Source organism: Salegentibacter chungangensis, from assembly GCF_042678405.1.
Lineage (GTDB): Bacteria > Bacteroidota > Bacteroidia > Flavobacteriales > Flavobacteriaceae > Salegentibacter_A > Salegentibacter_A chungangensis.
This window is the reverse complement of sequence record NZ_JBHTLI010000001.1, coordinates 1-461,373: the sequence shown is the minus strand read 5'-3', so window position 1 is coordinate 461,373 and position 461,373 is coordinate 1. Positions and strand designations below refer to the sequence as shown.

The 461,373-nt window shown below is 42.5% G+C and carries 406 protein-coding genes, 6 tRNA genes and 1 pseudogene (1 of these 413 only partly in view); 240 read left to right on the top strand and 173 right to left on the bottom strand.

From position 1 onward, the window contains the following. Both ACFQ3Q_RS02065 and ACFQ3Q_RS02060 read left to right on the top strand, forming a co-directional pair. On the top strand, positions 1–147 hold the 3' end of the coding sequence (locus ACFQ3Q_RS02065; protein WP_380742427.1) for a head GIN domain-containing protein. Its footprint begins 528 nt before the window's first position; only the last 147 of its 675 coding nucleotides appear in the window; its start codon lies off the left edge, out of view; the stop codon is at positions 145–147. A 31-nt stretch (positions 148–178) separates the two neighbouring features. Then, positions 179–907: a LysE family translocator gene (locus ACFQ3Q_RS02060; RefSeq protein ID WP_380742425.1), complete on the top strand. Its 729-nt coding sequence runs from the start codon at positions 179–181 to the stop codon at positions 905–907. Positions 908–969: 62 nt separating this feature from the next. Here ACFQ3Q_RS02060 and ACFQ3Q_RS02055 read toward each other — a convergent pair. Further along, positions 970–1,040 (bottom strand) — tRNA-Cys (locus tag ACFQ3Q_RS02055). Positions 1,041–1,091: 51 nt separating this feature from the next. After that, a complete protein-coding gene (folB, locus tag ACFQ3Q_RS02050; protein WP_380742423.1) occupies positions 1,092–1,448 on the bottom strand; it encodes a dihydroneopterin aldolase in 357 nt (118 codons plus the stop codon). Between the two features lie 156 nt (positions 1,449–1,604). On the opposite strand from folB, the gene ACFQ3Q_RS02045 reads away from it, so the two are divergent. The 4 genes from ACFQ3Q_RS02045 to ACFQ3Q_RS02030 all read left to right on the top strand — a co-directional run bounded on the left by ACFQ3Q_RS02045 (position 1,605) and on the right by ACFQ3Q_RS02030 (position 4,385). Beyond that, positions 1,605–3,284 (top strand): glutamine--tRNA ligase/YqeY domain fusion protein, encoded by a 1,680-nt coding sequence (locus ACFQ3Q_RS02045; RefSeq protein WP_380742422.1) that lies wholly within the window; start codon positions 1,605–1,607, stop codon positions 3,282–3,284. Between the two features lie 130 nt (positions 3,285–3,414). Further along, the gene (locus ACFQ3Q_RS02040; RefSeq protein ID WP_380742420.1) at positions 3,415–3,789 is read left to right on the top strand and encodes a YtxH domain-containing protein; all 375 of its coding nucleotides are present in this window, start codon (positions 3,415–3,417) and stop codon (positions 3,787–3,789) included. Between the two features lie 8 nt (positions 3,790–3,797). Continuing rightward, a complete protein-coding gene (locus tag ACFQ3Q_RS02035; RefSeq protein WP_380742418.1) occupies positions 3,798–4,148 on the top strand; it encodes a phage holin family protein in 351 nt (116 codons plus the stop codon). Between the two features lie 3 nt (positions 4,149–4,151). Further along, complete coding sequence (locus ACFQ3Q_RS02030) at positions 4,152–4,385, top strand: DUF6327 family protein (protein WP_380742416.1); 234 nt, start codon at positions 4,152–4,154, stop codon at positions 4,383–4,385. 80 nt (positions 4,386–4,465) lie between these two features. Here ACFQ3Q_RS02030 and gltX read toward each other — a convergent pair whose 3' ends face one another. Beyond that, positions 4,466–5,983 (bottom strand): glutamate--tRNA ligase, encoded by a 1,518-nt coding sequence (gene gltX / locus ACFQ3Q_RS02025; protein WP_380742415.1) that lies wholly within the window; start codon positions 5,981–5,983, stop codon positions 4,466–4,468. A 191-nt stretch (positions 5,984–6,174) separates the two neighbouring features. On the opposite strand from gltX, the gene ACFQ3Q_RS02020 reads away from it, so the two are divergent. The 5 genes from ACFQ3Q_RS02020 (at position 6,175) to ACFQ3Q_RS02000 (ending at position 13,450) form a co-directional block, all read left to right on the top strand. Then, on the top strand, positions 6,175–9,417 hold the full coding sequence (locus ACFQ3Q_RS02020) for a DUF4175 family protein (RefSeq protein WP_380742413.1): 3,243 nt from the start codon (positions 6,175–6,177) through the stop codon (positions 9,415–9,417). Further along, positions 9,410–9,829 (top strand): rRNA maturation RNase YbeY, encoded by a 420-nt coding sequence (gene ybeY, locus ACFQ3Q_RS02015; RefSeq protein WP_380745574.1) that lies wholly within the window; start codon positions 9,410–9,412, stop codon positions 9,827–9,829. The genes ACFQ3Q_RS02020 and ybeY overlap by 8 nt, the downstream gene beginning before the upstream one ends. Positions 9,830–9,848: 19 nt before the next feature. Next, on the top strand, positions 9,849–11,720 hold the full coding sequence (gene mnmG / locus ACFQ3Q_RS02010) for a tRNA uridine-5-carboxymethylaminomethyl(34) synthesis enzyme MnmG (protein ID WP_380742411.1): 1,872 nt from the start codon (positions 9,849–9,851) through the stop codon (positions 11,718–11,720). Between the two features lie 102 nt (positions 11,721–11,822). After that, complete coding sequence (locus ACFQ3Q_RS02005; RefSeq protein WP_380742409.1) at positions 11,823–12,653, top strand: class I SAM-dependent methyltransferase; 831 nt, start codon at positions 11,823–11,825, stop codon at positions 12,651–12,653. A 284-nt stretch (positions 12,654–12,937) separates the two neighbouring features. After that, positions 12,938–13,450, top strand: a complete 513-nt coding sequence (locus ACFQ3Q_RS02000) for an OmpH family outer membrane protein (RefSeq protein ID WP_380742407.1) — start codon at positions 12,938–12,940, stop codon at positions 13,448–13,450. 77 nt (positions 13,451–13,527) lie between these two features. Here ACFQ3Q_RS02000 and ACFQ3Q_RS01995 read toward each other — a convergent pair whose 3' ends face one another. Together ACFQ3Q_RS01995 and ACFQ3Q_RS01990 are read right to left on the bottom strand one after the other, a co-directional pair. Beyond that, positions 13,528–13,923, bottom strand: a complete 396-nt coding sequence (locus tag ACFQ3Q_RS01995) for a DoxX family protein (RefSeq protein ID WP_380742405.1) — start codon at positions 13,921–13,923, stop codon at positions 13,528–13,530. Positions 13,924–13,925: 2 nt separating this feature from the next. Beyond that, on the bottom strand, positions 13,926–15,080 hold the full coding sequence (locus ACFQ3Q_RS01990; RefSeq protein WP_380742403.1) for a DNA polymerase III subunit: 1,155 nt from the start codon (positions 15,078–15,080) through the stop codon (positions 13,926–13,928). Between the two features lie 69 nt (positions 15,081–15,149). On the opposite strand from ACFQ3Q_RS01990, the gene ACFQ3Q_RS01985 reads away from it, so the two are divergent. Genes ACFQ3Q_RS01985 through ACFQ3Q_RS01975 form a run of 3 tightly spaced genes read left to right on the top strand, consistent with a single transcriptional unit; the run spans position 15,150 to position 18,973 of the window. After that, on the top strand, positions 15,150–16,334 hold the full coding sequence (locus ACFQ3Q_RS01985; RefSeq protein WP_380742401.1) for a phosphoglycerate kinase: 1,185 nt from the start codon (positions 15,150–15,152) through the stop codon (positions 16,332–16,334). Between the two features lie 53 nt (positions 16,335–16,387). Then, entirely contained in the window at positions 16,388–17,971 is a 1,584-nt protein-coding gene (locus tag ACFQ3Q_RS01980) for a LysM peptidoglycan-binding domain-containing protein (RefSeq protein ID WP_380742399.1), read from the top strand. Between the two features lie 24 nt (positions 17,972–17,995). Beyond that, positions 17,996–18,973 carry a DUF4837 family protein gene (locus ACFQ3Q_RS01975; protein WP_380742398.1) on the top strand — a complete coding sequence of 326 codons (978 nt, stop codon included), beginning with the start codon at positions 17,996–17,998 and terminating at the stop codon, positions 18,971–18,973. 62 nt (positions 18,974–19,035) lie between these two features. On the opposite strand, the gene tatA is transcribed toward ACFQ3Q_RS01975, so the two are convergent. After that, positions 19,036–19,251, bottom strand: coding sequence for a twin-arginine translocase TatA/TatE family subunit (tatA, locus tag ACFQ3Q_RS01970; RefSeq protein WP_380742396.1), 216 nt, complete (start codon positions 19,249–19,251; stop codon positions 19,036–19,038). A gap of 237 nt (positions 19,252–19,488) precedes the next feature. Between tatA and ACFQ3Q_RS01965 the strand changes: the two genes are divergently transcribed. The 7 genes from ACFQ3Q_RS01965 to ACFQ3Q_RS01935 are packed head-to-tail and all read left to right on the top strand — an operon-like array spanning position 19,489 to position 26,780. Then, on the top strand, positions 19,489–20,361 hold the full coding sequence (locus ACFQ3Q_RS01965; RefSeq protein ID WP_380742394.1) for a M23 family metallopeptidase: 873 nt from the start codon (positions 19,489–19,491) through the stop codon (positions 20,359–20,361). Between the two features lie 3 nt (positions 20,362–20,364). Further along, positions 20,365–21,864 carry a GH3 auxin-responsive promoter family protein gene (locus tag ACFQ3Q_RS01960; RefSeq protein WP_380742392.1) on the top strand — a complete coding sequence of 500 codons (1,500 nt, stop codon included), beginning with the start codon at positions 20,365–20,367 and terminating at the stop codon, positions 21,862–21,864. Between the two features lie 8 nt (positions 21,865–21,872). Then, a complete protein-coding gene (locus tag ACFQ3Q_RS01955) occupies positions 21,873–23,561 on the top strand; it encodes a DUF6909 family protein (RefSeq protein WP_380742391.1) in 1,689 nt (562 codons plus the stop codon). Positions 23,562–23,567: 6 nt separating this feature from the next. Then, positions 23,568–24,113, top strand: a complete 546-nt coding sequence (gene rfbC, locus ACFQ3Q_RS01950; protein WP_380742389.1) for a dTDP-4-dehydrorhamnose 3,5-epimerase — start codon at positions 23,568–23,570, stop codon at positions 24,111–24,113. Then, the gene (rfbD, locus tag ACFQ3Q_RS01945) at positions 24,110–24,967 is read left to right on the top strand and encodes a dTDP-4-dehydrorhamnose reductase (RefSeq protein WP_380742387.1); all 858 of its coding nucleotides are present in this window, start codon (positions 24,110–24,112) and stop codon (positions 24,965–24,967) included. The genes rfbC and rfbD overlap by 4 nt, the downstream gene beginning before the upstream one ends. A 37-nt stretch (positions 24,968–25,004) precedes the next feature. Then, positions 25,005–25,994, top strand: coding sequence for a UDP-glucuronic acid decarboxylase family protein (locus tag ACFQ3Q_RS01940; RefSeq protein ID WP_380742385.1), 990 nt, complete (start codon positions 25,005–25,007; stop codon positions 25,992–25,994). A gap of 9 nt (positions 25,995–26,003) precedes the next feature. After that, positions 26,004–26,780, top strand: a complete 777-nt coding sequence (locus ACFQ3Q_RS01935) for a glycosyltransferase family 2 protein (RefSeq protein WP_380742383.1) — start codon at positions 26,004–26,006, stop codon at positions 26,778–26,780. Here the strand turns inward: ACFQ3Q_RS01935 and ACFQ3Q_RS01930 are convergent. Beyond that, complete coding sequence (locus ACFQ3Q_RS01930; RefSeq protein WP_380742381.1) at positions 26,775–28,082, bottom strand: phenylacetate--CoA ligase family protein; 1,308 nt, start codon at positions 28,080–28,082, stop codon at positions 26,775–26,777. The two genes, ACFQ3Q_RS01935 and ACFQ3Q_RS01930, sit on opposite strands and share 6 nt — an antisense overlap. A gap of 85 nt (positions 28,083–28,167) precedes the next feature. Between ACFQ3Q_RS01930 and purD the strand changes: the two genes are divergently transcribed. Further along, the gene (gene purD / locus ACFQ3Q_RS01925; protein WP_380742379.1) at positions 28,168–29,442 is read left to right on the top strand and encodes a phosphoribosylamine--glycine ligase; all 1,275 of its coding nucleotides are present in this window, start codon (positions 28,168–28,170) and stop codon (positions 29,440–29,442) included. On the opposite strand, the gene ACFQ3Q_RS01920 is transcribed toward purD, so the two are convergent. After that, on the bottom strand, positions 29,434–29,664 hold the full coding sequence (locus ACFQ3Q_RS01920; protein ID WP_380742377.1) for a DUF6341 family protein: 231 nt from the start codon (positions 29,662–29,664) through the stop codon (positions 29,434–29,436). The genes purD and ACFQ3Q_RS01920 overlap by 9 nt on opposite strands. A 47-nt stretch (positions 29,665–29,711) precedes the next feature. Between ACFQ3Q_RS01920 and ACFQ3Q_RS01915 the strand changes: the two genes are divergently transcribed. The 5 genes from ACFQ3Q_RS01915 to ACFQ3Q_RS01895 are packed head-to-tail and all read left to right on the top strand — an operon-like array spanning position 29,712 to position 33,994. Continuing rightward, positions 29,712–30,635 carry a DUF6427 family protein gene (locus tag ACFQ3Q_RS01915; RefSeq protein WP_380742376.1) on the top strand — a complete coding sequence of 308 codons (924 nt, stop codon included), beginning with the start codon at positions 29,712–29,714 and terminating at the stop codon, positions 30,633–30,635. Between the two features lie 47 nt (positions 30,636–30,682). Continuing rightward, positions 30,683–31,327 (top strand): hypothetical protein, encoded by a 645-nt coding sequence (locus ACFQ3Q_RS01910; RefSeq protein WP_380742374.1) that lies wholly within the window; start codon positions 30,683–30,685, stop codon positions 31,325–31,327. Next, on the top strand, positions 31,324–32,322 hold the full coding sequence (locus ACFQ3Q_RS01905) for a DNA adenine methylase (protein WP_380742372.1): 999 nt from the start codon (positions 31,324–31,326) through the stop codon (positions 32,320–32,322). Before ACFQ3Q_RS01910 ends, ACFQ3Q_RS01905 begins: the two co-directional genes overlap by 4 nt. A 4-nt stretch (positions 32,323–32,326) precedes the next feature. Further along, a complete protein-coding gene (locus ACFQ3Q_RS01900) occupies positions 32,327–32,935 on the top strand; it encodes a DUF4254 domain-containing protein (RefSeq protein WP_380742370.1) in 609 nt (202 codons plus the stop codon). Between the two features lie 18 nt (positions 32,936–32,953). Further along, complete coding sequence (locus ACFQ3Q_RS01895; protein ID WP_380742368.1) at positions 32,954–33,994, top strand: glycosyltransferase family 9 protein; 1,041 nt, start codon at positions 32,954–32,956, stop codon at positions 33,992–33,994. A gap of 77 nt (positions 33,995–34,071) precedes the next feature. Here the strand turns inward: ACFQ3Q_RS01895 and ACFQ3Q_RS01890 are convergent, their stop codons facing one another. Next, positions 34,072–35,118 carry a 2Fe-2S iron-sulfur cluster-binding protein gene (locus ACFQ3Q_RS01890; RefSeq protein ID WP_380742366.1) on the bottom strand — a complete coding sequence of 349 codons (1,047 nt, stop codon included), beginning with the start codon at positions 35,116–35,118 and terminating at the stop codon, positions 34,072–34,074. Positions 35,119–35,213: 95 nt separating this feature from the next. On the opposite strand from ACFQ3Q_RS01890, the gene ACFQ3Q_RS01885 reads away from it, so the two are divergent. The 18 genes from ACFQ3Q_RS01885 (at position 35,214) to ACFQ3Q_RS01800 (ending at position 52,924) form a co-directional block, all read left to right on the top strand. Then, positions 35,214–36,698: a DUF5687 family protein gene (locus ACFQ3Q_RS01885; RefSeq protein WP_380742364.1), complete on the top strand. Its 1,485-nt coding sequence runs from the start codon at positions 35,214–35,216 to the stop codon at positions 36,696–36,698. A gap of 15 nt (positions 36,699–36,713) precedes the next feature. After that, the gene (locus ACFQ3Q_RS01880; protein WP_380742363.1) at positions 36,714–37,427 is read left to right on the top strand and encodes an ABC transporter ATP-binding protein; all 714 of its coding nucleotides are present in this window, start codon (positions 36,714–36,716) and stop codon (positions 37,425–37,427) included. A 115-nt stretch (positions 37,428–37,542) separates the two neighbouring features. Beyond that, a complete protein-coding gene (gene porW / locus ACFQ3Q_RS01875) occupies positions 37,543–40,068 on the top strand; it encodes a type IX secretion system periplasmic lipoprotein PorW/SprE (protein ID WP_380742362.1) in 2,526 nt (841 codons plus the stop codon). Positions 40,069–40,120: 52 nt separating this feature from the next. Beyond that, positions 40,121–40,339 (top strand): AtpZ/AtpI family protein, encoded by a 219-nt coding sequence (locus tag ACFQ3Q_RS01870; protein WP_380742360.1) that lies wholly within the window; start codon positions 40,121–40,123, stop codon positions 40,337–40,339. Then, complete coding sequence (locus ACFQ3Q_RS01865) at positions 40,340–40,720, top strand: hypothetical protein (RefSeq protein WP_380742358.1); 381 nt, start codon at positions 40,340–40,342, stop codon at positions 40,718–40,720. A gap of 135 nt (positions 40,721–40,855) precedes the next feature. Next, positions 40,856–41,944: a F0F1 ATP synthase subunit A gene (gene atpB, locus ACFQ3Q_RS01860; RefSeq protein WP_380742356.1), complete on the top strand. Its 1,089-nt coding sequence runs from the start codon at positions 40,856–40,858 to the stop codon at positions 41,942–41,944. A gap of 23 nt (positions 41,945–41,967) precedes the next feature. After that, entirely contained in the window at positions 41,968–42,189 is a 222-nt protein-coding gene (gene atpE / locus ACFQ3Q_RS01855; RefSeq protein WP_011711113.1) for an ATP synthase F0 subunit C, read from the top strand. A gap of 85 nt (positions 42,190–42,274) precedes the next feature. Then, positions 42,275–42,769, top strand: a complete 495-nt coding sequence (locus ACFQ3Q_RS01850; RefSeq protein WP_380742354.1) for a F0F1 ATP synthase subunit B — start codon at positions 42,275–42,277, stop codon at positions 42,767–42,769. A 7-nt stretch (positions 42,770–42,776) separates the two neighbouring features. After that, positions 42,777–43,331 (top strand): ATP synthase F1 subunit delta, encoded by a 555-nt coding sequence (gene atpH, locus ACFQ3Q_RS01845; RefSeq protein WP_380742352.1) that lies wholly within the window; start codon positions 42,777–42,779, stop codon positions 43,329–43,331. A gap of 45 nt (positions 43,332–43,376) precedes the next feature. Continuing rightward, positions 43,377–44,957 (top strand): F0F1 ATP synthase subunit alpha, encoded by a 1,581-nt coding sequence (gene atpA, locus ACFQ3Q_RS01840; protein WP_380742351.1) that lies wholly within the window; start codon positions 43,377–43,379, stop codon positions 44,955–44,957. A 70-nt stretch (positions 44,958–45,027) separates the two neighbouring features. Further along, positions 45,028–45,888, top strand: a complete 861-nt coding sequence (atpG, locus tag ACFQ3Q_RS01835) for an ATP synthase F1 subunit gamma (RefSeq protein ID WP_380742349.1) — start codon at positions 45,028–45,030, stop codon at positions 45,886–45,888. Between the two features lie 124 nt (positions 45,889–46,012). Further along, the gene (locus tag ACFQ3Q_RS01830) at positions 46,013–46,456 is read left to right on the top strand and encodes a hypothetical protein (protein ID WP_380742347.1); all 444 of its coding nucleotides are present in this window, start codon (positions 46,013–46,015) and stop codon (positions 46,454–46,456) included. A 57-nt stretch (positions 46,457–46,513) separates the two neighbouring features. Beyond that, a complete protein-coding gene (locus tag ACFQ3Q_RS01825; RefSeq protein ID WP_380742345.1) occupies positions 46,514–47,965 on the top strand; it encodes a lipopolysaccharide biosynthesis protein in 1,452 nt (483 codons plus the stop codon). Further along, positions 47,962–48,396 carry a dUTP diphosphatase gene (gene dut, locus ACFQ3Q_RS01820; RefSeq protein WP_380742343.1) on the top strand — a complete coding sequence of 145 codons (435 nt, stop codon included), beginning with the start codon at positions 47,962–47,964 and terminating at the stop codon, positions 48,394–48,396. Before ACFQ3Q_RS01825 ends, dut begins: the two co-directional genes overlap by 4 nt. Positions 48,397–48,506: 110 nt before the next feature. Further along, the gene (locus tag ACFQ3Q_RS01815) at positions 48,507–49,517 is read left to right on the top strand and encodes a sugar phosphate nucleotidyltransferase (RefSeq protein WP_380742341.1); all 1,011 of its coding nucleotides are present in this window, start codon (positions 48,507–48,509) and stop codon (positions 49,515–49,517) included. Positions 49,518–49,553: 36 nt separating this feature from the next. Further along, positions 49,554–50,930 carry a tetratricopeptide repeat protein gene (locus ACFQ3Q_RS01810; protein ID WP_380742340.1) on the top strand — a complete coding sequence of 459 codons (1,377 nt, stop codon included), beginning with the start codon at positions 49,554–49,556 and terminating at the stop codon, positions 50,928–50,930. Next, on the top strand, positions 50,931–51,701 hold the full coding sequence (locus ACFQ3Q_RS01805; RefSeq protein WP_380742338.1) for a DUF4292 domain-containing protein: 771 nt from the start codon (positions 50,931–50,933) through the stop codon (positions 51,699–51,701). After that, positions 51,698–52,924: a murein hydrolase activator EnvC family protein gene (locus ACFQ3Q_RS01800; protein WP_380742336.1), complete on the top strand. Its 1,227-nt coding sequence runs from the start codon at positions 51,698–51,700 to the stop codon at positions 52,922–52,924. Before ACFQ3Q_RS01805 ends, ACFQ3Q_RS01800 begins: the two co-directional genes overlap by 4 nt. A 6-nt stretch (positions 52,925–52,930) precedes the next feature. On the opposite strand, the gene ACFQ3Q_RS01795 is transcribed toward ACFQ3Q_RS01800, so the two are convergent. Both ACFQ3Q_RS01795 and ACFQ3Q_RS01790 read right to left on the bottom strand, forming a co-directional pair. Next, complete coding sequence (locus tag ACFQ3Q_RS01795) at positions 52,931–53,443, bottom strand: acyl-CoA thioesterase (RefSeq protein ID WP_380742334.1); 513 nt, start codon at positions 53,441–53,443, stop codon at positions 52,931–52,933. A 56-nt stretch (positions 53,444–53,499) separates the two neighbouring features. Continuing rightward, the gene (locus tag ACFQ3Q_RS01790; protein WP_380742332.1) at positions 53,500–54,432 is read right to left on the bottom strand and encodes an HU domain-containing protein; all 933 of its coding nucleotides are present in this window, start codon (positions 54,430–54,432) and stop codon (positions 53,500–53,502) included. A gap of 98 nt (positions 54,433–54,530) precedes the next feature. Here ACFQ3Q_RS01790 and dprA point away from each other — a divergent pair, with 98 nt between their 5' ends. Further along, positions 54,531–55,631: a DNA-processing protein DprA gene (gene dprA / locus ACFQ3Q_RS01785; protein ID WP_380742330.1), complete on the top strand. Its 1,101-nt coding sequence runs from the start codon at positions 54,531–54,533 to the stop codon at positions 55,629–55,631. Here dprA and trpS read toward each other — a convergent pair. After that, positions 55,628–56,596 carry a tryptophan--tRNA ligase gene (trpS, locus tag ACFQ3Q_RS01780; protein WP_380742328.1) on the bottom strand — a complete coding sequence of 323 codons (969 nt, stop codon included), beginning with the start codon at positions 56,594–56,596 and terminating at the stop codon, positions 55,628–55,630. The two genes, dprA and trpS, sit on opposite strands and share 4 nt — an antisense overlap. A 75-nt stretch (positions 56,597–56,671) precedes the next feature. Between trpS and ACFQ3Q_RS01775 the strand changes: the two genes are divergently transcribed. Continuing rightward, on the top strand, positions 56,672–57,415 hold the full coding sequence (locus tag ACFQ3Q_RS01775; RefSeq protein WP_380742327.1) for a lysophospholipid acyltransferase family protein: 744 nt from the start codon (positions 56,672–56,674) through the stop codon (positions 57,413–57,415). On the opposite strand, the gene ACFQ3Q_RS01770 is transcribed toward ACFQ3Q_RS01775, so the two are convergent. The 4 genes from ACFQ3Q_RS01770 to recA form a co-directional block, all read right to left on the bottom strand. Beyond that, on the bottom strand, positions 57,412–58,866 hold the full coding sequence (locus ACFQ3Q_RS01770) for a hypothetical protein (RefSeq protein ID WP_380742325.1): 1,455 nt from the start codon (positions 58,864–58,866) through the stop codon (positions 57,412–57,414). The two genes, ACFQ3Q_RS01775 and ACFQ3Q_RS01770, sit on opposite strands and share 4 nt — an antisense overlap. Further along, the gene (locus ACFQ3Q_RS01765) at positions 58,863–59,408 is read right to left on the bottom strand and encodes an RNA polymerase sigma factor (protein WP_380742323.1); all 546 of its coding nucleotides are present in this window, start codon (positions 59,406–59,408) and stop codon (positions 58,863–58,865) included. Before ACFQ3Q_RS01765 ends, ACFQ3Q_RS01770 begins: the two co-directional genes overlap by 4 nt. Before the next feature lie 17 nt (positions 59,409–59,425). Then, complete coding sequence (locus ACFQ3Q_RS01760) at positions 59,426–59,896, bottom strand: hypothetical protein (protein WP_380742321.1); 471 nt, start codon at positions 59,894–59,896, stop codon at positions 59,426–59,428. A 111-nt stretch (positions 59,897–60,007) separates the two neighbouring features. After that, complete coding sequence (recA, locus tag ACFQ3Q_RS01755) at positions 60,008–61,015, bottom strand: recombinase RecA (protein WP_380742319.1); 1,008 nt, start codon at positions 61,013–61,015, stop codon at positions 60,008–60,010. A gap of 240 nt (positions 61,016–61,255) precedes the next feature. On the opposite strand from recA, the gene trhO reads away from it, so the two are divergent. The 7 genes from trhO to ACFQ3Q_RS01720 all read left to right on the top strand — a co-directional run bounded on the left by trhO (position 61,256) and on the right by ACFQ3Q_RS01720 (position 71,249). Continuing rightward, a complete protein-coding gene (gene trhO / locus ACFQ3Q_RS01750; RefSeq protein WP_380742318.1) occupies positions 61,256–62,287 on the top strand; it encodes an oxygen-dependent tRNA uridine(34) hydroxylase TrhO in 1,032 nt (343 codons plus the stop codon). Between the two features lie 119 nt (positions 62,288–62,406). Beyond that, positions 62,407–63,576 carry a PSP1 domain-containing protein gene (locus tag ACFQ3Q_RS01745; protein WP_380742316.1) on the top strand — a complete coding sequence of 390 codons (1,170 nt, stop codon included), beginning with the start codon at positions 62,407–62,409 and terminating at the stop codon, positions 63,574–63,576. Continuing rightward, positions 63,569–64,063 (top strand): gliding motility lipoprotein GldH, encoded by a 495-nt coding sequence (locus tag ACFQ3Q_RS01740; protein ID WP_380742314.1) that lies wholly within the window; start codon positions 63,569–63,571, stop codon positions 64,061–64,063. The genes ACFQ3Q_RS01745 and ACFQ3Q_RS01740 overlap by 8 nt, the downstream gene beginning before the upstream one ends. A gap of 7 nt (positions 64,064–64,070) precedes the next feature. Next, positions 64,071–66,380 (top strand): penicillin-binding protein 1A, encoded by a 2,310-nt coding sequence (locus tag ACFQ3Q_RS01735; RefSeq protein ID WP_380742312.1) that lies wholly within the window; start codon positions 64,071–64,073, stop codon positions 66,378–66,380. A gap of 108 nt (positions 66,381–66,488) precedes the next feature. Further along, a complete protein-coding gene (locus ACFQ3Q_RS01730) occupies positions 66,489–67,190 on the top strand; it encodes a CoA transferase subunit A (RefSeq protein WP_380742310.1) in 702 nt (233 codons plus the stop codon). A 2-nt stretch (positions 67,191–67,192) separates the two neighbouring features. After that, entirely contained in the window at positions 67,193–67,852 is a 660-nt protein-coding gene (locus ACFQ3Q_RS01725) for a CoA transferase subunit B (RefSeq protein ID WP_380742309.1), read from the top strand. A gap of 190 nt (positions 67,853–68,042) precedes the next feature. Further along, positions 68,043–71,249, top strand: coding sequence for a M4 family metallopeptidase (locus tag ACFQ3Q_RS01720; RefSeq protein ID WP_380742307.1), 3,207 nt, complete (start codon positions 68,043–68,045; stop codon positions 71,247–71,249). A gap of 52 nt (positions 71,250–71,301) precedes the next feature. Here ACFQ3Q_RS01720 and ACFQ3Q_RS01715 read toward each other — a convergent pair whose 3' ends face one another. From ACFQ3Q_RS01715 to hemA, 12 genes are all read right to left on the bottom strand, one after another. Beyond that, positions 71,302–71,667: a DUF6616 family protein gene (locus ACFQ3Q_RS01715; protein ID WP_380742305.1), complete on the bottom strand. Its 366-nt coding sequence runs from the start codon at positions 71,665–71,667 to the stop codon at positions 71,302–71,304. 138 nt (positions 71,668–71,805) lie between these two features. Then, complete coding sequence (locus ACFQ3Q_RS01710; protein WP_380742303.1) at positions 71,806–72,525, bottom strand: 3'-5' exonuclease; 720 nt, start codon at positions 72,523–72,525, stop codon at positions 71,806–71,808. Next, entirely contained in the window at positions 72,515–73,666 is a 1,152-nt protein-coding gene (locus ACFQ3Q_RS01705; protein ID WP_380742301.1) for a serine hydrolase domain-containing protein, read from the bottom strand. The genes ACFQ3Q_RS01710 and ACFQ3Q_RS01705 overlap by 11 nt, the downstream gene beginning before the upstream one ends. A 37-nt stretch (positions 73,667–73,703) precedes the next feature. Beyond that, positions 73,704–74,183: a methylated-DNA--[protein]-cysteine S-methyltransferase gene (locus ACFQ3Q_RS01700; RefSeq protein WP_380742299.1), complete on the bottom strand. Its 480-nt coding sequence runs from the start codon at positions 74,181–74,183 to the stop codon at positions 73,704–73,706. Beyond that, entirely contained in the window at positions 74,122–75,255 is a 1,134-nt protein-coding gene (locus tag ACFQ3Q_RS01695) for a CNNM domain-containing protein (RefSeq protein WP_380742297.1), read from the bottom strand. The genes ACFQ3Q_RS01700 and ACFQ3Q_RS01695 overlap by 62 nt, the downstream gene beginning before the upstream one ends. Before the next feature lie 140 nt (positions 75,256–75,395). After that, positions 75,396–75,881 carry a hypothetical protein gene (locus ACFQ3Q_RS01690; RefSeq protein ID WP_380742295.1) on the bottom strand — a complete coding sequence of 162 codons (486 nt, stop codon included), beginning with the start codon at positions 75,879–75,881 and terminating at the stop codon, positions 75,396–75,398. A 503-nt stretch (positions 75,882–76,384) separates the two neighbouring features. Next, positions 76,385–77,368 (bottom strand): porphobilinogen synthase, encoded by a 984-nt coding sequence (gene hemB, locus ACFQ3Q_RS01685; RefSeq protein WP_380742293.1) that lies wholly within the window; start codon positions 77,366–77,368, stop codon positions 76,385–76,387. A 33-nt stretch (positions 77,369–77,401) separates the two neighbouring features. Beyond that, positions 77,402–78,304, bottom strand: coding sequence for an oxygen-dependent coproporphyrinogen oxidase (hemF, locus tag ACFQ3Q_RS01680; RefSeq protein ID WP_380745572.1), 903 nt, complete (start codon positions 78,302–78,304; stop codon positions 77,402–77,404). 3 nt (positions 78,305–78,307) lie between these two features. Beyond that, positions 78,308–79,336: a uroporphyrinogen decarboxylase gene (gene hemE / locus ACFQ3Q_RS01675; protein ID WP_380742291.1), complete on the bottom strand. Its 1,029-nt coding sequence runs from the start codon at positions 79,334–79,336 to the stop codon at positions 78,308–78,310. A gap of 42 nt (positions 79,337–79,378) precedes the next feature. After that, positions 79,379–80,044 carry a uroporphyrinogen-III synthase gene (locus ACFQ3Q_RS01670; RefSeq protein ID WP_380742289.1) on the bottom strand — a complete coding sequence of 222 codons (666 nt, stop codon included), beginning with the start codon at positions 80,042–80,044 and terminating at the stop codon, positions 79,379–79,381. 4 nt (positions 80,045–80,048) lie between these two features. Beyond that, complete coding sequence (gene hemC, locus ACFQ3Q_RS01665) at positions 80,049–80,963, bottom strand: hydroxymethylbilane synthase (protein ID WP_380742287.1); 915 nt, start codon at positions 80,961–80,963, stop codon at positions 80,049–80,051. Further along, a complete protein-coding gene (gene hemA, locus ACFQ3Q_RS01660; protein ID WP_380742284.1) occupies positions 80,960–82,216 on the bottom strand; it encodes a glutamyl-tRNA reductase in 1,257 nt (418 codons plus the stop codon). Before hemA ends, hemC begins: the two co-directional genes overlap by 4 nt. Before the next feature lie 200 nt (positions 82,217–82,416). Here hemA and ACFQ3Q_RS01655 point away from each other — a divergent pair, with 200 nt between their 5' ends. The 8 genes from ACFQ3Q_RS01655 to ACFQ3Q_RS01620 all read left to right on the top strand — a co-directional run bounded on the left by ACFQ3Q_RS01655 (position 82,417) and on the right by ACFQ3Q_RS01620 (position 90,563). Continuing rightward, on the top strand, positions 82,417–83,316 hold the full coding sequence (locus tag ACFQ3Q_RS01655; protein ID WP_380742282.1) for an AraC family transcriptional regulator: 900 nt from the start codon (positions 82,417–82,419) through the stop codon (positions 83,314–83,316). A gap of 2 nt (positions 83,317–83,318) precedes the next feature. Beyond that, complete coding sequence (locus ACFQ3Q_RS01650; protein WP_380742280.1) at positions 83,319–84,050, top strand: ThuA domain-containing protein; 732 nt, start codon at positions 83,319–83,321, stop codon at positions 84,048–84,050. Positions 84,051–84,143: 93 nt separating this feature from the next. After that, positions 84,144–85,178 (top strand): ferrochelatase, encoded by a 1,035-nt coding sequence (gene hemH / locus ACFQ3Q_RS01645; RefSeq protein ID WP_380742278.1) that lies wholly within the window; start codon positions 84,144–84,146, stop codon positions 85,176–85,178. After that, on the top strand, positions 85,178–86,533 hold the full coding sequence (locus ACFQ3Q_RS01640) for an MATE family efflux transporter (protein ID WP_380742276.1): 1,356 nt from the start codon (positions 85,178–85,180) through the stop codon (positions 86,531–86,533). Before hemH ends, ACFQ3Q_RS01640 begins: the two co-directional genes overlap by 1 nt. A 60-nt stretch (positions 86,534–86,593) precedes the next feature. After that, positions 86,594–87,142, top strand: coding sequence for a CopD family protein (locus tag ACFQ3Q_RS01635; protein WP_380742274.1), 549 nt, complete (start codon positions 86,594–86,596; stop codon positions 87,140–87,142). A 32-nt stretch (positions 87,143–87,174) separates the two neighbouring features. Further along, entirely contained in the window at positions 87,175–88,632 is a 1,458-nt protein-coding gene (locus tag ACFQ3Q_RS01630) for a sensor histidine kinase (RefSeq protein ID WP_380742273.1), read from the top strand. Positions 88,633–88,635: 3 nt separating this feature from the next. Then, positions 88,636–89,418, top strand: a complete 783-nt coding sequence (locus ACFQ3Q_RS01625; RefSeq protein WP_380742271.1) for an enoyl-CoA hydratase/isomerase family protein — start codon at positions 88,636–88,638, stop codon at positions 89,416–89,418. Positions 89,419–89,486: 68 nt separating this feature from the next. Beyond that, on the top strand, positions 89,487–90,563 hold the full coding sequence (locus ACFQ3Q_RS01620; RefSeq protein ID WP_380745570.1) for a PA0069 family radical SAM protein: 1,077 nt from the start codon (positions 89,487–89,489) through the stop codon (positions 90,561–90,563). Here the strand turns inward: ACFQ3Q_RS01620 and ACFQ3Q_RS01615 are convergent. The 3 genes from ACFQ3Q_RS01615 to ACFQ3Q_RS01605 all read right to left on the bottom strand — a co-directional run bounded on the left by ACFQ3Q_RS01615 (position 90,560) and on the right by ACFQ3Q_RS01605 (position 92,520). Then, positions 90,560–91,213, bottom strand: coding sequence for an HD domain-containing protein (locus tag ACFQ3Q_RS01615; protein WP_380742268.1), 654 nt, complete (start codon positions 91,211–91,213; stop codon positions 90,560–90,562). The genes ACFQ3Q_RS01620 and ACFQ3Q_RS01615 overlap by 4 nt on opposite strands. 29 nt (positions 91,214–91,242) lie before the next feature. After that, positions 91,243–91,974, bottom strand: a complete 732-nt coding sequence (locus tag ACFQ3Q_RS01610) for a lysophospholipid acyltransferase family protein (protein ID WP_380742266.1) — start codon at positions 91,972–91,974, stop codon at positions 91,243–91,245. Positions 91,975–92,109: 135 nt separating this feature from the next. After that, a complete protein-coding gene (locus ACFQ3Q_RS01605; RefSeq protein WP_380742264.1) occupies positions 92,110–92,520 on the bottom strand; it encodes a BrxA/BrxB family bacilliredoxin in 411 nt (136 codons plus the stop codon). Positions 92,521–92,703: 183 nt separating this feature from the next. Between ACFQ3Q_RS01605 and ACFQ3Q_RS01600 the strand changes: the two genes are divergently transcribed. Next, a complete protein-coding gene (locus ACFQ3Q_RS01600) occupies positions 92,704–93,438 on the top strand; it encodes a TerB family tellurite resistance protein (RefSeq protein ID WP_380742262.1) in 735 nt (244 codons plus the stop codon). A 12-nt stretch (positions 93,439–93,450) separates the two neighbouring features. On the opposite strand, the gene ACFQ3Q_RS01595 is transcribed toward ACFQ3Q_RS01600, so the two are convergent. Beyond that, positions 93,451–95,739: a TonB-dependent receptor gene (locus tag ACFQ3Q_RS01595; protein ID WP_380742260.1), complete on the bottom strand. Its 2,289-nt coding sequence runs from the start codon at positions 95,737–95,739 to the stop codon at positions 93,451–93,453. 100 nt (positions 95,740–95,839) lie between these two features. Here ACFQ3Q_RS01595 and ACFQ3Q_RS01590 point away from each other — a divergent pair, with 100 nt between their 5' ends. After that, positions 95,840–96,496: a metal-dependent transcriptional regulator gene (locus ACFQ3Q_RS01590; RefSeq protein ID WP_380742259.1), complete on the top strand. Its 657-nt coding sequence runs from the start codon at positions 95,840–95,842 to the stop codon at positions 96,494–96,496. A 2-nt stretch (positions 96,497–96,498) separates the two neighbouring features. Beyond that, positions 96,499–97,323 (top strand): ZIP family metal transporter, encoded by an 825-nt coding sequence (locus ACFQ3Q_RS01585; protein WP_380742257.1) that lies wholly within the window; start codon positions 96,499–96,501, stop codon positions 97,321–97,323. Between the two features lie 20 nt (positions 97,324–97,343). Here ACFQ3Q_RS01585 and ACFQ3Q_RS01580 read toward each other — a convergent pair whose 3' ends face one another. From ACFQ3Q_RS01580 to ACFQ3Q_RS01565, 4 genes are all read right to left on the bottom strand, one after another. Beyond that, positions 97,344–97,490: a hypothetical protein gene (locus tag ACFQ3Q_RS01580; protein ID WP_380742255.1), complete on the bottom strand. Its 147-nt coding sequence runs from the start codon at positions 97,488–97,490 to the stop codon at positions 97,344–97,346. Positions 97,491–97,520: 30 nt separating this feature from the next. Beyond that, complete coding sequence (gene feoB, locus ACFQ3Q_RS01575) at positions 97,521–99,623, bottom strand: ferrous iron transport protein B (protein WP_380742253.1); 2,103 nt, start codon at positions 99,621–99,623, stop codon at positions 97,521–97,523. 1 nt (position 99,624) lies between these two features. Further along, entirely contained in the window at positions 99,625–99,855 is a 231-nt protein-coding gene (locus ACFQ3Q_RS01570; RefSeq protein WP_380742251.1) for a FeoA family protein, read from the bottom strand. Between the two features lie 79 nt (positions 99,856–99,934). Next, positions 99,935–100,609 (bottom strand): SCO family protein, encoded by a 675-nt coding sequence (locus tag ACFQ3Q_RS01565; protein ID WP_380742249.1) that lies wholly within the window; start codon positions 100,607–100,609, stop codon positions 99,935–99,937. A 154-nt stretch (positions 100,610–100,763) separates the two neighbouring features. On the opposite strand from ACFQ3Q_RS01565, the gene rseP reads away from it, so the two are divergent. Then, positions 100,764–102,080, top strand: coding sequence for an RIP metalloprotease RseP (gene rseP / locus ACFQ3Q_RS01560; RefSeq protein ID WP_380742247.1), 1,317 nt, complete (start codon positions 100,764–100,766; stop codon positions 102,078–102,080). Between the two features lie 234 nt (positions 102,081–102,314). Further along, entirely contained in the window at positions 102,315–104,660 is a 2,346-nt protein-coding gene (locus tag ACFQ3Q_RS01555) for a fibronectin type III domain-containing protein (protein ID WP_380742245.1), read from the top strand. 107 nt (positions 104,661–104,767) lie between these two features. Here the strand turns inward: ACFQ3Q_RS01555 and ACFQ3Q_RS01550 are convergent. After that, positions 104,768–104,841, bottom strand: a tRNA-Asn gene (locus ACFQ3Q_RS01550). A gap of 51 nt (positions 104,842–104,892) precedes the next feature. Then, positions 104,893–104,966, bottom strand: a tRNA-Asn gene (locus tag ACFQ3Q_RS01545). Between the two features lie 240 nt (positions 104,967–105,206). Here ACFQ3Q_RS01545 and ACFQ3Q_RS01540 point away from each other — a divergent pair. From ACFQ3Q_RS01540 to pncA, 3 genes are read left to right on the top strand one after another with little or no spacing between them, the layout of a single operon-like run. Then, complete coding sequence (locus ACFQ3Q_RS01540) at positions 105,207–105,740, top strand: macro domain-containing protein (RefSeq protein WP_380742243.1); 534 nt, start codon at positions 105,207–105,209, stop codon at positions 105,738–105,740. A gap of 7 nt (positions 105,741–105,747) precedes the next feature. Beyond that, entirely contained in the window at positions 105,748–107,151 is a 1,404-nt protein-coding gene (locus tag ACFQ3Q_RS01535) for a nicotinate phosphoribosyltransferase (RefSeq protein ID WP_380742241.1), read from the top strand. Positions 107,152–107,155: 4 nt separating this feature from the next. Then, positions 107,156–107,773, top strand: coding sequence for a bifunctional nicotinamidase/pyrazinamidase (gene pncA, locus ACFQ3Q_RS01530; protein WP_380742239.1), 618 nt, complete (start codon positions 107,156–107,158; stop codon positions 107,771–107,773). Here the strand turns inward: pncA and ACFQ3Q_RS01525 are convergent. Continuing rightward, positions 107,763–108,539, bottom strand: coding sequence for a THC0290_0291 family protein (locus ACFQ3Q_RS01525; protein ID WP_380742238.1), 777 nt, complete (start codon positions 108,537–108,539; stop codon positions 107,763–107,765). The genes pncA and ACFQ3Q_RS01525 overlap by 11 nt on opposite strands. A gap of 206 nt (positions 108,540–108,745) precedes the next feature. Between ACFQ3Q_RS01525 and gdhA the strand changes: the two genes are divergently transcribed. From gdhA to ACFQ3Q_RS01490, 7 genes are all read left to right on the top strand, one after another. Continuing rightward, positions 108,746–110,089: an NADP-specific glutamate dehydrogenase gene (gene gdhA, locus ACFQ3Q_RS01520; protein WP_380742236.1), complete on the top strand. Its 1,344-nt coding sequence runs from the start codon at positions 108,746–108,748 to the stop codon at positions 110,087–110,089. A gap of 81 nt (positions 110,090–110,170) precedes the next feature. Beyond that, complete coding sequence (gene recO / locus ACFQ3Q_RS01515; protein ID WP_380742234.1) at positions 110,171–110,890, top strand: DNA repair protein RecO; 720 nt, start codon at positions 110,171–110,173, stop codon at positions 110,888–110,890. Then, entirely contained in the window at positions 110,891–113,293 is a 2,403-nt protein-coding gene (locus ACFQ3Q_RS01510; protein WP_380742232.1) for a TonB-dependent receptor plug domain-containing protein, read from the top strand. Positions 113,294–113,496: 203 nt separating this feature from the next. After that, positions 113,497–116,901 (top strand): isoleucine--tRNA ligase, encoded by a 3,405-nt coding sequence (gene ileS, locus ACFQ3Q_RS01505; RefSeq protein ID WP_380742230.1) that lies wholly within the window; start codon positions 113,497–113,499, stop codon positions 116,899–116,901. 4 nt (positions 116,902–116,905) lie between these two features. Next, a complete protein-coding gene (locus tag ACFQ3Q_RS01500) occupies positions 116,906–117,289 on the top strand; it encodes a TraR/DksA family transcriptional regulator (RefSeq protein WP_380742228.1) in 384 nt (127 codons plus the stop codon). A 78-nt stretch (positions 117,290–117,367) separates the two neighbouring features. Continuing rightward, positions 117,368–117,991: a DUF4097 family beta strand repeat-containing protein gene (locus tag ACFQ3Q_RS01495; RefSeq protein ID WP_380742226.1), complete on the top strand. Its 624-nt coding sequence runs from the start codon at positions 117,368–117,370 to the stop codon at positions 117,989–117,991. Between the two features lie 42 nt (positions 117,992–118,033). Continuing rightward, positions 118,034–118,654, top strand: coding sequence for a lipoprotein signal peptidase (locus tag ACFQ3Q_RS01490; RefSeq protein ID WP_380742225.1), 621 nt, complete (start codon positions 118,034–118,036; stop codon positions 118,652–118,654). Here ACFQ3Q_RS01490 and ACFQ3Q_RS01485 read toward each other — a convergent pair. From ACFQ3Q_RS01485 to ACFQ3Q_RS01460, 6 genes are read right to left on the bottom strand one after another with little or no spacing between them, the layout of a single operon-like run. Continuing rightward, on the bottom strand, positions 118,651–119,064 hold the full coding sequence (locus tag ACFQ3Q_RS01485; protein WP_380742223.1) for a response regulator: 414 nt from the start codon (positions 119,062–119,064) through the stop codon (positions 118,651–118,653). The genes ACFQ3Q_RS01490 and ACFQ3Q_RS01485 overlap by 4 nt on opposite strands. A 7-nt stretch (positions 119,065–119,071) precedes the next feature. Then, the gene (locus tag ACFQ3Q_RS01480; RefSeq protein WP_380742221.1) at positions 119,072–120,523 is read right to left on the bottom strand and encodes a PAS domain-containing sensor histidine kinase; all 1,452 of its coding nucleotides are present in this window, start codon (positions 120,521–120,523) and stop codon (positions 119,072–119,074) included. Positions 120,524–120,580: 57 nt separating this feature from the next. Beyond that, complete coding sequence (locus tag ACFQ3Q_RS01475) at positions 120,581–121,150, bottom strand: 5-formyltetrahydrofolate cyclo-ligase (protein WP_380742219.1); 570 nt, start codon at positions 121,148–121,150, stop codon at positions 120,581–120,583. After that, positions 121,128–122,126: a succinylglutamate desuccinylase/aspartoacylase family protein gene (locus ACFQ3Q_RS01470; RefSeq protein WP_380742218.1), complete on the bottom strand. Its 999-nt coding sequence runs from the start codon at positions 122,124–122,126 to the stop codon at positions 121,128–121,130. Before ACFQ3Q_RS01470 ends, ACFQ3Q_RS01475 begins: the two co-directional genes overlap by 23 nt. Positions 122,127–122,129: 3 nt before the next feature. Further along, a complete protein-coding gene (rimK, locus tag ACFQ3Q_RS01465; protein ID WP_380742216.1) occupies positions 122,130–123,002 on the bottom strand; it encodes a 30S ribosomal protein S6--L-glutamate ligase in 873 nt (290 codons plus the stop codon). After that, positions 122,974–123,423, bottom strand: coding sequence for an ATP-dependent zinc protease family protein (locus tag ACFQ3Q_RS01460; protein ID WP_380742215.1), 450 nt, complete (start codon positions 123,421–123,423; stop codon positions 122,974–122,976). The genes rimK and ACFQ3Q_RS01460 overlap by 29 nt, the downstream gene beginning before the upstream one ends. 178 nt (positions 123,424–123,601) lie before the next feature. On the opposite strand from ACFQ3Q_RS01460, the gene uvrC reads away from it, so the two are divergent. The 12 genes from uvrC (at position 123,602) to ACFQ3Q_RS01400 (ending at position 141,854) form a co-directional block, all read left to right on the top strand. Beyond that, entirely contained in the window at positions 123,602–125,398 is a 1,797-nt protein-coding gene (gene uvrC / locus ACFQ3Q_RS01455; protein ID WP_380742213.1) for an excinuclease ABC subunit UvrC, read from the top strand. Beyond that, entirely contained in the window at positions 125,399–127,627 is a 2,229-nt protein-coding gene (locus tag ACFQ3Q_RS01450; RefSeq protein ID WP_380742211.1) for a patatin-like phospholipase family protein, read from the top strand. Between the two features lie 125 nt (positions 127,628–127,752). After that, complete coding sequence (locus ACFQ3Q_RS01445) at positions 127,753–128,910, top strand: homogentisate 1,2-dioxygenase (RefSeq protein WP_380742209.1); 1,158 nt, start codon at positions 127,753–127,755, stop codon at positions 128,908–128,910. Positions 128,911–129,055: 145 nt separating this feature from the next. Then, positions 129,056–130,198 carry a 4-hydroxyphenylpyruvate dioxygenase gene (hppD, locus tag ACFQ3Q_RS01440; RefSeq protein ID WP_380742207.1) on the top strand — a complete coding sequence of 381 codons (1,143 nt, stop codon included), beginning with the start codon at positions 129,056–129,058 and terminating at the stop codon, positions 130,196–130,198. Between the two features lie 320 nt (positions 130,199–130,518). Continuing rightward, entirely contained in the window at positions 130,519–131,295 is a 777-nt protein-coding gene (locus tag ACFQ3Q_RS01435) for a DUF3108 domain-containing protein (protein ID WP_380742205.1), read from the top strand. A gap of 7 nt (positions 131,296–131,302) precedes the next feature. Then, positions 131,303–132,268, top strand: a complete 966-nt coding sequence (locus tag ACFQ3Q_RS01430) for a tryptophan 2,3-dioxygenase family protein (RefSeq protein WP_380742203.1) — start codon at positions 131,303–131,305, stop codon at positions 132,266–132,268. 2 nt (positions 132,269–132,270) lie between these two features. Continuing rightward, on the top strand, positions 132,271–133,503 hold the full coding sequence (locus ACFQ3Q_RS01425) for a M23 family metallopeptidase (RefSeq protein WP_380742202.1): 1,233 nt from the start codon (positions 132,271–132,273) through the stop codon (positions 133,501–133,503). Continuing rightward, positions 133,504–135,135 (top strand): glucose-6-phosphate isomerase, encoded by a 1,632-nt coding sequence (gene pgi / locus ACFQ3Q_RS01420; protein ID WP_380742200.1) that lies wholly within the window; start codon positions 133,504–133,506, stop codon positions 135,133–135,135. 191 nt (positions 135,136–135,326) lie between these two features. After that, complete coding sequence (locus ACFQ3Q_RS01415; protein WP_380742198.1) at positions 135,327–137,885, top strand: TonB-dependent receptor; 2,559 nt, start codon at positions 135,327–135,329, stop codon at positions 137,883–137,885. A 10-nt stretch (positions 137,886–137,895) separates the two neighbouring features. Beyond that, positions 137,896–139,614, top strand: coding sequence for a hypothetical protein (locus tag ACFQ3Q_RS01410; protein ID WP_380742196.1), 1,719 nt, complete (start codon positions 137,896–137,898; stop codon positions 139,612–139,614). A gap of 109 nt (positions 139,615–139,723) precedes the next feature. After that, positions 139,724–141,349, top strand: a complete 1,626-nt coding sequence (locus ACFQ3Q_RS01405) for an Ig-like domain-containing protein (protein WP_380742194.1) — start codon at positions 139,724–139,726, stop codon at positions 141,347–141,349. 67 nt (positions 141,350–141,416) lie between these two features. Continuing rightward, entirely contained in the window at positions 141,417–141,854 is a 438-nt protein-coding gene (locus ACFQ3Q_RS01400) for a hypothetical protein (RefSeq protein ID WP_380742192.1), read from the top strand. Positions 141,855–141,922: 68 nt separating this feature from the next. Here the strand turns inward: ACFQ3Q_RS01400 and ACFQ3Q_RS01395 are convergent, their stop codons facing one another. Next, complete coding sequence (locus ACFQ3Q_RS01395) at positions 141,923–142,990, bottom strand: endonuclease/exonuclease/phosphatase family protein (protein WP_380742190.1); 1,068 nt, start codon at positions 142,988–142,990, stop codon at positions 141,923–141,925. Positions 142,991–143,095: 105 nt separating this feature from the next. Here ACFQ3Q_RS01395 and ACFQ3Q_RS01390 point away from each other — a divergent pair, with 105 nt between their 5' ends. The 3 genes from ACFQ3Q_RS01390 to ACFQ3Q_RS01380 are packed head-to-tail and all read left to right on the top strand — an operon-like array spanning position 143,096 to position 147,781. Then, the gene (locus ACFQ3Q_RS01390) at positions 143,096–145,912 is read left to right on the top strand and encodes a carboxypeptidase regulatory-like domain-containing protein (RefSeq protein WP_380742189.1); all 2,817 of its coding nucleotides are present in this window, start codon (positions 143,096–143,098) and stop codon (positions 145,910–145,912) included. Between the two features lie 26 nt (positions 145,913–145,938). Continuing rightward, on the top strand, positions 145,939–147,318 hold the full coding sequence (locus tag ACFQ3Q_RS01385; protein ID WP_380742187.1) for a DUF5689 domain-containing protein: 1,380 nt from the start codon (positions 145,939–145,941) through the stop codon (positions 147,316–147,318). 58 nt (positions 147,319–147,376) lie between these two features. Next, positions 147,377–147,781 (top strand): hypothetical protein, encoded by a 405-nt coding sequence (locus ACFQ3Q_RS01380; RefSeq protein WP_380742185.1) that lies wholly within the window; start codon positions 147,377–147,379, stop codon positions 147,779–147,781. Positions 147,782–147,797: 16 nt separating this feature from the next. Here the strand turns inward: ACFQ3Q_RS01380 and ACFQ3Q_RS01375 are convergent, their stop codons facing one another. The 13 genes from ACFQ3Q_RS01375 to ACFQ3Q_RS01315 all read right to left on the bottom strand — a co-directional run bounded on the left by ACFQ3Q_RS01375 (position 147,798) and on the right by ACFQ3Q_RS01315 (position 158,415). Beyond that, a complete protein-coding gene (locus ACFQ3Q_RS01375) occupies positions 147,798–148,520 on the bottom strand; it encodes a hypothetical protein (RefSeq protein ID WP_380742184.1) in 723 nt (240 codons plus the stop codon). Between the two features lie 118 nt (positions 148,521–148,638). Beyond that, positions 148,639–149,859: a GTPase HflX gene (gene hflX / locus ACFQ3Q_RS01370; RefSeq protein ID WP_380742182.1), complete on the bottom strand. Its 1,221-nt coding sequence runs from the start codon at positions 149,857–149,859 to the stop codon at positions 148,639–148,641. A 125-nt stretch (positions 149,860–149,984) separates the two neighbouring features. Next, a complete protein-coding gene (locus ACFQ3Q_RS01365; RefSeq protein WP_380742180.1) occupies positions 149,985–150,881 on the bottom strand; it encodes a DUF3078 domain-containing protein in 897 nt (298 codons plus the stop codon). 63 nt (positions 150,882–150,944) lie between these two features. Beyond that, the gene (locus tag ACFQ3Q_RS01360) at positions 150,945–151,457 is read right to left on the bottom strand and encodes a DUF2480 family protein (protein WP_380742178.1); all 513 of its coding nucleotides are present in this window, start codon (positions 151,455–151,457) and stop codon (positions 150,945–150,947) included. 32 nt (positions 151,458–151,489) lie between these two features. Further along, on the bottom strand, positions 151,490–151,813 hold the full coding sequence (locus ACFQ3Q_RS01355; protein ID WP_380742176.1) for a DUF59 domain-containing protein: 324 nt from the start codon (positions 151,811–151,813) through the stop codon (positions 151,490–151,492). Position 151,814: 1 nt separating this feature from the next. Next, complete coding sequence (locus ACFQ3Q_RS01350) at positions 151,815–152,240, bottom strand: SufE family protein (protein ID WP_380742174.1); 426 nt, start codon at positions 152,238–152,240, stop codon at positions 151,815–151,817. Then, entirely contained in the window at positions 152,233–152,709 is a 477-nt protein-coding gene (locus tag ACFQ3Q_RS01345) for an META domain-containing protein (protein ID WP_380742173.1), read from the bottom strand. The genes ACFQ3Q_RS01350 and ACFQ3Q_RS01345 overlap by 8 nt, the downstream gene beginning before the upstream one ends. Before the next feature lie 11 nt (positions 152,710–152,720). Beyond that, positions 152,721–153,959: an aminotransferase class V-fold PLP-dependent enzyme gene (locus tag ACFQ3Q_RS01340; RefSeq protein ID WP_380742171.1), complete on the bottom strand. Its 1,239-nt coding sequence runs from the start codon at positions 153,957–153,959 to the stop codon at positions 152,721–152,723. A 57-nt stretch (positions 153,960–154,016) separates the two neighbouring features. Next, positions 154,017–155,330, bottom strand: a complete 1,314-nt coding sequence (gene sufD / locus ACFQ3Q_RS01335; protein WP_380742169.1) for a Fe-S cluster assembly protein SufD — start codon at positions 155,328–155,330, stop codon at positions 154,017–154,019. A 58-nt stretch (positions 155,331–155,388) separates the two neighbouring features. Further along, a complete protein-coding gene (gene sufC / locus ACFQ3Q_RS01330; RefSeq protein ID WP_380742167.1) occupies positions 155,389–156,141 on the bottom strand; it encodes a Fe-S cluster assembly ATPase SufC in 753 nt (250 codons plus the stop codon). Positions 156,142–156,176: 35 nt separating this feature from the next. Then, positions 156,177–156,566 carry a hypothetical protein gene (locus tag ACFQ3Q_RS01325; protein ID WP_380742165.1) on the bottom strand — a complete coding sequence of 130 codons (390 nt, stop codon included), beginning with the start codon at positions 156,564–156,566 and terminating at the stop codon, positions 156,177–156,179. A gap of 12 nt (positions 156,567–156,578) precedes the next feature. Beyond that, complete coding sequence (gene sufB, locus ACFQ3Q_RS01320) at positions 156,579–158,024, bottom strand: Fe-S cluster assembly protein SufB (protein ID WP_380742163.1); 1,446 nt, start codon at positions 158,022–158,024, stop codon at positions 156,579–156,581. 61 nt (positions 158,025–158,085) lie between these two features. Beyond that, positions 158,086–158,415, bottom strand: coding sequence for a HesB/IscA family protein (locus tag ACFQ3Q_RS01315; RefSeq protein WP_380742161.1), 330 nt, complete (start codon positions 158,413–158,415; stop codon positions 158,086–158,088). 304 nt (positions 158,416–158,719) lie between these two features. Here ACFQ3Q_RS01315 and thiL point away from each other — a divergent pair, with 304 nt between their 5' ends. Next, on the top strand, positions 158,720–159,784 hold the full coding sequence (gene thiL, locus ACFQ3Q_RS01310; protein ID WP_380742159.1) for a thiamine-phosphate kinase: 1,065 nt from the start codon (positions 158,720–158,722) through the stop codon (positions 159,782–159,784). Here thiL and ACFQ3Q_RS01305 read toward each other — a convergent pair. From ACFQ3Q_RS01305 to ACFQ3Q_RS01285, 5 genes are all read right to left on the bottom strand, one after another. Next, positions 159,781–160,032 (bottom strand): hypothetical protein, encoded by a 252-nt coding sequence (locus ACFQ3Q_RS01305; RefSeq protein WP_380742157.1) that lies wholly within the window; start codon positions 160,030–160,032, stop codon positions 159,781–159,783. The genes thiL and ACFQ3Q_RS01305 overlap by 4 nt on opposite strands. A gap of 73 nt (positions 160,033–160,105) precedes the next feature. Beyond that, a complete protein-coding gene (locus tag ACFQ3Q_RS01300) occupies positions 160,106–160,876 on the bottom strand; it encodes an alpha/beta fold hydrolase (protein ID WP_380742156.1) in 771 nt (256 codons plus the stop codon). A gap of 94 nt (positions 160,877–160,970) precedes the next feature. Further along, on the bottom strand, positions 160,971–162,263 hold the full coding sequence (locus ACFQ3Q_RS01295; protein WP_380742154.1) for an aminopeptidase P N-terminal domain-containing protein: 1,293 nt from the start codon (positions 162,261–162,263) through the stop codon (positions 160,971–160,973). Between the two features lie 160 nt (positions 162,264–162,423). Continuing rightward, the gene (locus ACFQ3Q_RS01290) at positions 162,424–162,714 is read right to left on the bottom strand and encodes a chaperone modulator CbpM (protein ID WP_380742152.1); all 291 of its coding nucleotides are present in this window, start codon (positions 162,712–162,714) and stop codon (positions 162,424–162,426) included. Further along, the gene (locus ACFQ3Q_RS01285) at positions 162,711–163,643 is read right to left on the bottom strand and encodes a DnaJ C-terminal domain-containing protein (RefSeq protein WP_380742150.1); all 933 of its coding nucleotides are present in this window, start codon (positions 163,641–163,643) and stop codon (positions 162,711–162,713) included. Before ACFQ3Q_RS01285 ends, ACFQ3Q_RS01290 begins: the two co-directional genes overlap by 4 nt. Before the next feature lie 268 nt (positions 163,644–163,911). Here ACFQ3Q_RS01285 and ACFQ3Q_RS01280 point away from each other — a divergent pair, with 268 nt between their 5' ends. From ACFQ3Q_RS01280 to ACFQ3Q_RS01255, 6 genes are all read left to right on the top strand, one after another. Then, entirely contained in the window at positions 163,912–164,574 is a 663-nt protein-coding gene (locus tag ACFQ3Q_RS01280) for a succinate dehydrogenase cytochrome b subunit (protein WP_380742148.1), read from the top strand. Positions 164,575–164,586: 12 nt separating this feature from the next. Beyond that, the gene (locus tag ACFQ3Q_RS01275; protein ID WP_380742146.1) at positions 164,587–166,590 is read left to right on the top strand and encodes a fumarate reductase/succinate dehydrogenase flavoprotein subunit; all 2,004 of its coding nucleotides are present in this window, start codon (positions 164,587–164,589) and stop codon (positions 166,588–166,590) included. 65 nt (positions 166,591–166,655) lie between these two features. After that, a complete protein-coding gene (locus ACFQ3Q_RS01270) occupies positions 166,656–167,402 on the top strand; it encodes a succinate dehydrogenase/fumarate reductase iron-sulfur subunit (RefSeq protein WP_380742145.1) in 747 nt (248 codons plus the stop codon). Positions 167,403–167,482: 80 nt separating this feature from the next. Further along, the gene (locus ACFQ3Q_RS01265) at positions 167,483–168,646 is read left to right on the top strand and encodes a methionine aminotransferase (RefSeq protein WP_380742143.1); all 1,164 of its coding nucleotides are present in this window, start codon (positions 167,483–167,485) and stop codon (positions 168,644–168,646) included. Positions 168,647–168,700: 54 nt separating this feature from the next. Continuing rightward, a complete protein-coding gene (gene pdeM / locus ACFQ3Q_RS01260) occupies positions 168,701–169,333 on the top strand; it encodes a ligase-associated DNA damage response endonuclease PdeM (protein ID WP_380742142.1) in 633 nt (210 codons plus the stop codon). 10 nt (positions 169,334–169,343) lie between these two features. Further along, positions 169,344–170,141 carry a tryptophan-rich sensory protein gene (locus tag ACFQ3Q_RS01255; protein WP_380742140.1) on the top strand — a complete coding sequence of 266 codons (798 nt, stop codon included), beginning with the start codon at positions 169,344–169,346 and terminating at the stop codon, positions 170,139–170,141. On the opposite strand, the gene ACFQ3Q_RS01250 is transcribed toward ACFQ3Q_RS01255, so the two are convergent. Next, positions 170,138–171,493, bottom strand: a complete 1,356-nt coding sequence (locus ACFQ3Q_RS01250; RefSeq protein WP_380742138.1) for a dihydrolipoyl dehydrogenase family protein — start codon at positions 171,491–171,493, stop codon at positions 170,138–170,140. The genes ACFQ3Q_RS01255 and ACFQ3Q_RS01250 overlap by 4 nt on opposite strands. Before the next feature lie 145 nt (positions 171,494–171,638). On the opposite strand from ACFQ3Q_RS01250, the gene mfd reads away from it, so the two are divergent. Beyond that, complete coding sequence (gene mfd / locus ACFQ3Q_RS01245; protein WP_380742136.1) at positions 171,639–175,034, top strand: transcription-repair coupling factor; 3,396 nt, start codon at positions 171,639–171,641, stop codon at positions 175,032–175,034. 98 nt (positions 175,035–175,132) lie between these two features. Continuing rightward, positions 175,133–175,669, top strand: a complete 537-nt coding sequence (locus ACFQ3Q_RS01240; RefSeq protein WP_380742135.1) for an outer membrane beta-barrel protein — start codon at positions 175,133–175,135, stop codon at positions 175,667–175,669. 99 nt (positions 175,670–175,768) lie between these two features. Here the strand turns inward: ACFQ3Q_RS01240 and ACFQ3Q_RS01235 are convergent, their stop codons facing one another. Both ACFQ3Q_RS01235 and ACFQ3Q_RS01230 read right to left on the bottom strand, forming a co-directional pair. Then, positions 175,769–176,578: an SDR family NAD(P)-dependent oxidoreductase gene (locus ACFQ3Q_RS01235; protein ID WP_380742133.1), complete on the bottom strand. Its 810-nt coding sequence runs from the start codon at positions 176,576–176,578 to the stop codon at positions 175,769–175,771. Positions 176,579–176,669: 91 nt separating this feature from the next. Then, entirely contained in the window at positions 176,670–178,958 is a 2,289-nt protein-coding gene (locus ACFQ3Q_RS01230; RefSeq protein ID WP_380742132.1) for a M20/M25/M40 family metallo-hydrolase, read from the bottom strand. Positions 178,959–179,086: 128 nt separating this feature from the next. On the opposite strand from ACFQ3Q_RS01230, the gene ACFQ3Q_RS01225 reads away from it, so the two are divergent. Next, positions 179,087–179,554 carry a CBS domain-containing protein gene (locus ACFQ3Q_RS01225; protein ID WP_380742130.1) on the top strand — a complete coding sequence of 156 codons (468 nt, stop codon included), beginning with the start codon at positions 179,087–179,089 and terminating at the stop codon, positions 179,552–179,554. Here the strand turns inward: ACFQ3Q_RS01225 and ACFQ3Q_RS01220 are convergent. The 3 genes from ACFQ3Q_RS01220 to ACFQ3Q_RS01210 are packed head-to-tail and all read right to left on the bottom strand — an operon-like array spanning position 179,551 to position 180,782. Then, the gene (locus tag ACFQ3Q_RS01220; RefSeq protein ID WP_380742128.1) at positions 179,551–179,898 is read right to left on the bottom strand and encodes a hypothetical protein; all 348 of its coding nucleotides are present in this window, start codon (positions 179,896–179,898) and stop codon (positions 179,551–179,553) included. The genes ACFQ3Q_RS01225 and ACFQ3Q_RS01220 overlap by 4 nt on opposite strands. A 42-nt stretch (positions 179,899–179,940) precedes the next feature. Beyond that, entirely contained in the window at positions 179,941–180,258 is a 318-nt protein-coding gene (locus tag ACFQ3Q_RS01215) for an antibiotic biosynthesis monooxygenase family protein (RefSeq protein WP_380742126.1), read from the bottom strand. A 2-nt stretch (positions 180,259–180,260) separates the two neighbouring features. Then, positions 180,261–180,782, bottom strand: coding sequence for a hypothetical protein (locus ACFQ3Q_RS01210; RefSeq protein ID WP_380742124.1), 522 nt, complete (start codon positions 180,780–180,782; stop codon positions 180,261–180,263). A 208-nt stretch (positions 180,783–180,990) separates the two neighbouring features. Between ACFQ3Q_RS01210 and ACFQ3Q_RS01205 the strand changes: the two genes are divergently transcribed. Further along, positions 180,991–181,326 (top strand): single-stranded DNA-binding protein, encoded by a 336-nt coding sequence (locus ACFQ3Q_RS01205; protein WP_380742122.1) that lies wholly within the window; start codon positions 180,991–180,993, stop codon positions 181,324–181,326. Between the two features lie 65 nt (positions 181,327–181,391). Here the strand turns inward: ACFQ3Q_RS01205 and ACFQ3Q_RS01200 are convergent, their stop codons facing one another. The 4 genes from ACFQ3Q_RS01200 to metG all read right to left on the bottom strand — a co-directional run bounded on the left by ACFQ3Q_RS01200 (position 181,392) and on the right by metG (position 188,053). Then, on the bottom strand, positions 181,392–182,030 hold the full coding sequence (locus ACFQ3Q_RS01200) for a hypothetical protein (protein WP_380742120.1): 639 nt from the start codon (positions 182,028–182,030) through the stop codon (positions 181,392–181,394). Positions 182,031–182,115: 85 nt separating this feature from the next. Next, on the bottom strand, positions 182,116–184,896 hold the full coding sequence (locus ACFQ3Q_RS01195) for a M16 family metallopeptidase (protein ID WP_380742119.1): 2,781 nt from the start codon (positions 184,894–184,896) through the stop codon (positions 182,116–182,118). A 120-nt stretch (positions 184,897–185,016) separates the two neighbouring features. Continuing rightward, positions 185,017–185,919 carry a histone deacetylase family protein gene (locus ACFQ3Q_RS01190; protein ID WP_380742117.1) on the bottom strand — a complete coding sequence of 301 codons (903 nt, stop codon included), beginning with the start codon at positions 185,917–185,919 and terminating at the stop codon, positions 185,017–185,019. 46 nt (positions 185,920–185,965) lie between these two features. After that, complete coding sequence (metG, locus tag ACFQ3Q_RS01185; RefSeq protein WP_380742115.1) at positions 185,966–188,053, bottom strand: methionine--tRNA ligase; 2,088 nt, start codon at positions 188,051–188,053, stop codon at positions 185,966–185,968. A gap of 147 nt (positions 188,054–188,200) precedes the next feature. Here metG and ACFQ3Q_RS01180 point away from each other — a divergent pair, with 147 nt between their 5' ends. Next, the gene (locus ACFQ3Q_RS01180; protein WP_380742113.1) at positions 188,201–188,776 is read left to right on the top strand and encodes a hypothetical protein; all 576 of its coding nucleotides are present in this window, start codon (positions 188,201–188,203) and stop codon (positions 188,774–188,776) included. 36 nt (positions 188,777–188,812) lie between these two features. Continuing rightward, positions 188,813–189,172, top strand: a complete 360-nt coding sequence (locus tag ACFQ3Q_RS01175) for a YraN family protein (protein ID WP_380742111.1) — start codon at positions 188,813–188,815, stop codon at positions 189,170–189,172. A gap of 56 nt (positions 189,173–189,228) precedes the next feature. Here ACFQ3Q_RS01175 and ACFQ3Q_RS01170 read toward each other — a convergent pair whose 3' ends face one another. The 3 genes from ACFQ3Q_RS01170 to ACFQ3Q_RS01160 form a co-directional block, all read right to left on the bottom strand. Continuing rightward, positions 189,229–191,295 carry a M13 family metallopeptidase gene (locus tag ACFQ3Q_RS01170; protein WP_380742109.1) on the bottom strand — a complete coding sequence of 689 codons (2,067 nt, stop codon included), beginning with the start codon at positions 191,293–191,295 and terminating at the stop codon, positions 189,229–189,231. Between the two features lie 168 nt (positions 191,296–191,463). Continuing rightward, positions 191,464–191,985, bottom strand: a complete 522-nt coding sequence (locus ACFQ3Q_RS01165; RefSeq protein WP_380742108.1) for a nuclear transport factor 2 family protein — start codon at positions 191,983–191,985, stop codon at positions 191,464–191,466. 42 nt (positions 191,986–192,027) lie between these two features. Next, the gene (locus tag ACFQ3Q_RS01160) at positions 192,028–192,630 is read right to left on the bottom strand and encodes a hypothetical protein (RefSeq protein ID WP_380742106.1); all 603 of its coding nucleotides are present in this window, start codon (positions 192,628–192,630) and stop codon (positions 192,028–192,030) included. A gap of 152 nt (positions 192,631–192,782) precedes the next feature. Here ACFQ3Q_RS01160 and ACFQ3Q_RS01155 point away from each other — a divergent pair, with 152 nt between their 5' ends. Continuing rightward, positions 192,783–193,733, top strand: coding sequence for an NAD-dependent epimerase/dehydratase family protein (locus ACFQ3Q_RS01155; RefSeq protein ID WP_380742104.1), 951 nt, complete (start codon positions 192,783–192,785; stop codon positions 193,731–193,733). Between the two features lie 78 nt (positions 193,734–193,811). Here ACFQ3Q_RS01155 and ACFQ3Q_RS01150 read toward each other — a convergent pair whose 3' ends face one another. The 4 genes from ACFQ3Q_RS01150 to aspS all read right to left on the bottom strand — a co-directional run bounded on the left by ACFQ3Q_RS01150 (position 193,812) and on the right by aspS (position 197,929). Next, positions 193,812–194,006 (bottom strand): cold-shock protein, encoded by a 195-nt coding sequence (locus ACFQ3Q_RS01150; protein WP_380742102.1) that lies wholly within the window; start codon positions 194,004–194,006, stop codon positions 193,812–193,814. 90 nt (positions 194,007–194,096) lie between these two features. Then, entirely contained in the window at positions 194,097–194,336 is a 240-nt protein-coding gene (locus tag ACFQ3Q_RS01145; RefSeq protein ID WP_380742101.1) for a hypothetical protein, read from the bottom strand. A 2-nt stretch (positions 194,337–194,338) separates the two neighbouring features. Continuing rightward, positions 194,339–196,129, bottom strand: a complete 1,791-nt coding sequence (locus ACFQ3Q_RS01140; protein ID WP_380742099.1) for a chloride channel protein — start codon at positions 196,127–196,129, stop codon at positions 194,339–194,341. A gap of 51 nt (positions 196,130–196,180) precedes the next feature. After that, positions 196,181–197,929 (bottom strand): aspartate--tRNA ligase, encoded by a 1,749-nt coding sequence (gene aspS, locus ACFQ3Q_RS01135; protein WP_380742097.1) that lies wholly within the window; start codon positions 197,927–197,929, stop codon positions 196,181–196,183. Between the two features lie 228 nt (positions 197,930–198,157). Between aspS and ACFQ3Q_RS01130 the strand changes: the two genes are divergently transcribed. Beyond that, on the top strand, positions 198,158–198,523 hold the full coding sequence (locus ACFQ3Q_RS01130; RefSeq protein ID WP_380742096.1) for a toxin-antitoxin system YwqK family antitoxin: 366 nt from the start codon (positions 198,158–198,160) through the stop codon (positions 198,521–198,523). Between the two features lie 62 nt (positions 198,524–198,585). On the opposite strand, the gene ACFQ3Q_RS01125 is transcribed toward ACFQ3Q_RS01130, so the two are convergent. From ACFQ3Q_RS01125 to ACFQ3Q_RS01110, 4 genes are read right to left on the bottom strand one after another with little or no spacing between them, the layout of a single operon-like run. Continuing rightward, positions 198,586–202,062 (bottom strand): efflux RND transporter permease subunit, encoded by a 3,477-nt coding sequence (locus tag ACFQ3Q_RS01125; protein WP_380742094.1) that lies wholly within the window; start codon positions 202,060–202,062, stop codon positions 198,586–198,588. Positions 202,063–202,067: 5 nt separating this feature from the next. Further along, the gene (locus ACFQ3Q_RS01120; RefSeq protein ID WP_380742092.1) at positions 202,068–203,231 is read right to left on the bottom strand and encodes an efflux RND transporter periplasmic adaptor subunit; all 1,164 of its coding nucleotides are present in this window, start codon (positions 203,229–203,231) and stop codon (positions 202,068–202,070) included. 22 nt (positions 203,232–203,253) lie between these two features. Further along, positions 203,254–204,627 (bottom strand): TolC family protein, encoded by a 1,374-nt coding sequence (locus ACFQ3Q_RS01115; protein ID WP_380745568.1) that lies wholly within the window; start codon positions 204,625–204,627, stop codon positions 203,254–203,256. Further along, complete coding sequence (locus tag ACFQ3Q_RS01110) at positions 204,608–205,225, bottom strand: TetR/AcrR family transcriptional regulator (protein ID WP_380742090.1); 618 nt, start codon at positions 205,223–205,225, stop codon at positions 204,608–204,610. The genes ACFQ3Q_RS01115 and ACFQ3Q_RS01110 overlap by 20 nt, the downstream gene beginning before the upstream one ends. 141 nt (positions 205,226–205,366) lie before the next feature. Here ACFQ3Q_RS01110 and ACFQ3Q_RS01105 point away from each other — a divergent pair, with 141 nt between their 5' ends. From ACFQ3Q_RS01105 to odhB, 3 genes are all read left to right on the top strand, one after another. Further along, positions 205,367–206,341: a polyprenyl synthetase family protein gene (locus ACFQ3Q_RS01105; RefSeq protein WP_380742088.1), complete on the top strand. Its 975-nt coding sequence runs from the start codon at positions 205,367–205,369 to the stop codon at positions 206,339–206,341. A 225-nt stretch (positions 206,342–206,566) separates the two neighbouring features. Then, positions 206,567–209,341 (top strand): 2-oxoglutarate dehydrogenase E1 component, encoded by a 2,775-nt coding sequence (locus tag ACFQ3Q_RS01100; protein ID WP_380742086.1) that lies wholly within the window; start codon positions 206,567–206,569, stop codon positions 209,339–209,341. Positions 209,342–209,389: 48 nt separating this feature from the next. Continuing rightward, complete coding sequence (odhB, locus tag ACFQ3Q_RS01095; RefSeq protein WP_380742084.1) at positions 209,390–210,646, top strand: 2-oxoglutarate dehydrogenase complex dihydrolipoyllysine-residue succinyltransferase; 1,257 nt, start codon at positions 209,390–209,392, stop codon at positions 210,644–210,646. A 256-nt stretch (positions 210,647–210,902) separates the two neighbouring features. On the opposite strand, the gene ACFQ3Q_RS01090 is transcribed toward odhB, so the two are convergent. Then, the gene (locus ACFQ3Q_RS01090; protein WP_380742082.1) at positions 210,903–211,340 is read right to left on the bottom strand and encodes an aspartyl protease family protein; all 438 of its coding nucleotides are present in this window, start codon (positions 211,338–211,340) and stop codon (positions 210,903–210,905) included. 52 nt (positions 211,341–211,392) lie between these two features. Here ACFQ3Q_RS01090 and ACFQ3Q_RS01085 point away from each other — a divergent pair, with 52 nt between their 5' ends. The 9 genes from ACFQ3Q_RS01085 (at position 211,393) to ACFQ3Q_RS01045 (ending at position 217,802) form a co-directional block, all read left to right on the top strand. Then, complete coding sequence (locus tag ACFQ3Q_RS01085; RefSeq protein ID WP_380742080.1) at positions 211,393–212,160, top strand: TatD family hydrolase; 768 nt, start codon at positions 211,393–211,395, stop codon at positions 212,158–212,160. A 50-nt stretch (positions 212,161–212,210) separates the two neighbouring features. Further along, complete coding sequence (locus ACFQ3Q_RS01080) at positions 212,211–213,353, top strand: 1-acyl-sn-glycerol-3-phosphate acyltransferase (protein WP_380742078.1); 1,143 nt, start codon at positions 212,211–212,213, stop codon at positions 213,351–213,353. After that, positions 213,337–214,365 carry an asparaginase gene (locus ACFQ3Q_RS01075; protein WP_380742076.1) on the top strand — a complete coding sequence of 343 codons (1,029 nt, stop codon included), beginning with the start codon at positions 213,337–213,339 and terminating at the stop codon, positions 214,363–214,365. The genes ACFQ3Q_RS01080 and ACFQ3Q_RS01075 overlap by 17 nt, the downstream gene beginning before the upstream one ends. A gap of 68 nt (positions 214,366–214,433) precedes the next feature. Continuing rightward, positions 214,434–214,521, top strand: a tRNA-Ser gene (locus ACFQ3Q_RS01070). A gap of 78 nt (positions 214,522–214,599) precedes the next feature. Continuing rightward, positions 214,600–215,403, top strand: a complete 804-nt coding sequence (locus ACFQ3Q_RS01065) for a MotA/TolQ/ExbB proton channel family protein (protein ID WP_380742074.1) — start codon at positions 214,600–214,602, stop codon at positions 215,401–215,403. 14 nt (positions 215,404–215,417) lie between these two features. Beyond that, complete coding sequence (locus ACFQ3Q_RS01060) at positions 215,418–215,855, top strand: hypothetical protein (RefSeq protein WP_380742072.1); 438 nt, start codon at positions 215,418–215,420, stop codon at positions 215,853–215,855. Positions 215,856–215,857: 2 nt separating this feature from the next. Continuing rightward, complete coding sequence (locus ACFQ3Q_RS01055; protein WP_380742070.1) at positions 215,858–216,466, top strand: ExbD/TolR family protein; 609 nt, start codon at positions 215,858–215,860, stop codon at positions 216,464–216,466. Between the two features lie 36 nt (positions 216,467–216,502). After that, on the top strand, positions 216,503–216,982 hold the full coding sequence (locus ACFQ3Q_RS01050; RefSeq protein WP_380742068.1) for an ExbD/TolR family protein: 480 nt from the start codon (positions 216,503–216,505) through the stop codon (positions 216,980–216,982). Positions 216,983–217,073: 91 nt separating this feature from the next. Further along, positions 217,074–217,802, top strand: a complete 729-nt coding sequence (locus ACFQ3Q_RS01045; RefSeq protein ID WP_380742066.1) for a porin family protein — start codon at positions 217,074–217,076, stop codon at positions 217,800–217,802. Here ACFQ3Q_RS01045 and ACFQ3Q_RS01040 read toward each other — a convergent pair. From ACFQ3Q_RS01040 to pyrH, 8 genes are all read right to left on the bottom strand, one after another. Then, positions 217,797–218,402 (bottom strand): hypothetical protein, encoded by a 606-nt coding sequence (locus ACFQ3Q_RS01040; RefSeq protein WP_380742064.1) that lies wholly within the window; start codon positions 218,400–218,402, stop codon positions 217,797–217,799. The two genes, ACFQ3Q_RS01045 and ACFQ3Q_RS01040, sit on opposite strands and share 6 nt — an antisense overlap. Next, a complete protein-coding gene (rpoN, locus tag ACFQ3Q_RS01035) occupies positions 218,402–219,868 on the bottom strand; it encodes an RNA polymerase factor sigma-54 (RefSeq protein ID WP_380742062.1) in 1,467 nt (488 codons plus the stop codon). Before rpoN ends, ACFQ3Q_RS01040 begins: the two co-directional genes overlap by 1 nt. 83 nt (positions 219,869–219,951) lie before the next feature. Further along, positions 219,952–220,824 carry an RluA family pseudouridine synthase gene (locus ACFQ3Q_RS01030; RefSeq protein WP_380742061.1) on the bottom strand — a complete coding sequence of 291 codons (873 nt, stop codon included), beginning with the start codon at positions 220,822–220,824 and terminating at the stop codon, positions 219,952–219,954. After that, the gene (asnS, locus tag ACFQ3Q_RS01025; protein ID WP_380742059.1) at positions 220,825–222,267 is read right to left on the bottom strand and encodes an asparagine--tRNA ligase; all 1,443 of its coding nucleotides are present in this window, start codon (positions 222,265–222,267) and stop codon (positions 220,825–220,827) included. Between the two features lie 71 nt (positions 222,268–222,338). Beyond that, positions 222,339–224,765 (bottom strand): efflux RND transporter permease subunit, encoded by a 2,427-nt coding sequence (locus ACFQ3Q_RS01020; RefSeq protein WP_380742057.1) that lies wholly within the window; start codon positions 224,763–224,765, stop codon positions 222,339–222,341. A 78-nt stretch (positions 224,766–224,843) separates the two neighbouring features. Further along, on the bottom strand, positions 224,844–227,306 hold the full coding sequence (locus ACFQ3Q_RS01015; protein ID WP_380742055.1) for a DUF5686 and carboxypeptidase-like regulatory domain-containing protein: 2,463 nt from the start codon (positions 227,304–227,306) through the stop codon (positions 224,844–224,846). 142 nt (positions 227,307–227,448) lie between these two features. Further along, on the bottom strand, positions 227,449–228,003 hold the full coding sequence (gene frr, locus ACFQ3Q_RS01010; RefSeq protein WP_380742053.1) for a ribosome recycling factor: 555 nt from the start codon (positions 228,001–228,003) through the stop codon (positions 227,449–227,451). A gap of 36 nt (positions 228,004–228,039) precedes the next feature. Then, complete coding sequence (gene pyrH, locus ACFQ3Q_RS01005) at positions 228,040–228,747, bottom strand: UMP kinase (protein WP_380742051.1); 708 nt, start codon at positions 228,745–228,747, stop codon at positions 228,040–228,042. Between the two features lie 208 nt (positions 228,748–228,955). Between pyrH and ACFQ3Q_RS01000 the strand changes: the two genes are divergently transcribed. Then, positions 228,956–229,642, top strand: a complete 687-nt coding sequence (locus ACFQ3Q_RS01000; protein WP_380742049.1) for a zinc metallopeptidase — start codon at positions 228,956–228,958, stop codon at positions 229,640–229,642. 55 nt (positions 229,643–229,697) lie between these two features. On the opposite strand, the gene ACFQ3Q_RS00995 is transcribed toward ACFQ3Q_RS01000, so the two are convergent. The 4 genes from ACFQ3Q_RS00995 to ACFQ3Q_RS00980 all read right to left on the bottom strand — a co-directional run bounded on the left by ACFQ3Q_RS00995 (position 229,698) and on the right by ACFQ3Q_RS00980 (position 232,557). Then, positions 229,698–230,225, bottom strand: coding sequence for a ferritin (locus ACFQ3Q_RS00995; protein WP_380742047.1), 528 nt, complete (start codon positions 230,223–230,225; stop codon positions 229,698–229,700). A 91-nt stretch (positions 230,226–230,316) separates the two neighbouring features. Next, on the bottom strand, positions 230,317–230,631 hold the full coding sequence (locus tag ACFQ3Q_RS00990; RefSeq protein WP_380742045.1) for a hypothetical protein: 315 nt from the start codon (positions 230,629–230,631) through the stop codon (positions 230,317–230,319). A 41-nt stretch (positions 230,632–230,672) separates the two neighbouring features. After that, positions 230,673–231,143 (bottom strand): Lrp/AsnC family transcriptional regulator, encoded by a 471-nt coding sequence (locus ACFQ3Q_RS00985; RefSeq protein ID WP_380742043.1) that lies wholly within the window; start codon positions 231,141–231,143, stop codon positions 230,673–230,675. 40 nt (positions 231,144–231,183) lie between these two features. Continuing rightward, positions 231,184–232,557, bottom strand: coding sequence for a saccharopine dehydrogenase family protein (locus ACFQ3Q_RS00980; protein ID WP_380742041.1), 1,374 nt, complete (start codon positions 232,555–232,557; stop codon positions 231,184–231,186). Between the two features lie 66 nt (positions 232,558–232,623). On the opposite strand from ACFQ3Q_RS00980, the gene ACFQ3Q_RS00975 reads away from it, so the two are divergent. Together ACFQ3Q_RS00975 and pckA are read left to right on the top strand one after the other, a co-directional pair. Continuing rightward, the gene (locus ACFQ3Q_RS00975) at positions 232,624–233,013 is read left to right on the top strand and encodes a DUF423 domain-containing protein (protein ID WP_380742040.1); all 390 of its coding nucleotides are present in this window, start codon (positions 232,624–232,626) and stop codon (positions 233,011–233,013) included. Between the two features lie 77 nt (positions 233,014–233,090). Next, positions 233,091–234,689: a phosphoenolpyruvate carboxykinase (ATP) gene (gene pckA, locus ACFQ3Q_RS00970; protein WP_380742038.1), complete on the top strand. Its 1,599-nt coding sequence runs from the start codon at positions 233,091–233,093 to the stop codon at positions 234,687–234,689. 83 nt (positions 234,690–234,772) lie between these two features. Here pckA and ACFQ3Q_RS00965 read toward each other — a convergent pair whose 3' ends face one another. Beyond that, a complete protein-coding gene (locus ACFQ3Q_RS00965; RefSeq protein WP_380742036.1) occupies positions 234,773–235,519 on the bottom strand; it encodes a uroporphyrinogen-III synthase in 747 nt (248 codons plus the stop codon). A gap of 25 nt (positions 235,520–235,544) precedes the next feature. Next, positions 235,545–236,201 carry a DUF4271 domain-containing protein gene (locus ACFQ3Q_RS00960; RefSeq protein ID WP_380742035.1) on the bottom strand — a complete coding sequence of 219 codons (657 nt, stop codon included), beginning with the start codon at positions 236,199–236,201 and terminating at the stop codon, positions 235,545–235,547. Positions 236,202–236,305: 104 nt separating this feature from the next. Between ACFQ3Q_RS00960 and ACFQ3Q_RS00955 the strand changes: the two genes are divergently transcribed. From ACFQ3Q_RS00955 to ACFQ3Q_RS00945, 3 genes are read left to right on the top strand one after another with little or no spacing between them, the layout of a single operon-like run. Further along, positions 236,306–237,037, top strand: a complete 732-nt coding sequence (locus tag ACFQ3Q_RS00955) for a polyprenol monophosphomannose synthase (RefSeq protein WP_380742033.1) — start codon at positions 236,306–236,308, stop codon at positions 237,035–237,037. Next, a complete protein-coding gene (locus ACFQ3Q_RS00950) occupies positions 237,037–238,380 on the top strand; it encodes a dihydroorotase (protein ID WP_380742031.1) in 1,344 nt (447 codons plus the stop codon). The genes ACFQ3Q_RS00955 and ACFQ3Q_RS00950 overlap by 1 nt, the downstream gene beginning before the upstream one ends. 1 nt (position 238,381) lies before the next feature. After that, positions 238,382–238,879 (top strand): DUF4296 domain-containing protein, encoded by a 498-nt coding sequence (locus ACFQ3Q_RS00945; RefSeq protein ID WP_380742029.1) that lies wholly within the window; start codon positions 238,382–238,384, stop codon positions 238,877–238,879. Positions 238,880–238,885: 6 nt separating this feature from the next. On the opposite strand, the gene ACFQ3Q_RS00940 is transcribed toward ACFQ3Q_RS00945, so the two are convergent. Next, positions 238,886–239,884 carry an NAD-dependent epimerase/dehydratase family protein gene (locus ACFQ3Q_RS00940; protein ID WP_380742027.1) on the bottom strand — a complete coding sequence of 333 codons (999 nt, stop codon included), beginning with the start codon at positions 239,882–239,884 and terminating at the stop codon, positions 238,886–238,888. An 81-nt stretch (positions 239,885–239,965) separates the two neighbouring features. Between ACFQ3Q_RS00940 and tyrS the strand changes: the two genes are divergently transcribed. After that, positions 239,966–241,261 (top strand): tyrosine--tRNA ligase, encoded by a 1,296-nt coding sequence (gene tyrS, locus ACFQ3Q_RS00935; protein WP_380742026.1) that lies wholly within the window; start codon positions 239,966–239,968, stop codon positions 241,259–241,261. Positions 241,262–241,541: 280 nt separating this feature from the next. Here the strand turns inward: tyrS and ACFQ3Q_RS00930 are convergent, their stop codons facing one another. From ACFQ3Q_RS00930 to ACFQ3Q_RS00915, 4 genes are all read right to left on the bottom strand, one after another. After that, positions 241,542–242,519 (bottom strand): LuxE/PaaK family acyltransferase, encoded by a 978-nt coding sequence (locus ACFQ3Q_RS00930; protein ID WP_380742024.1) that lies wholly within the window; start codon positions 242,517–242,519, stop codon positions 241,542–241,544. 70 nt (positions 242,520–242,589) lie between these two features. Next, entirely contained in the window at positions 242,590–242,928 is a 339-nt protein-coding gene (locus ACFQ3Q_RS00925) for a T9SS type A sorting domain-containing protein (protein ID WP_380742022.1), read from the bottom strand. A 155-nt stretch (positions 242,929–243,083) separates the two neighbouring features. Continuing rightward, on the bottom strand, positions 243,084–245,033 hold the full coding sequence (locus ACFQ3Q_RS00920; protein WP_380742020.1) for a hypothetical protein: 1,950 nt from the start codon (positions 245,031–245,033) through the stop codon (positions 243,084–243,086). 68 nt (positions 245,034–245,101) lie between these two features. Further along, positions 245,102–247,891, bottom strand: coding sequence for a TonB-dependent receptor (locus tag ACFQ3Q_RS00915; protein WP_380742019.1), 2,790 nt, complete (start codon positions 247,889–247,891; stop codon positions 245,102–245,104). A gap of 176 nt (positions 247,892–248,067) precedes the next feature. On the opposite strand from ACFQ3Q_RS00915, the gene ACFQ3Q_RS00910 reads away from it, so the two are divergent. Together ACFQ3Q_RS00910 and ACFQ3Q_RS00905 are read left to right on the top strand one after the other, a co-directional pair. Beyond that, positions 248,068–248,751, top strand: a complete 684-nt coding sequence (locus tag ACFQ3Q_RS00910; protein WP_380742017.1) for a response regulator transcription factor — start codon at positions 248,068–248,070, stop codon at positions 248,749–248,751. 89 nt (positions 248,752–248,840) lie between these two features. Then, positions 248,841–249,836: a sensor histidine kinase gene (locus ACFQ3Q_RS00905; RefSeq protein ID WP_380745566.1), complete on the top strand. Its 996-nt coding sequence runs from the start codon at positions 248,841–248,843 to the stop codon at positions 249,834–249,836. Here ACFQ3Q_RS00905 and ACFQ3Q_RS00900 read toward each other — a convergent pair. Continuing rightward, complete coding sequence (locus ACFQ3Q_RS00900; protein ID WP_380742015.1) at positions 249,768–250,826, bottom strand: glycosyltransferase; 1,059 nt, start codon at positions 250,824–250,826, stop codon at positions 249,768–249,770. The genes ACFQ3Q_RS00905 and ACFQ3Q_RS00900 overlap by 69 nt on opposite strands. A gap of 68 nt (positions 250,827–250,894) precedes the next feature. Between ACFQ3Q_RS00900 and trmB the strand changes: the two genes are divergently transcribed. The 7 genes from trmB (at position 250,895) to ACFQ3Q_RS00865 (ending at position 255,524) form a co-directional block, all read left to right on the top strand. Next, a complete protein-coding gene (trmB, locus tag ACFQ3Q_RS00895) occupies positions 250,895–251,569 on the top strand; it encodes a tRNA (guanosine(46)-N7)-methyltransferase TrmB (RefSeq protein WP_380742014.1) in 675 nt (224 codons plus the stop codon). 4 nt (positions 251,570–251,573) lie between these two features. After that, positions 251,574–252,194 (top strand): LysE family translocator, encoded by a 621-nt coding sequence (locus ACFQ3Q_RS00890; protein ID WP_380742011.1) that lies wholly within the window; start codon positions 251,574–251,576, stop codon positions 252,192–252,194. Further along, positions 252,191–252,526 carry an MGMT family protein gene (locus ACFQ3Q_RS00885; RefSeq protein ID WP_380742009.1) on the top strand — a complete coding sequence of 112 codons (336 nt, stop codon included), beginning with the start codon at positions 252,191–252,193 and terminating at the stop codon, positions 252,524–252,526. Before ACFQ3Q_RS00890 ends, ACFQ3Q_RS00885 begins: the two co-directional genes overlap by 4 nt. 136 nt (positions 252,527–252,662) lie before the next feature. Next, positions 252,663–253,799 carry an Mrp/NBP35 family ATP-binding protein gene (locus ACFQ3Q_RS00880; protein WP_380742007.1) on the top strand — a complete coding sequence of 379 codons (1,137 nt, stop codon included), beginning with the start codon at positions 252,663–252,665 and terminating at the stop codon, positions 253,797–253,799. Further along, complete coding sequence (locus tag ACFQ3Q_RS00875) at positions 253,800–254,042, top strand: NifU family protein (protein ID WP_380742005.1); 243 nt, start codon at positions 253,800–253,802, stop codon at positions 254,040–254,042. It abuts the gene before it with no gap. Positions 254,043–254,075: 33 nt separating this feature from the next. After that, positions 254,076–255,137, top strand: coding sequence for an NAD(P)/FAD-dependent oxidoreductase (locus tag ACFQ3Q_RS00870; protein WP_380742003.1), 1,062 nt, complete (start codon positions 254,076–254,078; stop codon positions 255,135–255,137). Between the two features lie 51 nt (positions 255,138–255,188). Then, entirely contained in the window at positions 255,189–255,524 is a 336-nt protein-coding gene (locus ACFQ3Q_RS00865; protein ID WP_380742001.1) for a 2Fe-2S iron-sulfur cluster-binding protein, read from the top strand. Positions 255,525–255,588: 64 nt separating this feature from the next. Here the strand turns inward: ACFQ3Q_RS00865 and ACFQ3Q_RS00860 are convergent, their stop codons facing one another. From ACFQ3Q_RS00860 to rplM, 7 genes are all read right to left on the bottom strand, one after another. Next, entirely contained in the window at positions 255,589–256,365 is a 777-nt protein-coding gene (locus tag ACFQ3Q_RS00860; RefSeq protein ID WP_380742000.1) for a DUF3050 domain-containing protein, read from the bottom strand. A 312-nt stretch (positions 256,366–256,677) separates the two neighbouring features. Beyond that, positions 256,678–257,853: an acyl-CoA dehydrogenase family protein gene (locus ACFQ3Q_RS00855; RefSeq protein ID WP_380741998.1), complete on the bottom strand. Its 1,176-nt coding sequence runs from the start codon at positions 257,851–257,853 to the stop codon at positions 256,678–256,680. Between the two features lie 57 nt (positions 257,854–257,910). Further along, positions 257,911–258,633, bottom strand: coding sequence for a tRNA1(Val) (adenine(37)-N6)-methyltransferase (locus tag ACFQ3Q_RS00850; protein ID WP_380741997.1), 723 nt, complete (start codon positions 258,631–258,633; stop codon positions 257,911–257,913). A 62-nt stretch (positions 258,634–258,695) separates the two neighbouring features. Then, positions 258,696–259,523 (bottom strand): translation elongation factor Ts, encoded by an 828-nt coding sequence (tsf, locus tag ACFQ3Q_RS00845; RefSeq protein ID WP_380741995.1) that lies wholly within the window; start codon positions 259,521–259,523, stop codon positions 258,696–258,698. 87 nt (positions 259,524–259,610) lie between these two features. After that, entirely contained in the window at positions 259,611–260,501 is an 891-nt protein-coding gene (gene rpsB / locus ACFQ3Q_RS00840) for a 30S ribosomal protein S2 (protein ID WP_380741993.1), read from the bottom strand. Positions 260,502–260,682: 181 nt separating this feature from the next. Beyond that, on the bottom strand, positions 260,683–261,069 hold the full coding sequence (gene rpsI, locus ACFQ3Q_RS00835; protein WP_380741992.1) for a 30S ribosomal protein S9: 387 nt from the start codon (positions 261,067–261,069) through the stop codon (positions 260,683–260,685). Continuing rightward, positions 261,069–261,524 carry a 50S ribosomal protein L13 gene (gene rplM, locus ACFQ3Q_RS00830; protein ID WP_380741990.1) on the bottom strand — a complete coding sequence of 152 codons (456 nt, stop codon included), beginning with the start codon at positions 261,522–261,524 and terminating at the stop codon, positions 261,069–261,071. The genes rpsI and rplM overlap by 1 nt, the downstream gene beginning before the upstream one ends. A 359-nt stretch (positions 261,525–261,883) precedes the next feature. On the opposite strand from rplM, the gene ACFQ3Q_RS00825 reads away from it, so the two are divergent. Further along, complete coding sequence (locus tag ACFQ3Q_RS00825; RefSeq protein WP_380741988.1) at positions 261,884–262,462, top strand: DUF5004 domain-containing protein; 579 nt, start codon at positions 261,884–261,886, stop codon at positions 262,460–262,462. Positions 262,463–262,630: 168 nt separating this feature from the next. After that, positions 262,631–265,285, top strand: coding sequence for a DUF5916 domain-containing protein (locus tag ACFQ3Q_RS00820; protein ID WP_380741986.1), 2,655 nt, complete (start codon positions 262,631–262,633; stop codon positions 265,283–265,285). 77 nt (positions 265,286–265,362) lie between these two features. Here the strand turns inward: ACFQ3Q_RS00820 and polA are convergent, their stop codons facing one another. The 3 genes from polA to ACFQ3Q_RS00805 all read right to left on the bottom strand — a co-directional run bounded on the left by polA (position 265,363) and on the right by ACFQ3Q_RS00805 (position 270,597). Then, entirely contained in the window at positions 265,363–268,194 is a 2,832-nt protein-coding gene (gene polA, locus ACFQ3Q_RS00815) for a DNA polymerase I (RefSeq protein WP_380741984.1), read from the bottom strand. A gap of 100 nt (positions 268,195–268,294) precedes the next feature. Then, positions 268,295–269,605: a sugar MFS transporter gene (locus tag ACFQ3Q_RS00810; protein ID WP_380741982.1), complete on the bottom strand. Its 1,311-nt coding sequence runs from the start codon at positions 269,603–269,605 to the stop codon at positions 268,295–268,297. 17 nt (positions 269,606–269,622) lie between these two features. Then, a complete protein-coding gene (locus ACFQ3Q_RS00805) occupies positions 269,623–270,597 on the bottom strand; it encodes an isoaspartyl peptidase/L-asparaginase (RefSeq protein WP_380741980.1) in 975 nt (324 codons plus the stop codon). A 223-nt stretch (positions 270,598–270,820) separates the two neighbouring features. Between ACFQ3Q_RS00805 and ACFQ3Q_RS00800 the strand changes: the two genes are divergently transcribed. After that, positions 270,821–272,047, top strand: a complete 1,227-nt coding sequence (locus ACFQ3Q_RS00800; protein ID WP_380741979.1) for a metallophosphoesterase — start codon at positions 270,821–270,823, stop codon at positions 272,045–272,047. 76 nt (positions 272,048–272,123) lie between these two features. Next, entirely contained in the window at positions 272,124–272,420 is a 297-nt protein-coding gene (locus ACFQ3Q_RS00795; protein ID WP_380741977.1) for a thioredoxin family protein, read from the top strand. Here the strand turns inward: ACFQ3Q_RS00795 and ACFQ3Q_RS00790 are convergent. Further along, the gene (locus ACFQ3Q_RS00790) at positions 272,417–273,043 is read right to left on the bottom strand and encodes a polysaccharide deacetylase family protein (protein WP_380741975.1); all 627 of its coding nucleotides are present in this window, start codon (positions 273,041–273,043) and stop codon (positions 272,417–272,419) included. The genes ACFQ3Q_RS00795 and ACFQ3Q_RS00790 overlap by 4 nt on opposite strands. Positions 273,044–273,132: 89 nt before the next feature. Then, on the bottom strand, positions 273,133–276,450 hold the full coding sequence (locus ACFQ3Q_RS00785; RefSeq protein WP_380741973.1) for a glycosyltransferase family 117 protein: 3,318 nt from the start codon (positions 276,448–276,450) through the stop codon (positions 273,133–273,135). Between the two features lie 235 nt (positions 276,451–276,685). On the opposite strand from ACFQ3Q_RS00785, the gene ACFQ3Q_RS00780 reads away from it, so the two are divergent. From ACFQ3Q_RS00780 to ACFQ3Q_RS00765, 4 genes are all read left to right on the top strand, one after another. Then, a tRNA-Gln gene (locus ACFQ3Q_RS00780) sits at positions 276,686–276,758 on the top strand. A gap of 220 nt (positions 276,759–276,978) precedes the next feature. Beyond that, on the top strand, positions 276,979–278,229 hold the full coding sequence (locus tag ACFQ3Q_RS00775; RefSeq protein ID WP_380741971.1) for a PAS domain-containing sensor histidine kinase: 1,251 nt from the start codon (positions 276,979–276,981) through the stop codon (positions 278,227–278,229). After that, positions 278,226–279,269, top strand: a complete 1,044-nt coding sequence (locus ACFQ3Q_RS00770) for a response regulator (protein WP_380741969.1) — start codon at positions 278,226–278,228, stop codon at positions 279,267–279,269. The genes ACFQ3Q_RS00775 and ACFQ3Q_RS00770 overlap by 4 nt, the downstream gene beginning before the upstream one ends. 92 nt (positions 279,270–279,361) lie before the next feature. After that, positions 279,362–280,171 carry a universal stress protein gene (locus ACFQ3Q_RS00765; RefSeq protein WP_380741967.1) on the top strand — a complete coding sequence of 270 codons (810 nt, stop codon included), beginning with the start codon at positions 279,362–279,364 and terminating at the stop codon, positions 280,169–280,171. An 11-nt stretch (positions 280,172–280,182) separates the two neighbouring features. Here ACFQ3Q_RS00765 and ACFQ3Q_RS00760 read toward each other — a convergent pair whose 3' ends face one another. The 7 genes from ACFQ3Q_RS00760 to ACFQ3Q_RS00730 all read right to left on the bottom strand — a co-directional run bounded on the left by ACFQ3Q_RS00760 (position 280,183) and on the right by ACFQ3Q_RS00730 (position 285,210). After that, positions 280,183–280,572 carry a group III truncated hemoglobin gene (locus ACFQ3Q_RS00760; RefSeq protein ID WP_380741965.1) on the bottom strand — a complete coding sequence of 130 codons (390 nt, stop codon included), beginning with the start codon at positions 280,570–280,572 and terminating at the stop codon, positions 280,183–280,185. Between the two features lie 4 nt (positions 280,573–280,576). Then, a complete protein-coding gene (locus tag ACFQ3Q_RS00755; RefSeq protein ID WP_380741963.1) occupies positions 280,577–280,858 on the bottom strand; it encodes a hypothetical protein in 282 nt (93 codons plus the stop codon). Positions 280,859–280,947: 89 nt separating this feature from the next. Next, positions 280,948–281,247, bottom strand: coding sequence for a thioredoxin (gene trxA, locus ACFQ3Q_RS00750; RefSeq protein ID WP_380741961.1), 300 nt, complete (start codon positions 281,245–281,247; stop codon positions 280,948–280,950). A gap of 134 nt (positions 281,248–281,381) precedes the next feature. After that, positions 281,382–282,665, bottom strand: a complete 1,284-nt coding sequence (locus ACFQ3Q_RS00745) for an acetyl-CoA hydrolase/transferase family protein (RefSeq protein WP_380741959.1) — start codon at positions 282,663–282,665, stop codon at positions 281,382–281,384. Positions 282,666–282,670: 5 nt separating this feature from the next. Then, positions 282,671–283,246, bottom strand: a complete 576-nt coding sequence (locus ACFQ3Q_RS00740) for a YceI family protein (protein WP_380741957.1) — start codon at positions 283,244–283,246, stop codon at positions 282,671–282,673. A 71-nt stretch (positions 283,247–283,317) separates the two neighbouring features. Beyond that, positions 283,318–284,595, bottom strand: a complete 1,278-nt coding sequence (locus tag ACFQ3Q_RS00735) for a hypothetical protein (protein ID WP_380741955.1) — start codon at positions 284,593–284,595, stop codon at positions 283,318–283,320. Between the two features lie 24 nt (positions 284,596–284,619). Next, positions 284,620–285,210: a YceI family protein gene (locus ACFQ3Q_RS00730; RefSeq protein WP_380741953.1), complete on the bottom strand. Its 591-nt coding sequence runs from the start codon at positions 285,208–285,210 to the stop codon at positions 284,620–284,622. 364 nt (positions 285,211–285,574) lie between these two features. Here ACFQ3Q_RS00730 and ACFQ3Q_RS00725 point away from each other — a divergent pair, with 364 nt between their 5' ends. From ACFQ3Q_RS00725 to ACFQ3Q_RS00655, 15 genes and pseudogenes are all read left to right on the top strand, one after another. Continuing rightward, complete coding sequence (locus ACFQ3Q_RS00725; RefSeq protein WP_380741951.1) at positions 285,575–286,048, top strand: UpxY family transcription antiterminator; 474 nt, start codon at positions 285,575–285,577, stop codon at positions 286,046–286,048. A 162-nt stretch (positions 286,049–286,210) separates the two neighbouring features. Then, positions 286,211–288,181 carry a sensor histidine kinase gene (locus ACFQ3Q_RS00720; protein ID WP_380741949.1) on the top strand — a complete coding sequence of 657 codons (1,971 nt, stop codon included), beginning with the start codon at positions 286,211–286,213 and terminating at the stop codon, positions 288,179–288,181. Then, positions 288,178–288,558 carry a response regulator gene (locus ACFQ3Q_RS00715; protein WP_380741947.1) on the top strand — a complete coding sequence of 127 codons (381 nt, stop codon included), beginning with the start codon at positions 288,178–288,180 and terminating at the stop codon, positions 288,556–288,558. Before ACFQ3Q_RS00720 ends, ACFQ3Q_RS00715 begins: the two co-directional genes overlap by 4 nt. A 498-nt stretch (positions 288,559–289,056) precedes the next feature. After that, positions 289,057–289,167 (top strand): annotated as a pseudogene (locus ACFQ3Q_RS00710) (sugar phosphate nucleotidyltransferase); the annotation flags it as partial. A 59-nt stretch (positions 289,168–289,226) separates the two neighbouring features. Continuing rightward, entirely contained in the window at positions 289,227–290,567 is a 1,341-nt protein-coding gene (locus ACFQ3Q_RS00705) for a nucleotide sugar dehydrogenase (protein ID WP_380741945.1), read from the top strand. Further along, complete coding sequence (locus ACFQ3Q_RS00700) at positions 290,567–291,559, top strand: SDR family oxidoreductase (RefSeq protein WP_380741943.1); 993 nt, start codon at positions 290,567–290,569, stop codon at positions 291,557–291,559. Before ACFQ3Q_RS00705 ends, ACFQ3Q_RS00700 begins: the two co-directional genes overlap by 1 nt. Positions 291,560–291,568: 9 nt before the next feature. Next, positions 291,569–293,011, top strand: a complete 1,443-nt coding sequence (locus tag ACFQ3Q_RS00695; protein WP_380741941.1) for a lipopolysaccharide biosynthesis protein — start codon at positions 291,569–291,571, stop codon at positions 293,009–293,011. A 3-nt stretch (positions 293,012–293,014) separates the two neighbouring features. Continuing rightward, positions 293,015–293,530 carry an acyltransferase gene (locus ACFQ3Q_RS00690; protein WP_380741939.1) on the top strand — a complete coding sequence of 172 codons (516 nt, stop codon included), beginning with the start codon at positions 293,015–293,017 and terminating at the stop codon, positions 293,528–293,530. A 1-nt stretch (position 293,531) separates the two neighbouring features. Further along, a complete protein-coding gene (locus tag ACFQ3Q_RS00685; RefSeq protein WP_380741938.1) occupies positions 293,532–294,629 on the top strand; it encodes a glycosyltransferase in 1,098 nt (365 codons plus the stop codon). Beyond that, the gene (locus ACFQ3Q_RS00680; RefSeq protein ID WP_380741936.1) at positions 294,626–295,615 is read left to right on the top strand and encodes an EpsG family protein; all 990 of its coding nucleotides are present in this window, start codon (positions 294,626–294,628) and stop codon (positions 295,613–295,615) included. Before ACFQ3Q_RS00685 ends, ACFQ3Q_RS00680 begins: the two co-directional genes overlap by 4 nt. A 7-nt stretch (positions 295,616–295,622) precedes the next feature. Then, entirely contained in the window at positions 295,623–296,729 is a 1,107-nt protein-coding gene (locus ACFQ3Q_RS00675) for a glycosyltransferase family 4 protein (protein WP_380741934.1), read from the top strand. An 83-nt stretch (positions 296,730–296,812) separates the two neighbouring features. Continuing rightward, positions 296,813–298,000: a glycosyltransferase family 4 protein gene (locus ACFQ3Q_RS00670; RefSeq protein WP_380741932.1), complete on the top strand. Its 1,188-nt coding sequence runs from the start codon at positions 296,813–296,815 to the stop codon at positions 297,998–298,000. A gap of 121 nt (positions 298,001–298,121) precedes the next feature. Then, positions 298,122–298,901, top strand: a complete 780-nt coding sequence (locus ACFQ3Q_RS00665; protein ID WP_380741931.1) for a polysaccharide biosynthesis/export family protein — start codon at positions 298,122–298,124, stop codon at positions 298,899–298,901. A gap of 1 nt (position 298,902) precedes the next feature. Next, a complete protein-coding gene (locus ACFQ3Q_RS00660; RefSeq protein WP_380741929.1) occupies positions 298,903–301,305 on the top strand; it encodes a GumC family protein in 2,403 nt (800 codons plus the stop codon). Positions 301,306–301,324: 19 nt separating this feature from the next. Then, on the top strand, positions 301,325–302,695 hold the full coding sequence (locus ACFQ3Q_RS00655; RefSeq protein ID WP_380741927.1) for a capsule assembly Wzi family protein: 1,371 nt from the start codon (positions 301,325–301,327) through the stop codon (positions 302,693–302,695). A gap of 88 nt (positions 302,696–302,783) precedes the next feature. On the opposite strand, the gene ACFQ3Q_RS00650 is transcribed toward ACFQ3Q_RS00655, so the two are convergent. From ACFQ3Q_RS00650 to ACFQ3Q_RS00640, 3 genes are all read right to left on the bottom strand, one after another. Beyond that, a complete protein-coding gene (locus ACFQ3Q_RS00650; protein WP_380741925.1) occupies positions 302,784–303,119 on the bottom strand; it encodes a hypothetical protein in 336 nt (111 codons plus the stop codon). Positions 303,120–303,300: 181 nt separating this feature from the next. Then, positions 303,301–303,927: a metallophosphatase domain-containing protein gene (locus ACFQ3Q_RS00645; protein ID WP_380741923.1), complete on the bottom strand. Its 627-nt coding sequence runs from the start codon at positions 303,925–303,927 to the stop codon at positions 303,301–303,303. Positions 303,928–304,041: 114 nt separating this feature from the next. Further along, entirely contained in the window at positions 304,042–304,260 is a 219-nt protein-coding gene (locus ACFQ3Q_RS00640; protein WP_380741921.1) for a hypothetical protein, read from the bottom strand. A 185-nt stretch (positions 304,261–304,445) separates the two neighbouring features. On the opposite strand from ACFQ3Q_RS00640, the gene ACFQ3Q_RS00635 reads away from it, so the two are divergent. After that, entirely contained in the window at positions 304,446–305,963 is a 1,518-nt protein-coding gene (locus tag ACFQ3Q_RS00635) for a hypothetical protein (protein WP_380741919.1), read from the top strand. Here ACFQ3Q_RS00635 and ACFQ3Q_RS00630 read toward each other — a convergent pair. Then, positions 305,960–306,790, bottom strand: a complete 831-nt coding sequence (locus ACFQ3Q_RS00630) for a universal stress protein (RefSeq protein WP_380741917.1) — start codon at positions 306,788–306,790, stop codon at positions 305,960–305,962. The two genes, ACFQ3Q_RS00635 and ACFQ3Q_RS00630, sit on opposite strands and share 4 nt — an antisense overlap. A 166-nt stretch (positions 306,791–306,956) precedes the next feature. Between ACFQ3Q_RS00630 and rimP the strand changes: the two genes are divergently transcribed. From rimP to infB, 3 genes are read left to right on the top strand one after another with little or no spacing between them, the layout of a single operon-like run. Further along, positions 306,957–307,418 carry a ribosome assembly cofactor RimP gene (rimP, locus tag ACFQ3Q_RS00625; RefSeq protein ID WP_380741915.1) on the top strand — a complete coding sequence of 154 codons (462 nt, stop codon included), beginning with the start codon at positions 306,957–306,959 and terminating at the stop codon, positions 307,416–307,418. 12 nt (positions 307,419–307,430) lie between these two features. After that, complete coding sequence (gene nusA, locus ACFQ3Q_RS00620) at positions 307,431–308,663, top strand: transcription termination factor NusA (RefSeq protein ID WP_380741913.1); 1,233 nt, start codon at positions 307,431–307,433, stop codon at positions 308,661–308,663. 51 nt (positions 308,664–308,714) lie between these two features. Then, a complete protein-coding gene (gene infB / locus ACFQ3Q_RS00615; protein ID WP_380741912.1) occupies positions 308,715–311,480 on the top strand; it encodes a translation initiation factor IF-2 in 2,766 nt (921 codons plus the stop codon). A gap of 67 nt (positions 311,481–311,547) precedes the next feature. On the opposite strand, the gene ACFQ3Q_RS00610 is transcribed toward infB, so the two are convergent. Then, complete coding sequence (locus tag ACFQ3Q_RS00610; protein ID WP_380741910.1) at positions 311,548–311,937, bottom strand: SPOR domain-containing protein; 390 nt, start codon at positions 311,935–311,937, stop codon at positions 311,548–311,550. A 223-nt stretch (positions 311,938–312,160) separates the two neighbouring features. On the opposite strand from ACFQ3Q_RS00610, the gene ACFQ3Q_RS00605 reads away from it, so the two are divergent. The 35 genes from ACFQ3Q_RS00605 (at position 312,161) to tsaB (ending at position 356,733) form a co-directional block, all read left to right on the top strand. Next, a complete protein-coding gene (locus tag ACFQ3Q_RS00605) occupies positions 312,161–313,513 on the top strand; it encodes a c-type cytochrome (protein ID WP_380741907.1) in 1,353 nt (450 codons plus the stop codon). Positions 313,514–313,566: 53 nt separating this feature from the next. Then, positions 313,567–316,653, top strand: coding sequence for a TAT-variant-translocated molybdopterin oxidoreductase (locus ACFQ3Q_RS00600; RefSeq protein ID WP_380741904.1), 3,087 nt, complete (start codon positions 313,567–313,569; stop codon positions 316,651–316,653). Positions 316,654–316,688: 35 nt separating this feature from the next. Beyond that, the gene (nrfD, locus tag ACFQ3Q_RS00595) at positions 316,689–318,449 is read left to right on the top strand and encodes an NrfD/PsrC family molybdoenzyme membrane anchor subunit (protein ID WP_380741902.1); all 1,761 of its coding nucleotides are present in this window, start codon (positions 316,689–316,691) and stop codon (positions 318,447–318,449) included. 5 nt (positions 318,450–318,454) lie between these two features. Further along, positions 318,455–318,979, top strand: a complete 525-nt coding sequence (locus ACFQ3Q_RS00590; protein ID WP_380741899.1) for a DUF3341 domain-containing protein — start codon at positions 318,455–318,457, stop codon at positions 318,977–318,979. 7 nt (positions 318,980–318,986) lie between these two features. Next, positions 318,987–319,664 (top strand): c-type cytochrome, encoded by a 678-nt coding sequence (locus tag ACFQ3Q_RS00585; RefSeq protein WP_380741897.1) that lies wholly within the window; start codon positions 318,987–318,989, stop codon positions 319,662–319,664. 27 nt (positions 319,665–319,691) lie between these two features. Further along, positions 319,692–321,053, top strand: coding sequence for a quinol:cytochrome C oxidoreductase (locus tag ACFQ3Q_RS00580; protein WP_380741895.1), 1,362 nt, complete (start codon positions 319,692–319,694; stop codon positions 321,051–321,053). Positions 321,054–321,086: 33 nt separating this feature from the next. After that, positions 321,087–322,151 carry a cytochrome c oxidase subunit II gene (locus tag ACFQ3Q_RS00575; RefSeq protein ID WP_380741893.1) on the top strand — a complete coding sequence of 355 codons (1,065 nt, stop codon included), beginning with the start codon at positions 321,087–321,089 and terminating at the stop codon, positions 322,149–322,151. A 35-nt stretch (positions 322,152–322,186) separates the two neighbouring features. After that, a complete protein-coding gene (locus tag ACFQ3Q_RS00570) occupies positions 322,187–324,007 on the top strand; it encodes a cytochrome c oxidase subunit I (RefSeq protein ID WP_380741891.1) in 1,821 nt (606 codons plus the stop codon). A 109-nt stretch (positions 324,008–324,116) separates the two neighbouring features. Further along, a complete protein-coding gene (ruvB, locus tag ACFQ3Q_RS00565) occupies positions 324,117–325,139 on the top strand; it encodes a Holliday junction branch migration DNA helicase RuvB (protein ID WP_380741889.1) in 1,023 nt (340 codons plus the stop codon). Between the two features lie 11 nt (positions 325,140–325,150). Further along, positions 325,151–326,479, top strand: coding sequence for a cytochrome P450 (locus tag ACFQ3Q_RS00560; protein ID WP_380741888.1), 1,329 nt, complete (start codon positions 325,151–325,153; stop codon positions 326,477–326,479). 173 nt (positions 326,480–326,652) lie between these two features. Further along, positions 326,653–327,771: a nickel-binding protein gene (locus tag ACFQ3Q_RS00555; protein WP_380741886.1), complete on the top strand. Its 1,119-nt coding sequence runs from the start codon at positions 326,653–326,655 to the stop codon at positions 327,769–327,771. A gap of 115 nt (positions 327,772–327,886) precedes the next feature. Then, a complete protein-coding gene (locus ACFQ3Q_RS00550) occupies positions 327,887–328,441 on the top strand; it encodes a hypothetical protein (RefSeq protein WP_380741884.1) in 555 nt (184 codons plus the stop codon). A 44-nt stretch (positions 328,442–328,485) separates the two neighbouring features. Further along, positions 328,486–329,409 carry a tRNA epoxyqueuosine(34) reductase QueG gene (gene queG, locus ACFQ3Q_RS00545; protein WP_380741882.1) on the top strand — a complete coding sequence of 308 codons (924 nt, stop codon included), beginning with the start codon at positions 328,486–328,488 and terminating at the stop codon, positions 329,407–329,409. Between the two features lie 166 nt (positions 329,410–329,575). Next, positions 329,576–331,870 (top strand): NADP-dependent malic enzyme, encoded by a 2,295-nt coding sequence (locus ACFQ3Q_RS00540; protein ID WP_380741880.1) that lies wholly within the window; start codon positions 329,576–329,578, stop codon positions 331,868–331,870. A 78-nt stretch (positions 331,871–331,948) separates the two neighbouring features. Further along, the gene (gene ruvA, locus ACFQ3Q_RS00535; protein WP_380741878.1) at positions 331,949–332,530 is read left to right on the top strand and encodes a Holliday junction branch migration protein RuvA; all 582 of its coding nucleotides are present in this window, start codon (positions 331,949–331,951) and stop codon (positions 332,528–332,530) included. Between the two features lie 5 nt (positions 332,531–332,535). Further along, positions 332,536–339,687, top strand: coding sequence for a T9SS outer membrane translocon Sov/SprA (sov, locus tag ACFQ3Q_RS00530; RefSeq protein WP_449329137.1), 7,152 nt, complete (start codon positions 332,536–332,538; stop codon positions 339,685–339,687). A gap of 62 nt (positions 339,688–339,749) precedes the next feature. Further along, positions 339,750–340,130, top strand: a complete 381-nt coding sequence (gene gcvH, locus ACFQ3Q_RS00525) for a glycine cleavage system protein GcvH (protein WP_380741877.1) — start codon at positions 339,750–339,752, stop codon at positions 340,128–340,130. Further along, positions 340,120–340,524: a VanZ family protein gene (locus ACFQ3Q_RS00520; RefSeq protein ID WP_380741875.1), complete on the top strand. Its 405-nt coding sequence runs from the start codon at positions 340,120–340,122 to the stop codon at positions 340,522–340,524. Before gcvH ends, ACFQ3Q_RS00520 begins: the two co-directional genes overlap by 11 nt. A gap of 44 nt (positions 340,525–340,568) precedes the next feature. Then, positions 340,569–341,291, top strand: a complete 723-nt coding sequence (locus tag ACFQ3Q_RS00515) for an energy transducer TonB (protein ID WP_380741873.1) — start codon at positions 340,569–340,571, stop codon at positions 341,289–341,291. 125 nt (positions 341,292–341,416) lie between these two features. Continuing rightward, positions 341,417–343,534 carry a gliding motility protein RemB gene (locus ACFQ3Q_RS00510; RefSeq protein WP_380741871.1) on the top strand — a complete coding sequence of 706 codons (2,118 nt, stop codon included), beginning with the start codon at positions 341,417–341,419 and terminating at the stop codon, positions 343,532–343,534. Between the two features lie 92 nt (positions 343,535–343,626). After that, positions 343,627–344,529: a heme o synthase gene (gene cyoE, locus ACFQ3Q_RS00505; RefSeq protein ID WP_380741870.1), complete on the top strand. Its 903-nt coding sequence runs from the start codon at positions 343,627–343,629 to the stop codon at positions 344,527–344,529. Continuing rightward, a complete protein-coding gene (locus tag ACFQ3Q_RS00500) occupies positions 344,520–345,101 on the top strand; it encodes a cytochrome c oxidase subunit 3 (RefSeq protein WP_380741868.1) in 582 nt (193 codons plus the stop codon). Before cyoE ends, ACFQ3Q_RS00500 begins: the two co-directional genes overlap by 10 nt. Positions 345,102–345,148: 47 nt before the next feature. After that, on the top strand, positions 345,149–346,129 hold the full coding sequence (locus tag ACFQ3Q_RS00495; protein WP_380741867.1) for a cytochrome c oxidase subunit 3: 981 nt from the start codon (positions 345,149–345,151) through the stop codon (positions 346,127–346,129). Between the two features lie 20 nt (positions 346,130–346,149). Beyond that, complete coding sequence (locus ACFQ3Q_RS00490) at positions 346,150–346,512, top strand: cytochrome C oxidase subunit IV family protein (RefSeq protein ID WP_380741865.1); 363 nt, start codon at positions 346,150–346,152, stop codon at positions 346,510–346,512. Positions 346,513–346,588: 76 nt separating this feature from the next. Then, positions 346,589–347,233 carry a hypothetical protein gene (locus ACFQ3Q_RS00485; RefSeq protein ID WP_380741863.1) on the top strand — a complete coding sequence of 215 codons (645 nt, stop codon included), beginning with the start codon at positions 346,589–346,591 and terminating at the stop codon, positions 347,231–347,233. Between the two features lie 4 nt (positions 347,234–347,237). Next, positions 347,238–347,978, top strand: coding sequence for an SCO family protein (locus ACFQ3Q_RS00480; protein WP_380741862.1), 741 nt, complete (start codon positions 347,238–347,240; stop codon positions 347,976–347,978). Next, positions 347,975–348,514, top strand: a complete 540-nt coding sequence (locus ACFQ3Q_RS00475; protein WP_380741860.1) for a DUF420 domain-containing protein — start codon at positions 347,975–347,977, stop codon at positions 348,512–348,514. Before ACFQ3Q_RS00480 ends, ACFQ3Q_RS00475 begins: the two co-directional genes overlap by 4 nt. 53 nt (positions 348,515–348,567) lie before the next feature. Then, positions 348,568–348,792: a hypothetical protein gene (locus ACFQ3Q_RS00470; protein WP_380741858.1), complete on the top strand. Its 225-nt coding sequence runs from the start codon at positions 348,568–348,570 to the stop codon at positions 348,790–348,792. Positions 348,793–348,932: 140 nt separating this feature from the next. Further along, positions 348,933–349,634 carry an ABC transporter ATP-binding protein gene (locus ACFQ3Q_RS00465; RefSeq protein WP_380741856.1) on the top strand — a complete coding sequence of 234 codons (702 nt, stop codon included), beginning with the start codon at positions 348,933–348,935 and terminating at the stop codon, positions 349,632–349,634. Beyond that, a complete protein-coding gene (locus tag ACFQ3Q_RS00460; protein ID WP_380741854.1) occupies positions 349,627–350,871 on the top strand; it encodes an ABC transporter permease in 1,245 nt (414 codons plus the stop codon). Before ACFQ3Q_RS00465 ends, ACFQ3Q_RS00460 begins: the two co-directional genes overlap by 8 nt. A gap of 1 nt (position 350,872) precedes the next feature. Continuing rightward, positions 350,873–352,135: an ABC transporter permease gene (locus ACFQ3Q_RS00455; RefSeq protein WP_380741852.1), complete on the top strand. Its 1,263-nt coding sequence runs from the start codon at positions 350,873–350,875 to the stop codon at positions 352,133–352,135. Positions 352,136–352,164: 29 nt separating this feature from the next. Next, positions 352,165–353,283 (top strand): efflux RND transporter periplasmic adaptor subunit, encoded by a 1,119-nt coding sequence (locus ACFQ3Q_RS00450; protein ID WP_380741850.1) that lies wholly within the window; start codon positions 352,165–352,167, stop codon positions 353,281–353,283. 62 nt (positions 353,284–353,345) lie between these two features. Then, on the top strand, positions 353,346–354,782 hold the full coding sequence (locus ACFQ3Q_RS00445; protein WP_380741848.1) for a TolC family protein: 1,437 nt from the start codon (positions 353,346–353,348) through the stop codon (positions 354,780–354,782). Between the two features lie 3 nt (positions 354,783–354,785). After that, positions 354,786–356,060 carry an efflux RND transporter periplasmic adaptor subunit gene (locus ACFQ3Q_RS00440; protein WP_380741847.1) on the top strand — a complete coding sequence of 425 codons (1,275 nt, stop codon included), beginning with the start codon at positions 354,786–354,788 and terminating at the stop codon, positions 356,058–356,060. 10 nt (positions 356,061–356,070) lie between these two features. Beyond that, positions 356,071–356,733, top strand: coding sequence for a tRNA (adenosine(37)-N6)-threonylcarbamoyltransferase complex dimerization subunit type 1 TsaB (tsaB, locus tag ACFQ3Q_RS00435; RefSeq protein WP_380741845.1), 663 nt, complete (start codon positions 356,071–356,073; stop codon positions 356,731–356,733). 6 nt (positions 356,734–356,739) lie between these two features. Here tsaB and ACFQ3Q_RS00430 read toward each other — a convergent pair whose 3' ends face one another. The 3 genes from ACFQ3Q_RS00430 to ACFQ3Q_RS00420 form a co-directional block, all read right to left on the bottom strand. Beyond that, complete coding sequence (locus tag ACFQ3Q_RS00430; protein ID WP_380741844.1) at positions 356,740–357,606, bottom strand: mechanosensitive ion channel family protein; 867 nt, start codon at positions 357,604–357,606, stop codon at positions 356,740–356,742. 73 nt (positions 357,607–357,679) lie between these two features. After that, a complete protein-coding gene (locus ACFQ3Q_RS00425; RefSeq protein ID WP_380741842.1) occupies positions 357,680–359,725 on the bottom strand; it encodes a thioredoxin domain-containing protein in 2,046 nt (681 codons plus the stop codon). A gap of 67 nt (positions 359,726–359,792) precedes the next feature. Then, positions 359,793–359,993, bottom strand: a complete 201-nt coding sequence (locus tag ACFQ3Q_RS00420; RefSeq protein ID WP_380741840.1) for a dodecin family protein — start codon at positions 359,991–359,993, stop codon at positions 359,793–359,795. 186 nt (positions 359,994–360,179) lie between these two features. On the opposite strand from ACFQ3Q_RS00420, the gene ACFQ3Q_RS00415 reads away from it, so the two are divergent. Beyond that, complete coding sequence (locus tag ACFQ3Q_RS00415) at positions 360,180–362,444, top strand: inorganic phosphate transporter (RefSeq protein WP_380741838.1); 2,265 nt, start codon at positions 360,180–360,182, stop codon at positions 362,442–362,444. Between the two features lie 23 nt (positions 362,445–362,467). Here the strand turns inward: ACFQ3Q_RS00415 and ACFQ3Q_RS00410 are convergent, their stop codons facing one another. Further along, the gene (locus ACFQ3Q_RS00410) at positions 362,468–363,391 is read right to left on the bottom strand and encodes a NifU family protein (RefSeq protein WP_380741836.1); all 924 of its coding nucleotides are present in this window, start codon (positions 363,389–363,391) and stop codon (positions 362,468–362,470) included. Between the two features lie 61 nt (positions 363,392–363,452). On the opposite strand from ACFQ3Q_RS00410, the gene ACFQ3Q_RS00405 reads away from it, so the two are divergent. Beyond that, entirely contained in the window at positions 363,453–364,511 is a 1,059-nt protein-coding gene (locus ACFQ3Q_RS00405) for a PorP/SprF family type IX secretion system membrane protein (protein WP_380741834.1), read from the top strand. Here the strand turns inward: ACFQ3Q_RS00405 and murI are convergent. From murI to ACFQ3Q_RS00365, 8 genes are all read right to left on the bottom strand, one after another. Continuing rightward, positions 364,508–365,299, bottom strand: coding sequence for a glutamate racemase (gene murI / locus ACFQ3Q_RS00400; RefSeq protein ID WP_380741832.1), 792 nt, complete (start codon positions 365,297–365,299; stop codon positions 364,508–364,510). The genes ACFQ3Q_RS00405 and murI overlap by 4 nt on opposite strands. A 67-nt stretch (positions 365,300–365,366) precedes the next feature. Further along, a complete protein-coding gene (locus ACFQ3Q_RS00395; RefSeq protein WP_380741830.1) occupies positions 365,367–365,876 on the bottom strand; it encodes an OmpH family outer membrane protein in 510 nt (169 codons plus the stop codon). Between the two features lie 39 nt (positions 365,877–365,915). Beyond that, on the bottom strand, positions 365,916–366,722 hold the full coding sequence (locus ACFQ3Q_RS00390) for an OmpH family outer membrane protein (RefSeq protein ID WP_380741828.1): 807 nt from the start codon (positions 366,720–366,722) through the stop codon (positions 365,916–365,918). A gap of 30 nt (positions 366,723–366,752) precedes the next feature. Continuing rightward, the gene (locus ACFQ3Q_RS00385) at positions 366,753–369,383 is read right to left on the bottom strand and encodes a BamA/OMP85 family outer membrane protein (RefSeq protein ID WP_380741826.1); all 2,631 of its coding nucleotides are present in this window, start codon (positions 369,381–369,383) and stop codon (positions 366,753–366,755) included. A gap of 7 nt (positions 369,384–369,390) precedes the next feature. Then, entirely contained in the window at positions 369,391–370,131 is a 741-nt protein-coding gene (locus tag ACFQ3Q_RS00380; RefSeq protein ID WP_380741824.1) for an isoprenyl transferase, read from the bottom strand. A gap of 1 nt (position 370,132) precedes the next feature. Continuing rightward, positions 370,133–370,834, bottom strand: a complete 702-nt coding sequence (gene porG / locus ACFQ3Q_RS00375; protein ID WP_380741822.1) for a type IX secretion system protein PorG — start codon at positions 370,832–370,834, stop codon at positions 370,133–370,135. A 100-nt stretch (positions 370,835–370,934) separates the two neighbouring features. Next, positions 370,935–371,819, bottom strand: a complete 885-nt coding sequence (locus tag ACFQ3Q_RS00370) for an NAD kinase (RefSeq protein WP_380741821.1) — start codon at positions 371,817–371,819, stop codon at positions 370,935–370,937. Positions 371,820–371,822: 3 nt separating this feature from the next. After that, positions 371,823–372,479: an acetoin utilization protein acuB gene (locus ACFQ3Q_RS00365; RefSeq protein ID WP_380741819.1), complete on the bottom strand. Its 657-nt coding sequence runs from the start codon at positions 372,477–372,479 to the stop codon at positions 371,823–371,825. 89 nt (positions 372,480–372,568) lie between these two features. Here ACFQ3Q_RS00365 and ACFQ3Q_RS00360 point away from each other — a divergent pair, with 89 nt between their 5' ends. The 8 genes from ACFQ3Q_RS00360 to clpX all read left to right on the top strand — a co-directional run bounded on the left by ACFQ3Q_RS00360 (position 372,569) and on the right by clpX (position 380,910). Then, a complete protein-coding gene (locus ACFQ3Q_RS00360; RefSeq protein WP_380741817.1) occupies positions 372,569–373,282 on the top strand; it encodes a pyridoxine 5'-phosphate synthase in 714 nt (237 codons plus the stop codon). After that, entirely contained in the window at positions 373,283–374,044 is a 762-nt protein-coding gene (locus ACFQ3Q_RS00355) for an alpha/beta fold hydrolase (protein ID WP_380741815.1), read from the top strand. A gap of 121 nt (positions 374,045–374,165) precedes the next feature. Further along, positions 374,166–375,419, top strand: a complete 1,254-nt coding sequence (locus tag ACFQ3Q_RS00350) for an OmpP1/FadL family transporter (protein WP_380741813.1) — start codon at positions 374,166–374,168, stop codon at positions 375,417–375,419. 11 nt (positions 375,420–375,430) lie between these two features. Further along, complete coding sequence (locus ACFQ3Q_RS00345) at positions 375,431–376,993, top strand: G-D-S-L family lipolytic protein (RefSeq protein ID WP_380741811.1); 1,563 nt, start codon at positions 375,431–375,433, stop codon at positions 376,991–376,993. Positions 376,994–377,079: 86 nt separating this feature from the next. Further along, positions 377,080–377,421: a phage holin family protein gene (locus ACFQ3Q_RS00340; protein WP_380741810.1), complete on the top strand. Its 342-nt coding sequence runs from the start codon at positions 377,080–377,082 to the stop codon at positions 377,419–377,421. Positions 377,422–377,507: 86 nt separating this feature from the next. After that, complete coding sequence (gene tig / locus ACFQ3Q_RS00335; protein WP_380741808.1) at positions 377,508–378,830, top strand: trigger factor; 1,323 nt, start codon at positions 377,508–377,510, stop codon at positions 378,828–378,830. Between the two features lie 110 nt (positions 378,831–378,940). After that, positions 378,941–379,618 carry an ATP-dependent Clp endopeptidase proteolytic subunit ClpP gene (clpP, locus tag ACFQ3Q_RS00330; RefSeq protein ID WP_380741806.1) on the top strand — a complete coding sequence of 226 codons (678 nt, stop codon included), beginning with the start codon at positions 378,941–378,943 and terminating at the stop codon, positions 379,616–379,618. 59 nt (positions 379,619–379,677) lie between these two features. Further along, positions 379,678–380,910 carry an ATP-dependent Clp protease ATP-binding subunit ClpX gene (gene clpX / locus ACFQ3Q_RS00325; RefSeq protein ID WP_380741805.1) on the top strand — a complete coding sequence of 411 codons (1,233 nt, stop codon included), beginning with the start codon at positions 379,678–379,680 and terminating at the stop codon, positions 380,908–380,910. 74 nt (positions 380,911–380,984) lie between these two features. Here the strand turns inward: clpX and ACFQ3Q_RS00320 are convergent, their stop codons facing one another. From ACFQ3Q_RS00320 to ACFQ3Q_RS00305, 4 genes are all read right to left on the bottom strand, one after another. Next, the gene (locus tag ACFQ3Q_RS00320) at positions 380,985–382,346 is read right to left on the bottom strand and encodes a spondin domain-containing protein (protein ID WP_380741803.1); all 1,362 of its coding nucleotides are present in this window, start codon (positions 382,344–382,346) and stop codon (positions 380,985–380,987) included. Positions 382,347–382,601: 255 nt separating this feature from the next. Next, positions 382,602–383,039, bottom strand: coding sequence for a nucleoside deaminase (locus ACFQ3Q_RS00315; RefSeq protein WP_380741801.1), 438 nt, complete (start codon positions 383,037–383,039; stop codon positions 382,602–382,604). 61 nt (positions 383,040–383,100) lie between these two features. Next, positions 383,101–383,868 (bottom strand): LytR/AlgR family response regulator transcription factor, encoded by a 768-nt coding sequence (locus tag ACFQ3Q_RS00310; protein ID WP_380741799.1) that lies wholly within the window; start codon positions 383,866–383,868, stop codon positions 383,101–383,103. Continuing rightward, positions 383,849–385,030, bottom strand: coding sequence for a sensor histidine kinase (locus ACFQ3Q_RS00305; RefSeq protein WP_380741797.1), 1,182 nt, complete (start codon positions 385,028–385,030; stop codon positions 383,849–383,851). Before ACFQ3Q_RS00305 ends, ACFQ3Q_RS00310 begins: the two co-directional genes overlap by 20 nt. A gap of 257 nt (positions 385,031–385,287) precedes the next feature. On the opposite strand from ACFQ3Q_RS00305, the gene ACFQ3Q_RS00300 reads away from it, so the two are divergent. Together ACFQ3Q_RS00300 and ACFQ3Q_RS00295 are read left to right on the top strand one after the other, a co-directional pair. Beyond that, positions 385,288–387,660 (top strand): TonB-dependent receptor domain-containing protein, encoded by a 2,373-nt coding sequence (locus tag ACFQ3Q_RS00300; protein ID WP_380741795.1) that lies wholly within the window; start codon positions 385,288–385,290, stop codon positions 387,658–387,660. Positions 387,661–387,960: 300 nt separating this feature from the next. Beyond that, positions 387,961–388,110, top strand: a complete 150-nt coding sequence (locus ACFQ3Q_RS00295) for a hypothetical protein (RefSeq protein ID WP_380741793.1) — start codon at positions 387,961–387,963, stop codon at positions 388,108–388,110. A 198-nt stretch (positions 388,111–388,308) separates the two neighbouring features. Here ACFQ3Q_RS00295 and ACFQ3Q_RS00290 read toward each other — a convergent pair whose 3' ends face one another. Both ACFQ3Q_RS00290 and ACFQ3Q_RS00285 read right to left on the bottom strand, forming a co-directional pair. Beyond that, entirely contained in the window at positions 388,309–388,701 is a 393-nt protein-coding gene (locus tag ACFQ3Q_RS00290) for a GIY-YIG nuclease family protein (RefSeq protein ID WP_380741791.1), read from the bottom strand. A 48-nt stretch (positions 388,702–388,749) separates the two neighbouring features. Next, a tRNA-Phe gene (locus tag ACFQ3Q_RS00285) sits at positions 388,750–388,822 on the bottom strand. Between the two features lie 104 nt (positions 388,823–388,926). On the opposite strand from ACFQ3Q_RS00285, the gene ACFQ3Q_RS00280 reads away from it, so the two are divergent. The 7 genes from ACFQ3Q_RS00280 to ACFQ3Q_RS00250 all read left to right on the top strand — a co-directional run bounded on the left by ACFQ3Q_RS00280 (position 388,927) and on the right by ACFQ3Q_RS00250 (position 396,553). Next, positions 388,927–389,658, top strand: coding sequence for a type III pantothenate kinase (locus ACFQ3Q_RS00280; RefSeq protein ID WP_380741789.1), 732 nt, complete (start codon positions 388,927–388,929; stop codon positions 389,656–389,658). After that, entirely contained in the window at positions 389,655–390,896 is a 1,242-nt protein-coding gene (locus ACFQ3Q_RS00275) for a hypothetical protein (protein ID WP_380741787.1), read from the top strand. The genes ACFQ3Q_RS00280 and ACFQ3Q_RS00275 overlap by 4 nt, the downstream gene beginning before the upstream one ends. Before the next feature lie 19 nt (positions 390,897–390,915). Next, positions 390,916–392,289: a tetratricopeptide repeat protein gene (locus tag ACFQ3Q_RS00270; RefSeq protein ID WP_380741785.1), complete on the top strand. Its 1,374-nt coding sequence runs from the start codon at positions 390,916–390,918 to the stop codon at positions 392,287–392,289. Beyond that, positions 392,250–392,861 carry an LPS export ABC transporter periplasmic protein LptC gene (gene lptC, locus ACFQ3Q_RS00265; protein ID WP_380741784.1) on the top strand — a complete coding sequence of 204 codons (612 nt, stop codon included), beginning with the start codon at positions 392,250–392,252 and terminating at the stop codon, positions 392,859–392,861. Before ACFQ3Q_RS00270 ends, lptC begins: the two co-directional genes overlap by 40 nt. Next, positions 392,854–393,045 carry a hypothetical protein gene (locus tag ACFQ3Q_RS00260; protein ID WP_380741782.1) on the top strand — a complete coding sequence of 64 codons (192 nt, stop codon included), beginning with the start codon at positions 392,854–392,856 and terminating at the stop codon, positions 393,043–393,045. Before lptC ends, ACFQ3Q_RS00260 begins: the two co-directional genes overlap by 8 nt. A 5-nt stretch (positions 393,046–393,050) precedes the next feature. After that, complete coding sequence (locus ACFQ3Q_RS00255; RefSeq protein WP_380741780.1) at positions 393,051–394,340, top strand: hemolysin family protein; 1,290 nt, start codon at positions 393,051–393,053, stop codon at positions 394,338–394,340. Between the two features lie 95 nt (positions 394,341–394,435). Then, positions 394,436–396,553, top strand: a complete 2,118-nt coding sequence (locus ACFQ3Q_RS00250; protein WP_380741778.1) for a peptidylprolyl isomerase — start codon at positions 394,436–394,438, stop codon at positions 396,551–396,553. A 57-nt stretch (positions 396,554–396,610) separates the two neighbouring features. Here the strand turns inward: ACFQ3Q_RS00250 and ACFQ3Q_RS00245 are convergent, their stop codons facing one another. Then, positions 396,611–397,522 (bottom strand): GYDIA family GHMP kinase, encoded by a 912-nt coding sequence (locus ACFQ3Q_RS00245; RefSeq protein ID WP_380741777.1) that lies wholly within the window; start codon positions 397,520–397,522, stop codon positions 396,611–396,613. Next, complete coding sequence (locus tag ACFQ3Q_RS00240) at positions 397,519–398,838, bottom strand: hydroxymethylglutaryl-CoA reductase, degradative (RefSeq protein ID WP_380741775.1); 1,320 nt, start codon at positions 398,836–398,838, stop codon at positions 397,519–397,521. Before ACFQ3Q_RS00240 ends, ACFQ3Q_RS00245 begins: the two co-directional genes overlap by 4 nt. A 203-nt stretch (positions 398,839–399,041) precedes the next feature. Here ACFQ3Q_RS00240 and ACFQ3Q_RS00235 point away from each other — a divergent pair, with 203 nt between their 5' ends. From ACFQ3Q_RS00235 to ACFQ3Q_RS00220, 4 genes are all read left to right on the top strand, one after another. Next, positions 399,042–401,246, top strand: coding sequence for a S9 family peptidase (locus ACFQ3Q_RS00235; RefSeq protein ID WP_380741773.1), 2,205 nt, complete (start codon positions 399,042–399,044; stop codon positions 401,244–401,246). Positions 401,247–401,289: 43 nt separating this feature from the next. Continuing rightward, a complete protein-coding gene (locus ACFQ3Q_RS00230) occupies positions 401,290–402,861 on the top strand; it encodes a peptide MFS transporter (RefSeq protein ID WP_380741771.1) in 1,572 nt (523 codons plus the stop codon). Between the two features lie 5 nt (positions 402,862–402,866). Next, a complete protein-coding gene (locus ACFQ3Q_RS00225; RefSeq protein ID WP_380741769.1) occupies positions 402,867–404,651 on the top strand; it encodes a peptide MFS transporter in 1,785 nt (594 codons plus the stop codon). Between the two features lie 102 nt (positions 404,652–404,753). Further along, entirely contained in the window at positions 404,754–405,296 is a 543-nt protein-coding gene (locus ACFQ3Q_RS00220; RefSeq protein ID WP_380741767.1) for a thioredoxin family protein, read from the top strand. A gap of 19 nt (positions 405,297–405,315) precedes the next feature. On the opposite strand, the gene ACFQ3Q_RS00215 is transcribed toward ACFQ3Q_RS00220, so the two are convergent. Genes ACFQ3Q_RS00215 through surE form a run of 5 tightly spaced genes read right to left on the bottom strand, consistent with a single transcriptional unit; the run spans position 405,316 to position 410,128 of the window. Beyond that, positions 405,316–407,379, bottom strand: coding sequence for a ComEC/Rec2 family competence protein (locus ACFQ3Q_RS00215; protein WP_380741765.1), 2,064 nt, complete (start codon positions 407,377–407,379; stop codon positions 405,316–405,318). Positions 407,380–407,414: 35 nt separating this feature from the next. After that, positions 407,415–407,948, bottom strand: coding sequence for a C40 family peptidase (locus ACFQ3Q_RS00210; RefSeq protein WP_380741763.1), 534 nt, complete (start codon positions 407,946–407,948; stop codon positions 407,415–407,417). A 7-nt stretch (positions 407,949–407,955) separates the two neighbouring features. Continuing rightward, complete coding sequence (gene lpxB, locus ACFQ3Q_RS00205; RefSeq protein WP_380741761.1) at positions 407,956–409,071, bottom strand: lipid-A-disaccharide synthase; 1,116 nt, start codon at positions 409,069–409,071, stop codon at positions 407,956–407,958. Then, positions 409,072–409,353 carry a hypothetical protein gene (locus ACFQ3Q_RS00200; protein ID WP_380741760.1) on the bottom strand — a complete coding sequence of 94 codons (282 nt, stop codon included), beginning with the start codon at positions 409,351–409,353 and terminating at the stop codon, positions 409,072–409,074. Further along, positions 409,346–410,128 carry a 5'/3'-nucleotidase SurE gene (gene surE, locus ACFQ3Q_RS00195; RefSeq protein ID WP_380741758.1) on the bottom strand — a complete coding sequence of 261 codons (783 nt, stop codon included), beginning with the start codon at positions 410,126–410,128 and terminating at the stop codon, positions 409,346–409,348. The genes ACFQ3Q_RS00200 and surE overlap by 8 nt, the downstream gene beginning before the upstream one ends. Before the next feature lie 149 nt (positions 410,129–410,277). On the opposite strand from surE, the gene ACFQ3Q_RS00190 reads away from it, so the two are divergent. After that, positions 410,278–412,413 carry a carboxy terminal-processing peptidase gene (locus ACFQ3Q_RS00190; protein ID WP_380741756.1) on the top strand — a complete coding sequence of 712 codons (2,136 nt, stop codon included), beginning with the start codon at positions 410,278–410,280 and terminating at the stop codon, positions 412,411–412,413. A 173-nt stretch (positions 412,414–412,586) separates the two neighbouring features. Here the strand turns inward: ACFQ3Q_RS00190 and rodA are convergent, their stop codons facing one another. Genes rodA through purH form a run of 6 tightly spaced genes read right to left on the bottom strand, consistent with a single transcriptional unit; the run spans position 412,587 to position 419,629 of the window. Beyond that, entirely contained in the window at positions 412,587–413,834 is a 1,248-nt protein-coding gene (gene rodA, locus ACFQ3Q_RS00185; RefSeq protein WP_380741754.1) for a rod shape-determining protein RodA, read from the bottom strand. Next, on the bottom strand, positions 413,835–415,697 hold the full coding sequence (gene mrdA, locus ACFQ3Q_RS00180; protein WP_380741752.1) for a penicillin-binding protein 2: 1,863 nt from the start codon (positions 415,695–415,697) through the stop codon (positions 413,835–413,837). Next, entirely contained in the window at positions 415,694–416,200 is a 507-nt protein-coding gene (locus ACFQ3Q_RS00175; RefSeq protein ID WP_380741751.1) for a rod shape-determining protein MreD, read from the bottom strand. Before ACFQ3Q_RS00175 ends, mrdA begins: the two co-directional genes overlap by 4 nt. Beyond that, positions 416,193–417,014 carry a rod shape-determining protein MreC gene (gene mreC / locus ACFQ3Q_RS00170; protein WP_380741749.1) on the bottom strand — a complete coding sequence of 274 codons (822 nt, stop codon included), beginning with the start codon at positions 417,012–417,014 and terminating at the stop codon, positions 416,193–416,195. Before mreC ends, ACFQ3Q_RS00175 begins: the two co-directional genes overlap by 8 nt. 14 nt (positions 417,015–417,028) lie before the next feature. Beyond that, positions 417,029–418,057 carry a rod shape-determining protein gene (locus ACFQ3Q_RS00165; RefSeq protein ID WP_380741747.1) on the bottom strand — a complete coding sequence of 343 codons (1,029 nt, stop codon included), beginning with the start codon at positions 418,055–418,057 and terminating at the stop codon, positions 417,029–417,031. A gap of 39 nt (positions 418,058–418,096) precedes the next feature. Continuing rightward, positions 418,097–419,629, bottom strand: a complete 1,533-nt coding sequence (gene purH, locus ACFQ3Q_RS00160) for a bifunctional phosphoribosylaminoimidazolecarboxamide formyltransferase/IMP cyclohydrolase (protein WP_380741745.1) — start codon at positions 419,627–419,629, stop codon at positions 418,097–418,099. Positions 419,630–419,769: 140 nt separating this feature from the next. Between purH and ACFQ3Q_RS00155 the strand changes: the two genes are divergently transcribed. Then, the gene (locus ACFQ3Q_RS00155; protein WP_380741744.1) at positions 419,770–421,023 is read left to right on the top strand and encodes an ABC transporter permease; all 1,254 of its coding nucleotides are present in this window, start codon (positions 419,770–419,772) and stop codon (positions 421,021–421,023) included. Between the two features lie 72 nt (positions 421,024–421,095). Here the strand turns inward: ACFQ3Q_RS00155 and ACFQ3Q_RS00150 are convergent, their stop codons facing one another. After that, positions 421,096–421,554, bottom strand: coding sequence for a GAF domain-containing protein (locus ACFQ3Q_RS00150; RefSeq protein WP_380741742.1), 459 nt, complete (start codon positions 421,552–421,554; stop codon positions 421,096–421,098). An 86-nt stretch (positions 421,555–421,640) separates the two neighbouring features. Between ACFQ3Q_RS00150 and xrtF the strand changes: the two genes are divergently transcribed. Then, positions 421,641–422,189: an exosortase family protein XrtF gene (xrtF, locus tag ACFQ3Q_RS00145; protein WP_380741740.1), complete on the top strand. Its 549-nt coding sequence runs from the start codon at positions 421,641–421,643 to the stop codon at positions 422,187–422,189. Then, positions 422,186–422,626, top strand: a complete 441-nt coding sequence (locus ACFQ3Q_RS00140; protein WP_380741738.1) for an exosortase F system-associated membrane protein — start codon at positions 422,186–422,188, stop codon at positions 422,624–422,626. Before xrtF ends, ACFQ3Q_RS00140 begins: the two co-directional genes overlap by 4 nt. Here the strand turns inward: ACFQ3Q_RS00140 and ACFQ3Q_RS00135 are convergent. The 6 genes from ACFQ3Q_RS00135 to ACFQ3Q_RS00110 form a co-directional block, all read right to left on the bottom strand. After that, positions 422,623–423,570: an NmrA/HSCARG family protein gene (locus ACFQ3Q_RS00135; RefSeq protein ID WP_380741736.1), complete on the bottom strand. Its 948-nt coding sequence runs from the start codon at positions 423,568–423,570 to the stop codon at positions 422,623–422,625. The two genes, ACFQ3Q_RS00140 and ACFQ3Q_RS00135, sit on opposite strands and share 4 nt — an antisense overlap. Before the next feature lie 173 nt (positions 423,571–423,743). Further along, on the bottom strand, positions 423,744–424,184 hold the full coding sequence (locus tag ACFQ3Q_RS00130; protein WP_380741734.1) for a hypothetical protein: 441 nt from the start codon (positions 424,182–424,184) through the stop codon (positions 423,744–423,746). Positions 424,185–424,494: 310 nt separating this feature from the next. Next, positions 424,495–426,624, bottom strand: coding sequence for a copper-translocating P-type ATPase (locus tag ACFQ3Q_RS00125; protein ID WP_380741732.1), 2,130 nt, complete (start codon positions 426,622–426,624; stop codon positions 424,495–424,497). A 69-nt stretch (positions 426,625–426,693) separates the two neighbouring features. Further along, positions 426,694–427,311: a class I SAM-dependent methyltransferase gene (locus ACFQ3Q_RS00120; protein ID WP_380741730.1), complete on the bottom strand. Its 618-nt coding sequence runs from the start codon at positions 427,309–427,311 to the stop codon at positions 426,694–426,696. Position 427,312: 1 nt separating this feature from the next. Beyond that, positions 427,313–427,819 carry a hypothetical protein gene (locus ACFQ3Q_RS00115; protein WP_380741728.1) on the bottom strand — a complete coding sequence of 169 codons (507 nt, stop codon included), beginning with the start codon at positions 427,817–427,819 and terminating at the stop codon, positions 427,313–427,315. Positions 427,820–427,951: 132 nt separating this feature from the next. Further along, positions 427,952–428,167, bottom strand: a complete 216-nt coding sequence (locus ACFQ3Q_RS00110; RefSeq protein ID WP_380741726.1) for an SHOCT domain-containing protein — start codon at positions 428,165–428,167, stop codon at positions 427,952–427,954. A gap of 570 nt (positions 428,168–428,737) precedes the next feature. On the opposite strand from ACFQ3Q_RS00110, the gene ACFQ3Q_RS00105 reads away from it, so the two are divergent. The 9 genes from ACFQ3Q_RS00105 (at position 428,738) to ACFQ3Q_RS00065 (ending at position 441,731) form a co-directional block, all read left to right on the top strand. Beyond that, the gene (locus ACFQ3Q_RS00105) at positions 428,738–429,142 is read left to right on the top strand and encodes an HYC_CC_PP family protein (protein WP_380741724.1); all 405 of its coding nucleotides are present in this window, start codon (positions 428,738–428,740) and stop codon (positions 429,140–429,142) included. Between the two features lie 100 nt (positions 429,143–429,242). Further along, positions 429,243–433,001, top strand: a complete 3,759-nt coding sequence (locus ACFQ3Q_RS00100; protein WP_380741722.1) for an efflux RND transporter permease subunit — start codon at positions 429,243–429,245, stop codon at positions 432,999–433,001. Then, complete coding sequence (locus ACFQ3Q_RS00095) at positions 432,998–434,239, top strand: TolC family protein (protein WP_380741721.1); 1,242 nt, start codon at positions 432,998–433,000, stop codon at positions 434,237–434,239. The genes ACFQ3Q_RS00100 and ACFQ3Q_RS00095 overlap by 4 nt, the downstream gene beginning before the upstream one ends. A gap of 8 nt (positions 434,240–434,247) precedes the next feature. Next, entirely contained in the window at positions 434,248–435,957 is a 1,710-nt protein-coding gene (locus ACFQ3Q_RS00090) for an efflux RND transporter periplasmic adaptor subunit (protein ID WP_380741719.1), read from the top strand. 65 nt (positions 435,958–436,022) lie between these two features. Then, positions 436,023–436,610 carry a DUF3347 domain-containing protein gene (locus ACFQ3Q_RS00085; RefSeq protein WP_380741717.1) on the top strand — a complete coding sequence of 196 codons (588 nt, stop codon included), beginning with the start codon at positions 436,023–436,025 and terminating at the stop codon, positions 436,608–436,610. A gap of 104 nt (positions 436,611–436,714) precedes the next feature. Then, the gene (locus tag ACFQ3Q_RS00080; protein ID WP_380741715.1) at positions 436,715–437,233 is read left to right on the top strand and encodes a helix-turn-helix domain-containing protein; all 519 of its coding nucleotides are present in this window, start codon (positions 436,715–436,717) and stop codon (positions 437,231–437,233) included. Positions 437,234–437,345: 112 nt separating this feature from the next. After that, complete coding sequence (locus ACFQ3Q_RS00075; RefSeq protein ID WP_380741713.1) at positions 437,346–437,666, top strand: four-helix bundle copper-binding protein; 321 nt, start codon at positions 437,346–437,348, stop codon at positions 437,664–437,666. Between the two features lie 60 nt (positions 437,667–437,726). Continuing rightward, the gene (locus ACFQ3Q_RS00070) at positions 437,727–440,453 is read left to right on the top strand and encodes a heavy metal translocating P-type ATPase (RefSeq protein ID WP_380741712.1); all 2,727 of its coding nucleotides are present in this window, start codon (positions 437,727–437,729) and stop codon (positions 440,451–440,453) included. Between the two features lie 54 nt (positions 440,454–440,507). After that, positions 440,508–441,731: a permease gene (locus tag ACFQ3Q_RS00065; protein ID WP_380741710.1), complete on the top strand. Its 1,224-nt coding sequence runs from the start codon at positions 440,508–440,510 to the stop codon at positions 441,729–441,731. A gap of 53 nt (positions 441,732–441,784) precedes the next feature. Here the strand turns inward: ACFQ3Q_RS00065 and ACFQ3Q_RS00060 are convergent, their stop codons facing one another. Both ACFQ3Q_RS00060 and lysS read right to left on the bottom strand, forming a co-directional pair. Next, complete coding sequence (locus ACFQ3Q_RS00060; RefSeq protein ID WP_380741708.1) at positions 441,785–442,237, bottom strand: hypothetical protein; 453 nt, start codon at positions 442,235–442,237, stop codon at positions 441,785–441,787. Positions 442,238–442,733: 496 nt separating this feature from the next. Beyond that, positions 442,734–444,422 carry a lysine--tRNA ligase gene (lysS, locus tag ACFQ3Q_RS00055; RefSeq protein ID WP_380741706.1) on the bottom strand — a complete coding sequence of 563 codons (1,689 nt, stop codon included), beginning with the start codon at positions 444,420–444,422 and terminating at the stop codon, positions 442,734–442,736. 134 nt (positions 444,423–444,556) lie between these two features. Between lysS and ACFQ3Q_RS00050 the strand changes: the two genes are divergently transcribed. Both ACFQ3Q_RS00050 and lipB read left to right on the top strand, forming a co-directional pair. Continuing rightward, the gene (locus ACFQ3Q_RS00050) at positions 444,557–444,715 is read left to right on the top strand and encodes a YqaE/Pmp3 family membrane protein (protein ID WP_380741704.1); all 159 of its coding nucleotides are present in this window, start codon (positions 444,557–444,559) and stop codon (positions 444,713–444,715) included. A 5-nt stretch (positions 444,716–444,720) separates the two neighbouring features. Continuing rightward, on the top strand, positions 444,721–445,419 hold the full coding sequence (gene lipB / locus ACFQ3Q_RS00045) for a lipoyl(octanoyl) transferase LipB (protein ID WP_380741702.1): 699 nt from the start codon (positions 444,721–444,723) through the stop codon (positions 445,417–445,419). Positions 445,420–445,424: 5 nt separating this feature from the next. Here lipB and ACFQ3Q_RS00040 read toward each other — a convergent pair whose 3' ends face one another. From ACFQ3Q_RS00040 to ACFQ3Q_RS00030, 3 genes are all read right to left on the bottom strand, one after another. After that, positions 445,425–445,841, bottom strand: a complete 417-nt coding sequence (locus tag ACFQ3Q_RS00040; RefSeq protein WP_380741700.1) for a hypothetical protein — start codon at positions 445,839–445,841, stop codon at positions 445,425–445,427. Between the two features lie 111 nt (positions 445,842–445,952). Next, a complete protein-coding gene (locus ACFQ3Q_RS00035) occupies positions 445,953–448,406 on the bottom strand; it encodes a hypothetical protein (protein ID WP_380741698.1) in 2,454 nt (817 codons plus the stop codon). 25 nt (positions 448,407–448,431) lie between these two features. Further along, positions 448,432–449,028: a ribonuclease HII gene (locus ACFQ3Q_RS00030; RefSeq protein ID WP_380741696.1), complete on the bottom strand. Its 597-nt coding sequence runs from the start codon at positions 449,026–449,028 to the stop codon at positions 448,432–448,434. A gap of 167 nt (positions 449,029–449,195) precedes the next feature. Between ACFQ3Q_RS00030 and ACFQ3Q_RS00025 the strand changes: the two genes are divergently transcribed. The 5 genes from ACFQ3Q_RS00025 (at position 449,196) to ACFQ3Q_RS00005 (ending at position 460,744) form a co-directional block, all read left to right on the top strand. Beyond that, positions 449,196–452,327 (top strand): SusC/RagA family TonB-linked outer membrane protein, encoded by a 3,132-nt coding sequence (locus ACFQ3Q_RS00025; RefSeq protein WP_380741694.1) that lies wholly within the window; start codon positions 449,196–449,198, stop codon positions 452,325–452,327. A gap of 11 nt (positions 452,328–452,338) precedes the next feature. Continuing rightward, positions 452,339–453,781 (top strand): RagB/SusD family nutrient uptake outer membrane protein, encoded by a 1,443-nt coding sequence (locus ACFQ3Q_RS00020; protein ID WP_380741692.1) that lies wholly within the window; start codon positions 452,339–452,341, stop codon positions 453,779–453,781. Positions 453,782–454,073: 292 nt separating this feature from the next. Then, a complete protein-coding gene (locus tag ACFQ3Q_RS00015) occupies positions 454,074–457,262 on the top strand; it encodes a SusC/RagA family TonB-linked outer membrane protein (protein ID WP_380741690.1) in 3,189 nt (1,062 codons plus the stop codon). 5 nt (positions 457,263–457,267) lie between these two features. Further along, a complete protein-coding gene (locus tag ACFQ3Q_RS00010) occupies positions 457,268–458,725 on the top strand; it encodes a RagB/SusD family nutrient uptake outer membrane protein (protein ID WP_380741688.1) in 1,458 nt (485 codons plus the stop codon). A 117-nt stretch (positions 458,726–458,842) separates the two neighbouring features. After that, a complete protein-coding gene (locus tag ACFQ3Q_RS00005; RefSeq protein ID WP_380741686.1) occupies positions 458,843–460,744 on the top strand; it encodes a putative porin in 1,902 nt (633 codons plus the stop codon). Positions 460,745–461,373: the final 629 nt, after the last annotated feature.

Below are 461,373 nucleotides of genomic sequence, written 5' to 3'. Positions count from 1 at the left end.
ATAAGCGCCGGGGGTGTTGCAGATATTACAGCTAAAAAGGCCGTTAATGCGAAGGTTAGGGCTGGCGGTACTGTGAATGTCTACGGAAATCCTGAAGTGATAGATAAGAATACCCTCTTTGGAGGTAACATAAATCGGAAAAACTAAAAACTTTACTTTTGTAAAAGATTACAATGGTATGTTAGAAGACGTATTGGCTGCATTACCCTTAGGAATATTCCTGGCCTTTTTACTGGGTCCGGTATTTTTTGTGTTGCTGGAAACTGCTGCTATAAAAGGATTTAGAGCAGCTTTTTCTTTTGATTTAGGGGTTATTGCTGCAGATATAGTTTTCCTGTGTATTGCATATTTGAGTACCACCAAACTGCTCTCCAGAATAAAGGACGATCCCGCGCTATTTATCTTTGGAGGGGTTATTCTGGCCACCTATGGGGTTATGAGCTTTATACAGACCAAAAAAGTGTTTCAGCCGGAGGATGAGACCCCGGAGATAAGAAAGCTCAGCAAAAGCGATTATTTGGGACTTGCGGTCAAAGGTTTTCTTATCAACTTCATCAATATCGGCGTTCTGGGTTTCTGGTTGGGAGTGGTGATCGTATTTGCTCCAAAAATGGAAATGGAATATGATCGAATTCTTGTTTTTTTCAGTTCGGTCCTGGGAACGTATTTGGTAATTGATGTTTTCAAGATCCTTCTTGCAAAGAAGCTTAACCGTAAACTTACTCCCAACCGTATTTATTTTATGAAAAAAGGGATTAGCGTAATGCTGGTCTTTTTTGGCGGAGTACTGGTTAGCCAGGGCTTATTTCCGAAACAGGTGGATAATCTAAAGGATCAGATTGAAACCATCACTCCGGGAGATTCTTTGGAGGAAAGTTTTTCCTTAAAGCAGTTCGAGAAGAAATAATCTGAAGTTAAAGAAGAGATCAAAATAAAAAAAGCTCCCTGAAATTCAGGAAGCTTTTTTTGAGGCATCGAGCGGATTCGAACCGCTGTACAAGGTTTTGCAGACCTCTGCCTAGCCACTCGGCCACGATGCCGTTTTGTTCGGAGGGCAAATGTAATAAAATTTTAAGTTCTAAAACCAAAAACTAACGGGATTTACTACGGCTTACCGTAACCATAGCCACATTTCCGCCAATTGGGGGATTTATCTTTGAAACATCTACTTTCACTTTTTGTACCAAAATGATCTCTTCCAACACACGGTTTATGATCCTTTCAGCCACATTTTCAAGCAATTTTGAGCGAATCGCCATTTCTTCCTTTACGATCTTGTTCAAATGTACGTAATCTACAGTATCGCTAAGGGAGTCGGTTTTAGCCGAATTTGAAAGATCTCCCTTTACCTTTAAATCTACGCGGTAATCACTGCCAATCTTGCCTTCTTCGACCAGGCAACCGTGATAAGCGAATACTTTTATGTTCTTTAATTTGATACTTCCCACCTCAATTTTTTGGTAAAGATATAACTGCCGCCAACTTTAGTCAATTATTTATAGAATTTATTCTGAAGCCATTTCAAAATAATAACTTCTTAAGTCCCTAAGGATGCTTGAAGCGTTCTAATTTTTGATAACTTTGCGCTTTATTTAATTTCAATTATGGCTGAAGCAAAGAAGTCGCTTAATTTTATTGAGCAGATCATAGAAGAAGATTTGAAGACCACGCATAAAAGGGAGGAGTTGAAATTCCGTTTTCCTCCTGAACCTAATGGATATTTGCATATAGGTCACGCCTCTTCCATTTGTTTGAATTTTGGACTGGGTGAAAAGTATAATGCCCCGGTGAATCTGAGGTTTGATGATACCAACCCAATGAAGGAGGAGCAGGAATATGTAGATGCTATTAAGACCGATGTGCTCTGGCTGGGATTTAAATGGGCTAAGGAATGCTATGCTTCAGATTATTTTCAGCAATTGTATGATTGGGCGGTGGAAATGATAAAGAACGGAGATGCATATGTAGACAGCCAGACTTCAGATGAGATTGCCGAGCAAAAGGGAACTCCAACGCAACCGGGTACCGAGAGTCCTTATAGAAACAGAAGCGTTGAGGAAAACCTGGATCTTTTTGAGAAGATGAAGAATGGGGATACGCCGGAAAAAGGCCACGTTTTAAGGGCTAAGATCGATATGGCATCTTCAAATATGCTGATGCGCGATCCTGTGATGTATCGTTGTCTTCATAAAGAACATCATCGTACCAAAGGAGATTGGAAAATTTACCCGATGTATGACTGGGCGCACGGAGAAAGCGATTTTATAGAGCGGGTTTCGCATTCGTTTTGTACGCTGGAATTTCTTCCGCACAGGGAACTTTATAACTGGTTCGTAAACAAAGTAAGCAAGCCGGGAGAATTTACTCCTAAACAACGGGAGTTTGCCAGAAGAAATTTAAGTCATACCGTGGTAAGTAAGCGAAAACTTGCGCACTTGGTGGAAAAAGGGGTCGTAGAATCCTGGGACGATCCAAGGATGCCTACCATTTCGGGACTAAGAAGAAGAGGTTATACCCCGCAGGCTATAAAGAACTTTGCCGATTCTATTGGAGTTGGGAAAAGGGAAAATATGATAGATGTTGCGCATCTGGAATTTTGCGCCAGGGAAGATCTGAATAAAACCGCACCTAGGGTTATGGGAGTTTTAGATCCTGTAAAGCTGGTGATCACCAATTACGATGAAGGTAAAGAAGAGTGGCTACACGCTGAAAATAATCCTGAAGATGAGTCAGCAGGATCCAGAGAAATTCCATTCTCGAGAGAACTTTATATTGAAAGGGAAGATTTTAAAGAAAGTGCTAACCGTAAATTCTTTAGGTTAACCCTTGGGAAAGAAGTTAGGTTAAAGAACGCTTACATTATCAAAGGGGAGGATGTTGTGAAGGACGCTGAAGGTAATATCACCGAAATTCACTGTACTTACGATCCTAAGAGTAAGAGCGGAAGCGGTACTGAAGAATCCCTAAGAAAAGTAAAGGGGACCCTGCATTGGGTATCCATTAAACACGCTTTGGAGGCTGAGATCAGGCTTTACGACAGGTTGTTCTATGAAGAGGCTCCAGACGGACATAAGGATAAGGATTTTATGGAATTTATTAATCCTGAGTCGCTTAAAGTGATCACCGGATATCTGGAACCTAGCCTGAAGGACGCTACGGTGTTGGAAAAATACCAATTTCAGCGTATAGGATATTTTTGTGTAGATAAGCGATCTTCGGAAGAAAAACTGGTGATGAACAAGACTGTTGGCTTACGTGACTCCTGGGCTAAGAAGAAAAAGTAATTTTATACCCGAAGTTGTTTTAAGAATATTTTAGTAAAGTATTTTAACATATTAACCGCTTGTTAACAAGGCGGCTATAAGCCATCATGTATCTTTGAGAGAAGTATTAACTAAAAACAACTAACGAATTATGGCAAATACAGGAAGTACACTTTTAGCATTGGTAACCGGAGCCGCGATCGGAGCCGGAATTGGAATGCTTTATGCACCTGAGAGCGGAGACAAAACCCGTAAGAGAATTAAGGACGATGCAAGAAAAGCTCAGGACAGACTAAATAAACGCTATCACGAAACAAGTTCTAATCTTAGTGATAAAGCCAAAAAGGCTCGTTTAGATTTTGAAGAGCGTTTAGAGGAAACCCTTTCTTCTGCAAGCCATAAAGCTGATGATATCCTAGCAGCAATGGAAACCAAGCTCGAGGAATTAAGAAAACAAAACGCAAAATTGCAGAGGGACGCTAAGGAAGAGCAGGGAAAAACAAAAGCTAACAAAGCAGTAGTTTAAATTTATCTATGGCATTTGAAAAACTATCCAACAGTATACATGAACTAAACGAGAATATTCAGGCATTTGCACATAGCAATTCTGAATATTACAAACTTGAATTCTTCAAGCAATCGATGAAGGGAGTAACTTCTCTCGTCAGGTTCATGGTGTTGAGCAGCGTGATTTCTCTTGCCTTTATATTTATTTCTTTCGCCGTGGCAATTGCCATTGGTGAGGCTATTGGTGTGCCAAGTGCCGGATACTTTATTGTAGGCGGATTTTATCTTTTGCTTTTTGTGATCATTCTGGTATTTGCCAGAAAACCAATAGAAAAATTCCTTCTTGTAAAATTCTCAAGAGTCTTCTTTAACGAATAACCTATGAAACAATACAGTTCTTTTGAAGAGATAGACAGGGACCTGAAAATTCTTAAACTTCAGACCCAGATCGATAAAGAGGAGATCAAGCTTACCTTTGAGCAAACTAAAGATAGTTTGTCGCCTGTTTCTATGATAGGAAGCATCTTTGGAAGCGTTTTACAAAAAGCATTGGTTTTAAAAGCCGTAGCCAAGATTTTTGGTGTGAAGAGGGTAGTTACCTCCTCTAAACACTAAAAACCTCTTATACAGTACTAAAAAAGCCTTTGAAGATCACTTCAAAGGCTTTTTCTTTTGGATTTATTTCTTCAGAACTTTTAGCCTAAAGTTTCCATCGCCTTTTTTATACGTCTAAGCGTTTCCTCTTTTCCTATACTTTCAGCAATGATGAAAAGATCGGCTCCCTGTAATGCTCCTACAAGTGAAATTCTGAAAGGTTGCATTACTTTACCAAATCCTATCTCTTTAGATTTTATCCAGCCCTTTACCTTATCGGAAAGCTTATCTGCTGTAAAGTCATCTTCGGCTTTAAGAACTTCCATTAATTCTTCCATCAGCTCATTGGTATCCACTTTCCAGGCTTTCTTTGCATTTTTAGGATCATAAGAAGTAGGAGAGATGAAGAAGTAATATCCCTGATCCCAAATATCGGCAACAAAGACCGCACGCTCTTTAATGAGACCGACTACTTTTTCCACAAACTCATCGTCTGCAGAGATCTCTTTGTCTTTAAGTACTTTTTGGAATTTTTCGGTCAGCACCTTGTTATCTGCCTCATTGAGGTAATGCTGCTGGAACCATTTGGTTTTTTCAGGATCGAATTTGGCCCCGCCTTTATGAACCCTGGAAATTTCAAAGGCCTCGACCAATTCATCAAGTTTAAAGAATTCCTGTTCTGTACCGGGATTCCAACCTAAGAAGGCCAGCATATTGGTCACCGCTTCAGGGAAGTAACCATCTTCACGATAGCCCGCGGAAACTTCTCCGCTTTTTGGATCTTTCCACTCCAGAGGAAATACAGGGAATCCTAATTTGTCTCCGTCCCTTTTACTTAATTTTCCTTTCCCCTGAGGTTTAAGAATAAGCGGTAAATGGGCAAACTTAGGCGCTTCCCATCCAAATGCCCTGTAAAGCATCACGTGCAGTGCCAGGGAAGGTAACCACTCTTCACCGCGAATCACATGAGTGATCTGCATCAGGTGGTCATCTACAATATTTGCAAGGTGATATGTTGGCATTCCGTCGCTTTTGAACAGCACCTTATCATCAAGAATACTGGTATCGATCTCCATTTCACCGCGAATTTCATCCTTGATATGAAGGAGTTCACTTTCAGGAGATTTGAAGCGGATCACATAAGCCTCCTCATTGTCAAGTTTCTTTTGTACCTCTTCTTCAGACAGGGCAAGCGAGTTATCCAGCTTCTGCCTGTTATGCCAGTTATAGATAAAGGTTTTTCCTTTTTCTTCGTGTTCTTTTCGATGTTTATCAAGGTCTTCAGCAGTATCGAAAGCATAGTAGGCCTGGCCGGTCTCAATGAGCTTATTTGCAAATTCCTTATACAGATGCTTTCTTTCGCTCTGGCGGTAAGGACCGTAATTCCCTTCTTTTCCCGGACCTTCATCAAATGGAATTCCGCACCAGTTGAGGGATTCAATTATATAATCTTCGGCTCCTTCCACATACCTGTTCTGATCGGTATCTTCAATGCGAAGCACAAAATCTCCATCATGTTTCTTTGCAAATAAATAGTTGTATAAAGCCGTTCTCACCCCGCCAATATGCAAGGGTCCCGTTGGACTTGGTGCAAATCTTACACGTACTTTAGCTGACATATTCTCACTTTTTACGGGCAAAGATACAACCTTATTAATCCAATCCTAAATTGTGCTTTTTTAATACTGCTTAAATAGGTAAATTCAGACAAAAAGTGCGGCTATCGCCGGGTTTTATAAAACTTATGGATAGCCGGTAATAATGTAAATTTTATTTATTGTATTTTTAAGTGGAAACAGGGGCAGGAAGAATGGGAAATTACAGGATTATAGAAAAAAAACTTCAGGAGTTTATCCAAAAATACAACAGGAACAAGTTGCTAAAAGGATTAATTCTGTTCGCTGCTATTGGCTTGCTCTATTTTATCCTGGTTGTTTCGCTTGAATATTTTCTCTGGCTGAACCGGTTGGGGAGAAGTATCTTATTCTTTCTTTTTATTGGAGTGGAACTGGTTCTTTTTACTTTTTTTATCATAATTCCACTCACAAAACTTTTCAGATTTTCAAAAGGAATTAATGAAGAAGAAGCCTCCCGGATAATCGGGAAACATTTTCCGGAGGTGAATGATAAATTACTGAACCTGCTTCAGCTGAAAAAGGATGCCAGGAAATCTGATCTTCTGCTTGCGGGCATCGAACAAAAATCAGCAGAACTGGAACCTGTTCCTTTTGCTTCGGCAATCGATTTCAAATCGAGTCTCAAATACCTGAAATTTGCCGTTTTTCCGGTGCTTATAATCATCGTGTTTGTCTTTACGGGAAATTCGGTGATATTTAGGGACGGGGTAGACAGGGTAGTGCATTATAATAAGACCTATGAACCGCCGGCTCCTTTCAGGTTTACGATCCAGAATGATAAACTCCGGGTAAGGGAGAATGAGAACTTCAAATTACTGGTAAGGACTGAAGGGGAACTTATCCCCGAGACTGCCTCCATTCATTTCAATGGGCAGACTTATTTCCTGAAGTCTGTTTCTCCGGGGTTGTTTGAATACGACTTTAAAAGACTGAAGAATAAGACCGAATTTCAACTCTCTGCCAATGGGATCAATTCAGGTATTAAGGAAATTGATGTTATTGCGGTACCCAAGCTTCTCAGTTTTGAGATCGATGCCGATTATCCTGCTTACACCGGAAAACAGGATGAAAAGCTTAACGGCAATGGAAACTTCAGCGTACCCGAAGGAAGCCTTATTACCTGGAAATTCAATACCCGGTCTACAAAAAGTATTAAGATCGCCACAAGAGATACTACGGTGACCCTGGAAAATGACTTCAGATTTGAAAAGAGGCTTTTCTCTGATTATAATTATGAGGTTAGCACTGCCAACGAATTTATACAGGATTATGAAAATATTGAATATTTAATAGAAGTTGTAAAGGACCGGTATCCATCAATCGACCTGGAAATGAAAACAGATAGCATCGATAATTCTACCAGGTATTTTAAAGGGCAGGTTTCGGATGACTATGGGCTTAGGAAACTTGAACTGGTTTATTATCCGGTGGGGGAAAAGGATAGTTTAAGGCTGAGCGAAATTCCGGTTTCGGGAAAAACCTTCGGAGAGTTTTTATATACATTTCCCGGGGGTCTTCAGCTAAAGGCAGGCACTAATTATGAATATTATTTCCGGGTATTTGATAATGATGCGGTGAATGGCAGCAAAGCTTCTAAATCATCAGTTTTTTCTTACAGAGAGAAATCGGCTGAGGAACTTCGTGAAGAGAATCTGCAACAGCAAAGAGACAATATTGGTAAACTGGGAGAGAGTATAGAAGATTATGAAGATGCTGAAGAGGAGCTGGATGAGATCTACAGGCTTCAAAAGGAAAAGGAAGAGCTGAGCTATAATGAGCGTAAAAAACTGGAAGATTTCATCGAAAGGCAAAAGCGGCAGATGGAAATGATGAAGAATTATTCTGAAAAGCTGAAGGAGAGTTTTGAAAAAGAAAAGGAAGCTGAAGAACAAAATAAACTTGAAGAAAACCTGAAAGACAGGCTCGAAAAAAATGAAGAAAGACTTCAGGAAAATGAAAAACTTCTGGAAGAACTTATGGAATTCTCAGATAAGATTAATCGGGAAGAACTGGGTAAAAAGCTGGAAGAATTATCTAAAAACAATAAGACCGATAAACGCAATCTGGAGCAACTTCTTGAACTTACCAAGAAATATTACATAGAAGAGAAACGTCAAAAACTATCCGGCGATCTTCAGAAACTGGCAAAGGAACAGGAAGACCTTTCAGAAGAAGAGGAGAAAAATTCTCCGGAAGAACAGGAACGATTAAATAAGGAGTTTGAGGAATTTCAGGAGGAAATGGATAAGCTGGAAGAAGATAATGAAAGGCTTAAAAAACCCGTGGATCTTGACCGGGATAAAATAGAGGAGGAGAGTATTAAAAAGGATCAGCAACAAGCCCGGGAAAAGCTCGAAGAATCTAAGCCCGGTGAAGCTTCTCCAAAACAAAAAGAAGCTGCCAAAAAGATGCGCAAGATGGCCGGGAAAATGAAGCAGCAACAGTCGATGCAGGGAGGTGAACAATTGAAAGCTGATATCGAAAGCCTAAGACAGATCCTTGAAAACCTGGTAACTTTTTCTTTTGAACAGGAAGAGCTACTGGAGAATTTTAAAAGACTTGATCAGGACAATCCGGTTTATGCAAAAAAACTAAAGCAGCAGAGTGTGCTGAGGGAGCATTTCAGGCATATTGATGATAGTTTGTATAGCCTTGCCTTAAAAAATCCGATGATCAATGAACAGATTACCGAGAATCTTACCAATATTGAATTTGATATTGAAAAATCTTTGGAACGTCTATCTGAAAACCTTGTGCCGCAGGGTACGGCCAGTCAGCAATATGTGGTGACGGGCGCCAATAATCTCGCATACTTGCTAAGTAATATTCTGTCTTCCTTGCAACAAATGGCTAATCCTCAATTAGGCCAGGGAAAAGGCCAGGAGGAATTTCAATTAAGTGATATAATAAAAAAGCAGGAATCCCTGGAAGAAGAAATGAAAGAAGGTATGCAAAAGCAAAAGCAGGGCCAGGGGCAGGGAGAGGAAAGTCCAGAATCTGAAGAGGAGAAGGGAAGGATTTTTGAAATGTATCAAAAACAGCAGGAAATACGCAGGGAATTGGATGAACTTATGAAGAAGGAAGGAAAGGACGGGAATACGGATGCCTTGGAGAAGGCTATGGAGAGGCTTGAAGAGGAACTGTTGGAAAAAGGGATTAATGAAGAGAGCCTGAAAAGGGCTTCTCAACTTAAGCATCAGCTATTAAAGCTGGAAGAGGCGAGGATCAGGCAAGGCGAAGACACTAAAAGACGTTCGAATACAGCTGAAGATGAATACAGTAATCCTGTTAATAATCAAAATATTAGGGCTAAAGAATATTTCAATTCAACTGAAATATTAAACAGACAAATATTACCTTTGCGCCAAAATTACAAAACTAAAGTACGGCGTTATTTTGAACGAGGGAATAATTAATTTTTATTATGAGAATGATTTCAGGCTGGAAGCTGAAAAGCAATTCTCAGACTGGATCAAAAAAGTGATCATTTCGGAAGGTAAGAACCTGGAAGAAGTGAGTTATATTTTTTGTGACGATGAGTACTTGCATCAGATCAACCTTAAGTATCTCGATCACGATACGTATACCGATATAATTAGTTTTGATGATTGTGTGGGGGACACCCTGCAGGGGGATATTTTTATAAGTACCGAACGGGTGCTTGAAAATTCCAAACAATATGAGGTGTCTTTTGAAGAAGAATTAAAACGGGTTATGATCCACGGTGTTCTTCATTTTTGCGGATATAAGGATAAATCTGAAAGTGAAGCCGCTTTGATGCGACAAAAAGAAAACGAGAAAATCGAAATGTTCCACGTGGAACATTAATAGAAAAAGCAGAGATTTTATGTTTGAAAAGGAGTATGATGTTATTGTAGTAGGTGCCGGTCACGCAGGAAGTGAAGCCGCTGCAGCTGCAGCAAATATGGGTTGTAAAACTTTACTGGTTACGATGAATTTGCAGAATATCGCGCAGATGAGCTGTAACCCTGCTATGGGTGGTATAGCAAAAGGGCAGATCCTTAGAGAGATCGACGCCCTTGGTGGTTATAGCGGGCTCGTTAGTGATACCAGTGCGATCCAGTTCAAAATGCTCAATAAATCTAAAGGCCCTGCAATGTGGAGTCCAAGAGTGCAGAGTGACCGAATGCGATTTTCTGAAGACTGGAGGATACGTTTGGAACAAACTCCAAATCTCGATTTTTACCAGGAAATGGTTGCAGGCCTTATCATAGAAAATGACCAGGTGAAAGGAGTGAAAACTTCACTTGGGTTAGAGATAAAAGCCAAAACCGTGATCTGTACCAATGGTACTTTTTTGAACGGGTTAATTCATATTGGGGATAAACAATTTGGAGGAGGTAGAGCAGGAGAAAGAGCCGCTACCGGAATCACAAAGGATCTTATCGATGTAGGTTTTGAAGCGGGGAGAATGAAGACGGGAACACCTCCAAGAGTTGATGGTCGTTCCCTGGATTATTCAAAAATGATAGAACAACCCGGAGATGATGTTCCGGGAAAATTTTCATTTTCTGATGAGACAAAACCGCTTAGCAAACAGCGCTCCTGTTATATGACCTACACCTCAAACGAGGTTCACGAAATATTAAAAGAAGGCTTCGACAGGTCTCCTATGTTTAATGGCAGGATTAAAAGTATTGGCCCAAGATACTGTCCTTCTATAGAAGATAAGATCAACCGTTTTGCAGATAAGGACAGACACCAGTTGTTTGTGGAACCCGAAGGATGGAATACCGTAGAAGTTTATGTAAACGGGTTTTCTACTTCCCTCCCGGAAGATGTTCAGTTTAATGCCTTGCGTTCAGTTGCAGGTTTTGAAAATGTGAAATTCTTCCGACCGGGTTATGCTATAGAGTATGATTATTTCCCGCCAACCCAGCTTAAACATACACTTGAAACAAAACTTGTGGAAGGTTTATATTTTGCCGGACAGATAAACGGAACTACCGGGTATGAAGAAGCCGGTTGCCAGGGATTAATGGCCGGTATAAATGCCGCCCTCAAAATTCAGGAAAAGGAAGAATTTATCCTGAAAAGGAATGAAGCTTATATTGGTGTTCTTATAGATGACCTGATTACAAAAGGAACCGAAGAGCCATACCGAATGTTTACTTCGAGAGCGGAATACAGAACTTTATTAAGACAGGACAATGCCGATTTCAGGTTAACGGAAAGATCTTATAAGATGGGTCTGGCTTCCGAAGACCGTATGAGAAAAATGGAAGAGAAGAAGGCGAAATCTCTTGACTTTGTAAATTTCCTTAAGGAAAAAAGTGTAACGCCTGAATATTCAAACCCTGTTCTGGAAGAAAATAATTCTTCCAAAATGAAACAAAGCGATAAGATATTCAAGGTCTTTTCAAGACCGAATATTGAGATGGAAGATATCAGAAAATTTCCCGGGGTAGAGGAGTACATTCAGGAAAACGACCTCAATACAGAAATGCTTGAACAAACCGAAATTCAGGTTAAGTATTCCGGTTATATAGAAAAGGAAAAGAACAATGCCGATAAGTTAAACCGACTGGAGGATGTAAAAATTCCACAGGGATTTGATTATTCCAATATTAAATCGATGTCTTACGAGGCCAGGGAAAAGCTAAATAAGGTGCAGCCCACAAGTGTGTCTCAGGCTTCACGAATCAGCGGAGTGAGCCCTAATGATATTTCGGTTCTTTTAGTTTATATGGGAAGATAAAAACGAGATGTTCCACGTGGAACTATTTTGTAATTTATACTTTTTGCTATCTTACTTTTGTAATTATTTTAATTAAATCTCTCGGAGAAAATTTTCGGTTTAATGGAGAAAAAAGTGTTTCTAAAATGTAAAGATCATTTGATAAGCGATCAGGTTTTTGAACTTGTACAAAGAACGGATCTTGATATTTTAGAAACCAGACCCGTTCCTGAAAATCTTGAGGATTATTATAAAAGTGAGGACTATATTTCTCATACCGATGCCACCGATAATTTAAAGGATAAGGTTTATCGGATCGTAAAAAATTATATGCTCGGTAAAAAACTTGCCTGGATATCTCAATTCAATACCGAAGGAAAAATTTTGGATATCGGGGCAGGTACAGGAGATTTTTTGGACCGGGCAAAAATGAGTGGTTGGGAAGTAGAAGGAGTAGAACCAAATCCTGATGCCCGGAGTTTAGCTTTGAGCAAAGGAGTGATCCTTAAAAAGCATGTTTCGGAGATCACCTCTCATAATTTTGATGTGATCACGATGTGGCATGTTTTGGAACATATTCCCGATATAGAATCTTATATTGAAAACCTGAAGAGTCTTTTAAATGAAAACGGGATCGCTGTGATCGCCGTTCCGAATTTTAAAAGTCACGATGCAGAATTTTATGGAGAATTCTGGGCGGCCTATGATGTGCCGAGACACCTTTGGCATTTTTCCCCAAACGGAATAAAGGAGATCTTCAGAAATCACGGTTTCGAACTTTTAAAAACCCGCCCCTTGAAATTCGATTCATTTTATGTGAGCCTTCTTTCCGAAAAATACAAAAGCGGGAAGATGAATTTTCCAAAAGCATTTTACCGCGGCTTTGTTTCAAATTTAAAGGCTGCAACCTCCGGGGAGTACTCCTCCCTTGTTTATTTCTTCAAAAAGGCTTAAAAACTCCAAATAAGGCGATTTAAGCCACTTTTATGTCTCTAATGGTGTTATTCTGCTTTGGGATTTTAAAAACGCCTGTATACGGCTTTAATCTTACGAGTTTTTATAATAAAATTCTATTCGCTTCTTTTTTAGCATCAATTTACGTTATACTTAAATTTGAGATATAAATTTCTTCGATTAAAGATTTATAATTTTTTCACCTAAGACTTATTTCAGTTTCATTTTCCGCTATCCAAAAGTTTATACTTTATTACATTTGCTTGAAACAAATAATCCAAATGATGAAAAAAATTTTAGCAGTTGGTGTTCTTTTAGTTGCTCTAACTTCTTGCACCCAACAAAAAACAGCCTACGTAGATACTACCAAATTGATCCAGGAGTATAAAGAGATGAAAGATGTTGAAGCTAAATTCAACACTAAATCTGATTCTGTAAGACAACAACTTGATTCTGCAGCCAAGGCTTTCCAACAGGAGGTTCAGGCATACCAGGAAGAAAGAGGTTCTATGAGCCAGTCTCAGCGCCAGGAAAAAGAGCAGGAGCTTATGCAAAAACAGCAAATGCTGCAGCAGCAACAGCAAATGAAAGGCGGGCAGCTAAGAAAGGAAAGCGATGCGGTTATCGATTCTATCGTTACAAAGGTGAAAGATTATGTTAAGGATTATGGAAAAGATAAGGGGTACACTTACATATTTGGATCTAACGAATCTGCAAACATCATGTATGCGGAAGAAGGTTTGGATATAACCGAAGAGATCCTGAACAATCTTAATGAAGAGTACGAAAAGGAATAATCTTTAAATAAGATTCCATCATAAAAAAAGCTTCAGTTTTGACTGAAGCTTTTTTTATTAAAAATGTTTTTAATCATTTACGAAAGCAGGTAAACTCCAATTATGGCAATCGTAAAGTATCCTGTGAGCGTAAAAGCACCTGGATAATCCTTAGCTACTCTTTGCCCGAATAATAGCATTAAGAGCGTTAGAGCAGCTAATACGCAGGCGTAAAGACCTAACTGGGTAGCTCCGAAAGCAATGATCCAGATGATTCCTCCCAGGGCAAGTATCCCGGTAATGATCTCAAGGATCATCACGATGCCTACCATTAAAGGTACCTGGCCTTTAAGAAAGGTTCCTGAAAAGTGATCTTTCAGCCAGCCGGTATTTCCTTCCCAGTCAGTGGCCTTGTCTATTCCCGATTGTAAAAAGGTGATCAGGACAAATCCTAGAATTAGTATTTCTGTAATGTAAGTGGTAATGTTTTCCATAATTAAGCTGCTTTTTTATGCAGAAAGCGGGTTAGTTTAATTGATAAATCGGTTAGTATAATCTTAGCGTTTCCATTTCGTTGAATATGGTAAATGGCATCTTCAAGGGCCTTTGTGATCTCCATAATATTACCTCCGTGCACAAAGGGCGCAAACTTTTCCAGTTTAAAGCCTTTGGTCTTTGGTGAGAGATAGACCAGTTCTTCTGCTTTGTAATTCATCACCATTGCCTGTCTGAAAAAGTCAAGACAATATAAAAGAAAACTTTTCTGACTTTCCCTTCCCAGATCGGCAATTTCTTCGCTCCACGCAATAAGCTCGAGCACGGTGCCTTTGTTTCCTTTGGCCTTAAAGGCACTTCTTACCCATTGCACAAACCATTGTTCATACTGCTCATCTCCTGTATTTTTTTGTGATAGGTGTACAGCCCTGGTGTAACTGCCATTTGCCTGATGTGCAATACTAAGAGCATCCTGCTGGCCGCAATATTGGTTCTTCACCAGGGCATCAGCAATATCGGCTTCGGCAAGAGGAGGGAAGTGAAGTCTCTGGCAACGCGATTTTATGGTTTGGATGATCTGTTCTTCATCTTCGGCTACAAGAAGGAAAAGCGTATTGTTAGGCGGCTCCTCAATGAGCTTAAGCAATTTGTTGGCGGCCTCCATATTCATCTTTTCAGCCATCCATATCAGCATTACCTTGTATCCGCCTTCATAAGCCTTCAGGGATAAGGACTTCACGATATCCTGTGCTTCATCTACCCCAATCTTTCCCTGTTTATTCTCAATGCCAAGCCGCTGGTACCAGTCATAAAGACTTCCGTAGGGGTTGGTCTTAATGAATTTGCGCCATTCCTCCAGGAAATGAGAGGAAACAGGGTGCTTCTTCACCTTGTCATTGGCCGCTACCGGGAAGGCAAAATGCAGGTCGGGGTGTGAAAGATTCCCGAATTTCATATTACAGGCCTCATTACCTGTATTGTTCTCGCTATTATTATTCTTACAAAGTATGTATTGGGCATAGGCGATCGCCATAGGAAGCGTACCGCTGCCGCTGTTCCCAACAAATAACTGGGCGTGCGGAATACGGTTTCGGTCTGCCGTAGTTGTCAGGTGATTTTTAATGTGCGGTAAACCTATAATATCTGAAAAAAGCATAAGCAAATATAAAACTTCTATGCACTTTTATATCTTCGGAAAAAATTATATTTGTAATAAAGCAGACTTATGAAAACTATAGACGATTACAATTTTAAGGGGAAAAGAGCATTGATAAGGGTTGACTTTAATGTGCCGTTGGATGAAAACCTGAAGGTGACCGATGCCAACCGGATTGAAGCAGCCAAGCCAAGCATCCTGAAGATTCTTGAAGACGGAGGAAGTGTGGTGCTGATGTCACACCTGGGAAGACCTGAAGGACAGGAGGCTAAATTCTCTCTTAGAAATATTGTAAGCAAGGTTTCTGAAGTGATAGGCGTAGAGCCAAAGTTTGTGGAAGACTGCGTTGGAGAAGAGGTGAAGAAAGCAGCAGATAATCTGCAACCGGGAGAGATCCTTTTACTGGAGAACCTTCGTTATCATAAGGAAGAAAAAGCCGGAGACGAGGAATTTGCAAAACAACTCTCTGAACTTGGAGATATTTATGTGAACGACGCCTTCGGAACCGCACACCGTGCCCACGCTTCGACTACCGTTGTTGCAAAATTCTTTAAAGATAAATGTTTCGGATATCTTCTGGCTAAGGAAATTAAAAGTCTGGATAAGGTCCTTCACAGCAAAGAGAAGCCGGTTACCGCGATTTTGGGCGGAGCGAAGGTTTCTTCAAAGATCACCGTAATTGAAAATATCCTAGATAAAATAGACCACCTTATTATTGGTGGCGGAATGACCTATACCTTTATTAAAGCCAAAGGCGGAAAAATAGGGAATTCTCTTGTTGAAGAGGACAAGCAGGAACTTGCCCTTGAGATCCTTGAAAAAGCGAAAGAAAAAGGCGTACAGGTACATTTACCTGTAGATTCTGTGATTGCCGACAGCTTTTCAGAGCAGGCTAGTACACAGATAGAACAGGTAGACAATATCCCTGACGGCTGGATGGGACTTGATGTAGGCCCGGAAACCCTTAAAAATTTTGCCGATGTGATCTCTAAATCCAGGATCATCCTCTGGAATGGACCGGTAGGAGTTTTTGAAATGGAAACTTTTGCAAAAGGAACCATTGAGATCGGTAATTTTATTGCCAATGCAACCAAAAACGGAGCATTCTCTCTTGTTGGAGGGGGTGATTCTGTTGCTGCCGTTAAGAAATTCGGTTTTGAAGACAAGGTGAGCTATGTTTCTACCGGGGGCGGAGCAATGCTTGAAATGCTGGAAGGAAAATCACTTCCGGGAATCGAGGCCATTGGCCAATAAGAGGTACGAAATTTGTTATAATTTCGTTTTTAATAAAAAAGGATGAATGAGGTATGGTGAAGCCTAAATTATTATTGCTCTTATTGTTTGTTGGTGCTAATCTAATTGCCCAGGAAAAAGACCGGGACAAAGAGGTTAAAAAAGCGAATTTCAGGGTACAGATCTTTCATAAAACCGGGAACAAGGATATTATTCTTGAAAAACCAGACCCGGAGTTTCAGAATAAATTGCCGATATCGGCCGTGATCAGGGACTCTTCTAAGGTAGCACTTGAAGATCTGCCTAAAGCCGCACGTATAGACAGCCTTTGGAGTGCGGCACTTACAAATTCTGATCTGTATGAGACAATGCACGCCAGTGTGATGGATCAGGATTATTCTGAAGTTGTTTATAAGGAATTACCAACAGATACCTTGAAAGCCCGGCTGGCAAAGCTTAATGCCCGGACGCCTTTCAATATAGAATACAATCCTATTCTGGAAAGTGTTATCAAATCTTATCTGAAACGGAATAAGAAGGCTATGGAGCGCCTAATGGCGCTTAGCGATTATTATTTCCCGATGTTTGAACAACAACTGGACAGGTATGATATTCCGCTGGAGATAAAATATCTTGCTATAGTGGAATCTGCCCTGAACCCGAGGGCGAAGTCCTGGGTTGGAGCGACGGGTCTCTGGCAGTTTATGTATACCACAGGAAAAGCCCACGGACTGGACATAAGCTCTTACGTAGATGAGCGTATGGACCCTACAATGTCTACCGAAGCTGCAGCCAAATACCTGGCCAACCTGTACGGAATTTTTGGGGACTGGGATCTTGTGCTGGCTTCCTATAATTCAGGGCCGGGAAATGTTTCCAAAGCTATACGAAGAAGCGGCGGAAGTAATAATTACTGGCATTTAAGAAGGTATTTACCCCGTGAGACCGCAGGCTATGTTCCGGCTTTCCTGGCCACGCTTTATATCTTTGAGTATGCTGAAGAGCACGGCTTTCAGCCAAATCGTCCCGAGGTCGCCTATTTTGAGACCGATACCATTAAGGTAAAGGAAATGATCACCTTCGATCAGGTTACCAAGGTGACCGGGGTGGATAAGGAAATGCTTCAGTTTTTAAATCCAAGCTATAAACTTAATGTCATTCCGTATGTAGATGATGAGGATTACGTTTTAAGGCTTCCACGGGAGGCTTCAGGCGTATTTGTGAACAATGAAAAAGCGATCTATAAGTACGCTTCAGAAGAGATAAAAGAGGAGAAAGATAAACTTCCTAATTATGTAGAGGCTGAAGACAGGATTAGATATCGCGTAAGAAGAGGGGACTATTTAGGAAAGATCGCAGAAAAATATGGGGTAGGTATAAGCAGCATTAAACGATGGAACAACCTTAGAAGCAATAATCTTCGCATTGGCCAGTATCTCACCATATACCCCCGAAAACCGGTGGTTTCAGGCGGGAGTACGGCATCCAAATCTCATAATAAGAGTACTCCGAAAGTGTATACCGTGAAAAAAGGAGATTCGCTTTGGAGTATTTCTAAGAAGTTTCCGGGAGTTACGGTACAGAATTTGAGGGCTTGGAATAATGTGAACAGTAACCACTTAAAGCCGGGAATGAAGCTTAAGCTTTCCAAAGGCTAAAAAAACCTAACCAAATTTTACAATATGAAAAAATATTTAGTCCTCGTTTTCAGTATTTTGCTATTTGTTTCCTGTAAGGAGAGCTCAGAGAAAAATGAAAGGGTCCTTACCGATTCCTCCGGAAATATTAATCAACTCACGGTGGTCATAGAGAATAGTTTATGGGAAGGAGAAGTAGGAGAGACCATTAGGACTAATCTTGCAGCTGCGGTAGACGGACTTCCCCAGGAAGAGCCTTTGTTTTCCCTAAGCCAGATCCCACCCCAAACCTTTTCCGGTTTTGTTAGAAAGAACAGATTGTTCTTAAAGATTGAAGAAGGGGACACTAATGAATTCAGAGTGTTGAATGAGGTCTATGCCAGGCCTCAAAAAGGAGTTGTGATAAGAGGTAAGAACGAGGAAGCACTTATTGAGCAAATCAATAAGCAGTCAGACAGTATTATTTCTATTTACAAGGAAACCGAACTAAAAGAAAAGCAAAGACGTATCGCCAAAGGACTTAAAGACGATAAAAAGCTGAAGGAAAACTTCGGTTTGTCGCTCAAGTTTCCAACGGCCTATCGTTATGCTAAAGAAGCGAAGAATTTTTCCTGGATAAGAAAGGAGATTCCTAAGGGAAATATGGAGATTCTTATTTATGAAGTTCCTTTAAGTACCATAGAGAAAGACACCAATGTTATAGGGAATATCATCAAGATGAGAGACTCTATAGGTAAGGCCCATATTCCCGGGCCTGTGGAAGGCAGTTATATGATCACTGAAGAGGCCTATGCCCCTTATTTGTTTGAAACTGAAATAGACGGGAAATTCGCTTATGAGACCAGGGGAACCTGGGAGGTGAAGAATGCTTTTATGGCGGGCCCTTTTGTGAACTACGCTGTTAAAGATGAAAAGAACGACAGGTACCTTATCCTGGAAGGTTTTGTATTCTCTCCTTCAAGGGGAAAACGGGATAATATCTTTGAACTCGATGCAATACTGCAATCGGCAGACATCAAATAGGAAATAAAAAAAAACCAGCCGAAAGGCTGGTTTTTTTTATTGTCTTTAGTAATTCAGGATTACTATTTCTTTTTATCTGAGATCCCTTCGTTAGAGTCATCGGGACTCGGATTGCTCTTGTCGTCATCTTTCGAGGCATCTTTAAATTCCTTGATTCCACTTCCAAGACCTCTCATCAATTCAGGAATTTTACGACCACCAAATAACAGTAATATAACAATTACGATTAAAATTATCTGTGGTGCGCCTATAGCCAATGGTAAAATAAATGCGTTCATAATAGAATTATTTAATACTGCAAACTTAACAAGAATTCAGCAATAAATCCTTTATCCAAAATAAAAATGGATAAATTTAACTTACTAAGCGACTGTTTTAAAAGCCTCTTGGATAGTTTCAGAGGGCTTAAGGGCCCTCTCGGAAAGCCCGGACTTTAAATTCATTTTTCAGGATGGAGTGATATTTGATATAAATCCCCGGAATATTTTCCGTTATCTTTGTACAAGCGTTTAATTATGGCAGAAAGAGAAAAAAATAAGAAGAAATTCACCAAAAAGCTCCTTCATAAGTACCGGATGGTAATCCTTAACGAGGATACCTTCGAGGAGCGGTTTTCATTTAAATTAACGCGTTTAAATGTATTTGTGGCGGTTGGTTTAAGTATGATCATACTTATTGCCGGAACCACTTTTCTTATCGCCTTTACGCCCTTAAAGGAATATATTCCGGGTTATTCTTCCGCAGAACTAAAGCAAAAAGCGACCAATCTGGCTTATACCACAGATTCCTTACAGCAGGTTATAAAACTGAATGAGCAATATCTTAGCTCCATTAAGAGTGCTCTTTCCGGAGAATTGGAAACCGATGTTTTAAACCGGGATTCGATGGTAATCTCTTCTTATGAAAGCCCGGACTTTGATGAGGAAATCACTACCGTTAAAGCAGACTCTATTTTAAGGGCTGAAGTGGCTCAGGAGGATAAGTACAACATCCTTCCATCGGCTACAGATCATATAGACTTTTCTTTGTTTCCGCCGGTAAAGGGTAGTATTTCAGAGGGCTATAGTGCTAAGAATAAGCATTATGCCGTAGATATTGTGGTTCCTAAAAATGCACCGGTAAAATCGGTTGCAGACGGGCGGGTGATATTTTCTGAATGGACCGCCGAGACCGGTTATGTGATCATCATAAAACATCCGTATGGCCTGCTTTCCGTATATAAGCACAATGCATCTCTAACCAAGCAACAGGGAGATGTGGTAAGTGCAGGGGAAGTTATTGCCAGTGCGGGATCAACAGGGGAGTACACCACCGGACCGCACCTGCATTTTGAGCTTTGGAATGAAGCGACACCGGTAGATCCGGTAGATTATATTGATTTTGATTAAACTATGTCTGTAAAAGCAATTGCCGCAAAGATTTTTGCAAAATATATTCGCCGAAAAATAGATAAATGGGCTTCACACCCTGAAGCTACCCAGGAGAAGGTCTTTCGGGAGCTTATCTCCAAAGGGAGCAATACCCAGTTTGGAAAAGATCACGATTTCGGGAATATTAAAACCCACGCAGATTTCGTGAAAAATGTCCCCGTAAGAGATTATGAGGAATTAAGGTCTTATGTAGATAAGATGGTCGCCGGGGAGCCGGATGTGCTTTGGCCGGGTAAACCATTGTACTATGCCAAGACCTCAGGAACCACCAGCGGGGCTAAATATATTCCGTTAACCAAAGATTCTATGCCTACTCACATCAAGGCAGCCAGGAACGCGATCTTGTGTTATATAGAAGAAACCGGGAATGCCGAATTTGTTGACGGGAAGATGATCTTTTTGCAGGGAAGCCCGGAACTCCAGGAGAAGAACGGGGTGAAACTGGGCCGATTATCTGGGATTGTGGCCCATTACGTCCCGGGTTATTTGCAGAGGAACCGAATGCCGAGCTGGGAAACCAACTGCATTGAAGATTGGGAAACCAAGGTCGAAGCCATCGTGGAAGAGACCAAAGATGAGAATATGACCGTGATTAGCGGGATCCCGTCCTGGGTACAGATGTATTTTGAAAGACTTAAGCAGAAGACCGGAAAGGATATTGGAGACCTTTTTAAGAACTTTCAGTTATTCATTTACGGCGGAGTGAATTATGAGCCGTACCGATCAAAATTTGAGAATCTCATAGGCCGAAAGGTGGACAGTATAGAGCTTTACCCGGCTTCAGAAGGCTTTTTTGCCTTTCAGGATAAACAGAAAGAAAAGGGGATGTTGCTGCAGCTGGATTCCGGAATGTTCTACGAATTCATCAAGGCAGATGAATTCTTCGATGATAATCCAAAAAGGTTTACGATCGGGGAGGTCGAGAAAGGTGTGAATTACGTTATGCTGGTCTCTACCACCGCAGGTCTTTGGGCTTACAATATTGGAGATACGGTGCAGTTCACCTCGTTAAAGCCTTACAGACTTATGGTCTCAGGCCGGATCAAGCATTATATTTCGGCTTTCGGGGAGCACGTGATCGCCAAAGAAGTGGAACAGGCAATGCAGGAGGCGACCGAAAAAACAGGTGCCCGGATCAGCGAGTTTACCGTTGCACCTAACATTACCCCCGGGGGTGATGAACTGCCTTATCACGAATGGTTTGTGGAGTTCGAAAAAGAGCCTGAGGATATGAATATTTTCAGGGATAGCCTGGATGAATCTATGCAGAAGCAAAATTCTTACTATTTTGACCTTATAGACGGGAAGATCCTTCAGAAGCTTAAGGTCACAAAGATTCCTGAGAACGGATTTCAGCAGTATATGAAATCTATTGGTAAATTAGGAGGACAAAATAAATTGCCCAGGCTTTCCAACGACAGAAATATCGCGGAAAAGCTTGAAAATCTGATTAAAAACTAAATCAAAATATGCCCAATTTAAAATTATACGGACGCACGCGTGCACAGGAAAGCACTAATGCTATAGAGCGTATGTACATTACGATGCGCCACCTGTTCAATCGTGGTTTCTATAAGCCTATGGGAGTGTCCGGAGAGACGCTTCGCGAGGCCTTGCTCACCCTGAGGCCTGAAATATATGGTTCTGTAGCCGACGATAAAGCCGAGTTAAGCGGACTGCTGTATGTTATAGACCGCTTGCCAATTGGTATTGAAGAGTGCCAGTATATAAACCTTACCAGCGACGAGGGCTACGGGAACTCACACTTTAAACCTATTGTTCCGCCAAAACGACGCAGGAACTGTTACCGTATAGATGAAGAACAGATGAATATCGAGATCACAAGGGGTCGCTCTGAGATCTATGATATCCTTACTCACCTTACCTTTCTGTTCATCGAGTCTCACAAGGTTATGCGCAGAGTGGTGATAGATGAAGAAGGCAATGTTACCAGGGACTGGGAAAAACTTGAAAAGGCGGTATTGCAGAACGGCGACCTGAGCCAGGCCGAAAGGGAAGTGGCTTTAACGCATACGGCAAATATACTCGGAAGGACCTTTCACGAGGTTTCTACCATTTATTCCAAGTTCTCCATTCCAGAGAATAGGGAGCGTTTTCTGCATATTATTTACTGGCTGGGAAAACTTGCGATTAATGAGACCATCAATAACCAAAAGAGGATCATCACCTTTAGCCCAGTGCTGAGGGAAAGACTGGGTCACCACATTCACGGGGAGATCTGGGCCGATAATATTAAACAATACCTGGTTGAGAATAACCTGATGCATCGTCCTGTTCACATTATCAGCGCCAATATGCACAGTGTGATGAACACGCTTTACACTCCTTTTGCGCTCAAAACCGAGCTTAAGAAAAAAGAACCTTTAAAGCTGTACGAGGAACTGAGCAATAATGCCAACGGGGAGTTAAGGAATAAAATAAAAAAGGCGGCAATTAGTAAAGGAATGAAGTTTCTGGAGGATAAAAGCGGAACCAACATAGACGTTCAGGTTTTTGACACCTCAAAGATGGAAGGCAGCTTTAAAAATGCGGACTTTAGTAAGAAGAATGATGATGAAAAGCCTGTGATCATAGTTATGGATTATGCTTTTGGAGAACAGGCCTATGAAACTATGGATGAACTTCTGAAACCTTATAATTTTGAGGATAATGAGATTCATATGAATGTGAAGTCTGTTTCCATAATGGGGAAAGCAGGGATTCTTGAAGGCGGAAAAGGAGATATTATGGTGCCTTCAGCCCATTTATTCGAAGGGACGGCAGATAACTATCCATTCAATAACGAACTCACTAAAAAGGATTTTGAAGGCAACGGAATTAAGGTTCTTGACGGGGCAATGATCACGGTTTTGGGAACCTCTCTTCAGAATAAAGACCTGTTACAGTTCTTCTATGACTCTACCTGGAATGTAAGCGGTCTGGAGATGGAAGGAGTGCATTACCAGAAAGCCATCCAGGCGGCCTCTAAACTAAGGGGTAATATAAGCTCTGAGGTGAAGGTGAGGTATGCCTATTACGCTTCAGATAACCCTTTGGAGACAGGAAGCACCCTGGCGTCAGGTGGTTTGGGTACCACGGGAGTGAAGCCTACCTACCTGATCACTGAAAAAATCCTTGAGCAAATCTTTAATTCTTAGCCTTTCATGCAAATTGAAAAAACTCCTTTAAAAGATTGTTTTATTATCAAACCTCAGGTTTTCAGGGATAACCGGGGAATTTTTCTGGAGAGCTATCATAAGAAAAAGTTTAACCGGTTAACCGGCCTGGATACCGAGTTTGTACAGGATAATCAGTCGGTTTCATCTTATGGGGTGCTTAGAGGAATGCATTTTCAAAAAGGAGAATTTGCCCAGTCTAAGCTGGTGAGGGTGATACACGGAAAGGTTCTGGACGTAGTGATAGACCTCAGGCCCGATTCACCAACTTTTAAAAAACATTTTAAGGTTGTGCTGGATGATGAGAACCTGCAGCAGCTTTATGTGCCTAAGGGTTTTGCTCACGGCTTTCTGACTCTTTCCGAGACTTCGGTGTTTGCCTATAAATGCGACCAGTATTATTATCCCGGTTCTGAACAGGGAATCATTTACAACGATCCTGAGCTGAACATCGACTGGGATTTTCCGGAAGATAAATTGATTTTATCTGAAAAAGACAGGGTACAACCTGGTTTTAAAGAATTATTTGAATGAAAACAGTCTTGGTGACAGGCGGTAAGGGCCAGTTAGCCCAATGTTTTGAAAAACTGTCGAAACATTATCCTGATCTCGATTTATTAATAATGTCTTCAGAAGAAGTGGACATTACAAATAAGTCGGCGTTACGCCAGTTGTTCGAAGCAAAGAAGATCGATTTTTGTATTAATTGTGCCGCATATACAAATGTGGAAAAGGCAGAAGAGGAGAAGGAAAAAGCCTTTCTCGTAAATGCCAAGGCCGCAAGGAATCTCGCGGCATTATGTAAGGTTAACGATATTGTATTAATTCACTTTTCTACAGATTATGTCTTCGACGGAAATTCGAATACCCCTTATTCTGAAGAAGATCAGACCAATCCCATTAATATATACGGTTCCTCCAAATTAAAAGGCGAAGAATATATCAAGCAGGAATGCAATAATTATTTCATTTTCAGGACCTCCTGGTTGTATTCGGAATTCGGGCATAATTTCTTCAATACCATTTTGAGAAAGGCTGAAGAAAGGACCGATCTGAAGATCACGACTTCTCAAACGGGAACTCCTACCAATGCCAACGATCTGGCTGAAATGGTTCTGGATATCATAGATGAAGACGATACAGATTTTGGTTTATATCATTACAGTAATGAGGGGGAGGCCACCTGGTACGACTTCGCCTTAGCGATTCTTGAGCTTTCCGGGAAACGGGACCAGGTGAGTTTAACTAAAAGCAATGCCTATAAAACTGTAGCCGAAAGACCGGTGTACAGTGTTCTGAATAAAAAGAAATTTAAAAACACTTTCCAGCTGGAGGTACCTCACTGGAAAGACAGTCTGAAGGAGCTCATAGATTCTCTGGATTCTTAAAATTTGATTACTTTTCGGCTGGAAACACTTCATATAAATGGCAAAACGAATTCTTATTACGGGAGCGGCGGGTTTTTTAGCCTCCCATTTGTGCGACAGGTTCATTAAAGAAGGTTATGAGGTGATAGGAATGGATAATCTTATTACCGGGAACCTGAAAAACATAGAACACCTGTTCAAACTCCCTAATTTCGAGTTTTATCATCACGATGTCACCACCTTTGTGCACGTACCGGGGAAACTTGACTATATTCTGCATTTTGCCTCGCCTGCAAGCCCCATAGATTACCTTAAGATCCCTATCCAGACCCTTAAGGTTGGCTCTCTGGGAACTTTACACCTCCTGGGACTGGCCAAAGAAAAGAAAGCAAGGATCCTGATTGCATCAACTTCAGAGGTTTACGGAGATCCGCAAGTGCACCCTCAAAATGAGGAATATTACGGGAATGTGAGTTCTACTGGCCCTCGCGGGGTTTATGATGAAGCCAAACGCTTTCAGGAATCTCTCACGATGGCTTATCACCGTTTTCACGGGCTTGAGACCCGAATCGCAAGGATCTTTAATACTTACGGTCCAAGGATGAGATTAAATGACGGCCGGGTGATACCTGCCTTTATAGGCCAGGCGTTACGCGGGGAAGACCTTACGGTTTTTGGTGACGGAAACCAGACCCGGTCCTTTTGTTATGTGGACGATCAGGTTGAAGGGATTTACAGGTTACTGTTAAGCGATTATTCGGAACCCGTGAATATTGGAAATCCCGAAGAGATCACGATAAAAGATTTTGCTGAAGAGATCATAAAACTTACCGGGACCAATCAGAAGATCGTTTATAAGGAACTGCCTAAAGATGATCCTATGCAGCGGCAGCCGGATATTACCCGCGCAAAGCAAGTGCTGGGCTGGGAGCCGAAGATATCACGAAGTGAGGGAATGAAGATCACTTATGATTATTTTAAAAACCTTAGCAAAGAAGAGCTTAAAAAGAGTGAGCACAAGGATTTTTCAAAACACATCAGACGTTAAAATAATCCGATGAATAAAAACCCGGCACTGGTATCCGTTATTATGCCGGCCTTCAACAGCGCCGGTTATATTAGTGGATCTGTGCGTTCTGTTCTGGAACAAACTTACAGCGATCTGGAACTTATAATTGTTGATGATGCTTCTACCGATGCTACCCTTGCCACAATCCAGGGACTTGCCGCTGAGGATTCCAGGCTAAGGATCATTCGTAATAAAAGCAATGAAGGCGCCGGGATATCCCGTAACAAAGGAATAGAGGCTGCCAGAGGCGCTTTTATAGCCTTTCTGGATGATGATGACCTGTGGAAGCCTGAAAAGCTAGAGAAACAGCTTAAATTTATGCAGGAGAGCCAGGTTAAGGTTTGTTTTTCTAGTTATGAACTGATCTCAGAAAAAGGAGAAAAACTAAACCGGCAGGTGGAGGCGCTTCCTTTTCTTACGTACAATAAGCTGCTAAAATCCAATTATGTTGGTAATCTTACCGGAATATACAATGCCGGGGAACTTGGTAAGATATATGCACCGGAGATCAGAAAGAGGCAGGATTGGGGCTTATGGCTTGAAGCTGTAAAAAAAGCCGGAGAGGCCAGGAGCATTAAGGAGCCTTTAGCCCTCTACCGGGTAAGAAGGAATTCCATTTCGGGGAACAAAATTGAAATGCTGAGGTACAATTTCAATATATATCACAAAGTGCTGGGTTTCGGTTTTTTTAAAAGCATCAGGTGTATGCTTATGTTCCTGAAAGAGCATTTTTTTGTAAAAAAAAGAATGGAAAAGGCCTTATAGGTGCGAGGTGAACTGCTTCAGCTTACCGCTTTTACTTCGGCGTAAAACCTCAGATCTTTTAAAATTCACCTTCAGGTTTTTCCCCACATAGGTTTCTATGGCGTGCAGGATCTTTTTGATCTGTAATTCAGAAAAATCTTCCTTGCTTACATATTCAATTTTGAAGGCATCGGTAGCTGTCTGGGTGATCACAAATTCCTTGATTTCCCCGTTGTCCTCAATGATGGTTTTGGTCACATAATAAAATGTAAGTCCGGGCACCACTTTGCCATCCGGTAATTTAGCGATATCACTGGTTCTTCCAATCAGTTTCTTAAGGATAGGCTGCTTGAGGCTTCCATTTTCCGAAAGCACTCCCGAGTCACCAATATCGTAACGAATCATTGGATGCGCCTTGTTGTAAAGCGAGGTAATTACCACTCTGCCTTCGGTTCCTTTAGGAACCGTTTTCCCGTTTTTATCCAGAATTTCGATGAAGAGGTCTTCAGAATTCACGATCCATTCGCTGTTCCTGTTCTCAAAAGCGATGAGACCTACCTCACTCGCCCCGTATTCGTTTATCACCGGTACCCCCAGGCTTTCCTCCATTAGTTTCTTATCCTCTTCAAAAAGCCTTTCAGAAGTAACGATGCACAGCTTTAGGCTGGGACAAAGGTCTTTTAGCCTGATGTCATGCTCCTGCAGATATTTTGCGAAAAGCAGGATGGCACTGGTGTAGCCGTTTATATAGTCAAAATCCTTTTTCCTGAAACGCTTTAGAAAGCCTTTCATTTTATCCTCGCTAAGGTCGAAGATATTGAAACGCCTCCTCAGGCTTATCCGGTCCTTAAGCTTCTCCTGAATATTTCCATAGAGATCCAGTGGAATTCCATAAAACCTGGCCTGTAGTGAGGTGTTGAGGTCGATACCATACCAGTTATAGCGGTTGTTGAAGCCGGCCCAGCTGAGCGCGTGTGAAAAACGGTCCTTGGCAAATATAAAAGGCTGGCCGCTGCTGCCGGATGTCTTTCCCAGGTAGGCCTTTCTTTTGCTGAAGCCGTTGCTAAGGCGCTTTTGAAGTGGTTGCTGAAGGTCGGATTTTTGCATTACCGGCACGTCTTCCCAGTTCTTGAAACCCTCTTGCTGGAAGAATTGCCTGTAAAAAGGATTGTTCTTTAAATGATAGTTTACAATATCGGTCCGCCTTTGAACGATATATTCCTGGTATTTCTCTTCAGGGATCTCCCTGATCTCCTCTAAAAGCTTTTGGGCCCGGTTGATAGGGAAATTGTTCAATTGCAATGAAAGTTTAAACCAGTCCAAAGGCAAATAGGCTTTTTTGTACGAAATTATTGGTGCTTCAATTTACAAACATTTATTTTTGGCACAATAATAAAATATACTCCAGATGAAAATTTTAATTCTAGGCTCCGGCGGACGTGAACATACTTTTGCATATAAGGTGGCTCAAAGCCCGAAATGTGATAAACTATATGTGGCTCCGGGTAACGCGGGAACAGCTGATATTGCTGAAAATGTCGATTTGAAAGTGACCGATTTCGAGTCTATTAAAAACTTTGTTCTGGAGAATGAGATCGGGATGCTTATCGTTGGACCTGAAGACCCTTTAGTGCAGGGGATCACCGATTTTTTTGCCGAGGATAATGCCTTAAAGCAGGTAAAAGTGATAGGTCCTTCTAAAAAAGGTGCCTTGTTGGAGGGAAGTAAGGAAAGAGCCAAGGAGTTTATGGCGATGCATAAAATTCCCACCGCGGCTTATGAAAGTTTCACTGAAGAAAGTCTGGATGCAGGAAAGCAGTTTCTGGAAACTCTTAAACCTCCATATGTACTTAAGGCTGATGGTCTTGCAGCCGGGAAAGGAGTTTTAATCCTTGAAGATCTGGACGAGGCTAAACAGGAGCTGGAAAATATGCTGGCAGGAAAGAAGTTCGGGAATGCAAGCGCCAAGGTGGTGATAGAAGAATTTCTGGACGGAATTGAGCTTAGCGTATTTGTACTTACAGACGGAGAGAATTACAAGATACTTCCAACGGCGAAAGATTATAAGAGAATAGGGGAAGGAGATACCGGCCTTAACACCGGCGGGATGGGAGCCATTTCTCCTGTTCCGTTTGCAGATAAGGAGTTTATGACCAAGATCGAGGAACGCATAGTAAAACCAACTGTAGATGGTCTAAGGAAAGAAGAAATTGGTTATAAAGGCTTTATTTTTATCGGTTTGATAAAGGTTGGAAATGAGCCTTATGTGATAGAGTATAATGTTAGGATGGGAGATCCTGAGACCGAGGTGGTACTGCCAAGAATAAAATCTGACCTTGTAGATCTTCTGGATAAGACCTGGAATTCTCAACTTGATAAGACCGGTCTTGAAATTGACGAAAGATCGGCTGCTACGGTAATGCTGGTTTCCGGAGGATATCCTGAGGCTTATGAAAAAGGAAAGGAGATAAGCGGCATCGATAAAATAGATGATTCGATCGTGTTTCACGCCGGCACCAAAAATGAAGGAGGTAAGGTAGTCACCAGCGGAGGCCGTGTGATCGCGGTAACTTCCTTTGGTGAGGATTACAATAAGGCACTAAAAAAATCTTATCAAAATGCTGGGAAATTACATTTTGATAAGATGTATTATAGAAAAGATTTAGGATTTGATCTATCCTAAAAATGAATGTGCTGAAGGATCGCGGTCTTCTTCGTTGTTATCGTTGAATTTCTTAAGCTGCTTCATCCAGTAAAAGAAAGCAACAAAACCTACCAACAAGAATAACCAGTTCATAAAGTTGGCTGCGAACCAGGATTCCAGTTCAAGTGCGCGCAGGGCGTCAAAAGGATAAAATAATATTTCCTCAAATAACCAGGCAATCCCTTCAAAAAAATCTTTCATCGTATAACTTTGTTATATTTAACACTACAAAAATATAAAAAACGGCAATGCTAACAAGCTTTTTTAGCAAATCAAAACCCGTTAATGTCGTTACGGTGGTCGGTTTAATGGCCACCTTTTTTCTGATGGCAAACTTCAAAGACTGGTTTGGGAGCTTTGAGATTGGGGAGTTCTTCGAAAAACTAAGCGTATTATTTGCTTTTATTCTGAGTGTTATGGTGCTCAATTTTATTGCTAAAAAGAACGAACTTACCCGAAGAAGTGCCTATAAAATATTGCTTTTTGCCATTTTTTCAACCTCATTCTTTGCGCTTTTACGGGATACTCAGGTAATAGTTGCCAATCTCTGTGTTCTTTTTGCACTTAGAAGAATTATTAGCCTTAAATCTCAAAAAGTAGTTCGGAAAAAGATCTTTGATGCCACTTTCTGGATCTGCATAGGCTCCCTGTTCTATTTCTGGACCATTCTGTTTTTGATCATTGTCTTTGGTGGAATTATGATCTATGCAGCCAGGCTTAAGAACTGGCTCATCCCGCCAGTGGCTTTTTTATGTGTGGCCATACTTACGGCCACATTTCATCTGCTGGTTTATGAAGATATTTATACCCTTTCAGAATGGTTTCAGGCAAGCGAATTTAATTTTGATGCCTACAGAACCCCAAGAGTGCTAATCCCGCTAAGCATAATTCTGAGCTTTATGTTGTGGACGTTCATACATTACCTGGGGATTATTCAAAGGGCCAGTGTTACGGCAAGACCCTTACTTAACTTGATCATTTTCATTCTTTTCACGGGCGTGGCTGTAGCCCTTTTCGCTCCAACAAAAGACGGCAGTGAATTAATTTTCTTCTTCGTGCCTCTAAGCATCATAGGTTCGAGTTATTTTGATAGTGACCGGGATAAGATTTTCAGAGAAGTAATGCTGGCAATTCTTATCTTAATGCCGCTTTGTATGCCGCTGCTTTTTTAAGCCGAAAGCAATATGGATAAAACCGGCCAATTCCGGCCTTTATTTGGATGAACTACAATGATCTTTTGGAGGCTGAAATTCAGCTGAAGCAACGCTGGAGTTGCAAGTACCAATGGTTTAGGAAACAAAATGATTTCTGGGACCGGCAATCTTCCTTTATTTATTCTGTGACTACATGGGATGAACTTAATGAAAGGATCGCTTTGCAGGTTGCCACTGAAGGGGTTAACGAAAAGGAATTTTTTCAGTATTGCATAAACCGCTGGTATAATTTCAGGAGTGCCAAAGCCGTGGAAAATATATTTACTTCGGTTGAAAACGTGAAGGCCTGGAAGAACCCGAAGAGCAGAACAATAGATTTTAGCCTGCACGGGATAAATTTTGATCTTAAGACCAGTGTTTTTCCTGCTGCTTTTAGTCCCGGATTTGAATTCTCGAGAAATTATCCGGAAAAACTTATCGAGTGGCTGTATAAAAACCAAAGCAGCCAGGGTCGGAAGCATTTCGAAAACCGCCTATTCCTTATTGTTTACGATAAAAACGGGGAGCACTGGAAATTAAAGGCCGAAATTTCATGGCTTAAGCAAATCATTGAAAAATATGTTACTACTTTTGAAGCTTCAAGCCTGAAAAGTTTCTGTTTTCAACCCGGAAAGCAAACTCTTTCAGATATCATCTGGGCGATAAAATGAATTATATAGGTTCTAAACATAAACTTGGAGAATTTATAAAGACCACGGTAGAAGATGTGGTTTCTTCCAGTCTTTCCGGGATGGTTTTCTGCGATCTTTTTGCAGGAACCGGCACCGTTGGCCGAAGGTTCAAGACATCGGTGAAGTCTGTTATCGCTAACGATGTCGAGTTTTACAGCTACGTTTTGCTAAAGAATTACATCGAAAATCACAGGGAACTGGATTACAGGAATCACCTGGACGAACTCAACGCTATCCCGGGAAATCCGGGTTTCATATTTGAGGAATATAGTGAAGGGGGCAGGGCCGATCGCCTGTATTTTTCGGCTAAAAATGGTCAGAAGATCGATGCTGCCCGTCAGCAGATCGAAGTCTGGAAATCCTCAGAGGAAATAGGGGAGGAGCTCTATTACTTTTTGCTGGCATCCCTGCTGGAAAGCGCCGATAAGATCGCGAACACAGCTTCGGTTTATGCAGCTTTTCTGAAAAAAATAAAGAATACTGCACAAAAGGAATTCGAGATAAAACCTGCTGTTTTCGAAAAGTCCGCAGCATCTCACAAAGTTTATCATAAGGATGCCAATTGCCTTATAAAGGAGGTGGAAGGTGATATTCTTTATCTTGACCCTCCCTATAACGCACGGCAGTACGGAGCAAACTACCATTTGCTGAATACTATTGCAAAATATGATACCTTTGCACCGCGAGGCAAAACCGGGCTTCGGGAGTATTATCGTTCGGCCTATTGTAAAACGGCCGAGGTGCACCGGTCTTTCGAGGAATTACTGAAAAATGCGAATTTTAAATACGTGTTTTTCAGCTATAATAATGAAGGACTGATGGCTGCCGCTGATATTCGGAAAATTATGAGTCGTTACGGAAAGTACGACCTGGTTATGAAGGAATATCAGCGTTTTAAAGCCGATAAAACTGAAAACCGGAACCATATTGCTTCACAAACCACAGAATATTTACACATTTTAGAAAAAAAATAATTTTATGTTTTCAGATAAAGCGAATAAGATCTTTCAGGAGGTAATTGCCAAATACCACGAAAAAGACAGTGTAGATCAGCCTTTTGAAAATCCTTATGACAAGAACAGCGAACTAATCGAGCACCTTTTATACCGCAAATGCTGGATAGACACCGTACAGTGGCACTACGAAGACATTATTCGGGATACCAATATAGACCCTGTTGCGGCCTTAAAGCTGAAACGCCAGATAGATGCTTCCAACCAGGACCGTACCGATATGGTGGAGTATATAGACAGCTATTTTCTTGATAAATACAAGAATGTAAAGCCAAAGGAGAATGCCACCATTAATTCTGAAAGTCCTGCCTGGGCTATAGACCGCTTATCCATACTTGCCCTTAAGATCTATCATATGAACGAGGAGGTACAGCGCGAAGATGCTTCCCAGGAGCACAAGATGAAATGTCAGGCGAAACTGGATGTGCTTTTGGAGCAGCGTGTGGACCTTTCTACTGCTATCAATCAGTTGCTTGAAGATATAGAGACCGGAGATAAGTATATGAAGGTGTACAAGCAGATGAAGATGTATAATGACGAGGAGCTTAATCCGGTACTTAGAAACACCAAATAAGACCAAAAGACCCTGATAATGCCAGATCCAGCAGCACATATTCTTGTAATTCGCCTTTCAGCGATGGGAGATGTGGCTATGACGGTCCCTGTACTTCGGAAGTTAACCGAAACTTATCCGAAATTAAAGGTTACGATGCTCACCCGCGGTTTCTTTGCACCAATGTTTAAAGACATTCCTAATGTTTCGGTTTATGAAGCCGATATTAAGGGAGTCCATAACGGCGTTACGGGGCTTGGCCGGCTTGCCAAAGAACTTAGGGATGAAGGGGTGGACATTGTTGCCGACTTACATAATGTACTGCGAAGTAATGTGCTGAAATCTGTGTTTTATCTCTTCGGAATACCGGTAGAACAGATCAATAAGGGGCGAAGTGAGAAAAAAGCCCTTACCAGAAGTGATAATAAGGTTTTTGAACAACTGAAGTCTACGCATCAGCGTTACGCCGATGTTTTCGGGGCGCTGGGATATCCTGTTAATCTTGAGACGGTAAAATTCCCTGAGAAACAAAAGCTTTCTCAAAAGACCAGGGAAATTGTGGGAAATTCACCGGCAAAGTGGATAGGAGTGGCACCTTTCGCTCAGCATAGCTCTAAAGCTTACCCGCCAGACCTGGTAGAGAAGGTTTTAAGTAAGCTAAATGAAAATCCGAAAATCAAAGTCCTTTTATTCGGAGGAGGGAAAATTGAAAAAGCGCAGCTGGAGGCCTGGGAAAAGAAGTTTCCAAATGCTGTTTGTATTGCGGGAAAACTCAGTTTTGAAGAGGAGCTTGCCCTTATCTCCAATCTGGATGCAATGCTGTCTATGGACAGTGGAAATGCCCATTTAGCGGCAATGTATGGAATTCCTGTAATTAGCCTCTGGGGGGTAACGCATCCTTATGCCGGTTTCAGGGCTTTCAGGCAGCCAATGGAAAATTGCCTGTTACCTGATCTTGAGATGTACCCTAAGATCCCAACTTCGGTGTATGGAGATAGGTTCCCGGAAGGATATGAAGAAGCAATCCGGACAATTCCGCCTGAAAAAGTGGTGAAAAAGCTGGAAGAAGTGGTACTTTAAAGAGGTTCCTGATATCAAATTAAAATAAAAATCCCCGTTCAAACCTGACGGGGATTTTCTTTTATAGGAACCTGAGCTTATACATCGTCATAATCTACCTTCAGGCTTGGTGTGGTAGGATGTGCCTGGCAGGTAAGAACCAATCCTTCAGCGATCTCCTCGGCGGTAAGGATCTGATTTTTGCTCATTTCTGCTTTACCTTCAGTAATTCTGGCGATACAGCTGCTGCAAATCCCGCCCTGGCAGGAATAAGGAACATCAAGATCGTGCTCCAGGGCTGCATCCAGAACGGTTTCAGACTGATCCATAGTGAATTTGGTCTCTTCATCATCAACCATAATCGTAAGTTCAGTGCGCCCATCAAGATCGGCTTTAACCTCTCCCGTATCTTCGGTAGTGAAGAGTTCGAAAAATATCCTCTCTTTTTCTACGCCGTTCTCTTTAAGAACTTCAGAAACGTGGTTGATCATAGGCTCAGGACCACAAAGGTAGAATGCATCAAAAGGATGATCCTTGAACTTGTTCTTAAGCACAAAATTCACGGTGCTGGTCTCAATTCTTCCGAAGTGAGCATTGTCTTCTCTGGTACGGCTGTAAACGAACTCCACAAATAGCCTGCTGGCATATTCGGCCTGCAGATGCAGCAATTCCTTGAAAAATATGGTGTCTTCGGGAGACTTATTACCATAAGTCAGCACGAAACGACTGTGAGGTTCGTTCTCCAGAACGGTTTTGATAATGGAAAGCACCGGGGTGATCCCGCTACCGGCAACAAAAGCGGCATAATTCTTAGGTTTATCTCCCGGCTTCAGGATGAACTTCCCTTCCGGCGGATGTACCTCCAGCACATCGCCTGCCTTTAGCCTGTTGTTGGCGATCACCGAAAATCTTCCTCCTTCAACCTCTTTAACGGTTACCTTGAACTCCCCGGTACCCGGAGCCGAACATAAAGAGTAGGCCCGACGAATCTCTTCGCCCCCAATCTTTACCTTTATAGTTATATATTGCCCGGCTTCAAAGCGGAATTCCTCTTTTAGATCTTCAGGAATTTCGAATGATATACTTACTGCCTGCGAGGTTTCACGTATGACTTCTTTTACTCTTAGCGGATAAAATTTACTCATCAAAAATATATTTGGGTGCAAAAATACAAAGTATGTTGCTTTTAAAATGTAACAAAAGTCTAAATTTCGGTACTTGTAGATAAACAATCATCTGAATGATCGAATACTTATTATCTCTGGAATGGAAAGCTTTTAAGAGATCGGCCAGTTTCGGAAAAAGTTTAGGCCTTAAGATTTTTCTGATTTTTCTGGGGCTCTATTTTGCCCTGGTCTCTCTCTCCCTGGGGTTCGGGCTTTACCCGATATTACAGGAATTTTTCCCTGGGGAAGATCCGCTGCAACTGGTAAACCGGTTTCTTCTGGCTTGGTTCTTACTGGAGCTTACTTTCAGATTCCTGCTTCAAACCCTGCCGGTTATAGATATTAAACCCCTGCTCACACTGCCCATAAAAAAACGCAAAGTGGTGAATTTTGTGCTGAATAAATCTTTATTCTCATTTTATAACCTGCTTCCATTACTGATAATTATTCCTTTTGGGGCTTATGTTATTTATAAGGGGGATTATGGCCCGCTGAATATCCTTTCCTGGATGCTTAGTGTTTTCGCCCTCAGCCTGTGTGTGAATTTCCTGAATTTTATCATCAAGAAAAGATTCACCGAAAACCTGAAAGCCCTGGTCCCATTGGTAATTCTTGTAGCAGCCTTCGGATTATTGGAGTATTTGAAGGTATTTGAAATTAGTTATTATTTTGGAGCCACTCTGGATTACCTGGTGTCTCATCCTTATCTTGCCGGTGTGCCCCTCGTTTTTGTGGCAATTCTTTACAAATGGAATCAGCTTAACCTGGAGCAGAACTTTTACCTGGATTCCGGCTTGAAACAGAAGAAAAAGGACATAGACACGCGTGATTTTATGTGGACGCGCAGGTTTGGAAGTATAGCTCCTTTTCTTCAGCAGGACCTGAAACTCATCTGGCGTAATAAAAGACCAAAGACAACCATCTATTTATCCCTCGTATTGCTGGGGTACGGGCTTCTGTTTTATCCAAATGATTCCTTGGTTGAAATGCCTGCATTCTACATTTTTGTTGGGGTATTTATGACCGGTATCTTTATGATCAATTTCGGGCAGTTTATTCCTTCCTGGGATGCTTCCTATTACCCGCTTATTATGTCGCAAAATATCCCGATGAAACAATACCTGGCATCCAAAGCGGGACTCATTAGTTTCAGTGTGGTGATCCTGGCCATTTTAACCACGCCTTATGTTTATTATGGCTGGAACATTCTTTTGCTGAATCTGGTGTGCGCTCTGTATAATATTGGGGTCAATGTGCCGGTGCTGTTGTTCGCAGGTTCTTTTAACAGAAAAAAGATCGATCTTGATAAGTCTCCTTTTATGAACTATCAGGGTACCGGTGCCGCGCAGTGGCTGGTGGCCATTCCGTTAATGGTTATTCCCGTGCTTATTTTCTGGGGAATGTATAAATTTACCGGGTACCAGGGCGGGATGTTGCTTTTGGCAGGACTCGGTCTTAAAGGACTGTTGTTAAGGGGAAATATCCTGAATTTCCTGGCAGGGCGTTACAAGAAAAATAAATACGCAATGCTGCAGGGGTTTAGTCAGAGTGGAGAATAATTTAGAATCGAAAAAATGATTACAGCGACCAATATTACTAAAGTATATAACGGGAATAAAGTGCTCGACATAGATCACCTGGAGATTCCAAAAGGTCAGAATTTTGGCCTGGTAGGGAATAACGGAGCCGGAAAAACCACTTTCTTTAGTCTGCTTCTGGATCTTATTCGTCCCACTACCGGGAGTATTTTCAATAACGAGGTTACCGTTAGTGAAAGCGAAGAGTGGAAGAGTTTTACTTCTTCTTTTATAGATGAAAGTTTCCTGATAGGTTATCTTACTCCCGAAGAGTATTTTTACTTCATTGGAGAATTACGGAACAGCAATAAAGCCGATGTAGATGCCCTTCTTACCAATTTTGAAGATTTCTTTAATGGGGAGATAATAGGCCGTAGAAAATATTTAAGGGACCTGTCAAAAGGGAATCAGAAGAAAGTGGGAATCGTAGCTGCATTGATAGGGAATCCTGAAGTGGTTATCTTAGATGAGCCTTTTGCGAATCTGGACCCTACCACGCAGATAAGACTTAAAAAGATCATAAGGGAAATTTCTGAAACCACTGAAACCACGATCCTTATTTCCAGCCACGACCTTATTCATGTCACCGAGGTTTGTGAGCGTATAGTGGTACTCGATAAAGGGCATATGGTTAAAGATATCAGGACTTCGGAAGCCACCCTTCAGGAGCTTGAATCTTATTTTTCTGGTCAGGCAATTCAGGCGGAATAGCTTATTTTGCATATAAAAGCGTGACCCGCAGCTTTGTGTTTCTAAAAAGAAGCTTATTTTTACATACTAAACGGCTTCTTTTTAAGTTATACATTCTATTAATAACCGGTTGATTTTGAATAGTTTTACTCGCTTTTTTATCCTGTTGATTTTTGCGGGCAGTATTTTTGGCTGTTCCCGGAAAAAGAACACCTTCATAAACCGTAACTGGCACGCCGTAACTACGGAATATAACACCCTTTATAACGGGCATCTTGCCCTGGCGCAGGGTCGGGAAGAATTAAATCAGAATTACGCCGATAATTATTGGGATCTTCTTCCAATAGAGCGGATGAGTATAGACGAGCAGGTTACCCTGCCCGATAGTATCAGAAATCAAAATTTTGGGAAAGCCGAAGAAAAGGCCGTAAAGGCTATTCAAAGACACTCGATGCTGATAGGAGGCAAGGAGCGCAATCCGCAAATTGATGAGGCTTACCTGCTTTTGGGAAAAGCCCGGTATTTCGATCAGAGATTTATTCCCGCGCTGGATGCCTTCAATTATATCCTTCATAAATATCCCGCCAGCAATAATATCAATAAAGCGCAAATATGGCGCGAAAAGACCTATATCAGGCTGGATAATAACAAGCTGGCCAAAAAGAACCTAAAACGGATCATTGATCTCGAAGACCTGGAAGATCAGGATCTTGCCGATGCCAATGCTGCATTATCTCAGGCTTACATCAATCTTGAGCAAATAGACAGCGCGACCGTAGCCTTGCAGGTTGCTGCGGAATCCACCGAAAAAAGCGAGGAAAAAGGCCGTTACTATTTCATTTTAGGACAGCTTTATAATCGTTTGCAGCAACCGGATAAAGCCAATACCGCTTTTGATGAGGTGATTGCGCTCAATCGAAAATCGCCAAGGATTTATATGATAAATGCCTATGTGCAGAAAGCAAGGAATTTTGAGTACGGCGCCGGTAACAATTACCAGTTAAGAGAGTTGCTTACAGAGCTTGAGGAAGACCGTGAGAACAGGCCATTCCTGGATAAAATATATTTTCAGATCGGGGAATATTACAGCAGGCTGGATTCTACAAAAACTGCCATAGAGTACTATAATAAATCCTTGCGGGCTCCTTCCAGTGATATTTACCTGAAATCGATAAATTACGAGATCCTGGCTGATATCTATTTCGACAGGGCCGATTACAGGACCGCTAGCAAGTATTACGACAGCACCCTGGTTAATATGTCACCCAGACTTAGAGAGTTCAGGACGATCAAAAAGAAGCGGAACAATCTTGAAGATGTTATCTTTTACCGTGGGATCGCCGATAAGAATGACAGTATCCTGAATCTTGCGGAAATGTCGGAAGAAGATCAGATCGCCTATTTTACTGGGTATACCGAAAAGCTTAAGGCCGATTTTGAAGCTGAAATTGAAGATGGAGAAAGAAAGATGGCTATTGCTGCCAACTCTCAGAAAGCCATTCCCGACCTTGACGGAGCCGGAGGGCCTTCTAACAGTTTTTATTTCTATAACCCTACCAGGGTGAGCAATGGGGCGAGAGAGTTCTTTATTACCTGGGGGAGAAGACAGCTGGCCGATAACTGGCGATGGAAAGACCGGTCTTCCGGAGTTAAAACACAGGCCGGAGAGGAAAGTGAAATTAGCCTGAACCTGGATGAGGATCCGCGATTTGACCCTATGAGCTATGTAAGCCTTGTACCTACAGATAAGACGGAACTTGATAGTATCAATAACGAAAGGAACTATGCATATTACCAACTTGGTCTTATCTATAAAGAGAAGTTTGGGGAATACGAAATGGCAACCCAAAGGCTGGAAGACCTTCTGGAATATGCGCCGGAAGAAAGGCTTATCCTGCCGGCCAGGTACAATCTGTATGAGATCTATAGGCATACCGGTCAAAACAGCAAGGCAAGTGCTATGGAGCAGGTGATTTTGAATGAATATCCCGATTCCCGTTATGCCGCATATATCAGGAACCCACAAGAGGCTATAGCCGATGAGGATTCTCCGGAAAAGAAATATGATGCGGTTTTTGAAAAATTTGAGAAGGGAGAATACCGGGAAGTTGTTGAAGAGAGCGATAAATTCATCTCTAATTATACAGGAGACGAGATCGTGCCTAAATTTGAGCTTTTAAAAGCTATGGCAACCGGTCGCCTAATGGGAATAGAGGCCTATAAATCGGCTTTGAATTATGTCGCGCTTACTTACCCTCAAAGTCCTGAAGGAAAAAGAGCACAGCAGATCTATAATCAGGCGATCCCTCAGTTGTCGAATATGCAATTCAATACAGACAGTCTGCAGACCAATTATAAGTTGGTATACCGGTTTAAGGCAGAGGAAGCAGAGCCGAGGACTGCCCTGAAAACCAAGATTGAAAAAGCGATCGGGGAGCTTGAATATGAGAAACTTTCGGTCTCTGAAGATGTATACTCTCCGGAAGAACAATTTATCGTAATTCACGGACTAAAGGATAAAGCTTCAGCACTGGGTTTTGCCGAATTACTTGCCATTAATGATAACTATAAGGTTAAGGCGGAACCTGTGGTGATCTCTACAGAGAACTACAGGATTATTCAAATTCAAAAGAATTTAGACCGCTATTTAAGCAGTCTCTAATTAGAACTTATCTTTGCACTGAATTTATAAATTCTTCCAAGCTTAATTTTAAATGAAAAACGAGAACAGGAATAAGTATATGGGCCTCATTAATATTGCCTTTCAGATGGGGATCATTATTGCTGCAGGTGTTTTCTTGGGAATTTGGCTGGATGAAAAATTTCCTAACAAATACTCCGCATTCACCATAGGGGTGTCGCTTTTAGGCGTTTTTATAGCCCTTTATCAGGTCTACAGAAGCATTAGCGAAATGAGCAAAGACGACGATTAAATGAAAAAAGATTTAGTTCCCTTTTTAAAAAAATTCCTGCCTTATTCCATCATTCTGTTTTTTACCCAGTGGTTGCTGGTAAACTATTTTTTTGAGGAAGAACTGTATTACAACACGATTTCGGTATATGCATTCCACATAATCTCCACCCTGCTTATCTACATAGCTTTGGTTTGGGTGCATAAGAACTTCAAAGACAAGACAGGTTTTGCCTTTATGGGAGGCGGACTTTTAAAAATGATGGCCGCCGTCGTCTTCCTCTTACCGATGCTGCTAAGCGAAGCCCCCGGTTTTAACGATATTATCGCCTTTTTTATACCTTATTTTTTATTTCTTATTTTCGAAACCTTTTATGCGGTAAAGCTTATAAACGCTCAATAACTGATTGTATATCAGTAAAATCGTTAAATGTTTTCTGAAATGTAAAAAATCCTTTAGCGGGCTTTCAGATAAAAATTAAAAGTATACCTTTGCACGGAAATTTAGAGCCCATAATTTTTTAAGTAGACAGGTACTATGACAGCACATAAATCTTTAATGATTAGAGTGTCCTTAACACTAGCCTTTGCCTTACTTCCGTTTTTCACTTTTGCGAAAGATAAAGATGCGGCAGGAGAATCTGAAAAGGAATTTAACGCCACAGAAATGATCATGCACCATATTGGTGATGCTCACGGCTGGCATTTTTTTGGTGAAGGAGAGAACTCTTTCACTTTGCCGCTTCCTGTGATCTTGTATACAGATAATGGGCTGGTGACTTTTATGTCCAGTGAATTCCATCACGATACCGAAGGGCATCACATAGTTGAAAAAGACGGGATGCGCTTTGTGAATCTTCACGAGGAGATTTACCGGCTAAATGCCGGTGCTGAGGCTGTTGAATTTGATGAAGAGCACAATGCACTGAATGCAGAGAAGCCTTTGGATATTTCTATTACCAAGAACGTAGCGGCTATGTTTATAACCGTGATTTTGATGCTGGTTTTCTTTAATAGTCTGGCAAAGCATCATAAAAAGAACGAGCACGCACCAAAAGGCTTTAATAATGTTCTGGAGACACTAGTCCTTTTTGTAAGGGATGAGATCGCTATTCCTCAAATTGGGAAGAAAAAATATATGAAGTTTATGCCTTTTCTGTTAACGGTATTCTTCTTCATTTGGATCACTAACCTTCTGGGCTTGTTGCCGGGAGCTGCTAACGTTACCGGTAATATAGCGGTTACCGTTTCATTGGGACTTTTCACCTTGGCGTTAATAATTGTGAACGGAAACAAGGATTACTGGAAACACGTTTTCTGGATGCCGGGAATCCCGACCTTTGTCAAGCCTATACTGGCCATTGTTGAGGTGATGGGAGTTATAATTAAACCTGCGGCACTTATGATACGTTTGTTTGCGAATATCACGGCAGGGCACATTATTATCCTGAGTTTAATTGGATTGATATTTATATTAGAAAATGCGGGAGTTGCAGGGATCTCTGTACCCTTCGCACTATTTATAACAGTATTGGAATTGCTGGTAGCATTCCTTCAAGCGTTTATTTTTACGATTCTGTCGGCCCTGTTTATCGGGATGGCAGTTGAGGAACATGAACATCATTAATTTTAATTTTTAATTTTTTTACTATGGAATTATTGTATGTAGGTCTTGCAGCTTTAGGAGCTGGACTAGCGGTTTTAGGAGCCGGAGTAGGTGTAGGTAAAATTGGTGGTTCTGCTATGGACGCCATTGCACGTCAGCCTGAGGCTTCTGGAAAGATCCAGACAGCTATGATTATTGCTGCCGCACTTGTAGAAGGTGTTGCTCTTTTTGGAGTAGTAGCTTCTTTACTAGGTGTGTTAAGGTAATTAATTTCAAAAACCCATTCGTAACGGTTGGTTGCGAATGGGCTTTTTTAAGATGATGTTTAAACTATTTTTTATATAACTGATTATGGATTTAATAACTCCTGATTTTGGATTGTTTTTCTGGCAAACTATAGTTTTCCTTGTGTTGATTTTCATTATGGCGAAATTCGCCTGGAAACCAATTCTTGGAGCTGTAAATAAAAGAGAAGAATCTATCAACAATGCCCTGGCCTCTGCTGAAGAAGCCAGAAAAGAAATGCAGAACCTTAAGTCAGACAATGAGCAGCTTATGAAAGAGGCTCGTGCTGAGAGAGATGCTATTCTTAAAGAAGCAAGAGAGCTTAAGGAGAAAGTAATGGCTGATGCTACTGAGGAAGCTCAGGAGAAAGCCAATAAGATTGTTGCTCAGGCAAAAGAAAATATAGAGCAGGAGAAGCGTGCAGCTATGGCCGAGATCAAGAACCAGGTGGCAAACCTGTCTATTGAGATTGCCGAGAAAGTGGTTCGTAAGGAATTATCAAACAAAGAGAAACACCACCAGATGATCGATGAGAGACTTGGTGAAGTTACTTTAAACTAAGATTGATATGAAAGGAACAAGGGCAGCACAACGTTACGCGAAAGCTGTATTTAATTTGGCTAAAGAGAAGAACGCGGCCGACGCGGTAAAGGAAGATATGGATTCTATCCTTAAAACCGTGGAAGGCAGTGATGATCTTGCTAATATGATTGGTAGTCCTGTTGTAAAACCTTCGTTGAAAAAGAAGGTGCTTACTGCGGTTTTCAAGGACGCTAACCCTATCACGCTGGGAGCCTTTAATATCTTGCTGGATAACGGGCGTATCAATATTCTTGAGCTTGTAGCCAAGCAATATTTGCTGCGTTATAATTCAGCCAACCAGACTCAGGATGCGGTTGTGACTACTGTTGTGCCTTTAACCGATGAACTGGAAGAAAAGATTCAGAAGAAAATAATAGAATTAACCGGTAACGGAGCTACTGTCAAGAATGTGATAGATGAGGACATTATCGGCGGATTCGTTTTAAGGGTTGGAGACATACAGTATGATGCTAGTATTTCTAACAGCCTGAATAATCTCAAAAGAGAATTTAAAAACAACACATACGTTTCAAAAATTTAATAAAAACCGTCGCGTGAACCGCGCGTCATTTTATACTAAATAATTATGGCAGAAGTAAATCCTGCTGAAGTATCAGCAATTTTAAAAGAACAATTATCAGGTTTTGAAGCCAAGGCCTCTTTAGACGAAGTAGGTACCGTACTTACCGTAGGTGATGGTATTGCTAACGTTTATGGTCTTGCCAATGCTCAATATGGAGAATTGGTTCAGTTTGAAAGCGGTCTTGAAGGAATTGTATTGAACCTTGAAGAAGACAACGTTGGGGTTGTATTATTAGGACCTTCTAAAGAGATCAAGGAAGGTGCTGTGGTAAAAAGAACCAAACGTATTGCTTCTATCAATGTTGGAGAAGGAATTGTAGGCCGTGTGGTTGATACTTTAGGAAACCCGATTGATGGTAAAGGTGCTATTGAAGGTGAAACTTTCGAAATGCCACTTGAGCGTAAAGCTCCTGGGGTAATTTTCCGTGAGCCTGTAACAGAGCCTTTACAAACCGGAATTAAGTCTATAGATGCTATGGTACCGGTAGGTAGAGGACAGCGTGAGCTTGTTATTGGTGACCGCCAGACAGGTAAGACCACTGTATGTATCGATACCATCCTGAACCAGAAGGAATTTTACGATGCCGGGGAGCCAGTACACTGTATCTATGTTGCCATTGGGCAAAAAGCCTCTACAGTTGCAGGTATCGCCAAAGTACTTGAAGATAAAGGTGCTTTAGCATATACTACTATCGTTGCCGCTAACGCATCAGATCCTGCTCCTATGCAGGTATATGCTCCATTCGCAGGTGCTGCGATCGGAGAATATTTCAGAGATACGGGACGTCCTGCATTGATCGTTTATGATGATCTTTCCAAGCAGGCGGTAGCATACCGTGAGGTATCTCTTTTATTACGTCGTCCACCGGGACGTGAGGCATATCCTGGAGACGTTTTCTTCCTTCACTCAAGATTGCTTGAGCGTTCAGCTAAGGTGATCAACGATAATGATATTGCGAAGGAAATGAACGACCTTCCTGATTCCCTTAAGGATAAGGTAAAGGGTGGCGGTTCTTTAACAGCCCTTCCTATTATCGAAACTCAGGCTGGTGACGTTTCTGCGTATATTCCAACCAACGTAATTTCGATTACCGATGGTCAGATCTTCTTAACTTCAGACCTGTTTAACTCTGGGGTGCGTCCTGCGATTAACGTTGGTATTTCCGTATCACGTGTGGGAGGTTCAGCACAGATCAAGTCTATGAAGAAGGTAGCAGGTACGCTTAAACTTGACCAGGCTCAGTTCCGTGAACTGGAAGCTTTCGCCAAGTTCGGTTCAGACCTTGATGCTGCTACAATGAGCGTGATCGAGAAAGGTAAGCGTAACGTGGAGATCCTTAAGCAGGGACAAAACGATCCTTACCCGGTAGAAGACCAGATCGCGATCATCTTCGCCGGATCCAAGAACCTGTTAAGAGATGTGCCAGTTGAGAAAGTAAGGGAATTTGAAAGAGATTACCTTGAGTATCTTAACGCCAAGCACAGAGACGTGCTTGATACCCTGAAAGCCGGGAAGCTAACCGACGAGGTTACCGATACCCTTGCATCTGTTGCAAAAGAGCTTTCAGCTAAGTATAAATCATAATATAGATTTTGAAACAGAGTGACCGGCAATCCGGTGACTCTGTTCTCAATACTAAGTACTTTTATAAATAATGGCAAACTTAAAAGAATTACGTAGCAGGATTACTTCGGTTTCTTCAACCATGCAGATCACCAGTGCCATGAAGATGGTATCGGCTGCAAAGTTGAGCAAAGCCCAGGATGCTATTACCGCAATGCGTCCTTATTCCGAAAAGTTGACCCAGTTGTTACAGGATTTAAGTGCTAGCCTTAGTGATGATGCCAGCAGTAAATATGCCGAAGAAAGAGAAGTGGAGAAGGTGCTTATGGTAGCTATCTCTTCTAACAGAGGTCTGGCAGGTGCATTTAACACCAATATCATCAAAGGGGTTAAGAACAAGGTTCAGAAGGATTTTCAGAATGAGAAAGTTGACCTATATTCCATTGGAAAAAAGGCTAACGATATTCTGAAAAGGGACTTTGACGTTTATGAGAACAATAACGAGATCTATGATGATCTTAGTTTCGAGAACGTAGCTGAAATTGCTGAAGAACTGATGCAGTTGTTCCTTGAGGAGAAGTATGACAAGATCGTCCTGGTTTATAACCAGTTCAAGAATGCTGCCACGCAAATAGTGACGACCGAACAGTTTTTGCCAATCGAGCAGTTTGACAACGAAGAGAATAAGCAACTGGATTATATCTACGAGCCATCAAAGATCGAAATCGTTAAGGAACTTATTCCTAAGTCTCTTAAAATGCAGCTTTACAAAGCCCTTCGTGATTCCTTCGCTTCAGAGCACGGGGCACGTATGACGGCTATGCACAAAGCAACAGAGAACGCCACAGAGCTTAGAGACTCGCTTAAATTGTCTTACAACAAAGCTCGTCAGGCTTCTATTACCAATGAGATCCTTGAAATCGTTGGTGGTGCTGAAGCATTAAATGGATAATTATTAGAACACATAATATTCTGTCACCGGCAGGATTTAAAAGAAAAGACCCGTACTAAGCCTACGGGTTTTTTATTTGGCATGTGTTTTGATTTTGTACCTTTAAACAAGAAAGATCAAACTTATGAAGTACGTTTATTTTCTATTCAGCAGTATGATGCTCTTAGGCCTTGTAACAGGCTGCGGCAGCAATAAAGAACTTCAGGAACGCGCTCCCGCACAGTTCCAGGAGGTATATTTCTCTACCGATGATTCCGGGGTGAATCTCTACATACCTGTGGCTGTGATTCAGGATAATCGCGTGAAACTGGAAAGCGTATATTTTAAAGGGATGAAATCTGATCTTGCTCAGGATGAAGAGCAGCCTAACCTTTATGTGGCCAATTTTGGAGTGCCTCAGGGGGATTTTGTGATGAGTGACGACCCGAAAGAGGAATATGGGAATAAAGCGCCTCAGAAGCCGGAAAAAAGCCCTTTTGAGATCGATAAGGATGAAGCGATCCTGGTTTTTACTCAGGCCGGTAAAACAAAGTATTATAAGTTGACAGGAATTACAGAAAAGAATTAAATTTATAGCATTACGGCTCCCGAAATCTTCGGGAGCTTTTATTAAGCCCCTGGCCTGTTGAGTACACTGCAAAAACTTTTTAAGCAAACTTTTATTTACGGACTGGCAACTGTGTTGCCCCGAATGCTTAGCTTCTTGCTGGTCCCGCTTTACACCCAAGTGCTCCCCAAGGAGGAATATGGAGAGATCTCTGTGATCTTTGCCTATTTCGTGCTTTTTAATGTGATCCTGGCCTACGGGATGGAAACCGCCTTTTTCAGGTTTTACAATAAGAAAGAGAATTCTGAAGAGGTGCTGAGTACTGCCGGATGGTCCCTGGTCACCTCCTCCTTACTGTTTTTTGCCGGGGCATTTCTGGCCCAGTCCTGGATTGCAGGCATAACCGGGATTCCCCTGGAATATATAAAACTGGTCATCTGGATACTGCTTCTGGATGCTTTGGTCATTATTCCCTTTGCCTGGCTAAGGGCTACAGAACGTCCTGTGAAATATGCCATCATTAAGATCCTGAATGTGGCGATCAACCTTGGGCTGAATGTCTTTTTCCTTTTGTTGCTTAAGGACTGGTCTAAGGAATTCAGATTTCTGCAACCGCTTTACGTTCCCGGTTTTGAGATCAATTATGTGTTTATTGCCAATCTTATTGCCAGTGGAGTTACCCTGATGCTGATGTTCCCTTTCTACCTGAGGATAAAGGCGATTTTCAATACCGATCTCTGGAAATCTATGATGAGATATGCCCTGCCTGTACTTGTTGCGGGGATTGCATTTTCCATCAACGAAGTCTTTGACAGGATAATGCTGGATTACCTTTTACCCCAATCTATAGCTAAAGCTGAAATTGGGGCCTACGCCGCCTGTTATAAACTGGCACTTTTTATGACCCTTTTTGCCACTGCTTTCAGACTCGGGATAGAACCGTTTTTCTTTAGTCACGCGGGAGCAAAGAATGCAAGAGAGACGTATGCACTTATCACCAAGTATTTTGTGGTCTTTGGCTGCCTGATCCTGGTTGGGGTGATCGTTTTTATAGACCTGCTTAAAGTGATTCTCATTCAGAACGAAACTTACTGGGACGCGATGCATATAGTTCCTATAATACTTATCGCCAATCTTTTTCTGGGAATCTATCACAACCTTTCGGTGTGGTATAAGATCACCGACAGGACCAAAATGGGAGGATATATATCTGTGGTTGGTGCCGGGATAACCATTATCCTGAATATTGTGCTGATTCCGATGATAAGCTATATGGGTTCGGCAATTGCAACCCTTGCCGCATACGGGAGTATGATGCTGCTGTCCTATTTGATAGGCAGAAAATACTATCCCATACCTTATAACGTTAAAAAAATAAGCTTTTACCTGCTATTGTCCCTCGGGATTTCTTTAATTTCCTTCGTATTTTTCAGGGGAAATTATATTGCAGGAGTCTTTTTTATAGGACTGTTCCTGTTGGTAATATATTTTAATGAACAAAAAGAAATCAAACAAATTCTGAAACAATGACCATAAAAATAATCAACAAGTCAGAGCATAATCTGCCACACTATGCAACCGAAGCTTCCGCCGGGATGGACCTTCGGGCCAGTATTGAAGAGCCTGTTACCCTGAAACCACTGGAAAGAACTATTGTGAAAACAGGTTTATTCATTGAGCTTCCCGTAGGCTATGAAGCCCAGGTAAGACCTCGCAGCGGCCTCGCGGCCAAGAAAGGAATAACGGTTTTGAATGCTCCTGGCACGATAGATGCCGATTATCGTGGTGAGATAGGTGTTATACTCGTGAACCTTTCCAATGAAGAATTTACCGTGGAGAATGGAGAGCGTGTAGCGCAGTTGGTTATTGCCAGACACGAGCACATCAGCTGGGAAGAAGTGGATGTGCTGGAAGAGACCGTTCGTGGAGCGGGAGGTTTCGGGAGCACCGGAACAAATTAAATTTTTGACCAAGAGGTCAATCGTGCGGAAAATTAATTATTAAATAAAGAGATCTGTCAGGAGAAAACAAATAGGCTCCCTGTGATCTCGCAAAATCAAAAACAAGTTAAATGAAGATTATTGTACCAATGGCGGGCCGCGGATCAAGGCTTCGTCCTCATACCTTAACAGTTCCAAAACCTTTAATTCCTATTGCCGGGAAACCAATAGTTCACCGTTTGGTTGAAGATATAGCTAAGGTCCTTGACGAAAAGATAGATGAAGTGGCCTTTGTTATAGGAGAAGATTTTGGCGAACAGGTGGAAAAAGACCTGAAAGGGATCGCCGAGAGTTTAGGTGCTAAAGGAACAATTTATTACCAGGATAAAGCCCTGGGGACCGGTCATGCGATTATGTGTGCCAAGGACTCCCTTAGCGGCCCGGCGGTGATCGCTTATGCCGATACACTTTTTAAAGCTGATTTCACCCTTGATAAAGAAGCTGACGGGGTGATATGGGTAAAACAGGTAGAAAACCCAAGTGCTTACGGAGTGGTTAAGCTGAATGAGAAGCGCCAGATCACAGATCTTGTGGAGAAGCCTAAGGATTTTGTTTCAGACCTTGCGGTTATCGGGATCTACTACTTTAAGGATGTTGCGGTGCTTAAGAATGAACTTCAGGAAGTGCTTGATAAGAACCTGCTTCGTGGCGGCGAATACCAGATAAATGACGGGATCGAAGCAATGAAGAGCAAAGGAATGAAGTTCGTTCCCGGGAAGGTTGATGAATGGATGGACTGCGGAAATAAAAACGTAACCGTTGAGACAAACGGAAGAATGCTTAACTTTCTGCATAAGGACGGCGAGAAGCTGATCTCCGATTCTGTGAAGATCAAGGATTCTGAAATTACCGAACCTTGCTTCATTGGAGAAGACGTAGAATTGATCAATGCCAAGATAGGTCCTAACGTATCTGTTGGAAACGGCACAAAAATTGAGAATTCAACTATAAAGAACAGCCTGATTCAGAATGAATCGGTTATAAAGAATGCAAAACTGGATAATGCTATGATCGGGAACCACGCGAAGTTTGACGGGGAGTTTACCCAGATCAGTATCGGCGATTATTCGGTTTTGGAATAAAAGTTCGGGAACTGAAGTTTCTCAAATCATCTTAAAATGAAAAAAACTTTCATTATAGCAATCGCTCTTTCGGGATGCTCCTGGCTCTCTCCAGGCATTTTTGCCCAGGAGAAAGAAGCGATCTCGAAGGAAGTGAATCAGGATGATTTGGGAAACGTCACCGACGCATTTCAGGAGAATTTCTTTGAAGCCCTTAAACAGAAAGGGATCGAGAATTATGAAAAGGCTATCACGGCCCTTGAAACCTGTAGGAAACTCGAGCCTGAAAATGCCGTGGTTTACTTTGAACTGGGCAAAAATTATAAGGCCCTTGAGAACTACGATCTGGCAGTCGATAATTTTGAAAAGGCCCGAAAGCTGGATCCAAAAAGAGAGGTTATACTCACCGAGCTTTTTAAAACGCATCGGGAAGCAGGAGATTTTCCTAAGGCAATTACCATTATTGAAGAGCTCATTAATCTTGACAGCAGCTATACCGAGGATCTCGCAAATTTATATATGCTAAGTGAGCAGTATGACAAGGCCTTGAAAGTACTGGACGAGCTTGATAAAAAGGAGGGAAATAGCAGCTACCGGAATACAATGCGCCGGCAAATTTATGCGCGCACAAATAATACCGATGCTCAAATTGAGCGGCTGGAAGAGGATATCAGCAGAGATCCCGAAAATGAGCAAAACTACCTGAACCTTATTTACATCTATAGCGAGCAGAGAAATGAAGAAGAGGCTTTTAAAGCCGCAAAGGAGCTGCTGGAAATAAACCCCGGCTCACAACTGGTACACCTTGCGCTTTATAAATTTTACCTGAACAATAAACAGCCAAAAGAAGCGGTTAATTCTATGATGATCGTTTTTGAAAGCGAAGAGATTGATACCGATTCGAAATACAGGGTTTTGAATGACTTTTTACTTTTTGTCAATGATCATCCGGAATTTCAGGAAGACCTGATGAAGGTGAGCCGTAAACTTTCGGAGTGGGAGAATGCTCCCAGGCTTTATGAGCAGTTAGGCCAGTATTACATTAAAAGCGATAAGAAGGAAGACGCTTTAAAATATTTTGAACTGGGGCTGGAAGAAAATCCCGGGAATTTCGACCTGTTAAAGAACAGCCTCTTGTTGCAGCTTGAATTCGGGAAGTATGAAGCCGCTGCAAAATTGAGTGCCAGCGCCCTGGAGATATTTCCGGCGCAGCCTATGGTATACCTTTTGAGAGGTGTAGCATTAAATAAGCTTCAGCAGTATAAGGAAGCTGAAGAAATACTTACATTTGGCCTGGATTATCTGATTGACGACAAGAAGATCGAATTGGATTTCTATACTCAGCTGGCCATAAGTTACCAGGGCCTTCAGAATGAAGAGAAGGCAAAAGAATTTCAGCAGAAAGCTGAAAACCTTATAAAAGAATTGAATTAGATGATGAAGAAAATAATTGGTTTAGTTTTTATTGCTGTAATGCTGGTTTCCTGTGGAAGCAGCCGCTCTGGTAGGAAAATTGCCACCAAAGATGCGGAAGCTGCCAATGTGATCAAGCAGCATTATAATAATGAAATTCAGTTTAAAACACTTACAGGTAAACTGAGAGCGGTTTATCAGGATGCCGAAAAAACCCAGTCTGTGAACCTTAGTTTCAGAATGGAGAAAGATAAGGCCATCTGGATGAGCGCCTCTGTGCTGGGATTTCCTGTGGCCAAGGCCTATATCACCCCAGAAAAGGTGAGTTATTACGAAAAAATAAGCAAGACCTATTTTGACGGGGATTTCAGCCTGATTAGCGAAATGCTCGGAACTCCGCTTGATTTCCAGAAACTGCAGAACCTGCTCATCGGCCAGGCGGTCTATGACCTGCGCACCGAAAGATATCAGCTTTCAAATTCCGCTAAAGGATACCAGTTCCTTCCTTCCAGCCAGGGAGAGGTTAAAAAGATGTTCCTGCTTAACCCGGGAACCTATAAGGCTTCAGCCCAGCAACTGGCACAGGAAAATGAAAACCGCAGTGTGACCATTACCTATTCAGATTACCAGAAGGTTTCAGGAAAATTATTTCCGGAGGAGATCAAGATCATTGCCAATGAGGGAGGAAAAAGCACCAATATAGAACTCACCTACAGATCGGTTGAACTTGATGAAGATGTACATTTTCCGTTTGAAATTCCGTCAGGATATGATGAAATTAGCGCTAAATGATTAAAAAGAATTATCTAAGCTTACTATTCGTTACCAGCCTTATCTGCCTGAGCAGCTTTTCGGCCTTTGCCCAGAATACCAACAGGGAAGAGCTTGAGCAAAAACGCCTGGAACTGCAACGAGAGATCCGAAGGATCAATGACCTGAGAAGCAGTAACAAAAAAAGGGAACAGTCGGTACTTACTCAGGTTGAAGATCTTCAGCAACAAATCAGGAGTACCGAGAACCTGATCAAGGTGACCAATCAACAGGCGAATTTGCTTACCCGCCAGATATCTTCGAACACCAACCAGATAAAAAGACTCCGGAATGAGCTGGAAACCCTTAAAGAGGACTATGCCAGGATGATTGAGAAGTCTTATAAGAGCAAATCTCAGCAAAGCCGTGTAATGTTCCTTCTTTCTTCTGAAAGCTTCTTACAAGCCTATAAAAGGATGCAGTATATGAAGCAATATACCAATTACCGGAAGCAGCAGGGGGAGGAAATTAAAAACCGGACCGTGAAGTTGCAGGAACTCAATGCCGACCTGGCCGAACAAAAGGAAGCGAAAGAAAAACTGATCGCCGAAAACCGGAAGACCAGGGCCGAACTGGAAGAGAACAAAAAGGATCAGGAGGTGTTAATGTCTACTATCAGGAAAAAAGAAAATCAGTTTGCTGCCCAGATCAGACAAAAACAAAAAGAGATAAACGCCATAGACAAGCAAATAGACGAAATGATCCGGGCTTCCATTGCCAAGGCTAATGAGGCTAGCGGATCTTCTTCGAGGGACGTTTTTGAACTCACCCCCGAAGCGAAGGCTCTTGCGGCAGATTTCGTTAAAAATAAGGGAAGATTACCCTGGCCGGTAAGATCGGGTGTGGTTACGATGCGTTTTGGGAAACAGCCTCACCCAATTGTAAGAACTGCAACTATCAACAATAATGGGGTGCGTATAGACACCGATAAAGGCGGAAAAGCCCGTGCGGTATTCGAAGGGATTGTTAGTGAAGTGCAGGCCGTTAAAGGGGCCAATATGGCGGTAATGTTACGCCACGGAGACTATATAACCATTTACAATAACCTTTCTGATGTATTTGTCAAAAAAGGAGATGTAGTAAGCACCGAACAGGAAATAGGAGAGGTGGCAACCAGCAGAACCACGGGCAAAACCACGTTGCACTTCCTGTTGTTCAAGAACACCCAGAAGATGAATCCGGCTGACTGGATCTATAAAATGTAAATTGAATTACTGCTCGAACAAAGCTTTAAGCTCTGTTGCGTCTTTTGGCGCCATTTTACCAGCAAGCACAAGACTTAACTGTTTACGTCTTAAGGCAGCGGCATATCGCTCTTTTTCGAGATCGGTTTCCGGCGCTAATGGAGGTACGTTAACAGGAGCCCCTGTTTCATCTACTGCAACAAAGGTATAAATAGCCTCGTTCGCTTTCGTTCTGTTTCCGCTCTCCCGGTCTTCCACCCAAACATCAATAAAGATCTCCATAGAAGATTTAAAAGCTCTGGAAACGGCGGCTTCAACGGTCACCACGCTTCCCAAAGGCACAGCTTTATTAAAGGCAACGTGATTTACAGATGCCGTAACCACAATGCGGCGGCTATGACGGCGGGCGGCAATACTTGCGGCCCTGTCCATACGGGCGAGTAATTCGCCTCCAAAAAGATTATTTAATGGATTGGTCTCGCTGGGTAATACGAGATCTGTTAAAGTAGTTCGGGACTCTTTTGGAGATTTAGCTTCCATTCTGCAATTTTCGGCAAAAGTAAGGTGCTTCAGCCTATTTAAGGCTTAAAGAATTATTAAAGTTCCTGTACAAGTAACCAGGCCCCGCTGTTGGAACTTTTAACCTCTCTCAGCATTTGCAGGGCTTCGCTTCGGGTTTGAAGACTGGCGTATACTACCTGGTGAAGGCCGTACTTATTAGCACCGATGTGTCTTGCTTTGTAGCCTTCTTCTTTGAGCTCATCTACTTTTTTAAGAGCGTTCTCTTCAACTCTGAATGCTCCGGCCACAATATGATAATTTCCCGATTGCTTTTCAACCTTAAAGGTTACGGCAGGCAGCGGATTGTCTATAACAAAAGTTGCCTGTTGTATCTGTTCCTGCAACTGGCTTTCAGCTTCCTGTTGCTCTGCGATATTGTGTTTGGTCACCTGGCTGCTGTAAATATTGAGCCCGGCAAAACCTGACACTCCAAGAGCGATAAGCCCTATGGCTGCATACTTAAGGTAAGAGCGTGACCTTCTTCTTTCAGGAGTGAAAAGAATTGGGGTCTTTTCTTCAAGCTCTTCTACCTGTTTCTTGTACACCTCGCGCTGAACCATCTCTGCCTGGAAACCTGACAGACCAAAAGAATCGGTCAGGTAGTTCACATTTTCAGCAGGATCGAACTGAATGGAATTTTCAGAATTTGAATATAGCGTACCGATATTTGCAAGTTCTACCTGCTTCTCGGTTTCCAGGGAATTTTCGATTTGCTCAACAAAGGCTGAGATCTTTTGGGTTGCTTCTTTGTAGGAAATCTTTTCGGCCTGAGCGATATAATTTGCCAGAAGTCCGTCATTTTTACGCAGTTGCCTGTTAAAGGAAACCACCTTTTTAGGTGGATAAAAGTTCTGCGATTCCTGGTCTATGTACGCCGATTCCTTTTGAGAAAGAAAGGCTCCAAAGCCCGGCAATATTACGCATTCGTAACGGTAAAGTAAATCCTGGATGTGGTTAGCTATATTCATTGGCGCAAAAATAATGGGTTTAAGAAGCCTGATAAAGTTACCCAAAGAAATTTTATTAACAAATGTTTTTTTCTGTATTTTTAATGAAACTCCTTCCTATGGGTACCGAAGAACTCCTTTATGTGCTGGCCCTTCAGCACGTTCCCAACCTCGGGGACAGTACGGCTAAAAAGCTGATAAGGCACACCGGTTCTCCCAAGGCGATCTTTAAGGAAAAGAAACAAAACCTGCTGAAGATAGAAGGGGTGGGCAATACCCGGGTGAAGGAACTCTTTGATCCTGTTCACCTTAAAGCTGCGGAAGCCGAGCTTAGATTCATAGAAACCAATAAAATAAAGCCTGTCTATTTTCAGGAGGCCAATTATCCCGAAAAGCTGAAGCATTGCCTTGACGGGCCGATTCTCATTTTTCAACGAGGAAATATAGACCTTAAAGACCGGAAGATTATCAGCATTGTCGGGACGCGTAATATTACCAGCCACGGAACCGCGTTCTGTGAGAAGCTCGTTGAGGAGCTAAGTGTGCTGGACCCGGTTATTGTCTCGGGTTTTGCTTACGGGGTTGATATTACTGCCCAAAAAGCAGCAATTAATAACCAGTTACAGACCATAGGCTGCCTGGCTCACGGCCTGGATCAGATCTATCCCAAAGCACATAAAAAATTCGTAAGACCGGTTGAAGAGAACGGTGGGTTTATAACCGATTTCTGGAGTAGTGACAGTTTTGACAGGAATAATTTCCTTAAAAGAAACCGGATCATTGCCGGCCTTAGTGAAGCTACTATCGTTATAGAAAGCGCTGAAAAAGGAGGTTCTTTGGTGACCGCAGATATCGCCGATTCCTATAACCGGGAAGTTTTTGCTGTGCCCGGGAGGCCGGGAGATAAATACAACACAGGATGTAATAACCTTATCAGGTCCCAGAAAGCTCATCTGCTCACTTCGGCTGCCGACCTGATTTATATACTTGGCTGGCAATTGGAGCCGGAAGCCAAGGCAGTGCAAAAACAACTTTTTGTAGAACTGGATAAAGAGGAAGAGCTTATCTACGACTTTTTAAAAAAAAGCGGGAAAGCCCAGCTGGACACTATTGCCCTAAATTGTAACTTTCCCACCTTTAAAACTGCCGGTGTTCTCTTGAATATGGAACTAAAAGGCGCGATAAGGCCTTTACCGGGTAAATTATTTGAAACTACCTAATAGCCTACTTTTGCTCTTACTCTGGCAATCACCTCGTGAGCGATCACCGATGCTTTTTCGGCTCCAACGGCCAGGGCTTTGTCCAGTTCATCAAGATTGGACATATAGTGGTTGTATTTTTCTCTTGGCTCTTTGAAGTTTTCCATCAGCAGCTCAAGAAGGGCTTTTTTGGCGTGACCGTAACCATAGCCACCTGCTTCATAATTCTTCCGCATTTCAGCCACCTGCTCCTCGTTCGCTATAAGCTTATAGAGAGCAAAGACATTACAGGTATCAGGGTTTTTAGGCTCTTCCAGCGGGGTACTGTCGGTATCTATACCCATTATCTGCTTCTTCAGCTTCTTGTCAGACTGAAAGAGGTTGATGGTATTGCCCTTGGATTTACTCATTTTGGCGCCATCGGTACCGGGAACATACATCGTGTTCTTCTGTACCCTGGCTTCGGGCATCACAAAGGTTTCCCCCATCCTATTATGAAATCTTGATGCTACATCTCTCGTAATTTCGAGGTGCTGCAACTGGTCTTTTCCCACCGGTACGATTTCAGCATCATAAAGAAGAATATCGGCCGCCATCAGCATAGGATAAGTGAATAGACCTGCATTCACGTCTTCAAGACGATCAGATTTATCCTTAAAAGAATGGGCCAAAGTAAGCCGCTGATAAGGGAAAAAGCAGCTTAAATACCAGGAAAGTTCGGCCGTTTGGGGGATATCGCTCTGGCGGTAAAATACAGATCTTTCTATGTCAAGCCCACAGGCAAGCCAGGTAGCGGCAACCGAGTAAGTGTTTAATCTTAGTGTTTCGGCATCTTTGATCTGGGTGAGCGAGTGCATATCGGCAATAAAAATAAACGACTCGTTATCAGGCTCATTGGCCATTTTTATTGCGGGCATTATAGCTCCCAGTAAATTTCCCAAATGAGGGGTTCCTGTACTTTGTACCCCCGTAAGTATTCTAGACATCGGCTTTTCTTGATTTTTTACAAAGGTACTTTTTTTGTAGAATTCACTCGTCTCAATTTAGTACTTTTGGGATCTATGAAAATTTTAAAAACGGCGGCAGTTACCATCTGGAGGATCTGGTTCTATATCCTTATGATCGTACCTATTTTAATTATGTTGCCGTTTCTAATTTTGTTCACCTCTTCTGAAAAATTTTATCCCCAGTTCTTTGTATGTGCCCGTATATGGGCCAAATTCATTCTTTTTGGGATGGGACTGTACCCCATAACTAAAGCTGAAAGCGTCCCGAAAAAAGGCGAAAGCTATATGCTGGTTGCCAACCATACTTCTATGGTGGATATTATGTTAATGCTAAGCGTTATAAAACAGCCGTTCATTTTTGTGGGTAAAAAAGAACTGGCCCGGATCCCGGTTTTTGGATTTTTCTATCATCGTACCTGTATCCTGGTAGACCGGAATTGTCACAAAAGCAGGAGGGGAGTGGTAGATGAGGCTCAGCGCAGGCTGAAGCAGGGCAACAGCATTTGCATCTTTCCCGAAGGCGGTGTGCCGGACGACCTGGATATGATACTGGATACCTTTAAGGATGGGGCATTCAGGCTGGCTATTGATCACCAGATCCCTATCGTCCCGCTAACCTTTCACGACACCAAAAAACGTTTTTCCTATGATTTCTTTAGCGGTTCTCCGGGGGTATTAAGAGTGAAAATCCACGATTTTATATCCACAAAAGGCAAACAACAAACAGATCGCAGAGCCTTGAAACAAAGAACCCGGGAGGTGATCCTTGAAGAGCTCCGGAATCCGGACTTTAATTAGAATTTATAACTAAAGCCGGTATATACCCCAAAATAATAGGGTTGTACATTCTGCGTGCCTCTGAACGGATTTAACTGGTATTTGAAGATAGGTTCCAGGTTTAGTCTGAATTTATCGTTCAGATCGTAATCCAGGCCAACTCCAATATTCGTGCTGAAGCTAAAGTTCCTTACGTTGTTGGATTCTCCCAGTTGGGTATTTCCGTTATTCTGTTTCAGATAAACCGTATTCTCATCCAGGAAAAGACTGCTTCCTCCGCCAATAAGATTGAGTCCGAACTTTTTATCTATCAGGCTATATTCGATTTCCACCGGCACCTCAATATATCCGAATTGCTGGTTAAGCGAGCCCGGCTCAAAGCGGGTCATCGCAAAAGAAGATCCTGCGAAACTGGAGCTTTCGGTTGGAGCCTGTATCCCCCCACCTCGAATATCGAGGTTATTACCATTGTTGTAATCGATGCTTGAGATTCCCTGCGGACTCATAGACGGACCAAAAGCAACATCTTTGGTATTGTAGCTCATTGAAACTTTGCTGATACCCGATCTTATTTTCACCTTATCTGAAATCGCATAAGCCACATTGATCCCGTAAGCAACTGTGACATCTCCTTTTGAACTGTTTTCAGCGAATTCAGAACTAATCGGGTTTCCGCTTCCAAGGTTGTCGTAGTATACCGGGGCGGCAAAAGTACTGATGCTTAACCTTGGCTCTTTGCTGTTTTCTACAATTTCTTCCTCTTCCTCTTTCTTTTTGTTTTCTTCAGCTTCTGCAAGTGCATTCTTTTCCAGCTGCGGTGTGCTTAAAGAGTCTCCTGGATTTTCTGAAACATCTGCAATGATCCCGGAGGCTTTTATTTCCTGGCCAGGCCTGGAATTGGGGTTATTGCCGGCAAACCCGGAGCTGGATTCAGCGATAACCGGTTCGGCTTGCCTGGTCTCCGCCGTGTTTTCCTCAGCTTCTGCAATATTTTGTCTCCCCGAAGGCTCCGGATCACTGGAAGCTCCTTTTGCAGGGGTTGCTGATGCGGAACTCCCCCCACCTGCAATAGCTGAAGATTTGTCGGAACTGGAAGTCTTTTGGGTGTTTTCTTTTTCAGGTATTCTTTCTTTTTCAAATTTTGCAGATGGTTCTTCTTCCTCTGAAGCAATTGAAGAAGCGCCATTATTTTTAGTTTCCGCTTGATTGGTTTCGGTCTCAGGATTTTCAAAAACCACCTCGGGGGTAGTGCTGAACGGGTTGGAACTTAATAAATAAGCGACGCCAACAATGACGGCCAGGGCGGCTGCAACGCCTCCAAGTTTATACCATAAAGGAATGATAAAAGGCTTTTTCCTGTCCTTCTCTTTCAATTTGGCGGCTATATTTTCCCAAACAGCTTCCTTGGGAGTGGCTTCAAAATCCTTGAATTTCTCCTGATAGAGCCGGTCTATGTCTTTTTTCTCCTTCATAAGAATTGGGCCGAGGTTTTACTTGTTCTTTTCTCAATCTTCTCTTTTAGGATATTTCGGGCTCTCGCCAGGTTAGATTTTGAGGTCCCTGTTGAAATGTCCAGCATTTCAGATATTTCCCTGTGTGAATACCCGTCCATTACGTACAGGTTGAAAACCTGCCTGTAACGCACCGGTAATTCCTGGATGTGCTCCAAAAGCGTGTCCAGTGTTATCTCGTCGGTATCTATTTCTACTTTGTTATCTTCTTCAAGCTGGTCTTCATTGATGATCTCGAAGAATCGTTCCTTTCTGTATTTCTGAAGGGAGGTATTGATCATTATCCGCTTCATCCAGCCCTCAAAGGAGCCTTTGTTCTTGTATTGGGAGATCTTTCCGAAAATGCTCATAAAGCCATCCTGAAGGTTGTCTTCAGCCTGCTGGTAACTTGAGGAATATTTTAAACACAGGCCAAAGAGCTTTCCCGAGTACATTCGGTAAAGCTCTTCCTGTGCTTTGATATCCTGTTTCTTACACTGCTTTATGAGTTTCTCTAAACTCACTAAATAGATTTATTAGATTAGTTGCTTTCTTCAGGCGCCCCTACCGGAACGCTAACGGTGCGCCATTCGGGTTCTCCGGCTGTGTTTTGACCTACCCAAAGATAAAAAGTATATTCTTCATTTTCTGTAATGTTTAAGCTGAAAGATTCCGTTCTTTCAAGGACCACACTGCTGTCCTCTTCCACGCAAACATCCTGGCTGGTATTATAGCTGGTAACAGCTCCAATATAGATATTGCTTCTTTCCTCAGGCCCGCTTCCGCCTTTTCTAACGTCCAGGGAGCGGGGTGTGAGTTGTTTGTGACAGGCCGATGGTAAGGTGAAGGTGACATCGATCTCATAGGTCTCGTTTACTTCGAAGTATTCCGGTACCTCTATGTCATTGATCACAGCCAGTTCATAGCCTATGTTGCTGCTGCCATCGTCATCTCCAAGGGAACAGCCGATAATCGTAACGGCTAAAATTAGTAATAAGGCTAACTTTTTCATTTTCAATAGCATTAAAAGTTTTACTTGTGTTCTACTTCTTAGATGCGATAATTGAAAATGGTTGCGTAGGGAGCAAAAAAAAATCCCTTTTTTAAAAAGGGATTTTTGAAGTTATTCTTTAGCGACTTTAATGGCGTCCTTGATTTTCACCTCAAGTTCTTCCATCAGGTCGGGATTGTCTTTCAGGATTGTTTTTACGGCATCGCGTCCCTGCCCGAGTTTGGTGTCTTCATAACTGAACCAGGAACCGCTTTTCTTGATGATCTCGTAATCAACACCAATATCTATGATCTCTCCGATCTTGGAAACACCTTCTCCGTACATAATATCGAATTCAGCTGTTTTAAAAGGAGGAGCAACCTTGTTCTTCACGACTTTAACACGGGTCTTATTACCCATTACGTTGCTGTTGCTGTCCTTGATCTGGGTAGATCTTCTGATATCAAGTCTGCAGGAAGCGTAGAATTTAAGCGCATTACCACCGGTAGTGGTTTCAGGGTTCCCGAACATAACCCCGATCTTTTCCCTAAGCTGGTTGATAAAGATCACGGTACAGTTGGTCTTGCTGATAGAAGAAGTAAGTTTTCTCAGGGCCTGAGACATTAGACGGGCGTGAAGTCCCATTTTAGAGTCTCCCATTTCCCCTTCGATCTCACTTTTTGGTGTAAGTGCGGCAACCGAGTCGATTACAATAATATCTATAGCTCCGGAACGAATAAGGTTATCTGTGATCTCCAGTGCCTGCTCTCCGTTATCGGGTTGCGAGATGATAAGGTTTTCGATATCTACTCCAAGCTTTTCAGCGTAAAATCTGTCAAAAGCGTGCTCAGCATCAATAAACGCGGCAATGCCTCCTGCCTTTTGGGCTTCGGCAATAGCGTGAAGGGTAAGGGTGGTTTTACCTGAGGATTCAGGTCCGTATATTTCTATAACCCTTCCTCTTGGATAACCGCCTACTCCCATCGCAAGGTCAAGACCTAACGAGCCTGTTGAGATGGCATCTACATCTGCTACGGCCTGGTCGCTCATTTTCATAACCGTACCTTTCCCGTAGGTTTTATCCATTTTATCTAGGGTAAGCTTAAGAGCTTTTAATTTTGCATCTTTTTCGGAACTCATATCTTCTTCTGTTAACTGTCAGATTAATTTGCGCTAAAATAGCATTTCTTTTGCAGTTTCCAATCTCATATTTTTCAAATTGAAAGCTTTTTATCAAGAGGTTAAGCTCCCTTCAGATTAAATTTAATGTGCTGCCGAAATATTACTCCAAGGGCTAAGCTTTTTGGCAGAATTTTTACTCATTGAATTTAAAGACTTATCTTTGCGCGAATATTTCTTTAACCTTAAAATTGGTATAGCATGCAACTGTACAATAAATTAAGCGCTAAAGAAAGAGCAGCTATGATAGAAGAAGCCGGAGAAGACCGGTTGACGCTCTCTTTCTATGCCTACGCAAAAATAGGCAACCCTCAGTTATTCAGAAATCACCTCTTTGTGGCCTGGGACCAGATGGATGTCCTGGGACGAATTTATGTTGCGCACGAAGGAATAAACGCACAGCTTTCGGTTCCGGCGAAACGCTTTGCTGAATTCAAAGAATTTATAGATAATATCTACTTCTTAAAAGACGTTCGTTTGAACATCGCCATAGAACATGACCTCAAATCTTTCCTTAAACTGAAAGTGAAAGTGAGAAAGAAGATTGTTGCCGATGGCCTTAATGATGACACTTTTGATGTGACCAACAAAGGGGTGCACGTTGATGCGAAAAAGTTCAATGAGCTTCTTGATGACCCTAATACCGTATTGGTGGATATGCGAAACCATTACGAGAGTGAAATCGGTCATTTTCAAGGAGCGATCACTCCGGATGTGGATACCTTCAGGGATTCCCTGCCTATTATTGAAGAAGACCTTAAAGATCACAAGGAAGATAAGAATCTCGTGATGTATTGTACGGGAGGGATCCGTTGTGAGAAGGCGAGTGCCTATTACAAGCATCGCGGGTTCAAGAATGTATACCAGCTGGAAGGCGGAATTATTGAATATGCCCGACAGGTAGATAACCTCAAATTGGACAACAAGTTTATTGGTAAGAATTTTGTGTTTGATCATCGACGAAGTGAAAGGATCTCAGAAGATGTGATCTCTCATTGTCACCAGTGCGGGAAACCCTGTGATACCCACGTAAATTGCGCCAATGAGGCCTGTCACCTGCTATTTATTCAGTGTGAAGAATGCGCGAAAGCGATGGATAATTGCTGTTCTGCAGATTGCAAGGAAATTGCGGCATTACCATACGAAGAGCAAAAAGCACTAAGAAAAGGTAAGGGTAACAGCAATAAAATATTTAAAAAAGGCAGGTCTGAGGTTTTAAAATATAAGCAATAACAAATCGTTCTATAAGTGGGAGTGCCAATTAATATTGGTATATTTACTCTTTTAGAATTAATTTATAAACCCAAAAGCCCGTAAATGTGTTTTGCGAGGCTTACAACATATATAATTTTATGGCTTGCAGCACTTGCTCGACCGGGAAAGACGGTCAGCCAAAAGGATGTAAAAATAACGGAACCTGTGGAACGGACGGCTGTAACAAGCTTACCGTTTTTGATTGGCTTTCAAATATGTCTCTCCCCAGTGGAACTGAACCGTGTAATTTCGTTGAGGTCCGCTTTAAGAATGGAAGAAAACATTTCTTCAAGAATACCGAAAACCTGAGCCTGAGTATGGGCGATGTGGTGGCTACAGAGGCCTCCCCCGGCCACGATGTGGGTATGGTAAGCCTTGCCGGAGAACTGGTAAGGGTACAGATGCGGAAGAAAAAAGTGAAACCGGACAGCGAAGAGGTTCTTAAGGTATACCGAAAGGCTTCACAAAAGGACATTGATGTCTGGGAAGAAGTACGGGGACGCGAAGAAAAGATTAAAAAAAGAGCCCGTGAAATCGCCATCAGGCTGAATCTTAGCATGAAGATCAGCGATGTTGAATTTCAGGGAGACGGCTCTAAAGCCACTTTTTACTATACCGCAGACGATCGTGTAGACTTCAGGCAGCTTATTAAAGAGTTTGCCCGGGAGTTCAATACCCGTATTGAAATGCGGCAGATCGGGCTTAGGCAGGAGGCCTCAAGACTGGGTGGAATTGGTTCCTGCGGAAGGGAACTGTGCTGTTCTACCTGGCTTACCGACTTCAGGTCTGTAAGTACCTCGGCTGCAAGATACCAGCAGCTATCGCTAAATCCACAGAAACTTGCGGGACAGTGCGGTAAACTGAAATGTTGCCTTAACTATGAACTGGATACTTACCTGGAAGCCCTGAAGGCATTTCCAAAGACCGATACTAAACTCCACACCAAAAAAGGAACGGCTGTTTGCCAGAAAATAGACATTTTTAAAGGCTTGCTTTGGTATGCCTACGAGGGAGAATGGATGAACTGGCATAAGCTTACCGCCGAGCAGGCCAATAAGATCATTGATGCCAATAAGAATAAGAAAGATGTTGGTAGTCTTGAAGAGTTTGAGGTGGTGTTGCAGATGGAGGAAGAGAAGCCGGACTTCAACAATGTTGTAGGGCAGGATAGTCTTACCAGGTTCGATAAGCCGAATAAACCAAAGAACAAGAGAAGAAATAAAAAGCGAAAGAAGCGTAAAGGAAAATCTCCAAGGAATAATGCCTAAGCTTAGAGTTTTATTTTCCGGTATCTTTTTGATCCTTGCGGTAACCGCCTGTGATAAAGACCGTGTTTTTGATGACTACAAACCAATTCAGAGCGGATGGAATAAAGATTCGGTTGTGACGTTTAATCTTGGAGAATTGGACTCACTTAAGACCTACGATCTTTTCATTAATATCAGGAATAACGGGGAGTATGAGTACAGTAACCTGTTTCTGATCACCGAAATTCAGTTTCCCCAGGGGAAAGTGATAAGCGATACGCTGGAATATGAAATGGCCGCCCCCGATGGCACCTGGCTTGGCACTGGTTTTGGTGATGTAAAAGAGAATAAGCTGTGGTACAGGGAAGATGTAAGTTTTCCGGAACCCGGTGAATATCGAGTAAAAATAAAACAGGCGATGCGTAAAAATGATAATATTGAAGGCATCGAAAATTTAAAGGGAATAACCGATGTTGGTTTCAGGATTGAAAACAGCTCAAATAATTAAAATATAGATGGCCCAGTCTACTAAAAAGAAAAAGAAACCCAATACGAGCAATCGTAAGTATATAATCGGGTTCTGGACCTTGTTTTTCCTAGGTCTTTTGTCAGTGATTTTCATCTTTTTGCTGGCAGGATGGGGAGCATTTGGAAAGATGCCCACTTTTGAAGAATTAGAAAACCCTGAAACCAACCTGGCGACGGAAATTTTCTCTGCCGATGGCGAAACTCTCGGTAAATACTATAGCGAGAACCGTACTCCGGTGAAATATGATGATCTGCCAGATCACCTTGTGGAGGCCCTTGTGGCTACCGAAGATGAGCGTTTTTACAAACACGCGGGGATCGATGCCAGGGGTACCTTAAGAGCAGCTGTTTTTCTCGGACAAAGAGGGGGTGCCAGTACCATTTCTCAACAGCTTTCAAAACTTCTGTTCACCGAAGATGTGGCCAATAACACCTTTGCAAGGATACTTCAGAAGGTGAAGGAATGGATTATCGCGACAAGACTGGAGCGACAGTATACCAAGGAAGAGATTATTACGATGTACTTCAATAAATACGATTTTGTCTACCAGGCAGTAGGGATTCGTTCGGCTTCCAAGATCTACTTCGGAAAAGAGGCCAAGGATCTTAAGATCGAAGAATCGGCGGTATTGGTGGCGATGCTGAAGAATGCTGCCCTTTACAATCCTGTTCGTCGTCCTGAGCTGGTAAAACAACGCCGTAACCAGGTCTTCGTGCAAATGCAGAAGAACGGGTATATCACCGAACAGGAAAAGGATTCTCTTCAAAAACTGCCTTTAAACCTTGACTTTTCTCCGGAAGGTCACGATGAAGGAATGGCGACCTATTTCCGTGTTTATCTTCAGGGTTTTATGAGAGACTGGATAAAGAAGAACCCGAAACCGGACGGAACCGAATATAATATTTACCGTGACGGCCTTAAGATCTACACCAGTATCGATTCCAGGATGCAGCAACACGCTGAGGAAGCTGTGAAGAAGCATATCGCGCATCTTCAGAAGGAATTTGATCGCCAGAACAGGAATAATTCCACTGCTCCTTTCAGAGATGTGGATAAAAGCGAGATCAACCGTATAGTGGAAAGTGCTATGAAGCGTTCGGTTCGATGGAAGCAAATGAAGAACGAAGGCAAGTCTGAAGAGGATATTATTGCTTCTTTCGATAAAAAGACCCCAATGAGGGTGTTTAGCTGGGAAGGGACCAAGGATACGGTGATGACCCCCAGGGATTCAATTTTCTATTATAAAGCTTTCCTGCAGGCGGGGCTTATGTCTATGAGGCCGCAAACAGGAGAGGTAAAAGCCTGGGTTGGAGGAACCAATTTCAAGCATTTTAAATACGATCACGTAAAGCAGGGAAAACGCCAGGTAGGTTCCACCTTTAAGCCTTTCGTTTATGCTACGGCAATAGACCAGCTTAAGCTATCCCCTTGTGATACTCTGCCAAGGAACAAGTTTACCATAGAGGCCGGGAAACACGGGAATATGAAGGATTGGTCTCCGCGTAATGCCAATGGCGAGTATTCCGGAATGCTGAGCCTTAAGGATGCACTGGCACAATCGGTAAATACCGTAACTGCAAGGCTTATTGATAAAACAGGCCCGAGACCCGTTATAGATCTTATTGAAAAGTTAGGGGTGAATACCGAAAACATTCCAGCGGTGCCTTCTATTGCGCTAGGTACAGCAGATATGAGCCTGTTCGAGATGGTTTCGGCTTACAGTACTTTCGCGAATGAAGGGGTTTATGTAAAACCTGTTATCGTGAACAGGATCGAAGATAAGAACGGAACAGTGCTGTATCAGCACGTGCCTCAAACCCGTGACGTTTTGAGCAAGGAAGCCGCTTATGTTACCGTTAACCTGATGGAAGGAGTTACCCACTCAGGTTCAGGTAGACGCTTAAGAGGAACTTATGCTAAGAACCTTGATCATTACAAACGCGGGGTGACAGGATACCCTTATGACTTCAAGAATCCTATTGCCGGAAAGACAGGAACCACACAGAACCAGAGTGACGGTTGGTTTATGGGAATGGTGCCGGACCTTGTGACCGGGGTTTGGGTAGGCGCCGAGGACAGATCGGTGCATTTCCCTACGATCACTTACGGTCAAGGGGCTACAATGGCCTTACCTATTTGGGGAATATATATGAAAAGCCTTTATAATGATGAAGAAGTAAAGGTTTCTAAAGAAGAGTTTCCTAAGCCTGAGGTGGTGACCATTGAAACCAATTGTGAGAATTACGGAGCAAAAAAAGATTCGGAAGAAAGCATTCCGGACGAGCTCGATTTTTAGGATAGTTTAAAAAATTACGGTTAAAATTTATAAAAATGCAATCTTGGGTGCGCACAGCATTGGAGATTGCATTTTTATTTTCGTATTTTTCGGTAAAATTTCGAAAAAATGATCAGAAAAACCGTAGATAATGTAACCGATGCCTTGGAAGGGGTAGAGGACGGAATGACGTTTATGCTGGGGGGCTTTGGCCTTTGCGGAATTCCGGAAAATGCCATTTCAGAATTGGTTAAACGCAACGTAAAGAACCTTACCTGCATCTCTAATAATGCGGGTGTAGATGACTTTGGGCTCGGCCTATTACTTAAGAAAAAACAGATCGATAAAATGGTATCTTCCTATGTGGGGGAGAACGACGAATTCGAGCGGCAGATGCTTAGCGGTGAGCTTGATGTGGAGCTTATCCCGCAGGGAACCCTTGCAGCAAGATGTCAGGCCGCCCAGCAAGGCTTTCCTGCCATCTATACTCCGGCCGGTTACGGAACTGAAGTAGCTGAAGGCAAAGAGACCAGGGAATTTGACGGAAAAATGTATGTGCTTGAAATGGCTTTTAAAGCCGATTTCGCATTTGTAAAAGCCTGGAAAGGAGACAAGGCAGGAAACCTGATCTTTAAAGGAACGGCCAGGAACTTTAATCCTGCGATGTGCGGTTCTGCAAAGATTACAGTTGCCGAGGTAGAGGAGCTGGTGGAACCGGGAGAACTCGACCCTAACCAGATCCATATTCCCGGCATTTTTGTGCAACGGATCTTTGAAGGAAAAAATTACGAAAAGAGAATTGAACAACGTACGGTCAGACAAAAAGCATAGATATGGCATTAGATAAAAACGGAATAGCACAACGCATAGCTAAGGAAGTGAAAGACGGTTACTATGTGAACCTCGGGATAGGGATCCCGACACTGGTGGCCAACTTTGTTAGAGATGATATAGAAGTTGAATTTCAGAGCGAGAACGGGATCCTGGGAATGGGACCTTTCCCTTTTGAAGGGGAAGAAGATGCCGACCTGATAAATGCCGGTAAACAGACCATCACAGCACTTCCTGGAGCGAGTTTCTTTGATTCTGCGATGAGTTTCGGGATGATTCGGGGTAAGCATGTAGACCTTACGATTCTTGGTGCAATGGAGGTTGCCGAAAACGGTGATATTGCAAACTGGAAAATTCCTGGAAAAATGGTAAAAGGGATGGGAGGAGCTATGGATCTTGTAGCTTCTGCTGAAAATATTATCGTTGCGATGATGCATACGAATAAGGCCGGAAAATCAAAATTACTTAAAAAGTGCAGCCTACCGCTTACAGGAGTGGGTTGCGTAACTAAAATTGTTACCAATCTTGCCGTTCTGGAAGTTACCGAAAACGGGTTTAAATTGCTGGAAAGAGCTCCGGGTGTGAGCGTAGATGAAATAAAAGAAGCAACGGAAGGACGACTCGTTGTTGAGGGCGACATTCCTGAAATGAAACTGAGTTAAAAATTATTGAATTATTAAAACCTTTTGAAGAGGGTGCGGCTGCGGGCTGCACCCTCTTTTTTTGATCATATTAAGCCTTCCATGTTATTCGATGAAAGGTAAAAATAATCGATAAAATACGTTAAAAGTTTATTAAACCTAATAATTTTCCTACTTTGGGGTATTAATTAATCAATTAAACCCTACCAAAGTGGAAAAAAAACTACTCTTTAATTCCGTGATAATCGCGGGATTAACTCTTTTTTCGTTTCAGGCCAACGCGCAGGATTCAGAAAAGGATGTTAAAAAACGGATCAACGACGAAAAAGGGAAACCTACCCTTATCGTCTTTAAGGAAAATTCAAGTTACAATGCCAGTCAGCATCGAAAACTGTTTAAAGAACAACTGGAGCTCAATGACCGGGTAAATTTCTCAAAGATTAAATCTGAGAATGATAATGCCGGTTATCAACATGACAAATACCAAATGTTCTATGAGGGGGTTAAAGTAGAATTTGCCACCTACACCATTCACTCAAAAGGAGAGAACCTGCAGTCTATGAGTGGTGAATATTACAGAGTACAGGATGTTGACACAAAACCGGGAATTCCAAAGGAAGTAGCTTTCAGAAAAGCACTTAACCACATTGGAGCAAATTCTTATTTATGGGAAGATCCTGAGAGTGCTTCTAAAATTGGATATGAAAAGCCGGAGGGAGAGCTTGTTTTATTGCCAACATTGAAATTTGAAGTGATTAATGAGAAGAGCTTTAAAGAAGAGGTTCGGCTTGCTTACAAGTTTGATATTTATGCCACAGATCCTATAAGTCGCGGGAATCTCTACATAGATGCGCAAACCGGAAAGGCATTGCTTTATGATGCTACAATTAAGCACATAGGGAAGTATAGTCATTCAAAATCTGGTGAGACCTCCTTTTCAGGAAAAACAAGTGCTGCTAACGCAATATTTGCTACCGGAACCGCTGCAACCCGCTATAGCGGATCTAAAAGTATTCAAACCTCTGTAAATGGTTCTTCCTATATTCTGTCTGATGTGACCCGTGGAAACGGGGTGCAGACCTACGATATGAATACCGGGACCAATTATAATAATGCAGTGGATTTTACTGACAATGACAATAATTGGTCTGCAGCAGAACACGATAATGCGGCTAAGGATAACGGTGCCTTAGATGCTCACTGGGGTGCCGAGCAGACCTATGATTATTTTTCCGGCGTTCATAACCGAAACAGTTTCGATAACCAGGGAGCGGCTATTGAAAGTTATGTGCATTTTGATGTGGACTATGATAATGCGTACTGGAACGGGAGTGTAATGACCTACGGGGATGGAAGCGGCACCTATTTTGATATTCTTACTTCATTGGATGTAGCTGCCCACGAAATTGGACATGCAGTTTGTGAAAATACAGCGAACCTTGCTTACCAGAAGGAATCTGGTGCTATGAATGAAGCCTTTTCAGATATCTGGGCAGCCTGTGTTGAGTATTATGCGGCACCTTCTAAATCTACCTGGTTAATTGGTGAGGACATAGAAAGAAGATCCGGTCATTTGGCCTTAAGGTCTATGAGCGACCCTAAGTCTGAAGGTCAGCCTGATACTTATGGAGGGACTAACTGGATTAATCCAAACTGTACCCCAACAGACCAGAATGACTATTGCGGGGTGCATACCAATAGTGGTGTACTGAACCACTGGTTCTATATCCTGGCAGTTGGGAAATCCGGTACAAACGATATTGGAGATTCTTACAGTGTGAACGGGATCAGTATAGATAAGGCCGCTCAGATCGCTTATCGTTTAGAAAGCGTTTACCTGTCTGCAAACTCAACTTATGCTAATGCCAGAACATACGGAATTCAGGCTGCTACCGATCTTTATGGAGCCGAATCTCCCGAGGTGATCGCTACCACCAATGCTTTTTACGCGGTTGGGGTTGGATCTGCCTACGGAGACGTTAGCTATTGCTCTTCCCAGGGGAATAGTATAGCAGATGAGTATATTGGAAGAGTTCAGCTGGAAGGGATAGATAATTCTTCTTCGGCATCAAGCGGATATACGGATTTCACTTCGGTATCAACAGATCTTTCTAAGGGCAACCAGGTCACAATTACCGTAACTCCAACCTGGACGGGTACCACCTATAGCGAAGGTTATGCGGTTTGGATAGACTATAACCAGAATGGTGATTTTGGAGATTCGGGAGAACTGGTATGGAGTAAATCGGCTTCCAAGACCACACCGGTTTCAGGGTCTTTTACAGTTCCATCTTCAGCGGCCAGTGGTGCAACCCGGATGAGGGTTTCTATGAAGTATAACGGAATTCCTACCCAATGTGAGGCTTTCTCCTACGGAGAAGTGGAAGATTATACTGTAAACATCAAAGATGGAGCACCGGATACCGAAGCCCCTTCGGCACCTGCTAATTTAGCGGCCAGCGGGACCACACAAACCTCTACATCCCTTTCCTGGGATCCATCAACAGATAATGTTGGTGTTGCAGGTTATAATATATATAAGGACGGTGGTTTCCTGACTTCGGTTACCTCAACAAGTTATACAGTGAACGGACTTACTGCGGCAACTACTTATGATTTTTATGTTGAAGCCACAGACGATGCAGATAACGTATCGGCTAAATCGAATACAATTTCAGTTACAACTCAGGATACTTCAGTTTCATACTGTAGTTCTCAGGGAAGTGACTCCAGTTATGAGTGGATCGATCTTGTTCAGTTAAATGACCTTAATAACCCGACCGGAGATAACGGGGGCTACCAGGATTTTACTTCTCAAAGTGCAAGTCTGCCTTATGGATCGAACACAATTTATATAAGTGCCGGTTTTGCCAGTTCTTCGTATACCGAATACTGGAAGATCTGGATAGATTATAATAAGGATGGAAACTTTGAAGCTTCAGAGCTTGTGGTAAGTGGATCTTCTTCCAGCAGCGGAACGCTTTCAGCTTCTTTTAGCGTACCTACAACAGCGAGTGCGGGTACAACAAGGATGAGGGTTTCTATGAAATATAATTCGGCACAAACCGCTTGTGAAACCTTTTCTTACGGAGAAGTGGAAGATTATACGGTTGTAGTGGGACAAGCTGCTGCGGCAATTGTTAGCACTGCCAAACCCGATGCTTCGCCAATGGGTAACGAGCCTAATGTTTTTGATGCAAGTCTGTATCCAAACCCGGTGGTTAGCGGAAATCTGTTGAACGTAAATGTACCGGATGACAGAAAACTTGATTATAAGATCTTCAATTCTGTAGGGTATGAAGTAGCCAGCGGAAAACTTAATCAGGCAATAAATGTAGCCAGATTAACCAGTGGCACGTATATCGTAAGATTTAGTGATGGTCAAAAAGAGATCGTTAAGAAGTTTATTAAACTATAGCACTGAATTAGCCAAAAGAAAAAGCCGGATTTTTGATCCGGCTTTTTTGTTTTTAGGTGTCTAAAAAAGAGGTTGAGGTTTCTTCGAGATCGACCATAAAGTCTATGGCCTCTCTTCGGGATACCAGCTCTCCTCGGGAATTAGCCTGAGAAAAGTAATTGTACCAGCCTACATTCTTTAGATTATCTTCAAGCGTTTTCACTTCTGCTTCAGAAGGCATTTTCCAAACGGTCATATATCGGTAAGGACTTCTGTATGGGGTGTGCTCATCATTCCTGGCCCAGCCTACATTCTCAACCCCGGTGTCCTTCATTTCTGCGATCCTATCTTCCATATTATCTAAGACCTTGCGGCGCTCTTCTTTGGAAAGTTTCATCCATTTATGGGTAACATTCCACATCTCGACGTACAAATACATAATTCAGGATTTTATTGGTTAACAATAGTTTTCTGTAACTGTATTCTTGAAATAGCAGTTAAATCTTACTTAAAGATACTAATTAAAGAAGAGGAAAAATAAGCGGAAGTGTTGAAATTGAGTTAAATATGATTAGTGTCAGGAAGAAACTGAAGAAATTTCTTCCGCTGCCAGCAGCTTTTCCTGCCTTAACTTAAGGATGACCTGGGCGATGGCTACCACATCCTTTTCGCAGTATTTTATGATGCGGTCCGTGTTTTTCTCTTCATAAAAGACATTCCTCACATCACTTCCGCTAATATCATCTTTAGGGGAAGGGATTCCCAGCACGTTGGTTAGCAACCTGAGTGAGGTATAATGTTTATAATCTCCGAATTTCCACAATTCCAGGGTGTCCAGATGCGGAACTTCCCAGGGCTTTTTTCCAAACAGGTTTAATTTGGCCGGGAGCTTCAGGTCGTTAATAAGCAGTCGTCTTGCAATAAATGGAAAATCGAATTCTTTCCCGTTATGTGCACAAAGCAAATGCTGAGGTCTGAAAAAATGTTCGTCCAGTAATGCCGAAAATGCCTTAAGCAGATCCTTTTCTGCTCCGCTGAAGGTGGTGATCCTGAATTCCCTGTCCTGCTCCTTAAAATGGAAAAAACCCACCGAAATGCATACGATCTTTCCAAATTCAGCCCATATTCCTGCCCGGTCATAGAACTCCTCAGCTGTAAATTCATCTTTACGCTGATAAAGTGTCTTTTCTTCCCAAAGGAGTTTCTTGTCATCACTTAACCGATGATAGCTTTCAAATTCCGGAACGGTCTCTATGTCCAGGAACAGAATGTGTTCCAGCTTTATTTTATGTAGCATCTTTCAGCATTTTATAGGTTTCATCTATATAGTGGTAAAAATCGGGGGCGTGTTGTTCTCCTTCTTTCTTCCTGATTAGTTTTTCTCCCAGCCTTACAATAATCATATGATCTTCAGGGATCGTGATTACGTACTGGCCAAGAATACCGCGCATATAAAATATATCCTTGTTTCTGTAATCACTAAGCCAGAGACCATAACCATATTCGGGGCTGTCCTTAAACCTTGGATTAATGGAGTTTTTAACAAACGAAGAGTCCAGCAATTGCCTGCCTTCCCAGTTTCCGGAATGATTATAGAGTTTACCGAATCTCGCAAAATCGCGCGCGTTGGAAGCGATACAGCAATAGGCCTTTTCCATTCCGCTTTTCTTACTGTCTATCTGCCAAAGTGCGTCGCTCTTCATCCCCATTGGTTTCCAGAAGCTTTGGCTAAGGTATTCCGAGAGGGTTTTTCCTGTGGCTTTGGAAATGATCATCCCCAACAGGGCTGTATTTCCGCTGAGGTATTTAAAGCTTTTACCAGGAGTCCCGGTTACTTTTAGTTCAAGAATAAGTTTCCTGATATCATTATCAAAATAAGCCCTGGCGGTCTGGCCGAATGGGTTATAGTAGCTCTCATCCCAATTAAGACCCGACGCCATAGATGAAAGGTCGCCTACAGTCAGGCTATTATCAAACTGGGGGTAAAAATCTGCCACCGGCTGGTCAAGGCTTTTTATGTATCCGTCTTTTATGGCTTTTCCCAGCAGTGCCGAGGTGATACTCTTAGCCATAGAAAAAGAATTGGTTTTAGAATCGGGGCCGTAATCTTTATAATATTCTTCAAACCAGACACTATCGTTCTTAATTATAAGGAAAGCTATGGTACCCAGCTCTTTGTTCAGACTGTCCAGGATTTTTGTCGCCGGAGTCTCATTGTATTCTGATGAAACCGGCCATTCCCATTCATTATTTTCATCATTTTGAATAAGCCGGTTGGTGAAGTGCGGGTAATCGTCTATATAAGCCGTTTTGTGGCCTGTAAGGTAAGTGACCCGCGCTCCTTTAAGTATATAGTCATATCCGAAAAGATAAAGCAGGAGGATCGCTAAAAAGAGGAATAGGAAAAGATAGCCCAGGAATCGCAAAAATTTCTTCATATCCTAAAAATAGGAAATTTTGTTTTAGGCTTCATTCTTAGAATAAACTTTGCTGACTTGGCGGATTTTCGTGTTCCAGCAGCCATTTTTTGCGATGTAAGCCTCCGGCATACCCGGTGAGCGAACCATCGCTGCCAATAACCCTGTGACAGGGCACTACAATCCAGAGCGGATTTTTACCATTGGCGGCTGCTACCGCTCTTATCGCTTTTATATCGCCTAATTTTTTTGAGAGCTCCAGGTAAGAGGTGGTCGTGCCATAAGGGATATCCATTAAAGCCTTCCAGACTCTCTTTTGAAATTCAGTGCCTTCAGGAGCGGTGTGCAGGTCGAAATCTTTACGTTCTCCTGAAAAATATTCTTTTAACTGATTTATTGCCGGGAGGAGAAATGCAGGGATGTCTTCGGAAGTTTTCTCTTCAGCATCCAGAATTTTGATCTCTGAAAGACCTTCTTCACTCCCTGTTATCGCTGCTGTCCCCAGGGGTGTCTTCAGAAATACTGTTTTCCTCGTCATTCTGTTCTTCGTTTTTGCGTTTTATAAGTCCCAGTTTCTTTGCCCGCTTTTCCCAGTTTTGACGTGCCAGCATCTGCATGTCCTCAACATTATCGCTCTCATCCATAATCTCCAGTCCAAGCAGGGTCTCTATGATATCTTCCATAGTCACCAGCCCTACGGTATTGCCATATTCGTCAACAACCATCGTGATATGCGCCCTTTTCTGAACAAAAGTTTCAAAAAGCTCGGGGATAGGAGTGTGCGCAGGAGTAACAAAGATCTCCCTCTTTAGTTTGCTAAGCGGTGAGTCGCCTCTTTCTTCAATAAGCTCTTCCAGAACATCGTCTTTCAGAATAAATCCGGTGATGTTATTGGACCAATCTTTAAAAACAGGGATCCTGGAAAATTTTAAATTTTTATGATTTTTATGAAATTCAGCCACCGACATTGTTTCACTTTCGGTGATCGCCACCGAAAAAGGCGTCATCACGTCTTTAGCCTCAACCGACTTAAATACCAGCAGATTCTTGATCACCGTGGTTTCACTTTCCTCAAAAACTCCTTCCTCTTCAGCGGCATCGGTGATCGCGGCAAATTCTTCACGACTCATACTGGTTACATGGGCTTGTTTCCCGATAAGTTTTGTGGTAAGCATCATTAGCCAAAGAATGCCGGTATACTTGAGCGGAAAGATCATTAGTTTTAGGGACCGGGAAGTGAAGCCTCCAAGCGATTTCCAGTAGGTTGCTCCAATTGTCTTGGGAATTATTTCCGATAGGATCAAAATAGCCACCGTCATAGCAGCAGAAACGATTCCAACGGCATTGGTCCCGTCACCAAAGGTTTTTTCTGCCTGCACTCCAACTAAGATCGCGCCCACCGTATGAGCTACCGTGTTAATGGTAAGGATCGCAATTAGGGGTTTGTCTATATCCTGTTTAAAATGCGCCAGGCTATGGGCATAAGATTTCCCTTCTTTTTTTTTGATCTTGATATAAGAAGGGGTAAAGCTCAATAGGGCTGCTTCAAGAATGGAGCACATAAAAGAAAAGAATATGGATAAAAATGCAAAAACAAGAAGTAATGCCATATTGGTCGCTGGTTGTTTAAAAAATCTAATTTAGGCATTCTACCATAATTAAATTCAAAATAAATTATAAAAGCATGATAAAGAAAAAGCCGTCTACCAAGGGTTTTTTGGAAAACGGCTCTTAGCTAAGGTTAACTTTCCTAATTGGTTTTAGGAATATGCTCCCTGATAAGGCTGTCCCATTTCTTGGCCAGAAACAGCTTGTTTTCGGGGTCATAACTATGTTCATCGTCCTCATCATAAAAAAGGATCTCGGTTATTTTTTCCTGTCCGTTTCTGCTTAAAAGCTCAAGGCCAACCCGCGTGGTCATTTCCTTTTCACTCCTTCCGCCGGTATAATTTCTGGAAACCGTGCAATCCCTTACTTTGGAAAGGTCTATAATATCATATTCCATATCTTTCTGTGGTTCTGCAACCACCAACTTTTTCGATTCAGGATCGAGCCCAAGAACGAGCGAGTTTGAAAGTTCTTTATGCTGAAGTTTGAGTTTGAATTCAGATTCGATGTTCTTTAGTTTTTTAAGGCTCTTCCTTTCTGTAGCCGATTGGTTGAAAATTAAATAAAGAACGGGAGTGAAAAATAACATGAGCAATATCACTCCCATTATTAAAGATGAAGTATCCATTTTTTGAAATTTTATGTGTAAGAATAGCAGCTGTCTCCGGCATTCAATAGGCCGAAGTGACAGCGTTAGTAAGGCTGAAAATTAAATTCAGCTTACCAGAAAAAATGGAATGGGAAGATCTGCTGCTCCAGGCGGTTTTTAATATCTGCAGGAGCATTAACAGAGGTTTTTTGAATTTGAGAATGAATTCGGATTAACGAATTCTGAGTAGATCGAAGTTCGAAGAAAAAAGGCTCAGGCTGACTTTCCTGAACGTTTTCGGATATCTCTGAGAAATAGACTTCATTTATAAACAGGGCGGCCTTATCCCGGCTGGAAACCGAATGCTTTTGTTGCTCCCTGTTTGAGCCTGTGTTGTAATTGACAGAAGCAAAAACCTCCCCGCCAGATGCTGTTAAGAAAAGCAGCAGCAGAAAATTGAAAAGGATGTTTTTTCCAGAAGTTTTCACCCGATAAATGTACCTGGTTTTCGGGTATTCCCGATATAAAATCTAGTTATTTTTTCAGGAAATAAGTTTGGCAGCATCTTTGGCAAAATAACTGGCGATCAAACTGGCTCCTGCCCTTCTTATGGCTGTAAGTTGCTCCAGCATTACCGCATCGTGGTCCAGCCAGCCTTTTTCGGCAGCCGCCTTGATCATCGCATATTCACCGCTTACCTGGTAAACGGCAACCGGCAGGTTTACAGCATTCCTTATGTCGCGTACTATGTCCAGGTAGCATAATCCCGGTTTTACCATCACAATATCTGCACCTTCCTCAATGTCCATCAGAGTTTCTTTAACCGCCTCTTCTCTGTTTGCGGGATCCATCTGGTAGGTCTTTTTGTCTTTTGGAATATTTTCGGCATCTACCGGGGCTGAATCCAGTGCATCGCGGAAAGGGCCGTAAAATGCCGAGGCATACTTGGCGCTGTAGCTCATAATTCCGGTATCGTCAAAACCTTCATCTTCCAGCAGACTTCTCATTTCGAAGATCCTGCCGTCCATCATATCGCTCGGAGCCACAAAATCGGCACCTGCGCGGGCGTGAGAAAGGGCCATTTCAGAAAGTACTGCGGTGGTATCGTCATTCAGGATCTTACCATTGGCAACAATCCCGTCGTGCCCGTAAGCAGAATAGGGGTCAAGGGCAACATCGGTCATTACCAGCATTTCGGGTACGGCATTCTTCACCGTTTTCACCGCTCTTTGCATCAATCCGTCTGCGTTAAGGGCTTCGGTTCCGGCATTGTCCTTCAGATTCTCGGGAACCTTAACGAACAATAGTACGGACTTAAGGCCAAGCTTCCACAATTCCTTAACCTCTTTTTCAAGCAGATCAAGGCTCATCCTGTAATAATTGGGCATTGAAGCAATTTCCTCTTTTACATTCTTTCCCTCTACCACAAAAAGCGGTACTATAAAGTCATTAGGCGAAATCACGGTTTCACGAACCATACTTCTTATCGCTTCGTTACTTCTAAGTCTTCTGTTTCTTCTTAACATAGTTGTAAGTTTTAAGTAATAAGCCTTAAGCTATTACACCCAGTTTTTAGGTTGTTTAAGTACCTTCAGCAGTTTTTCCTCTTCACTTCCGGGCTCGGGGTGATGGTCATAGACCCATTGCACGTGAGGCGGCAGGCTCATAAGGATACTTTCTATCCTGCCATTGGTCTTTAAGCCGAACAGCGTTCCCTTATCGTGAACAAGGTTGAATTCCACATAACGGCCACGTCTTATTTCCTGCCAGTCCCGCTGAGCCTTTGTGTATTCAAGATCCTTTCTCTTTTCCACTATAGGAACGTAGGCTTCAAGGAAACTATCGCCTACTTCAGTCACAAAATCATACCAGTTTTCGATGCTCATTTCTTCATTGGCCTTGCAATAATCGAAGAAAAGACCTCCAATTCCGCGGGCTTCATCGCGATGGGAATTCCAGAAATATTCATCGCATTTCTGCTTGTAAACTTCGTAGAAATCCGGGTTGTGCTTATCGCAGGCCTGTTTCGAAATTCGGTGGAAATGAGCAGCGTCTTCTTCAAAAAGATAATAGGGAGTAAGATCCTGACCTCCTCCGAACCACTGGTCTATGGTGTTCCCTTCTTTATCGTACATCTCAAAATAGCGCCAGTTGGCGTGTACGGTGGGAACCATAGGGTTTTTTGGATGAAGCACGAGGCTTAAGCCGCAGGCGAAAAAATCTACATCGCCTACCTTGAAATATTTTTGCATTGCAGGAGCAAGGGGTCCGTGAACGGCCGAAATATTAACTCCTCCTTTTTCGAATACGTTTCCGTTCTCGACCACGCGCGTCCTTCCGCCCCCGCCTTCGGCACGTTCCCAAAGGTCTTCCTGGAATTTTGCTTTCCCGTCTGTCTCCTCCAGTTTTGAAGTGATCCTGTCCTGAAGTTCCTGTATGTACTTATAAAACTTCTCCTTCATCATTTATTTTGCCTGGTATTCCTTTACCGCATCTACAAAGGCCCTGGCGTTGTCTACCGGAATGTCCGGAAGGATGCCGTGCCCAAGATTGGCGATATAACGGTCTTTTCCGAACTCGTCTATCATTCGGGTGACCATATGTTTTATCTCTATTGGTTTTGAATATAAGCGGGCAGGATCAAAATTACCCTGCAGGGTGATCTGTCCTCCGCTCAGGTATCTCGCGTTCATTGCAGAGCAGGTCCAGTCTACTCCAAGAGCTGAAGCTCCCGATTGTGACATTTCCTTAAGCGCGAACCAGCAACCTTTTCCGTAGGCGATCACCGGGATCTCATCTTTTAAGGCATCAATGATCTGCTGCATATATTGCCAGGAAAATTCCTGGTAGTCTTCCGGGGAAAGTAATCCGCCCCAGCTGTCAAAAAGCTGAACGGCATCAACACCCGCCTTCACCTTGCCTTTAAGGTAAGCAATGGTGGTGTCGGTTATTTTCTGCAGTAACCTGTGAGCCGCCACCGGTTCCTGAAAGCAGAACTGCTTTGCTTTGTCGAAGGTCTTCGAGCCCTGTCCCTGCACGGCGTAGCATAGTATCGTCCAGGGAGAGCCGGCAAAACCTATAAGCGGAACTTCATCATTAAGTTCCTGTTTGGTCATTTTTATCGCCTCGTATACATAGTTAAGCTCCTCGTTTACATCGGGAACAACTACTTCCTCCACTTGTTTGGCAGAACGAATTGGGTTCGGCAGCCAGGGGCCTACCCCGGGTTTCATCTCCACGTCTATCTGCATCGCCTGTGGTACCACAAGGATGTCGCTGAAGAGGATCGCGGCATCGGTCCCGACCTGTTTTATCGGCATCACGGTGATCTCGGTAGCTAGTTCCGGAGTTCGGCAACGGGTAAAGAAGTCGTATTTTTCCTTCAGTTTCATAAAATCGGGCAGGTATCTTCCTGCCTGTCTCATCATCCAAACCGGCGGACGTTCTACGCTTTCGCCTTTAAGTGCCTTTAAAAGTAAATCGTTCTTTATCATGTATACGTTATTTTACCCCGACTCCCTGGCCGGAACTTAATTTTAATTTTTTTCTCCCGGTCTTCCAAAATATTTTACGACCTGTACGATCACGTTTTCAATTCCTGGGGTGCGGGCTATGATTATCTTATCTGAATGTTTCTTCGCTTCATTCGCAGTGGTTTCTCCTATACAGAACAGTGCCGAATCCCTCACCGGATTCTTTTCCGTATAACTTTGAACGGCGCTGGGGCTGAAGAACATAATTCCGTCAAAATCACGATCGATTTTCTGAATATTCAGACTGGTTTTATAAACCTGAGTTTCGTTGAGGTTAACATCGTTTTTTTTCAGTATTTCAGGGAGTTCATCTCTTCTTTTGTTTCCGCTGAAGAAGTGAAAACTCCTGTCTTTATAGTTTTTTACAATAAGCTCTGCCAGGTCTTTCCCATAATGGGCAGTTTCCAGCACCTTGAAGTTGTGCTTTTTTAGCAGGTCTTCAGTTTTCCGGCCCACACAAAAACAATCCCTGATCTCCATATTTTTTTCCAGAATGGCCTTAACAGCATTCCTACTTGTGAAAATTGCATTTTCTATCTTCTGAACTTCCACTTCGAAATCGGGAAATTCGATCTTTATGGCATCGTATTCCACGAGACTCAGACCTGTATTCAGCAAAAGTTCTTTTTGATTCTTTGCCAGTTTTTTTGTGGACAACAGGCTTGGCATTTACTTACTGGTTTAAGAACGATTTGATCTCTTTCATAAGTTCGGCTCCCCCATTGCTTAATATCTCTTCGGCGCAAAGTCTTCCGAAACCTTCCGACTTATCTAGACTGATGGTTTTTTCCACTCCTATCTTCCTTTTGCCGTCCAGGCTAAAAAGTGCGCCTTCAAAGAAAACCTGTCCCTTTCTTACTTCAGCCAGAGCGCCTATAGGTGCAGTACATCCGCCTTCAAGAACCCTTAGAAACTCTCTTTCAATATGTACAGTGATCTCTGAGTTACGGTGATTCAGCAGCGCAAGGGCATTTCGGCAAAAGTCATCCTTTTCCTTGGCAACCACCAGCATTGCTCCCTGCGCGGGTGCCGGGATCATCCAGTTAAGATCTAAATAGTTATCAGGCTTAAGATCTATTCTTTCAAGACCTGCAGCGGCAAAGATCGCCCCGTTCCAGTCATTTTGTTTGAGCTTTTTCATACGGGTGTTCACATTTCCCCGTAGGTCCACGACTTTATGATCTGGATATTTATGGAGCCATTGCGCTTTCCGGCGCAGACTTCCCGTGGCAATAGTACCCTCGTTTTCAAGGAAATCCAGGCCTTTGTGAATCAGAACATCTCTCGTGTTGGCTCTTTTCATCACGGCTGCCTCTACAATGCCTTTAGGAAGGGCGGTCGGCACATCCTTCATGGAATGCACGGCGATATCAACCTCGTCTTTTATCATAGCCACATCCAGGGTTTTGGTGAAGATCCCCGTGATGCCCATTTCATAAAGAGGCTGATCAAGGTTCAGGTCGCCGGAAGATTTTACAGGAACGAGTTTGGTCTTGTGGCCTTCTTTTTCAAGGGCCGCCTGAACGGTTTTGGCCTGCCATAGCGCTAGTTCACTGTCGCGGGTGCCTATTCGTATTATTTTGCTCATTTTTGGTACTCTTCAAGCTGAAAGACCTTCTGGATAAGCTCAAGACTCTCGTCTGTAGTTTCTGAATCTCCTTTCAGATGGTTTGCGAAATGCTTCATGATCTTCTGAATAATACGATTGCTCACAATTTCAGCGTGCTGATCGTTGAAGTCTTCAATTTTCTTGCGTTGAAAATCCAACTCGGCGTCCTTCATACCCTTGAGTTTCTTCTTAAGGGCTTTGATGGTTGGCGCAAATTTTCTTGTTTCCAGCCAGCTGTTAAAATCGCTTTCAACTTCCTGGATGATAATCTCGGCCTGAGGGATGAACTGTCGGCGTTTTTGCAGGGTTTCATCGGTCATTTGTGAAAGTTGGTCCAGATGAACAAGTTTCACGTTGTCAAGAAGGGTCACATCTTCCGAAACATTCTTTGGAATGGAAAGATCCAGGATAAGCAGATCTTTATTGGTATAGATAAGTTCTTTTGAAATAGTGGGGTTCTGAGCCCCTGTTGCTACTATCAGAATATCCGAATTTCTGATCTCTGCCTGAAGATCGGCGTAATCTTTTACAATAAGATTGAATTTTCCGGCAATCTTTTCGGCTTTATCCTTGGTTCGGTTTATAAGGGTAATGTGCTCGTTCCGGGTATGTTTCACCAGGTTCTCACAGGTGTTTCTGCCTATTTTACCGGTCCCGAAAAGCAAAATGTTTTTTTCTGAAACATTTTCTATACTGTTAAGAATGTATTGTACCGATGCAAAGCTTACCGAGGTAGCTCCCGAGGAGATCTCCGTTTCGTTCTTAATGCGTTTGCTTGCCTGGATCACGGCATTTACCAGTCTTTCTAAAAATGCATTGGCAAGTCCAAGGTTTTTAGAGCGGATGAAAGCTGTCTTAAGCTGACTTATAATCTCAAAGTCACCCAAGATCTGGCTGTCAAGTCCGGTTCCTACCCGGAACATATGGGAAATAGCGCTTTTGTTCTTATGAACGTAAGCTACTTTTTCAAACTCTTCTACTGTACCATGGGTGTGTTCGCAAAGAAGCTTGATTAGCTGGAACGGGTGTTGTGCAAAACCGTAAATCTCGGTACGGTTACAGGTAGATGTTACCAGAATCGCGTCTATGCCCTCTGTCTTCGCCTGCGCCAGTAATCTGGCTTTTCCTTCCTCATCCAGACTAAAATGTCCTCTTATCTCTGCATCGGCCTTTTTGTAACTAAGACCAATGGTATAAAAATGTTTTCCGCTAGAAACGTGATAATCTTCCATGTACCTTTTTAGGAATTCTGTGGCAAAAGTAAAACAAAGGCTACTAAAAATATAACGCTGTAAGTACTAAATATGTCGTTTGCTGATATTTATCATAAAATTTGGAACCAACCTATTGATTTACGCTATTTTTGTAGTAAATTCAGATGGTTTAATACTATTTGTTTAGACTCATTCTAAATAAAATGTCGATTTTAAGTATGGAAATTGAAGAAAAAAATATCGCTCAAAGGTATGTAGATGAAACGAAGATTGAAGAAGGCTTTTTCATACTTAAGTTTCAGAATGATACCGCTGAAATTCAGAAAATAATACGGGAGATAGACAGCAGTTTCCTGCAGTTTCACTTCAACGTGAAAGGTGCGGCTAAATTTCTGTTCAATAAGGGGAGTTATGAGTTGCCGCTGGCCGAAGAGAAATCTTTGATCTTGTATAATCCGCAGCGAAATCTGCCGCTAAACCTGGAATTGCAGCCCAACTCCTGGATGGTTTCCCTGGTGATCTCCATCAAGAAATTTCACGCGCTTTTCTCTCAGGAAGCCGATTACATCAGCTTTTTAAGCCCGGAGAATAAGGACAAGAAATACTACAAAGACGCGCCAATTTCTCCATCTATGGCCATAGTGTTGAACCAGGTGATGAATTTTAATCTAACGCCAAGCATTAAAAACCTGTATTTTAAAAGCAAGGCATATGAGTTGCTGAGCCTTTATTTTAACAGGGCCGAAGATGCGAATGTGGAGCAATGTCCTTTTCTTAGTGATGAAGAAAATATAATGAAGATCAGAAAAGCCAAAGATATTGTGATCTCGCGAATGGTAGAACCGCCTTCTTTGCAGGAGCTTTCGGAAGAAATAGACCTGAGCCTGAAAAAACTGAAGGAGGGGTTTAAGCAGATCTATGGCGATTCGGTCTATAGTTTTCTATTCGATTATAAAATGGAGTATGCCCGTAAACTGCTCAATACCGGCGAGTATAATGTGAATGAAGTGGGATTGAAGGTGGGTTACAGCACCGCGAGCCATTTTATAGCTGCTTTTAAAAAGAAATTTGGCACTACGCCTAAAAAATATATAATGTCTTTATCTACAAGTGTTTAAATATGAATTTGATTAACAAGCTTCCCATACTGGGGATTTTTCTTTTTAGTTATGTGATTGGTTTTGCACAGGAACCAGAAGTGCTTGTCTTTTCCAAGACCAAAGGCTTTTGGCATAAATCTATTCCGGCGGGTATAGAAGCCATTGAAGAAATGGGAGAGGAATATGGTTTTAAGGTTTCTGAGACCGATGAAGCCAAAGAATTTTCACCAGAAAATCTTAAGAAATATAAACTGGTGATCTTTTTGAATACCACCGGAAATGTGCTGAACAATAAACAGCAGCAGGCCTTTGAAGAATATATTGAGGGTGGCGGGAATTTCTTCGGAATTCATTCTGCCGCCGATACCGAATATGACTGGCCCTGGTACGGCAACCTGGTAGGAGCTTATTTTAATGGCCACCCGCCTGTTGCCGAAGCCGAGATCATTGTTGAAAAACCAGATCATTTAACGGTTTCTCATTTGTCTGGGGTCTGGACCAGGAGAGATGAGTGGTATAATTATAAGAATATCAGCCCCCATCTTGAGATGCTGTTAAGACTGGATGAAAGTACTTATGAAGGAGGAGAGAATGGCGAAAATCATCCTATTGCCTGGTATCAGGAGCTTCCCGGGGGCGGGAAAGCTATTTATACCGGAGGCGGTCATACCATAGAGTCTTATATTGAGCCCCGGTTTAGGGAACATCTTCTGCGATGCATTCAATTTGCAACGGCAGAACATATAGATTAAAACCGGCTCTATGCCCGTATAAGAAACTGCAATTGCGATTGGTCTTTTGCTAAAAATTATAATCTTAATTTTGCCTCCTGAAAAAGAAAAAATATGAGTAAAGGTGTACTGCTGGTCAATCTGGGCTCTCCCGATAGCACCGATCCTAAAGACGTAAAAAGATATCTGGGTGAATTCCTGATGGACGAAAGAGTGATAGACGTGCCTTACTGGGCCCGAACACTCCTGGTAAAAGGAATAGTGTTGAACACAAGGCCTAAGAAATCTGCTGAAGCCTATAAAAAGATCTGGTGGGAGGAAGGTTCCCCTTTAATTGTACTTTCCGAAAGACTTCAGGCAAAAATAGATTCATTGACATCTATACCTATTGCCCTTTCTATGCGTTACGGAAATCCTGATATTTTATCGGGCCTTCAGGAGCTGAATGATAAAGGGGTGGATGAAGTTCTTCTTTTTCCGCTATACCCTCAGTTTGCGATGGCCACTACCGAGACTATTCTCGTGCTTGCCGAAGAATTGCGGCAGAAGCATTTCCCAGATATGAAATTCACTACGGTGCCGCCTTTCTATAATCATCCCGATTATATAAGGGTCCTGGCAGAAAGTATTTCTGAAAGGCTCGAGGGAGTGGATTTTCAGCATTTGCTGTTCTCCTATCACGGCGTGCCGGAAAGACATATCAGGAAAAGTGATGTCACCAAGTCTCATTGTAAAATAGACGGAACCTGTTGCCAAAGCCCTTCAGTAGCCCATCAGTTCTGCTACAGGCATCAGTGTTTTGAAACCACCAGGCTTGTAGCCGAATACCTTGGATTAAAGGAAAACACTTACAGTGTATCCTTTCAGTCCAGGCTTGGCTTCGACCCTTGGCTGCAGCCTTATACAGATCGTACAATCGAACGCTTTGGAAAGCAGGGAATGAAAAAACTTGCTATTGTAACTCCTGCTTTCGTTTCAGATTGTCTGGAAACCCTGGAAGAAATTGCAATGGAAGGCGAAGAGATCTTCCACGAGGTGGGAGGTAAGGAGTTTACCGTAGTTCCCTGTCTTAACGACCGGCAGGATTGGGTGAATGTACTGTCCCGCTGGATAGATGAATGGGCCTTCAAAAAGCCCGTTAAAGCCTGATGGCAAGGATAAACGCAGCGGCGCTTGGCCGGGAACCTGTAAGCAGACTTCTTATAAAACAGGCTCTTCCCGCATCGGTAGGTATTCTGGTCATGTCCCTGAATGTCCTGATAGATACTATTTTTGTTGGAAACTGGATAGGGTCTGTCGCAATTGCCGCTATAAATGTGGTTCTTCCCGTCTCCTTTTTTATCGCCGCTCTGGGGATGGCAATAGGGATAGGAGGCTCTTCCATTATTTCCCGTGCCCTAGGTGCTGAAAATAAAGAACGTGCCCTTCGTACTTTTGGAAATCAGATCACGCTTACCCTTATCTTGACTGTGATATTGGTGGTTTTGGGCCTTAGCTTTATAGATTTTCTCATTCCTGCATTTGGCGGAAAAGGCGATATTTTTGCACCGGCGAAGATCTACTATACCGTGGTGCTTTACGGAGTACCTTTTCTTGCCTTGGCTATGATGGGCAATACGGTGATAAGGGCCGAAGGGAAACCGAAATTCGGGATGATCGCGATGATCATTCCGTCTGTGGGAAACCTGATCCTCGATTATATTTTTATAAACCGAATGGGGCTGGGAATGTTTGGTGCTGCCTGGGCCACTACGGCTTCCTACCTGCTGTGCTTAGCCTTTATTCTGTGGTTCTTTCTTTCAAAATATTCCGAATTAAAGATCAGCTTCAGCCATTTTGGGCTGGATTTTACTATCCTTAAGGAGATATCTTCCCTTGGCTTTGTGACCCTCTCAAGACAGGCGGTGGTAAGTATCACTTACCTGTTGATGAATAATATCCTGTTTAACCTGGGAGGAGAAGATTCGGTAGCGGTTTATGCGATCATAGGTCGAATGCTGATGTTCGCACTATTTCCGGTGCTTGGGGTTACTCAGGGATTTCTGCCTATTGCCGGCTTTAATTATGGAGCGCAGAAATATCAGAGGGTTCGGAAAAGCATTAATACGGCTATCCTGTATTCCTGTATTCTTGGATTGCTTGTCTTTGCAGGTATTATGTTCTTTTCTGAAGATATAGTAAAAGTCTTTACCAAGAATCCTGATATTATTAAAGATACGCCTCCGGCAATGCGCTGGGTTTTTGCGGCTACCCCCATTATCGCTTTACAATTAATTGGGGCTGCCTATTTTCAGGCCGTTGGGAAGGCGGTGCCGGCCCTCCTGCTAACGCTTTCCAGGCAGGGCTTCATTTTTATCCCCCTTATCCTGATCCTGCCGATGTTTTACGGTGAAATAGGGGTGTGGATCTCTTTTCCAATAGCCGACGTGCTTTCGACCATAGTGACGGGGTATTTTCTTAACCGCGAAATAAGACTTAGATTGAATCCGCCGATAAAAGATTAGATTTTGTTATTTTAGATCATCAAACCCAAAGTCCGGGTTTCATTAAAATCACTGAAAATAGTGGAATACTACAGCTACATTAAATCTTTACATCTCATTTTTGTGATCACCTGGTTCGCCGGGCTTTTTTATATCCCCCGCCTTTTTGTGTACCAGATAGAATCTGCTGAAAAACCTGAACCGGACAGGAGTATCCTTGGGGAACAGTTAAAACTTATGACCCGCAGGCTCTGGTATATCATTACCTGGCCTTCAGCGGTGCTTGCGAGCCTTTTCGCCTTCTGGCTTTTATACCTGATGCCAGGCTGGCTGTCCCAGGACTGGATGCTGGTAAAGCTTGGTTTTGTGGTACTCTTATACGCCTATCATTACAAATGCCACCTGCTCTTTAAAGAGCTTCAGCAGGATGTGATTAAGTGGACTTCTAACCAGATGAGGTTATGGAACGAAGGTTCCACTTTAATACTTTTTGCAGTCATCTTTCTGGTGATAGTACGTGATGCCATTAACTGGATCTATGGTGTGATCGGGATCTTTTTACTTTCAGGGATCCTGATGCTTGGTTTCAAAATGTATAAACGAATAAGAACTAAGAATCCGGATGCCTAAACTGGTGTGATAATTGCTCTAATAAAGCCCGTATGAAGCTTATAAAAGTCTCTTTGCGTACCCGTATTTTTATCTCCATGATACTTTTGGTGCTGGGAGCTTCTATTTTGATCGCCGGGGTAACGGTCTATCAGTACAAACAGGAGGCTGAAAATTATCACCGCGAAAGGCTGGAACGCAAAGAGGAAGCCATCAGGGAAAACATCAAGTTTGTGCTTGCGAGTACTACTTTTATTGTGAATACTGAGAATATTGAGCCTATTTTCAAGGAGCGGGACAAGATTTATGAAATGGCTCAGGTGCACGAAATGCCCATTAAGATTTATGACCTTAAAGGGGATCTTCTTGTAAAGTCTGAAGAGTCTTTCTTTAAGGACACCACCGACGCGCATATCGACCCTGAAATTATCAAAAAACTGGATGCTTCTTCAGACAGACGATACCTTAAGAAATCTGAGGTAAACGGGCAGAAATTCCAGTCTTCCTATACCTATGTCACCGATAATAAGTTCAAGCCCCTGGCCATACTCTACCTGCCTTATGTGCAGGATGACAGCCTGCTGAACCGTGATCTTAACAATTTCCTTATGAGAATGGGGGAAATCTATCTCTTTATGCTTGTTCTGGCCATTTTAATGTCTTTTCTGCTTTCGAGGTATATTACCAAATCGCTTAAGATCATTTCAGATAAGATCAACCAGACCCGGCTTGACAAGCGGAACCAGAAGATAGAGATCAGTAATGCTTCCGAAGAGATCTATGCTTTGGTTTCGGCTTACAACAGTATGATAGATGAGCTGGAAGAAAGTGCCGTGAAACTGGCTACAGGGGAACGGGAGCAGGCCTGGCGCGAAATGGCTAAACAGGTGGCACACGAGATCAAGAATCCGCTTACACCTATGCGTTTGAGCGTACAGAGCTTTCAGCGTAATTTCGATAAGAACGATCCCGATATCGACATTAAAGTAAAAGAATACAGCAACACGCTCATCAACCAGATCGATACGATGAGCTCCATAGCTTCTGCCTTTTCTAATTTCGCGAAAATGCCGGCCCAGCAAAGCGAGACCCTTAATGTGCCTAAGATCGTTAAACTGGCACTGGATATCTTTAACGAAGATTATATCGTATTTTCTTCTGAAGAAGAGGAGATCCTGGCAAAATTTGACAGGACACAACTCATTCGCGTGGTGACCAACCTTGTGAAGAACTCCATCCAGGCCCTTAAGGAAACCCCGGATCCCAAGATAGTGGTGAGCATTCATAACGAAAAGGATGCGGTGTGTATGTCTATTTGTGATAATGGTGCAGGGATTTCCGAGGAGAACAAAGACAAGGTGTTTGAACCGAAATTCACCACTAAATCAAGTGGAATGGGCCTTGGGCTGGCAATGGTGAAGAACCTTGTGGAGACCTATAACGGGAGCATCAGTTTTACTTCAAAACCAAATAAAGGCACTATCTTTAAGGTGCGATTTCCAAAATCATAAACTATGAGTTATCAGAATATCTTAACTGAAGAGAACGAAGGCATTCTTCGAATTACCATCAACAGGCCTTCAAAATTAAATGCTTTAAACCGCGATACCATTGAAGAGCTTCACCAGGCCTTTGCTAATGAAGGGATGGAAGATGAGGTGAAAGTGGTGATCCTTACCGGCACCGGAGAAAAAGCCTTTGTGGCCGGAGCAGATATCAGCGAATTCGCCGATTTTTCTGCTGAAAAAGGAAAGAAGCTTGCGGCTGAAGGGCAGAAGAAATTGTTCGATTATGTTGCCAATTATTCCAAACCGGTTATTGCAGCCGTAAACGGATTCGCTCTTGGGGGCGGACTGGAGCTGGCTATGGCCGCTCATTTTAGAGTTGCCAGTGAAAATGCCAAAATGGGGCTTCCCGAAGTATCTTTAGGAGTGATCCCTGGCTATGGAGGAACACAGCGCCTGCCACAGCTTGTAGGCAAAGGCCGGGCTATGGAAATGATAATGACCGCAGGAATGATAGACGCCAACCAGGCGCTTCAGTACAACCTGGTGAACCACGTGACCAGCCAGGAGGAACTGCTTGAATTTGCTGAAAATATTGCGGCCAAGATTATGAAGAATTCGATGGTGGCTATTAAAGCTGCGATCAAAGCGGTTAATGCTAATTATGAAGCCGGGGTGAACGGCTTCGAAACTGAGATCGAGGAATTCGGAAACTCCTTTGGTACCGGCGACTTTAAAGAAGGTACATCAGCCTTTCTGAATAAACGCAAAGCCGACTTTCCGGGAAAATAGTTCCCAAATAAGAAAAACTTAATATGGATTATTTCCGTAAAAAAGGAAATAATCCATATTTTTGTGATATGTCTTTATCACAGGATTTTATAAAAGGAAGGGGAGCGCAACAAAATGTTCATAATAAGTTTGATGCGCACAGCCACGAGTTTCGTGATGACTTCCTGAATTACTGCGCTGCGGAAGGGGATGAGGTAAGAGACTCCAGAACAAGCCTGATAGATACCTTTCCAAAAACCATTGTTAATAAAGTGAACAGTCCGGACGTTGGGCTTAATTATTCGCTGAATCCGTACCAGGGTTGTGAACACGGCTGTATCTATTGCTATGCCCGAAATTCGCACGAATACTGGGGGTATAGCGCCGGGCTCGATTTTGAGCAAAAGATACTGGTAAAGCAAAACGCCGTGGAACTGCTTGAAAAGAAACTCAGCAGCAAAAGCTGGCAGGCAAGTCCCATAGTGCTTTCCGGAAATACCGATTGCTATCAGCCCATAGAAAAGAAGCTGCAGATTACCAGAAGACTCCTGCAGACTTTCCTTAAATACCGTCATCCGGTGGGAATTATCACCAAGAATGCACTTGTTCAAAGGGACCTGGATCTTCTTAAGGAACTGGCAAAAGATGACCTGGTGCACGTTAACATATCAGTGACTTCTTTGGCTGAAGAAACCCGAAGGGTACTGGAGCCAAGAACGGCGAGCATAAAAAAACGCCTGCAGACCGTGGAAAGACTTTCAGCGGAAGGGATTCCGGTGAACGTGATGATGGCCCCCATAATCCCTTCCATTAACAGTCACGAGATTATGCCGTTGGTGAAAGAAATTTCGGAAAGGGGAGCCTTAAGTGTAGGTTATACCATTGTACGCCTGAACGGCGCTATAGGAGGTATTTTTACCGACTGGATAAAAAAAGCGATGCCAGACAGGGCCGATAAGGTGCTTCATCAGATCGAAAATATTCACGGGGGCAGCCTTAACGACAGCCGGTTTGGAACAAGAATGAAGGGCGAAGGGGAGTTTGCAACCCAGGTAGCCCAGCAGTTTAAGATCGCTAAAAACAAATATCTGAAAGACCGAAAGAAGTTCAGCCTGAACTGCGACCTGCACGAAGAATTTAAAGACGGGCAGCTAAAGCTTTTCTAAGCCAGACCTTCCCATTCGGCATAGAACTGTTTCAGGTAATCTTCCATAAACCTATGCCTTTCTTCAGCAATTCTCTTGCCTGTTTCGGTATTCATCCTGTCTTTTAGAAGAAGCAGTTTCTCATAGAAATGGTTAATGGTTGGGGCGGTGGAAGCCTTGTACTCTTCCTTGGTCATATCAAGGTTCGGTTTGACCTTGGGATCAAAAAGCGCCCTTCCTTTAAAACCTCCGTAGTTGAAGGCACGGGCAACGCCTATCGCTCCAAGCGCATCCAGCCTGTCGGCATCCTGAACGATATCCAGCTCTGCCGAACTGAATTTACGTTCGGTATTCCCGCCTTTAAAAGAGATGTTTTCGATGATCTTTATCACGTGGTTTCGTACTTCTTCAGAAGCATCCTGGGTCTTCAGGAACTCATCAGCTACTTTGGGGCCCAGGCTTTCGTCGCCGTTATGGAATTTGGAATCGGCAATATCGTGCAGGAGGGCGCCAAGTTCTACAATAAGCTTATCGGCTTCTTCACCTTTGGCGATGAGTTTGGAGTTATTATAAACCCTTTCTATATGGAACCAGTCGTGGCCACCTTCGGCTCCCTCCAGGGTCTCCTTTACAAATTCTATGGTGTTCTCTATGATAGAAGGATTGGTCATAAATATAATCTTTAGGGCTGTTGGCGGCATTATTTAATATCGGCGGTGATAATTCGCTCTACCTTTGCGGCAAGGCTTTCGGGGTCATCAGAGTTTGCTGCGATAGGCTCGTGCACTTTCAGCTTGATGTGTACGCCGGGTTCCATAGGAAAACTTCCGCTTTTAAAAAGCTTCCAGGAATTGTTGATTGTAACTGGTACGATAAGGGCTTCGGGCATTTGCTTGAAGAGTAAGATCATCCCGCTTCCTCTGAATTTTTTAGGAGCTCCGTCGCGGCTTCTGGTTCCCTCAGGAAAGATCACTGCCGAGCGCTTAGTCTTATTCAGGTATTTGGCGAATTTGGCCATTTTTATCAGGGAATCCCTCTTGTTCTTTCGGTCTATTAGAATGGAACCTCCGTGCCTTAAATTGAAGGAGATACTTGGGATTCCTTTTCCCAGTTCTTTTTTACTGACAAACTTTGGATGTTGTCTTCTGAAATGCCAGATAATAGGTGGAATATCATACATTCCCTGGTGGTTGGCCACAAAGATACAGGGCCTGTTTAAAGGCAGGTCATATTGGTCCTCTACGGTGAACCTTGTTCCCAGGATCCTTAGGGTATTCATCAGGAAAAGGTTGAAGATATCCACGCTCTTTTTATGCGCTTCATATCCGCCCAGTTTCAGGCATATCCATTGGATAGGATGGAAAATAAGCAGGACCAGAAAAAATATGATATAAAAAAGTACCGAAAGCGGATAAGAAAGTAGTTTTTTCATCTTGATGTTTAAGGCTACAAAAATAGGTTTTTCAGAAGTAAATCTGCAAATGCCGGGTGCAGGCTTTTAAATGCCTGAAATAAAAAAGGCTGCCGGTAACCGACAGCCTTTTTAAAGCTTCTTAATTAAAGTTGCTTAGCAAAATTCGTTGTAAGCACCCACAAGGTTCTCTGCGATCATTTCGGCAGGACGACCTTCAATGTGATGACGCTCCAGCATATGTACCAGTTCTCCGTCTTTAAAAAGCGCCATAGATGGTGAAGATGGCGGGAACGGTACCATAAAGCCTCTTGCTTTATCTGTAGCTTCCTTATCTACACCGGCAAAAACGGTATAAAGGTTATCTGGGGTCTTAGAGTTTTGTAATGAAATTCTTGCTCCTGGACGGGCGTTAGCTGCAGCACATCCGCAAACCGAATTTACCACAACCAGTGTGGTTCCTTCTTTCTTCATTGCTGCCTCTACGTCTTCCACGGTATGTAATTCTTCAAAACCGATGCTTGTTAAATCTTCACGCATTGGCTTTACTAAATCTGCTGGATACATATATTAGGTTTTATTATTAAACTTTAACAAGTTACAAAGATACCAAATTAACTTCAGCTGAGCATATCTCAAATTACTATGAGCGAATAAGTTGAATTTATCATAATGAGCGTTGGAGAAGTGGGTGGTTGATATTCATAAAAACTTCTTTAAAATAGTATCTTTGCCTCAAAATTCGCTTTAATGATTAAATGGTTCGCCGCTATTCTGGGCTATATTTACTTCAGGTTTCCCGGAGCCATCCTTGGATTTATCATAGGATCTTTGCTTGACAATTATATCCGTTCCGCAGGAGGATTGTTCGAGAATATGGGAGGCACCCAGAAATCCAGGGTCTCACCCGGCGATTTTGAACTGAACCTGCTTTCCCTGGCTTCGCTGGTCATTAAGGCAGACGGTCAGGTTTCACAAACCGAACTCGACTATGTTCGTGCCTACTTTGTTCGGGCCTATGGAAAAGAGCGCGCCAATGCTACATTTCGCACTTTTAATGAGGTGATCAAAAACAGAGAGATCTCTGCACAACGCATTTGTGCTTATTTGCATAGCAGGACGCGTTATGAGGTCAGGCTTCAGATTCTTCACTTTTTATTCAGCATTGCGCAGGCCGATGGTAATATTTCTCAGGCTGAACTGAACCAGCTTTCCCAGATCGCGGGTTATCTAAGGCTGAATAGTCACGATTTTGAGAGTATCAAGGCGATGTTCCTGAAGAGTGCCGATAATGCCTATAAGATCCTTGAGATCGATAAAAGTGCCAGCGATGCGGAGGTTAAAAAGGCCTACCGTAAAATGGCTAAAAAATACCATCCCGATAAACTTGGCCATATGGACGAGGCTTACCGGAAAGGGGCAGAGGAAAAATTCAGAAAGGTTCAGGATGCCTATGAACAGATCCAGAAGGAAAGGCGAATGTAGACTTCTTTCCGTTTACTGAAGCAGTTTATTCCCGATTTTCAATCCTATAAAAAACGTTCTTGGCCTTGATGGGCCATAGATATAAGTGGCATCACGGTCTACCCCGAAATCAAAATCTTCCTGGTAGGCATTGAAGATGTTCTGCACTCCTGCATTCACTTCCATCTGAAAGTTATTGGCAAGATTAAAAGTGTAAGCCGTTTTAAGGTTGATCTCCATAAAATCCCTTGTCTTTTCCAGGCGATCCTGTTCAATATAACCTGCTAGATGTGGTGCGTACATACTACCCGTGTACACCCCTGAAAGGTTGTTCTGCCAGGCTTTAACCGGAGCATATGTAAGGATGAAGTTCCCGTAAATATTAGGAGATTTAAAGAAATTCTCGGCGTTTTCAAGTGAGGCTTCGGGGTCGTCGCTGTAACGTACGGGGCTGTCGTAAGTGGCCTTCTGAATGGTACCTCCTGCCTGAAAGATCCAGTCTTCATTTGGCGCGTAAACGGCATCAAGATTTACTCCGTAAACATCGGCACCCTGCCCGTTACGTTTTACGAAGACCGTTTCTGAAGTTCTTTCCAGAACAAAAGGGTCCTTAAGCCTGGTGTAGAAACTCTCCAAAGTAAATCGGTAATCCTTATCCAGAGTGGTCTTGCTCCACTCAGCTGAGGCTAAAAAGCTATGCGAGGTTTCCGATTTCAGATCGTCTGAAAGCTGAACCAGGCTGATCTCTCCTGCTGCGATGCGGGCGTGAATGTCTTCGGTGAAGACCTGTGGCGCACGGAATCCTTTGGCATAGCTGGTTCTTAACTGCAGGTTTTCAGATGGGCTGTAAAGTACATTCACTCTTGGGTTGATCACTACTTTTTCTTCTGCGATATTGTGGAAATCTGCTCTCAGGCCACCAAGAACCTTTAGTTTTTCGGTTGCCTGCCATTCCTGTTGTGCGTATACGCCAAGAATGTTAAGGTTTTGATCGATGAATGCATTGTATCCGGGCTTTGAATCGGCCATTTCACTGTGCTTGAATTCGGTTCCGGTTGTGAAAGTTGCAGTCCCGCCAAGGAAGTTTTCCTGGTTGTAGGAAGTCTGTCCCCCCAGGACAAAGGTCTCATCTTTGGTATTTCCAAAGCCTTTAAGGCTTTCTTCAAGGGTTTCACCTTTTCCGCCGTAAAAATTGTCATTTTTAGACAACTGCGCTGTTCCGTAAACCGAATACTTCCAGTCTTTGGATTTTGAAAAGGCCTCGTAGGTAAGCCCTCCGCCTACCACGTCGCTTTCTATCTGTTCGGTAATGTCAGATTCGTAAGGTAAGAGATGCAGCTTGTTCCCACCGCGCCTGTATTCGTGTATCGTGTGAAAGTCGAGGCTTAACTTGCTTCGTTCGTTTGGCTTGTAGAAGGCCTTGAAGCCAAAAGTTTTATTTTCAACTTCGGTTATTTCGGTAAATCCGTCTCCGTTTTTATCAAAAGGATTCCTGTCCCGGAACATTCCAAAAATGCTTAACCCGGCATTGTAATCGTCGGAGAGTACTGTTCCGTTAAGGGTTACCGCTTTGTCGCCGGCCTTTCCGTCAATTGCCGCAAAATTGCTGGCAATCTCGAACAGGTTCTCTGTAGGTTCCTTGGTGATGATGTTTATTGTTCCGGCAATGGCATTCGAGCCGTAAAGGGCCGAGCCTCCGCCACGAACCACTTCTACCCGTTCTATAGAATTAGCGGGAATCTGGTCCAGTCCGTAAACACCATTTAGTGCACTAAAAACAGGACGGCTGTCAATGAGAATCTGTGAATAGGCTCCGTCAAGCCCGTTCATTCTTACTTGAGAAAATCCGCAGTTCTGGCAATTGGTTTCCATCCTAAGGCCGGGTTGAAAATTTAGTCCTTCACTAAGACTGATGGATTGGGTGGCCTGAAAGTCTTTGGCTGAAGTTACCGAAACTATCACCGGAGCGGTTTGCCTTAACTGTCCGGTTCTGCTGGCAGAAACCACTACCTGATTAAGGCCGGTAACATCTTCTTTTAGGTTGAAATTCAGCTCTTTAGACTTATTGCTGAAAATTTCGAGATGATACTTCTCTTTTTTATAACCAACCGCCTGAATAATAAGATCGTGATGGCCCTGGGGAACTTTTAGGGAATAGACTCCCTGCTCATCGGACGTTGTTCCTATGTTCGTGTTCTCCAGGTAGATATTGGCGTAGGCTATAGGGATGCCTTCCGCAGAAATCTTACCTGAGACCGAGGCTTCCTGTGCAGTTACACAGAATACGGAAATTAATAATACGAGTGTTGCAGGGAGTTTCATAAATTTATTTTTGGCAAAATTATAAATAAAATTTAGACGAACCTAAAAAATTGATTGTTTCAATAAAAAAATGTATTTTTGGCTGCAGAAAATGAAAACGATGTTCAGTTTTTCGGAAGAGAATTATCTAAAAGCAATATTTCACCTTGAGCGAACCTATAAGTCAGGGGTTAGTACGAACGCCCTGGCTGAAGAAATGGACTCCAAGGCATCCTCGGTGACCGATATGATCAAACGGCTATCTGAAAAGAAGCTGGTGAATTATAAGAAGTACCAGGGGGTGAGGCTTAGTGAGGAAGGAAAGCAGGCAGCTATAGAAGTGATAAGAAAGCACAGGCTGTGGGAGGTCTTTCTCGTGGAAAAGCTTGATTTTACCTGGGATGAGGTGCACGAAGTTGCCGAGCAGTTAGAACATATAAAATCTGAAAAACTTACCAGGGAACTGGATCGTTTCCTGGAATATCCAAAGCGGGACCCGCACGGAGATCCCATCCCTGATGCTGATGGTAATTTTACCGTTTCCAACCAGCTGCTTTTGGCTCAATTGGATAAGGGTCAGCGTGGAGTTTGTATGGGGGTTAAGGATTCTTCAGCGGAATTTCTGAGATACCTTGATAAAAACGGGATAGCACTCGGGAAGGAGATCCTGGTAAAGGATAAGGAGTCTTTTGATCAGTCTATGCTTATTGAAATTGATGGAGAGGAGTTGAGAATCTCTAATGTGATCTCCAGTAATCTATACTTAAAAACCACTTGATTATGTTGAAAGAAGTTGTAGCGTATTTCGAACAATTAGACCCGGTAATGGCGGCTTTTTTAGCTACATTATTCACCTGGGGAGTGACTGCTCTTGGTGCGTCACTTGTTTTCGTTTTTAAGAATATGAACCGTGCATTCTTTGATGGGATGCTAGGGTTTACCGGCGGGGTTATGGTGGCAGCCAGTTTCTGGAGTTTGCTGGCGCCGGGAATCGAAATGAGCCCGGGAGAAGGTTTCGAGAAAGTAATTCCCGCAGTTGTAGGTTTTGCGTTAGGGGCCCTTTTTCTTTTTGGACTTGACAAGATTCTTCCTCACCTTCACGTGAATTTCAGGATGAGTGAGAAGGAGGGTATAAAAACTCCCTGGCATAAATCAACGCTTTTAACCCTGGCCATTGCATTGCATAACATTCCAGAAGGTCTTGCTGTTGGGGTGTTGTTTGGAGGTGTGGCCGCCGGATTCGAAGGAGCCACCATTGGTGGAGCCGTGGCACTTGCTATTGGAATTGGGCTTCAGAACTTTCCCGAAGGCTTTGCTGTTGCTATGCCGTTAAGAAGACAGGGTATGAAAAGATGGAAGTGCTTTAACTACGGGCAGTTATCGGCCATCGTTGAGCCAATGGCTGCTGTGTTGGGTGCCTGGGCAGTAATGACCTTCAAACCTATTTTACCTTATGCTTTATCTTTTGCGGCCGGAGCAATGATCTTTGTTGTAGTGGAAGAGGTAGTGCCCGAGTCTCAGCAGGAACGGTATACCGATATCGCCACTATGGGCTTTATTGGCGGTTTTATGATAATGATGACCCTGGATGTGGGGCTTGGATAGAGTAAAAAGCAGGCAGGAACTTAATCGCAGCCACAACCTGAAACACCGCAGGCTTTTACCTTTTCATTTTTTCTCATAAAAGGAGGCATCCAGATGAATTTGGTAAACAGGTAGCCTACTGCTATTAGAAAGGTTATTAATACAAGTATTTGCTGTAGAATTTCCATAATCTCAATTTCTTTTTTCTCCTGTTTCTGTTATTTTAAGAACTGAAATGCAATGAGAGCAACAATATAAGCAAATGCGCTCATAACAAAAAGCTGCAGAACAGGCCATTTCCAGGTGTTGGTTTCTTTCTTAACTATCGCAAGGGTGCTCATACACTGCATTGCAAAAGCATAGAAAAGCAATAAGCTTACTCCGCTGGCAAAGGTAAACAAGGGCCCACCCAGCACCGGATTTGTCTCGGCCGCCATCCGGTTCTGTATGGTTTCCTGCTCGTCGCTTCCCACACTGTAAATTGTGGCCAGGGTTCCTACGAAAACTTCCCGTGCGGCAAAAGAGCTTATGATGGCGATCCCTATTTTCCAGTCGTAACCAAGCGGCGCCACAACCGGCTCTATTCCTTTTCCCATAATTCCGATATAGGAATTCTTCAGTTTAAATGAAGCGACCTTTTCGTCAAGATCTTTTTGAGAAATACCTGAATCCTGAGCATATTCTGCGGTCACGATCTCTTCGGCATTCTCAAATTCATCTCCCGGACCGTAGCTCGCCAGGACCCACAGTATTACCGAGATTGCAAGGATGATCTTCCCGGCGCCCAACACAAATGATTTTGTTTTTTCAACCACATTAATCGCTACATTCTTGATCATTGGCACCTTGTAATTAGGCATTTCGATCACAAAGTAGCTGCGTGTCTTTATGCTTAATATTTTGTTCAATAACCAGGCCGAAAAGATAGCCATTCCGAAGCCTATTAGGTAGAGCAGCATTAATGTTAATCCCTGAAGGTTAAACCCAAAGAAAGCTTTGTCAGGGATTACAAGTGCTATAATGATAAGGTAAACCGGTAATCTTGCCGAACAGGTGGTAAAGGGCACCACAAGGATGGTAATAAGTCTTTCCCGCCAGTTTTCAATATTCCTGGTGGCCATTACCGCCGGGATGGCACAGGCCGTTCCCGATACAAGTGGCACAACGCTTTTTCCGCTAAGCCCGTAACGGCGCATGATGCGGTCCATCAGGAATACAACACGGCTCATATAGCCCGTTTCTTCCAGGACCGAAATGAAGAGGAACAGGAAGGCGATTTGCGGAATAAAGATCACGATCCCACCAAGCCCGGGAATTATTCCCTCGGCGATAAGGTTGGTGAAAACCCCTGAAGGCAGTGTTCCTTTCGCCCATTCGCTCATAGAGGCGAAGGTGGCGTCTATGAGATCCATCGGGTAACTGGACCAGTTGTAAATTGCCTGGAAAATAAGCAGAAGAATAGCGAAAAAGATCACATAGCCCCAAACCTGATGGGTAAGCACGCGGTCGAATCTTGCTCTGAGATCGGTGGCGGCATTTCGGTCTATTTTCAAGGCTTCCTTCAGGATCCCGTTGATAAACTGGTATCTTAATATGGTTTCCTTTTGCTGAAGCCGCTTCAGGTCACTGGTAGACTTCGTACTGAAATCGGGATTCTTTTTAAGGTCTGACCTGTTGATGTTCCCGAAGTTCACATCCTGTGTGATGACCAGCCATAATTTGTATAGGGACTGGTTAGGAAATGTCTTTCGCAGATTCCCGAAGTATTCCGGATCTATTACAGAAGCATTTACACAGGGCTCGGTGGGAATCTGACGGTAATTTTTTATCAGTTCCTTTAGGTGGTCTATTCCTAAATTCTTCCTGGCACTGACCAGGGCAACTTTTGTCTTTAGGCGTTCCTCCAGCAGGTCTATATCCAGAGAAATTCCCTTTCGTTTCATCCTGTCGGCCATATTGACCACCAGGATGGTAGGTATACCCAGGTCTTTCACCTGTGTGAAAAGTAAAAGGTTTCTCTTGAGATTTTCGACATCGCTCACTACTATGGCGACATCGGGGTAATCTTTATCGTTTTTATTGAGCAGCAGTTCGATGACCACATTTTCATCGAGGGAAGAAGCATTAAGGCTGTAAGTTCCCGGCAGGTCTATGATATGAGCTTTAAGGGTGCGATCCAGCTTGCTTATCCCTTCCTTTTTCTCTACAGTGATTCCCGGGTAATTCCCAACTTTTTGATTGAGTCCTGTAAGCTGGTTAAAAACCGATGTTTTTCCTGTATTGGGATTTCCAATTAATGCGACATTAATTTGTTTGCCCATATTAATCTATTAGCTCAATTTCTATTTGTAATGCGGTTTCTTTTCTAATGGCCAGGTGGCTGCCGTTTACATTGAGGTACATAGGATCCTTAAAAGGAGCAGTTTGAACGAGCATCACCTCGTTTCCCGGAAGACATCCCATTTCGAGAAGCTTGAGAGGAACGCGCTCTACTGAAAACTCCTTAATAATTCCGCGTTGTCCGCGTTTTAAATGAGCTACGGTTACCTTCAAAGTTTATTTAGATTGATTTTAAACAAGGCAAAAGTAATGTAAAATAAACTAGTAGAAAAGCCTCAGGCTTAAAAAAGTACTAGCGCTGGTATTCAGCCTTTAATATTTTAATGTCTGCCATTAATTCTTCAATTGCTTCGGGATTGGTCCCGTCATAAAATCCGCGAATTTGCCTGTCCTTGTCCACCAGCACAAAATTCTCGGTATGTATCATATCATATGGCCCTCCGTCTCCGTCGCTCTTTGAAGCCAGGTAAGATTTTCTTGCCAGTTCATATATCTTTTTTTTGTCTCCGGTCACCAGATTCCACTTTTTGTCTATCACCCCTTTTTCTTCAGCATATTCCTTTAGCACCGGAACGCTATCCGTTTTTGGGAAAACCGTATGAGAAAGCAGAAATACTTCGGGATCATCCTTGATCTTTTCCTGAATCTTCAGCATATGATCTGTCATAATTGGGCAAATGCTAAGACAGGTAGTAAAGAAAAAGTCAGCTACATAGATCTTGTCCTTGTAAAAATCCTGAGTAATGGTATCGCCATTCTGATTTATAAGTTGAAAATCGGCTATTGTATGGTATTTTCTTACGTACTGTACCGTTGTGTCCACGAGTTCAGCATTCACCATATCGGGCTGAAAGACGGGAAGTCGTTCTTCCGGCTTCAGCAGCGAATATATAGCCCAGATAATGAAGACCGAAAGCACAAAAAGTACAATGGCAAACTTTTTAAACTTGGCGAAAAACTGAAGCATTTTTTACAGATTTGTTACAAAAATAGGGGCTGACAACGACTTAGTCGAATAGAATTTGGGAAAATTTCTTTTTTGGTTTATGCAGTGGCCTATAAGCTTTTATAAGAGTTTTTAAAAGATTACTTTTGTGCGATTAAAATTTGAAGATTAAAGAATGGATCCATTTATAGTTAAAGCCATACAGTTACTGCTTAGTTTATCATTACTGATAGTTTTGCATGAGCTTGGGCATTTTATTCCTGCTAAATTATTTAAGACCCGCGTCGAGAAATTTTTCCTGTTTTTTGATGTGAAATTCGCTCTTTTCAAGAAGAAGATCGGGGGTACGGTTTATGGTATCGGGTGGCTGCCTCTTGGGGGGTATGTTAAAATATCCGGTATGATAGATGAGAGTATGGACAAGGAGCAGATGGAAAAACCTCCCCAACCCTGGGAGTTTAGAAGTAAACCAGCCTGGCAGCGACTTATTATTATGCTTGGAGGAGTAACGGTTAATCTTGTTCTTGGTTTTCTGATCTATATGATGATCATTTTCGTTTGGGGAACCAATTTTGTGGGACCAGATGATATGCCTAAAGGTTTCGCTGTGGCAGAAGAATTTAAAGAATATGGGTTTCAAGATGGGGACAGGGTTCTTGAGGTAAATGGAAAGGACTTTGAAAACAGTCTTGATATTAACCGTCATCTTTTTATGAGAGGCGTGAATTCTGTTACCGTTCTTCATAAAGACGGGACTAAGGAAACTGTTGAGCTCCCCGAAGAGATTGGTTCTACGATGTTCCAGACCGGAGTGATGCAGCCTTTTATTCCTATTCAGAGGCCTATACTGGATAGTGTGGTTGCCGACAGAGCGGCTGGAATAGCCGGCCTTAAAAAAGGTGACAGCCTTATTTCCCTGAATAATCAGGAAATAGGATACTGGCACGAACTGGCTCCTATTGTGAATGAAAATAAGGGAAAAGAGATTGAACTGGTCTTTAAAAGAGGGAATGAAATAAAAAGCGTAATGATCACTCCAGACGAAGAAGGGAAACTTGGGGTGACCAACGAGTTTGATTTTGACTTCCAGACCAAGAAATACAGTCTGGCGGGAAGCATCAAAGAAGGATTTGATTATGGATACTGGACTTTAAGAGATTATATCTACCAGTTCAAGTATGTATTTACCGCAAAGGGAGCAACCCAGCTGGGTGGTTTTGGAGCTATTGGGGGAATGTTCCCTGAGACCTGGAACTGGAAGGCATTTTGGGGCACTACAGCGCTTATCTCCATAATCCTGGCCTTTATGAACATACTTCCTATCCCGGCACTGGATGGCGGGCACGTGATGTTCCTGATGTATGAGATTATTACCGGAAGGAAACCTAATGACAAGTTTATGGAGATCGCACAAATGGTAGGTTTCTTCTTATTGATCGCGCTTGTGCTTTATGCTAACGGAAATGATATTTACCGCTGGTTGTTTGAATAAATATCAGTATTGAATTTATATAATAGAAAGCCGGGATTTGCCCGGCTTTTTTATGCTCTAAATGTAGCCAGGAAAGCAGTTTTATTAAGGAAAATCTTTTATAAGCGGGCCCATTTGTTAAAAAAAGCTATTTTTATGCTCTAAAATTCAATCTTCCTTTAAATTTTGCCCGCCCCTACGAAGCAATTGTTTTAATGGATAGTCATTTTATTACGTAAACTAACCTGCTTTTCTATGAAGTTATTTAACCTCTATTCATTATTGGGGATAATTTTGATCTCTTTTATAAGTTGTGATAAGGAATCTGATGATACTCCTCCGGAGCCAAAACCTGTGCCTCAGGAAAAAATTGAAATTGATGAGATATCCGGTTACATCCAAAAAGGCCCTTATGTTAACGGTACCGGGATCTCAATGTATGAGCTGAATGAATCCCTGGCGCAGACAGGAAAAAGCTTTAACACTCAAATATCAGGTAATGATGGGCGGTTTGAGATCAGTAATATTAGCCTTAGTTCTCAGTTTGTTGAATTTTCAGCAAACGGGTTTTATTACGATGAAGTGAAAGGAGAGATCTCATCATCACAATTAAATCTCTTTGCAATTTCCGATATTAAATCAGTTTCAGGTGTAAACGTTAATCTTTTAACTCATCTTGAAAAGAAAAGAGTCGAATACCTGATAGAAGAAGGGAAGTCTTTTGCCGAGGCTAAAAAGACCGCCCAGGCTGAAATTCTTTCAATATTTAATATAAAGGAAGATGATATCCAATCTTCTGAATTGCTCGATATATCCAAAGACGCCATTCTGCTGGGGATATCTTCAATCCTGCAGGGAGATCGAAGTGTTGGAGACCTTACAGAGCTTCTTGCAAGTATTTCTTCAGATATTGAAGAGGATGGGGTGCTAAATAATAGCAACATTCAGGATGCACTTCGGCAATCTGCCCTTAACCTGGATGCCCCGGTTATCAGAACTAATTTGATTGAAAGATATAAGTCCTTAGGTAAGGATGTAAATATCCCGGATTTTCAGCAATACATCGATGGGTTTTTAAATTTTACGGCAACAAAACCAAAAATTACAGGGATGGAAGTCACTGTGATTTCGGCAGATAGCATTAGGGTTATAAGCAGGTTAATTGCCAATAATGCTGAAACTGAAGTTGTATTTGAATACGGGGAAACAGAGAGCTTGGGTGCAGATGTTGTATTTAACGAAGGTCCTGTAAATGGTGGTAATGAAGTTGCATTAGGAGAAAGTGTTTCTGGTCTTAAACCTGCTACAATTTACTATTACAGGTTGTCTGCCAGTAATGAATTCGGTTCTGTGAGTTCCTCTATAAACAGCTTTACAACCTTAGGAGGCTTGCCTGAAGAAGTGGGGCATCTCACCCTGGAATCCGGTAATAAAACTATTAAGGTGCAAGGGGCAGTTAACCCTAATTTTCTGGAAACAAAAGTATATATCCAATACATAGAATACCTGGAAAGCTTTGACCAGGCAGACTCTGTTCTCGCGGATCAAAGTCCGCTAAGTCCATATTCGGACAGAGCGATTTCTGCACTAATCGAAAACCTTAACCCGGGAACCCGCTATTGGGCACGGTTAAAAATGGAAAATGAAGTTGGAGTAACTTATGGGGATCCTATCGATATATCTACCCTGGGGAGTGAACCTAAGATCTTAATTTTTGCTATTGATAATTCTAAGATTGGAGCAAAAAGTGCTGAGGCATATATAGAAATTGGAGAAAACACATTGGCTACAAGGCTTATTTTGGAATATAGCACTTCAAACACATTTGATGCCTCTGTAGAGTATTTGGATACTATAGTAGGCCCTTCAGAGAAGGATATTTATTTGAGAAAGAAAATCGAAAGCTTGGAAATGGATCAGGCTTACTTCGCCAGGTTAACCTTAAAAAATGAGTTAGGGGAAGATTCTTTTGTTGATGAGTTTAAAACCTTGGATGGTGTTATCCAGCTTAGCGATCTGATGTACGATGGCACGTATGCGGATCCTGAGGTTCATTTTGATATAGACATCACTAAGGAAGGTGGTTTGCCCATTATAGAAAGAGGGTTACTATATGGTGCTTCCTCAGGATTAACAATAGATAGCAGTAATTCTAATAAAGCAGTTGACCCTGTTATTGCTGGAACAATTTATACTTACTATTTAACAGATCTGGAGATGAAGCAAACCTATTATGCAAGAAGTTACGCAATTAATGAATCCGGGGTTTATTATAGCAATGAAGTTAAATTTACTTCACCAGGTCTTCCAACTGCTTATATTCATAGTGTCTATGATGTAACTTCGAATTCTGCAACCGTGTATGGGTATTCCCCTGATAGTGGTGGCTCCCAAATCCTGTCTGAAGGATTTTGTTGGGGAACCGAGCCTAATACAAATATTGAGGATAGTTTTATAATTGATGAAACGGAGGCATCTGAAGGAAATGCTTTTTTAAATAATTTGGAACCGGGGACAACTTATTATGTTAGATATTTTGCAAAAAACAGATTGGGAATTGATTACTCGACTGAGTTGAGTTTCACAACAAAGGAAAATTAAGGACCACTTTAAAGAGGGCTGCTTTTAAGCAGCCTTCTTTAATTAGTAATGTAATAATCCAGCTATAAAAGCAAAAAAGCCTGATAGAAACTATCAGGCTTTTTTTGCTCCTCAGGTTGGGCTCGAACCAACGACCCTCTGATTAACAGTCAGATGCTCTAACCAACTGAGCTACTGAGGAATTTTCGACATGTTTGTTAGCAGTTTTTTGAAGTCTTTGCTTTGACTTTTGCTCCTCCTCTTGGACTCGAACCAAGGGCCCTCTGATTAACAGTCAGATGCTCTAACCAACTGAGCTAAGGAGGAAGTTTGCAAGCAATTTTGCGGATGCAAATATAATGTTATTTTTAATTTTCACTAAATAATCTACAAAAATTTGATCGCGAAGTTTGCATTTAACAAATTTCAGCAATAATCTCCTTCCCGCCAAGGGAAATAGCAGGGATTTTAGCCCGTTCTTTATATTCTATACCGGCTGTATGAAAGCCTTATTTTCCAAATTTTAAGCTAAAATAGTTATCTTGAACAGACCAAGAATTATAGCTTATGGAAATTAGAATCGGAAAATTTCTTATTGAAACTGAAAGAGGTGATATCGCCAACCAACAGGATATGGATGCCGTTGTAAATGCGGCTAACGCGGCGCTTACCACCGGGGGAGGAGTTGCCGGAGCTTTGCACACTGCTGCCGGGCCGGGCCTATACAAAGAATGCAAGCCCCTGGCGCCTATAAAACCGGGAGAGGCTGTGATTACCGGAGGCCATAATCTTCCGAATAAATTCGTGATCCATTGTCTGGGGCCTGTTTACGGCCGGGATGAACCCGCTGCAGATTTCCTCGAAAATTGTTATAAACGGGCTTTGGAACTTGCGGAAGAAAATAAAATAAGGTCGGTCGCTTTTCCTGCAATTTCAACGGGAATATTCGGTTACCCCTTAAAAGAGGCTGCTCAAATAGCGGTTGAGACAGTTCTTAACGCAATACCTGCCTTCAAACACCTCCAAAAGATTAAATTTGTGCTCTTCAGTGAGGAGGACCTCAGGGTTTATAATGAAATGCTCTCTGAGATAAAGAAATAGAAACTACATGCAGAATTTTACCGCTACCTATACCGATCAGTATCAACTGGCAATGGCCCAGGTGTACTTTAAAAACGGGCACGGCCAAAATCGGGCCGTTTTCGATTACTTTTTCAGAAAGCTTCCTTTTGATGGGGGATATGCTGTTTTCGCCGGACTTGATTACCTGCTGGATGTACTGCAAAACCTAAGATTTTCAGAAGAAGATATCGCCTATCTGAAAAAGCAGGATTTTGACGAGGATTTCCTGGAATATCTTAAGGAGTTCAGGTTCAGGGGGAATATTTATTCGGTTAGGGAAGGAGATATAGTTTTTCCTACCAGGCCGGTACTACAGGTTGAAGCAAGTATTATAGAAGCGCAGATCATCGAGACCATTCTGCTCAACCTTCTGAATTTTCAAACCTTAATTGCTACTAAAGCCAGCAGGATAAGACTTGTGGCAGGGGACAGGTTGCTGTTGGATTTTGGCCTGAGACGGGCTCAGGCTTCCGGTGGATATTTTGCCACCAGGGCAGCTATTATTGGCGGGTTTGACGGCACAAGCAATGTGGTTGCCGCCCGTGACTTCAATATTTCCGTTTCGGGGACTATGGCTCATTCTTTTATTCAGAGTTATGATGAAGAGCTTACGGCATTCAGGGCTTTTGCTGAAGGGAGGCCTAAAGACTGTGTTTTACTCGTAGACACTTACGACACTCTTAAAAGCGGGGTCCCGAATGCGATCACCGTGGCTAAGGAAATGGAAGAACGGGGTCAGAAGCTGCTGGGAATAAGATTGGATAGCGGAGACCTTGCTTACCTTGCCCGGGAAAGCCGAAAGCTTTTAGATGAAGCCGGGCTGGAATATGTGAAGATTGCTGCTTCAAATCAGCTTGATGAGTATGTGATTAAAAGTCTCCTGGAGCAGCAGGCGCCCATAGATGTGTTTGGAGTTGGGACTAACCTGATCATTGGAGACCCGGACTCAGCGCTGGACGGCGTTTATAAACTGGCGTTTTTCGAAGATAAACCAAGAATAAAGATATCAGAAAGTCTTTCCAAGGTCACGCTTCCGCATAAAAAGCAGGTCTTCCGTATAAAGGACAAGAACGGGAAATGTATTGGAGCCGATGCGGTGGGGCTTGACACCCAGGAGAAGATCAATGTGATGTATCATCCTTTTGAGCCGTATAAGTCTATGGAGCTTGGGGATTATGAGCAGGAAGCGCTTTTAAAGAAGGTGATGAACAACGGAATTTCCAGTATTGAAAAAAGGAATCTGAAAGAAATAGCGGATTACAGTTTAAGCAGGTTAGCCGAGCTTCCTATCGAGTATAAGCGATTCAATAACCCCCATATCTACAAAGTGGGGATAAGTAATACGCTTAAGGAAGAGCGCGATAAACTTATTGCAGAACATAAAATATAGTTTGATGAAAGCATTAGTTTTAATAGATGTACAGAATGACTTTATGCCCGGAGGAGCCCTGGCGGTGCCTGAGGGCGATGAGATCGTACCGGTGATCAATAAACTTCAGCAGGACTTTGAGTTAGTGATCGCCACCCAGGACTGGCATCCGGAAGGCCACGCCAGTTTTGCATCCAGTCACCTCGGTAAAAAGGAGTTTGAAAGCATTAAGCTTGGGAAAACAGATCAGGTGTTATGGCCGGACCATTGTGTACAGAACACAAAAGGAGCTGAATTTCATACTGGTCTTGAAACCTCAAGGATAGAGGCTATCTTCAGAAAAGGGACCAATCCCGAGATCGACAGTTACAGCGGGTTTTATGATAATGAACATTTAAAGTCCACCGGGCTTAGCGGATATCTGAAGGAAAAGGGAGCTACGGAACTTTATTTTTGCGGTCTTGCCGCCGAATTCTGTGTCTATTTTTCCATTAAAGATGCTTTGGCTGAAGGCTTTTCAGCTACTTTGATAGAGGATGCAACAAGGGCGCTGGATGAAAGCGAATTTGAGAAAGCCCGAAAGGATATTCTGAAAAGAAATGGTAAGATCCTGAGCTCCGGAGACTTAAATTTTAAAGGTTGATATAGTAAACATAGCCAATGTTGAACCAGAAGATGAAATCGTTGTACTGGTTCTGTTTCGCCTGAATATTAAGCCCTTCCAGCCAGTCGGTATCATAATACTGCCACCTGGCTTCCATCAGTATATCGTGCCGGGGCGCGATATGGTAGCGCAGGCCAAGATTTCCCGCAATAGCGGTAGTATGCCCGTCTTCCAGGTTTAAGCCATCCTCAAAGGTGGGGAATAGCACCCCCGGAGTCTTAAAGGAGCCCAGGTCTGAATAGGCATCCGGGAAATACCGCACATAATGGAATCCCAGCCCGATATAAGGTGCAAGCCAGTAGGAGAAATTTGTAAAATCTGAAATGCTGAAGGGGTAATACTCGAGATGAGTTCCTATTTCTATGGTTTCGCTATACCCGTGCATCGCTCTAAGCTGTTCTCCGCCTTTTGTTTTTTTCATTGCCACAGGGCCTACGTGCTCCAGGTTAGACCGCATATAATCTATCTCATTTCTTATTCTGAAATGGTCGGCCAGGTAATTTTTCTTCCGGTAGATATTGCAATGCCTGCGATAAGCGAAATGCATATAATGCACAATACCGACTCCAAAGCCTCCATTATCAAGGTTGGAGCGTATGTTCCAGCGTTCTCCATAGTCGGTGAAAAAGGCTGCAGGACCCGCTAAAATGCCTATCTCATTATATACTCTTAATTGTGCGTTTGCGGTTTTGCTTAAGAAAACAAAAAAACACAATACCGTAAAGAATGTCTTGGTATTAATCATGCGGCCCCGGGAATTCAAGTTAAACAAATATATAAAAACTGGGATAACATTTATCCATTGGGTAGGGCCTCTGGCAGAATGTCGGAAATTTAATTCGTTAATTTTATATCAAATGATAAAAATTAAACGCTATTTTTTATATAACCCATATATTTGTACTGCAAAAATGCGTTGTTTTTTACAAAAATTTATTATCAGTATACACTATGGAACAAAATGTACAAGATTTCCTGGATAAAGTTTCCAAAAGAAATCAAAATGAGCCGGAGTTCATGCAAGCGGTTCATGAGGTTGCCGAAACAATTATACCTTTTATAGAGAAAAACAAAAAGTATCAGAATGCGATGCTTTTGGAGCGTATGGTAGAGCCTGAGCGTGTGATCATGTTCAGAGTGCCGTGGCTTGATGATGAGGGGAATATTCAGGTGAACCGTGGATTCAGGATCCAGATGAATTCAGCTATCGGCCCGTATAAAGGCGGGTTGCGTTTTCACCCCTCTGTAAACCTTAGTATCCTGAAGTTCCTGGCTTTTGAGCAGGTGTTCAAGAACAGCCTTACCACATTGCCTATGGGTGGTGGTAAAGGAGGTTCAGATTTCGATCCAAAAGGAAAGTCTGATAATGAAGTGATGAAATTCTGCCAGAGCTTTATGACCGAATTGCAACGTCATATTGGTGCAGATACCGATGTTCCTGCGGGTGATATTGGAGTTGGAGGAAGAGAGATAGGATATCTTTTTGGCCAATACAAGAGACTTCAGAATGAATTTACCGGGATCCTTACCGGAAAGGGACTTTCTTACGGAGGTTCTCTTATACGTCCTGAAGCTACAGGTTACGGGAATGTATATTTTGCCCAAAATATGCTTCGTACCAGAGATGAGAGTATGGAGGGGAAAACCGTTGTGATCTCAGGCTCAGGAAACGTTGCACAATTTGCTGCTGAAAAATCAATTCAGCTTGGAGCTAAAGTAGTGACTATGTCTGATTCCGGAGGTTATATTTATGACGAAAACGGAATTGATGAGGCAAAACTTAAGTTTGTAATGGATCTTAAGAATGTGAAGCGTGGCAGAATAAGCGAATACGTTTCGGAATATCCTTCCGCAAAATATTTTGAAGGAAAGACTCCCTGGGAGATCAAGTGTGATATCGCCCTTCCTTGTGCTACTCAGAACGAATTGCATGAGAACGATGCGAAGACATTGATAAAGAACGGGTGTATTTGTGTTGGAGAGGGTGCTAATATGCCTTGTACGCCTGAAGCCGTTGAGGTGTTCCAGAATGCCAAGATCCTTTTCTCTCCCGGAAAAGCTTCAAATGCAGGAGGTGTTGCTACTTCAGGTCTTGAAATGTCTCAGAACTCTATGAGATATGGCTGGACTTCAGAGGAAGTAGACAAAAAACTTCACGAGATAATGAACGATATTCACCATAAATGTGTTGAATTCGGGAAAGAAGAAGACGGATATATAGATTACGTGAAAGGAGCGAATATTGCAGGCTTCGTAAAAGTTGCCGATGCGATGTTAGCCCAGGGTGTGGTATAAGCGACACCTTTTAATATAAAACGAAAGCCGCTCAATGAGCGGCTTTTTTAATATCTTCGAAACTTCAATCAAGCCTTAAGGATGCTGGTAAATACCAAAGCTATAGTTATAAGTGCTCTTAAGTACGGGGAGGCCGATCTTATCGTAAAGGCTTATACCCTGGAAAGCGGGCTGAAAACCTATATGCTTCGTGGGGTCTTGAAATCCAGGAAAGGAAAGTTCAAGGCTTCCCAGTTCCAGCTGCTTACCCAACTGGAGATCATTGCCAGTCATAAAGACAAAGGAACGCTGGAATACCTTAAGGAGGCCAAGGTGATTCATACATATGCCAGTTTGCATACCAATGTGGTGAAATCCAGCCTGGTAATGTTTCTGGCCGAAATGCTGAAGAATTCCATTCAGGAAGAAGAATCAAATCCCGCGCTGTACGCTTTTCTTGAACATAGTTTTGAGAAAATGGATGAAATGGAGTCGGTGGCGAATTTTCACCTTTTCTTTCTTCTGAAACTAACGGCCTACCTTGGTTTTCAACCAGACGATTCGGAGATGGACCAGCCTTATTTTAACCTTCTCGAAGGAACATTTGAAAACGTAAAAACCAATAATTACTGTGTAGAAGGAGCCAATCTTGAGATCCTTAGAAGAATTATGACTTCAGATATTGAAGAGGTACAGCACCTTAAATTAAACCAAACCAGCCGAAAGAACTTCCTTAATATGTTGCTCTTATATTATGAACTGCATATTGAAGGCTTCAGGAAGCCTAAGTCTCTTTCGGTCTTGAATGAAATTTTTAATTAAATGCGAATTTTAACCGCACTCGTTTTTTTGATCCTCGGCCTCGGTTTGCAGGCTCAGGAAATTACCGTTCTCGATAAGGATTCCGGGGAGCCTGTTTCAGGAGTTGTTATCTTAAACAAGGAAAAGACCAGGACGTTACTTACTGATATTTTCGGCAAAGCTGATATTTCAGGTTTTAAAGTTTCCGAAAAGATCTACTTTCAGCATATTTCCCATCACGAACTTATAATCACAAAAAAGGAGATCCTGAAAAATAAAGGCCTTGTCTTTGTGGAGTCTGATGAAAATAAACTGGATGAAGTGATTCTTTCGGTTGCTAAATTTGAACTCGAAAAGGATGAAGTGCCTCAAAAGATCCTGAGTATTGGCCCGAGTGATATACAACTTGCCGCGCCACAAACTTCAGCAGACCTTTTGGAAAGCACGGGGCAGGTGTTCGTTCAGAAAAGTCAGCTGGGCGGGGGAAGCCCTATGATAAGAGGTTTTGCGACCAATCGTTTGCTGATTACGGTAGATGGCGTAAGAATGAATACGGCGATCTTCAGGAGCGGGAATTTGCAAAATGTGATCTCCATAGATCCGCTGGCGATACAAAAGACTGAAGTTATACTTGGGCCGGGTTCCGTGGTTTACGGAAGTGATGCCGTGGGCGGGGTGATGAACTTTTATACCTTAAAGCCGAAGTTCTCTTTTGGGCGAAAAACCTCATTCTCGGGAAATGCCTATTCCCGGTATGCCACGGCCAATGATGAAAAGACTTTTCACACCGATTTCAATATTGGCAGGGAAAACTGGGCATTTTTGACCTCGGTCACCTATTCAGATTTTGGGGATATGAAAATGGGATCTTACGGACCCGGCGAATATCTTAGAGAAGAATATGCCGCCAGACAAAACGGGCAGGATGTGATCCTGAAGAACCACGATCCTGAAGTTCAGAAACCAACAGGCTACAAACAGTTGAATTTACTGGAGAAGATAAAATATATGCCAACCGAAAACTGGAATTTCAGTCTTGGTTTGATCTATTCTACTACTTCAGATTATCCTCGTTTCGACAGGCTTTACAGGAAACGCGACGGGCAATTGCGCTCCGGTGAATGGTATTATGGCCCTCAGAACTGGTTCCTGGGAAATTTCAAGATCAATAAGAAGGGGAGAGGGCAGATATATGATAAAGCCCAGTTTACAGCGGCCTATCAGTTTTTTGAGGAAAGCAGACACGATCGCGATTTTGGCGAAGAGATTCTTTTTAACACCAAAGAAAATGTTGATGCCTGGTCCGGAAACCTCGATTTTGAAAAGACCTTTGAGAACAGCAAATTATTCTACGGAGCAGAATATGTGCTGAATAAAGTTGGATCGGTTGGATCGACTGAAAACATTCTTAGCGGAGAAACCGGGCCAAATGCCTCGCGTTACCCCGACGGTTCTACCTGGCAATCGCTGGCCGCCTATACCACTTATCAGTTACAGGTTAATGAGGATCTGTCTTTTCAGTCAGGATTAAGGTATAATCAGGTAATGCTAAAGGCTGATTTTGATCAATCTTTTTATGAATTTCCTTTTGATAATGCCGATATTAATACAGGAGCGCTTACCGGGAGTGCAGGTGTTCACTGGCACCCAAGTGGTCATTTCGGGTGGAGACTGAACCTTTCTACTGCCTTCAGGGCTCCCAATATAGACGATATAGGGAAGATCTTTGATTCTGAACCGGGATCGGTGGTGGTTCCTAACCCAGATCTGAAACCCGAATATGCCTATAACGGTGAAATCGGGATGGATTGGACCCCGGCGGAGAATATTCGTTTTGGAATGACCGGTTTCTTCACTCACCTTAATGATGCAATGGTGAGAAGGGATTTCAGCCTCGACGGGGAAACGGAGATTGAATACCAGGGTGAGCCCAGCAGGGTTCAGGCTATTCAGAATGCCTCCAGCGCCTATGTTTATGGTTTTGAAGCAATGACCGAGATCGATATTTCGGTCGCACTGAGGTTTTCTTCGGTTTTGAGTTATACCCAGGGAGAAGAAGAACAGGATAATGGCTCTACGGCACCACTGCGCCACGCGGCACCATTATTTGGAAACACACAACTTACCTGGCACAAAAAACGCTTAAAACTGAATCTTTTTGCGGAATACAACGGGGAGATCTCCTACCGGGATCTGGCGCCTTCCGAAAGGGGAAAAGCTTACCTGTATGCTACTAATGCCGCGGGAAACCCATATTCCCCATCCTGGTATACGCTTAATCTAAGCGGGCGCTATGAAATTAGTGAGTCCTGGAAGGCGGGCCTGGTACTGGAGAACATCACCGACCAGCGCTACAGAACCTATTCATCGGGGATCGCTGCTGCAGGAAGGAATTTTATCCTTTCCCTTAGCTATGATTTTTAATGCTGAAACCTGCTGCGTTTCGGGATTCATAGCTTCAGATTATCTTCATTATAAAGTTTAAGTCTTTATTATCTCAAATTTACCCCATTGGCCTGGTATTTAATTAAAAGTTAAGTCTCAGGCCCTTTGGTATTTTCTTTTTCTTGGGACCTCTTTTTTATTAAAATTCATTAATTTCGCACATCATTAGAAATTTCGACAAAATGAGTAAAAAGTTCCCTGAATATAAAGGACTTGACTTACCAAAAGTAGCAGAAGAGACCTTATCCTGGTGGAAAGAGCACGATATTTTTGAAAAAAGTATCAGCACCAGGGAAGGAAAAGAGCCGTACGTTTTTTTTGAGGGCCCGCCATCCGCAAACGGATTGCCGGGAATTCACCACGTGATGGCAAGAGCTATTAAGGATATTTTTTGTCGATACAAGACCCAAAAGGGATATCAGGTTAAGCGTAAAGCGGGCTGGGATACTCACGGCCTGCCTGTGGAACTTGGGGTGGAAAAGGAGCTGGGAATTACTAAAGAGGATATCGGCACCAAGATCAGCGTTGAGAAATATAACGATGCCTGTAAAAATGCGGTAATGCGCTATACCGATGTCTGGAACGACCTTACCGAAAAGATGGGGTATTGGGTAGATATGGACCATCCTTATATCACCTACAAATCTAAATATATGGAAACGGTCTGGTGGCTGCTTTCTGAGATTTATAAGAAAGGTCTTATTTATAAAGGTTATACCATTCAGCCATATTCCCCTAAGGCGGGGACCGGCCTCAGTTCTCACGAACTTAACCAGCCGGGAACTTACCAGGATGTGACCGATACCACAGTAACCGCAATGTTCAAGGCAAAGGATGAAACTTTACCGGCATCCCTGAAACAGGAAGCAGGTCATCTCTTTCTTATCGCCTGGACCACCACGCCGTGGACCTTGCCATCCAATACGGCATTAACGGTTGGACCAAAGATTGAATACGTAACAGTTAAGACTTATAACCAATACACCTTCAAATCAATCACGATTTTGGTTGCGAAGGAATTGGCAAAAGCACAATTTGATAAAAAATTCAGGCAGGTAGAGACCGAGCAAGAGCTTCAGTCTTATAAAGAAGGAGATAAAAAGATCCCTTACCTGATTGGTGAAAGTGTTTTAGGAAAAGAGCTTGTGGGGATAGAATATGAGCAATTACTGCCATATGCAAAACCATATGAGCATCCGGAAAATGCATTCAGGGTGATCTCCGGAGATTTTGTTACTACCGAAGACGGAACCGGAATTGTGCATACCGCACCTACTTTTGGTGCAGACGATGCCTTGGTGGCCAAACAGGCAAAGCCTGAAGTTCCGCCAATGCTGGTTAAAGATGAGAACGGAAACCTTGTTCCGCTTGTTGATCTTCAGGGTAGATTCAGGCCTGAAATGGGGGAGCACGCCGGGAAGTATGTGAAGAACGAATATTATGATGAAGGCGAGGTGCCCGAAAAATCGGTAGATGTTGAGCTTGCTATTAAACTAAAAGAAGAGAACCGTGCTTTTAAAGTAGAAAAGTACGTCCACACCTATCCAAACTGCTGGAGAACAGATAAGCCTATCTTATACTATCCGTTGGATTCCTGGTTCATTAAGGTGACCGAATTCAAAGACAGGATGTATGAGTTGAATAAGGGTATTAACTGGAAGCCGAAGTCTACCGGGGAAGGTAGATTCGGGAACTGGTTAGCCAATGCCAACGACTGGAATCTTAGCCGAAGCCGTTACTGGGGTATCCCATTGCCTATATGGAGAACCGAAGACGGAAAAGAGGAAAAGATGATAGGTTCTGTTGCAGAACTGAAGGAGGAAATGGCGAAGGCTGTTGAGGCCGGGTTTATGGATAAGGATATTTTCGAAAGCTTCGAGCCCGGGAATATGAGTGAAGAGAACTACGAGCAGGTAGACCTTCATAAGAACGTGGTAGACGGCATCACCCTTGTTTCCGATTCAGGAAAGCAGATGAAGCGTGAGGCCGACCTGATAGACGTTTGGTTCGATTCAGGATCTATGCCTTATGCCCAGTGGCATTATCCGTTCGAGAATAAAGAAAAAGTTGAAGGAGGCCAGAGAAAGGCCGATTTCATTGCTGAAGGAGTAGACCAGACCAGAGGTTGGTTCTATACCCTTCACGCGATAGCCACGATGATCTTTGATGATGTGGCCTATAAGAATGTGGTTTCCAACGGGCTTGTTCTGGATAAGAACGGGCAGAAGATGTCCAAGAGACTTGGGAATGCGGTAGACCCATTTGAGACGCTTGCCGCTTTTGGTCCCGATGCGACCAGGTGGTATATGATCTCTAATGCGAACCCCTGGGACAACCTGAAATTCGATCTTGAAGGGATAGGAGAAGTGCGCCGTAAATTCTTCGGCACCTTGTATAACACCTATTCTTTCTTTACCTTATATGCTAATATCGACAGTTTCACGTATAAGGAAGAAGATGTTCCGCTAAACGAACGTCCTGAGATAGATCGCTGGATACTTTCAGAATTACATACCCTGATAGAGAAGGTAGATAAATTTTATGCCGATTATGAGCCTACAAGGGCTACAAGGGCGATCTCTGAGTTTGTACAGGAGAATTTAAGTAACTGGTTTGTACGCCTAAGCAGAAGACGTTTCTGGAAAGGCGATTATGAGCAGGATAAGATCTCTGCTTATCAAACCCTTTACACTTGTCTTGAAACTGTTGCGAAACTTGGTGCGCCGGTTGCGCCTTTCTTTATGGACAGCCTTTACAGAGACCTGAATTCAACCACAGGGAAAGAGAATTTTGAATCGGTACACGTGGCCGATTTCCCTAAGTTTGATGATAAATTTGTTGATAAGTCCCTGGAGCGCAAGATGGAAAAAGCCCAGACGATTTCGTCCCTGGTACTTTCCCTGCGGAAGAAGGAAATGATAAAAGTAAGACAACCGCTTCAAAGAGTAATGATTCCGGTGCTTGATGAACAACAGCGCGAGGAGATCCTTGCCGTTCAGGAGCTTATAAAGTCGGAGGTGAATGTTAAGGAACTGGAGTTGATAGATGACGCTTCCGGAATGCTTGTGAAGCAGATAAAACCTAATTTCAGGGTGTTAGGACCACGCTTTGGAAAGGATATGAAGCTGATTGTCAATAAGGTAAATGAATTTGGTCCTGAAGAGATAGCTCAAATAGAGCGAGAAGGAAAAATAGAGGTTGAGGTTAACGAAAAAATGATTACTTTGGCCGCCGAAGAAGTGGAGATTTCTTCGCAAGATATTGAAGGATGGTTAGTTGCATCCAGTGGCAACCTGACCGTAGCTTTAGATGTCAGCATTTCTCCCGAATTGAAAAAGGAGGGAATCGCCAGGGAACTGGTGAACAGGATCCAGAACATGCGAAAGGATTCAGGCTTTGAAGTGACTGACACCATAGATGTGACCCTACAAAACGACGGTATTGTCGAGGATGCCGTTAATGAAAATATAACCTATATTAAGAACGAAACTTTAACTGCGACTCTCGAATTTGCAGAAGTGGTAGATGAGGGTACTGAAATTACCTTTGATGATATCACTACAAAGTTGTTTATTAAAAAACATTAAGCTTATGGCGACAGATGTTAAAGAACGTTACAGTGACGCCGATTTGGCAGAGTTTAAGGCGCTTATTTTAAGCAAAATTGAAAAAGCTCAGGAGCAATTGGCGATTTACCAAAATGCCTATAAAAATGACGGGAATAACGGTACAGATGATACCTCTCCTACATTTAAGGCTTTTGAAGAAGGAAGCGAAACAATGAGTAAGGAAGCGAACTCTCAGCTGGCTATACGTCAGGAGAAGTTTATCCGTGACCTTAAGAATGCGTTATTGCGCATAGAAAACAAGACTTATGGTATTTGCAGGGTTACTGGAAAATTGATCGCTAAGGAGCGTTTATTGCTTGTTCCTCACGCAACCTTGAGTATCGAAGCTAAAAATATGCAGCGATAAGCTCATAAATTAATATTAACAGTTAATATATGCGCTCCTGTTATACACAAACAGGAGCGTTTTGCATTTTACCCCGTTGTGAGAAGTATTATTTTAAATATTCTGCTTGGCCTCTGCCTGCCATTGGTGACTGTGGCCCAAAGAGATGCTGTAAAGACCTTTGATGCTGAGGGTATCCAAACCATAGAGATCAATACCGACGAGGTGTATCTTGTGCATCTTAAGACTACAGCGGCAAATAGCATTAAAGTAAGCGCTCACTCCGAAGGGGAGTATTTTAATCGCATCGCCCTGAATTATAAGCTTAAGAAGGATAAGCTCATCATTGCTTCAGAGTATCCGGAAATTTTATCAGGCGGTTATGATAAATTAAGTGCCCATAAGGTGTTTTCCCTGGAGGTCTGGATTGAGCTTCCAGAAGATATGGATGTAAGGCTTAGTTCGAATCTGGCAGCCTTAGTGGCCGAAGGGAATTTCAGGAACCTTTCAGCAAACCTGAATGAAGGCTATTGTAAACTAACTGGCTTTACCGGAAATGCTTCAATCAACACCTTCCGTGGGAATATTCTTGTAGAAACCAACAACGCGCAAGTTGAAGCGGAATCGGGTTCAGGGAGGCTCAGGATTCCTGATAATTTGCGGGGAACCTACATAATTAGATTAAAATCAGTGAGTGGCGATATAAGTGTCTTTAAAAACTAAATAATATTAGTACTTTTGGTGCGTTTTTAACCGAAATAACCAATGTCCTTAAAGAAAGCCAGTATCATAATCGTTTTGGTCTTGTTGATAGACCAGATTTCCAAAATATATATCAAGACCAATTTTGTATTAGGCGAAGAGATTCGGGTGTTTGAGTGGTTTAGTATCCTTTTCGTAGAGAACGAGGGGATGGCCTGGGGAACTAAAATTCCGGGAGAGTATGGGAAGCTTTTCCTAACCCTTTTCCGTCTCGCAGCTGTTGCTGGTATTGCTTACTGGTTGTGGGATTCGGTTAAGAAGAAGTCTTCGGCAATTCTTGTGACTTCCATAGCCCTCATTTTTGCCGGGGCCCTGGGTAATATCATAGATTCTGTTTTTTACGGAGTGGCTTTTGAAGAAAGCTATCGCAATGTGGCTGAATTTCTTCCGGCCGATGGCGGGTATGCGGGTCTTTTCCATGGGAAAGTGGTGGATATGCTTTATTTCCCGTTATGGGAAGGCTATTTACCTGAATGGATCCCTTTTTGGGGCGGAGACTTTTTCACTTTCTTTGAACCCGTTTTTAATATCGCCGATACTTCCATTAGCGTAGGAGTGATCCTTCTGCTGCTTTTCAATAAAAAAGCATTTCCCAAGGAGAATAAAGAAGAAGGGAAGAGCTAAGCAGCCGTACGGTCAAAGATCTTTTCGAATTTCTTCAGCTCTATAGGTTTTATGAGATAATCTGTTACCAGGTTGAAAGATTTTGCCCTTTCCAGATCCCGTGGGTCTATGGAAGAACTTACCACGTATAAAGTGATCTTCTTGTCAAAATTGTTCTTGATCTTTACGAACTCATTTAAGAACTCCCAGCCATCCATTACCGGCATATTGAGATCCAGGAATATAATGTCCGGCAGCCTGTCTTCCGACATTTTTTCCAGATTATTCTTGAAATAATCCAGTGCTTCCTTGCCGTTTTTATAAACTAAAAGGTTCTCTGAAAGTTTCTTGATTTCGATGATCTTCTTTACTAAGTTCACGTATATTTTATCATCATCAATAATACACGCTAGCTCTACTTTTTGCCCCATATTAGACCTAGAATTTGATTTTAAAAGTTGTCCCGACGTCTACGGTACTGGTAACCGAAATTGTGCCTCCTAAGGCCTCCACCTGATTTTTGGTGATGAACAGCCCAATTCCCTTGGCTTCCGGGTTTTGATGAAAGGTTTTGTACATTCCAAACATCTTGTCTCCGTACTGGTCGAGATCTATTCCCATGCCATTGTCACTTACCTCAAGAAAATCCCGATCCTTAGACCTGTAGGTCTGAATAAAGATTACGGGTTTCCTGCCGGCTTGCTTATAGCGAATGGCATTGGTGATTAAATTTAGTAAAATACTTTTAAGATATTCGGGGATATAGCTAATTTCTTTTAATTCAGTGAATTGGGCGACGATTTTTGCATTTTCTCGATTAATCAGGGAGGAGACCGAAGCTAAAACTACTTCCAGCGCATCTTCAAACCTTATTTTCACCTTTTCCTTCTTCAGTAAATTCTGGCGGGTCATCAATTCATTAAGCTGTCCGATGGCAGAGTCAAGATTCTCTGAGATATCATCGATATTGGTTAAAAGTTCCAGTTTATCCCTATCGGTTTTCGCTTCGTTAAGCAGTTCCACTATCAGGCTGAGGTTGCTGCTGTGTGAGCGAAGGTTGTGCGAGACGATATGGGCAAAATTGAATAATCTCGAATTCTGGGTTGCTATAATGTCTAATGAGTTCTGGAGGTTGAGTTCATTCGTCTTATTCTCGTTGATGTCCTGGAAAACCCCGCGAATCCCTATGATCTCCTGTTCTTCGTTATAAACGGGCTTTCCTGTGGCTCTTACCCAAAATTCCTGGTTATACAGGCTCTTCATTTTGAGCTCGATCTTGAAAGGGATCCCATACTGCCGGCATTTCTCAAAAGCCGAAAGGATTGTCTGGTGATGTTCCTCAGCATAGAATTTTAGCCTGTCTTCAAATACGGGCTGATAATCTATAGGGCATTTTAGGATCTTCTTGGTGACATTGTCCCAGTAAATATTGTTGTGGATGGTGTCTATATACCAGCCGCCGGTATTGGTCATTTCAGCGGTTTCGTGATAGTAGAAGAAGTTCTCCTCTATGGTGTACTGATCCCGCTTGGCCTGATGGATGTTTACGAACAGCAGAACTGCGTGCTCCTGGAGACCCTTTTCCTTGTTCTTAAGGCTTCGGCATTCAAACCAGCGATATTTGCCGCTTTCAAGCTTTAGCTTGAGTTCCAGGTTAAAGCCTTTATTCTCTGTGGTAAGGTTTTCGAAGTGCAGCCTGAAATCATACCTGTAGTCCGGATGGAGGATTTCCTTTATAAAATATTCGAGCGGTTCATTATGGGTGTCGGGGTTCCCTACAAGGGTGTTGAAGTGCTCTGACCAGCTTATCTTTTTTGTGAAGAGATGGATCTTCCAGTAAGCAATATCAAAATCTTCAAGAATGCTATTTAATTGGAGGTCATTGAGCATCAGGCCTGCTATATTTATCTAAAAATAGCAGAATGATCCCTGTTGTACAAATAAATCTTAGTTTTTAAAGGAATAAACTCTTGAAGGTGAGATACAATAGTCCAGGATCACGTCGCTGTCGAACTTTTCTTTGATCTTTTCTTCGGCTTCGAAAAAGGAAAGCCCTATTTTAATCACATTCGGTTTGCAGCCTGCCAGGAACTGGTCGTAAAAACCCTTTCCATATCCTATGCGATGTCCTGTTTTATCGAACGCCAACAGGGGAACAAATACCACGTCTATTTTATCTGAAGGGATCTCGATCCCCTCAACCGGCTCCGGGATATTCCAGCGGTTCTTTTTGATCGCGGTAGAGTCTGTTAGCAGGAAATTGATGAGTTTATGATTTTCAATATCGGTCTTTGGAACCACTACATTCTTATCCTTCCCCTGAAGTATGTGCAGCACAAATTCGGTGTCCACTTCCTTTTGTTCGGAAATGCTCAGGAAGAGGTGGTAAAAATCATATTCCCAGATTGGGAGTTTGAGTAAGTTATTAGCAATGTCGAGGCTTTTGTGTTCTATATCCTCTTTGCTGAGTTTAAGCCTTAGGTTTTTGTATTTTTTACGCAGATCGGTCTTCTTCATCGGTTTTTATTATGGATGAAATGTGAAAAATGGCATCCCCCTGATATACAATGGGAGATTCGTTTACATTAATCACATAGCCGCTATTGGAGGCCTTTATTTTATGTCTGAACTTTCCGTACGGATCGGTGATCGTGCCCAGATACTCTCCTTTTTCAACGTGTTTCCCACAGGGAACCTTTACATGCAGGAGTCCGCTGTATTTAGCTCTCATCCAGCTGCTGTTTTCAATGATCACTGTAGGAGTGAATGCATCCGGGTATTCGAACTTCGGGCTTAGCATTTCCAGGTGGTTAAGAATACGCATAGCGCCTTCAACCCCGTGCCTGGCGATGTCTTTATTGCTGTCCTGAGATTTACCGCCTTCAAAAAGGAGAATAGGAATTCCTCGTTTTGAACAGGTCTCTCTGAAGGATTTGGTGATCGTTTTGGAGATCACGGTGAACGGAGCATTAAAGATATGGGCAAATTTTATGCTTTGTTCGTCATTTTTTTTCACCCTTACCTGCGGTGCATTAAAACGACTTGCACCACCGGTATGAAAGTCTAAACAGAAGTTCACAACCGGCAGTATTTTCTTTACAAACTGAAAAGCGAACCTGCTTGCCAGGGAGCCGTGTTTGGTTCCGGGAAACATTCGGTTGAGGTCCCTTCCGTCAGGAAATTCTCTTGCCATATTCAGAAAACCGAAAATATTTACGACAGGAATACAGATAATGGTCCCTTTTTGGGGCTTATTGATGCCTTTGGAAATGATTTGGCGGATGATCTCTACCCCGTTTATTTCGTCTCCGTGGATTCCGGCGGTCATAAGGACTACCGGGCCGGGTTTTTTAGAGCGTTCAATGATCACTGGAACTTCCACCGAGGTGGTGGTGTACAGCTTGGCCATATTAAAGTTGATGGTCGCGCTTTTTCCCGGAAGGACCCTTTCCCCCAGGATCTCTAGAACATTGTCACTGGTGATTTTCGGCATATATTATACATTTCTTTCAATATACCTGATAATGCTTTTGGCAATATCTTTTCCGGTAGCTTTTTCAATTCCTTCGAGTCCCGGTGAAGAATTCACCTCAAGAATAAGCGGGCCTCTTGCGCTCTGGAGCATATCTACCCCTGCAACCCCGAGCCCCATAGCTTTTGTGGCTTTTACCGCTGCAATCTCTTCTTCGTCGCTAAGTTCAAAGACTTCAGCGCTGCCTCCGCGGTGAAGATTGGATCTGAACTCTCCTTCTTTTCCCTGTCTCTTCATCGCTCCAACCACGTGCCCGTCTACAACAAAGGCTCTGATGTCGGCTCCCTTGGCCTCCTTAATGAATTCCTGAACGATCACCCTGGCCTGTAAGCCGTTGAACGCCTCGATAACCGATTCCGCTGCGTTTTTGGTTTCCGCAAGAACAACTCCTACCCCCTGGGTTCCCTCAAGAAGTTTGATCACCAAAGGGGTGCCGCCAACCTGCTTGATCACTCCGGAAACATCCCTAGAGTAGTTGGTGAAAACGGTCTTTGGAAGTCCGATCTTTGCCCGGGAAAGTACCTGTAAACTTCGCAGTTTATCCCGGCTTCTCACCAAAGCTTCAGAATCTGTAGTGGTAAAGGCGCCCATCATTTCGAACTGGCGAACCACGGCGGTACCGTAAAAGGTAACCGAAGCCCCGATTCTTGGGATAATCGCATCCACACCTTCTATGTACCCGCCTTTATAATAAATATTCGGTTTACGCTTTTCAATAACGATGTCACACTTAAGCGGATCTATGACTTCTACATCGTGATTTCTTTTTTTGGCGGCTTGTACAAGACGTTGTGTGGAATATAAATGACTATTCCGGGATAGAATTCTTATCTTCATTTGATTTTAAATTGTAGGAAACATCGGTTAGCTGGGTATCTACGATAAACTTTTTGGTGAGAAACTTTCTCCCTAACAATACAGGGAACCGCATCTCCTGACGGGACGACAAAGAAAGTGAAATTTTATACACTTTGCCGAAAATTTTAATGTTGGTCTCTACCTGATACCTTTTTTGAATGATACCGTTGCTGCTTCGTACAAAAACAATATCAAATTCCCTGAATGAGAATTCTTTACCATTGTACAAAGGGTGTTCTTCGTCCAGGAATGTGCAGTGCAGAATACCGTCTTTTTCAACGATGTTTTTGCAATGAATAGAAGAAGTATAGGCTCCGGTATCGACCTTAACAGAAATGTCCTCCAGGTGAAGTGCCGGGAAATCGGCTTTGTCAAATCTGCCTATAATTTTTTTCTCCATACCTGCAAGATACCAAAAAACACCTTCTTTATTCTTAACAATTCCTCAAATCTAAAATAAGGAAGCTGGAAACTTGCCAGTTAGCACTGTACTTTTTAAATTACTTTTAATATAAATTTAACTCTTGCCGGTAGATGAAGTTCGGCGGCTGCGCTTAAATAATTCTACCTTTGAACCAATGGAGAAACCTGCTCTAGAAGTACAGCTTAAAACCCTGCCAAACAGTCCCGGGGTCTATCAGTATTATGATAAGAACGGGAAGATCCTGTATGTGGGGAAGGCTAAGAATCTTAAAAAACGAGTCACCTCTTATTTCACCAAGCGTCACGATAGTCATCGCATTGGGGTTATGGTAAAAAAGATCAGGGAGATCAGGCATATTGTAGTGGCTTCAGAAACCGATGCGCTTCTGCTGGAAAACAATCTTATCAAGAAGCATCAGCCCCGCTTCAATGTAATGCTGAAAGACGATAAGACCTATCCCTGGATATGTATTAAGAATGAACGTTTTCCAAGGGTCTTTCCAACCAGAAAACTCATTAAGGACGGGAGCGAATATTACGGTCCCTTTACCAGCTTTAAAACCGTAAATACGCTGCTGGATCTCATAAAAGGGCTTTATAAGCTCAGAACCTGTAATTATGATCTGTCTGAAGAAAAAATAAGACAGGGGAAGTATAAGGTTTGCCTCGAGTATCATCTTGGAAATTGTAAAGGGCCTTGTGAAGGGATGCAGGCCGAAGCGGAGTACAGCCGGAATATTGAACATATACGGCAGATCGTAAAAGGGAATTTTAAGGATTCGCTTAATCAGTTCAGGAACCAAATGAAGGAACATGCGGAACGGATGGAGTTTGAAGATGCACAGCGCATAAAGGAAAAGATCAAGGTGCTGGAGAATTATCAGGCTAAATCTACCGTAGTTAACCCAAAGATCAATAATGTTGATGTCTTCTCGATTATGAGCGATGAAGGTTATGCTTATGTGAACTTCCTTCAGATCTCTCACGGAGCTATCATCAGGTCGCATACCATAGAGATGAAAAAGAAGCTGGACGAAAGTGATAAAGAATTGCTTGAGCTGGCAGTGACCGAGATCAGGCAGCGTTTTAATTCAAATTCTAAGGAAATATATGTGCCTTTCAAGATTAAGGTGGCAGATAATATAAAGGTGAGTATTCCAAAGCTCGGAGATAAAAGGAAGATCGTGGACCTGTCCCTTCGTAATGCCAAATATTACAGGCAGGAGCGGTTCAAACAGATGAAGATCGTGGATCCTGACCGGCACGTGAACCGTCTGATGGCGCAAATGAAGGAAGACCTAAGGCTGAGCGAAGAGCCAAGGCATATAGAATGTTTTGATAATTCTAATATTCAGGGGACGAATCCGGTGGCTGCCTGTGTGGTTTTTAAGAATGGGAAACCAAGTAAGAAAGATTATCGTAAATTTAATATCAAGACCGTGGAAGGCCCAGACGATTTTGCCTCAATGGAAGAAGTGGTTTTCAGGCGTTACCGAAGACTGCTTAATGAAGGGGAAGATCTGCCGCAGCTTATTGTGGTAGATGGCGGGAAAGGTCAGCTTTCTTCGGGAGTAAAGGCCCTGGAGACTTTGGGCCTGAGAGGAAAGGTCGCAATTATTGGTATTGCCAAACGACTTGAAGAATTGTATTACCCGGGAGACCCCATCCCTTTATATCTCGATAAAAAATCGGAAACCCTGAAGGTTATCCAGCAACTTAGAAATGAGGCGCACAGGTTTGGGATTACCTTTCACAGGAATAAAAGGAGCAAAGGAGCGTTAAATACTGAACTGGAATCCATCAGCGGCATCGGGGAGAAGACAGTTGTAGAACTGCTGAAGCATTTCAGGTCTTTAAAGAGAATAAAAGAAGCCAAACCAGAGGAACTGGCCGAAGTAATAGGAACCTCAAAAGCATCGATCATTCACCAACATTATCATCCTTCAGAATAAATGAAAAAAACACTGCTTATCTTACTATGCCTGTTTAGCCTGCAGGTCTTTTCCCAGGGAAAGGAGGACCTGAAGATTGGACTTGTGCTTAGTGGCGGTGGTGCTAAAGGACTTGCCCATATTGGGGCTTTAAAGGTGATTGAGGATGCGGGTATTCGCATAGATTATATTGGCGGGAGCAGTATGGGAGCGATAATCGGCGGGCTGTATGCTTCCGGATACTCGGCTTCAGAGCTGGATTCGATCTTTCATACCACCAACTTCAATATCCTTATTCAGGATGATCTTCCGCGAAGTGCAAAAACCTTTTATGAAAAAGAGGATTCGGAAAAATATGCCATCACCCTGCCTTTCGACGATTTTAAACTCAGCTTTCCTTCAGGCCTTTCCAAAGGGCAGAATATCTATAACCTGATGTCGCGGCTTACTATGCACGTGAGCAATGTGGATGATTTTAACGACCTGCCAATCCCGTTCTTTTGTGTTGCGGCCGATATTGAAACAGGGGAGGAGGTAATTCTTGATGAGGGTTCCCTTGCCAAGGCTGTTTCGGCCAGTGGGGCTATTCCGTCTATTTTTTCCCCTGTGAAAATAGATGGCCGTTTGCTTACTGATGGGGGGGTGGCAAACAACTATCCGGTGGAAGAGCTTAGGGACCGGGGAGCAGAGGTGATTATTGGGGTGGACGTACAGGATAGTCTTGTAGACCGGGAAGAGCTTAGAAGTGTCTTTGAGATCCTGACCCAGATAAGTAACTTCAGGACCATTAGTGATATGAGGGAAAAGATCCCCAAAACCGATATTTATATAAAACCTGACATTACAGAATTTTCGATCCTTTCTTTTGATGATGGGGATGCGATCATAGATTCAGGAGCCGTGGCAACCCAAAAACGTTTTGAAGAACTTAAAGATCTTGCGGCAAGACAGGTAAAAGAAAGAAGAGATATAAACGTGCCCAAGATCGATACTTTTCAGATAAGTACCCTTACCCTGGAAGGGAACAATACTTATCCCAGGTCATACATTCAGGGGAAACTGAAACTTAAATTCTTTACAAAATTCACCTTTAAGGACCTTAACGAAGGGGTGAACAACCTCTCAGCTACCGGGAATTTTGACAGGATTAATTACCGGCTGATCCCTCACGACGACAATGATTTTTATACCCTTGCCATGCAGATAGAAGAGAGTAAGAGCAAAACCTTTTTGAGGCTGGCATTGCATTATGATGATGTATACAAAAGCGGGGCCCTGGTGAACTTGACCAATAAGAGCTCTGTTTTCTCTAATGATGTTGCTTCGCTGGATCTGGTTGTTGGTGACAAATTTCGTTATAATTTCGATTATTACCTGGATAAGGGCTATTACTGGAGTATAGGGCTGCATTCCCGGTACAATCGTTTTGAGCGAGGCATAGCCTTTGATTTTGCCCGGGAAAATGCCGGTTTGGAGAATATTTCGGATGTGAACGAGATCCAGATAGATTACAGTGATTTCACCAATCAGATCTATGTGGAAACCCTGTTTAAGCAGGTGTTTTCATTTGGAATGGGTGCCGAATATAAATACCTGCGGATCCTTTCGGAAACACTCCGGAATCAGCAGGAAGAAAGGAGAACCACGGTTTTTGATAATAGCCATTATTACAGTGCTTTTGGGTATCTTAAATTCGACTCTTACGACAATAAGTATTTTCCCAAGAAGGGTTTTTACTTCGATGGCGATTTTCACGTTTATTTGCTGTCTTCAGATTTTAACGATGATTTTTCAGAGTTTTCAATAGCCAAGGGGAAACTGGGCTATGCGTTTAGTCCCTGGAACAGGTTTACCACGCGAATTTCTTCCGAAACCGGTTTTAAGATAGGGAATGATAATATTAATACGCTCGATTTCTTCCTCGGCGGCTATGGCAATAACTTCATTAATAACTTTATTCCTTTTTACGGGTATGAGTACATCAGCCTGAGCGGGGATAGTTATATAAAAGCTCTCTTGGAGCTGGATTACGAGATCTTTAAAAAACATCATCTTATAGCAAGCGCCAATATTGCGAATGTGGAGAATAAATTATTCTCGACCGGAGAATGGTTTACACTGCCCGATTATACGGGCTATGCACTGGGTTATGGGGTGGATACCTTTCTCGGACCTCTGGAGGTGAAATACAGCTATTCGCCCGAGGTGGAACAAAGTCGATGGTTTTTTAGTTTAGGCTTCTGGTTTTAGCCTTGTTTTAAGAATGTTTCTTTAAAAAAACACGATATTTGTTTTAATCTAAAATTAATACCAAAAAAATATCATATCCTCAATATCTTTTAAGAAATTGAGGCCGGTAATAAAAACTTAATATTATGCCTTTTTATCATAAGCTTGGTAGGATTCCGCATAAGCGGCATACCATCTTCAAAAAGCCCGATGGCAGTCTTTACTATGAACAGCTTTTCGGAACTATTGGTTTTGACGGAATGTCTTCTAACCTTTATCACGAGCACAGGCCAACCCAGGTTAAGGAGATAAAAGGAAGCTATAGCGTAAAGCCGAAAATAGCCACAGAGAATAATATTAAATCCTATCGTTTTCGTGGGTTCCAGGTGGTGCCGAATCCCGATTATCTTGAAAGCAGAAAGGTGATCTTAACCAATAGTGATGTAGATATTACCCTTGCATCTCCCCAGGGATCAACCAAAGACTATTTTTATAAGAATGCCGATTCAGATGAATTGCTGTTCATTCACAAGGGAACCGGTAAACTGAGAACACATCTTGGAAATCTAGATTTTAAATATGGAGACTATCTTTTGATTCCGAGAGGAACGATCTATAAGATAGATTTTGACGATGAAGATAATAGACTGTTCATTGTAGAATCCAGAAGACCCATATATACTCCTAAAAGATACCGAAACTGGTTTGGGCAATTGCTAGAGCATTCTCCGTTCTGTGAGCGTGACCTAAGGCAGCCTTATGAGCTGGAGACCAACGACGAGAAAGGAGATTTTCTGATTAAAGTGAAAAAACAGGGAGAGATCTTTGATATGGTTTATGCCACACATCCATTCGATGTGGTGGGATATGACGGATATAACTACCCGTATGCTTTCTCTATTCACGATTTTGAACCTATTACCGGCAGAATTCACCAGCCACCACCGGTGCATCAGACCTTTGAGACCGATGCCTTTGTGGTTTGTAGTTTCTGCCCGAGAAAATATGATTATCATCCTGAAAGTATTCCTGCGCCATACAGCCACAGTAATATAGACAGCGATGAGGTGCTGTATTATGTAGACGGAGATTTTATGAGTCGGAACGATATTGAAGCCGGTCATATTTCGCTTCACCCGGCCGGGATTCCGCACGGGCCGCATCCGGGAGCTGTGGAACGCAGTATCGGACAGGTAGAAACCGAAGAGCTTGCAGTAATGGTAGATACCTTTAAGCCTTTGAAACTTACCGAAGATGCTCTGGGGATTGCCGATGAAACTTATTATAAATCCTGGCTGGAGTAAATTCCTGCCGGTTTTAATTGACCTATAGATAATTTGGAAAACAAAGAAGATTTGGTTGCGCAGGTGATGGCGATGTGGTAAACGATATTCCCTTTTATAACATCTATTAAACCATTATTCTTGCAACCTTAAAAAATAAAATATTATGAGTACCGATAACACTTCATTAAAACTGGAAAAAGTAGTTCCCGAAGCAGATGATTTTCTGCCGATTCTGGGAACTGACTTTGTGGAACTATATGTGGGCAACGCCAAGCAGGCGGCCTATTACTATCAGCACGCCTGGGGTTTTCAGCCTGTTGCTTACGCAGGGCTTGAGACCGGAAAAAAGGACAGTGTTTCCTATGTGCTTCAGCAAGGTAAGATCCGCTTGGTGCTTACTTCACCGTTGGAGCCGGGAGGAGATATTAATGCTCACATTAATAAACATGGAGACGGTGTGAAGTATGTAGCTTTGTGGGTAGATGATGCCAGAAAAAGTTATAAAGAAACCACTGCCCGTGGGGCGGAATCTTATGTAGAGCCATATGTGGTAGAAGATGAGCACGGAAGTGCCGTGATCTCCGGGATCCATACTTACGGAGAAACGGTTCACCTTTTTATTGAAAGAAAGAATTATACAGGTCCGTTCCTTCCGGGATATAAAACCTATGCGCCAAAAGTAAAATCTGAAGAAACCGGTCTGAAATTCATTGACCATATGGTCGGTAATGTTGGGTGGAATGAGATGAACAAATGGGTGGAGTTCTACGGAAAAGTGATGGGCTTCGCACAGCTGGTGTCTTTTGACGATAAAGATATCTCTACTGAATATACGGCGCTTATGAGTAAGGTGATGAGTAACGGGAACGGAAGAATTAAGTTCCCTATAAACGAACCTGCTGAAGGCCGTAAAAAATCCCAGATAGAAGAGTATATAGACTTCTATAACGGTGCCGGAGTGCAGCACATCGCACTGGCCACCGATAATATAATAGACACGGTAACCAAACTAAGAGACCGTGGTGTGGAATTCCTTTATGTTCCTGAAACGTATTATGACGATCTTCTTGATCGTGTGGGGGAGATCGATGAAGATCTTGAGCCTTTAAAGGAGCTTGGGGTACTTGTAGATCGTGATGATGAAGGCTATCTGCTGCAGATCTTTACCAAGCCGGTATTGGATCGTCCTACAATGTTCTTTGAGATTATTCAGCGTAAAGGAGCTCAGTCTTTCGGAAAAGGAAACTTTAAAGCTCTTTTTGAGGCTATCGAAAGAGAGCAGGATTTAAGAGGAACTCTACAATAATTATTAAAAAAACACCAACTTCTGAGAAAGAAATTGATTTTATTGGGTAATTGACAATTTTTTAGTTAAAGTTGAATTTATGGTTGTCAGACACTAAGAAGATTCGGAGTTTTGCACTCGCATTTTTGGAGTGGTTACCATTAATGTAATGTAAAAATTAATTTTTTTCATAATTTAAGTTTTAGTTGGTTAATAAGTTAAAAACCCCATCAAATTAATTTGATGGGGTTTTTCGTTTTAATACATTTGGAATAGAAATTGTAAATAATTTCGTAAATCCCCGGCAGTGCCCCGGAAAATCTATAAACTTTAAAATAGTTATGAGAAGGTTATTTACAATTATTGCTTTTCTATTCATATCCAATATAATTCTTGCCCAGTCTCCGCAGGCATATGAAGCGGGGGAATGGTTTAAGTTTCGTATCCATTACGGTCCCTTTAATGCCAGCTATGCCACCCTTGAAGTGAAGGAGGCCACTCTGAATAACAAAGAAGTATATCATGTAGAGGGAGAGGGCAGGTCCACCGGCCTGCTTCATCTTTTTTTCAAGGTAGAGGATTATTACCAGACCTATATTGATAAACAGGACGGAAAACCTTACAAATTTGTTAGAAAGATAAATGAGGGAGGGCATACCAAAGACCTGGAAATAGACTTCGATCACCAGAAGAATAAGGCTTATGTGTACGATAGGAAGCACAATGAGAATCGCATCTATACAACTCGGGAAAATGTTCACGACATGTTATCGTCATTTTATTATATTCGCAACAATATTGAAAATGACCAGTTGAGGCCGGGAGATGAGATGCATTTGAATATGTTTCTCGATGATGAGAATATGGATTTTAAGATAAAATTCCTTGGAAGGGAGGTGGTGAGAACCAAATTTGGTAAAGTGGCCACCTTAAAATTCAGGCCTTATGTTTTGGCGGGAAGGGTTTTCAAAGAAAAAGAAAGCCTTACTTTCTGGGTAAGTGATGATGCCAATAAAATACCGGTAAAAATTGAAGCTGACCTTGCCGTTGGCTCTTTGGATGCCGATCTCGATGCATATCGGGGGTTGAAGCATCCGTTCAGGATAATTATGGATTAAAAAAAATATGGAAATTAAGCCCGAAATCGCTGAGCGTATTTTAAAGCTTGAAGAGAAATTCAAAAATTCGGGACAGGACCTCGGCTCCTATCTTGATGGCTTATTGTACGACAGGTATCTCACTTACTGGGATTATATCAGCCTGGATACCCTGCTGAGTTTACAGAAAACACTCACTCACTTTCCCGATGAAAAGATCTTTATCGGATACCACCAGATCACCGAGTTATATTTTAAGCTTGCCATCCACGAGCAAAAGCAAATCATTGAAAAGGAAGAGCTCACGGCTTCATTTTTTGTGCAAAAGCTTAAAAGACTCAACCGGTACTTCAGGATCTTAATTGATTCCTTTGATGTGATGATTAAGGGAATGGAGCGGGAACAATTCCTTAAATTCAGGATGGCCCTTCTTCCGGCCAGCGGATTTCAATCGGCCCAGTTCAGGATGATCGAGCTTTATTCCACTCCACTGGTAAACCTTGTTTCTTATAAGATCCGGAAGAACTTTTCGGAGTCTGACGAGCACAAGGAGCTCTATGAAAATATTTACTGGAAAAAAGGCGGAATAAACCTGGAAACAGGTGAGAAGACCTTAACACTAAAGCAATTTGAAGAGCGTTATACTCCCAGGTTTATGAGGATAGCCGAGGATGTTCAGGAAAAGACGCTCTGGCACAGATACCTCAATCTGCCTGAGACTGAGAAAGAAAACGAAAGTTTGCGTAAGGCTTTACGGGAATTTGATACCAATGTAAATGTGAACTGGCCTTTGATGCATATGGGCGCGGCATACAGGTATCTGAGTAAAAAGAATGAAACCATAGATGCCACCGGGGGAACTAACTGGAAAGAATTTCTCCCGCCGGGATTCCAGAAGAACACATTTTTTCCGGGCTTATGGAGTGAAGAAGAATTTGAAGACTGGGGTAAAGAGTGGGTGAATCATATGTTTAATACAGAAAATAAAAAGTAAAATTGAAGAAATTAAGTCTGCTAATGCTGTTGATGCTGGCTTTTGTGGCCTGCAATGATGATGTTAAGAAGGAAGCCGTTAGTGAGGTGAAGCCCAAGAAGGCTCCGCCTGTAGAGAAAGAATACGGTTTTGTGCTTAATGATTTTGAAGTGGTAAAAGATACCATAGAACCAGGGGATAGCTTCGGTTATATTCTTGATAAACACGGGGTAGACCGGGGTAAGGTTTATGAGATCTCACAAAAAGTAAAAGACACCTTCAATCCCGCGCGCATTATGGCCGGGAAAAGATATATGATCCTTAAGAAAAAGGATTCTGCCAGAACTCCACAGTATTTCATTTACCGGAATGATAAGATTAATTATACTGTGGTTCAGATTGGAGATTCTATACGTGCGTACACCAAAAAGAAACCTGTTTCCGTTAAAAAGCGGGAGATTTCAGGAGTTGTGACATCTTCACTTTCAGAAGCCATGCAGAAGCAGGGGCTTAGTAATTTGCTGGTGTATGAACTTGCAAACATCTACCAATGGAGCATAGATTTCTTCAAGCTTCAAAAGGGAGACCAGTTTAAGATGGTCTATCACGAAAAATACATAGATGACACCATCTTCGCGGGGATAGAAAGTGTTGAAGCGGCGGTCTTTAAACACGCAGACAAGCCATTTTATGCCTTCGAATATGAGGCCGATTCGGTAACCGGGAAGCCAAGTTATTATGACGAAGAGGCCAAAGCACTACAGAGTTTCTTTCTGAAGGCTCCTCTTAATTACAGCAGGATCTCTTCCCGTTATCAGAAGAGAAGGTTCCATCCTGTCCAGAAGCGCTGGAAAGCCCATTTGGGGACCGATTACGCCGCAGCACACGGCACCCCAATCGTAACTACTGCAGATGGGATCGTGATTGCTTCCAGTTATACTTCAGGAAACGGAAATTACGTGAAAGTACGCCATAACAGTAAATATACCACCCAGTATCTTCATATGACCAAACGTAATGTAAGGCGTGGACAGCATGTAAAACAGGGAGATGTAATTGGTTATGTTGGGAGTACAGGACTTGCCACGGGGCCGCACGTTTGTTACAGATTCTGGGTGAATGGGCGCCAGGTTGACCCTTATCGCCAAAACCTGCCTACCGCCAAGAATATAGACAAAGCACATAAGGAAGCTTACTATGCGCATATCGAGGATTTGAAAAAAGAACTGGATAGTATTCCTTATAAAAATATCTAAATGAAAAATATTAACCCTACACATACCGCTGCCTGGAAAAAACTTTCAGAGCATTTTGAAGAAGTCGAAAATCTTAAGATGAAGGACCTGTTTGCCGATGATGAGAACAGGTCTTCGAAGTTCAGTATTGAGTGGGATGATTTTTTCTGCGACCTTAGCAAGAACAGGATCACAGAAGAAACCCGTGACCTGCTTTTGGAACTGGCTGAAGAATGCCAGCTTGAAGATGCGATAGCTTCATATTTTAATGGGGAGACTATCAACAGAACAGAAGGCAGGGCGGTGCTTCACACGGCACTTAGGGCTTCTGCTGATGCCAAGGTTGAGGTTGGAGGAGAAAATGTTATTTCCGAAGTTCAGCAAGTAAAGAAGAAAGTAAAGGGCTTTTCTGAAAGAGTGATAGATGGCTCGAAGAAAGGCTATACCGGCAAGGCTTTTACCGATGTGGTGAATATCGGGATTGGAGGGTCAGACCTTGGGCCTGCAATGGTTACCGAGTCTTTAGAGTTTTATAAAAATCACCTGAAAGTTCACTTTATTTCAAACGTAGACGGAGATCACGTACACGAAACCCTTAAAGGTTTGAACCCGGAAACCACGCTTTTCGTGATCGTTTCCAAGACCTTTACCACGCAGGAAACGCTTACCAATGCAACCACCGCCAGGAACTGGTTCAGGAAATCGGCTCCTCAGGACGCGGTGTCGGACCATTTTGTTGCTGTTTCCAGTAATGTGCAGAAGGTTGAAGAGTTCGGGATTGATATTGACAATATTTTCCCAATGTGGGACTGGGTAGGCGGTAGATTCTCACTTTGGAGTGCCGTTGGCCTCTCTATAAGTCTTGCGGTAGGATACCCGAATTTCGAGGCTTTACTGGAAGGAGCCAGGAAAATGGATGATCACTTTAAAAATACCGATTTTAAAGAAAATATTCCGGTGCAACTTGCCTTGCTAAGCATTTGGTACAATAATTTCTATAAGGCCGAAAGTGAAGCGGTGATCCCTTACACCCAGTATCTTCACAGGCTGCCTGCTTATTTACAGCAGGCTATAATGGAAAGTAACGGGAAGAGTGTAGACCGTAATGGCGATAAGGTCTATTACCAGACGGGAACTCTTATCTGGGGGGAGCCGGGGACCAATTCCCAGCACGCTTTCTTTCAACTCATACACCAGGGGACAAAACTTATCCCGGCCGATTTTATTGGTTTTAAGGAGTCTCTTTTCAAAGACGCTGATCATCACAACAAACTAATGGCTAATTATTTTGCCCAAACAGAAGCTTTGCTTATGGGTAAGACCGAGGCTGAAGTTCGTAAAGAGCTTGGGGCGAAATCCTTAAGCCAGGATGAGGTCGATATGCTGGTGCCGTTCAAGGTCTTTGAGGGGAACAAGCCTACAAACAGTTTACTTGTTAAAAAATTAACACCTGAGAACCTTGGAAAGATCATCGCTATGTATGAACATAAGATCTTTGTACAGGGTGTGATTTGGAATATTTATAGTTATGACCAGATGGGTGTGGAATTAGGTAAGCAGCTTGCAACCCAAATACTTGCAGAAATCGAAACAAACTCCGTGAAAAATCACGATTCTTCTACTAAAAACCTACTAAAACACTTTTTATCATAAAATTGCACTTATTGTTGAAAACCTGTTAGAAGTTTTAAAATGCAGGCTTTCAATGGCTTAAAAAATTGTTATAGTTTTGAGTCGCAAAAGATGTTAAAGTTAAATTCCTTAACGTTTCTGTAATCTTTAATGTTAAGGAATTCACTTCTTTTGCCTTGAATTTTAACTCAAAAACAAACAATTTTTACACAATGAGGAAATTACTTGCGATAGCCTTGTTTTTTGCAACGGCTACAATTTTTGCTCAAGGGACAGTTACCGGTACGGTGATTGATTCCGAAATGGATGGTCCGTTACCGGGTGCAAACATTATGGTGGTGGGTACCAACAATGGAACCACTACAGATTTTGACGGTAACTTCTCCATCGAAGTTGGAAAAGCCAAGGGGGCAATTGAAATCAGTTTCGTAGGATACGAAACAAAGAAAGTTCAGTTTTCAGTTGCAAACGGTGGAACCCAGGACCTGGGACAGATAGTTGTCTCTCCTGATGCCGATGCTCTTGAAGAGATCGTTATCACCAGTTTCTCTCTGGCGATAGACAGAAAAACCCCTGTTGCTGTTTCAACAATTAAAGCTGCAGATATTGAGACGAAATTAGGTAACCAGGAATTTCCTGAGATCCTTAAATCTACTCCTGGTGTTTACGCAACTAAACAGGGAGGTGGATTTGGAGACGCCGAATTGAGACTTAGAGGCTTTAACTCTGAGAACATTGCTGTGATGATTAACGGGGTTCCTGTTAATGATATGGAAAACGGTCGTGTTTACTGGAGTAACTGGGCCGGTCTTTCTGATGTAACCCGCTCTATGCAGGTTCAAAGAGGTCTTGGGGCTTCAAAAGTAGCAGTACCTTCTATTGGTGGTACTGTAAATATTGTAACAAAAACTACCGATGCCGAAGAAGGTGGGAACATCTTCGCGACCACAGGTAATGATGGATATATGAAATTTGGAGCTACCGTTTCTACCGGGGTTATGGAGAACGGAATAGCTGCAACGGTTTCTGCTTCAAAAACTACAGGAGATGGTTTTGTAGACGGAACCGAGTTTGAAGGATACTCTTACTTCCTGAACCTTTCTAAAGATTTCGGTGAAAATCATCAGTTGTCATTCACTGCTTTTGGTGCACCTCAAAGACACGGTCAGCGTGAGACTTCTTACCAGATCGAAACTTACAGAGAAAGTGAAAGAGGAATTAAATTTAACGGGGACTGGGGTTACCTCAATGGAGAAGTTAAGCACGTACAGGATAACTTCTACCACAAACCTCAAATGTCTCTTAACCACTACTGGGATATTTCAGACAGAACCCAGCTTTCTACCGCTCTTTATGCTTCTTTCGGTACCGGAGGAGGTGGAGGATACGAAGGGGATGCGAACCTTAGAAGTATTGACTCTCCATACAGAAGCGGATACCTTCAGCCACTTGATCTTGATCTTGTAGTAGACGAGAACGTTGAGAACGGTGCACTTGGTTCAAAAACCATTCTTTACAACTCAAGAAACGACCATAACTGGTACGGAGCCCTTTCAACGCTTTCTACAGAGATCACTGAGGATATCGAATTATTGGGTGGTGTTGACATCAGATATTATAAAGGAAAGCACTTCCAGGAAGTAAAAGACCTTTTAGGAGGAACTTACTGGCTGGATGAAGGAAGCAACGAGAACAATCCTGTAAATGTTGCAAGAGTAGGAGATAAGATCAACTACTACAATGACGGGATCGTACTCTGGGAAGGTGGTTTTGCTCAGGTTGAGTACTCTAACAATGATCTTTCTGCCTTTGTTTCTCTTGCTGCCTCTAACACTTCTTACAAAAGAATCGACTATTTTAACTACCTAGATAGCAGCCCGGAACAGGAAACTGATTTTATCAATTTCTTCGGGTACTCTGCAAAAGGTGGTGCTAACTATAACATAGACGATAATCACAATGTATTTGCTAATATCGGGTACTTCGAAAAAGCGCCTTTCTTTAACGCGGTTTTCCAGAACTTCCAGAACGATATTAACGATGAAGCTAAAAACCAGAAGATCTTTAGTGCTGAGCTTGGATATGGATTCCGTAGCACAGACTTCAGAGCTAACCTGAACGTGTACAGAACCCTTTGGGGAGACCGTACCTTTACTCAGTCTTACTTTGACAGGGCAAGCGGAGAATCTTACTTTGCTAACATCCTGGGAGTGGATGCACTTCACCAGGGTATTGAATTCGATTTCTCTTACAGACCTTTCCAAAACCTTACTATTACCGGTATGGCTTCTATTGGAGATTGGAAATGGGATAGTAACGTAACCGACGTTTTCATCTATGATGATAACCAAAACGTGCTTAACCCGGATGACCCTATTAACCTTTACCTGGATAAAGTTCCTGTAGGTGGATCTGCTCAAAACACTTTCGCATTAGGACTGGATTACGAAGCTCTTCCTGGTACCAGGGTGAGAGTAGATTATAATTACTACGATCAGCTTTATGCAGATTTCGATCCTATTGGAGTTGGTACTGATGATGGGAACTATATGCCTTGGCAAGTGCCGGATTACGGAGTTGTAGACCTTGGTCTTACGCACAACTTCAAATTTGGTCCTTTTGATGCTACCATTAACGGGAATATTAATAACTTATTAGATACAGAATACGTTTCTGTAGCTGATGACGGATCTGCTTCTAACGCAAGAACTGCTTCTGTATGGTACGGTTTCGGACGTACGTACACTGTAGGTATGAAAATAAAATTCTAAAAATATAAAAATGAAAAAGACATTTTACTTTTTAATGATGTTTGTAGGTCTTGCAATTACAGGTTGTGAGCCTATGGAAGACATCCACGACGAGATAGATGCAGAGCTGGAGGGGAAGGTTGCAGGAGCTGTAGATTATACTCTTGAAGAGGATGATTATACTGAAACCCTAGAGCTTGGATTTCCAAACTTCGGTTCTGAAGAAGAAGCCAAGGAGCTTATTCCTGTAGTGCTTAACGAAAAATTCCCTGCATTGGGAGCGAATTCTTCTGTTAACGTTACTTTCGATCTTTATGACCCGATCAGAGTGCAGGAAGCTACTGTAGCTTCTGCAGATTATGAAGGCATCGGTCTTTCTGTTGACTACTTTTCAGATTTTTCTGAAATCCAGGAAGTATTGGCTTACAAATACCCTCAAGCAGAACAGGGAGATTATGTAGAATTGACCTACAGAACCCTTGCCGATGAGATTATGTATAACCTTACTCCTGAAGATTTCGATCTTATTGAAGAAGAGTTTGCCTCTGTATATCCAGATGCTGCAGAAAGCGCCGGTAACTACAGCAACTTCGAGAGAAGAGAGGATAATGATGCTTACTGGAGCGACGCTATGATCCTTGAAGCTCTTAATGTTGTTCTGTCAGAGAATTATGACGATGTTGAAGGGCAGAAATACAACGTTTCTTACAGGATCTATAATGGAAACTCAGGTACTGAGAGTATGACCGTTCAGTTTGATGGGAACGCTTACGTAGCCGTTGGAGGAACTGCTTATGAGTTCGCCAATGCAGATTACGAATTTGTAGCTTCTGAATTTGCTTCTACTTACCCGGGTCCTGCCGAGAACGTAGGGAACTACGGAAGTTTTGATGTAAGATCAAGCAGTGACAACTACTGGAGTGATGATATGCTTATGGAAGCTATCAACGCCGTATTGATGGAGCAATATCCTTCCGCTGAAACCGGAGCTAAATTTGAAGTAAGCTTTAAGGTTTATCCTGGTGGAGGAACAACTACCTGGATCTGGAACGTGATCCTTACTGATGACGGATATATCATTGACGAAAGCGCTTCAGTTTCTACTATCGAAGAAACTAAGGTATTTGCTTACGCTAACGGAGACTGGAATGAGCCGTTTATGCTTCCTGCCGATTCTTACACTGAAGAATTCGGACAGACTTACTCTAACTTTGATGATGAAGATGAGGCTCTTTACAAGATAGGTATCTACCTTGAGTCTGTTTACCCATATGCTGAAGAAGGAGACTTTGTTCCTGTTGGTTACAAATTTTATGATGATGGATCAACTGACATTGAATACGCAAACTTCGTATTTGAAAATGGTGAGTGGAACTTCATCCCAAGCGTGGTTCAGACGAGCCTTCAGTTTGGTAACGACGGTTCTGCGTGGATTCCTGATAACACTATCAGATACACCCTTGCCGGTTCAGATTACGCGATTATCGCTTCTGAATTTGGCGAGGTCTATCCTGGTCCTGCAGGAAGCGTGGATCAATATTCTAACTTCGACCGTAGAGAAGGAAATTCTGCTTACTGGAGTGATGATATGATCCTTGAAGCAATGCAGGTTCTCCTTGATGAGATCGCTCCTAATGCTGAAGTTGGTCAGAAGTATGTTATTACCTATGCTATTTACAACGGTACTAATACTACTGAAGAGATCAGCCTTATTAAAAATGAAGACGGAGAATGGGTGATTAACGAATAATCACGACGCTCCTTCATAATAACTTTAGAAAACCTCTTGTCCTTCGGGATAAGAGGTTTTTTAATTGATTGATTTATATGATATTTGCAATCTCACCTAAAATTATATAATGAAGAAATTAGTGTACCTGGCTATATCTGTTTTGATCCTTGGATGTAGCACCGAAGAAGACCCGACTCCACAACCTAATCCTACACCGGAGAACCCGGTTGCGGTAGACGATGCGCTTTCAGCAAAGGAAAATGAGGAACTTGTTATTGATGCTGATGTCTTATTGGATAATGATACTACTACCGATAATGCCCGCATCAGTTCTTTTGAGGCTTCTACTTCTGAAGGGGGAGAGCTAAAGGATAATCGGGACGGGACCTATACTTATAACCCCCCGGCCGATTTCCAGGGAGAGGATACTTTCTCATATACCATTTGTGTTCCCGGAGATTCCGATCGTTGTTCTACGGCGACTGTAACGGTAAATGTTGGTGATGCTGGAGATCCTCAGGCCAATGCCGATACTTATGAAACCGCCGAGAATACTTCGCTTAGCATTAAAAATCACCTTTCTAATGATGTGGTAGTAGATAATGCAAGCGTGATCAAGGTAGAATATGAGGGAACTAACGGAACTGCTGTTTTGGAAAATGACGGTTCCATAACCTATACTCCTAATGAAACATTTTCGGGTGAGGATAGTTTTACCTATACTCTTTGTGATGACGATGAAAACCCGTCCTGTTCTACGGCTACTATAACCGTAAACGTTATAGATGAAGGTTCACCGGTCGCCAATGATGATGCTGTAGTGATTAGTGTTGGTACCGACCAGGTGGTGATCGATGATGTTTTGAATAATGATGAAGCAATTGACGGGGCGGTGATCGCCTCTGTAAATGCGGACGGAAATGGTACTGCAGAGCTTAACGCCGATGGCACCATTACCTACAAGCCTGCATCAGGATTTGAAGGGAAAGACAGCTTTACTTACAGCCTTTGTGATGATGATGCTACCTCTACCTGCGTTACCGGGACGGTTACCGTAACCATTGTAGACCCTGTAGCTTTTGATATTCCATCTGGATATGAAGATTATTATGGAGATGTCACTTTCACCGAAGACCCGCAGTTATTGCTGCAGGTACTTACAGATTTCACCACAGATGAGCACGTAAACCGTCTTGAATATTACCAGAGACACGATTATCTGTATGAGGCCGATGAGGACCTTAATAATTCTAATAATGTGATCCTGATGTATTCCGGAGACAGTCGTCCAAAGGATGAATACCAGCAAGGAGACCTGAGCGAAGGGGAAACATTCAATACTGAGCATATTTACCCTCAATCCAGACTTTCTTCAGAAGAGGCCAAAAATGATATGCACCATATGCGTGTGGCCGATGTGGACATCAACTCACAGCGACTGAACTTCCCTTTTACCGATGGTAGCGGATCATATAAACTTGTTGATGGTGATAAATGGTATCCCGGGGATGAGTGGAAAGGCGATGTTGCCCGTATGGTAATGTATGTTCACCTGAGATATGGAGAGGATTTTGAAACCGTAGGAAGCCTTCAGTTGTTTCTTGAATGGAACAGGGAAGATCCGGTATCGGATTTTGAGATCCAGAGGAACAATGTGATAGAAGGAGCCCAGGGGAACAGGAATCCTTTTATAGACAACCCGTATCTTGCTACTCTCATCTGGGGAGGCGAGGCGGCAGAAAATCGTTGGTAAAAGCATTCCGGGCTTTTCCGGAGTTTATGATAAAGAATTTGTAATTTTAATTTCTTAAAAAAGATATATGTACACTACAGTTCAATTTATTCATTCCTGGTGGGCTTACCTGGTCGTAATTATGCTAATAATAGCCTCTTTTAATGCCATAATAGGTACAGTTACCAAAAAGGAATACGGAGCTACTAATTTCAGAATTGCTCTATTCACGCTTATTGTTTCGCATATTCAGCTTCTGATAGGCCTGCTTCTTTATTTTATTGCGCCTTACTTCAGGATGTTCGGTGAAGTTGGAATGGGAGGAGTAATGAAAGATTCCACCTTAAGATTATACAATGTGGAGCATCCGTTAATAATGATCCTTGCCATCGTGCTGATTACCGTTGGATATTCCAAACACAAGAAAAAGCTGACTTCAACACCTAAGTTCAAGACGCTTGCCATCTTTTATACCCTGGCACTTATCCTGGTATTGTCAAGAATACCTTGGAGCGCCTGGTTCTAAAAATCCAAGATTTAATAAGACGCCCCGCAATTTGCGGGGTGTTTTTGTTTTAAGCGATTTCTGCTGCACTAATTTGTTGCAGAAGCACTTTCCTTGATAAGATAAATATAGACCGGGAAATGATCGCTATATCCCCCCTGATAGCCTGAATAACCGTAAGTTCTTAAGGGGTAGCCCCGAAACTGGCCTTTTGGCGTAATAAGGTATGATTTGTTAAATATCCCAGCTTTATAATACTGGTAAGAATCGTATTCATTTTGGGATGCCGTTCCCGACAGCATAATCTGGTCGAAAAGGTTCCATCCGTCCCGGTATGCCAAAGTCCCGCTACCCTCTTTCTGCATCTTTTCCATAGGGTTAAATAACTCCTGAAGTTTTAAATCTTTCTTGACCGAACCGGTTTTTAAGTATGTTTTGATACTGCGGTTATGAGGATCGTCATTAAAATCGCCCATATTTACGATCTTCATATATGGCTCATTCTGGAAGATCGAATCGATTATTTTTCTGTTTAGTTCTGCGGCTCTAATTCGTTTATATTCGCTTGCCTTTTCACCTCCGGAACGCGAAGGCCAGTGGTTGATAATAAAACTGAAGTTTTCTCCATCCAGCTTTCCGCTAACCACAAGCTGATCTCGGGTTTTTTCCGGTTTCGGAGAACCCGGCTCCGATAAGCTTAGCTTTCTGGCGTGATGACTGGTGGGGGCGAACACAGATTTTTGGTAAAGCATAGCCACATCAATTCCGCGGCTGTCCGGCGAGTCATAATGAATTATCCCATAGTTCTTGTTTTTTAGGGCAGGTTGATTTACAAGATCTTCCAGTACCCGGTAATTTTCTACTTCTGCAAGACCAATGATGGCCGGCGAAACCTGGGCAGATTCTATGCCTATTTCAGAGATCACTTTTGCCAGGTTTTGAAGTTTTTCCCTGTATTTTTCTTCGGTCCAGGCATCTTTTCCTTCGGGGGTACGATCGTCATCAAATGTAAACGGATCGTTCTCAGTATCGAAGAGATTTTCAACATTGTAAAATGCAATACTGACAATTTTATAGGATTTTTCTTGCTGTGCCCTGGCCTGAAAATAACTTCCTGCAAAGACTAAAAGGATAACAAATTTAAGCCTCCGTTGCATTTTTGTTCGCATTTCTGATTAAAAAATAAACAACCTAAAGTACTGAAAATTTGTTAGTTATATCTATTTCGAGTAAAATTATATCGCCTTTCGGGTATGAGATAAATGAAAAGACTACTACTAATTTTCCTGATAGCGAGCTGCGTATCAGAAATATGTGCGCAAGAGACAGCTGTTACCGGGACCCTGGTAGATGCTGCCTCACTTACTCCCGTTGCCGGAGCTGTTATCACTACAGATAATATCGTCATTGAGACCACTTCAGGGTCAGATGGTTGGTTTAATTTTTCTTCTGAACTCCTTCCCGAAGGAGAACTGATTCTTGTGGTTTCTAAGTCGGGCTTCGAGATTCAGCGAATTCCGGTCACTTTAAAAGCGGGGGAGGTTAAAGACCTGGACCTTATTTATATGCAGCCCGATCTGGAAAACCAACAAATGCTTATTGGGAACATAAGCCTCCCGGAAAGTGATCTCAATAAAGAGGAGTCGGGCTTTGATAATATTGCCGGGCTTTTACAATCTTCCAGGGATGTGTTTTTAAATGCTGCTGCCTATGATTTTAGCCAGAGCTTCTTCAGACCTCGTGGTCTGGGAAGTGAATATGGAAGCCTGATGATAAACGGGGTGGAGATGAATAAGCTCTATAATGGCAGACCCCAATGGGCAAACTGGGGAGGACTTAATGATGTGCAACGAAATCAGATTTTCTATATGGGAAGTGCTCCGGCTCAGGAAGGTTTTGGAGGTATTGCCGGAACAACCAATATTATTATGAGGGCTTCCCAGTACAGTCCCGGGGGGCGAATCTCGGTTTCAGCGGCTAACCGAAGCTATACGGGTAGGTTAATGGGGACCTATAATTCCGGCGAATTAAGCGGGGGCTGGTATTATTCGGTATCAGCTTCCAGGCGTTTTGCTGAGGAGGCCTATATCGACGGAACGCTTTATGATGCAAATTCCTTTTTTGCCGCGCTAGAGAAGAAGTTAAATGGCCGGCACAGTCTCAATTTTGCTGCTTTTTATACTCCGAATATCCGGGGAAAATCTTCCCCGAATACTGAAGAGGTTATCAAATTAAAAGGGTATTCCTACAATTCCTACTGGGGCCATCAGGACGGAGAGATAAGGAACTCTAGGCTTCGAGAGGTTAAGGAGCCGGTTTTAATGCTCAATCATTTCTGGCAGCCTTCCCAAAGACTCGAAATAAACACAAATCTGGTCTGGCAGTTTGGGGAAGTGGCAAATACCAGGATAGATTATGGCGGGACAAGACTTGCGGTCCTGAATTCCCAGGAAACTTATCTTGGAGGCGGAAGTAATCCTGACCCCGCTTATTATCAAAAGCTGCCTTCCTATTTTCTGAGGCTTTCTGAAACCCCGAATTATGAGGCTGCCTACCTGGCTCAGGAATATTTCGTTGAGAACGGGCAGCTGGACTGGGGAGCTTTGTATGCGGCTAATCTCAACGGTTCGGGAAATTCGGTTTATGCTTTGGCAGAAGACAGGACCGATGACACCCAAATTCAGGCCAATTCAATTTTAAGATTCCTGCTAAAGGAAAATATCAGTCTCAATGCAGTATTTAACTACAGGCATTTGAAGAGCGAAAATTTCGGTGAGATCAGGGATCTTTTGGGTGGCAGTGGTTTTCTGGATATAGATCTCTTCGCGGAAGCTCAGGACGGAATTCCTGTTAATGAAATAGCGCAAAGCGACCTTCAGAACCTGAACCATATAGCAGGGGAAGGCGACAGGTATAAATATAACTACGAATTGTTTGCAGATAAAGCCGATGCCTTTGCACAGGCACAATTCAAATATACCAACTTCGATTTTTATGCCGGACTTCAGGTGGGTTATTCCACTTATTTCAGGAACGGTTTATTCCAAAACGGATTTTACCCGGCAAACTCTCTTGGAAAAAGTGAAACCCTCGAATTTACCGATTTCGGGGTCAAAGCTGGGCTTACCTATAAATTAAACGGGCGCCACTTCTTAAGTGCCAATATGGCCTTTGTTTCAGAAGCACCTGATCTGGCCTCTGTTTTTGTGAACAGCAGGCAGAATAACACAACGGTAAAAGGCCTGGAAAGTGAACAGATCAGATCAATGGATATTTCGTACAACTTCAGGTCGAACAGAATAAAGCTTAGGATAAGCGGTTATTTTAATGAAATTTCTGATGCCACTGAAATCTCCTATTACTACGCCGACGGGCTTTCCGGTTTAGGAAGTAACAATACATCTGCTTTTGTGCAGCAGGTTTTGACTGATGTGGCAACCCGCAATCTTGGGTTGGAAATGGGAGCTGAAATAAAACTTACTTCCACAATAAGCCTTAAAGCTGCGACGGCAATTGGAGAATACCTGTATAGCAATGATCCGAATTTGTATCTCACCTCCACCGGTTTTGAAGGTCCGGTTAATTATGGAAAAGCCTACCTCCGGAATTATCACGTTGGCAATGGCCCGGAAAGAGTTGGTCAACTTGGTTTTGAATACAGGGATCCCAAATTCTGGTGGTTTGGAGCCAGTGTAAACTATTTTTCTCACGGGTTTGCAGATATCAACCCATTAACAAGAACCGCGAATTTTGGTCTTGATTGGGACGGACTTCCTTATCAGGACTATGACGAAGATATTGCACGCCAGCTTTTAAGTCAGGAACAATTTGAGGAATACATTCTCGTAAATGCCGTAGGAGGTAAATCCTGGCGTTTAAAACAGAACTATCTGGGCTTTTTTGTAAGCCTGAACAATGTTCTTGATAAGGTATTCAGATCTGGGGGTTTCGAACAACCGCGGAATGCGAATTATCAAAAACTTAAGGAAGACCGTGAAAGGGATAAGCCATTATTTGGCAATAAATATTGGTATGGCTATGGCACCACCTACTTCGTGAATATGTATTTCAGGTTTTAACTGAAGATAAATGAACTTTATGTGATATGAAAAGAATATTTTCTGGGCTGTTAAGCCTTTTGATTTTAGCTTCCTGTGTTCAGACAGATGATTTCGATCTTCCGGAACTTCAGGGGGAAGAACTAACTATTTCCGGGGATACTACCAATATCGCTGCTGTTAAGAGTCTCTTCAATTTTGAAACCGGCGAAATGTATTATTTTCGGGAGACCGGCCTTTATGTTCCGGGTTATGTGGTTTCCAGTGACGAAGGAGGGAATTTCTATAAGGAACTTATACTCCAGGATAAACCGGCCAGCCCCACGGCGGGAATTCAACTTCTTGTAGATGATAATTCGCTTTATGAGACCTACAATTTCGGGCGTAAGATCTATATCAAATTAGATGGTCTTATTTTGGGCTATAATAACGGGGTGCTACAGCTGGGGAAACAAAACAGAGGAGATGTTGTGGCTATTCCCGGGGCGCTTGTGGATGAGCATATTATTCGTACGGCTGAAGTTGCGGAGGTTAAGCCTTTAGATCTCGAAGTCACAGAAATTAAAGAAACTCATAAGAATCTCTTTGTGAAGCTGAATAATGTTCAGTTTAACCGGAACCTGATAAGGGCGAATAACAGGTTTACGTTTGCGGGAGATGCTTCCATAGATCAATATGACGGGGAACGGATGCTGGAAAGCTGTGAAACCGGGGCTACCACTATTTTGAGTACGAGTACTTACTCCGGTTTCAAATCTCTTTTACTTCCCCAAGGTTCGGGTAGTATTGAAGGGGTGTTAACACGTAATTTCTATGACGATTATTTTGTGCTTTCAGTTAACTCACCTGCTGCACTGCAAATGAATAATGGGAGGTGTGATCCTGAATACCTTGATTGCGGAAGCACTTCTGAAGAGGGCTCTATAGTTCTTTTCGAAGAGAATTTTACAAATATTACCACGCCGGCAAGGATTCTTGCAACCGGATGGAAAAACATAAATGTAAACGGTGGAGCTAAATTATTTGAACCCGGGAATTCTAACAGCAACCGGCATCTTAGGATCTCAGCATATAATACACAGGAAACTCCTTTGGAGGTATGGCTGGTTTCTCCCGCTATAGATCTTGGTAAAACCACCGGTGAAGTTTTGAGTTTCGACCTAAAATCCGGCTATGATAATTCCACTATCTTAAGGGTCTACGCCACGACCAATTTTACAGGGAATGTAGCGACCACAAACTGGATGCTGTTGGATGCACGAATACCTGTAGGTCCTTCAGGTGGGTATATTGATTTTTATAAGACTTCAAATATAGATGTTTCCTGTCTTGAGGGAGAACTGCACTTTGCTTTCAGGTATCTTGGAGGTGCTCCCGATAAGACAACGACTTATGATCTCGATAATGTTCGGGTTACCGGATTTTGAAATTTTAGTTGTAAATTAATTCAATCAAAACTTACCCTCTATCAAAAAATGAACTCCTATGAAGCATAAATTACTCCTGATCTTTTTATTTATTTCTTTTACGGGGATAGCGCAGGACCTCCAGGGAAACTGGGCGTGGACCTCCGGAAACGGGCAGCACACATTTAATCTGAGATTAAGTGAAAATGGCAATGGAATGCTTAGCGGATCCCATTGTGCAGTGTTTTTTAACGGTGACAAAATAGACTGTGAGAAGCAGAATAATGGAAGGTATTCTCTTACACTTATGAGAATAAAACAGGATATTTATAAGGGTACCATAAAAAGTGCTGCGAGCCTTTCCGAGGGTAAAATAAGGCTCATATATAATAAGCGAATGAAGAATATTATGTTTTCCCTCACCAGTCCGCCGCCGGGGGAATATTACCTGCCGCAGGAGGCTGTTTTGGAAAGAGTGAATTAGGAGCTCCTCAAATCAGCTATTTTTTATATGCCTTTTTGTAGGGAGACCAGATCTCATAGATAGGGTCACCTTTAGAGCTTTTCCCGCTGTGATGCCAGTTGCCGTCCCTGATCTCGTAATCAAAATCGAGACTGGCGCCTGCCCGGCTCTTGTCCCTTGAAAAGACCTCGATGTTTTCTATGTATTTTCCATTATTTGCAGAATAGGTGCCGCCTCCCGAGCCGAAGAATTCTTTTGTAGCCGAATTAAAGGCGATCCACTGGAACCTGCCGCCCCCAAGAATTTTCACCGTTCTTCTGTCACCCGGAGTCATCATATCTATTTTTCCGTTTCTCTTTCGCCCGGTGATCACCCAGTTTCCCGTAAGGTCGTTGTCTTCTGAAGATATTCTTTCCCATACCTGGTCCTTATTCGCATAACTGATCTTTAGTTTACCTTTTTCAGGGAAAGCTAGTTTTGGACTTAAGTCTTTTCCTACTGTTTCTGGTTCTTTAGTGTTGAAGTCTGTTTTCTCCTTGTAATCATTAAGGCTGAATTCTCCGCCACGGGCCCATAAGAATTCATTATTTTCAGGCTTTTTAGCAGATTCGGCAAAATAATTTGCTTCATAAATGCGTATTACCTCCGCATCGGTAATTTCTTTTCCGTTTTCTGAGATGAGTCTCCAGGAGCCTTCAATGTTTTGAGCATAAAGGCTGAAGGAAAAAATTAACGCTGAAAGAAGGATGATCTTTTTCATAATCTTGAAAAGTTGGTTATCATCTAATTTACGGAATCCTTTTTAAACGCTTCCGCCAAACAAAAAGCCCCGGAGGTTTCAGGATCCGGGGCTTTAATATCAGAATTTCGGAGAAAGCTTATTTCTTCTCTCCGTATTTATCATATTCGGGATAAAGGAAATTGTTATAAGGGAACCGGGTGATATGGATCTTTCTCACAGCCTCATATACCTTTCTCCTGAAATCCTCCATATTTTCCTTGTTCAGGGCAGAGATGAATATCACGTCGTCTCCAAGTCTGTTCATCCAGGTTCTTTTCCATTCCTTAAGCGAATAATGAGCCTTGGTCTTTTCGGTGATCAGGTCATCTTCTTCGATCTTTTCAGGCTCGTACTGGTCGATTTTATTGAAGACCATCAAGGTAGGTTTATCTCCGCCTTTGATCTCACTAAGGATCTGGTTAACCGATTCTATATGTTCTTCGAAATTTGGGTGCGAAATATCTACCACGTGCAACAACAGGTCTGATTCCCTAACCTCGTCCAGGGTCGATTTAAAGGACTCTACCAGCTGTGTAGGCAGTTTCCTGATAAATCCTACCGTATCGGTAAGAAGAAACGGCAGGTTACGTATCACTACCTTCCTTACCGTGGTGTCCAGGGTCGCAAAAAGCTTGTTCTCGGCAAAGACATCACTCTTGCTTATCACGTTCATTAAAGTAGATTTCCCAACGTTGGTGTAGCCTACAAGGGCAACCCTTACCAGCTGGCCACGATTACCACGCTGCACTTCCATTTGTTTGTCTATGGTAGCGAGTTTCTTTTTAAGAAGGGAGATCTTGTCTCTAACGATACGACGGTCGGTCTCGATCTCTGTTTCCCCGGGTCCTCTCATCCCGATACCACCACGCTGGCGCTCAAGGTGAGTCCACATCCCGGCAAGTCGTGGAAGTAAGTATTCATATTGGGCAAGTTCCACCTGTGTTCTTGCATAGCTGGTCTTAGCCCTCTGGGCGAAAATATCAAGGATAAGATTGGTTCTGTCCAGGACCTTGCACTTAAGGATCTTTTCAATGTTCTTTTGCTGTGCCGGGGAAAGCTCATCATCAAATATGGCTGTCCCGATATCATTCTCTTCAACGAATTCCCGCACTTCGTTCATCTTCCCTGAACCAATAAAGGTCTTTGGATCTGGCCTGTCCAGTTTCTGGCTGAAGCGTTTTTCAACTTCTCCGCCGGCCGTATAGGTAAGGAACTCCAGTTCATCCAGATATTCCGTTAATTTATCTTCGCCCTGATCTTTGGTAACGATACCAATAAGAACAGTTTTCTCGTAAGCTAAATCGGTTTTTTCAATCATAAATACAAAGTTACACAATAGATTGCTACTGCGTATTTGGTGAGGGGGTTACAACAAAAATTTAACTATAAAAAACCTGCAGAAGCGTATCCTGCAGGTTGATATTTTTTAATTCGGTTCTTTATTTAGAAACCATAATTGAATCCAAGCCCGAATACTTCCCTAACCTGAAATCCTGAAACGGCATTATCATCATAAATGGCCTGGAAAATAAGGTTTGTAGACAAATAATCGTTGATCTTCATATTCATATTCATCGTATAATCGATATCAACATTCTGTGGGTCTTCCAGGTAATTGGAGTACAGATTAAGGATGTTCTCCATATTCACATTCTTAACGATATCGAATTTCGCATAAGCTGAAATCGAAGTACCTATTTCGTATCTCAAAGACTCTCCTTCATCCACCCCAAAGTAATCTCCATCTGTGTAGCCGGGCATACTGGTGAAATCAGAATCTACAAATACAAGTTTTGAAGTCGCCGGAGCTATATTCACATAGAAATTCTCATTCTTTTTCCAGAGCATACCGGGTCCTATCTGAAGGTATCCCGGGGAAAGGAAATGCGTTCTTTCAGTGCGAATGGTTTCTCCCATTTCGTCTTCACCGTATTCATAACCTTTCGTGATCTGGGTTCTGAAATTAAGGAACATAGAATAATACCAATTGGTTTCTTTTATCTGCTTTCCGGCGATGGAATTTAATTCCAGCCTGTCGTTGGTCTTTCTGTAAAACTTATCTCCGTTCTGCTTTGTTAAACCATAATCTACAATGATCTTATTGTCCCAGGTGAAATCGTCTTTCAGATAATTAAAATCATAATTAAGCAGAAGGTTTCCTGCTATATTGGAGGTTCCTCCGCCTCTCCATTCCGCATTAAAAGCCGATTGGTTGAACAAAAGAGCGATATTCCCTTTATTGGTCCATCCTTGTTTTTGTTCTTCTTTTCCCTCCTCCTCCTGCGCCGTAAGGCTTACACTGACAAGGAGTAGTGCCAGGCAAGTAATGATCTTCTTCATCTCTTCATTTTTTGGTTGGTACATCCTTTATAAATAGAAAAAGCCCTTTTGAGGGCTGAATATTTATTTTTTTGGCTTTTTATAGAGCGGCACTGAAGAACAGGCTTCTCCATACATAAGGCTTTTTACAACGGGTTGTAATTTTTCTATAAGCAATAAATAGGCATTCTGTGGCACTGGTTTTTGGGAGCAGCCTTTAACGATCACCGGTTTATCTTCAAGATCGGAAACGTCCAGTTTCGAGATCACTTCAGTATAAAGTACGGTTTCCAGGGTTTCAAGGTCACCGGTAACCACCTTTTTGGCATAAGGCTGAAGATAAGTGCTCAGCAGCATATAGGCCCAGGCGGGCACAATGGCATCGGTGGAGCAGGTGAGGGCCACATACTGGCCTTCATATATGCTCCAATCGTGCTTTTTTGCCTCGTCCCTGAAAAGGCTTTCCTTCAATACAAAACCTTCCAGCAACCAGTCCTTAATATCAAAAAGAACCCTTTCTCCCTGTGGATAGTGATCTTCAAGATTAAAAGTAACCAGTTTGCTGTTAGCCACTCTGTTTACAATTTCTGCAGACATAGTTTTTCAGGTTTTTAAAGTTCTTCTGGGTACTATAACAGTCCCAATTCCAGTTTAGCGCCTTCACTCATAAGGTCCTGGCTCCACGGCGGATCGAAAGTGATCTCCACTTCGGCATCTTTAACCATATCTACCGATTTCACTTTCTCTTCCACTTCCTGCGGGAGGGTTTCAGCCACCGGGCAGTTTGGGGTAGTAAGCGTCATTAGGATCTTCACATCATAATCTGTGCTTACCATCACATCGTAAATTAATCCCAGTTCGTAGATGTCTACTGGAATTTCAGGGTCATAAATGGTCTTAAGGACCTTTACGATCTTTTCTCCTAATTCCTGGGTGTCTATTTTTTGTTCCATTTTAGTTCAATTGGGTTTGGTATGCCACCGCATACATTTTCAGTTGTTTGATCATACTTACCAATCCATTGGCTCGGGTAGGAGAAAGATGTTCTTTCAGGCCTATTTCATCAATGAATTTAGTATCGGCTTCAATGATCTCTGAAGGATGCTGATTAGAGAATACCCTGATGAGGATAGCTACTATTCCTTTGGTGATGATGGCGTCACTGTCGGCGGTAAACACCAGTTTATCGCTTTCAAGCTCTGCGTGCACCCACACCTTGCTCTGGCAGCCTTTGATAAGGTTTTCGTCTATCTTGTATTTATCGTCTATTAAAGGCAGGGACTTCCCAAGCTCGATCATATATTCGTAACGCTGCATCCAGTCGTCGAACATTGCGAACTCTTCTACGATCTCCTGTTGTTTTTCCTGAATATTACTCACTTTGTTCTGTTTTTTCAAGGCTTAGTAAAACCTCATTATCTTTTGATAAAAATACCAATTCTTCTTCATTTATCTTCGCCCTGGTGATCTTTGGAAGAATCTCTCCCAGGCTTTCTTCATTCTTCATCTTGCCTTCGCAAAACATCTTGGTCCCGATAGGCGGATCAAATTTCACCCGGTCTTCGGTTAGTTTGAAGGCAGAAACAAAATCGTTGCATCCAAGATTACCGGATATTTTCTGGGAATCTCCGTCAAACTCAAGTAAAATTTCCTCAGTTCCCAAATCCTTGTTGGCAAGCTTTATAATCTTGTAGCTCCCGGTCTGATTCCGCAGTTCGCTAAGGCTTGTCTTTATTTCTTCAGTTGGCTTTTCAGTGTTTTCGGCTTTATCGGTTGTCTTTTCCTTTTTTTCATTTTCCCCACAGGAAACAAAGAGGATAAGACTTAAAATAAAGATCATTTTTTTCATATGGTTGGTTTTTAAGAAAGCATAGCTTTCGCTTTTTTGACCGCTTCAATAAAACGGTCTATTTCGGTTTTTGTATTGTAAAATGAAAAGGAAGCTCTTATGGTCCCGGGAATATTATAAAAATCCATAACGGGCTGGGCGCAATGATGGCCTGTACGAACAGCGATTCCCATTTTGTCTACAAGGGTACCAATGTCATATGGGTGTAGTCCTTCAATGTTGAAAGAGATCACTGCTGTTTTGTCCCTTGAAATTCCGTAGATCTGCATTCCTTCAATCTCAAGAAGTTTACTGGTTCCGTAATCCAGCAACTCCTTCTCATAGGCGGCAATCTTGTCGAAGCCTATTTTATTCATATAATCTATAGCGGCTCCAAAAGCTATGCCTCCGCAAATATTCGGGGTCCCGGCCTCGAATTTGTGAGGCAGGTCCGCATAGGTGGTTTTTTCGAAGGTCACGGTGGAGATCATCTCTCCGCCACCCTGGTAGGGAGGAAGCTTTTCCAACCATTTTTTCTTTCCGTAAAGCACACCAACCCCGGTAGGCCCGCACATTTTGTGAGCAGACACCACATAGAAATCAACATCCAGTTCCTGAACATCGGCCTTGATATGAGGCGCCGCCTGGGCTCCGTCTATCAGAACGGCCGCATCTACCGAATGTGCTTTCTTAATGATCTCTTTGATGGGGTTTATTGTTCCCAATGCGTTAGAGACGTGGTTTAGAAATACAACCTTGGTTTTTTCCGAAATCAGCTCTTCAAAAGAAGAATAAATAAGTTCACCTTCCTGATTCATTGGAATCACCTTGAGTACCGCTCCTGTCTTTTCGCAAAGCATTTGCCAGGGTACTATGTTGGAGTGATGTTCCATTGCCGAAACAAGGATCTCATCTCCCGCTTCCAGTAAAGCTGAAAAACCGTTAGCCACGAGGTTTATCCCGTGAGTGGTTCCAGAGGTGAAGATGATCTCTTCCGGGTTTGCTGCATTAAAATGCTGCTGAATCTTCCTTCGGGCAGTTTCATACTTATCTGTGGCCTCCTGAGAAAGGCTGTGAACCCCGCGGTGAATATTGGCGTTGTAGTTGGAATAATAATCCACAATCACATCTATCACCTGTTGTGGGGTTTGAGAGGTGGCGGCATTGTCAAAATACACCAACGGATAGCCATTGATTTCCCTTTTTAGAATAGGGAAATCCTTTCTTATCTTCTCAACGTCCAATGATATTTTCTCAGTAGCAAGGCTCATTCTCAGTTATTTATTTTTAGGGCAGGTGTTTAGGATGCTACTTTAAAATAGCATTTCTTACAGGTTAAAACCTAACTCTACACCCAGCTTTAAAGCAATAAGTTTGTTGATTCTTTTCTTGATCTCAGGTATTTTAACGCTTTCCAGAACATTATTGGCAAAGGCATAGGTCATAAGTCCGCGGGCTTCCTTTCTTGGAATACCTCTGGACTGCAGATAGAACAATGCTTCTTCATCAAGCTGTCCTATGGTACAACCGTGGCTACATTTAACATCGTCAGCAAATATTTCCAGCTGAGGTTTAGAATTGATGGTAGCCTTATCGTCTATAAGAATATTGTTGTTAGACTGATATGCATTTGTCTTTTGAGCTTCCTTCTCTACGACCACTTTCCCGTTGAAAACACCTGTAGATCTTTCAGCGAAAATACCTTTATAATCCTGGTGACTTTCACAGTTCGGCTCAATGTGGTGAACCAGGGTATTGTGATCTACGTGTTGTTTTCCTTCAATGATCGTTACCCCTTTTAGGGTAGATTCGATGCGTTCACCTTTCTGGTAGAAATTAAGATTGTTACGGGTTAATTGCCCACCAAAAGAAAAGGTGTGTACAGAACAGTTACTTTCAGCCTGCTGCTCGATAAAAGTATTATCGATAAGGGAAGCTGAAGTCTTATCATTCTGGATCTTATAATAATCTACAATAGCTCTTTTATCGGCATAGATCTCTGTAACCGAATTGGTCAGTACAGGATGGTCTGTGAGACTCTGGTGACGCTCAATGATCTGGGCGTGAGAGTTCTCGTCTACCACGATCAGGTTTCTTGGCTGTAGCAATAATGCAGACTCATTTCCCGTAGAGAAATTGATGATCTGAATAGGCTTATCGGCCATTTTATTCTTATGAATATGAATAAAAGCACCTTCGTGCGCAAATGCCGTGTTTAAAGAGTTAAGCCCTGATTTTGGAGCTAACTTGTTGAAGTAGTTCTCTATTACAGGTTTGTACTTAGCCTTGTTAAGAGCTGAAGACATCAAACATACATCTATCTTATCGTGAGTTGTTTGCGACAAGTGAGAGGAGTAGATGCCGTCTATAAAAACCAGGTCATAAGTATCTATATCGTGAATCAGATATTTCTTGATATCACGGTATTCCAGTGCATCTTCTTTCTTAGGGAAAACGCTGTAATCGTGTTTCAATACCGAATTAAGGGAAGTATATTTCCAGGCCTCTTCCTTTCTGCTTGGAAAGCCCAGGGTTTCAAACTCCTTAATCGCCTGATTCCTTATTTTATGAAGATCATCATTCGCTCCAAATTCTTCTTCAAAAGCGAGAAATGATGATACTAATTTTTCTTTTAATTCCATCTTGTTAGTTTAAGTTTAGTGAACAGATAAAGGTTCACATTCTTAAATTTCAGCGTGCTTATACCGCTTTTTCTTGTTTTACCCAGTCGTACCCTCTTTCTTCAAGTTCGTAAGCCAGTTCTTTTCCTCCGGTCTTCACGATCTTTCCGTCTACCATTACGTGCACAACATCTGGTACAATATAGTTAAGCAGTCTCTGGTAGTGAGTAATTACAAGTACGGCATTATTTTCAGTTCGCAGTTTGTTCACTCCGTCTGCCACTACTTTCAGGGCATCGATATCAAGTCCTGAATCGGTTTCATCAAGAATAGACAACTTAGGATCCAACATCGCCATCTGGAAGATCTCGTTACGTTTCTTCTCCCCACCTGAGAATCCTTCGTTCAGGGAACGGGAAAGGAACTTACGGTCTATCTCCAGCATTTCAGACTTTTCACGGATAAGCTTCAGCATTTCATTTGCCGGCATATCCTCAAGCCCGTTAGCTTTCCTGTGAGCATTGATAGCCGTCTTCATAAAGTTGGTTACCGATACTCCCGGAATTTCCACTGGGTACTGGAAAGAAAGGAAGATACCTTTATGAGCTCTTTCTTCAGGATCAAGTTCTGAAAGGTCGCCCCCTTCAAAAATGATCTCTCCCTCGGTCATCTCATATTCTTCTTTTCCCGCTATAACTGAAGAGAGGGTACTTTTACCTGAACCGTTAGGGCCCATTATGGCGTGTACCTCCCCGGGATTAATTTCAAGATTAATTCCTTTCAGGATCTCTTTATCTTCTATACTCGCGTGTAAATTCTTAATTTTAAGCATATTGTATGGGTATGCATCCGGACAAGCCGGATAGTTTAATTTTCAATTTTATTTTGGGAGATCGAATCTCCTTTAACTTCTATTATTTCCTGTATTTCTATGGTTTCTTCCCAGCCTTCCTGTTCAGGGTTTGGTCTTATCCAGGCCTTTACCGTTACCGGTACCATATCAAAATCTTCTTTTTTCAATGGCTTCACCCTTTCGGAAAGTACCTGAGACATCGAGTCTATGGTCACCCCGTAGACAAAATCCTCACCTCTAAGGACAGCGGCATCGGCCACATAAATGAACTGGCCGGTTAAAACCTGAATGCTGTCAGGGACTTCTTCAGCTTCGGGCTCTGAGGTCATTTGCTTCCTGCCTTCATCCTGGCAGGCATAGAAGAAACTCAAAACCATTAATAAAACTGCTAATTTTTTAATCATTCCCTGTTCTTCTTATCCTACAGAACCTTCAAGTGAGATCTCCAGTAATTTCTGAGCCTCTACTGCAAACTCCATAGGTAGTTTGTTCAGCACTTCTTTACTGAAACCATTTACGATAAGGGCAATAGCCTTTTCGGTATCTATCCCACGCTGGTTGCAGTAAAAGATCTGGTCCTCCCCAATCTTACTTGTGGTAGCTTCGTGCTCTATTTTAGCCGATTTGTTTTTTGCTTCAATGTAAGGGAAGGTGTGGGCGCCACACTCATTACCCATCAGCAGGGAGTCACATTGCGAGAAGTTTCTCGCGTTTTCAGCTCTGTTGTTTACCTGTACCAAACCACGGTATGAATTCTGCGAATGTCCTGCAGAAATACCCTTCGAAATAATGGTGCTCTTGGTGTTTTTACCAAGGTGGATCATTTTTGTTCCGGTATCGGCCTGCTGGTAATTGTTCGTTACGGCAATAGAATAGAATTCGCCTATAGAATTGTCCCCTTTCAAAATACAGGAAGGGTACTTCCAGGTCACTGCTGAACCTGTCTCTACCTGGGTCCAGGAGATCTTGGCGTTCTTCTCGCAAAGTCCTCTTTTGGTAACGAAGTTGAAAACACCACCTTTACCTTCACTGTTACCGGGATACCAGTTTTGAACGGTACTGTACTTGATCTCGGCATCGTCTAAAGCGATAAGTTCCACCACAGCCGCGTGCAATTGGTTTTCATCACGCATTGGGGCGGTACAACCTTCAAGGTAGCTTACGTAGCTGCTTTCATCGGCTATTACAAGCGTACGCTCAAATTGTCCTGTTCCGGCCTGATTAATTCTAAAGTAAGTAGACAGCTCCATAGGGCATCTTACTCCTTTTGGAATGTAGCAGAAAGACCCGTCACTAAATACCGCAGAGTTCAAAGCAGCATAGAAGTTATCTTTCTTAGGGACTACAGTTCCCAGATATTTCTTTACAAGCTCCGGATGCTCCTGTATCGCTTCAGAAATTGAACAGAAGATAATCCCTTTTTCTGCCAGGGTCTTTTTGAAAGTGGTTGTAACAGAAACCGAGTCCATCACAACATCTACAGCAACTCCTGCCAGTTTTTTCTGTTCATCAATGGAGATCCCTAGTTTTTTGAAGGTATCCAGTAATTCCGGATCTACTTCATCTAGACTATCGTATTTCGGCTTTTTATTGGGGGCCGAATAATAGGAGATATTCTGGAAGTTTGGTTTTTCGTAATGGACATTTGCCCATTCCGGCTCTTCCATTTGCTCCCAGGCCCGGAAAGCTTCCAGACGCCATTCGGTCATCCATTCCGGTTCGTTCTTCTTTTTGGAGATCGCTCTTACAATGTCTTCGTTCAATCCAACGGGTAGCGTGTCTGATTCAATATCAGTATAAAACCCGTATTCATATTCCTTTGTTTCGAGCTCTTTTTTTAAATCGTCTTCAGTATATGCCATTTCTTGTGATTCTGGATTTGAATTCCCGCTTTGCGGGATAAGCAGTTAATGCCTGATTGGGTTATAGTGAAAAACTTTCGCCGCACCCACAGGTACGCTGTGCATTAGGGTTGTTAAACACAAAACCCTTGCCATTAAGGCCTCCGGAATATTCTAAAATAGTTCCGGCTAAATAAAGCACACTGCGTTTATCTACTAATATTTTTATGTCGTTATCTTCAAAGATCTTGTCGCTTTCGGCCGTGGAATTGTCAAATTTCAATTCGTAGGACAACCCTGAGCAGCCACCGCTTTTAACTCCCACGCGAACATAGTCGGTGAGGCTGTTAAAGCCTTCTTCGCTCATTAAAGCGGCAATCTTCTTTTTAGCCTCTTCGCTTACTTTTATCATAGCTTAAAAAGATTAATTCTAAATTGGGCACAAATATACTACAAAACAAGCGTTTTACCATATTCTCAGTATTTGTTTTAAGAATAGGTTCATAGGTTTGACCAATCAGTTTTTCTAAGATTTTTTTATCTTCTATCTGTCTGAAAATTAATTAAATACTTTTTATTTCCTTCGAAGTCTCCCATTGTCCTCGATCTTCGGTTTTTTTACCGGCTAATCTGATTTTTGGATTCTTCAGAAACTGTTACAAATTGCCTTATTTTGAAATAATATTCGCTTATTTTGCATTTTAAAAGTCCACGTTATGTTTAAAGATAGTCAGGATATGAAGACAAACCTTTCAGAATTGGGAGAGTTTGGTCTAATAGATCACCTAACCAAAAGCTTTGAGCCTAAATTATCTACGACGGTAAAGGCTATTGGGGATGATGCCGCGGTGTTGAATTTTGAAGATAAACAGACCATCGTCACTACCGATCTTCTGGTGGAAGGGGTTCATTTTGATCTTGCCTATATGCCGCTGAAGCATTTGGGGTACAAGGCTGTGATGGTAAATGCATCAGATGTGTATGCGATGAATGCCAAGGCTACACAAATCACCGTATCTATTGCTGTTTCTAACCGTTTTCCGGTAGAGGCCCTGGAAGAATTATATGCGGGGATCGAACTTGCTGCAAAGTTATATAATATAGATGTTGTAGGGGGAGACACCACTTCTTCAACCTCTGGATTGTTGATAAGTGTCACTGCTTTGGGAATTGCAGAAAAAGAAGATGTGGTTTACAGAAGCGGGGCTAAACCTAACGATCTGCTTGTGGTTACGGGAGATCTTGGGGCAGCTTATATGGGTCTTCAGGTGCTGGAACGTGAAAAGCAGGTGTTTAAGGCCAACCCAAACGCACAGCCCGATCTTGATCAATATTCATATCTTATAGAAAGACAGTTGAAGCCTGAGGCGAGAAAGGATATTCCGCCTTTGCTAAAAGAGCTTGACGTGAAGCCCACCTCTATGATAGACATCAGTGACGGACTTTCTTCTGAAATAATCCATCTTTGTAAAAGCTCTAAAGTAGGAGCTAATCTTTTCGAGGAAAAAATACCTTTAGATCCTGCCGTGATCTCGGTTTGTGAGGAATTCGAAATAGATAGTACCACCATCGCCCTTAGCGGAGGGGAAGATTATGAACTGTTGTTTACGATCTCTCAGAAAGATTATGATAAGATAAAAGGAAATCCTCATCTTACCGTGATAGGTCATATGACCGAAGAAGGGGAGGGGATGCACCTTATCACCAGGGCAAACCAAAAATTGCCATTGATAGCCCGAGGCTGGAACTCAATGGACGATATAGAAGGCGAAGAAGCCTAAGAGGCTTTCGCATACATCCTTCGCTTACGTCTTTTGTGGATCTTCGCGATGTAAGCGTTGGTTTCCTTGAATTTAGGGGTTAACCTCGCTAAAAGTCCATTGGCGGTATCGGTCATTTCCATACCGCATTTTGCACAGGTGTATTCGTGAACGTGGTCAGTGATGTTTTTTGAAACTCTTAATTTATGACCAAAAATGTTACAATAAACCTTAGCGAACGAAAATAATTTAGGGTTTCTTTTCTTCATAAAAGGTTGATTTACTTGTTTCTGAAGTTTTAAAGTTATAAAAAAAAGTTAATTGATCGACAAAAAGGTTAAATTATTCGATAAAGTGCAAATAATTTAATAGGGCTTCGGTGTTCTCCATGTATGCCAAATGCCCGTCAGGAAAGCCTTTGAACCTGCTTTTGCAGGTTGCTGCAATTTTCTTGATCCTTTCAAAATCCATCACGGGATCCTGCTCTCCTGCTATAATATGTTTATTTCCATCGTATTCGGCGAACAATTTTGTGTGGTCTTTCCGAAGTTTCATTCCCTGAAGTGCTGCTGTAATTCCTTGTGTAGGAATATTCATCGCACTGTTTTTTAAGACCTCCAGCTCCTTGCGGAACTTTTTATTGTTCTCCCTGGTAAGCAGGTTGGAAATCGCCATACTGACGAATGCCTGCTTATTTTCTTTGACCAGCCTGGTTGCCCGGTCCCGGTTGCGCTTCCTTTCATCGGAATCGGCTTCTGGTGTAGAATTTACCAGTACCAACGCAGTCACCATTGTAGGGAAAATATTATAGAATTCCAAACCTACATAGCCTCCCATTGAGTGTCCTGCAAAACTAACCTTTTCGATCTCCAGTTTGTCCAGGACTGCCTTAACCGCCCGGGCCATTTCGCTCATTTCGTGAATTTCTCCAAAACAGCCTGAGTTGCCGTGACCGGGAAGATCTATACATATTACCTGTCTTTCTTGTGCTAGTTCCGCAGCCAGCTCACCCCAGATCTCAGAAGATTCCAAAAAGCCGTGGAGAAGAACCAGCGGTTTTCCGGAACCCCGGGAAGTGAAATATATGTTTGCCTCTTTGTACTTAATTTGCATTTCGCTCAGTTTTATTCAAGAAAAATGCCACAAATTCCGGATTTGATGTCTCCGGCTTTTGTGGCATTCAGTTTTATAAAAAAGGAATATTATCTTAAGAGTTCATAATCTCTTCAATCTCCTCTGTTTCAATAGGAATGTTGCGCATCAGGTTAAAAGGCTCTCCTTTTCCCTGGATCACCACGTCGTCTTCAAGGCGAATTCCGAAGCCTTCATCCGGCAAATAAATTCCCGGCTCCACGGTAAATACCTGGTTTGCTTCCATAGGTTGTGTCAAAATTCCATAATCGTGTGTATCAAGACCAATATTATGGGCAGTACCGTGCATAAAGTATTTTTTGTATGCCGGCCACTTAGGGTCTTCGTTCTGAACATCAGCTTTGTCAAGAAGTCCGAGGTCAAGCAACTCTGAGGTCATCAGTTTTCCTACCTCCTTGTGGTATTCGGTCCACATAGTCCCAGGGGTTAGCCAGGTAGTGGCTTCTTTCTTTACCTTGTTAACCACATCATAGATCTCTTTCTGGCGCTTGGTAAATCTTCCGGAAACAGGAATGGTCCTGGTCATATCACTGGAGTAGTTTGCATATTCAGCTCCCGTGTCTAAAAGGATAAGGTCTCCGTCCTTACACTGCTGATTGTTTTCGGTATAATGCAGGACGTTCGCGTTGTTTCCGCTGGCGATGATTGGCGTATATGCAAATCCTCGGGAACGGTTCCTGATCATCTCGTGCCAGTATTCGGCCTCGATCTCGTGTTCCCAAACTCCCGGTTTGGTGAATTTAAGAGCTCTGCGGAAAGCTTTTTCGGTAATATCGCAGGCTTTTTGCATCAGGTCAAGCTCTATTGGATCTTTAACCGCTCTTAAACGCTGAAGTATAGGGTTGGCTTTTGCCACCTGGTGTGCTGGGTATTTCTCTTTACACCATTTGATGAAGCGCATATCCCTGGTTTCGGTTTTATTGGTCGCCCTGTAGTGCTCGTTGGTGTTAAAGTAAACTGTATCGCACTGGGTCATTAGTTCGAAAAATACCTTCTCGAAATCCTGAAGCCAGTAAACGGTCTCGATCCCGCTAACTTCAAGGGCTTTCTCCTTGGTTAGTTTTGCACCTTCCCAAACAGCTATATGAGGATTGGTCTCTGTAAGGAAGAGGATCTCGCGGTGTTCCGGTTTTGGTGCGTCAGGGAAAAGTACAAGAATGCTTTCTTCCTGATCTACCCCACTAAGGTAAAAGAGGTCTCGGTTTTGTTGAAAAGGCATTGTGCTGTCTGCACCAATAGGGTAAATATCGTTAGAATTAAAGACCGCTAGACTGCTTGATTTCATCTTGTCCATAAAATTCTTACGGTTCTTGATAAACAGTTTTCGGTCTATTTGATCGTATCTCATAGTGAATAAATTTCGATTTTTTCAAAATTAAGAGTATTTGGGAGCATTTGCTGTTAAAAGCAGGAAGAAATTTTCAATAGCTTTTAAATTAATGTTTTAACCTGCCTTTGTTGGTTAAATCTAAGGACTGAATCTCAGATCAGGGGTTTGGATTGAAGAATTACTCATAAAGCCCAAGCCGGTTTCTAAGCTGCTGGTTGATTTGCTGAAGTTCTTCCAGCCGGTCAAGCAGATGTTTCACGGCTGCAAGACCTTCAGGGTTAATATTGAGGTCCTGGTGCAAACGCATCATTCGCTCAAATTGTCCAAGGTTTTCTGAACGAACGTATTCTTTTTCTTCCACCGTGACGATCTCGATGATCCCGCTCTCGTGAAGCGAACTTATAAAGGTGTGTTCTACCTTATATATAGTACATATTTCTTCGGTTGCTATGAGGTCTTCCAGGTTCATTTGCGTAATTTTTGAAGTTCCTTAAACAATTCTTTCTCTTTTGGGCTCAGGTTTTCGGGGACGCTCACTTCATAAGTAATATACAGGTCGCCATACTGGTTCTCTTTCTTGTATTTTGGAAAGCCCTTGCCTTTTAGTTTTACTCTGGTCCCGGGTTGGGTCCCTGGCTTGACCTTGAGCTTCACCTTTCCGGTGAAGGTGTTCACGGTGATCTCACCTCCAAGTACAGCGGTATACATATCTATTTCCTGAGATTTGTAAAGATTCTCCTTTTCTCTTTTGAAGCCTGTATGGTTAATGATCTTAAAGGTGATGTAAAGGTCACCTTTCGGGCCTCCCTGAACTCCGGGCCCACCGTGCCCTTTTATCTTTATGGTCTGGCCGTTCTCTACCCCGGCCGGGATGGTAAGCCTGATGTTCTTTCCGTTTACGGTAAGGGTTTGCTGGTGAGTGGTATAGACATCCTTAAGGTTCAGCTGTAATTCGGCATTGAAGTCCTGTCCCTTAAAATGATGACCTCTTCTGGAACCCTGGGCCCTGGCCCTTCCGCCAAACATCTGCTCGAAGAAGTCTGAAAAAGTATCGTCGTCAAAATTGCCGGAATAGGTGTATTGCTGGCCTCCTCCACCGCCAAAGCCGCCACCGTATCCTCCTGCACGGCCTGCACGTTGTTGCTGCTGTCTGGCCTGCTCATATTGCTCGGCGTGTTCCCAATCTTTTCCGTATTGGTCATATTTTTTTCTTTTTTCAGGGTCACTTAGCACTTCGTGAGCTTCGTTTATCTGTTGGAATCTCGCTTGGGCTTCCTTGTCATTAGGGTTGAGGTCTGGGTGGTATTTCCTGGCCAGCTTGCGGTAAGCCTTTTTGATATCAGCCTGGGTGGCCGATCTGTCAAGTTCCAGTAATTTGTAGTAGTCTATAAATTCCATTTGAACAATCGAATTTTGAAAATGACACGTTTCATTAACATCCTGAAATTACTAAAAAATAAGCCTTACAGCCGTTAAGCTTTTTGTAAAAAGAAGGAATCTTATTCCCTTTCTTCGGAATACAGGGTTTTTAAAAACAAAATTCCGGTCTGGTTTTTTCCTACTTTGAATTAGTTCTAAATAGCACCTAAAATAGGTGTTAAAGTTTGTAAGTAATTAATTTGAAGTGTACTTTTGCTGGTAAATTTTCACTAAAATAACCAAACCAATGGGTGGATTACTAAAATCTTCAATAGCAAAAAAGTTTGCTATGGCCTTATCGGGACTTTTTCTAGTCTTATTTTTACTCCAGCATTTTTCAATAAACTTTTTATCTGTAATTAGCGCCAGTGTCTTTAACGATGTTTCACATTTTATGGGAACTTATTGGCTCGTACAGGGGCTGTTGCAGCCTGTATTGATCTTTGGAGTGATCTTTCACTTTGTGATGGGCTTTTACCTGGAATATAAGAACAGGCAAGCCAGACAGGTGAAATATGCCAGTTATAAAGGAAATACCAATTCAAGCTGGATGTCCAGAAATATGATCTATACCGGACTGGTGGTTTTGGCCTTTTTAGGGCTTCACTTTTACGACTTCTGGTTTCCTGAAATGATCCATAAGTATATTGAATCTCACCCGGAGGATGCATCAAGGTATTATGGCGAGCTTGTAGCGAAATTTGAAAGTCCGGTAAGAACCGGTTTATATGTATTGTCATTTGTATTTCTGGCATTGCACCTTTACCACGGATTTTCATCTTCTTTCCAGTCTGTTGGCTGGAACGATAAATACGCCAGAGGCCTGCGTGGTTTTACAAAGGCTTACGCTATCATAATACCACTAGGTTTTATTTTTATAGCCCTTTTTCACTATATTAATAACCTTTAATTCGAAAGATTTATGTCAGTTTTAGATTCAAAAATACCTGAAGGGCCTCTAGCAGAAAAGTGGACCAACCATAAGAACAATATCAACCTGGTTAACCCTGCCAATAAACGAAACATAGATGTGATCGTGATAGGTACCGGGCTTGCAGGTGGTAGTGCCGCCGCAACCCTTGCCGAATTGGGTTATAATGTAAAGACTTTTTGCTACCAGGATTCTCCAAGACGTGCGCACTCTATTGCCGCGCAGGGAGGTATAAACGCATCAAAAAATTACCAGGGAGACGGAGATTCAGATTACCGTCTTTTTTATGATACCGTAAAAGGAGGGGATTATCGTTCGCGGGAAGCCAACGTGTATCGTCTTGCTGAGGTATCCGGAAATATAATTGACCAGTGTGTGGCCCAGGGAGTGCCATTTGCACGTGAATACGGAGGTTACCTTGATAACCGTTCTTTTGGAGGGGTGTTGGTATCACGTACTTTTTATGCAAAAGGACAAACAGGGCAGCAGTTGCTACTCGGAGCTTATTCCGCAATGAACCGCCAGATCAACCGTGGAAAGATACAGGCCTTCAATCGTCACGAAATGATGGACCTTGTGCTTGTAGACGGAAAGGCGAGAGGAATTATCGCCAGAAATATGGTTACCGGAGAAATTGAACGTCACGCGGCTCACGCCGTTGTGCTTGCATCGGGAGGCTATGGTAACGTATTCTTCCTTTCAACCAACGCGATGGGAAGTAACGTAATGGCAGCCTGGAGAGCGCACCGCAGGGGAGCTTATTTCGCAAACCCTTGTTACACACAAATTCACCCAACCTGTATTCCGGTTACGGGAGACCATCAGTCTAAACTTACACTGATGTCTGAATCTCTTCGTAATGACGGAAGGATCTGGGTGCCTAAGAAGAAAGAAGATGCTGAAGCCATAAGAGCCGGAAAGAAAAAACCGACCGAGCTTTCAGAAGAAGAAAGAGATTACTACCTGGAGAGACGTTATCCTGCCTTTGGTAACCTTGTGCCTCGTGATGTGGCTTCAAGAGCGGCCAAAGAGCGTTGTGATGCCGGCTTTGGGGTGAACAAGACAGGACAGGCCGTATTCCTTGATTTCGCCAGTGCTATTGAGCGCTACGGAAAGGAAAAAGCTTTTACTTCAGGACATAAGAATCCTTCAAAAGAAGAAATTACCAAACTGGGGAAAGAAGTGGTTGCGTCCAAATACGGAAACCTCTTCGATATGTACAACAAGATCGTAGATCAGAATCCATACGAAACCCCAATGATGATCTATCCTGCAGTTCACTATACAATGGGTGGGCTTTGGGTAGACTATAACCTGCAAACCACCATTCCTGGTTGTTATGCTACGGGTGAGGCCAACTTTTCAGACCACGGAGCCAACAGGCTTGGAGCTTCTGCTTTAATGCAGGGTCTTGCTGATGGATATTTCGTACTGCCTTATACTATTGGGGATTACCTTTCTGATGATATCCGTACCGGGAAGATCTCTACAGAAACTGCCGAATTTGAAGCAGCTGAGAAAGAGGTTAAAGACCGGATCAACAACCTTATGAATGCCAACGGAACCGAATCTGTAGACTCTTACCACAAAAAACTTGGTAAGATTATGTGGGATAAGTGCGGAATGGCACGTAACGCCCAGGGTCTTAAAGAGGCTGTTGCCGAGATCGCAGAGCTTAGAGAGGATTTCTGGAAGAATGTTAAGGTTCCCGGAAGTGCGAACTCTAAAAATGCCGAGCTTGAGAAAGCAGGAAGAGTGGCAGATTTCCTTGAATTAGGAGAGCTTTTCGCTAAGGATGCCCTTCACAGAGAAGAATCCTGCGGAGGTCACTTTAGGGAAGAATACCAGACCGAAGACGGGGAAGCCTTAAGGGACGATGAGAACTTTAAGTATGTTGCCGCCTGGGAATATACCGGGAAACCGGGAGAAGCCGTTCTTCACAAAGAAGACCTGGTATTTAAAAATATTGAATTAAAAACAAGAAGTTATAAATAGAATTGAGATTTCAGGGTTGGGACAGGTACCCAACGCTAAATACTCTTACTCAATACTTGCAAGATATGAAGCTTAATCTAAAAATATGGCGTCAGGAAAATGCCGAAGCTAAAGGCAAAATGGTTGACTACCAGATAGACGGAGTAGACGGTGATATGTCTTTTCTTGAAATGCTGGACATCCTTAACGAACAACTTGTAGCCAAAGGCGAAGATACTGTTGAGTTTGATCACGATTGTCGTGAAGGGATCTGCGGGTCCTGCTCACTTCAGATCAACGGCGAGCCTCACGGCCCGGACAAGCTTATCGCTACCTGCCAGCTGCATATGCGTTCTTTCAATGATGGAGATACCATTGTGATCGAGCCTTTCCGTGCAAAAGCATTTCCTGTGATCAAAGACCTTATTGTAGACCGTAGTGCATTTGACAGGATTCAGCAGGCCTGGGGATATGTTTCGGTAAACACTTCCGGAAATACCGTAGATGCGAACACCATACCAGTTGAAAAGGAAAAAGCAGATGCTTCTTTTAACGCTGCCACCTGTATTGGTTGTGGTGCCTGTGTTGCGGCTTGTAAGAATGCCAGCGCGATGCTCTTTACTTCAGCCAAGGTTTCTCAGTACGCTTTGCTTCCGCAGGGAAGGGTAGAGGCTACCGAGAGGGTTAAGGCTATGGTGAGACAAATGGATGAGGAAGGTTTCGGAAACTGTAGCAATACAGGAGCTTGCGAGATCGAATGTCCAAAAGGTATCTCTCTTGAGAATATCGCACGAATGAACCGTGAATATCTTTCGGCTTCTACCAAAGGATAAACACTTTTACAACTTATAAATCGATCCCAAATTCTTTTAGAGTTTGGGATTTTTTATGGATATTATTTAAAAATTGAATAATGTCCCAATTTCACAGTATTCCTTCGAAACTTCCGGCTGGTAAGACCAGTATTTTCTCGGTAATGAGCAAAATGGCCAATGATTACAACGCCATTAATCTTTCACAGGGCTTTCCCAATTTTAAGACCGACGATCATTTAAAGGATCTTGCCTACCAGGCGATGAAAGCAGGGCATAATCAATACCCGCCTATGAACGGGGTGGCTGGTCTTCGAGAACAGCTTGCAGCAAAAATTGAAAGCCTTTACGGGGCACAATACAAGGTGGAGTCTGAGATCACCATTACCACAGGGGCCACCGAATCGCTTTTTTGCGCGATCTCGGCTTTTGTGCATCCGGGAGATGAAGTGATCATCTTTAAACCTGCATACGATAGTTATGAACCGGCAGTGAAAATAAACGGAGGCAAACCTGTACTGGTTCAACTTAAAGGAAAGGAGTTTAAGGTAGACTGGCAGGAAGTGGCGGAAAAGATCACTTCTAAAACCAGGATGATCATTATCAATACTCCTCATAATCCCACCGGGACGGTTTTGGAGAAGGAAGATATGCAGCAGCTGGAAAGGCTGCTGAAAGACGCCGATATCATCCTGCTGAGCGATGAGGTTTACGAACACATAATTTTTGACGGAATAGAACACCAGAGCGTGTTGCGATACCCGAAACTTTCGGAAAGAGCTATCGCCTGTTTTTCTTTCGGGAAGACCTTTCACAATACCGGCTGGAAGATGGGCTACTGTGTTGCGCCTGAAACCTTGATGAAAGAGATCTGGAAGATACACGAACTCACAACTTTTTGTACCAATCACCCCATTCAGCACGCTTTTGCCGCCTATCTGAAAAACCCTGATAATTATCTGAGCCTTGGAAATTTCTATCAGCAGAAAAGGGATAAGTTTCTCGGGTTGGTAGAGGATACCAATTTTAAAGCCATACCTTCGGGAGGGACTTACTACCAGTTACTGGATTTTTCAGAAGTAACCGATGAAAGGGATGTGGCTTTTGCCGAACGTCTTACCAGGGATTACAAGCTTGCTTCTATTCCGGTTTCGGTTTTCAATATCGATGAAAAGGATAATAAACAACTGCGCTTCTGCTTTGCAAAGACCGATGAGACCCTGGAGAAAGCGGCTGAGTTTCTGCATAGAGTGAGTCGCGGTTAAATGGCTGAGACAGCTTCGGGAAATACAAATTAAGAAAAACAAAAAAGCAGGAATTTGAACATAGAATTAAAAGGGCAGAATTTTGAATTTCATCCTTCGGGTGCGGCATACTGGATAGACCAAGAGATGCTGCTCATCAGTGATGTTCATCTTGGGAAGATCTCGCATTTCAGAAAATATGGCAGTGCTGTACCTCAAGAGGCCATTGGTCAAAACTTTCTTCAGCTTGAAGAAGCCGTAAAAAGATTTGATCCGGAAATGATCTGTTTCCTAGGAGACCTTTTTCACAGCGCGATGAATTCGGAATGGCAGCTCTTCGAGCGATGGGTTGGGGAGCTTGACTGCCAGGTCTTTCTCGTTTCAGGAAACCACGATGTGATCTCCCCTCTGAAGTATGAGGAGCTGGGTATAGAGATCTATAAGGAAGTGAGAGTTGGGAAGTTTCTGCTCACCCACCAGCCTGAAGACAGGGATGGAAGCTTTAATATTTGCGGACACATTCATCCGGGATACCATCTCCAGGGACTGGGAAAACAAAGCCTTAAACTGCCTTGTTTCTATAAGACAGATCACCGCCTGATCCTTCCGGCCTTTGGTGAGTTTACCGGCAACTACATCATTAAGCCTGAAAAAGGGGACGAGATTTATGCCCTAACCAAAAAAGAGGTAATTTTAGTCTATTCGTAAAAATGAACTTATGAATAAGAAGCTGTCCATTTTAAATTTATGTTCGGTCATCCTCGCTATCGCTGTGAGTTATGTGTCCCAGATCCTGGAGATAAACGGCAATACGGTGGGTAGCCTGAGCGCAGAATATGAGAACCTGTTTACCCCTGCCGGCTATGCCTTTGCCATTTGGGGAGCCATTTATCTGGGACTGCTTGCTTATTCTGTTTTTCTGGTTCGGGTGGCTTTTAAGAACACCAAAGAGGTGTGGATCATAGAAAAAACGGGACCGTGGTTCCTGCTGGCCAACCTGGCCAACTCTGCCTGGGTCTTTGCCTGGCTATTTGAAATTACCGGCCTTTCGGTGTTGATTATGATTCTTATTCTTTTCTCACTCATTAAAGTGATCCTGAACACCAATATGGAACGCTGGGATGCTCCTCTTAAGATCATTGCTTTTCCCTGGTGGCCTGTTTGCCTTTATTCGGGATGGATAAGCGTGGCCCTTATTGCCAACATCGCAGCCTACCTCACTAAGATTGGCTGGAACGTGGTCTATTTTAATGAATTGCAATGGACGATGCTTATGATCGTGGTAGCGACAGTGATCAATATTGCGATGATCTATACCCGGAATATGAGGGAATTTGCTGCTGTCGGGATCTGGGCACTTGTGGCCATTTACTTCCGGCATTTTGATGAACTTCCCGTCCTTTCCTATACCGCTTTGATAGGGGCCGTTGCCATTCTTTCCAACATCACCTATCACGGATGGAAGAACAGGAAAACCAACCCTATCTATCGTCTTATGAATAAGGAGAAGGTCTAAAGCATACTTTTCAGGTCACTGCCCCAGGTAGGGTAGGCAAAGATCATACGTTTTATGGTTTCACAGTCTAGTCCGCCGCACATTGCAAGCACAAACACATTGATCATTTCTGAGGCTTCAGGCCCTGCAAGATGAGCTCCCAGGATCTTTCCTGAATCTTTATCTATAATGGTCTTAAAAGCATACACTTTTTCGTTGATGCGTTTGGCATTGAACCATTTTGTGGCAAGCTTGTTGTTCACCCTGATATTATAGCCTTTTTCTTTCGCTTCTTTTTCTGAAAGCCCTACCGAAGCAAGGTTCGGAAGGGTGAAAACTACGGAAGGCTGCGGAGGGAAATTCGCCTTTTCGGGCTTGTTCTTATGCAACAGGTTCGCTGAAACTATCCGCGCTTCCTGGGAAGAAAGCGGTGTTAGCGGCAGGCCGTCACTGGCCGAAACATCCCCGCAGGCATACACATTCTTATTGGAGGTGTTCTGAAGATATTCATTGACCTCAATTCCTTTTTTACCGAAGGCTACATTTCCTTTTTCGAGCTCCAGTTGGTCTATAGAAGGGACTCTTCCGGCCGAGTTAATGATCATCTCAGCCTTAAGGGAGATCTCTTTTCCATTCTGCTTAGCCTTAAGCCTGAAATTCTTTCGGAGTTTTTCGATCTCAGCCGCTTCGGCATTAAAGATGAATTCTATCCCAAGTTCCTCCGAAGCCTTTTGTAAATGCGTTACCATATCTTCATCGAAATTGGTAAGTATTCGCGGGGCTACGTCTATCATCGTAACCTTTACCCCAAAACGGGCGGCAATATGGGCGAATTCCATCCCCACATAACCGGCGCCTATAAAGATCATCGATTCCGGAAGTTTTTTAAGGGAGAGAAAATCATCGCTTATCAACGCGTGTTCGGCTCCCGGTATTTTAAGGTCCAGCGGCTTGTTTCCGGTGGCGATCACGATCTTCTTTGCCTTTACGGTCTTCCCTTCAACCGAAAGTGTATTTTCATCAAGAAATTTCGGAGATTGGTGGTATAGTTCTATACCCAGGGCTTTCAGGTCTTTTTCGGTCGCGGCAGGCACCGTGTTTACAAAGCTTTCTTTGTAAGCCATCAGGTCTTTCCAGCTTTTCCCGGGCATAGAGGTAATTCCTTTCCCCTGCATTTTTTTTGCCCTGTCTATGATCTCGGTTAGCCCTACGAGCACTTTTTTGGGATCGCAACCCCTGGTGGCACAGGTGCCGCCGTATTCCCGGTTGTCGGCTATGGCCACTTTCAGGCCTTCCTTTGCACAATTTTTGGCCACGCCTTTTCCTGCTGTTCCGGTTCCTATCACAAATACGTCAAATTCCTTGATCCCCATTTTTAAGTTCTATTTCCTTCAAAGTAATTATCATTGCCCATTTCCTGTGTTATGGAAATGATAAAACTGGCTTAGAATGCGAAGGAATAGTTAAAACTAAGGGCAGCTATTGTGAGGCAGAACAACAGGAATTATCTTTGCCGCAATGAGTAAATCTTCTATTGCCCAAAGCTTTGCACAATCCCCGCAGCAGCAGGAATTGCAAAATGCTATTGCCCTTTCCCAAAAAAACACCCCGAAAATACATCTTAAAGGCATTGTTGGTTCATCCCTGTCTTTCGTGATCGCCAATGCCTTTAAAGAGGCTGAAAGTCCTTTTTTGCTGGTGTTTAATGATAAGGAGGAGGCTGCCTATTACCTGAACGACCTTGAGCAGCTTATAGGAGACAAGAACGTACTTTTTTATCCCGGAAGTTACCGCAGGCCTTATCAGATCGAGGAGACCGATAATGCCAACGTGTTGCTAAGGGCAGAAGTGTTGAACAGGATAAATTCAAGGAAGAAACCGGCCATCATAGTCACTTATCCCGATGCGCTTTTCGAAAAAGTGGTGACCAGGAAGGAGCTGGACAGGAGTACCCTGAAGATCTCCCTTGGCGATGAACTTTCTATCGACTTTGTGAACGAAGTGCTTTTTGAATACAAGTTCAAAAGGGTGGATTTTGTGACCGAACCCGGGGAATTTTCCGTTCGCGGCGGGATCATAGATGTGTTCTCTTTCAGTAATGACGAGCCATACAGGATAGAGTTCTTTGGAGATGAGGTAGACAGCATCAGGAGTTTTGATGTGGAGACCCAGCTTTCTACAGATAAGGTGAAGAAGATCTCGGTGATGCCAAATGTGGAGAACAAACACCTGGACGAGATCAGAGAGAGTTTTCTGAAATACATTTCGGCCAAAACGGTGGTTTTCGTTAAGAACCTGGACCTTCTGGGCGGGCAGATCGATAAGCTTTTCAGCAAAGCCGAAGAAGCTTTTAAAGGTCTTTCTGAAGATGTAAAGCACAGCGAACCCAAGGAGCTTTTCTGCAATTCAGAATTGCTTAAAAAACAACTTCTGGATTATTCGGTTGTCGAGTTGAGCACCCAGGCATTCCTGAAGTCTGAGAAATCAATTGAATTCAATACTAAGCCACAACCGGCCTTCAATAAACATTTCGATCTGCTTATCGAGAATCTTATCGAAAACCAGGAAGCCGGGTATACTAATTATATTTTTTGCGTAAGCGACCAGCAGGCAAAGCGTTTTCACGATATTTTTGATGACCAGGAGCGGGAGGTGAAGTACGAGACCCTAGTTCTTTCTATGTTCCAGGGCTTCATAGACGAAGATTCGAAACTGGTGTGTTATACAGATCACCAGATTTTTGAACGTTATCACAAATTTCACCTTAAGAACGGTTATGCCAAGAAACAGGCGATCACGCTTAAGGAACTTACCAACCTTGAGGTTGGTGATTTTGTGACCCATATTGATCACGGGATCGGGAAATTTGGCGGCCTGCAAAAGATAGACGTTGAAGGCAAGAAGCAGGAGGCCATCAAGCTTATTTACGGGGAGCGTGATATTCTGTATCTGAGCATCCATTCCCTTCACAAGATCTCGAAATACAACGGGAAAGATGGGAAAGCCCCGAAGATCTACAAGCTGGGCAGTAACGCCTGGAAGAACCTTAAGAAAAAGACCAAAGCCAGGGTTAAACATATTGCTTATAACCTGATAGAATTATATGCCAAGAGAAGGCTGCAGAAAGGCCACGCCTTTGGCCCTGATTCTTACCTTCAGCACGAGCTGGAAGCTTCATTCCTCTATGAGGATACTCCGGACCAGAGTACTGCTACCCAGGCGGTGAAGGAGGATATGGAGAACGAAAGGCCAATGGACCGCCTGGTATGCGGGGATGTTGGTTTCGGAAAGACCGAAGTCGCTATTCGTGCGGCTTTCAAGGCGGTGGATAACGGGAAACAGGTGGCCGTCCTGGTGCCTACCACCATTCTTGCCTTTCAGCATCACCAGACCTTTAGAGAAAGGCTCAAGGACTTTCCGGTGCGGGTGGATTATCTTAACCGATTCCGTACTGCCAAAGAAAGGAGAGAGACCTTACAGGATCTTGAGAATGGCCAGGTAGATATCATAATTGGGACCCACCAGTTAGTGAACAAGTCGGTTAAATTCAAGGATCTTGGATTGCTGATCGTGGACGAGGAGCAGAAATTCGGAGTTGCCGTTAAGGATAAACTGAAGACCATCAAGGAAAATGTGGATACTCTTACGCTAACGGCAACACCAATTCCGCGTACCCTCCAGTTCAGTTTAATGGCTGCGAGAGACCTTTCCACCATTACCACGCCGCCGCCAAACCGTTACCCGATAGAAAGCCACGTGATCCGCTTTTCGGAAGAGACCATAAGAGATGCGGTTTCTTATGAAATTCAGCGTGGAGGGCAGGTATTCTTCATTCATAACCGGATAGAAAACATTAAGGAGGTTGCCGGGATGATCCAAAGGCTGGTGCCCGATGCACGGATTGGGGTAGGCCACGGGCAGATGGAAGGGAAGAAGCTGGAGAAGCTGATGCTGAGTTTCATTAACGGGGAATTCGACGTGCTGGTTTCAACCACCATTGTAGAAAGCGGGCTTGATGTGACAAATGCGAATACCATTTTCATTAATAACGCCAACAACTTCGGCCTTTCAGACCTGCACCAGATGCGCGGAAGGGTAGGCCGAAGCAATAAAAAGGCTTTCTGTTACTTTATCACGCCTCCGTATTCGGTGATGACAGAAGATGCCAGGAAACGGATGACCGCGCTGGAGCAATTCTCCGAGCTTGGAAGCGGTTTCAATATCGCGATGAAAGACCTTGAGATAAGGGGTGCCGGGGATCTTCTTGGAGGGGAACAAAGCGGGTTCATCAACGAAATAGGCTTCGACACTTATCAGAAGATTTTGAACGAGGCCATTGAAGAGCTGAAAGAGAACGAATTCAAGGAACTTTACAGCGAGACCGAAAATATAGAGGATAAGACCTTTGTGAAGGATACGCAGATCGATACTGATTTTGAGATTCTCTTCCCTGATGATTATATCAATAATATTTCCGAGAGGCTGAATCTTTATACCCAGCTTAATAATATCACTTCTGAAGAGGAACTGCAGAAATTTGAAGCCGAGCTCACCGACCGGTTTGGGGAGTTGCCGGCAGAGGCAGAAGACCTACTGAACAGTGTTAGGGTGAAGTGGATCGCTTCCAAGATAGGCCTTGAGAAGGTGGTGATGAAGCAGGGTAAAATGATAGGTTATTTTATTGCAGACCAGCAATCCAGATTTTACCAGACCAATGCCTTTACCAGGGTGCTGCAGTATGTGCAAACGCATCCGCACGCCTGCAAGATGAAGGAGAAAAAGACCAGGAACGGGCTTAGGTTATTGCTCACCTTCGAGAAGATAACTTCCATAGACAAGGCATTAAAAGTTCTGGCTCCGCTTGACTTTAGGAAGAAGGAAGAGGGCGTGGATGCAAAAGCAGTTTCAAAATAAATCCCTAACAACTTCTAATTTGGAATTTTAATCATTCGGGGTGATTTGATAAAAAATAATTAAGTTTATAGTTTGTAATCTATAAACTATTTAAAAATATGGTCAAAAATTACCTTTTTATTTTGTTTCTTTTAATGGGGCTGAATTCTTTTGCCCAGGATGTGGAATTTGGTATCCAGGCGGGATATACCAATATTGAAATAGAAGCCACAATTGAGGCCGAGCAGGTTTCTGATAATGCTTCGGGCTTTTTTGTGGGTCTTTTGGCAGATTTCAAATTTTCAGAAAACTGGCACCTTCAACCTTCCGTAAATTATTTTAATGCAGAAGAAAGTGATTTCCTTTCTATTCCGGTTATGGTGCAATATTTTATAGTAGATTCCGGTTTTTATCTTCAGGCAGGACCCCAGGGAACGATTATTTTAGAAGATAATCCGGTTACCAATACGCTTGGTCTGGATGCTGCGTTTGGTGCAGGTTATCATATTAATGAAAACTTCTTTATCGATGCCCGCTATGGCATAGAGCTAACAAACAGGTATAGCTATGAGTCTGTGGAATATGGTGATCAATATGGTCTGGGCATAGAAAGTGGTATTAACACTTTAATGGTAGGAGTAGGTTATAAGTTCTAATTACTCACTGAGTCTTATAAAATAAAGGAGATGGGTATCCTTTGTTTATAATTTATTTCTTCCTCCTTTTTAAGAAAGGCTGACCTAAGGGCGGGGTGGCTAATTTGTGATATCCTTTTTAAATTCGAATTCCAATAATTCCCTGAGCTTATCAGTATTTATGATCTTTCCTTTTGAAGGAGTCCCGTGATCAAATTCGGGAGCGGCGAGGTTCTTTTCCTTTGCAATACCGGTATAGTATTCTTCTTTAGAAGGATGTTCCGGCCAGGAGGCGTTCAGCTCTGTACCCCAGGCTTTTTTCTCTATTATTTTATGAATGATCCCTATGCAGTCTTCCTGCTTAATAAGATTGACCGGGGCTTTGGGATTTTTGATCCCGCTTCTTCCTGCAAGAAAATTTACCGGGTGTCTTTCCGGGCCAAGGAGACCGCCAAAGCGCAGGACGGTGGTCTCAAAATTCTTGTTCTTTTTCAGAAGATTTTCAGCGGAAATAAGCTGTTGGGCAGCCTTGGAAGTGCCGTCAGGTTGATCTTCTTCAGTGATTTCGGGAAAATCTTCGGTGTCTTCAAAAACCGAAGTAGAACTTATAAAAAGCACATTCTTAACCGGAGATTTTTCTATGTATGGCGCAAGTCTCCCGATTTTCCCCACAAAATCGGATTGTGGGTCTTTTCTGAGCCCCGGCGGGATGTCAATGATAAGAACCTCGGTTTCTGCTAAAAAAGCACTGATATCACCCTGAATTCCCTCTGCGAACAGATGAAGCACGTATGGGGTAATGCCGGCAGTCTTTAATTCCTGCATTCTGTTTCGGTTTGTAGTGGAACCTTTAACAAAATTTCCTTCCTCGATGAAGCTTTTTGCCAGGGGCAGTCCCAGCCAGCCGCAACCTAATATAGCGATGTTCATATTTTTCTGTTATGTCATCCTGAACCCGTTTCAGGATCTCTGCTTCAGCAGGCCTGAGAAAAACTCAGTTCGTAGAATTTTACCAAAACTACTAATTTGAATCCCTCTCTGGTGTGATGGTTTTCTTAAAAATTACGGCATCATTCACAACAAATGGTCTTGGGATCATCTTTTCAGCCCTTTCTGGTACGTCCAGTTGCTCATTTTCCAGCAGGTCATAACTGGATTCATAAAGTGTGAATTCCGGTTGTTGGGCTTTGTTCATTTCAAAGTTCAGCCTCAGAGTATCCCGTCCCGAAACATAATAGGTAAGCAGGCGCTCACTTCTTCCGGCAAGGTTTCCAGTTTTTCCGTTCACTTTGAAATTCTGAAGTTCCAGCCCGGTATCGGCGAAGAGTTCCAGCCTGTTGATATTCCGGTTAGGGGCTATCTTCAGGGAGTATCCTGTTTTATCATTTGACCCGGAAGTCTTTTTAAAGATTATTCCCGGGGCCGGAATGCTGATCTTAGCAGCATCGGCTTTATAGGTAAATCCCGAATTGTATTTGCTGGAGAGTTTCTTTTCTTCTGAATCTGCCGAAAGCTTATGACTGAAATATTTCAGCGTCCATTCATCCAGTAACTCGTCATAGGTATACCAGTTGGCCTTTTTGGCATCGGCATCATATAAGTAAACAAGGCTGTTAGGTTTTGGCCTTTCCGCGGAAAAATTCGATTTGAAATGCGCGAAGAAGAAGAGGACAAAAAATGTTAGCAACGAAAGGAAGCCAAGGATCTTTTTGCCTTTCATATACCCAAAAACCGGCAGCAGTAACACGAACAGCAGGACCGTTAGAATGGCTGAAACGAACAGGATCTTTAGTCCCAGGGCCACCGGGAAACTTCTGATGAACGGCATCAGGATAAAGATTGCCGGAAGCGAAAATAAGCTTAGGAAGAGCAGGTTTGGTTTTATCCGGCCTATCATTATGAGCAGCTGAAGCAATCCAAAATATACCGGGATGATAAAATAGGAAGCTCCTTTCAGGTAAAAGGCGGTGAGCGTGCAGATAAGCAGCCACAGAAACAGCGGTGCAATAAACAGGGAAACGGTATCTTCCTTTTTTCTGAATTTATGGTAAATAAAAAAGCAAATGCCAAGACTCAGGAAAACGGCCGCTGCAATATAATAGTAGCCGTTATACGGAAAGCCCTGCTGTATCTCGGAGTATCCAGGATACATAAGCAGGCAGAGTTTCCAGAAAAGATATACCGAAAGTCCTGAAATCACAACGCACAGGAATAGCGGGAGGAATCCCCGGAGCACTTCTTTCAGGTTAAGACGCTTCATAAAAAAGCCGATTCCCAAAAGAATGAGGAAAATCACGAAAGCGGCAATAAGCATCGGGAAGATCCACGAAAAAGGATAACTCAGCAGTTCGCCCCCTGGTAAATTAAAATAGAGCAGGTCCTTGTCTGAATCCAGGTTCCCAAGTTCGGCATCCTTAAAATAATTGAGCAAAGGCATCAGGTAGCTTCCTTGGTGAGCGAGAGTTGTTTTATCAAGGTTCGCGGGAATATCGTTGGCGGTGTGATAATCAAAATGATCATCTATAAAGGCAAAATTAAAACCGTTGATATCTCCCTGTTCCCGAAGTACCGTAAGATCGGTGTCATTGGGCAGCATCTTGTAGACACTGTAGGCAAGGGAGTTCGTGACCGGGAAATCGGGATGAGCCTTCTGGAAGGCATTAATTAAAGCCGAATTTCCCTTATTGGTTTCTAAAAGCATAAAAGAATTCCCGCCACTTCCACGGGCTTCGAAGTTAATGGCCAGCTTTGCATCTTTTGCCCAGGGGTGTTCTTTGACAAATAGCTCAGCCCCGTTCAGTCCTAATTCTTCGGCATCGGTAAAAAGAAGGATAATATCATTTTCAGGTTCCGGGTCCTGTTTTAGAAAAGCCCTGATTCCTTCAAGGATGGTAGCCACCCCGCTGCCGGCATCACTGGCACCCAGAGAAGAATGGGGCTGCGAGTCATAGTGTGTCATCAATACCAGTGCACTGCCGTTTCCGGTGCCTTTGATCCTGGTGAGGATATTCTGAGGTCGAACAAGAACCCGATGCTCATTCAGAATAAAGCCTTCCTGGGTTTGTACCTGCAGGCCCATTTCCTGTAACTGGTTCACTATATAATTACGAACCTTACTATGCTCGGCACTGCCGGTGTAATGTGGTTTCTGGGCAATGGCTTCAACGTGCCTGAAAGCACGGGAAGTAGAGAATTCGGTTGAAGGTGCGTTCTCTGGTTGGACCCTGTGCGGATGGCTGCTGTAAAAACTAAACCATACGGCAAATCCAATGAGTACAAGCGAGAGGAAGGAGTAGAATTTATTCAGCATAAGATGGGATTGATTAGGTTTTCTAAAATTACTTAAGATTTATTTTATAGCAGAATATTTTTTAGCTGCTTTAGCGTTCGTCTAATTTTGATTATATTTAGTAACGTAACATTCAAAATATCAGGGATATGGGTATCAAAAGTTTTCAGGGCAAGCGAGCGGAACCGGAGAAGCCGGCCAGCGAACCAATTTTGGTAAAAGACTATATGAGTACTTCCTTAATTACCTTCAGGGAAAATGAAGATATTAAAGATGCTATTGAGAAGCTTATCAAACACGGGATTTCCGGCGGTTGTGTGGTCGATGAAAAGAACAGGCTGCTCGGGGTGATTTCTGAAGGCGATTGCCTGAAGCATATTTCTGATAGCCGGTATTATAATATGCCAATGGATGAGAACAGTGTAGGTAAACATATGACCTGTAACGTAAAGACCATAGACGGAAATATGAATGTTTTGGATGCGGCGAAAAAATTCATTGAACTTAAATTCCGAAGATTTCCTATTGTGGAAGAAGGGATTCTCGTTGGGCAAATAAGTCAGCGGGATGTCTTACGTGCTGCACTCAACCTGAAAGCTTCGAACTGGCACCTCTAATTTCGCCTTACCAGGGCATAGAAATCATTTTCCAGCGGAAGATAACCCTGATCATATACAAAGTAGTATACATTGCCGGTTTTGGTGGTGTAGATGCTTGTAAAGTATTCGAAACTAAAACCCTTGGCCAGTAATTTAGATTTGCTGGCTTTTGTTTTGTCGTTTGGGTTCAGACTTTCCAGGATCCTGTAATTCTTACGTAGTTGATTGTTGACATTCCTGATGAGGTTCTTAGCGTCTTTATTGATCTTATTATGATAGGAATTGCGGCAGTAATCGCTGCAGAACTTCTTATCTGTGCGTCCCACGATCTTCTCGCCACATTCCAAACAGGTTTTTTGCATAATTAAATATAGCGAAATTGTTTAATACAGTATTTTAGCGGGTTACTTCCCGAATCCGTATTCCCGTTCCACTTTGGCGATTCGCACTTTGTACAGTTTATACCATTGCTCTCTTCCTTTTTTCTGGGCCAGGAAATGATCTGTATGTTTTTTCCAGTTCTTTATGGATTCTGTGTCTCGCCAGTAGGAGACAGTAATCCCCACATCTTCCCTTGCCGATTCAACCCCAAGAAATCCGGATTGTTCTTTTGCTAACTCCAGCATCAGCTCGGACATTTCTGAATATTCAGGATCCTCATCTTTTCTCACTGAAGTAAAGATCACTGCATAGTAGGGCGGGATGGGGGTAGTGGCGATCATATTTATTTTACCTTAGTCCATTCATTTTTTAAAAATGGTTTGAAGTCCTTGCCATTGGTGGCGATAAGGAATTCCTCGGTGAACTTGTCTTCCCCGGTTTTGGTAAGGATGAGCTTGGCTTTCCAGTTTCCGGGATTGTTCTCGATTTCACGGGTAAGGAAAACCAGTTTATCTCCGGAACTTTGTTCGGTATCGAGCTCATAGATATTCACAAAATTCTCGACGTGAAACTCGCGAAGTATATATTTTTCGGTATTCGGGTTATAGCTAAAAACCCCAATGTCGCGATGTACCTCTCCCATCGGTTTCTTCTCGGTTTTAGGAAAAGTGGACTGGTTCTTTACAAAGATGAAATTTTGTCCCAGTTCCCAATTATAGGTTCTGAAGCCAATGCCGTCTCCGGCCACGCCGCTTTCAACTCCCTGCCAGTTGCCGATAAGAAATTCGAATTTTTCCAGTGGGTTTTGAGCTGTAATACTACTGAAGCTAAACAGAAGTATAAACAGGTATAGATATTTTTTCATTTTTAAATATGGGTTAATATGAGACCGGTTTTGCCCGGAAATGCTGTAATATTACGAAAATTCAGGCTTTTGATAAGTGTTTCCAAACGTTTACAAATAAAAATAAACGAAAACAAATACTTTCCAACCGAATAAGATTTGAAGCCGGGTCTATGTTTGTTCCGTTGAAATGAACTAACGATTTTCAGCTGCAATTAAAATTTGAGTTATGAGCACTTTAAGAAACAAAGTACAGTTAATTGGTCACGTAGGCAGCGAGCCTGAAATCGTAAACCTGGAATCAGGGAAGAAGCTGGCCAAATTCTCTATCGCCACAAACGAACATTACAAGAATGCAAAAGGAGAGAAGGTAACCGATACGCAATGGCATAACGTGGTTGCCTGGGGCAAGACGGCAGATCTGATTGAGAGCTATGTGCCTAAAGGAAAAGAAGTAGGAATAGAAGGGAAACTTACCAGTCGTAGTTATGAAGATAAGGAGGGGGTGAAAAGATATATCACCGAAGTTGTTTGCAGTGAGCTGTTACTGATGGGTAGTAAATAAGGATTGGTTAAAATGGAAGATCCCGCTTCCTGGCGGGATCTTTATTTTTAAGAGTTCAGCATTTTTTAAGCTGATATGAGCTCTTTTAATTCCTCCGAAATAGGAAAGCCTTTTATGCCTTTTTTGGATATCAGGTAATTCTCAATCTCTGTTTCCTCCATTCCATAGGTTTCCTTCAGGCCTTCTATAATGATCTTGAGGTAAAAGGGGTGTGGGGCATTGATCTCCTTTTCCAGGTAAGCTTCATTGGTAAAAGTGAAGACCGGGCAGCCTTCCAATTCGGCCAAATAAATGATCTTCCCATACCACGAGCCGTTTTCCATATCCAGAAAGCCATTTTGCTTTACCTGCTCCAGGTCGATATGAAACTCCCCATCGAACTTTATTTCCTGTTGTACTAGTTCTATGAATTGCTTCTCGCTTATCAGGTAACGCCTGCCAAGAGTTTCTTCCTTGTTTGAAGTTTCTGTTCTTATAAAGCCTGCACCACCTCCGCTCCAGGTTTTAGAGGATTTGGCAAAGTAAAGTTCTCCCGGAATCCTGATGGGTTTCGAGATGCCGCTGAAATTCTTATCGGTACAACCCGGATAGGTTCGTTTGGCATTCTTTGGTGTTCCTCCTTCTATATAGCACTGAAACCGTTCTTTCAGAAGATTGGAGCCGTAGCACGCATACCAGACCTTGTTTTCTTTTTCATTCGTCATAAGTCTGAAACATACGAATTTGAATTCTCTGAATAAAAAAATCCCGTCATTTTTGGCGGGATTTTTATCAAGATGAGCAATATCTCTATTGTTTCATTTCTACAGAAGTCTCCTGCATTGCATCTGGCGTGATCTTATTTCCGTCGGCATCAATTTCTATGATCTCATCAAAACCAAGTTCTTCCAGTTTATCTGAGATTTCAGCTTTATCTCCAACGATGAACCAGTTAACTTCTTCCGGTTTCACCATTTTTTGGCTTACCTTCTGAACCTCTTCAAGGCTAAGCCCTCTTACCTCAGAATCGAAAGTTTGATAATAATCGTCCGGAAGGCCATATTTTACAAGGTTGTAAAGTGAGTTGTTCACTGAGGAGTTGGTCTCCCATTGCCCCGGTAGCTTTAATACCTGATTGGTCTTTACCTTGGCTACTTCTTCATTGGTTGCCGGGCGGGTTCCTATAAATTCACTTAGCTCTTTACGGATCTCACTTACAGATTCAGCCGACTTGTCGGTTTGTACAGGCGCATAAACTATAAATGGGCGCAGATCCTGAGTTCCCATTACAAAACCTCCCGCACCATATGCCCAGTGTTTGTCTTCCCTCAGGTTCATATTGATCCTGGAGGTAAATTCCCCTCCAAGGATATTCATCATTTGCTGTACGGCAATTTCTGATTGCTCACCGTACTTGTCGGTAAGGTAACCGGCAAGGATTATAGATTGCTGAGATTCGGGCCTGTCTATTAGATACAATGTGTTTTTTGAAGCCGTTTTTGGTTCAGGGAATGTGATTTCAGGCACTTCGGCCTGCTTCCATTTCCCTAAGGACTTCTCCAGTTTAGCTTTAAGTTCACTCATTTCCACATCTCCGGTGACGATAAGTGTAGCGTTATTAGGTTTTACCCAGGTGTCATAAAAATTTACCGCATCCTCACGAGTGAGTTCTTTTACATTCTCTTCGTATCCGGTTCCGGTATATGGATTTCCATAAGGGTGATCCTTTCCGTAAAGATAAGGGTTTATCACTCTAAGAGCCATTGCTATAGGTTGTGACTTCTCCCTTTTGATGTCGTTTAGCTGTTCAGCTTTTAATCTTTCGAATTCTTTCTGCGGAAAGGAAGGGTTCAGGATCACATCAGCAAAGAGATCAAGACTGGCATCCAGGCTTGGTTTTAAAGTATTCATATAAACATTTGAGATATCCTGATCTGAATAAGTGTAAAGGTCAGCACCCAGCAACTGAAGTTTTTCGCTTATCTGAAGAGAATTTAGGTCCTTGGTTCCTTCATCCATAAGATCCATTGCAAGAGCGGCAGTACCGGCACTAGCCAAGTGGTCAGATTTATACCCGGCATTTATCATAAGGTCCATCACTATAGTAGGGACACCTTCTCTTTTTGCCAAAACCACCTTTAGACCGTTTGATAGTTCCGTTCTTTGCAAATCAGGGAATTTCGCTTTTTTAGCTTCTCCTACTTCAGGTAATTTAGTCCTGTCAATATCGCTGGCTACGGTTTCGTATTCAGGATACGGCCTGGCAATAAGCGTATGTTTTCCTCTGTTAAGCCATTTCTGGGCGGTAGCCTTAAGATCTGCAGTAGTAGCGTTTTCTACATACTTCAGGACTTTCTTGTAATGCTCCGGATTTCCGTGGTAGGTTTGATTGGAAGCCAGGATATCTGAAACGCCTCCAAAACCTCCAATTCTTTCAAGGCCTTTAATGAAATTGGCAAAATACTCAGCTTTTACCCTTTTCAACTCGGCTTCGGTTGGTCCGTTCTTAATGAAATTATCGAGCTCATTCAGAATAGTCTCTCTTACTTTTTCACTATCCTCTCCCGGCTTCACATTAGTCTGAACTATAAAACGGCTGGCAATCTCTCCGGAAGCCTGGTAAGCATAAGCGCTGCTGGCTGTCTGATCTTCATAGATCAGTTTCTTGTATAGCCTTGAATTCTTCCCGCTGCTTAATATGGCTGAAATTAGGTCGAAATGTATATCTTCTCGGGAGCCGTACTGAGGGGTGTTCCAGGCGTATACTATCCGCGTTTCCGGAACTCTGTCTTCATAAACCTGGTAAGTATCCTCATTATGGGTTGGGATGTTCACTTCCTGCCTGGCAATGGTTGGACCCGCCGGGATATCCCCAAAATACTTAATTACTTTCTTGTGTACTTCTTCAGCTTCTATATCTCCTGCAATAGAAAGAACGGCATTTGCAGCTCCATAATAGGATTTGAACCATTCGTGCACATCTTCAAGAGAAGCTGCGTTAAGGTCTTCCATTTCGCCGATCACCGTCCAGGAGTAGGGATGACCTTTAGGATACATAGCCTTGGTCAAAAGATCCCACTGGCGGCCGTAAGGCTGATTCTCTCCCTGGCGCTTTTCATTTTGGACAACACCGCGCTGTTCATCCAGTTTTTCCTGGTCAATGGCGCCAAGCAGGTGTCCCATTCTGTCTGACTCAAGGAACAGCACCTGATCCAGGGCAGCAACGGGAACATTCTGGAAGTAATTGGTCCTGTCGGTATTTGTAGTTCCGTTCAGGTCGGTTCCGCCAATACTTTCCAGGGCCTGGAAGTAATCATCATTGAAATTCTCACTTCCGTTGAACATTAAATGCTCAAAGAGGTGGGCGAACCCGCTTTTTCCGGGTTTCTCATTTTTGGATCCTACGTGATACCAAACGTTTACGGCAACAATAGGCGCCTTATGGTCTTCGTGTACCAGCAGGGTAAGCCCGTTGGGAAGCACGAATTTCTCGTAATCTATGTTAATTTCATTAGCTTTGAACTCAAAGTCCTGAGCATTCATAAAAGGGCAGTACAAGACAGCCAGAAACAGAAAAATCAATCTTTTCATAATAAAAAATAGGTTTAAATTAATATGGCTGTAGGGAGGATGTTAAATATAGTGATTTATATTTTTAAAAATCAGCTGTTTGGGAATATGAAACAGAGCTGGTGGAAAAATGAAGTAAAGTTAAAAGTAGATCTCCTGTGCCAGCCTGTAGGTATTGGCGTGGGCTTCAATTATGGCTTTTATATCGGCGGAATATCCGCCACCCATACTGCATTGAACGGGAATGTCCAGGTCGTGGCAGGTTTGCAGTACGAACCTGTCCCGCTCCTTACTGCCTTTAATGGTACAGGAAAGCCTTCCAAGTTTGTCGGTTTCCAGGATATCCACTCCGCTGAGGTAAAAAATAAAATCCGGTTTTTCCTGTTCTATAAGTTCAGGCAGGCGGTTCTTTAATATTCGAAGATATTCTTCATCTCCGGTTCCGTCAGGAACTTCAATATCCAGGTCAGACTTTTCTTTTTTGAACGGATAATTACCCTTGCCGTGCATAGAAAAGGTAAAGACTGAAGGGTCAGTTTCAAAGATCTCTGCCGTTCCGTTTCCCTGGTGCACATCCAGGTCTACGATCAGGATCTTTTTTGCCAGGTTTTTTTGTTGAAGATAACGGGCAGCGATCGCCTGGTCGTTCAGCAGGCAAAAGGCTTCCCCACGGTTGGAATAGGCGTGATGTGTACCCCCCGCGATATTGAAGGAAATTCCGTTTTCCAGGGCGTAATGGCAGCATTTTATGGTCCCGTCGGCAATGATGACCTCCCGATTTACGAGTTCTTCGGAAAGGGGAAAGCCTGTTTTCCTTATTTCACGCCTGTCAAGTTCCAGGGCTTTAAGTCTTCGTACATAATCTGCATCGTGAACGGCTAAAATAGGTTCGTCTGCGGGAATTTCAGGCTGAAAGAAATTCTCTTCCCTGCAGGTGCCCTCATGTAAGAGTTGTTTTGGCAAAAGCTCATATTTCTCCATCGGGAAACGATGTCCTTCCGGGAGCGGGTGCTTATAAATGGGATGGTAAGCAATCTTGAGCATTTCTGTAAAAGAAAAAACCTCACAGAATTGCTGTGAGGTTAGTTATTTAATTGATGGTGGTTCCGCTTTCCACGCCGTCTTCGTCGGGATTGACGAACACGAGTTTTCCTTCGGCATTCTCGGTCATCAGGATCATCCCTTCGCTTTCCACACCTCTTAATTTTCTTGGGGCAAGGTTCACAAGTACGGTCACTTTTTTCCCGATGATGTCTTCAGCTTTAAAATGCTCGGCGATCCCTGAAACCACGGTACGGGTATCCAGACCGGTATCGACCTTTAAAACCATCAGCTTTTTGGTCTTCGGCATTTTTTGGGCCTCTATGATCTTACCCACTCTCAGGTCCATTTTTGTGAAATCGTCAAAAGTGGCGGTTTCCTTTTGAGGTTCTACGTTATTCTTCTCAGCTGCATTAGCAGTCTTTGTAGCTTCCAGTTTATCCAATTGTTCCTGTATTTGTGAGTCTTCAATTTTGCTGAATAACAATTCTGCTTTTCCTATCTGGTGCCCTGCCGGAAGCAAGGCTTCCCGGGTCGTGATCTTATCCCACTGAGAATTCTCTCCCTCGTTGAGGTTGGATTCTTTATCGGTGAACTTCAACATTCCCTTCAGCTTTTCAGAAGTGAAAGGCAGGAATGGTTCACTTAAAGTAGCCAGGGCCGAAGCGATCTGCAGGGCTACATACATGATTGTTTTTACACGTTCCTCATCGGTCTTGATGAGTTTCCAGGGCTCTTCATCTGCCAGGTACTTATTCCCTAAACGCGCAAGATTCATCAATTCTCCCTGTGCTTCCCTGAAGCGGTATTTTTCAATAGAGCTGGCTATCACTGCGGGATAAGCTTTGAGTTCTGCAATGGTCTCTTTGTCTACATCAGAATATTCATTCGGCTCAGGGACAATTCCGTTGTAGTATTTGTTGGTAAGCACCACCACACGGTTTATGAAATTCCCGAAAATGGCAACCAGTTCGTTATTGTTTCTCGCCTGGAAATCTTTCCAGGTAAAGTCGTTATCCTTGGCTTCGGGCGCATTGGCCGTAAGCACGTAACGCAAAACATCCTGCTGGCCAGGGAAGTCTTCAAGATATTCGTGTAACCAAACCGCCCAGTTCTTGGAGGTGGATAGTTTCTTGCCTTCGAGATTAAGGAATTCGTTGGCCGGTACATTCTGTGGTAAAATATAATCTCCGTGTGCCTTCAGCATTACAGGGAAGATGATACAGTGGAATACGATATTGTCTTTCCCGATAAAATGGATGAGCTTGGTGTTCTCGTCTTTCCAGTAGGGCTCCCAGTCTTTACCTTCGCGCTCTGCCCATTCTTTAGTGGAAGAGATGTAACCTATTGGTGCATCGAACCAAACATAAAGCACTTTTCCGTCAGCGCCTTCTACCGGAACCGGGATTCCCCAATCCAGGTCACGGGTTACGGCACGGGCACGAAGCCCGTCGTCTATCCAGGATTTCACCTGTCCGTAAACATTGCTTTTCCAGTCTTTTTTATGCCCTTCCAGGATCCATTCTTTCAGGAAGCCTTCATATTGATCCAAAGGCAGGAACCAGTGTCTTGTTTCCTTTAAAGTAGGAACGGCACCGGTAATTGCCGATTTCGGGTTGATAAGATCTGTAGCATTTAATGAGGTTCCGCAGCTCTCACACTGGTCTCCGTAAGCCTCGTCGTTTCCGCATTTAGGGCAGGTTCCCGTCACAAAACGATCGGCCAGGAACTGTCCTGCTTCTTCGTCATAAAGCTGCTTGGTGGTTTCCTCGATGAACTTGCCGTTCTCGTACATCTTTTTAAAGAATTCTGAGGCGGTCTTGTGGTGAACTTCAGAAGAAGTCCTTGAATAATTATCGAAAGAAACCCCAAAATCCTTAAAGGACTGCTTTATAATTCCATCATAGCGGTCTACGATCTCCTGCGGAGTTACCCCTTCCTTTTTCGCTTTAATAGTGATAGGCACGCCGTGCTCATCACTTCCGCAAACAAAGGCTACATCGTTACCCTGCATTCTTAAGAACCGGGCATAGATATCTGCAGGTACATAAACCCCTGCAAGGTGGCCAATATGAATGGGACCGTTGGTATATGGCAGTGCTGCCGTAATGGTATATCGCTGTGGAGAATTGTTCATTTATGCTTAATCTTTTTGAAGCCGTAAAGGTAAGCAACTGCTAAATAATACGCGTTAAATTCTTGTAAAAGACAAGGCGGCTGTCGCAAATGTTGCTACTTTTAAAATTAAACTTAATCATTGATAAGAGAATAATAAACTTAACCTATGAAAAAAGTAATCTTAGCAATAGCAGTATTAAGCCTTGTGGCCTGCGGAGGAGCGAAAAAACCAGGTATTGGAGAAAAGTATACCGTAGAGCAGCTTACGGAGCTTAATTCTGAAAAAATAAAGGAATATTACAGCGATGCCAATATTGAAGAGGGAAAGGGGATGTATGAAGAAGGTACCGTGGAAAAACCATACACAAAACTTTACCCGGATACGCCCGATGAGTTGCTGATTACCTGGAAAGATGAAAACAGGACAAGAATTGATGATGTCAGATTTTCCGGGAATGGAAAATGGAAGTCAGACGAAGGAATAAAAGTAGGGACAAGCTACGAAACGCTTAATAAACTAAATGAAAAGGAGATCTCTTTCTATGGCTTCGGCTGGGATTACAGCGGCGCAGTGATGTGGAATGACGGGAAACTTGAAAAGACCAATGTACAGGTGTTCCTTGCCCCTGAAAACGAAGCAGCTTCAAAATTCTATGGAGATCACCTGATAGAAGCGAGCCCGGAGGAGATTTCAGAGCTGGACCTAAAAGTACAAACCGTGATGCTTATTAACGATAACTAATATGTTCTAAGCTAACGGGTTTTATATGTTTTTTAAATGGCAGAGCATAATTTACTCGGGAAGAATGGGGAAGAGCTGGCTGCAGACTATCTAATGCAGCAGGGCTACGAGATTGTGGCGAGAAATTTCCGGTTTCAGAAAGCTGAAGTAGATATCATCGCACTAAAGGATGAGCTCTTAGCTGTAATTGAAGTAAAGACCCGAAGTACGACCAGTTTTGGGGACCCCAAAGAATTCGTGAAGGGCCGCCAGATAAGGCAGCTTATAAAAGCCATAGATCATTTTGTGGAAGAACAGCAGCTTAATGTTGAGGTAAGATTCGATATTGTAACGGTAGTTAAAAATAAATCAGGGACTGAAATCCGGCATTTTGAGAATGCCTTTTTCCACTTCTGAAAAATAAAAAAGGGCCGCATCTTGCGGCCCTTTTCTTTATATCAAAGAACGGTGAATTACCAGATCTTAACCCTGTTTTCAGGTTTTACGTAAATCTCATCTCCTTTTTCAATATTGAAAGCTTCGTAGAAGGCATCGATATTCTGAAGCGGAACATACGCACGGTACATTCCCGGAGAGTGAGGATCGGTCTTGATCCTGTTCTTCAAGGCTTCGTCACGCATCTTGGTTCTCCAAACGGTTGCCCAGGAAAGGAAGAAACGTTGCTCCGGAGTATACCCGTCTATTTTGCCCGGGCTTCCGTGTTCTTTAAGGTGAATCTGAAGTCCGTCGTAAGCGGCATTTACCCCGCCAAGGTCTCCAATGTTCTCCCCAAGGGTGAATTTCCCGTTGATGTAAACACTGTCAAGAACTTCAATAGCACTGTACTGCTCGGCTAGTTCAGAGCCTAAAGCCTCAAATTGCTTTAGATCCTCATCTGTCCACCAGTTGTTCAGGTTTCCTTCGGCATCAAAACGAGCCCCGCTGTCGTCAAACCCGTGAGAGATCTCGTGACCGATCACCGCACCAATTCCACCGTAGTTTACGGCTGCATCGGCTTTGTAATCGTAGAATGGAGGCTGAAGAATAGCCGCCGGGAACACGATCTCGTTATAATATGGGTTATAGTAAGCATTCACCGTTTGAGGAGGCATAAACCATTCCTTTTTGTCTACAGGTTCATTAAGTTTGGCCATTTCTTCGCTTGTTCTCCACTTTTTGGCGTTCATGATGTTCTGGAAATAAGAACCACCGTTTTCAGCGCTTTTCATTTCAAGATCACTGTAATCTTTCCATTCATCAGGATAACCCACTTTTATGGTAGTGGTGCTAAGCTTCTGGATAGCCTTTTTCTTGGTGTCTTCACTCATCCAGGAAAGGTTGTTAATCCTTTTTTCATAAGCCTTGATGATGTTAGCGATCATTTCTTCGGCTTTTTTCTTGGCTTCTGCCGGGAAATGTTTCTCTACGTATAGTTTGCCAAGGGCTTCCCCAACATTACGGTTAACGCTGGCAAGTGCTCTTTCTTTTAAAGGACGTTGCTCCTGAGCTCCACGAAGCGTCTGGTTATAAAATTCCCAGTTAGCTCTTTCGATCTCGGTAGAAAGCGAAGCTGCCGCATCATTGAATACTGCCCATCTCAGGTAAGATTTCCAGTCTTCAACAGAATTTTCAGCAATTACATCCTGAAGGGCTTCCATGTATTTTGGCTGGGAAACAACTACGGTATCCAGTCCTTCAGCACCAATTTCAGTGAAATACTTATCCCAGTCGAGAGCAGGAACAGTTTGCTTCAGCTCGGCTACCGGCATAGGGTTATAGGTCTTTCTTGTATCCCTTCTTTCTACTTTATCAAGCTGAGGTTCAGCAAGACTGGTTTCGAAAGCAAGGATGTTTTTAGCAGCTTTTGCAGCTTCTTCCTTAGAATCGCCTAAATACTGAAGCATTCTGGTGATATGCTGCTTATATTTTTCACGTTTTTCTTTAGAGTCTGAATCATCTTTTACATAATAATCCCTGTCCGGAAGCCCTAACCCGGTAGGATATATATAGGCAGTATTCTTGTTGCTGTCTTTAGCATCGGCATCTACTCTGAAGCCGAAGAATCCTGGACTTGAATATTGCTCCATTTCAATAAGGAAGCTCAGGAGACCTTCTTTATTCTCAATTTCGGCTACTTTATCAAGATAAGGCTGAACGGGTTTGATTCCCATTTCATTTCTTCCTACAGTATCCATAATGGTCTTGTATAGAGAAACCGCCTTGGCCTGGTCGCTTCCTTCCTTAAGAGAGTCACTGTTAGAAGCATTTTCTAAAAGGGCAAGGGCGTCCTTGTCTGTATTTTGGCGAAGTTCATCGAAGCTTCCCCAGCGGGTTCTGTCTCCCGGAATCTCGGTAGAATCCAGCCAACGGCCGTTCACATACCTGAAGAAGTCTTCTCCGGGGCTTGTTGTGGTATCCATATATGCGAGGTTGATACCGTGAACCTCTTCCTTTTCAACTTTCTTCTCATCATTATCACATCCGGTTAATACGGCTGTGGCTAATACTGAAGAAAGCAGAATACTAGATATTCTTTTCATTTGGTAAATTTGAGTATTAAAATGTGCACTAAAATAATAAAAAGTGGCAAATGAACAGGTTATGTTCTTTCGCCACTTTTTAAAATGTAAGTTTTTAGTCGGTATTTAGGGGTTGGCTCTTCTTCGCAACCTCATTCTTATTCAAGGCCTGACTACAAAATATCAGGGTTACTCCTTTTCTTCTTTCGATCTGATTTCTTTTATAAGTTTGGTATCGAATTCCTTTTTTATTTCGCTGATTTTATCAACATTTTCATTCGGGATCTCGATAGAAAGCACATAATGTTTTATTTTCCAGCTGTCTCCGGACTTTACTAAAACTCCCGAGCCGCGGCAAATGCCCATATGTGTGTCCAGAAGCTCGTCGAACCAAGCGATTTCGCCGGAATCGGCAATGAATATATTTCTTTCCAGGCTGGAGAAGCTCCAGGCTTTTCCTTTATCAAAATAGGGTTTCGAAAACTCGGCAAATTCGGCCTTGTTCCAGTTTTCGGTAGGATCGGTTCCTATAAAAATGCCGTTCTCGGCAATCAGCCCGAAGTATTCATCAAAATTGGCTTCGGCTGCTGCCTCGTGCCATTTTTCCAGGGTCTCATCGATATTTTCCTTTACAGGATTGCTTTTTTGGGCAAATAAAGTTCCGCTGCTCAATAAAATGCAGCAAAGTAAGAGAAGCTTGAAGTTCTTCATTTCTTTAAAAATTTTTCTGAAGATACAATTTTATGTCAGAAATCAGTTTACCGGCTTTAACTCGCTTTCCTGGGAGAGTTTTTTAGGGATACGCGGCTTTTGGGCGGAATCTTTCTGTTCTTGGTTTTCCAGTTCGTCCAGCTCCTTTTCGAAATCTTCCAAGGTCTTTAAGTAGATCTCGTTGAGCTGAAGTTTAAAATTGTTGAAATCTGAAGGGATCTCTCCCGCGGTTTTCGCAATAGCTTCCGGGTTAAGTTCCCGCTGGGTAGCTAACTGCTGCAACACCTGAGACTTGGTGACCAGCACATTGATCCTGGCTTCTACGGCCGTGGTCTTTAAATTTTCGGGTACCGAATTCTGAAGTGATTGCATGATCTGCACCAGAGGCTTTGCATTTTCAACAACTTCGGCTACAGTAGAATTACGAAGATTGCTAATTTCATTTTGTGCCGTAATATAAGCCAGCCATTGGGCAGCTTCTTCCCGGGCTTCCGGCATCAGGTTCACCTGTTCATTGGTCACCTCGATATTTTCTTCCAAAGCCAAATTATCATTTGCCAAGTTACTGCTAATATCCTGCTGTTGCTGCTCCTGTTTGCAAGAGGCAAAAATGACCAAACCTGATATAAGCAATAATCTTTTCATAGTGTTGATGCTAAGGCTACAAAGGTAAATGTAATTTGCTGCAAGCGCAATAAAACTTCCCGATTATAAAATTAATAAGCGCCGCCAAGGATTAAGCGGTAAGATTGCGAATAACTCTTTATAAATAAATATATTTGCTGAAAATTTAAAAAATGGCCAAAAAAATATTGATTATCGGGGCTTGCGGACAAATTGGGACCGAACTTAGCCTCAAATTGCGCGAAATGCACGGTAACGATGCTGTTGTTGCCAGTGATATCAGGGAAGGAGATGCCGAACTGATGCAATCCGGGCCTTTTGAGATTGCCGATGCTACCGATGCAAAGCTTATTGAAAGCCTTATAGATAAATATGAAATTAACGAGGTTTACCTTATGGCAGCAATGCTTAGCGCAACTGCAGAAAAGGCACCAATGAAAGCCTGGAGCCTTAACATGGATTCGCTGTTTCATATTCTTAATATGGCAAAGGCTAAGAAGATCGAGAAGGTTTTCTGGCCATCAAGTATCGCTGTTTTTGGCCCTAGTACACCTAAAGAGAACACTCCCCAGTCCACAATTATGGAGCCTACCACTGTTTATGGAATAAGTAAGCAGACAGGGGAAAGATGGTGCGAGTATTTCCATAAAAAATATGGGGTAGATGTGAGAAGCATCAGGTACCCCGGAATTATAAGTTATAAGACGCTTCCGGGAGGCGGAACCACCGATTACGCCATAGAAATCTTCCACGAAGCTCTTAAGAAAGGCAGCTACACTTCCTTCCTTGATAAGGACACTGCTTTGCCAATGATGTTTATGGATGATGCCATAAAGGCTACCGTAGATATTATGGAGGCGCCGGCAGGAGATATTAAGGTCCGGTCTTCATATAACCTTTCAGCAATGAGCTTTACTCCCGAAAGCCTGGCGGCCGAGATCAGGAAACATATCCCTGATTTCAGCATAGATTATGCGCCCGATTTCAGACAGGAGATCGCTGATACCTGGCCTTCAAGTATAGACGATTCCCGTGCCAGGGAAGACTGGGGCTGGGAGCACAATTTTGATATCGAGAAGCTTACTACAGAGATGCTGGAAGGAATAAAGGCTCACGCCGTTTAAGGTATTCCGGAAAGTTTATAACATAAAAAAGGCCGCTTTTCTGAAAAGCGGCCTTTTGAAGTTTGAAATTAGAATATATTATTCGATAACACGAACCTGGCTCGCGTTAACTCCTTTTCTTCCTTCTACTTCAACGTACTCAACTTTGTCACCTTCATTGATAGTTTCCCCATCAAGTCCTGTAACGTGTACGAAGATGTCTCTTCCTGTGTCGTCGTTGGTGATGAATCCGTAACCTTTAGACTCATTGAAAAATTTAACTGTACCTTCCATTGTAAAAAAATAAATAATTAATAAAGTACAAACTTAGCACAATAAAATTAACAAGAGCCTAATAATGTGGAAATTATTTTCAAAGAATTTTTAATCCTGGCTGCGATCCCTCATTTTTCTTAGGTTTTCGTCAGAAAGCGTATAATCTTTTAATTTCTTTCCTTTCCATCTCACATACAGGAAGATAGGCATAAGGATAAAAGCAGCGGCAAGAACCGCAATTCCAATTATACGATCCCCAAGAAGTACTTCTTCATTCAGCCGAAAGTAGAATCCGGTGCCTATGGCAACAAGGATGGAAATCCCTAATATTTTTAAAACTGTATTCATAATTATACGGTTACTTCAATTAATTTTTGACGATAAGCGGTTAGCAATTTTGATTTTGAAATGAAGCCTATGTACTTATCATCTTTTACTACCGGAAGGTTCCAGGCGTCACTTTCCTGAAATTTTTTCATAATCTCCTGAGTCCTGTCTTTTCTAATGTCGATTATAGCAGGAGCACTTTGCATGATATCGCTCACCTTCACTTCATCATACATACTTTGGTCGAACATTACCGGTCTGATATCATCTAAAAGAATGATCCCCATGAAGTTACTGTTTTCATCTACAACCGGAAAGATATTTCTGGAAGATTTTATAACCCCTTCGTGAATTACGTCTCCCAGGTTCTTATCTATCTGGATCGGGATAAAATTCTTTTCTATAATTCGCTGAATATTCAGCAGGGTAAGGACTGTCTTATCCTTATCGTGGGTGAGGAGCTCCCCACGTTGTGCCAGCTCCATGGTATAAACCGAGTGGGGCTGAAAACGGTTGGTGATCATAAATGAGATGGCCGCTGTGATCATTAGAGGGATAAAAAGCTCATACCCTCCGGTAAGTTCTGCAATGAGGAAGATCGCGGTTAGCGGGGCATGTAGCACTCCGGCCATAAGTCCTGCCATCCCTACCATTGTAAAACTGCTGATGGAAATAGGATGCCTGAGCAGGCTGAAATTGTTAACAACAAGAGCAAAGCAATGCCCCAGGGCACTACCCATAAACAACACTGGTGCAAAGATTCCGCCCACCCCTCCGGCGCCGAATGTAAGAGATGTGGCAATAATTTTAAAGATGACCAGCCCGGCAAGTAAGGCTATCACCACCCATATGTTATCCATAAATTCGCTAAAAAGATTAGATCCCAGGGCTTCAAGATAATTCTCGGCCAAAAGATTGTTGATCACGTTGTAACCTTCACCGTACAAAGGCGGAATAAAATATACCAGTATCCCCAGGCCGATTCCTCCAATTAGCAGGCGAACCACAGGACTCTTGAACCTGCCGAAGAAACTATGAATTCTAAAATATGCTGAAGTAAAATAAATAGAACAGAAAGCACTTAGTATTCCAAGGATGATATAGAATGGAACTTCAGATATATTGAATTGGTCGGTAAGCTTAAAAGGTAAAAGCGTATCCGGGCCGAAAAAGAAATATGAAGTGAGTACTGCAGAAACCGAAGCGATTAACAGCGGGACCATAGATACCAGAGTAAGATCCAGGCTAAATACCTCTATTGCGAAAATGATCGCGGCTATAGGGGCTTTAAAGATAGATGACATTGCTCCGGCTGCAGCACAACCAATAAGTAAAGTCCTGGAACTTTGATTCATCTTAAAAAGCCTGGAGATGTTTGAACCAAGAGAGGCTCCTGTTGCTACCGTTGGTCCTTCCAGTCCTACAGAACCACCAAAACCTACCGTTAAAGGTGCGGTGAGAATTGAGGCATACATCTGGAAAGATCGCATAATACCCTGGCGTTTCGAGATGGCGTATAGGGTAGAGGGAATGCCATGCCCCACTTTTTTCTTAAAGCCATATTTTATGATCAGTAACGTTAGGGCGAGCCCGATTACGGGGAAAATAAAATAAAAGGCGTGGTGGTAGTTAGCAATAAGTTTACCTTCCAGGAGGTCCTGTATATAGTGAGTAAGGTTTTTGATTACCACAGCGCCCAGACCGGCGGCAAACCCAATTATCCCGCTCAGTAACATAATGAATTGCTGGTGGGATAAATGCTTTGTTTTCCACCTGGAAAACTTCTTCAGGATGCCTACGGGTAGGTTTAACACTGTTTAGATATTGCTTTTATAAAAAAATCCTGCGTTAAGCAGGATTTAAATTTATAACTTTAATTGAAGATGAAGTTCATCTAATTGCTCTTTATCCAGTTTGGCTGGAGCATCTATCATTACGTCCCTTCCTGCATTATTTTTCGGGAACGCAATGAAATCTCTAATGGTTTCCTGTCCTCCAAGAATAGCAACAAGGCGGTCAAACCCGAAGGCGATCCCGCCGTGTGGCGGAGCCCCGTATTGGAAAGCGTCCATCAGGAACCCAAACTGGGCTTTCGCCTCTTCTTCCGTAAAGCCAAGATAATCGAACATCTTGGACTGGGTCTTTTTATCGTGGATCCTAATGGAGCCACCGCCTATTTCATTTCCGTTCAGAACAAGGTCGTAGGCATTGGCCCTTACTTCTCCCGGCTTGCTTTCCAGAAGCGGAATATCCTCTTTCTTTGGAGAGGTGAACGGGTGGTGCATAGCGTGGTATCGCTCTGTTTCTTCGTCCCATTCCAAAAGCGGGAAGTCCACAACCCATAAAGGAGCAAAATCGTCGGCTTTTCTAAGGCCAAGCTCGGTAGCAAGGTGCATTCTGAGTGCGCTCAACTGGGTTCTTGTCTTTCTTGTTTCACCAGCCATCACCAGGATAAGGTCTCCCGGTTTTGCCCCGGTTTCTTCAGCCCAGGCCTTAAGATCTTCCTGGGAATAGAATTTATCTACACTAGACTTAAAGCTCCCGTCTTCATTATATTTTGCCCAAACCAGTCCGTTAGCACCAATCTGAGGTCTTTTTACCCATTCTATTAACTTGTCCAGTTCTTTTCGGGTGTAGCCTGCTGCTGCCGGAACTGCGATTCCAACAACCAGTTCCTGCTGATCGAATACTTTAAAACCTTTGTTCTGGGCTACTTCGTTCAGTTCTCCGAATTCCATTCCAAAACGGATATCGGGTTTGTCGTTCCCGTACTTCTTCATCGCCTCAGCATAGGTCATACGTGGGAAATCCCCGATTTCAACCCCGTTGATCTCTTTGATCAAATGACGGGTGAGACCTTCAAAAATATTAAGGATATCTTCCTGCTCAACAAAAGCCATTTCGCAGTCTATCTGGGTGAATTCCGGCTGACGGTCGGCTCTAAGGTCTTCATCCCTGAAGCACTTCACTATCTGGAAATACTTGTCCATCCCGCCTACCATAAGCAACTGCTTAAAGGTTTGTGGAGACTGGGGAAGTGCATAGAACTGTCCTTCATTCATACGGCTTGGTACCACAAAATCACGAGCCCCTTCAGGGGTAGACTTGATTAAATAAGGTGTTTCTACCTCAATGAAACCCGCATTAGACAGGTAATTTCTAACCTGCATTCCTACCTTATGGCGAAACATTAATTTGTTCTTCACCGGGTTTCTTCGAATATCCAGGTAGCGATATTTCATTCTAAGATCTTCTCCGCCATCGGTTTCATCCTCAATAGTGAATGGAGGGGTAAGGGAAGTATTAAGAATATCAAATTGTGTCACCAGCACTTCAATGTCTCCGGTTGGGATATTAGGGTTTTTGGAAACCCTTTCAATAACTTTCCCGGTAACCTGGATCACGAACTCACGGCCAATCTTTTCGGCCTTCTCCATCAGAGCTTTCTCTGAACGTTCTTCATCAAAAATAAGCTGAGTAAGCCCGTAACGATCTCTTAGATCGAGCCAGATCATAAATCCCTTATTTCTTACTTTCTGGACCCATCCCGAGAGACGGACTTCTTCCCCGATGTTAGCCGAATTCAATTCGCCACAGGTATGACTTCTGTACATAATATTCCCAATATTTTAGTGGGGGCAAAAGTAATAAGTTATAGTGGTTTCTTTAAAGAAACTTGCTTAAAAAAGCATTGAATTTTTTTCAATGTTAAGGATTTTGCGTCATCTCAATGTCTTGCAAGTCAGTGTTTTTGGACTTCAATGTTAAGTTAATGTTATGTAAACGTTGAATAATCGTAAAGTTTTCTATACCTTTGTAAGAGAAGTGTAAAAAATAGAGCGATGAATATGATGCGAACCCTCTTAGTAGTTGTAACTCTTATTTTAAGCGGTACAGCTATTGCGCAAAATGAAGCAAAAGAACCCGGTTTCGAAAAACAGGGGGATTTAATTAAAGCAACTTTTTATTATGAAAACGGAAATATTAGACAGGAAGGTACGTACAAGGACGGAAAACTCCACGGCAAATGGATTTCTTACGACGAAGAAGGTAGTAAGAGAGCAATCGCCCAATATGACCATGGTAAAAAGACTGGTAAATGGTTTTTTTGGTCTGGAGACACGTTAAGAGAAGTAACTTACGAAAACAGCAGGGTTGCAAGTGTGAATAACCGCTTAATTGAAGGGAGCAGACTTAGCAAACAGTAGTATTCGAAATCATAAAATAAAAAAGCCCGAAGTTTGACTTCGGGCTTTTTTTGGTTCAAATATTAATTGGCTAAAGCTTCTTTTCTCTCTTTGCGTTCTTTTCTTTTATCGGCGAATCTCACCTTAGCCCGGTTTACCAGGTAGAACATTACCGGGACTACCACCAGGGTAAGGAATGTCGCGAACACTAATCCGAAGATCACAGTCCAGGCCAGCGGCCCCCAGAAGATCACGTTGTCTCCCCCAATATAGATTTTAGGGTCGTAATCTATGAACAGGCTGAAGAAATCTATATTAAGCCCTACCGCCAGTGGGATAAGACCCAATACCGTGGTGATAGCCGTAAGCAATACCGGGCGTAACCTTGATTTACCCCCGGCTACTATAGTCTCAAAATATTGTTCCCGTGTTAGCAACTGGTTGCTTTCATAACCCAGTTTGGCTTTTTTCCGGTCTATAAGTAACTGCGTGTAATCTATAAGTACAATGGCATTGTTCACCACGATTCCTGCCAGGGAGATAATTCCCATCATTGTCATGATAATAACAAAGTCCATCTGGAAGGTGATAAGCCCAAGGAATACTCCTACAAGGCTCAGTACCACTGCCATCAGAATGATGATAGGTTTTGAGAGCGAATTAAACTGGGCTACCAGGATCAGCAGGATTCCTCCAAGTGCGAACATCAGGGCTTTTAACAGGAAGTCCATATTCTCGTCCTGCTTTTCCTGCTCCCCGGTAAACTGAAGACTAATGTCCTCGGGAAGGTCATAATTTTTGAGTTCAGATTGGAGTCTTGCTACGATCTCGTTACCATTATACCCCTGTAATACGTTAGAGTATACAGTGATTACCCTTTTTAGATTTTTCCTTTTAATAGAGCTGAAGGAAGAAGCCACCTCGGTTTCTACCAGAGAAGAGATAGGAACCTGTATAAGTTCTCCCGTATTCTGGTCTCTGAAGGTAACCGGCTGATTGAAAAGGGCGTTCTGGTTGTACCGGGTTTCTTCATTAAAACGCACATTCACTTCGTAGTCGTCATCACCTTTTTTGAAGGTAGAAACCTCTTCTCCATAGATCGCTCTTCTAAGAGTTTGTCCTACTGCAGCGGTTGAAACTCCAAGCTGTCCTGCTTTTCGGCGGTCTACGTGAACATCCAGTTCCGGCTTCGATTTGTTGACATCAAGTTTCAACTCTTCGATCCCGGCAATGTTAAGGCTCTGAATATATGTTCTAAGATCCTCGGCTTCAGCCAGCATCTTTTCATAGTCTTCTCCTTTAAGTTCTATGTTTATAGGATAGCCCGAAGGAGGGCCTGCCGCATCTTTTTCAACAATTATTGATGCTCCCGGAAAGCCCTGTACGGCATCACGTACTTCAGATAAGACCTCGCTACTCTTTACCCCGCGACGTTTGTTGAATTCACGCATAGAAAGGGTAACCTTACCTTTATGAGGCATTTCATTCTGCTGTCCGCCATCGGTCTGTGGATTCCCGGCACCTTCCCCTACCTGGGAGATAGCCGATTCTACCATAAAGTTATATCCGTCGGGATCTTCGTATTTCTTGATCGCCTCAAATATCTGCTTCTCAACTTTTTTAGTAAGTTCGTTGGTTCTCTTGATATCGGTCCCTTCCGGATATTCGATATAGGTGATTATCTGGTTAGGCTGGTTTTCAGGGAAGAACAGTACCTTGGGTTGTACGAGGGCTATCAGCACAAAAGACAATATCAATAAGGCAATCGTTCCGAAGAAAAACAGGTAAGCTTTTTTTCCTCTAAGGGCAAATTTCAGAGTGTTTTCATAGATGTTTTCCAGTTTCTTAAGTGCTCTGAACTGGAAAAATTCAACCCCTCTGGACAGTACATATTTATAGAACCATAGCAGAATAGCTCCTACAATAAGAATGTTTCCAACTCCCCTAAGTGCCCCTACAGAAAGCATATAACCTGAGGTAACCAGGATCAATCCTACACTGGCAAGTATGATACTGGTCCTGATAAGCCTTTTCCTGGAAATCCTTCCTTCTTCGGTCTTCATAAACTCGGAAGTAAGCATCGAGTTGATGATGAGCGCCACGAACAAACTGGAGCCTAATACCATGGAGAGCGTGATCGGGAAGATCACCATAAATTTCCCGATAGTTCCGGGCCAGAGGCCCAGCGGGAAGAAGGCTGCAAGGGTGGTGGCCGTTGAAGCGATAATAGGCCAGGCAATCTCGCCCAATCCCTGTTTCGCAGCTTTTATCCTCGGCATTCCTTGATCCATAAGGGAGTATACGTTTTCAACAACCACGATCCCGTTGTCCACAAGCATCCCGAGACCCATTACCAGCGCGAAAAGCACCATAGTGTTAAGGGTGTAACCCAGGCTGGAAAGGATGATGTAGGAAAGCAACATGGAAAGCGGGATAGCCAGTCCCACAAAAAGGGCGTTCCTGAAACCAAGGAAGAACATCAATACCAGTACTACCAGAATCACCCCGAAAATAATGTTGTTCACAAGATCGTCTACCTGGCTCTGGGTCTTGGTAGACTGGTCGTTTGTAAGAGAAATCTCAAGGTCTTCCGGAAGGCTGTTCGCTTGTTCTTCGGCAACTATTTTTTTGATCTCGTCTACCGCCTCGATCATATTCTTACCGCTTCGTTTTTTTATGTCGAGCATCACAACCGGCTTGCCGTACTCCCTGGCAAAAGTGGTGTGGTCTTTTTCCTGGAATCTTATGTTGGCTATATCCTTAAGGAAGATGTTACCGCCATCCTTTTTTACCACAACATTCTCCAGCTCCTTCGGATCCTGGATCTCTCCAATGATCCTGATGTTCTTCTGAACCCCGCTGGTAATAATATTACCTCCGGAAATGGTCTTGTTCTCCAGGCTCACCGAATTAATGATGTCATTGAAGCTCACCTTGGAGGCGGTCATTTTATAGATATCAACGGCAATTTCGACCTCCATATCTTCAGCACCCCTAATGCTTGCTTCTTTGATCTGCGGTAAGCGCTCGATCTTTTCCTGGAGCTGCTCAGCATAATCTTTAAGGTGTTGTACGGTGTAATCTCCCGTAAGATTAATGTTCAGGATAGGCTGTTCTTCTGAAATGTTAAGGTCAAAAACATTGGGTTCTACCTTCGCGCCATTATCCAGCGTGGGCCAGGTGGTTTCAGACTTCACCAGGTCTACCTTGTCCTTAACCTTCTGTTTGGCTGCATCGACACTAATGTCTTCTTCAAATTCAATGATCACCAGGGAGTAGTCCTGAAGAGTAGTGGAGGTGATCTGGTTGATCCCTCCAATATCGTTGAACTCTTCTTCCAGCGGCTCGGTGATAAATTTCTCCACATCTTCAGCCGAGTTTCCCGGGTTTACCGAACTAACATAAATCTTGGTCTCGATGATCTCAGGAAACGCTTCCCGAGGCATGTTGTAATAAGAGAAAAGCCCGCCAACCATAATAATGGCGATTATTACATAGACCGTCATTTTGTTATCTATGGCCCAGGAGGAGAGTTTAAACTCTTTATCTATCTTGTTCATTTCTTCTAGTTTCTGATTTTAACCTCTTGCCCGTCTCTAAGGCTCTTTCCACCTTCAACAATTAGTTTTTGTCCTGCTTCAAGTCCCCCTGTAATCTCGATGTTGTCCTTATATACATATCCGGTTTCCACGATCACTTTTTTAGCGATCCCGGTACTGTCTGTCTTTGGTTCGAGTATAAATACAAGGCTTTCTCCCAAGGCATTCTTCTGAATGGTACTCTCAGGAACGATCACAGCTTCTTCAGAAGTGTAGTCGTTAAGTTTGATGGTAGCGATCTGGTTGGGTTTAACCATTCCATTTTTATTGGGAATGCTTACCTGTACCTTGAAAGTCCTGTTATTTGGGTTGATGTTATTCCCAACCTGGCGAACTTTGCCGTCAAACTCTTTTCCGGTAGCACTCAATTCTACCTTCACATCTGTCCCCGTCCGGATCTTGTTAAGGTAGGTTTCCGGTACGTGCGCCTCTACATACATATTATCCAGGTTAATAAGTCTGAATAGCGGGTTTTGTCCCGGGTTAACAACTTCTCCCTGGTCGCTTAATACATCATCAATAACTCCGCTAAAAGGAGCGGTTACGATAGTTTTGGCCAATCGGGACTTCATTTGTTCAACAGAACTCTGAAGCGCTTCATAATTGGTCTTGGCTTCAAGGTACTGGATCTCAGAACCTATATTCTGTTCCCAAAGCCGCTTTTGACGCTCGAAGGTAGTCCTGGCAAGAGTGGCCTGGGCTTCAAGTTGTGCAAGCTGGCTCGATAAGCCGCCATCATCTATTACGGCAAGTGTCTGTCCTTTAGAGACCCTGTCTCCTTCGTTAACCCTTACCTGGTTAAGAAGTCCTGAAAATTCAGGGTAGATAATAATGTTCTCGTCAGTAGCAACATCACCCTGAACTTCAGCATAATGCTTAAAGATAGTGTCCTCAATCTCCTGGATTCTTACCAGGTTCAGGCTTTTGCTGGTATCCAGGTTTTCAATGGCTTCCGTAAGCATATCGAGTTTTACGGTAAGTTCTCCTTTCTGTTTGCTGAGATCAGATTTCTTACTTCTCATTTCCTGCAAGTCGCCACCTTCAATAATATCTTCCACAGATTTCTCCGCTTCCTTTCCGCAGGAAGTCATAAAAAGTGGTATGCTTAATAATAGTATTGCCTTTTTCATAGCTATATTAAAATAGGGTTGATTATTTCTCATCACTGTATTTCGTTGTATCTAAGAGATTTTCTAATTCTACCTTCGTGGTGATCACATCCAGCATAGACTGCAAAAAGTCCTGTTGTGCTGAATAGAGCTGACGCTGGGCCTCGCTTAATTCGAAGCTGCTTGCCAGGCCTTCAAAGAATTTCACTTCATTCTTTCTTTCGATCCGTTCAGCCAGTTCAAGGTTTTTCTTCTGGGTTTGATAGTTTTCCAGGCTGTATTCATATTCACTTTTAGCTGAAATGATCCTTCTTTTTACCTCGTTCTCGGTTTGTTCAAGGTCAAGAAGTGCCTGCTTGTATTCAATCTTTTTTTGCTGGGTTCTGGAACTCCTCATCCCGCTGCTGAAAATCGGGATATCGAGACTTACTCCCAGAATTGACTGGTTGAAATATTCCTGGTCACTTTTTAGGAAGCTGAAATCGTCACTATAACCCTGATAGCCGTAATTAACGAACCCGGTTAGCTTCGGCAAGGCTTTGGCTTTCTCCAGTTTCACCTGAATCTCTTTAGACTCGGCGGTGTTTTGAGCGATGCGGTAATCGATATTTTCTTCAACAGGAATCTCCTTTTGTAAAAGGCTTATGTCGAAATATTGCATCGCCAACTTGTCCAGTTGTTGGGTGAGGTTCACTTCTGTCTCTACCGGAAGTCCCAGAGTGATATTCAACAGGTCTTTAGCCACCTTTCGCATTCTGATGCTTCGGTTCAGGTTATTCTTAAGCCCCAGGAGGGTGATCTCCAGCTGCTCTACATCTTCCTGTTCTGCCATCCCGTTCTCATAAATCACTTTCGTTTCGTCATAATTCTTCTGAAGTGTTTCCAGGTTCTTCTGAAGAATCTCCACGCTCTCTTCGGCTAGAAGAACATTTCCGTAAGCATTAATAATGGCTGTTTTTACCTGATGATCGGTCTTAGTCTTGGCATTCTTGGAGATCTGAAGCAGGGTTTTTGCCGACTGGACTCCTACAATATAGGAACCGTCAAAAATAAGCTGGTTCCAAGTGGCTGTTGCGTTCATACTTTGCTTTGTCCCAAAAGTCACAGGTACAAAGGTTCCGGGTTCGCCCCCGGTGATCTCTGCCGGAATTAGTGTTACCGGTTGTTTCAGGAAATTTTGATAATCTACGTCTCCTGTAATCTGCGGTAACCCCTGTGAAATGATCTCCCATTTTTGTTTCAGTGCGATCTCAACATCACTTTCGGCGTTTAGGGAATTATAATTGTTTTCAAGTCCGAAGCGAATGGCTTCTTCCAAAGAGAAATTGTATTCGCTTGTTGCTGGTTCTTCCTGCGCAAACAGGCTGCTGCTCATAAACAGGAGGAGAAAAAACTTGCTAAATTTCGTTAATTTCATCATTGCTTTCAATAAGTTCTTCTAATGTTTCTAGACCCTTCGGGGTACAGATGGCATACAAATGATATTTCAGGAAATATTCCATCAGCCTTTTATTGCTGTATTCCTCTTCGGGAAAAAGGTCTTTATCTTTTATGGCCAGCATCCCGGCGTAATGGATACGACTTATAAAGGAAAGGGGAATGTCTCTGCGATAATGTCCCGTTGTGATCCCTCTCTCCAGGTTGTCTATTACCACACGTTGCATGAATTGGAATTGCTTCGACCTCATTTCTTTGAATAATTTTGGGTAATACTTCTGAAGCTGGTACTGCGGCGAAGTCTCTTCGTCTTTCAAGTTGCACATGGCAAATCGCTTGATCTGGTAATTTTCCAGAATGGGGTTTTCCTTTTCTTTCTGGATTTTTCTTATTCCATCACTAATGGTATCAAAAAGATGATGGGTAACGGCCTCTACAAGTTTCGTCTTGTTCTCAAAATGCGTGTAAATGGTCTTTTTGGATATCCCCATTTTGTTGGCAATATCATCCATAGTTACGCTCTTAAACCCCAGGTTTAGAAACATTTCGGTGGCCGTTGTTAGTATTTTCTCTCTCACTTATAAAAAATTTGGCTGCAAAAGTACACTCAGGAAACTAAAAAAACAAAAAAAGTTTCCTTAGTTTAATGATTATTTAACACCGGTCGTAAATTTGAAATAAATTCATTTATGGTATTTTAGCGCAAAAATTATCCGGCTATGTTATCCATTTCTCAATACAGGGAAGCTTTTGTGGAATATTTAGATGAAAAGATCCAGGTAAGGGAGCCCCGCAACCTTTACGAACCCATGAAGTATATTCTGAGTTTGGGAGGGAAGCGACTTCGGCCTGTCCTGGTGCTTATGGCCACAGAGATCTTCGATTCAGATTACAGAAAGGCTCTGGATGCCGCACTGGCCATAGAGATCTTTCATAATTTTTCTTTGGTGCATGACGATATTATGGACGATGCGCCTATCAGAAGGGGTAAAGAGACCGTTCACGAGCGCTGGGATATAAACACCGGAATTCTCTCCGGTGATGCGATGCTTATAAATGCCTATCAGTTATTCGAAAATTATGAAGGCAATATCTTTAAAGAACTGGCGCAGTTATTCACTAAAACGGCCATAGAGGTATGTGAAGGGCAGCAGTATGATATCGATTTTGAAACGCAGGAAGATGTGAGTATCGAAGATTACCTTAAAATGATAGAATATAAGACTGCAGTTCTGGTAGGGGCTTCATTGCAGATGGGAGCAATCGTCGCAGAGACTTCAGACGAATGCAAGAAAGCAGTTTATGAATACGGAAAACTTCTGGGAATTGCATTTCAGCTCCAGGACGACTACCTGGATGCTTTTGGAGATCCAAAAACTTTTGGAAAACAACTGGGAGGCGATATTATTGAAAATAAGAAGACCTTTCTTTACCTGAAATCGCTTGAGGCCTCCAGTAAGAGTGAGGCCAGACAGCTTGAGCATCTTTACACTATTAACCCGGCAGAGACTTCCGGGAAGATCGAGACCGTAAAGGCTTTGTTTGAGAACAGCGGTGCGGCCAGGTATACCCGTGAGGAGATCGAAAAATACACACGTATGGCCTTTGAGGTACTCGATAAGATCGAAATCCCGGAAGAGAAAAAAGAGCCTTTAAGACAGTTTGGGGAAAGCCTGATGGAACGGCAGGTGTAAATTGCTGTTTTCCCTTATTACCTTATCGGAGGCTTTTGGCTATTACAGCTTCAGTTTTAAGGATAATTCAGTGATTCCTTGATTTTCCTGAGGAAATCCTGTCGTTACTATGTTAAATTTCTTATAATGCATAAGATAAATATATCGATTGCAGCAAGCTGTTTTTTCTAAAAATTGTATTTTTGCTTTGTTTTTTACACTAAAAAGAAACATTAGTTTCAACTTATGGATAGATTTTCATTTCTAAATGCCGCGCATACTGCATATTTCGCCGAACTTTATGACCAATACCTTCAGTACCCAGATAGTGTAGAGCCCAGTTGGAGGGCTTTTTTTCAAGGTTTTGATTTCGGGATGCAGCAGAATGGTGTCTCGGGTGAGGTGCTGGAAAATGCTCCCGCTCAATTTGAAGAAGGAGAGGTTCCTGAACATGTAGTTAAGGAGTTTCAGGTGATCAGGCTGATTGACGGATACCGTACCAGAGGGCATTTATTTACAAAAACCAACCCGGTAAGGGAAAGAAGAAAATACAGACCTACTCTTGATATTGAGAATTTCGGGCTTGCCGAAGAAGACCTGGATGTGGTTTTCAACGCCGGTGATATTCTTGGGATTGGGCCTGCTACCTTAAACAATATAATTGCGCATCTTGAAACGGTTTACTGCGACGCCATTGGGGTCGAATACATGTTTATACGTAAACCCGAAGAGATCTCGTGGATTCAGGAAAAACTGAATGTTAACGAGAATCATCCTAAATTCGATGCTGAGCAGAAGAAACAAATCCTGAAGAAGCTGAATGAAGCTGTTTCTTTCGAGAGCTTTCTTCACAGAAAATATGTAGGGCAAAAAAGGTTCTCTCTGGAAGGAGGGGAAAGCCTTATCCCTGCACTGGATGCTTTAATTGAGAAGGCTGCTGAAGCTGGGGTGAAGGATTTTGTGATGGGAATGGCACACAGAGGACGCCTGAATACCCTTACCAATATCTTCGGAAAAAGCGCAAAGGATATTTTTAGCGAATTTGACGGGAAAGATTACGAGCAGGATATTTTTGACGGAGATGTGAAATATCATCTTGGATGGACTTCCTGCAGGACTACCGATAACGGAAAAGAGATAAACATAAATATTGCTCCCAACCCGTCTCACCTTGAGACTGTTGGAGCCGTGGTAGAAGGAATAGCTCGTGCCAAGCAGGATCGTCGCTATGAAGGAGATCATTCTAAGGTGCTTCCTATTTTGGTGCACGGAGACGCTGCCATTGCAGGTCAGGGTGTTGTATATGAAGTGGTTCAAATGGCCCAGCTTGATGGGTACAAGACCGGTGGTACCATTCATATAGTAGTCAATAACCAGATAGGGTTTACCACAAATTATCTGGATGCAAGATCGTCTACTTACTGTACTGATGTGGCAAAAGTCACCCTTTCTCCGGTACTTCACGTAAACGCTGATGATGCCGAGGCTGTGGTGCATTCTATACTTTTTGCCCTGGAGTTCAGAATGAAGTTTCAGCGTGATGTGTTCATAGATCTTCTTGGATACAGGAAGTATGGGCATAATGAAGGGGATGAGCCAAGGTTCACACAGCCTAAACTTTATAAGGCTATCGCGAAGCATAAGAATACCAGAGACCTTTACGCTGAAAAGCTGAAGAAGGATGGTGTTATAGATGATGAATACCTGAAAAAGCTTGAAGAAGATTATAAAGCCAAGCTTGAAGAGAATTTTGAGGATTCAAGAAAAGAAGAAAAGACCAAGATCACTCCTTTTATGGAGGATGAATGGGAAGGTTTTGAAAACGTTCTTGAAGACAGGATGATGGAGGAGATCGATACTACCTACGATCTTAAGAAACTCGATAAGGTAGCTGAAGCGGTCTCAAAACTTCCGGAAAACAAGAAATTTATGCGTAAGATCAACAAGCTTGTTGATCAGAGGAATAAAATGTACTTCGAAAAGAACAAGCTGGACTGGGCAATGGCCGAGCACCTTGCTTACGGTTCTTTGCTTACCGAAGGATATAATATTCGCCTTAGCGGGCAGGACAGTGAAAGAGGTACTTTCTCTCATCGTCACGCCGTGCTGAAGGTTGAAGAAAGTGAAGAAGAGATCATCCTTCACAATAATATAGAAGGAAGAGACGGAGACTTCTTTATTTATAATTCCCCACTTTCGGAATACGGAGTGGTTGGTTTCGATTATGGCTATGCTATGGCGAGCCCCAAAACACTTACCATCTGGGAAGCCCAGTTTGGGGATTTCGTGAACGGAGCCCAGATAATGATAGATCAGTATATCTCTGCCGCCGAAGATAAATGGAAGCTTCAGAACGGCTTGGTGATGTTACTGCCTCACGGTTACGAAGGGCAGGGAGCAGAGCACTCTTCCGCAAGAATGGAGCGTTTCCTTCAGCTTTGTGCAAAGGATAATATGTATGTGGCCGATGTGACCACCCCTGCGAATATGTTCCATTTGCTTAGAAGACAGATGAAAGCAGGGTTTAGAAAACCGCTTATTGTATTTACTCCTAAGAGTTTATTGAGGCATTCAAACGTGATCTCCACCAAAGAGGAGTTTGCCAATGGCAGCTTCCAGACCTTACTGGATGACCCGAATGCAGATGCAGATAAAGTAAAAAGCCTTGTATTCTGTACAGGGAAATTCTACTACGATCTGCTGGAATATAAAGAAGAAAATGAGCGTGATGATGTGGCCTTGGTGCGCGTAGAGCAATTGTTCCCTCTTCCGGTTTCCAGGATGAAGGAGATGATGGAAAAATACAAGAATGCCGATGATGTGGTATGGGCTCAGGAAGAGCCTAGAAATATGGGTGCTTACGGGCATATGCTGCTTCATTTTAATGAGGCGAAGAACTTCAGGGTGTGTAGCAGGAAATTCTACGGATCTCCGGCTGCAGGTAGTTCTGTAAGATTCAAAAAACGTCACGAAAGAGTAATAAACAGTGTTTTTGACAAAACAGCTGAAGAAAATAAATAAAAACGAATAAATTTCTGCCTGGCAGAAACAATAATAAAAACAAAGATCATGGCCTTAGAAATGAAAGTTCCTTCTCCCGGGGAATCTATTACCGAAGTTGAAATAGCTCAATGGCTGGTTGAAGACGGGGATTACGTTGAAAAAGATCAGGCAATTGCCGAGGTAGACAGTGATAAAGCCACTCTTGAGCTTCCTGCGGAAGCCAGTGGTATCATTACCCTGAAAGCTGAAGAAGGTGATGCCGTAGCTGTTGGAGAAGTAGTGTGCCTGATAGATACCGAAGCTGAAAAACCTGAAGGAGATGGTGGTTCAGATGAGGACAATAAGAAAGAGGAGGATAAAGCGAAGACTGACGCTAAGAAAGAGGAGCCTTCAAAACCCTCTACTCCAAAACAGGAGCAGGATAAAAAAGAGGAAAAAGAAAGCTATGCCAGTGGGAGTCCTTCTCCTGCAGCTAAAAAGATCCTTGACGAAAAGGGTGTGGATGCCAAGTCTGTAAAAGGATCCGGTAAGGATGGAAGAATCACCAAGGAGGATGCGGTGCAGGCCAAGCCTTCTATGGGAACTCCCGGGTCCGGGAAAAGAGGTGAGAGCCGTAAGAAAATGTCTATGCTCCGTCGTAAGGTGGCCGAGCGTCTTGTTTCAGCTAAAAATGAGACGGCGATGCTTACCACTTTCAATGAGGTAGATATGTCTCCGATCTTTACTTTGCGTAAAAAATATAAAGAAGAGTTTAAAGAGAAGCATGGGGTAAGCCTTGGGTTTATGTCTTTCTTCACTTTGGCCGTTGTGCGTGCCTTAGATATGTATCCCGATGTGAACTCTATGATAGATGGAGATTACCAGATGAAGTATGACTATAAGGATATCAGTATTGCAGTTTCGGGGCCAAAAGGCCTAATGGTTCCTGTGATCAGGAATGCTGAAAATCTTAGCTTTAGAGGGGTTGAGCAGGAAGTGAAAGACCTTGCAACCCGTGCTCGTGACGGAAAGATTACTGTAGATGAAATGACCGGAGGTACATTTACCATTACTAATGGAGGGGTGTTCGGTTCTATGCTTTCTACTCCAATTATTAACCCTCCTCAGAGCGGGATTCTGGGAATGCATAATATCGTGGAACGTCCTGTTGCCATTGATGGTCACGTAGAAATCAGGCCAATTATGTATGTGGCGCTTTCTTATGATCACAGAATAATTGACGGGAAAGAATCTGTAGGTTTCCTTGTGGCTGTAAAAGAAGCTCTTGAAAATCCTGAGGAACTGCTAATGGATAACGATGTGAAAAGAGCGCTGGAATTATAGAAGGCGATCTTATTACCTGAAAAATAAAAAAGGCAGCACTTTAAAGTGCTGCCTTTTTTCATTCAACCCGCAAAAAATTAAAATAAAACTAATGTCAAGAAATTTAAAAACAAAACTCCCAAAATTGCAATGGCCAATATAATTAAAAGCAAAGGTGGAAGAGTCTTATTTTTCATTTCTTAAACATGAAACTAACATTAATAATCCAAATGTAGTTTCTTAGACTTCAGAAGTCAAAGGGTGTTTTTCCCCTTCTTTATTTCAAATAGAGCGCGTTGTCCTTATAGTCTATAATAGCCTTTCCTTTTTTGAGGATATCTGCACCTATAATTCCGTGAACTTTATCGGCATCGTGGTTTACCAGGGCCTCATTCACATGTCTAAGGTCGAAAACAACCAGATCTACTTTCTTCTTTTTCCATCCCTTGATCTCGATACGGTTTTTTTGTGCTACCTGGGTGATCATATTGGTGGCGCCCGCCCCCGCAGCTTTTACATCGCTGTCCTCTGCCATTAGCTTGAAGTGTTCTATGGCATCTATTCCTACACAACTGCTTGAAGCACCCGTGTCCAGTATGAAATTCCCTTCAATATTATTTATTTTGGCCACCACCTCCAGGTGGTTGGTCTTAGTGGTCTTCAGTTTTATGCGTTTGAAGCCTTTTTCCTTCAGCAATTTCTTTAATGACGACATTCTTTCAGTTTTTCACAAAGATAGGTCTTCAAAATAAATTATTTTTGCGTTTATGATAATAACCGATACCCATATACATTTATATAGTGAAGATTTTGACGCCGATAGAGATGAGCTTATCCAAACGGCTGTAAATAGTGGAGTGCAGAGGTTCTTTATTCCGGCGATCGATTCGGAATATACCCAGAGAATGTACGAGCTGGAAGGGAATTATCCCGACCGCATGTTCCTAATGACCGGCCTTCACCCCACCCATGTCAAAGAAAATTACAAAGAAGAGCTGGCTCATGTGGAAAGTCAGCTTGAAAAACGTGATTTTTATGCCATAGGGGAGATCGGGATAGACCTTTATTGGGATAAATCGACATTGGAGATTCAGAAGGATGCTTTCAGGAAGCAGATTCGACTTGCTAAAAAGCACAAACTCCCGATTGTTATTCACTGCAGAAACGCGTTCGATGAGGTGTTTGAAGTGCTGGAATCGGAGAAGGGAGATGATCTTTTTGGAATTTTTCACTGCTTCACGGGTACCTTGGAACAGGCAAAGCAGGCTTTGTCCTATAACATGAAGCTTGGTATAGGCGGAGTAGTGACTTTTAAGAATGGAAAAATTGATAAATTTATGGATCAGCTTCCGCTTGAAGAACTGGTGCTGGAAACAGATGGTCCTTATCTTTCTCCTGCTCCTTATCGCGGAAAAAGAAATGAGCCTGTTTATATTCTAAAGGTGGCGGAAAAGCTGGCTGATATTTACGGGAAATCTGTCGAAGAGATAGCAGATGTCACTACCCGTACTTCAAAAGATATATTTGGAATTTAAAGGTAAATAATTATAAATTTTGTTCATTTGTTAAGATAAGCCCATATCACGTGCAAGATTTTGAAGAAATAAGATATTATGAGGGAGCTGAAGTAAATGAGGCTCTAAGACAGTATGTTAAACATCCTATGGTGAAAGCACTTTTGCAATTCACCTTTCCGGAAAAGGAATTTGATGCTATAGAAGAGATCGTGCTCGATTGTTATTCCATTGAGGATTTTCAGTCAAGGGTGATCTATCATACGGTAGCCAAGGTGTTGGAAAAAAGCACCGAAGGTTTAACTTATGAAGGCTTTGATAAACTGGAAAAAGAAGAATCTTATTTCTATATTTCCAATCACAGGGATATTATTCTCGATACTTCCCTGCTCAACTATACGCTTATAGATCATGACATGGTGACTACGGCTTCGGCGATTGGAGATAATCTTGTTCAAAAGCCATTTTTGATGGCGCTTTCAAGGCTTAACAGGAATTTCCTTGTGAAAAGAGGGATCTCTCCCCGTGAAATGCTGCGCAGTTCGCAGGTGCTTTCCGGTTATGTAAAAAAACTGCTGCTTCAGGATGGTCGTTCTGTATGGATGGCTCAGCGGGAAGGAAGGACCAAAGATGGAAGTGATGTCACCCAGCAAGGGGTTTTGAAGATGCTGGCTATGGCAAAAGGGGGCTTGAGTCTTGCAGAATATTTCGCTAAGCTTAAGATCGTGCCGGTGGCCATTTCATACGAATTTGATCCTACCGATATCCTGAAAATGCCCGAAATACTTGCAAAAAGGATGAAAGAAACCTATGTGAAATCTGCTAATGAAGATTTTAACTCTATTATGCAGGGAGCAGTAGGGAATAAGGGGCGAATTCATATTAGTGCCGGAGAGGTGCTTAGGCTTGAAGATTTTGAAGAGGCAATTGCCGGAGAACACTCGGTTAATGGCCAGCTTAAGGCCATCGCTTCTAAGATTGACGAGATGATATATGAACATTACAAGTTATGGCCTGCCAATTATATTGCACATGACCTGTTGTATAATTCGGAGGAATATTCTGACTTTTATACTTCCAAAGAAAAAAGACAGTTTGAGCGCCGCCTTACCAGGAGAATAGACGTGAAAAATGCGCTGGAACTTAACAGTTACTTATTAATGTATGCTAACCCGGTAATTAACAAAGAGGCGTTGTATGAAGAAAAGGGCTAAGATTTTAATTGTTTATACCGGTGGTACAATCGGTATGATCAAAGATTATGATACCGGTGCCTTAAAAGCTTTTAATTTTGATGAACTGCTTCAAAATATTCCTGAATTAAAGATCCTGGAGCACGAAATTGACACACTTAGTTTTGAAGATCCTATAGATTCTTCTAATATGAACCCGGTTTATTGGGTAAGAATTGCTGAAACTATTTATAACCGACTTGAGGAATATGACGGTTTTGTGGTGCTGCATGGTAGTGATACTATGTCCTATACCGCATCGGCCTTGAGCTTTATGTTTGAAAATCTCACCAAACCTGTAATATTTACGGGATCGCAGCTCCCGATTGGGGACTTGAGAACTGACGCTAAGGAAAATCTTATAACAAGTATTCAGATTGCAGGTGCTCAGAAGAATGGACGGCCATTGATTTCGGAGGTTGGTCTTTACTTTGAATATAAACTATACCGGGCTAACCGTACCACGAAAATAAATGCGGAGCACTTTCAGGCTTTTGCTTCGTTGAATCATCCGCCACTGGCAGAATCGGGAGTCTACCTTTCTGTGAACCATCAGGCGCTATGGAGGCCTAACAGAAGGCAGAAAACCAAACTGCATACAGGTTTTGATGATGAGGTGCTTATTCTTAAGATGTTTCCGGGGATTAGTGAGAGTACCGTAGAACATATTTTGTCTAAGCCTAATTTAAAAGGAGTGGTGCTGGAAACCTACGGAAGCGGGAACGCCCCTACCGATGCCTGGTTCATAGAGCTGTTGAGAAAGAAAATTTCTTCAGGACTTAGAATAGTTAATGTTACCCAGTGTATTGGAGGCAGTGTGGCAATGGGTAATTATGAGACCAGTGTGGAGCTCAAAAAGATAGGCGTGGTCTCCGGAAAGGATATTACTACAGAGGCTGCAATAGCCAAATTAATGTATCTTTTAGGCAAGGAATTGTCTCCCAAAGTATTTAAAACTATCTTTGAAACTTCTTTACGGGGGGAGATGGCCTAAAATTAACGCTACATACTTGACCGTGTATTATTTTTTTTGTTATTTGCCGCACGTTAAAAAACGTTAATAGAGAGGTGGCCGAGTGGTCGAAGGCGCACGCCTGGAAAGTGTGTATACGTCACAAGCGTATCGAGGGTTCGAATCCCTTCCTCTCTGCGAATTTTTAAGTATTTTTATTAAAAAATTATTTTTATATCTTTAACCCTTTAACTAATTAAATTAAGACAAACAGTAATGAAAAGATTATTTTCTATTTTGGTAATCGCCGCGGTTATGGTGCTTGGAGCCGTAAATCTTAATGCGGCCAACAATGTGAATACATTGCCGGGTACAATTGCAACCTTTGTACAACAAGACGAAGAGGCTGCTGCCGACGTAGCGGACGAGGAGGAATCAGTAGGTTTCCACCAGGAGCTAAAAAGACGTTTTATAGAAGGTGGTCCTGGGTTTATGGGAATCGTTCTTCTATGTTTAATTCTTGGTTTGGCTATTGCCATTGAGAGAATTATCTTTTTGAACCTGTCAACTACAAACACTAAGAAGCTGGCTCAGAATGTTGAGGACGCCCTACAGAGTGGAGGAGTAGAAGCTGCTAAGGAAGTATGCCGTAACACAAAAGGCCCTGTTGCTTCTATCTACTACCAAGGACTTGATCGTGCTGACGAGAGTATTGAAGCTGCTGAGAAAGCAGTTGTTGCTTACGGAGGTGTTCAGATGGGACAATTGGAGAAAAACGTATCTTGGGTATCTTTATTTATCGCTCTTGCCCCTATGCTTGGGTTTATGGGTACTGTAATTGGTATGATTCAGGCCTTTGACCGTATTGAGGCAGCCGGAGATATGCAGCCATCACTTGTGGCAGGAGGTATTAAAGTTGCACTTCTTACAACCGTATTTGGTTTGATCGTTGCAATTATCCTTCAGATTTTCTACAACTACATCATCGCGAAGATTGACAGTATCGTTAACGATATGGAAGATGCGTCAATCCTATTGATCGATATGTTAGTAGAGTACAAAAACAAAAAAAGAATTTAAGACCTAGTTAGATTATGACCTTACATAAAATTTTAAAATATCTGGCAATTGTTATAGGTGTAGCAGGTCTTATCCTTTTGGGAAGGATCATCTATGCCGGAGACGATGCCATTGAAGCTTCTGGCGATATGCAAGCCAGTCTTCTGGAGCCATTTATGTGGGTGGCCTACCTTGTACTATTTGTAGTAATATTCCTGGTGGCGATCTTCGTAATAAAAGGTTTGTTCCGGGGGAATATTAAGAACACCATTATAGCGATCGGATCCTTTGCAGCAATCGTGCTAATTGCATATCTTTTAACTGAAGGTACAGCAAAAACACTTAAAGACGGAGGAACGCTTTCAGCCAGTGGAGATCACTGGGTAGGAGCAGGATTAGTGACATTCTATATCCTTGCAGGTATTGCAATCGCTTCTATGGTATTCTCAGGAATCAAAAAATTAACTAAGTAATTATGGCTAGAAGATCAGCACCGGAAGTTAATGCCGGCTCTATGGCCGATATTGCCTTCTTGCTTTTAATCTTCTTTTTGGTTACTACAACCATCGAGACAGATAGCGGGATTAGTAGGAAACTACCCCCGTGGCAACCTGAAGAGCAAGAGCCGCCGGTAATTAAACAACGTAACATCTTCCAGGTACTTGTTAATAGTAATAACGAGCTATTGGTGGAAGATGAAGAGATGGAAATAGGTGAGTTGCGTGAAGCAGCCTTTAAATTCCTTGATAATGGTGGTGGAACCGGAGAAGAAGCTTGTAGCTTCTGTCAGGGTCCCGGATCTCCGGAATCCTCGGTGAATCCTCAAAAAGCCATTATTTCCCTTGTAAACAACCGGGGAACAGAGTATGGAACCTATATAGCAGTGCAAAACGAACTTGTTGCAGCTTATAATGAATTGAGGGATAGAGAAGCTAACAGACTTTATGGTACAAGCTATACCAAAATGGAAGCTGATTACAATGACCCTAATTATAATGGCGATAAAGACGCACTGAAAGAAAAGATTGAGGCAATTAAGGATATGATTCCTCAAAAACTATCTGAGGCCGAGCCTAAAGGTTAATCCCTTTTTAATTAACAAAACTTAAGTTGACCTATTATGTCTAAATTTAAAAAGAAAAAGTCTGGCGATCTACCTGCCATTAGTACGGCTTCTTTACCTGATATTGTGTTTATGCTGTTGTTCTTCTTTATGGTGGCAACAGTAATGCGTCAGAACACATTGATGGTTCAGAATAAGCTGCCTAAGGCAAACCAGGTGGAAAAGCTGGATAAAAAGGACTTGGTAATGTATATTTATGCAGGTAAACCCAGCCCTAGATATCAGGCTAAGTATGGTACAGAGGCCCGTATTCAGTTAAACGATAAGTTTGCTAACGTTAGTGACGTACAGCAATTCATTTATACTGAAAGAGAGTCTAAGAGAGAGGAGTTAATCCCTTATCTTACAACGGCCCTTAAGGTAGATGTTGAGACAAATATGGGACTGGTTTCCGATATCAAACAAGAATTGAGGAAAGCTGAAGCCCTTAAAATTAACTATACTACCATTACTGGTGACGCAAAAGAAAATATGTAAGTCTTACATAAATTCAGTTAAAAACATCCCGTCTTAAGCAATTAGGACGGGATGTTTTTTTATATTTAAACCGCTAATGCGGTCCCGGAATATGAAATTCTTTAAAGTTTGCTTTCTCCTGTTGTTATCCTTTTCCTCTGGTCTTTATTCGCAGATTGAAGATAGGAAAGAAGTGGCCAAACGGAACCTTGATTCTATTCCTATTGTTGTAGATAGTCTTTATCGTGAAGACCAGTTTTATGTGGGCTTTTCGTTCAATGTCCTTACCAATAAGGCTGCTGCTATCTCTAATTCCGGTTTTTCCGGAGGGATCCATGTGGGAGCTATGAGGGATTTCCCGCTTAATAAGCGCAGGAATGTTGCTATTGCCGCCGGCTTGGGCTGGTCCCTAAATAGTTACGGGCAAAACCTTTTTATAGGAGAAACTCCTGGTGGGGAAACGATCTTTAGAAGCCTGGACGGACGAATTGATTATGATAAGAACAGATTTACCACCCAGTTAGTAGAAGTGCCTTTAGAATTCAGGTGGCGTACCTCAACACCAACGAGTTATAAATTCTGGCGGATTTACACTGGCTTCCGTTTGGGGTATATCTATTATTTCAGGTCCCGGTTTGTGCAGGGAGACCATATCGTGCGGCAAACCAAACTTCCTGAATTAGAACGCCTGCGTTTGGGAACTACATTTACCTTTGGCTTCAATACTTTTAACTTCCAGTTCTATTACAGTCTGAACAGTCTCTTTAAGAATGCCGAAGTAGAGGGGAGTGAGATTGGTGCATTTCCGCTTAAAATAGGCCTGACCTTTTATATTCTATAACCAGAACTTAAGAACTATGATTTGTGGAAGCAGGCCTATGAGGAATCCCAGGATTAGCTCCTGATATGTGTGAGCTCTATAGGACAATCTGGAAGATGCCGTAAGCCCAAGTGCAAGTATTAAAAATGAGATGCTGTAGATAAGGTTCAGGCGGTAAAAGCTACTCATTGCAATTATGAATACCGTAAGCCCGGTTAAACCAACCATATGAAGGCTTATCTTTTGTTTAAAGAGCGCAAATAGATAACTAAGCATAGTTGAGCCTAAGATCCCGATAAAATAGTAATAGAGGGCCGGATAATTGTAAACGTTCAGGATCTGTTTCAGAACCATAACGATTAGCAGAATAAAGAAGAACAGGGGCCATTTTCTCTCTCCTACATTTTTAAGAAAAATACTTTCAGCCTTCCCCAGATTTTTCAACAGAAAATAGAAGACTATGGGGATGAACAAGGTAATGATCGCTATGGCAAGCAGCTTCGCTTTTATAACGCCGTAAGGAAAAAACCTTGGCGTGAGCATAAAATACAGAAGACTCCCTATAAATGGAGTCCAAAGCGGATGAAAGATATAAGAAGCAGCTTTTAAAAGTAGTTTCATTAGATCTCTTTGCGTAATCTTGCGACAGGAATGTCCAGTTGCTCCCTGTATTTCGCGACGGTTCGGCGTGCGATAGGGTAGCCCTTGTCTTTAAGAACCTTGGCGAGTTTTTCGTCGGTAAGCGGTTTACGTTTATTCTCCTCGTCAATAGACATTTCCAGGATCTTCTTGATCTCTCTGGTTGAAACATCTTCTCCCTGCACATTCTTCATAGATTCCGAGAAGAATTCCTTTATAAGTTTGGTTCCGTAAGGAGTGTCCACATATTTACTGTTGGCCACCCTGGAAACGGTAGAGACGTCCATTTCAATCTCATCGGCAATATCCTTTAAGATCATAGGCCTCAAATTGCGTTCATCCCCGGTAAGGAAATATTCTTTTTGGTAGTTCATAATGGCACTCATTGTGACCATCAGGGTCTGTTGACGTTGCTTAATTGCTTCTATGAACCATTTGGCAGCATCCAGCTTCTGTTTAATGAACATTACAGCGTCTTTCTGAGCCTTTGTTTTTTCTTTCGACTCTTTGTAGCCTTTCAGCATATTGCTGTAGTCTCTCGAGACGTGCATTGTAGGAGCATTTCTCCCGTTAAGACTAAGTTCCAGTTCCCCGTCTACGATCTTGATGGTAAAATCAGGGATTACATGCTCAACCATCCTGGTGTTGCCGGAATAGGCGCCACCGGGTTTTGGGTTCAGGTGTTCAATAACATCTATGGCTTCCCTTAATTCGTCTTCTGAAATGTCGTGTTTGGAAAGTAACTTCTTATAATGCTTCTTGCTGAACTGGTCAAAAGACTTATCGAGTATCTCTGTAGCTAATTCTACAGGCTTAGTGGGCTCTTTTCGTTTTAATTGAATAAGCAGGCATTCCTGAAGTGAACGTGCTCCTACGCCGGCCGGATCGAGTTCTTGGACCTTTTTGAGAACCTTTTCAACTGTTTCCTCGTCGGTATAGACATTCTGGGTGAACGCCAGATCGTCTACCACGTCCTGCAAAGTTCTTCGCAGGTATCCACTTTCGTCTACACTTCCAACCAGGAACTGAGCGATCTCCTGCTCGGTTTCGTTGAATCGGAAGGTGCTTAACTGGGTTTTTAAATGCTGGGTGAATGAAGTCCCCGCTGCATACGGCACTCTTTTCTCATCGTCATCGGGACTGTAATTATTGGCCTGAAGTCGGTAGCTCGGGATCTCATCATCACTCAGGTATTCATCCACATCTATTTCGGTCTCGATGGTCTCGTTCCCGTAATCGTCTTCTTCAGCCTCATTGCTTGCAAAATCATCTTCATACTCATCTCTTACCTCCTCGGTCTTCCCATCTTCCAAGGCAGGGTTTTCCTCCAATTCCTGTTTGATCCTCTGCTCGAAGGCCTGAGTAGGGAGCTGGATAAGCTTCATCAGCTGAATTTGCTGTGGGGAAAGCTTTTGAGATAACTTGAGATTTAATTGCTGTTTAAGCATACAATAGATTTGCTTTACTACAAAAATAAGGAAAACAACTCTAGGATAGCTTTGGCACAGAAGATGTTTGTGGTAAAATTTTGTTAAGGGCTTTCCTTTAAATCTTTAAGTTTTCTGAATTTCTTCGGAAGCCTCAATTCAAATGTTAATCTTTCGCCTTTGATGGGATGGGTAAATGAAATCCCGCCTGAAAAGAGAAACAGATTCTTTTTCTGAAAAGGTCCGGTTTCTTCGTTCCCGTAAATTTTATCTCCAACAATCGGGTGATTTTCATTTGCCAGGTGTATCCTTATCTGGTGTGTTCTCCCGGTTTCCGGAAAAGCCTTTATCAGGCTGAAGTCTGCATTTCCGATCTTATAGGTTTCGATAAGCTCTACCCGCGTTCTTGCAGGTTTTCCATCTATTTCCCCGGTGATTTCCCGGATCTTATTAGGTGTTCCGTGCACCAGGGCAGTGTATATTTTTTGGATCTTCTTTTCTTCAAACTGTTTTTGAAGCTCAATAAGCGCACCTCTTGTTTTGGCGCAGACAAGTATGCCGGAGGTGGGATTGTCCAGCCGATGAGCGGGCAGGGGTTCCGGTAATTTATCTATTTGGCCCGAAGCCTTCAGGTTATAGGGGAGAGCATTCTGGACGGTCCTGAAATAATTGCCGCTGGTAGGAAATCCTGCTGGTTTATTGACCAGGGCGAGAAACTCATCTTCGTAGAGGATCTCTAATTTAAGTTCGAAATGCTTGCTTGAAGCGGGTTGGGGTTGGAGAAGTTCTATTTTTTGTCCTTCCCTTATCCAGTCTGAAGTTTTTGCCGGGAGGCCATCCATCAGGATCAGTTCCTTTTTAATGGCTTTTTTGATCCCGCTGCGTGTAGTGATACTTTTGAAAATGGAAACAGCATATTCCTGCAACCGGATTTTTTCAGCGGTTGCAGGAACAATATGTGTTTCTATGATCTTCAATTAAAATTCTGCGTTCTGCGGAGTTCTTGGGAAAGGGATCACATCTCTTATGTTGCCCATTCCTGTTACGAACTGTACGAGTCTCTCAAATCCTAATCCGAACCCGCTGTGTACACAGGTTCCGAACTTACGGGTGTCCAGATACCACCAAAGTTCTTTTTCGTCTATATCCAGCTCTTTCATCTTAGCTTTAAGAACGTCCAGGCGTTCTTCACGCTGGGAACCTCCTACGATCTCACCGATTCCCGGGAAAAGTATGTCCATAGCGCGAACGGTATTTCCGTCTTCATTAAGGCGCATATAAAAAGCCTTGATATCTGCCGGGTAATCGAATAAGATCACCGGAGACTTAAAATGTTTCTCTACAAGGAATCTTTCGTGCTCGCTCTGAAGATCGGCTCCCCATTCCTCGATCACGTAGTTGAATTTCTTCTTCTTGTTAGGCTTCGAATTCTTCAGAATATCGATGGCTTCAGTATAGCTTACTCGTTTGAAGTTATTTTCAAGGACAAAGTTAAGTTTATCCAGGAGGCTCATTTCGCTGCGTTCAGCCTTCGGCTTGGCCTGGTCTTCTTTTTCCTGGCGCTGGGCAAGGAACTCAAGATCATCCTTACAGTTGTCAAGCACGTATTTCAGCACGTATTTGATGAAGTCTTCAGCCAGGTCCATATTCCCGTCAAGATCACAGAAGGCCACTTCCGGCTCTATCATCCAGAATTCAGCAAGGTGTCTTGAAGTATTCGAGTTTTCTGCACGGAAGGTCGGGCCAAAAGTGTAAACCTGCCCAAGTCCAAGGGCATAGGTTTCTGCTTCCAGCTGCCCGGAAACGGTTAGATTGGTTTCTTTTCCGAAGAAATCTTTTTTATAATCTATAGCTCCGTCCTCATTCTTGGGCGGATTCTTCAGGTCAAAATTGGTCACTTTGAACATCTCTCCGGCTCCTTCGGCATCACTTCCGGTAATAATTGGAGTGTTCACGTAGTGGAAATTGTTCTGCTGGAAATAGCTGTGCACGGCAAAAGACAGTTTTGACCTTACGCGCATCACCGCTCCAAAGGTATTCGTTCTTACCCTAAGATGCGCCTGCTCTCTTAGCTTTTCAAGGCTATGGCGTTTTGGGGAAAGAATGGTAAGCTTAACCTCTTCAGGGTTCGCATCTCCCAGGATGTCAATGCTGGTAACCTCGATCTCCACCTTTTGCTGACTTCCGAGGCTTTCCTTAAGAGTTCCTTTTACGTGAATTGCGGCACCTACCGTGATACGTTTAAGGGTCTCTTCATCGGTATTTTCAAAATCTATAACACACTGGAGGTTATTGATGGTGGAACCGTCATTTATAGCTATAAAGCGATTGCTCCTGAAAGAGCGTACCCAACCTTTAACCTCAAACTCCTGTAAAAACTGATTGCTGTCTAATATTTCAGCAACTTTTGCCTGTATCATTTATTTAGATTTAGAAAGGAACAAAGATAATTTTTCCCGTTAAGCCAACCAAGATTGGCAATTAATTTATATTAAGCTTTATCGCTGTGTTGTTCTTCTTCTTTTCTGATCTCCTCTTCGTCTTCCTCGCTTTCGATGATCTTCATCGCAGGTTCTTTCAACACCTTCTTGTTTGCGATATTTCTTTCAAGGGAAAGAAGTAAAGACGGTAAAAGCAGAAGGTTGGAAAGCATTGCGAACAGAAGGGTTGCCGAAACCAGTCCACCAAGGGCAACGGTACCGCCGAAGCTACTGATCATAAATACTGAAAATCCGAAGAAAAGCACTATTGAGGTATAGAACATACTAAGCCCTGTTTCTCTAAGTGCGGCGTAAACCGATCTTTTGATCTTCCAGTTGTTGGCCTTCAGTTCCTGCCTGTATTTCGCCAGGAAGTGAATGGTATCGTCTACCGAGATCCCGAAGGCGATACTGAAAACCAGAATAGTTGAAGGTTTTATTGGTACTCCAAGGAAGCCCATCATTCCTGCTGTTACCAGTAATGGGAGCAGGTTTGGTACCAAGGAGATAAGGATCATCCTGAAAGAACGGAACATCCAGGCCATAAAAATGGCGATGAGCAGGATGGCTAACGAAAGCGAGATCACCAGGTTTTTTACCAGGTAGTTAGTTCCTTTCTGGAAAATAAGTGCCTTCCCGGTCATCGTGACATCGTAGCGCTCTTCAGGGAAGATCTTGTTGATCTGTGGCCAGAGATTTTCCTCGATCCTCTCCATTTTGTCGGTCCCGATATCCTTCATAAAGGTGGTTATCCTGGCGTATCTTCCGGTAGAGTCTACGTAGGAGTTAAGCATCCCTTCTCCCGAAGAAAGGCTTTTCGCATACGGCATTATGAAATTTCGCTCCTGGGAACTTGGTAACTGGTAATATTTCGGGTTGTCGTTATAGTAAGCCTGCTTCGAATATTTTACCAGCCGGGTAACCGAAAGCGGTTCTGAAAGTTCGGGAACTTCAGCTACCAGATTTTCCAGCTTTTCAATTCGTTTAAGCGTGGAAAGTTTCAAAACACCTTTCGGTCTTTTGGTATCCACAAGAATTTCCAAAGGCATAATTCCGTCGAACTCCTCCTCAAAAAACTTGATGTCTTCAAAGAAAGCAGCTTCCTGCGGCATATCTTCCAGTAAGCTTCCCGAAATCCTGATGGTGTAAATTCCAATGATGCTTATCACCAGCAAACTTATCGAAACTATATAGATGCTGATACGGTGGTGCTTTACCATCTTTTCCATCCAGTTCACGATCCCGTTTATCCAGACCTTATTCAGGTGTTTCAGGTGCTTGTCCTTCGGAATATACATATAGCTGTAGATGATCGGGATGATCAGCAGGCTCAGGATGAAAATGGCAACGATATTGATGGATGCCACGATCCCGAATTCGGTAAGAAGCTTACTATCAGTAAGTATAAATGTGGCAAAACCCGATGCCGTGGTAATATTGGTCATTAGGGTGGCATTCCCGACTTTGGTGATCACCCTTTGCAGGGACTTCGCCTGGTTCCCGTGATTCTGAATCTCCTGTTGATACTTATTGATTAGGAAGATACAGTTCGGGATCCCGATCACAATAATAAGGGGCGGAATAAGAGCCGTAAGCACTGTAATCTCGTAATGTAACAGTCCTATGACCCCAAAGGCCCACATCACCCCGATGCATACCGTTAGCATTGAAATAAGCGTGGCTCTTATCGAGCGGAAAAAGAAAAAGAAGATAAGGGAGGTGACTGCAAGGGCAGCAACAATAAATAACCCAATTTCATCTATGATGTTCTGGGAATTCAGGGTACGTATATACGGCATTCCTGAAACCTTTAGTTCCAGGTCGTTCGTTTCTTCAAAATTTTCAATTAGCGGAACCAGTTCCTGAAGAACAAAATCCTTTCTTTCCTTAGAGTTTACGATCTCCTTGTTAAGGTACAGAGCCGATTGTATGGTATTGGAATGCGGGCTGTACACCAGGTTTTTATAAAAAGGAAGGCTGTTGAAAAGGCTGTCCTCGTATTTGGCAAGCTCTTGCTTATCCAGGTCTTTTTCCTTGAAAAAAGGGACCATTTCAAAACGCTTAGGATCCTCGAACTTCTTCAGGGTTTTCAGATCGCCCACCGAGATCACATAATCTACCTCGCTGTATTCCTTAAGGTCGTTGTTAAGTTTGTTCCAGGCTGAAAACTTTTCCGGGGTAAAAAGGGAAGAATCCTTCACCCCGATCACAATAAGATTGCCTTCTTCTCCAAATTTGTCTAGAAAATCCTGGTATTTCAGGTTGATGGGGTGGTCATCAGGTAAAAGATTCGCTTCGGTAAAAGAAAACCTCATATTCTTCCACTGGCTGGCAAGAAATACCGTGAGTCCCAGAATTATAAGGATTATTACTAAGCGGTTACGAAGTATCAATCTCGCGATCGAATTCCAAAAACCAAAACTGAAAATCTTAGACATACCGGATTTTTAAGCGAGCGCAAAGGTATAAAAACCAATGCTAAATAGCGGGCTTTAAGAGCTTAAAGTCTTTTTGTTTTAAAGCTGAAGCTGGAAGGTGAACTTGAAAGAGAAATTCTCTTTGAAAGTAGGAAGGTGATAAGCGCCATAGCGATAAGCCGCACTCAGGCCTAAACCTGCAAAGATCTTATTTAATTCGATGCCAGATTCAGCGAAACCGTGTCTAAGACTTTTGAACCTCAGGTTTTGATGCCTTTCCTTGTTATCTATGCTTCCAATGGCGTAACGGCTTATAAAGACAAGCTCCGGATTAAAGCCGGGGGCAATTCTGAAAGGACGAAGCTGATGCCTGATGTGGAACATCGCGAGTTTGTCATTAAAGAATTCGTTGAAATACATCGTTTCAAAGCTGTTTCTGCCGGCTACTGAAAAACGTCTTAAGATCTCTTCCCTGTTCGGGTTGTTAGGGTAAGCGTGAAAAAGATGGGTTAGCGGAATGTCTCCAAATGCATAATTCCCTTCGGCTATGAACTCTGTTCTGGACTGGTCAAGTCGTTTTATTTCGTGTTCTATCTTCAGACCGAGTTTGGTGTAAGAGAAATCACCGCCAAATACATTTCCGATTCCCTGGTTGACCTGGCCGGTGAATTTCGGAAATGCTTTCTCGGTCATAATATTTGCTTCGGGGGTGCGAAGGAATTTGCTGAAGGGTCTCCATAAAAAGGAAAGTCTGGCTTCTGTAATATTATAATCGGAATAGGTTCTCCCGTTTAGATTGAAACGGTAACTGCTTAACTGACTGATCTCACTTCGGCCCAACTGAAATTCGGTCTTGAGCTTCGAAGTTAATAGATGTGTGAAACCGGCATAAGCTTCTCTAAAATGGTAGAAAAAGCTGATATTGACGAATCGCGGTTCCAGCAGGGCAAAGTCGTTGACGCCGGTGAGGTATTCAAAACTTCCCACTTCCTGGATATCGTCGGTATAGCCCAGCTTCAGGCTGGTCTCCTTAGCCTTATTAAGATAGATGGCAGTGTTCAGATTGTATTTTAACTGTTCGTCCTTTAATCCGTATACTGCATAGCCTCCAAGGCTGAAATGCTCTGATAACCTGTTGTTGGTCTTTCCTCCGGCACCTAATCTAATGCCTTCATAATTGTTGAATTTAAACACCTTGCTAAGGTCAAAATCCCAGAACCCGATTGGGTAGTGCCCTGTAGCCATAGATTTTTTCACTTCGATCTGGCGTTCAATATTTTCAGCCTTTATAATACTGTCAACATAAATCTTTGTGGCCTCATCACGCGAAGTGAATTCTTCCTGCCTGTTTCTTTGCCAGAAGTCCCGGTCTTGTTTTTTTGCTTCCGCCAGCACTTCGGTTTCTGAAGATGCTCTCTTAAAACGTTCAGTCTTGTTCAGGGAGATCTCGTAATTGGAGGATGTGGACGTTAAATAAAGGTCTGGACGAAGGCCGGATTTTGTGAAGATCCTATTCAGGATGTTGTTCTTGCGTTGCACCGTTCCCAGAGAGATCACCCCGCCGAAAACGGAAATGTCTTTCCCGCCGGAACCCGGTTTTATGGTGGTGGTCTGGTACACGGGAAACCACAACTTCTCCTTCGGGAAGTATTGGTAATGATGATCTACTTCCAGCCTGATGGCTCCGAGTAATTGGGCTTTAGCCTTTTGAATGGCGTAGCTCTCTGTATCCAGGTACAGGATGCCTTCAAGCCCGGCAACTACCTTTTCTCTTTTCGGTTTAAAATAGATCATATAGGCAGGCCTTTCGGTCCTGGTAGTATCCAGAATCCTGTAGCTGTAATTTTTCAGGGCGTTCTTAGCCAGCGGGGCGGCATACTCAGTTTTAAACAGTTTGTAATTTTCTTCATACAGGGAAAAAGGGTTGACGTCTAAGGCCAGAACCTCGTATACCGGTTCCTCGAAACCGGCGGTTTTGATCCCTGTAACGGTCTCTTTCCTGCCTTGCTTTTTGTTGTAATCTATTCGGGCTGTTTTTTCTGAAAGATAGGCCCTGCCGGTGTTCACTATGGTTTCTATGGCGGTGCCGGAGCTGTCGGTCTTCACCTTTATGGGCTGTCGGGCATTGTCAATTATGAACTTGGTGTAATTCTTATAGCTGTAGCCTTTCAGCGCTTTTTCGGGATTATTCTTTTTTTTAAGTGAAATAGCCTCTTTAATGATCTCTTCGGCTTTATCCTGAGTATCGGTTATCCTAACCGCATCAAGGCTTTCGGTTGAGGGGTCCAGTCTTATCAGAATATATTCGGTGCCTTTGGTCAGGCTGAATTCTTTCGGTTTAAAGCCTACATACGAGATATTTACCTCAACAGGAGATTCTGAAAAGTCAAGTTTAAAACTACCGTCAATATTGGTGAGGATCTGAGTCCCTTCAGAAGTGTTTACAGTGGCGTAGGCCAGGGGAGTACCGTTCTCAGAATTGATGACTCTTCCCGAAACCCGGTGCTGTGCAGATAATTGGAGAAATGGAATAATAAAAAAGAAAAGCAGGCAAAGGCGCATATTTATTATCCCTTTTTGAGGTTGGTCATAAAATTCTGCAATTTTATCCTAAAATAAAAATTGTCAAACTAAGTTTGCCTGCAAACAGTAAAAAAGCAAACCCAGTTTGACAAAAAGCCTATTTAAAAAGGTTAAGCCTAGATTAAATAGTCATTATTTCTTTCTCTTTGATCACAAGAATTTCATCTATTCTTGCTATATACTTGTCGGTAAGTGTCTGGATTTCATCCTCTGCATCTCTTTGAGCATCTTCAGAAATATCCAGTTTCTTTAGTTCGTTGTTGGCAGCTTTCCTGTCGTTACGAACCCCGATCTTGGCATCTTCAGCTTCTGCCTTTGCCTGTTTGGTAAGCTGTTTACGACGCTCTTCGGTTAATGGCGGAACATTTATAATTACACTCTCCCCGTTGTTCATAGGGTTAAAGCCTAAGTTAGCCAGCTGGATCCCTTTTTCGATCTCAGGGATCATTCCTTTTTCAAAGGGCTGAATGGAAAGCGTTCGGGCATCAGGTGTGTTCACGTTGGCCACCTGGTTTAGCGGGGTTTGTGATCCGTAATATTCTACCATTACACTTCCCAGCATCGCCGGATTAGCTTTCCCGGCACGAATATTAAGTAATTGCTTGTTAAGGTGAGTAATGGCTTTTTCCATTCCTTCTTTTGCAGAGTCTATTATAAATTCAATTTCGTCTTCCATTATCTGAGTGGTTTTAATGCTTAGTTAATACTGAAATTAAAGATTTACTTTTGTACCTACATTTTCTCCGGTAACAACTTTAAGAAGATTTCCGGGGGTGTTCATGTCAAAAACTATGATAGGCAGTTCGTTTTCCTGACTTAATGTAAAGGCCGTGGTGTCCATAACCTTTAGCCCTTTCCTAATAACATCGTCAAAAGTGATATAGTCGAATTTAGTGGCTTTCGAATCCTTTTCAGGATCGGCGGTATAGATTCCGTCTACACGGGTTCCCTTAAGGATCACATCGGCGTGTATCTCGATTGCTCTAAGCACTGCGGCCGAATCTGTGGTGAAGTATGGATTCCCGGTGCCACCTCCAAAGATCACGACACGTCCTTTTTCAAGGTGGCGAATCGCTTTTCTTCTAATAAATGGTTCTGCTACTTCGTTGATCTTAACGGCAGATTGCAGCCTGGTTTCCACTTCAGCATCTTCCAGTGCACTTTGTAATGCAAGTCCGTTTATAACGGTTGCAAGCATTCCCATATGGTCTCCCTGAACTCTGTCCATACCCTTGCTGGCTCCGGCAACACCCCTGAAGATGTTTCCTCCGCCAATTACAATGGCTACTTCAATTCCCTTATCGGTTACCGATTTGATCTCGGCGGCATATTCTGCCAGTCGCTCCGGGTCAATGCCATATTGGCGGTTTCCCATTAGTGCTTCTCCCGAAAGCTTTAGAAGTATTCTTTTGTATTGCATAGCAATTTTTATAGTGATTGGTGCAAATATAGGCAATATCTTAATTTGTGAAATAACTTATATCCAATGATTATTGGCTCAATCTGTAATCTTTTACAGGAATTTTACTGGTGCTTAAAATATAGTGGCCTGCCAAATTAGTCAATGCTTAATTTGGCCGGGTTTTTGCTACATTTGAAACCTGATTAATTCTTTAAAATCAACTAAAATGCTAGGATATTATGTAATTGCAGGGCTCATATTTATTGTGAGTTTATATGTAAGCAATAAACTTAAAAGTAAGTTTAAGAAATACTCGAAAGTACACCTTCAAAATGGTTTAAGCGGAAAGGAAATTGCCGAGAAAATGCTTCGTGATAATGGAATAAGCGATGTGCAGGTGATTTCTACTCCAGGAAAGCTTACCGACCACTATAACCCCCAGAAAAAAACGATTAATTTGAGCGAAAGCGTTTATACCCAGCGTAACGCGGCTGCGGCAGCGGTTGCGGCTCACGAATGCGGGCACGCCGTGCAACACGCGCAGGCCTATAGCTGGCTCCAAATGAGAAGCCAGTTGGTACCGGTGGTTAGTGTAGCTTCCAAAATGTCACAATGGGTGATCTTTGGGGGGTTGATGCTGATGGCCACCACGTCTTTGGGAAGCACGGTGTTGCTGATAGGAATCATAATGTTCGGACTGGGAACACTCTTTAGTTTTGTTACCCTTCCGGTAGAATATGATGCCAGTAAACGAGCACTGGTTTGGCTGGAAAACGAAAATATGCTTACTTCAAACGAGCATAAGGCAGCTGAAGACTCTCTGAAATGGGCCGCTAGAACTTATGTGGTAGCAGCTGTGGGTTCATTGGCTACCCTGCTTTACTTCCTGAGTATTTATATGGGAAGGGATTAAGAAAACAGATATAAAAAAGGCCGCTTATATAAGCGGCCTTTTTTTATTAAGTTATTTACAGGGGTTTCTTCCTGATCTCAGGAATTCGCTCATCAAGGAGCTTTAATCCAATCCCATCAGTTCCCAGAAGGTCGAACAACTCAAGGGCTCTTCTTATCATTTGTTCTTCTTCCATTTGTTCGTTTACAAACCATTGTAAGAAGTTTTCGGAAGTAAGGTCATTCACCTTTCGGCATTTCTGAACCAAATTATGAATAGATTCTGTGATCTCAATTTCCTGATCCAGAGCGGTCTCATAAATTTCTTCCAAAGACCCGAAATCGTGCTGTACTTCCTTTGTTTGAGGAGAAAAAGCCGTTCCGCCATTGTCGTTAATGAACCGGAAAATTTTCATCATATGCTCCCTTTCTTCAGTAGCCTGCTCATAAAAGAATTCGGCACTGCCCGTTAAAGCATTATGGTCACACCAGGAAGCCATAGCCAGATACGAGGCCGAAGATTGCGCTTCCTTTTGAATTTGTTTATTTAAAAGGTCCATGATGTCTACATGGATACTGAGTTTTTGTCTTACTAGATCTTTCATCGCTTTTGATTTTCCATAAATTTAACCAAAATGCGGTTAACCCCCTAATCTTCAGGAGTATTTAAAAAGAATCTAAATCCAGATAATTTTATTAGGAATTTAAGGCTGCCATCGAGTTTAACTCTAACATGGCGAAAGTAACCTTGATGAAATCTTTAAGCGCTATGACTTCATACGTATTGAAGATAAAAAGATGTGCGTTGTTGCACAGCATTACAAGCTCGAAGCCATGCTTGTTCCTCCCGTCAAAATGAGAATCAAGATCTATGGAATTGATCTGCTGTCTAAAGGCAAGTAGTTGGCATAAGCTCATTTTTACCGACTTATGCTTGAAATCTATAAAAAAGGAGCGCTGCCTGTCACACTGATAGGAAGTGAAATATGGGGATTGGTGTATCAATTTCATATCGGGTCAAACTTACTCCTTATTTAGAATAATTCCAAATATTAAATCTTAATTTGACGCTTAATTTGCTGATTTAAAGAAATGAAGGTCTCTGTTCTCGAAACGCCTTCTATGGCCTGTATATCTTTGTTGAGTACCTGCATTAGATGTTCGTTATCCTTGCAGAGAATTTTCAGGAAAATAGACCAGTTTCCTGTCGTGTAGTGACACTCGATAACTTCGGGGATTTTGCTAAGCTTTTTTACCGCCTGCGGATTGCTTACCGCTTTATCGAGATAAACCCCCACGAATGCCATAGTCTTATAACCAAGCATTCGGGGATCTATCATAAGTTTTGAGCCCTCAATAAGTCCGGATTTCTCAAGTTTTCTTAGTCGTTGGTGTACCGCCGCACCTGTAATGCCAATACTCCTGGCAATTTCAAGTATGGGCTTCTTGGCATCTTCCATTAGGTAACCTAAGATGGTTTTGTCTATACCATCTATCACAACATTTTCGTTAACTATCTTCATCCGGAGATTTTTGAGCTAAAATAATAATTTAAACAGAAGTTTAGTTTCCTACTTCTCCGAAAGGATTATAGCCAAGATATTCGGTTTCTTGTTCCTTGAATGCGATCTCGTGTTTTTCCAGTTCTTTCAGGATAGGGCCATAAACTTCTCTTTTTATAGGAAGCTGAACTCCCGGAGTTTTGATCTCTCCGTTGAGGATCTTGATCACGGCAATGGCTACCGGCAGCCCCACTGTTTTTGCCATAGCTGTCTCTGTTTGGTTCTTTCCGATATGTACCATAGTAGAATCAATCTGTTTCTTCTCTCCGTTCAGTTCGTAACCGAATTTATGGTACATCACGATCATATCCTTATCTTCAGGAGACAGAGACCATTTATCCATCAATATCTTCTGAAGCGCCTGCGCCGGGGTGGCATTTTTAAGCCCGATCTTTTTGTCCGGATTAAAAAGGTCTAGCTCTATGAGCTTTTCCCACATAATATCATCCTGGTCTATTTTGAGGTTGTGCCTCATTTTCAATTCAACCGAATCTGTAGGGGAGTAGGGAAGGAAGGAATTCACAAAGTCACGGTAACTCATATTCTCTGAATCCTGCATCTGGAAACTGTCATCAGTCATTCCCAGCTGCACGAACATATTCCAGGCACGGCTGAAGCCCACTCTTCGTATGGTCCCTCTGTATAGGGTTAAAGCATGGTCAAGGCCATAGATACTTTGGTAATCCAGGGAATTTCGGTTGGCATAACCTTCAAATTTGCCATATTCCGGCACCTCTAAAAACTCTGTCCTTCTGAAAAGGCGGTGATATGGTATATATTTGAACTTACCCTCCTGTAAGAATTCTGCTACGCCACCCTGTCCGGCAACTACTACATTTCTTGGATTCCAGGTGAATTTGTAATTCCAAAGATTGGTATCGCTTTCAGGAGCCACGAGTCCGCCGGTAAAAGATTCGAAAAGAAGCACTTTTCCGCCTTTATCGCGAATCCGGTCAATAACCTGCATCGCGCTCATATGGTCGATACCCGGGTCAACCCCAATTTCGTTCATAAAAATAAGGCCGTTTTCTTTTACCTCTTCATCAAGGGCTTTCATTTCCTTACTTATATAGGAAGCGGTTACCATATTCTTTTTGAACTTCACGCAGTCTTTAGCTACTTCTATATGAAACCTGGCAGGGAGCATGGAGATCACGATATCTGCATCCTGAATCGCCTTTTCGCGGCTTTCTTTTTCAAAGACGTCCAGCTGAATGGCTTCACAGCGTGGGTGGTTACGTCCGGCCTTTTTTGCATTCTCCAGGTCTATATCGCCAATTTTTAAATGAAGGTCCTCTTTTTCCGACTGGTCCAGAAGGTACTGGATGAGCACAGAGGTTGATTTTCCTGCGCCTACGATTAAAATTTCTCGCATAAATTAAGTTATTTTTGTGTAGTTGGTAACGAATGTATTAAATCTTTATATCATAAAAAATAAACTATGCAGCGTAGATTTTTAGTCGCCGGAGCTATCTTCGGACTTCTTGCCGTGATCATCGGGGCTTTTGCAACGCACGGTCTCAGGCCATTGCTGGAAGAGGCTTCAATGACGTCTTTTGAAACCGGGGTGAAATACCAGATGTATCACGCCTTATTACTTCTTGTATTAGGAGGTGGGAGTCTGAAGCTCCCTAAATACGGAAATGCGGTTTTTTACCTGATCCTTTTCGGCATCCTGCTATTTTCGGGTTCGATCTATCTTTTGGCCACTAACAGCCTTACTTCTCCCGATTTCACAAAAATAGCCTTGCTCACCCCTCTGGGAGGCAGCCTCTTAATAATTGGCTGGGTAATTCTTTTGCTTGGGTTTATTAAGTTAAAAAAGAAATAAAACTAAAGGATTTAGTATTTAATCTGTTTAAGATTTTTAATTTTGTTCCCTAAAACAAACCACACACTTTTAATTTTATGTTCGCAAACACCCAAATTACGAAAACGATTTCGTTAGAGAATTACGGGATCAAAGACGCAACAGTTCACTATCAATTAAGCCCTAAAAAATTACACAGGTTAACCATTGAAAAAAGACAGGGCGTTGAAGTGCTTTCAGGAGCTTTGGCCGTAAATACGGGAAAATTCACCGGGCGTTCTCCTAAAGATCGCTTTATCGTTAAAGATGAGGTGACCAGAGATAAGGTCTGGTGGGGAGATATTAATATTCCGTTCGATCCGGAAAAATTTGACAGACTTTACGACAAGGTTACAGAATACCTTTCAGGGAAAGAGGTTTATGCACGTGACGCTTATGCCTGTGCCGATCCCAAGTACAGATTGAATATAAGGGTTGTTAACGAGTATCCCTGGTCGAACATGTTCGCCAACAATATGTTCTTAAGACCCGACAAAGATGAGTTGGAAAACTTCAAGGAAGACTGGCTTATAGTTAACGCGCCGGGCTTTATGGCTGATCCTGAAGTTGACGGGACACGCCAGGAGAATTTCGCGATCCTTAACTTCAGTAAGAAAATAGCCCTTATTGGGGGTACCGGATATACTGGTGAGATCAAGAAGGGGATCTTCTCTGCGCTTAACTTCATCCTTCCTGTTTATAAGGAAACCCTGCCAATGCACTGTTCTGCCAATGTGGGAGAAGACGGTGAAACGGCTATTTTCTTTGGGCTTTCAGGAACGGGTAAGACCACGCTTTCTGCAGATCCTAGCCGAAAGCTGATCGGAGATGATGAGCACGGGTGGACTAAAGAAAATACCATTTTCAATTTTGAAGGCGGGTGCTATGCAAAGGTGATTAACCTTACCAAAGAGAACGAGCCTGATATTTTTCATGCGATCAAGCCGGGGGCCATCCTCGAAAATGTGATCCTGAATGACGAGGGAGATGTTCAGTTTGAAAATACAACGATTACACCTAACACAAGGGTAAGTTATCCTATAGATCATATTAAGAATATTCAGAAACCTTCTATGGGGAAGAACCCAAAGAATATTTTCTTTTTAACTGCGGATGCTTTTGGGGTATTGCCTCCTATAAGTAAGCTTACTCCCGGGCAGGCTGCTTATCATTTTATAAGCGGATATACTGCTAAAGTAGCAGGTACAGAGGCCGGTATTAATGAGCCGCAGCCAAGCTTCTCAGCTTGCTTCGGCGCACCTTTCATGCCGCTTCATCCAACCGAATATGCCGAGATGCTAAGTGCCAAAATGAAAGCCGCGAATGTAAATGTTTGGCTGGTAAATACAGGCTGGACCGGAGGTGCGTATGGCACCGGAAACAGAATGAAACTAAAATATACCAGAGCAATGATTACCGCAGCGCTTGATGGTAAGCTTGATGATGTTGATTTCACGACTCACGAACTTTTTGGCTTAAGTATGCCGGAATCTTGTGAAGGTGTTCCTTCTGAAGTCCTTAATCCCAGAGATACCTGGAAGGATAAAGAAGCCTATGATAATAAAGCCAAAGAGCTTGCGGAATCTTTTAAACGCAACTTCGAGAAATTTGAAGAATATGCTAATGATGAGATTATGACAGGCGGGCCGAAGGCTTAATTAGGACCTAACGGAACAGCATAAAAAAATCCGGTGTTCATTGAGAGCACCGGATTTTTTATTAATATAAAATGGAAGGTAAATTACTTTTTGTTCACCTCAGCTATATATTTATGTAACGCCATTGTCATAGAAGGCGTTTCAGCTGTAGGGGCCTTAATGTTTACCGTAAGACCGTGCTCTTTTGCCGCCTTAATGGTAGTGTTCCCGAACACTGCTATTCTGGTGTCATTTTGTTTGAAATCAGGGAAGTTTTCGAATAAGGACTTGATCCCGCTTGGGCTGAAGAAAACAAGAATGTCATAAGTCACATCTCTTAAGTGAGAAAGGTCGCTAACAACAGTTTTGTAAAACGTTGCCTGCTTCCAGTCTACCCCTAGTTTGTTAAGGGTCTTTGGGACATCAGGTTTCAGCATATCTGAAGAGGGGAGAAGGAACTTCTCATTCTTATACTTCTTGATTAGCGGAGACAGCTCGGCGAAAGTACGTTTTCCAACATAGATCTTTCGCTTACGGTATACTACATATTTCTGTAAGTAGTAGGCTACGGCTTCACTCAAACAAAAGTATTTTAAGGTGTCCGGCACCTTGTAACGCATTTCCTCAGCAATCCTAAAAAAGTGGTCTACGGCATTTCGACTTGTTAAAATGATCGCGGTATATTTAGAAAAATCTACCTTTTGTTGCCGTACTTCTTTAGATGATACTCCTTCGACATGAATAAACGGGATGAAATCAATTTTTACTTTTTGTTTTTCCTCCAGCTCAAAATAAGGTGAGTTTTCCACTTTAGGTTCAGGCTGGGAAACTAAAATTGTTTTCACTTTCATATATCAATACTTTTATTTGATCCTTTTAAATTGTAAAAAGCTTGTACAAAATAATATAAGGGGCAATTTCGAGTGCGCAAAGGTACAAAATAAAATAAAACCAGTTGCTTACAATTGTATTTTGATTTTGTTTATAAATGACAAAAAGACTGATCAGGTTGGCTAGTAAAATTGTAATAATCAGGCCGTAAATTAAGATCCGGGTGGGTTCAAGGCTATAAATAAGTAAGGCTGCTGCCACCAGGATGCCGATTGAAATAAAATTACGGTGACTTAATTTCTGAAATAGATAATAGTCCATTTGGGCATCAAATTCAAAGATGTTCGAAATAATCTTGTCTATCCCAAACTTCACCAATACAAAGCCCATATAAGCGGTAAGGATCCTTATGAACACCACAAGAGGCTTGGGAGGCTTAGCTTCTATAAAGAATGTATACAGCAAATAAAGGAAAGTCGAGACTGCCAGAACATTAACTATGAACATCAAAATGTTAAAAGGATGAAAAGCTTTGTTCTCCTTTCCTTTAAACACCATAAATTTGTTCGAGTTCAGCAATGAGGCAAATTCCTCGAAACGTTGTGGGTATAGGCTCCTTACAGTTGCCAGTAATGCCAGAGAGACCATAAATATTATGGTTATCCAGTCCAGGGTTTCCACATGTCGTTCTATCGCTTGCAAGTAAAAATTTTTTTACAAAGGTAAAATTATTTGCTGCTAAAACTTAGTCTGTAAGCAAAGAAACGATTATTTAAAATGCCTACATTTGTGCAAAATTTCACAGGATGACAAAGGGGATAATTATTGTACCCACTTTTAATGAAATTGAGAATATAGAGCGACTTGTCAGGAATATTTTTTCTTTGCAGCGCAGTTTTCATATTTTGGTGGTCGATGATAATTCTCCCGACGGGACGGCAGCCCGGGTGAGAACGCTGCAGGCGGAATTTCACGATAAGTTGTTCCTGGAAGAACGCACCGGAAAATTAGGCCTGGGGACGGCCTATATTCACGGTTTTAAGTGGGCGCTTGAGCGGGATTACGATTTCATTTTTGAAATGGATGCCGATTTCTCTCATAACCCTAACGATCTGGTTAGACTCTATAATGCTTGTAAAAGAGAGGATGCAGATGTTGCCATCGGGTCGAGATACATCACCGGGGTAAACGTTATAAACTGGCCAATGAACAGGGTGTTAATGTCCTGGCTGGCATCAAAATATGTAAGGTTTATAACCGGGATGGAAATTCACGATACCACTGCCGGTTTTGTATGCTATAAGCGGGAGGTCCTGGAGAGTATAGATCTGGACAATATTCAGTTTGTGGGTTATGCTTTTCAAATTGAAATGAAATTCAAGGCCTATCTCCTGAAATTCAAAATAAAGGAGGTTCCTGTGATCTTTACAGACAGGACCAGGGGAACTTCTAAAATGAGCGGCTCCATAATTTCTGAAGCCGTTTTTGGGGTAATAAAAATGAAAATTAAAAGTCTTTTTAATAGGATCAAATTGTAATGAAGAAGGTTTTAATAAAGAACGCGAAGATTGTTAATGAAGGCAAAATCAGGGAAGCTGATGTTTTTATTGAAGACGGAATAATTGTGGAGATCGCTGAGAGCATCAGCGCTAAATCTCCTAATGTGAATATCTTTGATGCCGAGGGAACACACCTTTTACCCGGGCTTATCGATGACCAGGTGCATTTTCGGGAACCGGGGCTTACCCATAAGGAAACCATTGAAATGGGGTCCCGAGCGGCTGTAGCAGGAGGGATCACTTCCTTTATAGAAATGCCGAATACAATCCCTCAAACCACTACAATAGAAAGGTTGGAGGAGAAGTTCAGGATAGCTGAAAAATCTTCCTATGCCAATTATTCATTTATGTTTGGGGGGACTAACGATAACCTTGAAGAGATTCTGAAGGTAGACCCTAAGACCACCGCGGCTCTTAAACTCTTCCTCGGATCGTCTACGGGAAATATGCTGGTAGATGATGAGAAGGTACTTGAAAACATATTTTCAAAGTCTCCGTTAATGATCTGTGCGCATTGTGAAGATGAGGATACCATTCGCAAAAATACCGAAGAGTATGTTGCAAAATATGGAGATGATATTCCTATCGAGTGTCACCCTAAAATAAGAAGTGAAGAGGCCTGTTATAAATCTTCTTCCAGGGCTGTGGCTCTGGCTAAGAAAACAGGGGCAAGACTGCACGTTTTTCACCTGTCTACGGCCAAAGAATTATCGCTTTTCACTAATAAAAAGCCTTTAAAAGATAAAAAGATCACCGCTGAGGTTTGTATCCACCACTTGTGGTTCAACGATTCAGATTATGCTAAAAAGGGTACGTTTATCAAGTGGAACCCGGCTGTTAAGACCGAGGCAGACCAAAAGGCGTTGCTTCAAGGAGTTATAGACGATTATATAGATGTGATCGCTACAGACCACGCACCACATACCAAGCAGGAGAAGAAAAATGTATATACCAAGGCCCCAAGCGGCGGACCTTTGGTTCAGCACGCCTTACCTGCAATGCTGCAGTTCCATCATCAGGGCAAGATCTCTTTGGAAAAGATCGTAGAGAAGATGTGTCATAACCCTGCAATCTTATTCGATATCAAAGATCGCGGATACATCAGGGAAGGTTATAAGGCCGATCTGGTTCTTGTAGATCTGAATGCGCCCTGGGCCGTTCAGCCGGATAATATTGCTTACAAGTGCGGCTGGTCTCCGTTCGAAGGGACAACCTTTAAATCCAGGGTGACACATACTTTTGTTAATGGAAACCTGGTATACAGAAACTTTAAGCATCAGCCTTTTGCCAATGTAGCCGAAAGACTGAGCTTTGATCGTTAAGATGAAAAGAAAGGCCTTAAATATAGTTACCACAGTACTTCTTTTTGCTTCCTGCCAGAATGTGGAAAAGGTGGAAAAACCGAAGGATCTCCTTCCTGAAGATAAAATGGTCGAGGTGCTAATTGATCTTTCCATAATTAATTCTGCCCGGAACTATAATAAGCAGCAATTTGAAGAGTTCGGCATCGATCCGGACCAATATGTTTTTGATAAACACGGGGTCGATAGTCTTCAGTTTGAGCGGAGCAACAATTATTATTCAGATAACTACTCGACATACGAGGATATTTATTCCAGGGTAAAGGACAGTCTGCAGTTGAAGAAAAGCAAGCTGGATTCTCTTAGGACCGCTGAAGAAAAAATGAAAGATACCATTCCAGCTGACGACAGGAAACGGGATAGCCTGGATCAGGTTCCGCCCGATATCCAAAGAAGCCGTACAGGAGCTATGTATAAGGACAGTCTGGTGGCCCCGCCGTCAGTAGAAGATATTCAGTAACAGCAGCTACGATTTGTAATACTCAGCGGTCTTTTCAATGACTTTGTGTATTGGTGTAAACCTCAGGCCCGTTTTCTCCTGAATTTTACCATTGTCAAAACGGGTCTCTTCAAACAGTGTTTTTGCACTGTCTCTGGTGATTACCTGTTTAAAACCAAATACCGACCCGGTTTTCTGGGCCAGCCATCCCATATAGATCATCCATTTTTTCAAAGCTTTCTTCGGTTTGGGTTTGTCCAGGGCTTCGGCGGTTTTGCATAGCACTTCTTTGAAGGCAATATTCTCGGAAACTACGATATACCTTTTGTTCTTCACACCGGCCTTCATTAGGTGCCTCATAGCTTCAACTGTATCCCAAACACTAACAAAACCGGTTACTTTCGGGAAATGAAAATTCAGGCCATTATCGACCTTTTTGAAGAGCAGTCCGCTGCCCGAATCCCAAAATCCTGGTCCTATGATAACTCCCGGGTTTACAATCACGACCTTAAGTCCTTCCTGGGAGCCGCGCCAGACTTCTATTTCGGCTCCGTATTTTGAGATGGCATAATCGCTGTGGTTTTCTTCCGGATTCCAGGGACTGTCCTCATTTACCATTTCGCCGTTTAAAGGGCGACCAAGGCTGGCTATGCTGCTAACATAGCAAAGTTTTTCAATGGAATTTGCAATGCACAGGTTCACTACATTGGCTGTGCCTTTTATGTTGACCTTTCGAAGCTTCTTTTCGTCATTAACATTAAATGAGACCAGGGCAGCGCAATGATAGACTCTGGAAATTCCTTCGAAGGCTTCGGTTAGGGCGGGAATATCGTTGATATCGGCTTCGGTCCATTCAATTGCTTTGAAAAATTCTTCGGCCTTATCGGTATAATAAGAAAAGACCTGCTTTACTTTTTGCAGGTCGCTGTTTTTGCGATGAATGGCACGCGGCTTTTCACCTGACTTTACCAGATTATAAAGCAAATGTGAACCAACCAATCCTGTTCCTCCGGTTACTAAAATCATAGCGTAAATATAGCTAAAGCACTTAGGAAAAATAAGAGTTTATGGTATCTTTACGGCTCTTTTTAGAGCAAAAACCGAGATATGAGCAAAAATTTTGTTGAAGAACTAACCTGGCGCGGAATGTTACACGATGTGATGCCGGGAACCGAAGAACATTTAAACGAAGCTATGCGGGCGGCTTATGTGGGTTTTGATCCTACTGCCGATTCGCTTCATATAGGAAATCTTGTGCCTATTATGTTGCTCGCGCACTATCAGCAATGTGGCCATAAACCATTTGCCCTGGTAGGGGGAGCAACCGGGATGATAGGAGACCCTTCCGGGAAGTCCAGTGAAAGGAACTTGTTGGACGAGCCTACATTAAGGCACAACCAGGAATGTGTGAGAGAACAATTGTCTCAGTTTCTCGATTTTAATTCGGGAGCAGAGAATGAAGCGGTGATGGTGAATAATTACGACTGGATGAAGAACATTGGCTTTCTTGAATTTATTCGTGATGTAGGGAAGCATATTACCGTTAACTATATGATGGCTAAAGATTCGGTTAAAAACAGACTTACCGGAGAAAGTAGCGACGGGATGTCTTTTACCGAATTCACTTACCAGCTCGTTCAGGGATATGACTTTTTGCATTTGTACAGGAACCATAGTTGTACCCTTCAGATGGGAGGAAGTGACCAGTGGGGAAATATCACCACCGGGACCGAACTTATCAGAAGAATTGGGGACGGGAAAGGATATGCGCTTACCTGTCCGCTTATCACTAAAAGTGATGGTAGTAAATTCGGAAAGAGTGAAGGGGGGAATATCTGGCTTGATTCAAAAAGAACCTCTCCATATAAATTTTACCAGTACTGGTTAAACACCAGTGATGAGGATGCTGAGCGTTATATCAAGATCTTTACCTTTCTCGACAGGGAAACTATTGAGGCTCTTATAGCCGAGCATAAGGAAGCGCCTCATATGCGTTTGCTTCAGAAGCGCCTTGCAAAAGAGGTGACCATTACTGTTCATAATGAAGAAGAATATGAAAAAGCCGTAAAGGCTTCTGAGGTATTGTTCGGAAAAAGTACGGCCGATGACCTGAAGAGTCTTGATGAAAAGACCTTCCTTGATGTTTTTGAAGGGGTGCCTCAGGCGGAAATTGAAAAGTCTGAGATAGAAGCAGGGCTTGATATGATTGGAGCGCTTTCGGCTAAAACCGGTTTTTTAAATTCGAATGGAGAAGCCAGAAGGGCATTAAAAGAAAATTCGGTTTCTGTAAACAAAGAGAAGGTAAAGGAGGATTATGCCATAGGACTTTCAGACCTTATTAATGATAAATATGTCATTATTAATAAAGGAAAGAAGAATACTTATATTATCAGAGCGATCTAAAGCAAAAGCCCCGAATCGGGGCTTTTTTTATGATCAGATTGTTTGGGTTGGCCTATAATACAAATCCCTCTGGACAGGGCGTCCAGAGGGATTGCAACTAACTAACCAATCTAATATGAAAAAAATTTCACTTAGCCTGCAAGGCATCAATAGAAACTATACTATTAGAAGCTTGCATATAAGTAGTCGATAAAAGATCGAATCATTACAGGTTTAACAAGGAAATAACATTTCGGCAACAGTCTTTAACAGATCCTTAGGTTTTGTTGTAGTTTGCTGATTATAAAACCATAAGGTTGCAGCCCCGAATGTCACTGTTATCAAACCTTCCGAGGATTTCATAATTATTGTAGGATATTTCTTTCCCAAGGTCCTGTGTAGCTATAAAAGAGCAGGAATTGAGGTTGGCGAGGTCTATGATGTTAAGACCACCGGTTTTATTCCTTGGGAGATATGTCAGTGCATCTTCCGGATCCCTGATAAGTAATTTCATCCAGGGAGGGCACTCAAAAATTCCGTTGCCTTTGGAATAGGCCTGGGAGAGCAGCTCGGTCATCCCATATTCGCTGTGAATATTTTTAACCCCGAACCCTTCAGCGAGTATTTTATGTAATTCCTTCCGGATCATCTCTTTCCTTCGACCTTTCATTCCGCCGGTTTCCATAACAATAGTGTTTTTTAAATTGAAACTGTAGGCTTCAACAAGATCCATCAGAGCAAAGGAAACACCTATCAGAAGGATCGGTTTTCCCTGGCGGTCAAGCTCCTTCAGTCTTTCGCTGAGTTCCTCAAGATTGTGCAAATAGAAACCGCTTTCGGGTTGTTCGCTCTGCTCTATGAGAGAGTTGACCATATAGATGAGGGAGGAGCCTTCCCTTTCGAGGTAGGAGGGAAGTAGTGCCAGGATTACAAGATCTTCAGGCTTTCCGTAAAATTTTTCAAAACCGCGAATAAAGCTTTCTTCGTAGATACCCAGATCTGTCACATAATGCTTGCTGGTATTGCTGCCGGTAGTCCCGCTGCTGGTAAAGGTGATGACAGCCTCCTTTTGGCTGCTCAGGATTCTTTGAGATTTGAAGAACTCTATGGGCAGAAAGGGGATCTCTTTTAAGCTGCTTACATTTAGAGGGTCTCTGCCAAGCAGATCACAAAATCTTTGGTAGACCTTATTGTTATCATATTGAAATTTGAAGACATCAAGACTGGTTTGAACGAATTCCTCGTCTGAAGAAATATTGAAAATCCGGTTTTCCAGCATAGTAAAGATTCAGAATAAAAAAAGCTTCTTTAGAAAAGAAGCCTGAATATATTTTTATAAAGAGTAATATTTATCGTACAACCAGTTTCCTGGTAGACTTGCTGCTCTCTTCCTGTATCTTAAGGATATAGATTCCCGCATCCAATGAAGAAACATCAAGTTCCTTACCACGCAACCGCGCCTTGTAAATAGGTTTTCCTAAAACATTATAGATTTCAATATCTTTTTCAAGGTTCCTGGCGGTGCTGATATATACTTTCCCACCGGTTACTGGGTTAGGGTAAATAGAAAGGCCTTCGATCTGAACTTCTGTTCTATCTGGCATACGCATATTGTCCTGAGCGTTCGCCGGACTGGCAAACAATAGGAAACACGCTAAAATAAAACTATAAAGGTAGATTTGTTTCATCCTTTCTGATCGAGGTTTATACAAACTTACAAATAAAATTTAAATAAATGAACAGCCGCAATTGGATATTAGGTTAAATCTTTTGTTAAAGAAAAAGGCTGCCAGTGGCAGCCCTAATCTCTTGTATATGAATTGACTAATCCAAAATTTAAAAATTACAGTCCTGCAGAAATCCAAGTCCACCCGGAGATATCTACCTGATCTCCAAGATTGAAGTCGGCACCCAGAGAAGCCTCTGCTCCATCAATTTTAACATTTGAAAGTGGCCCATTATCTCTCATGTCGATGTAAGTATCGTAACCTTCAAGGTAAAGGTTTGTGAAAGTAGCACCCGACTCTTTCTTGAACTGAAGTGCGGTTCCTCCCGTGGAAGAGATCGCGGTAAAGTTGGAAAGAGTTGGATTTCCGTTCACACCATCGGCTTCAACAGCAGTAGAGAAGTCTTCGATGTCGTGTTTCACGTAAACATTGGTGGCTGAGCCGTTCCATCCTTCAGTCCAGTCTACGGCATCATCTTCATTGTTCTCAAGGTACAGGTTAGTTACCACTGCAGTTCCGCCAAAGAATTCAACTCCGTCATCGGCACCGTTGATCACTGCAACATTCTCTACTATAGTTTCTGAACCTACAGCATAGAACGAAATTCCATTGTATTGAGAGTCGGCATTAATCTGAGCTCCTGTACCTGAAATTACCAGGTTTTTGATACTACCCGAACTGTCAGTATCATCATTGCCACCGTAAATAAATCCTCCAACTTCGGCAGTGGCACCTGCTCCGGCAGTGGTTGTTGCTTTTCCGCAAAGTGTAAGTCCGCCCCAGTCTCCGGGATTGGCATTCACTGAGGAAATTACCACAGGATTTTCTTCAGTTCCCTGAATGTCTATCATTCCGCCTTGCAGAACAGCAATGTAAACGTCGGTTCCCCCGTCACGGGCAACGATCCTGGTCCCCGCAGGGATAATAAGCTTTCCTCCTTCTTCAACGATGTAAGAAGAGTTTAGTTCGTAAGTTACGTCCGGGTTAAGGCTAACTTCGGTATTGATTACACCCTGAAGAACAGTTTCAGCAACAACTGAACGGTTATTGATCCAGTCGAAATCACTTTCTGATACCGTAGCCGCAGTAGTATATGTCATTTCAGGATTTGCAGCTTCCCCTTCAATAATCACGTTGGCCAGCGGCCCTTCATCTCTCATATCTACAGAAGTGTCATATCCGGTAAGAGAAAGTCCTGTGATAGTTGCTCCGGATTCTTTTTTGAACTGAAGTGCGGTACCCCCCGTAGAAGATACAGCGGTAAGGTTAACAATTTTAGGGTTTCCGTTGGCCCCGTCAGCTTCAACAACGGTAGAAAAACCTTCGATGGTGTGAAGAATATAAGCATCTGTTACAGTTCCATTCCATCCTTCGGTCCAGTCGATGGCATCATCTTCGTTGTTCTCAAGGTATATTTTGCTTACCGAAACGGTTCCTCCAAAGAATTCTACCCCGTCATCAGATCCGTTGACCATTGCTACATTAGAGATCTGTGTGCCTGAACCTACCGCATAAAGGCTAAGCCCGTTGTACTGAGAATCTGCATTTATCTGTGCTCCCGCACCTTCAATTACAAGGTAGTCGATAGACCCTGAGCTGTCGGCATTGTCATTACCTCCGTAAACGATTCCGCCTACTTCAGCAACAGCACCTGCACCGGCAGTGGTCTCGGCATTACCGGCAATTACAAGGCCGCCCCAGTCTCCGGGATCTCCGTTTGCAGAGGCCATAATTACCGGGTTAGAGGCAGTTCCCTGGATCTCAATATCGGCATCCTGGTGCACCACTATATAAACATCTGTTCCTTTATTGGCAGTGATTTTGGTTCCTGCGGGAATTGTAAGCGTATTGCCGGCGGTTACCTCAAGGGTTCCGGTAAGTGAATAAGAAGTAGAGGCATCAAGCGTCATATCTTCATTTAGTTCACCTGAAAGTTCGGAGTTTACGGGATTTGGCTCTTCGCCTCCTCCGGTTTCTATCAGGTCGTCATTGGTGCTGCAGCTCGCCAGGAACAGGCCTGAAACTGCTGCAAATAGCATAGAAAGATTTCTTAAAGAATTTCTCATTTTTTCTCGATTTAAATTAATGCTGGTTTTCACAATTAATGTTGGTTACGTGGTTATATAATTATTGATTAAAAACTATAGTCAACACCAAGGCTTATTACGGCTCCGGTGGAGTATGACCTGATGGTGCGTGTAGTTTCCACACCGGTAGTACTTGGTTTTATCTTTTGTGTTCTTTTAACCTGTGGGTTAAGCAGGTTTTTTCCTGAAAGCCTTAACTTCCAGTGATCTCCAAATTCTTTGCTCAATAACATATCCAGGGTTACAAAACCTTGCTCCACAATAGCGTCATTGTAGAAAGTGTCTCCTTGAGTCTGGATCTCCGGAGCTCCCAAAGCATAGATCTTGTCTGATGCATAGTTGGCGGTAATACTGGCTGAAAGCGGATTTTCAGTATTTGTACTCATATTTAGAGATCCGTTGAAGATCCAGTCAGACGCTCCCTGAAGACCTGATTCTTTAAGGCCTTTGTAGCGGAAGGTTCTTATAAGTCTTCCCTCATCATCTCTTATCTCCTTAAGGTCCTGGGTATGCCACATTCTTGAAGCATTCAGGTTAAGGTCAAGGTCGATTCCTTTTTCATCTTCAGCTGAGATCAGGTTCATCTTGGTTTCAAGCTCAATACCGTAGATTTCAGCTTTGTCTCCGGAGTTGAAGTAAGAGAAGATTCCCGCGGCACCCCTGTCCTGAACCTTATTGATAGGGTCTTCAATTTTCTTATAGAAACCTGTTAAGGAAACCAGTTCCTTGCTGGATGGGAAGAACTCCCATTTCAGGTCCAGGTTATAGTTTGTAGAGGCTTCAAGATCCGGATTACCTCGGGTTACCTGCCCGGTTGGAGATACATATTCAAAAGGAGCGATTTCCTTGAATTCAGGTAAAGTAATGGTCTTACTTGAAGCTAAACGAAGGTTGTTTCTTTCGTTAAGTTTATATTTAATGTTGAGACTCGGGTAAAGGTTCTCGTAGGACATTGCAGAAGAACCAATCCTGCCCGGGATGTTACCTACATCATAGAGAACATCCATTTCGTCCATCTGGTATCTTAATCCGATATTAAAGTTGAATTTGTTGATCCCGTAGTTCATTTTCGCGAAACCTGCCGCAGAAGTAAGGTCTGCTGCATAATAGTCAGGGTCCAGACGGTTAACAAGAAGGTTGCCATTGTTGATATTCTCTCTGGTAAATACTGCAGACAGATCGTCTATAGAAGCAGGGTTGATGCTGTTCGTGTTTCCTTCTTCGAGGCCAAAGAACTGGGAGGCGAAATCACGCTCCTTGTTTCTGTAATTGGCACCAACCGTAAAATCAAGTTTTTTGTCTTCTTCGTCGGTAACGGTGAATTTACCCTGAACAAGTCCGTTGAATTCAAGGTCGTTGATAAGCTGAACGGATTTTCTTTGCTGGAAACCTCCTGTTCTACCCAGTTCCACTTCATTTTCGTTAAAGTTGACCTCGTTTCGTATACGGTTAGGCTCATCGGCATCTACACGGTTTATTCCAACCGCCCAGTCAATTTCATTTTTTTTCCCTATAAAATGGTTACCTGAAAGCTGGTTTACCCAAAGACGGGTTTGCTTGATGTTCTGGTCTCTCACAAATTGAGAAAGTCCTTCGCTTGGGTCTGTCTCTTCAAAGATACTTCCTTCTCCGTTTCTGCCACCTTCAAAAACCTCGTCGGTAAGTTTATTGATGAATAAAGAGGTGAGCTTTACTGAACTGCTGTCGTTAAGTTCGTATGCGATAGTCGCCAGCCCTGTAGTATTGATGCTTTTCTTGAATACTTCGGCATCTGTAATGGAATCATTGATGAAGTTTGCTCTGAATTCGCGGAAAACTCCCTGGCGGTGCTCAAAAGAAGTAGACTGAGATGCAGTCCCGAAGATCTTAAGTTTTTCACCTATCTTTTTACCTGCCGTAATGGAGTAACTTGTATTTACCGGTAAGTCAGCAGTTTGGGTGTTCCAGGTTTGGTCGGTTAAAGCGTCTCTTGTAGAGAAGTCTTTATTATAAAAACCAAGGCTTGCATCATTGTTATTGGCTGAAACTTTAAAGTTGTTGAAAACCCCTCCGGAAACCGCATTGGTATTCACGCCAGTCTTGATACCAACAGCAAGTTCATCTGTTCCTGTTAGCTCTCTTGAGGTAATATTGATGTTTCCGGATGCCTGGTCGGCCGAAGTCTGGGCAGCGTATGTTTTGCTAATACTCACATCGTTGATTACCCGTGTTGGAAATAATTCAAGGTCGATATTCTTGCGTTCCACATCGTCTGATGGTATTGGCAGACCATTCATTGTAGTGTACAGGTAACGGTCTCCAAGGCCTCTTACGAAAACATCTCCGGAGCCTTCGCTGCTGGTAACCCCCGAGATCTTAGTCGTAGCCGTAGCGACATCAGATACCCCGATCTTGGCCAGTTGTTGTGCCCCGATACTTTCTTTAATTTCAACAGCTCCTTTTTGTTCAATTAATAGAGCAACCTCAGAATCCTGTCTTGAGACGGTCTTAATTACTACCTCGTCCAAAGCGGCAGCACTGGAGCCCAGTTCAGCATTGATTTCGGTTACTTTTCCGGCAACAACTTCAATGTCCGAGATTTCGCGGGTCTCATACCCAACGAAACTGAACTCTATGGTATAAGTACCGGGCTCAAGGCTTTCAAGCTTATAAAGTCCGTCATAATCTGAAGTTGTTCCTTTTGAGGTACCTTTAATAATTACGTTGGCAAAAGGGAGCGGCTCTCCGTTCATTTCCTTGTCGGTAAGTTTTCCGGCAATGGTTCCTTTTGCTTGGTCTTGCGCGTGTAATGCAGTTGAAAAAATAACGACTGCAATTAATGTGAATAAATGTCTCATTTCTGTGCTTAGTTCTTGTGGGCAAATTAAGCGCAGCTATGTAAAGCCTGTGTTAATCACTAATTAATGCTTTATGATTATAGTGTTATCTAAAGGTTACGAATGGCAGGAGGAAATAATAAGTTCAAATTAATCTTTACTTTTACAGTAGAATAACCAACTCAGTTAATTAGAAAATGAAAAAAAAAGATATCTGTATTCTGCTTGTTGATGACGAGCCGGATATTTTGGAAATTGTGGGGTATAACCTTTCAGCCGAAGGTTACCAGGTAGTAACAGCCGAGAACGGAGCCGATGCCGTGAAACTGGCCAAAAAGAAAAAACCACAATTAATCATTCTGGATGTAATGATGCCTGAGATGGATGGGATTGAAGCCTGTGAACAAATAAGGAAGATCCCGGGAATGGAGGAAAGCATTATCACCTTCCTTACTGCAAGAGGGGAAGATTATTCACAAATGGCGGGTTATGATGCCGGTGCCGATGATTATATCACCAAACCTATTAAGCCTAAGGTCCTGGTAAGTAAGGTTAAGGCTCTTTTGAGAAGGTTTCGGGATGACCAGGGGCCTTCAAATATTGTGAAAATTGGAAACCTTACTATTAACAGAGATGAGTATAAGGTTGTTAAGGATGGTAATGAAATGACTCTTCCGCGAAAGGAATTCGAATTGCTGTCTTTATTGGCTTCAAAGCCCGGTAAGGTCTTTAAGAGGGAAGATATTCTTGACAGGATCTGGGGTAATGAAGTTGTGGTAGGAGGACGTACCATAGATGTCCACATCAGGAAACTTCGGGAAAAAATAGGTGATGAAAGCTTTAAAACAGTAAAAGGAGTAGGATACAAGTTCGTGGTTTAATGCCAAAAAATTTTAAGAAATCATATAAGTTTGCGATCAAGACATCGCTATATATAACGCTTTTCGTTTGCCTGTTGGTGGGTGGTTTTATGTTCCTTACTTCCGGAGTTAAAATACTTCCACTAATTATCTTGTCGGTAATCTGCTATGTTTTCTCTTTTTTTATTATTCAGTATAGAGTAGAACATTTTATTTATAAGCGTATCCAGAAGATTTATGATAATGTGACCATTCTGGATTCAACTACTTTAAGCCCAAGCCAGGTTACCACAGATATGGCGACGCTTACCCGGGAGGTTGAAAAGTTTGCCGAAAACAAAAAACTTGAGATCGAGACTCTCAAAGTACGGGAAGCCTACCGAAAGGAGTTCCTTGGCAATGTGTCTCACGAACTCAAAACACCGCTTTTTACGGTTCAGGGCTATATTCTTACCCTGCTTGACGGAGCTATAAAAGATAAATCGGTGCGCAAGAAGTATCTGAACCGTGCGAGCAAAGGAGTGGAGCGGCTTATTTATATTGTCAGGGACCTGGATATGATCACGAAACTGGAGACCGGGGATCTCCATTTGCATGAAGAAGATTTCGATATCGTGGAGCTTATTCAAAATTCTTTTGAGCTGCTGGAAATGAAAGCCGCGAAGAAGAATATCACTCTCACTTTCGATGTGCAATATGAAGAGCCAATTTGGGTGAAGGCCGATATGGAAAGGATTCAGCAGGTAATTACCAATCTTATCGTGAATTCCATTAAATATGGTAAAAAAGGCGGCACTACAGAAATAAGTGTCGAAAACCTTATTAAGAATAAGGTGATTGTTAGGGTGACCGATAACGGGGAGGGGATCGAAAAGGAAAATATTCCCAGGCTTTTTGAGCGATTCTACCGTGTCGATAAAAGCGGTTCCCGTAAAGAAGGAGGTTCAGGACTTGGACTTTCTATCGTAAAGCACATTATTGAGGCTCACGGTGAGAAGATTTATGTGGAAAGTGTTTTTGGAGTGGGAAGCGAATTTTCATTCACCCTGGAAAAGAGCCAAAAGCCTGCTGAAGTCAACACTAAACCCGAGGCTGCCGAAGCCTGAATAATTCTTTAATTCTTCCAACTTTTTCAGGCTGAAGTCTTCCTGCCTGCAGAAAGGAGCTATCCCCAGTGTCTTTAGCCTTTCTGCGAGATATTCCTGTTCGAATTGCCCGGGTGTTGGAATGAAAAAAGCCTTTTTTTCAAGTTTCGACAGGTCCATAATGCTGGAATAGCCTGACCGGCATAAGACGAGTTCACTGCTGTTTACGGCCTCTTCCAGCTCTTTACCGTACATATGATTTCTGATCTTAAGATTGGGATTTTCGCTAGCGATTTCTTCTCCTTCCATAACGCCCCGAACGAACAGTAATTTTCCCTGGAAACCTCCCAGCTCTCTCAGAAGTATCTTTTCGAGAATCGTTCGCTGAGGTTCCGGTCCCGACAGCAAGACCATCATTTGATATTTCAGCCGGAGTTCCTTTTTTTCGAACCTGCTAAGCGGGCCTATATATTTTATATGAGGTTTTTGCTTTTTCAGGTGCCCCAGGATCCCGCTAAGATTCATTGCACCGGGCATATCAGGAATCCAGCATTCGTCAAATTTTCTTATATAGTTCTGGTGCAATTTACTGCTCAGGTAAGTGGTGTTTCCGCTTAATACATTTAACTGGTGGGTTATGAATACAGATTTCACCAGTTCAGATCTTACCCCGAATCTGTTATCTGAAATGACCCCGTTGATATTGTGGGTTTTCACCAGTTTTTCGGTTTCCAGCTTTTCCAGTTTTATGGCATTCAAGATCGAAGGTGTGTTAAGCAGTAATTTCCACTTTAAAAGAGAGCCGGAAGAAGCATATTCAATGTTATAGGAAGGCAACTCAAAACTTTTTAGGTGAGGGTGTTCTTTGCGAAGTAAGGCCAATGCAGCCCCGTCTGAAGCAAGAACAGGCTCAAAGTTTTGTTCCTGAAGTTTCTCTATGATCGGGATGCACCTGGTTGCGTGGCCAAGTCCCCAATTAAGGGCGGCAACCAAAACCCGTTTCTTCTGCATATATCAATTATATTATTACCCGCCTGTGCGCGATTTTATTTAATTTTACCAAAATATTAAATAATCAGGTGGGAAGTAAAAATAAACTGAAACGATTTAGAGAGAACGAGAGCTTTTCAAATGTCATTCAGCCCTCTCGTGAGGAGCTTACGGAAGGACAATTTAAATTGAAAGGCAACTGGAGTAAAGATTTTTTTAAGAATGACAAACCTATAGTTTTGGAGTTGGGGTGCGGAAAAGGTGAGTATAGTGTGAGCCTTGCCCGGAAAAACCCCGATAAGAACTTTATTGGCATCGACATTAAGGGAGCCAGGTTCTGGCGGGGAGCCAAAACAGCCTTGGAAGAAGGTCTTGATAATGTTGCCTTTATAAGAACACAGATCGAGCTTATTGACCTTATCTTTGATGAAAATGAAGTCGATGAGATCTGGATCACTTTCCCCGATCCGCAGATCAAGTACAAAAGGACCAAACACAGGTTGACGAATTCCGAATTTTTGCAACGCTATAAGCATATCCTGAAACCTGAGGGATTGGTGAATTTAAAAACCGACAGTGAATTTATGCACGGGTACACGCTTGGGCTCCTGCACGGGCAGGGTCACGAAGTGATCTATGCGCATCATGATGTGTACAGTAATAAATATTCGCCGGAAGAGGTTATAGGTATTCAGACATTCTATGAAAAACAGTATCTTGAGCAGGGAAAACCCATTACCTACATTCAATTTAGGATAAAATAGGCCTTTGGAAGAAACGAAACTCTTTTTAATCACATACTTTGCAGCACTTCTTGGGGTAGTGCCACCGGGACTGGTAAATATGACCGTTGCCAAGACCTGTGTGGAGCGAGGAAAGAAAAATGGGCTTTACGTGGCCGTAGGTGCCGCCATCGTAGTCCTTTTTCAGGCTTTGGTGGCTGTTATGCTGGCCAAATACATCTTTACCCATCCCTTTGTTCAGAATATCTTACTCCGGGCAGCCCTTGTTATCTTTATTCTTTTAGGGGTCTATTTCTTTAGTAAGGCAAAGCGTGGGGGGATAGCCAAACATTCCAAGAAACCGCAGTCCAATAGTATCTATAAAGGGATGCTGGTGGCCGTGTTGAATGTTTTTCCTATCCCGTATTTTGTGGCTATTGCCGGGGCAATGAATGTTGGTGTGGGCTTGGAGTATGACTGGTCCAGGGTGATCTCCTTTGCACTTGCCGGTTCCCTCGGAACATTTACCAGCTTGTATTTGTATGTACTGTTCTTTGTGAACATTGAAAAGAAGACCGAAAGTTTCGCAAAGTACTCTAATTACTTTATGGCCTTTTTGATGCTGGTACTCATCATTATTACTGTAATCAGGATCTATAACTTATGACTTTAGCGGGGAATGAAAATTTCTTTGAGCGGGTGTATGAAGTAGCTCGTAAAATCCCATACGGAAGGGTGACCTCTTACGGAGCCATCGCCAGGGTTTTGGGTTCTCCTCAGAGTGCAAGAATGGTGGGCTGGGCGATGAACGCTTCCAAAAATATAGAAGATGTGCCTGCACACAGGGTGGTGAACCGAAACGGATTATTAACCGGGAAAAGCCATTTTGGAGGCACCAATGCCATGCAACAGCTTCTGGAAGAAGAAGGTGTGAAAGTGGTGGAAGGTCAAATTCAGAATTTCCAGGACATATTCTGGGATCCTTCCGACGAATTATAGCCTGTTTTTAGCTATAACCGGGCTTTATACAGTCATAAATCAATTATAGCTAAATACTTCGCTATCTTAGCTTTTCCACCTATATTTGCATTTAGAATCAATCTATATAAGCATCTGAATTGATTAAAATTTGTCTATGAAATTAAACAGAAAAGATATTTTAAAGGCGCTTGAAACCATTTCGGTTGCCGGAGATGGTCAGAATATGGTAGAAAGCGGGGTCGTACAGAATGTGATGACCTTTGGTGATGAGGTTGTAGTAGACCTGGTAATGAGCACACCGGCCTTGCATATTAAGAAAAGAGCCGAAGTTGATGTGATGAAAGCCATTCACGAAAAGGTTTATGAAAAGGCCAAAGTGAAGGTGAACATCAAAGTAAATGCTCCAGAGAAGAAAAAACCTGAAATTAAGGGGAAACCCATTCCGGGAATCACAAATATTATTGCCGTGGCTTCCGGAAAAGGCGGGGTAGGAAAATCTACCGTTACTGCTAATATGGCCGTGACGCTTTCAAAGATGGGCTTTAAAGTTGGTATTCTTGATGCCGATATTTACGGGCCATCTGCGCCTATTATGTTCGATGTGGAAGCAGAGCGACCACTTTCGGTTAATGTAGACGGGAAGTCCAAGATGAAACCCGTAGAGAATTATGGCGTGAAGATCCTTTCTATAGGGTTCTTTACCAAGCCAAACCAGGCGGTAGTCTGGAGAGGACCTATGGCGGCAAAGGCACTAAATCAGATGATTTTTGATGCGGCCTGGGGTGAACTTGATTTTCTATTGGTAGATCTTCCTCCGGGAACAGGTGATATCCACCTTTCCATTATGCAGTCGCTTCCAATTACCGGAGCCGTTGTGGTGAGTACCCCACAAAATGTGGCCCTTGCCGACGCCAGAAAAGGAGTGGCGATGTTCCAGCAGGAGAGCATTAACGTTCCTGTCCTGGGGATCGTAGAGAATATGGCTTATTTTACTCCTGAAGAACTTCCGGAGAACAAGTATTATATCTTCGGGGAAAAAGGAGCAAAAAACCTTGCTGACGACCTGCAGGTGCCATTCCTGGGAGAAGTTCCGTTGGTACAAAGCCTGAGAGAATCGGGAGATATAGGACGTCCGGCAGCATTACAGACTGCAACTCCTTTGGAAGCTTCCTTCGAAGAGCTTACCAAGAATATGGTGCAGGAAACAGTAAACAGAAACAAAAGCTTACCTCCAACCGAAGCGATCAAGATCACCACTATGGCTGGGTGTAGTGCGGTTAAAAAGAAGTAAATGACAAGCGAAGAAGTTAAAGTGAATGTAGAAAAGGCTTTAGCCGAGATCCGTCCTTTCCTGGAAAGTGACGGCGGGAATATTTCTTTGGTTTCCATTGAAGATGACCGTTTGGTAAAAGTTCAGCTGGAAGGTGCCTGTGTAGGATGCACGGTGAACCAGATGACGCTGAAGTCGGGAGTGGAAATGACCATAAAGAAATATGTGCCACAAATAGAACAAGTGGTAAATATTGAAAAGTAAAGCCTTGCTTTACGACCAAATTTTGAAAAAGGGATGATTAAAACTGATATACTTATCATAGGCGCGGGGCCAACCGGGCTGTTTGCAGTATTTGAAGCAGGTTTATTGAAACTGAAATGTCACCTTATAGATGCCTTGCCGCAGCCGGGAGGGCAGTGTTCCGAAATATATCCTAAGAAACCTATTTATGATATTCCCGGATTTCCGGAGGTACTTGCCGGAGACCTGGTAGATAATCTTATGGAACAGATCAGGCCTTTTGAGCCCGGGTTCACCCTGGGAGAAAGAGCCCAGACCATAGATAAACAGGAAGACGGGAGCTTTATAGTGACCACTAATAAAGGCACGAAACACCACGCGCCGGTGGTTGTTATTGCCGGAGGCCTTGGTAGTTTTGAGCCCAGAAAACCCCCTATTGCCAATATCAAGGATTATGAAGATAAGGGCGTGGCTTATATCATACGCGAGCCCGAAATTTATAAGGATAAAAGAGTGGTAATTGCCGGAGGTGGAGATTCAGCCCTGGACTGGGCCATTTATCTTGCCGAGATCGCTTCTGAAGTTTCCCTCGTACACCGCCGGAAGGATTTCCGTGGTGCCCTGGATTCGGTTGAAAAGGTCGAAGAGTTATCCAAACTTGGGAAGATCAAGCTGATCACCGATGCCGAGGTGGTAGACCTGAAAGGTGAAGATGAGCTGAATTCCGTCGTGATAAGGCATAAGGATAAGGCGATGGAAGAAGAGGTGAAAGAAACCGATTATTTCATCCCGCTATTCGGACTTTCTCCCAAACTCGGGCCGATTGCAGACTGGGGGCTGGAGATCGAAAAGAATGCCATTAAGGTGAACAATTCTTACGATTATGAGACCAATATTCCTGGCATCTACGCCATAGGCGATGTGAATACATACCCGGGAAAACTAAAGCTTATCCTTTGTGGTTTCCACGAAGCTGCAATTATGTGTCAAAGCGCCTACCAGAGAATCTTCCCTGACAAGAAATACGTGATGAAGTATACTACCGTGAGCGGGGTTAGCGGATTTGACGGCAGCAAGAAGGAAGCTAAAAGAGAAGTAGTAAAAAGCATCAATTAAATAATATAAATCTTCCTGAACAGAAAGATCGGGAAGGTAAGGATCTAGTTTATGTCTGATATTAAAATAACCATTATAGACCGGGAAGGAGAAGCACATACGGTAGATGCCCCTACCGATATGAATATGAACCTGATGGAAGTTGTTCGTTCTTTTGAGCTTGCTCCTGAAGGGACCATCGGGATTTGTGGGGGAATGGCGATGTGTGCTTCCTGCCAGTGTTATGTTATGAACCTTGAGCATATGCTTCCTGAAAAGAGTTATGAGGAAGAAGATATGCTGGATCAGGCATTTTTTGTGGAAGACAACAGCCGGTTAAGCTGCCAGATCCCGATCACCGAGGAACTGGACGGGCTGGAGGTCAAACTGGCTCCTGAATCAAATTAAAAACAATAAAAAATCCGGTTAGAATTAACCGGATTTTTTATTGGATCATTGTTCAAATTCTGCATTATACCAGAACACCTTCACTAACTTCCTCTTCGATCCCATCCCATAATTTAATGCGGCTTTCCAGGGATTGGACAGCGGTTTCTTTTACTTCTTCCCATTTTTTCTCATCGTCACCGCAAAGTTGTTTTACCATCTCGTAAGCCATTGGCCCGTGCTCATCATCGTCGAGTTCAATATGGCGGTCAAAGTAATATTTGAATAATTTCAGGTCTTCTTCAGGGAATTTTTCCTGGATATTTTCTATGATCGAGGTGAACATTCCCGGGATAAGCCCTTCGCGACCAAATGTGAAGGCTGCCGCTATCTTATGTGGTTTAGCTTCAGAGATCACCTCAAAAGTGAATTTGAGGAACTGTTTGACGCTTACCGGGATCTTACTGGTGGCGATAATCAGGAAGATATCGGTTCCGTGAGAGACCTGGAAAAGAAAATCCTTTGCTTTTTGAGTATTCGCTCCGCTGGCCTTCATCGCGTCCAGATACATTTCAAAATGACTCTGATGCTTTCCATAGAGATTCACATCGGTCTCTTCAGCCAGGACGATCTCATTAATAAGATAACGGGTTTCAGGATTCCCTACCGGAAGCCACGGATTAGTGGTCTTGGTTAACCTCTCCTGTAACGCAGTAAGCAGGGACATAAAATCCCAGACCGCGAAAACGTGATGCTCCATAAAGGTCTGAAGCTGTTGAGGAGTATTGATCTTGTTATATAAAGGATGATTTAAAAGTTGCTCGATTTGTGGTTGCAGACTCTTATTGATCTCTTTTATCATATGCGCTCTTCATTTTTTGCAAAAGTATTACGCAGTCTTCGGAATCTCAAATCTTAAGGAATTTTTGTCGGACATTTAACGCTAAGATTCAGGTTTTTAGGCTATATTAAAAACTATGAGTACCGGAATAAGAGCTTCATATAACGTTATAGTCTTTTATTCAAAAAAGTCTGAAGACTATCTCCAAATGGAGGGGGTGGTGGCCAAAAAGCCGAAACCCCTCAAGAAAGAATGTTGTGAAAAATATAAAAAGGGCAAACGTTGTAAACGCTGCCCCTGTTTTGATCTTTTGTAATATTTTAATCCCGGGAATTAGAAAGCCGGCATTCCGGTAATGTCCATTCCGGTGATCAGCAGATGAATGTCGTGCGTACCTTCATAAGTGATCACGCTTTCCAGGTTCATCATATGTCTCATAATGCTGTATTCTCCTGTGATTCCCATTCCTCCAAGGATCTGTCTTGCTTCCCTTGCTATTTTAATAGCCATTTCCACATTATTACGTTTGGCCATAGAGATCTGGGCTGAAGTTGCTTTGCCTTCATTTCTCATTACTCCAAGTCTCCAGGCCATAAGCTGGGCTTTGGTGATCTCGGTGATCATCTCTGCCAGTTTCTTCTGCTGGAGCTGTTTTGAAGCGATGGGTTTGTCAAACTGAACTCTTTCCTTGGCATAGCGCAGGGCAGTGTCATAACAGTCCATAGCGGCTCCAATGGCGCCCCAGGCAATTCCGTATCGTGCGGAGTCCAAACACCCAAGAGGAGCTCCCAGGCCGCTTTTATTCGGCATAAGGTTCTCTTTGGGAACTTTTACATTGTCAAAGATGAGCTCTCCGGTGGCGCTGGCTCTTAGTGACCATTTGTTGTGAGTTTCAGGGGTGGTGAATCCTTCCATTCCTCTTTCAACTATGAGCCCGTGAATGCGTCCTTCTTCATTCTTGGCCCACACGATCGCGATATCGGCAAAAGGGGCGTTGGAGATCCACATTTTCGCACCGTTAAGCAAATAATGGTCTCCTTTGTCCTTGAAGTTAGTCACCATTCCGCCTGGATTAGATCCGTAGTCGGGTTCGGTAAGGCCGAAACAGCCCATCATTTCACCCGTGGCGAGTTTAGGTAAGTATTTTTTGCGTTGTTCTTCGGTCCCATATTTAAAAATAGGATACATCACAAGAGAGGACTGAACCGAAGCGGTGGAACGTACACCGCTGTCTCCTCTTTCGATCTCCTGCATTATAAGTCCGTAAGAGATCTGGTCGAGACCGGCCCCGCCGTATTCCTCGGGAATATATGGTCCAAAAGCACCAATTTCTGCGAGTCCGCCGATAATGGATTCAGGAAATTTAGCTTCCTGGGCTGCATCTTCAATTATAGGTGATACTTCGCGTTTCACCCATTCCCGGGCGGCGTCGCGAACCATTTTATGTTCGTCTGTTAAAAGCTCGTCAATATTGTAGTAGTCAGGAGCTTGAAAAAGGTCTGGTTTCATTTTAGTTGGGTTTATTCACAAATGTAGCCAAGACTTTTATAGCAAACAATTTTAAAATTATAATTTCAGATAGAAAGGGGAAACCAGGTTCCGGTATTCTTCGGTGTAATTATGCCGGGAAATTTCAATGATGAGTTCATCGGTCTCCGGCCCGGTTTTTTCAAAGCCCAAGGACATAAGACTTCTTTTGATTTTACTTTCCTTGTTGCCTTTAACCCTGGTGATCTTCTGTGGAAATAGCCCGGATTGTTCTGCAAGCTTAAGGAAATTCTCTTCTTCTGTAAAAGGAATGATGACACAGAAGTTTCCTTCGGGGGAAAGCAGCCTGGATACACCATCCAGTAGTTCATTGAAAGGCAGTGCTTCCGCGAACCTTGCCTGGTCCCTTTCGGCATCTCCGGAAGTATATTCGGCAGAGTAGAAGGGAGGGTTTGAAACGATGAGGTCGTATTTTTCTTCCTCTTCCATTTCTTCAACAAACTCATCAAAGGCGGCGTGATAACAAAATAACCGGTCACCCCAGTCACTGGCCTCGAAATTCTCCACGGCCTGCTCGTAGGCATTCTCATCGATCTCCAGGGCGTCTATAAGCTCTGCTGAAGAGCGCTGGGCCATCATTAAAGCGAGTACTCCAGTTCCTGCTCCAATGTCCAGTATGGAGAAAGCAGAATCTTTGATTGGAGCCCAGGCACCAAGTAAGACTCCGTCAGTTCCTATTTTCATCGCGCATCGGTCCTGTGAAACGCTGAATTCTTTGAATTGAAATGGTTTTTGTGACATACCTAAAATTAAAAAAACCGCTTCTTTTGGGAAGCGGTTTAGAATATAATTATAAAACGGAATTACTCTCCAAGAGCAACTCTTTCAAAACCTACTACTGTAAGTTCAGAATCTGCAGTTTTTACGTAATCTGCAACGCTTTGTTTGCTGTCTTTGATGAAAGCCTGGTTAACAAGGGTGTTGTCCTTGAAGTAACGCTTGATCTTACCTTGAGCGATCTTGTCAAGCATTTCTTCAGGCTTCCCTTCCTGACGAAGTGTATCTTTAGCGATCTCGATCTCTTTGTCGATAGTCTCCTGGTCTACACCTTCTTCGTTAAGGGCGATAGGATTCATAGCTGCAGCCTGCATAGAAACATCTTTAGCGATCTCTTCGGCACCGTCTACGTTCTTAGAAAGACCGGTTACAACAGCGATCTTGTTACCAGCATGGATGTAAGATCCTACGAATGGAGCTTCAAGAGTTTTGAATGCACCTATCTCGATCTTCTCTCCGATAACACCTGTTTGCTCAGTAAGTTTCTCCTGAACAGTGATCCCTTTGTACTCAGCAGCTAAAAGTTCTTCTTTAGTCGCGTAGTTAAGAGCAAGTTCAGCAAGGTCGTTAGCAAGGTTTACGAAATCGTCGTTCTTGGCAACGAAATCGGTCTCACAGTTAAGTGAAATGATAGCTCCTTTAGTGTTGTCTGCATTGGTTTTAGCAATTGCAGCACCTTCTGAAGAATCCCTGTCAGCTCTCTTAGCTGCTACTTTTTGTCCTTTTTTACGAAGAACTTCAATAGCCTTGTCAAAATCACCATCAACTTCTACAAGTGCCTTCTTGCAATCCATCATACCGGCACCGGTAGCTTTTCTTAATTTGTTAACTTCTGCGGCGGTTATCTTAGCCATAGTATTTGTTTTTTAGAATGAATGAGTCGTTTAGTTAAGTATAATGAAAGCAACTAAACGACTCATAAAATTTACCAAAATGTTATTTTATTCTTCTTCGTTTGAAGAAGCTTTGTCTAAAGTTTCCTTTTTAGATTCAAGCTTCACGTCCTTTTTAGCTTCTTTCATCGCTTTTTTGTCTTCAGCGTCTTTAGAAGGTACTTCGGCGTCTTTCTTAGATTTAGAAGCTTTCGCTGCTTTTTCTTCCTTGGCAGCTTTTTCTTCTTTCTTCTTAGAATCTTTGTTGGCTTTTCTTTCAGACAAACCTTCAACGATAGTATCAGAAACATAAGATACTACCTTGTTGATAGATTTTGAAGCATCATCGTTTGCAGGGATAACATACTCCACCTCACGAGGATCGGAGTTGGTATCTACCATTGCAAAAATTGGAATGTTTAATTTTTGAGCTTCTTTAATAGCGATATGTTCACGAGTGATATCAACTACAAACAATGCACCAGGCAATCTGGTCATATCAGAAATAGAACCTAAGTTCTTGTCAAGCTTAGCTCTTAAACGATCTACCTGTAAACGCTCTTTCTTAGAAAGGGTGTTGAAAGTACCGTCTTTCTTCATTCTATCGATAGAAGCCATTTTCTTAACGGCTTTACGGATAGTTACGAAGTTGGTAAGCATACCACCGGGCCAGCGCTCGGTAATGTAAGGCATATTCGCCTTTTCTGCTTGTTCAGCTACTATTTCTTTAGCTTGTTTTTTAGTGGCTACGAAAAGGATTTTTCTACCACTGGCTGCGATCTTTTGAAGAGCCTCTCCGGCTTCCTGCATTTTGGCAGCACTCTTATATAAGTTGATAATATGAATCCCGTTACGCTCCATATAGATATATGGGGCCATATTTGGGTTCCATCGTCTGGTTAGGTGTCCAAAATGTACACCTGCATCAAGTAATTCTTTTACTTCTACTTTGTTTGCCATTTTTGTAATAGTTTACGTTCTGTTGAAGATAGCAACCCACAGGTGGCTACTTAATAGTACGGCCCTGTGCGTTTAGATGCTAAACTAACTCCATTCGAACAGGCGTGGCCTGAACTGATGAATGGATAACAACAAAAAATTTAATTTTAAATGAACTTTTCGGGTAAATACCCGGTAAAAATTAACGTTTAGAGAACTGGAATTGTTTACGGGCTTTCTTCTGACCGTATTTCTTACGTTCCACCATTCTTGGGTCTCTCGTTAATAAACCTTCTGGTTTAAGGGTGCTTCTGTTCTCGTCATCCAACTCTACCATTGCTCTGGAAAGCGCAAGACGTACAGCTTCTGCCTGTCCGGTAATTCCACCACCATACACATTGATCTTCACATCAAATGCGTTGTCGTTACCTGTAAGGTTGAGTGGTTGATTTACTTTGTACTGAAGCGTAGCTGTAGTGAAGTAATCCTTAAGATCTTTTTTGTTTACGGTCATGTTTCCTTTTCCTTCAGAAACGTATACCCGTGCAACTGCCGTTTTTCTACGGCCAATTTTGTGAATAACCTCCATTACTTAAGATCGTTTAAGTTAATCGTTTTAGGTTTTTGAGCTTCCTGATCGTGATCAGGTCCTACATAAACCTTTAAATTTCTGAATAGGTCAGCTCCAAGTTTGTTCTTTGGTAGCATTCCTTTAACTGCCTTTTCAACAAGACGTTCAGGAGCTTTTTCTAGCAACTCGGCTGCCGTTAAACTTTTTTGTCCCCCTGGGTAACCGGTGTGACGGATGTAAGATTTTGCATCCCATTTTTTTCCGGTTAAGTTGATCTTCTCGGCGTTCGTAATTACTACGTTGTCACCACAATCAACGTGTGGGGTGAAATCAGGCTTGTGCTTACCTCTTAGTAGCTTGGCTACTTTTGATGCAAGGCGGCCCAGCGTCTGTCCTTCAGCATCCACGTGCACCCATTCTTTGGATACGGTAGCCTTGTTGGCTGATACTGTTTTGTAGCTTAATGTGTCCACACTAATTAATTTTACTTATTATTAAACATTCCATTCCCGTATTCCCGAAAATTCAATCGGGAAAACAGGGCTGCAAATGTACAATTATAAATTCATATAGCAAATATGATATTAATTAATTTAATGGCTTCGAAAGTGCTGGTTCTCAGTGGGATTTAAATTTCCTTTTTCGCTAAAAATCCTAAGGAACTTCCTCAAATGGAAATTCGCTCCAACTCTTACAATTTTAAGGAATAGCCGCTCTTATTCCAATCGATAAAAGGCACATAAACAACGATTAACGGTAAATTAATGTGTTAAAAATTTCATAAAAACCATTTAGCTTTTATAAGTTTGCATTAGAAAAATTGAAAAAAGCTATGAATAACCTACTCTCAATTAAGGCTTTAGCCGGGCTGCTGCTCGGTGCGAGCATACTTACAAGCTGCGAGCCTGAAAGTGCAATGATCCAGCAAGAATCTCCTGAAGTCGGAAATTTTACCGCAAGTATAGACAGAAATTCTCTTGTAGGAGAATGGAAGGTGAGCACTATGGAAGCCGATACTCTTGTAGACCTTAATGGAGATGGTACCGGGAATTACAATTTGTTGTTAGAAACAGCCTGCTTCGATAATATGGGGGTTGTCTTTAATGATGACGGAACCCTCTCTACCACGAATTCCAAGCTCGATTTCAGAGCCGGACCTAACGGTGACGAATTTGCCTGTACTGCAGATCGTACCGATACGGGCATCTGGAGGGTTGAAGGCGATGAACTGGTAATGGACCTGAATATTGACGGAAATATTTATACCAACAGGAAACAGATCACCCAGACCGAAACAACTTTTGGCTTTGAGGTTACTAAATTCGAATCACAACAATATGTAGACGATCCCGGGGATACTCACGCATCGCATATAAGGATACTTGCTTTGGAATATACCAAAGTGAATTAATGTCTTAATATAATTTAGTTTAAGTGAAGCAAGCCCCCGCTATAATAGTTGGGGGCTTTTTTATTGGGAATACTTGACTTGTTAAAAAAAACTTAAAATCGAAAGGATTCTGTCACATATCAGCTTTTTGGAAGTCTTATAAATGTCATCAATCATCAAAATTTACAAATGCACATCATCAAAACCGCCAGCCTTTTCTTTATTTTCTTTTCACTCTTCACCGTAAATGTTCATTCTCAGGGAAGTTCAATACCGGAGGCTGAAATTGATCCCGATACAGATTTTCTGCAAAGAACTTATACTACTTCTTCAATTTCCGGCGAAGCAATAGAAATAGACGGGCTTATCGAGGAAGCAGCCTGGGAAGCCGTAGAATGGTCTGGGAATTACAAGGAATTTGAGCCTGATAATAATACAGCCCCTGCAGAGGAGACTAAAATGAAGATCGTCTATGATGATAAGAACCTTTATGTGGCTTTCAGGTGTTATGCCGATCCCGAAAGTATTGTTCAGCGTATGGGGAGAAGGGACGATTTTCCCGGAGATTGGGTAGAGCTGAATATAGACAGTTATAATGATGACCGAACTGCATTTTCGTTTACCATTTCTGCCAGCGGGGTGAAAGGTGACGAGTTCATTTCAAATAACGGAAATTTTGATCCTAGCTGGAACCCTATCTGGTATATGAGTACCAACCTGGATGATGAGGGCTGGACCGCTGAAGTGAAGATCCCTTTAAGTCAGTTAAGGTTCGGTAATGAACAGGAGCAGGTTTGGGGAATTCAGTCTACCAGGCTGGTCTTTGAGAAAGGGGAGCGTTCAACCTGGCAGCCTGTGCCGGCAAATCCGGCTGGCTGGGTGAGTTCTTTCGGAGAATTAAGAGGGCTGAAAAACTTAAAACCTCAGAAGCAACTGGAGATCCAGCCTTATTCCGTGGGGCGATTCAATTCTTATGAAGCTGAAAAGGGAAACCCTTTTAAAACAGGGGAAGATGGAGAGCTTACGGCGGGGCTGGACGCCAAAATAGGAGTCACCAACGACCTTACCGTAGACCTGACCATAAATCCTGATTTTGGACAGGTAGAAGCCGATCCGGGTGCTGTTTCTCTCGATGGTTTCGAGATCTTCTTTGAAGAGCGCAGGCCCTTTTTTGTGGAAAACAAAAGTGTTTTCGATTATAGCTTTGCCGACACCCAGGATAACCTTTTCTTTTCAAGAAGGATCGGACGTACTCCGCAGGGAAGTGCCTACGGCCCCAATACGGCTTATGTAGATCAGCCTAATAATACCACCATTCTCGGTGCTGCGAAATTCAGCGGGAAAACTGAAGACGGCTGGACCATTGGCGTGCTGGAATCACTAACGGCAAATGAATTTGCCGATGTGATTGGTGAAGATGGTGAGGAGCGGGAGGAGTTGGTGGAACCGCTTACCAATTACTTCGTGGGCAGGCTTCAGAAAGATTTTAACGATCGCAACAGTTATATAGGAGGGATGTTTACCGCTACCCATCGTAACCTTGAGAATAATCTGCCTATGCTTCATAATGAGGCATATTCTGGCGGCCTTGATTTTAAACATAACTGGAAAGAGCGTACCTATTACCTGGAAGGTAGTGCGGTGATAAGTAAGGTGAAAGGAAGTGAGGAGGCTATTGCAGATACCCAGAATTCCATAGTGCATTTATTCCAGAGAACAGATGCAGATCACGTTGAAGTAGACCCAGAAAGAACCTCCCTTACCGGAACAGGAGGGCGTCTGGAATTTGGGAAAGGCGGAGGAGATAACTGGCGATATAAGCTTGGAGGAAAGTGGCTCTCGCCTGAACTGGAGCTGAACGATATCGGTTTTTTAAGACAGGCCGATGAAATAAAACAGTATGCCGGGATTATAAGACTGTTCAATAAGCCAACAGATTTATACCGAAGGGCTCATATAGTATTGGAGCAATCTACCTCTTTCGATTTTGAGGGCAATCATAACAGGACACATTACGAGCTTCAGGCTTTTATGAATTATAAGAACAACTGGTGGACGGAGATCGGGGGAGCGCATAAACCCCGGATCTTTATTAATAGTTTCCTGAGAGGAGGTCCGCGCTGGAGATACAACGAGGAAGATTACTTCTATGCTTTCGTGGGTAGTGATCAGACTAAAAAGCTATTCGGAAAAGTGGGTTATATTCACTCTGATGCGACTCAGGACAATTTCCGGTTCAGGGAATACAGGGCCGGCTTAAATTACCAGCCTCTTAATTCTATGAGCCTGTCTCTGGATCTTAGCTTTGCCAAAAATCCTAATAAGACCCAGTATGTTGCCGAGCGATCTTTTGAGGATAATGCCAGGTACATCCTTGGGGAGATCGACCAGGAAACCCTGAGTGCTACCTTCAGGCTTAACTATAACATTAACCCTAATCTCACTATTCAATATTATGGGCAGCCCTATATTTTTAAGGCAGATTATTCCAATCTGAATTATGTGCTGGATCCTGTGGCAAAAGACCTTAATGATCGGGTCGCCTGGTTTGACGAGGAGCAGGTGTCATTCGAAAATGATACTTACCTGGTAGATGAGAACAGGGATAATATTACCGATTATATGATCAAAAATCCCGATTTCGCTTTTGTGCAATTCAGGTCGAACCTTGTAGCGCGTTGGGAATATATTCCCGGATCTGAAATTTACCTGGTATGGTCCCAGGGAATAAACGGGATGGGAAATGTGGATAACGGAATTAATTCAATAGTAAATAACCAGTTGCTTAGGCAAAAGCCGACGAATACTTTTCTGATCAAGGCAACTTACAGATTTATATTATAAATTGGTGGTAGGTTGTGGTACATAGTTGGGAAGTGTGGTTGCTCCCAACTATGTCTCCACAATAATCTTCTCCGAAATTAGTGCGCTTCCAGCCAGTTGTCTCCGGTGCCTAATTCCACATCTAATGGGACCTCCATTTTGTAGGCGTTCTCCATTTCTTCTTTTATGAGTTTGCTGATTTCCGGAAGTTCTTCCTTGTATGCATCAAACACCAGTTCATCATGTACCTGCAGCAGCATTTTAGTCTTGTAGTCTCCTTTTTCCAGTTTACGATAAATGTTGATCATTGCCAGTTTGATAATGTCGGCGGCGCTTCCCTGAATCGGGGCGTTTACCGCGTTCCTTTCTGCGGCTCCCCTCACCATTGCATTTCTGGAGTTGATATCCTTCAGGTACCTTCTGCGTCCTAAAATGGTTTGCACGTACCCGTGTTCCCTTGCGAATTCCACCTGGTCGTGGATGAAATTGCTGAGTTTCGGGTAGGTTTTATAATAGGTGTCTATAAGCTCTTTAGCTTCTGAGCGGCTCAGGCTGGTCTGGTTGCTCAACCCGAAAGCAGAAACCCCGTAGATGATCCCGAAATTCACCGTTTTGGCATTGCTCCTTTGTTCTCTTGTCACCTCTTCTAAAGGAACATTGAAGACTTTCGCCGCGGTAGAAGCGTGAATATCCTCTCCTTCACGGAAGGCTTTTATCATATTCTCTTCGTTGCTTAGCGCAGCGATAATTCTAAGCTCAATCTGGGAATAATCGGCAGCCAGCAAAGTGTAATTTTCATCTCTGGGTACAAAGGCTTTTCGCACTTGTCTTCCTCTTTCAGTCCTGATTGGAATGTTCTGAAGGTTGGGATTGTTCGAGCTCAGTCTTCCCGTGGCAGCTATGGTCTGTACATAATCGGTATGCACGCGGCCGGTGGTTTTTTCCACCTGACCAGGCAAGGCGTCCACATAGGTATTCTGAAGTTTTACAAGCCCGCGGTAATCCAGCACGTGCTGAATGATCGGGTTGTCTTTGGCGTGAGCCGAGAGCACATCTTCGCTTGTTGAATACTGGCCGGTTTTAGTCTTTTTAGGCTTCTTTGCAATGGCCATTTTTTCGAAAAGGATAACTCCCAGCTGCTTTGGGGAGCTGATCTTGAATTCTTCTCCCGCCTCGGCATAGATCTTTTGTTCCAGTTCCTTGATGTCATTTTCAAGGGCTTCGGAAAGGGAAGCGAGGTATTTTTCGTCCAGTTTGATGCCTTCCAGTTCCATTGCAGCAAGAACTTTTACCAGGGGGATCTCAATTTCGTCGAAGAGCTTGCGCGTGTTGGCCTCCTGCAGTTCCTTGTCAAAGAAGTGCTTTAGCTGAAGGGTGATATCGGCATCCTCATTGGCGTATTCGGTTTGCTTGTCCAGGGCAACGTCCCGCATCGACTTCTGATTCTTTCCTTTTTTACCGATAAGCTCAGAAATTGGCTGCGGCGTGTAGTTGAGGTAGGTTTCCGCCAGCACATCCATATTATGCCGCATATCGGGGTTGATCAGGTAGTGCGCGATCATCGTGTCAAAAAGCGGACCTTCAACCTTGATATTATATTTAGCCAGGACCTTGATATCGTATTTCAGGTTCTGTCCTGTTTTTTCGATTTCTTCAGATTCGAAGAAAGGGCGCAGTTCTTCAATAAGTTTCTGGGCTTCTTTTTGATCTTCGGGGAAAGGAAGGTAATAGCCTTTTCCGGTGTCCCAGGAAAATGCGATCCCAACAAGTTCGGCTTCCAACGGGTTCAGGCTGGTGGTTTCGGTATCAAAACACACGCTTTTCTGCTTCATCAGTTTTTCAAGGAAGAGTTTTCTCGCCAGTTCTGTATTTACGCTTTGATAAACGTGAGAAGTGGTTTCCAGTGTTTTTCTGCCTGAACTGCTTTCAAGTTTTTCGGCTTCTCCTTCATTGAATAAGGAGAACTGTCCGGAGCCGGCTACTTTCGCATTTTTCTTAGCAGAAGGTGAATTGGTGACCTGGGTTTGTGTTTCTTCTTCTGCCTCGCCGCTGAATAATTTGATGAACTGGTCCTTAAGTCTTCGGAATTCCAGCTCATCAAAGATTTTAACTACCTTTTCGGCATCGGGCTTGGAAAGTTCATAATCTTCAGCGTGGAAGGTCACCTCGCAATCGGTCAGGATGGCTGCAAGTTGCTTGGACATTCTTCCCTGTTCGGCGTGCTCTTCCACCTTTTCCTTCATCTTTCCCTTCAGCTGGTCGGTATTGGCAAGAAGCTCTTCCATACTTCCGAATTGCTTCAGGAATTTCTTCGCGGTTTTTTCACCTACGCCCGGAAGTCCCGGGATATTGTCTACTGCATCTCCCATCATTCCGAGGAAATCTATCACCTGCTCGGGTCTTTCTACCTCAAATTTCTTCTGAACCTCGGGAATCCCCCAGATCTCGATCCCGTTCCCCATTCTGGCGGGACGGTACATAAAGATGTTCTCGGTCACCAGCTGGGCAAAATCCTTGTCTGGTGTAACCATATATACTTTATAGCCTTCTTTCTCGGCCTGCTGGGCAAGAGTCCCTATAATATCATCGGCTTCACAACCGGGTAATTCCACCACCGGAATATGCATCGCTTTAAGAATGTCCTGAATATAAGGAATTCCGTCTTTTATAGGTTCGGGAGTGGCATCCCTGTGTGCTTTGTATTCGCTGAAAAGCTCGGTTCTTACCTCGCTTCCGTCCTTGTCAAAACACACCGCTAAATGATCGGGTTTTTCTCGGCGTATCACATCGAAAAGGGAATTCATAAACCCCATTATGGCTGAAACGTCGAAGCCTTTGGAATTGATCCTCGGGTTTTTGATAAAAGCATAGTATCCCCTAAAGATCAGGGCATAGGCATCAACAAGAAAAAGGCGTTTTTGAGCAGACATATATTTTGGAATATTATTTTTTCAGAATATCCCAAAACTACAAAGATAAACTCATACATACAGAAAAGCCGCTCAATTTTATGAGCGGCTTTTTGTGATTTTAAATGCTTATCTGTTTGCGTTTATTCCTGTATCCGTAGAAGAGGATGTAGCCATAACAGCACATCACAAGGATAAGGGCGATGTTGAAATTGAAGGTGTCGGTCAGGAATCCGTAAGCCGGCGGGATCACCGCGCCTCCCACGATCATTGTACATAAGATCCCTGATCCTTGCGGCTTGTCATCTCCAAGTCCGTCCAGAGCAAGACTGAAAATGGTCGGGAACATTATCGAGTTGAAAAGTCCCACGGCGATTATGGTCCACATCGCCACCAGTCCTACCGAAAGGTTGGAGATCAGGATCATCAGGATGGCGCAACTTGCAAACACGCTTAATACCACTGCCGGGTTGATGATCTTGGTGAGGTAAGAACCTATGAATCTTCCTATCATTGCTCCTGTCCAGTAAAAGGTGACGAATACTCCAACAATGGCCATATCGCTTGAAGTTGAAATCCCTGAATTCAGGATGGCTTCCGCGATGGTTCTCATTATTCCGGTTTCCCTTACCGTGTCGGCAAGGTCGAGGCTAAGGAAATAATTCACCATATAACTTCCCAGGGCCACCTCGGCGCCCACATAGAAGAAAATACCAAGCGCACCCAGGATAAGGTTTCTGTTTTTAAGAACACTTGCATAATTATTTGAAGCTTCTTTGTCTCCCACCTTTGGAAGGTTCACGAAGAAAAATACCAGGGCGATAACTCCGATAAAGGCCGTTATCCCGAGAAATGGTTCCTGTACGGCAGCGGCTTCAGAGGCATAATAGGTTTGTTTCTGGGCTTCGTCCAGCATTTCGATCTCGCCGCTGCTTTTCACTTTGTCCTTCAGAATAAAAAGGGCACCAATAGCAGGAGCGATAGCAGTTCCCAGCGAATTGAAGGCCTGGGAGAGGTTGAGCCGGCTGGAGGCGGTCTTTTCAGGGCCTAAAATGGTGACATAAGGGTTTGCAGCCACCTGGAGGATAGTGATCCCCCCGGCGAGGATAAAATATCCCAGCATAAAGACCCCGAAGATCCTGTAGGAGGCAGCGGGGTAAAAGAGCAGGCATCCCGCGGCCATAGTGACCAGTCCCAGGATGATCCCTTTTTTATACCCTATCTTGGACAGGATATACCCTGCCGGTATGGATAACAGGAAATAAGCGCCAAAAAAGGCGAATTGTACCATCCCTGCCTGGAAATAAGTGAGGGTGAAAACCTCCTTTAAGCGTGGAATAAGAGAATCGACCAGTACGGTGATAAAACCCCAGAGGAAGAATAAGACGGTTAAGAAGATGAATGCTGTGCGGTAAGATTTTTTTTGGTTCATTTTAGTTAGCTGGTAGATTAGATATAATATTCACTTGGGGTATTGGTGTTTTCCTTGTTCTGATATTTAACATAGGTGAAGCCTTTGTGGATGCAGAAAGAGCCGACTTCTCCTTCTTTGTTCAGTGCCAGAAAAGCAACCTGAAAATCCTTGTAATTTGAATTCTTCTCGATAATTCTCTTAATGGCGATCTCGCAGGCTTGCTGTGGAGATTTTCCCTGTCTCATCAGCTCGACGATCAGGAAACTGCCTACGCTTTTCATTACAGCCTCGCCCATTCCCGTGGCAACAGCGCCACCAATTTCATTGTCCAGGTACAACCCGGCACCTATGATAGGCGAATCGCCCACACGGCCGTTCATTTTATAAGCCAGTCCGGAAGTAGTACAGGCTCCGGCAATATCCCCGGCTTCATCTATACAAAGCATCCCGATGGTGTCGTGGTTCTCAATATTAATGATGGGCTTGTATTCTTTCTTTTTAAGCCACTCTTTCCAGGCTTTTTCCGATTCTTCGGTTAATAAGTTCTGCTTTTTGAAGCCCTGCTGAATCGCAAACTGCAGAGCGCCCTCTCCTGCGAGCATTACGTGAGGGGTCTCTTCCATCACCTTGCGTGCAACCGAAACAGGATGGGCGATATTCTTTAAATAAACCACGCTTCCGCATTCACCCGAAGGAGCCATAATGCTGGCATCCAGTGTGACATTTCCGTCACGGTCCGGGGCTCCGCCATTTCCTACAGTGGTGTTTTTTATGTTCCCTTCTTCAACCCTCACTCCCTGTTCAACCGAATCCAGGGCAGAAGCCCCTTCGTACAGCATTTCACCTGCCTTCTTACTGGCCTTGTGAAAGTTCCAGGTAGCCACACAAATCGGGTTTGGTTTGCCGGAGATCTTCGTTTTAGAGAAATCGGTAAAAGCGAATACCGAAGGGCCGGCGCTTAAAGCGGCTCCTGTTAGTCCTGAGGCTTTTAGGAAGTGTCGTCGTTTCATCTTTGCTGGAAAGGATTTGGGTTTAAAAACTTCAAGTTTGAAATATAGCTTTAAACCAAATAACTATCAAATTTTATAGATTAATGACCGTTCTCACATAATTAAGGGATTAAAAATTAAGATAAACAGTTGTTTTACGACTATATACAAGAGTTAAAGAATTGGTAAACACTTGTGTTAAAGTTCTGGTTAAAAGTATATTCGCACTAAAATTATATTCTCCATGCGCTGGATTATTCTCATCGCTTTTTACATTTTTATAGATATTTATGGCTACCAGGCTGTTAGGAGCTTTTCCAGGAACATCTGGGTAGGTATTATTTACTTTGTGATCTCGGCTATCGTGATCGGGAATCTTTTCTACCAGTTTAACCAGCCTTCGGGGGATGGCTCTTTTGGAGGAGGACGCGGAATGGCAATTGGCATTTTCCTGGCCTTTTTCGTGATGAAGATCGTGCTTGCGGTAATGATGCTGGGGGAAGATATTGTGCGAATGCCAGTGGCTGCTTTTCAACGTTTTTATGGTCCTTCAGAAAGTTTCTCTATCCCTTCGCGAAGAAAATTTTTAAGTACCGTAGCCCTCGGGCTCGCAGCAATTCCTTTCGCATCTATCCTCTACGGCATGTACAAGGGAAAATACGACTTCAGGGTGCTGAAATATACCCTGTATTTTGATGATCTTCCCGATGCTTTTGACGGGTACCGGATTGCCCAGATCAGCGATATTCACAGCGGAAGTTTTGATGATAAGAATAAGATAAGTTACGGGGTAGATCTGCTTAGGGAGCAGGATACCGATGCGGTTTTCTTTACTGGAGACCTTGTGAATAATGAAGCTTCTGAAATGGAAGGCTGGAAGGAGCTTTTTTCTTCGGTTAAGGCAAAAGACGGAGTCTATTCCGTTTTAGGGAACCACGATTACGGAGATTATAAAGACTGGGGGAGTGAAGAGGCGAAAGAAGAAAATCTGCGCCGATTGAAGGATACTCATAAAGAAATGGGGTGGAACCTGCTCCTTAACGAGCATACTTTCCTCGAAAAAGACGGACAGCGAATAGCGCTTGTTGGAGTTGAAAACTGGGGTGCCGGAGGCTTCAAGAAAAAAGGCGACCTGGATAAAGCCGGGGAAGGACTTTCCGATTCAGAATTTAAGATCCTTTTGAGCCACGATCCGTCTCATTGGGAGGAGAAAGTGAAAAACGACCCGAAGCATTACCATCTAACTCTAAGCGGGCACACCCACGGAATGCAGTTCGGGATAGAGATACCCGGTTGGTTCAGGTGGAGTCCCGTGCAATACAGGTATAAACACTGGGCCGGAATCTATGAGGAGTTCGGCAGATACATAAATGTAAACCGCGGTTTCGGATTTCTGGCCTATCCGGGACGTGTTGGGATTTGGCCGGAGATAAGCGTGATAGAACTTAAGAAAGGCTCTAAACCCGCTTAATAACAAGAAATTACTATATTTGATTATGCTTGATTTACTCAGGTATAAGATCTAATTAAAATTAAAGCTTGATTTTATGTCAAAATTTGGTGAATTAGTAGATTTAAACATTCCGGTCTTATTAGATTTTTATACCGAATGGAATGAAGCTTCAAATTCTATGCATCCTGTATTAAGAGATGTTGCAGCCGCTATGGGTGACAAGGCTAAGGTGATCAAGATAGATGTGGATAAAAACTCCCAGTTAGCCGAAGCTCTTAGAGTAAAAGGTCTTCCCACCTTAATGATCTACAAATCTGGTGAGATGAAGTGGAGGCAAAGCGGAGAGCAGGATGCCAATACCCTTATTGGTCTGCTTAAGGAATATCTTTAGAGACTTTCGAAATTCATTCCTTTTTCTGAATAATATTTCAGGACCTGTGGCAATACTACTTCAAGGTTCTTTTTTGCTTTCAGGCTGTCGTGAAAAACGATAATACTTCCTTCTACGGTATGCTTAAGTACATTTTCAAGGCAGTCTTCGGCTGAGGTTTTCCCGTTAAAATCCCAGCTTATCACATCCCACATTACTATTTTATACCCTTCTTTAACCAGTTCAGATGCCTGATTGTTTTTGATCTTTCCGAAGGGGGGCCTGAAGAGCTTGTTTTCTTCAGGTTGCTTTAGTAATTCCTCTGTCTTTTGTGTATTTTTTATATAATCCTGTAGTCCTGTCTTCCAGCCGTCAAAATGATTGTAGGTGTGGTTGGCCGTTTTATGACCTTCAGCTAAAACAGCCTTGTAGACTTCAGGATGTTTTTTAATATTCTCACCTATACAGAAGAAAGTGGCTTTAGCCTGGTGTTTTTTAAGTTGCTCCAGCACCCAGGGAGTAACCTCAGGGACAGGACCGTCATCAAAAGTGAGATAGATGGTTTTTCTGGTGTTCAGGCGTGAGAGCCTGTTAGGGTAGAGCCACTTAAGAACAGCTGGATATTTGGCCAAAAAACGGCTCATACTAAGAGTTTGTAATTTCTGTTTTAAACTTCAAAGGCAGTATTTCGCAATGAAAAACTGCCTTTGAGTAAAAGTATGAATTGTAAAGTTTATTCAGAAGACTCTTCCGTAGAATCTATCCTTAACGAGTCGTTTTCTCCTGAGGGGTTTAATTCGCTGTTTATTCCTTCATCCAGAAGTTCCTCTTCGGGAAGAGGTTCAGCATCCATTTCTTCGTCTTCGCTATAGAAATGACGGAAGAGACGTAAATAACTGTTGAATTCTTCAGCCTTCTCCTTTACCAGCTTTTCATCCTGGTTCATAACAAGAAGGTCTACCAGGCCTCTGTAACGTTCTATATCTGTAATGATCTCATCGGCAAAACGATACTGCCTGTCTACATCCCAACTGCTGTAGTATTCCAGGCTTTCCTGGTATTTAGTGGCAACTTTATTCCACAGCTCCCGGGCTTTTTCCTTTTCACCAACCTGATAGTAGCCGTTGATGAATGGCTCCAGAAGAGTGTAATAACCATAGTAATCTACAGGCATTTTTTCCATCCCGAGGTCAAGTATCTCTTCGGCTCTTGCAGTGTCACCTTCGTTAAGAAGGTTTTCTACCAGCCTTGCGAGATTGCTTCGGTAAGTAATAGAGTTCTTGCGGGTTTCGGGATCGTGATAAATATCCGGATCTCCCATATTGCCCCAGTCCCAGTTCTTCACGATATTATACATCTTATCGGTATTGATCCTACCCATATCAAAAGGATTTCGGGGGTTTACCGGGGTTTTTATAGGGACCAGTTTATAGGCTACGCCTTCCAGCTGAAGGTAGTCTTTCAGCCAAAGATAGTCTTCGTCTTTAAAGCTCCCGCCGGTAAAGTAGATAGGTCTTTCCCAGTTGTTGTTTGCGAGGATATCCAGCATCAGCAACCTGTTTTTATATATGATCTGACTACCTATCTCCAGAATTATCTCATCCTCGATCTTACCGGCATTTTTTTCGTTAACTATCCCGTTCTCCAGTACGGTCTGTTTATCTACAGGGATCTTTACGTATTTGGACGGGAAGGTATTTACCATTTGCCCGCTTTGAAGCTCAGCTTTAGTTCTTGGGTCATCATTCTGTACATAATTGAGCCAGGTCTTCAGGCTAATGGTGTCCTGGGTAATTTCTCTAAAGAAGACCGCGTCATTTTTTCCGTAGTAATCGTCTTGTTCGAACTGAGAAGGAATAGGGTCGCTATCGAAGGCTTTTCGCTTCATCTGATCTATATACCAGTCGGTCGCGAAAAGGCTGGTGTTTATCACCCTAACATCGGTACGGTAGTGTTCTACCTGCTGGGCATACCAGAGAGCAAACGTGTCATTGTCACCAATGGTAAAGATAATACCGTTCTCGTCTACCGAATCCAGGTACATTTTAGCCATAGCTCGGGCTGTGTAGCGTCCCGAACGGTCGTGATCATCCCAGTTTTCAGAAGCCAGTAAGGTCGGCACTGCAAGTAGCGATACCACAATTGCCACCGGCGCAGCGATCTTAGGTTTTATATACTGCTTGATCATATCATATAGGGCATAAACCCCAAAGCCTATCCAAATAGCAAAGACATAAAAGGAACCAACGAGCGCATAATCTCTCTCGCGCGGCTCGAATGGTCGTTCGTTGAGGTAGATCTTAAGGGCGATCCCCGTGAACAGGAAGAATACCAGTAAGACCCAGAAGTTATTCTTGTCTTTATTAAACTGAAAAACCAGGCCTATTAAGCCTAATATTAATGGAAGGAAATAATAAGTGTTCCTGGCTTTGTTGTTTTTAATGTCACTTGGCAGGTTTTCCTGTGGCCCGAGGTGCATCTTGTCTATGAAATCTATTCCGCTTAACCAGTTCCCGTTAAGGTCGGTATATTTTCCCTGAACATCATCCTGGCGGCCCACGAAATTCCACATAAAGTAGCGCCAGTACATATAACCAATCTGGTATTCCAGCAGGTAAGCAAAGTTAGCGGCTGCGGAAGGCTTTTCCACATTCAGGTAGTTGCCGAATTGTTTCAGGAAGTTGTGATAATCGGTGTTATCCATTCGCCCCTGTGAATACTTATTCTTAAAATCGTTGATGGCATTCACCAGCCTTTGTTCGTTCTGGTATTCGGGTTTTATGGTAAAGTCCAGCGGACCTGTGAATTCCATATAATTTGCCGCGTGGTCTCCGCTCCACATTCTTGGAAGCAGCGCTTTGTGGCTGTCGTCAAGGTTTTGCTTGGCGTTCTTGTAATCGTTTACGATCACATACTTTCCGAGCTCTTCGTCTTTTTCATATTTAGGCTTGGCGTCCTCATAAGGATTATCAGGGTCCAGACCGGAATACATTTCAGAGAACTGAGGGCCGTAAAAAAGATGGGTTTCGCCATATTGTTCCCTGTTGTAATAGGCCAGAAGTTCCCTGGCGTTATCCGGACTGTTCTCGTTAATGATTGTTGGTGCGTTAGAGCGTACCGGAAGCATTATCCAGCTTGAAAAACCTATCAGGATAAAAAGGATGCAAAGCAGTAGGGTGTTTAGCTGAAAATAATTCTTCTTTCTAGTATAGGTTATTCCGTAATAAAAAGCAGCGACTATAACCAGAAAGGCTATAATGGTTCCCGAGTTAAAAGGCAGCCCAACCGAGTTAGTGAAGAAAACTTCAGAAGCAGCGAAAAAGGTTAGGGTATAAGGCAGGAGCAGCTTAAATATGAATAAGAGTACTGCAACTACTACAATATTGGCAATTATAAAATTCTTAGCAGTTACCTTTTTATAGTTTTTGAAGAAGTATAAGAAGCCTATTGCCGGGAGGGTTAGCAGGGCCATAAAATGCACCCCGAATGATAATCCGACAACAAGGGATATTAGGATTAGCCAGCGGTTTCCCCTGAGGTTAAACATATCTCTCTCCCATAGAAGGCCAAGATAGAACAGTACAGACATAAAGCAGGAAGCCATAGCATATACTTCGGCTTCTACGGCGCTGAACCAGAAACTGTCAGTGAACGTGAAACTAAGTGCTCCAACGGCTGCGCTTCCTAAAACCGCGATCTTGCCACTGCTGCTCATATTTTCCCTTGGGCCTGCGATCTTTAAAATAAGCATACATAAGGACCAGAACATAAACAGGATGGTGAAGGCGCTGGCGAGTCCGGACATAAAGTTGACCATTAGTGCCACCTGATCGGCATCGGTTGCGAAGGTAGCAAAGAAAGCTCCCATCATCTGGTAGAAAGGGGCTCCCGGAGGGTGACCTACTTCAAGATTTGCAGCTGTAGCAATATATTCTCCGGCATCCCAGAAGCTGGCTGTTGGTTCCAGGGTAGCGGTGTAAGTGGTAAGTGCGATAAAAAATACTATCCATCCGAGTATCTTACTCCACTTTCCAAAGTTGAAATCTGTCATTTTGTAGTAATGTTGTATCCTGAGTGGCGAATTTAATAATAAATATGGGAATGCTTTAGTAACGTAGTTTAAAAGCGTTTATTTTTTAAAACTGCTGAAAATGTGAGGTCTGGAGATTTCGGGATGATATAGGTCCAAATCCGGTCAAAAAAGGCCTGAAAAAAATCATCGATTTTTCAATAAAAAATTTGTGTAACAAAAAGTTTGTTTTAAATTTGCATCCGCATTTAAGCATTGGCCTATGGTGTAACTGGCAACACGTCTGGTTTTGGTCCAGAAGAGTCTAGGTTCGAGCCCTAGTAGGCCAACAAAATGTAAAAACCCGAACTATGCAGTTCGGGTTTTTTTATGAGTAAAATTCCGTTTTCTATAAGGATGATTTCCCATTGTGCCTTTGTTTTTTTAATTTACCTGAACCTTTCATTGTAAAAATATAATTAACTTTTCGAAAATCTAAGGCTTGATAATAAGATGAGCTTTCGTAAATTCGTGAGGCGGAAAAATTAATCTGATAAAGTTCGCATTGTGTTGAAAAACAAGTTTTTTAAGAATAAGAATGTCTTCAATATTCTTTTTGAAGCGGCATCAGAAGGGATTATTGTAGTAGATGCCGGTCAAAGGATTATTGCCTGCAACAAGGCTGCTGAAGCTATGTTTGGGTATGGTCATGGCGAACTTGAGGCTAAGCCGCTTAATATTTTAATACCACCCAAATACCACGCTAATCACGGTCAGCACTTTAATGAGTTTATGGATCATAGTGCCTCGCGGCAAATGGGCCACGGGCGTGATCTATACGGTATCAAAAAAGACGGCACGCGTTTCCCGGTTGAAGCGGGACTTAATCCTTTTGAAATTGAGGGAGAGCGTTATGTGATGTCTTTGGTGATAGATATTAGTGTTAGAAAGGAGACTCAGCGCCAGATAAGGGAGCTCAATTCTCATCTTGAAGATAAGATAAGGATCAGAACCAATGAGCTGCAGGAGAGCGTAGAGGAACTGAAGAAACTTAATAAGAATCTCGAAAGTGAAATAAAAAGGCGAAAGGCTGCCGAAAAGCGCATAAAAAGTGCCTTACAGAAGGAGAAGGAATTGAATGAACTGAAAACTAAATTCCTCTCTCTTGTTTCCCACGAATTTAAAACTCCGCTAAGTGGGATCCTTACTTCGGCCACATTAATAGAAAAATATAAACTGGAAGACCATCAGGAAAAAAGGGAAAAGCACCTGGGGACTATCAGAAACAAAGTGCATTACCTGAATAACATCTTGAATGATTTCCTTTCTATAGAAAGGCTCGAAAGCGGAAACGGCCAGTATAAGTATTCAAATTTCAGTTTGAAAAGGATGATTAACGAGGTGGTCTACAATGCCAATGTCACCCTTAAAAACGGCCAGGAGATCCAGTATCCCCGGGAGATTGAAGATATGATGCTGTATCAGGATGAAAAGATCCTGGAGCTTATTCTTTCTAATTTGCTAAGTAATTCCATTAAATACTCTCCTGAAGATACTACCATAAAATTTGATGTGGATGTAGATGACAGGCGAATCGTCTTTGAGGTACAGGATCAGGGGATGGGCATTCCGGAAAAAGATCAGAAACATATTTTTGAACGATATTTCAGGGCAGAAAATGCGGTCCTGAATCAGGGAACTGGGATAGGATTGAATATTTCGAAGACCCATCTGGAGAATCTTGGCGGAAATATCAGTTTCACCAGCGAAGAAAACAAAGGCACTAAATTTAGAGTAGAATTACCAATTTTAACACCATGAAGAAAATATTGTTAATTGAGGACGATGTAACGGTTAGAGAAAATACGGCCGAATTACTGGAGCTTTCCAATTATGAGGTTATTACCGCGTCTAATGGTAAATTGGGAGTAGAGAAGGCAAAACATAGCATTCCCGATATCATTGTTTGTGATATTATGATGCCGGAAATGGACGGATACGGAGTGCTCCAGGCATTATCCGGAAATTCTGAAACTGCCAATATCCCTTTTATCTTCCTTTCGGCTAAAACCGAACATAAGGACATCAGGAAGGGAATGGATCTTGGTGCAGACGATTATCTTACCAAGCCTTTTGAGGAAGAAGACCTGCTTAGTGCTATTGAAAGCCGTCTTGCAAAAGTGGCTATTCTTAATGCCAGGAAAAAGAAGGAACCGGAGGCTAAAGATTCTTCGCTTAATAACCTGGAAGACCTCAGGAGTTTGCTGAGTGAATATGAATTGCAAAAATTCAAATCCGGAAGTGTGATTTATGAAGCGGGCAAACAATCTAATTTCTTCTATCTGGTTAAAAGAGGAGTTGTAAAGGCCCATCGTATAGATCGCCAGGGAAAAGAGCTGATCACCGAACTTTATAAAGAAGATGATTTTTTCGGAAATACGGCGTTTAACAATAATAGTAATGCTTATGAGGAGTATGCAACTGCTATGGAAGACGCCGAGTTATATACGGTTTCCAAGGAAGAATTACATAAAATTCTGGCCAACAACGGAAGGGTGACCCTCGAGCTTGTTGAGATTTTGAGTAACAACCTGATGGGCGTGAAGCAACAACTTATGGATATGGCTTATGGCTCGGTTCGTAAGAAAACTGCCAATACTATTCTTCTGTTTGCCGAGAAAATAAAGAAGCATCCTTTAAAAAGCATCAGGATCTCGAGAGCCGATCTGGCCGGGGTTGCCGGGATGGCGCCTGAAAGCCTTATCAGAACACTTTCCGATTTTAAAAAAGAAGGACTTATCGAGATCGAGGGGAGAAATATCAAGCTGATGGACTCCGAAGCACTTAAGAGTATCTCATAGGCCAATAGGCTATTTAGCAGAGAACTGACTTTGGTCATTTTTCCGCTAGCATAGGTCAAGTAATTTCGCATAGAATAACTGAACCTATGCAGATGAATGTCCTAATTCTGACAGATTTTTCTAAAGTGGCCCATAATGCTGCATCGTATGCATTACGTTTTCTCGAAAATGTACCTGCTAGCTTCTTTCTGCTCAATATTGAGACCTTAAATTTTAAGGGAGAGGCTGAGGATTACGCGAAAGAGAAAAAGGGGCTCGCTCTGGAAAAGCTTGAACAGGAGATAGATAATCTTAAGAAACTAACCCCTAATAAGAAACATACTTTTCAGGCTTATTTTTCAGAAGAAAACCTGGTAAATTCTACCCGGAGATATGTCCACGAAAAGAAGATAGATCTTATTGTGATGGGAGCTGCGGGCAGGGAATATCCCCAGAATGCCATTTTAGGACATCATACTTATGAGATTATCAGGAAAATACGCTGTAATTTGCTGGCCGTTTCTGAAGGCAGTGAATATTCTAAGCCTGAGAAACTGGTGCTGCCAATAGATTATTCAGCCAGTTTTGAGGATAAGATCTTTCGGTTCTTCGATAATCCTGCCATTGTAAAGGAAGCTAAAATTACTGTCCTTGAACTTACAGGCAGTGTTAAAAAACCTATACCTGTGGAGACCCCCCGGGATATGATGGCCAATCAGCTGAGCCCCGGAAAGGTGAAGTTTATGGAAGTTGATGAGTCAGCTATCTGTAATGAAGAGCTTTTACTGGAAATGCAGCGAAAATTCAATATGATCGTGATACTTGGGAAAAACCTTAGCGTATGCGACCGCCTGCTCCATAGTCGTTATGGGGTGTGTACCGCAATCAGCAATAAACTTCCTGTCCTGGTATTGCACGGGTAAGCCCGGTTTTTTTAAGAGGTCCTGGCCTGAAATATACTTATATGAAGATGCGTTGCCATTTTTCTGGCATTATGTTTTGCGCGTTCGGTAAGCTCCCCTTCAAATAACTCATCCAGGGTGTCTATCCATAGGTTAAGCCAGGTACCGAAATGCTTTTCATTTATCTTATTGCCGGATCTGGAATCTACATCTATATGAGCCCTTTTAGGGTTTCCGGAATATTTGGAAACAAATAGCAGGTTGCTTTCCCAAAAATCCGTTAGTTTTTCAAGATGCTCTTCCCAATCCAGTATGGAATTGTTGAAAAAGTGACCTATTTCTTCATTTGCTCTTACTTTCTCATAAAACCGGTTTACAAGGAGTTGTATGTCTTCACGGTCCCGGAGATCAGGTTTGCTCATAGGGCTAAAAAAGGTTGATTATTATAAACAGCAGGCTTACGCCAATGCTTAAAATTAAACTGTTAAAAACGGTCTTGGGTTTTAGTTGTGCCAGCACAGTTGTGTTGTAACCCATACAAACCGCTACAATTATGAAGAGCTCGCCCATATTGAGCAATGAATTCCCCTTCATAAGTACCATCATTGCTGCCACAGATCCCAGGCAGCTCGAAGCAATTATCGCCAGGGCGGCATAACCAAGGTACATTTCTTTAAAATCTTCAAGTAAATTCTGATAGAGTCTCATAATAATTTCACTTTTAACTGAAAGGTAAAATTAGGATGAGATCCGTTCTTTTTTTATGATTCAGATCAGGTTAAGCAAATTTTCAACAATCAGGAATGGGACTTCACTACATTGATTATGTCGTCTTTCTGAAGGACTCCCGACTGGCGCCAAACCTGCTGGCCGTTCTTGAAAAGTATCATCGTGGGGACTCCTCTAACCTGGTATTTTCCTGCCAGTTCCTGGTTGCGGTCTACATCAATCTTCACGATTTTTACCTGGTCTCCTAGACTGGCCTTGGCTTCCTTAAGGATGGGAGCCAGCATTTTGCAGGGGCCACACCAATCGGCATGGAAATCTACCAGGACCGGTGTTTCACTATTTATAATTTCACTAAAGCTGCTTTTCATAATTCCTGTTTTTATATTAATGGATTATTTTAAAGGCATCAAGGCCAAGCCCGTCCTTTTAAGGGACAGGCTTAGCAAGACAACCTTAAAAATAAGAAGACTCGGCAAGATTTTCTCCCTTAGAACTCCTAAAATTATGTGTTAAGCCTCTCGAAGGCTTCTTTTTCAAGTTGCTCTCTGTGATCTGGGTGAGCTATCGATATTAGTGCTTTTGCGCGTTGTTCAAGATTTTTTCCGAAGAGGTTAACCACGCCATATTCGGTGGCTATATAATGAACATGTGCCCTTGTGGTGGTTACCCCTGCTCCCTGCTGAAGGGAAGGGACGATTTTAGAAAGGCCGTTTTTGGTAACCGAAGGCATTGCAATGATGGCTTTTCCGCCTTCAGAAAGCGCAGCGCCTCTTATAAAATCCATTTGGCCGCCAACCCCGGAATATTGATATTTCCCGATGGTATCTGCGCAAACCTGGCCGGTGAGGTCTATCTCTATGGCGCTGTTTATGGCAGTTACCTTGGGGTTTTGCCTTATGATGGCAGTATCGTTGGTGTAAGCTGCTTCCTTAAAATGAACGAGCGGATTATCATCCAGAAAGTCGTATAATTTTGGGGAACCAATAGAGAAGCAGGTTACCATTTTTCCGGTTTTTACCTTCTTATCTTCCCCGGTAATAACTCCTTTTTCGATTAAGGGTAGAACCCCGTCAGAGAACATTTCGGTATGAATGCCAAGGCGTTTATGATTGGTGAGATTGTTTAAGACCACATTAGGGATGCCTCCAATTCCCATTTGGAGGGTGGCACCGTCCTCAATAAGTTCGGCTACATTTCTGCCTATCTGCCTCTCAACGTCTGTTGGAGAGGTAAAAATATGAGAGTGTAAAGGATAGTCGACCTCTACGGCTGCATCTATCTGGTTTATATGAATTATTCCATCGCCGTGGGTTCGTGGTACCTGAGGGTTTATTTGAGCAATCACCTTTTTGGCTGTTTGAATGGCCGGTAATGTTACATCTACCGAAAGTCCCAGAGAGCAATAGCCGTGCTTGTCTGGAGGTGAAACCTGGATAAACGCTACATCAAGTGGCAGGATATTCCGTCGGAACAGCAGGTTTACTTCGCTTAAGAATATAGGAATATATGCCCCGTGGCCTGAGTTTACGGCTTTTCGAACATTGTTTCCCACAAAGCAGGTGTTTGTAATAAAAGATTCGCTGTATGGCATCCTGGTCCAGGTGGCATCTCCTTCGGTGTGGATCTGTATGATCTCGATATTCTGCAATTCCCGGTATCGGTCGCACAGCGCATCGATTAGGATATTGGGGGTCATTGCCGCACCCTGGAAGAATATACGCTGGCCAGATTTAATACCTGAAACGGCTTCTTCAGCCGAAACTATATTGAGGCTAAGTTGGAACATCTGCTTTATTTTGCTACGCTTAAATTGAAATTCACTTCAATTTCTTCTTTTACCACGATAAGGCCCAGGGCCTTCTTTGGAGCTTCCAGATCAAAATCTTTAATGTTGAGGGTTAGCTTTCCCTTAAAGTAGGGGATAGAGTCATCCACAATATTTACCGGGACCACATATCTTCTACTTTTTCCGGCGATGAAGATGGTCACTTTGGCTTCTGCCAGCTTGGGGTTTTCAAGGTTTATCTCGTTTAATTTCAGAAGGATCTCAGGATATTTTTCGGCCTGTATCAGGTCTCTGAAATCTTCATTAATACCTCTGTTTCCGCAATCGAAGCCTAAGTTATCCAGGCAGAGTACAGCATTTTTAAAGCTTATGCCTTTGCCGGTATGCGTGTATTCAATGTTTTTGTTTTCTTCGAGATTTGCAGTGTTGAATTCGCACTCGAAGTCTTTAATGTTGGTATCTCCTTTTATGGTAAGTTTACTTTGGGGGAGAATTTGCACGCTGGTGTTAGTGTAGTTCTCCTGTGCATGTACTATTAGCCCGCTAATTAAGAATAAACTCAGCACCAACAATCTTTTCATAATCTTAGTATTTAAAAAAATGGGGGAGGTTTCGCTCCCCCACTATATATGGCTAATCAAACTATTTTGTTTTAGAAGCTAATAGCTGCTTCAAGCATCAATCCGTCGAATTTACCTTCGTTGTGGATGTCAGTTACAGGATATCCGTCATAACTTTGAGTTACATATTCAAGTTTCATCAGGATGTTCTTGGTCATAAAGTACCCTGCAGATACCTGGAAGCGGTCGATGTCAACATCTTCTCCGGTAGCCAGTTCTCCACTAACTACATTGTATCTTCCTCCAAGGTACAGGTCCTCATCGGCTCCAAATCTGTAGATAAGCTCTCCGGAATACTGGTTCCAGGTTCTGGTGTCAGTTTCATTTTTAGCTTTACCTGTAGCAGATTCGAACATTCCGAAGAATTCTAATCCTTTATATTTAAAGAACGGGTTGATCATAAAAGCAGTCATTTCATTCTTAAGATCAGGGTTAATTCTACCTGCTCTGAAGGAATCTCCTACAGATTCCCCGTCAAGAGTACCATTCATCACGGTGTAGTAACGAGATCCTGCACGGTCACCACTGTAAAGGTAAATACCTCTGGCATTGTTGTGAGCACTGTGGAATAAAGATCCTGTTAATCTAAATCTGAAATCATCATTAAGATAGCTATCATATCCTAGTTTTGCAAGGAAAGACGGGCTTGTTTGGTCTTTATCTGTAACGTTTTGGTTCAGTTTACCGTTGGTTGCTCCAAGCATACCTAACCATCCGTTATTGAAGTAGTATAATTCAGCACCAACTTCGGTAGTAAAGGCATCCATAAGGTAGTTTCCAACAAACGGGTTGTAAAGGGCCATTGCGTTATCAGTTCTTCTGAAGTGACCGTCACCATAGTTGTTTTCCATGTGACCTATCTTAATTCTCAGGTGTTCCATAAGATCTTCAGCAAAACCTTCACTAATAAAGTCCAGTTTGTCGATCTGAATATAACCTCCCTTTACATAAGATTCTGTGTGGTGTTGAGAAGAAAGGTAGGTTCTAAGGTGCATTCTTACACCATCATAAAGAGCAACATCAAGATCAAGGTTGGCAGTTGCCAGGTTAAAGTTGTTACCAAGCTCTGTTAATTGCACCGGTCCTTCATTTTCCTGGGACAATGCCTGAAACTGGATAGTAGAGGCTCCCCCAACTCTTACGTGAACACCGTCAAAAGTAGAAGTTGTGTCTTTAGGGGCTTCAAACATGTTGATTCCTCTTTGGTCAGGAAACCTGTAATTGTCAAGGTCTCTTTGGTTCTGTGCCTGCATTTGCAAGCCAAACACGGCAATAAGCGCGATACTTAGATATTGAAATAGATTTTTCATTTTTATTGATTTTTAAGGTTGAAGTTATTTTTTGAATTCAGTATTAAATTTGATAGTTACCTCTTTACCGGTTGTGATGGCACCGAACATTGCTGTAGGTGGCTCCACATTGAAATCGGTCATATCGAGGGTTTTGTTTCCGGAAAGCACGATCTTGTCCCCGTTTACCTTTGCATTAAAAGTGATGTCTACGGGTTTTTTGGTGCCGGCAATGGTCAAATAACCACTGGTGTTAATTTTGCATTGTGAAGCTGAAGTGCAATCTAAATTGTTCACTTTAGCCAGGGTGTAAATTATTTTATCATAATTATTGGTCTTTAGCGCTTTATAGGTGTTTTTGTCCATTCCGCCTTTTCCGCTGTTAAGGCTTTCGGCAACAACCGTAAAATCAAGCTTGGATATTTCAGTAAGTTGTCCTTCATTGAGTTCAGCTGTAAGACTACCGCTCATTTTTTCGGCATCTAGTTCCCAGTCGTGTACATTAGAAGTCCCCTCCACCTTTAGATCGGAAGCTGAGTTGTTAACCTTATAGGTTTGGGCAAGGCTAACCTGTGCTGTAAGCACCATCATCAGGAAGCTTGTTGCCAGCAGACTTATTTTTTTTGAAAAGCTCATAATTTTAGGTTTTTAATTTGATACAAAGTTGCGGCAGGAATGCCTCCTAAATTATGACGGCAGTCAGCTTTTAGTTAATTTCTGTTAAAAACGCCTCAAACGCTTTTTGTTTTTCGGGAATCTGACCAGTGAGGAAGCCGGGTTGAGAGAATTACCTTCCTCTCTTTATTGTATTGGGGTGTTGATAATTAAGGAGTTGTGATTTATAGTTTGAAATCCCTTGTGGAATTACTTTGATTAGTCTTGATTTTTTTATTTTTGTTCTCTTCGGGCAGCTAACCGGCTGCTTTTTTCTCTAAGCCCTACTACGAGAATAACTTTTTGAACAATTACGGACCTACCGTACAAAAACAGATATATTCCTATGTCGTGGTACGTGCTTTACACTAAACCCCGCACTGAAAAGAAAACAGCTCAGGCCCTTGAAGAAATGGGGGTTGAGGTTTATTGTCCTTTAATAGAAGAGGTGCGGCAGTGGAGTGACCGTAAAAAGAAAGTTATTCTCCCTCTTTTTAAATCCTATGTCTTTGTAAATATTGCTGAAAAGGATAGAAGTCTGGTATTTGAAGTGCCCGGGGTGGTACGGTATTTAAATTGGTTAGGTAAGCCCGCAGTAGTTCGTGATGAGGAAATTGAAGCGATACGAGCCTGGCTGGATGATGAGGAGATAAGTGAGCTGGAAATGCAGGAACTTAGCCCTGGCGACAAGTTGATTATCTCGGGGGGAGCATTTAAAGATCATAAAGCCATAATTAAAGAAGTGGGGAAAAAACGCCTCAGGTTAATTCTTCCCAAATTAGGTTGCACCGTTAGTGCGCGAATCAGGGAGGTCGTTTAGGATTTCTTACTGTTTTGCTTGTTTTGTTGTAAAAATCATTAAATTTTTATAATCCCTTTATTTTTATTAGAATTGTTACTTCTGTTTCTTTTGAACAAGAACCTGGTCTATATTCAGTTTCTTTGGATCTAGACCTCAGTCCCTAACCTGATCAAACCCGGAATGGACCAACGGAAAGGTGTTTCTTATAAGATAAGTAAAAAGCTAAAGAATCCTGTTGTAGCCGGGACTTTGGTCTTTTTCAGCTTTATCGCTTTGGGAGCTTTTATATTCTGGCAGCGGTACCAGATCCTGATGGAACAGCGCCAGAGTGAAATGTCAGGGATTATTGAGATGGTCGAGGAGAATATTGGGCAGTCCCTTAAAAGCAGTTACTCTGCTGCTTTAAGCCTTGCCTTGTTAATTGATGATGATGGAGAGATTGGTGATTTTGAAAACACGGCACCGCGTCTTATTGAAGCCAACCCAATTCTTGATGCTGTAGAACTTGTACCTGGTGGTGTAATTACCAGGGTGTATCCGTTGGAAGAGAACAGTGCAGCCCTTAATTATGATATTCTGGCCGATAGCACCAGGAATGAAGAGGCCAGAAAGGCCATCAGCTCCAGAAAGATGTATTTTGCCGGCCCTATAAAACTTCGCCAGGGCGGGACCGCAGTAGTTGGGAGACTTCCGGTTTTTATAGATAATGAATTCTGGGGGTTTTCGGCCGTCATTATAAAGCTTGAGAATCTGTTGCGCCAGGCAGGGCTGTTCGGTCTTACTCAGGATGTATATAGGTTTCAATTCAGCAAAGAAGACCCGTTAACAGGCAATGAAGTTTATTATTTGCCGGGGCCGGTACCCGATGAGGCATATTCTGAATATATTATTTTGCCCGACGGGGACTGGAAGGTATATATAGCACCAAAAAATCCGTACAGGGAGCTTGCGAGCCTTTGGCCGCTGGCGGCTTTTATCTTTATACTTTCCTTATGGATGGGATGGATGATGATGCGGCTTTTAAAACGACCTCACAAGCTGGAAGAGCTTGTAGAAGCCCAGGCAGGGGAATTATATAAAAGCGAACTTAAATTCCGTACTATTTTTAATCAGGCCGCGGTTGGTATTGTTCGGGTTGATACTGGTACCGGTCGTATCCTTGAAGTGAACCGGAAGTTCAGGGAATTGATAGGCTATTCGCGCGAAGAACTGAAGAATATGGATTACAGGAAGCTTTCGCATCCCGATGATATTGCGGAGAATGACCTGTGCATGAAAAAATTGCTGAAAGGAGAGATCAGGGAATATAGCCTTGAGAAGAGGAGTCTGAGGAAGGACGGAAGCCTGGCCTGGATAAAGCTTAGTGTTTCTCCTTTATGGCAGCCCGGAGAAGAACCCACCTCCCATATTTCAATTATTGAAGACATTACTGAAAAGAAGGAAGCCGAGTTACAGCTTAATAAATCTTACCAAATGGTAATGGACCAGAACCGCAGGCTTCTTAATTTCTCATATATTATTTCTCATGACCTTAGGTCGCACTCCAGCAATATCCAGTCTATCCTGGATCTGTATGTGATTTCAGAAAAGGAAGAGGAGCGCAGGAATTATGTGGAACTTTTGAAAAAGGTCAGCGTTTCTCTTAATCAGACCCTGCACCATTTAAACGAGGTGGTTTCCATACAGACCAACCTTGATTTAAAAAGAGAGCCTTTAAAGCTGATATATTTCATCGAAAAAACCCTTGATCTTCTGGATATGCAAATAAGGAGTAAAAATGCGCTGGTCAGTCTGGATGTGCCGCCGGAGGCTGAGGTGGAATTTAATCCGGCTTACCTGGAAAGTGTTATTTTGAATTTTCTTTCGAATGCCCTTAGGTACAGTGATCCCGAAAGACAGCCAAAAGTTGAAGTAAAGGCATATAAAAAGGATAATAACTGGGTTATGGAGGTAAGGGATAACGGCATTGGAATAGATCTTGAACGTAATGGCAGTAAACTATTCGGGCTTTATAAGACCTTTTCGAACAGAAGTGACTCGAGGGGAATAGGCCTGTTTATCACCAAGAACCAGGTGGAAGCTATGGGAGGTGAAATCCAGGTGGAAAGTACCCCGGGAAAAGGAACAACATTTAAAGTGATTTTTGGATGAAAAAGAGCATTTGCGTAATAGACGACGATGAGATCTACCAGGTTATAATAAGCAGCCTTCTTCGGAAAGCAGATGTCTTTTCTGATAGTTACTTTTATACCCACCCTGAAAGAGCGCTTAAAGCTTTAAGCGATAATCATCATCCTTTGCCAGATGTGATTCTTTTGGATATCAATATGCCCGGAATGGATGGCTGGGAATTTCTTGACTTATTATGTGAAATGCGGGATGAAGATATGAGATGCGTAGAAATTTATATCGTTACTTCTTCCATAGCAAGGTCAGATAAAGAAAAGGCTGCCGAATATGATGAGGTTTCAGGTTTTATAAGTAAGCCTGTTGGTATTGGAGATCTAAAGCAGATAGGCTCGGCTTAGGTGTATTTGTGGTTGATTCTGTTTATTTTCATTTTATTCTTCCGGTTTAACACGATATTCGTTCTTAATCCCTTAACAATTTTTTAGATTAAATTTCTCTGTTTTTTATTCTAAACCTCTAAAAAAGAGCATAAAAAACCTTTTTTAAGAGATTGTTTTTTTATTTACTTCAATCTGTCACCCAAAACTGTTAATAATTTTAACAGAGTTCACTTGTCCTGATGCTTTCAAAAAATTATTTTTGCCCCCTGCCGGAAAAGGCACAGATCTTACGGTTTTCCGTATAAAATGCATAGTAATAATTGCATTTTTGGATCGCTGATATTTTTTAAGAGCTGCAAAAGTGACCCGGAAATGGGACTCACGGCGGCGAAGCCATGTAAAGCTGTAAAAAAATCAGGCCTTTTCAGGAAAAAGTTGTTCCAAATCAACGCAATATTAACCTACATCTTTTGCCTCACCCTACCTTTGCAAAAGAGTTAAAATCACCAGGATTTAATGACCAAAGTTCTTCACGTACTTCTCACCGGGGGAGTAGGGAGCAGGTTATGGCCACTTTCAAGGCAGTCACGGCCTAAACAATACTTAAGAATTTTTTCGGAGAGTTCTCATTGAATTTAAGGTTCAGGCTTTTAATTCAATAGAATCATACTGTAATTATATAAATAATGAATAAAGAAATAAAAATAGCAGTTATTGGGCTTGGTTATGTAGGACTGCCCCTGGCAAGACTGTTTGCTACAAAATATCCTGTTGTTGGATATGACATTAATAAAGTCAGGGTTCAGGAATTAAGAGCTGGTCATGACCTGACAATGGAAGTGGAGGATTCGGTTTTGCGATCGGTCTTATTGAAAGATAATCCCGTAGTTCTTCCTCAGTTTGAATTAACGGGAACAGGAGAATTTGAGTTTGAGTCCGGGGAAGCTAAGCACGGGCTTTTTTGTAGTTACGAACTGGCTGATATTGCTGACTGCAATTACTATATCATTACCGTTCCAACGCCGATCGATAAGAACAACCGACCAGACTTAACACCTTTATATAAATCCAGCGAGAGTGTGGCCAAAGTCCTGAAAAAAGGAGATGTCGTAATCTATGAGTCTACGGTCTATCCCGGTGTGACAGAAGATGAATGTGTTCCGGTTCTGGAAGCGGTTAGCGGACTGGAATTTAACGAAGATTTCTTCGTAGGGTATTCTCCGGAGCGTATTAATCCGGGAGATAAGGAACATACGGTCGAAAAGATTTTAAAAGTAACTGCGGGTTCTACCCCGGAAGTTGGAAAAAAAGTGGACGAACTATACAAATCCGTGATCACCGCCGGGACACATTTGGCTCCGACCATAAAGGTGGCCGAAGCTGCTAAAGTGATCGAAAATTCGCAGAGAGATATTAATATCGCTTTCGTGAATGAACTGGCTAAGATCTTCAATAAAATGAATATCGATACCAGGGATGTTCTTGAGGCAGCGGGTACCAAATGGAATTTTTTGCCTTTTAAACCGGGACTGGTTGGAGGGCATTGTATTGGGGTAGACCCTTATTACCTGGCACAAAAAGCCCAGGAACTGGGATACCATCCCGAAATCATTCTTGCCGGCAGGCGAATGAACGATTCGATGGGAAAATATGTGGCTTCTGAAGTAATAAAACTGATGTTGCAAAACGATCTCAAGGTAAAAGGTGCCGACATTCTGGTATTGGGGATAACCTTTAAGGAAAACTGCCCCGATGTGCGGAATACCAAAGTGGTAGATGTGGTAAGAGAACTGCAATCGTACGGCACCAATATTACTATTTATGATCCTTTGGCTAAACCGGAAGAAGTAAAGCACGAATACGGCCTTCAAACCACTGATCAACTGCCCAAGCAAAATTTTGATGCAATTGTATTAACAGTGGCACATGAGGAGTTTTTGACGATGGACCTGGAACAGTTTAAAATGGAAAAGGCAGTAGTGTATGATGTGAAAGGAGTTCTCGAATCAGTAAATGGAAAATTATAGTGAGGCAACAGTTTGAGAAATTAGAGGGTAAAAGAGTGCTCGTTACCGGTGGCGCAGGCTTTATAGGATCAAACCTGAGTGAGACACTTTTGAAATTGGGTGCTAAAGTGACTTGCCTCGATAATTTTGCTACCGGACATAAAAGAAATCTTGATGAAATTAAAGCAAACCCTAATTTTAATTTGATTGAGGGGGATATTCGGGATCTTAGTACCTGCCAGAAAGCTGCCGCTGGGCAGGATTATATTTTACATCAAGCGGCTTTGGGATCAGTACCTCGTTCTATAAATGATCCAATAACCAGCAATGATGTAAATATCTCTGGGTTTTTAAATATGCTGGTTGCAGCAAGGGATGCCGAGGTTATACGTTTTGTTTATGCTGCAAGTTCATCTACATATGGTGATTCAGAAAGTTTGCCCAAGGTTGAAGATAAGATCGGGAAGCCTCTTTCGCCATACGCTATTACCAAATATGTAAATGAATTATATGCTGATATTTTTCAAAAAAACTATGGTTTGGATACAATTGGCTTGCGATATTTTAATGTTTTTGGTAGGAAACAGGATCCTAATGGTGCATATGCAGCTGTAATACCAAAATTTGTAATTCAGTTGATGAAGCATGAAAGTCCGGTGATTAATGGAGATGGTACATATTCCCGTGATTTTACCTATATAGACAATGTGGTTCAGATGAATTTGCTGGCCATCACCACGGAAAATGAAAGTGCCCTCAATCAAGTCTATAATACAGCTGTAGGGGATAGGACCAATTTGGTGCAATTAACAAGTTTATTGAAAGAGAATCTGGCAAAATATGACTCTGAAATAGCCAATATTGAGGTTAAACACGGCCCAAATAGAGTAGGTGATATTCCTCATTCTTTAGCTTCAATAGAAAAAGCTAAAACCCTTTTAGGTTATGACCCTCATTATAAAATTGACCGAGGTGTGAAGGAGGCAGTTAAATGGTATTGGAATAATCTTTAAATCTAAAGAGTGATAGAGGGTAAAAAAGAGCTTGTAGTTTCTCTTTTTTGGTCAATGGGGGGGCAAATTGGAGCTATGATTATTTCATTGGCTACCAATGTTTTACTAGCAAGAATTTTGTCTCCTTTTCAATTTGGACAGGTAGGAATAATTATGTTTTTTATCTTGATTAGTAATGTGCTTACAGAAAGTGGCTTGGGGGGGGCATTGGTTAGAAAGCTAGATGCTGATTATAAAGACTTTTCGACTGTATTTGTTTTTAATGTTACTTTAAGTTTACTCTTATATATAATTCTTTTTTTTACAGCAGGATTAATAGCAACTTACTACGGTAACCCGGAACTTGAAAAGTTACTTCAAGTATCAGGAATAGTTATTTTGATAAATTCATTCCAGGTGATTCAGAATGCAAAATTAGTAAGGGCTATGAAGTTCAAACGGAAATCTGTTTATTACTTTAATTCGGTTTTAATTGGCTCTTTGGTTGGTCTCATTTTGGCTTATAATGGATATGGAGTTTGGTCATTAGTGTTTTTACAGATTACATTGGCTTTTTTATTGACCTGCCAGTTGTGGATTTTTGAAGGTGCTTTTTTTAGTCTTAATTTTAGTAAAGCATCATTTTCAAAACTGTTCGGTTTTGGGATAAATACGACTTTGGCATCAATTCTAAACACAGCATTTGATAATATATATCAATTAATACTTGCCCGTACTTTTTCTATTAATCAAGTAGGACTTTTCTACCAAGGAAAAAAATTACAGGATGTTCCTAATAATGTAATAAAGCTAAGTAGTTTGAATGTTGTTTACTCTTCACTGAGTAAGCATCAATCGAATAATAAAATTTTTCTTCAAAAGTTTCAAAGTATTGTGAATCCATTGATATTATTATGTGGAGCTATAGCATTAGTTTTTCTAATTTTTTCTGATGGAATTTTATTTTTACTGTATGGTAAAAAATGGTTAGAAGCTGAGTTCTATATGCAGGTGTTGGCCGTGGGTTCCTTCTTCTATTTATTGGAGATGTTTAATAGATTAATCTTTAAAGTATATGATAAAACCAGGTCAATTCTTTATCTAGAGATTTTAAAAAAGGGAGTTCAGTTAATAACAATTTTTGTCGGACTCTATTTTAGGGATATAAAGCTCCTAATATTTGGATTCTTACTCACTAATATCTTAAGCTTTTTTTTCAATTATTACTTTTCTAGAAGGGTTTTGGGGATTGTTGATTGGTTTGGGATAAAAAGAATACTTAAAGTTGTTTTTAGCTTTTTGCTTCTATATGTAATTTCTGACTTCACTTTCTCTAAATCCAGTTTTTTACCGGAAGAAAAACTATTCTTTATTCCAGTAGTGCTATTGGGTTATGTTTTTCTTTTGAGAATTCTTAATGTTTCTAATATTTATGCAGACCTTAAAGAGTTAAAGTCAATCTTTAGAAAATAATTTATGGTTAGGAGAATTATCAATTTACTTAAAAAAGTGTTTTATAGCAATGAGAAGTATGCTCGACAAATTGGTGTTAGTATAGGGGATAAATGTAAAATTGCTACAACTAATTTTGGTTCAGAGCCATATCTTATAGAAATAGGTAATCACGTTCAAATAACCCAAGGGGTTAGGTTTTTTAATCATGGAGCTGCTTGGGTGTTTCGAGAAGAGATCCCTGCCTTTGATGTTTTTGGGAAGATAAAGGTTGGGGATAATGTTTATATAGGCAACAATGCCCTTATTATGCCGGGAGTTAAAATTGGGGATAATGTAATTATAGGTGCTGGAGCTATTGTGACGAAATCTGTAGAAAGTAATAAAGTAATTGCTGGTAATCCGGCAAAAGTAATTGGGGAGGTTGAGGACCTTAAAAAGAGGATTGCCCCTTATAACTTATCTAGTAAAGGCATGAGTTATGAGAAAAAGAAAACTTTCTTGCTTTCTCAACCTGAGAATAAGTTCTTAAAAAAGTGATATGAAGAATATTCTTGTTGTAGTTCCGGATGATAGATTAGGTGGGGCAGAACAGTACCTGAAAAATATATCTTACTATCATTTAGAGGCTAAAAATAAAGTCTATGTTGTTTTTTTAAAAAGGCAAATGAGTGGGCAGTGGATGGATCTAAAAGATTTGGGAGATGTGAAATTTTATTACTCCAATTCGGCAACAGAGTTATCGGGAATAGGCTCTACGATTTTGAATGTTTTAAAAATTAAGAGCATAACGTTTGACTATATCTACACTTCTCACCTGCACACAACAAGTTTTGTAGGGTTTCTGATAAGATTTGGGCTGGTGAAAAAGAAATATTTTATAGGAAGAGAGTCGACTACAATCTTTCATCGCTTTAAAGGGAAGCAATTGTTTATTTTTAAAATGTTATACAGGTTAGGGTATCCTTCTCTAGATCTGCTTATTAATCAAACCCAGGTGATGAGAGATCAACTAATTGAAGGTTTGCCATGGATCGAAAGGAAAACAAAACTTGTTGTAATACCTAATCCTATTAACTTAAGGGCTATTCAGAATATTCCAGTACCAAAACACCTGGTACATCCAAGAGAATTCATAGTTTCAGCGGGAAGATTAATACCTGAAAAGGGATATGATATTTTGATTGATTCCTTTAAAGAAATTTCAAAAGAATATCCAGAACTTGATCTCGTAATTTTGGGTGAAGGGCATAAAAGGCCAGAGTTAGAAGAACAAATAAGATCATTGGGGCTTCAGAATAAAGTGATTCTTAAGGGGCATGTAGATAATGTATATGCTTACTTTAAGCAGGCTAAACTCTGCGTGGTATCTTCACGAGTTGAAGGTTTTCCAAATGTGCTGTTGCAGATGATGTCCCAAAATAATCGTGTAGTTTCGACTAAATGTGCTGGTGGGATAGATGAACTAAGTGGGATTATTTGTGTTAAAACAGATGATGAAGAGGCTATTCGGTTAGGTGTTAAAAATGTCTTAGAAAATGATTTAAATAAAAATCAGATTGTTTTTTCTCAACAACTTGAAGAAAGGTCATTAGAAAGCTTCCAAAGCAAACTACAGGAATTTTTAATTTGCGAATGATTAGGTATTTATCTTTTGAAACAAATGCTCCGGAGGAATATCTTCCATATTTCAGGTCCAAGAGGTTAATCTTATGGACTACGGTTTTCGCTTTAATTTTTGTGAATATACCATGGGAGATTATTAGAGGTGCAGAATTTACAGATATTGAAAATTATATCGAGAGGTTTAGCTCAGGCGTTAATTTTTCATCCTTAATAAATGAAGGTTTTTTTTTGAAATATATCACTTCTGAATCTCTATGGGCAGCTCTTATTTTATACTTAAAAAATCTTGGATTGCCTTTACCATTAGTATTTAAAAGTATTTCCTTTTTTTCAATTTTTGTTTTTGGATATTTTACCTTCAAAAAATCTAAGAGTCTGTTTTTGTCTGCTTTTTTACTATTAAATCCTTTAATGGTAGATTTTGTCATGTCTCAGATCAGAAACTCTTTTGCTCTTTCTATCATTATTGTAGCAATGCTTTGCAACAATAAATGGATAAAATTGGTATTGCTTCTGAGTTCTACAATGATCCATAGTTCCTCGGTTGTGCTAATATTTCTAGTTTATATACTTAATAAAACCCAATATGAAGGGAAGTATAAGAATCTAGGAGTACTAATAATTATTGGTCTTTTTGTGGCTTTTACTCTGAGTATTGGACGCGAGTATATCTTGACACTAATAGGAGATCGAAGAGCTAATATAAAGCAACCGCAATCATCTATATTGTATAGTATATTTTGGGTAGTTTATATAGGTCTAATAATTTATTTAAAAAAACTCAATGTTAAGGATATATACTCTAAAATGTCTTTTACTCTTATATTAGTTTTTTTTGCCAGTGTTGTTTTTGGAGCTTATGCTACACGATATTTAGCAATTCTGCTTCCTTTTTTAATAATTTCTGTATTATCCTTGAAAATTAATAAAAACAGGATTCTTTCGTCTTGGGTTTTACTTTTTTACCAGTTAATTCTCTTTACATATTGGATTGATTGAAAAATAAATGACAATAACTATTTTATTAAATACCAGCTGGAATATATACAATTTCAGGCTAGGATTGATTAAGGCGCTCCAGAAGGAAGGGCATATAATTGTGGCTATAGCGCCTTATGATGAATATGTCCCTTTATTGAAAAGCGAGGGTGTGGAATGCTACAGTGTAAGTTTAAATAGCAAAGGAACCAATATCAAACAGGACTTAAAATTAACTAAGGATTATTTTGAACTACTTAAAGCTATAAAGCCGGATATGGTTCTTTCCTATACCATAAAACCTAATATCTACGGCAATCTTGCTGCAAACATCCTTAAAATACCGGTTATAAATAACGTTAGCGGACTTGGGACCATCTTTATTAAGAAGAGTTTATCAACTTTAGTAGCTTTAGCTTTATACAAAATCGCATTTTTGAAGTCAGGGTGGGTGTTCTTCCAAAATAATGAAGATCAAGGCATTTTTTTGAAAAAAAAGCTTCAAAGGTTTAATAAAACCAGTGTTATTCCAGGATCAGGAGTTGATCTCAATCAATTTGATATAATTAGACAAAAAAATTCCGGAATGTCGGTTTTATTTGTCGGACGACTAATAGGGGATAAGGGAATTAGAGAATTTATAGAAGCCGGGAAGAGGTTACATATTAAATATCCTGATGTAGAATTTAAAATAGTTGGCGAATTTGGTTATGACAATAAAACGGCGGTTCAAAAGGAAGAGCTTGAAGAATGGTTAAAGCTGCCACAGTTTAATTACTTGGGGAAATCTGATAATATGAATGCTGTTTATGAAGAAACAGACATCATGGTCTTACCGTCGTACCGAGAGGGCTTGTCTAGAAGCTTAATAGAAGCTTGTGCGATGAAATTGCCAATTGTTACTACAAATGTTCCAGGTTGCAAAGATGTCGTGCAGGATGGATATAATGGATATTTGTGTGAGCCGAAAAATGCAATTGATTTAGCGGAGAAAATTGGTAAACTTCTGGATGCCTCCGAAGAAAATCGGCTGCTACTGGGAGCTAATGCGAGAAAGTTAGCAGAAAGAAGATTTGATGAAAAGATAGTAATAGATTCATATTTAGAAAGAATAAATAATCTTGCATCTGTTTAAGTGCTTTTATAATTAATAATTCTGAATTTCGAGCCTGTCTTTGCCCTACCTCACAGGTTTTAAATATTAAAAACCTTAAAACAATGAACATCCTAGACCAACAGGTCATACTTGACCTGTTCCACAGGTATTACCTGTTTTTCGCGAGTGGAGTATTTATGCTTGCCTTTGTGCTAACCTGGTATTTCACTCCAAAAGTGTTATGGGTGAGTAAAGAAAAGGCTTTGATGAAAGAGGTGAATCACCGTAGCTCACATCAGGATGCTATTCCTCCTTTTGGAGGGGTTTCATTTTTTATAGTCCTGGTACTTATTATTAGCATTTTACAGGCGCTGAGAACTTCGCCTACAGGGAACCATCTTATTGTAGGGCTAACCTTCCTTTTTATGGCTGGTTTGAAGGATGACCTGGTGATCTCTTCAGCGAAACTCAAATTTGTAAGCCAGCTTTTTGCCGCGGGATTCATCATTTTTTCCCCGGAATTACAGCTTACCACCTTACATGGATTTTTGGGGGTCTTTGCCATTCCTGCAGTTTTAGGATATTCGTTTAAAGCCTTAATTGTCGTAGCCCTGATCAATGCCTATAATCTTATTGACGGGATAGACGGACTTGCAGGTATTGCAGGCATTGTGATCTCGTTAACCTATGCGATGGTATTCTATGCCACGGGGCACCCTTATTTCGTGTTGGTTAGCCTTACAGCTGCCGGAATCCTTGGGGCATTCTTAAGATTTAATTTTTCCCGGGGGAGGCGTAAAATGTTTATGGGGGATGGTGGATCCCTTATTATGGGTTTTGTGATTGCCTTTTTAAGCCTTAAGATTCTTGTGATGCAACCTTATGAACCTCTCATGAGAGAAGGTTTCGTTCCGGAGAACAGGCTTTTATTCGCACTTGCCGTATTATTCCTGCCTGTCTTTGATACGCTTAGGGTGATTATTATTCGTTTAAAGAATGGTAAAACCCCATTCGAGGCCGATCGTAACCATATGCATCATGTGCTTCTTGATAACGGTTTTTCTCATAAGAAAGCAAGCTTACTGCTGGGGGCGTTGAATCTTGCGGTTATCATCCTGTATATAATGCTGAGCAGGGACCTTAAAAGTATTGGAATGAGCCTGGCAATGGCGGGTGTGTTTATTGCTGCCGGCTTACTTTTTGAAGCTTTAAGAGTAAAAGCTAAGCAAAAACCAAAAGTATATTTTAGGCCAAAAGGCATAAGAGTAAGACCCGTAAAAAAAGAACTGTCATCCGAAAGCCGGAGTTAAGACGCGCTGTTGGCCGGTTTTCAACAAGAAAAAATGATTTAATGGTTAACGATTTTTTAACATAAAATTTTATCTTCGCGGCCCCTACCCAAATTAAACACCTGTAAAATTTAAACCTACTATGAAACGCCCAATATTGGCATTATTATGTCTTTTATTTATTACCTCCTGTGTATCACGGAAGGAAGTAGTTTATTTTCAAAACCTGGATGATATGGAAGCCAGGCTTGATGCAAACAAAAAAAATAGCCTGCAGATCAAGCCCAACGATCTTCTTACCATAAATGTTTCGGCTCCCGAACAGGCGGCTGCAATGCCATTCAATCTTCCTGTAGTTGGGATGCCTCAGTCCGGTACTGATGCAGGCCTGACAGTTAATACCCGTCAACAACTTCAGACTTATCTCGTAGATAGTGACGGGAATATTGAGTTTCCGGTGTTGGGAACTGTAAATGTGGAAGGTCTTAACCGGCAGCAGCTCTCTTCAAAATTGAAATCGCACATCAGCGATTATGTTCAGGACCCTATAGTGAATGTAAGGATCGTGAACTTCCAGGTGAGTGTGCTTGGAGAAGTGAATCGCCCGGGGACCTTCGATGTTAAGGATGAATATTTAAGCCTGCCAAAAGCCCTTGGGCTTGCGGGAGATATGAGTATCTATGGTCGCAGGGACAATGTATTGGTTATGCGGGAAGAGAATGGAGTAAAAACCCACGCTTATCTCGACCTTACAGATGCAGAATCGGTAAACTCTCCCTATTATTATCTTCAGCAAAATGACGTGGTATATGTGGAGCCAAACGGTCCTCAGCGTCAGTCGGCAAGTTATAACCGTAACGCCGGAGTGTATATTTCTATAGCATCAGTTTTAGTTTCAGTAATAGTTTTGATCACCAAGTAATATGTCACAGCAAAATAATATTCGCCGACCTCAGGAGGAAGAGATTAACTTAAGAGAAGAGCTTGATAGATATCTAAGGTTCTGGCCCTGGTTTGTTATTGGGGTTATTGCCTGTATAAGTATTGCATTTCTATACCTTAAATTTTCAACACCGGTATATAATACTACAGCAAGTATTATCATTAAAGATGACGAAGGAAAAAGCCCATCTTCAGAAATGGCTGCTTTTGCAGATTTAGGTTTGCTTGGTGGAATGGGAACCAGCAGCATAGAGAACGAGATTGGGATCCTGAATTCCAGGAGGCTAATGACCGGGGTCGTTAAAGCCCTGAACATAAACGTAAGATATTTTGAAGAAGGCGAGGTAAGAACTTCAGAGCTCTATACCAATACTCCTTTTTACGCGCAGGTTTTGAGACTGGATGAAAAGCTTCTGAAATTAAAAAGAAAAGAATCAGGAGTAAAATATCGAATTTCAAGTGAGGGAGGAGAAAAACTTGAAATTACCGATCTTGAAACTGAAGAAACGATCAAAGCGGATCTTGGGAAGCCTGTAGACCTGGGGTTTGCTGATGTGGTTATTATCGAAAATCCGGACTTTGAAAGGACCTCAGGAGAGACTGCTGAAAGCTTGGGTCAGGTCTTAGTGAGCTTTAGCCCTATAGAAGAGGTGGCGGGTTATTACAGAGAGCAGGTACAGGTAAATCTTACCGACAAAAATTCGAGCCTGCTTAATCTTGACTTGAATGATCCTGTAAAGCAAAAGGCACAGGATATTATAGATCAGCTGATATTTGAGTATAACAGGGAAGCTATTGAAGATAAGAACCTTGTGGCAAGGAATACGGCAGCCTTCATCGATGAGAGGCTTGCCATCATCAATGAGGAGCTGGATTCGGTAGAGACCGGGAAGGAAGAATTCAAGGAAGCTAATCAGCTTACCGATATTAAGGCTGAATCTGAACTTATTATCGAGAATGCCAGTGAGTATAATAAACGCCAGCAGGAAGTGGGCACTCAGCTGGAACTGGCGAATGCGATGATCGAATATCTTAAAACCGGTTCCAAGTCAGACCTTCTTCCGGCCAATCTTGGTATCGAAGAGACCGGGGTGAATCAGCAAATAGAAGAATATAATAACCTTGTCCTGGAGCGCAACAGGATCTTAAGCGGTTCTACAGAAAGGAACCCGATCGTTAAAAGGCTTAATTCACAAATTGAGCAGATAAAAGGGAATGTGTTGCAGAGCCTGGAACGGATGCGGGCTAATTTAAGAATAGCAAATGAAGACCTGAAGAGCCAGGCCGCTGCCATAGGCTCAAGAATATCTTCAGTACCTTCAACGGAAAGACAATATCGCGGAATCGAGCGCCAGCAAAATATAAAGGAATCTCTTTATCTTTTCCTGCTTCAAAAGAGGGAGGAGAATTCTTTATCCCTGGCCGTAACGGCTCCAAAAGCTAAAATTGTAGACAGAGCATATAGTACAACCAGCCCAGTTTCTCCGAAATCGCAGATCGTGTTGCTCGCCGCTCTGATCCTGGGACTGCTGATCCCATTCCTGGTAATATATATCAGCAACTTGCTTAGTAACAAGATAAAAAGCAGGGAAGATGTTGAGGGGATCACAAAGGAAATTCCAATTGTTGGGGAAGTGCCGAAAATTGGCCGTAAACAGAGTGACCTGGTTGAAAAGAATGACAGGTCTGTGCTTGGGGAGTCCTTCAGGATACTTCATACGAATCTGCAATACTTGCTGGTGAATGCCAATAAACACCAGGGGGGGAATCGTATTTTCATTACGTCTACGGTTAAAGGTGAAGGAAAAACATTCGTTGCCTTTAACCTGGCACTTACACTGGCCAATACCGGTAAAAAGGTGTTGCTTGTAGGGGCCGACCTTAGGAACCCCCAGTTGCAAAGATACGAGACAGGTGCCAGGGAGCTTCTTGGGGTAAGCGATTACCTGGTTAAGAATGAGCTTTCTCTGAAGGACCTGATAAATACTTCTAAGTATCATCAGGATCTGGACCTTCTAGCCTCAGGAAGTATTCCGCCTAACCCTTCAGAATTGTGGAGAAGTGATAAAACTGCAGATCTTTTTGAAGACCTCTCTCAAATGTATGATTATGTTATTGTGGATACCGCTCCTTCTATGCTGGTAACCGACACCTTCCTGATCAATCATTTTGCAGACCTTACCTTGTATGTTTGCAGGGCGGGATATACAGAGAAAAAGCTTCTTAATTTCGCAGTTGATGCTAAAAATGACGGGAAATTACATGATGTAAGTTTTGTGCTTAATGATGTGAAGATTGCCAACTTCGGGTATGGGAATAAGTATGGATATGCCTACGGGGAAGATAAGCAAAGCTTGTGGGAGCGTCTGAAAACTTCTTTTTAGAACTAAGGTTCACTTAATTATGAGTAGAAAATATTTCAAGCAGGTTTTAATCAGCCTGCTTTTTTTATTGAATTTTTCCAGCCTGTGGGCGCAGGCTATTGATTTTTCCGGCGAGGCAAGGTTAATGGGAGCGTATTCTAATAAGGAGGAACTACCTTTCTGGATGTATAGCAATCAGCGGGGGCGAATAGCTGAAACGTCCAATGTATCTGCCGGGCTTAATGCTTATGGAATTTATAACTTCGAAGGGAACAAGACCTTTGAATTTGGAGGTGGTTTGGCATTTTCTGATGGGCTGGAAAAGGAATTGTTCATAGATGAGGCTTATCTGGCTTATTCCAATTCCTGGCTGGAAGTTGTTACAGGCATTAAACATAAAGCCGAAATGTACAATGGGCTTAGTGCTTCCAACCGGAATATTTTATGGTCCTTAAACGCCAGAGCCTTACCTGGAGTGCAACTTGGCACGAATGGCACAGTGTTTTTTAAAGGAAGAGAATTGGGCTGGGGTTTCGAAGCTACTCTTGAAGAATACTGGCTGGGGGAGGACCGCTATGTTAAGGATGCATTTTTACATCATAAAAGCCTGCATCTTGTTTTTAAAAGCTGGAATGGCTGGAAACTTAAAGCCGGGATCCAGCATTTTGCCCAATGGGGAGGAACATCTCCAAGGTTTGGAAAGCAACCTGCAGGGATAGAAGACTACCTACGGATTTTTGCCGGTAGAGCCGGAGGAGATAACTCTTTAGAAAGTGATAAGGCCAATGTGCTTGGTAATCATTTGGGGTCTTGGGAGTTATATGTAACAAGGGAATTTAAAGATTTTAAAGCCCGGTTCATATTCAATAACCTATTTGAGGATGGCTCCGGAAGCCGGGGCGCTAATTTTCCTGACGGACGATATGGAGTGTTTATAGATTTTTCGGAAAAGGACAGGATTATTAATTCTTTTATTTACGAGTTCTATTACACACGTGATCAGAGCCAGACCGGCCCCCATTTATATGACAATTACTTTAATAATGGGGTTTACCCTTCCGGGTGGACCTATAAAAGCAGGATCTTAGGCGTTCCTTTCTTTACTTATGACAGGGATTCTGATATGGTTGTAAACAATAAGTTTTCAGCACATCATTTTGGAGTTTCCGGTCAATTCTCAACTTATTTTAATACCTATCCATATAAGCTGATGTTGAGTTATGCCCATAACGAGGGGACATTCCAAAAGCCTTTACATGAGGATGGGACCAATGAAGACGTGTTTTACTTTTATTCGGAAGTCAGGTTGATAAACAGGCCCTTTCAGTTAAATATTGAATTGGGCACCGAGTTTAATTCGTATAAGGAGCCGGTTTTTGGAGCCGGGCTCCACCTCTCGAAATCTCTTTAATCAGGCTTCTATATCCGGGAATTAAAAAAGGCTTCGGTTTTTCAACTGAAGCCTTTTTTGCTTTTAACTAATCTCCTTTTTCTATATGTTACGCTGCACTTACCGCGTTGTAGTGCGTTAGTATATTCTGGTAAAAATAAAGGCTTTTCTCATCCTTCTTGAGGCAGGATTTAAGAAAGCGCTCCAGTTTCTGGCATTCAAAAGTAATACGGGTGTATTTCCTGTTCCCTACCGGAATTTCCATCTCCACGGTATGTTCCTGGTAATTTATATGAACATTTTTAGCCTCAAAATATTTTTTGATTATCGCCCTGTGCATCGTTTTGTAATTCGAATTCTGTTCTTCGATGTTCGAGATACTATAAGATATAAGATGCTTAACTTCTTCTAAGACAGTCGCAGGTTCGTAATTATAGGTGTTCATAGAAATGGTTATTGGCGTTAGTAATCATATTTCTTCGGCTAAAGTAAGATGCGACTTGCTATCTTCCTGTTAAAAAAAGTCTAATACTTTACTGATTAATAAATATTTAACGCTGGGAGCATTTTTTTAACGTTGCCTTATAACGCTAAAAAAACAAATAGGGGATTTCCGGTAATAATGCTTAAACTTCTACCTGGGAAGGCGGGCGAAAAAAAGTGTAGGTTTCGTTAAGGACCGAACAGTTGAGGTAGCGGATGTCACTCTTTTTCTCCAGTCCGTAATTTTCGTGGATGTGTCCGAAAATATGGATCTTGGGCTGAACCGATTTCACTTTCTTTAATAGGTCTGAACATCCGACACTGGTATCACTTTTAATCCTGTCCATAATCCCATAAGGAGGAGTGTGGGTAATTAACACCTGGGTGTCTTTGGGAATTCGTTGCCAGTGTTTTGAAATTGCATCGCCTCTGTCCCGGTTAAAGGCCCATCTTCCGCTACCCGGGGTTATAGGAGAACCCCAGAAACTAACCTCGTCTATTGTAATACCACTATCATTGAGGTAATGAATATTTGATGGTAAAATTTCATTTAACTCCTGTGCATTAAGCTTTTCAAAGTAAAAATCGTGATTACCCGCAATAAGGATCTTGTGAGTATGGGGCTGGCCTGAAAACCACTTGAGAAATTCAAGACATTCTCCACGGGTTCCCGATTCTGTGAAATCTCCTGCGTGAATCAGGACATCGCCGGCAGGAAGATCCAAATGCTGGTGTTTATTGTGAGTGTCTGCAATGCAAATTAATTTCATTCTTGAAAAATAGGAGTTGTTGAAAAGGACAGGCTTTTTGAAAAAGATATGAAATTAATGTCAGGGAAAAAGAATTAATTTGGATTAAAAGGAAAGCCTGAAATGGGTTAAGATTTATTCTTCAACTTCCTCCTCCAGGTCTGCAGCGATATAATCCTTATCTACCGGAAGTAACTTATTAATGATCTTAGTTACTCCAAATGCGATAATAACCGCAGTAACAGCGAAGAATAAAAACTTGATTAAAAGACTATCACTCACTACAATGCTGTAGATGCCCAAAAAGATTTCGACAGCTATAAATATTATTTTAATACTTAGTTTAAACAGCATGGTGTGTTGCAAATGATTTTGGTCAAATATACAATCAAATCACGTGCAAAAACCGAGCTGTACTAAGTTTGACTTAAATTTAACGCAGGGATAATCAGGCGGTTAAATTTTTAAGTTAAAAAATCTTAAACCTGTGAAGAAAATGTTTTCTGAATTGTAAATTGTTCCAAAACCAACACTTAGCCTTGAGAACCAACCGAAAAAGAACTCTTTACTTCCTTGTTGCCCTTGCAGTAATTGCAGGGCTTTTAATTGGAGCCAATAATTTCTTGGAACATAAGATCAAAAAAGGACTTGAGAAATCCTTAACCGACTCCGGCACTTCCTATAAAAAGATAAATGTGAGTTTGCTGGGAGCAATGGCAGAAGTTGAAAAAGCCGAATTCAGTAAGAACGGGAGAGTCCTGAAGGCTAAGCTTATTAAACTGGACGACCTTGATCTTTGGGCTTATTTAACCCGTAAAGAAATTATAATAGGGGAATTGTTTTTAAATTCACCGGATATAAGGATCACCAAGTCTGAACAGGCAGCAAAAAAGGACTCTTCTTCAGGTAAGTTGGGAAAAAAAGTAATGATTAAATCCCTGAAGGTGAAGAATGGTCAATTCAGGCTTGTTAAGTCTGATACTTCAAAAGCAGATCAAATCTTTGTAAGTTTCCCGGAGCTGGAAATGAGGGATATCAATCTCAATCAAAAGACACTCAGGGAGCCTGTGCCTTTCGATTACCGCGGGTATCATTTCAGGAGCGATTCGGTTTATATGAGAATGAATCCGCAACATGATATCTATATATCCAATATCGATGCTAATAAAGGTGCTCTGAAACTTCAGAATTTTAAGATTGTCCCTAAGTATAATAGGATCGAGTTTCAAAAGCATATCCCCTATGAAAAGGACAGGGTTGAATTAAATATCAGTGAAATACATCTAAATGACCTTAGCTGGTCCTTTAGGAATGATTCCCTGCACTTCAGAAACCCCTTAACCAGGATCAGTGATGCAAAGCTTCGGTTATACCGGAATAAACTTATGCCGAAAGATACCCGCCATAAGCCAATGTACAGTGAATTGATCAGGAATCTGCCTTTTAAGCTCGAGCTGGATTCCATCAGGATAAGGCAAAGTTATATTCAGTATGAAGAATTGATAGATACATCAAGGCAGGCCGGAATGCTGAAGTTTGAAAACCTGAATGCCAGTATCTATCATCTTAGCAATGTGGGAATGTCTGAAGAGACTTTTCCCAGGACAGATGTAGACGTGAAAACCTCCTTTATGGGGGAGGCGCCGCTCGAGGTGAACTGGAATATGGATGTTAGCGATCTGAACGACCGGTTCAGGATTTCAGGAAAAATGGGCAGGCTGTCTGCAGCCGGGATGAATGAGTTCTTAAAACCTGCAATGAATATTGAGGCAAAAGGCGATATTGCCGATATGAGCTTTAACTATACCGGTAATAATACTGTTGCGAACGGAAAAATGAAGCTTAGGTATTATGATTTTAAGGTGGAAGTACTGCGAAAGAACAGTGAAAAGAAAAATAAGATCTTGTCTGCAATTGCAAATTTATTCGTCAATAACGAAGCGGTGAATGAAGAACTGGTTCACAAAAATATAAAGGTGAAGCGGGATAAGACGAAATCTTTCTGGAATTATTTCTGGAAATGTATCAGGGCCGGGGCCCTGAAATCATTTCTTTAGATCCTGAAGGTAACCACCGGGATCTTGGCGTGGTTTACCAGGTCTTCACTGATGCTTCCGTTAAAGAAATGCGCTATACCCTTTCTTCCGTGAGTGCTGATTCCTATTAGGCCTGCATCTATGGTGGTGGCAAATCCTAATATTCCCTTTTCTACGCTAACATCGTTATAAATATGAATGTTGTAGTCTCCAACATTCTGGCCATCTACAAAATTCTCCATTCTTTTCTTAACATCTTCACTGGTTAGGAAGTTGTTGGGAGTGTTGATGAACAGCAGGTGTAACTTGGCATTCATTTTATCGGCGAAGTCTTTGGCCATTTTGAGGGTGTGTTTGTTACTGGAGTCCCCGTCTGTAGCAAATACAAAATTCTCTATTTTGAATTCAGGATGTTCCTTTTTGATAACAAGAACGGGAATCTTAGAAGTGCGTACCACCTTTTCGGTGTTCGAGCCTATGAACATTTCTTTAAAGCCACTTGCGCCGTGAGAGCCCATAACAATAATGTCGCACTTTTTGTCCTCACTTACTTCCATTATCCCTTCGAATGCCTGGTGAAACTGCACGGTCTCGTATAATTTTATGCCATCCAGGTAAGGTTTTGACATCAGTTTTTTGAAACGCTGATGGGCAAGTTTCATAAAAAATATGGATTCTGGGAGGTTGTGGCTCGAACTTCCCGCTACGGGGTCTACCAGTTCTAATGGCAGTTCAAGCATATGTAATAGGTAAATTTCACTGTCGAATTTTTTTGCCAGTTGCGCCGCTACTTTCAGGGCGTATTCAGCCTGTTCAGAAAAGTCGGTTGGAACAAGTATCCTTTTCATTCTTGTTTGTTGGTAAATGGTTAGAAATGAATTTGTTTATTAAAAGTACAAATAAAATTTCATTTATTTCCCGGTTTTCTATCTTAGAAAATAATGCTATATTTGCAGCGTTGAAACTATAAAAAGTACAGCGAGGGGACGATAAGTCCCCTCTTTTTATAACCTTATGTTGCAGGAGAAAGTAGAAAAATTACTTGAAGAGGCCTTTAAAGAGAATAATTCCTTATTTTTAATAAGCCTTGAAGTCACCGAAAATAATCAGATAAAAGTGATCATAGACGGTGATAAAGGGGTGTCGGTGAATGACTGTATAGAAGTGAGCCGAAAGGTTGAGCACAACCTGGACAGGGAAGAAGAAGATTTCTCCCTCGAGGTAAGTTCTGCCGGGGTTTCAGAACCTTTAAGCCTGCCAAGGCAATATAAAAAGAATGTAGGTCGAAAGCTGAAGGTCACTACCGAAGATCAGAAGATCGAGGCAACTTTAACCGGGGCTGATGAAGAAAAGATCAGTCTTAGCTGGAAGACCAGAGAACCCAAACCCGTAGGAAAAGGAAAGCACACAGTTCAAAAAGAAGCTGTGATTCCCTATACGGATATTGTAGAAGCAAAAGTTATGATAACATTTTAATCGCATATTGATATGGAAAATATCGCCTTGATAGAGTCATTTTCAGAATTTAAAGATGACAAGCTGATAGATCGTGTAACCTTAATGGCGATCTTGGAAGAGGTTTTTAGAAATGCTTTAAAGAAAAAATATGGGGAAGACGATAATTTTGATATTATTGTAAATCCCGATAAAGGAGATTTAGAGATCTGGAGAAACCGAGTAGTAGTAGCCGATGGAGAAGTTGAGGACCCTAACCAGGAAATCTCCCTTACCGAGGCAAGGAGGATAGAGCCCGATTTTGAGGTTGGTGAAGATGTTTCAGAAGAAGTTAAGCTTAAAGATCTTGGGCGTCGTGCAATCTTGGCCTTGCGTCAAAACCTGATCTCTAAGATCCACGAGCACGACAATACAAATATCTACAAGAGCTTTAAAGAGCTTGAAGGTGAGATTTACACCGCTGAGGTACACCATATCAGGCATAGGGCGATCATTTTGCTTGACGATGAAGGAAACGAGATCGTGTTGCCTAAAGATCGTCAGATCCCTTCAGACTTTTTCCGTAAAGGAGAGAACGTGCGCGGGATCATAGAAAGTGTAGAGCTTAAAGGAAACAAGCCTACTATCATTATGTCCAGAACTGCTCCCGGCTTCCTCGAGAAGTTGTTCGAGCAGGAGATCCCTGAGGTTTTCGACGGGCTTATTACCATTAAGAAGGTAGTTCGTGTTCCCGGGGAAAAAGCGAAGGTTGCTGTAGATTCTTATGATGACAGGATAGACCCTGTTGGTGCCTGTGTGGGTATGAAAGGATCAAGGATACACAGTATTGTTCGGGAATTGGGCAATGAGAATATAGATGTTATCAACTATACCACCAACGATCAGTTGTTCATTACCAGGGCGTTAAGTCCTGCGAAGATCACTTCGATCAAGATGGATGATGAGAATAAGACCGCCGAGGTGATGCTGAAGCCTGAAGAGGTTTCTAAGGCAATTGGACGTGGAGGTCACAATATCAGGCTTGCAGGTCAGCTTACAGGGTACGAAATTGACGTATTCCGTGAGGGGGTTGAAGAAGATGTTGAGCTTAGCGAATTCGCCGATGAGATAGAAGACTGGGTGATCCAGGAATTCTCGAAGATCGGGCTGGATACTGCTAAAAGTATTTTGGAACAGGATTTGGAAGATCTTGTTAGACGTACAGACCTGGAGGAGGAAACCATTAGAGAGGTGATCCAGGTGCTTCGCGAGGAGTTCGAAGAGTAGAAAACGACAGTACAAATTATAAATTAAAAGAGGTTAATTATAGGGCAATTTATGGCTGAAGCAAAGACAATGCGACTAAACAAAGTTTTACGCGAATTCAATATTTCGTTAGACCGGGCTGTGGATTTTTTAAATTCCAAAGGTCACGAGATTGAAGCGCGTCCTACTACCAAAATTTCCGCAGAGGTTTATCAGGTCCTTTCCGATGAGTTTGAGACAGATAAGTCTAAGAAAGTGGAGTCTAAAGAGGTAGGCGAAGAAAAGCGTAAGGAGAAGGAAGAACTTCGACTGGCTCGTGAAAAAGAGCTGGAGGAGAAGCGCAAAGCTGAAGAGAAAAAGGAGAAAGAAAGAGCGCAGGAAGAGAAAGAAAAGGAAGAGGAAGAAGTTGTTTCTTCCAGAGCTAAGCTTTCCGGGCCTAAGCAGGTCGGGAAGATAGATCTCGAAGATAAATCTGGAGAAGCTAAAAAAGAGGAGCCTAAAAAACCTGAGCAGCCACAGGAAGAAAAAGCCCCTGCTTCAAAAGAAGAGAAGAAAGAAGAGAAAGCTCCTGAGAAAGCTGAGAAGAAAGAAGAGCCTAAGGAAAAAGAGCCTAAAAAAGAAACAGAACCTCAAGCTAAGAAAGAAGAAAAGAAAGCTCCTGCTGAAAGCCCTTCAGAAGAAAAAGAGGAGGATACTTCTATAAAGACCAATTATACCAAACTTAGTGGTCCTAACTTCACCGGTGAAAAGATCGATCTTTCGCAGTTTAAGAAACCTGCCAAGAAGAAGGATGATAAAAAAGCCGAAGATGATAAGAAGGATAAGCGCAAGAAACGTCGTCGCCGAATAAGCAAGGACGTTAAAGGTGCTCCCGGACAAGGGGGTGGAAAGAAGTCGCGCAAAAGATCCAGACCAATTACCAAGGAAGAGCCTAGCGAGGAAGAAGTACAAAAACAAGTACGGGAAACTCTTGAGAAACTTCAGGGTAAATCCGGTAAAGGAAAAGGAGCTAAATACAGAAGAGATAAAAGAGATCAGCACCGTCAGCGTTCAGAAGAGGATCTGGCACAACAGGAATCAGACAGCAGAATCCTTAAGGTAACTGAATTTGTTACCGTTAGTGAGGTGGCTACTATGATGGATGTGCCGGTTACTAAGGTGATTTCAGCCTGTATGTCACTTGGAATGATGGTGACGATGAACCAGCGTCTTGATGCTGAAACACTTTCTATTGTTGCTGAAGAATTTGGTTATGAAGTAGAATTTGTAACGGCTGATGTTGAAGAAACGGTAGAAGTAGTAGAAGATAAGCCGGAAGACCTTGAAGACAGAGCGCCTATTGTAACTGTAATGGGTCACGTAGACCACGGTAAAACATCGCTGCTGGATTATGTTCGTAAAGAGAATGTAATTGCAGGAGAGAGTGGTGGTATTACCCAGCACATTGGAGCTTACGGGGTTCAGCTTGATAACGGACAAAAAATTACATTCCTGGATACTCCGGGTCACGAGGCCTTTACGGCGATGCGTGCAAGGGGTGCTCAGGTAACCGATATTGCGATTATTGTGATCGCTGCAGATGATGATGTGATGCCTCAAACCAAAGAGGCTATTTCTCACGCCCAGGCGGCGGGAGTGCCAATCGTATTTGCAATAAACAAATCTGACCTGCCTACGGCGAATCCTGAAAAGATCAAGGAGAAGTTGGCCGGAATGAATCTTCTTGTTGAGGATTGGGGAGGTAAGATCCAGTCTCACGATATTTCCGCTAAAACAGGAACCGGGGTTAAGGAGTTGCTTGAGAAAGTATTGCTTGAAGCCGAGATTCTTGAGTTGAAAGCCAATCCTGACAAACTGGCCCAGGGTACCGTAGTAGAAGCTTACCTTGATAAAGGTAGGGGTTACGTTGCTACGATCCTTGTTCAGGCAGGAACGCTTAAAGTAGGAGATTATGTACTTGCCGGAAGACATAGTGGTAAAGTGAAAGCTATGCAGGACGAGAGAGGGAAGGACGTTAAAGAAGCCGGACCATCTACTCCTGTGTCTATCTTAGGTCTTGACGGTGCGCCGCAGGCCGGTGATAAGTTCAAGGTGATGACCGATGAGCGTGAAGCTAAGGATATCGCTGCGAAGCGTACCCAGCTGCAGCGTGAGCAATCAGTTAGAACACAGCGTCACATTACCCTTGATGAGATTGGAAGACGTATTGCGCTCGGAGACTTTAAAGAGCTTAACATAATCCTGAAAGGAGATGTGGATGGTTCTGTTGAAGCGCTTACCGATAGTTTCCAGAAATTGTCTACCGAAGAGATTCAGGTAAATATCATTCATAAAGGAGTAGGAGCCATTACTGAAAGTGATGTGTTGCTTGCTTCGGCTTCAGACGCCATTATTATCGGATTTAACGTGCGTCCTGCTGGTAATGCAAGACAGGTTGCCGATAAGGAAGAGATAGATATCAGAACTTACTCTATTATTTACGACGCGATCAACGATCTTAAGGATGCGATGGAAGGAATGCTTTCACCTGAACTTAAGGAGGAGATTACCGGTACTGCCGAAATCAGAGAGACCTTCAAGATCTCCAAAATCGGAACTATTGCCGGATGTATGGTTACTTCAGGTAAGATCTACAGAAGCGCCGGTGTTCGTTTGATACGAGACGGAGTGGTGATCTATACCGGAGAACTTGCATCGCTTAAGCGATTTAAGGACGATGTGAAGGAAGTAGCTAAAGGTTATGATTGCGGTATGCAGATCAAAAATTACAACGATATTAGAGAAGGGGATGTGATCGAAGCCTTTAGAGAGGTGGAGGTTAAGAAAACCCTGAAATAATATTAGAATATAATGAATAAAAAAAAGCGGCTTTAAGGCCGCTTTTTTAGTTTTGTGACTTGTGGGATTATCTTCTTTGTGGCTTCGGAATAAAGGCCCCGGGAAAACTTTCTTTGATCTCCAGAAGAGCTCTGTCTGCCTCCAGGCGGTTTCTGAAATTCCCAACCCATACTTTGTAATTGGGGGCCTCATAAACGATAACAGATGGGAATGCATAAAGGTTCCTGTATTTCTTGATCACTTCATTGGCTTCCCCGTTATCTCCGTAAAACAATTGTATTTTATACCGGTCGCCAATCTGGTTGGTGCTTGCCATCTCGGTCTTTAATTCCAGAAGTTCCGGGATTTTCTTATCCTGGTCTATGTTCACGCTGCCTTGTTGTGCGAAGGCGCCGTAAAAGGAAAATCCTGCGACGATAAAACTTAAAACTAATCTTTTGGGACTTGTTAAATTCATTGTTTAATTGTTTAAAAGCAAATGTAAAACATAATAACTTAAGCAGTTGCAATTTATTATTTAGAACTATTATAAATTACCCATTAACACTCCTTAACATTCAGAAAATCGAGTTTAAGTATTACTTTTGTGCACGAATTTAAAGGTGCGTTTTAGGGTTTTTTCAGCTCTTAGATAGAAGTAAAAATCGTACCAAAGTTTAGACGTTAATTCAACTATTAATATGAAAAAGGTGAAATACCGCCATCTGAATTCGCGAATACTACTCTTAAGTGTAGCGTTTTTTCTTTCATTTACTGTTTCAGGACTAGCTCAGGACCAGGCTGCAGAAAAGCCTGATTCTGGTACAGAGCAGCAGGCTGAAGAGGCTTCTGCTGCAAGTTCAGATCTGGGCGATCCGGCCAATGGAAAATCATTATTCAATTCACAATGTGCTGCTTGTCATAAGCCGTATTCCGAATCTATCGGTCCGGCTTTACATGGGATTACCGAAAGACAGGATCTTGAGTGGATTACCAGCTGGGTGCATAACAGTTCTGAGCTGATCGCTTCAGGAGACGATTATGCGAACCAGATATTTGAGGAATATAATCAAACGGCTATGCCGGCTTTCCCTCAGTTGTCTGAAACCGATATAAAGGATATTCTTGCTTATGTAGAGCAGCCTAAACCGGAGCCTCAGACGGCTCAGGCAGGTGGGCAGCAGGCCGGAGGTTCTCAGGGCGGAGGACAGGGTGTTTCTGTAGATGTTATTCTTGGAATCCTTGTTTTTGTGCTCGTGATGCTGTTGGTGGTGTTGTTCCTTGTGAACAAAACGCTGAAAAGGTTTGCCGATGCAAGCGGGGTTAAGCTTCCTGCTAAACCACAGAGAAAACCGATCTGGAAAGCTTTTGTTGAAAACCAGTTCTTGTTGTTGGTGACCGCAGTTGTGGTGTTGCTTGGGGTTGGTTATTTTGCTTACGGCTTCTTTATGCAGGTTGGCGTTGACCAGGGGTATCAGCCAATTCAGCCAATTCATTATTCGCACCGAATTCACGCGGGGGATAACCAGATTGAGTGTAAGTATTGTCACTCTTCTGCTAGGACTTCAAAGACCTCGGGAATTCCTTCATTGAACGTTTGTATGAACTGTCATAAATCGATCTCTGAAGTTGCTCCGGAAACCGCTACTGAAGAATACTCGAAAGAATTTTATGATAAGGAGATCGCCAAGTTGTACGAAGCTGCAGGCTGGGATCCTTCTACAAGAACATACAGCGGTGAAGCAAAACCGGTGAAGTGGGTTAGAATTCATAACCTTCCTGATTTTGCATATTTCAATCACTCGCAGCACGTTTCGGTTGCGGGGATCCAGTGTCAGAAATGTCACGGGCCTATCCAGGAAATGGAAGTGGTTTACCAGGACGCTCCGTTGACTATGGGGTGGTGTGTGAACTGTCACCGTGAGACCAAGGTTAAGATGCAAGGAAACGAGTATTACGAGAAAATACACGAAGAATTATCTAAAAAGTACGGCGTTGAAGAGCTTACGGCAGCCCAGATGGGTGGTCTTGAGTGCGGTAAATGTCACTACTAAAATAATTCCTGCTTTGGGCAGGAGCTAATTAAGAAGTTAATATCTAGATATATATGTCATCAAACAAAAAATACTGGAAAAGTGTTGAAGAGCTGAATGAAAACAGTTCTGTTGTTGAGACGCTCCAACAAAAAGAATTTGCTGAAGAGATCCCGGTTGATGAATTTTTGGGGGATAAAGATTCCCTTGAAAGTTCTAAGACCTCGCGCAGGGATTTCCTTAAGTATGTTGGTTTTAGTACTGCAGCAGCATCTCTTGCTGCCTGTGAAGGTCCTGTTGTTAAATCGATCCCTTATGTGGTGCAGCCGGAGAGTATAGTTCCCGGAGTTGCAAACTACTATGCATCTACAATTGCAGATGGGTTCGATTTTGCCAGCGTCTTGGTAAAGACCCGTGAAGGCAGGCCTATTAAAATTGAAGTTAACGAATTGTCTGAAGCTCGTGGCGGAGTAAACGCCCGTGTTCAGGCTTCCGTTTTATCGTTGTACGATAGTCAGCGGGTAAAACGTCCAATGATAGAAGGAAGGAATGTTTCCTGGGAGGAGTTCGATCGTGAGGTTGGAACTGCTCTTGATGGTGTTTCCGGTGAGATCGTTCTGCTTACGCAGACTTTTGCCAGTCCTTCTACCACAAAACTTATAAATGAGTTCTCTTCGAAATACGGAAATGTACGTCACGTAGTGTACGATACCGTATCTGAAGATGCTGCTCTTAATGCTTTCCAGTCTAAATTCGGAAAGCGTGCATTGCCAAATTACGATTTCTCAAAAGCTGAAACCATTGTCTCTATAGGTGCCGATTTCCTTGGTGACTGGCAGGGCGGTGGTTATGACGCCGGTTACGCGAAAAGCCGTATTCCTAAGGATGGTAAGATGTCCCGTCATATTCAGTTCGAATCAAATATGAGCTTATCTGGTGCAAATGCCGATAAGCGTGTGCCTGTTACTCCTTCTCAGCAAAAAGCTGTATTGTCTGCATTGGTCGGGTATGTGATTGGTGGTTCTTCTACCAGCGATCTTCCTGCCAAGATTGACGATGCTGTTGTTAAAGCTGCCAGACAGTTGGAGAAAGCCGGTAGCGGAGCTGTTGTTGTTTCAGGTCTTCCTGATGATGATGCTCAGTTGTTGGTGTTGGCCATCAATGAGGCGCTTGGAAGTAAGGTGATGGATACGGCTAACGCAAGAACTATCCGTCAGGGTAATGCTTCTGAAGTTGCCCAGTTAGTAAAAGATATGAATAATGGTAGCGTTGGTGCTGTAATTATGGCCGGCGTGAATCCATCATACAGTCTTCCGAATTCTAAGGAATTCAACGAAGGTCTTGCGAAGGTTGGGGTAACGCTTTCTTCAACGCTGAAAGTTGATGAAACGGCTAAACTTTGTAAATATGTAGCTGCCGCTCCGCATTATTTGGAGAGCTGGGGTGATGTTCAGTATACTGAAAAGAACTTCAGTCTTATGCAGCCTACTATTCGTCCGCTTTTTGATACAAGACAATTTCAGGATTGCCTGTTGAAATGGAGTGGTAACGATACTTCTTATTACGAATACATAAAAGAAACCTGGGGTGGAAGCCTTGGAGCAGGAGCGTGGAATACCGCCCTGCACGACGGGGTTTTTGAATCTTCTTCTCCGGTGAATGTAGCAGGCGAGCCTGCTACTGTAGAAGGCGCTTCGGCAGATGTATCCGGTGCTGCAAGAAGACTTGCTCAGGCAGGCGAGGGTAAAGGGCTTGAGTTAAGTCTTTATACTAAGACCTCTATGGGTGACGGACAGCAGTATAACAACCCTTGGTTGCAGGAAATGCCGGACCCGATCACAAGAGTGTCCTGGGATAACTACCTGAGCATTTCCAGAGCCGATGCTGAAGAGCTTGGGCTTGTTAATGAGAATGTTTCTAATGGTGCTCTTAACGGAAGCTATGTGAACGTTAAGCTTGGGGAAACAGTTGTGAAAAATGTACCTGTTTATATTCAGCCCGGCCAGGCGAAAGGATCTGTTGGTCTTGCCCTTGGTTACGGAAAAACTGAAAATATCCAGGAAGAAATGCAGGTAGGTGTTAATGCTTATCCGCTTTATAAAGATCTTAAATCTATCCAGAGCGTAAGTCTTGAAAAGGCTGCCGGTATTCACGAATTTGCCTGTGTGCAGCTTCATAATACCTTAATGGGTAGAGGGGATATTATCAAGGAAACTACTCTTGAGGTATTCAATACTAAAGACGCTCACGTTTGGAACAGTGTTCCTGAAGTGTCCCTTAACCACCAGGAAAAGGAAGTTACTTCTCCTGAGGTGGATATGTGGGAGAGCTTTAATCGTGAAGTAGGTCATCACTTTAATCTTTCTATAGACCTTAATGCCTGTACAGGATGTGGGGCTTGCGTTATCGCTTGTCACGCTGAAAACAATGTTCCTGTTGTTGGTAAATCTGAAGTTAGGAGATCCCGTGATATGCACTGGTTGCGTATAGACAGGTATTACTCTTCAGAAGAAGAAGGCTTCGGATCAGATATTGAAAAGAAAGAGAATATGTCTGGTCTTACCAGTTCGCTTTCTCAGTTCGCTGAGCTTGAAGAGCCTGCAGATAACCCTAAAGTTGTATTCCAGCCTGTAATGTGTCAGCACTGTAACCACGCTCCGTGTGAAACAGTATGTCCGGTGGCTGCAACCTCTCACGGTAGACAGGGTCAGAACCAGATGATCTATAACCGTTGTGTGGGTACAAGATACTGTGCCAACAACTGTCCTTACAAAGTGCGTCGTTTCAACTGGTTTAACTATGCACAGAACGAAGAATTCGATTTCCATATGAACAATGATCTTGGACGTATGGTGTTGAATCCTGATGTGACCGTAAGGTCACGAGGGGTTATGGAGAAATGTTCTATGTGTATCCAGAAGACTCAAAAAACCATTCTTGATGCCAAGCGTGAAGGAAGACCTGTTAAAGACGGCGAATTCCAGACAGCTTGTTCTGCAGCCTGTGATAAAGGTGCTATGACCTTTGGAGATGTTAATGATAAGGATGCTGCAATTATCGAGGAAAAAGAGGATGAAAGAATGTACCACTTACTTGAATACCTGGGAACTAAGCCTAATGTGATGTACCAGACGAAGGTGAGAAATACTACAGAAGCTTAATTTAACTATTAATAAAGAATCAATTATAAAAGGATATGTCTCATTACGAAGCACCTATACGAAAGCCTTTAGTAACCGGGGATAAGAGCTATCACGACGTTACCGTTGATGTGGCGGCTCCGGTTGAAGGAAGGGCTAATAAATCTTGGTGGATTGTTTTTTCCATTTCCCTTATTGCCTTCCTTTGGGGTTTAGGTTGTATAATTTATACCGTATCTACGGGTATCGGAACCTGGGGGTTGAATAAGACCGTTGGTTGGGCCTGGGATATTACCAACTTTGTTTGGTGGGTAGGTATTGGTCACGCCGGTACACTTATCTCGGCCGTATTACTTCTTTTCCGCCAGAAATGGAGAATGGCCATTAACAGGTCTGCAGAGGCGATGACCATCTTCTCGGTAATGCAGGCAGGATTGTTCCCTATTATTCACATGGGGCGTCCTTGGTTGGCATACTGGGTACTTCCGATCCCTAACCAGTTTGGGTCGCTTTGGGTGAACTTTAACTCACCGCTTTTATGGGATGTATTTGCGATCTCGACATACCTTTCTGTTTCACTTGTATTCTGGTGGACGGGACTGCTGCCTGACTTCGCGATGATTCGCGACAGAGCTATCACTCCTTTTACTAAAAGGATCTACGGAATACTAAGTTTTGGATGGAGCGGACGTGCTAAGGACTGGCAGCGTTTCGAAGAAGTGTCACTTGTACTTGCCGGTTTGGCAACTCCTTTGGTACTTTCGGTACACACCATTGTATCCTTTGACTTTGCTACCTCGGTTATTCCGGGATGGCACACCACCATCTTCCCTCCTTATTTCGTTGCCGGGGCGATCTTCTCCGGATTCGCGATGGTGAACACTCTTCTTATCATTATGAGAAAAGTGTCTAATCTTGAAAACTATATTACTATCCAGCATATCGAATTGATGAACATCGTAATTATGATTACGGGGTCTATCGTGGGTACTGCTTATATCACCGAGCTTGTTATTGCCTGGTATTCGGGAGTGGAGTATGAACAGTACGCCTTCCTTAACAGGGCTACAGGACCTTACTGGTGGGCATACTGGTCTATGATGACCTGCAACGTTTTCTCTCCGCAGTTTATGTGGTTCAAGCGTTTGCGTACAAGTATTATGTTCTCTTTCTTTATCTCGATTATCGTGAACATCGGGATGTGGTTCGAACGATTTGTAATTATTGTGACCTCACTCCACCGTGATTACCTGCCTTCAGCCTGGACAATGTTCTCTCCAACATTTGTAGATGTAGGGATATTCATTGGAACTATAGGATTCTTCTTTGTGCTGTTCCTTCTTTATGCCCGTTCTTTCCCTGTGATCGCACAGGCAGAGGTGAAGTCTATCCTTAAGTCTTCAGGAGAAAAGTACAAGAAACTTAGAGCTGAAAAAGGTGATGACGTAAAACATTATGAGCACGAAACCGTGGGCAGAGAGCCTTCTGAAAATAAAGAAGAAGGAGGTCATCAGGAAACTGTAAATGCAGAAGCGCTTACGATCTCTGAAGTTCAGAAAGACAGAATAGATGAAATGCTGGCAAGGATAGGTACTTATGATCCGGCAAGCCAGGAGGCAGATGACCTTACCAGGCTTAAGAATGTAGGGCCATTGTTGCAACAGCATCTTCACCAGGTAGGAATTTATACCTATGCTCAGGTAAGTAAACTTACAAAAGACGATTTTGAATTGCTTGACGAAGTTATTGAGAACTTCCCTAATGAGGCTCAGAGAGAAGATTGGGCAGCACAGGCAACAAAACTTAAAAACAAGTAATTAAGATGGCATCAAAAGTAATACACGCTATTTATAACGATGACGATCTGCTTTTACAAGCCGTTAAGCAGGTACGTGAAGCGCGCTATCATATTGGTGAAATTTACACTCCTTTCCCGGTTCACGGTTTGGACAAGGTGATGGGGCTTGCACCAACCAGATTGGCTATAACCTCCTTTTTGTATGGTTTGGTTGGTTTGACTGTAGCCGTTTTAATGATGAATTTTATAATGATTGAAGACTGGCCACAGGATATTGGGGGTAAGCCTAGTTTTAGCTTTCTTCAGAACATGCCGGCTTTTATTCCAATTATGTTTGAATTAACCGTATTCTTTGCTGCTCACCTTATGGTGATCACCTTCTACCTTAGAAGTAGACTATGGCCTTTTAAAGCAGCTGAAAATCCGGATCCAAGAACTACAGACGATAAGTTCCTTATGGAAGTGGATGTTGCTAATCATAATGTGGATGATCTTTCAAAGTTCCTTTACAATACCGGAGCCTTGGAAATTAAATTAATTGAAAATTAATAGACTAATGAGAAGTTTATTCAATAGATATATAGCCTTTTTATTCGTGGCAGGTTTGTTTACTTCCTGTGCCGATGAAAATGAACCAAATTATCAGTATTTCCCTGATATGTATGTGTCTCCCGGGTATGAGACCTATGGTTCTTACGATATCTTTCAAAACGAGCAGGAAGCAAAATTACCGGCAGAAGGAAGTATCCCGAGAGGGTGGATGCCTTATGAGTATGAAAATACTCCTGAAGGTTCGGCAAATGCAAAAGCTAACCTTACCAACCCGCTTCCTTATACTGAAGATAATTTAGCTGCAGGGAAAGAACTGTACACAATTTACTGTGCGGTTTGTCACGGAGATAAAGGAGCCGGAAAAGGTATTTTGGTAGAACGTGAAAAATTTCTTGGAGTTCCTTCTTATGATGACCCGGGAAGGGCCATCACCGAGGGTAGTGTATACCACGTGATGTATTACGGGCTTAACAATATGGGCTCTTATGCTTCCCAGACCACTATAGAAGAGCGCTGGCAAATAGATCATTATGTGATGAGTCTTAAGCGTTCCCTTGAAGGGAAGCCTGAAAGAGCTTTTGAGGATGCCAAACAGGATGCTCAGTCTTCAGAGGCTGAAGGGGAGCAAATGACCTCAGAAGAAGAGCCTGCTCAGGAAACACAAGAAGAAACCCAAAACTAAAGAATTAAAGCATTTAGATTTATCAATATGTACACGCTATCCAGTAAATTAAAATTAACAGCAATTATCTTTATGATTGTTGGTGCCGTAGGTCTTATTTACGGATTTATTGCAGCACCATCAACTGTTGATGATGTAAAGGAAATGATGGCATCACACGGCGGCCACGGAGAAGAAAGTGAAGCTGCTACCGCTCACGTAGAATCTGCCGGGCACGAAGCTGAAGCTGCTCACGCTGAAGAAGGCGAGCAGGGCCACGCTGCTGCTGCCGAAGGTCACGAAATGGAGCACCTGGAGCATAAACTGCACCAGCTTCAAAACAAGCCCTGGGCAGCCCTTTATGTTGCGGCCTTCTTTTTCTTTATGATCTCTTTGGGAGTCTTGGCATTCTATGCGATACAGTATGCAGCACAGGCTGGATGGTCTCCGGTACTGTTCAGGGTAATGGAAGCGATCACCGCTTATGTGATTCCTGGCGGGATCATTGTATTCGTGCTGTTATTGCTTTCAGGTTTTCATATGAATCACCTTTTCATCTGGATGGATCCTGAAGTTGTTGCAGAAGATGAAATTATACAAAACAAGGCAAGTTATCTTAATGTGCCTTTCTTCCTGATAAGAGCTGCTATCTACCTTGGAGGCTGGATGCTGTTCAGACAATTGCTTAGAAAAGGTTCCATTAAACAGGACAATGCAACCGATAATAAATGGTTTAAGAAAAACTTTAAACTGGCTGCAGGGTTCCTTGTTTTCTTTATAGTAACAGAGTCAATGATGTCCTGGGACTGGATAATGAGTGTAGACCCTCACTGGTTCAGTACTCTTTTTGGATGGTATGTATTTGCGAGTATGTTCGTATCCGGGATTACTGTGATCGCTCTTATGTCGATCTATCTTAAATCCAGAGGCTATCTTCCTTTTGTGAATGACAGCCACCTGCACGACCTTGCTAAATTTATGTTCGGGATCAGTATATTCTGGACCTACCTTTGGTTCTCACAATTTATGCTGATCTGGTATTCTAATATTCCTGAGGAAGTGGTGTATTTTATAGCACGTATTGAGGATTATGCCTTGCCATTCTTTGGAATGCTTGTGCTTAACTTCGTCTTCCCGGTATTGGTGTTGATGAACAGCGATTATAAGAGAGTTAACTGGTTTGTGGTAATGACGGGACTAATTATCTTAATTGGTCACTATCTTGATATTTATGTAATGATTATGCCGGCAACTGTAGGTGAATCCTGGTTCATAGGAATCCCTGAGATCAGTGCGGTGTTGTTCTTTGCCGGGTTGTTCGCCTTTGTCGTGTTCAACGCGCTTACCAAGGCTCCGCTGCTGGTAAAAAGAAATCCTTACCTTAAGGAAAGCGAGAATTACCATTATTAATAAAGATTGATTGTTTAAAGAAGAATATATAAAATGACCGTATTTTTAATAATCATAGTACTAGCGCTTCTTGCCGTAACCGCCTGGCAAATCTCTAAGATTTTTCAGCTGTCTAAAAGTGAGGACACCGATACAACGCAGGTAGCCACAGACAAGGATAACACTATGCAGGCAAAGCTTATGCTTGGTTTTATGGTGTTTCTTTATGCCGGGATGCTTTATTGCTTCTGGTACTACAGTAAGTTCTATTTACCTGAGGCTGCATCGGCTCACGGTGGGGAATATGATACACTGATGTTCGTATCCATTTTCATCATTATGGTGGTGCAGATCATTACCCAGGCTTTACTGCACTGGTTCGCATTTAAATACCGCGGTGAAAAGGGGAAAAAAGCTCTTTTCTATGCCGATAACGATAAACTGGAATTCATCTGGACCATTATCCCTGTTATTGTTCTTGCAGGTCTTATTATCTATGGATTATTTACCTGGTCAGATATTATGAACGTGAGCAAAGAAGACGATCCTATTGTGATTGAACTTTATGCCAAACAGTTCAGCTGGACAGCCAGGTATGCCGGAGAAGATAATACCTTAGGGAAAGCCAATGTACGTTTCATTGAAGGTGCTAATACTCTGGGGATAAGTGAGAACGATTCTTACGCAAAAGATGATAAGGTGACTACGGAATTACACCTGCCTGTTGGAAAAAGGGTGTTGTTTAAATTAAGATCCCAGGATGTGCTGCACTCAGCTTATTTCCCTCACTTCCGTGCGCAAATGAACGTAGTTCCTGGTATGATCACTCAGTTCAGCTTTACTCCAACCATTACTTCTGAGGAAATGAGAGACAGCGAGTATATGGTGGAAAAAGTCCAGCATATTAATGAAATAAGAAAAGAAGAAAGTAAAGAGCTTGTGGCTGAAGGAGAAATGCCGCTTGATGCTTATGAATTTGATTACTTCTTGTTGTGTAACAAGATTTGTGGAGAGGCGCACTACAATATGCAAATGAAGATTGTTGTAGAGAGTGAAGAAGATTACAAGGCCTGGTTAAGCGAACAGGGTACGTTCGGTGAAACTATGGCTAATAACTAATTATTATTAAGGTTTAAAAAGAATATATTTAAGATATGTCAGCAATAGCAAACGCACCGGCTCACGATCACCACGAGGATCACGGACATCATCATAAGGAAACTTTTATCACAAAGTACATTTTTAGTCAGGATCATAAGATGATTGCCAAGCAATATCTTATTACCGGGCTTATTATGGGAATTATCGGGATAGCAATGTCCGTTTTGTTCCGTATGCAGCTGGCCTGGCCGGAAGAGTCCTTTGCAATTTTTGAAGCATTATTGGGGAAATGGGCTCCTGACGGAGTTATGACTCCTTCAATATACCTTGCATTGGTAACTATTCACGGTACCATTATGGTATTCTTTGTACTTACTGCCGGGTTAAGTGGTACTTTTAGTAACCTGCTTATTCCGTTGCAGATTGGAGCCAGAGATATGGCCTCAGGATTCCTTAATATGGTTTCTTACTGGCTGTTCTTTATCTCTTGTGTGGTAATGGTTAGCTCTTTATTTGTGGAAGCCGGACCGGCTTCTTCAGGTTGGACTATCTATCCTCCTCTTAGTGCCCTGCCACAGGCTATTGGTGGTTCGGGACTGGGAATGACCCTTTGGTTAAGCTCACTTGCCATATTCATCGCATCTTCGCTATTGGGATCTTTGAACTATATCGTGACCGTTCTTAATCTTAGAACAAAAGGAATGTCTATGACGAGACTTCCGTTAACCATCTGGGCTTTCTTTGTGACCGCTATCATTGGTGTGGTTTCGTTCCCGGTATTACTTTCAGCAGCATTATTGCTTATTATGGATAGAAGTTTTGGTACTTCCTTCTTCTTAAGCGACATTTATATTCAGGGAGAGGTATTGAGTCACCAGGGAGGTTCTCCGGTACTTTTCGAACACCTTTTCTGGTTCCTTGGCCACCCGGAGGTTTACATTGTAATACTTCCTGCTATGGGGCTCGTTTCAGAGATTATGGCAACCAACTCTCGTAAACCTATTTTTGGTTATCGTGCGATGATTGCTTCCATACTTGCGATTGCATTCCTTTCTACCATTGTATGGGGTCACCATATGTTCGTATCCGGAATGAACCCGTTCCTTGGATCGGTATTTACGTTTACAACCCTTCTTATTGCGATTCCATCGGCTGTAAAAGCTTTTAACTGGATCACAACCTTATGGAAAGGTAATCTGCAGATGAACCCAGCTATGTTATTCTCTATTGGTTTCGTTTCTACCTTCATCACCGGAGGTCTTACCGGGATTATTCTTGGAGATAGTACTCTAGATATTAACGTTCACGATACATATTTTGTAATTGCTCACTTTCACCTGGTAATGGGTATCTCTGCACTTTACGGATTGCTTGCTGGTGTTTATCACTGGTTCCCTAAAATGTTCGGAAGAATGATGAACAAGAACCTTGGTTATGTTCACTTCTGGGTGACTGCAGTTGGTGCTTACGGGGTATTCTTCCCAATGCACTTTATCGGACTTGCGGGTCTTCCAAGACGTTACTATACCAACACGGCATTCCCGTACTTCGATGACCTTGCCGATGTGAACGTGATCATTACCTTGTTTGCGATTATGACCGCAGCGGTTCAGGTGGTGTTCCTTTACAACTTCTTCGGCTCTATTTTCTTCGGAAAGAAAGCTACTCAGAACCCTTGGAATGCTACAACCTTAGAATGGACTACTCCGGTGGAGCATATCCACGGAAACTGGCCGGGAGCGATTCCTTCGGTTTACCGTTGGCCTTACGATTACTCTAAGACTAATGAAGATGGGGGATATGTGATAAAGGGACAGGACTTTGTTCCTCAAACAGTGCCTCTTCAGGAAAATGAAGAAGAACTGAATCACTAAATAACCCGATTTAACAATATTCTGAAAAGCCTTTTCCTTACCGAAGAGGCTTTTTTCTTTTATCTTTGTTCTGAAGCCTGATGGCTTTTCTATTTAATTCGCATTAACTATGAATGAACACTTAGATCCCACCGGTGAAAATTTTTCTTCCGAAGAATTTGATGTCGAAAGAGCTTTAAGACCCCTCGAATTTGATGATTTTGCCGGCCAGGACCAGGTTCTTGAAAACCTGAAGGTGTTTGTAGAAGCGGCCAATCTTAGGGGAGAGGCTTTAGACCATACCTTGTTTCACGGTCCTCCGGGATTGGGGAAGACCACCCTTGCTCATATTCTGGCCAACGAACTAGGGGTTGGGATCAAGGTAACATCAGGTCCGGTTCTGGATAAACCGGGAGATCTTGCCGGTCTTTTGACCAATCTCGAGGAGAGGGATATTCTGTTCATAGATGAGATCCACAGGCTAAGTGCAGTAGTGGAGGAGTATCTTTATTCGGCTATGGAAGACTACCGTATAGATATTATGATAGAATCAGGTCCAAATGCCAGAACCGTACAGATCAACCTTAGTCCTTTTACCCTGGTGGGCGCAACCACCCGTTCGGGACTTCTAACCGCACCAATGCGGGCAAGATTTGGTATTTCCAGTCGTCTGCAATATTACACTACCGAATTATTATCTGATATAATACAGCGTAGTGCAGATATTCTGAATGTACCTATTAGTCTTGATGCGGCCATAGAAATTGCTGGCAGGAGCAGGGGAACACCCCGTATTGCTAACGCCTTATTGCGCAGGGTGCGTGATTTTGCACAGATAAAGGGTAACGGGAAGATAGACCTCGAGATCTCCCGGTATGGACTTAAAGCGCTTAATGTGGATGCTCACGGGCTGGACGAAATGGACAATAAGATCCTTTCTACCATTATAGATAAATTTAAAGGAGGTCCTGTTGGGATCACAACACTTGCAACTGCTGTTAGTGAAAATGCCGAAACCATTGAAGAGGTCTATGAGCCTTTTCTTATCCAGCAGGGATTCATATACAGAACTCCGCGTGGGAGGGAGGTGACCGAGGCCGCCTATAAGCATCTCGGCCGGATAAAAGGAGACGTGCAGGGCGGGCTGTTCTAAAAAAGCAATTGATGCAGTATAAAGAGATTCCAACGGTATCGGTATTCCGTTTTTTACGCAATACCAATCAGATTCTCAGGAATCCTTTGCCTTTTCATCATATTAATTTTGAAAAATACGGAGATATCTTTCAGATCCATCTTGGCTTTGGAAAGAAGATAATCTTTTGCCGGGATGCCGGTTTTGCTGAATACGTGCTCCAAAAGAAACAGAAGAATTATATAAAATCTACCATTCAGACGCGGGACCTTGCCAAATATGTAGGGAAGGGCTTGCTCACTTCCAACGGAGAGCACTGGGCAAGACAACGCAAACTCATTCAGCCTGCTTTCCATAAAAAGCAGCTGGCAGGACTGCTGGATAGTATACAAGCCGCCATTAATACTGAACTTCAAAAGATTCAGCCCGCAGTCGAAATCGATGTTTTCCCGATATTTAATGACCTGGCTTTTCAAACAGTGGTGAAATCCCTTTTCAGCAGTGCCGTTGGGGAGAAGGAGATCAAGAGGCTGCAGCATATTACCGAGGCAGCACAGAAGATGCTGGTAAAGGAACTGCGGCAACCTTATAAAAGATGGTGGTTTTATGTGAGCGGAAAGATCGGGAAGCATCTTGGGTTAACGGGAGAAGCACGCGAAATTCTTCGGGGCTTAATCCGGGACCGGAAAGACTCTTCACAAAAACACGGTGACCTGCTGGATATGCTTCTTGATGCAAGATATGAAGACGGGGAACCTATGGAAGAGGAGCAGCTTATAGATGAGATTCTCATTCTTTTTACCGCGGGCCACGAAACCACTTCAAATGCCCTGAGCTTTACCTGTGAGCTCTTGGCACGAAACCCTGAATCTCAGGAAAAGATCCTTGAGGAGATCACTTCGGCAGAAAGGATGACGGAGAACCTGTTCGGTTTTCTTAAAGCCTGTCCTTATACAAGACAGGTTATTGAGGAAGCAATGCGCCTGTACCCGCCGGCGTATTTTATTGACAGGAATAATATTGAGGAAGATGAATATAATGCTATGCATTTTCCGCCAAAGTCAGACCTGCTCTTTTCCATATTCGAGATCCATCGACATAAGGATTACTGGAAAGATCCTGAAACTTTTGATCCGGACAGGTTTAAAGAGCCCGGGAGTCATTCTTCACATTACTTTCCGTTTGGAGCCGGCCCGAGAAAATGTATAGGCAGTAATTTTGCGATGTACGAAATGATACTGACTATAACAGGAATTGTCAGGAAGTATAAAATTATTCCCACCAAGGATAAGATCGAGATCCTTCCGCTTATTACCCTGAAACCTAAAAATGCCATTCTAGTTTTTGAAGAAAGGGAGTAGTTTTTTGGGATCCCTGAAATCACTTCTCTCAATTTACCGGGTTTGCACCTATTCTTTTTTTGGGTATATTTTCTTTAATTGTTCGGTTGAAGATTTCCGCCCTTACCGGTAATCCAGTTGGTTTATTAAACACAATTTCACCCCTCAGATGAATTCTAAAGTAATCTGGTGTTATGCCAATTTTTATGGATCTCCATATTGGGCAGGATCTTACTCCTGAGGATGTTGCAATTGCGCATCAGGCCGATGTTCGGATACAGGACAGGTATGGTTGTAAGTGTTTAACCTATTGGATAGATGTTCAGAAGAGCAATGCCTATTGCCTGATAGATGCCCCCAACAAAGAGGCTGTGTTTGAGCTTCACCGTAATTCCCATAAACAGTTTCCCGATGAAATTATAGAAGTAGACCCCAGGGTGGTCAAGGCATTTCTGGGCAGGACCCACGATCCTGAAGTAGTGGATTATATGATAGATCAGAAAATCAAGGTTTTTAACGACCCCGCATTCAGGGTTGTTCTTTTAGTATCCACCAGGGATAAGCTTGAGCTGACTTCGGAATTTGGAAGTGAGAAAGCCTCTGCAATGCTGAAAAGATTTAATGCAATGGTGCAAACCTCCATTGCCCGGTATGACGGGGTGGCAGCAGAAAGAGAGGGGCAGGACCTAATTGCGACCTTTACCTCTGCAACCCAGGCGGTTCTTTGCTCCATAAGAATCTCAGACTTTTTGCAGTCGGTAAGACAGGACCTGGGTATGGGAGTTGGGATACATGCCGGCACACCGGTAGACCATAGCCATAAGCTTTTTGGCTCTACTCTTAGGCTTGCGAGGTTTTTCGCCGGTATTATTTCTGAAGATGAAATCCTTATCTCTGGCACTGTTAGGGACTTGTTGGAAAGGTCAGGCAAGCAATCCCTGGCCAAACCCGGGAGTCACAATTTGAGGTTTTTCACCAAGACCGAAGAGCAGTTTTTAGTGAAACTGGTAAATGTGCTCTGTGAGAATTGGCAGGATTCAGAGTTCGAAATAGAAGACTGGTGTCAGGAGATGTCTATGAGTAAAACTAAACTATATAGAAGATGTATAGACACTACAGGGATGTCTTCCATACGCCTCCTTAAGGAGTTCCGACTCAAAAAAGCAAAGGGACTACTCTGGGAATCTGATAAGAATGTGGCTCAGACCGCTTTTGAATCCGGCTTCAACAGTCCGTCATATTTTACCAGATGTTTTCAGAAGAGATTTGGCCTGAAACCTCATAATTATAGCGATTTTAAGGACTATAAATAGGGTTTTAATTACATAGTTCCACCTATTTCATTAATAGTCGATGTTTTGTTGGTTTGTTCCCTGTGTTAGAGCCCTCAAATTATTTTAAAAAAAATAACCACTAAATAACTATAATATGAAAACTGTAAATGAAGTTTTTGGGGAACAGAGTAGGAGTATCTTTTCTATCCTATTGGCAATTGCATTTGTGAGTATATTTCTTTCCTGCAGCGTAGATAGTGATTCCGCTGTTGATCCTGAGACCATCGATTTAAAGGCTCAGAAGCATCTCGATTCCTGGGAAGATCAGGTTGCAAGACTCGATCAGAAAATGCGCCGATTTGAAAACATTCAGGTGGCTATGGCCCAGGGCTGGAGTGAAGATGTTTCCGGATATGTGCCGCAAATGGGACACCACTACCTTAATCCCGATCTGGCTGACGGAACTTTTGAAGTTGAAAAACCAGAGGCTTTGTTATATGTTCCAACCGAAGATGGAGGCTGGGAATTTGTAGCTGTGGAATACCTTATTTTTGGAATAGGACCGGATGGCCCGGCTCCAGAAGGTTTTATTGGGGAAGCTGATGTTTGGGTTTATAATTCTGATGTGCCTGCCTGGACGCTGCACGCCTGGGTGGGACTGGAAAATCCTGACGGGGTTTTTGCAGCCTTTAATCCGCTGTTACCATAATCAGGAAGTAAGGCAGAATCCTTCAGAAATCTTAACTTAGCACCGTGAATTCAAAACGGCGCTATACCGAAATTATTAAAGCTGAAGCAAAACGCCTCGGCTTTCTTTCCTGTGGAGTAAGCCCTGCTGGTTTCCTGGAGGAAGAAGCACCACGCCTTGAAAATTGGCTTGAGCAGAATATGCACGGGGAAATGCGCTATATGGAGAATCATTTTGATAAGCGCCTGGACCCGACTAAACTGGTGGAAGGTTCAAAAAGTGTGATCTCTCTTCTTCTGAACTATTATCCGCACGAGCTTCAAAATGAAGAATCTTATAAGATCAGTAAATATGCTTACGGAAGGGATTACCATTTTGTAATAAAGGATAAGCTCAAGCAGTTGCTGAATTTTATGCAGGATGAAATTGGCGAAATCGGAGGCCGGGCCTTTGTAGACTCGGCGCCCGTTTTAGATAAAGCCTGGGCGGCCAAAAGCGGACTCGGCTGGATAGGTAAGCATTCTAACCTGCTCTCCAAAAAGGCCGGCTCCTTCTACTTTATTGCAGAGCTTATTGTAGACCTTGAGCTCGAATACGATACCCCGGTGACCGATCACTGTGGGAGCTGTACTGCCTGTATAGATGCCTGTCCCACTGGTGCCATCGTGGATCCCTATAAGGTGGATGGGAGTAAGTGTATTTCTTATTTTACCATAGAGCTGAAGGATGAACTCCCAAATTCCTTAAAGGGTCAGTTTGACGACTGGATGTTCGGGTGTGATATTTGCCAGGATGTTTGCCCCTGGAACCGCTTTTCGAAACCTCACAATGAACCTTTATTCAATCCGCATCCGCTATTACTGGAGAACGATAAAAAGGACTGGGAAGAGATTACCCGGGAGACATTCAATGAGATCTTCAGAAAATCGGCCGTGAAGAGAACCAAGTTTGAAGGCCTGAAGAGAAACATCCGTTTTTTAAAGGATTAAGCTTATTCTTTTGCATTTTTCAGAGCAAAATTTGTGATTCATTTTTTATATAATATCCATTTTCCCTTCTTTTTAAGCTTCTTTGAATTATCTTCCTTTTTAAAAGAATTAAGTTTATTATTGATTTAAGCTTGCTACCTTTGTAAGACAGCCAAAAAAGAGAAATATGAAGAGTAATTCCAGGAAAAGACGAGAGGCACTGGTATATCATGCCAAACCCAAGCCGGGTAAAATTCAGATAGTTCCGACCAAAAAATATTCTACACAAAGAGATTTGTCCCTGGCCTATTCGCCGGGAGTGGCAGAACCCTGCCTGGAAATCGAAAAGGACAAGGAGAACGCATATAAATACACCACTAAAGGCAATCTTGTTGCCGTAATTTCTAACGGTACCGCTGTTCTGGGGCTTGGAGATATAGGTCCGGAGGCTTCAAAGCCTGTAATGGAAGGGAAAGGACTGCTTTTCAAGATCTTTGCAGACATTGATGTTTTTGATATTGAAGTGGATACTAAAAATGTAGACAAGTTCATCGAAACAGTTAAGAATATTGCTCCTACCTTTGGAGGGATCAATCTTGAAGATATTAAGGCTCCCGAAGCATTCGAGATCGAAAGAAGACTTAAGGCAGAGCTGGATATTCCGGTAATGCACGACGATCAGCACGGGACGGCCATAATTTCTGCGGCGGCGCTTTTAAATGCCCTTGAGCTCGCAAAGAAAAAAATTGAAAAGGTTAAGATCGTGATAAGCGGTGCAGGCGCAGCGGCTGTATCCTGTACAAAGCTCTATAAGGCCTTTGGAGCTAAAGCTGAAAATATTGTGATGCTTGACAGTAAAGGAGTGATCCGCAAGGACCGAGAAAGCCTTTCTGAAGAGAAAAAAGAATTTGCTACTTCCAGAAAAATAGATACTCTTGAGGAGGCAATGAAAAACGCCGATGTATTCGTTGGTTTATCTATCGCCGATATTGTGTCTCCTGAAATGCTTAAAAGTATGGCCAAGAGGCCTATCGTCTTCGCGATGGCCAATCCTAATCCGGAGATCGATTACGATCTGGCAATGGAGACCAGAAAAGACATCATTATGGCTACCGGCCGTAGTGACCATCCTAACCAGGTGAATAATGTGCTTGGTTTTCCATTTATCTTTAGAGGAGCGTTAGACGTTCGCGCAACAAAGATCAATGAAGAAATGAAGATGGCAGCGGTTAAAGCACTGGCCGATCTTGCTAAAGAGGCTGTACCGGAGCAGGTAAATATAGCCTATGGGGAAACCCGCCTTAATTTCGGGCCGGATTATATTATTCCAAAACCTTTTGATCCAAGGCTTATAGCCCACGTGCCACCGGCAGTTGCGAAAGCTGCTATGGAAAGTGGGGTTGCAAGACAGCCAATCCAGGACTGGCAGCGGTATGAAGATGAATTGCTGGAAAGAATGGGTAGCGATAACAAGATCACCCGTCTGCTGATTAACAGGGCAAAAACCAATCCTAAGCGTATCGTATTTGCAGAAGCCGACCATCTTGATGTGTTGAAAGCCGCTCAGATCGTTAATGATGAAGGGATAGGAATACCCATCCTCCTGGGAAGAAGAGAAGTGATAAAAGAGTTAATGGAGGAGATCGATTTTGATGCTGATGTGTCGATTATCGATTCAAAGTCTGATGAAGAGGAAGAACACCGTAAAGCCTATGCTCAGAAATATTGGGAGACAAGGCACCGTAATGGAGTGACCAAATATGATGCTGAAAAACTTATGCGTGAGCGCAACTATTTTGCAGCGATGATGGTAAATGAAGGCGATGCTGATGCCTTGCTTTCAGGCTATTCCAGGGCATATCCAACGGTAGTGAAACCAATGCTGGAACTTATTGGTATGGCGAAAGGAGTTACAAGAGTAGCTGCTACCAACCTTATGAATACTTCCAGGGGACCGTTGTTTATTAGTGATACTTCTATCAATATAGATCCGCCGGCGAAAGACCTTGCTAAAATTGCACAGATGACGGCAAGAACGGTTCAGCTTTTTGGATTGGATCCGGTGATCGCGATGATTTCTTATGCTAACTTTGGCTCCTCTAAAGATCCGCACGCCAAAAAGGTGAAAGAAGCAGTTTCTTACCTGCACCGTTTCCATCCCGAACTGAATGTGGACGGAGAGCTTCAGACAGATTTTGCTTTGAACAAGGAAATGCTTCAGGGTAAGTTCCCGTTCTCAAAACTGGCCGGGAAGAAGGTGAATACGCTTATTTATCCTAATCTTGATTCAGCCAACAGTACATATAAACTCATAAAAGAGCTCAATAATACCGATTCTATCGGGCCTATAATGATGGGGATGAAGCGGCCGGTACATATCCTTCAGCTTGGTGCAAGTGTGGAGGAGATGGTGAATATGGCAGCCGTAGCAGTTGTAGACGCCCAGGAAAAGGAGAAAAAGCAGAAAAAAGAAGAGCTTTAACTGGTTCGAAAGCCTGAAATAGACGTTTCAGGCTTTATTTTATTTTACTACATTTGATATCTAAGCTTGGATTAATTTATGATTCATCACCTAAAGGGGCAATTAATTGAGAAAAATCCAACCTACGTAGTTATAGATTGTAACGGAGTGGGTTATTTTGTTCATATTTCCTTGCACACTTTTTCACGGCTTCAGGATTCGGAAGCAGTGAGTTTGTATACGCATTTACAGGTTAAGGAAGATGCACATACCTTATACGGATTTAAGGATAAATCGGAACGGCAGATCTTCAGGTTGTTGATCTCGGTTTCCGGAGTGGGTACGAGTACGGCCCGCACAATGCTGTCGTCGCTTGAGCCCGGCCAGGTGAAAGAAGCTATCGCCACAGGAGATGTGGCAACTATACAGAGTGTAAAGGGAATAGGAGCCAAAACGGCTCAACGGGTGATTTTGGACCTGAAAGATAAGATCCTGAAAGTGTTTGGTGAAGATGAAGTTTTTGTCCCTCAGGGCAATACAAACAAGGAAGAAGCGTTATCTGCTTTAGAGACGCTTGGCTTTACAAGGAAACAATCTGAAAGAGTCATCGATAGAATTATGAAGGATACCCCAGACCCTACCGTAGAATCACTCATAAAACAGGCGCTTAAAAATCTTTAAATACCTTGAGGAACAATTACTTGAGATCGTCAGCATCGGTCCGGTTCACTTTACTGTTGTTGTTAGTAGTCTCGGTGAGATTATCTGCTCAGGAAACTCAGCAGGATACAACCCAAACCGGATATGATCTCGGCACAATTTCGCTGCCGGATCCTTCCAGTATTGTTACCAAATATGAATATGATCCTGTGCTGGACAGGTACATCTATCGCCGCCAGCTTGGGGAGTTCGATATTTCCGCACCGCTTATCCTTAGTCCCGAAGAATATGAACAACTGGTTCTTGAGGAAGATATGCGCAACTATTTCAAATTAAAGAATGATGCGCTTTCGGGAAATAAAAAGGGGGCCGATGAACTGCAGAAAGATCTGTTGCCTGATTTTTATGTGAATTCAGGCTTCTTCGAGAGTATTTTTGGGGGCTCCGAGATCAATATCGTGCCGCAGGGTAGCGTTGAAATGGATCTTGGGTTGCTTTATACCCGCCAGGACAACCCTGCTTTTTCTCCAAGAAACCGAAGCAATACAACTTTCGATTTTGACCAGCGAATAAGCCTTAGCCTTCTTGGGCAAATAGGGGAGAGGCTTAAGATAACCGCCAATTATGATACCGAGTCTACCTTCGACTTTCAGAACCAGTTAAAGCTTGAATACACCCCTACCGAAGATGATATTGTAAGGAAGATCGAGGTTGGTAATGTGAATATGCCGCTTAACAACGCTCTTATCCAGGGAGCTCAAAGCCTTTTCGGTTTCAAGACCGAACTGCAGTTCGGGAAGACCAGGATCACCGGGGTCTTTTCTGAACAAAAATCGGAGCGTAGAACCGTAAATGTGGAAGGAGGCGCTGCAGTTGAGGATTTTGAACGCTTTGCACTTGATTATGACCAGGATCGTCACTTCTTCCTGGCCCACTATTTCAGGGATCATTATGATGAGGCGCTTGAGAATTACCCTTTTATAAACTCTAATATTCAGATAAAACGGATCCAGGTGTGGATCACTAACAGGACCAATAATGTTCAGAATCTAAGCGATACCAGAAATATAGTTGCGATTCAGGATATTGGGGAGACCAATGTGCCGGGGAATATAGGTCTTGATGCACCACCGGGAGGATTTTTTAACCAACCGCCGGGAGCCTTCCCCGATAACAGAAATAACGATTTTAACCCTTTCGGGATTACAGGTGCCGAAGAATCGATTCTTACCCCTGCCATTCGGGATATAGCCACTGTGGAAAGCGGCTTTGGCGGAGTTACCGTTTCTGAGGGTACAGACTACTCTAAGCTCGAAAATGCAAGACAGTTAAAATCCAATGAATTTACGCTGAATTCTCAACTGGGATATATTTCTCTTAATCAGCGATTGAGTAATGATGAGGTGCTGGCTGTTGCTTTTCAGTATACCATAAATGGCGAGGTTTACCAGGTTGGGGAATTTGCCAATGACGGGGTAAATGCTACCGGGGATGCTAATAATCCCGGGAGTGAAGAAAATCCGCGGGCCAATAAAAACCTTGTGGTAAAGATGCTGAAAAGCACTATTACTAATGTGAATGAGCCTGTCTGGGACCTGATGATGAAAAACATTTATAATCTGGGGGCTTACCAGTTGGAAAGGGAGGATTTCAGGCTAAATATTCTGTATACCGATCCGCAACCCCTGAACTATATTAAACCGGCTGAAGATGCAGAAGTACCACTGCCGGAAGATGTTGCCGAAACTCCGCTTTTAAGGGTTTTCAGGCTGGATAAACTGAACACGAACAATGACCCCATTAACGGAGGAGATGGCTTCTTCGATTATGTGCCGGGCTTGACCATAGATCCGCGAAACGGGAATGTGATCTTCACAACGGTAGAGCCTTTTGGGGAGCATCTTTTCGAGAAGCTTGATAACACGCCGAACAGCGGGATAGAAGATTATGATATTCCCGACACCTGGAACGAGAACCAGGAGAAATACGTTTTCAGGTCTTTATATAGAACTACCAAAACCCAGGCGGAGCAGGAAGATGCCGATAAGAATAAATTCCAGTTGAAAGGTCGCTATAAATCTTCAGAAGTTGAAGGTATCCCTATTGGGTTTAACCTGCCGCGAGGCTCGGTGACCGTAACGGCCGGAGGGAGAATCCTTCAGGAAGGAGTGGATTACGTAGTGAATTATGAGCTGGGAAGGGTGCAGATACTTGATGATGCCCTGCTGGCTTCAGATATCCCTATCCAGGTAAATACTGAGAATAATGCCCTGTTCGGGCAGCAAACCAAACGTTTTACCGGGATCAATGTAGAACATCAGTTCAATGAAAACCTGCTTGTTGGGGCAACTTTTCTGAATCTTAAGGAAAAACCTCTCACTCAGAAAGCGAATTATAGTTACGAGCCTATCAACAACTCGATCTTTGGGCTTAATCTTAACTATTCTACCGAGGTTCCTTTCCTTACGAGACTGGTTAATAAACTGCCCAATGTCGATACCGATGTAAAGTCTAATGTTTCAGTAAGAGGAGAGTTTGCTTACCTTCAGCCCGGAGCTCCTGCAGTAAACGACTTCGACGGAAAGGCAACTACTTATATCGACGATTTCGAAGCTGCGCAAACTTCAATAGATATCAATACGGCCTTAAGCTGGGAGCTTTCCAGTGTGCCGCTTGGTTATGGGGGAGAGCTTGCAAATGGTGATCTTCGCGTGGGATATAAGCGGGCAAAAATGGCCTGGTATACTATAGATCCTGTGTTTTACAGCAGTAACCGACCTGATGGGATCGATGATTCCGACCTTTCAAGTTATGCAACCAGAAGAGTTTCTGTAGATGAGATCTTCCCGAATACCGATGTGGTACAGGGCCAGGCGCAGGTGGTTTACACAATGGATGTGGCTTACTTCCCGGAACAGCGTGGAGCTTATAACTACAATCCGGCGGCCGCAGGAAATAATACGTTGCCCAACCCGGAAGAGAATTTCGGTGGGATTATGCGAGGCATAAACACTACGAATTTCGAACAGACCAATGTGGAGTATATCGAATTCTGGGTGATGGATCCCTATATTTACAGTGAAAACACAGGGAATTCAGGAGGATTCATCAATTTTAACCTTGGGAATATTTCGGAAGATGTCCTGAAGGATGGTAGAAAACAATATGAAAACGGATTGCCTGCAGACGGAGGCGACCAGAATACCATAAGTACCAGTTTTGCCCAGGTTCCTGCAGACCAGTCGCTGGTATATGCTTTTGATACCGAAGGACAGCAGCGACAGAATCAGGATGTGGGCTACGATGGACTTTCAGACCTTGAGGAGTCGGGTAAATTTCCTGATTTTGCCAATTTTGAGGATCCTTCGGAAGACAATTACAGGTATTTTTTAAATGCAAACGGGGGTATTGTTGACCGTTACCTTAATTATAATGGTACCGACGGGAACTCTCCAACACAGGTGGGTAATACAGACCGCGGAAATACAACATTACCAACTACCGAGGATATTAACAGGGATAATACGATGAATACTATCAACAGCTACTTCGAATATGAAGTGCCGTTCTTTGAAGGTATGAGCCCTGAAAATAACCCTTATATCACCGATGTAAAGCAGCTGACCACAACATTAAGGAACGGGCAGGATCTGCCGGTAAGATGGCTTCAGTTTAAGGTGCCTATTTATGAACCAACCGATAGTAAAGGAGGGATTTCCGACTTTAGGTCGATCAGGTTTATGAGAATGTTTCTAACGGGCTTTGAAGACCCAACCTTGTTAAGGTTCGGGACTATGGAGCTGGTAAGAGGTGATTACAGGCGTTATACCCAGAGCCTGGATAATCAGAACCGCCCTCCTGAAAACACGAATACCCTATTTGAAGTTTCAGCGGTGAATATCGAAGAGAATGAGAACAGAGAGCCTGTGCCTTATGTATTGCCTCCGGGGGTTGTTCGGGAAGAGCTTTATGAGAATAATACCAATATTCGTCAAAACGAGCAGTCTTTAGCAATTGAAGTTTGTGGGCTGGAACCGCAGGACTCAAGAGCAGTGTACAAGAATTTCCAGATAGATATGCGGCAGTATAAAAATCTGGAAATGTTCCTTCACGCGGAATCTGTTGTTGGTCAGACCCCGCTAAAGGACGGGCAGTTGATCGCTTTCCTAAGAATTGGAACCGACTTCACTGAAAACTTCTACCAGGTGGAGATTCCGTTAAGCCCAACGAGTTTTGGGGCTGCTACGGCCTCTGAGGTATGGCCAGATGTGAATAAGCTCAACCTTTCAATGGACCTGCTTCAACAAGTGAAAACCACCGTTTTGGGTGACCCTTCGCTAAACGCAACAGAGCTTAATTTCTTTACCGAAGAGCTGGAGCTTACCGATGAGGAGACTCCTTATGAAATGGGAAGGCTTCGGGTTGGTATCAAAGGAAACCCAAGTTTCGGGAATGTCAGGGTATTGATGCTGGGGCTTAAGAATGGTACCAGTACGCAAGGAATTCAGGATCTTTGCGGGGAAGTTTGGTTTAATGAGCTCAGGTTATCTGATCTGGATAATGAAGGGGGGTGGGCAACCGTGGTAAGTATGGATAGTAATCTTGCCGATTTTGCTACTGTTTCTGCAACCGGAAGAAGAAGTACCGTAGGTTTCGGAGCCATAGAGCACGGGCCAAACCAAAGAAGCAGGGAAGACCTGCAGCAATATGATTTTGTCACCAATGTGAATATGGGGCAATTGCTTCCCGAGAAATGGGGGGTCAAGGTGCCTGTAAATTACAGCAGGGGAGAAGAGCTTATCACCCCGAAATATGACCAGGAATTCCTGGATCTTGAGCTGGATACCAGGTTAAACGCTATTGCAGATCCTGTAGAAAGAGAGCGCGTAAAAAAACAATCACAATCCTATACCAAAAGGCAAAGTATAAATGTTATCGGTTTAAGAAAAGAACGCACAGGAGATAAGAAACCTATGCCCTATGATATAGAGAATTTTGCGATTTCTTCATCCTACAATCAGATAGACCATCGCGATTTTGAAGTGGAGGAGGCGCTTGATCAAAATGTAAGGCTTGGTGCCACGTATGAATTCAATTTTGCTCCCAAGACGGTAGAGCCTTTTAAAAATATTGCAGTGCTGGACAGCAGCGATTATTTCTCGCTGGTAAAGGACTTCAACGTGAATCTTCTTCCTTCAAACATCAATGCCAGTTCTAATATTTTCAGGCAATATAACGAACAGAAATTCCGATCTCTTGAACTAAGTGAAAATGACATAGGAATTCCTACTTTATACCAGCGAAACTATTTGTTCGACTGGCAGTACGGGGTAAACTATAATTTGACCAAGTCGCTGAGCTTAAGCTTTAATGCCACCAATAACAGGATAATACGTAACTATATTGATGAGGAAGGCTTTGCGGACAATTCTGTGGGGCTATGGCAGGATTTCTTTGAAATTGGCCGACCTGACCAGCATTACCAAAGCCTTCAGCTTAATTATGAGGTGCCATTTGAAAAAGTTCCGGTGCTGAGTTTTATCAAGGCCACTTATTCCTACACCGGGGATTTCCAATGGCAGCGGGGTTCGAAGATCTATGAAGAACTGGAGGGAATACCGGATATCGGTAACAGCGTCCAGAATTCGAATACCCATCAGATTAATGCAAGCCTGGATATGCCTGCTCTTTATAAATATGTAGGTCTGGTGGAAAAAAAGGCTGAAAAAAAGAACAGTATCAAGCAGAGAAGTGCAGGGGTTCCAACCTTAGACGGAAGTGAAAACGATCAAAACCAGCAACAGGAAGAAGCACCACAAAAGGAAAATAAGGGCTATAACACATTTATCAATATAGTCACTGCCATTAACCGTATCCAGGTTAATTACAGGGAGAACCAGGGGACCTTTCTACCGGGTTACTTGCCAAGTGTAGGCTTTATGGGAACATTGAAGCCAAGCACCGGTTTTACCTTTGGGCTTCAGGATGACGTAAGGTATATGGCCGCCAGAAGAGGCTGGCTGACCTTGTTCCAGAATTTCAACCAGCAGTATACCACGGTTGAAAATAAACAGCTGGACCTTCAGGCCTCTTTAGACCTTTTGCCAGACCTAACTATAGATCTTAGCGGGAGACGAAATTATGCCGAAAACTTTTCAGAGAATTATAAAGTAGATCCGGCAACTTTGGAATATCAGCCATTGACTCCTTATACCTACGGAAATTTCAATATTTCGACCATACTTATAAAAACGGCATTTAATCAGTCTTCCCAGGAATCTTCAGAAACTTTTGAGACTTTCAGGGAAAACAGGCTTGAGGTAGCAAGGAGAATTGCTTCAGAAAGAGGCCTTGATCCTAATAATACCGATGAGGAAGGATACCCGATTGGGATTGGTAAAACCAATCAGGCGGTATTGCTTCCTGCTTTTCTTGCGGCATATTCCGGAACAGATTCAGGGAATATAAAGCTGGGGGCCTTTAGAGATACACCGCTTCCAAACTGGGATGTGAAATATACCGGGTTGATGAGGCTGCAATGGTTCAAGGATAAATTCCGAAGATTCTCGATAAATCACGGGTATCAGGCGAACTATACCATCAACCAGTTCCAGACCAACCTTGATTATGATCCTGACGATCCTTTGGTGCCCAACCAGGCCGGAGATTATAAGAATCCTATACTGTTCTCGAATATTGTGCTTACAGAGTTGTTTACACCACTTGTAAGGGTAGATCTGGAAACCAAGAATGCTATTCAGGTATTGGCAGAGATCAAGAAAGACAGGGCGCTTGCCTTGAGTTTCGATAATAATCTGCTTACGGAGACTTCGGGGAATGAATATACCTTAGGCCTCGGGTATCGCCTGAAAGATCTTAAGATCGCTACCAAGATAGCCGGTAAGAACCGAATATTGAGCAGCGACCTGAATTTTAAGGCCGATGTGTCTTACAGGAAGAATAATACTATAATCAGGTATCTGGATCTGGAGAACAGCCAGGTAGTGGCGGGGCAGGATATCTGGGCCATCAATTTCACTGCAGATTATGCGCTTTCCAAGAACCTTACCGCGATCTTCTACTATGATCATAGCTTTTCTGAATATGCTGTTTCAACCGCATTTCCACAGACAACTATCAGATCTGGATTCACCCTTAGATATAATTTCGGAAATTAATGCATGCCTGTTTGAACAATTACTTTAAAAAATTAACTTTGCGGGCATAATAAACACGAACTATGAATATTCCACAAGACTTAAAGTACACCAAAGATCACGAATGGGTGAAAATAGAGGGTGATACAGCTACCGTTGGTATTACTGATTTTGCACAGCGCGAATTGGGAGATATCGTATATGTTGAGGTAGAGACCGTAGACGAAGAACTGGACAGGGAAGAGGTGTTTGGTACTGTTGAGGCGGTGAAGACCGTTTCAGATCTGTTCCTGCCACTTTCAGGTGAAATTACCGAGTTTAACGAGAGCCTTGAAGACGAGCCGGAAAAGGTGAATAACGATCCTTACGGTGAAGGCTGGATGATCAAGATCAAATTTTCTGAAGCTTCAGAACTTGAAGATCTGTTAAGCCCGGAAGATTACAAAGAAATAATTGGTAGCTAGAATATTACTTGCAGCAGCAAGTAGCTATACCATTGCCCTTACGGTGTTATCCCTGGTAAGTCTTGGGAAGATAAGTATAGGCTCTTTTAATCCTACCGATAAAATGATGCATAGCGGGGCTTATTTCCTGCTTGTAGTCATTTGGATGTTGTATATTGTATTCCGGGAAAGCAATTTTTCCCGATACAGAGCCAATTTGCTGAAAGTTTCAGGGATGGCAGTGTTGTTTGGTATGTTAATTGAGGTTCTACAAGGGAGCTTTACCAGCTACAGACAACCGGATTGGTATGATATTCTTGCCAATACCACCGGGGTTTTATTCGCTGCGGTGTCACTGTTAATCTTTAAAAACCTCCTGAAAAGGTTAAAAAGCAAGATTAATTTAGTTTTTTAGAAAAAATAATTATTTTAGCAATCCCTATTAATCAATAACGCATTATGAAACCTAAGAAAAATCCTAAAGCAGACTTAACCAGAAGGAGCGTCCTGTTTCTTCAGTTGGGTCTAATTTTAGTCCTTTTTATTACCTGGCAGGCTATTGAGTGGAAGACTTATGATAAAGAGGCTATCGACACCGGTCAGTTAAATCTGGATGAACTAGATGACGAGGAAATCCCGATTACCGAGATGCAGAATACGCCTCCACCTCCACCACCACCGCCTCCGGCACCGGAAGTAATTGAAGTTGTTGAGGATGAGGAAGAAGTTGAGGAAGATGAAATTCAATCTACCGAAACCAATATGGATGAGATTGTAGAGGTTGAAGAAGTTGTTGAGGCACCGGTAGAAGAAGAGGTTGAGGATGTTCCTTTTGCGGTTATTGAAAATGTGCCGATCTTTCCCGGGTGTGAGAGCCTAAGCACCAACGACCAGAGAAAGAAATGTATGAGTGAAAAGATAAGCCAGTTTGTAAACCGAAATTTTGATACCGATCTAGGTTCAGAATTAGGTCTTTCTGGAGTGAACAGGGTAATTGTTCAGTTTAAGATCAATGAAAAAGGTAATATTGTAGATGTGCGTTCACGTGCACCTCACCCAAGACTGGAGCAGGAAGCTGCTAGGGTGATCAATAAATTGCCTAAGATGCAACCGGGTAAACAAAGAGGTAAGCCAGTAGGGGTTATGTACTCTTTACCGATTGTATTCCAGATTCAGGATTAAGAAAATTACCTGTTATAAAATTACAGATCCCGGGTTAACGCCCGGGATTTTTTTATTTAGCCCGGCCCAAATCCGGGAAAAACTGTATATTTCCATTGTCTAACCAAATCTTAGCCGGTAAGCCTATGAAGTATTTTTTACTTCTTGCTGTTTTGTTGATTTCAGGTTTCTCTTCTGCCCAGACCAAAATCAGTACCGCTGAAGTGTATCCCCAGTTCTCGGAATGTGAAGCGGTTGATTTTGATTCAAAACCTGAATGTTTCAGAAATAAACTTCGCGAAGCCATTACCAAAGAATTTAATTTGCCTGAAGAAGTACAAAAGGAAAACTTCCGGGGCGAAGTTGTGGTAATCTTTGAGGTGACTCAGGAAGGGAGGTTCGAGGTAATCTATATAAATGCACCTTATGAAAGTCTTAAAAATGAAATACGAAGGATTTTTAAGCAGCTCCCCCAGGTGCAACCGGCCACTTATAATTCCAGGCCTGCAAATATGCAGTTTAAAATGCCTTTAAGTATTCCGCTTAGAAACGGTTTTGAGATCAGTGAGACTAAAAGGGCTGAGCCCGAAGTTGATTTTCCTTCAGTAAAAAGTGGTGTGGAGGAAGACTCAATGGTTGACGAATACGACAGGGTGAAATCAGGGAAGTTTACCAATCCACGTCACACAAGTCAGCTTAACATCCCGCTTTCTCACGAGAGGTACAGTCGTTTCGACGCCGAAATAAATAAGGTTGGCAACAATGCGCATTCTGCATCCAAACCACTGCTTTATGAAACTGTGAATCCGTATTACGATTTTGAAAAGGAACGCGTCGAAATGCTGAAAGATGCTGATTCCTGGTTGGGTAGAAAGCTCTGGAATGAACATCTGGTAAGATTCCAGGCTGATGATTACTGGTTTACCATAGATGCCGGTTTCGATATGCAGATCGGGAAAGATTTTGAAGATACCGAATACGAATTCACATACAACAATACCCGTGCGGCGATCTTTGAAGGAGGCCTAGGCAAGAATCTTAATTTTTACACCGTGGTTTATGAGAACCAGGGCCGATTTGCAGATTATTATAATCGCTATGCCGAATCCATAAAACCTTATGGGGATCCGGCTATAGTGCCGGGAAGGGGTATCGCTAAACCTTTTATGGATGGGGGATACGATTATCCGGTTGCCGAGGGGTATATTTCCTTTAGCCCCGGTAAGTTTTTCAACATTCAGCTGGGGCACGGCAAGAATTTCATAGGCGACGGCTATCGTTCGCTTTTGCTTAGCGATAATGCCACCGCATATCCTTATTTAAAACTGAACACCAGCTTCTGGAAATTAAAATATACCAATACCTGGATGTCATTAAGGGATGTCAGACCGGAAGTTACTGACCTTGGTTCCTACCGCACCAAATATATGGCCAATCACTATTTAAGCGTTAATATAACCAAACGGCTTAATATTGGTTTGTTCGAATCGGTTTTGTGGCAGAACGATAACGACAGAGGTTTTGATGTGAACTACCTTAACCCGGTGATCTTTTATCGTGCTATTGAATTTTCTACGGGGGCAAGAGGAGGGAACGCTATCCTGGGGCTTACGGCAAAATATAAATGGTCTGATAAGTTCAACACATACGGGCAATGGGTAATAGATGAATTCTCTTCTGGAGATGTGTTTGGCGGGGAGAACAGCTGGAAGAACAAACTTGGGTTCCAGCTGGGGGTGAAATATTACGACGCCTTCAAGGTGCCGAATCTTTACCTGCAGGCAGAATATAATCAGGTGAGGCCTTATACCTACTCTCATAACACGGTAGTTCTTAATTACGGTCATAATAACCAGTCTATGGCGCACCCCTGGGGGGCTAATTTCAGGGAAGTGATAGGAATAGCGCGATATAAAAAAGACCGTTACTACGGCAGCGCGAAATTTGTGTATGGGCAAAGAGGCTTCGATTATAATAATGGTCTTGATAATGCTTTTTATGGAGGTGATATTTATAGAGATGAAAGGGACAGGGCTTATGAATCGGGTGTGAAGATCGGGCAGGGGAATACTACCAACTCTTTCTTTTCTCAGCTGGAAGCCGGTTATATAGTAAACCCTGCGACCAATCTTAAACTCTATGCAAGCGTGATCTACCGTAATTTTTCTCCTAAAGTGAAAACTCCGGACAGATTTGAAAATTCTACAACCTGGATAAATTTCGGTCTGAAAACCGATATTTTTAACTGGTATTTTGATTATTAGAAGGCTTCAGAAGCAGCTGAAAATTAACATTTTTCACCCCTTGTCAAAACCCAATTAAGGAGTATCTTTGCGCCAATTGAAAAAAACCATTTTTGAGTAGCACCGGCGTACATACATCTGCCCCTTCAATCCTTTCCGATTTTAAAGAAATAACCAAAATGAGACTTGCGGTAAGCGTGGTTTTCTCTTCGGTTGCCGGTTATTTTTTGGGAGCTGAAGTAATAGACTTCGTTACTGTGCTTCTGCTTTCTGTAGGAGGTTATTTTATGGTTGGGGCTTCTAATGCCTATAATCAGATCATTGAGCGCGATCTTGATGCGCTTATGGACAGGACGAAGAACAGGCCTATTCCTGCTGGCAGGATGTCTGTTACAACTGCCTTTCTCATTGCCAGCATTTTCACCGTCTTAGGGCTCGTGGTTCTTTATATTATAAACCCTAAGACCGCAATGTTCGGTGCGATAAGTATTTTTATATATGTAAGTGTTTATACACCTTTAAAGACAAAAACCCCGCTATCTGTATTTGTGGGAGCGATCCCGGGGGCAATTCCGTTTATGTTGGGCTGGGTTGCTGCTACGGGAGAATTCAGCATAGAGCCGGGAACCCTGTTTATGGTGCAGTTCTTCTGGCAGTTCCCCCACTTTTGGGCAATTGGCTGGTGGTTGTTCGACGATTATAAGAAAGGCGGTTTCTTTATGCTGCCTACCGGAAATAGGGATAAAGGGACAGCCATCCAGGTTGTGCTTTACACTGTATGGACCATTTCGGTTTCTCTGATCCCGGTGTTCGGGGTGACCGGAGATCTTTATCTTACCCCGGTTTCAGGAGTGATCATATTGATACTTGGGTTGGGAATGCTTTATTATGCGGTGAAACTTTTCCGTGAAAAAACGGCCCACGCAGCAAAAAAACTGATGTTCGCCAGCGTTTCCTATATCACGCTGCTTCAAATAGTATATGTTTTAGATAAATTTATTAGACAATGGCTTTAACAGACGGAACAGAGACCGAAAAACAGGGCAACGCAAAGAAGATGATGCTTTGGTTTGGAATTATAAGCATGGTGATGACCTTCGCCGGGCTTACCAGTGCATATGTGGTGAGTAAAAGCCGTCCTGACTGGTTGGCCAGTTTTGAATTGCCCGGCGCATTTTACTGGAGCACATTGGTGATCGTCACCAGCAGTGTGACTTTTGTTTTGGCCAAGAAGAATATTCTTTCCGGAAATAGGAAGAACGCAACCGCTCTGTTGTTGGGTACATTTGTCCTCGCATTGCTTTTCGTGGCTTTCCAGTTTCAGGCATTTTCAGAAATAGTTTCAGAAGGTTATTATTTTACAGGAAGTGAAAGTTCTATTACAACTTCTTTCATTTATATACTTGTTTTGGTGCATTTAGCCCACCTGGCGGCGGGTTTGATGGTATTGTTGGTGGTAATTTATAACCATTTTAAACAACGCTACCATCCGGGTCAAATGCTTGGAATAGAGCTTGGTGGCACATTTTGGCACTTTGTGGATGTATTGTGGGTGCTTCTGTTTTTGTTTTTATATTTCTTTAGATAATAAAATTGCGTATTTTTGCGCATCACTTAAAATTTAAATACTCTTCTATGGAAGCTACTGTTGTTAGAACAGGCACCGAAGGTAAAACTTGGGGCGGTGGTAATGATCCACTAAAAGCTAGTTACGGGAAAATGATGATGTGGTTCTTCATCGTTTCTGATGCACTTACATTTTCAGGTTTCTTGGCGGCTTACGGTTTTTCCAGGTTTAAGTTTATGGACATCTGGCCAATTGCCGACGAAGTCTTTAATCACTTTCCATTTCTACACGGGGTAGATGCTCCAATGTACTATGTTGCCTTAATGACCTTTATCCTTATTTTTTCTTCTGTAACTATGGTGCTGGCGGTAGATGCCGGGCATCAGATGAAAAAGGGGAAGGTTACTCTTTATATGTTCCTTACCATTATTGGTGGTCTTATTTTCCTTGGGTCTCAGGCCTGGGAGTGGACTAACTTTATTAATGGTACTTATGGTGCTGTAACTACCAAAGGAGGTAATATTCTTCAGTTTGTAGACAATGAAGGGCACAGAGTGGCTTTAGAAGATATTGCGGTTGAGAAGGCTTCAATCAGAGAAGAGCATAATGCAAATGAAGGAATTTGGTTCGAGACCGGTGAAGGCTTGCCTGGTTATTCTCTTGAAGAGGTGAAAGCTGGATTTATGGCTAACGACCAGCTTCTTGTCAGAACCCAGACCATTGGAGAGGATGGAGAAAAAACAATATTGAGCAGAGAAGAATCCCTGCAGAAAATGAATACGGAGGCTATGGGTGTAGTTGAGGGCGCTAACCTTACGCACAATGAATATGGACCTCCTTTATTCGCCGACTTCTTCTTCTTTATTACAGGATTCCACGGTTTCCACGTATTTTCTGGGGTGGTGATCAACATTATCATTTTCTTTAATGTGATCCTTGGAACCTACGAGAGAAGAAAGAATTATGAAATGGTTGAAAAAGTCGGGCTTTACTGGCACTTTGTAGACCTTGTATGGGTATTTGTATTTACCTTCTTTTACCTGGTATAATTATTCAGAAATAAATCATCATGGCACACGATACTGCACATAAACACGAATCGAATACAAAAAGGATCTGGACGGTTTTTATTATCCTTTCGGTAATAACCATTGTAGAGGTTATTCTAGGAATTATTAAACCTCCTTTCTTAACCGATACTATGTTTATCGGGATGAGATTGCTTAACTGGATCTTTATCATTCTTACCATTTGGAAAGCTTACTATATTGCCTGGGCGTTTATGCACCTTGAGGGTGAGACTAAAGGCCTGAGAAGAGCCATCGTCTGGACGGCAGTTTTTCTTATAGGATACCTTATATTCATCCTTTTAACAGAAGGAGCTTATATCTACGACGTCTATAAGAGCGGCTACGTGTCCTGGGACTTCTAGAAAAGTTAAAAATTAAGGAAAAGGCGGTTTTGTGAAACCGTCTTTTTATTTTTGTGCTCCCTTTGAAGGACTGCTTATGAAGAAGTTTATTGTTCTTACGGTATTGTTTGCACTACCTATTATTGCTTACCTTTTCTTTGCTTCTGGCAAAAACAACTTTGCCCGGCTTCCTGTTTTAACTGAAAATGTAAAGGAGATATCTTCTTTTGAAAACCTTCAGGAGCAACCTGTGTCATTTAAAAATAATATCAGTGTTGTCGCTTTCTTCGGAAGTGATCTTGAGGAGATCAAGGGGTATACCTTCAATCTTGATCAGGAGATCCTTGAGAAATACTATTCATTTAAAGATTTTCAATTCGTTATTCTTGTTCCTGAAGCGGCAAAAGACAAGGTGAGGGACTTCGTACAGGAGTTCGGTAAGATAGGCAGTGCCGAGCAATGGAAATTTGTTTTTGCCAAACCCGAAGAGATTAAGGCTGTTTTTGGCAGCATGGAAACTTCGCATTCCCTGGATGAGAACCTGTATTCGCCGTATGTTTTTATTATCGATAAGGACGGGAATCTTAGGGGGAGAAATGATGATAAGGATCACGGGGTATTATATGGCTATGATTCCCGGTCTGTAGCCGAATTGAACAATAAGATGAATGATGACGTAAAGGTCATCTTAGCCGAATATCGGCTGGCTTTGAAGAAATATAAGGCCGACAGAAAATATTAATGCTATGAAGAATTATTCATATATAGGCGTATCGCTGGTTATTCTGATCTTTGGTATTATTTTTATTCCAAGGATCCTGGACCGCGTGAGTGAAGGTCAGGTGGTGGAATCTGATCGGCTCAGCAACAAGGGTGAAAAAACTAAGAAGAAGAAAACCAAAGCCGAAACACTTTCGTATATAGAGATCAACGGAGAGAAAAAGAAAGCTCCGGCCTTTGAGTTTGTGAACCAGGATGGGGATACCATTAGTAACGAAGATTATGAAGGGAAGGTTTATGTAGTGGAATTCTTTTTTACAACCTGTCCTACCATTTGTCCCGTGATGAGTGAGAATCTTGTAGAGGTGCAGGAAGAGTTTAAGGGGGAGGATGATTTTGGAGTTGCTTCATTCAGTATAGATCCGGAGCACGACACTCCCGAAGTTTTGAAGGAGTATGCAGACAAGTATGGTATTACCCATAAGAACTGGAACCTGATGACCGGTGATAAGCAGGAGCTTTACACTCTGGCGAATAAGGGGTTTAACATTTATGCCGGAGAAGATGCAAGCGTAGCGGGTGGTTTTGCACATTCAGGTTTGTTTGCGCTCGTAGATAAAGAGGGCTATATCAGGTCCAGAACAGATCAGTTTGGAAATCCTCTGGTGTATTACCGCGGATTTGTAAAAAGAAATAAATCGGTAGTGGAAGGAGAGGAAGGCCCTCAGATCGATATCCTTATTGAAGACATTAAAAACCTATTGTGAAAAGAGTTCTTACAAAATCAGACAAGATCGCCGTTCCGGTGATTGTAGCCCTTTCGGTTGCTGTACCTATAATTGTACTAATACTAATGTACCTGCCTGAGCGCTATAATGTATTTGGTGCTCAAACCGGGACTTTTCCGTTCTTTCATGCCGTAATAAACGGTTCTACGGCCATTCTTTTAATGTTGGGGTATTTCTTCATGAAGATCAAGGAGTATAAACTGCACCGTAATGTGATGATCACTGCCTTCTGTATGTCGGTTGTATTTTTACTAAGTTATGTGATCTCGAAGATCAGCAATGATCCTGTGCCTTTTGGAGGGGAGGGAGCTATGCGTTATATATACTTCTTTATTCTTATTACACATATAGTACTGTCGGCTATAATCGTTCCCTTGGTGTTGTTCACCATGTACCGTGGGCTGACAGGTGAATATAATAAACATGCGGCCATTGCCCGATGGACTTTCCCTATCTGGTTGTACGTTGCGGTTACCGGAGTGCTGGTCTATATTTTTATGTGGCCCTATTATTAATTCCTTTCAGGATTGCTTATTTTTGTGATTCGAAAGATGCTGAAACCAGGTTTATGAAGACGAAAAGCATAATCATACTGATTGTTTTACTTGCACTGCCATTTTTTGCAGAGGCCCAGTGTTCAATGTGTCGTGCCGTTCTTCAGAATAATGCCGACCAAAGCACTGCCGAAGGAATAAATGATGGCATAGTATACCTGATGATCTTTCCTTATTTGCTTGTGGGTGGAATTGGTTATTTTATCTACCGTACCAGAAAGAACAAAAAGACATCCTGAGCTTTTTTCTGAAAAAATTCATTCAATTTCAAAATTTAACATAAAACCGTGACTGGTTTTTTGTAACATTTCTCTATAGATATAGTCTTATTGGAAAGGGCGCAAAGTGCTTGCGGTTGTAATTAAAACCTTTTCCGGCTATGATAGAGATAAAAGATCTGCATAAATCCTATAAAATGGGGAGTAATTCTCTCCATGTACTTAAGGGGATTAACTTTAGTGTTGGAGAAGGTGAGCTTGTTTCTATAATGGGTTCATCCGGTTCCGGGAAATCCACGCTCCTTAATATCCTCGGGATGCTTGATGAAGCAGACAGCGGGTCTTACACGCTGGACGGGGTGCCTATCAAAAACCTAAACGAAACCATAGCTGCAAGATACCGGAATAAGTTTCTGGGGTTCATCTTTCAGTCATTCAACCTTATTTCTTATAAAACTGCTTTGGATAACGTGGCTTTGCCGCTTTATTACCAGGGGCTCAAGAGAGGTGAAAGAATGGACAGGGCAATGAGTTACCTGGAAAAGGTGGGGCTTGCCAATTGGGCCAAACATCACCCTAATGAACTTTCAGGGGGGCAGAAACAAAGGGTGGCCATCGCAAGGGCCCTGGCGAGTGACCCTAAGGTGCTTCTTGCCGATGAACCAACGGGAGCTCTGGATACCAAAACTTCTTATGAAGTGATGGAACTTATTCAGGAAATAAACGATGAGGGGAGAACTATTCTTGTGGTTACTCACGAACCCGATATTGCACAAATGACCAAACGGATAGTGAATCTAAAGGACGGTCGTATTATTAATGATACTAAGGTAGATCAGGTAAAAGCGATGGCAAATGTTTGATCTGGAACGTTGGGAAGAGATCTTTGATACCATCCGTAAAAATAAATTACGGACTATACTCACGGGGATATCCGTGGCGTCCGGTATCTTTATTCTGGTAGTCCTTTTAGGAATAGGGCAGGGAATGAGGAATGGGATATCCAAAGAATTCCAGAATGATGCCGCCAATGTGATATACGTTTGGACCGGTGTTACTTCAAAGGAATACAAGGGGCTGAATCCTGGACGAAGGATACAGATGAAGAATCAGGATTTTAATTTTACGGCCAGAAAATACCAGGACGAGCTGGAATATAAATCTTCAGTATACCGCATCTGGAGCGGACTGGTAAATTATAAAAAGGAATCCAGGTCTTACCGGGTAGAGGGGGTATATCCCGATTATCAGTTCCTTGAAAACAGTACATTGACGGCAGGAAGGTTTCTCAATATTAATGATCATAATAATTATGAAAAGGTGCTGGTGATTGGGAAAAAGGTGAAAGATGAACTTTTTAAAGATGAAGACCCGGTTGGGAAATATGTTCAATTGTCTAATATCAATTTTAAAGTCATAGGAGTCTTTTCAGATCCTGGAGGGGAAAGGGAGGAGTCCAGGGTTTATTTGCCGCTAACTACCGCACAACGTGTCTTCAACGGAAATAATAATATCAATTTCCTTTCTTATACCCTTCAGCCCGAAGAGAATTTCGAGCAGGCTTTGGCTTCTTCTACCAAATTCACTTCAGAGCTGGAAGAATACCTTAAGGAGCAGCATACCGTTGCGCCTGATGATACCAGTGCAATAAATATCAATAACAGTCTGGAAAACGCCAAAAGATTCTATACGCTTATGGATATGATCAAGTATTTCTTTTGGGGAGTTGGGATCTGCACGATAATAGCCGGAGTTGTTGGGGTGAGTAACATTATGCTGATCATCGTAAAGGAACGTACCCGGGAGATCGGGATTAGGAAAGCCCTTGGAGCCGAGCCAATATCGATAATCGGGATGATCCTGCACGAATCGATCTTTGTGACCGCTGTAGCCGGTTTCCTCGGTCTCATTTTTAGCCTTGCCCTGCTGGAAATTCTGGGCCCGCAGATACAGATAGAATATATTACAAATCCTTCGGTAGATTTTAATGCAGCCCTGACCACGGTGATCATTCTTATAGTAGCCGGGGCCTTGGCGGGATTTTTCCCGGCCTGGAGAGCAGCCAGGATTAAACCGATTATAGCTTTAAGAGACGAATAATATGTTTAGCAGAGATCGTTGGAGTGAAATTATAGAAGCATTAAGCTCAAATTGGTTCAGGACCGTTATGACGGCTTTTGGGGTGCTTTGGGGTATCTTTATCCTTGTTATTCTTCTTGCGGCCGGGAAAGGCCTCGAGAATGGCGTAAAACAGGGTTTCGGAGGAGTAGCCACCAATACCATGTTTATGTGGACCCAAACGGTCAGTAAACCCTATAAAGGCCTTCCCAAAGGAAGAAGATATAATTTCAAGACCGATGATGTTATCGCTATAAAAGACCAGGTTCCCGGTTTAAGGTTTGTTTCTCCACGAAATCAGCTTGGAGGTTTTGGAGGAGCCAATAATGTGGTTAGGGGCCTGAAGACCGGGGCTTTTAATGTATATGGCGATTATCCTGAAGTGATCCAGCAGGAACCAATGGATATAACTTCGGGAAGGTTTATTAATTACTCTGATATCAAGGATAAACGGAAGGTCGCAATAATTGGAGAAGGTGTACGTACAGCGCTGTATGAAAAAGGAGAAGAGATCCTGGGGAGCTATATTAAGATAAACGGGGTGAATTTCATGGTGATAGGTTCTTATAAGAAAAAGGGAAATAACGGGAACCCTGAGGAAGCTCAGAAGCAGATATTTGTTCCTTTCACCTCCTTTTCACAGGCATTTAACCGCGGCGATACGGTTGGCTGGATGGCCATCACCGCCCAGGATGGAACCCCCATCACCAATTTAAAAGGAAGAATAATAGACCTGATGCAGGAAAGGCATACCATTCACCCGGAAGACGATAGTGCAGTAGGGAACTTTGACCTCTTCCAGGAATTCAACAAAATTAACGGCCTGTTCATAGCCCTTAGGGCTGTGGCCTATTTTGTGGGTATTCTTGTCCTGCTGTCAGGAATTATAGGGATAAGCAACATAATGCTGATCGTCGTGAAGGAGAGAACAAATGAAATTGGAATAAGAAGGGCCCTGGGGGCAAGCCCCTGGTCCATAAGAGGACAGATCCTTATGGAATCTATCTTCCTGACCATTATCTCGGGGATGGCCGGGATCATTCTGGCCACGCTTGTGATAGCCCTTATAAATATGCAGTTGAGCGGGATGGATACCAGCGAAATGATGTTTGCTAATCCGAGTGTGAATATAGGCGTTGTGATTGTAGCCCTCACCATATTAATAATTTCCGGATTGCTGGCGGGACTAATCCCGGCACAGAATGCTATAAAGGTAAAACCGGTAGACGCATTAAGAACTGAATAAAAATACTATTAAATAAATATCACCAAGAAATGAAAAAAGTTGTTACCATCGCTATTATAGTTTTTATAGCAGTAGGATTTACGGGCGCTTTGTATTACCTGTATCAGAAAAACCAGGAAGATCCTACTGTTTATGAGACTGAACAGGCCGTTACCCAGTCTATTGTAAAAAAGACCGTGGCTACCGGTAACATTGTTCCTAAAGAAGAAGTGCTTATCAAACCTAATATTTCTGGGATTATTGATGAGATCTATATTGAGGCCGGGGAAAGGGTAAAGGCAGGAGACCTTATTGCGAAGATCAGGGTGATCCCTAATGTCTCTTCCCTTCAAAGCGCTAAAGATGCAGTGGCGACGGCCAGGATCAATCTTGATAATGAAAAGAAAAGTTACGAGCGTCAGGAGGCTTTGTTCAATAAAGGGGTAATCTCCCAGAATGACTTCGACAATGCCGAAACGGCATATAAAAGGGCACAGCAGAATTTCCGTTCAGCTGAACAGAACTATGAGATTGTACGAACAGGGACTACCAGCGGGATAGGCAGTGCGGCAAATACCCTTATACGTTCTACCGTAGAAGGAATGGTGCTCGATGTGCCGGTAAAAGTGGGGAATCAGGTTATTGAAAGTAACAACTTTAATGACGGGACTACTCTTGCAACGCTTGCCGATGTGAATGAAATGATCTTTGAAGGAAAAGTTGATGAAAGTGAAGTTGGGAAAATCAAGGAAGATCTTCCATTGGAAGTAACTGTTGGAGCGATAGAAAATAAGACCTTTAATGCTGTTCTGGATTATATTGCACCTAAGGGAGTTGAGGATAATGGGGCCATTCAGTTCGAGATTAAAGGAACATTAGATAAAGCCGATACTACCTTTATCAGGGCCGGGTTAAGCGCCAATGCGTCTATTATTTTGGCAAGGGCAGATAGTGTGCTTGCCGTTAAAGAGGCCCTGGTCCAGTTCGATCCTAAAACCCAGGAGCCTTTTGTTGAGGTGGAGACGGGAGATCAGGAATTTGAGAGAAAAGATCTGGAACTGGGAATCAGTGACGGAATTTTTGTGGAAGTAAAAAAAGGGATCACCAAAGACGATAAGATCAAAGTCTGGAATCAAATAAAACAAGGCGACGGACTTTCCGCGAGATAGAATTTTCAGGGGGACTGTAACAACTTCAACATTTAACAGACATATCTTTCACAACCAATATTATGAAGAAACTAAGCTTTTTAGCCTGTATACTCTTTTTGGGAATTTCTGCGACCGCGCAGGAAAAAAAATGGACACTTCAGGAATGTGTAAATTACGCATTGGAAAACAACATTTCTATAAAACAATCGGAACTTGAGCTGGAACTGGCCGATATAGAAGAGCTTGAGGCCAAGGGTAACTTTCTGCCCAATATCAATGCTTCAGCTTCCAACTCCTGGAATACCGGTTTAACACAGAACGTGACCACAGGGATTCTGCAAACACAGACTACCCGAAACTTTTCAGCAGGGGTAACCGCTAGTCTTACTTTATTTGACGGGCTTCGGAATTTTAACCAGCTACAGCGGGCCCGCATTTCAGAACTTGCCAGCCAGTATGCCCTTGAAAAAATGAAAGACGATATTACGCTCTTCGTTGCTGATGCCTACCTGCAGGTGCTTTTCAATAAACAGAATCTGGAAGTGCTGAAGTCTCAGAATGAGGTTACCCTGGAGCAAATGCAAAGAACAAAAGACCTTGTAGAAGCAGGTTCACTGCCACAGGGGGATCTTTTGGAAATAAAAGCTACGAACGCCGATGAAATGCAGCGAATGATCGTGGCCCAGAACAATATTAGGATATCCCTTATTAGTCTTGCTCAAACCTTGAGGATAAAAGATTACGAGAGTTTTGACATCGTGGATCAGGGTTACGATATCTTCGGATCAGAGATGCTGGAAAATTCGGTTTACGAGATCATTGAAAGGGCAAAAGAGGAGCGTTCGGAGATCAGGATCGCTGAAGAGAATAAAAACCTTGCGGAAAAAGATGTCGAGATTGCCAAGGGCGCTTATTGGCCTACTTTGGGTGCCTTCTTTAACTATAACACTCGTGAGTCCGGAATGGGAAGGGTAACCGGTGCCGAAGTGGATCCTGAAAACCCAACCCGTGAGATCGGGGTCGTGGAGTCTACAGGAGACCTGGTGGTAGCGCCAAATTTTGTAAGCACCCTGGGGTCCCCGCTTCCGTTTTTCGATCAGCTTTCTATGAACGACGGGATCTCTTACGGAGTACAACTTAACATTCCTGTATTTAACGGGTTTGCGGTAAGGGGACGAGTGAAGAGAAATGAGGTGAATGTGAAAAGAGCGGAATATGAGCTGGAGCAGGCAGAACTGGACCTTGAGGCCAATGTTTACCAGGCTTATGTGGATGCCAAGGGAGCATTTGAAGCTTATGAAGCGGCCCTTGTGGCTTCTGAAGCGCAGGAGCAAGCCTTTAGTTACGCTACAGACCGTTATGAGGTGGGACTGACCAATGCTTTCGATTTCAGCCAGGCAAAAGTGCGTTTTGAGAATGCGCAAAGAGAAGTTCTTAGAGCCAAATATGACTATATTTTCAAATTAAAAGTCCTTGAACTATATTTTGGTGTGCCCGTGGCAGACCTTAAATTTTAACCTATGAAGAAAAAAACGCTTTTTATTATAATTGGTGTCGCCTTAACTTTGATCCTGCTTTTGATTATAGGGAAGAAGGCCGGCTGGTTTGGCAAGACCGGAAATTATAAAGAAGTTGAGATCACCAGGATCGAACCTATAGATATCACAGAAACTGTTTCGGCTACCGGAAAGATCCAGCCTGAAGTTGAGGTGAAACTTTCTTCGGAGGTATCGGGAGAGATTATAGATTTGCCGGTTGTTGAAGGTCAGGCTGTGGAAAAGGGAGATCTTTTGGTAAGGATAAATCCGGATATCTACCAGTCTAATCTTGAAAGGGTGCAGGCCAGTCTTCAGAATATGAGAGCTAATTACGCCCAGGCTGAAGCCAGCCTGAAACAAGCCGAATCTGATTACCAGAGAAACAAAAAGCTTTTTGAAAAAGGCGTGATCTCCAAAGCCGAATGGGACCAGATCACTTCTACCTACGAAATGGCCCAGGCCAGTAAAGAATCGGCGTATTACAGTATGAAAAGTACGGCTGCAACCGTAACTGAAGCCCGGGATAACCTTGGGCGTACCAGTATTTATGCTCCTATGTCCGGAACCATTTCTAAACTTGATGCCGAGCTTGGCGAAAGAGTGGTGGGAACCCAGCAAATGGCGGGAACCGAAATTCTCCGCGTGGCAGACCTTTCTAATATGGAGGTTGAGGTAGACGTAAATGAAAATGATATTGTAAAAGTGCGCGTTGGAGATTCTACAATTGTTGAAGTAGATGCGTATCTTCGCAAAGAATTTAAAGGGCTGGTAACAGAGATCTCAAATTCTGCCGATACGGAGCTTACAACAGACCAGGTGACCAATTTTAAGGTGAAAGTGAGAATTCTTGAAGAGTCTTATAAAGACCTTCTGGAAGGGAAGCCGGAGAATTACTCTCCATTTCGCCCAGGGATGACCGCAACGGTAGACATAATTACCAATAAGCGTAAGGATGTAATTGGAGTTCCAATTAGTGCGATCGTGATAAAGACCGACACCACCACGGCCAAACCCGGTGTTAATGCTGAAAAGCCTAAAGCAGATTCAGATGAAAAGTTTGAATGTGTTTTTGTAAAAGAAGGCGAGGAAGCTAGACTTAGGGTCGTAAAGACCGGGATACAGGACGACAGGAACATCCAGATCACCGAAGGTTTGAAGGCCGGAGAAGAGGTGATCACGGGGCCGTATAACACGGTGACCAAGGTCCTTAAAGGCGGAGATAAAGTTGAGATCGCGGAAGAGCCGGCCGGAAAATAAACTTATAGATTTGGCTTTAATACTTTGCATAGAGACTGCAACTACCAATTGCTCGGTGGCGCTTGCCGCAAACGGGGGGGTGCTTGCCGTTAAGGAAGATAACAGTAATAATTATTCACACGCCGAGAAGCTTCATATTTATATTCAGGAGATCCTGAAAGAGAATAATTTCAGTCTTCAGGACCTGGACGCTGTAGCAATCAGTAAAGGTCCGGGCTCGTATACCGGGTTAAGAATTGGGGTTTCAGCCGCCAAAGGATTATGCTTCTCTCTGGATATTCCTCTGATCTCTATACCCACTTTAAAATCCTTAGCGCTTCAGCTAACCGATAGAAAGGACGCTATAATAATCCCGATGCTGGACGCCCGAAGAATGGAAGTTTACTCAGCAGTTTTCGATGGTTCTCATAAGGAGATCAGGGAAACCAAGGCGGAAATTCTGCAAGAGGATTCTTTTTCAGAATATCTTGAAAAGGGGGAGGTTTATTTTATTGGCAGCGGAGTGAAAAAATTCAGCGAGATCTGCAGTCATAAGAATGCCAGGTTCATTGAAGATAAGCTGCCTTCAGCAAAAGAAATGGGACAACCCGCGCTTGCCAAATATAAAATAAGCGACACCGAAGATGTCGCTTATTTTGAACCTTATTATTTAAAGGATTTTATTGCGGGATAAATTCCGTTAGGAATTTTTATCCTCCTTCAGGACCGTGCCTTTCATTTTGGTCTGGTCGTAAAGATATACGTCTCTTTGTGGGTAAGGAATGGTCATACCGGCTTTCTCAAGTCTTATTTTACCTTCTTCTATCATATACCAGTGCAGGTCCCAGAATTCGCTGTTAGGAGCAAAGTATCTTACAGAGAAGTTAACCGAATTGTCTCCAAGTTCAGCAACAAGAACCTGTGGTGCCGGATCTTCAAGAATATGTTCCTGTTCTTTTACCAGATTGCTAAGCACTTCCTTAGCTTTCTTAATGTCATCGTCATAAGAAATTCCAAAACTGAGGTTCTCTCTTCTTGTGCCATTATAGCTGTAGTTAATGATGTTGTCGTTACTTAACTGGCCGTTTGGAACCACGGCACGCTGATTTCCGAAGGTGTCAATCTTGGTGTAGAACAAAGTGATCTCAACAACACTACCTGAAACTCCCTGGGCCTCAATCCAGTCTCCAACTTTAAAAGGTTTAAGCACAATAATGAGCACTCCTCCGGCAAGATTGGATAAGGAGCCCTGCATTGCCAGACCAATCGCTAAACCTGCGGCACCAAGTGCAGCCACCAGCGAGGCGCTTTCCACTCCTAACTGAGTGATGACGAGTACAAAAAGGATGATCCTGAGCCCCCAGCGTAATGCATTCAGGGTAAAGATCTCTAAGGTTTGGTCATAATCTTTTTTCTCAAAGAGTCTTTCAACATATTTCACAATTAACTTGATGACCCATAATCCAACTACCAGCAGGACAATCGAGCCTATAAGTGTTGGGAGGTAATCAATTAGCTTATTGGCGTATTCTTTAGCTATAGCTCCCCAGTTGTTTAGTTTATCCATAGTGATTCACGTTAGTTAGTACAAAGAGAATATAATAATGAAAAAAAACGCTTTAACGATTGTTTAATTTTTGTTAAAACTGTTTAATTGACTTCATCGCTTCCTCAACAGAGGTTAAAGGAAGCTGGCAGCTTCCGTTCTCGCAAACATAGATCAGGTTTTCCTTCTCTTTATAGCGTTGCTTAAGCAGGGCCACTTCACTTTCGGAATGAGATCCCGCGGTCAGAATATTCGGCTGGTAGGTCTGGTGAAATTCTTGCAGGATATTTTTGGCATTTTTCCCCGTAACGGCCACTTCATAGAACGGGTGAGTGAAGTTGAGCATCAGGTCCAGCCAGTTGGAATAGCCGGAAGGGTAGGTGAGAATATCTTCTTGAATGGCCTGTAACATCTTTTCAGCTGTTTCCGAATATTTTTTATTGATTGTGATTTGCCCTAATTTGAATAAATTTTTAGCCATTACCGAATTGGAGGCCGGGATCACATTATCGGTAACTTCCATTGGACGAGTTATTAAGGCTTCATCTTTATTTGAAGTAAAGAAGAACATATCAGAATTGCTGTCATAGAAATCATTGAAACATCTTTCAGTGAAGTCCTGGGCTCTTTTCAACCAGTTCTCTGCCAAAGTAACTTCATAAAGCGCTAAGAAGGCCTCAATGCAGAAGGCATAATCCTCAAGATACGCATTGATGCTGCTTTTGCCTCCTTTATATGAATGGTAAAGGCTGCTGTCAGCTTTTAATTGTCTCTCCAGGATGAAATTGGCATTTTTTCGTGCCGCTTCTAGGTATTCGGGGTGACCCAAGGCTTTATAGGCTTCAAGATAACCCGTGAGCATCATCGCATTCCAGGAAGTGAGGCTCTTGTCATCCAGGCCAGGCTTACTTCTGTTTTGCCGTTCCTTTTTCAGGGTTTTCATCCATCCCCTGTTTTTTTCCTGAAGTTCATCTTCACTCATATTCAATTCTGATGCAAGAACTTCAAAAGATTTTGTACGGATCAGGACGTAATTATCCTTTTCCCATTTTCCGTAGTTGTTGATATTATAGATCTCTGAAAACTGCTCAAAGTCATCTTCCAGTAAATCCTGAAGTTCCTGTTTTGTCCAGACGAAGTAAGCGCCCTCCTCACTAGTTCCTTTTTCATTAAGACTGTCCGCATCCCAGGCAGAATAGAAGACTCCACTTTCATCGGTAAGTTCTTCTTTTATAAACTGAAGACTTTGCTCAACCACCTCTTTATACCAGTTGTTTCCAGTGAGTTTATAGGCCTGGCTGTAAAGGCTTACCAGCTGTGCATTGTCATACAGCATCTTTTCGAAATGCGGGATGTGCCATTTGGCATCTACAGAATACCTGGAAAATCCGCCACCGGCCTGATCGTAAACTCCTCCAAAGGAGATCCTGTCCAGGGTGGTGATCACAAAATCCATCAGCCTCTTGTCTTCATTCTGAAAAGCATACCTCAGTAAAAAGTTGTAATTGGAAGGCATCATAAATTTTGGAGCCCTGTTGGGCCCACCGTGTTTATAATCGAAACTGGTTCGCCATTTTTTTAGGACTTCTTCAAGGAATCCCCGGGTGAAAGCTTTTGGTTCCTGCCGGGGCTTTACGATCTGAAGTTGCTTCAGGCCTTCTTCCAGTCTTGAGGCATATTCCCTCATCTGCCCGGGCTTTTCCTTGTAAAGACCTGCGAGTTGTCCAAGAGCATCTATCCATTGTTCTTTTCTGAAATAGGTCCCGCCCCAAACCGGACGTCCGTCAGGAAGGGCCACAATATTCATAGGCCATCCGCCGGTGCCGGTCATAATCTGTACCGCGTTCATATACACCTGGTCCAGGTCTGGCCTTTCTTCGCGGTCAACCTTAATGCTTATAAAATCCCTGTTCATCACCTCGGCCACTTCTTCATCTTCGAAACTTTCGTGCTCCATGACGTGGCACCAGTGACAGGCGGAATAACCCACACTAATAATAATAAGTTTGTTCTTTTTCTTCGCCTGGTCCAGGCTATCCTGATCCCAGGGCTGCCAGTTTACCGGATTGTGTGCGTGCTGCAGCAGGTAAGGGCTTGATTCTTCTTTTAAGCGGTTGGTGTATTGCGGTCTGTTTTTCATTTTAATTAGCTGAAATAAAAAAACGCCCCGGGATTGTCGGGAGCGTTTTACTTCAAAATTAAGAAACTTAACCTACCTGGAAGGTGATTTTTACATTAACTATGAACTCGGTGATCTTATCTCCGGTAACTTTGGCCGTTTGATCCTTGACATAAACTGACTGGATGTTCTTCACAGTCTTGGATGCTTCTTTTACTGCTTTTGCGGCAGCAGCCTCCCAGCCTTCTTCAGACCTGGCCATAACTTCAATAACTTTTAATACAGACATAATTTTTTGGTTTAATGGTTAATAAATTGATTTGCAATCTCTTAAAAGTACAAAATAAAAGAAGCTGGAGCAATTAAAGAGCGGGTCTTAATCCTATAATTTTATTAAAGTTTTAAAAAACTTGGATAATTACTTACTTTTAGCAAAAAAATGGACCTTTGTCTGGTAAATAAATAATCAGTTCTTATGGAAGAAGTGTACATCGTAATGCTGGTGGCTTTATTGGCCCTTGCTATTACAGATCTAGTTGTTGGGGTTAGTAATGATGCCATCAATTTTTTGAACTCCGCAATCGGATCAAAAGCCTTATCTATGAGAACGATCCTTATCGTGGCCAGTTTTGGGGTGGCCGTGGGGGCTATATTTTCCAGTGGGCTTATGGAAGTGGCCCGGAAGGGAATATTTATGCCGGGGCAATTCTATTTTGAAGAGATCATGATCATCTTTATGGCAGTTATGATCACGGATGTTCTGTTACTGGACTTTTTTAATTCATTAGGTCTTCCAACCTCCACTACAGTTTCCATCGTATTTGAACTTTTAGGTGCAGCAGTGAGTATTGCGGTAATAAAGATCTATAAGGATAGTGGTGATCTGGGGGAGCTGTTAGGGTATATCAACACTTCTAAAGCCACTGAGATTATTATAGGTATTCTGATGGCGGTTGTAATCGCCTTCATTATAGGGGCGGTGGTACAGTACCTCTCTCGCCTCGTTTTTTCCTTTCAGTTTGAAAAAAAGATAAAATATGTAGGAGCCATCTTTGGAGGCGCCTCGCTGACAGCTATTCTCTATTTTATTCTTATTAAAGGGCTTAAGAGTGTTTCGTTTATTTCAGACGGAACAGTAGATTATATAAACAATAATTCGATCGTTATAGCCCTCATCGGCCTGGTACTCTTTACCGTTCTGTCCCAAATTATGATGAGCCTGCTGAAGCTGAATATTCTTAAGGTGATCATCCTGGTAGGAACTTTTGCATTGGCCCTTGCTTTTGCCGGGAATGACCTGGTAAACTTTATAGGGGTGCCAATAGCAGCCTGGCAGTCTTTCGAGATCTGGCAAACGGCATATACCACATCGGGAACACTTCCTTCGGAATTACTGATGACCGGACTTTCCGGAAAAGTTCCTACTCCTGAATTCTTATTGGTACTGGCCGGAGGGATTATGGTCGCTACTATATGGTTCTCCAGTAAAGCACGCTCAGTAGTTGAGACAGGAGTTAACCTTTCAAGACAGGGGGAAGGCGTAGAGCGTTTTGAACCTAACTTTCTGTCAAGAAGTATAGTAAGATACTCGGTTTTATTTGGGCAGGGGGTCTCTGCTTTGTTGCCGGTGAAGGTGAAAAATAAGATCAATAATAAGTTTGATAAGCCGGTTACTCACGAAAGAAGCAAACGTGCTAATGCTCCTGCCTTCGACCTGGTTAGGGCATCGGTTAACCTTGTTGTTGCCAGTATTCTGATCTCCATAGGGACTAATCTTAAATTACCGCTCTCCACCACTTACGTCACCTTTATGGTGGCGATGGGTACTTCGCTGGCTGATCGTGCGTGGGACCGGGAAAGTGCCGTTTATCGCGTGGCGGGGGTATTGAATGTAGTGGGAGGCTGGTTTGTGACAGCGCTTGTGGCTTTTAGCGCCGCTGCCATTTTTGCCGCTACCATCTATTATGGAGGCACAGTTGCTTTGGTTGTTCTCATTCTGCTTGCCTTGGTAATTGTGGTAAGAGGTGCCATCTTACACTCCAGAAAGGCAAGAGAAGAAAAGCGCCAAAAGAAATATAACAAGGCCGATATCATTACCATAAATGAAATCACCGCCGAGACATCAGAGAATATCTCAAGTGTGATAGGAGGGATTAATAAGATGTTTACCAAGACCGTAGATAATCTTGCATATCACGACCTGAGCAAGCTCAAAAAGACTAATAAGGCCATAAGGAAACTTGAAGATGAGGTAGATGAATTAAAAGGGAATATTTTCTATTTCATCAAATCACTGGACGAAGATTCAGTAGAAGCGAGCAAATTCTATATCCTCACTCTGGATTATCTTCAGGACATGGTCCAATCCATTGGGTTTATTACCCGAAACAGCTACAATCACGTTCATAACAATCACAAGAACCTCAAGTTTAACCAGATAAGGGACCTTAAAAAGGTAGATGACAAGATGCAGGTGTTATTCGATGAGATCGAGGAAACATTCGATAATCACGAATTCTCCAACATAAAGAAGATTCTTGCTGAGAAACAGCAATTGCTCGATTATGTTTCCGAGCTAATTCAGAAGCAGATCAACAGGATCAGGACTTCAGAGTCGAGCCCTAAGAATACCAAATTGTATTTTGGATTATTACTCGAAACAAAAGACCTGATAAGCTCTACAATGAGCCTGTTGCAACTGTTCCAGGAATTCTATAAGGAAGACAAAAAGACTTTATAAAAGAAGCTAAGAAGCATTAGCGGTTAGCCGTTTACTGCTTCTACATAATCTACTTTTCCGCGAAGCATATCGCGAAGCATGCTTTCAATACCGCTTTTAAGGGTCATTGTTGAAGAAGGACAACCACTACAGGCTCCTTGCAATATTACTTTAACCGTTCTTGTTTCCTCGTTATAAGAGTCGAAAAGGATATTTCCCCCGTCACTGGCCACCGCCGGCTTTATATATTCGTCTAAGATGGCCACTACCTGCTGTGAAGTGTCGTCCAGGCTATCAAGATCGATTTTGTTTTTATTAGGTTGTTCTTTCTCTGTATTTTCAGCGGTAGATTGGGCGGTTGCGGCTTCATTTGTGATCACTTCATTTCCTTCCTGAAGGAAGTTTTTAATGAATTCCCTCACTTCAAGGGTAATCTCATCCCATTCGGCTACATCAAATTTATTTACCGAAACATAATTTTCGTCCATAAAGACCTCTTTTACGAAAGGGAAATGGAAAAGCTTCTGAGCCAGTGGAGAATTTTTCGCATCATCTATATTCTTGAATTCTGCAGCATTTAGCACCAGCTTTTTATTCGCAACGAATTTCATTACAGAAGGGTTGGGAGTGCTTTCAGCATATACGGTAACAGGAATAGCTTTATTGGTGTCTTCTTCAACAATCACCTCACCACCCTTATTAAGGTAGTCTTCCAGCTGTTCTGCCACTTCCTTCTCAACATCGGCCCATTCTACAATATCGAATTTTTCTACTGCGATAAAGTTTTGAGCAATGTATACCGTCTTTACGAAAGGCAAATAGAACAGTTGCTGGGCAATTGGAGAGTTCTTTGCCTCATCTATATTCTTGAACTCGTAATTCTCGTGACGGGTCAGGAATTTGTTGGCTTCGAACTTTACGATGCCGGGCTTTGTTGTATGTTGTATATTTATTGAGAAATTGCTCATAGTAATTTTTTTTGCAAAAGTAATAAAGAAAACTCAGGTAATCGATATAAATATAGGTCTTATGGAGAGTTTTGGTTTTTCAAACAGCTGTTTTTCAGTCTTCTCAAAGAGATTGAAAATCTTCTCTATAGACCGAAATTTCTTTTGTTTAATTTTATTCTTATTAAGTATGTCTAATGCGGGGGCACAGGAAGTAATCCCGACTTATTCAGATTACATGACCGATAATCTTTATTTGCTGCATCCCTCAATGGCCGGTGTTGCCAGTATGAATCAGATAAGGCTTACCGCCCGGCAGCAGTGGTTTGACGTAGAGGATGCTCCCAGTTTACAGACCCTGAGTGTAAATGGAAGGTTGAATGATAAGATTGGGCTGGGCGGGATTCTTTTTAACGATAAGAATGGGAATTACTCCAAAAGCGGGGCGTTTGCAACTTTTGCATATCACCTGATGTTCTCCAGAAGCAGTCTTGATCTTAATCAGCTCTCGTTTGGAATAAGTGCCGGGATAATTCAGCACAGGCTTGACCAAAGCGGTTTTGATCAATTTGATCCTTTAATTGGAGATAATACGACCGATATTTATGGGAATATGGATCTGGGGATCTCCTATTATTATCTCGATTTTTATGCCCACGTTGCAGCGAAGAATATACTTTCAGTGAACCGGGAACTGTTCTATTCTGATGCGGTTCCTAGCAATCAGCGTAAATATCTTTTTTCATCCGGGTACGTTATAGATCAATTATACAGTGCCTGGAGTTTTGAACCATCTGTTTTGGTTCAGTTTAGGGAACAAACAGAGGAAAAGGCAATAGATGTAAATTTTAAAACCTATATGGATGTTGACTTTGGTCAATTCTGGGGTGGTATTTCTTACAGACACGGTTTCCAAACTGCAGAATATACCCCGGAAGGAGAATCAACCAAAAAGCAGCAATTAAGATATTTTACTCCCTTTGTTGGTCTGGATTATAATAGATTTGTTTTTGGATATACCTTTACTTACCAGTTTAGCTCTCTTGTGCTTAGTAACAACGGATTTCATCAATTAACCCTTGGGTATGATTTTGGAGAGAGCAGGCAGCGCTACGATTGTAAGTGTCCGGCCATCAATTAGAAATCAAGGTAAGATACCTTATAATGATTTTCTTCTGCTTTAATGAGACTAGAAAGTACCTTGGGGTCTGTATTCGTAAAAAATTCAGCTTGCTGATTATTAGCAGATGGGTTTAATAACTCCTTTTCCGTAAGGATAGCTTTGGTTTGCCTCGCAACCGCTTCTCCCGAGTCTATGATCTGGACATCTTTCGGGAGTATATCCCTAAGCACCGGTAACAGGTAAGGATAGTGGCTGCAACCTAAAACCAGGTAATCTATTTTGTTCTCCAGCATAGGCTGTAATATTTCCCTTAACAAGGCATAAGTTTCCGGGGAATCTCTTCTCCCGCTTTCTATAAGCTCTACAAGGCCGTTTCCTTCCACTTCAATGATATTGATGTTCTTTGCATACAATTCAGAAGTTTGGGAGAACAGCGCGCTAGATAAGGTCCCTTTGGTGGCCAGGATGCCTATGGCTTTGGTTCTGGATTTAAGGGCGGCCGGTTTTATTGCGGGCTCAATACCAATGAAGGGAATGGTGTAGGATTTCCTGAGTTCGGTAATGGCGTTAGTGGTTGCGGTATTACAGGCAACAACCACCATCTTACAGCCCATCTCAATAAGTTTATTGGTGTTTTTTCGGCTAAGGGCGATGATCTCCTCTACAGGGCGTTTCCCGTAAGGGGCGTTGCGGCTGTCGGCCAGGTAGATGGTCTTTTCATTAGGAAGAAGTTCGTGTATCTCTTTCCAGATGGAGGTACCTCCTACACCCGAGTCAAAAATGCCAATAGGATCGTTCGCCTGCATATATACAAAAATAAAAACTGCGCCCGATTGGAGCGCAGTTTTCTATAATATTATTAGAAACGGGAAATTAAATTCCTAATTCTTTCTTTACATCAGGCATTAGATCATAACCCTCTGCAAGGATAACTCCGGTCCCGGTAGTTGAATCCAATACGTAGTCATATCCTTTAGCTCTTGCTACTTTTTGGATAGCTGCTCTGGCTTTTTCCATAACAGGCTTAAGAAGGTCTTGTTGTTTCTTCTGAAGATCCTGTCTTGCCTTTTGGCTGTGCTCCTGGATTCTTCTTTCAGTAGCCTGAAGTTCGCTTGCTCTTTTTGCGTTCTCTTCTTCAGTTTTAGTTTCTGCTTCAGACTGGTAACGTTGCATAGTGCTTTGTGCTTCAGCTAACATATCCTTAATCTCAGCATCGTAGGTCTTTTCCAGTTTGTCTAACTGGTCCATTGCATTTTTGTAAGCCGGCATAGATTCAATCAGGTCCTGAGTAGCAATGTGTGCAACCTTCGTCTGTGCGTTAGTTAAAGTTGTAGCTCCTAGTGTTAATGCTAAAGCTATAAAAAGTGTCTTGAATTGTTTCATTTTAATTGTTATTAAATTTAGGTATTTAAAGTTTGAAATTTATTTTTGATCGTCTTTCTTGGCTCGTGCCGCTTCAATGGAATCTTTTCTTTGCTGGCGTTCCTTTAATATTCTTTGGCGCCTTTCTTCAAATTCCCTTTGCTTGGCAGCTCGAATAGAATCTCTTTCCTTTTTTCTTTGTTCGATGAGGGCAGCGCGTTCATCTTTTTGTTTTTCAACTGCGCTTTCCTTTTTCGCGATCTCGGCATCTTCTTCCACCGTCCTTTCTTCGGCTTTCTCCATCTCCCGGATCTCCTCTTTAGAATCCAACTGGCTTCTGTTCTGCGCCCTGTTGATGCTTCTTAAGACCTGATCACTTACATCGTGTTGCTTAGCTGCATAAACCATACCATTTTCTGAAGTACGGTCAAAAATAAAATCGTAACTCCTGTTTTTGGCGATTTCCTGAACTGCAGCAAACACCTGGTCCTGAATAGGTCTTATGAGCTGTCGCTTCTGGATCATATAGTCACCATCGGGCCCAAATCTTTTCTGCTGGTATTCCACAGCTTCCTGTTCCCTGTAGGCAATTTCTTCTTCGCGTTCCTCAATAAGCTCTTTGGTTAACAAAGCGCGCTCATTTTCCAGTCGCGTTTTCATATCATCGATCTCCCTCTGGTTCTTTTCGGCCTCTTGTTTCCATTCCTGGACCTTGGCGTCAAGCTGGGAAGATGCTTCCTGATATTCCGGTACGTTCTGCAGGATATATTCCATATCTACATAACCTACTCTGATGGATCTCTGGGCCTGCAACGAGGAGGCCGTGCTCAAAATTAGTAGGGCTAAAAATAGGATTCTGCTTTTCATAATACCGAAGATAGAAAATATCGTGCCAATTTAAAACTGTTGACCTATGATAAAATGCGTTTCCCAACCATTTGGAGAGCTTTCCCCCGGTACCGGATCGAATCCGTAACCAAAATCAATACCCAGTAATCCGAAGGCCGGCATAAAGATCCTGATCCCTGCACCTGCTGAACGGTTTAGCTGGAATGGGTTGAAATCTCTGAAATTATCATAAGAGGCTCCTCCTTCAAGGAAGGTAAGTGCGTAAATTGAAGCTGATGGTTTCAGGGTTATAGGGTAACGAAGTTCAAGAGAGTATTTGTTGTAAATAACGGCTCCGTCTTCATTACTAGCCTGGCTTAATGAATTCCTGTCTAAAGGAATTAAAGACTGGTTAGGATAACCTCTAAGCTGAATGGTTTCCCTTCCGTCAAGGCTGTAAGAACCAAGGCCGTCCCCTCCAAGGAAGAATCTCTCAAATGGAGGAATACCTCTGGAATTGCTGTAAGCCCCAAGGAATCCGTATTCAGCGTGTGTTCTTAATACCAGGTTCTGGCTCTTTCCGAAGTTTGCCAAAGTGGTGTACCAGGTTCCGTTAAATTTAACTTTATAGAATTCTAACCACTTATATTTTTCCTGGTCAATCTTACCCTGATCAGGGACTGCATTTTCAGGGGTTACCCTGTTTCCATCATAGTCTATAAGATTTCCATTCTCATTCTCTAACTGGAATTCTCTCTGTTCCCCAAGGTTGTCGTAATCCACACCGTTCCATAGAGAATATGGTGGTGTGAATTTAGCGGTGATCTTGAACTGAGAGCCTCCGTTAGGGAATACCGGATTAAAATAAGTGTTGTCTCTTGTAAGCCCAAGAGTATATGTAAAGTTGTTCGAGTGTCCGTCCCCGAAGGTGAATAACCCGGTGTTGTAATTATTCAGGTTATATCTCTGGAACCCTAAAGAGTGAGAAACCGTGATGTAAGGGTCAGGATTGCTTAAACGCTCTGCAAGCCCAACGTTCACTCCTAAAATATCAAAACTTCGGCTCTTGTCGGCTTTTCGTTCCTGATAGTTGAAAAGGAACTGACGGGTGTAAGAGAAAGAGGTGGATAGACTCACCGGTTTCTTACCTCCCAGCCAGGGCTCGATAAAGGAAAGGCTGTAGGTCTGGTAGTATGTACTTGCCTGGGCCCTTAAAGAAAGCGTTTGGCCGTCTCCCATTGGAAGCGGTTTGTAGGCCTCCTTGTCCAGTAATCCTGCAATAGAGAAGTTGTTGAAGGATAAACCTACGGTCCCGATGAAACCACCGCCACCGTAACCTCCCTGAAGTTCGATCTTACTTGCTCCCGATTCTACCACCTGGTATTCAAGATCAAGAGTCCCGGTGTTAGGGTTAGGGTCTATAAATTTAGGTTCCAGCTGTTCGGGGTCAAAATACCCCAGCTGGCCAAGTTCCCTTACGGTTGAGATAACCTTCTGTTTACTGTATTTTTCTCCCGGTTTGGTTCTTAGCTCACGATAGATCACGTGGTCTTTGGTCTTATCGTTTCCGGAAACCCTTATTTTGTTGAAATAAGCTTCTTTCCCTTCAACAATACGAATTTCAAAATCAATGGTGTCATTATAAACATCGGTTTCTACAAGGTCGATATTGGAGAAAAGATACCCGTTGTTCTGATAAAGGTTAGTCAGTGACTCAGCATCGGGTTTGGTCTGGTCGTCTATACGTTTGTCCAGCAGCACTCCGTTATAAGTGTCTCCTTTTTTAATTCCGAAGGCTCTTTTAAGTTGTTCATCGGTATAAACCGTGTTCCCAAGGAATTCGATATCCCCGATATAGTATTTGTTTCCTTCTTCAATATTAAGGCGAAGGGCGATATTCTCATCATCCTTTTTTATAAGGGTGTCTGAAACAATACGCGCGTCACGGAAACCGCTTTCTTTGTATTTGTCAATAACGGCTTGTTTGTCTTCTTTGTAGTCTGAACGAATGAATTTTGAACGTTTCCAAAAACGGAAAAAATTCTTTTCTTTCGTATTCTTCATTTTACGTTTCAGCTTCCCGTCAGACAGCCTTTCGTTCCCGGTGAATTCTATTTCATCGATCTTTACTTTTTCGCCCTGGTCCACATTTACCACCATATTTACCTTGTTGGTAGCGGTAGTGTCCTCTACGGGAATGGTATTTACCACAACTTTAGAGTTGAAGTAACCCTCTTTCTTGTATTTGTTCTCGATGTAATTTTTTGTGGTGGTGATAAGGTTTTCGGTAACCTTAACTCCAGATTGAAGTTTGTTCTCCTTGATGAGTTCTTCTTTCTCCCTTTTCTTATCGATTCCCTGAATTCTTACTTCTGCAAGTTGAGGTACTTCCTGGATTTCCAATTCAAGATCGGCAACATTACCTTCAACATTGGTGATGTAGAAACTGATATCACTAAAAAGATCCAGATCCCATAATTTTTTCAGAACCTTGCTCAGTCGGTCCCCGGGAATATAAAGCTCATCACCCTTTTTAAGGCCGGTATAGGCAATTACGGTTTGTTCGTTATAACTTACTGTTCCTGTAACTTTAATATCGCCCAGGGTGTATTTTTTTCCGTTGGCCAGGGGTAGATCTTGTGCTTGGGATATGCTGAATATGAAACAGAATACTAATAGTGTAAAAAATCTTTTAGACATCAATGCACTAACTAAGTTGCTCACTGGTTTTTCCAAATCTTCGTTCTCTATTTTGATAATTGTAAATGGCTTCAAAAAGATTTTCTTTTCTGAAATCAGGCCATAATATTTTTGTAAAATACAATTCGGCATAAGCAATCTGCCATAAGAGGAAGTTGCTTATGCGTTGTTCCCCGCTTGTTCTGATAAGCAGGTCAACATCTGGTAAATTTCGGGTGTAAAGATGCTCATTAATAACCGATTCATCAATAGCATCGGCAGAAATTTCTCCACTTTTAACTTTCTCGGTAATTTTTCTGACGGTATTGGTAAGTTCTTCCCGGGAACCATAGCTTAAAGCAAGGGTTAAAACCATCCTGGAATTGCCGCTTGTTTTGCTTATTACTTCATTTAGTTCACGGTAAGCCTTCTTCGGAAGGGTCTCCAGGTTGCCAATGGCATTTAGTTTAATATTGTTGTCCTGAAGCGTTTTGATCTCCTTTTTTAAGGAGGAAACCAGCAATTTCATCAGGGTGTCGACCTCGAGTTTAGGCCGGTTCCAGTTTTCTGTAGAGAAGGCGTAAAGAGTTAAACTCTCAATGCCAAGTTCAGCGCTTGCTTCAACAACATCTCTTACGGCTTTGGTGCCTTTTTCGTGACCGGCTGCCCTGAGTAGGCCTTGTTGCTTAGCCCAGCGACCATTACCGTCCATAATTATAGCAATATGGCGGGGCAGTTTTTTTAGGTCGATGTTGTCTTTAAAATTCATATTAAAAATGACTAAAACAAGGTTTTCTTCCAAAGTTAAAGGTTAAGTATACCCCGGTGAAAACATACCAATCTTTGGTGTTCGTGTTCCCGAATTCCTTATCGGGAGCACGGTCGCCTAAAAGCTCTTCAGGCCAGCTGCCGTCCAAGTTGTCGGTGAACGTATATCGGGCTCCTATTTCCATTCCTGCCACCATAAAATTGGTTATGGTTTCTTTATAACCGAACACCATAGGAATGGCAAATTCCCAGTTGGTTCCTTCGTTTACCAGGTTCCCGGTAGGGCCATTCTTAAGCTGAAGGTGATCTGCCATAAAATATGTTAGCCCGGTATATAAATAAGGGGCGCTTTGCGGCGCTCCCTCGTGCAGGTCAAAATGCCAGAAGGTATACTCAATTCCCAGTGACCCTTCAAAAATAGTGTTATTAAATGAATATCCCCGTTGTACTCTCCTTGGGTCATCAGATTTTTTATCGTTAGCCTGAATATTGGCGTATAAAACCGACAGGCGGAAGGAATGACGTGGGCTTTGGTTCCATTTTACGAGGCCACCCGCGACAAGTGTATTCGGATAGATGTAATTAGTTCTTCCTACATCACCAATATAATTGGCTCCGCCAACAAACGGGCCCACTTCAAAAGTTTGTGAGTATGTGTCAGCCGCAAAAACAACCATTAATACAATAGCTATTAGGTACCTCATAGGTTTTCAAAAGTTTGCAAATATAACAATTATGTTTGCTCTACAATAATTTGAGCAGATTTGTACATTTTAATAAACAGTTTTTGAAAACTTTTATTGCTTAGTTGCGCTTATCTTCGCCCCAAAGCAGTTTTTTGCGTAGGGTATTTAGGAAACTGTCTTCTTTGAGTTCTACCATATTGATGTTGAAGTCGGCCTTGCGGATAATAATTTCGGTGTTGTTCTTTAAGGTTGCGAGGCGGGAATCCATAGATACAAGATGGGAGTTCTCTCTTCCTGAAACTTTCAGGGTTATTTTTGTGTCGTCTTTTATGACCAGTGGTCTCGCGTTCAGGTTGTGCGGAGCAATAGGGGTGATCACCAGGGAATCGGCATCGGGAGTGATCACAGGGCCTCCGCAGCTTAGGGAGTAACCTGTAGAGCCGGTGGGGGTAGACACAATCAACCCGTCGGCCCAGTAAGATGTTAGATATTGGTCGTTAAGCCAGGTGTCTACCGTGATCATAGAGGTAGTGTTCTTTCGGCTTACCGCGATCTCGTTCATCGCAACGTGGTCAAAAATAGCTTCGTTGCTTTCGGGATTGGTGGCAACGGTGAGTACGGTGCGCGGAGAAACGGAGTATTTTTTCTCCAAAATAGTGTGAATGGTCTCGTTGATTTCCTCTTTCTGGATGGTAGCCAAAAAACCAAGTCTTCCTGTGTTTATTCCCACGATGGGAATATTGAGATTCCTGATATAATTGATGGATTTCAAAATGGTACCGTCACCACCAATGCTGAAAAAAAGGTCGAAAGATTGGTCAAGCTCTTCAAAAGTCCTGAAGTGGTTGTACTGTTTTTTAATGGTTTTGTTCAGGTTGATGAGGTCCAGAAAGTTTTCTTCTATATACACTTCAATGTTTTCCTGATCAAGTAACTCCAGTAGCTCTCCGATGTATTTCCCGGCGTTAGTATGATAGAACTGACCGTAAATGCCTATTTTCATAAATTATATATTCAGGTATTTGTCCAGATACTTTGAACGGTCTTTTAGATTTTTGTTGAAATGGTCTTCCCGGTGTTCAGATGTGATATTGTACCCGTACCTCCTGAAAGACTGAATGATCTCGTTAATGCCTGAAGGATTTATTTTTACTGTGATCTCTGCCATATCGTTCTCAATTTTTGAAACAAAGGCTCCCAGCAGGTGGGCGTTGTTAGATTCTATGATCTGGCAGATCTCGCTGAAGGAATAATCTTTTACGCCTTTCTGTACCACAAAGATATTTCCGGCATTATTAAAAAACGGCGTTTCCTTGAATAAGGCAATGATCTCATTAAGCTCGTAATACCCCAGATAATTGTTCTCTTCGTCTAAAACAGGCAGGATGTTCGTGTCATTCTGTGCAAAAGCCTCCAGCACATCCAACCAGTAGGTGTTGTCGCGAACTAAAAATCCCTCAAGGGCATACTGGTAGTCCTCCAGTTTTTTGTCAGCTTCGAAACACCTGATGTCATTTTCTGAAATACAACCCATATAGATGCCGTTGTTTTCTACCGGCAGGTGGGAGTATGTAAGCTGATTAAAAAGCTCCTGGATCTCACTCACCTTGTCGGAGAATTTCCTGATCGAAACATCGTTAATTATATATTCCTTCAAATTCATAATCAGTTCTCCTTTTCTGCAAATTAATTAAAATAAAATTCATTCGGGCATTTGCAAGTTTGTATTTTTGTTAATTCAAAGCTCAAAAAATGACGAAATTAAGCGTAAACATCAATAAGGTGGCAACCTTGAGAAATGCCCGTGGAGGAAATATGCCTAATGTGCTGCAGGTGGCAAAGGATATTGAGTCTTTTGGCGGACAGGGGATCACCGTGCATCCCCGGCCGGATGAGCGTCATATTACCTATCAGGATGTTCGTGATCTTGCTCCTGAAGTAACTACCGAATTTAATATTGAAGGAAACCCGGTGGCTAAGTTTTTAGGACTGGTAATGGAGGCTAAGCCTGCTCAGGTTACACTTGTTCCCGATGCCGAAGATGCTATTACTTCTAATGCCGGTTGGGATACCATTAAATATAAGGACTTCCTTTCACAGGTGATAGGGGAGTTTAAAAATAAAGGGATCAGAACTTCCATTTTTGTGGACCCTGAACCTGAAATGATTAAGGGAGCTGTTGATACGGGCACCGATCGTATTGAACTGTATACGGAATCTTATGCGGTAAACTATGAAAAGAACAGGGAAGAAGCGATAGCTCCTTATGCCGAATGCGCGAAACTTGCCCACGAACTTGGCCTGGGAATTAATGCGGGGCACGATCTCTCTCTTGAGAATATAGAGTTCTTTAAGAAGAATATGCCTTATCTGGACGAGGTGTCTATTGGGCACGCCCTGATCTCTGAGGCTTTGTATCTTGGTTTTGAAAAAACTATTCAGGAATATCTAAAGCGATTGAAATAGATGAAATTACATTCCAATATCTTAGGAGAAGGAAAAGCTTTTTTAATACTTCACGGATTCCTTGGGATGAGTGATAACTGGAAGACCCTGGGGAAGAAATTCGCCGATGCCGGTTACCAGGTTCACCTTATAGATCAGCGGAACCACGGTAAAAGTCCCCATAGCGAGGAGTTTAGTTATCAGTTGCTTGCTGAAGATGTCGAGGAATATTGCAGGCAAAAAGGTCTTAAGGATATTATTTTGATGGGGCACTCTATGGGAGGTAAGGCTGCAATGCTTGCAGCTGCACTTAATCCAGGCCTGGTAGAGAAGTTGATCGTGGTGGATATTGCACCAAAATATTACGAGCCGCATCACCAGGAAATTTTGGATGGGCTTACCAGACTCGATAATGCGAATATTTCTTCACGGAAGGAGGCTGACAAATACCTTTCAGAGTTTGTTTCAGAAAAAGGGATCCGCCTTTTTCTTCTGAAAAATCTTACAAGAGAGTCGAAAGACAAGCTGTCTCTTAAGCTGAATCTTGATGCGCTTAAATCTAATATAGAGAATATAGGGGAGGCTTTGCCTGATGGTTATATCTTTACCGAACCCACCCTGTTCATAAAAGGAGAGAAGTCCAACTACATCTTGCCTGAAGACGAAGAAGAGATCAGGAGACACTTTACCGATGCCGAAATAGTTGATATTCCCGGGGCCGGACACTGGGTTCACGCAGAAAATCCGGATGCTTTTTACAAGACGGTGATGCGCTTTCTTTAAAACCTTTCTAAATATATTATGTATGCATAATATAATAGCCTCTTTTGTTGCAAAATATGTATTTTATGCTAAATTTGGGCAATGCTTTTTAAATCTATCAAATTTTAATCCTATTTAAATTATGAAAAAACTATTATTCCTAACCTTGTTTGGTTTGGTTGCTGCAGTGTCATATGCCGGTGGATACCGTGTTGCGCTTCAGGGGCAGCGTTCATTAGCTATGGGACACGCAGGTGTGGCCGTAGTAAATAATGCAGAACTTGCTTTTTTTAACCCTGCCGGACTGGTTTATCTTGAGAATAAATTGAATGTAGCTGTTGGGGCAAGTGCAGTGTTTACCGAAACTTCGTGGCAAAACACTTCTTTAGGGCAATCTGCCACTACCGATAACCCCACAAAGACTCCTTTTTACGTTTACGCATCATATAAGGCCAGCGACTGGCTTACCTTAGGTTTGAGTGCCTATACTCCTTACGGGAGTACGGTAAAATGGCCAAAAGACTGGGCCGGATCTCACTTGGTTAACGATATAGAACTTCAGGCTATTTACGTACAGGCCTTAGCTTCTGTAAAGATTTCTGAAAAATTAAGTGTAGGTGGTGGTCCTATCTATGTGAACGGTGCTGTTAACTTTAACCGTAACCTTACCAGATCACTTACAGATCTTGAGGGCAATCGTTCTAATGTAACCATAGACGCTTCAGGAGTTAGTGCCTGGGGATGGTCTGCGAGTGCAATGTTCAACCCGACGGAGGATCTTAGAATTGGTGTGAATTATCGTTCTGAAATTAATGTAGACGCTGAAGACGGGGAAGCAGATTTTGAGAATGTACCTAATTCGCCTTTAACTCCTTTCAACGATACAACCTTTGATGCTTCATTGCCTCTTCCGGCAGAGCTTTCTGTTGGGCTTTCTTATGAGTTCCTGGATAAATGGCTTGTAGCGTTCGATTATAACAGAACTTTCTGGGATACTTATGAATCTCTTGATGTTCATTTTGACGATCCTAACATTCCTGATTCTAATAACCCAAGAAACTACGAGGATGCTTCTATTTACAGGTTCGGGGTGCAGTATACTGCAAACGAAACCTTTACTTTGAGAGCCGGGTACTATTTTGACCAGTCTCCGGTAAAATCAGGATACTTTGCGCCGGAAACTCCGCGTAACGATTCCAACAACTTCACTGCAGGACTTTCTGTTAATGTGAACGATAATCTTGCTATAGATGCATCTTTCCTTTATTCAAGATTTAATGAGATAGACGAATCTTACGATTATTATACCACACCTGAAGGTCAGAGAGCTTCTTTCGAGGGGACGTATAAGACAGTTGCTTTTATTCCTGGTTTAGGTATAACTTATAAATTATAATACTTTTAAAGATGAAGAACTACTTTAAATATATGGCGATACTGGCTCTGGGGGTTGTTTCCTGTGAGGCAGATTTTGAAAACTCTATTGAAGATCAGAATTTCTATGCAAAGGGGCAGGCTGATTTTTCAAATTATGTTGCTTTAGGAAATTCGTTAACTGCAGGTTATGCAGATGGAGCTCTTTACATTACAGGGCAGGAGAATGCCTATCCTAAACTTGTGGCCAATCAGTTTTCTCTTGTTCAGGATACTGAAGAATTCACCATTCCTTATGTGAATGACAATGCCGGAGGACTGACCTTAGGCGGAAATGTAATTGCAGACACCCGTTATGTGCTTGCTGTTGGAGCGGCCGGGCCTAGCCCGCAACGCTACAGGGGTGCTGCGCCTACAACCGAAGTAACAAATACGCTGGAAGGGCCTTTCAATAATATGGGAGTGCCCGGGGCTAAAAGCTTCCACCTGGTAGCTGAAGGCTATGGGAATGTGGCTGGTGTGCCTGGCGGTGTTGCCAATCCTTATTTTGCGAGGTTTGCAACTTCTCCCGGAACTAGTGTGATTAAGGATGCGCTTATGCAGGAGCCTACTTTCTTCTCTCTTTGGATAGGAAATAACGATGTTCTTGGGTATGCCACTTCAGGTGGAGTAGGTGTGGATCAAACCAACAATACCGATCCTTCAACCTACGGTCCTAATGATATTACAGACCCTAACGTATTTGGCTCTGTTTACAGCCAGATGGTGGAAAATCTTTCTGCTTCAGCTTCAGGAGGAGTGCTTATCAATATTCCTGATGTGACTTCGGTGCCTTATTTTACAGCGGTGCCAAACGATGCTCTTGATCTCGAAGCAGAGCAGGCAGCACAGCTAACAGCCTACTTCCAGGCGGTTTCTCAGATCTTTGCTGCTGGACTAATGCAGAAAGGAGTTCCTCAGGAGCAGGCAGCTGCTTTAGCGGCTCAGTATGCAATAAGCTTTAAGGCAGATGAGAATCGTTTTCTTATAGATGTTCCTAAAACGGAGATGAATCCTTTAGGTTTCAGACAAATGACAGAAGAGGAATTACTTCTGTTAACTATAGACAGAACTGCACTCGCACAGGGTTATGGTTCTGTAATGCTCACCCCTGAAGTAATGCAGGTGCTCGGAAAACTTCAACAGGGTCAACAGCCTACCGAGGCCGAAGCTGAGCTTGTTATAAATGCCGTAAGCGGTATAGATGATAAAGATGCTTTGGATAAAGAAGAGCTTGGTAAGATAGAAGCGGCCACCAACGCATATAACGCTACTATTTCGGCTCTTGCAGAGGCAAATGGTCTTGCGCTTGTAGATGCCAATGCTGTGCTGGATAAGCTTGCTGGTGAGGGGATACAGGTTAACGGAACCATACTTACCGATGAATTTGGAACCGGTGGTGCTTTTTCTCTTGACGGAATTCACCTCACTCCAAGGGGTAACGCAGTTATCGCAAACGAGATGATAATGGAGGTAAATGCTACTTATGGCTCAGAAGTACCTATGCTGGATCCGGGTAACTTTGGTACCATTACCTATAATAATGAAGTGCAATAATCACAAGCACTCATAAAAAACTTAAAAACGCCGGAAATATTCCGGCGTTTTTTTTGCATTTTTGTTAGCAACCAACTTATTAAATTATGAATTTCATACTTAGAATTTTACTTACCGCTCTTGCGGTAGTGGTTCTCGCAAAATTTCTTCCGGGAGTCCACGTAGCCAGTTATGTTACGGCTATAATTGTAGCCATCGTGCTGGCCATTCTAAATCTTATCGTGAAACCTATTTTGGTGATCTTTACCCTGCCGGTAACCATCCTTACTCTTGGTTTATTTCTGCTGGTGATAAACGCCATAATAATTTTGCTGGCCGATGCCTTTGTAGGTGGTTTCCAGGTAGACGGGTTGCTGATTGCCATAATATTCAGCCTTCTTCTGTCCCTTTTTCAGTCGATCTTATTCTCGTTATTAAAATCAGATTAGGAGCTTGCTGAAATTCAAGGTTTTGAAACTTTGCGGGCTTCCGAAAAAAGTGTAATTTTGCACTCCAATTTTTATAACAAGTCAAGATGAACATTACCAGAGAGAATATTGATGAATTGAACGCGGTAGTAAAAGTAGATATCGCTAAAGACGATTACGCCCCTAAAGTAGAGAAGATATTAAAGGATTACCGTAAAAATGCCAATATTCCCGGCTTTAGAAAAGGTCACGTGCCAATGGGAATGGTGAAGAAACAGTACGGAAAAGCTGTGTTGGTAGATGAGGTAAACAAACTTCTTCAGGAATCCCTGAACAACTACCTTACCGAGGAGAAACTGGATGTTTTAGGAAATCCTATCCCTAAGGAGCAGGAAAATTTTGACTGGGATAAGGAAGACTACACTTTCGAATTCGAACTTGGACTTTCTCCTGAATTTGATGTTGACCTTGAGCTGAAGAAACCGGTAACAAAATATAACATTGTTGCTGATGAAGAGATGGTGAACAACCAGATCGAATCTATTCAGAAACAATACGGAAAGCTGATCTCTAAAGATGAGGTGGAAGAAGGAGATGTTGTTGCAGGTACCTTCAAGAATGAAGAAGAGGGGATCGAAAAAGAAACTTCAGTTGAACTTGAAAAAGTAAAAGGCAAGAGAAACCTTAATAAATTTGTTGGTTCTAAAGTAGGGGATACCCTTAAACTTAAGACCAAAAATCTTTTTGAAGACGATCACGAGCTTATTCAGCATCTTGGGATCGAGCACGATAAGGCTCACGATCTTGATATAGAGGTTGAATTCACTATCTCTGAGATCAACAAAAGAGAACTTGCAGATCTTGACCAGGAGCTTTTCGATAAGCTTTTCGGAAAAGACCAGGTAAAGACCGTTACCGAGCTTAAGGAAAAGATCAAGGAGGATGCGGCCAAGCAATTTGAGCAGCAAAGCGATCAGCAGTTGATGAATGATGTTACTGAAGCTTTGATCGAAAAGACCGATTTTGAACTTCCAAAAGAATTTCTTCAGAAGTGGATCCAGACCGTTGGAGAAAAACCAATGACCGAGGAAGAAGCAAAAGAAGAATATGAAAAGAGCGAAAAAGGACTTCGTTACCAGTTGATCGAAGGAAAGATCATCAAAGAGAACAACCTTGAGGTGAACTTTGAAGATCTTAAGGCTTTTGCTACCGATAAGATCAAGCAGCAGATGGCTCAGTTTGGCCAGATGGATCCTTCACAGAAAGAGCTTGATGATATCGCGGCAAGAATCCTTTCTAATCAGGATGAAGTGAAGCGTTTATCTGAACAATTGATGAACGAAAAACTTCTTGAATTCTACAAGGAGAATATGAAATTTGATGAAAAAGAGCTGACTTACGAAGAATTTGTGAAAGAGATTTACAAGTAAGCCTTTTTTAAAATTTATACCTATCTTTAAGGCGTTAACCTAATAGGGATAACGCCTTTTTAGCTTAAAAAGGGGTTCTTGATTAAGAATCTTTAAAAAATAAAAAATTGATGGATTACGGAAGAGAGTTTGAAAAATACGCCACCAAACACCACGGAATTAATAGTAACTATTACCAGGAAATTGTAAGCAGTATGACTCCGGTTGGGATGACTCCCAATATTATTGAGGAACGCCAGATGAACGCTGTTGCAATGGATGTTTTTTCGAGGCTAATGATGGACCGTATTATCTTTTTGGGGACCGCAATAAACGATCAGGTTGCCAATATAGTACAGGCACAATTGCTTTTTCTTGAGAGTACAGATGCGTCTAAAGACATTCAGATCTATATAAACTCACCGGGAGGTAGTGTTTATGCCGGACTTGGTATTTATGACACCATGCAGTTCATAAAGCCCGATGTGGCAACGATCTGTACGGGGATGGCAGCTTCTATGGGAGCAGTGCTGCTTTGTGCAGGAGAAAAAGGGAAAAGAAGCGGATTGCCGCATTCAAGGGTGATGATACATCAGCCTTTAGGCGGAGCCCAGGGCCAGGCCAGTGATATTGAGATCACAGCCAGAGAGATCCTTACCCTTAAGGAAGAATTGTACCAGATCATTTCAAAACATTCAGGACAAACCTATGACAAGGTTTATGAAGACAGTGATCGTGATTACTGGATGAAGGCAGACAGAGCTAAGGAGTATGGAATGATCGATGAAATTTTAACGAGAGAAGGATAGGTTTCGGCTAAGCTTTATTATATTATAGAGCAGAAACCGATAACCGGAAAATGAAAGAAATGGCGAAAGAAGAATTAGAATGTTCCTTTTGTGGAAGGAAGAAACCGGAAACCAATTTACTTATTGCCGGTCTGGACGCTCACATTTGCGACCGCTGCATTGAACAGGCTCATGGGATAGTTCTCGAAGAGCTCAAGCAGGGGGAGGCAAAGGAATTGTCTTCAGACCTTATGCTTAGCAAGCCTAAAACCATCAAGGCTTTTCTTGATGAATATGTGATAGGCCAGGAAGCTACCAAAAAAGTAATGTCGGTTGCTGTTTATAACCATTATAAGAGACTGCTTCAGCCATCATCTGAAGATGATGTGGAAATCCAGAAGAGTAACATTGTGATGGTGGGGGAAACAGGAACCGGGAAAACCCTTATTGCCAAGACCATCGCCAAGATGCTTAATGTTCCTTTAGCTATAGTTGATGCTACTGTATTGACTGAAGCGGGATACGTGGGGGAAGATGTTGAAGGTATACTTACCAGGTTGCTTCAGGCTGCCGATTATAATGTTGACAAAGCTCAGCGTGGGATCGTGTTTATTGATGAGATAGATAAGATTGCGCGTAAGAGTGATAATCCTTCAATTACCCGCGATGTATCAGGGGAAGGCGTGCAGCAGGCGTTGCTCAAGCTATTGGAAGGGACTACCGTAAACGTTCCGCCTAAAGGAGGAAGAAAGCATCCCGATCAGAAATTTATTGAGGTAGATACCGAAAATATTTTGTTCATCGCAGGTGGTGCTTTTGACGGGATTGAAAGAAACATCAGCAAGCGTTTGAATATGCAGGCAGTTGGTTTCAGTGCTTCCAAGAGCGAAGACTCTATAGAAAGAACCAATCTTTTAAAGTACATTATTCCAAAAGATCTTAAAGACTACGGATTGATCCCCGAGATCATCGGGCGTTTACCTGCGCTTACCTATATGAATCCTTTGGATAAGAAAACTCTTAGGTCAATTCTTACCGAACCGAAGAATGCTATTGTAAAGCAGTATAAAAAACTGTTTGAAATGGATGATATCGAGTTCGATATTACCGATGAAGCTTTGGATTATATCGTGGAAAAAGCGGTGGAATATAAGCTTGGAGCACGTGGATTGCGTTCTCTGTGTGAGGCTATCCTTACCGATGCAATGTTCGAGCTGCCTGAAAGCAATGAATCCAAATTCAGGGTTACAAGGGAGTATGCCGAAGATAAACTTGATAAATCTACGATCAATAAGCTGAAGGCAGTGTCCTAAAGTTTGGTTGATGAAAAATAGTAAAAAGCCGTTCAGTTTTGAACGGCTTTTTTTATAGCAGTTTTCTTGTAAAATTATTCGTCCGGAGTAAGCGTCACTTTTATGATCTGATTGACCGAAGGATAAGTGCGTTCGTCATCAACGTTGCTTAAGAGGGCCACAGTTCCGTTTTCTTCAATTCCCGTATTGGCTTCTAATTGATTGGTGACTGTATTAGGGCCTACGGCGGGCTCTTCGTTTTGCTCTGTGCCTGCATCTATGAGGAGGAATTTACCGGTTATATCTCCCCTTCTTGGCGTTCCATCGGGCTCAAACAGGATCACTCCGCTTCCTATGGCTCCAATAAATACATCATTGGTTGCGGCTAACATCGTGGCAATAGACAGGTTTTCACCTTCTTCTGCTTCAAAGGAGAACTCATAAGTGTGGCCGGGACGTAACGGCCCGGGGGCGTCTGCCCCGGTTGGGGTATTAAATACCCCTCCGGTAATATAGCCCTCCAGGCTGCTGAGGTTTTCGGAAAGTATTTCTGTATTGCCATCTTCCGCAATTGCTTCGAGGCCGTCTCCATAATCCTCTGTGCCTAATTTATAAATTGGAAAAGTTCCTTTCTCGTGGAGCACCCATACCCCCGGGGAGATAGGGTAAGTAACCCCGGTATTTTCTTCTGCATAAGCGCCTAAAGCAGCCGGGTTGCCATCTTCTGCAATGGCTTCCACGCCCTGTACGAAATCTGGTTCATTTTCGGTATAGAGAGGATTGTTGCCATTGTGAACCACCCAGACTCCGGGCGAGATAGGAGCTGCCACCGTACCTTCGCTGGTTTCCAGTTCTGCCGTGGCCAAAACCTCGATATTAACCCGAAACCGGGTATCCTGAATATGAGTGATACTAACTTCAATAAGGTCAGAGACCGCGGGGTAATCAAATTCAAAACCGGTGGTGACATCCCCGATCTTTAACACATTGCCGTTTTCATCTTCTCCAGTGTTCGCCGAAGCTTGTTTCGAAACGGTATTAGGCCCCACAAAAGGCTCTTCATTTACCTCGGTGCCTGCATCCCACAGATAGACCTGGCTGGTGACATTGGCGGTAATGGGGTCTCCCATTTCATCATATAGAGCAATTCCTTCCCCTCCGGGACCAAAGAACAGGTCGTTTGTTGCCGCCAGCATCGTTACAAAAGTAAGGCTCTGGCTTCGTCCGGCATCAATGTTGAATTCATATTCTTTTCCGGGCGTTGCGGGACCCGTTGCGTCATCACCATCGGGAGTGTTGAATACGCCTGAGTGGATGAAGCTCTTTGCTTCTGCAACATTTTCAATCGTAAGGGTGAAGTTTGCCCTGGTTGGAGTAGTACTGTTTCCTTCATCATCATTGTTGCAGGCGGAAATAATAATCAACAAACAGAACATGAAATAACCTCGAGTTTTCATATTGATTAATTTTTAGATTAGTGATTAAGTTGTGATTGAAAGTAGTGCTAAAAGAGGATGAATTCATTAGTTGAAAACACCTATTTTAAACATTAAAAACTCAAAAATTGTGGGACTGAGGTAATCGTACAGAAGATAATATTCAAATGGCTTTTGAGTTAAGTCGGAAGGTGATCTCTTTAATTAATAGGTAAGGGGAGCTGTTAAATAAGTTTATACAGAGAGTTAAGAATTGCCGGGGGCAGCAAGGGCTTTTTACTCACCTATATCTTCATTCCATAATTCGGGCTTTTCTCTAATGAAATCCTCCATTAATTTTCTGCATTCCCTGTCGTCCAATACAATCACCTCAACGCCATTGGCTCTTAAGAGATCTTCTGAGCCCTTAAAAGTTTTGTTTTCGCCTATGACAACTTTTGGAATGCCGTAAAGAAGAATAGTGCCTGAACACATCGGGCAGGGAGAAAGAGTGGTGTATAATACCGAATTCCGGTATACTTTGGCAGGCCGTCTGCCCGCGTTTTCAAGGGCATCCATTTCGCCGTGGAGGATCACACTGCCTTTCTGCACCCTTTTGTTATGGCCCTTGCCTAAGATCTTGTTGTTGTGCACCAGCACGCTACCGATAGGAATCCCGCCTTCTGCATATCCTTTTTTGGCCTGTTCTACGGCTTCTTTGAAAAATTTATCCATCTGCTGGTATGATTAATTTGTCCGGCTTTGGGAAGTTATGAAATTCACCGAAATAAATTGCTTAGTAATCCAGCCAGTCTTTAAAACTGGAAGCCTTACTGCTGCTTATGATCTGGTCTTCTTCGGGTCCCGGTTCAAGCACAAGGTGGAGTCTGCCTTTAAAATAAGGATTTACTTCTTTTACCGTGTTGATATTCACGATCAGCTGCCGGTTTGCCCTGAAGAAACTGCCGGGATCCAGATCCTCTTCCAGCTGGTCCAGGGTATAGTTGATTACAAAGCGTTTTCCCTGGAAAGTAACCAGAAGCACCACTCCATCTTCGGCAAGAAAGTAAGCTGTATCCTTGCTGGAGATCACTTTTATGGTCTTTCCGCTTTTCACCATAAATCTTGATTTGCTTTCTTTTGTTTTCAGCTGGTGTGTCTGCCGAAGCAAATCATTAAGTTTTTCCAGTTCGAGATTTAGATTTGACTGGTTTAGTCCTTCATATTTTTCGATCGCTGCATTTACTTCTTCATTTTTTAAGGGTTTGAGCAAATAATCTATGCTATTCAGCTTAAAGGCATCTATGGCATATTCGTTATAAGCAGTAGTGAAAATGATGGGAGTGTTTACTTCCACCTGTTTAAAGATCTCAAAACTGCTGCCGTCTGAAAGATGAATATCACAAAAGATAAGATCTGGAGCATCATTCTTTTTAAACCAGCTTATGGCCTCCTCAATAGATTCCGGTTTGGCAAGAATACGGGTATCCGGCCTGAACTTAAGAATTATTGATTCTAATGCATCTGAGGCATGTATCTCATCTTCAATGATTACTATGTTCATAGTCTTCTACTTTAAGTAAGGGAAGTTTGGCGATGAATTCTGTTTCGGTCCTGTCAATTTCTATCTTTCGGTCTGTAAGGTATTGGTAACGTCTCTTTATGTTCTCTAAGCCGGTTCTTGTAGTCTTCAGGGCTTCCTTGCGGGGTTTAAGGTTGTTTCTGACAATAAGAAAATCTTCCTCCTGGTAAATATCCACCTTTAACGGAAGCTTTGATGTGGAGCCATTGTGCTTTACGGCATTCTCAATAAGTAATTGTAAGGAGCCGGGTGGAACCTTATTTTCGTTTTGATCGTCTGGGACATTAAAATTGAACTGTACGGCTTTTCCAAACCTTGTCTTTAGCAGGTAGCAATAATCCCTGGAAATTTCTATCTCTCTTTTTAAAGGGATCAGGCTTTCCTTTCCGCTTTCAAGAAAGGAACGGTAGAGGTCTGATAATTTTTGAGTGAATTCCAGGGCTTGGTGCTGGTCTTTTAGTATTAGAGAACTGAGTACGTTTAGGCTGTTAAACAGAAAGTGAGGCTGTAGCTGATCTTTCAGGTTCTTAAGTTGGGCCTGGTAATTTTCTTTTTGAAGTCGGGCAGAGCGAAGCATCTCCGCCTGCAGTCGTCCGGTGCTGCGTTGACGCTCTACATAATAATAGAAGAAAAGTGAGATGATGGTGCTTACAACAAAGCCTCGGCGTATGGCTTTTGCCGGGGGATCGATATCGGGAAAAAGTAAGAATAGCGGAAGGAAGTTTATAAGGCCTAACGCTATAACGGTAGCAATAACTACCAATAATGCTTCTGTTAGGGATTTTCTGAAGGAGTTCGTTTTTTTAAAGAACGGCCGTTCCAGAAATTGTGAAATTTTAGAATGTATCCAGAATAATACTAACAGAAAACAAAAGGCGAAAAGTAATTCATAAAGATTGAAACGGCTAAGCATGGAAACCCCTTCCCGGGTAAACATTTTGGTTCCTAAATTCAGGAATATGAATGTGGTGTAGACAAATAATGTGGTGATTGCAGCGATTCCCGCTTTCTCGAAAAACAATGCTAGCCGGCCAGGTTTCTTTTTCAGTTCCTGTTCAGGTTTTTTTGCAAAAGTTCTAATGGCAGTTAGTTTTAGTTCCTTGTAAAAATAGAAAAATAAATGCTTTAAGTTACCGGTCTTCATTGCTCACAGGTTTAATAGTTGATAATAAACCAAAGTTGCTGAAATTTTAAATGTTCTGCTTCTGTTTCATTCCTCCTAAATCCCGTTTCATTCATCTTGATTCCCGTTTCATCAGAATCAACTTCCTGAAAGCCCATCATCATTGCATCTTTGGACCATCAGCTGATTGAAAAAAATTAATCAACCAAAAATTATTAGCGATGAAGTTGTATCAAAAATTTAGTGTAATAATTGTCAGTTTTTTATTTAGTCAATTATTGTTAGGGCAAGATGGAATCATAAAGGGGGAGCTTTATGACCAAAAAGACGAGACCATACCATTTGCGACCGTTTCGGTTATGAAGCTGCCCGATTCCACCTTGATTACAGGAACTACTACCGATATAGACGGTAATTTTAAACTTAAACCTTCCTATACCGGGACCTATATGTTAAAGTTCAGCGCTATAGGATATAAGCCATCCTATACACGGGGCTTCGAGATCACCGGTCCCGGTTTTACAAAGGATATTGGGGAGGTGGTGATGAATGAGGAAGCTACTATGCTCAACGAGGTACTGGTGAAGACCTGGAGGCCGAGGGTAGAAGTGGATAACGGTAATATGGTAATGCGTGTGGAAGGAACTGCCATAGCCTCGGGGAATACCGCGTTTGATATGCTCTCTCGTGCTCCCGGAGTGAGCGTAAACCAGAATGGCGAATTCAGAATAAACGGAAAACAGGGGGTGGCAGTGATGATAGATGGCAGGCTTAGCTATTTATCGGGGACAGAACTACAGGCTCTTTTGGAAGGGATGCCCGCCGAAAACATCAAAAATATTGAGGTCATCAACAATCCTTCGGCAAAATATGATGCTGAAGGTGCTGCAGGAATCTTAAACATCAATCTTAAAAAGAACAGTCTTGCCGGTGTGAACGGTAGCATTTATGCCGGTTTTAAGTACAATGAGCAGCAACTCCTCAATGGCGGGCTTAACCTTAATTATAAAAAGGACAAATGGAATTCTTTTTTGAATCTTGATGTCGCTGAACGGGGAATGATCAGAGATCAGGAGATTTCAAGGACGTTTCCTGTAGAAGACGGATTAAAAGGCTTTGAGCAAATAGGGACCGATGAGCGTAAGAGGCTTATTCCTTCCCTTCAGCTGGGAACCGATTATGATATTAATGAACGCCACAGTGTGGGAGGAGTCTTCAATTTTACCTACCAGGATCGGGTTGGAGACTGGGATACCTATTCCAGGCTTACAGATGCCGAAAATAACAACATTGCAAATATTGAGGCCAATAACCATAATAATGAGGAATATGCCACGGGAAGACTTAACTTCCATTACGTAGGGGAACTTGATACTGTAGGAACCACGATTTCTGCCGATCTAGACTACGTAAGACTTAAGAAGGAGAGCGATTCAAGGTTCAGAAATTTCTTTACTTACCCGGATGATACGCCAAACAGCTTAGAAAATCTGTTTAGTGAAAGCGATTCTGATTACGATATATATTCGGCTAAAGTTGACTTCAGCACACCTCTTTCTGAAACTTCAAATCTTGAGTTGGGGGTAAAAACAAGTAAAGTGATCTCAGACAGTGAATTGAAATACTTCAGAGAGGTTAATGGAGATCGCGTTCTTGATCCTTCTATAAGTGATAAGTTCAGGTATGAAGAAGAGATATATGCCGCCTATGCCAGTTACAGCAACAGGTTTAATGACACCTGGAATCTGAAGCTGGGGTTAAGGGCCGAACAAACCAAAGGAAAAGGGGGTTCCTTCAGTATGAATGAAGTGAATGATAAGGACTATCTTGAGCTTTTCCCGAACTTCTCACTGGAGCAAAAAGTAAGTGAGAATTATAAACTGAACTATTCCTACAGTCGCAGGATCACGAGACCAGATTATGAGCGCCTGAACCCGGTGATTTTCTATCTTGATCCTTATACCTATGTGGTTGGTAATCCAGGGCTGAAATCCCAGATCAATAATACTTTTCAGGTTTCCCAGACCTTCTTTAAGAAGTATCACCTGATGCTAAGCTATGATAATACAGTCAATTATATGGCAGAGGTGCCTAGTACCAACCCGGAAACCAGGGAAACCAGTTTAAGCCAGAGGAATATTGAAAGTTTTAAGAGTTATAGTGCAACTATTGTAGCCCCGTTCGAGCTCACTTCTTTCTGGAAGATGAATAATAACCTGGTGTTTAATCAGCAGGATTATGATTTTGAGATAGATGGGGAGTCAATTCACAACGATAATCTGTTTTATATGTTGCAAAGTAATCACCAGATAAACCTGCCGGCAGATATAAAAATGGAACTCAATGCCACCTTTCGCGGACCAATGGCCTACGGGATCTATAATATTGATGAGCAGTGGTGGCTGGACCTTGGGTTTAGAAAATCTTTTATGGATGATAAGCTGAGTGTTAGTCTTAATGCGACCGATGTTTTTAAAACTATGGATATGCACGTAGATGCTGAATACTCCGGGAACCGTTTTGTGCTGGACCAGTACTTCGGAAATCAGGCCGTGAGTCTCAGCTTACGCTATAACTTCAGCAAGGGAAGCAAAGCCGAAAGAAAAACCCGCCAAAATAATTTGGAAGAACTGAACAGGGCGGGGGGTTGATAGCGTTCATTCTTCCTATACAACTATCATCCTGGATCCCGGAAATTATTTTCGGGATCCTTTTTTTTGCGGGATTTGGTATGGCGATAAATTCAGACAGGTAAAAAATCATTTGCATTTTTTATCCGGAAATTAGCAAAAACACCAGTTTTGTGTAGGAAAGCTAGCCTTTATTCCCTTTTGAAAATCAAGCTTTTGCATTACGGCTAATTTATTTTTGATTCATCGATTAATTTTTGAGAAGGCTCTGTAAGATCTTAACTTTAGGAGAGTTGAAGTGTAATTTAAAAAGTCGTGCTTATGGAAATTTTTACAGAATTCGTTCACAATTACAAAGGAAGTCTGAGAGGTCTTAACATCTTTGCTAAGATCTTGGTAACTCTTGCGCTGGCCCTAATTTTCTTTGCAATAATTAGTGCCATTGTTAATGTAGTGCTGTATACCGTATAGACCTGTAATTGTCTACCTGGTTTGAAATGTCACCCTCCTAATCTGTGATCGGGCAAGTTCTAAAGGCCCGACAGGGATTTTTTTGCGTTTTCTCTAAAAAAGATCTTCCTGTCTTTTTAAGGATTATGCCTAAGCAAAATTCTCTATTACCAAAAAATCATTTAATCTTTAACCTGATCTTCCGTATTGGGGGATATGTTACATCATTAGATATGAATGAGAAAAATACGGAAATAAAAAAACCCGCTTCAGCTGAAGCGGGTTTTTAAAGGTGGTGCCTCCAGCCCCGAGGCATCGGGGGAACCAGGGCTGCTTTTTATTAAGTATGTCAGAAAGTAATGAGAGGTTTTGTATTACTTTACTGATAAGGATTTTGCTTTTCATTCGCTTGATAAACTTCTCGAGATAAAGGGCCTCCTCCCTGTTCGTCGTTTCGAACTGTAATTTCAATTCCCAGTCTTCGGCTTTTTCGGTAAAATTATACTTAAAGTGGTGTTGCTGGTGCTGTTTTAGTCTGTTCCGGATATCTGAAGTTTCACCTATATAATAGCGATCTGTCTTTTTAGAATAAAGAATATAGAGGAAGTGCATCTGCCAAAAATAAAAAAACCCAAGCTAAGTAGCTTGGGTTTTTAAAGGTGGTGCCTCCAGGAATCGAACCAGGGACACAAGGATTTTCAGTCCTTTGCTCTACCAACTGAGCTAAGGCACCAGTTGCTTGTTTAAGCGGTGGCAAATATAATTTCATTTTTAGGAACTCACAAAGGAAATTTTAAAAAAATGCTTTTGTATTTTAGCTTTCTCAATAAAACCTGAATGAATTTAGTAGTAGATATAGGGAATTCCGCCACCAAAATTGCTGTTTTTCAGTCTGGTGAGCTTATAGACAGAACAGCATTTGCCACGAAAGATTTTTTTAAAAAATTTCCGGTTTTTTTTCAAAACCACCCCGAAATTGAACAAGCGATCCTTTCTTCGGTAGTAAATGAGGTTCCGGAAATAGAAAAAGAGCTTCAGAAGCATTTCGAATTGCTTATCCTGGATCAGAACACCAATCTGCCTTTTTATAATTTATATGCTACTCCTGAAACCCTGGGAAAAGACCGGATCGCACTTATGGCTGCGGCGGTCGGGAAGTATCCGTCACAAAATGTTCTAGTGATAGATGCGGGAACTTGTATTACCTACGATTTTAAAAATGACAGGGAAGAATACCTTGGAGGAGCAATTTCGCCTGGACTGGAAATGAGGTTCAGAGCTTTAAATCAATTTACATCGCGTTTGCCGCTTGTACGGGCAGATGAGCAGGAGGGGCTGATAGGGAATTCTACCGAAGGCAGTATAAGGACCGGAGTGGTTGCCGGGACGACTATGGAGATAGAAGGTTTTATTGATGCTTATCTTTCTGAAAATAAGAATTTAACAGTTATTTTAACAGGTGGTGATACGCAAATTTTGTCTATGCGGGTAAAAAATAGCATATTTGCCAACCCGAATTTTCTTTTGGAGGGATTGAACTGCATTTTAGAATTTAATAAGACTCAATGATAAAACGATTTATAGTAATCGTAGCTGTATTTTTTACAGTGATGGCATCCGCTCAGGAAAACGTTTCTTCGCCATACTCTTACTACGGGATTGGACTCACTAATTTTAAAGGGACTGTAGAGAACCGCTCGATGGGTGGATTAAGTACCTTTTCTGACAGTATCCACCTGAACCTCAGGAATCCAGCTTCTTACGGACGACTTAAATTAACAAATTATTCAGTAGGTGGAAGCCACGAAAGAGTTAAATTACAGACTAATACAGCTGAAGACCGTGCTAAGATCACCTCTTTGGATTATCTGGCAATAGGTGTTCCTGTGGGTAAATTTGGTTTTGGTCTTGGGGTAATGCCTTATACTTCGGTAGGATACAGAATTCTTGATGTGGAAGAAAATCAGGGGAGCAGACTTACCGGAAGAGGAGGAATGAATAAAGTTTTCCTTACTGCCGCATATGAAATTAGTGAAAGTTTGAGTGTTGGGGTTGATGCCCAGTATAACTTCGGAAACTTCCAGAACAGAAGATCTGTTGCCCGTGAAGGCATAGAGCTCGGGACCAGGGATATCAGGAGAACCGATATAATTGGTTTTAATTTTAAGTTCGGGGTAGATTACCAGCGAATGATTTCAGATAACCTGAAATTACATGCCTCTGCCAGTTATGCTCCAGAAGCTCGTCTGGATTCAGAGAATTATAGGGAGATTTCCACTATTGCGTTCCTGGGTACGGGAGAAGTGGTTTTAGATAAGCACGAATTTGAAAGAGTAGATTCTCAGTTCGACCTTCCTTCAGAGCTTACAGTTGGAGCCGGACTTGGAAAGCCTAATTCGTGGTTTGTAGGTGGTGAATATACGGGAAGAGGAACCAGTGCATTTGGGAACAGTTTCAACACCGGCGATGAAAATGTTGCTTATCAGGACGCGGCGCATTATCGTTTAGGGGGGTATTTTATTCCTCAGTACAACTCCCTGACAAGTTATTTTAAACGAGTTGTTTACAGAGCCGGACTGCGATTTGAGGAGACTGGATTGCACCTGAGGAATGAGAGCATTAATGAGTTTGGCATATCTTTTGGAGTTGGATTACCTGTCGGAGCAAATTTCTCTAATGCAAACCTCGGAATTGAGTATGGACAGCGCGGTACGACAGATTCCGATCTAATTAAAGAGAACTTTTTCAAAATTTCTATAGGTTTGTCATTAAATGATAAATGGTTCGAAAAAAGAAAATTTAATTAACCCACAATAAAACAAGAAAATGAAAGCGAGATTTATAGCATTACTTACAGTAGCTTTGTTAGGTACAGGGGCGTTAAGCGCACAGTCTAATGACTGTGCAACAATGGCGGCTTTGGCTTATGACGATGCAAAAGCAAAAAATTATGATGCTGCTTACGGACCCTTAATGAAGGTAAGGGAGGAATGTCCAAAATACAGTTTGGCTACATACCAGTACCTGGAAAGAGTTTTAAACGATAAAATCGATAAATCTGAAGGCGAGAAAAAAGCAGAATTTGTAGAAGAATTGATCGATGTTTGGGAAGAAAGACTTGAACTTTTCCCGAATAAGACCAAAAAGGGAGATGTATATTCTGATATCGCTAAATTGAAATACTTCAACAAGATTGGAGATAAGGAGTCTCAGTACAAAGCATTTGATAAAGCCTTTGTAGAAGATAAGGAGAACTTTACCTCTGCTGTTGGTCTTTATGCTTATTTCTCACTACTTGTAGATATGCAGGATGCCGGAGAACGTTCTTTAGAGGATGTTTTTGAAAAGTATGATGATGTTATCGAAAAGGTAGAGGAAGAAGAGAATGATCTTGCAAAAACATTGGCAGGACTGCTTGAGAAGCAGGAAAAAGGAGAGCAGCTTACTGCCAAAGAAGAAAAGATGATCAAAATTGCTGAAACCAATCTTGAGGCTTATAGTAAAGTAAAAGGAAGTATCAACGCAAAACTTGGTCAGAGGGCAGATTGTGATAACCTTATCCCGCTTTATTCTAAAGATTTCGAATCTAAGAAAGACGATGTGAGCTGGTTAGAGAATGCCAACGCCAGGCTTTCTGCTAAGGACTGTACGGAAGATCCGTTATTCGTGAAAGTGTCTGAAGCACTTCACAAACTTAAGCCTTCTGCGAAGTCTGCATACTCTTTAGGTCAGTTAGCTGAATCTAACGGAGACTATGGTAAGGCACTAGAGTACTATAATGAAGCTGCTGAACTTGAAACCAATCCTGCAGATAAAGCAAGAATCTATTATAGAATTGCGAACAACTATAAGGAAAAAGGTAGCTTCTCTCAGGCAAGAAGTTTTTACAGAAAAGCTCTTAGAGAAAAGCCTTCTTTAGGTAATGCTTACCTTCAGATCGCGAATATGTATGCCAGCAGTGCGAACAACTGTGGTACCACTACCTTTGATAAGAGAGCTGTTTACTGGTTAGCTGCTGAATATGCTGCTAAAGCCGGTAGAGTGGATCCGGGACTGTCTAGCAATGCCAACCAGGCTGCTGCGGCATACCGAGGAAGAGCTCCTCAAAAATCTGATGTATTCCAGGAAGGAAGAAGCTCAGGAGAGCCTATCCAGATCGGATGCTGGATTGGAGAGACCGTGCGTATCCCAAGCTTATAAGAATGAGGTTAACATACCGGAATATAATATCAGGCATTGTCACGCTAACAGGCGTGACAATGCTTTTTTCATGTCAGGGTAACCTGAAGGAGATCCGCGCACTGGATCTGCAGGGGAATGATCCGCAGGCCATCGCTAAGGATCTGAACCTTAAATACACCGATTCCGGGAGGTTGGTTGCTAATCTTAAGAGTCCTAAGATGCTCGATTTTTCCAATAAGGATTTTCCGTACAGGGAGTTTCCGGACGGGCTTGAAGTGGAGTTTTACGACGAGGATAACAAGAAAAGCACATTGACGGCTGACTACGGAATCATCTATGAAAAGACCAGCCTGATAGATCTTCAGGGCAATGTGGTTCTTTTTACCAGTGATAGTACAAAGCTAGAGGCAAGTCAGTTATACTGGGACCAGGACAGAAGCTGGGTTTTTACTGATAAGCCAAATAAAATTCAATTTCCAAACGGAGCTCTTAACGAAGGGCAGGGTTTTGATTCTAACCAAAATTTCGGTAATTTTCGATCCAGAACCAACATAGGAGTTCAAATTATAGAAGAAAAAACCGATGAGTAAGTATTTCAAATATTTCGAGTATGCCTATCTTTTTATTGCAGCTTTTTTCATTTTCGAAGCGGTAAGAATTTGGGATACCGAGCGAAACAGGGCTTATCTGTTTCTTTTCTTCGTTCTTATTTCGATCTTTATGTTCTTCTTTAAAAGAAGGTTTAGACGAAAAATGGAAGAACGCAATAAATAACTTAAATGGAGATTGACATTGCTATAATTGCTTGCTCCCTTTTGCTTTCGGCTTTTTTCTCGGGAATGGAAATCGCCTACGTTTCTTCCAATAAGATCTACATCGAAATTGAAAAGCGCCAGAACGACTTCCTGGCCAAAGTGCTGAAAAGACTTACCAAAAAGCCTTCGAAATTCATAGCCACAATGCTGGTGGGTAATAATATTGCCCTGGTAATCTATGGTTTTTTTATGGGCGATCTTATTATGGCCTGGCTTGAAGGGCTTCGCCCAATTGATAATGCTCTGCTGCAATATCTTGTGGCCGATCTCAGTCTCTTTACGCAAACCGTAATTTCCACATTAATCATCCTGCTTACTGCAGAATTTTTGCCAAAAGTATTTTTTCAGATCTATGCCAATACAATGCTGAAGTTTTTTGCGGTACCGGCATATTTCTTTTATATCATTTTCAGTTTTGTTTCCAGTTTTGTGATCTGGGTTTCAGATTTTGTGCTCAAGCGCTTCTTTAAGACCGAAGGGGATGAGGTGCAGCTGGCCTTTAGTAAGGTGGAACTCGGTAATTTTATCAATGAGCAAATGGAAACCGTGGAAGATGATGAGGAGGTGGATTCTGAAATTCAGATCTTTCAGAATGCCCTGGAATTTTCAGACATCAAGGCAAGGGAGGTAATGATCCCGAGAACCGAGATCATTGCGGTAGATCAGAATCAGGCTCCTAAAGACCTGATCCAGACCTTTACGGAAACCGGGCTTTCCAAGATTCTTATTTACAACGAAACCATAGACGATATTATAGGTTATATCCATTCTTTTGAACTTTTCAAAAAACCGAAATCCCTTAAATCCATTCTTTTGCCGGTTATTTTTGTGCCGGAAACTATGTGGGTGAAAGATGTGTTGAACATTCTTATAAAAAAGCGTAAAAGTATTGCCGTGGTAATTGATGAATACGGAGGCACCAGCGGGATGATGACGGTAGAGGATATTGTTGAAGAACTTTTTGGAGAGATCGAAGATGAACACGATTCAGCGGTACTGATCGAGGAGGTGCTTGGGGAAGATCATTTCAGGTTTTCAGCAAGGATCGAAGTAGATTATGTAAATGAAACCTATAAACTGAATTTGCCTGAAGAGGAGAATTACGAGACTCTGGGCGGATTCATTGTTAACCATACCGAAGAAATTCCTCAGCAGGGAGAGGTGGTGAAGATAGAAGACTTCGAATTTCAGATCCTGGAAGTTTCCAATACTAAAATCGAATTGGTAGAGCTCAGGATAAAGCCTGTGGACTAATCTCATAAAAGTTAAGATTTTGCTAATTATAAATTTTATAATTAGGTTAAAAACATTATTTTCGCCCACTATATTTCGATAAATAACAACTACAAATGGCAGTATTAAATAAAATCAGACAACGTTCTGTTTTCTTGATCGTAATTATTGCACTGGCTCTTTTTGCATTCGTATTGGCCGATGTGATTCGTAACGGAGGTCTGACCTCTCAAAAATCTCAAAATGTGATCGCCACCGTAAATGGTGAAGAGATCGAAAGAGAAGAATTTGCAAGGCAGGTAGAGTCCCTTCAGCGTAATATGGGGCCAAATGCAAGTACCACTCAGGTGGTGAACCGTGTTTGGGATCAGAAACTACGTGAGGTGATCATTAAGGAGCAACTGGAAGAACTTGGCGTTAGAGCGGAAGAGGCTCATATTAAACAGGTTTTAAGAAGCCAGATGGCGAACAATCCTAACTTCACCAATGAAGCCGGAATGTTTGATGAAAACAAATTAAAAGAATATATCGCTTCTCTTAAAGCGAATTCTCCACAGGCCTACCAGCAATGGGTGAGCTATGAAAATAGCCTGGAAGAAACTGCCCGCCAGAACATCTATATGAATATGGTTAGCGCCGGTGTTGGAGCAACGCTTAAGGAAGGAGAGCAGGCTTACAGAATGCAGAATGATAACATCGACCTGAAATTCGTTCAGATCCCTTATTCTTCTGTGGCCGATTCGCAAGCTGAAATTTCTAAAGATGAAATCAGAGCTTATGTAAAGGAGCATCCTGCAAAATTCGAAACAGAAGAGGCAAGAAATATTCAATATGTATATTTTGAAGAAACTGCTTCAACCAAGGATAAGGAGGAGTCTAAAACTGCGATCACTTCAATGAAGGATAACAGGATAGAGTACAATGCGGCAACAAGCAGCAATGACACTCTTCCTGGCTTTGATGCTACAGAAGATATTGAGGAGTTCGTGAATACGAATTCAGATATTCCTTACGATAACCGTTTTGTTTTCAAAAACCAGCTTCCAAAGAAATTTGCTGATGATATTTTCAGTCTTCAGGAAGGAGAGACCTTTGGTCCTTATGAGGATAACGGATACTGGAAGCTGACCAAGATGGTAGAAACCAAGCAAATTCCTGATTCTGTAAAAGCAAGTCATATTCTTGTTTCTTACAAGGGGAATCAGTTTCCCGGGCTAACAAGAACTAAGGAGGAGGCAAAGGCTTTAGCCGATAGTCTTGTAGGAGTTGTAAAAGCCGGAAACACGGATTTTGCAGAGCTTGCAACGGAATTTTCTGCCGATCCTTCTAACCAGGAAAATGGTGGAGACCTTGGATGGATCCAGCCAGGTATGATGATTCCGGATTTTGAAGATTTCGTTTTTGAAAGCAATGAAGGAGAAGTTGGAGTAGTAGAGACCGATCTTGGTTTTCACGTGGTTTCTGTTGAAGAGCAGACCGACAGGGAAAAAGCTGTAAAGGTTGCGACCATCGCAAGAGAGATCGAAGCTTCTGAAAGAACCAGAAATAATCTTTTCAACGAAGTGACCAAGTTCGAGATCGCTTCAGGAAAAGAAGGATTTAATGAAAAGGCAAAGGCTTCCGGTTATGATGTAAGAACCGTGAAAGATATCAAGGCTCTTGATGAGAATATCCCGGGTGTTGGAGCGCAACGCCGTGTTGTACAGTGGGCGTTTGAAGAAGATGCTAAAGTTGGAGATATCAAAAGATTTGAAACTCCTAACGGATATATCGTGGCTCAGCTTACTGCCAAGAAGGATGCAGGCCTAATGAGTGCTGAAGATGCTTCTTCGGTAGTTATCCCAATCCTTACAAAACAAAAGAAAGCCGAGATCATCAAGGAGAAAATAAGCGGTAATAGTCTTGAGGAGATCGCGCAAAACAATAACACTTCTGTAAAGACTGCAGATGCTGTTAATCTAAACTCACCAACCCTGGCGGGAGCGGGAAGCGAGCCGGAAGTTGTGGGCGCTGTATTTGGTCTTGAAAAAGGGCAAATGAGCAAGCCTGTTGCTGGTGAAAAAGGAGTTTATGTAGTAGAAGTGGTGAACAAGAACGAAGCGCCGGCTATGGAAACTTATAAGGGCTTTGCAGATCAGGAGACTATGAGAAGAAGACGAGCTGCTGCTGCAAGGGCGTACCAGGCGCTTAAAAGCAAAGCAGAGATTGAAGATAACAGGGCTAAGTTCTATTAGAATTTAGACTTTGAATAATAAAAAAAGCCTCAGAAAATTTTCTGAGGCTTTTTTTATTTACAGTATCATTTGGTGAAAGGGGATTATTGTGCGGTATCCTTTTTTCAGGAAGTAGTCTTTATCCTTCCCTGTAGCAAGAACAAAGTCACCGCCCCAGCCTCCGAGGCTTTTTATGGTTCCGGAGTAATCGGGAAACAATTCAGATTTTATCTTTGGAAGATTGATGCTTTTCGAAATAAGTGTTTCGTGTACCTCTAAAAGCATTTCAAAGTCTTTTAAGCTCTCACTTTGCAGGATTTGGTCTGTGATACCCGAAATCTTGCTGGTAAGGCTGGAAAGGTTCTCTTTTGGCTGATTTCGATAGTGAGCAATGGCCTCTCGGCTGTTTTGTTTTCGGTTAAGATGTACAAAAAACAGTTCCTCGGCAAAGGCAGGATTAAATTGAGTTTTCAGCACGCTTGGTCCTGAAGGGGTGAGCTGGAAAATGATCGGCTGGTCAGTCCTGGCAGCTGCAATATCATATCCGCTGCCGCCGAAGGTTTTATTTAATAGCTTGTAAGGGTCTATTTGAAACCAGTCTGCAATATTATTGATCAGGGTGGAAGAGGTGCCCAATCCCCAGTCCCGGTCAAAATTCAGGCTGGTGGTTACGTTATAGCCTTTGTCTTTGCTGAAGACCTCAGGATTTACCTCATTGGCTTTCTGCAGAATATGCTGTAATCTTTCCAAAAGGTTCTTCCGTTCACTGGCAACCGGTATGGCTAGTCTTATATCGTTTCCAATATGAAATTCCGCTTTGATCCAGGTAGTGCCAGCCTTATCGAAGCTTTGCCAGCTGAGCTTTCCTTTTTCTCCGGGGGTGACTTCCAGACTCTGGCCATATTTTGTTGGCAGGGCCAGGGCTTTGGCTCCGTCCAGTACTGCGTATTCTCCGGTGATCAGTAATTTTCCGTGACTGTAAAACTTCATCCTTTTCTCATTTTTTCCAGTTGTTCCACTACACTGCTATGGGTAACGGTATTATGCTGGAAGAAATCGACGATCTTCGCTTTTTCTTCTTTTGTTGCCTTATGTTGGTTTAGAATGTTCATTAAATGCATTTTCATGTGCCCTTGCTGAATCCCGGTGGTGATAAGCGATCTTACTGCTGCAAAATTCTGTGCCAGGCCTGCAACTGCTACAATTTTCATCAGTTCTATGGCTGAAGGTTTTTGAAGTATATCCAGAGCCAGTTTAACAAGTGGATGAAGGCTTGTAAGTCCGCCAACCGTTCCAAGGGCTAAGGGGATCTCCAGCCAGAATTTGAATTCTCCGTTCTCAATAGAGGCGTGGGTAAGGCTACTGTATTTACCGTCTTTTGAGGCATAGGCGTGAATCCCTGCTTCTACGGCCCTGAAGTCGTTCCCCGTTGCGAGAACCACCGCATCTATGCCGTTCATAATACCCTTGTTATGGGTTACCGCCCGGTAGGGTTCTATCTCAGCGATTTTGATGGCCTGAAGGAATTTTTCTGCAAATTCTTCGCCGCTCATTTCTGTGTCTTCCGAAAGTTCTGAAACCGGACAGGAAACTTCTGCTCTCACCAGGCATTCGGGAACATAATTGGAAAGTATGCTCATTATGATCTCCAGGTTGGCTTCTTCTGCAGTGAACTCCTCATACCTCTGGGCTTCGGCTTCAAAGACATCGGCAAATTTCTCGAGACAGGAATTGATGAAATTGGCTCCCATAGAATCTTTGGTGTCGAACCTGCAATGCAGCTGGTAGTAATTTTCCAGTTCATCAGTCTTGTCTCTAAGGTCAATGCTTAAAACACCACCCCCGCGTTTTTCCATATTTGCGGTAATGGGTTTGACACTTTCAAGGAGTACCGGTTTTATTTTATCAAAATAATTCTGAAGCTTTTTCTTGTCGCCTTTGTAGGTGAAATGTACCTGTCCTTTCTTCACGGTATTGATCACCGTAGCTTTGAAGCCTCCGCGATCCAGCCAGAATTTTGCTGCCTTGCTCGCAGCGGCAATAACCGAGCTTTCTTCAATGGTCATAGGTACGGCAAAAAGCCTGTCATTGATCCTGAAGTTGGGCGCCAGGCCAAAAGGGAGATAAAAGTTAGACAAGGTGTTTTCAGTAAACTCATCGTGAAGCTGCTGCAATCTGGTGTCTTCGTTCCAGTATTGCTTTAGGGTCTCAACGTCGTCCGGTTGGTCCTTGAGGTATGTACCTGCCAGCCATTCAATCTTTTCCTTTTTGCTAAGCCTGGAAAAACCTTTTACGGGTTTGATCATTTTGGTCATTTTTTCAGTGCTCCAAAGATACAATTGTTATACTTAGATGCATAGTGGCGATAGTCTTGCTTTTCCTTCAGAATGAGTTTTGAATAATGAGAAGCAATTTTCTTTAACAATTTCTTAGTATTTAACACTCAAATTTTACCTTTTTTGCTGAAATTTTAGTAAACTTGGCTGTCAAAAATTATTGCCCAAAATTTATGAAGTTCTCAAAAATACTGGTTCTTTTTTTAATTGCTACAACGTCAGTTATTTATGCGCAAGACAAGAAAGTGACCTTAGAAGAAATCTGGAATGGTGATTTTCGCCAGGAAAGATTGCAATCCCTACAATCCTTAGCCAACGGCAAGGAATACCTGGTACTTAACCGAAATAACGGAAATGCCAGCATTGATGTATATTCTTACAAAACCGGTGAACAAACCGGGACACTTGTAAACAGTGCAGATCTTGAAGAGATTTCTACTTTCCAAAGCTTTCAGTTAAGTGAAAAGGAAGATAAGGTTTTACTCTCTACCGAGCTTGAATCTATCTACAGACGTTCTTCACGAGCTGTTTATTATATCTACGATCTTGAAGATAAAACCCTCTCCAAGCTTAGTGATAATAAAGTGCAGGAGCCTACTTTTTCTCCTGATGCTTCAAAGGTCGCTTACGTTCACGAAAACAACATTTTTATTTATGAGATAGCTTCAGGCGAGGTAACCCAGGTTACCAAAGACGGAGTTACCAATAAGATCATAAACGGGGTAACCGACTGGGTTTATGAAGAAGAATTCGCTTTTGTAAGAGCTTTTCAGTGGAATGAGACCGGAGAGAAGATCGCCTTTATGAGATTCGACGAAACCGAGGTGCCTGAATTTTCTATGGATCTCTTCGGAAAGAGCCTTTATCCTTCAGAATACACCTTTAAATATCCGAAAGCCGGGGAAGCAAACTCCTTCGTTTCGCTGCATATGTACGATGTAGGTTCAGAAGAGACCGAAGAGGTGGATTTGGGAGACTACGAAGATTTCTATATTCCAAGGATCAAGTGGACAGAAGATCCGATGATTCTTAGTGTTCAGGTGCTTAACCGTCACCAGAACGATCTTGACCTGATCTTTGTGGATGCTGAAGATAATGAAGCCGAAGTGGTGATGAACGAAACCGACGAGGCTTATATCGATATTACCGATAACCTTACCTTTCTTGAAGACAACAGCTTTATCTGGACAAGTGAAAAAGATGGTTATAACCACATTTATTTATATGATGAGGATGGGGAGCTTATTAACCAGGTGACCGATGGCGACTGGGAAGTGACCAATTACTACGGGTTCGATAAAAAGAACAACCGTATCTTCTATCAAAGCACCGAAAACGGAAGCGTTAACCGTGATGTTTATTCCATTAAACCTAACGGAAAAAGCAAGAAGAGGCTTACCGAAAGAACAGGGATGAATTCTGCCGATTTCAGTGCAGATTTCACCTACTTCATCAATTCCTATACAAGTACAAGCACGCCTTATGTTTTCACCCTCCACAGGGCCAAAGACGGGAAACTGATCAGAAAAATTAAGGATAATTCAGCTTTGCTTGAAAAGGAGAAGGCATATAACTTCTCTCCAAAAGAACTGTCTACCATTGAAGTGAACGGAAATGAGCTGAATATGTGGATGATCAAACCTGCAGATTTTGATGAGAATAAGGAGTATCCTCTATTGATGTTTCAGTATTCAGGACCGGGCTCTCAGGAAGTTTCGAATTCCTATTTCAACACGAACGATTACTGGTACCAGCTGTTAGCCGATAAGGGCTATATCATCGCTGCGGTAGACGGAAGAGGAACCGGTTTTAAGGGCGCCGATTTCAAAAAAGTTACCTATAAAGAACTTGGTAAGTACGAAGTAGAAGATCAGATCTCTGCGGCAAAACTATTAGGAAGCCGTGACTATATTGATGCTGATAATATTGGTATCTGGGGATGGAGTTACGGAGGCTTTATGTCTTCTAACGCACTTCTGAAAGGAAATGACACCTTCTCTATGGCCATTGCCGTTGCGCCGGTTATAAGCTGGAGATTCTACGATAGCATCTATACCGAAAGGTATATGAGAACTCCTCAGGAAAACCCTTCAGGTTATGATGAGAACTCACCAATTAACCACGTAGAAAAGCTGAAAGGAGATTACCTGCTTATTCACGGGGGAGGAGATGATAATGTTCACCTTCAGAATACTATGCGAATGGTGGAAGCCCTGATCCAGGCTAACAAACAGTTCGACTGGGCGATCTATCCCGATAAGAATCACGGGATCTATGGCGGGAATACCAGACTTCACCTTTATACCATGATGACCAATTTCATTACCGAGCACTTGAAGACTCAGGAGGTTAAGGAAAAAAGTGAAAATGAACTTTAATTTTCTCAATTAATAAAATTAATCAAAAACTAAAATTCTATAAATGGCAACTACAGCAAACCCTACTCCACAAAAAGAATTATTTGGCCATCCGGTAGGTTTATACATTCTGTTCTTCACCGAAATGTGGGAACGTTTTTCATACTACGGGATGCGTGCCATTCTTGTACTTTATCTTGTAAGTGCAACTACCGATGGGAATGCCGGTCTGGGCTGGACTCAGGGAGAAGCCCTTGCGCTTTATGGCTGGTATACGATGCTGGTTTATGTGGCATCGATCCCCGGGGGAATGATCGCCGATAAATTACTGGGGCAAAAGAAAACGGTCCTCGTCGGAGGGATTGTCCTCGTGGCAGGGCATACCATTCTTGCGGTAGAACAAATGTGGGCATTTTATTCAGGTCTTGTCCTTATTATAATCGGGGTAGGAATGCTTAAAGCGAATATCTCGACGATGGTTGGTGGCCTGTACAAGCCCGGTGACATTAGAAGAGATAAAGGTTTTACCATCTTTTATATCGGGATTAACCTGGGAGCCTTCCTTTCGAGTCTGATCGTTGGTTATGTAGGTGAAAATATAGGTTGGCATTATGGCTTTGGTCTTGCCGGTATTGCAATGGCCTTTGGACTTATTGTATACTGGTGGGGACAAAAATACCTTACCAACGTAGGAAACCTGCTTTCCAAGGTGGAACGAAGCGAAGGAGCTTCTCTTAGAAATCTTTTCCAGGACCTGTTCTCTTCTCCGTTACAATTAGGAATTTCAGGAGTGTTGATGGCATTCTCAATTTACTGGTTAGTATTTATGTCTATTCCTTACGGGCTGCTTTTCATCTTCCTGACCCTGGTGGCAGCTATGATGATGATGATCTATAAAGATCTTACCACCCAGGTTATGAAAGACAGATATGTTGTAGCATTACTTTCATTTATCCTGGTAATAGTTTTCTGGGGAGCTTTTGAGCAGGCCGGAGGACTTATGAATATTTATGCTTTTGAAAATACAAACAGGACTATTCCTTTTTCACTTCCATTAATAGGGAATGAAGTTCCGGCCTCCTGGTTTCAGTCGTTGAATGCGCTCTTCATTATTACGTTTGGGGTGCTCGTGGCCAATTTCTGGGCTAAAAGAAAGCTCAAGAATAAAGAAGCCTCTTCTATCTTTAAGATGGCTACAGGGGTGATCATTATGGGACTTGGTTTCATCTTTATGGTGGCCGCTTCTCTTCAGTTTGAGGCAAACGGTTCTTCTGCTATGTACTGGCTGGTACTGGCTTACTTATTCCATACCATCGGGGAGCTTTGTTCTTCTCCGGTAGCCCTTTCATTCATTACAAAGCTTGCGCCGGTTAAGTATGCATCCTTAATGATGGGATTATACTTTGCTGCGACGGGACTTGGAAATAAACTTGCAGGAGTGCTTGGTTCATTTGCAGCCGAAGCGGGAGATATAGCTATATTCTCAGGGATCACCATCTTTACCGTGGTCTTTGCATCAATAGTGCTTATTATGCTTAAACCGCTTAAACGTCTTACTCACGGAGCGGAAGATAATGAGAGAGAAATGTTGGAACAGGAAAATTACGAATTGGCAGATACTGAACATCAGCATTAAAAACTATGAACTCGGAAGCAGCAGCGCGCCCAGACTTTTTTAAAAGTACTGTATTGGGCCACCCGGCAGGGTTATTTGTTCTATTTTTTACTGAAATGTGGGAACGCTTTTCCTTTTACGGAATGCGCGTTCTTCTGGTAAACTTTCTAACAATGGCCATCGTCGGGGTAGATAATCCCGGCTGGGGGTGGTCCGCTGAAAACGCGGGGGCCTTATTTGGGACCTACGCAGGCTTGCTGTACCTAACCCCAATTGCGGGTGGTATTATAGCCGATAAACTGGTGGGCTACCGTTGGGCTGTAGTGATTGGGGCTGCGATTATGACGTTGGGGCACGCTTCAATGGCTCTTGAGACCGAACTTTCGCTGTACCTTGGCCTTGGCCTGCTGGTAATTGGAACCGGATTCTTTAAGCCGAACATCACTTCTATTATTTCTGAAATGTATGAAGGTAAGCCCGATAAAAAAGACGGGGCTTACACGATCTTTTATATGGGGGTAAATGCGGGTGCTTTCTTCGGAATGATGCTTTGCGGTTATCTCGCTGAAAAGATTGGATGGAGCTGGGGCTTTGGTCTTGCCGGTATTTTTATGTTCCTCGGGACCCTTCAGTTCTGGCTGGCAAAACCGCTGTTCGGGAATGTAGGTGGGGTGCCGAAAAAAACCGGTAAAGAGGAAGATGTAACCGAGAATGAAAAGCACGAGCTAGTAAAGGATAAACACAATCCTTTCACCCTTCTGGATAAGATCCTTATTTTAATTACCTCCGTGATCGGATTTCTGTACCTGATCAATGATCCTACGTCACGAATTGCCGACCTTAATTTGTTACCAACGGTAATGCCGTTCGATTTCCAGGGACAACCTGTTGACGGGCCTCTTGGAATGGTCATTATCGGGCTCATTCTTTTTCTGGTACTGGTGATATCCCGAATCTCGAGATATACCAAAGTAGTACGCGACCGGTTGATAGCCGTGATCATCTTTGCCTTTTTTACCGTATTTTTCTGGATGTCTTTTGAGCAGGGCGCATCTTCATTAATACTATTTGCCCGAGATTATGTGGACAGGGAGCTTATTGGTACCTCGGCAATCTTTTTTAATGTTATTAATACATTACTTACGGTCGTTCCGTTAATGATCATTACCTGGGTACTTTATTTACTGTGGAAACAAACCAGCCTGAAGGCTCTGGGTTCTAATATCGTATTGGTGATCTGTTTTGCAGGAGTTTGGGGAATTGTCCTCTGGATGCTTTATCGAGAATTTTCAGCTGATACTACAGAGATCACGGTATCCTGGTTCAGTATACTCAACTCTTTCTTTATAATTGTATTCGCTTCCCTCTTCTCTAAATGGTGGGAGAGTAAATACAATCCTTCTGCAGCAATGAAGTATAGCATTGGGCTTATTTTGCTCGGTTTTGGCTTTGGCCTTCTGGCTTTTGGATCTAACGATCTTGTTGCAGGTGCAAAGGTGAGTATGATCTGGCTTATACTGGCCTATCTTTTTCATACGCTCGGGGAGCTCTGCCTGTCACCTCTTGGCTTGTCTTATGTGAGTAAACTGGTGCCGGCAAGAATGATCGCTTTTATGTTCGGGATGTGGTATCTCGCCATCGCCATCGGGAATAAGCTGGCTGGTAGTTTTGGTGGAATGATTACCGAGATCACAGAGAAATATGATCTTTCTACATTCTTTCTTATATTTACTATAATACCTGTTGCCGCAGGTATCGTGGTAGCCCTTCTTAACCCGCTTATGAAAAAACTGATGCACGGAATACGCTAACTTCTGTTTGCTCAATATTTCCCTGCTTTTTAGTTTTGGAATAATTTCCTTTCTTGGCTAAGGAAGGTACGATTATTGAAAAAGAAAAATCAAAGAAGTATTATGAGATTATTTTTTACCCTTTTAGTTTCCTGTTTTCTTATGAGTAGCCTGCAGGCTCAGGAAATCAAGTGGATGACGATGAACGAGGCATTAGAAGCTCAAAAGAAAGCTCCTAAGAAGATCTTTATGGATGCTTATACTGTTTGGTGCGGCCCGTGTAAAATGCTTGATCGTAACACCTTTACCAATAAGAATGTGATCGAGTATGTGAACAAGAATTTTTACCCGGTAAAATTTAATGCGGAAGGGACCGAAGAGATCGTATATAAAGACAACACTTTTGCGAACCCTAATTTTGATCCGGAAAGAAAAGGAAGAAACTCCCAGCATCAGTTTGCTTCGGCAATGAAGATATCGGGCTATCCAAGCCTGGTGTTTTTCGATGAAAAAGGAGAGTTGATCGCGCCGATTGCTGGATACAGAACCCCGCAGCAACTGGAAATGTACCTGAAAATGTTTGCTTCAGACGATTATAAGGAACTTACCTCGAAAGAAGCATTTTTAGATTACCAGAAAGATTTTGAAGGCACATTTAAGGATTAAGTGCTGGTTGATTAAGGCTCTATTGATCGGCTAAAATTTGAAAAGCTCCCTTTTCTCCGGTATGGTGGAAAGGGACTTTTTCTTTATTACAGGTCCTTTCCCATCTTCTTACGTAAGATTTGTAATTGCTGCCATCGGCAATTATTTTTTCCGGTTTCAGATTGGCAATAAGCCGTTCAAGATTGATTTTAGGGGAATCCCTGAGGAGGACGAGGTCCGGGGAAGTCACGGTTTGGTCGTAGAATCCCGTACTGTCAATCACCAATAATTTTTTATTCCGGAAGACCAGTACGTTTTCGATGATTTGGGAATGATTGGTTTCTATATTGTGAAACAGTTGGTACGCCTTTACAGAGTGTTCTGTTTCTTTCCGATCGGTTCTTGATCTGTAAACCAGAAGTTGCCTGTTTTTCTTAATTGTGATGATGCTCTCCCGGGTCTCGTGAAAAATAAATGCTTCCGGGGAAACCTGTAATTTATCTGAAATATAGCTGGTTTGAAGCAGAATGATCCCGATCAAAAAGAATATTAAGCTAATCGCTGTTCTTTTATAAAGCCAGAAAAGCAGGGTCAAAATGAGTATGTATGCGCTTACCAGGTTTGCTGCTGAAAAATGGATCTCAGAAAATAGAAATTCTTCCCGGTTGGCAATAAATGTGACAAATGAATTCAGCATAGAAATGACTTTTCCGAAAAGTCCGGCAAGAATGGCCGGCAACATACCAAAAAGAGCCAGTGTGATGATGAGGAGCCCAAAGCAAATGATCACTCCCAGGAAGGGCAGGACCACCAGGTTTGTGATAAAGAACAGGCCCGGGAACTGGTGAAAATAGTACAGACTTAATGGGAGCACCCCTATTTGTGCCGAAATACTTACCGCCAGGAGATCTCTGATATACCTGTCAAGTTTAAATCTGGGGCTGTAAATGCTTCGAATAGGCTTGTAAAAAACGATTATTGAGAATACAGCAAGATAACTCAACTGGAAACCGGCCTGAAAGATGTAAAGAGGGTTAATAAGCAGCAATATAAAAAGTGAAGTGAACAGGCTGTTCATAATGCTGGTGCGCCTGTTTAACTGCATTCCGATTGCTATGAATGAAAACATAGCCACGGCTCTGACCACCGATGCTGAAAAGCCTGCCAGAGCTGCAAAACCCCAAAGCAGTAAAAGGAGCAGGGCCGCCTTCATTGTTTTTGTATGCCTGTTCCTGTCCAACGGCGAAAAGAGGAAATTGAGAATTAGCAGGAGGATGCCCACGTGCAGTCCGGAAACAGCTAAAATGTGTATGGCACCTGCGGCGGCATAATCTTCATAAACCTGTTTTGAAACCTCCTGCCGCTGGCCCAAAAGCAATGCCTGGATAATTCCCATTTCATCGGCAGAGAAGTTTTGCCTTTTTAGCTGGGTAATGATGCTCTTTCGAAAGTCAGCGATAAGATCGGTTTTATTAGACTTTGTTATTTGAATTTTTGCCGGAGTAAGTTGCAGTTGGCCTTTTACCCCAAGATTGCTCATATATTCCTTATAATCGAATTGATGCGGATTCAGTGCTTCCCGGATTTCAGTGGGTGAAAAAGCGGTTAGCAACCTGTTTCCTGCATGCAGCTCCCGGGAAGAAGAATCTCTTTCTATATTCAACAGGATTTTTCCGTGAGTGTTGGCAGAATAAATGCTGTCCGAATCAGGGGTTCTATAAGTAAGAACTTCTACTTCTGCAATATACCTGTCATTAAAAGCACCTGGTTTTAATCTTTCCGTTATCCTGAGTTTAGATAGAGGAGTACTGATTTGTTGTATATCCGGAGAGAGGTTAAAATAATGCCCGGCTTGATTTTCAGGCTTATTGATAACGGCACAGTTTGCTCCCAATATGTATAATAAAAGATAGATGCTGAGCCCGAAATAGACCTCGGGAAATATGGAACTTCTAGTTTTCAGAAAAGCTAATAAGAAGATCACAAGAGAAATTCCGAGGCTTACAAAAGCTGAAGTGGGGGGGATATCAAAATAAAAACCTGTAAGAATTCCAAGGATGAGAACAATGCATATCCTGATGATCGTAAGATTGAATAGTTTCATTCCCCAATAGTTAGTCTACTGAAGATAGGAAAAAATCAGAGTACGCGGCGGGCCATCACAAAATTGTTATACCAATAAGATTCTGAAAGTGAGGAGATCATAACCCCTCTGGAGCTTGAGGAGTGGATGAATAATATATGTTCCGGTAAGACTTCTACTACAAGGCCCACGTGGTTAATCACTTTCCTGTTTTTGTTCGTCTCGAAGAAGAGCAGGTCACCCTTGCTCACTTCCTTAAGGTGTAGTCTTCTACCTTCCAGCGCCATATTTCTGGAAATTCTCGGCAAGGAAACCCCTTCTTCCATAAAGGAGATATAAATGAGGCCGGAACAATCCATTCCGCGTTTTGTGGTGCCTCCGTATTTGTAATCGGTACCAAGAAAATCCTTTGCTTTTTCAATGATAGTGTAGGCCCGGTTGTCTTCGGGCTCCAGGTTAGGAGAGGTGTTTATTTTTACCTCCGGAGCGCCTAAAGATTCCTTTCCAGGGATAACCTTTTTTGAAGGGCCACAGGAAATAAGCAGGAGTGAAAAAAACAGCAAGGGGCTAAATCTTATTATCCTTTTCATAAAGCTTTTATTTGTTGATGGCCTGGTAGATGAGTTCTGCTGTCTTTTTACTGGCTCCTTTTCCTCCCAGTTTTTGTTCCAGTAGGTAGTAGTCTTCAAACATCTTTTTTCTTCTGTCCTCTAAAAGGATGTTTTTAAGCTCAGCTTTCAGTTGTTTCTTATTGAAGGAGTTCTGAATAAGCTCTTTCACAACTTCACGACCCATAATAAGGTTTACCAAAGAAATAAAATCGAGGTTGATCACCCTTTTTGCTATCTGGTAGGAGATAAGACTGCCTTTATAGCACACCACTTCAGGGACTTTAAATAATGCGGTCTCAAGAGTGGCAGTGCCTGAAGTTACTAATGCGGCATTAGAAAGGCTAAGTACATCGTAGGTCTTATTCATCACCAGGCGGATATTTTTCTTTCTGATGAAATGCTGATAGAATTCCACTTCCTGGCTCGGGGCACCGGCAATTACAAACTGGTAATCGGGAAAATCTTCAGTTATGCTCAGCATAACCTTAAGCATCTTGGTGATCTCCTGTTTCCGGCTTCCCGGAAGCAGCGCAATTATGGGGCGATCGTCCAGGTTGTGTTCCAGTTTAAAGTTTTCGGCATCTACCAGTTCCCTGTCCGCGATGGCATCAATTAACGGGTGGCCCACAAAGTGCACCGGAAACTTATGTTTCTTCTCGTAAAAGTTTTTTTCAAAAGGAAGGATCACATACATCTGGTCGATATCCCTTTTAATATCCGAGATCCTGTTTTCCTTCCAGGCCCAGATCTGCGGTGAGATGTAATAATGGGTCCTGAAGCCTTTTTGTTTTGCCCAATTGGCGATGCGGAGATTGAACCCGGGGTAGTCCACAAAAATGATCACATCGGGCTCATAATCCATTATATCGGCCTTGCAGAAGGAGATATTCTTAAGGATGGTGGTAATGTTGAAAAGTACTTCCACAAAGCCCATAAAGGCCAGTTCGCGATAATGTTTTACCAGAGTGCCTCCCTGTTCTTTCATCAGGTCTCCACCCCAATACCTGAAATCGGCTTCGGGGTCGGTTTGTTTCAGGGCCTTCATAAGATTTGAGGCGTGAAGATCTCCTGAGGCCTCGCCTGCAATGATATAGTACTTCATTTAAAGAAATTTAAAGACTGCAATGCAAATTGCCGTAAGTATGGTGGCAAGAATAACACCGCGGGCGTGATAGATCTGTTTTTTTCTTATAAAGACAAAGAACGGCAGGAAGTTCAGGATCGCGCCCAGAGCAATAAGCTTCCCGATATAATCATTCTCGATCGCATCGCTAAGGGTATCGTCAAAATTCATTTCAGAAAAAGCCGAAATATACAGCAGTATCCCGCCAATATTGGCAGCGATCCCAACGAGAAAGCCTATGAAAATATCGAGTTTACGCATTCAAATCCCAGCTGTTTATATCTTTAATAATATGGTGGGCCGTAAGATCAAATTGAACAGGGACCACCGAAACATAACCGTTCTCCAGGGCCCATTCATCTGTATCTTCGCCCTCATCTTTATTTACGAATTTTCCGGTTAACCAGTAATAATCGCGGCCCTGAGGGTTGGTCCTTTTATCGAACTCCTCCTCCCAATGGGCATTGGCCTGGCGGCATACCTTTATTCCCTTTATATCTTCTGCCTTCAATTTTGGCAGATTTACGTTAAGAACAACCCCTTTTGGCAAGCCCTTCTGAAGTACATTTCTGGTGATTGTCTTCACATATTTCTTGGCGGGCTCAAAATCGGCAGTAAGAGAATAATCCAGCAATGAGAAACCAATTGCAGGGATGCCTTCAATTCCGGCTTCCACCGCCGCACTCATAGTCCCGGAGTAGATAACGTTTATAGAGGAGTTTGAACCGTGATTTATCCCGCTTACGCACAGATCAGGCTTACGGTGAAGGATCTCCTGGGTGGCGATCTTCACACAATCGGCCGGTGTGCCCGAGCAGCTGTATTCCTTATGTTTGTAACTCTCTTTGATGGTGACAGGTTCGCAAAAAAGGGTGTCACTTATGGTGATGGCATGTCCCATTCCGCTTTGAGGACTGTCAGGTGCCACGACAATCACTTCCCCGATCTCCTTCATCACTTCTACAAGTGCCCGGATGCCCGGGGCGGTAATTCCATCGTCGTTAGTGACCAGTATTAGTGGCTTTTCCTTTGGCATAGCATTAATTATTTTGATGAAGCTAAAATAGTAATTTCAAATCGAAAGCTTATCTTAGTAGTTTAACAAATTATTAGTACCCAAAAGGCCTCTTGGCACAATTTTTAATGTATTTTACTGAGCCATTAATGAAGAAATTTATGCGATTTATGAAAAGGAATTTTAAAATTGTGATGCTGCTGCTTGTAATGGCGGTAACCTCCTGTAGTTTTACTACAAAAACCTTTAATGATCCAAATAAAGATAAGTTATTGATCGATTTGATCACTTATGTTTTAAATCAGGGACATTATGATGCGAAGGATATAAATGACGAATTTTCAAAAGGAGTTTATAAGGATTATCTGGAAGCTTTGGACGGTTCAAAGCGTTTCTTTTATGAGGAAGATATAGAGGTGTTTAGCGAGTTTGATGAACAGCTTGACGACCAGATAAAGAATAAGGATATTTCATTTTTTGATCTTACCTATAATCGCCTTCAGCAAAGAGCTGAGGAAGCGAGAAGTATCTACAAGGAAATACTGGATGAACCTTTCGACTTTTCAGAAGAAGAAGAGATCAATACCAATTACGAAGAACTGGATTATGTAGATTCCAGGGAAGAGATGAAAGAGCGTTGGAGAAAGCAGCTGAAGTTCTCAACTCTTATTACTTTTTACGATAAGAAAGAAGAAGAAAAGCAGAAAAAGGAAAAGGATCCTGAATATACAATGAAGACTGATGCTGAGCTGGAGAAGGAAGCCCGTGAGGTAACCCGAAGCTCTTTAGATGAGTATTATGACTTTACCGACGATCTTGAGCGTAAGGACTATTTTACGGTCTACGTGAACGCTATTGTTGAAGAGTTCGACCCGCATACCTTTTATTTTGCGCCTCAGGATAAAGACCGTTTCGACATCGCAATGTCAGGTAAGCTTGAAGGAATTGGAGCCAGACTACAGAAGAAAAGCGATAATATCACCATTATGGAAGTGATCTCCGGTGGTCCGGCCTGGAGAAGTGAAGAGCTGGAAGAAGGAGATGTTATCCTGAAAGTACAACAGGAAGATGAAGAAGACCCTGTAAGTATTGTAGGAATGCGCCTTGATGATGCGGTAGAACTGATAAAAGGCCCTAAAGACACCAAAGTGACCCTTACTGTTCGAAAAAAGCTTATGGGGAATATTGAAGAAATCACCCTTACCAGAGACGTGGTAGAGATAGAAGAGACCTATGCTAAAACCTCTATGGTGAAGAAAGACGGCAAGAATTTCGGGGTTATTAACCTGCCTAAATTCTATTTCGATATGGGGAATTATGAGAACCGTAATGCTGCTTCAGATATCAAGAAAGACATTATTCGCCTGAAGGAAGAGAATATGGACGGGCTTGTACTTGACCTTCGAAATAACGGGGGAGGTTCCTTAAAAACCGTTGTGGATATCGCCGGTTTATTCATTAAAGAGGGACCGGTTGTACAGGTGAAATCTAACGGACAAAGAAAAGAAGTTCTTGAAGATGAGGATCCGGAGATCTTATGGGATGGTCCGCTTGTGATCCTGGTGAACGAACTTTCTGCTTCGGCTTCAGAGATACTTGCAGCTGCAATGCAGGACTATAAGAGAGCTATTATTATAGGAAGTAAACAAACCTACGGGAAAGGAACCGTGCAGAACGTGATCGATCTTAACAGATGGCTTAGAAGCAACGATTATGGAGATCTTGGTGCTCTTAAACTAACCACACAAAAGTTCTACCGTGTGAACGGAGGATCTACTCAGCTTGAAGGAGTAAAGAGCGATGTGGTGGTGCCGGACAGATACAGCTATGTGGATATTGGTGAAAAGGACCAGGATAACCCATTACCCTGGGATAAGATTGATCCTGCCGACTACAATATCTGGGACGGATATGTAGGCTATGAAAAAGCCATTGAGAACAGTAAAAAGCGTATGGATGCTAATGAGCAATTGAGGCTTATTGAAGAAAACGCGAAGTGGATCAAGACTCAAAGTGAAGATAACACCCATTCGCTGAGTTTTGAAGAATACCAGAAGGAAGCTGAAAAGAGTCAGCAGGTAGCCAAAAGGTTTGATTCTTTAAAGAACTATAAGACAAACCTCACCTTTACTTCCCTTCCTTATGAGGAGAAATTATTTGAAAAGGATACGGTGCTTGAAGAAAAGAGAAACAGATGGCACGAAAGTCTTAGCAAGGACGTGTATATGGAAGAAGCCATTCACGTACTTATGGATATGAAAATGAATAATATTCGCCGCAGTGATGTGGCAAATATCAAGGATTAAGTATAAATTCTTAATTGTGGTTCAGGGCTCCGGGGAAACCGGGGCCTTTTTTTATTTTTGCATTAAAAAAGATATCCAGATGAAAAGAAAGTATATATATCCGTTTATAATATTACTCGTGGCAGCGTTACTGCTTTTAGCCGATAAGTGTGCTTAGAAACAGAAACAGTTCTTTAAAAGGACATCCTGTCAGAATCCAGTTTTATAAATATGAATAGCAGGATGGTGAAGCCCCACAAACCTGAGCCTCCATAGCTGAAAAAGGGAAGAGGAATACCTACTGTAGGGAAGACCCCTATTACCATTCCAATATTCACCATAAAATGGACAAAGATGATCCCGGCCACACTATAACCGTAGATCCTGTTAAACTGAGACTTTTGCCTTTCGGCCATAGTAATGAGCCTTAAAAGCAGTAGGATGAACAGCACGATCACTACAGCGCTCCCCAGGAATCCCCATTCTTCACCCACAGTGCTGAAGATGTAGTCGGTATGCTGTTCAGGCACAAAATGGCCTTTTGTTTGAGTGCCTTCTGTCCAGCCTTTTCCAACCCAGCCGCCGCTGCCTATAGCAATCTCGCTCTGGTTGGTATTGTAACCTATGCCTCTTGAATCTACTTCCTTTCCCAGTACAATATTGAACCGGTCACGGTGCCGTTGCTCAAAGACATTTTCGAAGATATAATTCACCGAAAAGGATAAACCAATAGCGAGGGCCGCCACAGCAACCGTAAGGAACCTGCCCGGTCGTTTTCTTTTTTTCATAAGAAAGAGCAAAAGGGCTATGAGAACCGTACCTGCCGTGACCCAGACTGGTCCCACCAGAAGAGTAAGTACAAAGACACTTACCCCTGCTAATCCCAGGGCCAGATATACTCCTGAAAGTCCTTCCCTGTATAAGGGAAAGAAAAAAGCAGCATACACCATTGCGCTACCGGGGTCGGGCTGAGGGATAATGATAAGTGCCGGCAAGGCAATAATGATAAACGCCTTTACCTGGTGACTTATCTTCCTGATGTTGGTTTGAATATCACTCACATATTTGGCCAGGGCGAGTCCTGTAGCCAGTTTCGCAAATTCTGAGGGTTGTATGCTTACCCCTCCAAAAGAGTACCAGGAAGTAGCTCCGGAAATGGTCTTCCCGAAAACGAAAAGGCCTATTAGGGAGAGGAGTGAGATTATATAAATGACACTGGAAAACCGTTGGTAGAACTTAGCTTCTATAGAAAGGATCACTACAATTAAAAAAAGACTCATTACGATCCATAATGCCTGTTTCCCGTAGATCTGATCCAGATCGAGTAAGGAGCCTGAAGCGTCTCCCAGTGTAGCTGAGTAGATGTTGGCCCATCCAAAACAAACAAGGGCCAGGTAAATAAATATAGTTATCCAGTCGAATCCCGCTGCACTCTTCGCCATTTACTGATTAATTATAAAAGGTTCTCCGCTTAATGGTTTGGCATACTCGTCTTCCAGGCTGTGGCTGAGTATCCAGTCTTCCATGTCTTTTCTTGTGATATTTCCCTTCAGATATTTTTCTATCATTAAGCTCGCAATTCTACCTGCGTACCTGCTTCCCCAGTATCCGTTTTCAACAAAAACCGCAAGGGCTATTTTAGGGTTGTGAACGGGGGCAAAAGCAACAAAGATAGAGTGGTCGGTTAGCTGAACCCTTTTTCCGTTGATCTTGGTGAAGTTTTCAGCAGTACCTGTTTTTCCCGCAATTTCAATCCCTGGAATCTGGAGGCTTGAGGCCGTTCCGTCCTTATAAACCTGATGCATACCTTCAATTACCGGGTCAAAATGTTTAGGGTCTATGGTCGTATAACGTTTTTCAGTATATTTTTTCTCTTTGATCGGTTTTCCTTCAATCTCCGTTAAGAGATGGGGCGTATAGAACCAGCCTTTGTTGGCAATAGCAGCCGTCATATTAGCCAGCTGAATAGGCGTCATAAGAACCTCTCCCTGCCCGATAGCATTGGAAAGAGTGGCAGTAGCGTACCAGTTGTGATTAGGATAGATCTTATCGTAATATTCAGAATCCGGGATCTTTCCGGGTCTTCCACTCATCAGGTCGTATCCCAGGAAATCCCCGATCCCGAAGCTTTTCAAATGCGCGTTCCAGGCGTCTATACCTTCCTGTGGAGAAGGGTATTTTTCGATTATCCTCCGGTACACATTGGCAAAGTAGGCGTTACAGGAATTAGCGATCCCAGGGATCATATTCAGTGGGCTGCGGTGGTCGTGACAGCCCATCTTTCTTCCGCGGCCGTAGGAATAACCGTGATTACAGGAGAATTTGTCGTTCGTGTCCACAACTCCCTCCTGAAGACCAATAAGCGCATTCATCGTTTTGAACGGAGAGCCGGGAGGATATTCAGCCAGCAAGCCTCGGTCATACAGAGGTTTGGCTATGGTGTCGTAATATAGTCTTGTGAAATTCGGGGAACGTTTACGGCCGACCAAAAGGGAAGGGTCGTAGGTAGGGGCCGTAACCAGGCTCAAAATCTCTCCTGTTTTCGGTTCTATGGCTACGATTCCGCCACGTTTATTTTTCATCAGCTTTTCACCATAAGCCTGTAAAGTAGCGTCCAGGGATATGGTGATATCTTTTCCTTTTTTTGGCAGGGTATCGTAAATGCCATCTTTGTAAGGACCAATATCGCGGTTAAACCTGTCTTTCTGAATATATTTCACACCCTTAACACCGCGCAGAATTTCTTCATATTGAGCTTCAATTCCCTGCCGGCCAATTAAATCTCCCGAGATGTAATAAGGGTTTTCGTTAATTATCTGTTGGTTCACCTGGGCAATATACCCCAGCACATTGGCACTATGATCTACCTGGTAGTCTCTTAGAGATCTCTTTTGAATATAGAAGCCTTCATACTTTCTCATTTTTTCCTGCAGGTAGGCATACTCGCTTTTGGTAAGTTGTGGAATGACAACCGAAGGGAGCAAGGGGGAGTATATCTTTGCCTTGTCCAGTTTTTTTCCAAGATCTTCCGGAGTGATATTCAGGATTGTGCAGAATTCAAGGGTGTCAAAGGGCTTCAGGTTCCTGGGAATAACCATCACATCATAAGAAGGTTGATTGGAAACCATAAGTTCGCCATCGCGATCGTAGATGTAGCCCCGTTGCGGGTAATCATATTCCACATCTATAGCGTTGTCCTGAGATCTCAGTGCAAGAGAGGTGTCTATAACCTGCAGGTAAAAAAGCCTTCCGAGGAAAACGATCCCGGTGGTGAGAATTATAAGGTATAAAAGTAATTTTCTCATCTATACTTTTTGCTGAAAAGAGCCATACTGATCACGATAAACAGCACGGTAAAGATTCCTGAAAATAACGTCTTCTTCAGTATCAATATTATATGGCTTAGGCTGAACATTTCCAAAGAAAAAAGCACGAAATGATGGATGACCACCATTAGCATAACATAGCTGAGTCTTGCCCCAATTGGGGTGGAGGAAAGTCTTAGGGTCTGGTGGTCGTAACTTATCCCGAAGGAGAATCTTAACAGGTTAGGTCTTACAAATGCCGCAACCAGGCAGGCTGCTGCGTGAATGCCCCCGCTGTCTTCAAAGATATCTATGCTCAGTCCCAGGAAAAAGGATAAAAGCAGGAATAAACTCTGATTAGAATTGAAGGGATAGAGCAGTAAAAACAGCACGTATAAATACGGATTCACATACCCCATAAAGTTGATGTTATTCAGGATAAGCACCTGCAGGAAAATGAGGCCGGCAAAACGGATGATATTTGAGAATATACTGCTATTCATTTACTTTCTCCAGGCTTTTTATCTCTTCCCGATTCACATTTTCTATCACGTAAACATATCCGATATTGGTCATATCGTTAAAGAGTTCCACATTTATGGTATAGTAACTTTCACTCTGGTCCAGCTGGAAGTCTTTAATGCTTCCAATGGGAAGGCCTTTTGGGAAGATTAGTGACCTTCCCCCGGTAATAATGGTATCTCCTTTCTTTACCGGCGCCTGACGCGGAACGTCTATTAACTGGACTATATTCGGGTTCTTACCGTCCCAGATAAGACTTCCGAAGTGATTGGTCTTATTGAGCTGCGCATTTATTCTTGACTGGCTGTTAAGAATGGAGACCACCCTGGAAAAATTGTTATTCGCCCTGTCTACGATGCCAATGATCCCTTTACTGGTCACTACCCCGTATTCCGGCCGGATCCCGTCATTTTCTCCTTTGTTAAGGGTGAGGTAATTATCGGCTTTTGCGAAATTGTTATTGATAACACGGGCGCTGCGGAAGTAATAAGTGCCTTCAAAATTAGCGGTGTCCTGGTAGCTTTCTACCGATACGGTATCGGTAAGGTTGGTGATGATATTCCTTAATTCCTTGTTCTCTTCAAGCAAGCGTTTGTTGTAATCGTCAAGATGAAGATAGGTCTGTATGTCATTGGCCCAGGAATATACGCCGCCTGTCACCCAATTGGCAGAACTAATAAACCGGCTTTTGTGAAAGGAATGGGTTTGAATAGTAAAGAATATAGATAGAGCAAGCAATAATAAGAACAGGATATTATTCTTATTGCGGATAAGAAAATTAAATATTTGCTGCATAAGCTATTCTTCTCCTACTTGATCAATATTCCTTTGTATCGGTTTAGGGTTTTTAAAGTGATTCCGGTACCTCTAACTACGGCTCTTAAGGGATCTTCGGCTATATAAACCGGAAGGTCTGTCTTTTGAGAAAGTCTTTTGTCAAGACCTCTAAGCATAGAACCTCCCCCGGCAAGGTAGATCCCGGTGTTGTATATATCTGCCGCAAGTTCCGGCGGAGTCTGAGACAGGGTTTCCATTACCGCATCTTCTATCCTTAAGATAGATTTGTCCAGAGCTTTGGCGATCTCGCGGTAGGAGATATTCACCTGTTTAGGCTTTCCTGTTAGCAGGTCACGCCCCTGTACGCTCATTTCTTCCGGCGGTACCTCAAGATCTTCGGTAGCAGCACCAATCTGTATCTTTATCTTTTCAGCTGTTCTTTCCCCAACATAAAGGTTATGCTGCGTACGCATATAGTAAACAATGTCGTTGGTGAAAACATCACCCGCGATCTTCACAGACTTGTCACAAACAATTCCGCCCAGGGCAATCACCGCGATCTCGGTGGTACCACCCCCTATATCAACGATCATATTTCCCTTAGGCTGCATAATGTCTACGCCAATACCGATGGCTGCTGCCATTGGTTCGTGAATAAGGTAAACCTCTTTCCCGTTTACACGCTCGGCGCTTTCTTTTACCGCCCTCATCTCAACTTCTGTAATTCCGGAAGGGATACAGATCACCATTCTCAAGGCCGGAGTGAACATCTTTTTCTTCAGGGCCGGAATTTCCTTGATGAACATCGTGAGCATTTTCTCACTCGCGTCAAAATCGGCGATCACCCCATCTTTCAACGGGCGTATAGTCTTGATGTTTTCGTGGGTTTTTCCCTGCATCATCGCAGCTTCTTTCCCTACCGCGGTTATTTTTCCTGAAGTCCTGTCGCGGGCTACTATTGAAGGGCTATCTACAACAACCTTGTCGTTGTGGATGATTAAAGTGTTTGCGGTTCCTAAATCTATAGCTATCTCTTCAATGAGAAAGTCAAAAAATCCCATAGTGTGTTAAGTTGTTGAGGTTTGGTAAATGTAATAAAATTAATGTTTAAAATGGCGTGTTCCGGTCATCACCATAGCTATATTATTTTCGTTGCAATAATCTATACTTAACTGATCTTTTATTGAACCTCCGGGCTGAATAACGGCTGAAATTCCTGCATTTCCGGCTATCTCCACACAGTCGGGGAAAGGGAAGAAGGCATCACTGGCCATTACGGCTCCCTTAAGATCGAAATTAAAAGATTGTGCTTTTTCTATACTTTGTCTCAGGGCATCTACCCTTGAAGTCTGCCCGGTACCGCTGGCACAAAGCTGCTTATTTTTGGCCAAAACAATGGTGTTTGATTTGGTGTGCTTGCAAATTTTAGAGGCAAACAACAGGTCAGATAACTCTTCATCTGAAGGTTTATTGTCCGTGGCCTGCTTTAAATCTTCCATAGCATCGGTCTTGTTGTCCTTATCCTGAACAAGCAGCCCGTTAAGGCAGGTCCTTACCTGGGTTTTAGGCAATTCAACATCCTTAAGAATAAGGATGATCCTGTTCTTTTTACCCTTCAGGATCTCAAGCGCCTCAGCCGAATAGGAAGGAGCGATCACTACTTCACAGAAAAGTTTATGGATCTCCTCGGCAGTAGCCTTGTCAATTTCGGTGTTGCTGATGAGGATTCCCCCGAAAGCCGAAACCGGATCTCCGGCAAGGGCATCTACATAAGCCTGGTGAATGCTGTCTCTTTGGGCAAGTCCACAGGCGTTATTATGTTTCAAGATAGCGAATGTTGGCGCTTCCCCTTTAAATTCGTTCATCAGGTTCACAGCGGCATCAACATCGAGCAGGTTGTTGTAAGAAAGCTCTTTCCCGTGCAGCTTGTCGAACATTTCGTCGAATTCTCCGTAAAATGTTCCTTTCTGGTGCGGGTTCTCCCCGTAACGAAGCGTTTTTCCGGTCTGGATACTCTGCTTGTAAGCAGGGATTTCCTGGTCGGTATTGAAATAATTGAAGATAGCCGAATCGTAATGTGAAGAAATATTGAAGGCCTTTGCCGCAAAACGCTTACGGTCTTCCTGGCTGGTCTCTCCGTTCTTCTTGTTCAGCAAGTCAAGGAATTCAGCATAATCGTTAACCGAAGAAACACAAAGAACATCCTTAAAGTTCTTGGCTGCGGCACGAATTAGAGATATTCCTCCAATATCGATCTTTTCAATGATATCCTGTTCTGAAGCTCCCGAAGCTACGGTCTTCTCAAAAGGATAAAGATCCACAAGCACAATGTCAATCTGCGGAATTTCATATTGTTCCAGCTCTTTTACGTCTCCTTCATTTTCCTGGCGGTTCAGGATCCCTCCAAAAACTTTAGGGTGAAGCGTCTTCACACGACCTCCCAAAATTGAAGGGTAGGAAGTGACATCTTCCACCGGGATCACCTCAATGCCGAGGTCTTTGATGAATTTCTCGGTTCCACCGGTAGAGTAGATGGTGATTCCCAGGTCGTTAAGCTTTTTTGCGATAGGGGCTAAACCTTCTTTGCTGAAAACGGAGATCAGCGCAGATTTGGCTTGTTTTAAGTTGCTCATTGTGTTGTGTTTGTTAGAGTGGCAAAAGTAAGTATTTCACCCAAAAACTTAAAAGCGAATAGGTTTATTTATAAATAAATTTTGTAACGAATTTTTAAGCCGGACGTCATATCTTTAATTGCTAAAATTAGCGGGATCTTATGCTGATATATCTACGGGTTTTAAAGGAGAGCTTCAACTTTGCTCTTAACGCGCTTAGGAACAATAAGCTGCGTACTTTTCTGTCGCTTTTGGGAGTGACCATCGGTATATTTTCGATTATAGGCGTACTCGCCGCGGTAGATTCGCTTCAGCGTGAGATCAAGGGCAGTTTGAGCGCACTGGATAACAGTACCATTGTTCTGATGAGGTTCTCTTTCGGGCCAACCGATATCCCGCAGTGGAAGAGAGAGCAATTCCCCGATGTTTCTTATGATGAATACAGCTATCTCAAGAAAAACCTGCCGGATGCCGAAACCGTGAGTTTTGTGATTGGCGTGCCTCGGGAATCCATAAAATACCAGGACGTGACCAGTGAGGGAGTGGATATAGGAGCCGTTACCAGTGAATATTATGATATTGAAGCTTTTGAATTTTCGGAAGGACGTTTTTTTAATGAATCTGAATCGGTTAGCGGGGCTAATGTGATAGTGCTAGGGCACGAGATCGCCAACAATCTGTTCCCGAATACCACCCCTCTCGGAAAGCAGGTGCGGATTTACGGAAGACGGCTTACCGTGATAGGGGTGCTGAAAAAACAGGGAGCCAATTTACTCGGGAATTCCCGCGATGAGCAGGCCTTTCTTCCTGCAAATTTCCTCCGGAGGATCTATGGTGACAATAACCGGAATGTCTGGCCCCAGATTGTTATTAAACCGGAAGAGGGGGTAGACAATGCTGAATTTATAGCCATTCTGGAGCAAAAACTGCGCAACTACCGCGGAATAAAACCCGGGAACATCAATAACTTTTTTGTGAATCAGCTTCAGGGGTTTACAGATTTAATAGACAATATCACCGGGCAGCTGAATTTTATTGGGCTTATCATTAGTGGATTTTCACTGCTTGTTGGTGGTTTTGGGATCGCCAATATTATGTTTGTAAGTGTGAAGGAAAGAACCAACCTTATAGGAATTCAGAAATCGCTGGGTGCCAAGAACAGGTTTATCCTGTATCAGTTCTTGTTCGAAGCGGTCATTCTGGCGCTTATCGGCGGGCTGGTAGGTTTGTTCCTGGTGTGGGTGATCTCGCTGGTGGCTTCACAGTTTACCGGAGATTTTGAATTCGTGCTTTCTCCCTGGAACATGTTTTTAGGCACCGCCGTTGCCGCCGTCATTGGTTTGATCTCGGGAATTATTCCCGCCATTTCGGCATCAAGGCTGGATCCGGTAGAGGCAATACGCACGGGAATGTAATACTGAAAAGGAAAAATAGAAAAGCAAAAGCCCTGGAAACCCGGGGCTTTTAGTTTATATATAAGTTTAAGCTTATTCCAGGATCTCTGAAACTTTTTTGTTTACGAATTCCAGGAAAAGTTCATCTTCGTGGCCAAACGGATCTTCGGTGTGAGAATCAATATCTATCTGACCAATATTTTCACCTTTATGGAATAAAGGAATCACGATCTCGGCTTTTACGTGAATGCTGCAGGCAATATAGTTGTTCTGTGCTTTAACATCAGAAACCACGAAATTCTTATTCGAAACAGCTACCTGGCCGCAAATTCCCTTTCCAAAAGGGATTATAGTATGGTCTGTAGGTTCACCGGCAAAAGAGCGAAGTTTTAATTCCTCTTTATCTCCATTTTTAAAATAAAAGCCCACCCAGTCATAATACGGGATGTTATCCTTTAAAAGTTCACAAACCTGAGTGAGACGATGATCTACTGAGAGCTCTTCGTTTTTCAGAATTTCTTCAACTTGTGGTCTTAATTTATCAAAAGGCATAGCGAATATTTTACTGCAAAAGTATTCAAAAATTATAGTAAGAGAGAGCCATAATTGTATAAATTTGTGAGAAACAGACCTAAAACTTGCTGCAGCTTTTTAAAAAATATAATACCGTTCTCAGGTTCATTTTTATTTTTCTGGGTAGTTATTTCATCTTCTCCCTATTTTATAACGGGTATCTCGTGTTTTTCAGGTCGTCGGTTTACTACCCCGATTTTATCACCCACCTGGTGGCTAAGCAAAGTGAAAGTTTAATTAAATCTCTGGGCTATTCAGCAGATATTCTCCCTCACCAGACAGAACTGTCAATGAAGCTTTATGTGAACAAGACTTATCTCGCGAGGATCGTGGAAGGCTGTAATGCCATAAGCATAATGATACTTTTCAGTTCCTTTATTCTGGCCTTTTTTGGAAGACTTAAATTAAGTCTTATCTATATTCTTGCAGGTTCGGTCCTTATCTATGCAATGAACCTTATAAGGATTGCCTTGCTGGCCATTGGTATCTATGAATACCCTGAATATGCTTCATTTTCTCACAGTATCCTATTTCCATTGGTGATCTACGGCACAGTTTTCTTTCTTTGGGTGCTTTGGGTGCGAATTTATGCTAATACCAGAAAAAAAGGATGAAAGCTAGATACCGCATAGCAGGAATAGGGGTTTTAGTTGTTATACTGGCAATGATCCGTTTCTTTGAAGATAGCCTGTTTTATGACCCGTTAATCGAGTTTTACAAGTCCGGGTATCTGTATAACCTGGTTCCGGAATATGAACTTAGTCCTTTGCTATTCAACCTGATCTTTCGATACGCTCTGAATAGTTTTATCTCCCTGTTAATTCTTTATGTGGCCTTTTTAGACAGAGACATCGTGAAGTTTGGCGGCATTTTGTACTCCATCCTGTTCTTAGTGGGAATTCCAGTGTTTGCCATAATGCTCCTTAACCTAGATAGTATGAGTTATATGGCACTCTTTTACGTGAGAAGGTTCCTTATTCATCCGGTATTTATTATTATACTTTTACCTGCTTTCTATTATTATCGATTAAGGAGTTATAATTTGAATTAAATCTTGATCTGGTCTTTATGCTTCTGAAGCCATTTTTCAAAACTCAGTAATTCCGGATTTAATTTTCTAGCAACTTCCGGATCGCGGGCACCGCAAAAATAATCCTCGAAGTCGGCTTTGAACTGGAACATATTTCCAAGGTCATCTGCTCCCGGAAAATCGAAACTCCTGTAGGTTTCTGCGGGAACGGCATTGTATCTGATTTTCTTACCGAAGACCTTTGAAAAAGCTTCGGCCATTTGTTTTCCGGTAAGAATTTCTCCGGCTATGCCCACTGTTTTATTCTGATAATCTTTACCGGCCTTAAAAATTCCGTAAGCACACTTCCCGATGTCATCGGCGGCTATCCCGGGTAGTTTTTTGTCAGCCATTGGAAAGGTAATGGCAAGTTCACCATCTTCGCCTTTTTGTGGTTCCATTCCAAAATGAATAAAGTTGTCCCAGTAAAAAGAGGTGAGGAGCAGGGTATAAGGAATTCCGCTTTCCACAAAGAACTTGTTAGATTCGCCTTTTGCATCAAAATGTGGGACCTTATATTTTTCCATTAGTGTAGGCATCCGGTCATCATCCAGGGGAACCCATTTCCTTGTGTCTTCAAGGGTGGACCAGATCACGTGTTTTAATCCTGCTTCTTTGGCAGCTTCGGCCATATTTTTGGCGTGCTTCTTTTCCTTTTCGGGTGAGAAATGCTCCCAGAAGAAAGTGACGCAATAAGCCCCGTAAGCTCCATCAAAAGCCTTTTTAAGGCTTGCCTTGTCTGCCACATCGGCTTCCACAACTTCGGCTCCCAGGTTTTTTAGCTCTTTTGCTTTGTCTGAAGAGGCATTCCGGGTTATGGCTCTTGCACTAAAGCCTCCATTTGGATCATTTAAAATAGCTCTGACCAGTCCGCCTCCCTGGGCACCTGTAGCTCCCAACACCGCAATAGTTTTTTTGTTTTCCATCTTTAAAAATTTATGTAAGTGATTGATTTACATAAAAATACGTAATTAAAGAGGTGAAAGAGAAGTGATTTAGGAATTAAATAACAATTAAACTCTGTGATTCATCAAATTACAAGTTCGGTCAGTGGGAATATGCTATGGGAAAACAGCTTATTTTTTGATGCTAATTAAAATCAATAATCGGTAAGCCCGTCTATCTTAAGCGGAAACACAAAAAACTGGAGAAAGTTCTTGTGTACATTTCCTACGTGCCTGGCATAACTTTTTAAACTTTCGCTTAGATCTATCCTGTAACCTTCATTCAGCTGTTTCAAAACATCGTAGGCTTGCTGAGTTTCTTTGCTCAGGGCTTCCTGTTGAGGTTCATCTAAAGGCGAATATTTCTGAATGAGCTCCTTGAGATCAGATTTGAAGTTTTTTTCCACCTCTTTATAATAAGGTTGCAGCGAAGGTGGAGCGGTAAAGGTTCTCATATGGGAGAGCTCGATGGCATCGGCCTTTTCTTTTTTGTCTATTTTCCCGTCGGTACTTGCAGCCAACAAGGATACCAGGGCCGGCGCTTTTAGTAATAGAGCCCTGTCTTTATCGGAGAGTTTTGCCAGATGATCTTTCATAATTTTGGTTTTTAGGGGTTGATTAACCTTCTGAAACAGACATGAGTTTTAAATTATATTAAACCCCGGACTATTTCAATGATAATTATCATTTGCCCTTTATGAGCTTTCTTTTGAAGATTAATTAATTATCGAAAATACGTAAATATTTCCCCGAATCTTAAAAGTTGATTTCCGTTTTAATACCCGACTTTGTGTTGCTGAATTTATTTGAAATACTACGAGCTAAATTTAAGGCTTTAGAATACCATATTCTAGGCAGCCAAAAGTTGAATAGAGAAATCTGTTTAAAATTGGGGGAATCCTCAGACTATTTCTTTCCAATCTGTCTTTTAAGAAATTGTGCGTTAATTGCTACAATTATTGTGCTTAGGCTCATAAAAATCGCTCCCACTGCGGGACCCAGGATAAAGCCGGTAGAGTAAAGAACTCCGGCGGCAAGGGGTATGGTAACTACGTTGTATGCTGTTGCCCAGATGAGATTTTGAATCATTTTACGGTAGGTGGCTTTTCCGAATAAGATAAGATTCGCAATATCCTGAGGATTGGAATTTACAAGGATGATATCGGCAGTTTCGGCAGCTACGTCTGTGCCTGATCCCACGGCAATGCCTACATTGGCCTGTGCCAGAGCAGGAGCGTCATTCACTCCGTCCCCCGTCATTGCTACAAATTCCCCTTGGTCCTGTAACTTCTTTACAATCTCCACTTTTTGATCGGGTAGAACTTCGGCGAAATAAGCATTCAGGCCGAGTTTGTCACTCACGGCTTTGGCGGTTTTCTCATTATCTCCGGTAGCCATCATCACCTTGATGTCATTCTTCTTAAAGATTTGGATGGCTTTAGCAGATTCTGGCCTTATCTCGTCGGAAAGGGCTATATATCCGGAAAGTTTTTTGTCAATAATTACAAAAACCACCGTTTCCGCCGCATCCCGGTAAGCATCTTCAGGAATTTTGATATTTGTCACCTTCAGGTAACCCGGGCTCACTACCTCAATTTGCTTTCCTTCTACCTCAGCAGCTACTCCTTTTCCTGTGATAGCTTCGAAGTTTTGCGGTTGAGGTATTTTTGTATCAGTCTCTTTTTTCTTTTTGATAATGCCCACCGCTATGGGGTGTTCAGAATTTTGCTCCAGGGCACTGGCCAGTCTTAATATCTCCTGAGTAGAAAACTCAGGGTTTACAGATTCGATACGGGTGACGCCGAAATCTCCTTTTGTGAGCGTTCCTGTTTTATCAAATAAAAGGGTTGTTATTTTTCTGGATTCCTCAAAAGCGGTTCTGTTCCTTATTAAAAGTCCGTTCTGTGCCGAAACTGCTGTTGAAATTGCTACCACCAGCGGAATTGCCAGCCCCAGGGCGTGAGGACAGGTGATTACCATTACGGTAACCATTCGTTCCAGCGCATATACAAATGGGAAGCCAAGCAATAACCAAACGCTGAGAGTAACAAAGCCTACAGTAAGGGCAATATAGGTGAGCCATTTCGCTGCCCGGTCTGACAGATTCTGCATTTCGGACTTTTTCTTCTGGGCCTCTTCCACCATAGTAATGACCTTGTTCAGGTAGCTATCCTTACCGGTGTGTTCTACTTTAACCTTAAGGCTGTTGTTGCCGTTTATTGAACCTCCTATCACCTTGTTTTCCACAGTTTTTTTCACGGGTTTGGATTCCCCAGTGAGCATAGCTTCATTCAGATAACTACTGCCTTCTGTGATGATCCCGTCCGCAGGAACTTTTTCGCCGGGTTTTATAAGGATGATGTCATTCTTCTTGAGGTCCTTCAGGTCAATATCCTCAACTGTATCACCAGTTACCCGGTGAGCTTCAGCTGGCATCATACTTACCAGTAATTGTAGGGCACGGGAAGCACCAAGAATGCTCTTCATCTCTATCCAGTGGCCAAGGAGCATAATGGCGATAAGGGTGGCGAGTTCCCAAAAGAAATCCATTCCTTGTAGTCCAAATACAGTTGCCGCGCTGTAAAAGTAAGCCACACTAATAGCCAGTGCTATTAAGGTCATCATTCCGGGAGCACCTTCTTTCAGTTCATCCCGGAATCCCTTAAGAAAGGGCCATCCACCGTAGAAGTAAACTGCAGATGAGAGGGCGAACAGGATATATGGATTTCCCGGCAGAAGGAGTTCATACCCAAAGAAACCCTGGATCATTGGAGATATGAGAAGAATGGGGATGGTCAGGATCAAGGTGATCCAAAAGCGTTTTCTGAAGTCCCTGATCATCATTTGATGGTGGGCTTCCTTCTGATGGCTGTGGCCTCCGTTGTGCATATGGTGAGGTTTGTCTTCTTTCGGAGTGGTTTTCCCGTGCCCGTGCTTCGTTTTTTCTGCTAAAGATGAATTCTGCTGCTCTTCTTTGTTCTTATTCTTTGCAACATCCTTTTTTCCCGCGTGTATATGATCCTTATTCTTTTGCATCCCAATTAAAATTGATTGATTTTTCTGAAAAAAATAACCGTGGTAGTTGGGGATGCCTGGATTATTTTTTTACGCTTCGGTTTTCTTAACTTTAATTTGTTTTACAATATCCATCCAGACATTGTTTACTTCAGGATCCTGAAACCCTGCTTTTTTCAGGTTTTCGATGGTTTCCCGGTTTATGTTGGCGCCCCAGATATTCACAGGGATAAAATTAAACCAGTCCATTAATTTCCCAATGATCTTCTTATGGCTTCTCATATGCTCCAGCATTAAAAGCTGTCCGCCGGGTTTAAGCACCCTTCTGATCTCAATTAATCCTTTCACCGGATCCGGAACCGAACAAAAGACACAGCTGGTAACCACTGTATCAAAGCTGTTATCCGGAAATTCCAGGTTTTGAACATCCATTTCCAGGAATCTAACCCGTAGATCATTTGCAAATCTCTTCTTCGCCTGTTTCAGCATTTTGGGGCTAAAATCAATAGCAGTAAGATGTATCTCTGGTGGGTAGTATGGGATCGTTTTACCGGTACCTACTCCAATTTCCAGGGTTTCCCCCTTAGCCTCTTTGAGGAGCGGGCGTATCCATTTTTTAAATTTGCCGCCACCCATTGCCCCTTCAAACCAGTCATAACAGGCAGCTACCCGATTGTATCTCTTCTTTATTTTTTCAGTGGAAGACATCTTATCTTTTTATTCCCCGGAATCGTAAATTATAGAGATGATCATCTTTATCGTATACAAACAGGTATTCAAAGGAATGATCAGCCATTCCAAACTGTCCGAAATGTTTGTCAGATTCAGAATGTTCCTGTCGCAGATGGTACATCCATTCGGTTTCATTCATCATTCCTACTTTTGACATATGATTGGCAGACAGCGCATGACCATACATATGTTCAAAATCTTCTTCCGTAGCACATACCATATATTGTTCATTATGCTGATAATAGTTCAATCTAAAGATAGTATCAAACTCTTCGCTGTAACAGTGTATCTCTAATAAACCGTCTCCTAGCTCTTTTATATCGGCCACGGCCGGCTGCTGGAAATTAGCCTCTGTATTTACAGTTGTAATTATCCCTGTATAACTTCCTTCTAAAAGTAATCTTTGTTCCCCCTCCTGTTTCTCGCAGGAAATGAATAGTAGGAGAATAGGAAGGAAAATTCTGATAATCTGTTTGTTTTGCATATCATGGTAATTTTATAAAAGGTTTTATTTGGTTCTAACCTGTATTATAAATGCCGGCAATACATGCTCCGGTAAGCCCGGTGGCAAGTCCTGATTTTTTGATGCCTGAGCACATTGGATTATGGGTTTTAGTCATTGGAGGTTAAAGTATTTTTTAGCCTCTTCATATTCTTCCTTGGAGATCTCGCCTTTGGCGTATCTCTTTTGAAGGATCTCCAGGGGTTTTTTCTTTTTTCTTTTTCTCGAGGGAATTCCGTAAGGCAGAAAAAAGACCCAGACCAGGATCACGATCCAAAATATCCACCAGAAGAAATGCATTCCCCAGAAACTGCCGTCAGTGTAGTGCATAATTCCTATTTGATTTTAAATATGCCTTAATGGGCTTTTACTTTTTTTCAGGATTCAGACTTCCTGACTTTTCTTTTTGAAAATTCTCTTCACAAAGACCATCGGTGTGGTCTTTACGTTTGATTGGAAGTAAAAGATGTACCGCAAAAAGCACTAAAAGTTAAGTGAATAGCGGAATATTTCCTTTTATTCCAATTGCCGGCGCTAAAAAGATCAGCAATAGAGGCAAAATGTATCCAACAATCGTCCACAGGGTTTGTCCTTTCGTGATAAAGTGGTTTTGATTATTACATATCTTCCAATTCAAGCTCTTCTTAATAAGCCGGAATATTATCGCTATCTTGAATTGTTTAAATCCGGATTAGAACTTTTTTAAAGTTAAACAAGTGATTTTGCGTAAAATATGACGAATATCATTAGGTTGATAAAAGAGGGGATCTTGATGAAAATCAGGGAAAAATGAAAATTTTTGTCTTAATATTGAAAACGAAACATGGTTTTTAACTTAATTTTGAGCTGAAGTTTTTGGAGTTATTCAGGCTTCGAAAAAATTATATATCTTTGTAGCTGATGAAGAAAGCTTTTCAATATAGTCTTTCCATTTTAATGGCAGTAGTTGTGCTGTTTTCTACCTTTTCTTTTACGGTAGATTCGCATTATTGCGGAAAGTTTCTTGTAGATAAAGCCGTATTCTCAAAAGCAAAAACCTGTGGAATGGATCTGGCGGTGAAGAGCGATTCTTTTTCTGAAGATCCGTGTTGCAGTAACCAGAAGACAGCCGTTGAAGGTCAGGACGAACTAAAGATCTCTTTCCATTCTTTCGATTTAGACCAGCAGCTGTTTATTTCCACTTTTACATTTGCTTACTTCAATCTGTTCGAAGGCTTACCGCAACAGATTGTTCCATTCAAGGATTATTCCCCACCCTTGCTGGTTACCGATATTCAGTTGGTAGACCAGGTCTTCCTTATTTGATATTTAACTTAGAATCAAATTTTCACTTCAGTCTTTATAAAAGTTTGAAGCTATAAGGCTTTGCCTTTTTTCCAAATTCTAATGTTTAATATTCATTTATATGCTAAATAAGGCTATAAAATTTTTAATTGAAAATAAACTCGTTGCTGTAATCCTCTTAAGTGTTATTATGGGTTGGGGCGTTGTTACAGCACCATTTAACTGGGACGTGGGCTTTTTGCCTAATGATCCGGTAGCGGTAGATGCCATTCCCGATCTTGGGGAAAATCAGCAGATTATTTTCACAAAGTGGCCGGGAAGGTCACCGCAGGATATTGAAGACCAGATCACCTATCCTTTAACCACTTCGCTGCTTGGAGTGCCGGGAGTGAAAACCATAAGAAGCTCTTCGATGTTCGGGTTCTCCAGCATCTATGTGATCTTTGAGGAAGACGTTGAGTTCTACTGGAGCCGGAGCCGGATTCTGGAAAAGCTGAACTCTTTGCCGGCCGGCCTGCTTCCCGATGGAGTTAACCCTTCCCTGGGGCCTGACGCAACAGGACTGGGACAGATCTTCTGGTATACGCTTGAAGGCCGTGATAAGGATGGTAATGTGACCGGAGGCTGGGACCTTCAGGAGTTAAGAAGTATTCAGGACTATTATGTGAAGTATGCGCTTTCCGGGGCCAGCGGAGTTTCAGAAGTTGCTTCCATAGGCGGTTATGTTCAGGAATATCAGATAGATGTGAAACCTGAACTGATGCGCCAGTATGATATTTCGCTAAGCCAGATCGTAAAAGCGGTTAAGGAAAGCAACCGGGAGATTGGTGCGCAAACCCTGGAGATCAACAGGGCTGAATACCTGGTGAGAGGTCTGGGATATGTGAAATCTGTTGAAGATATTGAGAATGCTGTTGTAGCTTCTGAAGAATATACATCGCTAAGGGTGAAAGATGTGGCCAATGTTTCTCTGGGACCAGCAGAACGCCGAGGTATTCTGGACAAAGAAGGTGCTGAGGTGGTAGGCGGCGTGGTAGTAGCCCGTTACGGAGCCAATCCTATGGAGGTTATTAACAATGTTAAAGACCAGATTGATGAAATAAGTAGCGGTTTACCATCAAAAGAACTTAAGGATGGCAGGACCTCCCAGGTGACCATTGTTCCTTTTTATGACAGAACCGAACTTATCCAGGAAACCCTTGGGACCCTTAATGAAGCTCTGATACTGGAGATCCTTATCACAATCCTGGTGATCGTGGTAATGGTGTTTAACCTAAGAGCCTCGTTGCTTATATCAGGGCTGTTACCGGTGGCGGTATTAATGGTCTTTATTGCGATGAAGCTCTTCGGCGTGCCTGCCAATATCGTGGCACTTTCAGGTATTGCCATTGCCATTGGTACAATGGTGGATCTTGGGGTGATCCTTACCGAAAATATTATCCGGCATTTTAATGAACGAACCGAGGAGCAATCGGCGAATCAGGTGGTGTATAATGCAACTTCAGAAGTATCTGGAGCAATCCTTACCGCGGTACTTACCACAATTATAAGTTTCCTTCCGGTATTCACTATGGTTGGTGCTGAAGGGAAATTGTTCCGTCCGTTGGCCTTTACCAAAACAATGGCGCTGGCATCGTCGGTACTTGTGGCTTTATTCCTTATTCCGCCATTTGCGGCTTTCATCTTCAAGAGAGATAAGATAAGATCGAAATTCGAAATTATACTCTACGGGATTTTATTCGCGCTTGGTCTTGCAGGAATCTTCTATAGTATTTTACTCGGACTTGCACTTATGGCCTTTGCTGCCGGTGGAATCCTTGAGATAAGGGGTAAGATAAATAAGAATTCTTCCAACAAACTGAATGTTGGGATTTCGGCCTTCACCATTATCTTTTTGCTTGCTCAATACTGGAGGCCGCTGGGACTTGATAAGAACATCTTCTGGAACTTTATCTTTGTGGGCCTCATAAGCCTGGGGCTTTTAGGTTTCTTCTGGCTTTTCAGGAGATATTACACCAGGATCCTGAGATGGGCGCTGGCAAATAAACTTCTTTTTCTTTCTATACCTATTGCGATCGTGATCGCGGGGGTAATGATAATGCAAAACACGGGGAAAGAATTTATGCCTTCGCTAAATGAAGGTTCCTTTTTGCTGATGCCTACTTCCCTTCCGCACTCAGGGGTCGAGGAAAATAAACGCGTGGTGCAGCAGCTGGATATGGCGGTGGCCAGTATCCCTGAGATCGAAACGGTTGTAGGGAAAGCCGGGCGAACCGAATCGGCACTGGATCCGGCTCCCTTATCGATGTATGAGAATGTTATTCAGTATAAGTCTGAATACATGGAGAATGAAGAAGGGGCCAGGCAGCGTTATAAGGTGAATGAAGATAACCTCTTTGTGCTGCAGAACGGAAAACTGACAGCCAACCCTAACCTGGAGGTGGATAATGAGGCTAACTATAAAGAATCTGTTGTAAAAAATCCATTCCTGCTGGAAAGAGATGATCTGGTGCCCGATGAAGATGGGGAGTATTTCAGGAACTGGAGACCAAAAATAAAATCACCGGATGATATTTGGAATGAGATCGTAAAAGCCACGAAATTACCTGGGGTGACCTCGGCACCAAAGCTTCAGCCAATCGAGACCAGACTGGTAATGCTTCAAACCGGAATGCGGGCACCAATGGGAATTAAAGTGAAAGGCCAGGACCTGAAGCAAATTGAAGCATTCGGGATGAAATTAGAGGATATCCTGAAACAGGCCGAGGGAGTCAAGGACGAAGCCGTTTTTGCCGACAGGATCGTGGGGAAACCTTACCTGCTTATCGATATAAAACGGGAGCAACTTGCCCGTTATGGAATAAGTATAGACGATGTGCAACAGGTGCTGGAGGTGGCCGTTGGTGGAATGAGGCTGAGCCAGACCGTGGAAGGCAGGGAGCGTTACAACATAAGAGTGCGTTACCCAAGGGAACTTCGCAATACTCCTGAAGACCTTAAGAATATTTATATCCCGGTAGAAAACGGGAATCCCGTTCCGCTGGGGGAGGTTGTGAATATCAGATATGAACAGGGACCGCAGGTGATTAAGAGTGAGGATACATTTCTTGTAGGCTATGTGTTATTTGATAAGCTTGATGGCTTTGCTGAAGTGGAGGTTGTGGAAAATGCACAGGCACTTATTCAGCAGAAGATCGATAACGGGGAATTGAAGTTACCTAAAGGGGTAAGCTACAAATTTACCGGAACCTATGAGAACCAGATTAGGGCAGAGAAGACATTATCTTTCGTGGTGCCGCTTTCAATGCTCATTATCTTCCTGATACTTTACTTTCAGTTCAGATCGGTTTCTACCTCGCTTATGGTATTCGCGGGAATTGCAGTGGCTTTTGGCGGAGGATTTATGATGATGTGGTTATACGGTCAGGGCTGGTTCCTTAATTTCGAATTTTTTGGGGAGAACCTAAGGGATTTGTTTCAGATGAAGAATATCAACCTTAGTGTCGCGGTTTGGGTCGGCTTCATAGCCCTTTTCGGGATCGCAACCGATGACGGGGTGGTGATGGCTACCTATCTCACTCAGACTTTTGATAAGAATGATCCGGATGACAGGAATGAAATAAGAGCTTCTGTGGTCGAGGCTGGGGAAATGAGGATAAGGCCTTGTTTAATGACCACTGCCACTACCATCTTAGCCTTACTGCCTGTACTTACCTCTACAGGAAGGGGAAGTGATATTATGATCCCGATGGCCATCCCGAGTTTCGGGGGGATGCTTATTGCACTAATCACTCTTTTCGTGGTTCCGGTATTGTTTAGCTGGAGAAAAGAGGCGAAGCTTAAAACAAAAATGAACAGCGCTAAAATTGATAGAAAATGAAGGCAATTAAAAAGATGAGGTGTGGGCTCTTGCCTATATTGTTTTTAGGGGTCTCCTTATCAGGAAGTGCTCAGCAACTGGAGAGTTATATTCTGGAGGCTCAAAACAATAATCCCGATATCAAGGCTTACGAATCCAGGTTTGAACTGGCTAAGGAACGGGTAGAGGCAGTGAACAGTTTGCCGGATACCGAATTTAGTGCAGGGCTGTTTGTGAGCGAACCGGAGACCCGAACAGGACCTCAAACCGCAAGATTCTCTGTTAGGCAAATGCTGCCTTGGTTTGGGACCATTGCGGCACGTGAAAAAGCTGCGGGGGCTATGGTGAATGTGGAGGAGTTTGAAGCCGAAATTGCCCGAAGAAAGATCGCGCTTTCGGTAAGTGAGACCTATTACCAGCTATACGCACTTAGAGAGAAGCAGGAGGTGCTTCAGGAAAATATAGATCTGCTTGAGCTATACCATCAGCTGGCACTGAATGCCGTGGAAGCAGGAAACGCTTCGGCTATCGAGGTGCTGAGGTTGAAGATGCGCCAAAATGAGCTTAAAGAGCAGCAGGAGGTCCTGAAAAATAAATATAACTCGCGGGAAACAGATTTCAATAAAATGCTTAACCGGGAATCCGGATTGCAGGTGCAGGTGCCCGATACTTTGGCGATAACAGGTGTCGATTCTGCTTCAGTTTCAGGGAAAGTTGAACTTAATCCTGAAATAACAAAATTCGATGAGCTTTCAGAAAGTATTCTTCAGGATGAAGCCCTCAACAGGAAAGAGGCCTTGCCAAAGTTCGGGCTCGGGCTTGATTATGTGAACGTGGCCAAAAGAACCGATATGGAACTTCCTGATAACGGGAAAGATATCCTGATGCCAATGGTTTCTGTGTCGGTGCCTATTTTCAATAACAAATATAGTTCGGTTAGCAGGCAGAATGAGTTAAGACAGCAGGAAGTGGAACAAAAGCGGGCAGATAAGATCAACCAGTTACAAAGCAGGCTTGAAACTGCTTTGAACGACAGGGCTTCGGCAAAGGTGAGCTGGAAGCTACAGCTGGATAATCTTGAGCAGGCCCGGAACGCTGAAGATATCCTGATAAAGACCTACGAGACCGGAAAAATGGATTTTGATGATGTGCTGGATATCCAGGAGTTACAGCTTAGGATCCAGATGAGCCTTATAGATGCCGTTACCAATTACTATCAGGAAACGGCAATGATCAATTACTTAAGTACAGACAAATAATTAAAAAGATGAAAAAGTATATTATTTATATAGCCCTTTTATTAGCAGGATTATTGTTCGGCTATTTGCTTTTCAATAATAGTGGTTCAGTTGGAACCTCTCAGGTTTCGGAAGAGCACGACCATCAGGCAGAGGAAAGCCAGATGTGGACCTGCTCTATGCACCCTCAAATTATGCAGCCCGAGCCGGGCGATTGTCCCATTTGCGGGATGGACCTTATCCCGGCTGAGGCCGGAGCTGAAGGCCTGAGCGCTGAGGAATTTAAGATGACAGAAAATGCAATGAGCCTGGCTAATATTCAGACTAGTGTAATAGGTAATGCCAATGCGGCTCCCGGGAAGATAAGTCTCTCCGGAAAGATTCGTGAGAATGAAGAAGCTAATGCCGTTCAGTCCAGTCACGTGGGAGGAAGAATAGAAAACCTGTATGTAGCTTATACGGGAGAAAAGGTGAACAGAGGACAGCTTCTTGCAAGTGTTTATTCGCCAGACCTGGTTGCGGCACAGCAGGAGCTGCTTACCGCCTCAAAACTAAAGGAATCTCAGCCCGCCCTTTACAAGGCTGTGCGTAATAAGCTCAAGTTCTGGAAACTCAGCGATGCCCAGATAGATAAGATAGAAACCTCGGGAGAGGTTAAGGAGAATTTCCCTGTGTATGCAACGGTTTCAGGAACGGTGACCAAAAAGATGGCTCAGGAAGGAGATTATGTGAAGCAGGGGCAGCCGCTTTTCGAGATCGCTAATCTCAATAAAGTCTGGGCGGTTTTTGATGCCTACGAATCTCAAATCGCAAATCTTGAAACAGGGCAGGAAATGAAGATCACTGCTAACGCGTATCCCGCTAAGGAATTCACCGGTAAGATCTCTTTTATAGACCCGTTACTGGATGAAAGCTCAAGAACGGTAAAAGTGAGAGTGGTGCTGGATAATGCTAAGGACATGCTGAAACCGGGAATGTTTGTGCAGGCAAAACTTGAAAGAGCCGAAACTTCTCAAAAAGAAGCTTTGCTCATTCCGAAATCTGCCTTGATGTGGACAGGAACCCGCTCGCTGGTTTATGTGAAGACAAGCGCTGAAGAGCCTGTTTTCGAGATGCGTGAAGTGAAATTAGGAGATGCTCTGAATAATTCATACCAGGTGCTTGAAGGCCTTGAAAACGGTGATGAGGTGGTTACTAACGGAACTTTTACAGTTGATGCTGCAGCACAGCTTCAGGGAAAAAAATCTATGATGAACAGGCCTGAGGCTGAAGGCAAGGAAGCGATGAATATGAAGATGGAACTGCCGAAGGAATTTCAGAAGAAATTCTATGGAGTATTGACAGAGTATTTTAAACTAAAGGACGCCCTGGTGGCATCAGATGCTAATACAGCCACAAAGATGGCAAATAAAGCCTTAAAAGAACTGCCTGGGCAGAAAGCAGCCAATCTGGATGAAATGGCTTCTGCACATTTCGGGAAAGTTAGGGAAATGCTTCAGGCCATCACTAAAAATAATGATCTTGAAAACCAGCGGGCACATTTTGTGATCCTTTCAGAAAATATGATCGCTTTAACCGCCAATATAGACAGTTTAGGGAAATCGGTATACCTGCAGCACTGTCCTATGGCCAATTCAGATAAAGGTGCCGACTGGCTGAGCCTGGAGTCTGAGATCAAGAATCCTTATTACGGAGATGCGATGCTTGGTTGCGGAGAGGTGACCAAAGTTTTAAAGTAACAGCCTGAAAAAGGCTAAAGAAAATAGAATAATATAAATTTGTAACCTTAAATAGATAAAAGACGATGAAAAAAATCAGAAGAAATGCATTATTTGTTGCGTTAATGGCAGGTAGCCTTAGTTTAACCGCTTGTGGTGAAAACAAGGAAAAGAAAGAAGCGGCCGCCGAGCCAATGCAGCACGAAATGCACGAAGGTGAAATGAAAGAAGATATGAGCAGTGAGATGCAGGCTTATAAAGAGCAGGAGACCACTGCCGAATTTAAAGATGAAACGGTAGCTAAAGTGTACAAGCAGTATCTTGAAATAAAGGATGCCCTTGTAAACACCAACGCTGAAGAAGCGAAAGCAGCAGCTGAAGGTCTTGCTTCCAGCCTGGAAGAGGCAGGAAAAGAAGAGGCTCTTGCTGCAGCAAAGAACATTGCTGAAAGTGATGATGTGAACAAGCAACGTGAGGCCTTTTCAAAATTGACAGCTTCTATGGAAGGAGTGCTTAAAGGAGCCCTGAAATCAGGAGAGATCTATAAGCAATTCTGCCCAATGGCATTCGAAGGAAAAGGAGATTACTGGTATTCTAATTCTAAGGATATCTACAACCCTTACTACGGAGAAAAAATGCTGAAATGTGGTAGAGTAGATGCTACCATCAAATAAAAATCAACACAGCCCGAAAGCTTCCAAGCTTTCGGGCATTTTAAATTCAGTTTTTGAATAATCAGGTTCTACATATCAAAAATATGGTTTGCCCGCGCTGCATTATGAGCGTTAAGGCAATTCTGGAGCGTATGGATGTTCCCTATAAAAGTGTGAGCCTGGGTAAAGTTGAGGCTGAGCGCCAGCTTAGCTATCCTGAAATTGAGAGTTTTAATGAAGATCTTAAAAAAGTAGGTTTCGAATTAGTTCAGGAAAAGACAGACAAGATCGCCGGACAGATTAAAGCTATCATCATCGAGGAGATCTATAAAGAAGATACTACGGGAAATGAAAATCTTTCAGCCATATTAAGCTCCCGCTTACATTATGACTATAGCCATCTTTCAGGAATTTTCACTAAAGTCGAAGGGCAAAGTATCCAGAGCTTTCAGAATAAGATCAGGACCGAAAGGGCTAAAGAGCTTCTGGAATATGACGAGCTAAGTATTTCTGAAATTGCCGATAAGCTTGGTTACTCTAATGCTGCTTATCTTTCTACTTCCTTTAAAAAAACAACAGGATTAACCCCTTCCCAATATAAAACACAGCGGAACAAAGGCCGAAATCCCTTAAACGACCTTTAAAGAAGGGCATTATCCCTTTATTTTACAAATTCTTACCATAATTTTAAAAGCCTTTTACAAACCTGATGTCTAACTTTGGGTGTAACCATTTTTAAATATAAAACCCAGAATTATGAGAAATGAAAAACTTATTCAGGCACTATGTAATTGTATAAACCACTGTAACTATTGTGCTGATGCCTGTCTGGATGAAGACAATGTTAAGATGATGGTAGATTGTATCCGTACAGACCGGGTTTGTGCTGAGGTATGCTCTACTTTGAATCAGGTACTGGCTACGGGGTACAAAGATATAAACGACCTGGTGGCTTATTGTAGAAAAATATGCGATGCCTGTGCTGAGGAGTGTCGTAAGCACGATGCAAAACATTGCCAGGACTGTGCTAAGGCCTGCGGCGAATGTGCCGCTGCCTGTGATGCTTTTTTAGCATAATGGAGCAGCGTTTTAAATAAAATATCCGCCCGGTTTGTTCCGGGCTTTTTTATAAAAACTATGAAACACACTTATCACATATCGGGGATGAGCTGTAATGGCTGCCGAAATCACGTTGAAGAAAGCCTGAGTAAGGTTAAGGGCGTTGAAAATGTATCGGTAAACCTTGAGAAAGCCGAAGCAGAGATCGAGATGGAAAGGCATATCGAAATTGGGGAATTTCAGAAGGCTTTAAAGGAAGCCGGGGGGAATTACCAGATCCACGAGCCTCAGGCAGAAGGCAAACCTATGGTCCATTCCTATGAAATAAAGGGAATGACCTGCAGTGGGTGCCAGGCTAAGATCGAGCACGCGCTGAATGAAGTGGAAGGCGTGATTGAAGCCAAGGTCGATCTTCAGAAGGCTGAAGCTAAAATCAGCATGCATAGGCATATCGATATTAAAACTTTTCAAAAGGTATTTGAAGAGCTTGATGGTAATTACCAGATCTATCTTCCGGGTGAGGCTCATAAACATCAGGAAAAATCATCCGGAAAAAAAGGAAAGGGAACAGGAACCTGGTATTGCCCTATGCACTGTGAAGGAGATAAGACTTACGATAAACCCGGAGACTGCCCTGTATGCGGAATGGACCTGGTGGAAGAGGTAAGTTTAAAACCCTCAGCAACAAAATATACCTGCCCGATGCACCCCGAGGTAGTGAAAGATGAACCCGGAGATTGTCCAATTTGCGGGATGGACCTAGTGCCTATGGAGGCCGATGTCTCTGATGAAAATAAGACCTATAAGAAACTACTGAAGAAATTCTGGATCTCGCTAGCTTTTACCCTTCCCATCTTCCTGATCGCAATGTCTGAAATGGTACCCGATAATCCGCTATATGATCTTTTCGGGATGCAGGCCTGGAACTGGGTGCAGTTTGGTTTATCCCTGCCGGTAGTGTTCTATGCAACCTGGATGTTCTTTGAACGTGCCTATAGATCTATTGTGAACTGGAACCTTAATATGTTTACCCTTATCGGTATTGGAGCAGGTGTGGCCTGGATCTTCAGTGTAGCCGGAATGTTATTTCCCGATTTTTTTCCTCCACAGTTTAAAACAGAAGCAGGGACGGTACACGTTTATTTTGAAGCAGCCACAGTGATTCTCACATTAGTATTGATGGGGCAGGTATTGGAAGCCCGTGCTCACAGCAGGACCAATTCGGCAATTAAAGAATTGCTTAAACTGGCGCCCAATACAGCTATAAAAGTCGTGGATGGGAAGGAAGAAAAAATTGCCGTGGACAAGATCCAGAAAGGTGACAGGCTCAGGGTAAAACCGGGAGATAAAATTCCTGTAGATGGAAGTATCGAAAAAGGAGAAAGCTCAATTGATGAGTCTATGATCACCGGAGAGCCAATTCCGGTAGATAAGAAAGAAGGAGATAAAGTAAGTTCAGGGACCATTAACGGGAATCAGAGTTTCGTTATGGTCGCCGAAAAAGTTGGAGACGAGACATTACTGGCGCAGATCATCAAGATGGTGAACGATGCCAGCCGTTCCCAGGCTCCAATTCAGAAACTCGCCGACAGGATCTCGGCTTATTTCGTTCCTATCGTGGTCCTGGTTTCAGTGATCACGTTCATTGCCTGGGCTGTTTACGGGCCTGAACCCTCTTATGTTTACGCTTTGGTGAATGCCATTGCCGTTCTTATTATTGCCTGCCCCTGTGCTCTGGGACTGGCAACGCCAATGTCTGTGATGGTAGGTGTCGGGAAAGGAGCCCAGAACGGAGTGCTTATTAAGAATGCCAAGGCACTGGAGCAAATGGATGATATAGATAGCCTAATTATTGATAAGACCGGGACCATTACTGAAGGGAAGCCTTCTGTGGAAAAAGTAGTGCCTTTCGGTGATAAGTTCAGCAGCGAAAAGCTTATTCGATATACTGCTGCGGTTAATGCCCAAAGTGAACATCCTTTGGCTGTGGCAACGGTAAAATATGCCGAGGAGCATAATATAAGCTATAAGGAAGCCAGCAAGTTTGAAGCTGTTACCGGAAAAGGAGTTAAGGCTGAACTGGAATCTGAAAAGCTGGCATTGGGTAACGAAAAACTGATGAAAGCCGAAAATATTGAAATTCCAGCGGAGCTTCAGGAAAAAGTTGAGGAAGCACAGAATTCGGGAAAGACAGTTTCTTACCTGGCGGTGAATGGTGAAGTTGCCGGATTTGTTGCTATAGGCGATGCCATTAAGAAAACCAGCCGGGAAGCTCTTCAGCAACTGATGGCTGAAGGTGTTAAAGTGATTATGCTTACAGGAGATAATGAAAGAACGGCCTCGGCAGTGGCTTCAGAGCTTAATCTTTCCGATTTTAAGGCTGGAATGGTGCCTCAGGATAAACTTAAAGAAGTGGAAAGACTTCAGAAGATGGGGCAAAAAGTTGCAATGGCCGGTGACGGGATTAATGATGCACCCGCCCTGGCTAAAGCCGATATAGGGATTGCAATGGGGACAGGTACCGATGTGGCTATAGAAAGTGCAGAGATCACCCTGGTGAAAGGAGACCTGAAAGCCGTGCTGAAAGCCAAGAAACTCAGCGCAAAGGTGATGAAGAATATCAAGCAGAACCTGTTCTTTGCCCTTATATACAACACTTTGGGCGTGCCCATTGCTGCCGGTGTGCTTTATCCGGTTTTCGGATTGTTGTTGTCGCCAATGATCGCAGCACTGGCAATGAGCTTTAGCTCGGTTTCCGTCATCGCGAATGCTTTAAGACTGAAGGGAGCTAAAATAGGAGAGTAAAGTAATATATCTTAAGAATAGAAAAACAGGAAAATTAACCAATAAAAACTAAGTATGCAGGAATTTTTAGAGAGCTGGGGAGAAGCAGCCCATACCACACTGGGATTTTTCTGGATGGCATTATGGGCATTCATTTTAGGTTATATTATAAGTAGTGGGATACAAATATTCATTACTGAAAAACGGATGCAGCGGACTATGGGCGAAGATGCCAAAAAAAGCGTGCTCTTAGGTACATTCTTCGGCTTTATAAGCAGTTCCTGCAGTTTTTCGGCTCTTGCCTCAACCAAAAGTCTCTTTAAAAAAGGTGCAAGCTTTGTTTCGTCTATAGCATTTTTGCTGGCATCAACTAATCTTGTGATAGAACTGGGGATCATTATCTCCATCTTTCTTGGCTGGCAGTTTGTGGTAGGAGAGTATGTTGGAGGGATCCTTCTTATCCTTATCAGCTGGTTTCTTATCAGGCTGATTAATCCGAAGAAAATGATCAAAAAAGCCAGGGAACGGCTGGACAAGCAAAAGGATGATGATGAAGACCAGTCTAAATCCTGGAAAGAAAAGATGAAGTCGGAGACGAGTTGGGCTAAAGTTTCCAAACAATATGTAATGGAATGGAAGATGGTTTGGAAAGATGTGACTCTGGGCTTTACTATTGCGGGTATAGTTGCTGCTTTTGTACCGGATTCTTTCTTCCAGACTTTGTTCATCAATAGCGGACAGGGAAATACCGATTTCGGATTTCTTACCATTATGGAGCATATTATAGTTGGACCTGTTGCGGCATTCCTGACCTTTATTGGTTCTATGGGGAATATTCCTTTGGCAGCCTTGTTATTCGGGAAAGGGGTAAGCTTTGCCGGAGTGATGGCTTTTATTTTTAGTGACCTGGTTGTGTTTCCTGTATTGCGAATAAATGCAAAGTACTATGGTTGGAAGATGTCGATCTTTATTCTGTTCCTTTTGTTCACGGCACTAATAGGCTCTTCGCTATTGCTTCATTATTCTTTTAACTGGCTTAACCTCCTGCCTGACCCTTCTTCGGTTAAAATTCAGGATTCGGAATTCTTCAAGATCGATTATACCTTTTTCCTGAACCTTGCCTTTCTCATCATTTCGGGAATACTGGTTTATTTAGGATTCTTTAAAAGGAAAGATGTGATGCATATGAAGGAAATGGCCCCTAAAAGTCAGATCCTGGAATCTTCTTTAAAGTATATAGCTTTTGTTTGCTATATCTGGCTTGCAGGAGGTATGATAGTGAAGTTCTTTATAAATTAAAATGAAAAAAGGACCTCGGGAAGAGGTCCTTTTTCTTTTCTTCAGGGGGACAATTAATAGTCGTCATCCTGATCTTTCATCTTATTTTTATGCTTCTTTTTGTACTCAGACTTCATCTTGTCTTTCTTATCCCAGTCATCGTGCATCATTTCCCATTTTGAGTACTGGGCATCATCAAGGATCTCCTTCATTTCTTCTTTGAAGTCTTCCTGGATCTTCATTTTGTTTTTTTTCATTTTCTCTTTTACCTCGGCCATCCCATCGTCATCCATCATAGATTCCTTATGTTCTTCCATAAGTTCCTGGTGGGCTTCCATACGTTTCATCTGGGCCTTTTTTATGGCTTCTTTTTGCTCTGCTTTAAGTTCCAGTTTTGTGGCCATATGCTCGGCATATTTCATTGCCTTTTTCTCTTTGTTCATTTCTTTCTTTTCTTCCCGGTCTACCTGTGCGTAGGTGGCAAAGGAGAAAAGAATGGCCATTACTATTAATCCGAATTTTTTCATAATTATTTAGGTTTGTGTGGTTTATAAATCTAAAAATAAAGAATGAAGTAACCTTTCGGATATTTTTTAACAGAACAAAAACGCTTTATGTTAAAATATTGTAGAGGAAACAAGGATTTTCCGATAAGGGGGAGTAATAAAAAAGGGGACCTGAATAAATTCAGTAAATATACCTTGAACCAAATCTATAATTGGGTAATTTAGATTTTCGGTAAGCTCTTCAGTATGTTATTTTCAAGTCCCGTTTTTATTACTTTTCAAACAAAACAGATTGATGGATTTTAGGGGATTCTGATGGATATCCTGTGAAATTAGACGTGCTTAAATCCAAAAGGTTTAATCAGGAATATAAAAAAAACCTCACCGGTTTGCGCGATGAGGTTTTGTTTTTCTGAAAGCGGGCACTGAAGTATTTGTATTCAGCTTCCCGGGATTTTTATTCTTCTATTTCTTCACTTCTTTCGGCTGAAGTGCAGAAACAGGCGGTTTATGTTTCTTACTTAATCTTAATCATCATAGAATCACCATCCTTGAAAACTTCGATCATCTTATGCTTTCTTAAGGATTTAAGGGCTTTATCCCATTTTTTGTTGCTTAATCCGGAATCAGCCTTAACAGCATCAAGCTCGTGAACTTCATCATCCTTCAGGAGCTTGACTACCGCTTTTTCCTCATCGCTTAATTCCACCTGTTTCTTCTCAGGTTTCATTTGAGGGAAGAACAATACTTCCTGTATAGACTGGTTATTGGTAAGGAACATGATTAGTCGGTCCATCCCGATCCCCAACCCTGAAGTTGGAGGCATCCCGTACTCAAGGGCTCTAAGGAAGTCGTTATCGATGAACATCGCCTCATCGTCTCCTTTTTTAGAAAGTTCAAGCTGCTCCTCGAATCTTGCCCTTTGCTCTAAAGGATCGTTAAGCTCTGAATAGGCATTAGCGATCTCTTTTCCGCATACCATAAGCTCAAAGCGCTCTGTAAGGTTTGGGTTGTCGCGATGCTCTTTACAAAGCGGGCTCATCTCTTTCGGATAATCAGTAATGAAGGTTGGCTGGATGAAGTTGCCTTCACATTTCTCACCAAAGATCTCATCGATCAGTTTTCCTTTACCCATAGTTTCATCAACCTCGATATCCATTTCCTTTGCCGCATCGTAAAGCTCTTTTTCAGACTTTCCGGTGATATCGAACCCGGTGAATTCCTTGATGGCATCGGTCATTGTGATGCGTTTGTACGGAGCCTTGAAATCTACCTTATGTTCTCCGAAAACCGCTTCGGTAGTGCCATTAACTGCAATCGCGCAGTGCTCCAGGAGTTTTTCGGTGAAATCCATCATCCAGTTGTAGTCCTTATAGGCCACATAGATCTCCATCGCGGTGAATTCAGGATTGTGGGTCCTGTCCATTCCTTCATTTCTGAAGTTCTTGGAGAATTCATACACCCCGTCAAAACCACCAACAATCAGCCTCTTCAGGTAAAGTTCATTAGCGATCCTCAGGTAAAGCGGAATGTCCAGTGCATTATGGTGGGTAACGAAAGGTCTCGCTGCCGCACCTCCGGGAATAGACTGAAGAATAGGCGTTTCAACCTCGAAGTATCCTTTTTCGTTAAAGAAATTACGCATCGCGTTGAAAAGCTTTGTGCGCTTCACAAAGATATCTTTTACCTTCGGGTTCACAGCAAGGTCGGCGTAACGCTGACGGTAACGGTGTTCAGGATCCCTGAATCCATCATAGGTATTTCCTTCCTTATCGGTTTTAGGAAGCGGCAGGGGCTTTACAGACTTGCTAAGCAAGGTGAAATCTTTTACCATTACGGTCATTTCGCCCACATTCGTCTTGAACAGCTCTCCTTCAAGGCCTATGAAATCCCCAATATCAAGGAGTTTTTTATAAATGTCGTTATATTTTGACTTGTCCTCACCAGGACAAATTTCGTCTCTGTTAAAATATACCTGGATCTTTCCCTTGGAATCCTGAAGCTCGGCAAAAGATGCTTTCCCCTGGATTCTTCTTGACATAAGTCTGCCTGCCAAAACCACCTTCTTTCCTTCTTCAAAATGCTCTTTGATCTGATTAGTGGTATGATCTACGGGAAATAGATCTGCCGGATACGGATTAATGCCTGCTTTTCTTAAGGCCGAAAGTTTTTCCCTTCTAACAATTTCCTGTTCCGATAACTGCATGATAATATTTTGAAATTTAGCCTTCTCAATAGCGAGAAGCGGGTGCAAATATAGTGACTATCAGGCTACGAACCAATGGGGCTTTAAGCCGAATTTTTAATGCTATCTTTGTGGCGTAAACATTAAACAGATTTATGAGTGTTTGGCGTGTAATTTTATCGGTTCTTTTCCCACCGCTTGCGGTATATGACCGCGGTTGTGGTTCTATTCTTATCGTTCTTATCCTTACCCTGCTTGGCTGGGTTCCGGGAGTGATCGCAGCACTTATTATTCTGAACAATCCTAATAAATGAAATTGATGAATAAGAAGGTTAAAGTACAGGATTTAGGACTTAAAGATTATAAAGAAACCTGGGACTACCAGGAAGAGCTGTTTAAGGCAATTCTCGACCTTAAGATCAAAAACCGCCGGGAAGAGGCCAATCTTGAGACTCCTAATTATCTGCTTTTGGTAGAGCATCCTCATGTGTATACCCTTGGGAAGAGCGGTGATCTTAATAACCTCCTTGTTAATGAAGAGGAGTTGGCGCAGAAAAATGCCAAATTCTATAAAATAAACAGGGGAGGGGATATCACCTATCACGGTCCGGGACAATTGGTGGCCTATCCAATTCTTGACCTTGATAATTTCTTTACCGATATTCATAAATACCTTCGTTTTCTTGAGGAAGCAGTGATCAAGACCCTTGCAGAATATGGCCTGAAGGCCGAAAGAAGTGAAGGAGAGACCGGGGTTTGGCTGGATGTAGGGACTCCTTTCGCCCGGAAGATATGTGCAATGGGGGTAAGGGCCAGCCGGTGGGTCACTATGCACGGCCTGGCTTTAAATGTGAATGCCGATCTTGGTTATTTCGATAATATCATTCCCTGCGGAATTGAAGGCAAAGCGGTAACCTCCCTGAATGTTGAACTCGGAAAAAGGGAAGTCAGCCTTAAAGAAGTTGAAGAGAAGCTGCTGAAGCATTTCTCTGAACTCTTTGAAGCCGAATTTATCTGATGGCTCTAGTTGTTGCCTGAAGATTCCTCTTCCACATCTTCTCCAACCATCAGTTCCTTACAGGTAACGGCGCAATATTGCAAAGCCTTTTTTGCCCTGTTGAGCTGTAACACGGCTTTGCCTTGTTTTAGTACGCTTATCCCGTCAAGTTCTGACGCGGCATCAAGCGCATATTCTGAGAGGTCTTCAGATTCCTCCAGGATGTACTCCAACACATCGGTTTCTGTGCTGTCAAGTTCGTGGCCGGCATCAACCTTCTGTTTGTAGGTGTACACATCGTCATACATATCAAAGGACTTGGTTACGATCGAGTCTACACTCGCCACGCCTACACGCTTTTTCGGCCTTTTTAATCTGTCCTGGGAATATGCTGAAAAAATAAATGCAAAGACCAGGACTAAAGTGAGTGCTTTAGATTTCATAATCAATTGTTTTATAGTTAGTTATATAAACCTAAAGCAAGTTTTAAGCAATTTCAAAGGGTGTATTCCCGAATTTTTGAATATAAATTTCTGGTAATGAGTGTTTTGTTGCTAAAACTGGTACAGAATGATCTCATCTTCTGCTCCCTTTACCACGAACTCGATATTCCTGTCGGTATCGGCATTGTCCAGGTCGATCTCGGAGGTGCCGTAAACAGGGAAATTAGGCAATAACCTGGCGTTGCTGTCAAATATATAGACCTTTTCTGTCTGCAGGTCGGTTACCGAAACATAGATCTTGTCCTGAACATAGAAGATCTGCGGTTTGGTATAAAGCCCGAAATCCAGTTCTGCTTCCTTGCCTTTGATTGTCAGGATATTTTCAGAAAGACTGACCAGGCTCTTGATGGTCGCATCTATACTATGGTTTTCGGAAAGATCAAGATCCTTCCTGGTTACGTTTCCGCTTTCATTCACCGTTACCAGTTCTCCTTTTTCGGTGGTCGAAATGAAATCACCCTCGTATTCATACCATTCGTTATCAGAAAAGTCTATTTTTTCATTTACCGAAACCCTTGTGTTTCCCTGCCTGCTTAGAATATTCAGCTTTCCTGAACTTTCGGGAACCACGATATAATCTTTTCTGCCCAGCCTGATGTGTTTCGGAGACCTGATGATCTCGGAATCCGTTCTGTTAAAATCGAAACCATTTACACTCCGGCCTTTGCCGTCAAACATATAAGTATCCCGGTTTTGAGTGACCAGAAAGCGGTATTTCCTGTTATTGTCATAATCGAATATCGATAAAGGCTGGGTGATGGGATCGTTGAACTCTAAAGGGAAGGGTTTGACCCTGTTGCCAACCCGATCGATAACCTGAACTTTGTTAAGAGTGTTGAAAGCAAGCTGAAACTTCCCGTTCCTGAACAGGTCTACCTCGTGAATTTTTCCCTGGATCTGGCTTTGTAATTGTTTTTTCCAGAAAACATTTCCCTTATTGGAAATCAGGTATAGAAGATTCTGCTGATCCTGAACCGCTATATCCAATTGATTGGTACGGTGATTCTTAAAGAATTGCGGAGTCCCGGTGATTGGGTTTTTTAACTTTATGGAAAGTTCCTGGCTTATATCAGTGTTTTTAGAGCTGCTTTCAGTCTTTCTCAGGCTGCCGTGGATATGTGAAAATTCTCCTTCCTCCACAAACTGTATGGCAGCGATCCCGAAATCTTTAAAGTCAATGTTTTTAATCTTATCCTGTTCGTTTTTCGGAACCATCTTACCTAAAACGGGTTTAAATTCAGATGTATTGGCTACAAAGAGGAGCGAGCCCTGAGAAGCTAAATTATTGATGGCTGCTTCATATTTTTCCTGTTGCGCCAAAGTTGAATTGGTTTGCCGGGCGCTAATGATCTCTTCCAGCCCTTCTTTGGAGCTTCCGAAGACCAAAAAGTGGTCTATAGCCATATAATACGCTGTTGAAGGGAAGGTTACCAATGGTTTCAACTTATTGGAAAGAAGCTCTTTTTGCCCGAGCTTATACAGCTTTATCCCTCTAAACTCTTCCTCGCTTTCCACATAGATGGACAATTCTTCTTTTGCAATTTCAACATTGTTCGAGTTCACCACCAGGCTCTGGTCTTTGCTGTAAATCACCCCTATTTCTATAGCCGAACTTAGGAATTTAGGTAGCTGGGTTTTGGTTGTGTCATTGTTGTAGGATTTCAGGTTTTCTTCGAATTTGGCAAAATTCCTGAAACTAATAGCATAAAAGCCTTTTGCCGAGTTTGGTGATAATTTGGCGGTTTCAGAGAGGCCGGCACCGGTATCCCTGAAGATGCTTAGGAGTGAAGGCTCATTATAGGAGGTAAGGGCAATCCCGTTAAAACCCATTTCTTCTTTGGTTATTTCCAGGTCAATTACGCTCCAGGTTGCCAGTTTCGGCTTTTGACTTAGATCGAAACCCGGAAAAATACCGGTAAGTATTTCAGAAGAAAAGCTATGATTTATAAACAGGTTTGTTCTTTTTTTATCTGAGGCCGTTAGAGATTTTTGAAAAGTGTTATCTTTTAGCAAAGCTTCCCGGTCCAGAATATTTTGAATATTCTCTTTTGAATTCCCCGCTAAAAAGGCATTATTGGTTTTTGCTGCGAAATATTTCTGATTTTCAAAGGTGATTGTGGAGATCCTTTTTTCTTCGATTGCGGAGTCGGTCTTTAATCTACTCTGAAGGGAATCGGTTTCTGCAAAAACAGGGGTTTTATTACTGATCAGTGTGAAGTTGAAGCCGCTGTCACTCACGTCGGTAAAACTGATATAAGCCTCGTCAATACTATCCAGCTCTTTTAAAATAGCCAGTTTTTTAGTGAAACTGAACTTTAGATTTTCTGAATTCTTACTGAGAAAATCCTGCCCGCTTAATTGCCTGAAGAACCCCGGTAAATTGGGAGAATACAGGATCACAGCGGATTTCTCAGGGAGCAAATGGTTTAAATCGCCATTTTTTGAGGTGTTATTCTGGCAGGAAATAAAAATGATGGAGAAAAGGGCAAAGAGTAGTTTTTTCATAAAACCAATTTTATAAAAGTAGTTTTTATAATTCAAGTTTTAATTGATCCGGTAATAATTTAAAGCTTTGGCGGTGGTATTTTGTAGTGCCGAACTGCTTGATGGCCGCTCTGTGTTCTACGGTTGGATAACCTTTGTTTTTCTTCCAGTTGTACATAGGGAATTCTTCGTGCATCTCTTCCATTACAGCATCTCTGTAGGTCTTGGCAAGTATGGAAGCCGCTGCAATGCTCAGATACTTTTCGTCCCCTTTTATTATGCATTCATAAGGGATATTTCCAAAAGGCTTAAACCTGTTACCATCAACAATAATGTGCTGAGGTGTGGTATGAAGTTGGTCTATGGCACGGTGCATAGCAAGAATAGAAGCATTTAGAATGTTGATTTCATCAATTTCGGCCATATCTACATGGGCAACCGCAAAGGAAGTCGCTTTTTGTTCGATAACCTCCTTAAGCGTATTTCTGTCTTTAAGGCTGGTGAGTTTTGAATCGTTGAGCAATTTATTGGCGAAATTTTTGGGAAGGATCACTGCTGCTGCCGTTACAGGCCCCGCAAGGCAGCCTCTTCCGGCTTCATCTGTTCCGACAATTATCAGGTCTTTTCGATATCTTTTCAACATTTCCTTAAAAACTTTAATAGTAATTCTCTTTTTCGCTTTCAAACCTAAGCAATATGGGACATTTTAGCTAATGTGTTAATTAAACTTTAAATTTAAGTGAGAAAATTCTTGAATTTTTAATAATTATTTAAGAGTTTTGGCGTCACCTAACCATAATTTATTAAATAATGAGAAAAAAACTACCATTAATTTTAACACTTTTCTTGGCGTTGGTGCAGTTTGCATTCGCGCAGGAAAAAACGATCACAGGTACTGTGACCAATGACGATGGGATGCCCCTTCCCGGAGTAAATGTTTTGATTAAGGGGACAACCACAGGTACTCAAACCGATTTTGACGGGAATTACGAAATTCAGGCTGCTGCCGGAGATGTGCTCTCTTACAGCTTCGTTGGTTTCGAAACCAAGGAAAAGGTTGTTGATGCCGCAAATAAAATGAATGTTACTCTTACAGTTGATGCAGCTCAGCTTGAAGAGGTAGTTGTAACCGGGGTGGCCGGAGCAACAAGCCGTAAGAAACTTTCGGTTACGGTAAACAAGGTAGATGCTTCAGATCTTGAAGTAATTCCTGCTACTTCTGCTTCCAGTGCTTTACAAGGTAAGGTTGCGGGTGTAAACGTAACCAACTTCGGTCAGCCTGGAGAAGGCGCAACTATTCAGTTAAGGGGTGCAACTAACCTTTTTGGAGGTCAGGAGCCATTGATCCTTATTGATGGGGTGATCGCTGAAGGCGGAATTCAGGATATCAATACCGATGATATTGCTTCTTTTGAGATCGTGAAAGGTGCTTCTGCATCGGCCTTGTATGGTTCAAGAGCCGGTAACGGGGTGATCGTGATCACTACTAAAAGAGGTAAATTTAATGCTGACGGACCACAGGTAACAGTTAGAAACGACCTTGGTTTTTCAGAACTTTCTAATAAAATTGATTTAAGTAGATCGCACAATTTCGAACTTGCTAGTGACTGGCAGGATTTTCAGGGTCAGTATACCAAGTACGAAGGTGCAACTTACGCTTCAGATTATAGCGGAGTTGGAAGGTTAGGAGTTGATGGAGCGAGAGTTCCTTCAGCTGACGGTTACCAGGATAATCCTTATGGTGTTTATTATGATAACCAGGATAAGTTCTTTGGGACAGGTATAGATAACACTACTTATGCTTCTGTTTCTAATGCTTCTGAATTTGCTAACCTGTTCTTCTCTGCAGACAGAACTACCAACGAAGGTATTTTTGCTGAAACAGGAGGATACAAAAGATACGGAGTTAGATTGAACGGGGATTTCAGAATCACCGATTGGTTAACTCTTAAAACCAACTCTAACTATATCAGAACTAACAATGAAACCCCGGGTGGTACCCTGGATGGTGTTTTGTTTGATTTAGCACTAACCGATCCTGATGTGAATCTTGATGCTCAGAACCCTGATGGTCAGCCATATTACTATGTGCCAAACCCTTGGGCTTCTACAACGATTAACCCGTTGTATGACCTGCATACTAACAGAGAGAAGTCTACAAGAAACAGATTTTTAGGTTCTTATACTCTGAATATCGATTTCGCAGAGCCATTGAACCTTGATCTTGAGTATGCTGTGGAGAGCACGAGCTGGATTAATGATGATTATAACCCATACACCGCTTTCCAGATTGGAGGAGCAGTAGACGGGCAAAATGTTGGATTTAGCTATTCTAAAGGAGATTTCTCTAAAGAATCCAGCAGCAGATTATCACAAAAAGCTCAGGCAACCCTGAATTATGCAGACTCTTTTGGAGATCTTAATGTTTCAGGTAAGTTGAGTTTCCTAATGGAAGACAACCATTATGAGTATTTCTACGGTCTGGGGATAGACTTTATCTACCCTGGGGTTATTTCATTAGATAACTTTAATTCAGAGAATACAAGGATCAACTCTTCACTTATAGATGAAAGAGCGCAGAACGCATTCGCTATTGTAGGTCTTGACTATAAAGATCGTTACATCCTGGATGCAATGTATCGTATTGACCGTTCTTCTTTGTTTGGTGAGAACTTCAGAGAGAATGACTACTACAGAGTATCCGGTGCATATCGTATCTCTCAGGACGTAGATATTCCTGGTGTTCAGGAAATGAAAGTTCACGCTGCCTTAGGTACTGCGGGACAACGTCCAGGGTTTAGCTGGCAATATGATGCTATTGGTCTTACCAATGGTGCTTTGTCTACCAACAGGGTAAAGGCTAACCCAGACCTTAGACCTTCAACTACTACCGAACTTGAATTTGGTTTGAATTTGTCTTTCCTAGACAGGTTTACATTTGAAGGGGTTTATGCCAATGCAGAGACTGAAGATCAGTTTATGCTAGTAGATATTTTTGCTCCTGTTAACGAAGGTAATAACAGGCAATGGCAAAATGTTGGTACGGTAGAATTCAACACTCTTGAATTAAGCCTTAACGCCGATATCATCAAGCAGCCTGATCTTAACTGGAATGTAGGAGTGCGTTACAGCTCTACCGACAATGAGGTTAAAAAGCTTACTGTAAACCCAATTACTGTTGGTCCTAACTCTACCGCAGGAGATATTGGAGATGTATTCAGAATTAAAGAAGGAGAAGAGTTCGGAGCTATGTATGGTGGTGAATTCGTGACTTCTTTAGATCAGATGGCTGGTCAGCTTGGAGAGGGTGAGAGTATAGATGACTATACTGTGAACTCTGACGGCTATGTTATCCCTGCAGGAACTGAAGGGACTGTAGATGAGACTCCAATCGTATTATTAGGAGAAGACGGAAATCGTTCTTTCAGAAAGATCGGTAACCAGAATGCAGATTTCCAGATGGGCTTGACTTCTAACTTGAGCTATAAAGGATTTAATTTCTATATGCTTTGGGACTGGAAGCAAGGTGGTGATATTTACAACCGTCAGGCTCAGTGGTTAACCAGAGACAGCCGTCACCCAATGATGGACCAGGCGGGAGTTGCTCCGGAGAACAAGAAAACCTTCAACTACTACCAGGGGCTTTACGACACCAATAACCATCAGAAGTACTGGATTGAAGATGGCACTTATGTGAAACTTAGAGAAGCTTCTTTATTCTATACCTTTGGAAAGAGCCAGCTTTCTGGACTCGCGAACGGATTCTTCGAATCTTTAAGATTGGGTGTTACCGGAAGAAATTTATTAACTTTTACCGATTATACGGGATGGGATCCAGAAGTACAGAAATGGGATCCGGATACTCAGAATTACTTTTCTGTAGACTATGGAGTGTATCCAATTCCAAGATCTTATACTTTTTCGGTACAACTTAAATTCTAAAAAAAATTATTATGAAGACAATAAAAATAACATTCTTGGCTGTGTTTGCCCTGATGTTTGCTTCTTGTGATGATTTCAATTCTGACCTAGATGTTGAGAATCTTGAACAGCCAAGTAGTGATCAGATCGGTATTGAATCTACAGCCGACAAGCTTTTTCAAAACTGGTATAACACGGTAAATGCTTATAACGGACCTGGACTTGCAGTTTCTACAATGGCAGACCAGGGAACTATGTCCTGGGGTAACGCCGCGATGAGAGATATGTCCAGCGAGCCACGTATTGCCTGGAATAACAGTTCTACTTATGGTAACTCTGCAGTGACCGAGACTTACTTCAACTCTCTTCACGCCGTATTGGCAGATGCTAACGCGATTATGGTTGGTATTCAGGGAGACGGTGTATTCTCTAATACAGATAAGTATGAGTCTTTGGCCAGATTCGGTCAGGGTGCTTCTTTAGGTTACCTGGCGCTGATCTTTGACAGGGTATTCCCTTCAGATGAAACCGGAACTCTAAATGATGGTGAGCCGATCGGTTACCAGGAGGCTACTCAGTTAGCTCTTGAAAAACTGGATCTTGCTATTGCAGCTGCAGACAGAGGGTCTTTTACGATGTCTAATCAGGTTAACGGAATGGAGCTTTCCAGCGAACAATGGAGCCAGTTCCTTAACACTTTTGCTGCAAGAATTCTTGTAAACTCGGCTCGTAACGAGGAGCAAAGAATGAACCTTGACTGGAACAGAGTATTGAATTATGCCCAAAACGGAGTAACTTATGACGTAAATGTAATGAGTGACGGATGGGTGAACTGGTATACCGAGTGGGTGTACTACTCAATCTACCCGGGATGGGGTCGTATCGATCTTAGAATCATTAATATGTTAGATGAGGATTATCCTGCTTACTGGCCAGAAGGTGAAACAAACCTTCCTGAGGCTGAAAGTCCGGATGCCAGATTAGCTGAAGATTTTGAATACCTGAGTTACCAGGATTTCCCAGCTAACCGTGGTACTTACCACTGGAGTACATACAGACATCAGCGTTATGATTACCAGACAAACTCTGGATGGACGATGTCTACTCCTGAGATCCTTGAGGCTGAGAACGATCTTTACCTTGCCGAAGCTCACTTAATGCTAGGGAATGTAGATGAGGCTGCAGCCGTAATAAACTCAAGCAGTAGAGTGGAAAGAGGAGGTCTTGCTCCAATTGACGCTACTGAAGAAGCAGTTGCTGATGCGATCTTCTACGAGAGAATGGTAGAATTGATCAATACAGGAATGGGATTAGGTTTCTTTGAAATGAGAGGTCACGACCTTCTTCAGGAAGGAACTCCTAAGCATTTCCCGGTTCCTGGAGCTGCATTGGATGCTGCCGGACTTCCAATCTATACCTTTGGAGGTGGAGAAGGAACTGCCGGAGAAGATTATTCTGACGGAGGTTGGAGATAATGCACTCTTAAATAATAGTTTAGATATAAAAGCTGCCTGAAAAGGCAGCTTTTTTTGTTTAGGGATTTAACAAGATTTAAGTAATCTTCATTTTTATTGAATTCTTTGGTTTTTGCCACTTTTTACTACAAAACCGCTTATAAAGCGCGTTATGAGCTGATATAAATCCTGTCGAAAACGTTTTACCGCTGCGAAAAGTTAAAACTTTCAGAATGTTTTTGAATTACACAAACTTGCATTGTTAAGGAATTATTAAGATTTTAGCGGTTAGGCTAATTCAAATTTATAAATAATGAAAAAAGGATTAAATGGAATTCTTACGCTGTTATTAGCGTTTGTAGTGCATTTGTCGTATGCACAGGAAAAGACGGTTTCCGGTACGGTGACCGATGATGCAGGTTTGCCTTTACTTGGGGTAAATGTGATCGAAAAGGGTACCAATAATGGTACTCAGACTGATTTTGACGGAAATTATTCTATTAAGGTAGAAGAAGGTCAATCATTGGTTTTTAGTTATGTAGGTTTTGGTACTAAAGAAGTTGTAGTTGGTGCTGATAATACAATGAATGTTGTTATGGCCGAAGAAGCCGGAGCTCTTGAAGAAGTAGTTGTGGTGGCTTACGGTCAGCAAAGAAAAGAAGAGATCACCGGTTCGGTTACTACCCTGGGAGATGATGAGATCGGTAAGGTTCAGGCCGGTAGTGTGGTTCAGGGATTGACCGGTAAGGTTCCCGGAGTACAGATTATTAACCAGACAGGACAACCTGGGGATGATCCAACGGTTCGCTTTAGAGGTATTGGATCTATTAACTCTTCAAGCAGTCCTCTTTATGTAGTGGATGGTGTGGTTTTCAATGGAAAACTGAACTCCATTAACCCTCAGGATATTAAGTCGATGACTTTCCTTAAGGATGCATCAGCCAATGCACTTTATGGAAGTAGAGGAGCTAACGGGGTTGTGATTATTACTACAAAGAAAGGTGATACCGACAGGGTTGAAGTTACCGTAGACTCTAAGATTGGTGTGAATACCAGGGCGGTACCCGAATATGATATTTTCTCAGATCCGGGACTATATTACGAGACCTGGTACGATCGCTGGAGACTTGGTCTTATAAACACCGGAGTTGCTCCGGCTGAAGCTGCACAAACTGCCGCTTCACAAATCGTATCCGGGGGAGATTACTCTTTAGGTTACAATAACTATGATGTTGCCGATGATAATCTTATCGATCCTGCAACAGGACAGATCAACCCGAATGCTACATTATTATATAATGATGACTGGCAGGATGAGTCTTTTAAGACAGGGGTAAGAAGAGAGAATTATGTTAGTATGAAATATAACAACGATCTTCTTAAGACTTTCTTCTCTGCGGGTAACCTGAAAGATGAAGGATATGCCATCAATTCTGGTTTCGAAAGAACCACCGTGAGATTGACTACAGATTTTACTCCTACCGATTGGTTGGAAATAGGTGGTGGGGTGAACTACGCACAAACCACACAGGATTCTCCGCTTCAGGGAGTAGGTTCTAATACTATCAGTAACCTTTTTGGATGGGCAAGACAAGTTGCTCCTATCTATCCTGTTTTTGGAAGAGATGCGAACGGAGACATCATCAGAGATGCAGATGGCGCTCCGGTTTATGACTTTGGTAATGGTGAAGGCGGATCTGTTGGAGAAAGACCTTCTTTTGTGGCTAACCAGAACCCGGTTGCTACCAACCTTTTGGATATAGATGAGAATATCTTTGATAACTTCTCTGGAAGAATGAACGCTACTGTTCATTTCTTGGAAGACTTCAGTTTTACCTATAACTTCTCTGCCGATATCTTTAACGGTAACATTACTTCTTTCGCTACCCCGATTGGTGGGGACGCTCAGCAGGTAAACGGTAGAATTACTACACGATCTAACAGAGGTACTACTATCTCTAATCAGCAGTTATTGAACTGGGATAAGCAGTTTGGAGATCACTCTTTTTCTGTTTTACTTGGTCACGAAAGTAACGAGTATAACTTTAGATTACTTGCAGGTCAGGTAACAGAAACTGTGATCGATGATCTTCCTGTTCTTGATAACGGGGTAAATATCCAGTACCTTAACGGGTACCAGAAAGATTATACTGTAGAGGGCTATTTCTCCAGGCTTACTTATAACTTCGATAATAAATACTTTATTAACGGTAGTTTCAGGAGAGATGGTTCTTCTGTATTCCACCCAGATAACAGGTGGGGTAACTTCTACGGTGTAGGTGGAGCCTGGTCTGCACATAAAGAAGACTTCCTGGCCGATGCCGATTGGTTAACCATCTTAAGGCTGAAAGCGAGTTTTGGTCAGCAGGGGAACGACGCCATCCTTTATGAGGATGACAGGACCGTTGTTGGAGACCTGGATAACAGAAACTATTACGCTTATACAGATCAGTACGATATCGTAAATGCCGGTGGAAATGTTCCCGGGGTTACTTTCTTCCAGTTAGGAAACGAAGACCTTAAATGGGAAGCCTCTACTAACATCAACGCAGGTTTTGAATTAGGTCTTTTTGAGAACAGACTTAACATTAACGCTGAATATTTCGAAAGAAAAGTTGAAGACCTGTTGTTCTTTAACCCGATCGCTATTTCGGAAGGTGTAGGTTCACGTCCTGAGAATATCGGGGATATGGAAAACAAAGGGATCGAGGTTAGTCTTTCGGCTGAGCTTTTCAGAGGAGAAGACTTCAACTGGATGTTTAACCTTAACGGGACTCATTACAAGAATGAGATCACAAGATTACCGGACGAGTTTATTGATGACGGACTTTTCAGACTTCAGGAAGGAAGATCAAGATACGATTACTATATGAGAGAGTTTGCCGGGATCGACGAGGAAAACGGAGATGCTCTTTGGTATGTAGATGAGCTTGATGCTGATGGGAACCCAACAGGAGAGAGAACTACTACTGAAGATCACGCAACCGCTACTGAATATTACGTAGGCAAGTCTGCAATTCCTGATGTTTATGGTGGTTTCTCCACTTACTTAAGCTATAAAGGATTTAGCCTGAATTTAGGTTTTGCATACCAGATTGGTGGTTATGGTTTCGACGGAATCTACCAGAACCTGTTAGATGCTACTTCACCGGGTAATAACCTGCACAAAGATGTTCTTAATTCCTGGACGCCTGAGAATCCTAATGCAGCGCTTCCAAGAGTGGATGTGATCGAGATAGATCAGTCAAATACTTCAGACTTCTTCTTGGTTGATGCTTCTTACCTGAGTTTACAGGATATAACTTTAGGTTATGACTTTGATCCTGATGTAGTTGAGGCTATCGGATTAGCCGGAGCAAGAATTTACGCAACGGCAAATAACGTATATTTATGGTCTGAAGCGAGAGACGGGTACGACCCAAGATTGAGTATTACCGGTAATGCTGTTAACGAATACTCTCTTGTAAGAAGTACTTCCTTAGGCCTAACTCTTAAATTTTAATTGTTATGAAAATATTTAAATACTTAATTTTATTAGTATCACTTTCAGTCGTAATGACGGGATGTGAGAAGGAATTTCTTGACACGGAGCCGGCCAGTTCTATCTCGGCCGAGCAGGTAGCCGAAACTCCTGCTGCCAACGAGGCTCTTGTGAACGGTATCTATGCAAATCTAAGAACCTATGGCGTGGGTGGAACTACTGCTCACACCGACTACGGGCACCGAGGGATTACCGCAGGTTTAGATAATATGTCTAACGATGTTGTGCTTAACAACTTTAACTGGTATATTTTCTTCTATAATTACACCGGACGTGTACAGACTTCTTCAAGAGCTAGCTTGATATGGAATACTTACTATAGTGTGGTTGCAGATGCGAATATCGTGATCAATGGTCTTGGAACTCTTGAGAACAGAACTGCTGAAGAGGATGCTCTTTTTGGTCAGGCTCTTGCCCTTAAAAGCTTCGCGCTTTTTAACCTTGTAAGGATCTACTCTCCTTCTTATATAGGAAACGAGAGTGCTCCGGGGGTTCCGGTTCCGGACCGTCTTACTTTTGATGGTAAAGGAAGAGGTACTGTGCAGGATGTTTACAACCAGATAATCCCTGATCTTGAGCAGGCTGTTACTTTGTTGGAAGGATTCAACAGAAGCAGTAAGCAACAGATCGACCAGAGCGTAGCTCAGGGTCTTTTGGCTGAAGTTTACCTGGAAACCGGTAACTGGGCTGAAGCAGCCAGCGCTGCTAATGCAGCAAGAACGGGTTATGGTCTTATGACGGGAGAAGAGTATGTAAATGACGGTTTCGATAATATAGGAAACCAGGAATGGATGTGGGGAGCAGATATAGACTCTGAGTCTAGTACTGTTTATGCCTCTTTCTTCTCTCACTATGACAGTTTCCTTGGTGGTTATGCCGGTGCGCTTGATGGGTACAAACTTATCGATGCGAACCTTTATAGTATGATCCCTGAAACCGATGCAAGAAAAGATGTGTTTGTTGAAGCGGGTAATGAGTTTGGATTCCCTCCGCTATCTAACACTAAATTCGTGGATGCTACTTCTTCTTTTGAAGGAGACTACCTTTATATGAGATCTGCAGAGATGTATCTTATAGAAGCGGAAGCTCTTGTTCGTGCCGGGCAGGTTGATGCCGGGATCGATGTTCTTGTTGAGCTTGTGAGCTCTAGAGATTCAGGTTATGAAAGACCGGCTCTTACAGGGCAGGCGTTACTTGACGAGATCTACCTTCAAAGAAGAATTGAGCTTTGGGGTGAAGGTTTCGCCTGGTTCGATCTAAAGAGATTGAGCAAGCCGCTTGACAGAACTTATGAAGGCTCTAATCACAGAGACTTTGGTAAATTTATGTTCCCTGCAGGGTCTAACGAATTCTTATTCCAGATTCCTGAAGACGAATTGAACTCAAACGATAATATTGGTGCCGGAGATCAGAATCCAAGCTAATAATTGTCAGTTTTTATAATTAAAAACCGCCTCAGGAGAGGCGGTTTTTTTGTTTAAGCCAATTTGTTATCTGATTTGATTAATTATTTTACTTTTGTTGGACCTGTATGTAATAGAATGGAGAAGTTATTAATTATTGTATTTTTATTGTGTTGTACCCTGCTTCAGGCGCAACCCGGAGACCCGGCGGCTATGGGAAATGTGGATACAGGAAAGAAAGATACCATAAAACCTCCAATTCAGGATTATAAGATAATCTCTGTAAGTAACGATACTACCTTTGTAGATACTAGCCTTACTATTCAGAAGGATTACAAGTTCAACTACCTTAGAAAGGACAACTTTGAACTCTTGCCATTTTCCAATACCGGCCAAACCTACAACTCATTAAGTTATAAGAGCGAGCCGGAAAGTGTTTTTCCCGATTTTGGAGCCGGAGCCAGGCATTTTAATTTTATGGAGGTCGGGGATATCTATTATTACAGGGTTCCCACCCCTTTGACCGAGCTTTATTTTAAAACAGTGCCTGAACAGGGGCAGCAACTGGATGCTTTTTTTACCATAAATACTTCAGATAGGTTTAATTTTTCTGTGGCTTATAAAGGAGTTCGTGCTTTAGGGAAGTATCAGCATCAACTTACCAGTACGGGGAATTTCCGGTTTACGCTAAATTATCAGTCTAAGAATAACAGGTACCAGGCTAAAGCTCATTTTGTTTCTCAGGATCTTATGAATGAAGAGAACGGCGGGCTTTCCCAGCAGGCTATTCAGCAATACGTAGATAAGGAGCCTGAATTTGAAGACAGGTCTGTCTTAGAAGTGAGGTATCAGGATGCGCAGAGCACGCTTTATGGAAAAAGGTTTTATCTGGATCATAAATACAGGTTAACAGGAGGGGAAACCGGAAAGGGGTTTTCTGTAGGGCATATTTTCAGGTTCGATTATAAGAAATACGATTTCCAGCAATCCTCTGCAAAGCCCCAGATTTATGGAGATGCTTTTGAAACTTCTAATTTAAGAGACGTGGTTCGGCTCGAATCCCTTTATAATGAGGCTTTTGTTTCCTTTGATAATTCGGTTTTGGGAAAACTGAAACTTAATGCCGGTTTCAGAACTTATAATTACGGTTACAATACTATATATGAACAGGAGGAGGGGAGAATTGAGAATCGCCTGAAGGGAAATGTTTTTAATGTAGGTGGGAGTTATTCCAAGCAATTGGGAGGTTTTGCCCTGGATGCTGATGCTTCCCTTAATTTAGGAGACGATTTTAGCGGGAATTATATCCGGGTTAATGCGGGCTATAGCTTTAATGAAGATAATAAGATCGATTTTGGGCTGAAGCAGAGTAGCAGACTTCCTGATTTTAATTTTCTGTTATATCAAAGTGATTACATAAGTTATAACTGGCAGAATGATTTTGATAATATCAATTCCCAGGAGATCTATGGGGAACTGAAAACCCGCAGGTTTGGGAGTCTCAGCGCTCAGCTTAGCCAGATACAGGATTATGCCTATTTTGGATTGAATGAAGAGGGGATGGTGAAGCCTTATCAGTATTCCGGCCAGGTTCGCTATTTTAAGGCGAAAGCTGAAAAGGGGTTTGACCTTGGTCTGTTCGGAGTTGATAATACACTGATGTATCAGAACGTTCTTGATGGAAAAGATGTTCTGAATGTGCCTCAGTTTGTGACCAGGAACTCTCTTTATTATAAGGACCACTGGTTTCAGAAAGCTCTATACCTGCAAACCGGGTTTACATTTAAGTATTTCACACAATATAATATGAATGCTTATGATCCTGTTCTTGCTGAATTTTACGTTCAGAATGCTGCAGAGTATGGTGATTACCCTGTTGTGGATTTCTTTTTCAATGCAAAAGTAGACCAGGCCAGGATATTTTTTAAGCTACAGCACGTGAACTCCCTTATACAGGGAAATAATAACTTTACTGCTCCCGGCTATCCTTACGCCGATTTTCTGATAAGATTTGGCCTTGTTTGGAACTTTTTCATGTAAATCGTATCTTTATGGTTAGTCCTTTTTCTAAATGAATTAACGGACTTTGTGGGTTAGGCATTGGTTCTGCCCGGTTTTGGTTGCGAATTCCCCCTTATTTTGTTGATTACGGTGCTGATTTGCGAAAAATGTAATTATTTTCTTCGGGACTTGTTTATTGAAAAAAGCCTTGTATATTTGCAGCCGCTTAGGCGCTGAGGGCTTGCTCTCGGGGGGTAAGGCGGAAGTTCATTGAGAGTCTTGTTTTTTTCGGATAGTAGGGGTGATTTGCTCTGAAAAGCTCTTCAAAAATTTTCAAAAAAAGTTTTGCGGGATTCGAAAAAAAGCCTGTATATTTGCACCCGCTTTGCGCGGCAGCAAATAAGGCTGAGCGCAGGGCGCCACGTTCTTTAAGTACTGTAATTTTTTAGAGTTTTGGCTTCGAAATTTTTTTCAAAAAAAACTTTAAAAAATGTTTGCTCGGGAAAGAAAAAGGGTTGTATATTTGCACCCGCTTTCAGGCAAAGCGAGCGATCTGAAACAGACTGAAACAACAACGAAATCCACGGGTAGTGGTGGTTTAAGAAAAGGTTCAACTCCTTTTATTTCGGCGAGGTAGCTTTTTTATGGTTACACGAAAGTTCATTGAT

What these genes read in the sequence shown, in the direction of transcription:
- ACFQ3Q_RS01380 (WP_380742185.1), top strand. Translation starts at nt 147,377, where the DNA reads ATGAAGCATAAATTACTCCTGATCTTTTTATTTATTTCTTTTACGGGG.
- ACFQ3Q_RS01905 (WP_380742372.1), top strand. Translation starts at nt 31,324, where the DNA reads ATGAATTATATAGGTTCTAAACATAAACTTGGAGAATTTATAAAGACC.
- ACFQ3Q_RS02000 (WP_380742407.1), top strand. Translation starts at nt 12,938, where the DNA reads ATGAAAAAAATTTTAGCAGTTGGTGTTCTTTTAGTTGCTCTAACTTCT.
- ACFQ3Q_RS01015 (WP_380742055.1), bottom strand. Translation starts at nt 227,306, where the DNA reads ATGCGCCTTTGCCTGCTTTTCTTTTTTATTATTCCATTTCTCCAATTA.
- recA (WP_380742319.1), bottom strand. Translation starts at nt 61,015, where the DNA reads ATGAGTTCCGAAAAAGATGCAAAATTAAAAGCTCTTAAGCTTACCCTA.
- ACFQ3Q_RS00175 (WP_380741751.1), bottom strand. Translation starts at nt 416,200, where the DNA reads ATGAATAGCAGTATATTCTCAAATATCATCCGTTTTGCCGGCCTCATT.
- ACFQ3Q_RS01915 (WP_380742376.1), top strand. Translation starts at nt 29,712, where the DNA reads ATGCTAACAAGCTTTTTTAGCAAATCAAAACCCGTTAATGTCGTTACG.
- ACFQ3Q_RS01710 (WP_380742303.1), bottom strand. Translation starts at nt 72,525, where the DNA reads ATGCTACATAAAATAAAGCTGGAACACATTCTGTTCCTGGACATAGAG.
- gdhA (WP_380742236.1), top strand. Translation starts at nt 108,746, where the DNA reads ATGGAACAAAATGTACAAGATTTCCTGGATAAAGTTTCCAAAAGAAAT.
- ACFQ3Q_RS00190 (WP_380741756.1), top strand. Translation starts at nt 410,278, where the DNA reads ATGAAAAGGAATTTTAAAATTGTGATGCTGCTGCTTGTAATGGCGGTA.
- ACFQ3Q_RS00050 (WP_380741704.1), top strand. Translation starts at nt 444,557, where the DNA reads ATGAGTGTTTGGCGTGTAATTTTATCGGTTCTTTTCCCACCGCTTGCG.
- ACFQ3Q_RS02060 (WP_380742425.1), top strand. Translation starts at nt 179, where the DNA reads ATGTTAGAAGACGTATTGGCTGCATTACCCTTAGGAATATTCCTGGCC.
- infB (WP_380741912.1), top strand. Translation starts at nt 308,715, where the DNA reads ATGGCTGAAGCAAAGACAATGCGACTAAACAAAGTTTTACGCGAATTC.
- uvrC (WP_380742213.1), top strand. Translation starts at nt 123,602, where the DNA reads ATGGAGAAACCTGCTCTAGAAGTACAGCTTAAAACCCTGCCAAACAGT.
- ACFQ3Q_RS00925 (WP_380742022.1), bottom strand. Translation starts at nt 242,928, where the DNA reads ATGAAACAAATCTACCTTTATAGTTTTATTTTAGCGTGTTTCCTATTG.
- ACFQ3Q_RS00660 (WP_380741929.1), top strand. Translation starts at nt 298,903, where the DNA reads ATGTCACAGCAAAATAATATTCGCCGACCTCAGGAGGAAGAGATTAAC.
- ACFQ3Q_RS02035 (WP_380742418.1), top strand. Translation starts at nt 3,798, where the DNA reads ATGGCATTTGAAAAACTATCCAACAGTATACATGAACTAAACGAGAAT.
- ACFQ3Q_RS01490 (WP_380742225.1), top strand. Translation starts at nt 118,034, where the DNA reads ATGTCCTTAAAGAAAGCCAGTATCATAATCGTTTTGGTCTTGTTGATA.
- ACFQ3Q_RS01160 (WP_380742106.1), bottom strand. Translation starts at nt 192,630, where the DNA reads ATGAAAAGATTATTGCTTATATCAGGTTTGGTCATTTTTGCCTCTTGC.
- atpE (WP_011711113.1), top strand. Translation starts at nt 41,968, where the DNA reads ATGGAATTATTGTATGTAGGTCTTGCAGCTTTAGGAGCTGGACTAGCG.
- ACFQ3Q_RS00360 (WP_380741817.1), top strand. Translation starts at nt 372,569, where the DNA reads ATGACGAAATTAAGCGTAAACATCAATAAGGTGGCAACCTTGAGAAAT.
- hemH (WP_380742278.1), top strand. Translation starts at nt 84,144, where the DNA reads ATGAGTAAAGGTGTACTGCTGGTCAATCTGGGCTCTCCCGATAGCACC.
- ACFQ3Q_RS01300 (WP_380742156.1), bottom strand. Translation starts at nt 160,876, where the DNA reads ATGCAAATTAAGTACAAAGAGGCAAACATATATTTCACTTCCCGGGGT.
- rpsI (WP_380741992.1), bottom strand. Translation starts at nt 261,069, where the DNA reads ATGGAGGTTATTCACAAAATTGGCCGTAGAAAAACGGCAGTTGCACGG.
- ACFQ3Q_RS01290 (WP_380742152.1), bottom strand. Translation starts at nt 162,714, where the DNA reads ATGAACCTGGAAGACCTCATAGCAACCGAAGAAATATGTACTATATAT.
- ACFQ3Q_RS01940 (WP_380742385.1), top strand. Translation starts at nt 25,005, where the DNA reads ATGGCAAAACGAATTCTTATTACGGGAGCGGCGGGTTTTTTAGCCTCC.
- ACFQ3Q_RS01050 (WP_380742068.1), top strand. Translation starts at nt 216,503, where the DNA reads ATGTCTAAATTTAAAAAGAAAAAGTCTGGCGATCTACCTGCCATTAGT.
- ACFQ3Q_RS01810 (WP_380742340.1), top strand. Translation starts at nt 49,554, where the DNA reads ATGAAAAAAACTTTCATTATAGCAATCGCTCTTTCGGGATGCTCCTGG.
- ACFQ3Q_RS01355 (WP_380742176.1), bottom strand. Translation starts at nt 151,813, where the DNA reads ATGGAACAAAAAATAGACACCCAGGAATTAGGAGAAAAGATCGTAAAG.
- ACFQ3Q_RS01655 (WP_380742282.1), top strand. Translation starts at nt 82,417, where the DNA reads ATGGAAATTGAAGAAAAAAATATCGCTCAAAGGTATGTAGATGAAACG.
- ACFQ3Q_RS00740 (WP_380741957.1), bottom strand. Translation starts at nt 283,246, where the DNA reads ATGAAAAGATTGTTGGTGCTGAGTTTATTCTTAATTAGCGGGCTAATA.
- ACFQ3Q_RS01920 (WP_380742377.1), bottom strand. Translation starts at nt 29,664, where the DNA reads ATGAAAGATTTTTTTGAAGGGATTGCCTGGTTATTTGAGGAAATATTA.
- ACFQ3Q_RS00715 (WP_380741947.1), top strand. Translation starts at nt 288,178, where the DNA reads ATGAAAAAGAGCATTTGCGTAATAGACGACGATGAGATCTACCAGGTT.
- ACFQ3Q_RS00955 (WP_380742033.1), top strand. Translation starts at nt 236,306, where the DNA reads ATGACAAAGGGGATAATTATTGTACCCACTTTTAATGAAATTGAGAAT.
- ACFQ3Q_RS00655 (WP_380741927.1), top strand. Translation starts at nt 301,325, where the DNA reads ATGAGTAGAAAATATTTCAAGCAGGTTTTAATCAGCCTGCTTTTTTTA.
- ACFQ3Q_RS00140 (WP_380741738.1), top strand. Translation starts at nt 422,186, where the DNA reads ATGAAAGCTAGATACCGCATAGCAGGAATAGGGGTTTTAGTTGTTATA.
- ACFQ3Q_RS01100 (WP_380742086.1), top strand. Translation starts at nt 206,567, where the DNA reads ATGGATAGATTTTCATTTCTAAATGCCGCGCATACTGCATATTTCGCC.
- ACFQ3Q_RS01540 (WP_380742243.1), top strand. Translation starts at nt 105,207, where the DNA reads ATGGAAATTAGAATCGGAAAATTTCTTATTGAAACTGAAAGAGGTGAT.
- ACFQ3Q_RS01345 (WP_380742173.1), bottom strand. Translation starts at nt 152,709, where the DNA reads ATGAAAAAAATGATCTTTATTTTAAGTCTTATCCTCTTTGTTTCCTGT.
- ACFQ3Q_RS01485 (WP_380742223.1), bottom strand. Translation starts at nt 119,064, where the DNA reads ATGGGGCAAAAAGTAGAGCTAGCGTGTATTATTGATGATGATAAAATA.
- hemB (WP_380742293.1), bottom strand. Translation starts at nt 77,368, where the DNA reads ATGTTAAGAAGAAACAGAAGACTTAGAAGTAACGAAGCGATAAGAAGT.
- ACFQ3Q_RS00085 (WP_380741717.1), top strand. Translation starts at nt 436,023, where the DNA reads ATGAAAAAAATCAGAAGAAATGCATTATTTGTTGCGTTAATGGCAGGT.
- hemC (WP_380742287.1), bottom strand. Translation starts at nt 80,963, where the DNA reads ATGAGCAAAATAATACGAATAGGCACCCGCGACAGTGAACTAGCGCTA.
- ACFQ3Q_RS00560 (WP_380741888.1), top strand. Translation starts at nt 325,151, where the DNA reads ATGCAGTATAAAGAGATTCCAACGGTATCGGTATTCCGTTTTTTACGC.
- ACFQ3Q_RS01445 (WP_380742209.1), top strand. Translation starts at nt 127,753, where the DNA reads ATGCCTTTTTATCATAAGCTTGGTAGGATTCCGCATAAGCGGCATACC.
- hemE (WP_380742291.1), bottom strand. Translation starts at nt 79,336, where the DNA reads ATGATAAAGAACGATTTACTTTTAAAGGCACTTAAAGGCGAAAGCGTA.
- ACFQ3Q_RS00080 (WP_380741715.1), top strand. Translation starts at nt 436,715, where the DNA reads ATGAGCGTTAAGGCAATTCTGGAGCGTATGGATGTTCCCTATAAAAGT.
- ACFQ3Q_RS00380 (WP_380741824.1), bottom strand. Translation starts at nt 370,131, where the DNA reads ATGAATTTTAAAGACAACATCGACCTAAAAAAACTGCCCCGCCATATT.
- ACFQ3Q_RS00235 (WP_380741773.1), top strand. Translation starts at nt 399,042, where the DNA reads ATGAAGTTCTCAAAAATACTGGTTCTTTTTTTAATTGCTACAACGTCA.
- ACFQ3Q_RS00650 (WP_380741925.1), bottom strand. Translation starts at nt 303,119, where the DNA reads ATGAACACCTATAATTACGAACCTGCGACTGTCTTAGAAGAAGTTAAG.
- hflX (WP_380742182.1), bottom strand. Translation starts at nt 149,859, where the DNA reads ATGATTGAAAAAACCGATTTAGCTTACGAGAAAACTGTTCTTATTGGT.
- mrdA (WP_380741752.1), bottom strand. Translation starts at nt 415,697, where the DNA reads ATGAGAAAATTACTTTTATACCTTATAATTCTCACCACCGGGATCGTT.
- ACFQ3Q_RS00470 (WP_380741858.1), top strand. Translation starts at nt 348,568, where the DNA reads ATGAAGACGAAAAGCATAATCATACTGATTGTTTTACTTGCACTGCCA.
- ACFQ3Q_RS00990 (WP_380742045.1), bottom strand. Translation starts at nt 230,631, where the DNA reads ATGAAATTGATACACCAATCCCCATATTTCACTTCCTATCAGTGTGAC.
- surE (WP_380741758.1), bottom strand. Translation starts at nt 410,128, where the DNA reads ATGCCAAAGGAAAAGCCACTAATACTGGTCACTAACGACGATGGAATT.
- ACFQ3Q_RS00930 (WP_380742024.1), bottom strand. Translation starts at nt 242,519, where the DNA reads ATGCTGGAAAACCGGATTTTCAATATTTCTTCAGACGAGGAATTCGTT.
- ACFQ3Q_RS01395 (WP_380742190.1), bottom strand. Translation starts at nt 142,990, where the DNA reads ATGCAACGGAGGCTTAAATTTGTTATCCTTTTAGTCTTTGCAGGAAGT.
- ACFQ3Q_RS00640 (WP_380741921.1), bottom strand. Translation starts at nt 304,260, where the DNA reads ATGCTGTTTAAACTAAGTATTAAAATAATATTTATAGCTGTCGAAATC.
- ACFQ3Q_RS01795 (WP_380742334.1), bottom strand. Translation starts at nt 53,443, where the DNA reads ATGGAAGCTAAATCTCCAAAAGAGTCCCGAACTACTTTAACAGATCTC.
- ACFQ3Q_RS01275 (WP_380742146.1), top strand. Translation starts at nt 164,587, where the DNA reads ATGTCAGTTTTAGATTCAAAAATACCTGAAGGGCCTCTAGCAGAAAAG.
- ACFQ3Q_RS00150 (WP_380741742.1), bottom strand. Translation starts at nt 421,554, where the DNA reads ATGCCTTTTGATAAATTAAGACCACAAGTTGAAGAAATTCTGAAAAAC.
- ACFQ3Q_RS01000 (WP_380742049.1), top strand. Translation starts at nt 228,956, where the DNA reads ATGCTAGGATATTATGTAATTGCAGGGCTCATATTTATTGTGAGTTTA.
- ACFQ3Q_RS00420 (WP_380741840.1), bottom strand. Translation starts at nt 359,993, where the DNA reads ATGTCTGTATTAAAAGTTATTGAAGTTATGGCCAGGTCTGAAGAAGGC.
- purH (WP_380741745.1), bottom strand. Translation starts at nt 419,629, where the DNA reads ATGAGCAACTTAAAACAAGCCAAATCTGCGCTGATCTCCGTTTTCAGC.
- ACFQ3Q_RS01700 (WP_380742299.1), bottom strand. Translation starts at nt 74,183, where the DNA reads ATGACGAGGAAAACAGTATTTCTGAAGACACCCCTGGGGACAGCAGCG.
- ACFQ3Q_RS00860 (WP_380742000.1), bottom strand. Translation starts at nt 256,365, where the DNA reads ATGATAAAAGAGATCAATAAGAGTCTGCAACCACAAATCGAGCAACTT.
- ACFQ3Q_RS00805 (WP_380741980.1), bottom strand. Translation starts at nt 270,597, where the DNA reads ATGAAACGACGACACTTCCTAAAAGCCTCAGGACTAACAGGAGCCGCT.
- ACFQ3Q_RS00105 (WP_380741724.1), top strand. Translation starts at nt 428,738, where the DNA reads ATGAAGAAAGCTTTTCAATATAGTCTTTCCATTTTAATGGCAGTAGTT.
- murI (WP_380741832.1), bottom strand. Translation starts at nt 365,299, where the DNA reads ATGCAGGCGAACGATCCTATTGGCATTTTTGACTCGGGTGTAGGAGGT.
- ACFQ3Q_RS01090 (WP_380742082.1), bottom strand. Translation starts at nt 211,340, where the DNA reads ATGTCGTCATTAAAGAAATTGCTGAAGGAAAAAGGCTTCAAACGCATA.
- ACFQ3Q_RS00230 (WP_380741771.1), top strand. Translation starts at nt 401,290, where the DNA reads ATGGCAACTACAGCAAACCCTACTCCACAAAAAGAATTATTTGGCCAT.
- ACFQ3Q_RS00260 (WP_380741782.1), top strand. Translation starts at nt 392,854, where the DNA reads ATGAGTAAGTATTTCAAATATTTCGAGTATGCCTATCTTTTTATTGCA.
- ACFQ3Q_RS00370 (WP_380741821.1), bottom strand. Translation starts at nt 371,819, where the DNA reads ATGAAAATAGGCATTTACGGTCAGTTCTATCATACTAACGCCGGGAAA.
- thiL (WP_380742159.1), top strand. Translation starts at nt 158,720, where the DNA reads ATGTTTAAAGATAGTCAGGATATGAAGACAAACCTTTCAGAATTGGGA.
- ACFQ3Q_RS00165 (WP_380741747.1), bottom strand. Translation starts at nt 418,057, where the DNA reads ATGGGATTTTTTGACTTTCTCATTGAAGAGATAGCTATAGATTTAGGA.
- ACFQ3Q_RS00250 (WP_380741778.1), top strand. Translation starts at nt 394,436, where the DNA reads ATGGCAGTATTAAATAAAATCAGACAACGTTCTGTTTTCTTGATCGTA.
- hemF (WP_380745572.1), bottom strand. Translation starts at nt 78,304, where the DNA reads ATGAAGGAGAAGTTTTATAAGTACATACAGGAACTTCAGGACAGGATC.
- ACFQ3Q_RS01695 (WP_380742297.1), bottom strand. Translation starts at nt 75,255, where the DNA reads ATGGCATTACTTCTTGTTTTTGCATTTTTATCCATATTCTTTTCTTTT.
- ACFQ3Q_RS00060 (WP_380741708.1), bottom strand. Translation starts at nt 442,237, where the DNA reads ATGAAAAAATTCGGATTAATAGTAATGGCCATTCTTTTCTCCTTTGCC.
- ACFQ3Q_RS01450 (WP_380742211.1), top strand. Translation starts at nt 125,399, where the DNA reads ATGAAAAAAACACTGCTTATCTTACTATGCCTGTTTAGCCTGCAGGTC.
- ACFQ3Q_RS00005 (WP_380741686.1), top strand. Translation starts at nt 458,843, where the DNA reads ATGGAGAAGTTATTAATTATTGTATTTTTATTGTGTTGTACCCTGCTT.
- ACFQ3Q_RS01590 (WP_380742259.1), top strand. Translation starts at nt 95,840, where the DNA reads ATGTTCAGTTTTTCGGAAGAGAATTATCTAAAAGCAATATTTCACCTT.
- ACFQ3Q_RS01040 (WP_380742064.1), bottom strand. Translation starts at nt 218,402, where the DNA reads ATGAAACTACTTTTAAAAGCTGCTTCTTATATCTTTCATCCGCTTTGG.
- ACFQ3Q_RS01475 (WP_380742219.1), bottom strand. Translation starts at nt 121,150, where the DNA reads ATGAAGAAGACCGATCTGCGTAAAAAATACAAAAACCTAAGGCTTAAA.
- ACFQ3Q_RS00245 (WP_380741777.1), bottom strand. Translation starts at nt 397,522, where the DNA reads ATGAAGTTTTACAGTCACGGAAAATTACTGATCACCGGAGAATACGCA.
- ACFQ3Q_RS01405 (WP_380742194.1), top strand. Translation starts at nt 139,724, where the DNA reads ATGAAGAAATTAGTGTACCTGGCTATATCTGTTTTGATCCTTGGATGT.
- gcvH (WP_380741877.1), top strand. Translation starts at nt 339,750, where the DNA reads ATGAATATTCCACAAGACTTAAAGTACACCAAAGATCACGAATGGGTG.
- ACFQ3Q_RS01285 (WP_380742150.1), bottom strand. Translation starts at nt 163,643, where the DNA reads ATGGAATTTATAGACTACTACAAATTACTGGAACTTGACAGATCGGCC.
- ACFQ3Q_RS00320 (WP_380741803.1), bottom strand. Translation starts at nt 382,346, where the DNA reads ATGAAAACTCGAGGTTATTTCATGTTCTGTTTGTTGATTATTATTTCC.
- ACFQ3Q_RS00295 (WP_380741793.1), top strand. Translation starts at nt 387,961, where the DNA reads ATGGAAATTTTTACAGAATTCGTTCACAATTACAAAGGAAGTCTGAGA.
- rseP (WP_380742247.1), top strand. Translation starts at nt 100,764, where the DNA reads ATGGATCCATTTATAGTTAAAGCCATACAGTTACTGCTTAGTTTATCA.
- ACFQ3Q_RS00410 (WP_380741836.1), bottom strand. Translation starts at nt 363,391, where the DNA reads ATGAGCAATTTCTCAATAAATATACAACATACAACAAAGCCCGGCATC.
- ACFQ3Q_RS01880 (WP_380742363.1), top strand. Translation starts at nt 36,714, where the DNA reads ATGATTACAGCGACCAATATTACTAAAGTATATAACGGGAATAAAGTG.
- ACFQ3Q_RS01480 (WP_380742221.1), bottom strand. Translation starts at nt 120,523, where the DNA reads ATGCTCAATGACCTCCAATTAAATAGCATTCTTGAAGATTTTGATATT.
- ACFQ3Q_RS00995 (WP_380742047.1), bottom strand. Translation starts at nt 230,225, where the DNA reads ATGAAAGATCTAGTAAGACAAAAACTCAGTATCCATGTAGACATCATG.
- ACFQ3Q_RS01525 (WP_380742238.1), bottom strand. Translation starts at nt 108,539, where the DNA reads ATGATTAATACCAAGACATTCTTTACGGTATTGTGTTTTTTTGTTTTC.
- ACFQ3Q_RS01400 (WP_380742192.1), top strand. Translation starts at nt 141,417, where the DNA reads ATGTACACTACAGTTCAATTTATTCATTCCTGGTGGGCTTACCTGGTC.
- porG (WP_380741822.1), bottom strand. Translation starts at nt 370,834, where the DNA reads ATGAGGTACCTAATAGCTATTGTATTAATGGTTGTTTTTGCGGCTGAC.
- ACFQ3Q_RS01435 (WP_380742205.1), top strand. Translation starts at nt 130,519, where the DNA reads ATGAGAAGGTTATTTACAATTATTGCTTTTCTATTCATATCCAATATA.
- ACFQ3Q_RS01415 (WP_380742198.1), top strand. Translation starts at nt 135,327, where the DNA reads ATGAGGAAATTACTTGCGATAGCCTTGTTTTTTGCAACGGCTACAATT.
- ACFQ3Q_RS00855 (WP_380741998.1), bottom strand. Translation starts at nt 257,853, where the DNA reads ATGAAACCAGACCTTTTTCAAGCTCCTGACTACTACAATATTGACGAG.
- ACFQ3Q_RS00540 (WP_380741880.1), top strand. Translation starts at nt 329,576, where the DNA reads ATGAAGAGTAATTCCAGGAAAAGACGAGAGGCACTGGTATATCATGCC.
- ACFQ3Q_RS01060 (WP_380742072.1), top strand. Translation starts at nt 215,418, where the DNA reads ATGACCTTACATAAAATTTTAAAATATCTGGCAATTGTTATAGGTGTA.
- ACFQ3Q_RS01470 (WP_380742218.1), bottom strand. Translation starts at nt 122,126, where the DNA reads ATGCCGAAAATCACCAGTGACAATGTTCTAGAGATCCTGGGGGAAAGG.
- ACFQ3Q_RS00555 (WP_380741886.1), top strand. Translation starts at nt 326,653, where the DNA reads ATGCCAATTTTTATGGATCTCCATATTGGGCAGGATCTTACTCCTGAG.
- ACFQ3Q_RS02020 (WP_380742413.1), top strand. Translation starts at nt 6,175, where the DNA reads ATGGGAAATTACAGGATTATAGAAAAAAAACTTCAGGAGTTTATCCAA.
- ACFQ3Q_RS01265 (WP_380742143.1), top strand. Translation starts at nt 167,483, where the DNA reads ATGTCCCAATTTCACAGTATTCCTTCGAAACTTCCGGCTGGTAAGACC.
- ACFQ3Q_RS00770 (WP_380741969.1), top strand. Translation starts at nt 278,226, where the DNA reads ATGAAGAAAATATTGTTAATTGAGGACGATGTAACGGTTAGAGAAAAT.
- ACFQ3Q_RS00515 (WP_380741873.1), top strand. Translation starts at nt 340,569, where the DNA reads ATGAAACCTAAGAAAAATCCTAAAGCAGACTTAACCAGAAGGAGCGTC.
- ACFQ3Q_RS01190 (WP_380742117.1), bottom strand. Translation starts at nt 185,919, where the DNA reads ATGCTCAAGATTGCTTACCATCCCATTTATAAGCACCCGCTCCCGGAA.
- ACFQ3Q_RS01340 (WP_380742171.1), bottom strand. Translation starts at nt 153,959, where the DNA reads ATGAGCCTTGCTACTGAGAAAATATCATTGGACGTTGAGAAGATAAGA.
- ACFQ3Q_RS01600 (WP_380742262.1), top strand. Translation starts at nt 92,704, where the DNA reads ATGATTAAATGGTTCGCCGCTATTCTGGGCTATATTTACTTCAGGTTT.
- ACFQ3Q_RS00690 (WP_380741939.1), top strand. Translation starts at nt 293,015, where the DNA reads ATGGTTAGGAGAATTATCAATTTACTTAAAAAAGTGTTTTATAGCAAT.
- ACFQ3Q_RS00125 (WP_380741732.1), bottom strand. Translation starts at nt 426,624, where the DNA reads ATGCAAAAGAATAAGGATCATATACACGCGGGAAAAAAGGATGTTGCA.
- ACFQ3Q_RS00605 (WP_380741907.1), top strand. Translation starts at nt 312,161, where the DNA reads ATGAAAAAGGTGAAATACCGCCATCTGAATTCGCGAATACTACTCTTA.
- ACFQ3Q_RS00885 (WP_380742009.1), top strand. Translation starts at nt 252,191, where the DNA reads ATGACTTTAGCGGGGAATGAAAATTTCTTTGAGCGGGTGTATGAAGTA.
- atpB (WP_380742356.1), top strand. Translation starts at nt 40,856, where the DNA reads ATGACAGCACATAAATCTTTAATGATTAGAGTGTCCTTAACACTAGCC.
- aspS (WP_380742097.1), bottom strand. Translation starts at nt 197,929, where the DNA reads ATGTACAGAAGTCATACCTGTGGCGAATTGAATTCGGCTAACATCGGG.
- ACFQ3Q_RS00210 (WP_380741763.1), bottom strand. Translation starts at nt 407,948, where the DNA reads ATGAAAAGGATAATAAGATTTAGCCCCTTGCTGTTTTTTTCACTCCTG.
- ACFQ3Q_RS01565 (WP_380742249.1), bottom strand. Translation starts at nt 100,609, where the DNA reads ATGCTTCAGTTTTTCGCCAAGTTTAAAAAGTTTGCCATTGTACTTTTT.
- ACFQ3Q_RS01105 (WP_380742088.1), top strand. Translation starts at nt 205,367, where the DNA reads ATGTTATCCATTTCTCAATACAGGGAAGCTTTTGTGGAATATTTAGAT.
- metG (WP_380742115.1), bottom strand. Translation starts at nt 188,053, where the DNA reads ATGAACAATTCTCCACAGCGATATACCATTACGGCAGCACTGCCATAT.
- ACFQ3Q_RS01130 (WP_380742096.1), top strand. Translation starts at nt 198,158, where the DNA reads ATGAATATGATGCGAACCCTCTTAGTAGTTGTAACTCTTATTTTAAGC.
- ACFQ3Q_RS01205 (WP_380742122.1), top strand. Translation starts at nt 180,991, where the DNA reads ATGAGCACTTTAAGAAACAAAGTACAGTTAATTGGTCACGTAGGCAGC.
- clpP (WP_380741806.1), top strand. Translation starts at nt 378,941, where the DNA reads ATGGATTACGGAAGAGAGTTTGAAAAATACGCCACCAAACACCACGGA.
- ACFQ3Q_RS01225 (WP_380742130.1), top strand. Translation starts at nt 179,087, where the DNA reads ATGGGTATCAAAAGTTTTCAGGGCAAGCGAGCGGAACCGGAGAAGCCG.
- ACFQ3Q_RS00950 (WP_380742031.1), top strand. Translation starts at nt 237,037, where the DNA reads ATGAAGAAGGTTTTAATAAAGAACGCGAAGATTGTTAATGAAGGCAAA.
- ACFQ3Q_RS01615 (WP_380742268.1), bottom strand. Translation starts at nt 91,213, where the DNA reads ATGACCAATCCTTCTATCATAGAGAACACCATAGAATTTGTAAAGGAG.
- ACFQ3Q_RS01115 (WP_380745568.1), bottom strand. Translation starts at nt 204,627, where the DNA reads ATGAAATTAACGAAATTTAGCAAGTTTTTTCTCCTCCTGTTTATGAGC.
- ACFQ3Q_RS00480 (WP_380741862.1), top strand. Translation starts at nt 347,238, where the DNA reads ATGAAGAATTATTCATATATAGGCGTATCGCTGGTTATTCTGATCTTT.
- ACFQ3Q_RS00945 (WP_380742029.1), top strand. Translation starts at nt 238,382, where the DNA reads ATGAAAAGAAAGGCCTTAAATATAGTTACCACAGTACTTCTTTTTGCT.
- mfd (WP_380742136.1), top strand. Translation starts at nt 171,639, where the DNA reads ATGAGTAAATCTTCTATTGCCCAAAGCTTTGCACAATCCCCGCAGCAG.
- ACFQ3Q_RS00985 (WP_380742043.1), bottom strand. Translation starts at nt 231,143, where the DNA reads ATGAAGATAGTTAACGAAAATGTTGTGATAGATGGTATAGACAAAACC.
- ACFQ3Q_RS00585 (WP_380741897.1), top strand. Translation starts at nt 318,987, where the DNA reads ATGAGAAGTTTATTCAATAGATATATAGCCTTTTTATTCGTGGCAGGT.
- ACFQ3Q_RS01610 (WP_380742266.1), bottom strand. Translation starts at nt 91,974, where the DNA reads ATGAAAAAACTACTTTCTTATCCGCTTTCGGTACTTTTTTATATCATA.
- rfbD (WP_380742387.1), top strand. Translation starts at nt 24,110, where the DNA reads ATGAAAACAGTCTTGGTGACAGGCGGTAAGGGCCAGTTAGCCCAATGT.
- ruvB (WP_380741889.1), top strand. Translation starts at nt 324,117, where the DNA reads ATGAATGAACACTTAGATCCCACCGGTGAAAATTTTTCTTCCGAAGAA.
- ACFQ3Q_RS01955 (WP_380742391.1), top strand. Translation starts at nt 21,873, where the DNA reads ATGCCCAATTTAAAATTATACGGACGCACGCGTGCACAGGAAAGCACT.
- ACFQ3Q_RS01315 (WP_380742161.1), bottom strand. Translation starts at nt 158,415, where the DNA reads ATGATAAAAGTAAGCGAAGAGGCTAAAAAGAAGATTGCCGCTTTAATG.
- ACFQ3Q_RS00645 (WP_380741923.1), bottom strand. Translation starts at nt 303,927, where the DNA reads ATGAAATTAATTTGCATTGCAGACACTCACAATAAACACCAGCATTTG.
- ACFQ3Q_RS01670 (WP_380742289.1), bottom strand. Translation starts at nt 80,044, where the DNA reads ATGCCAAGCCTGTTGTCCACAAAAAAACTGGCAAAGAATCAAAAAGAA.
- ACFQ3Q_RS01125 (WP_380742094.1), bottom strand. Translation starts at nt 202,062, where the DNA reads ATGAACAAGATAGATAAAGAGTTTAAACTCTCCTCCTGGGCCATAGAT.
- ACFQ3Q_RS00630 (WP_380741917.1), bottom strand. Translation starts at nt 306,790, where the DNA reads ATGAAAAGGATACTTGTTCCAACCGACTTTTCTGAACAGGCTGAATAC.
- ACFQ3Q_RS00115 (WP_380741728.1), bottom strand. Translation starts at nt 427,819, where the DNA reads ATGCAAAACAAACAGATTATCAGAATTTTCCTTCCTATTCTCCTACTA.
- ACFQ3Q_RS01555 (WP_380742245.1), top strand. Translation starts at nt 102,315, where the DNA reads ATGAAGTTATTTAACCTCTATTCATTATTGGGGATAATTTTGATCTCT.
- ACFQ3Q_RS01625 (WP_380742271.1), top strand. Translation starts at nt 88,636, where the DNA reads ATGAGTTATCAGAATATCTTAACTGAAGAGAACGAAGGCATTCTTCGA.
- rodA (WP_380741754.1), bottom strand. Translation starts at nt 413,834, where the DNA reads ATGGCGAAGAGTGCAGCGGGATTCGACTGGATAACTATATTTATTTAC.
- ACFQ3Q_RS01850 (WP_380742354.1), top strand. Translation starts at nt 42,275, where the DNA reads ATGGATTTAATAACTCCTGATTTTGGATTGTTTTTCTGGCAAACTATA.
- ACFQ3Q_RS00485 (WP_380741863.1), top strand. Translation starts at nt 346,589, where the DNA reads ATGAAGAAGTTTATTGTTCTTACGGTATTGTTTGCACTACCTATTATT.
- ACFQ3Q_RS00940 (WP_380742027.1), bottom strand. Translation starts at nt 239,884, where the DNA reads ATGATTTTAGTAACCGGAGGAACAGGATTGGTTGGTTCACATTTGCTT.
- ACFQ3Q_RS00495 (WP_380741867.1), top strand. Translation starts at nt 345,149, where the DNA reads ATGGAAGCTACTGTTGTTAGAACAGGCACCGAAGGTAAAACTTGGGGC.
- ACFQ3Q_RS01895 (WP_380742368.1), top strand. Translation starts at nt 32,954, where the DNA reads ATGCCAGATCCAGCAGCACATATTCTTGTAATTCGCCTTTCAGCGATG.
- ACFQ3Q_RS00100 (WP_380741722.1), top strand. Translation starts at nt 429,243, where the DNA reads ATGCTAAATAAGGCTATAAAATTTTTAATTGAAAATAAACTCGTTGCT.
- ACFQ3Q_RS00745 (WP_380741959.1), bottom strand. Translation starts at nt 282,665, where the DNA reads ATGTTCCAACTTAGCCTCAATATAGTTTCGGCTGAAGAAGCCGTTTCA.
- ACFQ3Q_RS00975 (WP_380742040.1), top strand. Translation starts at nt 232,624, where the DNA reads ATGCAGCGTAGATTTTTAGTCGCCGGAGCTATCTTCGGACTTCTTGCC.
- ACFQ3Q_RS00355 (WP_380741815.1), top strand. Translation starts at nt 373,283, where the DNA reads ATGAAATTACATTCCAATATCTTAGGAGAAGGAAAAGCTTTTTTAATA.
- ACFQ3Q_RS00785 (WP_380741973.1), bottom strand. Translation starts at nt 276,450, where the DNA reads ATGACAGATTTCAACTTTGGAAAGTGGAGTAAGATACTCGGATGGATA.
- ACFQ3Q_RS00445 (WP_380741848.1), top strand. Translation starts at nt 353,346, where the DNA reads ATGAAGAAACTAAGCTTTTTAGCCTGTATACTCTTTTTGGGAATTTCT.
- ACFQ3Q_RS01390 (WP_380742189.1), top strand. Translation starts at nt 143,096, where the DNA reads ATGAAAAGACTACTACTAATTTTCCTGATAGCGAGCTGCGTATCAGAA.
- odhB (WP_380742084.1), top strand. Translation starts at nt 209,390, where the DNA reads ATGGCCTTAGAAATGAAAGTTCCTTCTCCCGGGGAATCTATTACCGAA.
- ACFQ3Q_RS01235 (WP_380742133.1), bottom strand. Translation starts at nt 176,578, where the DNA reads ATGAACATCGCTATATTAGGTTGCGGCTGGCTGGGACTGCCCCTGGCA.
- tyrS (WP_380742026.1), top strand. Translation starts at nt 239,966, where the DNA reads ATGAGCAAAAATTTTGTTGAAGAACTAACCTGGCGCGGAATGTTACAC.
- ACFQ3Q_RS00305 (WP_380741797.1), bottom strand. Translation starts at nt 385,030, where the DNA reads ATGAAGACCGGTAACTTAAAGCATTTATTTTTCTATTTTTACAAGGAA.
- ACFQ3Q_RS01705 (WP_380742301.1), bottom strand. Translation starts at nt 73,666, where the DNA reads ATGAAGAAATTTTTGCGATTCCTGGGCTATCTTTTCCTATTCCTCTTT.
- ACFQ3Q_RS01910 (WP_380742374.1), top strand. Translation starts at nt 30,683, where the DNA reads ATGAACTACAATGATCTTTTGGAGGCTGAAATTCAGCTGAAGCAACGC.
- ACFQ3Q_RS01075 (WP_380742076.1), top strand. Translation starts at nt 213,337, where the DNA reads ATGAAGAAAAGGGCTAAGATTTTAATTGTTTATACCGGTGGTACAATC.
- ACFQ3Q_RS00730 (WP_380741953.1), bottom strand. Translation starts at nt 285,210, where the DNA reads ATGAGCTTTTCAAAAAAAATAAGTCTGCTGGCAACAAGCTTCCTGATG.
- ACFQ3Q_RS01020 (WP_380742057.1), bottom strand. Translation starts at nt 224,765, where the DNA reads ATGTCTAAGATTTTCAGTTTTGGTTTTTGGAATTCGATCGCGAGATTG.
- ACFQ3Q_RS00980 (WP_380742041.1), bottom strand. Translation starts at nt 232,557, where the DNA reads ATGCGAGAAATTTTAATCGTAGGCGCAGGAAAATCAACCTCTGTGCTC.
- ACFQ3Q_RS00965 (WP_380742036.1), bottom strand. Translation starts at nt 235,519, where the DNA reads ATGAAAGTGAAAACAATTTTAGTTTCCCAGCCTGAACCTAAAGTGGAA.
- ACFQ3Q_RS01045 (WP_380742066.1), top strand. Translation starts at nt 217,074, where the DNA reads ATGAAATTCTTTAAAGTTTGCTTTCTCCTGTTGTTATCCTTTTCCTCT.
- purD (WP_380742379.1), top strand. Translation starts at nt 28,168, where the DNA reads ATGAAAATTTTAATTCTAGGCTCCGGCGGACGTGAACATACTTTTGCA.
- ACFQ3Q_RS01800 (WP_380742336.1), top strand. Translation starts at nt 51,698, where the DNA reads ATGATTAAAAAGAATTATCTAAGCTTACTATTCGTTACCAGCCTTATC.
- ACFQ3Q_RS00550 (WP_380741884.1), top strand. Translation starts at nt 327,887, where the DNA reads ATGAAAACTGTAAATGAAGTTTTTGGGGAACAGAGTAGGAGTATCTTT.
- ACFQ3Q_RS00490 (WP_380741865.1), top strand. Translation starts at nt 346,150, where the DNA reads ATGGCACACGATACTGCACATAAACACGAATCGAATACAAAAAGGATC.
- pyrH (WP_380742051.1), bottom strand. Translation starts at nt 228,747, where the DNA reads ATGCAATACAAAAGAATACTTCTAAAGCTTTCGGGAGAAGCACTAATG.
- feoB (WP_380742253.1), bottom strand. Translation starts at nt 99,623, where the DNA reads ATGGGCAAACAAATTAATGTCGCATTAATTGGAAATCCCAATACAGGA.
- ACFQ3Q_RS00395 (WP_380741830.1), bottom strand. Translation starts at nt 365,876, where the DNA reads ATGAAACAATTCAAGACACTTTTTATAGCTTTAGCATTAACACTAGGA.
- ACFQ3Q_RS02040 (WP_380742420.1), top strand. Translation starts at nt 3,415, where the DNA reads ATGGCAAATACAGGAAGTACACTTTTAGCATTGGTAACCGGAGCCGCG.
- ACFQ3Q_RS00820 (WP_380741986.1), top strand. Translation starts at nt 262,631, where the DNA reads ATGCACATCATCAAAACCGCCAGCCTTTTCTTTATTTTCTTTTCACTC.
- ACFQ3Q_RS00220 (WP_380741767.1), top strand. Translation starts at nt 404,754, where the DNA reads ATGAGATTATTTTTTACCCTTTTAGTTTCCTGTTTTCTTATGAGTAGC.
- ACFQ3Q_RS00350 (WP_380741813.1), top strand. Translation starts at nt 374,166, where the DNA reads ATGAAAAAACTATTATTCCTAACCTTGTTTGGTTTGGTTGCTGCAGTG.
- ACFQ3Q_RS01155 (WP_380742104.1), top strand. Translation starts at nt 192,783, where the DNA reads ATGGCCAAAAAAATATTGATTATCGGGGCTTGCGGACAAATTGGGACC.
- trpS (WP_380742328.1), bottom strand. Translation starts at nt 56,596, where the DNA reads ATGTCTAGAATACTTACGGGGGTACAAAGTACAGGAACCCCTCATTTG.
- hemA (WP_380742284.1), bottom strand. Translation starts at nt 82,216, where the DNA reads ATGGAAGATTATCACGTTTCTAGCGGAAAACATTTTTATACCATTGGT.
- ACFQ3Q_RS00915 (WP_380742019.1), bottom strand. Translation starts at nt 247,891, where the DNA reads ATGAGACATTTATTCACATTAATTGCAGTCGTTATTTTTTCAACTGCA.
- ACFQ3Q_RS01240 (WP_380742135.1), top strand. Translation starts at nt 175,133, where the DNA reads ATGGTCAAAAATTACCTTTTTATTTTGTTTCTTTTAATGGGGCTGAAT.
- ACFQ3Q_RS01055 (WP_380742070.1), top strand. Translation starts at nt 215,858, where the DNA reads ATGGCTAGAAGATCAGCACCGGAAGTTAATGCCGGCTCTATGGCCGAT.
- pgi (WP_380742200.1), top strand. Translation starts at nt 133,504, where the DNA reads ATGAAAAATATTAACCCTACACATACCGCTGCCTGGAAAAAACTTTCA.
- sufC (WP_380742167.1), bottom strand. Translation starts at nt 156,141, where the DNA reads ATGCTTAAAATTAAGAATTTACACGCGAGTATAGAAGATAAAGAGATC.
- trhO (WP_380742318.1), top strand. Translation starts at nt 61,256, where the DNA reads ATGCAACTGTACAATAAATTAAGCGCTAAAGAAAGAGCAGCTATGATA.
- ACFQ3Q_RS01200 (WP_380742120.1), bottom strand. Translation starts at nt 182,030, where the DNA reads ATGACGAATGAAAAAGAAAACAAGGTCTGGTATGCGTGCTACGGCTCC.
- lptC (WP_380741784.1), top strand. Translation starts at nt 392,250, where the DNA reads ATGCTGGATTGGAGAGACCGTGCGTATCCCAAGCTTATAAGAATGAGG.
- lpxB (WP_380741761.1), bottom strand. Translation starts at nt 409,071, where the DNA reads ATGAAGTACTATATCATTGCAGGCGAGGCCTCAGGAGATCTTCACGCC.
- ACFQ3Q_RS01220 (WP_380742128.1), bottom strand. Translation starts at nt 179,898, where the DNA reads ATGCAAAAAACCTGTTTGGAATGTGGCGAGAAGATCGTGGGACGCACA.
- ACFQ3Q_RS00455 (WP_380741852.1), top strand. Translation starts at nt 350,873, where the DNA reads ATGTTTAGCAGAGATCGTTGGAGTGAAATTATAGAAGCATTAAGCTCA.
- ACFQ3Q_RS00580 (WP_380741895.1), top strand. Translation starts at nt 319,692, where the DNA reads ATGTACACGCTATCCAGTAAATTAAAATTAACAGCAATTATCTTTATG.
- ACFQ3Q_RS00685 (WP_380741938.1), top strand. Translation starts at nt 293,532, where the DNA reads ATGAAGAATATTCTTGTTGTAGTTCCGGATGATAGATTAGGTGGGGCA.
- ACFQ3Q_RS00760 (WP_380741965.1), bottom strand. Translation starts at nt 280,572, where the DNA reads ATGAGCAAACCTGATCTCCGGGACCGTGAAGACATACAACTCCTTGTA.
- ACFQ3Q_RS01175 (WP_380742111.1), top strand. Translation starts at nt 188,813, where the DNA reads ATGGCAGAGCATAATTTACTCGGGAAGAATGGGGAAGAGCTGGCTGCA.
- ACFQ3Q_RS00310 (WP_380741799.1), bottom strand. Translation starts at nt 383,868, where the DNA reads ATGAACATAGTAATCATTGAAGATGAGATACATGCCTCAGATGCATTA.
- ACFQ3Q_RS01270 (WP_380742145.1), top strand. Translation starts at nt 166,656, where the DNA reads ATGAAGCTTAATCTAAAAATATGGCGTCAGGAAAATGCCGAAGCTAAA.
- ACFQ3Q_RS01730 (WP_380742310.1), top strand. Translation starts at nt 66,489, where the DNA reads ATGATCAGAAAAACCGTAGATAATGTAACCGATGCCTTGGAAGGGGTA.
- ruvA (WP_380741878.1), top strand. Translation starts at nt 331,949, where the DNA reads ATGATTCATCACCTAAAGGGGCAATTAATTGAGAAAAATCCAACCTAC.
- ACFQ3Q_RS00315 (WP_380741801.1), bottom strand. Translation starts at nt 383,039, where the DNA reads ATGGATAAATTTTTCAAAGAAGCCGTAGAACAGGCCAAAAAAGGATAT.
- pckA (WP_380742038.1), top strand. Translation starts at nt 233,091, where the DNA reads ATGTTCGCAAACACCCAAATTACGAAAACGATTTCGTTAGAGAATTAC.
- ACFQ3Q_RS00070 (WP_380741712.1), top strand. Translation starts at nt 437,727, where the DNA reads ATGAAACACACTTATCACATATCGGGGATGAGCTGTAATGGCTGCCGA.
- ACFQ3Q_RS00075 (WP_380741713.1), top strand. Translation starts at nt 437,346, where the DNA reads ATGAGAAATGAAAAACTTATTCAGGCACTATGTAATTGTATAAACCAC.
- ACFQ3Q_RS00155 (WP_380741744.1), top strand. Translation starts at nt 419,770, where the DNA reads ATGCTGATATATCTACGGGTTTTAAAGGAGAGCTTCAACTTTGCTCTT.
- ACFQ3Q_RS01170 (WP_380742109.1), bottom strand. Translation starts at nt 191,295, where the DNA reads ATGAAAAGAATATCTAGTATTCTGCTTTCTTCAGTATTAGCCACAGCC.
- ACFQ3Q_RS00270 (WP_380741785.1), top strand. Translation starts at nt 390,916, where the DNA reads ATGAAAGCGAGATTTATAGCATTACTTACAGTAGCTTTGTTAGGTACA.
- ACFQ3Q_RS00905 (WP_380745566.1), top strand. Translation starts at nt 248,841, where the DNA reads ATGTTCCTTACTTCCGGAGTTAAAATACTTCCACTAATTATCTTGTCG.
- ACFQ3Q_RS01830 (WP_380742347.1), top strand. Translation starts at nt 46,013, where the DNA reads ATGAAGTACGTTTATTTTCTATTCAGCAGTATGATGCTCTTAGGCCTT.
- dprA (WP_380742330.1), top strand. Translation starts at nt 54,531, where the DNA reads ATGGGTACCGAAGAACTCCTTTATGTGCTGGCCCTTCAGCACGTTCCC.
- ACFQ3Q_RS01580 (WP_380742255.1), bottom strand. Translation starts at nt 97,490, where the DNA reads ATGGAAATTCTACAGCAAATACTTGTATTAATAACCTTTCTAATAGCA.
- ACFQ3Q_RS01745 (WP_380742316.1), top strand. Translation starts at nt 62,407, where the DNA reads ATGGCTTGCAGCACTTGCTCGACCGGGAAAGACGGTCAGCCAAAAGGA.
- ACFQ3Q_RS00385 (WP_380741826.1), bottom strand. Translation starts at nt 369,383, where the DNA reads ATGTCTAAAAGATTTTTTACACTATTAGTATTCTGTTTCATATTCAGC.
- ACFQ3Q_RS00215 (WP_380741765.1), bottom strand. Translation starts at nt 407,379, where the DNA reads ATGAAACTATTCAATCTTACGATCATCAGGATATGCATTGTTCTCATC.
- ACFQ3Q_RS00460 (WP_380741854.1), top strand. Translation starts at nt 349,627, where the DNA reads ATGTTTGATCTGGAACGTTGGGAAGAGATCTTTGATACCATCCGTAAA.
- ACFQ3Q_RS00705 (WP_380741945.1), top strand. Translation starts at nt 289,227, where the DNA reads ATGAATAAAGAAATAAAAATAGCAGTTATTGGGCTTGGTTATGTAGGA.
- ACFQ3Q_RS01585 (WP_380742257.1), top strand. Translation starts at nt 96,499, where the DNA reads ATGTTGAAAGAAGTTGTAGCGTATTTCGAACAATTAGACCCGGTAATG.
- ACFQ3Q_RS00275 (WP_380741787.1), top strand. Translation starts at nt 389,655, where the DNA reads ATGATAAAACGATTTATAGTAATCGTAGCTGTATTTTTTACAGTGATG.
- ACFQ3Q_RS01305 (WP_380742157.1), bottom strand. Translation starts at nt 160,032, where the DNA reads ATGAAGAAAAGAAACCCTAAATTATTTTCGTTCGCTAAGGTTTATTGT.
- mnmG (WP_380742411.1), top strand. Translation starts at nt 9,849, where the DNA reads ATGTTTGAAAAGGAGTATGATGTTATTGTAGTAGGTGCCGGTCACGCA.
- ACFQ3Q_RS01375 (WP_380742184.1), bottom strand. Translation starts at nt 148,520, where the DNA reads ATGAAAAAGATCATCCTTCTTTCAGCGTTAATTTTTTCCTTCAGCCTT.
- ACFQ3Q_RS00405 (WP_380741834.1), top strand. Translation starts at nt 363,453, where the DNA reads ATGGAGAGTTTTGGTTTTTCAAACAGCTGTTTTTCAGTCTTCTCAAAG.
- ACFQ3Q_RS01325 (WP_380742165.1), bottom strand. Translation starts at nt 156,566, where the DNA reads ATGATTAAAAAATTAGCAGTTTTATTAATGGTTTTGAGTTTCTTCTAT.
- ACFQ3Q_RS01775 (WP_380742327.1), top strand. Translation starts at nt 56,672, where the DNA reads ATGAAAATTTTAAAAACGGCGGCAGTTACCATCTGGAGGATCTGGTTC.
- mreC (WP_380741749.1), bottom strand. Translation starts at nt 417,014, where the DNA reads ATGCAGCAAATATTTAATTTTCTTATCCGCAATAAGAATAATATCCTG.
- ACFQ3Q_RS00825 (WP_380741988.1), top strand. Translation starts at nt 261,884, where the DNA reads ATGAATAACCTACTCTCAATTAAGGCTTTAGCCGGGCTGCTGCTCGGT.
- ACFQ3Q_RS00590 (WP_380741899.1), top strand. Translation starts at nt 318,455, where the DNA reads ATGGCATCAAAAGTAATACACGCTATTTATAACGATGACGATCTGCTT.
- ACFQ3Q_RS01960 (WP_380742392.1), top strand. Translation starts at nt 20,365, where the DNA reads ATGTCTGTAAAAGCAATTGCCGCAAAGATTTTTGCAAAATATATTCGC.
- ACFQ3Q_RS00090 (WP_380741719.1), top strand. Translation starts at nt 434,248, where the DNA reads ATGAAAAAGTATATTATTTATATAGCCCTTTTATTAGCAGGATTATTG.
- ACFQ3Q_RS01385 (WP_380742187.1), top strand. Translation starts at nt 145,939, where the DNA reads ATGAAAAGAATATTTTCTGGGCTGTTAAGCCTTTTGATTTTAGCTTCC.
- ACFQ3Q_RS00790 (WP_380741975.1), bottom strand. Translation starts at nt 273,043, where the DNA reads ATGAGCCGTTTTTTGGCCAAATATCCAGCTGTTCTTAAGTGGCTCTAC.
- ACFQ3Q_RS01360 (WP_380742178.1), bottom strand. Translation starts at nt 151,457, where the DNA reads ATGTCTGCAGAAATTGTAAACAGAGTGGCTAACAGCAAACTGGTTACT.
- polA (WP_380741984.1), bottom strand. Translation starts at nt 268,194, where the DNA reads ATGTCTGCTCAAAAACGCCTTTTTCTTGTTGATGCCTATGCCCTGATC.
- rimP (WP_380741915.1), top strand. Translation starts at nt 306,957, where the DNA reads ATGTTGCAGGAGAAAGTAGAAAAATTACTTGAAGAGGCCTTTAAAGAG.
- ACFQ3Q_RS01985 (WP_380742401.1), top strand. Translation starts at nt 15,150, where the DNA reads ATGAAAACTATAGACGATTACAATTTTAAGGGGAAAAGAGCATTGATA.
- lysS (WP_380741706.1), bottom strand. Translation starts at nt 444,422, where the DNA reads ATGCAGTTATCGGAACAGGAAATTGTTAGAAGGGAAAAACTTTCGGCC.
- sufB (WP_380742163.1), bottom strand. Translation starts at nt 158,024, where the DNA reads ATGGCATATACTGAAGACGATTTAAAAAAAGAGCTCGAAACAAAGGAA.
- ACFQ3Q_RS01735 (WP_380742312.1), top strand. Translation starts at nt 64,071, where the DNA reads ATGGCCCAGTCTACTAAAAAGAAAAAGAAACCCAATACGAGCAATCGT.
- ACFQ3Q_RS00095 (WP_380741721.1), top strand. Translation starts at nt 432,998, where the DNA reads ATGAAGGCAATTAAAAAGATGAGGTGTGGGCTCTTGCCTATATTGTTT.
- ACFQ3Q_RS00795 (WP_380741977.1), top strand. Translation starts at nt 272,124, where the DNA reads ATGTCAAAATTTGGTGAATTAGTAGATTTAAACATTCCGGTCTTATTA.
- ACFQ3Q_RS00575 (WP_380741893.1), top strand. Translation starts at nt 321,087, where the DNA reads ATGACCGTATTTTTAATAATCATAGTACTAGCGCTTCTTGCCGTAACC.
- tsf (WP_380741995.1), bottom strand. Translation starts at nt 259,523, where the DNA reads ATGGCTAAGATAACCGCCGCAGAAGTTAACAAATTAAGAAAAGCTACC.
- atpA (WP_380742351.1), top strand. Translation starts at nt 43,377, where the DNA reads ATGGCAGAAGTAAATCCTGCTGAAGTATCAGCAATTTTAAAAGAACAA.
- ACFQ3Q_RS01120 (WP_380742092.1), bottom strand. Translation starts at nt 203,231, where the DNA reads ATGAAAAAGGCAATACTATTATTAAGCATACCACTTTTTATGACTTCC.
- ACFQ3Q_RS00735 (WP_380741955.1), bottom strand. Translation starts at nt 284,595, where the DNA reads ATGAAAAATCTATTTCAATATCTAAGTATCGCGCTTATTGCCGTGTTT.
- recO (WP_380742234.1), top strand. Translation starts at nt 110,171, where the DNA reads ATGCTGGTAAATACCAAAGCTATAGTTATAAGTGCTCTTAAGTACGGG.
- ACFQ3Q_RS02005 (WP_380742409.1), top strand. Translation starts at nt 11,823, where the DNA reads ATGGAGAAAAAAGTGTTTCTAAAATGTAAAGATCATTTGATAAGCGAT.
- ACFQ3Q_RS00570 (WP_380741891.1), top strand. Translation starts at nt 322,187, where the DNA reads ATGTCAGCAATAGCAAACGCACCGGCTCACGATCACCACGAGGATCAC.
- ACFQ3Q_RS01500 (WP_380742228.1), top strand. Translation starts at nt 116,906, where the DNA reads ATGGCGACAGATGTTAAAGAACGTTACAGTGACGCCGATTTGGCAGAG.
- frr (WP_380742053.1), bottom strand. Translation starts at nt 228,003, where the DNA reads ATGGAAGACGAAATTGAATTTATAATAGACTCTGCAAAAGAAGGAATG.
- ACFQ3Q_RS00290 (WP_380741791.1), bottom strand. Translation starts at nt 388,701, where the DNA reads ATGCACTTCCTCTATATTCTTTATTCTAAAAAGACAGATCGCTATTAT.
- rpoN (WP_380742062.1), bottom strand. Translation starts at nt 219,868, where the DNA reads ATGCTTAAACAGCAATTAAATCTCAAGTTATCTCAAAAGCTTTCCCCA.
- gltX (WP_380742415.1), bottom strand. Translation starts at nt 5,983, where the DNA reads ATGTCAGCTAAAGTACGTGTAAGATTTGCACCAAGTCCAACGGGACCC.
- ACFQ3Q_RS01790 (WP_380742332.1), bottom strand. Translation starts at nt 54,432, where the DNA reads ATGAATATAGCTAACCACATCCAGGATTTACTTTACCGTTACGAATGC.
- ACFQ3Q_RS01890 (WP_380742366.1), bottom strand. Translation starts at nt 35,118, where the DNA reads ATGAGTAAATTTTATCCGCTAAGAGTAAAAGAAGTCATACGTGAAACC.
- ACFQ3Q_RS00110 (WP_380741726.1), bottom strand. Translation starts at nt 428,167, where the DNA reads ATGCACTACACTGACGGCAGTTTCTGGGGAATGCATTTCTTCTGGTGG.
- ACFQ3Q_RS01430 (WP_380742203.1), top strand. Translation starts at nt 131,303, where the DNA reads ATGGAAATTAAGCCCGAAATCGCTGAGCGTATTTTAAAGCTTGAAGAG.
- ACFQ3Q_RS00910 (WP_380742017.1), top strand. Translation starts at nt 248,068, where the DNA reads ATGAAAAAAAAAGATATCTGTATTCTGCTTGTTGATGACGAGCCGGAT.
- ACFQ3Q_RS00425 (WP_380741842.1), bottom strand. Translation starts at nt 359,725, where the DNA reads ATGAAAAACAGACCGCAATACACCAACCGCTTAAAAGAAGAATCAAGC.
- ACFQ3Q_RS01725 (WP_380742309.1), top strand. Translation starts at nt 67,193, where the DNA reads ATGGCATTAGATAAAAACGGAATAGCACAACGCATAGCTAAGGAAGTG.
- ACFQ3Q_RS02030 (WP_380742416.1), top strand. Translation starts at nt 4,152, where the DNA reads ATGAAACAATACAGTTCTTTTGAAGAGATAGACAGGGACCTGAAAATT.
- ACFQ3Q_RS01165 (WP_380742108.1), bottom strand. Translation starts at nt 191,985, where the DNA reads ATGAAGAACTTCAAGCTTCTCTTACTTTGCTGCATTTTATTGAGCAGC.
- ACFQ3Q_RS00430 (WP_380741844.1), bottom strand. Translation starts at nt 357,606, where the DNA reads ATGGATAAACTAAACAACTGGGGAGCTATAGCTAAAGAATACGCCAAT.
- ACFQ3Q_RS01215 (WP_380742126.1), bottom strand. Translation starts at nt 180,258, where the DNA reads ATGATCGCCACTACCCCCATCCCGCCCTACTATGCAGTGATCTTTACT.
- ACFQ3Q_RS00025 (WP_380741694.1), top strand. Translation starts at nt 449,196, where the DNA reads ATGAGAAAAAAACTACCATTAATTTTAACACTTTTCTTGGCGTTGGTG.
- ACFQ3Q_RS00870 (WP_380742003.1), top strand. Translation starts at nt 254,076, where the DNA reads ATGATTAAAACTGATATACTTATCATAGGCGCGGGGCCAACCGGGCTG.
- rimK (WP_380742216.1), bottom strand. Translation starts at nt 123,002, where the DNA reads ATGAAGATAAGAATTCTATCCCGGAATAGTCATTTATATTCCACACAA.
- ACFQ3Q_RS01280 (WP_380742148.1), top strand. Translation starts at nt 163,912, where the DNA reads ATGGGTGGATTACTAAAATCTTCAATAGCAAAAAAGTTTGCTATGGCC.
- atpG (WP_380742349.1), top strand. Translation starts at nt 45,028, where the DNA reads ATGGCAAACTTAAAAGAATTACGTAGCAGGATTACTTCGGTTTCTTCA.
- ACFQ3Q_RS00340 (WP_380741810.1), top strand. Translation starts at nt 377,080, where the DNA reads ATGAATTTCATACTTAGAATTTTACTTACCGCTCTTGCGGTAGTGGTT.
- ileS (WP_380742230.1), top strand. Translation starts at nt 113,497, where the DNA reads ATGAGTAAAAAGTTCCCTGAATATAAAGGACTTGACTTACCAAAAGTA.
- ACFQ3Q_RS01365 (WP_380742180.1), bottom strand. Translation starts at nt 150,881, where the DNA reads ATGAAGAAGATCATTACTTGCCTGGCACTACTCCTTGTCAGTGTAAGC.
- ACFQ3Q_RS00255 (WP_380741780.1), top strand. Translation starts at nt 393,051, where the DNA reads ATGGAGATTGACATTGCTATAATTGCTTGCTCCCTTTTGCTTTCGGCT.
- ACFQ3Q_RS01150 (WP_380742102.1), bottom strand. Translation starts at nt 194,006, where the DNA reads ATGGAAGGTACAGTTAAATTTTTCAATGAGTCTAAAGGTTACGGATTC.
- ACFQ3Q_RS00810 (WP_380741982.1), bottom strand. Translation starts at nt 269,605, where the DNA reads ATGAACCAAAAAAAATCTTACCGCACAGCATTCATCTTCTTAACCGTC.
- ACFQ3Q_RS00680 (WP_380741936.1), top strand. Translation starts at nt 294,626, where the DNA reads ATGATTAGGTATTTATCTTTTGAAACAAATGCTCCGGAGGAATATCTT.
- ACFQ3Q_RS00015 (WP_380741690.1), top strand. Translation starts at nt 454,074, where the DNA reads ATGAAAAAAGGATTAAATGGAATTCTTACGCTGTTATTAGCGTTTGTA.
- ACFQ3Q_RS00510 (WP_380741871.1), top strand. Translation starts at nt 341,417, where the DNA reads ATGAAGTATTTTTTACTTCTTGCTGTTTTGTTGATTTCAGGTTTCTCT.
- ACFQ3Q_RS01715 (WP_380742305.1), bottom strand. Translation starts at nt 71,667, where the DNA reads ATGTATTTGTACGTCGAGATGTGGAATGTTACCCATAAATGGATGAAA.
- ACFQ3Q_RS00880 (WP_380742007.1), top strand. Translation starts at nt 252,663, where the DNA reads ATGAAATTAAACAGAAAAGATATTTTAAAGGCGCTTGAAACCATTTCG.
- ACFQ3Q_RS01255 (WP_380742140.1), top strand. Translation starts at nt 169,344, where the DNA reads ATGAATAAGAAGCTGTCCATTTTAAATTTATGTTCGGTCATCCTCGCT.
- ACFQ3Q_RS00865 (WP_380742001.1), top strand. Translation starts at nt 255,189, where the DNA reads ATGTCTGATATTAAAATAACCATTATAGACCGGGAAGGAGAAGCACAT.
- ACFQ3Q_RS00670 (WP_380741932.1), top strand. Translation starts at nt 296,813, where the DNA reads ATGAACATCCTAGACCAACAGGTCATACTTGACCTGTTCCACAGGTAT.
- ACFQ3Q_RS01965 (WP_380742394.1), top strand. Translation starts at nt 19,489, where the DNA reads ATGGCAGAAAGAGAAAAAAATAAGAAGAAATTCACCAAAAAGCTCCTT.
- nrfD (WP_380741902.1), top strand. Translation starts at nt 316,689, where the DNA reads ATGTCTCATTACGAAGCACCTATACGAAAGCCTTTAGTAACCGGGGAT.
- lipB (WP_380741702.1), top strand. Translation starts at nt 444,721, where the DNA reads ATGAATAAGAAGGTTAAAGTACAGGATTTAGGACTTAAAGATTATAAA.
- hppD (WP_380742207.1), top strand. Translation starts at nt 129,056, where the DNA reads ATGAGTACCGATAACACTTCATTAAAACTGGAAAAAGTAGTTCCCGAA.
- asnS (WP_380742059.1), bottom strand. Translation starts at nt 222,267, where the DNA reads ATGATACAGGCAAAAGTTGCTGAAATATTAGACAGCAATCAGTTTTTA.
- ACFQ3Q_RS00720 (WP_380741949.1), top strand. Translation starts at nt 286,211, where the DNA reads ATGGACCAACGGAAAGGTGTTTCTTATAAGATAAGTAAAAAGCTAAAG.
- ACFQ3Q_RS00600 (WP_380741904.1), top strand. Translation starts at nt 313,567, where the DNA reads ATGTCATCAAACAAAAAATACTGGAAAAGTGTTGAAGAGCTGAATGAA.
- ACFQ3Q_RS01995 (WP_380742405.1), bottom strand. Translation starts at nt 13,923, where the DNA reads ATGGAAAACATTACCACTTACATTACAGAAATACTAATTCTAGGATTT.
- ACFQ3Q_RS00130 (WP_380741734.1), bottom strand. Translation starts at nt 424,184, where the DNA reads ATGAAAGATCATCTGGCAAAACTCTCCGATAAAGACAGGGCTCTATTA.
- ACFQ3Q_RS01770 (WP_380742325.1), bottom strand. Translation starts at nt 58,866, where the DNA reads ATGAAGGAGAAAAAAGACATAGACCGGCTCTATCAGGAGAAATTCAAG.
- ACFQ3Q_RS00665 (WP_380741931.1), top strand. Translation starts at nt 298,122, where the DNA reads ATGAAACGCCCAATATTGGCATTATTATGTCTTTTATTTATTACCTCC.
- ACFQ3Q_RS00765 (WP_380741967.1), top strand. Translation starts at nt 279,362, where the DNA reads ATGAATGTCCTAATTCTGACAGATTTTTCTAAAGTGGCCCATAATGCT.
- tig (WP_380741808.1), top strand. Translation starts at nt 377,508, where the DNA reads ATGAACATTACCAGAGAGAATATTGATGAATTGAACGCGGTAGTAAAA.
- ACFQ3Q_RS00440 (WP_380741847.1), top strand. Translation starts at nt 354,786, where the DNA reads ATGAAGAAAAAAACGCTTTTTATTATAATTGGTGTCGCCTTAACTTTG.
- ACFQ3Q_RS01650 (WP_380742280.1), top strand. Translation starts at nt 83,319, where the DNA reads ATGAATTTGATTAACAAGCTTCCCATACTGGGGATTTTTCTTTTTAGT.
- ACFQ3Q_RS01640 (WP_380742276.1), top strand. Translation starts at nt 85,178, where the DNA reads ATGGCAAGGATAAACGCAGCGGCGCTTGGCCGGGAACCTGTAAGCAGA.
- ACFQ3Q_RS01230 (WP_380742132.1), bottom strand. Translation starts at nt 178,958, where the DNA reads ATGCTGAATAAATTCTACTCCTTCCTCTCGCTTGTACTCATTGGATTT.
- ACFQ3Q_RS01620 (WP_380745570.1), top strand. Translation starts at nt 89,487, where the DNA reads ATGTCTTTATCACAGGATTTTATAAAAGGAAGGGGAGCGCAACAAAAT.
- ACFQ3Q_RS00675 (WP_380741934.1), top strand. Translation starts at nt 295,623, where the DNA reads ATGACAATAACTATTTTATTAAATACCAGCTGGAATATATACAATTTC.
- ACFQ3Q_RS01980 (WP_380742399.1), top strand. Translation starts at nt 16,388, where the DNA reads ATGGTGAAGCCTAAATTATTATTGCTCTTATTGTTTGTTGGTGCTAAT.
- ACFQ3Q_RS00500 (WP_380741868.1), top strand. Translation starts at nt 344,520, where the DNA reads ATGGCTTTAACAGACGGAACAGAGACCGAAAAACAGGGCAACGCAAAG.
- ACFQ3Q_RS00120 (WP_380741730.1), bottom strand. Translation starts at nt 427,311, where the DNA reads ATGTCTTCCACTGAAAAAATAAAGAAGAGATACAATCGGGTAGCTGCC.
- ACFQ3Q_RS01085 (WP_380742080.1), top strand. Translation starts at nt 211,393, where the DNA reads ATGATAATAACCGATACCCATATACATTTATATAGTGAAGATTTTGAC.
- ACFQ3Q_RS01595 (WP_380742260.1), bottom strand. Translation starts at nt 95,739, where the DNA reads ATGAAACTCCCTGCAACACTCGTATTATTAATTTCCGTATTCTGTGTA.
- ACFQ3Q_RS00450 (WP_380741850.1), top strand. Translation starts at nt 352,165, where the DNA reads ATGAAAAAAGTTGTTACCATCGCTATTATAGTTTTTATAGCAGTAGGA.
- ACFQ3Q_RS01935 (WP_380742383.1), top strand. Translation starts at nt 26,004, where the DNA reads ATGAATAAAAACCCGGCACTGGTATCCGTTATTATGCCGGCCTTCAAC.
- ACFQ3Q_RS00040 (WP_380741700.1), bottom strand. Translation starts at nt 445,841, where the DNA reads ATGAAATCTAAAGCACTCACTTTAGTCCTGGTCTTTGCATTTATTTTT.
- ACFQ3Q_RS01815 (WP_380742341.1), top strand. Translation starts at nt 48,507, where the DNA reads ATGAAGATTATTGTACCAATGGCGGGCCGCGGATCAAGGCTTCGTCCT.
- ACFQ3Q_RS01460 (WP_380742215.1), bottom strand. Translation starts at nt 123,423, where the DNA reads ATGGAGAAAAAAATTATAGGCAGATTTGACAAAGCCGATTTCCCGGCA.
- ACFQ3Q_RS00365 (WP_380741819.1), bottom strand. Translation starts at nt 372,479, where the DNA reads ATGAATTTGAAGGAATATATAATTAACGATGTTTCGATCAGGAAATTC.
- ACFQ3Q_RS00030 (WP_380741696.1), bottom strand. Translation starts at nt 449,028, where the DNA reads ATGTTGAAAAGATATCGAAAAGACCTGATAATTGTCGGAACAGATGAA.
- ACFQ3Q_RS01990 (WP_380742403.1), bottom strand. Translation starts at nt 15,080, where the DNA reads ATGCTTTTTTCAGATATTATAGGTTTACCGCACATTAAAAATCACCTG.
- ACFQ3Q_RS01180 (WP_380742113.1), top strand. Translation starts at nt 188,201, where the DNA reads ATGAAAAAAGTAATCTTAGCAATAGCAGTATTAAGCCTTGTGGCCTGC.
- ACFQ3Q_RS01295 (WP_380742154.1), bottom strand. Translation starts at nt 162,263, where the DNA reads ATGAGATACGATCAAATAGACCGAAAACTGTTTATCAAGAACCGTAAG.
- ACFQ3Q_RS01145 (WP_380742101.1), bottom strand. Translation starts at nt 194,336, where the DNA reads ATGAATACAGTTTTAAAAATATTAGGGATTTCCATCCTTGTTGCCATA.
- ACFQ3Q_RS00920 (WP_380742020.1), bottom strand. Translation starts at nt 245,033, where the DNA reads ATGAGAAATTCTTTAAGAAATCTTTCTATGCTATTTGCAGCAGTTTCA.
- ACFQ3Q_RS00390 (WP_380741828.1), bottom strand. Translation starts at nt 366,722, where the DNA reads ATGAAAAGCAGAATCCTATTTTTAGCCCTACTAATTTTGAGCACGGCC.
- ACFQ3Q_RS01975 (WP_380742398.1), top strand. Translation starts at nt 17,996, where the DNA reads ATGAAAAAATATTTAGTCCTCGTTTTCAGTATTTTGCTATTTGTTTCC.
- ACFQ3Q_RS01605 (WP_380742264.1), bottom strand. Translation starts at nt 92,520, where the DNA reads ATGTATCCAGCAGATTTAGTAAAGCCAATGCGTGAAGATTTAACAAGC.
- ACFQ3Q_RS00240 (WP_380741775.1), bottom strand. Translation starts at nt 398,838, where the DNA reads ATGATCAAACCCGTAAAAGGTTTTTCCAGGCTTAGCAAAAAGGAAAAG.
- ACFQ3Q_RS01250 (WP_380742138.1), bottom strand. Translation starts at nt 171,493, where the DNA reads ATGGGGATCAAGGAATTTGACGTATTTGTGATAGGAACCGGAACAGCA.
- ACFQ3Q_RS00035 (WP_380741698.1), bottom strand. Translation starts at nt 448,406, where the DNA reads ATGAAAAAACTACTCTTTGCCCTTTTCTCCATCATTTTTATTTCCTGC.
- ACFQ3Q_RS01760 (WP_380742321.1), bottom strand. Translation starts at nt 59,896, where the DNA reads ATGAAAAAGTTAGCCTTATTACTAATTTTAGCCGTTACGATTATCGGC.
- ACFQ3Q_RS01885 (WP_380742364.1), top strand. Translation starts at nt 35,214, where the DNA reads ATGATCGAATACTTATTATCTCTGGAATGGAAAGCTTTTAAGAGATCG.
- ACFQ3Q_RS01510 (WP_380742232.1), top strand. Translation starts at nt 110,891, where the DNA reads ATGCGAATTTTAACCGCACTCGTTTTTTTGATCCTCGGCCTCGGTTTG.
- ACFQ3Q_RS01865 (WP_380742358.1), top strand. Translation starts at nt 40,340, where the DNA reads ATGAAAAAAGATTTAGTTCCCTTTTTAAAAAAATTCCTGCCTTATTCC.
- ACFQ3Q_RS00800 (WP_380741979.1), top strand. Translation starts at nt 270,821, where the DNA reads ATGCGCTGGATTATTCTCATCGCTTTTTACATTTTTATAGATATTTAT.
- pncA (WP_380742239.1), top strand. Translation starts at nt 107,156, where the DNA reads ATGAAAGCATTAGTTTTAATAGATGTACAGAATGACTTTATGCCCGGA.
- sufD (WP_380742169.1), bottom strand. Translation starts at nt 155,330, where the DNA reads ATGGAATTAAAAGAAAAATTAGTATCATCATTTCTCGCTTTTGAAGAA.
- ACFQ3Q_RS00415 (WP_380741838.1), top strand. Translation starts at nt 360,180, where the DNA reads ATGGAAGAAGTGTACATCGTAATGCTGGTGGCTTTATTGGCCCTTGCT.
- ACFQ3Q_RS01410 (WP_380742196.1), top strand. Translation starts at nt 137,896, where the DNA reads ATGAAAAAGACATTTTACTTTTTAATGATGTTTGTAGGTCTTGCAATT.
- ACFQ3Q_RS01900 (WP_380742370.1), top strand. Translation starts at nt 32,327, where the DNA reads ATGTTTTCAGATAAAGCGAATAAGATCTTTCAGGAGGTAATTGCCAAA.
- ACFQ3Q_RS00200 (WP_380741760.1), bottom strand. Translation starts at nt 409,353, where the DNA reads ATGCGTAAACTCGATATTTTCATAGGCTTTCTCGTTGGGATCGCTGCC.
- ACFQ3Q_RS00465 (WP_380741856.1), top strand. Translation starts at nt 348,933, where the DNA reads ATGATAGAGATAAAAGATCTGCATAAATCCTATAAAATGGGGAGTAAT.
- trxA (WP_380741961.1), bottom strand. Translation starts at nt 281,247, where the DNA reads ATGAAAAGCAGCTTTAGTGAAATTATAAATAGTGAAACACCGGTCCTG.
- ACFQ3Q_RS00345 (WP_380741811.1), top strand. Translation starts at nt 375,431, where the DNA reads ATGAAGAACTACTTTAAATATATGGCGATACTGGCTCTGGGGGTTGTT.
- ACFQ3Q_RS01210 (WP_380742124.1), bottom strand. Translation starts at nt 180,782, where the DNA reads ATGAAAAAATATCTATACCTGTTTATACTTCTGTTTAGCTTCAGTAGT.
- ACFQ3Q_RS01195 (WP_380742119.1), bottom strand. Translation starts at nt 184,896, where the DNA reads ATGAAAAGATTGATTTTTCTGTTTCTGGCTGTCTTGTACTGCCCTTTT.
- ACFQ3Q_RS00010 (WP_380741688.1), top strand. Translation starts at nt 457,268, where the DNA reads ATGAAAATATTTAAATACTTAATTTTATTAGTATCACTTTCAGTCGTA.
- ACFQ3Q_RS01535 (WP_380742241.1), top strand. Translation starts at nt 105,748, where the DNA reads ATGCAGAATTTTACCGCTACCTATACCGATCAGTATCAACTGGCAATG.
- ACFQ3Q_RS00135 (WP_380741736.1), bottom strand. Translation starts at nt 423,570, where the DNA reads ATGGAAAACAAAAAAACTATTGCGGTGTTGGGAGCTACAGGTGCCCAG.
- dut (WP_380742343.1), top strand. Translation starts at nt 47,962, where the DNA reads ATGACCATAAAAATAATCAACAAGTCAGAGCATAATCTGCCACACTAT.
- nusA (WP_380741913.1), top strand. Translation starts at nt 307,431, where the DNA reads ATGGAAAATATCGCCTTGATAGAGTCATTTTCAGAATTTAAAGATGAC.
- rfbC (WP_380742389.1), top strand. Translation starts at nt 23,568, where the DNA reads ATGCAAATTGAAAAAACTCCTTTAAAAGATTGTTTTATTATCAAACCT.
- ACFQ3Q_RS00755 (WP_380741963.1), bottom strand. Translation starts at nt 280,858, where the DNA reads ATGAGACTCTATCAGAATTTACTTGAAGATTTTAAAGAAATGTACCTT.
- ACFQ3Q_RS01805 (WP_380742338.1), top strand. Translation starts at nt 50,931, where the DNA reads ATGATGAAGAAAATAATTGGTTTAGTTTTTATTGCTGTAATGCTGGTT.
- ACFQ3Q_RS00900 (WP_380742015.1), bottom strand. Translation starts at nt 250,826, where the DNA reads ATGCAGAAGAAACGGGTTTTGGTTGCCGCCCTTAATTGGGGACTTGGC.
- ACFQ3Q_RS01065 (WP_380742074.1), top strand. Translation starts at nt 214,600, where the DNA reads ATGAAAAGATTATTTTCTATTTTGGTAATCGCCGCGGTTATGGTGCTT.
- ACFQ3Q_RS00280 (WP_380741789.1), top strand. Translation starts at nt 388,927, where the DNA reads ATGAATTTAGTAGTAGATATAGGGAATTCCGCCACCAAAATTGCTGTT.
- ACFQ3Q_RS00020 (WP_380741692.1), top strand. Translation starts at nt 452,339, where the DNA reads ATGAAGACAATAAAAATAACATTCTTGGCTGTGTTTGCCCTGATGTTT.
- ACFQ3Q_RS02045 (WP_380742422.1), top strand. Translation starts at nt 1,605, where the DNA reads ATGGCTGAAGCAAAGAAGTCGCTTAATTTTATTGAGCAGATCATAGAA.
- ACFQ3Q_RS01740 (WP_380742314.1), top strand. Translation starts at nt 63,569, where the DNA reads ATGCCTAAGCTTAGAGTTTTATTTTCCGGTATCTTTTTGATCCTTGCG.
- tatA (WP_380742396.1), bottom strand. Translation starts at nt 19,251, where the DNA reads ATGAACGCATTTATTTTACCATTGGCTATAGGCGCACCACAGATAATT.
- atpH (WP_380742352.1), top strand. Translation starts at nt 42,777, where the DNA reads ATGAAAGGAACAAGGGCAGCACAACGTTACGCGAAAGCTGTATTTAAT.
- ACFQ3Q_RS00065 (WP_380741710.1), top strand. Translation starts at nt 440,508, where the DNA reads ATGCAGGAATTTTTAGAGAGCTGGGGAGAAGCAGCCCATACCACACTG.
- ACFQ3Q_RS01870 (WP_380742360.1), top strand. Translation starts at nt 40,121, where the DNA reads ATGAAAAACGAGAACAGGAATAAGTATATGGGCCTCATTAATATTGCC.
- ACFQ3Q_RS00875 (WP_380742005.1), top strand. Translation starts at nt 253,800, where the DNA reads ATGACAAGCGAAGAAGTTAAAGTGAATGTAGAAAAGGCTTTAGCCGAG.
- rpsB (WP_380741993.1), bottom strand. Translation starts at nt 260,501, where the DNA reads ATGGCAAACAAAGTAGAAGTAAAAGAATTACTTGATGCAGGTGTACAT.
- ACFQ3Q_RS00850 (WP_380741997.1), bottom strand. Translation starts at nt 258,633, where the DNA reads ATGTCACAAAAACCATTTCAATTCAAAGAATTCAGCGTTTCACAGGAC.
- ACFQ3Q_RS00725 (WP_380741951.1), top strand. Translation starts at nt 285,575, where the DNA reads ATGTCGTGGTACGTGCTTTACACTAAACCCCGCACTGAAAAGAAAACA.
- ACFQ3Q_RS00225 (WP_380741769.1), top strand. Translation starts at nt 402,867, where the DNA reads ATGAACTCGGAAGCAGCAGCGCGCCCAGACTTTTTTAAAAGTACTGTA.
- ACFQ3Q_RS01690 (WP_380742295.1), bottom strand. Translation starts at nt 75,881, where the DNA reads ATGGATACTTCATCTTTAATAATGGGAGTGATATTGCTCATGTTATTT.
- clpX (WP_380741805.1), top strand. Translation starts at nt 379,678, where the DNA reads ATGGCGAAAGAAGAATTAGAATGTTCCTTTTGTGGAAGGAAGAAACCG.
- ACFQ3Q_RS00610 (WP_380741910.1), bottom strand. Translation starts at nt 311,937, where the DNA reads ATGAATTTAACAAGTCCCAAAAGATTAGTTTTAAGTTTTATCGTCGCA.
- ACFQ3Q_RS01630 (WP_380742273.1), top strand. Translation starts at nt 87,175, where the DNA reads ATGAAGCTTATAAAAGTCTCTTTGCGTACCCGTATTTTTATCTCCATG.